Consider the following 461373-nt stretch of genomic DNA (forward strand, 5'->3'; position numbering starts at 1 on the left):
ATGCCCGACGTGGAAAGTTTTTGGCATAGCCTTGAAGAAGCCTATCAAGCGATTTTGTCGGCGCCAAGTTTTGATGCTTGGATTAAAACCACACGCCCTTTGAAATTAGACAACAATCAATTGTGGCTAGAAGTCCCTTCTGCAGTTCATCGTGATTACTGGGAAAAAAATCTTTCGGCAAAAATTGTCGAAACTGGATTTAAATTGACCGGTGCAGAAGTGATGCCCCATTTTGTTGTTGCCGATGAAAAAGACGCAGCACTGGCACAAGAACTCGAAGAACCTGCCGAAGAAGAAGTTGTTTTTAGTGAACAAAGTAAAAAAGCGATGCTTAATCCTAAGTACACTTTCGACACCTTCGTTATTGGTAAAGGAAACCAAATGGCGCACGCTGCAGCGCTTGTTGTTGCCGAGGATCCGGGTTCGATTTACAATCCCCTTTTCTTCTATGGTGGTGTAGGGTTAGGGAAAACCCATTTGATGCATGCTATTGGTCATCAAATGTTAGTGAATCAACCAGATGCCAAAGTCAAATATGTTAGTAGCGAAACGTTTACGAATGAATTTATCAACTCAATTCAAACAAAGACATCCGAACAATTTCGGAAAGAATATCGCAATGTTGACTTATTATTAGTCGATGATATTCAATTTTTGGCGGAAAAAGAAGCAACATTGGAAGAATTTTTCCATACCTTCAACGATCTTTACAATGAAAATAAACAAATTGTTTTAACAAGTGATCGCCCGCCGAATGATATTCCAAAATTACCTGAACGATTAGTTTCTCGCTTTGCTTGGGGTTTGTCTGTTGATATCACCCCGCCTGATTTAGAAACACGGATTGCAATTTTGCGCAAAAAAGCAGATGCCGAGCGTTTAGAAATTCCGGATGATACACTAAGTTATATCGCTGGTCAAATTGATTCCAACATCCGTGAATTAGAGGGGGCTTTGGTCCGCGTTCAAGCCTTTGCAACCATTAATGGAGAAGATATTACCACTAGTTTAGCGGCGGACGCCTTGAAATCTCTAAAATCAGTTGGTAGTAAAAATCAATTGTCCATCTTACAAATTCAAGAAGAAGTATCCAAATATTATCATGTGCCTCTTAAAGATTTAAAAGGGAAAAAACGGGTGAAAACAATTGTGGTTCCTCGTCAAATCTCAATGTATCTTGCTAGAGAAATGACCGACAATTCCTTGCCAAAAATTGGTGCCGAATTTGGCGGCAAAGATCATACAACGGTAATTCATGCGCACGAAAAGATTCAGCAATTATTGGAAAAAGATCCAGCGATTCAAAAAGAAGTCAGTGAAATTAAAAATTTATTGAACTCTTAGGATGTGGAAAACTAAACAAAAAAGAACAAAGTTATCCACAACTTATACACAAGTGGATAACTTAGTAAAATCAATGCTCTTTTGACTTTTCCACAGAATCAACATGCCCTATTACTTTTATTATTTATTTATATATAATATACAAAACAGTAGCGTACAAAATTAGAACGTATTGAAAATACTTAAAAAGGAGTTTACATTATGAAATTAACGGTCAAACGAAGTGTCTTTTTACAAGAATTACAAACTGTTCAACGAGCAATTTCTTCTAAAACAACGATTCCAATCTTAACAGGTGTTAAAATTGTGTTATCAGAAGATGGCTTATCACTTACTGGGAGTAACGCGGATATTTCAATTGAAAGTTTTTTAAGTAAAGATGATGAAAAAGCTCAAATGACCATTGAACGCACAGGTAGCATCGTTTTACAATCTCGTTTCTTTGGCGAAATTATTCGTAAATTACCAGAAGATATGTTCACAATGGAAGTTCTAGATAACAATCAAGTTGCAATTACTTCAGGAAAAGCTGATTTTACGGTTAATGGATTAGATGCTGATAATTATCCGCACTTACCAGTAATTGATACTCAAAACCAAATGAAATTACCTGTTCATTTATTGACAAAAATTATTAGTGAAACAGGTTTTGCTGTATCGATGCACGAAAGTCGTCCAATTTTAACTGGGGTCCACTTTATTTTAGAAAATCAAAAATTACTTGCCGTTGCGACAGATTCACATCGTTTAAGTCAACGTGTAATCCCGACAGAACAAGCAGTAGAAGACTTTAACATTGTAATTCCAGGAAAAAGTTTAACTGAACTTTCTCGTTCATTAACCAATGAAGAAGAAATGGTTGAAATCAGCATTATGGAAAACCAAGTGCTATTTAAAACAGAAACAATGTACTTCTATTCTCGTTTGTTAGAAGGAAATTATCCTGATACCAACCGTTTAATTCCAACTAGCCATAACACGCAAATTGAATTTTATGTACCAGAATTGCTTTCAGCAATCGAACGTGCCTCTTTACTTTCTCATGAAGGACGTAACAATATTGTTCGCCTTTCAATTTCACCAGATTCTGTTGTTTTATATGGAAATTCACCTGAAATTGGAAAAGTCGAAGAAGCGTTAAACTATGAAAATGTTTCTGGTGAAGCGTTGGATATTTCTTTCAACCCAGATTATATGAAAGATGCGTTGCGAGCGTTTGGCGATATGAATATTACCGTGAAATTCCTTTCTCCAATTCGTCCGTTTACATTGGAGCCAACCGAAACAGAACTAGATTTCATTCAACTAATTACACCGGTTCGTACAAATTAATCATGTTTAAAAAAGACCTTCGGAAAATCACTATGATCGCCGAAGGTTCTTTTTTGTCGTCTATTTAAAGTCGATAAACGCTGCTAGATAAGCTTTTTAAAACTGGAATAGCTTTTACGCTAATGTGATTGTGAATATTTGAACTATCGTTTAACGAATAAATTCTGCCTTTTTTTTGTGGATAAAGAAAAAAGCCCTTTAATTTTTCGTTTAAGAGCTGTTCATTTTTTTATGAACATTTCCTAGTGAAAGAAGTTTACGTTGCTTAAAACGACGCTCAGACCTCTACAAGCTACTTTTCTTCAATGCATGCCCTCTTCGTTTGTCTTTGAGTTACCCCAAATTGTTTTTTAGTTAAACGCTACTCGTCATTTCTGCCAAATCAGGCCCCTTTTTTCTCAAGAAAATATCAATTTCCGTTTTAAAATGCTTTTTAAGAGTTTTTTTATCCTAATAATATTTTCGGTCATTTAGAATTAAAATTGCTTAGAATGAAAATTAGACAGATAAATTTGTTTTCTCTTATGAAAAAGGGTATAATATATATGAGAACGTATTAGAAAAAAGAGGGATGCACATTGAAAAAAACGTTTGTTTTAGCAACTGAGTATATAACGCTTGGTCAGTTTCTTAAAGAAATCAACGTCATTGGTAGTGGCGGCCAAGCCAAATGGTATTTGGCAGATAATAGCGTGTTTGTTGATGGCGAGTTGGAAAATCGTCGCGGACGGAAACTTTATGCGGGCATGATGATTGAGATACCTGAAGAAGGTACTTTTTTTATGGTGAAAAACGGAAACGAGTCCGACGATGCGGCTGAATGAGCTGACACTTCAGCATTATCGTAATTATGAAACAGTCAGCTTAGATTTTCCAAAAACGTTAAATCTTTTTTTAGGCGAAAACGCCCAAGGAAAAACCAACTTGTTAGAAAGCATTTATGTTCTAGCAATGACACGAAGTCATCGAACCAGCAATGAAAAAGAATTAATTGACTGGGAACAAGCAGCAGCTAAAATTAGCGGTGTGGTTGAAAAAAAGACAGGCACCGTGCCATTGGAAATTTTAATTTCCAACAAAGGACGTAAAACCAAGGTTAACCACATTGAGCAAAAAAGGCTCAGTGCGTACATTGGGCAACTGAATGTTATTTTATTTGCCCCAGAAGATTTATCTTTGGTGAAAGGCTCACCTCAAGTCCGCCGGAAATTTATTGACATGGAACTCGGACAAGTGAGTCCTATTTATCTTTATGATCTTGTCCAATATCAGTCTGTTTTAAAGCAACGGAACCAATACCTAAAACAACTAGCTGAAAAGAAACAAACAGATACTGTTTATCTGGATATTTTGACAGAGCAGCTAGCTGAATTTGGCGGGAAAGTTCTATACGCTCGGTTAGGTTTTCTTAAAAAATTAGAACACTGGGCAAACTTACTCCATCAAAAAATTAGTCATGGACGCGAAACGCTCACCATTGACTACGCATCAAGCATCCCAATTGACAACACGGATCTTTCCTTAGAAGCACTTCAAAATCAATTGCTCCAACAATTAATGAACAATCGTAAGCGTGAATTGTTTAAAGCGAATACTTTTTTAGGCCCTCATCGTGACGATTTGCTGTTTATTGTCAATGGTCAAAATGTTCAAACGTATGGCTCACAAGGCCAACAGCGAACGACAGCTTTAAGTATTAAATTGGCAGAGATTGATTTGATGCGTTCAGAAACAGGAGAATATCCTGTGTTATTACTAGATGATGTCATGAGTGAATTAGATAATGAACGTCAAATTCACTTGTTAGAAACGATTGAAGGCAAAGTTCAAACGTTCTTAACGACAACTAGTTTAGATCACATAAAAGACAAGCTAACAGTTGAACCAGATATTTTTTATGTTCAACAAGGCAAGATAGAAAGGAATTCAGCGACATGACAGAAGAAGAAAAAAACATGAGAGAACGTGCGCAAGAATATGACGCTAGTCAGATTCAAGTTTTGGAGGGCTTAGAAGCTGTCCGGAAACGTCCTGGTATGTACATAGGTTCTACTAGTGGCGAAGGGTTACACCACTTAGTATGGGAAATCGTTGACAACTCTATCGACGAAGCCTTAGCAGGATTTGCTAAATCAATTCAAGTAATTATCGAACCAGACGATAGTATTACTGTTATCGATGATGGTCGTGGAATTCCAGTCGGGATTCAAGCCAAAACAGGTCGCCCAGCTGTGGAAACAGTGTTTACAGTGCTACATGCCGGCGGGAAATTTGGCGGTGGCGGCTATAAAGTATCAGGTGGCTTGCACGGTGTTGGTTCCTCTGTTGTTAATGCTTTATCGACCAGTTTAGATGTTCGTGTTTACAAAGATGGCAAAGTGTATTACCAAGAATATCGTCGTGGTGCGGTTGTTGATGACCTAAAAGTTATCGAAGAAACGGATCGTCACGGAACTACTGTTCACTTTATTCCAGATCCTGAAATTTTTACAGAAACAACCGTTTATGATTTTGATAAATTAGCAACACGGGTTCGTGAATTAGCCTTTTTAAATCGAGGCTTACACATTTCAATTGAAGACCGTCGTGAAGGACAAGAAGATAAAAAAGAGTATCACTATGAAGGCGGGATTAAGAGTTATGTTGAGCATTTAAATGCCAATAAAGACGTTATTTTCCCAGAGCCAATCTTCATTGAAGGAGAGCAACAAGATATTACAGTGGAAGTGTCAATGCAGTATACAGATGGCTACCACTCAAATATTTTAAGTTTTGCCAACAATATTCATACTTATGAAGGCGGAACGCATGAATCTGGTTTTAAAACTTCTTTAACACGTGTGATTAATGACTATGCACGTAAACAAAAATTGATGAAAGAAAACGATGAAAAATTAACTGGGGAAGATGTTCGTGAAGGTTTAACTGCAGTGGTTTCCATCAAACATCCAGATCCTCAATTTGAAGGACAAACCAAAACGAAATTAGGGAACTCAGAAGTACGGACCGTTACGGATCGTTTATTCTCAGAATACTTTACAAAATTCTTAATGGAAAATCCAACAGTCGGCAAACAAATTGTCGAAAAAGGTATGTTGGCCTCAAAAGCTCGTTTAGCCGCTAAAAGAGCCCGTGAAGTCACCCGTCGTAAAGGCGCGTTAGAAATTAGCAACTTGCCAGGGAAGCTGGCTGATTGCTCAAGTAAAGATCCGGAAAAATGCGAATTATTTATCGTCGAAGGAGACTCGGCAGGCGGTTCAGCAAAACAAGGACGTAGCCGTGAATTCCAAGCCATTTTACCAATTCGTGGGAAAATCTTGAATGTTGAGAAAGCCAGCATGGATAAAATTTTAGCCAATGAAGAAATTCGGTCATTATTTACAGCTATGGGAACAGGCTTCGGCGAAGATTTCGATGTTTCTAAAGCACGTTATCACAAACTAGTGATTATGACCGATGCCGATGTCGATGGTGCGCATATTCGAACGTTGTTATTAACCTTGTTCTATCGCTTCATGCGGCCAATTGTTGAAGCTGGTTATGTGTATATTGCCCAACCACCACTATATGGTGTGAAACAAGGGAAAAACATCACCTACGTTCAACCGGGCAAACATGCTGAAGAGGAACTAGCAAAAGTGTTAGAAGAATTACCTGCTTCACCAAAACCAAGTGTTCAACGTTACAAAGGGTTGGGTGAAATGGATGATCACCAACTTTGGGAAACAACAATGGACCCAGAAAAACGATTAATGGCGCGAGTGAGTGTCGATGATGCCATTGAAGCTGACCAAATTTTTGAAATGCTAATGGGCGATCGTGTGGAACCACGTCGTGCGTTTATCGAAGAAAATGCCCATTACGTGAAAAACTTGGATATTTAATGTGTCGCAACGTTGTAAGAGACGCTAGAACATATATTTAGAGGGGAAAAAATTCATGAGTGAAGAAATTAAAGAAAACATTCAAGACGTCAATCTGACCAGCGAAATGAAAGAATCTTTCATTGACTACGCAATGAGTGTTATCGTAGCCCGCGCGTTACCTGACGTTCGTGACGGTTTAAAACCTGTTCATCGCCGAATCTTATATGGAATGAACGAATTAGGGGTAACCCCTGATAAACCACACAAAAAATCAGCCCGGATTGTTGGGGATGTTATGGGTAAATATCATCCCCATGGGGACAGTGCGATTTACGAATCAATGGTGCGGATGGCACAACCTTTTAGTTATCGGGCTATGTTAGTTGACGGCCACGGAAACTTCGGTTCTGTCGATGGTGACGGCGCTGCCGCTATGCGTTATACCGAAGCACGTATGAGTAAAATTGCTTTAGAAATGCTACGAGATATTAACAAAAATACAGTCGATTTCCAAGGAAACTATGATGATTCAGAACAAGAACCAGTAGTTTTACCTGCTCGTTTTCCAAACTTACTAGTTAACGGAACAACGGGGATTGCGGTGGGGATGGCAACAAATATTCCACCACATAATTTAAGTGAAGTGATTGATGCAACAAGTTTATTGATGGACAATCCTGATGTAACGACGAATGAATTGATGGAAGTGTTACCTGGACCAGATTTTCCAACAGGCGGTTTAGTGATGGGGAAATCAGGGATTCGCCGAGCATATGAAACAGGGAAAGGTTCGATTACTGTTCGTGCAAAAGTTGAATTGACTGAAATGCCGAATGGAAAAGAACGTATTTTAGTAACTGAATTGCCTTATATGGTGAATAAAGCCAAATTAATCGAACGAATTTCTGAATTACACAGAGATAAACGAATTGAAGGAATTACTGATTTGCGGGATGAATCTTCTCGTGAAGGCATGCGGATCGTCATCGATGTTCGTCGAGATGTGAGTGCCTCTGTTGTGTTAAACAACTTGTACAAAATGACTGCCTTACAAACATCTTTTGGTTTTAACATGTTAGCCATTGAAAAAGGCGTACCGAAAATTTTAAGCTTGAAACGTATTTTAGAAAACTACGTCGAGCACCAAAAAGAAGTCATTACTCGCCGGACGATTTTTGACAAAAACAAAGCAGAAGCACGGGCGCATATTTTAGAAGGTCTACGAATTGCCTTAGATCATATCGATGAAATCATTGCCATTATCCGTGGATCACAATCAGATGACGAAGCAAAAGCAACGTTAATTGAACGCTTTGAATTTTCAGATCGTCAAGCGCAAGCGATTTTAGATATGCGTTTACGCCGTTTAACAGGCTTAGAACGCGACAAAATTGAAAATGAATATCAAGAGCTATTGAAATTCATTGCGGACTTAGAGGACATTTTAGCCCGCCCAGAACGCGTCATTGAAATCATTAAAACAGAGTTAAATGACGTTCGCACAAAATTTGGTGATGCACGACGCACAGAATTATTAGTAGGTGAAGTCTTAAGTCTTGAAGATGAAGATTTAATCGAAGAAGAAGAAGTCGTGATTACATTAACCAATAACGGCTACATTAAGCGGATGGCAAACTCTGAATTCCGGGCGCAACGCCGTGGCGGACGTGGTGTCCAAGGCATGGGCGTTCATGATGATGATTTCGTGAAAAACCTAGTTTCTTGTTCAACACACGACACGTTATTATTCTTTACGAACACTGGGAAAGTTTACCGAGCAAAAGGTTACGAAATCCCTGAATACGGTAGAACAGCAAAAGGAATTCCAGTGATTAACTTACTGGGAATTGATTCTGCAGAAAAAATTCAAGCGATTATTTCTGTTGAGGGCAAAGCGGAAGCAGGTAAATACTTGTTCTTCACAACCTTAAAAGGAACCGTCAAACGGACAGCCGTAACAGCCTTTTCTAATATCCGTAGTAATGGATTAATCGCCATTAGCTTAAAAGAAGATGATGAGTTAGTTAACGTGGTAACGACTAATGGCAATCAGAAGATGATTATCGGAACACATGCAGGATACTCTGTCACATTTGATGAAAATACTGTACGTGATATGGGCCGGACAGCATCAGGTGTTCGGGGAATCCGTCTCCGCGAAAATGATTATGTGGTCGGTGCAGCGATTCTGGATGAAAACAAAGAAGTCCTAGTTATTACTGAAAATGGTTACGGTAAGCGTACAAAAGCTTCTGAATATCCAGTTAAAGGACGTGGCGGTAAAGGGATTAAGACAGCAAATATCACTGAGAAAAATGGTCCATTAGCTGGTTTAACCACGGTCAATGGTGATGAAGATATCTTATTGATTACGAACAAAGGCGTCATTATCCGCTTTAACGTTGATTCTGTTTCTCAAACAGGACGCGCAACATTAGGGGTTCGTTTAATGAGAATGGAAGATGGTGCCAAAGTGGTAACAATGGCTGTTGTAGAACCAGAAGAAGTGGAAGAAGAAATCGTTGAAGTTGTAGAAACAACAGAAAACGAAACAACATCAGAAACAGAAGAATAACATAAAAAAGTTTCGCCAGTTGGCGAAACTTTTTTATTGGGGCTTTTCAAAACTATTTCTTGCTTTTGTCCATCAATTAGCATATAATTAGAGATTGTGAACTACCTTTTTAGGTATGTTCTCCTTGCTCTTAGCCAACTAAGAGCCTTGAAGTCCATAGGGAGGTGAAAATCAATGAGTCAAGATACGAAGTACGAAATCATGTACATTATTCGTCCGAACATTGATGAAGAAGCAAAAACTGCTTTAGTAGAACGTTTCGACACAATCTTAAAAGATAACGGAGCAGAAGTTATCGAATCTAAAGATTGGGAAAAACGCCGCTTAGCATATGAAATGAACGGATTCCGTGAAGGCATCTATCATATCGTTAATGTTACTTCTCCATCAACAGCTGGCGCAATCAACGAGTTTGATCGTTTAGCAAAAATCAATGACGATATTATCCGTCATATGATCGTGAAGGTAGAAGCATAATTTGTTTCACATGAAACATTTATTGACGAAAGGAGATGTTTTGAATGATTAATAACGTTGTATTAGTCGGAAGATTGACAAAAGATCCTGACTTACGTTACACCGCTAGTGGTTCAGCTGTTGCGACCTTTACACTTGCTGTAAACCGTAACTTTACGAATCAAAATGGTGACCGTGAAGCAGACTTTATCAACTGTGTGATTTGGCGTAAACCCGCAGAAACAATGGCTAATTATGCCCGTAAAGGTACATTATTAGGTGTTGTCGGAAGAATTCAAACTCGTAACTACGAGAACCAACAAGGTCAACGTGTCTACGTAACTGAAGTGGTTTGTGAAAACTTCCAATTGTTAGAATCTCGTTCTGCTTCAGAACAAAGAGGAACTGGCGGCGGTAGCTTTAATAACAACGAAAATGGTTATCAATCACAAAATCGTAGCTTTGGTAATAACAATGCCGGTTCTGGATTTAATAACAACAACAATAGTTTCAATCCATCATCTTCTCAGTCGCAAAACAATAACGGTATGCCTGATTTCGATAAAGATTCTGATCCATTTGGTGGCTCAGGTTCATCTATCGACATTTCAGATGATGATTTACCATTCTAAACGAATTTGATAGGAGGGAACAAGAATGGCACAACAAAGAAGAGGCGGACGTAAACGTCGGAAAGTCGACTACATCGCAGCAAACCACATCGAATACATCGACTATAAAGATACTGAATTGTTAAAACGATTCATTTCAGAACGTGGCAAAATTTTACCACGTCGTGTTACAGGTACTGGCGCTAAAAACCAACGTAAATTAACGATTGCTATTAAACGCGCACGTATCATGGGATTATTACCATTCGTTAGTGACGAACAATAATTTTATGACAATTTCCAGAACCAAAGAGCTTGCTCTTTGGTTCTTTTTTATCTTGACTAGTGTTTCACGTGAAACATAACAAGGTTCGCAGAATGAAGTGTTTTGTGATAAAATAAGGGATGAAATAACTAGTGAATCACCAGAGCAATATGCTCGTTGGAACAAGTCGCCTCAAAGGTCTGCAGAAAGATTGGAGGCAAAAAAATGCAAAAGAAGAGAATTCAAAAAAACGGTTTCTTAATTGTTGTGGGTCTTCTCTTAGTAGAATTTCTCCTCTATTTCTTACTAACAAATAAATGGCTGCTATTGGCGGTAATTATCGCATTAGATATCTTTCTCTTAGTGGTTATTCGGCTGTTGATTAGAGATGTAGAAATTACGAACGTAGAAAAGATTCAAGAAGCAAGTTCCATTGCTGAACAATCGTTGGATTATGTTGTAAATGAAGTACCTGTGGGAATTATTACGTATAACGGGGAAACACGCGCGGTAGAATGGCTTAATCCTTATGCTGCTTCTATTTTTAATAAAGACAATCAGCTAACGTTAACCGCTAGCCAAGTGACGTCTTATTTAGAATTAGCAGAACGAAACCAAGATATTTTTACGATTGACGAAAATACCTATCGCTTTAGCGTCAATAAAGAACAACATACAATTACTTTTGAAGATATCACTAAAGAAAGTAATTTGTATCAAGAAAAAGTCGAAATGCAAACGGCTATTGGCATTGTGTCTGTCGATAATTATGATGATGTCACCGATACAATGGACGAGAAAGAAATTTCTTATTTGAATAGTTTCATTACGACGATGGTTTCTGATTGGATGGACCAATACAAAGTTTTTTATAAGCGAATCAACGCAGAACGTTATTTTTTCATTGCCCAATGGGAAGATATTCAAAAAATGATGGACGAAAAATTTTCTATTTTGGATACGATCCGTAAGGAATCAGCTAACCATGAAGTAGCCATTACGTTAAGCATGGGGATTGCTTATGGGGGGCCAACCTTAGATCAAACCGGGACCACGGCTCAAACGAACCTAGATACAGCTTTAGTACGTGGCGGCGATCAAGTGGTTGTAAAAGAAGCCAAAGATGAAGCGAAGCCGTTATTTTTTGGTGGAAAAACGGCAGTAACGACGAAACGTTCCCAAGTACGTTCTCGCGCAATGAGCATGGCAATTAAGGGAATTATTGCGGAATCAGCTGACATCTATATTATGGGCCATCGTTATCCAGATATGGATGCGTTAGGTTCAGCATTTGGTGTTGCTCGTTTAGCCTCGTTTAATAATCGAAAAGCGTGGATTGTTTTAGATGAAAATGAAATCATTCCCGATGTCAAAAGAGTGTTAGAGGCGATTAAAGAGTACCCAGAATTAGAAGAGCGCATTATTAGTCCTAAAGAGGCCATGAAGCGCAAGAAAGAAAGTAGCTTATTAGTTATGGTAGATTACCATAAACCGTCTCTATCGATCTCACAAGAGCTCTATGAGCGTTTTGATAAAGTAGTAATCATTGATCACCATCGACGAGGAGACGAATTTCCAGCAAAACCCTTGCTTTCTTATATTGAATCTTCTGCCTCTTCTGCTTCAGAATTAGTCACAGAATTGATCGAATACCAAAGTAATAGCGCAAATAAACTGCAGGCCTTTGAAGCAACCATGATGTTGGCGGGAATTGTGGTTGATACGAAAAGTTTCAATACACGAACGACGGCGCGAACATTTGATGTGGCTAGTTATTTACGAACTTGTGGAGCAGACTCATCTTTAGTACAATATCTATTAAGTTCTGATCTTACAAGCTATCTGGAAATGAACAACTTAATCTCTAAAAGCGAATATGTCACAAAAGATACCGTCGTTGTTGCAGGGAGTGAAGACAAAGAATATGATAGTGTCACAGCTGCCAAAACAGCGGACACATTACTTTCTATGGCAGGGATTAATGCAGCATTTGTCATTACCAAGCGGACGGATCAACAGATTGGCATTAGTGCTCGGAGTAATGGTTCAATTAATGTCCAAATTATTATGGAAAATTTAGGTGGTGGCGGTCACTTTACTAATGCGGCAGTACAATTATCAAACGTAACAGTAGCAGAAGTAAAAGAGCAACTACTTGATGTAATTCGTCAAAATATTAATGAAATGTATGAACAGGAGTGAAGGAAATGAAAGTCATTTTTTTACAAGACGTTAAAGGAAAAGGAAAAAAAGGGGACGTAAAAGAAGTGCCAACTGGTTACGCCCAAAACTTTTTAATTAAAAATGGTTATGCGAAAGAAGCCAATAAAGGGAGCATGAGTGCATTAGCGGGTCAAAAGAAAGCCCAAGAAAAACATGAAGCAGAAGTTTTAGCACAAGCAAAAGAAATGCAAGCCTTTTTAGAAGATGAAAAGACTGTTGTAGAGATCAAGGCAAAAGCTGGAGAAGATAGCCGTTTATTTGGCTCAATTCCTTCAAAACAAATTGCAGAAGCCTTAAACAAACAATACAATGTAAAATTGGATAAACGCAAAATCGAATTAGCCAACCCAATTCGTTCTCTAGGTTACACTAACGTACCAGTCAAACTACATCATGAAGTTACAGCGAAAATTAAGGTTCATGTCGTAGCGGAATAATACAATCGATAAAAAAGAAGCCGATTTCTCCGGCTTCTTTTTTATACCAAATAAATTACTCGAATTATTTTTATAATATTTAAAAATCAAATATACAACACTTTAAATTAACGAAAGTGTTATATTTTTATTAGTTGTATATTTTTTAAAATTGAAAAGTGAACTAAAAATAGAGAAATCAGCAGAGAAAAAAATGTACTTTTTTTAATGAAATTGTGTTAAAATGGATAGACTAAATGAACCAGAAAGTAAGACATCGTGGGAGAGAACAAAATGAATGAATTATTGCAAGATAGGGTACCGCCACAAAATATTGAAGCGGAACAAGCCGTTTTAGGTTCTATTTTCTTAGATGCAGATGTGCTAATAGAAGCGATGGAATATGTGGAACCTAAAGATTTCTATCGTCGTAGTCATCAGTTGATTTTCCAAACGATGATGACCTTAAGCGACCGAAATGAAGCGATTGATGTGGTAACAATCAAAGATCGCCTAGAACAAGAGAATTTGTTAGAAGATGTTGGTGGACTAAGTTATCTGTCAGATTTAGCTTTAGCTGTGCCGACAGCTGCCAATGTCATTTATTATGCAAAAATTGTTGAACAAAAATCGTTGCTGCGCAACTTAATCCAAACCGCTACAGAGATTGTAACTAAAGGCTTTGAGCAAGGTGAAGATGTTGAATCTATTTTGGATGATGCAGAACGAAGCATTTTAGAAGTCTCCGAAAAGCGGAATCGTAGTGGCTTTTTATCAATTTCAGATGTTCTAAATACAACTATTGCGAATATTGACCAATTATACCAAAATGATGAAGAGATTACTGGTTTACCTACAGGCTATCAAGCATTGGATAAAATGACTGCCGGCTTGCAAGCGGAAGAGCTAATTATTCTAGCGGCCCGTCCAGCGGTAGGGAAAACCGCTTTTGCATTAAATATTGCCCAAAATGTCGGCACCAAAACAGATAAAGCTGTCGCTATTTTTAGTTTAGAAATGGGGGCAGAATCATTAGTGAACCGGATGCTTTGTGCAGAAGGATCCATTGAGGCCAGCCATTTAAGAACAGGGCAATTATCTGAAGAAGAATGGCAAAACTTAATTATTGCGATGGGTAGTTTGTCCCGTGCGAATATCTATATTGATGACACACCAGGGATTAAAATTACCGAAATTCGTGCGAAATGTCGTAAATTAGCACAAGAAAAAGGCAACTTAGGTCTAATTTTGATCGACTACCTACAATTGATTGAAGGAACTGGAAAAGAGAACCGCCAACAGGAGGTTTCTGATATTTCACGTCAATTAAAAAAATTAGCGAAAGAATTAAAAGTCCCGGTTATCGCTTTGTCCCAGCTTTCTCGTGGCGTGGAACAACGTCAAGATAAACGTCCTGTGCTAAGTGATATTCGTGAATCAGGATCCATTGAGCAAGATGCCGATATCGTTGCCTTTCTTTATCGTGATGATTACTACGATCGTGGTGAAGGAGAAGACGGTGATCATGAGCCACCAGAAGTTGACAATGTTGTAGAAGTCATCATTGAGAAAAACCGTAGTGGTGCGCGTGGAACGGTCGAATTACTTTTCATTAAAGAATATAATAAATTTTCTTCGCTTTCGCCGAGGACAGAATTTTAAAAAAACGAACTCATTTTTTGAGTTCGTTTTTTTGCTTATTAAGGGATTAAAATCAGAGAGTAAAACACGAACAATATTCGTATATTTTATTATTTTACAAAAACATAACTAAAAATGTTCGTATTTTTGACAGAAACGCTTTTGATTGTGAAAGAATATTCGATTTTTACCCTTGAAAGGGACTGGTTTTACTGGTACAATGATTCAGGACAAAAAAATTATGAACGAGGTGTTCGAATGTCATCAGTAGTAGTTGTTGGAACGCAATGGGGCGACGAAGGTAAAGGAAAAATTACAGACTTTCTAAGTGAAAACGCAGAAGTGATCGCTCGTTACCAAGGCGGAGATAACGCCGGACATACCATTAAATTCGACGGCGTAACGTATAAATTACATTTAATTCCTTCAGGGATTTTCTATAAAGAAAAAATTAGTGTAATTGGTAACGGCGTAGTTGTGAATCCAAAATCTTTAGTAAAAGAATTAGCTTATTTAAAAGAAAATAATGTTGCCACTGATAATTTACGTATTTCAGATCGTGCCCATGTCATCTTGCCGTATCATATTAAATTGGATCAATTGCAAGAAGATGCGAAAGGTGAAAACAAGATTGGGACAACGATTAAAGGAATTGGCCCAGCCTACATGGATAAAGCAGCACGGGTGGGAATCCGTATCGCTGATTTATTGGATAAAGAAATTTTTGCGGAACGTTTGCAAATTAACTTAGAAGAAAAAAATCGTCAATTCGTTAAAATGTTTGATAGCGAAGCCATTGAATTTGATGATATTTTTGAAGAATACTATGAATACGGACAACAAATTAAACAATATGTTACAGATACTTCGGTTATTTTAAACGATGCATTAGATGCTGGGAAACGGGTTTTATTTGAAGGGGCACAAGGTGTCATGTTGGATATCGATCAAGGAACCTATCCATTTGTTACTTCCTCTAATCCAGTAGCTGGTGGCGTAACTATCGGTAGTGGCGTTGGTCCATCAAAAATTAATAAAGTGGTTGGTGTCTGCAAAGCGTACACTTCACGTGTCGGTGACGGCCCATTCCCAACAGAATTATTTGATGAAACAGGAGAAACCATTCGTCGTGTCGGTAAAGAATACGGAACAACAACAGGACGTCCGCGTCGTGTCGGTTGGTTTGATTCAGTAGTTATGCGTCATTCAAAACGTGTATCAGGGATTACAAACTTGTCATTAAACTCGATTGACGTGTTAAGTGGTTTAGAAACGGTGAAAATTTGTACAGCTTATGAACTTGATGGTGAATTAATTTATCATTATCCAGCAAGCTTGAAAGAATTAAGCCGCTGTAAACCAGTTTATGAAGAATTACCAGGTTGGTCTGAAGATATCACTGGTTGCAAAACTTTAGCTGATTTACCAGCTAATGCTCGTAACTATGTGCATCGGATTTCAGAATTAGTTGGTGTGCGCATTTCAACATTCTCTGTAGGTCCAGACCGTAACCAAACGAACGTTTTAGAAAGCGTTTGGGCACAAATTTAAGCAGATTTTTAAGGGAACGTAAAGGATGGCTTATGCCAGTTCAGCCTTTACGTTCTTTTTTAATTTTATATAAAAATGAAAAACTATGGTAAAATAAAAGAAAACATGAAGGGGGCAATTGTCCGTGAATTATCAATTAGTGACAGATTCTTGTTGTGACTTGCCGTATACATACTTAAAAGAAAACCAAGTACCTTTTATTAGCATGAATATTCAAATTGACGGGAAAGAATATCGCGATGATTTAGGTGAAACGTTTGATTATCAGAACTTCTTAACGGCTATTAAAAATGGAAGTATGCCCACTACCTCTCAAGTTAATGTAGGACGCTACAATGAATTTTTCCGTCCTTTTGTGGAGAAAGGGTTACCGGTGATTTATTTAGCTTTTTCATCTGGGTTAAGTGGCTCTTATCAAAGTGCGTTGCAATCAGTAGAGATGTTAAAAGAAGAGTACGACAATGTAGAAATTCATATTATTGACACAAAAGCAGCTAGCTTAGGTCAAGGGATGTTAGTCCGAGAAGCCATTCGATTACAAACAGATGGTCATTCATTAGGAGAAGTTGTTGCCTATCTTGAAGAGCAAAAAATGAAACTTCACTCGTGGGTAACGGTAGATGATTTGAAACATTTAGAACGTGGCGGACGGATTTCTAAAACAGCGGCAGCACTTGGTGGCTTAATGAACATTAAACCAATTATTCGCGTGGATGCGGCAGGCAAACTAGCATCCGTTGGTAAAACTCGTGGACGAAACAAGTCCTTGCAAAAGATTGCGCAAGAAACGATTCAAGGCATTGTAGAGCCAATGAAACAAACACTGTTGATTGCATATGCGGGAACGAAAGATGACGCGGAAAAAGTCAAAGAATTAATTGAAAAAGAAATAGAGGTTAATGAGATACTGATTTATCCTCTAGGCCCCACCATTACTAGTCATACTGGAATAGGTTGTATTGCTGTGTTTTCTTTTGGTGAAAAAAGAAAATAAAAAATGAGCCTGGGACAAAAATCACTTTGGATTTTTGTCCCAGGCTTAAAAATTGATAAACAGCGGGAACAGAAGCAACACTACGCGTTGCTCCGATCTCAACAACTTCTAAGAGCTAAAGCTCTAAGAGTTGAAGGTCCTTCGGAAATAAGCCGAAATTGTTGAGAATCACGAAGAACGTAGTGATTCGATGATGAACAATACCTACTTGGTCTCCAAAAATTATAGAACACCGGGTAGGTATCATGCAACATCAACTCGTTCCTCGTTGTGTTTTATGACAATTTTCGGAAATTCCTTCTTATTGCTGAGAAACACTATTTGCAAAGTAAATAGATGTTGAACAGTACCTACTTGGTTCTCGGAGTTAAACGCTTCTGTCCCGACCTCATTTTTTAATAATCTGAACTGAATAAAATGTCCATTTGTTTTTGAATTTCTGGGTTTTCCAAGAATTCATCATAGGTTGTTTCTGCCCGATCAATGACCCCTTTATCAGAAACAGCAATAATTCGGTTCGCTAATGTTTGGATAAATTGGTGGTCATGTGAAGCAAAAAGAATTGAACCAGTGAAAGCCATCAACCCATCATTTAATGCAGTGATTGATTCTAAGTCTAAGTGGTTCGTTGGATCATCTAAAACTAAGACATTGGCTTTGGAAAGCATCAATTTTGAAAGCATGACACGCACTTTTTCGCCTCCGGAAAGAACATTGACTGGTTTTAGTACCTCTTCACCAGAGAATAACATCCGACCTAAGAAACTACGTAAGAACGTATTGTCATCTTCTTCTTTACCAGCAAATTGACGTAACCAATCTAAAATGGTTAATGGCTCTTCAAAGTCTTTGCTGTTGTCTTTTGGTAAATAAGCTTGGCTAGTTGTAACGCCCCAACGAACAGAACCTGTATCGGGAGTAATTTCGCCCATAATCACTTTGAATAACGTAGTCGTTGTAATATCTGAGTCAGCGATGAATGCCACTTTATCATCTTTTGTTAAGTTGAACGAGATATTATCTAAGATTTTTTTGCCATCAATCGTTACAGAGACATTTTCAACTTGTAATAAGTCATTGCCGATTTCACGTTCTGGTGTAAAACCAACGAATGGATAACGACGAGAGGAAGGTTGAATGTCATCTAAGGTAATTTTATCTAACATTTTTTTACGAGACGTTGCTTGTTTTGATTTTGAGGCATTGGCGCTAAAACGAGCGATAAAGTCTTGTAATTCTTTGATTTGTTCTTCTTTTTTGGCATTAGATTGTGCTTGCAATTTTGTCGCTAGTTGGCTTGATTCCAACCAGAAATCATAGTTACCAACGTAAAGTTTGATTTTACTAAAGTCTAAATCTGCCATGTGAGTGCAGACTTTGTTTAGGAAATGACGGTCATGGGAAACCACGATAACGGTATTTTCAAAGTTGATTAAAAATTCTTCTAACCAATTGATTGAGCGAGTGTCTAAACCATTTGTCGGCTCGTCTAATAGTAAGACATCTGGTTTGCCAAAAAGAGATTGAGCTAATAATACTTTGACTTTTTGACCAGCTGTTAATTCGCTCATTTTTTGATCATGTAATTCTTCTGGAATGTTTAGCCCTTGGAGTAAAACAGCTGCTTCAGGTTCTGCTTCCCAACCGTCAAGTTCAGCAAATTCGCCTTCTAGTTCTGCGGCACGAATCCCATCTTCATCTGAAAAATCTTCTTTCATATAGATAGCATCTTTTTCTTTCATTACTTCGTAAAGACGTTTATGTCCCATAATTACAGTTTCTAAAACAGTGTAGTCTTCGTAGTCAAAGTGATTTTGTTTCAGCGTTGCTAGTCGCTCATTAGGACCCATTGAAACCACGCCAGTTGTCGGTTGAATCTCACCTGATAAAATTTTAAGAAACGTTGATTTTCCTGCACCGTTTGCGCCGATTAAGCCGTAACAGTTGCCAGGAGTAAATTTAATATTCACTTCTTCAAAAAGTTTACGATCTGGAAATTGTAAACTTACATCATTAACAGTAATCAATTGTTTTCCTCGCTTTTAATATATTCTTGAACCTCTCTGCATTATATCGGCTACAGAACCTTTTTTCAAGGAGTTTCAATCTTTTTACAGAAACGAATAAAAAGGTGGGTTTTTTATAGAAAAAAGGCGCTTTTTTAAAATGTTTCATGTGAAACAGAAATTTTTTTCATGAAAGGGTTTTTAGTGTATTTTTTTAATGATACACTGTATCATGTAAATTAATTAGTGTATCGATTAAAGGAGCCATCAAAAATGAAGCGGATTGAAAAAATCTATCAATATGTTAAAGAGCAAACGAAGAATTTAACGCCAATGACCTTAACAAGTGATGCGGGAGTCACGACACAAGAAATTTCAGAACGTTTAAACATTCAGCGGACCAATGCTAGTAAAGATTTGAATCAACTCGTTCGTGAAGGGCGCTTGAAAAAATTATCTGGTCGACCAGTAAAATATGTCGCGCAGGTGGCGTTTCAGCATCGACCATTAACCAAGCCAGTTAAAAGTTATCGGGAAAAATCAATGGATCACTCCACAAAAACTTTTATCGAACCATTGGTTGAACCAGTAGTCACGACAAGTAAAACCCCAGAAGTTGAAGATATTTTCAAAAAAATTATCGGTTCAGCTGGAAGCATGAAAACGCCGGTTGAACAAGCCAAAGCAGCGATTTTATATCCGCCAAAAGGCTTGAATTGTTTAATTACTGGACCAACAGGTTCTGGGAAAACTTATTTTGCTCATGCCATGTTTCAATTTGCGAAGCTGAACCAAATTGTGGCCAAAGAAAAAGAGTTTGTGGTGTTTAACTGTGCAGACTATGCGCATAATCCAGAACTTTTGATGTCGCATTTATTTGGGTATGTAGAAGGGGCCTTCACAGGCGCTACGAAAGCGAAAGAAGGGATTATTGATGAAGCAGATGGCAGCATTCTGTTTTTAGATGAAGTACATCGGTTACCACCCGAAGGACAAGAAATGATTTTTTATTTTATGGATCACGGCGTGTACGCGCGTTTAGGTGAAACAGTGAAATCACATCATGCGGATGTTCGGATTATTTGTGCTACGACGGAGAATCCTACTTCTTCTTTATTGAATACTTTTGTGCGACGCATTCCGATTATCATTCAATTACCGAACTTTAGTGACCGTCCTGCGAAAGAAAAAATTGACCTCCTAAAAGTGATGGTTTCAATGGAAGCAGCGCGGATTCAACGGCGAATCTCTTTGTCAGAAGATGTGGTCAAAGCGTTAATTGGAAGTGTTTCTTATGGAAATGTCGGTCAGCTAAAATCGAATGTGCAACTTGTGACTGCGCGAGGGTTCCTTAATCAGATGGAACAAGAGGAATTAATGATTACGATGGACGAATTAACGGACAATATCAAAGAAGGCATTATGCAACTTGCCAGTAATCGAGAAGTATTGTCGGAGTTATCGAAATATCTGGAACCGCAATTAGTGGTATCACCAAATGAATCTTTAGTAGCTATTCAGTCAGATGCCTATGAATTGCCTTACAATCTATATGAGATTATTGGAGATAAAGCGGCTCTCTTAAAAGCAGACGGCTTGGACCAAGAACTAATTAATAATTTTATTACAACGGATATCAATGTTCATTTAAAATCTTTCTACAAAGATTATGGATTCACCTTTGATACAGAAAATAAATTGGCTGAAATTGTTGACCAACGAATTATTGATGTCACTAAGAAAATTTATAATTTTGCAGCGAAGCGGTTATCGTATTCGTTTCAACCCAATTTTATTTATGCAATGAGTTTACACATTAGTTCTTTCTTGAAACGCATCCAATTAGGCAAAGATCCTAAGCATCCTTTAAATGAAAGTATTCGAAATATGGTTTTAGATTATCCAACAGAGTTTGAAACAGCAAAAGAAATTAAAAATATTATTGAAAGTAGTTATCAGATGGAGATTCCTGAATCTGAAAGTTACTATTTAGCTGTTTTGCTCATTTCTTTAAGAGAAAATCCTGAGGCTGGCCGGATTGGCATTGTCGTGGCTGCGCACGGAAATAGTACCGCTAGCAGTATGGTACAAGTGGTTTCTCAATTGTTAAATGTTGATAATTTGAAGGCTGTGGATATGCCGTTAGATATGCCACCGAAAGAAGCTTTGCGTAAAATCGTTGAAGCAGTTGGTGAAGTGAATGAAGAGAATGGCGTACTATTATTGGTGGATATGGGTTCATTAAGTACTTTTTCAGAAGAAATTGTACGCCAGACAGGCATTGATGTGCGGACAGTAGACATGGTGACCACGCCAATTGTTCTTGAAGCGGCCCGCAAAACCGCATTAATTGATACGCAATTGGAAACACTTCACGAGTCTTTAAAAAACTTTCATGGCTATGCCGATATTCGCCAAAGTGAAACGAAACAAATCATTGAAAATTGGAAAACAAGAGCAATTATTGCTATCTGCGCTTCTGGAGAAGGAACTGCGCGCCGAATGAAAGAGCTTATTGAGGAAGCTGTCTTGCCACAAATAGACTGGCATTTAGAAGTGATTCCTTTGTCCATTGTAAATATGAAAGAAGTCTTGCCTAAAATTCAAGAAGACTATGAAATTATTGCGACAACTGGGATTACCAATCCCAAAATTGGAGTTCCTTATATTTCCATGGAAAATTTCTTTTCCGGTGAAGCAGAAAAAATTATTCAGCAATTACTAGCAGAGCGGAAAGAAGAAGTAATGAATAAGCCGTTGGACGAAGCGGCAGCAAAAGAAATTTGTCTAAAATATATGGAGCAAAGTTTCACTTTCATTAATGGAAAAAAAATCATTGATCTGTTGTGGTCATTCGCTAAAAATATCCAAACCCAATTAGCGATGCCAGAAGAGTACACATTTTACATCAATTTGATTATGCACACATCGGGCATGTTGGAGCGTATTTTACGGAATGATACACTGACGGTTTCAGAAAAAGAACTTGGTCGATTGGTTCAAGAGCCAATTTATCCAGTGATTGTGGCCTCAATTGAGACTATGGAAGAAGCTCTTAATATGGATGTTCCAGCAGAAGAAGTTTATTTTATCGCACAGTTAGTCAAAAATGCTCAGTGTATCGAAGATAAAATCACCGAAATTGATACACTAGATTAATACAGAAAAAACGATACACTATTTATTAGTGTATCGTTTTTTTTATTTTCTTAAAAAAACCTATAATTTTCTAGGTTTCGAACCGATACACTAAAGTTGGCACGAAACTTGCTTATAATAAGGTGTCCCTTTTTACCTAAAATTTTTAGGTAAAAAGACAAAGGTCCTAACCTTTAAAAATGAATTTAAAGGAGCATTCCCGATGGTAATGGATATTCGTTTAGCTCGAATTGATGATCGATTAATTCATGGCCAAGTAGCAACTGTTTGGGCAAAATTGACGAACATTAATCGCATTTTAGTGGTTAGTGATTCCGTTGCTCATGACAATTTGAGAAAAGCCTTGTTGGTTCAAGCTGCTCCACCTGGTGTCAAAGTAAATGTCATCACTGTTCAAAAAATGATTGATGTTTACCCTGATCCTCGTTTTGATTCGTTTCGAGCCATGTTGTTATTCACTAATCCTTTGGACGTGAAACGAGTGGTCGAAGGCGGTGTACAACTAACTTCTGTGAATATTGGCGGAATGAGTTTCAGTACAGGCAAGCGAATGATTACGAATGCAGTCGCAGTGGATGCCAACGATTTAAAAGCATTTCTGTTTTTAAATGAACAAGGTATTGAATTGGAAATTCGAAAAGTCGCAGCAGACAGCCAAGTGAATTTGATGGATTTACTGAAAAAAGAGCGTAGCAAAGAAAATAACGCCAGCTGACGTTCATTTTTACAGACGAAAGACATTGAAAGGATGTGGTGGCCTAGGACCAACATCATTGCTTCATGAACTGTATTGATAAAGGCAAGTGCTGATGTTGAAAAAAATCAAGAACTATTGAAATTTTTTCATTTATTTTTGTCAGAATCTGATTTATCTGATTTTTTTCAAAAAGTGAAAGCGTTTAGCAGTACAACCATGAAAAAAAACATCAATTATACAGGAGGTATAAAAATGGTAGGAATTATCCTAGCAAGTCACGGTGAATTTGCTGAAGGGATCTTGCAATCTGGTGCAATGATCTTTGGCGAACAAGAAAATGTAAAAGCAGTTACGTTAATGCCTAGCGAAGGTCCCGATGATGTAAAAGCAAAAATGCAAGAAGCCATTGCATCGTTTGACAATCAAGACGAAGTACTATTTTTAGTTGACCTATGGGGAGGAACACCATTTAACCAAGCGAACTCATTGTTAGAAGATCATAAAGACAAATGGGCAATCGTTGCAGGTATGAACTTACCAATGGTTATTGAAGCATATGCTTCTCGTTTCTCTATGGAATCAGCACAAGAAATTGCGACACACATTCTTGAAACAGCAAAAGATGGTGTCAAAGTTAAACCAGAAGAGTTACAACCAGCAGAAGCACCAAAAGCTGCTGCGACAGAAGATGCACAGCCAAAAGGTTCGTTACCACCAGGTACAGTTGTTGGCGATGGCAAAATTAAATTTGTGCTAGCACGTATTGATTCACGTTTATTACATGGTCAAGTAGCAACAGCTTGGACAAAAGCAACACAACCAAACAGAATTATTGTTGTTTCTGATGCCGTTGCAAAAGATGACTTACGTAAGAAATTAATCGAACAAGCAGCTCCTCCAGGAGTAAAAGCCAATGTTATTCCAATCAGTAAAATGATTGAAGTAGCGAAAGATCCACGTTTTGGCAATACAAAAGCATTATTATTATTTGAAAATCCTGAAGACGTCTTAAAAGTGGTTGAAGGCGGCGTAGAAATCCCAGAAGTAAACGTTGGTTCAATGGCTCACTCTGTTGGAAAAGTCGTTGTAAGCAAAGTATTATCAATGGGTCAAGAAGACGTTGATACGTTTGATGAATTAAAAGCCAAAGGCATCAAATTTGATGTGCGTAAAGTGCCAAATGATTCAAAAGCGAATATGGACGAAATTTTGAAAAAAGCAAAAAATGAGTTAGCAAACGCGTAACTCGCCAAATACAAATCAAAATAGGAGGCTTATCATGTCTGTTATATCAATTATTTTAGTTTTACTCGTTGCCTTTCTAGCTGGTATGGAAGGGATTTTGGATGAGTTCCAATTCCACCAACCGTTAGTAGCATGTACATTAATCGGATTAGTTACTGGTAATTTAGAAGCCGGAATTGTTTTAGGTGGTACTTTACAAATGATCGCGTTAGGTTGGGCGAACATCGGGGCTGCCGTTGCACCGGATGCCGCTTTAGCATCTGTTGCCTCAGCAATTATTTTAGTTTTAGGTGGCCAAGGTGTTAAAGGTGTTCCTTCAGCGATTGCCATCGCAGTTCCTTTAGCGGTTGCAGGTTTGTTCTTAACAATGATCGTTCGGACAGTTGCGGTTCCAATCGTTCACATGATGGATGCGGCTGCTGAAAAAGGCAACATTAAACAAGTTGAAATGTTACACATTTTCGCTGTATGTTTACAAGGTATTCGTATTGCGATTCCAGCAGGTGCGTTACTATTCATTCCTGCTGACACTGTTCGTAATTTCTTAGAATCAATGCCAGCTTGGTTAACTGATGGTATGGCTATCGGTGGTGGTATGGTCGTTGCCGTAGGTTATGCATTAGTAATCAACATGATGGCAACAAAAGAAGTATGGCCATTCTTCATTATCGGTTTCGTAGTCGCAGCGATTTCTCAATTAACATTAATCGCATTAGGTGCTTTAGGTGTCGCTTTAGCTCTTATTTACTTGAACTTATCTAAAATGGGCGGTTCTTCTAACTCAAATGGCGGAGGCAACTCTGGCGACCCATTAGGCGATATTTTAAACGACTACTAATTCTGAAGGAGGAGCAAAGAAAATGGCAGAAAAAATTCAATTAACTAAAAAAGATCGTTTAGCTGTAGCTTGGCGTTCAACATTTATCCAAGGTTCTTGGAACTATGAACGTATGCAAAACGGCGGCTGGGCATTCTCAATGATTCCAGCAATCAAAAAATTATATAAAACGAAAGAAGAACGTTCAGCGGCGTTAAAACGTCACTTAGAGTTCTTTAATACACACCCATACATTGCCTCACCAATCCTTGGTGTAACATTAGCTTTGGAAGAAGAACGTGCCAATGGCGCACCAGTTGATGACGTAGCGATTCAAGGGGTTAAAGTTGGGATGATGGGTCCTTTAGCCGGTGTTGGTGACCCAGTTTTCTGGTTTACTGTTCGTCCAATGTTAGGCGCTTTAGGTGCTTCCTTAGCAATGGGTGGTAACATCTTAGGCCCAATCTTATTCTTCGTTGCTTGGAACTTAATTCGTTGGTCATTCATGTGGTATACACAAGAGTTTGGTTACAAAGCAGGTTCTAAAATTACTGATGACCTTTCAGGTGGTTTACTACAAGATATTACAAAAGGTGCTTCTATTTTAGGGATGTTCGTACTGGCCGCATTAGTTCAACGTTGGGTATCGATTAAGTTCTTACCAATTGTCTCACAAGTTAAGTTAGACAAAGGTGCTTATATCGAGTGGGATAAACTTCCTGCTGGCGGTGAAGGAATGCATAAAGCCTTTGAACAAGTGAACCAAGGCTTGGCGCTTTCACCAACGAAAGTTACTACTTTACAAGATAACTTAGATCAATTGATTCCAGGTCTAGCACCATTACTACTTACATTCTTATGTATGTGGTTATTGAAGAAAAAAGTTAGCCCAATCGTTATCATTCTTGGTTTATTCGTAGTCGGCGTTGTCGGCCACTTAATCGGCTTATTATAAGAATGACGAGGTAAGTTTATTACTTCTAATCAAAAAAAGCGGAAGAGAAGTCGAGAAACTTTTCTTCCGCTTTTTTAAACAAAGATGTAATTTTGTTTGTTTCGATCAGGAAAGAAACGTATAATAAAGAGGAATTAGTCGAATGAAATGGAGCAGATAACATGGTACAATCATTAAACACAAAAGTTGATTTAGTTATAGATGCGACGGCATTTACAGGATTAACAGATTATGGACAAATTATGATAGGTGACCGCGGGTTTGAATTTTACCATGCCAAAGATCCACGTAAGTTTATCCAAATTCCGTGGGAAGAAGTCGATTACGTGTTGGCTTCAGTAATGTTCAAAGGAAAATGGATTCCTCGTTATGCGATTCAAACCAAGAAAAATGGGACGTATACGTTTGCTTCAAAAGAGCCGAAGCGAGTGTTACGAGCTATTCGTGAATATGTTGACCCAGATCATATGGTCCAATCTTTGAGTTTCTTTGATGTCATAAAAAGAGGGATTCTCTCGATTGGGAAAAAGAAAAAATAATTTATAACTGTTACTTTTTTATAAACTAGATGAAAAAGTAGCGGTTTTTTTGTGGGAAAACGAGGGACTTATTTATACAAAAAAGGCACAATTTTGCACCAAAAAAGAGACAATCAAGTGATACGTTGTTTTTAATGGAGTTATCATTGAAATGGTTTTCAGAAAGCACGATGAAAATATTTGACACCTTGTAAAATAGTAGTAACATAATAAGTGTAATAAATTATTTTATAGAGGAGTGAGTGTCATGGAACAACGACAACATCATGGAATGGACTGGGGTTCATTAGTATTAGGAATTCTATTTGTTCTGACTGCATTAATTTCTTTCCAAAATCCTGCCGGTAATTTAATTGCCATTGTGATGGTTTTTGCGATTTTTGCTATTATTAAAGGGATTTTTGAAATTTTTGTACGTAATCGTATGAAAGAATTGCTAGGCTACAAAGCTTATGCACCAATCATCTTAGGGATTATTGATATCCTAATTGGTGTTTACTTATTGTTTAACTTAAATATTGGTGTCGCTGTGTTACCATTTGTTTTTGCAATTTGGTTTTTATTCGACTCAATTTTCGGCTTATTTACTTTAGATTTTGCTAAAAGAGTAAGCACAGGTTACTTCTGGTTCACATTAATTGTTGACGTTTTAGGGATTATCTTAGGTGTAATATTATTATTTAATCCATTGTCTTCAGCATTAACTCTAAGCTTCTTAGTTGGCTTCTACTTTATGATGTTTGGTATTAGCAATATTGTATATGCTTTTAGATAAAAGAAGTAAAAAAAACAGGTTTTCCGAAAAGGAAAACCTGTTTTTTTTTAATAACGACGGCGGCAGTTGCCATTATTTCCCGAAATTGTTCGAACAAGCCACACGATAATCGCTACGGGAACTAAAATTTTTACTGCTAGCCACAATAAGCTTCCCACGATACCGACAACGGCACTAAAGAGTGAACCGACAACTAAAAATAAAAGGACCACTAAAAGAATATTTATAAACATTGGTCGTTGATTATTCATACGTACTACCTCCAAATTTTTCCTGTTTTCTATATACAGAGTATAGCAAGAAAGCGCAACAAACACCTCCATCGGAAGGCTGATTTTTTTCTCTGGCGAATGATGGAGCCGCTGTTGGTTATTTTGGACTTTCTTATTGAAATAATCAGAATATTCTGGTGTATAATTATAAAAAAGGATTTAAAGTGAGGGATTGGATGTCGACTGAGGGATTAATCGCTTTGTTAGAAAAGAAACGAAATCATTTAAGTAAAATTGAAAATCAAGTACTGGATTATATTTTGACGCATATGACGGAAATTAGTTCACAAACCATTTATGAGGTGGCGCAGGCGTTGTTTGTCTCAACAGCCACTATTTCTCGGACAGCAAAACACTTAGGTTATCGAGGCTTCCAAGAATTAAAATACGCAATCGTCCAATCGGTGCAGAGCGAGAGCACAGAAAGCGATAGTCGTAGTTTTCAAGCTATTACGCAACAGTTGATTGCCAATGTGCAAGATAGTTTTCAACAAATGGATGAAGCCAAAGTCGCGGAAATGCTTAAAATGATTGAGCGTGCGAATACGATTGAAGTGTTCGGTGTTGGTGGCAGTTTTCCTATTTGTACTGATTTTGCACGAAAGCTAACATTTTTAGGAAAAAAAGCCTATGCACGATCTGATTGGGATGAACAAGCGGCAGCAGTTAAGAATCTGGACGGACAGGATTTAGCCATTTTTGTCAGTTATACAGGAGAAACTAAAGGGATTTTAGCGTATGCACGTGTAGCGCAGGAACAGCAAGTGCCGATGATTAGTTTGATTTCGACTAAAGGAAGCACCTTGGAAAAATTGTCGACGACGACGTTATTTGCCAAAGGGACGACACGTTATCATCAGCGCGTAGATTTAAGTTCAAGAATTGCTGTCATTTGTTTGTTCGATACGGTTTTATTAATGTATGCAGAGGCAAAGCAGCCGCGGTAATTTTATGCAACACCATACTAAATGATGTAAGGGGATACAGAAAGAGTGTAGCCTCTTTTTTCTTTGTTTTGGGCTAGTTATAATGAGGGCAATGAATGTAAACGCAATCATTTTTAGTTTTGTAAAGAATGAATGGAGGAGTTAAGAAATGGCAGTAAAGAAAAAGAAAGCGACTTTCTGGGAGTTTTTCCAAGGATTAGGCAAAACGTTTATGTTGCCAGTGGCTTTATTAGCTTTTATGGGGATTTTGTTGGGATTAGGAAGTTCTTTTTCCAGTGAATCTATGATTGAAACGATCCCGTTTTTAAGAAAGCCCGCAGTGAAAATTATTTTCCAATTTATGTCGACAATTGGTGGTTTTGCGTTTGCCTATTTACCTGTCATGTTTGCAATGGCCATTCCGTTGGGGTTAGTTCGGAAAGAAAAAGGAATTGCTGCGTTTTCAGGTTTCGTAGGCTATACGGTGATGAATTTAGCGATTAATTTCTATTTAGTGCAGACGAATCGCCTCGTGGATCCTGAGCAGTTGCGGGAAGCCGGCCAAGGAATGGTTTTTGGGATTCAAACGATTGAAATGGGCGTTCTTGGTGGAATTATCGCTGGGCTTATTGTCTATAAGTTGCATAATCGATTTTATACGGTGCAACTACCAGATAGTTTTGCCTTTTTTTCTGGCGCACGGTTTGTACCAATTATTACTTCATTAGTGATGGCCTTCGTGGGCTTAGTAATTCCGTTAGTTTGGCCACTTTTCGCGCTAATGATTATGGCGATTGGCCAACTTATCCAACGTTCTGGTATTTTTGGGCCTTTTCTGTTTGGTTCAGGGGAACGTCTACTGTTACCGTTTGGGTTGCATCATATTTTGGTTTCCATGATTCGTTTTACTGAAGCAGGGGGTTCAGCGGTGGTGGCTGGCAAAGAAGTGTTTGGTGCGTTAAATATTTTCTATGCAGAATTGCAAAATAATTTACCGATTTCACCAAGCGCAACAGCTTTCTTGTCACAAGGGAAAATGCCGACCTTTATTTTTGGCTTACCAGCGGCGGCACTTGCGATGTATCATACTGCAGCTCCGGCGAATCGACATAAGATTAAAGGCTTACTCCTTTCGGGTGTAATTGCTACGGCTATCACTGGCATTACAGAACCAATTGAATTTTTATTCTTATTTATTAGTCCATTATTATGGCTGTTTCATGTCATTATGACTGGTCTAGGTTTCATGGTAATGGCTTTATTAGGTGTTGTGATTGGGAACACTGATGGCGGGCTACTGGACTTTGTTATTTTTGGCTTGTTACAAGGAACTTATACAAAATGGTGGTGGGTTCTCATTGTCGGCGCTATCTGGTTTGTTGTTTATTATTTCGTCTTTAAAACAGTCATTGTAACCTTTGATTTAAAAACACCTGGACGAGACAAGGTCTTAGATGAGACTGAATATACCGATCAAGAAGTTCAATATAAGAAAACGGGTGGCTATGATGCGCCTGGGATTTTAGCGGCTTTGGGTGGGCAAGAGAATATTCAAGCTATTGATAATTGCATTACGCGTTTACGTTTAGTGTTAGCAGATGCTAATAAAGTAGATGATGACAAATTAAAGCAATTAGGGGCTTTAGGCGTTGTACATTTAGATGCGCAGAATGTACAAGTGATTATCGGAACCAAAGTGACAACGGTCCGTAATCAATTAGAGATGATTTTAGGTTAGAAAAAAGACAGAAGGTGAAGAGTGTGTCGTTTGATAAAGCAATTGATCGACGAGGAACGTATTGTACACAGTGGGATTTTGTAGAAGACCGATTTGGGGAAGCGGACTTGCTTCCCTTCACTATTTCCGATACGGATTTTGCTGTGCCAGAGGCAGTTCTGGCAACATTACAGGAGCGTTTGAACCATCCAGTATTTGGCTATACGAGGTGGAACCATCCGCAATTAAAAGAAGCAATTCAAACGTGGTACCAGGCAAGATTCCAGACGAAGATTGAAGAACACTGGATTATGTATACCCCGACCGTTATCTATGGTATTTCTGCTTTGATTCAATTATTGACTAACGAAGGGGAGGGCATTATTTTACAAACACCTGCCTATGATGCATTTTTTAAAGTTATTCAGGAAAATAAGCGGCAAGTAGTGGCGAATGAACTGCTTTATCAAGAGAAGCGCTACAGCATTGATTTTATTGATTTAGAAAAAAAACTAGCGCAACCAGAAAATCGCTGTTTGCTTTTATGTTCCCCGCATAATCCAACAGGACGTGTTTGGGAGCAATGGGAATTAGAGCGAATAGTTTCATTGTGCCAACAGTATGATGTGTTTTTACTTTCTGATGAAATTCATATGGATATCGTTAATAAAGGCCATGTTCATCGACCAATTACGCAATTTAATTATAAAAAATCTGCCATTATTACCAGTGGCACGAAAACCTTTAATTTTCCAGGGCTGATTTTTGCTTACGCCTTAATTCCAGATAACGAATTGCGTGACGCTTTTCAGCTCAAATTAAAAAACGCCGATGGTTTATCATCAACAAGTATTTTGGGAATGCTAGCAACCATGACGGCCTATCAAAAATGTGGTACTTGGGTTGACGAGTTGAATGATTATTTAGCGGAGAACCAACGTTACGTGAAAGATTTTTTACAGACATATTTGCCAAAAATTAAAGTGACGGAGCTGGAAGCCACTTACTTAATGTGGTTGGATGTATCAGCGGCAGTTCCAGATGTGGCCCGCTTACAAGAGGCTTTAGTTTCTGTGGGGAAAGTCGCCATTATGGACGGCTCGATTTATGGCGGTAATGGACAACGATTTTTACGGTTAAATATTGGCTGTTCGCAAGCAAAACTACACGAGGGACTTGAAAGGATGCGCCAAGGTTTTGAAGCTGTTTTACAAAAGGATGGCACAGCATCAGCGCTTGGGAATAATTGAGAAAAGATAGCATTCCGAAAATGGTTGCAGTACAATGGAAAAATAGAAACAAATAAAATAACAAAAAGTAACAACTTGTCATTTACTGGGGGAAAAGAAATGAAAACAATTAAAACAAAGCAAGCACCACAAGCAATTGGGCCATATTCACAAGCAAAAAGTGTGAATGGTTTATTGATTACTTCTGGTCAGATTCCACTGGATCCTGAAACAGGCAAGGTGGTTGGGACAACGATTAAAGAACAAACCAATCAAGTACTGAAAAATATTCAAGGGATTTTAACAGAAGCTAGTAGTGATTTTGCTCATGTAGTCAAAACGACATGCTATTTACAAAATATGGCGGATTTCACGGCATTCAATGAAGTCTATGCTGAGTATTTTAGTACGGAATATCCTGCACGCACAACGATTGAAATCTCTAAATTACCGATGGATGTGTTGGTGGAGATTGAGATTATCGCAGAAGTAGTGGCGTAAAAAGAATAAAACAATGGTTCCATTAAGGTATAGTCACTTAGGGAACCATTGTTTTTTTTGTGGTTGCTTTTTTGCCGAAAGTAAGGAAAGATTTTGGTATATCGAAAACAACGTTTATTCGCTATAGTAAAAATACAAGTAAGCGCTAACTTGTGGAGGAATGACAAATGTTAACATTTAATGAACAAAGACTATTAGAACAATTGTTGAAGGAAGAGGAGTTTCAAACATTTGATGCACTAGCTAGTCACTTAGGCCTATCAGTTCGAACGGTTCGTAATTTATTGAATAAATTAGAACCGACTTTTCAGCAGAATCACCTTCGGCTGTCTAAAAAGTATGGGGTTGGTATTAAATTAATTTCAGAAAAACAGTCATTTAGAGAAATATCAGAAAATATTCATACATCCATTGTCGTACGTCGTGAAGTTTTGAAGTTAATGTTGTTATTTTATTATCGAAAAAAAGTTTCAATTAATCAATTAAGCCAAGTGTTTTTCCTAACAAAAAGTTCAGTATTAGCTGATTTAAAAATTGTTGAGAAGGAACTGGCTGTTTATAATTTGAAAATTGTAAGTAGTCATCAAGGGACTGAATTATTGGGACATCGAAAAGATATAAAATCAGCAATTATTGATTCGGTGCACTTAGTTGGTACGGCATTTATTTTTGAAAACCGTGCCTATCTGTCGAAAAATCAATTTTATTGCCAAAAAATTTTAGTGAGTGAGTTTAAGAATGTTATATTATCAGGAATTCGTTTAATATCGATAAAATATTCCTATTCTTTTAATGAGGATTTTATACAAACTTTAGTCATCCAATTAATGGTAGACATTTTATTATTTGGTAAACAGATGAATGAAAAACAATCAAAAGATGGTTCTGATCCGGCGACAGACTTTCAATTGTATCTAGAACAGACATTAGGATTTACTTTTTCTAATCAATATAATCCAAATCGAATTGGCGAATATCTAGCTGCGTGTGAATATAGAAAACCACAAAAATCATCGCCGTTACATGAAATTGCCAAGCAAGTGCTGACTAGTTATCAAGATTTACAACAGGTTAGAATGGATACTTCAAATTTAATCGATAAAATTGCAGATAACATTGGACAAATTAAACAACGAAACCACTATAGAATGAGTGTTTTTCATCCGCTATTGAATGATTTACAACTGAATTTTGGTAAAGAATTTATTGCTTTGCGGTTCTGCTTTTTAGCAATTGAAAAAACAGTCGGTTATGTAAGTGATGATGAGCTATGTTTTCTGCTAGTTACTATTTTAAATACACCACAAAGGTATAAGCCCCAGTTAACTGCTCGTCTAGCTAGTAATGGAAGTTCGGAATATCGCCAGTTTATCAAAAGAGAACTACAACGAAATTTGTCAGATGTTCAGGTATTTTTAAACGAGGAAGTGAGTATAGCAGATTGGCAGTTTATTTTTTCAAAAAATAAGCAATTAAAAAAATTAGCAGACGATAATATAAAGTTTGATGTATTCAATAAAAGCCATTTAGCAATTGTTAAAAATGAAACCGCTTTATATAAACGATTTAAAGTAGAACGAGGTTGTAGTATACCATCTATTTTTGAAACAATTTCTATGTCCAATAAATTAAGTAAGGCAAAGGTCGTTGAGAAAATCACAGAACGACTGATTGAAGAAGAAGTTACTGACTTTGCTACCATTGAAGATGCTTTTAACAGAGACCAGCATCAACCTCTTATATGGCGAAAAATGGAATGTGCGATTTTATTTATGATAGATCCAAGACAATTACAGTCACAAATACGAGAATTCAGCTGGTCTGCATTAATCAATTGGTGTGAGAACAATCAAAATAATCAGGTGCGAAAAGTAGTTATTATTGTTGCTGGAAAAATAGAAGAAATTGATTTTTACGAAATTTTTAGAAGATTTGTGTCAAATGGATAAGGAAAATAGTTGGTTGGCGTTTTGTTTGAAAGAAGGAATAAGGGAGGTACAAAATGGAAAAAATCGTTCAATTTGTAAATGAAAAAATATCACCACCACTCATGAAAGTTGGAGAGAATCGTTATATGATAGCTGTTAAAAACGGCATGATTTTAACTGTTCCTTTTACTATTATTGGTTCAATTTTTATGATTTTAGCCCAGTTTCCGCTGACAAGTTATCAGAATTTTATTGAACCTTACAAGAATGTATTAATGGTGCCAACTTCTGTAACTTTTGGGATTATTGGTTTAATAGCAGTAGTTGGGATTAGTTATAGTTTATCTCAGTTTTACAAAATTGATACTATTCGGAATGTTTTAATGTCGTTAGTTTGTTATTTATTAGTACAATCTTCCATGGGAGAAGATGGATCGTATAGCATTAACACTGGAAATTTTGGTACTTTAGGTGTTTTTTCAGCAATTATTATTTCGTTTGTAGTTGTTGAAATTTATCGATTTTGTATGAACAAACAGTTAGCTATTAAAATGCCGAGTAGTGTACCTCCAGCAATAGCTAAATCTTTTAACATTTTAATTCCGTTACTAATTTCATTAACAGTATTTTGGGTTATTCGTGTGCTGTTAGGCTTTGATATCAATGCAAGTTTGAATATGCTCTTTAGCCCGCTGGTTCAAGGTTTAAGTACCCTTCCTGGAATTCTTGTTTTTATGCTTTTACGGTCGCTACTATGGTGTGTAGGGATTCATGGAGGGGCTGTGTTATCTGTTGCAGATCCAATTTTTTTAACTATGTTAGGTGCAAATACGGATGCCTTAGCTGCTGGTGAGCCATTACCGTATATTACCGCTGCGGGTTTTGTTAACTTTATTTTTATTGGTGGCGGTGGCGCAACGCTTATGCTAGTTATTTTTATGATTTTTTCAAAGGATCAAGGATTGCGTACATTGGGAAAGCTTTCTCTGCCAGCAAGTATTTTTGAAATCAATGAACCAATTGTTTTTGGCGTACCAATGGTACTAAATCCTGTCTTGATGATTCCTTACACACTTTGTAATACATTGCTTGCTTTAATTGCATATCTGTTAATGTATTTTGATGTGATTGGACGGCCAGTTGTCGCTGTTCCATGGACTACACCACCAATTCTTATGCAATATTTAACTTCGGGTGGAGATTGGCGTGCAGCAGTGTATGGTGTATTTGCTTTGTTAGTAAGCGGGGCAATTTATTACCCATTTTTCAAAATGCTAGAGAAACAGCGGTTAGATATCACCATACAAGAAACAGCAGAAAATGAAGAGAATTTGGAAGGAGAAACTGTCCGTGAATCAAATGAATCAGTTTATTAATTCTCAGTGGCAACTATTGCCAACGCTTCTTCAAAATACCATCACAATGCCGTTTGAAGAAGAAAGTCCCAAACAAATTATTTTTGTTGGATCAGGAAGTTCGTTGAATGCTGCCAAAATGGCACAACGTTATTTTGAAACGTTCAGTCAACAATCATTGCTTTTTTTCAATGTTCAACAATATAAAAAGCAAGGAGCTTTGTTAGATCCGCATTATCTAGTAGCTATTTCTCAAACAGGCAATAGCTTGGCAACACTTGAGTGTCTTCATTTAGCAAGTGAGAACAAAAACACAACAATCTTTCTCAGTGCAACAAGGGATGAAGAAAAGCGACAGTATGCAGATTATTTTATAGACTTATGTTGTGCAGAAGAGCAAATTGGACCGAAAACAGTTGGTTTTACGGCTACGTTTATTCGATTAGTTCAATTAGCTTTAGCATTTAACAAAGATCAGGAAGACCGCATATCTGAGGAAATCTTTGTAAGTTTTAAAGAATGTATTCAAAAAATGCCTAAAATGAAGGAAATAACTCTTCAATGGCTAAAAGAAAATCCCCATTGGGCAAATGCACCTTATTTGACAATTACAGCAGATGATGCCCTTTTAGGGGTGATAGAAGAAGGTACTTTAAAGGTGTTGGAAACATTGAGAATCCCAGTCATGGCCTATGAAATTGGGGAGTTTACACATGGCCCACATCGACTAATCAAAGAGGAATCTTACCATATCTTTTTAAGTGGCGGGCCAACGACAAAGTTAACGGAAAAAGTAAATCTATATACCCAAAGTTTTACAAAAAATACTTTACTGATAGCAGAAAAGGCAGGAGAGATAACTGTAGACCTTTCTTGCGAAACTCCAGGTGTGGAGTTACTGTATACTTTGATTTTTCAAGTATTGGCAAATGAGTGGGCATTACAAACAGGATTTAATCCAGACAAAAAAGTTCATGAAGCATTTTTTGCTTTTGTGGGTACAAAAGATTAGGAGTGGGAAAAGATATGTCATTAAAAATTGCTATTATTGGTGCAGGAAGTGTATATACACCAGAAATAATTGAAGGATTAGCGCAAAGTAAAGAGAAATTACCTGTAACAGAATTAACCTTGATGGATATTAATCCAGATCGTTTAGAAATTATGTATAATTTTTTAAATCGTTATAAAAAATTTCATCAATTATCGTTTGCTATTCGTAAAACAGAAAACTTAGAAGAAGCCGTTAAAGGTCAAGATTTTATTTTAACGCAAATTCGAGTAGGTGGGAATCAAGCAAGGATTCACGATGAAAAGATTCCTCTGAAATACGATGTGATTGGTCAAGAAACTACAGGGCCAGGGGGCTATATGAAGGCGTTGCGTACAATTCCAGCTATAGTAGAAATTGCGAAAGCTGTTGAAAAACATAATCCAGAAGCATGGCTAATTAACTATGCTAATCCTACAGGTATTTTAGCAGAAGCAGTCCGTAATTATACCAAAACAAAATTTATCGCTTTATGTGCAGGTGGTATGCGTCCAAGAACTTGGATCGGGTGGGCACTTGATGCAAATTATAAAGAAGTAACGTATGATTTTGTCGGGTTAAACCATATGAATTTTGCTTATAATATTCGCGTAGATGGTCGTAAAATTACAAAAGAGGAATTTGATAAAGTAGCAGATATTCATGAAACCGTGGCCCCAGAATTAATCAAAAAATTGAATGCTCTACCTAGTCTATACTGTCAATATTACTTCCATCGCCGCCAAAAGTTAGCAGAACTTAAAGAGGCCCCTCTAACCAGAGGTGAGACAGTTTTAGGCTTGGAAAAGGAAATCTATACGGCATTAAAAAACCCTAGTCAGCATGATAAGCCAGAGATTTTAAAAAATCGTGGTGGTGGTGGTTATAGTGAATTAGCTTTAGAAGCACTTTCTGCGATCTACAATGATGAAGATATGTGGATTGTTGCAAACGTTAAAAATGAACGTGCAATTGAATTTTTACCTTATGATGCCTCTGTGGAAACACCTTGTATTTTAAATAAGAATGGGATCACCCCACTTGTTCAAAATAACATACCTGAAGGTGTATATGGCTTAGTTTCTGCTGTAAAAAACTATGAGAGCTTAGTGGTCCAAGCAGCTGTAGAAGGAAATTATGATAAAGCATTAGAGGCAATGGTAGCTCATCCATTAGTAGGAGATTTTGACATTGCTAAACCGATGTTGGATGAGATGTTAAAAGTTAACGCACCTTACATTCATCCAGATTTAGTCGCTGCAGTCACTGATTAAAAAGAAGCGAACAACAGTTGTTCTGTAATAACTGTTGTTCGCTTCTTTTTAATGTTAAAACAATACGATTCAGCCAAAATGTCTAGCCGTGCTGGAAAATTTTCAGCAAATAGGCTACCATGGAAGAAAATCGATAAAACGAAAGTTAAATGAATAGAAAAGAGATATGAAAGAGGCTATAAGATGAAAAAAAATATTAGCCAACTAACGCAGTGGTTGAAAGAACACAGTTTATTATTGAAACTAATTTTTCTTGGTTCTGTATTAGTTTTCGTGGCTAACCAAGTGACACATATCGCTCAAGGCATGACCTGGGCGGATATTTTTTCCACGATGGAACAACAAAGTACGGGGCGTTTAATTGGTATGGTCTTGGCAGGACTATTAGGGGTTATTCCAATGCTCCTTTATGACTATGTAGTCGTTAAGTTATTGGAAAAAGAAGGTAAGCCACCAATGAAACGAATGGATTGGTTAACTTCGGCTTGGGTCACCAATACCATTAATAACTTAGCGGGTTTTGGCGGCGTGGTTGGTGCAACGCTACGGATTAATTTTTACGGAAAAGATGTACCGCGGGGCAAGGTTGTAGCAACGGTCTCAAAAGTTGCTCTGTTCTTGATTTCAGGGTTATCTATTTTATCTTTTGTGGCGTTTGTTGATTTATTTTTTATTCGAACCCAAAATGTTTTTCGTGAATATTGGGTTTGGTTATTATTGGGCAGTCTGATTGCGCCAGCGCTCTGGTTTTTCACGTATTTAAAACGGCGAACATTGTTTAAAACATTTTTTCCAAAAGCGGTGCTCCTATTATTCGGCGCTTCATTAGGTCAATGGCTAGGTGGGATGTTTGCTTTCTTGATGATAGGTCGTTTGATGCAGGTGCCAGTTTCGATGGTTTCTGTTTACCCAATGTTTGTTATCGCTACGTTAATCGGGATGTTGACCATGGTTCCTGGTGGTATGGGAACGTTTGATGTCTTAATGATTTTGGGCTTGTCACAATTAGGGATTGATCGATCACAAGCGGTCGTCTGGTTGTTGTATTATCGTTTGTTTTATTATGTGACGCCTTTTATGACAGGAGTTATTTTGTTCTTGCAACAAGCAGGCATGAAAGTCAATCAATTTTTTGATAATTTACCTCGGTTATTTTCACAAAAAGTGGCGCATTTTATTTTGGTGGCGGCGTTATATTTTGCAGGAATTATGATGGTTCTATTGTCGACTGTGACGAATTTGTCGAATGTCAGTCGTTTATTCCAAGTGTTACTTCCCTTTTCTTTTAATTTTTTAGATCAAACATTGAATTTATTTGTAGGGTTCTTGTTATTAGGTTTAGCTCGAGGCATTTCTATGAAAGTGAAAAAAGCTTATTGGCCTACAATTATTTTACTAGGATTTTGTATTGTAAATACGGTGGCACGAACGACTTCGTGGCAGTTAATTGCTGTTTATGCCGTTATTTTATTGGCGGTTATTTTGGCTCGTAAAGAATTTTATCGTGAAAAGTTTGTTTATTCATGGGGCGCTTTAACGGTAGATAGTATTTTGTTTGGCTGCTTGTTTATCGGTTATGCGGTTGCTGGCTATTACGCCGCACGACCAGCTGGTGGCAATCAAGTTATCAATCACTTTTTGTTGTTTCCGTCAGATGATGTTTGGTTTAACGGATTGATTGGATTAAGTATTTCCTTGATTGGTTTGTTCTTTTTGTATCAATATTTAGCCGAAACAACTGTTACTTTAGGTGAGGGGTTTGAGGAAGCACGGTTGACACGCTTTTTGGAAAAATTTGGTGGCAACGAAGGCAGTCAATTTTTATATTTAAAGGATTATGGTCATTTTTATTACCAAGAAGAAGGCGAAGATCAAGTACTTTTTGGGTTTCAAATGAAGTTTAATAAATGCTTTGTCTTGGCGGATCCGATTGGGCAACGAGAGAAATGGACAGCGGCGACACTGGCGTTTATGGATCAAGCTGATTTGTTAGGCTATCAATTAGTTTTTTATCGTATTTCGGAAGAATATGTTATGAATCTTCACGATTGCGGCTTTGAATTTATGAAAGTTGGGGAAGAAGGTTTGATTCAATTTGATGAGCCGTCAACAGTGAATCAAACAGCCTGGACGGAAACAGTGACTGAAAAAATAGCAGCAGAAGTAGCGGATTTTCAGTTTGAATTTTATCCCGAAACGATTAGTGATGCCTTATATCAAGAGTTAGAACGAGTTTCTGCGGACTGGTCACGGAATCAAAAAGAGCGCTACTTTATTGGTGGACGGTTGGATCCCGAGTACTTGAAATGCAGTAGCGTGGGCTTGGTGAAACAGAAACAAACGGTCATTGGTTTTATTACGGGAAAAGAAATGGAAAAAGGCAAAAGTATTTCGTATGATTTGTTACGTATTCGTTCAGACGCACCTGCTTTTACTAGAGAATATTTGTTCACTCATTTTATTGAAACCTATCAACAGCAGGGCTATCAATTAATTGATATTGGGATGGCGCCGTTGGCTAACGTAGGGGAGAGCAAGTACTCTTTCTTAAAAGAACGCTTTGTTAATATTTTTTACAAGTATAGTTATCAAATTTATGCGTTTCAAGATACACGCAAGCGCAAAGAACAATATGTCACTAGTTGGCAACCACGTTATTTTGCTTATCCTAAGCGGACCAGTGTACTCTTTGCTTTTGTGCAACTTTCCTTGTTGATTACGAAAGGAAGACATCAAAGTGTTTCGCTTGTGGAAGAAGCAATGACTGAAATTTAACTCTAATATAAATAAAAAAGTTAGACTTTGGTCTAACTTTTTTATTTATCGCAAATTATTAATCAAAGAATATGTTTTTTTATTAAAGAATGGTTGACATTGAGTTTGCGTCTTATTAGAATTTAATTAGAGTGGCGGTTGTTTATCTTTTAATATGGAATCTCGTTATGTCGATATTTAACGTAAAATTTTGAGATTAGTAAGGCCGATAAACAGAAAGAACATAATTTTATAAGACCAGAAGTTAAGTATTCAAGTGAATAATTTGGCTAAGTATGTAATTGAATATTGTTTAGAACACTATCAGAATGGCCTGTAATGTAAAAATGTCGAGCTGTTTTATTCAAATTCATGGACTAGGGTGAACTAAATCAAAATTAGAATTAATCAAGATGTTTTACAATGATGATAAATAATTAGCCATTTTGGTAGAAAATGCCTCACTAGGAATGCGATTGGAAGCAGTAGGTGCATTTAATTATTTTAGTTTTACATAACGAATCAGAATATAACTATTTTGCTATAAACTTAGATGAGGTAGGTGAGCCAATTGAATACGAAGAAGTGGAACTGGTCGATACTTGCATTTTTTATACCGTACCTTGTTTCAAATATTTTTTTATTTTTTACTCTTACAGAAAAAGATAATAAGCTATTAAAAATGATTGGAGAGTCGTCAAAACTATTAAATATTTCAAACGGAGAATTTAATTTTTTTATGATAGTTATTGTTATAATCGCTAATTTGTGTATCTTTTTTGTTACGTTCATAATTTTGAAAATTGTTTTACTTATTTTTGGGTTTAAAAAAAATTATAATCAAGATATATTCATAAGTCTGCTATTGTCAGTAAGCGTAGTTAATCTTCTTGTTCTTTTTATATCTGAAATAGTAACAATTGATAGATTACCGTTATCAATTAGTACTTCTTCTATTGAAGTGATAATCTTTTTATTGCTATTTTACAGTAATACCAAAGATGTAAAAGCAACTAAATTGTTGTTTTTTGGTAAATTATGGTTGCTTTTATTTAATATAGTGTCATTAGTAGTTTAAATGGAAATCATAGGAATTACATAAAAAAATCAAATTAATGTTTGTCTTGTTGGATAAAATTAGCAATTTGAAATTAAAAGGTTGAGGAAGCATAGATATTTCATAGAATAAACGAATATCTATTTTAACTGCCTAAATCATTTATAATAAAAAAATCTGAGACAGAATGAATCCCATTCTGTCTCAGATTTTGTTTTTCACAACTCATCAGACCTTATTGATAAAGAGTCATTTTAATAATAACCCTTAGTTTTTTGTGAAAGATTTTTTATTTGTCTTCTTTTTTACGGTTTCGTCTAGCAGGAATCAAGGTTACGTAGGCAACGAAACCACCAGTACATAGAACGAATAACACGATGCCAGGAATCAATCCTTCTGGTAAATAAGAGAACTGAATAGTATGGGTTCCAGCGCTGACAGGAACGCTTAGAAAGGCATCTTTAAAGGCTTTTGGGGTAACTTTTTTGCCATCAATTTTGACACGCCAACCTTTGTCATAAGGAATTGTAGTGACGAGTACTTGATCTTTGTCGGCGGTAAAGGTACCTGAAGCAGAGCGTTTGCCAGTGGTTAAATCAACGCCTTTTTCTTGCACGGCGGAAATGGCTTTTTCAAATGCATTGGTATTTAAGCCAACTACTTGCGGCTGAACAAAACTTACTGCTTTGGTTCCATAAAAACTTACTTTGAAGTTAACAGTTGTATCTTTTGGATAGTAGCCTAAATTATAATATTGGCCAGTAATGCCAATTTGTGATTGCTGACTTGAGCCGTTCACGGTGACCGTCGCAGTGGAACTTTCCAATTGAGCAAAATCCGTTGGGAATAAACTCAAATAAGCTTGCGTATTGGCGGGCACATTGACTGTATAAGAAATCTCTTTGGCTACGTTATGTTGTTTCTCCGTAAAAGTTACGCCAGCTGTATTTTGCGTAATTGTCACGTTATTTTGAAGCGTCATCGTTGGTTGATAAAAGGTAAAATACCGTTCATTGGTATTGGCTAAAGCATTTAGTAAATTTGTTTGACTACCTAAATTATCATTGAGAGGTTGCCGAACATTGTAAATCTCTTTGTCTGCTAAAAATCCTAACGGCAAAGCATTTTCGTTACGATAAAGCTGATATTTACCAGCAGCTGCTTGTCGCTCAAAGCCGAATTTCATTGGATTGTTTTCAGCAATATTGTATTTAATGCCCATCAAAGCATCCATTAACAAGGTATTATTTTGGTAACGAATATTTAAATTCGTGCCTCGCGAGCGGAAACCTAAGGCGTTTAGGTACGTTGAAGAATGTCGGTTCCGCACGGAAGAAAACATGCTAATGCCACTGTAGCCATAGTTAATGCCGTCATTGGCCGAAACACCATTTAAATTTTCCAAGCGATAAAAGGTATCATTTTCTTTTTTTGTTTGATCGACTAGATTTTTTAAGTCAGGGTAAGGCTCAGAATACAAGCTGCGTGATGCGTAGTTCCAATCATCTAAAATACCAGTGACCATCGCTCGTGTATTAATGATTGCTTCACCAGAAACGAGCAGCAATAGTAAAATCACTAAGTATTGCATAGGCGCTTTTTTCAATTGATAAAAAGCAATCCCGAAAAAGTATAATAGTAAAAAAGTTGCCGTTAATACGAAAGAGGTTAAAGTCACATACGTATAACTAGTAGCACCTTTTGTGCCCATTGCAAGAGCAAAAATTGCTAAAAGAATCAAAATCAAGCCGCTTAAGACGCCGAGATCATCCTTTTCAAATTTTTCCCAACCATAACCAGCAAGCAAAATAACTAGGAATGAAAAGAGGAAACTATAGCGGAAAAGAAACATGTTCGGCGCATGCATACCGTGCCAGAATAAATTTAAGGGCGTGATGTAAAAGCTAGCAATCAATAGGACAAACAAACTGCCAAAAAGTAGTTTGTTTTTCAATGGAATTTCTTTCGTAACGAAATAGAAGAGACAAAAAATCAAAGGCAACAACCCAATGTAAATAAAAGGAATGGACCCATATTTGGTTGTATCGTAAACGCCAATCATATTTTTCATAATAATATCTAAAAAGGCAGTCGCTTCTGTTTTAAAGGTTGTAATTTCAGAAAGAGTTTCACCATTGGTTCGTAAATCTAAGACAGCAGGTAAGACCATAATCATGGATGCTCCACCAGCTAAAAGAGAAGTAGTAAAATACGCAACGATTCGAGATTTATATCGTTGCCAGTCTGTAAACGTTCGTGCAAAATAGTACAGGAAGGAAAACAACCCAATCATAAAGCCAAAATAATAATTTGTAATGAAAAGCAAGAAATAACTGACAAACAATAATGTCGGTTTTCGTTGGTCCATTAAACGATGAATTCCTAAAATTACGAGTGGCAGATAAATAAAGGCATCCAGCCACATAATTAATTCTGAATGGGCCACAATGAAGGACATTAGCGCATAAGACACACTTAAAGTCACATGGGACCATTTAGGAATCTTAAAGGTTTGTTTTGCCAAGAACCAAAAACTCAAGCCAGCACTCCCAATTTTCAACAACGTTAGGAAATAGAGCGCATCAGGCATGTTTTGATTGTTAAAGAAAAAGACGAGCGGCGTAAATAAGCCACCAAGATAATAGGAAATTAAGGACAAGTAGTTTAGTCCCAAAGAAGCATTCCACGTATAGAAAAGACTTTGTTTTCCATGAAGAACATTGTTAAAGCTTGCGTGAAAATTTGAAAATTGAGAAAAGGCATCGCTGGCTAAAACACTGCGACTACTTCCTGGATAAATCCCAATACTCAAATAGATAATTGCCATAATTAAAAATGGAATGAAGAAACTGGCTAACATATAAGGCCAGTTGTTTTTTAAAAACTGCCTACTTTTATTTTTCATAAATAACCTCACCTGATTTTTCGAAAGTACCTATAGTTTATCATACTCTTTATTTGATGTACCAATAGAAGAAAAACTTTAAAATTTTATTAGGATCCTAAGGGTGGAGTGAAGAAGAATTAGTAGTAAGGGATTGACATTCAAATGCTAAATCACCAGATTAAACAACGAATATTCTCCGAAAAATTGCTGAAAACGCCCTGTGGATAACTTTGTGCATAACTCTGTTGAAAACCACAAAAAAGCTTTTTATCTCGGTTTATCCACAAGGATAAGTTTTCGAGTTGCTAAAAAAAATAAACGCAAGTTCAGAAGGGCTGCTTGCTAAAAGTAAAGGAGCCCCTAAAGTTGAAAGAAGATGAAAACGTTATTAAAACAACGTTTTCATCTTCTTTTTTCTAGAATTTACAAAGATTTAATGTCGAACAAATAAGCATTGTGGAAAAGTTTTTTGGAAAAAATAAGAAATTTCATCCACAAAGTTTTCTGTAGAGAATTTAAAAATGCTTGTCAAGCTTTTTTTGAAAAAATGTGGATAACTTTTTAAAGACACGCTTTTTTCCATTTGCGAATTTGCGTTCGGAAACTAGTAAAAGGGGCAACGCTATTAATGTGAATCCATTTCCAAAGAGGCCATTGTGCTTTGGTGGTCGCCCAAGCCCGTTGTTGAGGTAAAAATAATTCGTCTTCGGAAAGCGAGTCAATCCAATGAAGTAATTTTTCTAAGGTGTCTTGCAACGCAATCAGCTGACTTTCTAAACTCATTTGTCCATAGGTTTGATAAAATGATTGATAGAGAGCGCCCAGTTGATTCCATTTATAACCTTCAGCTGGCGTTTGAACGGTCAGACCACGTTGTTCTTGTTCTTCCCAAGAAAGCAGCAAGTTGAGCCAGCCTAATTGATAGGCTAAGTTCTCTGAAGGTGTTTTAGCTACTGTTTCAATTCGGTGATCTTTAAGTGTTTCAGGAATTTCTGCAAATTCAGCTAAATATTTTTGTGAAGCTATTTGAATGGCCTCAATCAAGGCTTCTTTTGATTCATAGGTTCGCATTCTTCGGCTAACTTCCTTTCTTGGTAGGATCTGCTTGTTTTTCTTGAGTAATTTGAGTGACTAAACCAAAAGGATCTTTCACAATCGCATAAAATGTTGCAAATTCATTTTCAATTGGTTCTTGGATAATACAGGATTCGGGATGGCACGTGAGTTTTTCAAAAATTGTTTTGGCAGAGTGACGGCTGTCGACGGTTAAGCTGAGGGTCAATTGTTCTGTGGGCGTGGTATTCATTCCTGCAAACAAAGGATTATCAGCTAGTTGTAATTGAAAAGTGTCCATTTGTAAAATCGAGTGAGAAAGCCAGTGTTCTTCGCCAGCGGGAATGGTCAAAGAAGGATTTAAACGCTCTTTAAATTCTTGATTAGTAATTTTAAAAAGAATATCACCAGCAAAGGCTTCTTGGTAAAACGTCAAGGCTTCCGTTGCTCGTCCGCTTAAGACCATAAAAAGGGCAAATTGTGTGTTTTTCATTGTTTGAACCTCCTAAGGTTGATAAGATAAGCATAACAATAAAAGGTGTCAAAAAGTGACACCGATGGAGGGAAAAATGAAAAAATCAGAACGTTTAAATCAGGAACTTTTTTTCTTGAGAACCCATCCTCAGTTTAATTTAAATCAGTTAATGAAAACTTTTGGGATTTCTAAAAGCACAGCTTTGCGGGATATTGAAGCTTTGGAACATTTAGGCGTGCCGCTATATGTGGAGAATGGTCGTTATGGTGGCTATCGAGTTTTAAACAAACCGTTGTTGCCGCCGATTTATTTTAACGAAAATGAAGTGTTAGCAATCTTTTTTTCGTTACAATTACTGAAATTAGTCGCAGAGTCACCGTTTGGTCATTCCTATCAGCAAATTAAGCAAAAATTATTGCATTCTTTAGATGAACCAACCCAATTTAAAATCAGTCAAATGAGTAAGGTCGTCTACTACGAAGGAATTGAACAAGTAGAAGCACCAGGCAATTTAGAGCAGCTGTTTCATTGTATTTTGGCGCAACAAGTAATTCAGTTTAACTATACCAGATATGAAGCAACAACGAAAAAAATCTTACCAACCCGGTTAACTATTTTAGAAGGATATTGGTATTGTTCAGGCTATGATGTGACTAAAAAGGCTTGGCGTACTTACCGATGTGATTTTATGGAGGCTATTCAGCAGTTAAACCAAACACTGGATTTTACGACTGAAGAACTGAAAGAATCGTATCGCCATCAACAAACGACGGCACGTACGATTCCATTTAAAGCAATCATTACAGAAAAAGGCAAAGAATTTTTTTATAAACATCGCTTTGACAATATTCAGTTGGAAGAAACGCCCACGCAGTGTTTTTTAGTTGGACAGATTCATCCAACAGAAACACAATTTTTAGCCAACTATTTTATGGGCTTTGGTGAAGAAGTGACAATTTTAGAGCCAGTCCAAGTGAAACAAGCATATGTAGAAAGTATAATGAGGATTCAAAAAAAATATCAAGAATAGATTGTGGGACTGTGAACAATTCCATGTGTAAAAATGCACATTGGAGAAGAGAAAGAAAAACCCTTGATCTTTAAATCAAGGGTTTTTCTTTCTAAGAACGTGCTTGCCCATTTCCATAAATAACATATTTTGTCGAAGTAAGCTCTGCTAGACCCATAGGTCCACGGGCATGTAATTTTTGCGTACTAATACCGATTTCGGCGCCAAATCCAAATTCAAAACCGTCCGTGAAACGAGTTGAAGCATTCGCATAAACAGCGGCTGCATCCACTTGTTGTAAAAATTGTTGTGTGGCAAAGTAATTATCACTAATAATACTTTCAGAATGTTTTGTATTGTAGCGATTAATATGCTGGATGGCTTCGTCTAAAGAATCAACGACTTTCACTGCTAAGATAAAGTCGAGAAATTCCGTTTCCCAATCTTGTTCAGTCGCTGGAATGGCTTCTTCAAAAATTGCTAACGCACGTTCATCTGCCCGAAGTTCCACGTGAAACTCCTTCAAGGCTTTTTCAATTGTTGGTAAAAAGGCTTCAGCCACTTCTTGATGAATTAATAACGTTTCGGCGGCGTTACAGACAGAAGGACGTTGACATTTAGCATTGACAATAATTTCAGTTGCCATTGTTAACTGGGCGTCTTTGTCCACGTAAATATGACAATTGCCTGTTCCTGTTTCAATAACAGGAACAGTGGCTGTTGTCAAAACAGTTTTGATTAAGTTGGCGCCGCCACGCGGAATGAGGACATCCAAGTAGTCATTTAAGCGCATAAGTTGTTGGGCTGTTTCTCTAGAAGTATCATCAACAAATTGAATGAGATGGGGAGAAACGGCTTCTTGGATTAGCGCTTCTTGTAAAATTGTCACCAATATCTGATTGGAGTGAAACGCTTCTTTTCCGCCTCGAAGAATAACAGCATTTCCTGATTTGAAACAAAGGCTAGCGGCATCTGTTGTCACGTTTGGCCGCGATTCATAAATGATTCCAATAACACCTAAAGGCACGCGTTGTTGCCCAATTAACAGCCCCGCTTCATTGCGCCACATTTTATCTACTTCCCCAATTGGATCGGGTAAAGTAGCGACTTGGCGTATGCCCTCAGCCATCGCTGTGATCCGTTCTTCTGTTAAACGTAAGCGGTCTTGCATTGTTTCAGAAATTCCGTGGGTAGCGGCTTGCTCTAAATCTAATGCGTTTGCTTGTAAAATGCGGGGTGCATGGGCTTCAATGGCTGCGGCCATTTTGTTTAACAAAGTATTTTTTTGACGAGTATCCATCAAGCCTAGCGTATAAGAGGCTTCTTTAGCTTGTTGCCCTAGTTGCTTTAAATCAGTCACTTTCATGCCCTCCTTTAATAAATAACGTACCGATATCTTTTCCTTCTAAAATTTCAAAGATGATTTTTGGCTGCTTTCCGTTTGCTAAAATCATCGCCTGTTGATTAGCTAACACACGTTCAGCAGCTTTTAATTTACTAGACATCCCACCAGTGCCAAAGCGGCTCCCCTTACCACCGGCTAATTGGAACAAGTCTTCATTAATTTCATTGATTTCAGAAAATAACGTGGCTTCTTTGTTGACAGTAGGGTTATCTGAAAAGAAACCATCAATATCTGATAACATAACTAACAAGTCAGCTTGAACAATTTGGCAGACAATGGCTGACAATTGATCGTTATCCCCGAACTTGGTTAAGTGATCCAATTCTTCAATTGCGACAGTATCATTTTCATTGACGATAGGAATAATATTCATTTTTAACAGTTGTTCAAAAGTATTGGTAACATTATTGCGACTTTCAGGATATTCAATAACATCACGAGTTAATAAAACTTGTGCCATTTGTTGGCTATAGGTTGAAAACCGCTGATTATAAATGTTCATTAATTCTGCTTGGCCGACTGCAGCGACTGCCTGTTGTTCGGGAATTGTCGTTGGGCGCACAGATAGATTTAATTTATTCAGTCCGACACCAATTGCGCCAGAAGAAACTAAAATAATTTCTTTGCCTTGGTTGCTTAAATCACTCAAAGTAAAGGCTAATTGATCAATTGCTTTTAAGTTAATATTGCCATTGGGATAAATCAGAGAACTGGTTCCGACTTTGATCACAATTCGTTTGGCCTGTTGGAGTTTGTTTCTCATAAGTGCCTCGTTTCTTTTTACAGTAAAATTTGACACTCATTATAACAAAATCAGCGGCTACTAGAAAGTGCTAAATAATGAATAGTAAAGAAAGTTTAATGAAAGTGTGAACTTTTTGAGGGAATCTTGGGACTTTTTGGGATTTGGTCTGTTTATTTTAAGAGAAGATGATAGACTAAAAGAAGGAAAATAAACAAAAATTCTCCTCTTTTTTGCGTAGTCTAGATTAACTGGGCTTTTAGAAATGAGAAACTTACTAAAAACAACCAGAGTATCAGAGATTATGGTAAAATAGGAGTAGTTTAGACAGTAGGGGAGAATGGATATGAAACAACGTGGTTTTGAGATTATTTCTAAGTATCAAGAAGAGGGCTTGAGTGTCCCACAACGAGCAACAAAAGGTGCCGCGGGGTATGATTTTCAAGCAGCCGAAACGGTCGTTGTACCAAGTCTTTGGAAGTTACAACAAGCTGGAGAAAATCCCAAACCAATTTTAGTTAAAACAGGAATTAAGGCGTATATGCCTGATTCTGAATATTTAGAATTGGTAAGTCGTTCTTCGAACCCGCTAAAACGATTCCTACTTTTAGCGAATGGTGTCGGAGTCATTGACAGTGATTATTATAATAACGAGAATAACGAAGGACATATCATGTTCCAATTTTTAAACTTTGGATATGAAGATGTTGTCATTGAAAAAGGTGAACGAATTGGCCAAGGGATTTTTAAGCCGTTTTTATTAGCGGATGATGACCAAGTCGAGGCAGAAAGAACGGGCGGTTTTGGTTCGTCTGGACAAAAATAAAGCCCATTTTTTCAGTAGGCAACGTTATTCAAACCATTTAATAAATGTTAAAATAAACAACAGATAAGGAGATTCTACATGGCAAAAAAAGCAAAAGTTCAATTTGAATGTCAAAGCTGTGGGTATGTGTCTCCAAAATATCTCGGCCGCTGTCCTAATTGTGGACAATGGAATTCGATGGTGGAAGAGGTTATTCAAGATACTTCTGATCGTCGTGCTAGAGTAAGTTTGACTGGTAAAAAGACACAACCACAACGGCTATCTGAAGTCGTACCTAAAAAAGAGCCTCGTGTAAAAACTGAATTAGTGGAGCTGAATCGGGTTTTAGGTGGTGGCGTTGTTCCAGGTTCGTTAGTTTTAATCGGTGGCGATCCCGGAATAGGTAAGTCAACATTGCTCTTACAAGTATCGCAACAATTAGCAGCCACAGGTGGCACGGTTTTATATGTTTCTGGTGAAGAAAGTGCTGAGCAAATTAAATTACGAGCGGAGCGTCTAGGCACCGTCAACGAGACATTTTACTTATACGCAGAAACAGATATGCACGAAATATCACGAGCCATTGAAAAATTAGAACCAGACTATGTCATTATTGACTCGATTCAAACAATGACGCAGCCAGATGTTACCAGCGTTGCTGGTAGTGTCAGTCAAGTCCGAGAAACAACTGCCGAATTATTGAAACTGGCAAAAACGAATGGGATTGCCATTTTTATTGTCGGACACGTAACGAAGGAAGGGTCTATCGCAGGGCCACGGATGTTGGAACATATGGTAGACACGGTTCTTTATTTTGAAGGAGATAAGCATCACACCTTTAGAATCTTACGGGCTGTCAAAAATCGGTTTGGCTCAACGAATGAGATTGGTATTTTTGAAATGCAGACACATGGATTGGTTGAAGTTATGAATCCTTCTCAGGTCTTTTTAGAAGAACGTTTAGAAGGAGCCACCGGATCTTCAATTGTGGTAGCAATGGAAGGTTCACGCCCCATTTTGGTGGAAATCCAAGCGTTAGTTACCCCAACGATGTTTGGCAATGCCAAGCGAACGACCACCGGGTTGGACTTTAATCGCGTTTCTTTAATCATGGCGGTTTTAGAAAAACGGGCAGGCCTTTTATTACAAAACCAGGATGCGTATCTAAAAGCGGCTGGTGGAGTCAAAATTAATGAACCAGCTATTGATTTAGCGTTAGCAATCAGTATTGCTTCTAGCTATAAAGAAAAAGGAACCTCATCTTCAGAATGTTTCATTGGTGAGATTGGTTTAACTGGTGAAATCCGCCGCGTGAATAGTATTGAACAACGAGTGCGTGAAGCGCAAAAACTAGGCTTTACAAAAGTCTATGTCCCTAAAAATAACCTTGGTGGCTGGGAAGCGCCTGAAGGGATTGAAATTATTGGCGTTTCAACAATTGGTGAAACGTTAAGAAAAGTTTTTAAATGATGAAAGTAGAAATAATCCGTTTAGGTTGTTGGTGGCGTATGATTTTTGTACGCCCCACAACGCTAGACGTCTTTATTAAATAAACGAGGAGGATGGCTATATGCAAAAACGAATCATCACGTTGCTGATGATCATTGCTGGTGCAAGTTTAGGAATTTCTCTTTTCCCAATGGCTTGGGAAATGGCTAAGCAAGGCAATAACAGTTGGTTAAACAATAACTTTACGAACGGATTAATTGGTGCAATTATTTTCTTTATTTTATCTTTAGGGTTAGCAAAGTATATTGTTTCCGCTGTCAAAAAAATCGAAGCAGCTTTAAATGAAATGAGTTTAACCTATTTATTATTTGGAAGTATTGGTGCCATCATTGGTTTAACAATTGGTGTCATTATCTCCATTCCAATGTACAACTTACAAATTCCTGTCGTGAATAGTTTACTACCAATTCTAGTTATGATTATTCTGGGTTACTTAGGTTTCCGAATGGGAACAACACGGATTGAGGAGTGGAAAAAAGTTTTTACACCTCGCCAAAAGAAAGCAAATACGGAAGACACCGAAGGACAAATGTTGGAACGTAAAGTGGAAGACAACTTCCATAAATACAAAATTTTAGACACCAGTGTCATCATTGATGGCAGAATCTACGATATCGCGAAAACAGGCTTTTTAGAAGGTGTTTTGCTCATCCCTAACTTTGTTTTATATGAATTACAATACATTGCTGATTCTGGAGACAGTTTAAAACGGGTGAGAGGTCGTCGTGGCTTAGATATTTTAAATGCTTTACAAAAAGAAGAAGGTATCTCCGTTGAGATGTATGACGGAGATTTCGAGGATATCTCTGAAGTAGACAGTAAATTAATCAAATTAGCAAAATTATTAGATGGCGTGGTTGTGACCAATGACTACAACTTAAATAAAGTCTCTGAATTTCAAAATGTGCCTGTTTTAAACATTAATGCTTTAGCTAATGCTGTGAAACCAGTGGTGATTCCAGGTGAAACGATGAATGTGATGGTTGTAAAAGCCGGAACAGAGCGTCAACAAGGGGTCGCTTACTTAGATGATGGCACAATGGTTGTGGTAGAAGATGGCCAGCATTACATGAATGAGCAAATCGAAGTGGTCGTCACAAGTGCTTTACAAACCGCAGCTGGGCGTATGATTTTTGCCAAACCGGCGCATGCGGGTCGCGGGATTAATGATCGCAAGGATAACCATCCTAAAAACGATAAAAATTAAGCAAAGTGAGGACTTAGTATGATTCGAATCGGTCAAGGTTTTGATGTTCATCAATTGGTTCCGCGACGACCTTTAATTATTGGTGGGGTTACTCTTCCTTATGAAAAAGGTCTGTTAGGTCACTCAGATGCCGATGTTTTAACACATGCAATTATTGATGCAATCCTTGGTGCCGCTGGTCTGGGTGATATTGGGCAACTGTTTCCCGAAACCGATCCGCAGTTCAAAAATGCGAATTCTGTAAACTTATTAAAAAAAGTAAATGAAAAAGTTGGGCGGTCGGGCTTTACTATTGGCAATATTGATTGTACAATTTTAGCGGAAGAGCCAAAGATGAGCCCATACTTGGCAGAGATGAAAAAGAATCTAGCCGCGAGTTGCCACTTAGCGGTCACACAAGTGAACATTAAGGCAACGACCATGGAAACGATGGGCTTTGTTGGTAAAAAAGAAGGAATCGGCGCAATTGCCGTTGCTTTATTGGAAAAATAACTGAAAACGACGTTAAACCGTCTGTTTTTAAAAAATGGAAAGAGGAATGAACATGACGAAAGTTCGTGTGCGTTACGCACCAAGTCCAACTGGACACTTGCACATTGGGAATGCAAGAACAGCATTATTTAACTACTTATTTGCCCGCCACAATGACGGAGAATTTATCATTCGTATCGAGGATACCGACCAAAAACGGAACATCGAAGACGGCGAGAAAAGTCAGTTGGAAAACTTAGCATGGTTAGGGATGGAATGGGATGAATCACCTGCTCATCCGGGAGAATATGGTCCATATCGTCAATCAGAACGTAAAGAAATTTACCAACCATTGATTGATCAATTATTAAGTAGCAATCGTGCGTATAAATGTTATTGTACGCCAGAAGAATTAGAAGCAGAACGTGAAGCACAACAAGCTCGTGGGGAAATGCCTCACTACGCAGGCACTTGTGCGAATTTAACACCTTCTGAACAAGCAGCCAAAGAAGCGGCTGGTCTAGAACCAGTGATTCGCTTCCGTGTGCCACGTAACACAGAATACAAATTTGATGACATCGTGAAAGGTGAAATTACTTTTGAGTCAGATAACATTGGTGGCGATTTTGTCATCCAAAAACGCGATGGGATGCCAACGTATAACTTTGCCGTTGCAGTAGATGATCACTTAATGAAAATTTCTCACGTTTTACGTGGCGATGATCATATTGCTAACACACCAAAACAATTAATGATTTACGAAGCGTTTGAATGGACACCACCTGTCTTTGGCCATATGACCTTAATCATTAATTCAGAAACTGGCAAAAAATTGAGCAAACGTGATGAAACAATTTTACAATTTATTGAACAATACCGTGAATTAGGTTACTTACCAGAAGCCATGTTCAACTTTATTGCTTTACTAGGATGGTCTCCTGTTGGCGAAGAAGAAATCTTCTCACAAGAAGACTTGATTAAATTGTTTGATGAACAACGCTTAAGCAAGTCACCAGCGGCCTTTGATGCGAAAAAATTAGAATGGATTAACAATCAATACATGAAACAAATGGACTTAGGTGAACTAACAGATATGTGTATTCCTTATTTAGTCGCTGACGGTCGTGTTGAAGAAAATCCATCTCCTGAAAAAATCGAATGGTTAAAACAATTAGTTAGCTTGTATCAACCACAAATGAGTTATGCAGCTGAAATTGTGGAACTATCAAACTTGTTCTTTAATGAACATCCAGTTTTAGATGATGCTGCGAAAGAATTCTTGCAAGGAGAAACAGTGCCAACTGTGTTACATGCGTTTAAAGAACAATTAGAAGCCTTGGACGTTTTCGATGTACCAAGTATTAAAGCAGCGATTAAAGCCGTCCAAAAAGAAACCGGCGTTAAAGGCAAAAACTTGTTTATGCCAATTCGAATTGCTGTTTCTGGACAAATGCATGGTCCTGAATTAGGCGAAACCATCGAATTATTAGGCAAAGAAAAAGCATTAGATCATTTAAATAAAGTGTTATAAAAACACAAAGAATAGAAGAAGTAGACAAGCAGATGGATTTCAGAGACGCTGTGGGTGGTGAGAACAGCGAGCATCTTTTGTCGAAATGCATCTATGAGTGGCTTCGGTGAAAAAAGTAACCGAAGACGTCGGCAGGCGTTAACTGTATCGAGGCAAGAGCTAGTTCTTGTGAAGAAAAGTGGAACCACGCATGGGCGTCTTTTAAGCAACGTTTTTTTGTTGCTTAAAAGACGTTTTTTATTTTTGTATAGTAGAAAGGAGTTCACCCTATGAGTTGGTTGAAACGTAGCGTCGCAGCTGTTAAAAGAAACGATCCTGCAGCGCGGACCACACTAGAAGTTCTTTTAACGTATCCTGGCTTGCACGCCCTGTTTTGGCATCGCTTGTCTCATTTCTTATATAGGCATCAGTTGTTTTTGTTGGCGAAGATTCATGCACAATTTTGGCGTTTCATAACGGGCGTAGAAATTCATCCCGGAGCCACAATTGGAGCGGGAGTTTTTATCGATCACGGCATGGGCATTGTGATTGGGGAAACCGCGGAAATAGAAGAAGATGTTGTTTTGTTTCACGGAGTGACGTTAGGTGGGACCGGTCGTGATACGGGTAAACGCCATCCAACAGTGAAAAAAGGAGCGATGATTTCGGCACGAGCTCAAATTTTAGGGCCAGTTGTGATTGGTGAACGTTCAAAAATTGGTGCGGGTGCTGTTGTTATTTCAGACATCCCAGCAGATGCCACAGCTGTGGGTGTTCCTGCGAAAGTCGTTCGTCTAAATGGAAGAAAGGTGGAAAAAGGACATGATTAAAATTTATAATACATTGACCAGAGAAAAAGAAGTATTTACGCCAATTGAGGCGCATAAAGTTCGGATGTATGTCTGCGGACCAACCGTGTATAACTATATCCATATCGGTAATGCGCGCAGTGCGATCGCCTTTGATACGATTCGTCGTTATTTTGAATATCGTGGGTATGAAGTGAATTATGTCTCGAACTTTACAGATGTCGATGATAAAATTATCAAGGCAGCTAAAGAATTGAAAATTACTGCGCCGGAAGTGGCGGAGCGTTTTATCAAAGCCTTTGAAGAAGACACGCAAGCATTGAATGTCCAACCAGCAACGTTACATCCTCGGGTGATGGACCACATGCCTGATATCTTAGCTTTCATCGAAGTTTTAATTGAAAAAGGTTTTGCTTATGAGGTCGCAGGTGATGTGTATTATCGCACCCGTAAATTCCCTAATTATGGTAAATTAAGCCATCAATCGATTGATGAATTAGAAGTGGGGGCAAGTCAACGAACTGGCGTTGAACAACAATTAAAAGAAGACCCATTGGATTTTGCTCTTTGGAAAAGTGCCAAAGAAGATGAAATTTCTTGGGATTCTCCTTGGGGTAAAGGACGTCCCGGCTGGCATATTGAATGCTCTGTCATGGCGACAAAACACTTGGGAGAGACGATTGATATTCATGGCGGTGGACAAGATTTAGAATTTCCACATCATGAGAATGAAATTGCACAGAGCGAAGCCAAAACAGGCCATACCTTTGCCAATTACTGGATGCATAACGGCTATGTCACAATTGGTGAAGACGATGAAAAAATGAGCAAATCCCTAGGTAACTTCATTACTGTTCATGAAATGATTCAAAAAGTGGATCCGCAAATTTTACGTTTCTTTATGTCCACCACCCAGTACCGTCGCCCGATTCGTTATAGCGAAAGCACTCTAAAAGAGGCAGCAGCCAATTATCAAAAATTGAAAAATGCGTTTGAAAATTTACGTTTTAGACAAGCAGATGCGGTCGCAAGTTTGCCAGAGGATGAACACTATTTGGCTCAATTAAACGAATTAGAACAACGTTTTATTACGGAAATGGACGATGATTTCAATGCAGCTAACGGGATTACGGTCGTTTATGAATTAGCGAAGATGATGAATCAGTACAGTGAACAAGCAACAGTTTCGGAACCAATTCTAGTGGCGATGGATAAGCTTTTCAGTGGCTGGTTAGCTATTTTTGGTTTATTCTTTAAAAACGAAGAATTAGTGGATGCACAAGTCGATGCGTTAATTGAAGAACGGAACCAAGCACGGAAAGACCGTGATTTTGCCCGAAGTGATGAAATCCGCGATTTATTAAAAGAACAAGGCATTGTTTTAGAAGATACTCCGCAAGGAACGAGATGGAGAAGAAGTGAATGAGAGATTACAAACAATTAAACGGTTTAGCTTTGGCCTATGTTGGCGATGCGATTTATGAAATTTACATTCGTGATTATTTAGTTTCCTTGGGACAAACGAAACCGAATGTTTTGCATCGCATGGCGACACACTACGTGTCAGCAAAAGCCCAAGCAAGCTTAATGCAAGCGATGTTAGCGGGAGAAATGCTAACGGAGGAAGAAGAAGTGATGTACAAACGCGGTCGGAATGCGAAAAGTCACACCTTTGCCAAAAATGCTGATGTGACGACCTATCGGGTAGCGACCGGTTTCGAATCCTTGATGGGTTATTTACATTTAACACAACAAAAAGAACGTTTAGAAGAATTAATTAACTGGTGTATCAAGAAAGTAGGTGAAACCAATGAAAAATGAAAAATCTCGTCCTTTTAAAAAAGGTAAGAAACGTCCAGAACGTTCAGATAAGCGTTCAAAAGAATGGAACCCACGACCAGCGACAGCAGGTGCTGATGGAACCTCAGAAGAACTAGCAGATAACTTTGTCTTTGGTTTCCATGCCACTGTTGAGGCGTTGCAGCAAGGACGCGGGAATAAATTGTTTTTACAAGAAGATGCTCGTGGCGAGAAAATTGAGCAATTAAAACAAGCAGCGAAAGAACAGGCTGTTCCAGTCAAATGGGTGCCTAAAGCAAAATTAGATACGATGAGTGATCACGGCGTGCATCAAGGCATGGTTTTAGCAATCACGGCGTATCAATATTTAACTTTAGAAGAATTATTGGAACAAACAAAAGAAAAGACAGCAACACCATTTTTCCTAATTTTAGACAGTCTAGAGGACCCACATAACTTTGGCTCAATTTTGCGAACAGCTGATGCGACAGGCGTGGACGGTATTATCATTCCGAAACATCGTGCAGTGGGAATTACACCAACCGTAACCAAAGCGTCAACAGGGGCCGTGGAACATATTCCAGTGGCTCGTGTAACGAATCTAGCGCAAAGTATTACAACGCTAAAAGAGAATCAATTTTGGATTTTTGGTACAGATATGTCTGGGACGGATTATCGTCGCTGGAATACACAAGGCGCAATTGCCTTAATCATCGGAAATGAAGGTCGTGGCATGAGTCAAGGTCTTCATAAAGAAGTGGATGAATTATTAACGATTCCAATGACTGGACACGTTCAAAGCTTAAACGCTGGTGTGGCTGCAGGCTTGCTAATGTATGAAGTCTATCGTGGCCGCAACCCATTATAGAAGAAGGCGATTGTATGAAAAAACAATTGTTAATCGTTGATGGCTATAATATGATTGGTGCTTGGCCAGAATTGGTCCAGTTGAAAAAGCAAGAGCGTTTAGAGGATGCGCGTGAACTGCTTCTTAGTCGTCTGTCCAATTATGCCAAATATGAAGGGTTGGAAATCATTGTGGTCTTTGATGCCCAATTAGTCCCAGGTATTCAGCAAACGTACAAAAAGTACCTTTTGACCGTGGTTTTCACCAAAGAAGATGAAACAGCAGATAGTTATATTGAACGTCTAGCTGGTGAAAAAAATGATCGTTTAACGCAAGTAACAGTCGCAACGAGTGATTTGGCTGAACAATGGGTGGTCTTTTCACAAGGTGCATTGCGGACTTCGGCCAATGAACTTTACAAAGCTGTCCAGAAAACAGAAAAGACGATTGCCATTCATGCAACGGATATCCATTTCCAGCAATTTCGTCGAAATTCTCCATGGAACGTGGAGCAGTTATCAAAACTTTCTGAGAAGCTAGAAGAATTGTCTCAAAAAAAAGATTAAACAAATGTTCGCTTAAGTCATAAATTTCTAACATGCTATGCTCTCCTAAATCATTCGATACGTTTATCGAAAAGGAGGGCTTTTTATGTTAGAACAGATTCAACAAGCATTAGCAGGAGACCAAGAACAATTTCAAGCCTTATATGGGCAATATCAGCCAGTGATTTATAAGTGCATGAAAAAATACTATTTAAAAGATTATGATACTGAGGACTGGCTTCAAGAAGGGCGAATTGTCTTCTTTCGGACGTTAGAACGATTTGATTCAGAAAAACAAGCATCATTAGGAAAGTTTTTTAAACGAAATTTTGAAAATCACGTACATAGCTTAATTCGCCATCAATGCGCCTATAAGCGGCGAACAGATACCTTGTCTATTTCTCTGGAACAACGATTAGAAAGCGCTGGTGAAGAGTTAGTGGACTATTTAGGGACAGCGGCTGCCGACCCATTAGGTCAATTAATGATTCAAGAAAAATTGGCAGCTTTTCCGACACGTCTTTCCTCGTTGGAACAACAAATTTTAAACGCATACTTAAAAGGCTACACGTTAGAAGAAATCGCTAAAGTGCGTGGGGGAACTTTTTCAGCTGTCCGAAGTGCCTATGATCGTGCCAAAGCAAAAATGAAATATACATTAGAAAATGAATAAAAATTCGACAAAACAGCCGGTTTGTCGAGCAAAAGTAGTTGCAAACAGACTTCTAGTATGATAAACTTGAAATTTTTTTAAAAAAGTGATATAATGTTTCTCGAGGTGAATGCAATGCCAACAACGTTATCGTCAATTAAGAAAGATTTGGAAGGCCGTATCGGCAGTGAAATTATGTTAGTTGCTCAGACTGGAAGAAAGCGCCAAACAGAACGTAAAGGAATCTTAACGGAGACTTATCCATCTGTTTTTGTTGTTGACTTGGATCCAGACGAGAACTCATTTGAACGTGTATCTTATAGCTATTCAGATGTTTTAACACGCACCGTTGAAATCGAATTCATCGGTCAAGCCGTATAATTTAGAAAGTCCGCTTAGGAGTGAAGGAAGAGCCCTTCGTTCCTAAGCTCTTTTTAATTTCAGCCATCTGTCGTCAGAGAAAGAGCAATCTTCGGTGTACTTCTTCATGGACATATGATAGAATCTAAAAGATTAAAATGTTGGTAGACAAAAGATTAAGGAAGGTGAATCAGGGAACCGATGGAAATAATCGAACGAGCTCCTGCGAAAATTAATCTTGGGTTAGATGTTCTGCATAAACGTGTGGATGGCTATCATGAAGTTGAATCTATTTTTGCAAGTGTAGATTTAGCCGATCATTTAACTTTTGAAAATCTAGAAGAAGACATCATTCGTATTGAAACGGACAGCTCTTTTTTACCCGTGGATCGACGGAATCATGTCTATCAAGCAGTTGACTTATTAAAGCGTACCTATAATATTCATAAAGGAATTAAAATATATATTGAAAAACGTATCCCCGTGGCAGCTGGTTTAGCAGGGGGGAGCAGTGACTGTGCCGCAGCATTACGAGGCTTGAACAAGCTGTGGAATCTGGGGTTGACGATGGACGAACTCTGTGAAATTGGCAGCCAAATTGGTATGGATGTTCCTTATTGTTTAAGGGGCGGAACAGCCTTTGCAAACGGACGTGGGGAGAAAATTGAAGCATTACCGACCATGCCTCAATGTTGGATTGTGTTAGTTAAACCAAGAATTAGTGTATCCACTAGTACCGTTTTTAATGATTTAGCGGTAGATGAATTGCACCATCCAGATATTGCTGGACTAAGAATAGCCATCGAAAATGGTGATTATACTGGGATGACCCAAACGGTCGGCAATGCGTTGGAAAGTGTCACGATTGCCAGACATCCGATCGTGCAACAAATCAAGGATCGCATGCTGAAGTACGGCGCTGATGCAGCGTTGATGAGCGGCAGTGGACCGACAGTCTTTGCTTTATGTGAAAAGAAAACACGAGCACAACGGATTTATAATGGACTCAAAGGCTTTTGCGAAGAAGTTTATTTGGTTCGGACATTGAAATAAATAAAAACAACAGAGCGTGGAGCAAAAACCCAAAGTGATTTTTGTCCCACGCTCTGTTGTTTTTTTAAATTTATTCCTTGACGTCCCGTGATCCATTTGGTACATTATTCCTGGCAAATCGTAAATATTACGGTTTATAATAGGTAAATCGAAAAGAGGACAGAACATGACGAAAATCTACCGCCGTTTGATAATCGGCGTTACTTTAGCAATCAGTGCTTTTCTTTTAGCTAGCTGTGGGCAAACCACACAATCGCCAAAAGAGAAGAAAGAGCTCACGGTAATGACTACTTTTTATCCGATGTACGACTTCACAAAACAAGTCGTTGGTGATGAGGGAGAGGTTGAGCTGTTGATTCCAGCTGGAACGGAACCACACGATTATGAACCAAGCGCAAAAGACTTAGCGAAAATTACTGATGCGGATGTCTTTGTTTATAATAGTAAAGAGCTAGAAACTTGGGTTCCGAATGTTATTGAAAACTTGGACACGAAAAAAGTTTCAATCGTGGAAGCCAGTCAATCCATTCAATTGATGCAAGGAACAGAAGAGGAAGAATCTGGCGAAGAAGGTCATGAAGGCCATAACCATTCCCACGAACTGGATCCGCATGTCTGGTTAGATCCCGTGTTAGCGCAAAAAGAAGTAACAGCGATTCGGGATGCGCTTATCAAAAAATATCCTGAGAAAAAAGCCGTATTTGAAAAAAATACCGTTGCTTATTTGGAAAAATTGACTGCGTTAGATAAGGAATACCAAGCTGCGTTTGCAGGCGCTAAAAATCGGACCTTTGTGACGCAACATGCTGCATTTGGCTATTTGGCGAAACAATATGGCTTGACCCAAGAACCGATTGCTGGGATTTCTCCAGACCAAGAACCTTCGCCAAGTCGTTTAGCCGAATTAAAAAAATATATTAAAACAAACAATGTTTCTGTGATCTATTTTGAAGCATCGGCTTCTACAAAAGTAGCCAAAACATTGGCAGACGAGACAGGCGTCGAATTAGCCGTATTGAATCCTTTAGAGAGTTTAACTCAAAAAGAACAAGAAGCAGGCGAGAACTACGTGTCTGTCATGAAAGAAAACCTCGCTGCTTTACAAAAAAGCATTCATTAATCTGGCAACAGAAAGGAGCCAACTTATGCATTATATTGAAGTCGAAAATTTAACCTTCTATTATGATGATGAACCTGTTTTAGAAGATGTTTCTTATTATGTTGATCCAGGGGAATTCGTTATTTTAACAGGAGAAAATGGCGCTGCCAAGTCAACGCTGATCAAAAGTACCTTAGGGTTATTAAAACCAACAAGTGGCAAAATTACGGTCGCTAAAAAAAATAGTGCTGGTGAAAAAATCAGCATTGGCTACATTCCACAACAAGTCGCTTCTTTCAATGCGGGCTTTCCTAGCACCGTAATTGAATTAGTACGTTCAGGTCGCTTTCCCAGAAATCGTTGGTTCAAACCGTTGACGAAAAAAGATCATCTTCATGTGGAAAAAGCTTTGAAATCAGTGGACATGTGGGAAATGCGCCACAAACGAATTGGCGAGCTTTCTGGAGGGCAAAAGCAACGAATTAGTTTAGCACGAGTGTTTGCGACCGATCCAGATTTGTTTATTTTAGATGAGCCAACAACAGGTATGGATGAACAATCGCGAAACGAATTTTATCAATTGTTGCAACACAGTGCGCATGAACATGGAAAAGCTATTTTGATGATTACGCATGATCATGAAGATATCAAAACCTATGTGGATCGTCAAATTCGTCTTGTCCGCAAAGAAGATTCGAAATGGCGTTGTTTCCATATGAGTGAAGAATCGTATACGTAAATTTTCCAATAAAACGTTATCTGGCTCGATAATAACGAAAGCCTAGGAACGGCTTAAAGAAATGTGGGAAAAATTTAAAAAATAAGCAGGAATTAAAAAATTAATTCGCTTAAACGTCGCTACAATGGTAGTGTTCATTTTAGCGGTAAGGAGTGAATCGTATGGCAGAAATGCTTTCTTATGCATTTATGCAAAAGGCCTTTTTAGCAGCACTGTTTATCTCAGTGATTGCCCCAATGCTCGGCGTCTTTCTAGTTATTCGCCGACAATCTTTAATGGCAGATACCCTTTCACATGTGTCATTAGCCGGTGTGGCACTAGGCTTCTTTTTTAATTGGAATCCTAATTTAATGACCTTAATTGTCGTGATTGTGGCTGCAATCATTCTAGAATATTTACGAATGATTTATAGCACCTATTCAGAAATTTCGATTGCTATTTTAATGTCAGGCGGTTTGGCTTTGGCGTTAGTTTTAATGAATTTAACAGGAGGCAATTCAGCTGCTAGTATTCAATCGTATTTATTTGGTTCCATCGTCACGATTACGTGGGATCAAGTGGTTATGTTGGCAATTTTATTCGTAGTTTTAGTTCTATTGTTTATGTTATTTAAACGTCCAATGTATGTTTTAACATTTGATGAAGATACTGCTCATGTTGATGGGCTACCTATTCATTGGATGTCGATGCTTTTTAATGTAATTACTGGTGTGGCGATTGCTGTGATGATTCCGATTGCGGGAGCCTTGTTAATTTCAGCAATTATGGTCTTACCAGCTGCGATAGGTATGCGAATTGGTAAAGGCTTCAACACGGTGATTATCATCAGTGTGTTTATGGGCTTGATTGGCATGCTAACAGGGTTGACTAGCTCGTATTATTTGGAAACACCACCGAGTGCAAGCATTACCCTAATTTTTATTGGTTTATTCTTATTAGTCAATATTTATCGCCGAGTGGTTGTCATGGTCCAACGAAAACAAAAAATGCAAAGAAACTAAGGAGAAAAACGAAAGTTTTTCTCCTTTATTTCTTTTTTTTAAAAGAAATGGCGAACTATTTTCAGTTATTTGAAAAAAATCCTCGAATTTTTCGGTTAAACCCCTTATAATAAGGAACGATAGAATGAAAAGGAGTGACGAATTTGAAAATTCGGAGAAGTGAACGATTAATCGATATGACCCAATATCTTTTAGATCATCCCCATACATTGGTTTCTTTGACATATTTTGCTGACCGATACCAATCTGCCAAGTCTTCCATTAGTGAAGATTTAGCAATTGTTAAAAAAACATTTAAAGAACGTGGAACAGGTATTTTAGAAACGATTCCAGGCGCTGCAGGCGGTGTCCGCTTTATCCCTGAAATTCCTTATGAGGAAGCGGAGCAGTTGATTATGGATTTATGTGATCGTTTGTCAGAACAAGATCGCTTATTACCTGGGGGCTATGTTTATCTTTCAGATTTACTTGGGGAACCGAATTTATTAAGACAAGTGGGCCGGATTATTGCTTCTAAATATTTAGGCAAACAAATTGATGCGGTAATGACCGTTGCGACCAAAGGAGTGCCAATTGCGCAAGCTGTGTCTTATTACTTAAATGTTCCGTTTGTGATTGTTCGTCGCGATTCTAAGATTACTGAAGGTTCAACGGTGAGCGTGAACTATGTATCAGGGTCTTCAGAACGTATCGAAAAAATGGAACTTTCAAAACGCAGCTTAAAACGCGGATCAAAAGTTTTAGTCGTGGATGACTTCATGAAAGGCGGCGGCACCGTCAATGGTATGAAGAGTATGATTGAAGAATTTGAAGCAGAACTTGTGGGCATTACCGTTTTTGCTGAGTCAAAATTCAATGGCCGTCGTGCAATCGATGACTATACTTCGCTATTGTACGTGGAAGATGTGGATACACAAACAAAAACGATTAGCGTAGTCCCAGGAAACTATTTCACAGAGAAATAATTTGAAAAAGAACCTGAAAATGGTCCATTCCATTTTCAGGTTCTTTTTTTCTGTTTTATTCCTTTAAAAAAAGATGAGAAAATAAATTGGTCTACCTTTTAAATGCCTTATTTTGTTGAAAAAGACAAAAGAGTAAGATAAACTAGAAAAGGTATAATGAGGACGATTTAGAAGAAAATCAAACAATTTAGTTAATTTGAGGTGGCAAACGTGGAAAATAGATACGCAATTATTTTAGCAGCTGGTAAAGGAACACGCATGAAATCTAAACTTTATAAAGTATTGCATCCAGTTGCTGGTAAACCAATGGTCGAACATATTTTAGATCAAGTAGAACAAACAGAACCAACAGAAATCGTGACAATCGTTGGACACGGGGCGGAAATGATTAAAAGCCATTTAGGTGAACGTAGTCAATATGCCTTACAAGCTGAACAATTGGGAACTGGGCATGCAGTCATGCAAGCACAAGAGTTATTAGGTGGTAAACAAGGAACAACATTAGTTATTACAGGGGATACGCCGTTATTAACTGCGGAAACCTTGAAAAACTTATTCGATTATCATCAAGGTAAGAATGCAAGTGCGACTATTTTAACAGCGCATGCGGAAGACCCAACAGGCTATGGTCGAATTATTCGTGACCATGTGGGCATTGTTGAACGAATCGTGGAACAAAAAGATGCCAGTGAAGAAGAAGCACGTGTTCAAGAAATTAATACAGGAACCTTCTGTTTTGATAATGAATCATTGTTTGAAGCGTTAGCGAAAACAGATACAAACAATACACAAGGGGAATACTATTTAACAGATATCATTGAAATTTTGAAAAAAGAAGGCAAAGCTGTCGCAGCTTACCAAATGGCAGACTTTGACGAAGCAATGGGTGTAAATGATCGTGTTGCTTTATCCACTGCTAATAAAATTATGCATCGTCGTTTAAATGAAATGCATATGCGAAATGGTGTTACATTTATTGATCCAGACACAACGTATATTGATGAAGGCGTGGTAATTGGTTCAGACACAGTCATTGAAGCGGGAGTCACTATCAAAGGAAAAACAGTGATTGGCGAAGATTGCTGGATTGGCGCACATTCAGAAATCGTTGATAGTCACATCGGCAATCAAGTGGTTGTTAAACAGTCTGTGATTGAAGAAAGTGTGGTTCGCGAGGGGGCCGATGTGGGTCCGTATGCACATTTACGTCCTAAAGCAGATGTGGGGGTAAACGTACACATTGGTAACTTCGTGGAAGTAAAAAATGCAACAATCGATGAAGGCACAAAAGTGGGCCATTTAACATACGTTGGTGATGCAACATTAGGCAAAGATATTAATGTCGGTTGCGGCGTTGTTTTTGTTAATTATGATGGCAAAAATAAACACCAAACAGTCGTGGGTGATCACGCGTTTATTGGCTCTGCAACGAACATTGTTGCGCCAGTCACGATTGGTGATCATGCGGTGACTGCTGCTGGTTCAACCATCACAGAAGATGTCCCTTCAGAAGATTTGGCGATTGCCCGGGCACGTCAAGTGAATAAAGAAGGCTATGCTAAAAAGTTACCTTACATGAAGGATTAACCTCAAATAAAAAAGAACGCTCTTTTGCTTAAGCAAAAGAGCGTTCTTTTTCCTCCTTAAAGACTAGACCAATTGCTGCTAATATTTGTTTAGAGGCATTCAAGGACTAGACCAATGCTGTTTATTCGGTATTTTTAGTTATTTTTTTCAAAAAAATAGTTTTTGTTCTGCTTTTCCAATATAAAAAGACTTTCTTATTTATAAAGTTCGTGTTTTGGTCAAAATTACTATTTTTTTCACAAACAAATCCGCTGTATTGTCCAAAAATAAAAACAATTTACAGGAAAAACATCTTATTTTAACGGAATTTACTGTTTTTTATTTAACGGATATATTATGATAGGAAAAGAAGAGCAGCGTGATGGGGGAAGGCTCTTTTTGTTGTTTGTTACTTTGACAATTGTTTGTTGCAAATGGGTTGAAACACAAGGAGGAAATTTGTGAAAAAGTTGAGCTTTAAAAAAGTGAAGTGGGGCATGCATTTTTTAATGGCTGTTGCGTTGATAGCGCCAAGCGTTACTAGTACGGCATATGCAGTAGAAACAACGAGTCAACAAAGTTCAGAAGCAGTAACAAGTACCACCGATTCAAGTAGAAAACAAGAACCAGTCATCACACAGGAAACAACAGACATCAAACAAGAAGCACCAAATCAGGCTACGAGTGACAGTGTCAAGCAGTCACAAGAAACCACGGCACCAACAGAGACGACGAATTTAGAAACGTCAACCGCTGAAAAAGAAGAAACGAGCACGCCGCAAAAAATAACAATTTTAGGTACGTCAGATGTTCATGGTCAATTATGGAATTGGTCTTATGAAGATGATAAAGAACTACCAGTTGGTTTGTCCCAAGTAAGTACAGTCGTCAACCAAGTCCGGGCACAAAACCCAGCAGGCACCGTTTTAATTGATAATGGCGACAATATTCAAGGCACTATTTTAACAGATGACTTGTATAATAAAGCACCTTTAGTGAATGAAAAGACCCATCCAATGATCACCGCCATGAATGTGATGAAGTATGATGCAATGGTTTTGGGAAATCATGAGTTTAATTTTGGTTTACCGTTAATCAAAAAAATTCAACAAGAAGCCACTTTTCCAATCTTGTCTGCGAATACCTACAATAAGGAAGATGGTCTTCGTTTTGTTGAAGGGACTACCACGAAGGAACTTGATTTTAATCAAGATGGGCAGCCAGATTTAAAAGTTGGGATTATCGGCTTAACAATTCCGCACATTCCTTTGTGGGATGGCCCTCGTGTTACTTCGCTTAATTTTTTACCTTTGAAAGAAGAAGCAGAAAAAGCAGTTACTGAGTTGAAAACTAACGATCAGGCTGACATTATTGTTGCTTCGATTCATGCGGGACAACAAAATAGTGATCCGGCTGCCAGTGCAGACCAAGTAATTGAAAATGTCGCGGGGATTGATGCGTATATTCTAGGTCATGACCACCTTTCTTTTACCAAGCAAGGAGCAGCGCCGAATGGAAAAACTGTACCGGTAGGGGGACCGAAAGATACGGGGACAGAAGTTGTTAAGATTGATCTTTCAGTTGCTAAAAATGCCGATAAGTGGGAAGTGCAAGAAGGTACAGCAACGATTGTACCAACAACGAATGTTCCAGCAGATGAAGCAGTTAAGGCAGCGACAAAAGAATACCATGAAAAAACGCGAGCGTTTATTCAGGAGGAGATCGGCACAGCAACAGCTGATTTTTTACCAAAACAAGAAATTAAAGGAATTCCCGAAGCACAATTACAACCAACAGCGATGATTTCTTTAATTAATAACGTTCAAAAAGAAGTAACAGGCGCACAATTAAGTGCGGCAGCGCTGTTTAAATACGACAGTAAATTACCTGCGGGGAAGATTTCCTATGCTACGATTTTTGATATCTACAAATACCCAAATACCTTAGTGAGTGTTCCCATTAACGGTGAAAACTTACTGAAGTATTTAGAAAAACAAGGGGCGTACTATAACCAAACGCAGCCAGATGATTTGACCGTTAGTTTTAATCCAAACATTCGTGTATATAACTATGACATGATTTCTGGAGTGGACTACAAGATTGACATTTCAAAACCAGTGGGTGAACGAATTGTAGATGCGAAAATTGACGGCCAACCGTTGGATCCTGCCAAAGAATATACGATTGCTATGAATAATTATCGTTACGGCGGTTTAGCTAGCCAAGGGATTCAAGTAGGAGAACCTATTAAAAATTCTGATCCAGAAACCTTACGAGGAATGATTGTTGATTATATTAAGAAAAAAGGAACGCTTGATCCAGAACAAGAAATCGAACGAAATTGGTCAATTATTGGGACAAATTTTGATGAAAAATGGCGTGCCAAAGCAATCGAATTAGTGAATGACGGCACTCTTCAAATTCCGACTTCTCCTGATGGACGTACACCAAACGCCGCCGCTATTACGAAACAAGATGTCCGTAATGCGGGTTTTGATTTAGATAATGCATATACCATTATGCACACAAATGACGTTCATGGACGATTAGAAGCAGGGAAAGGCGAATTGGGTATGGCGCGTCTAAAAACCTTTAAAGACCAAGAAAACCCAACCTTGATGGTGGATGCAGGGGATGTTTTCCAAGGATTACCAATCTCCAATTTCTCCAAAGGCGCGGATATGGCCAAAGCAATGAATGAAGTTGGTTATGATGCCATGGCGGTGGGAAATCACGAGTTTGATTTTGGTTTAGAGATTGCACTAGGTTATAAAGACCAACTGAATTTTCCGATTTTATCTAGTAATACGTATTACAAAGATGGCAGTGGACGGGTTTTTGATCCGTATACAATCGTAGAAAAAGCCGGGAAAAAGTTTGCCATTGTAGGTGTGACGACCCCAGAAACAGCAACGAAAACACACCCGAAAAACGTGGAGAAGGTGACATTTAAAGACCCGATTCCAGAAGTAGAAGCAGTGATTAATGAAATTAAAGAGAAGTACGCGGATATTCAAGCTTTCGTAGTTACTGGGCATTTAGGCGTAGATGAAACGACGCCGCATATCTGGCGTGGTGATACGCTAGCAGAAACCCTTAGTCAAACATATCCTGAGTTAGATATTAATGTGATTGATGGACATTCGCATACAGCCGTCGAAAGCGGCAAACGTTATGGCAAAGTGATCTATGCTCAAACAGGTAATTATTTAAATAATGTTGGGATCGTCACAGCACCAGAGAGTGAACCAACTAAGAAAACAGCAAAATTGATTTCAGCAGCAGAGTTGCTAGAATTGCCAGAAAACCCGGCAGTTAAAGCCATCGTTGATGAAGCACGAACGAATTTTAACGCTGAAAATGAAAAAGTAATTGTCGATTATATTCCATTCACATTGGATGGACAACGAGAAAATGTGCGCACACGAGAGACCAACTTAGGGAATTTGATTGGTGATGCGATTATGTCATATGGCCAAGACGCGTTTAGTCAACCTGCTGATTTTGCAGTAACTAATGGTGGCGGCATTCGCGCTGATATTAAACAAGGGCCAATTAAAGTTGGGGATGTCATTGCTGTGTTACCTTTTGGCAATAGCATTGCGCAAATTCAAGTAACCGGCGCTCAAGTTAAAGAAATGTTTGAAATGTCTGTTCGTTCGATTCCACAAAAAGATGAGAATGGCACAATTTTACTAGATGATGCTGGCCAACCAAAACTTGGCGCAAATGGTGGTTTCCTACATGTTTCAAGCTCCATTCGTATCCACTATGATTCCACAAAACCAGGTACTCGCTTGGCTAGTGACGAAGGCAATGAAACAGGACAAACGATTGTCGGTAGTCGCGTATTAGGAATAGAAATTAAAAATCGGCAAACACAAAAGTTTGAACCATTGGATGAGAAGAAACAATACCGGATGGCTACCAATGATTTCTTAGCTGCTGGTGGTGATGGTTACGATATGCTAGGTGGTGAACGAGAAGAAGGGATTTCACTAGATTCTGTCTTAATTGAATATTTGAAAAGTGCAACCAGCTTGCGGTTGTATCGTGCAGCAACGACGATTGATTTAGCACAATATAAAGAACCATTCCCAGGCGAACGAATTGTTTCTATTTCGGAAGAAGCTTACAAAGAGTTAATCGGTGGAGGAGAGACGCCAAAACCAGATCCAAAACCAGATCCAAAACCAGATCCAAAACCAGATCCGAAACCAGATCCAAAACCAGACCCAAAACCAACACCAGAAACACCAGTAGCAACCAATAAACAAAACCAAGCGGGAGCAAGACAGAGCAATCCATCCGTAACAGAGAAGAAAAAGTATGGCGGCTTTTTACCTAAAACGGGTACAGAAACAGAAACGCTTGCATTATATGGTTTACTGTTCGTTGGACTTTCTTCTTCTGGCTGGTATATTTATAAACGACGTAACAAAGCTAGTTAGTCATTTTTTAAGAACCGTCCTTCGGGATTGGTTCTTTTTTTATTTTAATGCTTGCCATTTGTTTTTAATTTTAGTATTATAAGAATATTCCAAAAATTAAAAAATGAAGAGTTTTTTCTGTGAAGGGAGAAAGGCATGAAAAGTAAACGTATAAAAGGACTTATCGGGTTAAGTTTAACAACGCTATTAGTTTTAGCTGCTTGTGGTGGTGATGGGGGAGCTGGCGCCGAAAAAGCAAAGGGCGGATCAGAGAAAACTGCCGCTAAACAAGAATTTAAAGTAGTAGTTCAACAAGAAATGCCTTCTGCAGATTTATCTTTAGGAACAGATACAATTAGTTTTACGGCACTGAATAATGCGTATGAAGGAATTTATCGTTTAGATGATAAAAGCAAGCCGCAACCAGCAGGGGCTAAAGAAAAAGTGCAAGTCAGTGATGATGGTCTGACATACACAGTGAAACTAAGAGAAGAAGCAAAATGGTCCAATGGTGATCCTGTCACAGCTGCCGATTATGTTTTTAGTTGGCAACGTACAGCAGATCCTCAGACTGGCGCTGAGTATGCTTATTTTCTAGAAATGATTGAAAACGGTGCAGACATTGTAGCTGGTAAGAAACCAGTCTCTGAATTAGGCATTAAAGCAAACGGGGATTACGAGCTAGAAATTAAACTGGCAAAACCAACACCATATTTTGATTATTTACTGGCCTTTCCACTATTTTTCCCGCAACATCAAGCAACCGTAGAGAAATATGGCAAAGATTACGCTGCTTCCAGTGAAAAAGCAGTCTATAATGGTCCGTTTGTCTTAGCTAACTTTGAAGGGGCTGGCTCAGATACCAATTGGACTTTGGAAAAAAATGAAAACTATTGGGATAAAGACAATGTCAAATTAGATAAAATCAATTTTGATGTCGTCAAGGAGGCACCAACTGCCTTGAACTTATTCCAAGATGGTCAAGCAGACGATGTTATTTTAAGTGGCGAATTGGCCCAGCAAATGGCGAAGGATCCAGAATTGGTTATCGAAAAAGAAGCACGAACCAGCTATTTGGAATTTAATCAGCGAGATAAAAATTCACCGTATAATAATGTGAATTTACGCAAAGCAATTTCAGCAGCGATTGATCGCAACGCATTAGTAGATAAAATTTTAGGCGACGGCTCAGTAGTCGCTACCGGCTTAATTCCAGAAGGGATGTCGTATTCGCCGACAGATGACACAGATTTTGCTGATGAAAATAAAAAAATTGTTGAATATAGCCCAGAAAAAGCAAAAGAATATTGGGCAAAAGCGAAGAAAGAATTGGGCATAACAACACTCAAAATGGATATTGTTGCCGATGATGTCGATTCTACGAAAAAGTTAGCGGAATATATTCAAGGTACGTTAAAGGATACTTTAGAGGGCATTGATGTAACAGTGAGCCCAGTGCCGTTTTCAGTTCGAATTGATCGAGGTAGTCGCGGCGATTTTGAGACAATCTTAGGTGGTTGGGCTGCGGATTACGCAGATCCAAGTAGTTTCTTAGACCTTTTTGTTACTGGTAATAACTATAATCGCGGGCGTTTTTCAAGTAAAGCCTACGATGAGTTGATCGAGGCTTCAGCTACAAGAGATGCTTCAGATCCTGAAAAACGTTGGGAAGACATGGTTAAGGCTGAGAAGTTATTGATTGGTGAAGAGACCGCTTTAGCACCACTTTATCAAAAGGCGACTGCCCATCTACGCAGTAAAGAAGTGAAAGGCGTCGTTGCCCATGGTGCTGGCGCACAATATGATTATAAGTGGACATATGTGACAGAAGAGTAGTTAAAAAGAGACACAGAATAGTCAAATCGACTGTTCTGTGTCTCTTTTAATTAAAATATTTCTGCTGTTCTTCTTTTAATTTTTCTGGGGTTACATCTTCACCAGTAGGATCATAAATAGTGACGCCCATTAATGTTTTATTGAATTGTTCACGAATGGTTCGCAAATATTCTTGTCGCAAATCGACACGAAGAGCTTGTTCTTCAGATGTTAAACCTTGTTCACGCTCTTTTTGTGCAAGCGTATTAATTCTTTTTAAAACCTCTAACATTTCTCATTTCCTTTCTATAATAATTCTTTTGCTAGGCGTTCAAACGATTGAAAGCGCGTTTGTTTGTCATAACCTGGGGTGATTAGCATTGCTTCTGTCAACCCTAGTTCTTCTTGTTGGTGGAAAAACTCCGCAACTTCTTGGCTACTACCAATGACAAAGCGTTGTTTATTTTGTTCTAAAACCAGTTTGTCCATTTCACTGTAAGGGAAAGCTAGGGCTTCTTCTGGCGATAAAAATTTATTAGGAAGCCCATGTTCGGTGGCAAAGATATAATGCTCGAAACTAGCCGCATGGTATTCTGCTTCTTCTTTCGTGTCGGCGGCGAAAGTGAAATACGCAGCGCTCACTTGCGGCTCTTGTTGTTCAGTTACTGGTCGGAAATGCTTGTAATATGCGGACAATACTTCTTTGGGCAAATGTCCATGAATAAACTGCGCAAAGGAAAAATTAATGCCATATTCACCAGCTGAACGTGCGCTTTCTTTACTAGCACCTAGTAACCAGGGTTGTGGTAATAGAACTTCCCGCGGAACAGCTGAAATTTTAGAATATAAATGATCTTCAGGAAATTCCTCTCTTAAAAAGAGTAAAATTTCAGGTAATTTATCAAATTGGTCTAGCTGTGGTGGCTGACCATTATTTAACGCCAACGTAGTTAAAGGGCTGCCACCAGGCGAGCGGCCCATGCCTAAATCGATTCGATCAGGATATAAAGCTGCTAACGTTTTAAACGTTTCTGCGACTTTAAATGGCGCATAATGCATGGTCATGATGCCACCCGCGCCAACACGAATTTTTTCGGTGGCACTAGCAATATGTGCAACTAAAATTTCTGGCGTTGCACTGGCAAAGGCGTCTGAACCGTGATGTTCGGCATACCAAATTCTTGTGTAGCCAAGTTTTTCCGCTAATTGAGCGAGCTCTTTGGCTTCTTGTAATGTGTCGCTTGCTGATTGATTTTTAGGAACCGTTAATTGATCTAAGATACTTAATTTCATGTATGTAGTCTCCTTTTTAGTTATTTTTTTGAAGCTACCGCTATTATCACGCAAGCATGTCAAAAAAAACAGTACGCACTTTTTAATTCCCTAGTGAGCGAAAAGTAACAAATAGATGTAGCCAAGATCGATGATAAAAAATTCTCCGCTATGGCTTTTTGATGCTTTGTGTTAAAATGGAACATATGTACGCAATCAGCAATTGGAAAGGTGACAACATGTACGAATATATTATTGGAAAAGTAACGTTTGTTAGCCCATACTATATTGTCGTTGAAACAAATGGCATTGGCTATCAGATTTCAGTCGATAACCCGTATCGCTATTCAGGAAAAATGGATACGGATATTAAACTATATCTTCACCAAGTCGTGCGGGAAGATGCACAGCTATTATTTGGTTTTGGCAGTTTAGAAGAAAAACAATTGTTCTTAAAATTAATCAGTGTCTCTGGAATTGGCCCTAAAAGTGGTTTAGCTATCATGGCTTCTGTGGCTGATCATGGTGGTTTAATCAATGCAATTGAAGGGGAAGATGTTACATATTTAACGAAGTTCCCAGGTGTTGGCAAGAAAACAGCCCAACAAATGATTTTAGATTTAAAAGGAAAACTAGGCGAATTAGAGTCTTCCGAAGCAGCGGTTGCGGCCATGACCGCAACCGAAGTGGTGACAACAAGCAATCAAGCATTGGCAGAAGCGTTAGAAGCATTAAGTGCCCTAGGCTACAGTGACCGAGAGATTAAGCGTATCACTAAGCAATTGGAAGCGTTAGGTGAGACAACGACAGATGTCTATTTAAGCAATGCGTTAAAATTCATGATGAAACGCTAAGGAGGAATAACGATGACAGAAGAAGAACGGTTGCTTTCAGCTGCAAGTCAAGAAGCAGAAGCTTCAATTGAAAAATCGTTACGTCCACAATTTTTAGCACAATATATTGGTCAAGACAAAGTAAAACAAGAACTAACGATTTATATTGAAGCGGCGAAAAATCGGAATGAAGCGTTGGATCATACCCTTCTTTATGGTCCGCCAGGTTTAGGGAAAACGACAATGGCGATGGTCATCGCCAATGAAATGAATGTGAACATTCGTACCACAAGTGGACCAGCCATCGAACGGGCGGGAGATTTAGTCGCTATTTTGAACGAATTAGAGCCTGGTGATGTGTTATTTATCGATGAAATTCATCGTTTGCCACGAGTTGTGGAAGAAATGCTGTATTCCGCAATGGAAGATTTTTACATTGATATCATGGTCGGTCAAGGAACCACGGCACATCCCGTTCATTTTCCGTTACCGCCTTTTACTTTAGTGGGCGCTACCACACGGGCAGGGATGCTTTCAGCGCCATTACGAGATCGTTTTGGGATTATTTCTCACATGGAGTATTATCAAGAGCAGGATTTAAAAGAAATCGTTCTTCGTTCCGCGGATATTTTTCAAACGGAGATTTTTGAGGAAGGTGCCTTTGAAATTGCGCGCCGCTCAAGAGGAACCCCCCGAATTGCTAATCGTTTGTTAAAACGTGTCCGTGATTTTGCCCAAGTCCAATCAGATGGCAAAATCGACCGAGCGATTGCAGACAAAGCGTTAACCTTACTGCAAGTGGACCATCAAGGCTTGGACTATGTCGATCAAAAATTGTTGAAAACAATGATTGATTTATACGGCGGCGGTCCAGTTGGTTTAAGTACCTTGTCTGTAAATATCGGTGAAGAAACCGAAACGGTGGAAGATATGTATGAACCCTATCTTATTCAAAAAGGTTTCATTAAACGAACACCGCGAGGACGAATTGCAACGCCATTTGCGTATGCACATTTTGGGTATGATTATTTAGAGGGTAGTAAAAATTAAAAATAAGTCAAAAGAAAGCAAGCCTTAACCGCTTGTTTTCTTTTGTTTCACGTGAAACGTTTGTTCTTATTTGGAAGAGTGGCATATTTCAGCTGTTGTAGGTATACTGTGTTTGTAATCGCTTTTAAATTGGAGGGATCAATGTTGAATGAAGAAATCAAAGGGGCATTAATTGTTTCTTGCCAAGCGTTGGCAGACGAACCGTTGCATAGTTCTTTTATCATGTCCAAGATGGCTTTGGCCGCTAAACAAGGAGGGGCTAAAGGTATTCGAGCAAATTCTGTGGTAGACATTCGAGCAATCCGGAAAGAGGTTGATTTACCAATCATTGGGATTATTAAACGAGATTATCCTGACGCAGAAGTATATATTACTGCAACTATGCGTGAGGTAGATGAATTAATGGCTGTTCAGCCAGAAATTATCGCTCTCGATGCAACCCATTCGAAACGACCAAATGGCGAAACGTTAGCCACATTTTTCAAAAGAATAAAAGAAAAGTATCCTAACCAAGAATGGATGGCGGATTGTTCCACGCTGGAAGAGATGATTGAAGCAGCGGAGTTAGGTTTTGATTATATTGGCACAACGTTAGTCGGATATACGCCGCAAAGTGAAAATCAGCGGATTGAACAAAATGATTTTGAACTGTTAAGAGAAGCAAAGAAGCATTTTACTACACCAATTATTGCAGAAGGAATGATTGATACGCCAGCAAAAGTCCAACGTGTCCTGGAGCTAGGTGCTTATAGCGTGGTGGTGGGATCTGTTATTACACGACCGCAAAAAATTACTGAAAAATTTGTGGAAGCTACGAAAATAAAACAGAATCAAGCATAAACTAAATACACTATCGATACACTCGTTATTTTTTGATCAATACACTTCGATACGGTCGCTTTTTTTCTAGAGAAAGTTGAATCTTTCAATAATAAAAAGGGATACACTCCATTTGGCATAGTCCTTGCTGATAATAAATCAGTGTATAAAGCGCTATCATTTTATAGGAGGGGTTTTATGAAGGGTTTATCAAAAAAGAAACGGGTGTCTACTTGGTTAGCGTTAGGAATCACCGTAGTCAGCTGTTTTGCGTTAAGCAGGGAAGTGCAAGCAAGTGTTGAAAGAACAAAAGTTGATGAATTTGCAAATGTTTTAGATGTGAGTGCATCACCAACCGAACGGACGAATGGCGTATACGATACCAATTATTTTAATAATTTTTCTGATTTAGGTGCATGGCATGGCTACTATTTACCTGAAAAAAGCAATAAAGAGCTACTGGGTGGTTTTGCGGGGCCATTGATTATTGCGGAAGAATATCCAGTAAACTTGGCGGCAAGTTTAAACAAATTAACGGTCAAAAATAAAAAAACGGGAGAAACCTATGATTTAAGCCAAAGCAACCGCATGGACCTGTCTTATTATCCTGGGCGCCTAGAGCAAACCTATGAATTAGACGATCTAACGATTCATTTAGCTTTAATTTTTGTCAGCAATCGAACGGCGCTTATCCAAACGACACTTGAAAACACTGGTGAAGAGCCCTTGTCACTTGAAGCAAGCTGGACAGGTGCGGTCTTTGACAAAATTCAAGAGGGAACGGAAACCTTAGATATTGGCACTCGTTTAACTGCTAAAGACAATGACATTCAAGTGAATTTTGGTGAAGTCAGAGAAACGTGGAATTATTTTGCTACGAAAGACACAAAATATACGATTCATCATGCGGATAAAGTTTCAACAAAAATTGATAATCGGAATTATACAGCGACCGCTGAACCAATTGAATTGAAGCCTAAACAAACGTACAACACCTATACGACAGAAAGCTATACTTTTACAAAAGAAGAAGAGGCAAAGGAACAACAACAAGCACCCGAATATACCAAAAATGCGGCGCGCTATTTCAAAGAGAACAAGCAAAGATGGCAAGGATATCTAGATAAAACGTTTGATCAAAAGAAAACAGCAGAATTTCCTGAATATCAAAATGCGCTAGTCAAATCGATTGAAACGATTAACACCAATTGGCGAAGTGCGGCAGGTGCCTTTAAGCATGACGGGATTGTTCCGTCCATGTCTTATAAATGGTTTATTGGTATGTGGGCTTGGGATTCGTGGAAAGCGGATGTAGCAACGGCTGATTTTAATCCTGAGTTAGCTAAAAATAATATGCGGGCCTTGTTTGATTATCAAATTCAAAAAGATGATACCGTACGTCCACAAGATGCAGGAGCGATCATTGATGCTGTCTTTTACAATCAAGACAGTGCGCGTGGTGGTGAAGGTGGCAACTGGAATGAACGAAATTCTAAACCACCATTGGCTGCATGGGCAGTTTGGCATATTTATCAAGAAACAAAAGATAAGGAATTTTTAAAAGAAATGTATCCCAAACTTGTGGCTTATCATAATTGGTGGTATACCAACAGAGACCACAATAAAAATGGGATAGCAGAATATGGAAGCATGGTCAGTGATGCTCACTGGCAAAAAGACGACAAGGATCAAATCATTAAAGATAAAAATGGCCAACCTAAAGTGGACGATGATGCTGTTATTGAAGCAGCCGCATGGGAAAGTGGCATGGATAACGCTACACGGTTTGACAAAGAAGGTGTGGGCAAAGACGACGTTGGAGTTAAAGTTTTTGAAAACAAAAATAAAGGAAAAGTAGTAGGGTATTCGATTAATCAAGAATCAGTGGATTTGAATGCGTATCTCTACGCTGAAAAGGGCTATTTAGCTTCGATAGCAGAAGAACTAGGCAAAAAAGAGGACTATAAGAACTATCAAAAAGAAGCGAAGAAACTAAAAAAATATATTCAAGAAAATATGTTTGATGAAAAAACGGGCTTCTTCTATGACTTACAAATAAATGAAGACGGCTCGAAAACAAAATTGTTAGTCAATCGTGGCAAAGGAACAGAAGGCTGGTTGCCGCTCTGGGCAAAAGTAGCGACCAAAGAACAGGCGGCGGAAGTTAAGAAAAACATGATGAATCAAGAAATGTTCAATACCTTTATGCCATTCCCAACAGCATCCAAAGACAATGAAAAATTTGCTGCAACGAAATATTGGCGGGGACCAGTTTGGCTTGATCAAGCTTTGTTTGGTGTAGAAGCTCTTCAAAACTATGACTATACAAAAGAAGCGAAAGAAATGACACAAAAACTCTTCTTACATGCCGAAGGATTGATGGGAGAAGGCCCTATTCATGAAAATTATGATCCACTAACAGGGAAGGGCCTAAGTACGAAAAACTTTAGTTGGTCAGCGGCAGCGTACTATTTATTGTATAAAAACACCTTATTAAGTAATAACCCCACAACGCAAACTGCTTTTGAGATAAAATAGAAAAACAGCTCTTGAGAAAATATCTCTCAAGAGCTGTTTTTTTCTTCACTTGCTACAATCTGTTTCCCTCTGATTTAATTAAATGTAATTTATTTGTTTAAATAAATATATTTCAAATAATTAAATAAAATATCTAAAAATAAACTGTATGTACTTTTATTAAAAAATGTTATTTAATAAAAATGAAATAGATATTAAATGGAATTGATTGTACAATGGTTAATGAAGAGTGGGTTTAACGGAACCGAGTAATAAGAAATAAACTAATATTGAAACCAAACATTGCGACACCTCCTACTCTAAGTTATATTGAATTTCATTATAAGACAGATATCTTAGTTTCTTCAAGAACGAATTAGAAAAGTTTTTTTAAATTTGTTGACGCCTAACAATTATAACGCGCAAAAAAATAATTTAAACAAATATATTATTTGATTGTTTGGTAATATTAAAGTTTGTAAAAATAATTTTTTATAAAATGTTATATTTTAGTTAATAAAAAAATAATACTTAATATTAACTTATTAATAGAAAGGAGCATATTATGGATGTGTTAGAGGCATTAAAGTATTTTAGAAAAAAGAAAAAAATTGCTCAGAAAGATGTTTTACCAAAAAAAGGGAAACAAACCTATCGAAGAATCGAAATTGGTGAAGCCAAGCTAAGTTACGAGGATTTAATGACAGCATTACAGTCACTTGGGATTACCTTTAATGAATTTTTTCATATGGTCTCTGAAACAAGAAGTACGGCTTCATCTAAAATTATGCATCAAATTGAATGTTGTCAAATGGGGTTGAACAATACAAGTGAAAAAAAGAACCTGATTCATTACTTTTATCAATTAGAGCGCAATCCCCACAAAAACGCAGTAGAGATGTCTATTTATACAGATATTAAGCTAACTTTCAGTAATGATTGGGAGGAAATTCCAGAATTTGATGAAACTGATCGAATAGCAATTCTCGCACTTATCTCTAGCAAAAGCTACTATACATATTACGATTATCAAATGGTGACTAATACAGGGGCGTTATTTTCTGAAAACGAAGTCCTTCAAATTCTTGAGCAGATGTTTCCCGTCAAAGATGCTGAATTACGCGACATCCAAACATTAAATGTCGCCTATGGTTTTTACCTAAATATCATTACAGCGCAACTTTATAAGAAAAATTATGCGAAAGCCCGGGAATATTTAGCGCTAATGAGTGTTACCACGATTCCTGCCGAAATCTACTATATTCATTTTAACTTACGTTATTTAAAAAATCTTACGTATTATCTGTACACTGGCAAAATGAGATATTATAAAGAAGTAATCACCGTTATTGATATGATTGAAAGTTTTGGGGATGCACGTTTGGCGGAAGGTATGAAAAAAGAAATGCTTCAGCTGACGGCTGGTCGGACATTTAATTTAGATTATGGACAATTTCCTGTGAATATTGTCACTGAAAAATAAAAAGCACCCCCCGCAAGGTCAAACTTGCGGGGGGTGCTGATGTTAAACAATAATGTTATCTCTAATCATATCTAAATCTTTAATCAAAATTTTGCGGTTACTTAGTTCAATTGCCCCTAACTCTTTTAGTTGCTGCATCATCCGGTTAACGCTACTAGCAGAAGTTATCCCACAAAAATGCGCAATTTCTTCATTGGTCACCACGAAATCAATTAAAATACCTTCCTCTGTTTCTACGCCAAATGAATCGTACATTTCATAGATTTGTGTACAAACGGCCCCAAATTTGCCATTCATCAACATTTGCTGCATCTTTTTCATGGAATGCATTAAACGGTCCCGATAGTATTCTTTGACATACATTTGCAAGTCTTTACTATTATTGATATCCCGCCAAAATTGAACACGGTCGATTTGGTAAAGTTCTGCTTGTGGAGATTCGATGCGAATATTAAAAGGTGCATCAATAAATTCTGAATATTCATCACGTAGCAATGAAACAATTTCCAAATTGTTGATATAACGTAAATTAAATTCACGACCGTCTTTGGAAATAACGCTAGTTTTGATGATGCCACTTTTTAAAATATAGGCATAACGATCTTGCAGTCCTTCATAAGTTAAATAATTTTTCTTCTTTTTTACAACGACTCGAAAGGAATGTTCATCTAAGTAGTCTTGTAAAACATTTCTCATTGGCGGTAACTCCTCAATTATCTCTAAATATTTTTGTTTTTGCCTGTTGGGCTTCTTTCTTATTTAAGCGAATTGGACATCATATGTCAATAACAAATGTTGATAAAAAAGGTCAATTAAACGCTATTTTGAAAAATAAAATCAGCTTTTAGATAATTTTGCCAAAAATTTCGCTTAATGAGTATTAAAAATATTTTTTTTATTTTATGTGCTCAAATATTTTTCAAAAAGAAAAAATTGTATTAAGGTAATAGTAGAAAGGGAGGAGATTTAATGACAGAACCAAACTTAAAAGACCCAAGAAAGTTATTTTATAGTGATGGATTTCCGCAACAAGATCAAGAAACTCCCGCATTACAGGACAAAATGGTCCCTAAACCAGATTGTGGGGAAGACAGCTATGTCGGAAATCACAAATTAGAAAATCGTCGGGTATTAATTACAGGCGGTGATTCTGGGATTGGACGAGCTGCGGCGATTGCTTTTGCTCGCGAAGGCGCAGATATCGCATTACATTTTTTCCCAGGTGAAGAAAAAGACGCCGAAGAAGTGGCGCACTATATACGAGAAGCTGGCCGAAAAGTCGTTCTTTTGCCAGCAGATTTAAGAGATAAACAGGCACCTGAAGAATTGGTTGCACAAGCTCGTGAATCTTTAGGCGGCTTGGATACCCTCGTTTTAAATGCAGCCCAACAAATTTCCTGTGCTGCTATTGAAGAATTGCCAATGGAACAAGTGATAGACACTTTCCATATCAATATTATTGCGATGTTTGGCATTGTCAAAGCAGCAGTGCCTCACTTGCCTGCCGGAAGTAGCATTGTGACAACGACTTCCGTCCAAGCTTTTAATCCCAGTGAGCATTTGTTGGATTATGCAGCAACGAAGGCATCAATTGCCAACTTTACCGTTGGTTTAGCAAAACAACTGGCACCAAAAGGCATTCGGGTAAATGGCGTGGCTCCAGGACCAATCTGGACACCGTTACAGTTAGATCATGGACAACCAATTGAAGAGTTGCCAGAATTTGGGCAACATTCTTTACTGGAACGTGCGGGTCAGCCTGCTGAATTAGCCCCTGTTTATGTTTTCTTGGCGTCCAATGATGCAAGTTATGTTACGGCTCAAGTTTATGGCGTAACTGGTGGAGAAGCAATTAATCTTTAGGAGGGATGTTCCGTGAATAAAGTTGTTAAAATACTTTTGCTTCTAGGTTCACTGATTTTAATGGCATTATTTGGCGCGGTGGCCATCACCACTTGGTCAGCCGATACAGCTTGGCAACCACCAGATAATGTCCAATGGTTCTTGCAAGACAACGAGTACGCACGTCAAGCAATCTTTTGGGTAGCGCTGGTTTTACTAGGAATTATGCTCTTTCTCTTTTTATTCATTCTTTTATTCCCAAGAAGAAAAGGCACGTTTGAATTAAAAGAAGAGCAAGGAAAGTTAGTGTTACACCGTAAAGCCATCGAAGGATTTGTACGCTCTAGCTTGCAAGACAGTGACTTTCTGGAAGCACCAACCATTCGTGTAAAGGCGACAAAACGGCGCATTAAGGTCAATGTTAAAGGCACACTGAAACGAACGGCAGATTTAATTGGACAAACAGAAGCTTGGTCAAAAACAATGGAAGAACGGCTTGCTCGTTTGGTGGGAACTGGTCACAAGATTACGATTGATGTTCATTTTGAAGATATTCAATCAATGAAACGACCACAACAACAGCAAACACAAGCACGTGTGGAGTAGGAGGGATGTACAATGGTTGAATGGATAAAACAATATGCCGTTCCGTTAATTGGTGGCCTAGTCGGCTTGGTTTTTGCAATCTTGTTTCTGTCAATCGGCTTCTTTAAAACATTGTTAGTAGTACTCCTGACAGGACTAGGTATTTGGCTAGGTTTGTATTTGGAACAGACAGGCATTGTCAAAAATTATTTTCATCATAAATAGGAGGTTTTGGCTATGGAAAATGCAAATGTATCGATTGTTAAAGGTGAGTTGACGTTTGAGGATAAAGTAATCCAAAAAATTATTGGCATTGCTTTGGAAGAAGTCGACGGTTTGTTAACTGTGGACGGCGGTTTTTTCTCGAATTTACGAGATAAAATGATTAACAGTGAAGATGTTACAACAGGCATTCACACCGAGGTCGGCAAAAAACAAGTCGCAGTGGATATGGACATTGTAGCCGAATACGGGAAAGATATCGAGACCATTTATGATCAAATGAAAGAGGTTATTACTCGCGAAGTCCAACAAATGACTCACTTGGAAGTAATCGAAGTCAATGTCAACGTAGTAGATATCAAAACACAAGCAGAGTACCAAGAAGAAAGTGAAACGGTCCAAGATAAACTTGGCAACGCCGCTGAAGCGACAGGTAGTTTTATGTCAAAACAAACCAACAAAGCCAAACATGCGGTAACTAAAGGCAAGACAAAAGTCAAAGAAAACACGGTACCTCGTGTTCAATAATTGGTTATTATTTTATTAAAAATAAAGCAATAATAGAAGAAACTAGGAGGAATGAACCATGAGTAACGAAAAATTCAATAATGTACCAAAACCAGCAGGAAACGGACCACACACACCAGAAGATCATGCAATCAAAGGTGAATTAACATTTGAAGATAAAGTCGTTCAAAAAATTATCGGTTTAGCCTTAGAAAATGTCGATGGTCTATTAACAGTCGATGGCGGCTTTTTCTCAAATATTGCTGAAAAATTAGTAAACACAGATAACGTCACAGCGGGTATTGATACCGAAGTTGGTAAAAAACAAGTCGCTGTTGATATGGATATCGTGGTAGAATACGGCAAAGATATTCAAGACATTTACGAAAAAATGAAAGAATTAATCAGCCGTGAAGTGAAAAAAATGACCCACTTAGATGTGATTGAAGTGAATGTTAACGTAGTTGATATCAAATCAAAAGAAGAATACGAAGAAGATAGCGAAACGGTTCAAGATAAAGTCACAGGCGCTGCCAAAAGTACCGGTGAATTTGCTTCTGAACAAACAGAAAAAGCAAAAAAAGCTGTGAATAAAGGAACAGAACAAGTCAAAGAAAATATGGAACCACGTGTAGAATAAACAGTTAAAGGGAGGAAACAATCATGGGCTTTATTTGGGCATTAATTGTCGGTGGTGTCATTGGGGCAATCGCTGGAGCAATTACTAAAAAAGGATCATCGATGGGCATTATTGCCAATATCATTGCAGGGTTAGTTGGTTCAACAATTGGTCAAGCCATTTTAGGCACATGGGGACCAAGCTTAGCTGGGATGGCTATAGTGCCATCGATTATCGGGGCAGTGATTTTAGTTGCCATCGTTTCATGGATTTTAGGACGAAAATAGAGAAAGTTTAAAAAAATAGGGCATAAGTCGTTTCGACTTATGCCCTATTTTTCTTTTTCTATGTATGAGGAAGTTTCGTATGAAAAGTAAATTTTGAGCAATTAGCCAAGAGCTTATTTTAATTAAAATCATTAGTCATTTTGGCTTTTCAACAAAAATCAACAACATTTGTTGAAGTTATTTGTAGATAACGTTTATCATTCACAAATTTACATTTTTTTGTAACGGATATCTCGTATAGTAATAACTGCAAATGAATTTCAGAAAATTTTTTGATAAGTCATCAAAGTGAGGGGATAGCGGTCTTTTATTGAAAAATAGCAACACAAAATAAACAGAACAAAAGAGAGAGGAATTCAAAGAATTATGACAGAACAAACACCAACAAAGCTTTTGAATAAAGGCTTTATCAGTATTACAGTGATTAATTTCATTGTCTATCTTGTTTATTATTTATTAATGGTTATTATTGCGGTGATTGCGCAAGATAGCTTACACGCTACTTTAGGTCAAGCGGGTTTGGCCTCAGGAATTTACATCATCGGGACATTGCTTGCACGACTTTTCATGGGGAAACTCCTTGAACTGATTGGGCGCAAACAAGTCTTACGTTATGGGGCTTTGTTTTATCTTTTAACGACTGTTGCGTATATGTATATGCCAAGTATGGGCATTCTTTATCTGGTCCGTTTTTTAAATGGGTTTGGTTACGGAACCGTTTCGACAGCGACCAACGCAATTGTTACCGCCTATATCCCTAAAAACAAAAAAGGGGAAGGGATCAATTATTATGGTTTGAGTACTAGTTTAGCAGCCGGCATTGGGCCATTTATTGGGATGTTATTGTTAAATGTTTCCAACTTCCATGTCATTATTAACTTTTCAATTATTTTAATTTTGTTAACAACCATTGCTTGCTTCATTTTCCCAGTGAAAAATATTGAGTTAACACCTGAACATCGTGAAGCTTTATCTAAATGGAATTTTGATAGTTTTGTTGAAAAGAAAGTTTTATTTATTACATTTATCGCCTTTTTAATGGGTCTTGCTTATTCAAGTGTCTTATCTTTCTTATCTTCTTATGTCAAAGTAATCGATTTAGTTGACGTCAGCACCTTCTTCTTTATCGTCTATGCGGTCGTGATTACCTTAACACGTCCATCGACAGGTCGGATTTTCGATGTCAAAGGTGAACGCTACGTCATGTATCCGAGCTACATTTTCTTAACACTAGGCTTATTCTTATTAAGTATGACTACGTCTGGTTGGATGTTATTAGTTTCAGGTGGGTTAATTGGCTTAGGTTATGGTACTTTCATGTCAAATGGCCAAGCGGTTTGTCTTCAAGAAAGCCCAAGTCCTCACCGTATCGGGATTGCTTTATCGACTTATTTCATCGGTTTAGACCTTGGATTAGGGGTTGGTCCGTACGTTTTAGGTGAATTACGTAACTTTATGTCATTCCAACAAATGTACTTCTTAGCAGGCTGTATCCCAATCGTTTGTACCATTTTATATATGGTCTTCCACAAAGCTAAAAATGATGCCAAAGATTTGTCTCTTGAAACGATTGAAGAGATTGAACACGGCTCAGAACTATAAATGGACAAGGAGTGATTTCAATGCCTAACGATGAACGGATTTTAAACGTTTTACAACAAACACTAACGGAAATTCAACGCATGAACACGCGTTTAGCTAAAATTGAAACAGAGTTAGCCGATGTCGATCAACATCACGCGACTTTGGATCATTACTTGCAAGAGCTAGAATTGGTGACAGAAAATAACAACGTCATGTAAAGTGAGTAGTTAGTAAATGAATGTTCTACGTTTCGGTATCACTAGAGTGGAACATTGAAAATTTTCGTAAAAAACGTCAAAAGGTAGCAGTTTTTCTGCTACCTTTTGGCGTTTTTTGTAATTTTTATCACTTAAAATGTTTCACGTGAAAACTTTTAAAAGTGGCGTGGACTTTGTTTGGTGACAATTTGTGTATTTAAATTTTCTAAGCTTTGCGCTAGTTCACCAATGCTAGCAGAAAAATCAACATAATAAGTGGGAACCGTTGATTTGACACTAACTTCTGAAAAGATATCTGTAATAATTACATCGAAAGGCTTTTCTGGTGAAGCGACAAAAATTAATTTTTTATCCACGGCTTTACTTAGCTTTTCATAAAGGGTATCTAAAATTAAATTACTTTGATTGGTCCTTACTAAGACACGAATCGGTGGTAAAGATTTCGTTTTCAATGTACAAAAAAGAATAAACAAGCAGTCAACTAACAATTTTTCATTGCCAATCAATGTCGGAAGCATTTCAATTGTAAGGCGCTTCACATCTTTGTAGAGACTTGGATTTTTTTGAAGTGCTTCTTTTAAAAAGCTTTCTTGCACAAATGGATTGGCAATCGTGACAAAGGTCTTAAAAAAGACACTTAAATTTTGGATAGAAGTATATAGATAAAGATACTCGTGAAATGTCAATTTAATTTGATAAAAAGACGTTAGTTGATAAATGATCTCTTTAATGGGTGAGCCTAATAGCTGGACCATATGCATCCGTGCTGCAGGAATTTCCAAGACATCTTGTGTGGCGTAGCTGACACTAATCGTCAATAAGAAAAAGGCAAAAAGGCCTTCTTTTTGTATAAATTTTGTTGGAACTTGGTGTAAGGCTTCTTCTTTAAAAAACAATTCAAATTCACTCAGATTAACAAAGGGATTAACAATCGCTTCTTCCTCCACGAAAGTTTCTTTGATAAAAAAGCCCTCTTTCCAACGCGCTAAAATCACCGCAGAAAAAATCAAGTCTTTTGTAAAATCTTGTGTTGTATTGAAAGAAACAGAGTGTTTTAAACGTCGAAAGAGACTATGGACTTCTTTTTTAGTAATCGTGTGCAACGGCCAATCCCCTTCAGAGTAATTGTTCCAAAAAAGCATCATAAAGAAAATCCGGATATCTTTTTCTTTGCCCACCAACACATTGGTACGTTTTAAATTGATTTCAATCTGATATTTTTGGAGCCATTGGTTTAATTGTCCAATTTTTCGTGTAAAGGTTGATGAAGAAATCTCTAGGACTTTTTCAAAATGTTTGCTATCAATTGCATTATGGTTAAAGGCATAGGTCAGTACTTGATACGCGAAACTTTTTTTGACAAAGTAGGGCATCAAAAACGACAGTTGGAAATAGGGTGCAAACCAAAATGTGATTTCTTTGGCATTTGCTGATAAAGAAAATAAGTTCTCCCAGCCGTTTTTTTCAATTTCTGTTTGGAGCAAAGCTACAGATTGTAGAATGGTATTTTGTTGCATTTTTAATTGAGTCGCTAAAGTAGAAATCGCCAATGTTTGTTCTTCTGCTTCACGACGTTCGAGTAACTCTTCTAAAAGAGCAAAACTTTTACGATAAGGTACATCAAGTAACCCTGTTAACATCCGATTCCCTCCAAACTGTTTTCCCCACGCAATTTAGCAAAATAAATTTTGCGAACTACTTGTTTTAGGTTATAGTATTCGTCTAAATAAGGAACGGGATGCCAATAAAAAGTTTTACTGGCGTGAAAAAGCGGATTATTTTTGTCAGTAATGACTAAGTCAGGCACTTCTTGAATATGATTAACAAATTTCAAAGGAACATCGCAATAATTATTGATTTCCTTCGCTAACCAATTTTCTTGTATCTGATTAATAGATGAATGAAGTAAAATTTTAACAGGAATTTGTTTATTTAATAAAACACTCCGAATAATTAAAAAAATGGTTTCTTTAAATAACGCATCTAGTGGATGTTGTTTGTCAAAAGGCAAACGCTTTAAGAAATAGTTGGTTGTTCGTGAAACATTTGGGTATTGTTTTTCATACAAAGAGACATTAGCAACCTCATAGCTCAATTCCTCTTCCACAGGGAAATGAATCAGTCGTTCACTGGCATTGGATAAATTAACCAACAAAAAGAACACTTCTATTGCGCTTAAATCCAACTGTAATTGCGTACATTTTTCAAAAATCCAAGTAGCGTGTGGACTGTTATCCATTCCCATGATCGCTAAGTTGGCAAAGTTGATGGTTTCCATTTGGACCAGAGAGTACATCGTTAATGTGCTGAAGAAATCATAATAAAAATGAATCTCAGCTTGCCAAGTGTCAGGCTCTTTTTGTTCATCAATAAAACAATCATTCACTAATAGTTGGAATTCTGAATAAGGAAAGGCCAAATTAATAGCAGCAACTTCTGGATAATTGGTGATTGTAAAACCGGATTGATAACGGAGTAAACCTATGGACATAATTAATTTTAATTTGCGTAAATCAGTATATGTAAAGTAAGGGTAACGGTTTTTGATGATTTCAATGAAGTTCTGCAATTGTGCTTGATTAGTCTTAGATAGAAATGGTACTAGAGAAGTTCCTGAAATGAAGAATAAGGAATAAAAGAAACTGCGAAAATCTTTCTCGTTACCACAAATTTTTTCTCGTCTTTTTAAGTTTAAATAACAATTAAATCTAGCTAGATGATTATTTAAACGGTCACTGACTTGTTTAAAAATAGAAAAGTTAATAAAGTGCTCTTCACAAAAATCTTTGGCTGAAGTGTAGCGTTTTAAAAGTAAATCCAGGGCTAACATATAGGTTAGTGACCCGCGGACAACAGCTTCTTTCATTAACTCAATCGGGATATTTTCATCGGCGACTAATTCTATGGACTGTTGATTATTAATAATACGAATATGTACATTTTCATGTGTATTGACTCGAGAAATTAACAAAGTTAATTGATTCAATAAATTGTTGATATTGTAATGGGAAAATTCATATTTTCGTCGGAGTACTTGCATGGGGACTTTTTCTTTACTGTCATACAAGTATTCAATTAGGGAAAGTAACTGAATTTCCTGTTTGGTTAATAAGTTATACATAATAACCACCTTTCTAATTGGTTATGATTGTTTGATTTTTCAGATAATACAGATAGGGCATTCTTGTCTAAATGACATTTGACAATTGCCAGTGAAAGAACTAGTTGTTCTTATGCTACTGTATCTATTCTTAAAAATCAAGAAGAACTGAATGTGTCAAATGGAAGAAAACATGGACAAAAAATGATAGAGCAAAAAATTATTAAGAAAAACAACCAGTTTATATAAAACATTTAAATAACAAAAATGATAATTTGAGTCTATTGATTTTTTAGCTTAAATAGCTTATACAAATAGGCTTTTTTGTCTGGTTAGTTCTTATGAAAAAAATTAAAAAAAACGGTATAGTGGAAGAAGGAATAGTAAAAATAAGAAAGGATAAGGACGTGTTTTCATAAAGATGAAAAGGGTTTCTGGGATTTCATCAACTTTTTCTATTTGGAGGAGAAGTTGTTGATAATTTTCGCTGAAAAATCTCGTTATACTCTTCTTATTCTTATAGAAGAGTCTATAGGAAAAAGCAGAAAATGAATCCGCATTCGAAGTAAGAGTGCGTTTTGAGGAGATAAAAAGAAAAGGTGTGTTGGCTGTCTGTTTTAGCAAGGAAGAAAGACAACAGAAGAGCACTCACTTATTTGGTTTAAAATAAAAAATTGGTACGAAGTGAACGTTCTCTTCTATGTGTCGTTAGTAGAGGAAGGATGAAAGAAATGAGAAAGAATGGTCCAATGGTAAACCGTTGGCTCTACGGATTGATGTGTTTGTTACTTGTTCTAAATTATGGCACACCACTCATGGCTTTGGCGGAAGATGTTAACAGCGATGGCCAGTTAACGTTAGGAGAAGTGAAGCAAACCAGCCAGCAAGAAATGACCTTAGCGCTTCAAGGAAAAGCACAACCAGTAACACAAGAGGTTGTAGTGCATTATAGTGCCAATGTGTCAATCAAAGCTGCACATTGGGCAGCGCCCAATAATACGCGCAAGATTCAAGTGGATGACCAGAAGAAACAGATTCAAATTGAATTGAATCAGCAAGCGTTAGCAGATACGTTAGTCTTAACGTTGAACCCTACAGCTACAGAAGATGTGACGTTTTCTTATGGACAACAGCAACGAGCGTTGACGTTAAAGACTGGTACTGATCCGACAGAATCAACGGCAATCACGAGTTCGCCAGCCGCATCAGCGAATGAAGGTTCAACAGAAGAAGCATCTACAAACTCCTCTGTTCCTCGTTCGTCCGAAGAAACTGTCGCCAGCACGACAAAAGCGATAGAAAGTAAAACAACTGAATCGACGACTGTCAAACCGCGCGTAGCAGGACCAACAGATATCAGTGACTATTTTACAGGTGATGAAACAACGATTATCGATAATTTTGAAGATCCGATTTATTTAAATCCTGATGGCACACCAGCAACACCGCCGTATAAAGAAGATGTGACCATTCATTGGAACTTTAACTGGTCGATTCCAGAAGATGTGCGGGAACAAATGAAAGCAGGCGATTACTTCGAGTTTCAATTACCTGGCAATTTGAAACCTAATAAACCAGGTTCAGGTGATTTAGTTGATGCAGAAGGCAATGTCTATGGAACCTACACAATTAGTGAAGATGGTACGGTTCGTTTTACCTTTAATGAGCGAATCACGTCTGAAAGTGACATTCACGGGGACTTTTCTTTAGATACTCATTTGAATGATTCAGATGGGCGGGGCCCAGGAGATTGGGTGATTGATATTCCTACACAAGAAGATTTGCCGCCTGTAGTGATTCCAATTGTCCCAGATACCGAACAACAAATTGATAAACAAGGCCATTTTGATCGAACGCCCAATCCTAGTGCGATTACTTGGACGGTAGATATCAATCAAGCGATGAAAGATCAAACAAATCCAACTGTGACGGAAACATGGCCAACAGGGAATACCTTTAAGTCCGTGAAAGTCTATGAGTTAGTGATGAATCTTGATGGAACAATTAAAGAAGTGGGTCGCGAACTTAGTCCAGATGAATATACCGTTGATAAAAATGGCAATGTGACGATTAAAGGTGACACCAACAAAGCGTATCGTCTTGAGTACCAAACGACGATTGACGAGGCGGTTATTCCAGATGGCGGCGGCGATGTGCCTTTTAAAAATCACGCGACGTTAACAAGTGATAATAATCCAAATGGGTTAGATGCTGAAGCAACTGTTACCGCCACATATGGCAAAATGTTAGACAAGCGCAACATAGATTACGATGAAACCAATCAAGAATTCACTTGGGAAATTAACTACAACTATGGTGAACAAATCATTCCAAAAGACCAAGCAGTCATTACAGACACAATGGGCGATAATTTAACGTTTGAACCAGATTCTTTACATTTATATTCAGTGACGTTTGATGACAAAGGAAATGAAGTCGTTGGAGCAGAACTTGTGGAAGGAAAAGATTACAAAGTGGTAATCAACGGAGACGGTTCCTTTGCAATTGACTTTTTACATGATGTGACTGGCGCAGTTGATTATCAAAATTCAACGATTGGTTGGACGCTAGCTGTGAATCAAAATAATTATTTGATGGAAAATGCCGTGATTACGGATACGTACGAACCAGTTCCTGGCTTAACTATGGTACCCAATTCGTTGGTTGTCAAAGATACAACCACTGGTGCTCAGTTGACGTTAGGCAAGGATTTCATGGTAGAAATAACTCGTAATGCAGATGGTGAAACAGGCTTTAAGTTAAGTTTCATGGGGGCATATGCCAAAACAAGTGATGCTTTCCACATAACCTATACTACCTTTTTCGATGTTACCGAGTTAGACGCTAATGATCCCGCGTTGGACCATTACCGAAATACTGCTGCCATTGATTGGACGGATGAAGCAGGAAATAATCATCATTCAGAAGATAGTAAACCGTTTAAACCTTTACCTGCTTTTGATTTAAATGCGCAAAAAAGCGGTGTTTACAATGCCGTTACCAAAGAAATCACTTGGACGCTTGCGGTTAATTTAAGTAATAATCGTTTAGTCGACGCCTTTTTGACGGATCCAATTTTAGCCAATCAAACCTATTTGGCTGGGAGCTTGAAAGTCTATGAAGGCAATACAAAGCCAGATGGTTCGGTTGAAAAAGTGAAACCAGCGCAACCGTTGACGGATATCACAATGGAAGAACCAAGCGAGAAAAACCAAAATACTTGGCGTGTTGATTTTCCTAATGATAGTCGTACGTATGTGATTGAATTTAAGACGTCTGTTGATGAAAAAGTTATCGAAGGTTCGGCTAGCTATGACAATACCGCATCTTATACAAACCAAGGTTCTTCACGTGATGTGACAGGAAAAGTTTCTATTCAACATGGTGGCGAATCAGTGAAAAAAGGTGGCGAATACCACAAAGATGATCCAGATCATGTGTACTGGCATGTAATGATCAATGGCGCCCAATCGGTTTTAGACGATGTGGTTATTACTGATACACCCTCACCAAACCAAGTGCTAGATCCCGAGTCATTGGTGATTTACGGTACCAACGTAACAGAAGACGGAACTATTACGCCAGATAAATCTGTTATTTTAGAAGAAGGAAAAGATTACACACTGGAAGTTACCACCGATAATGAAACAGGACAACAAAAAATTGTCGTTAAAATGGCCCATATTGAAGCACCTTATTATATGGAATATCGTAGTTTAGTGACTTCTTCAGCAGCGGGGAGTACAGACACGGTATCCAACCAAGTGTCAATTACTGGAAATGGTTCAGAAGTCGTTCATGGGGATGACAATGGCGATGTGGTCGTTGACATTGATCACAGTGGCGGGCATGCCACAGGGACTAAAGGCAAAATTCAGCTGAAGAAAATAGCCATGGATGGGACGACTATTTTAGCAGGCGCCCATTTCCAAATTTGGGACCAAGCTAAAACACAAGTCCTACGTGAAGGTACAGTAGATGCCACCGGGGTTATCACATTTGGTGGGTTGCCACAAGGGCAATACATTTTGGTGGAGACAAAAGCACCAGAAGGCTATACAGTTTCGGACGAATTAGCTAAAGGCCGAGTCATTACTATTGATGAAGAAACTTCAGCCGAAGGAGCACAACCAACCATTATTAAAAACGATGTCAATAAAGTATTTTTAGAAAAAATGGATGAGAAGGGTAAAAAGTTAGTCAATGCTCGCTTTAAATTAGAGCATGCCGTAACCACGCCGTTTACTCATTGGGAAGAAGTTCCCCTTGCGCCGGATCGAACCAACGCGAATGGCCAGTTAGAGGTGGATAGTTTAAAACCAGGGCTTTATCAGTTCACAGAAATCGAAGCACCGACAGGCTATCTTTTAGACACGACACCCAAACGATTCATTGTGACACAAAATACGAGCGGGCAAATTCGTGATGTTCATGTCAAAATGCTTAATTACCAAGGTTCTGCTGAACTAATTAAAAAAGACCAAGCAGGCAATCCATTAGCAGGTGCTGAATTTTCAGTCCTTGATGCCACAGGACAAGCGGTTCGAGAACACGTAGTTTCGGATGCAAACGGAAAAGTCACAGTGACGGATTTAGCCCCAGGCAAATATCAATTTGTGGAAACCAAAGCGCCAGCAGGGTACCTTTTAAACACTGAACCAAGTGCTTTCACGATTGCAGCAAGCGATCGGGGCAAACCAGCAACAGTTATAGCAACGGCTAACTTTGTTAACTATCAAGGCGCAGCTAAATTAATCAAAAAAGATGTGAATGGACACTTATTAAGTGGTGCGACATTTAAAGTGCTTGACGCGAAGGGACAAACGATTCAAACAGGCTTGACGACAAATAATCAAGGGGAAATTGTTGCAGAGCACTTAGCCCCAGGTAAATATCGCTTTGTAGAAACCAAAGCGCCAACAGGCTATTTATTAAATACCACGCCAGTCCCATTTGAAATTGCTGAGAAAAATGCTGGTAAACCAGCGGTCGTTGTTGCTAGTGACAACTTTGTGAATTACAAAGGGGCTTTCCAAATCGTGAAAACGAATAGCGCAGACCAACCATTAGCAGGTGCTGTTTTTGAACTATATGATCACAATAAACAATCATTAGGGATTACAGCAACGAGTGGCAAAGATGGCAAAATTATCTTTAGAGACTTGGCGCCAGGTACCTATTATTACAAAGAAATCAAAGCACCAAAATTACCAGATGGCGCAGATTATATTATTTATCCTGAATTAGTAAAAGTAGAAATTCGTGGTGATTTCAAAGGCGATCCGGAGATCTTCCAATTAGGGGCCTTCGCCAATTTCAAAGGACGTGCCGTCTTTAAGAAAATTGATGCCAATGCGAACCCACTTCCAGGAACGATTTTTAAATTGTATCGAATCGAAAACGGGGAAAAAATCTTTGAAAGAGAAGTAACTGCTGAAAAAGATGGTTCATTGGCTATGGAGGATTTAGGCGCTGGTAGTTATGAATTAGATGAAATGGATGCAACGGATGGCTATATCGTCAATAAACAACCCATTTATTTTGTAGTGAAGAAGAATTCAAATGATAAACAACCACTAGATGAGTTAGAGTTTGTAAATTATCAAGCGGAAGTAACGGGACGTAAAGTCAACGAGCAAGGTCAAACCTTAGCGGGTGCAGTTTTTGCAATTTACAATGCCGATGAGCAGAATCAGCCACAAGGTTCACCGATAACATTCTTGAATCGTGCAGGAGAAAAAGTTTCTGAAATAACAACGGATAAGACTGGCGAAATTTACGCTAAAGGGCTGAATGAAGGGCATTACGTTTTAGTGGAAACGAAAGCACCAACAGGCTATCTGTTAGACACAACGCCACATCCATTTGATGTAACCGCCCAATTAGGAAAAGAGCAGCCAATTGCTTTAGGCGATCTTATCAATTATCAAGGAACTGCTCAATTAACCAAAGAAAACGAAACAGGTAAAGCATTGGCAGGTGCGGTGTTTAAGGTCATTGATGAAACAGGGCAAACTGTAGCTGGACAAACCAATCTGATGTCTGACAAGCAAGGCAAAGTCATTGCGAAAAATTTAGCACCGGGAACGTATCGTTTTGTGGAGACACAAGCGCCAACTGGCTATCTTCTTAATGAAATGCCAAGCGCAAGCTTTACGATTGCCAAAGACAACCAAGGCAAACCAGCCACTGTGGTACTTAAAGCACCTTTTATTAATTACCAAGGTGCTGCCAAGCTGGTGAAAATTGACCAGCAAAAGAATGCCTTAGCAGGTGCTGAATTTAAAGTGACAGATGCAGAGACAGGGCAAACTGTCGCTCGTTCATTACGTTCTGACAACCAAGGGTTAGTTCAAGTGAACCACTTACAACCAAGAAAATATACCTTTGTGGAAACAAAAGCACCGGATGGTTACCAACTGTCTAAGCAAGCAGTCGCATTCACTATTGCGGCAACAGCGAAAGACAAACCTGAACTCGTGGATGCGGGCACGTTTGTTAACGAGAAACAACCTGTATCCAAAAAAACAAAACCAAATCAGCCAACAACGAAACAAGCAGCTAGAGAGACAGGTTGGCTTGGTTTACCGAAAACCAACACACAAGTCAATTACTTCTTTGTCTTTATCGGCCTCCTGTTGGTCAGTTTGGCAAGTTGGCTCTTCTATAAAAAGAGCAAGAAATAAGCAAAAGCTATAAAAAAACAGGCCATCCGTTCTTTCGACGGATGGCCTGTTTTTTCATCTTAAGCTAATCAACTGAACAAAAGCAGCTCCTTCTTATTGACATTCTCAGGTAACCCTTCATCGCAGTTTAGCCTTTGAACAGAACTTACTGAGTTTTTGGAGCAAACCGCTTGTGCCTCAGCCTTTGTTTTTCGATGCTATCTTTAGGTATTTTGGCTAAAATATTGTACACTTTACATGTGCAAGAAATTTAGTTAGAGATATGAGGATAGAATGATGGAAAAGATGATGGTTTTATACAACGAAACTTCAGGAAGTAGTGAAAGTAAAGAGATTGCAGAACGCTTTAAAAAAGCTGCAGAAGCGAAAGGGGAAGCGGTTATTTTGCAACCTTCCAATCCAGACATTGATCCTGAAGAAATGCGGAAAAATGCCAAAGAAAATCAAGTGGGTGTCTTGGTCGTCATTGGTGGTGACGGGACCATTCATCATGCCGTTCAAAATTTTAAAGACACCATTCGTGACTATCAAATAGGGATTATTCCAGGTGGAACAGTCAATAATTTTGCGCGTGTGTTAAGTATTCCTTTGAAAGAAGAAGACGCCTTTGAGACCATTTTGGCAGGACAGACCACACCAGTTGACTTTGGAATGGTAAATCAAGATGTGATGATTTCGACCTTAACGATTGGACTATTAGCAGATACAGCAGCAAATGTGACCCAACAGGAGAAACAAAAATATGGTCCTTTAGCCTTTACAAAGCAATTTTTCCGCTTATTAATGAAAAAGAAAAAATACAAACTAAAAATTGATGGCGATGAAAGACGTTGGCATGGCAAAGCCCAATTATTAACGATGACCATGACGAATTCTGCTGGCGGCTTTACCAATTTCGATGCCAATGCCACGCCAGATGACGGCGAAGTCCACATTATCATTTTACCTAAGTTAGTTTTTTACAAGTTTGTCTATTATTTACCTAAAATTATCAGAGGACAATTAAATGAAATTCCTGGTGTCGTGTATTTCTCTGGGAGTCAATTTAAAATTAGTGGCGAAAAAGACAAGAAAGTCCAAACACGAACAGATGGCGACCCTACCGATGATTTACCGATTAAAGTAACGGTGGAAGCTGGGGGACTCAACGTGTTTGTTCCTGAAACGTCCACATCTACGAAAGAATAAAAGAAACAACTGTTATTTTTTCGTGGAATAGATTTCTCATTTTGTGTACAATAGAACAGAAGAGAGGCAGTTGAGTGAACAGTGAAATGGGATGAATATGTTGATATATTCGATACAGATGTCGTTTCTAAAATTATTATTTTAAGAAACTTGCCAATTAATGAAGGCTGGATTGACATCAATGAGTTAGCAGAAGAATTACAATTAAACAAAAAATCAGTCAAAAAATACGTAGAGCTTCTAAAAGATGACATTACGTATTATGCTGTGGATAATGATGCTTCTTTGGCTTTTGAAAAGGGGCATGGCTATCGCTTGAACTTGGCGTCTAGCCAAGCGTTCCAGAAACTTTATACAGCAATTTTTCGGGATAGTTTAACTTATCAAGTAATGGAAGATTTATTCTGGGGTCGATTTAATGGGATTGTGCCAGCGACAACAAAATATCATACCAGTGATGCCACGATTCGGCGCTTGCTTAAAGGGTTTACAGAAATTTTAGCGCCATTGGGGTTAGTGATTAATAAAAGCACCTGGAAAATTGAAGGCAATGAAGCGTATTTGCGCCATTTTGCTTACACTATTTTTATGGACTTAATCCGTGATACTTGGCCTTTTGACTATATACAAGAAACGGAAGTCGCACAAACTGTCCAAAAAATGATGGCTTTTTTCAACGTAGAAGTTGCGGAAACGGTGATACGCCGAGTTAAATATATGGTCGCTATCTCAAAAGTCCGTAGTGCGCAAGGCGCCGAATATCAACCTTCAGCCGAGCAAGAAACTTATTTAGAAGGTAATAAACATTACCAAGCCTTTATAGAAGAAATGACAGCTACAACCCTTTTCCTTAACAAAAACGATTTAACTTTTGTGTACTTTTTCTTGTTAGCCAATGACCAATTTTATCAAGATGAAGCCACTGCACAAGCAATTTTAGCGCATTTTGATGAGACTGAAGCACCCGTTTACATGTTGACTCATTTAGTCCAACATTTCTTATTAGAAGAAATACACATGACGCCGCAATTGGAGAAAATTCGTCCGCAAATTTTTTATTATTTGTTTGCTACACATTTATTTGCCGAACTTTACTATGTCCAAAATGTGAAAATGTACAATGTCTTTTGGAATAAAGTTAAAGAAAAATATCCGGTTCTTTTAGAAGAATTAAGCCAAGGCTTAAATCAACTTTACGAACAAACAGGCAATGAATTATTTACAAATAAAGAATTTTTGGCTCTGCGTTATTCTAGTGTTTTGGCGCTTTCCGATGATTTAATTCATCGCGAACAAAAAATTGTTTTAGGGTTAAAATCAGGCTTGCCAGTACTGGAAGAAGAACGGGTGAAACTTTCGATTGAAAATAATTTTCGTCGGTTCTATGCATTGGAAGTTTTACGATACAGTGAAGCAAGCAAAGAAGAATGGCAAAATATTGATTTACTATTAGTGACTTCTTTGACAGATGTAGAAACGGGCCATCCAGAGATCTTTTTACTTTCAAGTGAGTTAACGTTTGAACAATATAATCGTTTGAACCAAAAAATAGTAAAAATTAACGAGAAAAGAACCACGTCACTTTAATAAAAAATCAAAAAAATGGGCTTTTTTGAGGTATATGTCCGATAAATTGTAAAAAAATTTTTCTAAAAAGTAAAAAAAGACAAGAAGAAAACGTCAATAAGTAGGTAATCAACACCTACTTATTGACGTTTTCTCGTTGTTTTTTAATAAATACTGCGTCAATTCTTCTGAAAATTATGTCAAAAAGGTACTTTTTTTGCTTTTTTTATCGTAAATAATAGATGATTAGCTATTGATAGTAAAGGAACTACTACTTTTTTTAACAGGCGGTTAAAAAATATTGAGGGTTCTCACAAGAATTTTTCTATATAATAGAAAGAGCAAGGGAAGGAAGGCGGGATAGAATGAAAAAACGGATGGAACAAATTGAAGAAATCTTAAGTTGTGAAGAAAATAGTGCCGGTGTTCGATTAAAGGAATTGGTTGAGGCCTTAGAATTAGAAGTCACAAATCAAAACTTGTTAAAGGTAACAAGTATCTTACATATGAATCCAAAATTCAAAAAAATTTATGCATACGAAGACAGTCGTGTTATTACGCTGTATCAACTTTTACAAAATAAGCCGTTGGAAGTAACGGAATGAAAAGAGGAAAACACATGAAGAAAACAATACTTATTCTTCTATTTGGTTTATTGACGGTGGTTGGTCTACCAATGGTGACTGAAGCGGCTGAACCAGTTGATGCAACAGATGCAACAATTTTTGGTGCGCAAGCGATGGTACCTAATAGCACAGAGGATCAAACAGATAAGTTACAGACATTACTGAGTCAGACAGCAAAGGAAGGACGGGCATTATTTTTACCACAGGGAAGTTATGCTCTGTCAAAAGATATTGCGATTTCTTCAAATTATCAATTAATTGGCGATACAACAGGAGCCACTATTTTACATAATGCTACAGGTGCACCGATTCAGCTAACAGACACAACGTACGGGACGAAAACCAATGTACGACTTCAAAATATTGCTTTTGACGGCATCAATGTGACCTTAAAATTGACGAATCAATTAACGCTAGCAAACAATATCTTTTATAATCCATTAAAAGGATTCGTGGTCAATCTAAATGCAGATATTGGCGTTAAAATTTCAGGTAATATTTTCATGCGAGACACAGCACATATGCAGCCAGGGATTGATTTTAACCGAGCGATTTACATTGGTGGTTATTCAACACCAAGTCGCTTCCAGTATATGTCAGATGTAGACATCGTGGACAATTTATTTGGGTTAAAAGTGACGGAATTAGATGCGATTAAAAGCACCGGTCGTTCAGACTTAGCAGCAACTATTACACGTTTACAAACAGCCATTGAAGCAGGTGCTATTTCAGTACCTAATGAACAAAATTATCTATCCACCGGGGTTAATTCTTTTAATATGTTGAAGGATGTAACTGTCCAACATAATTTTTTCTATTCACCCTATGACAATGAAAACTTAAACGGCTTAGGTGGCGATCATGCGATTTATTTCCGTGGTGCCCAAAACATCACGGTGGTAGGGAATCACTTACGTGGACTACAAAATGGTCCAGCTGGCGGATTTAAGTTTAAATCAGGCCGTAATATTACGATTATGAATAATTATTTGCGAAATACAGGCCTCATTATGTATGGAACACCAGAGATTGGTTTGGCAGAAACGCAAGCAGAGGGTGCTATCTCAGAACTCTCTAACTGGTTAGTGGCTAATAACATTTTTGATTGGAAGTATTGGAACAATCAATATGCAATTGGAATGGAATACAATCGACATACAGGAAATAACAATGTGTTCAATGGCGTATTTATCAACAATCAGTTTGTTAACTACCACAATATTCCGCAAAATCGACGTCGGGAATTGTTAATCGCTAGTGGCGGTGGTTTCCGACCAGAAACGAGTTTTGTGAAAGACAATACTCGAGATGATGGCCTTAAAAACGGCCAATTATTGGTAGAAAATTGGACAGAGGCGGACTATCGCTTAATGCCAGCAACATGGGAATCATTAATTTCACCAACGCTTTATGAGCAATATAAAAATACGCCAATTCCGGTTAGAAATACTTTAGCAACCCCTGTGGCTACAACGATTGTGCAAGGACAATCAATCGATCCGCAGCAACTGGTTGCTAATACAAATGACGCGGATGAAGCAGTCCCAACTGCTAAAATCGTCAATCCAGAGGTTTTAAATGAAATCGGTCAACAAAAAGTGACTGTTCAATTAACTTATGAAACAGGGGCATTGGTAACAGTGAACGTACCGGTGACGGTAGATGCCTCTGCAAAAAAGCTTGATTTGTCCCAGCTACAAACCGTTTATGCTTCGATTGGTGAAGCAAACCAATATACAGTTTACTCTTGGCAGCTATTCACTGCCATTGGGCCTAAAACAATTGTTCCTTCCTATTATCAGCAGGCGACACAATTGTTAGCAGAAGGTCAGGAGAGTCAGGACAAAACCCAAGAGCAAGTGGATCAGTTAACAAGTAATTTGCAATCTGCAATGAAAGTATTAGTCAAAAAAGCCGATATCACGCTAGAGCGTACAGAAGCAGAAAATGAACTTGCAAGCGTTCATAAATTAGACGAATCTGTATATACCAAAGACTCTTGGCAAGCCATGCAAGAAGCCTTAATAGATACAACAACTGGCGAAGGAAGTTCTAAGCAGTTACAACAACTGCTTGCTTGGTCAGATGAAGAATTATTAGAGCCAACACTTGGTGGCTTTAAAACGCCTGCAGATGCACAAAAGCGTATTAACCAATTAACACAAACCATAAAAACGGCGTTACTTCTGTTAGTTGAAAAATCAACAGAGACAACTAGTAGCACAAGCGAAAGCAGCACTTCAAGCACAACCAGTGAAACCAGTAATACCAGCGAAAGCAGCACGCCAAGTACAACTAGCGAAACCAGTAATACCAGCGAAAGCAGCACCTCAAGCACGACAAGTGAGAGCAGTAGTACCAGCGAAAGCAGCACGCCAAGCACGACAAGTGAGAGCAGTAGTACCAGCGAAAGCAGCACCTCAAACACAACCAGTGAAAGCAGTAGTACCAGCGAAAGCAGCACGCCAAGTACAACCAGTGAAACCAGTAATACCAGCGAAAGCAGCACGCCAAGCACGACAAGTGAGAGCAGTAGTACCAGCGAAAGCAGCACCTCAAGCACAACCAGCGAAACCAGTAATACCAGCGAAAGCAGCACCTCAAGCACGACAAGTGAGAGCAGTAGTACCAGCGAAAGCAGCACCTCAAGCACAACCAGTGAAAGCAGTAGTACCAGCGAAAGTAGTACCTCAAGTACGACAAGTGAGAGCAGTAATACTAGCGAAAGTAGTACCTCAAGCACGCCAAGTGAAACAAGCAATACGAATGAAAGCAACACACCAAGTACAACCAGTAAAACAAGTAGTACCAGCGAAAGTAGTGCTTCAAGTACGACCAGCGCAACCAACAGTACAAGTGAGAGTAGCACCCCAAGCACTGTAAACGAAAGCAGCCAAAACAAAGGCCAGAATTCTGTCATTTACGCGGTAGAGTCTAATCAAGATCCTAATGACGCTCAAAGTAATTCAAAGCCCTCTGCCAAGGCTAGTCAAACAAAGGAATCAGTAGCAGAAAACCAAGCAACTAAACAGATACAGACGAATCAAGAATCGTCAGGAACAGTCAAAAAAGCGGATAATACGACCAAAATTGCCAAGAAAAAATTCCCCAAAACAGGGGAACAATCTTCAGCAGTTGTGAGCTTCCTAGGCCTGAGCTTTTTATCGTTAGCCATAGCAACCTATTGTTTTAAAGTGAAAAGATAACTCTTTAAAAACGGATAAGTAAACATCCTGAAACAAGAAATAGGACTTGTTTCAGGATGTTTTCATATAAAATTAAAAGAACTACAGTTTTTAGTGAAAAAATACACAAAAGTACTTGAATTTCTGTGATATAAGGGTAAAGTAAAGGAGGACAAAAAACAAAGGAAGTGAAATGTTTGTATACACCAGATGAAATTTTAAGTATTAGTATTGAAAATGGTCAGAAAAAAATTCAAAAGCCTTTGGTAGCAAAACTCATTTTAGGATTTATCGGCGGGGCTATGATTTCCCTCGGCTATTTGGCTTATGTGCGTGTTTCCGCCTCTATTCCAGCAGATTTAGCCAGTGTTCAAGCTTTAGTGGGAGCTGCGGTTTTCCCGATTGGTCTAATTGTTATTTTAATGGCTGGTGGTGAGTTAATCACAGGAAATATGATGGCAGTGAGTACGGCTTGGTTTGCTAAAAAGGTCTCTTTCAGAGAATTACTCGTGAACTGGGTCACAATTACATTGGCAAATATGGTTGGCGCCCTATTTGTTGCCTATTTTTTTGGTCATTATTTAGGTTTAACCAGTAGCGGCGCCTATTTAAATCAGGTTCTTTCTCTTGCAGAACATAAAGTTGCAGCAACTTGGCTTCAAGCAATTATTTCAGGTATTGGCTGTAACTGGTTCGTAGGTCTGGCCTTATGGCTTTGTTATGGTGCGAAAGATGCAGCGGGGAAACTATTAGGCATCTGGTTTCCAGTAATGATTTTTGTTGCAATTGGCTTTCAGCATAGTGTGGCGAATGCATTCATCATTCCAGCCGCAATTTTTGAAGGCGGCGTTCAGTGGGGAGACTTTTTCCGTAATTTTATTTTTGTTTATTTAGGTAATATCATTGGTGGTGCCATTTTTGTTTCTGGCTTTTACTATTTAAGCTATCGCAAACATTAAATCCATTTAGCAGATAAAAACCTACACAAAGGCTAAATGCCTTTGTGCAGGTTTTTTCTTTTTAAACAAAAAGGAAAACGGTTGAAAAATTATTGCTAGATTTTTAAAACAATGTTACATTAATGTTGCAAAAAGATTTCTGGAGGTAACGAAAAATGAAAAAAATTGCTTTGTTCAGTATGTTAACGTTCAGTGTATTGTCTTTAAGTCTAGCAGGATGTGGAAACAAAAAAACAGCAAGCACAAATGATTCTAAGCCAAAGCAAGAAACAAAGAAAGCCACGCAGAAATCCTCTAGCCAACAAGAAATGAAAAGTAGTCATTCGTCTGTCACGGGTCAAAATTCTAATGTGACAGGGGAAAATCCGTCAGAAAATGCCACGCAGCCTTCTGCAGGAACTGATGAAACGAATGAAGTCCCTCAAAACCAAGCACCTGATACAAACATTACAATTACCAATGTTGTTTTCAATCCTGAAAGAAATGAAATTAATGGTACTACATTACCTAATGCAACCATTACAGCAACGGTAGTCGGTGATGCTTCTGCACAAGCAGGTGTTTTTTATGCGGATGCCAATGGCAATTTTACAGTAATTAGTCCCAGAGCGGGAGCGACTACTCAATTAATCGCAACCGTTGATCAACGGAATAGTGCACCTGTCCAAATTGATATTCCAAGTTCAGGACAAGAAGCAGCGCTTTCTTTTAGCAATATTACGATTGATCCGAAACAAGGGACAATTTCTGGTAAAACAGCACCGAATGCAACTATTTTAGTGTCACGTGCAGATGATGCGCGGGTGATTCTAGCAAGTTTTACTGCGGATGCCCAAGGGAATTTCACAGCCAGTAATTTAGTTCCCGGCACAAAAAATCGCTTAGACGTTACGTTAAATGGAGAAATAGGGACACCTTACTTGTTTGATTTACCAAATTAAAATAGAAGAGAAGTGATCAAAGCCACCAACGCTAGTTAGCGTTGGTGGCTTTGATGTTTTAAGCTTCTTCTTTTTTATGATTGCGGATATGTAAATAGATGGTATTTTTTGAAATACCTAATCGATCGGCAATCTTTATGACAGAATCTTTGAGATTAAAAATTCCTTGATCATATAAACGAATAACAATTTCTTTATTTTGCTTCAAATGTGATACATTTGGATCGCTTTCTACTGCTTGTTTTACTTTTGTCAGTGAAGTAGTGATTAATTCGTCAATATTGTCAGAAAAATGTTCAGAATTTTTAAGCTCTTGGGACATATCATTTTGTTGTCCTGAAGGTAATAAGTCTTGCAAGTAATCAATTAATGGCATTTCTAAATGCATATTGATACAGATCAATCCAATAATACGATCATTTTCACCGATAACTGGAATGGTGGAAGATTTTAAAATAACCCCTTTTTGATTTTTATTGTAGTAGGGTTTCACAGCGTAATCATGTTCCGACTCTACTTGACTTAACATTTTTAACGCCATATCAGTAATGGGGGCACCTTCCTTGCGGTTACTGAAATGGCCATTGATGACTTTGATAGCTGAACTTTCCAAATTTTCTAAACTATGAAGAATGACTTCATGGGTACTACCAAAGAAGTTCCCTAATCCATCAAGCATTAAGGCATGTGAATGTAAGATTTGTTTATCTACTTCACTTAAACGTAAATATGACTCCAAGTGATATCCTCCCCTACACTGAAATTAATTTTAGTGTAATACTTTTTTAATGGAAAAGCAATAAGATTCTTTACGTTAAAAAAATACATTGACTAAACTTTTGTTTAGTTGTATACTCTGAATGTGGAATGAAATTTTTGTTACTCATTGTACTTTAGTTCATCGGAATGCTCGCTCATTCTTTCACTTGTTGAGCAATAAAAATTTTATTCAGGAGTACCATCCGTTATAAAAAAATATAGTTGGAGGCAAAGAAATGAAAACGTTATCAGGAATCTTGATGTTAGTCTTAGTTTTATGTGGCATGTCCCTATTCTCTTTTAAAGCACCGCGAGGGAAAAAATCTTTAAGTGCTTTGTCTGGTGCAGCTTGTGCCACCTTTCTACCAGAGGCGTTTTTGCGATATGCAGTAGGCGGCGTTTTTCATTTAGATTATGTGTCGCAAATTGGTGAAACTATGGGTAGTCTAGGTGGTTTAGCAGCTGGAGCTCTTGTGCCGCTCGCTTTCGGGATTAGTCCAGTTTTTTCAATTATTTTAGGTCTGTCATTGATTAAAGTCAGCTTGTTACCAGCCTTTATTACCGCATATCTTTTATCTTTTGTTGTTGAGCAGATGCAAAAACGTATTCCAGAAGGGATTGACTTATTAGTCGTTATTTTAGTCATTCCAGTCGCTGCTTCGTTAGTTGCTGGTTTTATTCAACCCGTTGTATTAGGTGTCCTAGAAGTTATTGGGGGCACGATTTTAAGTGCAGTAGATGGCAATCCATATGTGATGGGCGCAATTTTAGGTGCTATTATCCCGATTGTTGGTATGACACCGTTAAGTTCAATGGTTTTAACTGCCTTGATTGGTTTGACTGGTGTACCAATGGCTGTCGGTGCGTTGACTTGTTACGGCAGTTCCATTGTCAATGCGGCGCTATTTAAAAAGTTAAAACTAGGCACAGCTTCAACCCCGTTAGCTGTGGCAATTGAGCCATTAACACAAGTCGATATCATCAGCTCCAATCCAATTCCTATTTACGCAACGAATTTATTTTCAGGAATGGTTAGTGGTATTGTAGTGACTTTCTTTGGCTTAAAAGTACCTGTGACAGGAATGGCAACGCCGTGGGCTGGTTTACTTGTGACATTAGGTAACAATGCCATTCAAACGACTTTACTAGCAGTAGCGATTATCACAGTGGTCAGTCTGATGTTTGGATTTTTAGGTGCGCTGGTCTTTAAACGTTACAGAATTGAAGCGGTGGATAATACACCAGAATTTGAAGGAACGACGGAAGTAACCAGTGAAAAAGAAGCAGTAAAAACCAAAGGAGGAGTTACGTATGAACACAGCTATGGCCATCAATAAACCTAAAAAAGTGAACAAAGTAATGAACTACAAAAGTTGTTTTGACATTATCGGTCCTATTATGATTGGTCCTTCTAGTTCGCATACAGCTGGGGCCTTAGCGATTGGCTTAGCGGCAAGAAAGTTATTCGGCGGAACGCCAGAAAAAATTGTGATTAAATACTATGAATCTTTTGCAGACACGCATAAAGGACATGGAACTGATTTTGCAATTATTGGCGGAATTCTTGGACTAGCAGCAGATGATGCCAACGTAACACAATCCATTGAACTTGCGGAAGAACAAGGAATCGAGATTCAATTTTTAGAAATGAGTGAAGAAAGTCCAGTGAAGCATGCTAATACAGCATGTGTGACACTCAGTGATGCAACGCACGAAATTCATTTAACAGGAATTTCTGTAGGTGGCGGCACTATCGAGGTGAAATACATTGAATTAGACGGTTTCAATGTCCAACTACATGGTCCTTTACCTATTTTGTTAGTCATTAATCAAGAAGAGCAGGCGATGCAAGCTTTTAAAGATACGTTACAAAAAAATAATATTCAAGTGAATGCTGTGTCTCGTTATGTGGAAGGGAATCAAATTTTATTCATCTTTGACTTAGATTCGGCACCAATTTCCTCGGTGAAAGAACAACTGTTTTCACTAGATGACACATCGAAAATAATCTTATTATGATAGGAGTTTGACATATGTACCTTTCGATTGAAGAATTTATCGATAAAGCTGAAAAAACAGGAAAAAAAATCTCTGATTTGATGATTGAGCAAGAAATGGAGCGTAGCCAAAAAAGCTATGAAGAAATTTGGACACAGATGGGTCAAAATTTGGATGTTATGGATGCTGCTGTCAAACGCTCGCAAGAAGGAGCAGGCGTTTTTTCTCCTACTGGGTTAACGGGCGGTGATGCGGCTCGTTTAAAAAAATACCGCGCAGCTGGCAAAACGTTATCAGGTGATTTAATGATGTCTGCAGTTCAAGCCGCACTAGGTACGAATGAAGTCAATGCAGCAATGGGCGTTGTTTGCGCAACGCCAACCGCTGGTGCAAGTGGCACCTTACCAGGGGTTTTAACAGCGATTAAAAATACCTTGAATTTAACGCGTGATCAACAAATTCGTTTCTTGTTTACCAGTTCTTTATTTGGGATGGTCACAGCTAACAATGCGATGATTGCTGGTGCTGTTGGTGGATGTCAAGCCGAAGTAGGCAGTGCTTCAGCGATGGCCGCCGCTGCAGCTGTTGAAGCGGCTGGCGGAACACCACGCCAATCTTCTGAAGCTTTTGCTATGGCTTTAGGGAATTTATTAGGTTTAGTTTGTGACCCAGTGGCTGGGTTAGTCGAAATTCCTTGTGTTAAACGAAATACAGTAGGTGCAGGCAATGCGTTAATCGCTGCAGATATGGCTTTAGCTGGAATTGTAAATAAAATACCAGCAGATGAAGTGGTGGAAGCCATGAATAAAGTCGGCCGTCAATTACCACGAGAATTGAGAGAAACGGGTTTAGGTGGCTTAGCTGGCACAGCGACTGGCCAACGAATGAAGAATGAAATTTTTGAAAAAGTAAAATTCACCATTGTTTAAAATTTAATCATGAAGAGGGAAATAAGATGCTGGATATGAAAAAAATTCGCCAAAATGTAGAAGTGGTACAGAAAAAGTTAAAAACACGTGGTGTGGACGAGGAAGTTTTATTGCGCTTTTTGGCTTTAGATGAAGAACGGAGAGCGTTACTTGTTAAAGTTGAAGAACTGAAAAAACACCGTAATCAGGTATCAGGAGAAATTGCACAATTAAAGCGTGCACAAAAAGATGCTTCACAACAGTTGCTAAATATGCAAGAAGTTAGCGAGCAAATTAAAGTTTTAGATCAAGAAGTTGTTCATTTGCAAGAACAATGCACAGCCATTGCAGAACGTTTGCCTAACTTACCTCATGAGAGCGTACCTGTTGGCGCAGACGAAGCCGCCAACGTAGAAGTTCGGCGGTGGAGTACGCCGAAAACTTTTTCATTTGAACCGAAACCACATTGGGAAATCGGTGAAGCCTTAGGAATTTTAGATTTTGAAAGAGGCGCGAAAGTATCTGGTAGCCGTTTTCTTTATTACAAAGGCTTAGGGGCTCGTTTAGAACGAGCGGTCTATAATTTTATGTTAGATCAACATGTTAATGAACATGGTTATACCGAGGTGATTCCTCCTTATTTGGTCAATAGCAAAGCAATGTTTGGCACCGGTCAGTTTCCTAAGTTCAAAGAAGATGTCTTCCAAGTTGCAGAAAGTGATTTGACGCTGATCCCCACAGCGGAAGTCCCGTTAACTAACTACTATAATAATGAAATTTTAGAGGCGCAAGAGTTACCGATTTATTTCACTGCTTTAAGTCCTTCTTTTCGTTCGGAAGCGGGTAGCGCAGGCCGTGATACCCGAGGATTAATTCGTTTACACCAGTTCCATAAAGTAGAAATGGTTAAATTTAGTGATGCAGAACACTCTTATGAAGAATTAGAAAAAATGACCAACAATGCTGGAGACATTTTAGAAAAATTGGGCCTCCCTTATCGAGTGATTACTCTTTCGACAGGTGACATGGGCTTCTCGGCAGCGAAAACCTATGATTTAGAAGTTTGGATTCCGGCACAGAAAACGTATCGAGAAATTAGTTCTTGTTCAAACTGTGAAGACTTCCAAGCACGTCGGGCGTTGATTCGTTATCGTGATAAAACGGGTCATGTTCAATATGCCCACACTCTTAATGGGTCAGGACTTGCTGTTGGTCGAACAGTGGCTGCCATTTTGGAAAATTATCAAAATGAAGATGGCACCGTAACGATTCCAGAAGTTCTACGTCCTTATATGGGCGGTTTAACGAAAATAGATTAAAAAAGAAGGTTGATGTCACAACATCAACCTTCTTTTTTAATTCGTTAAATCCGTTAACCAATGCCCAATTTCTTGAAAAACTGTTGCTTTTTCCGTTTCTAATAAAATTTCATGACGCAATGTGGGAAATAGTCGTAACGTCACGTGCTGAAAACCTGCATGCTTTAATTGCTTTTGAATTTTCGCTGGCCCCTTGCTGAAATCACCAACTGGGTCTTCAGCGCCACTAATGATCAAAATAGGCAATTCTTTTGGGATCGCTTGGTACCAATTCTTTTGATTGGCTCGTTTAACAAGTGAAAAAAGGGTAGCAAAACCATTATTGGTAAATACGAAGCCCATTAATGGGTCATTTTCATAGTCAGCCACATTGGCTTGATTTTTAGAAAGCCAATTAAAGGAACTTGCTTCAGGAAATTTTTTACTAAAAGAACCAAATGCCAGCTTATCAATGAACGGAGCTGGTTTTTTCGGCTGTTTCTCGGCCATTTTTTTAATAAAAGGCAATGCTGCGGTTAAAGGTAACGGACTTGTTCCAGTGCCCATGAAAATGACTCCTTGCACAGTCACAGGATAGTCTTGCAGATAGTTGCGCAAGGCGAAAGACCCCATGCTGTGACCCATCATAAAATAGGGCAATTGTGGATAGCGATTCACAGCCCATTGTTTCACTTGATGAATATCTGTAACGACATTTTCAGGCCCTTGTTCTCCAAAAAAACCATAGATCGGTGCGCTTGGTTGTACAGATTCGCCATGACCTAGATGATCATGACCAATTACGGCAAACCCTAATTGATTTAAAAAACGAGCAAATTCATCATAACGTTGGATATGCTCTGCCATGCCGTGAATCAATTGAACTACGGCTTTGGGTGAAGGACAGGGCCAATGACGTACATTGAGCTGAGTTTGTTGATCGTTTGAAGTGAGTATGAATTGTTCAGTCATAAGAAACCCTTTCTTTGCTTTTTGATTATTATACAAAAAAAAGACGGTGTTCAAAAGAAAAACTCATGAGAAAACGCCTCAGCTTTCACTGAGACGCCTTTTTTTATTTATCTTTAATAAAAATAGCAATGATGTCAAAAAATAGTCGATTTTACTAAGTGATGAATTATGGGTGGTACAAATACTGCTGGAAATAGTTGTTAACTTCAAGGGCATCTTCTTTATTTTTTGAAAGAATTAAGATGGTATCATCCCCAGCGATGCAGCCCAAGATATGAGGGTTGTGGATACGTATGCGATCAATTAAAACCCCAATGGCTTGCCCGTTGCCAGGTAAGACGGTTAAAAGATTTGTGAACTCTATTTGTGTTAAAGAAACACCAGTTTCAATAATAATGTCAACAAGACGTTCTTCATCTGTTTTATATTTTGGACGAAGGGCAGAATTATTCAAGATACGATAATAGGCTTCTCCTTGACCATTGTCTACTTTGTTTAAATTCAGCTCACGAATGTCACGAGAAATAGTTGCTTGTGTGGTGTGAATATTTTCTTTTTCCAATAATGCTAGTAATTCACTTTGTGTATGGATTTCATTTTCTGTGACCAATCGCTTAATCATCGTTTGGCGTTTTAATCGGTTCATTACTTTCCTCCAGTTCAGTTAATCATGCAAAAAAACATCATTGCTGTTATTTAAAACGGTGCCAGTAATTCCCTAAAATCACTGTACAACGTTTTACTAAATTGTGCAAGTCTCACTTTTTTAAATGCGAAATATCCGACAAAATCAATGAGAATCTTTTAGCTAAACGACCCTTTTTCTATTCTAATTAGAGAGATTCTGCTAGTATTGCTTTGTAAATGTCTGGAGGAAGGGTGTTATTTGTGAATAAGCAAACACGCCAAAGTTTGATTAAAGAAATCATTCAAACAACCGTAATTCATAGTCAAAATGAGTTGTTAAGAGAATTAAAAAAGCGCGAGATAAATGTCGCACAAGCAACGATTTCACGGGATTTATGGGAATTAAAAGTCGTCAAAGCATTAGATGAGTCTGGCGAGATGCGGTTAACGATTTTTGAACAATTCACTTCTTTAGAAGAACGAAAAAAAGAACAGTTGATACAAGCAATTCGTGAGGTAGTGACCAAAGTTGAACGTGTCGCCTTTTTACTAGTGGTTCATACATTACCAGACAACGCAACATTGTTTTCAGCTGTACTTGATGAAGTGTCTTTGTGTGAAAAGAAATGTTCTGTCGCTGGCTTCGACACTGTTATTATTGTTTCATCATCCGAAGAAAAAGCACAAGAACTAGAGCAGTATTTTCAACAATTTATTCAGCCAACACCTTTGTCAAAAAGTAACGCATAAAAGGAAGTGAGCCAGAAGTCGTTTTGACTTCTGGCTCACTTCCTTTTACCTCTATAAGATTATAACTTTATGAAGTGTGTGGAGAAATAATTTTTTTTGAATAAATGCATTTTTTTTTATTTAATTATGCATTATTTTTTTAGAATATCTATGAAAGCGCATTCTTTTAGGCTAGAAATATGCATAAGAAAGAATACCGTTGTATATTTGGTATTTTGTTTGGCAAATGGCTCACGTCCTAGGTTAATCAGGTCTGTTATTCTGTGTTTGTAATTAAGTTGAGGAGGTTATTTCACATGAGTCATCCAATTAATGTATTTTCTGAAATCGGGAAATTGAAAACAGTGATGTTACATCGTCCAGGTAAGGAACTAGAAAATTTAATGCCAGATTATCTGGAGAGATTGTTGTTTGATGATATTCCGTTTTTAGAAAAAGCACAAGCAGAACATGATGCATTTGCAGAGTTGTTACGATCAAAAGATATCGAAGTGGTCTATTTAGAGGACTTAGCTGCTGAAGCGTTGATTAATGAAGAGGTCCGCCGACAATTTATTGACCAATTCTTAGAAGAAGCCAATATTCGCAGTGAATCAGCAAAAGAAAAAGTTAGAGAGTTAATGTTAGAAATTGACGACAACGAAGAACTGATTCAAAAAGCGATTGCTGGTATTCAAAAACAAGAATTACCTAAATATGAGCAAGAATTTTTAACAGATATGGTTGAAGCGGATTATCCATTCATTATTGATCCAATGCCTAACTTATACTTCACGCGTGATAACTTTGCGACAATGGGGCACGGGATTTCTTTAAATCATATGTATTCAGTAACTCGACAACGGGAAACCATTTTTGGGCAATACATTTTTGATTATCATCCTCGTTTTGCTGGAAAAGAGGTTCCTAGAGTCTATGATCGTTCAGAATCAACCAGAATTGAAGGTGGCGATGAATTAATTCTTTCAAAAGAAGTAGTGGCCATTGGGATTTCTCAAAGAACGGATGCCGCGTCAATTGAAAAAATTGCGAGAAATATTTTTGAACAAAAATTAGGATTCAAAAATATCTTGGCTTTTGATATCGGTGAACATCGTAAATTCATGCATTTAGATACCGTTTTTACCATGATTGACTATGATAAATTTACAATTCATCCAGAAATCGAAGGCGGCTTGGTTGTTTACTCGATCACTGAAAAAGCAGATGGAGACATCCAAATTACAAAAGAAAAAGATACATTAGATAACATTTTATGCAAATACTTGCATTTAGACAATGTTCAATTAATCCGTTGCGGCGCTGGGAATTTAACCGCAGCAGCCCGTGAACAATGGAACGACGGTTCAAATACATTAGCAATTGCCCCTGGGGAAGTTGTTGTTTACGATCGGAATACGATTACGAATAAAGCGCTAGAAGAAGCAGGCGTGAAATTGAATTACATTCCAGGAAGTGAACTAGTACGTGGCCGTGGTGGCCCTCGTTGTATGAGTATGCCACTTTACCGTGAAGATCTTTAAAAAAACACCCAAAAATAGGAGGAATCATCATGAATTCAGTATTTCAAGGACGTAGTTTATTAGCAGAAAAAGATTTTTCAAGAGCAGAATTAGAGTATTTGGTAGACTTCAGTATTCACTTAAAAGAATTGAAGAAAAAAGGGATTCCACATCACTATTTAGAAGGAAAAAATATCGCTCTTTTATTTGAAAAAACTTCGACACGGACACGCTCTGCATTTACTACAGCAGCGATTGATTTAGGGGCACATCCTGAGTATTTAGGCGCCAACGATATTCAATTAGGTAAAAAAGAATCTGTTGAAGATACAGCGATTGTTTTAGGTAGTATGTTTGACGGGATTGAGTTCCGTGGGTTTAGTCAAGAAGTAGTGGAAGATTTAGCGAAATATTCTGGTGTTCCTGTTTGGAATGGTTTAACGGATCAATGGCATCCAACACAAATGATTGCGGACTTTATGACAGTGAAAGAAAACTTTGGTCGTTTAGAAGGAATCACTTTAGTATATGTCGGCGATGGCCGTAACAACATGGCAAACAGCTTGTTAGTGACAGGTGCTATTTTAGGCGTAAATGTTCGCATTTGTGCACCAAAAGAATTGTTCCCTTCTGATGAAGTCGTTAATTATGCAAAAGAATTTGCGAAAGAATCTGGTGCAGAATTAATGATTACAGACGACGTTGCTAAAGGTGTTAAAGGAGCCAACGTGTTATATACAGACGTTTGGGTGTCCATGGGTGAAGAAGATAAATTTGAAGAACGTGTCAATCTGTTGAAACCTTATCAAATTAATATGGCTATGTTAGAAAAAACCGAAAACATGGATGGCGATTTAATCGTATTACACTGTTTACCAGCCTTTCATGATACGAAAACACAATACGGAGAAATGGTTGCTGAAAAATTCGGCATTACTGAAATGGAAATCACGGATGAAGTCTTCCGCAGTAAATATGGTCGTCAATTTGAAGAAGCAGAAAACAGAATGCATTCTATTAAAGCGATCATGGCAGCTACTTTAGGCAACTTATTCATTCCTCGTGTGTAGGAAGCAACTGAAAAAACATTGAAAAAAGAATAGTCGTTTCGCCCTTTAAGAGATTCTTTTGAAGGGCGGCCTATTCTTTATTATGATAGGAAAGAAGGATTTGTAATGGGGAAAAAAATGGTCGTTGCACTAGGCGGAAATGCCATCCTTTCAAATGATGCTAGCGCACATGCACAACAGCAAGCATTAGTTCAAACATCTGCCTATTTAGTTCATTTAATTAAACAAGGGCATCGGTTGATTGTTTCACATGGCAATGGTCCACAAGTCGGAAATCTATTATTGCAACAACAAGCAGCTGATTCTGAAAAAAATCCAGCAATGCCTCTAGATACGTGTGTTGCTATGACACAAGGAAGTATCGGCTACTGGTTGTCCAATGCGCTTAATCAAGAATTAAACAAAGCAGGAATCAAGAAACAAGTGGCTACTGTTTTAACACAGGTGGTCGTAGATCCAGCAGATGAGGCATTCAAAAATCCAACAAAACCGATCGGTCCATTTTTAACAGAAGCTGAAGCCAAAGAAGCAATGCAAGCAGGTGCTATTTTTAAAGAAGATGCAGGACGTGGCTGGCGCAAAGTCGTTCCAAGTCCTAAGCCAATTGACATCCACGAGGCTGAGACTATTAATACCTTAATAAAAAATGATATAATTACCATTTCATGTGGTGGTGGTGGCATCCCTGTCGTAGGACAAGAATTAAAAGGTGTCGAAGCAGTAATCGATAAAGATTTTGCTTCTGAAAAACTAGCAGAATTAGTAGATGCGGATGCACTAGTTATTTTAACTGGCGTGGATTATGTGTGCATTAATTATGGCAAACCAGATGAAAAACAATTAACCAATGTCACTGTAGCAGAGTTGGAAGAATACAAACAAGCGGGTCATTTTGCACCAGGTAGTATGTTACCGAAAATTGAAGCCGCCATTCAGTTTGTAGAAAGCCAACCCAATAAACAAGCAATTATCACTTCTTTGGAAAACTTAGGAAGTATGAGCGGCGATGAAATCGTAGGAACGGTTGTGACAAAATAAAGTATAGTATTTAGGAGAATTAAGATGATGATAGAGAAAATAATCACTAAAAATAATCAAGATTTTCAATACTTTTCTGAATCAGAACTAACAGAATTGCGCAACGAGAGTTTCGTTCGCTCCTATAAAAAAGGCCAAGTCCTTTTTTATCCAGGTGATCCGAGAAATCATTTAATTTTATTGGTTTCAGGTGTCATTAAAATTGAAAAAAATGATCGCAGTGGTAATTTTTCCTATCTGCATTTTATGAAAAAGCAGGCTCTTTTTCCGAGAATCGGACTGTTTCAAGATGAGGTTCATTACGACTCCGCGATTGCCTATACGGATATTGAGGTTGTGTTTGTGCCAGTTAAACTGTTTGAGCGTTTTCTCCAAAATAATCCCCAGCAATTGATTCATTGGATTCAAGAACAATCGGTCCTTTTAAAAGAAAGTATGATCAAAATCCAAAAAGGAACAACCAATGATGCATGTGAACGGATTGTGACATCACTGGCGATGTTATTAAATGATTTAGGAGAACGAATTGACAACAGAGAACGCGTTGCAATTACTTGTCCAATTACCATTAATGACATTGCACGAATGAGTGGAACTACGCGGGAAACAGCAAGCAGTGTTATGAAAAAATTAGTCCAAATGAACCGTATTAGCTACAGTCATAAATTCTTAACTTTTCTAGATACGCCATTCTTTATTGATCGATTGAGTAATTAATCATAGAGAAGGGAGATACAGGAAAGTAGGTTCCTGTATAAAAGGATATGGCAGAAAAAAAGAAGAAAAACAAAAAACAGCTTTCGTCTTTTAGTATTTTATTTATTATTTTAATTGTTTTAGGTATCGTAACGGTCTTGCTAAATGGCCAGCCATTTACCCCAAGAGAAATTGATGGCAAAATGGTTGACCACGTGGTAGGGGCCAAATTATCGGATATTATCATGGCTCCATTCAATGGGTTTAAAGATGCCATTGAAATTAATATTTTTATTTTAGTACTCGGTGGCTTTTTAAATATTGTGACGCAAACTGGGGCTCTTGAAGCAGGGATTCAATCAGTCGTTAAAAAGTTAAAAGGGAACGAATTGAAAATCATTCCGATTTTAATGATTTTATTTTCTATTGGTGGTTCGACTTATGGAATGGCAGAAGAAACAATTCCTTTTTATGGTTTATTGAGTGCCACCATGGTCGCCGCTGGTTTTGATACGTTTGTCGCAGTGGGTACTGTGCTATTGGGTGCAGGATCAGGTGTTATCGGTTCAACGGTTAACCCTTTCTCCACAGGGGTAGCGATGGATGCGTTGCGAGGTATTGGCATTCAGCCGAATACAGGAATTATTTTAATTGTCGGTGCTATTTTGTGGGCGGCCTCTACTAGCTATTCTATTTTCATTGTGATGCGTTATGCGAAAAAAGTGAAGGCTGACAAAGGTTCAACAATTTTATCTTTACAAGAACAAGAGGATATGGAAAAAACGTATGGACAAGCAGCGTCGAAAGAAATGCCATTTACGAATCGTCATAAAAAAATCTTAATGGTATTCGCTTTCTGTTTTGTCATTATGATTGTTTCCTTAATTCCATGGAACGACTTTGGAGTGACGATTTTCAAAGGCTGGACGTCTGTTTTAACAGGCAACAGTTTCGGTGACTGGTACTTTGGCGACTTAGCGATGTGGTTCTTCCTTTTAGGGATCATTGCTGCCTTGATTGGTCGCTTTACTGAAAAAGAAACCATTGAAGCATTTATCGACGGTGCCAAAGATATGTTATCCGTTGTTTTAATTATCGTAGTTGCTCGCGGGGCATCTGTTTTGATGTCTAAAACGTATTTAGATTCATTTATCCTTGATAAAGCGGCAGGCTTATTACAAGGACTCTCCCCAGTCTTATTTGTCATCGGTGCCTTTGTTTTATACTTAGGTTTATCTTTCCTAATTCCTTCAACTTCTGGTTTAGCGTACGTTTCTATTCCTGTAATGGGTGCGTTAGCTAAAAACATTGGTTTAAGTCCAGAAGTGATGGTTATGATTTTTGCTTCAGGTTGTGGCTTGATTAATTTGATCACGCCAACATCTGGTGTCGTAATGGGTGGTTTGGAAATTTCCAAAGTTCAATATGCCACTTGGACAAAATTCATGGCCAAACCAATGATTGTCTTAGGCTTAATTAACCTAATTATCTTAATTGGCGCGATGTTACTCTTTAGCTAATCAAAAATTTTTTATGTTAGGGCTTCGGCTTTCGGAAAAAAGAAGAAGCAATGAAACAACAGCGACTACCTAAAAGTAGTCGCTGTTGTTTCATTTTGATAATTGTTGAATTAACAATTTTGCGACAGCGCGGACAGAAAAAGGATTTTGCCCAGTGATTATACGGCCATCTTGATACGCAAATTCTTTATAAGGACGCTTTTTCGCAAAAGTAGCACCATGTTCTTTGGCAATTGTTTCGTTTAAGAAAGGAACAACTGCTTTTTTCATGGCTAAAATTTCTTCTGCAGTAGTGAAGCCAGTAATGGTTTTATCTGCAATCAAATAATTTCCTGACGCATCTTTGACATTTAAAAGGCCAGCAATTCCGTGACAAACAGAAGTTAGGTACTTGCCCTGTTCGTAAAGGCTACGAGTGATTGCTTGCAACTGAGGATTATCAGGAAAGTCCCACATAACGCCATGGCCTCCTGTAAAGTAAATTGCTGCGTATTCATCTGGCTCAATTTCTTCAAGAGAGAGGGAATGCGCTAGCGCTCGTTCTTGAAAATCAGCACTTTCATAAACTGCCATAATGGATGAATCTACATATTTCATACTCCGGGGATCCAAAGGGACATAGCCTCCTTGGGGACTAACATAGTCAACTGAAAATCCTGCTTTGGTTACTTCTTCCACGAACTCCGTGGCTTCACCTAGCCAGAGGCCCGTTGGTTCTTCGGTGCCGTGATAACGGGAGACGTTTGTGAGGACCACGAGAATTTTTTTCATGCTTGCTTCCTCCCTGGCATAATCGACGTAATGTGGGTCAATAGTTGTTGGAGTTGCTCAATTTTGGTGGTATCGTGAGAAAGTGAGTAATAATTTTTAGTTCCTTCACTGCGACAATCAATTAATTTGGCTTGTTTCAAAATTTTTAAGTGGTGAGAAACAGCGGGACGTGAGAGTTGTGTCGCCTCTGTTAACTCAGTGACACGACGGCCAACACAGGCCTGGTCTTCTAACAGTGCAATAATAATTGCTTGGCGTTTTTCATCACCCAATGCGATTAAAAAATCACTAAGCGCAGTAAATTCTGTTTGAATTCCTTCTAATTCTTTCATATTCTTTCGCCTCTTTGGTTCGTATTTTTAAACGATTAAACCATTTTTCGTGTTTTTTGTCAATAAAATACGCTGAGGGCTGAAACTTGACGTGGATCCCATTTTTCGTTAAGATACTAATTGATTAAAGGTTTAAACTTTTAAACCAATAAAAGGGATAGAAAGAGAGGAAAGATTCAATGATGAAAGCCGCTTTAATTCATAAATACGGACAAAAAGAATTATCAATCGAGGAGGTGCCCTTACCCACCATTCATGACAATGATGTTTTGGTCAAAATTATCGCTGCCAGTATCAACCCGATTGATTTAAAAACAAAAGATGGCAAAGTAAAGATGCTTTTAAATTATCAAATGCCACTGATTTTAGGCAGTGATTTTGCTGGGATTGTTGTTTCTGTTGGAAAAAATGTTCAAAATTTTAGGCTGGGCGATGCAGTTTACGGGCGAGTACCCAAAAATCGCGTGGGAACTTTTGCTGAATATATTGCAGTGGATCAAGCGGCTGTAGCTATGAAACCGAAAAATTTAACGTTTGAAGAAGCTGCGGCCATTCCGTTAGTCGGTTTGACAAGTTATCAAGCGCTACATGATATTATGAATGTACAGCCAGGCCAGAAAGTCCTGATTCAAGCAGGTTCAGGAGGGATTGGAACCATTGCGATTCAATTAGCAAAACTAGCAGGCGCTTACGTTGCCACCACAACGAGTAGTAGAAATAAAGAATGGGTTCAAGCGTTGGGAGCAGATGAAGTGATTGACTATCGGACACAAAATTTTGAAGAAGTTTTATCCGACTACGATTATGTGTTTGATACAATGGGGGGGACAATCTTAGAAAAAGCTTTTTCAGTGGTTAAACCTCAGGGAAAAGTTGTTACATTGTCAGGCATTCCCAACGAACGTTTTGCTAAAGAGTATGGCTTGCCGCTTTGGAAACAATGGGCCTTTAAAATAGCTACTCGCAAGATTCATCGATTGGAGCAAGCCACAGATGTTAGTTATCATTTTTTGTTTATGCGTCCAGATGGCGAGCAATTAGCTTTACTCACTGAGTTTATTGAACAGGGAAAATTACAGCCGATAATTGACCGAGTCATACCTTTTAGCCAAATTCAAGAAGCGGTGGACTATTCACTGACAGGACGAGCGCAAGGGAAAATTGTTGTGAAAATCGCCGATGTTGATCACGACTAAGTAAAGGAGACTTGCAAGAAAAATAGGCCTGTTTTTCTTGCAAGTCTCAAAATTTACATTTAAACGCCGCCTAACGAAAGTGATTTTAGGCGGGAAAAGATTTTTATAGAAAATCCTCATTTTTCCAGTTTCTATTTTGCAAATTCGTTATTTTTTGTTATTCTATTGATGGTTGTGTATGCGCTTTCTTTTTAGGTGGATACACAAAAATGAACGGAGTGCAGAAAGGAATGGTGTTCAAAGTGGGGAACAATTTATCGACAAGAAAAGGAGAAAACAGAGAAACAATTGTCAGTTGGCTGGGTCTTTCGTTATTGGTTGGCTTGGCGTTTATCTTATTTAGTCTGTTTCATCAACCAATGATCAGCCAAGCCAATGAGCCGACCCAAGAGAAACATTTTATGGTTTATTATCGGGCTTGGCGTGACAAAACGATGCAAGGAGTTAATACAACATTGCCAGATGAAAATTGGCTAACGATGCACGATATTCCTTATGGTATTGACATTGTGAATGTCTTTAGTTATGTGCCAAAAGGACAAGAAGCACTTGCACAGCCATTTTATGATACGTTAAAAAATGAGTATGCGCCAGCACTGCATGCACGAGGTGTTCGTTTAGTTCGTGGGATTGATTACAGCGAGCTATTAAAAGTTCCTTATGCAGGAACAACGCCTACAGAAGCAGAATTTGATGCTTATGCGAAAGAGTTGTTAACCAAATTTGTCGATGATTTAGGAATTGATGGGTTAGATATTGACATGGAAACTCGTCCAAGTGAAAAAGATATTGTTCTATCTAATGGTGTCATTCGTGCATTATCAAAATACATTGGACCGAAGTCGGGAACGGATCGTCCATTTTTGTATGATACCAATGCAGAATATTTACCACCTTTACAAGATGTCAGTGACTGTTTCGATTTTCTCGCGTATCAACAATATGGCAGCGATGACCAACGCACGCAACGAGCATTAAATAATTTAAGTCCGGTTCTCAATGGGGAACGATTTGTTCCAGGATTAACTTTCCCAGAAGAGCAAGATCGCAACCGCTGGTATGACACAAAAGAGCCGTATATGGAAAGTAACATGTATAAAGTAGCTCGTTATTCTTATGAAAATAATTTAGGGGGCATGTTCCTCTATGCCTTAGATCGCGATGGTCGCACCTATAATGAAGACGATTTAAATCAGATAAAACCTTCTAATTTACTTTGGACAAAAACGGCCATTGCAGAGAGTAAAGGCGTTTCTCTTGCAGAGATGAAAGCGGCTGCGCAACACTATTTAAAACGAATTAGCTACGCCAACACAGACCTTGAAGCACAAAATAAAGCCGCAGAAGCAGTGACACAAGCAACGACGCTTTATGATGTGAATAAAGCTATTTTAGGTGGCGATTATGGCCAAGGGCTTTCAAATACCTATGATGCTGAATTAGAAAACGGCCTGTTAGCCATTGACTTAACCACTTTATATCGTGCGTTGGATCAAGCAGTTGCAGCCATTGAAAAGGCAGAAAGCTATACACCAGAAACGATTCAAGCACTACAAACAACAAAAGAGACAGTCGCAACAGAACTTGCGGGAAAAACGTATACAGCCGCGCAAGTGACTACTTGGCAAACGGAGGTCCAAACAGCTTTGGATAATTTAAAAGAGAAACAAACACAACCTTTAAAAAGTGTCTTTTCCATTGATGCGGGAAGAAAATATTTTTCCGTGGAGCAACTGGAAGAATTAGTGGCCAAAGCCAGTCAAAATGGGTACACAGATGTCCAATTAATTTTAGGAAATGATGGCTTACGGTTTATCTTGGATGATATGTCGGTCAATGTGAATGGTAAAAAATACAACCACAACCGGGTTTCAAAAGCAATCCAACGAGGCAACAACGCGTATTACAATGATCCTAATGGCAACGCGTTAACACAAAAAGAAATGGATCGGTTGTTGGCTTTTGCGAAAGCGCGCAACATCAACATCATTCCCGTGATTAACAGTCCAGGACATATGGATGCCTTGTTAGTGGCCATGGAAAAACTAGCGATTAAAAATCCCGCTTTTGATGGCTCAAAACGAACAGTAGATTTAGGGAACCAAAAGGCAGTGAATTTCACAAAGGCGATTATCAGTAAGTACGTGGCTTATTTTTCCGCGCATAGTGAAATTTTCAATTTTGGCGGCGATGAGTATGCAAATGATGTCGATACAGGCGGTTGGGCGAAACTGCAATCTTCTGGGCGCTACAAAGATTTTGTCGCTTATGCGAATGATTTAGCTAAAATAATTAAAGATGCGGGCATGCAGTCAATGAGCTTCAATGATGGCATTTATTACAACAGCGACGATTCTTTCGGTACATTTGACCCAGAGATTATTATTTCTTATTGGACAGCCGGTTGGAGCGGATATGACGTAGCCAAACCTGAGTACTTTGTTCAAAAAGGACACAAAATTTTTAATACCAATGATGCGTGGTATTGGGTAGCTGGCAATGTTGATTCTGGCATTTATCAATATGATGATGCTTTAGCAAATATGTCGAAAAAAGCATTTACAGATGTGCCAGCAGGTAGCCCAAATCTTCCAATTATTGGAAGTATTCAATGTGTTTGGTATGATGACCCTCGTCGTGACTATGATTTTGAACGAATTTATACGCTAATGGATACGTTCTCGGAAAATTATCGTGAGTATATGGTGGTTAAATAAAACTAGTTAAAGCTAACGAGTTATCTATAAAGACTGATCCTGGGACAAAAATCACTTTGGATTTTTGTCCCAGGATCAAAACCTGATAAACGGCGGGAACAGAACCAACTCCTTCGGAAATAAGCCGAAATTCTCCAAAAATTAAAGAGCAATTTTCGGAAATTTCTTCTTATTTCTCGGAGCTAAACGGTTCTTTCCCGACCTCAGCCTTCTTTAACGGAAGAAGATTTGTTTGAGGGCCAACAATCAATTTAGGAATGCCTTATTGAAATGTTCCTGTTCTTATTGTAGACTGAAAGAAGTGGTGGTGGAAAGCTATCACCATTAATAGAAAAGCAGGAAAATAAAAAGGAGCTTGTTGGAAGTTTAATGCTTAAAAATGTAAGCGGAATCATTTTTGTTGGAATGCTAAAAAAGGGAGTAGAGTTATGAGTAATGAAAATATCGTCTTAGCAAGAAATACAGAGCGTGCACCAAAGCATCCTCTCGCAGCCCAAACAGTCGCATTTTCCCACTATAATCATTTGTCAGCACAGTTACCTATTGAGCCAACCTCTGGACAATTGGTAGAAGGTGGCATTCGGTCCCAAGCGACACAATGCTTGAAAAATATCCAAGCGGTTGTTGAAAGTATCAACCATGTGATGAGTGACATTGTCAGAATGACCATTTTTGTCAAAGATATGCGGGATGCTGCCGCAGTTGAGGAGGTCTATGTGGCCTTTTTTACCCATTATTATCCAGCTAAAACAGTGGTCGCCGTCACAGATTTGCCGTTAGGCGCTTCTGTTCAAATGGAGGCACTTGTTTCAAATGGGGAAGGAACTATCCCTAATGCACCTCAAGCTGGGGATTTAATTAAATTAACAAATCAGACTGTTCAGGCACCAATTGATGCTCTAGCCAGTCAAACGGTCGCGTTTTCTCACTATAACAATCTGTCTGCACAATTGCCTATAGATCCTCAAACGGGCAGAGTTGTGGCTGGCTGTGTTAAAACGCAAACAAAACAATGTTTGAAAAACATAAAAGCCATTTTAACCAGTATTGATGTGCCTTTTGATGATATTGTGAAGGTCAATATTTATTTAAAAGATTTATCTAAGCTAGAAGCTGTCAATCAAGTATATGCCGCTTTTTTCCCAGATTCAGGAATTGCGCGTACGGTCAATTACATGCCAGCACGAACAGTGATTGCTGTTGCTGATTTACCAATGGGGGCGGCGGTGCAAGTAGAAGCGGTGGTTTCTCATGGAGATGGTACGCCACCACAAGCGATTGAAGATCGACATGGATTAATTATTGAAGCAAATAATACAGATCACGCACCGAAGTGTCCATTTTCGACACAAACTGTTGCTTTTTCTCATTACAACCATCTATCAGCTCAGCTACCATTGGACCCTAAAACAAATGCGTTAGTCGCTGGCGGAATCAAGGAACAAACGACGCAATGTTTAGAAAACATCAAAGCGATTATTGAAAGTGTGGATCACAGCTTAGCTGATCTGGTGAAAGTGAATATTTTTGTGAAAGAGATTGAAGAGCTGGCGGTAGTAGATGACGTCTACCAAACGTACTTCCCTGAAGGCACGCCTGCCAGAAGAGTGATTGGTGTGACGGATTTACCAAAAGGTGCCCAGATTCAAATCGAAGCGATTGCTGGGAACGCAGAAGGTACGCCGCCAATTGGCTAAACAGTAAAATAAACAAACGTCAGCTGGCTTCTGAAGCCAGCTGACGTTTTTAGTATTTAGATAAATCAGTAAAGTAAGCTAGTTGCCATTTTTGTGTTTTTTTGGCGGTTTGATTAAGGTTTTGGCACCAAGAAGGATAAAAACGGGCCGCCATTTTGCCTTTTTGTTGATTCGTTTTGAGAATTTTTTGTTGGATTAAACATTCTTTCGGCAGAAGAAAGAGACCTTGCTTTTCTTGATCAGCAATGACAATTGCTAACATTTCAGGGGCTTCCGTTGCATCAAAGGCTTCGTTCTGATTTTGTTGATTTTTTTCCCAGAAGGCTGCAAAATAGCCTTCTTTTTTCGGCGTTTTTTTGGCTAAACGACTGCGGATAAGTTGTTGCGATTCATTAACTTGACATAAAAAGCCTTCATATTCGGCATTTTGTTTTTCTTCGGAAAGCAGGGTGATCGCGCCCACTGCTTTTTCAAGTATTGGCAATGAATTCATAGGGAATGTCCTTTCTTTTCGTTTAATGTCGGTAAGAGTTCTTGGATAATGGTTAATCCTTTCGCCAATACCTCAAGCTGATTGGAGGCCAAGGAAATTCGTAAAAAAGCATCTGGCTGATTTTGCACAGTAAAGCGGCTCGAGTGAAAAAGACGTACCCCATTTTGGAGAAATTCTTGTTCAATTTGCGGCGCCGTTTTTTCGGTAGAAAGGGGAATAGTTCGGTAGTACGGCAAAGGATTGCTAGGTCTAGCTAACCCAAAAATGGTATCAAATAAGTCATTGGCTTGTTTTGTTAAAGCCAATTTTTCTATCACTAATTCTTCTGCAACTGGTGAGCGTAAGACTTGGGTGACAATTTCAGCATCAAAGCCAGAAGTTTTAACGTTAATGTTAAAAATCGCACGCTCTATTTCTTGGCGAAGAAGCGGAGGGAAAACAAGGTACGCAATGCGTAAGCCTGTGCAGACAAACTTTGTCATCCCCGCTAAGTAAATCGTTTGTTGAGGTAAGAGTTCTTGAAACGTTGGTAAAACTGCTTGCTGTGCATACGTTGTTAAAAAAGAATGAATGTCATCTTCAATTACCCATAAGTGTTCTTGCTGAATGATTTCAGCTAAAGTCATTCGGCGGGCGCTAGACATTTGGAAACCAATCGGGTTATTACATGCAGGCATTAAGAAAATACCGTGTATTTTTTTCTTTTTGCATTCTTGCAGTAAATGCTCTGGGTCCATCCCCTCGGAATCATAGCCAATCGGGACGATTTCTAAATGATAAAGCTGGGCGAGTTCAATAAAATTTGAATACGTGTATCGATCTACGGCAATCCGCTGACCTGGAGAAAAAGCGGCGGCTAACGTCACGGCCAGCCCATTCTGGACACCAGATACAATGGCAACTTCTTCGGCATTGGTCCGAACGCCTTGTGTCTGAAGCCATTCGGCAGCGGTTGCTCGTTGAAAGTGCGTACCTAAAGGATCGCGATAATTTAGCAAACTGTTAAGGGCCGCATTTTTACTAACGGATTCAATAAAAGGTAAAATCCGCTGATTACACATATCAAAGGAACTAACCAGCCCTAAATCAATTAGATGGTCCGCTACTTGGTTGGTAGAGATTGTAATTGAGTGAAACGCGTTGGGAGAAACGAAAGTGCCGCTACCGATGTTGGTATAAAGTAAGCCTTTTTCCATAGCGTGTTTATAGGCTTGACCAATCGTCGTGAAATTCAGATCCAAGTAATCAGCTAATTCTCTTTGCGAAGGCAATTTCACATTTTTTTGAAGTGCACCAGATAAGATATCCGCTTCTAATTGTTGAACCAATGATTGGTAATAAGGTCTTGTTAAACGTTCTTTAACAGGGCGCCATGACAACGCATAGTTCTCATAGGAATTAATCGGCATGAGGGGAACTTCCTTTCTATAAAATTGTATTCCATACAATTATAACATTGAGTGTATTGTTTGTCTGGTTTATGATAGCGCAAAGGGAGGAATTCAGATGGACATTATTTCTTATGAGAGGGTTATTCAACAATTGTCGTTTTCCGAAGCAATTCAAGTGATGAAACGTTGCTTTGCAGAGTTGCAAAAAGGAAAAATTTCGCAAAGTGAGCGCCATGTAGAGGTTTTACCAGATGGGGAAAATCAGAATCTTTTTGCATTAATGCCTGCTTACTTAGGAAAAAATCGCTTTTTTGGGGCAAAAATCATTACAGCTTTTCCAGAAAATCCACAAAAAAATTTGGCCTCGCATCTTGGTCAAATTTTATTGTTTGATAGTTCTACTGGAAGACCAGTCGCGATGATGGACGCCAATGCGATTACGTGGCTTCGCACGGCAGCTGTTTCTGCTTTGGCAACCGATTATTTAGCAGCTCCAAAGGCAAAAAGTATCGCTTTGATTGGTGCAGGTCAACAAGCTTCATCTCATCTCGCAGCGCTACAAAGCGTTCGGGCGATTGAAAAGGTTTTTATATATGACCGCACAGCAGAACGTGCACGAAAATTAATCGCTAAGCAACAGCACAATTACCCCGAATGTACCTTTATTGGTTGTTCTTCTGTCCAAGAAGCCGTCCAGGAAGCGGAAATTATCTGTACACTAACTTCCAGTCAGGACGCATTTTTAGAAGAAAAAGACGTTTTGCCGAATGCCCATATCAATGCAATTGGTACATTCACGCCGACTTCCAGAGAATTAACAAGCGACCTTGTTAAAAACAGTCAAGTGTTTGTAGATGAGTATGCGGCTGCATTAAAAGAAAGCGGGGATCTTTTAATTCCGATTTCAGAAGGTGCCTTTTCAGCTGAAAAAATTGTAGGTTCTCTCGGCGAATTAGTGACTGGCAAAGTTAAACTAAAGGCGGAGCAGAAAGGCCGCACGATTTTTGATGCGGTTGGCTTGGCAGTTGAGGATTTGTGTTGCGCGGAATACATTTATCAAAAAATACAAGGAGAGAAATAAAATGAGTTATCCCTATTATATTGTCGATGCTTTTGCGGAGGAAGTTTTTAAAGGCAATCCCGCCGCTGTTTATGTTTTGGAAAAATGGTTGCCAGAAGCGGTGATGCAAAACATTGCGATTGAAAATAATTTGTCAGAGACTGCTTTTACAGTCAAAGAGGGACAAAGTTACGCCCTGCGCTGGTTTACGCCGGAACGAGAAATCGATCTCTGCGGGCATGCTACATTAGCGACGGCTTTTGTGTTATTTAACTATTATTCCGTTGCGGAAGAAACGCTTCATTTTACTAGTCAAAGTGGACCGCTCGCAGTGACCAAAAAAGAGGAATACTATTATCTAGATTTTCCTTATATCCTACCGGAAAGGATTCCAATTTTGCCAGAGTATGAAGCCGCTTTAGGCACGAAAATTTATGAAGCTTATTTGGGTCGCGATTTATTTTTTGTCTTAAAAGACGAAGAGACAGTGGCAAAAATCACACCAGATTTTTCTGCATTAAAAGCATTGGATTTAGGAGTAGGAGTCATTGTAACGGCACCAGGAGACTCGGTGGATTTTGTTTCACGGACTTTTTTCCCGAAACTAAGAATTAACGAAGATCCAGTTTGTGGTTCTGCGCACGCCAATTTAATTCCTTATTGGGGAAAACGGCTCAATCAAACGACCCTTTCCGCCTATCAAGTGTCCCCAAGAGGCGGCTTTTTAACTTGTGAAGTGAAAGAAAATCGAGTCATTATTGGTGGTACTGCTAAACTATTTGCAAAAGGGGAAGCGTACTTGCCTGTATAAAAGTACACCGACCGCTAGCAATTCATCGTTAGCGGTCGGTGTACTTTTTAAATAGAATAGTTGCGAGAAACAAAGGGGACTTCTTCACCATTTTCGAGCTGATTTAGATACAAAGCTAACATGAAAAAGTAACCTGAGAGTAAGTTGACTACATCATACAGCTGCGGATCAATTTTTTTACCACCATAGTCCATGCGATAAAGTAAACGAACAATATCTTTGGCTTTGGCTCTTAAAATGTGTGCATAAGAGGAACAGATTGTGCCCATCGGTAAAACAAAAGGACGATTTTCTTCGTATGTCAGTTCATTCATAGCATTGACACGTTCCAAAAGCCAGGCTATTTCTTCCTCTGTGACTGTTAATTTTGTTCGGGTCGTTGGATTGACATGGTAGATTAACTCGCAAATTTTGGCTAGTTCTTCTGTTAGTGCAGGCTGTTCAGGGACGTCTAATTGTTGCACATATCCTCGTAGAAGACCTGTCATCGAGGCCAATTCATCAGTCATTAATTCAAAATCACATCGTAAATCTTCTGGTTTAGAAGATAGATACGGGTACGCTTCATACGGACTGCGGTACATTTTTTCCATTCAATTTCCCTACTTTCTAAAAATAAAAAGCGCTCAAAAAGAATGCACGAAAGCCAATCTTTTTGAGCGCCGTTGCTCGACTGTTCACAGTACACCATTGTACTTGCTAAGGTAATCATAGCCAAGAGTGAAGGGAGAGTCAAGGGGGAATCAAGGTTGGAGAAAGAAAATGAAGCTAAGAATTACCAGAAGTAAACCAATCAATAAACTGACAAGACCAGAAAGTTGACCTAATCGTTGTTGGGTAGAAGAAGGCTGGTCGGTAACAGTGAGCAAACTTGAGAAAAAGTTCATTTTTTTCACGAGTATTAAATACGCAACAATAAGCAAAAGAATACCCGAAAAAAGGTACGAAAGGGGCTCAGAAATAAATTTTTGGGCACGAAGTAAAAAAATTCCTATGAAGAGGACAACAAAACCATACTTAAGAAAAGTTGCTTTTGACATGTTGAAATCGCTTCCTTTTAATTGATGAATTTTATTAATAGCCACTATTCTTATGATTAAATTATAGGACTTTGAGGGCGGTGGAGCAAAGGAAAAATGGAGAATGGTGGGAGGAAAGTGTGACCAATAAAAAATAAACCCGCTAGAAAACCTATTTTATAGGTTTTCTAGCGGGTTGATTGTTATTCCCACTCCACAGTTGCAGGTGGTTTTGAAGTAATATCGTACACGATACGGTTTACATGTGCAACTTCGTTCACGATGCGCACAGAGATTTTTTGTAAAACATCCCAAGGGATACGGGCAAAGTCAGCGGTCATGCCGTCGATAGAAGTCACAGCACGGATACCGACTGTGTAATCGTAGGTACGGCCATCGCCCATAACGCCTACTGAGCGGATGCCAGGTAAGACAGTAAAGTACTGCCAAATGTCACGATCCAAGCCAGCTGCTGCGATTTCTTCACGTAGGATAGCATCTGAATCACGAACGATTTGTAATTTATCTTCTGTAATTTCACCAAGCACACGAATACCTAATCCTGGTCCTGGGAATGGTTGGCGCCAAACGATTGCATCAGGCATGCCAAGTTCAGTTCCTAAGGCACGAACTTCGTCTTTGAATAATGTATTTAAAGGTTCAATTAATTCAAATTGCATGTCTTCAGGAAGACCACCAACGTTGTGATGTGATTTAATTGTTTGCGCAGTTTCTGTACCAGATTCGATGACGTCTGTGTAAAGAGTTCCTTGTGCTAGGAATGAAACGCCTTCTTCCCCAGCAAGTTTAGTTGCTTCGTCATCAAAAACATACACAAATTCGTTACCGATGATTTTACGTTTTTGTTCAGGGTCAGAAACGCCTGCTAATTTACTTAAGAAGCGTTCTTTCGCATCTACTTTAATAATGTTTAAGCCAAATTTACCGCCTAAACTTTCCATTACTTGCTCTGCTTCACCTTTACGTAATAATCCATGGTCAACGAAGATACAAGTTAATTGGTCGCCAATGGCTTTTTGTAAAAGCACGCCGACAACACTTGAGTCAACGCCACCTGATAAACCAAGTAAGACTTTTTTATCGCCTACTTGTTCACGGATTTTAGCGACTTCCATATCGATGAAGTTTTCCATGCTCCAGTCACCAGTACAGCCACACACATCAAAAGCAAAGTGACGTAATAAGTCGTTACCATATTCTGAATGACGAACTTCTGGGTGAAATTGTACGCCGTAGAATTTGCGGTTGGCATCTTCGATAGAAGCGATTGGACAGTCGTTGCTTGTCCCAACTTTTTCGAATCCAGGAGCGATTTCTGTTACTAAATCACCGTGGCTCATCCAAACGGTTTGTTTCGCAGGTGTTCCTTGGAATAATGTCGCATCACCAAGGATTTCTAATTCTGCTTTTCCGTATTCACGGTTTGCGGCAGGTTCTACTTTTCCGCCTAAGTTATGAGTCATTAATTGCATACCGTAGCAGATGCCAAGAATGGGAATTCCTAACTCATAAATTTCTGGATCAATGCTAAAAGCATCTTTGTCATACACGCTGTTTGGTCCACCTGAGAAGATGATTCCTTTAGGCGCGATTTTGCGAATTTCTTCTGCCGTAGTTCGGTGGCTTAATAACTCAGAGAATACGCCAAATTCACGAATACGACGAGTAATCAATTGGTTAAACTGACTACCAAAGTCTAAAACAATAATTTTTTCGACAGATGTCAAATCGGCAACGTTAGTCACGTCTATTACCCCTTATCCATTTAAATTTATCTAAAGAAAAGGCGGTTAAAAAGTGGTCAGCACCAAGAATTAAGAAAGGATTTTCAAAAATTGTTTTACGATTTTTAGAAAATTTTGGCTTAATTCCGCAGGGGCTACTTTTAAACAGCCGAGAATCAGGCGGTTAAAAAGTGGTTCACTTTTGTTCCGTACTCTTCTTTGTCTAGCTATACTTATTAAAACATTTTACTCCTTGAAAGTCATGCATTCTGCTGAAAATTTTCAAGGATATTTCTACAAAAGATACAGGATATTTCTTAGCTCGTCAACCCTTAATATTTACGTAGATAGATTTGGTCAATCAAATGATTTTCCGTTTTATGCAAAATAATGTCCGCACGTCCGCGCGTTGGCAAGATATATTCCTCCAAGTTCGGTAAGTTCACGGTTTTCCAAACATTCCGTGCCATGGCGAAAGCATCTTCTCGTTTGCCAATTGCATATTGGTAATAATAATTATTAGGATCTAAGAAAGCCGTATCTAATAAGGCCCCAAAACGTTCTAAGTACCATTTTTCAATTAAGGCTGGATCGGCATCCACAAAAATAGAAAAATCAAAAAAATCACTCACATAAATTTGTTGATTGGCGGGTAACTGTAAGGTGTTAATGCCTTCAACAATCAAAATATCTGGTTGTTGAATCAACTCATATTCGCCTTCGATAACATCGTAGACACTGTGAGAATAGACGGGTGCTTTAATTTCGTCTTTGCCGCTTTTGACTTCGTTTAAGAAATTAATTAGCTTCTCCATGTCATAACTTTCAGGAAACCCTTTTCGGTCCATAATTCCTTGTTCTTCTAACACTTTATTGGGATACAAAAATCCATCCGTTGTAATGAGTTGAACGTTTCTTCGTTTAAACGTTCGGGCCAGAATTCTTTGCAAAAGACGAGCGGTGGTGCTTTTGCCAACGGCGACACTGCCGGCAATTCCAATGATGAATGGTGGTACAGAGACATATTCATGTAGGAATAATCCTTTGCTAAGTGTTAGCGATTCAAATTCTTTCATGTACAAATGAATAAGATGCGTTAAGGGTACATAAATTTCTTGTACATCTTTTAGTGAAATTTGGTCGTTCACACTTTTAATGTTATCCAATTCTGCTTCGGTTAACGGTGCTTTGCCGTCATGATAAAACCCATGCCATTCTTCTCTGGAAATTGGGTAGTAATTCATTTTATCGTCCATTGTTCCTCCACCAAACCCTGTTCAATCTTTGTACATTTTACCATAATTTCACAAGGGAAACACAGGATTTTACAAAAGAATTCCCTTCTTCGCCAATTTATGATGAAAATGGTATCATGAAAAGAGAAAACTGTTAGAAAAGAGGGGAAAAGCCATGAGAAAAATTGTATTATTTGGTGATAGCATTACTGCTGGTTATTTAGACGAAGCCGTCTCACCTGTTCTTGTTGACTTAGTGAAACGGGATATTGCTGCGATGGGTCTAGAAGAAGTGGCTGTCATTAATGCTGGAATGCCTGGCGATACAACAGAGGATGGTTTAAAACGATTAAATAAAGAAGTGCTAATTGAGAAACCTGATGAGGTGGTGATTTTCTTTGGCGCCAATGATGCGTCACTGGATCGAAATATAACAGTAGCCACGTTTAGAGAAAACCTTGAAACAATGATTCACGAAATTGGTTCAGAAAAGGTGATTTTAATTACGCCACCATATGCGGATAGTGGCAGACGTCCAGAACGTCCACAGACGCGTATCAAGGAATTGGTCAAGGTTGCACAAGAAGTCGGAGCGGCACATAACTTGCCAGTTATTGATTTGTATAAAGCGATGACTGTTTATCCTGGAACGGATGAATTTTTACAAGCGGATGGTTTGCATTTTTCACAAGTGGGCTATGAATTATTAGGTGCCTTGATTGTTCGAGAAATAAAAGGTAGACTAAAACCAAAACAAGCATAGATAGGAAGAACAAAATGGCGAATCATTATTATACAGAAAATCCAGAATTAGCACATGATTTAGAAAGCTGGTCTTTTCCATTACGTGGTCGGACCTTTCAGTTTACGACCGATAGCGGGGTCTTCTCAAGAGGAACAGTGGATTATGGTTCTCGTGTGTTGATTGATGCCTTTGAATGGGAAAATTTACCAGCAGGCCGTTTGTTAGATGTTGGTTGTGGCTATGGACCAATTGGGTTGTCCTTAGCAGCGGCGACTGGTCGACTGGTGGAAATGGTGGATGTCAACCAACGGGCAGTTGGGCTAGCTCAAATGAACGCCCAACGCAACCAAATTACTACTGTGGATATCCATTCTTCCAATGTGTATGAAACCTTAAACGAAACGACCTACGCGGCGATTGTTAGCAATCCGCCCATTCGTGCAGGCAAAAAAGTTGTCCATGGCATTTTAACAGGGGCTTTTCCGTTGTTGAAAGTTGGTGGCACACTAACGGTAGTTATTCAAAAGAAACAAGGTGCACCTAGTGCAGAAAAGAAAATGGCTGAAGTATTTGGCAATGTTGAAATTGTGACAAAAGACAAAGGCTATTATATTTTACGAAGTGTTAAAGAAGCAGAGTAAAAAAGAACCTCCACTTTAGTGGAGGTTCTTTTTTAGAATAGATATGCTTGATCAATTTTTTGGTTCAACAGTTTTTTTTCGTCTGGCGATAAAAAAGCACCTGCAAGCGCATTTTTAGTGAGTTGCTTCATTTCGTCATAACTTAATTGATACCAAGTGGCCAATTTCATGAATTCTTTCGTTAACGTAGTATCTGAAACAGTGCGATTATCGGTATTGATGCAGACGGCTAAGCCAGCCTCTATAAATTGTTGAAAAGGGTATTCAGCCAATGTTTTGACGGTGCCTGTTTGGAAGTTGCTAGTTGGACACATTTCTAAAAGAACCTTTTTTTCTTTTAAGAGCGCCAAGTATTCGGGTGTATCTTTCAAAGCAATACCGTGACCAATCCGAGTAGCACCTAAAGTGACAGCATCAGCGACGTTTTTGCCACAGCCGCATTCCCCAGCGTGGAGTGTTAATGGAATTGACAATTGGTTGGCTAAAGCTAATACGTCTTCAAATGTGTATGGAGGGAAATCGACTTCATTGCCAGCTAAATCAAAGCCGACAACGCCTGTCTCTCTGAAATCATGCGCTAAGTGAACGATTTTTTCTATGGCTTGTTGTTGGTCATGCCGCATGCCGCATAACAGTGCATTGCTTTTTACACCAAAATCTTCTTCGCCTTGTTTTAAGCCAGTTAAAACAGCGGTCACGATTTCAGGTAACCGTAAGCCTTTTTCTGTATGTTGCGAAGGCGCAAAACGTACCTCTATGTATGCCACGCCATCTTCTGCAGCTTGGCTAATCACGTCATACGCCGCTGCTTGCAAAGCTTCGGCCGTTTGTAGACAGGTTAGCACGAAGTCGAACCGAGTTAAATAATCATTCAAATCGGTGCATTTTTCAGGGGCAACCACTAACTCTTTCAAGGCTTGTTCGTCTTGGGGTAATGGAATGTTTTGTTTTTCAGCAATGGTGCGTAAAGTGGTTGGTCGAATCGACCCATCTAAGTGACAGTGCAGCTCGATTTTTGGTAATTGACGGACACGGGATTCTTCCATGAAAAAAATAGCCTCCATTTTCTTTTGTTTTTTAATCTTTTTAGTCTATTTCTTTTGTCTTTTTTTTGTTAAAATGTAAAAGATTCGATAAGTATTTTGAAGACTGTAACACGTCTACAAATGTCTGTCAATGCAAAAGGAGACGTTGGGAGGGGCGCGATGAAACTAACGATTAAAGAAATTGCTGATATGGCTGGTGTTTCTGTCACAACCGTCTCACAAATTCTGAATAATAAAGGGAGTCGTTTCAGTGAAAAAACCCGCAACAAGGTGTTGGCGGTAGTCGCTGAAAATCATTACAAACCAGATTACTTTGCTTCGAATGTAATCAACCGTCATTCCAAAACCATTGGTATGATTGTGCCAGATGTGACGGATTTCTTTTTCTCAAAAGTGATTGAAGGTGTAGAAACATATTTAAATTCGTTAGGCTACATGATTTTGTTATGCAATTCAAAGCATGATTCCGAGCAAGCGATGCAATATGTTAGCGAGTTGATTCATCGGTCGGTGGATGGCATTATTTTTGCCACGCCGAATGTTTTGCCAGAAAATCATATTTTAAAAGACCGACGAGAACATCCGATTCCTGTCATTCTTGTCGATCGTGGGATTAATCCACGAGATAGTGGACGATTAATCGTTAAAGAGTACGAAGGTGCTTATCAAGCGGTCCATCATTTGATTCAACAAGGGCATCAGCATATTGGCATGTTGCGTGAAAGTGCCGGCTATTATCGTTTAACGGAACGAGTGACGGCGTATCAGCATGCGTTACAGGACAACAATTTACCTTTTCGTCCGCATTATGTTTGTGCTGGGGAATTGAACTTGCATGGCGGCTATGCTGCGGCGAAAGAAGTTTTGAAAAATGAAGAAATCACAGCAATTTTTTGTGGCAATGATGAAATGGCGATGGGAGCTTATCAAGCCATTGAAGAAGCAGGTAAGAAAATTCCTGACGATATTTCGGTGGTTGGTTTTGATGGCTTGGAAATTTCCGAATATTTGGTGCCGAGTTTAACAACCGTCTATCAGCCGAGTTTTGATATTGGCTATTATGCAGCAAAATTTTTGGTGGAAGCTATTGCAGATCCAACAGGGAAAGTTCCGAATAAAGTTTTTGATGCGACGTTTATTGCTAGAAAAAGCACAAAACCGATTTAAAAAACAGCTTAGAAATAGAATGTTCGTGTTGTTTGCGTTTTCACAAGAAAAAAATAATAGTAAACTGGTTTACTAAATGGTTTAAAGCTGAACGATTTTGTTGTATAATACATTATCGGGAAATCGGAGGGAACGAATTCATGAGAATGGTAGACATTATTGAAAAGAAACGTGACGGGCATCAACTAACAAGCGAAGAAATTCAATTTATTATCAACGGATACACAGATGGTTCAATTCCAGATTATCAGGTAAGTGCCTTTTTAATGGCTGTTTTTTACCAAGATATGACAGACGAAGAAATTACACAAATGACGTTAGCAATGGTCCATTCAGGCGAAATTGTGGATCTTTCTTCTATAGAAGGAATCAAAGTCGACAAGCATTCTACAGGTGGCGTAGGCGACACTACGACGCTTATTTTAGCGCCATTAGTTGCTAGTGTCGGGGTCAATGTAGCAAAAATGTCTGGTCGTGGCTTAGGCTACACGGGCGGTACGTTGGATAAATTAGAAGCGATTCCTGGTTTTAAAGTTGAATTGACAGAAGAACGTTTTATTCAATTGGTCAACGATACAAAAGTGGCAGTAATTGGTCAGTCAGGTGATCTAGCACCAGCAGACAAAAAACTTTATGCGTTACGCGATGTGACCGCCACTGTTGACTCAATTCCATTAATTGCAAGTTCCATTATGAGTAAAAAAATTGCCGCAGGGGCAGATGCGATTGTCTTAGACGTGACTACTGGTGAAGGGGCCTTTATGAAAGACCTAGCAAGTGCTCGTCGATTAGCGGAAACAATGGTTCGCATTGGGAAACTGGCAAATCGCCAAACGATGGCAGTAATTTCAGACATGTCACAACCTTTAGGGGAGGCTATCGGAAATAGTTTAGAAATCGTTGAAGCAATCGAGACCTTGCAAGGAAATGGGCCAGAAGATTTAGTGGAGATGTGCTATGTCTTAGGAAGTCAGATGGTTGTTTTAGCTAAAAAAGCCGAGACGTTAGACGAAGCACGGGCTTTATTAGAAGAAGCATTAACAAGCGGTCGAGCGCTCGCAAAATTTAAAGAAATGATTGAAAATCAAGGCGGCGACAGTTCCGTTGTTGACCAGCCAGAAAAATTATTAACCGCAACTTATCAATTTGATTTACCTGCCAAAGAAACAGGCGTGGTACAAAAAATCGTTGCCAATGAAATTGGCGTTGCCGCAATGTTGCTGGGCGCTGGTCGGGCTACGAAAGAAGATACGATTGATTTTGCAGTTGGCTTGAAACTTCACAAAAAAGTAGGGAGCCCAGTTGAAAAAGGCGAATCATTACTAACCATTTATGCCAATCGTGAAGACGTGACAGAAGTCGAACAATTGCTTTATAAAAACATTGAAATTGGACCAACCGGCGAAGAGCCTATTTTGATTCACGATATTATTACGGAATAAAACAAAAAGAAAAGAGGAATTCTCATCATGGAATTAAACCGCATGATTGACCACACTATTTTGAAACCAGAAGCGACAGAAGCCGCTGTCCAAAAAATTATTGACGAAGCTAAGGAGTACAACTTTTTCTCTGTATGTATCAATCCTTGTTGGGTCGCTTTTGCTAGCGAGCAATTAGCAGATACCGACGTCGCTGTGTGTACCGTTATTGGCTTTCCTTTGGGGGCAAATACACCAGAAGTTAAAGCATACGAAGCAGCTGATGCAATTAAAAATGGTGCGAATGAAGTGGATATGGTGATTAATATTGGTGCATTAAAATCACAACAATACGATTACGTACGTCAAGACATTCAAGGCGTAGTAGATGCAGCCAAAGGAAAAGCGTTAGTCAAAGTGATTATTGAAACAGCATTATTAGCAGACGAAGAAAAAGTTAAAGCTTGTGAATTAGCCAAAGAAGCAGGTGCCGATTTCGTTAAAACATCTACTGGCTTCTCAACAGGCGGCGCTAAAGTAGCAGACATTCGTTTAATGCGTGAGACAGTTGGTCCTGACATGGGCGTTAAGGCTTCTGGTGGCGTGCATAATGCAGAAGAAGCGTTAGCAATGATTGAAGCTGGGGCAACACGCATCGGTGCAAGTACGGGTGTAGCAATTGTTTCTGGCGCAACTGGCGAAGGGTATTAATTCGTATTTCAAATTAAACGAAGGTGTGGCGAAAAAGATGACAGTAAAACAAGAATGGCTTGATTGTGCCGTAGAAGCATTGGCAAACGCCTATGTACCGTATTCTAACTTTCCTGTGGGCGCTTGCTTAGTGACTGCAGACGGGAAAATGTATCAAGGAGTCAACATTGAAAATGCCTCCTTTGGTTTAACAAATTGTGCAGAAAGAACGGCGATTTTTAAAGCCATTTCAGAAGATGAACGGACCTTCCAACATTTAGTTGTAGCAGGTAATACAGAGGCACCCATTTCTCCATGTGGCGCTTGTCGTCAAGTAATGGCTGAATTCTTTGATCCACAAATGCCGGTCACGCTAGTTGGTAAAGATGGCGCGACTAAAACAATGACAGTTGAGGCATTATTGCCCTATTCATTTACAGATAAAGATTTTTAAAAAAAGGACATAAGGTTTCGTTGGGCTCAAAGTAGATTTCAATAGCATAAATGCGAATGAAATAATAGATAAAATAGTAGGGGGCTTTTCGGAAAGTGAAACAAGCAAAATTTTTAGGTCTAGGATTGGCAGCAGTTGCCTTAACCATTGGGTTAGCTGCATGTGGCGGCAATAGCAAAAAGAACGCCAACACAAAAGGTGATCCACAACATAGTGTCGTAATGGTCACAGATACAGCCGGCATTGATGACAAATCTTTTAACCAATCTGCGTGGGAAGGAATGCAAGAGTGGGGCAAAGAGCACAAACTTCCAGAAGGACCTCAAGGGTATGCGTATATTCAATCAAATGAAGCATCTGATTATACATCAAACATTGACCAAGCCATTTCAAGTCAATTTAAAACGATTTTTGGCATTGGCTATTTACTAAAAAATGCAGTAGTAGATGCAGCGGACGCCAACCCAGAAACGAATTTCGTTCTAATCGACGATACAGTTAATGGGAAAAACAACGTCGCTTCTGCAACATTTAGAGATAATGAATCTGCGTATTTAGCAGGTGTGGCAGCAGCTAACACTACGAAAACCAACAAAGTAGGATTTATCGGCGGGGTTGAAGGACCCGTTATTGGCCGTTTCCAAGCTGGTTTTGAAAAAGGTGTAGCAGACGCTGGCAAAAAATTAGGCAAAGATATTCAAATTACGTCTACTTATGCAGGGACATTTGCAGACGCTTCAAAAGGACGGGCCTTAGCTTCTTCTATGTATCAAGCAGGTGCCGACATTATTTATCACGCAGCGGCGACTACAGGACAAGGAATCTTCCAAGAAGCCAAAGCGCTAAATGAAACAGGTTCAAAAGATAAAGTTTGGGTGATTGGTGTTGACCGTGACCAAAACGAAGACGGTAAATATACAACCAAAGATGGCAAGGATGATAACTTAACGTTAGCTTCAACCATTAAAGGGGTAAATATTGCTGTGAAAAAAATCTCTGATCTTGCATTAGAAGATAAATTCCCTGGCGGCGAACATTTAACTTATGGATTGAAAGATGGCGGTGTTGATTTAACAACAGAAGCCCTAAGCGATCAAGCCAAAACGGCAGTTAAAGAAGCCAAAGAACAAATCATCTCTGGTGACGTAAAAGTCCCAGACCAACCTTAGAAACAACTTAGTTGTTTAAATACATTAAACTATTTTTAGGAGGCTTTACAGAAATGAAAAAAGCAAAATTATTCGGTTTTAGTTTGATTGCATTAGGTTTATCAGTTTCACTTGCAGCATGTGGTGGTGGCAAAGGCAAAACCGCTGAAAGCGGCGGTGGCAAAGGGGATGCAGCGCATAGTGCTGTAATCATTACAGATACAGGCGGCGTGGATGACAAGTCGTTCAACCAATCTTCTTGGGAAGGATTGCAAGCTTGGGGTAAAGAACATGATTTACCAGAAGGTTCAAAAGGGTATGCATATATTCAATCGAATGATGCAGCTGACTATACAACGAATATTGACCAAGCGGTATCAAGTAAATTCAACACAATCTTTGGTATTGGCTACTTGCTAAAAGATGCAATTTCTTCTGCAGCAGATGCCAACCCTGATACAAACTTTGTTTTAATCGATGATCAAATCGATGGCAAAAAGAATGTCGTTTCTGCAACATTTAGAGATAATGAAGCAGCTTACTTAGCCGGTGTTGCTGCTGCAAACGAAACAAAAACGAACAAAGTCGGCTTTGTTGGTGGTGAAGAAGGGGTCGTAATTGACCGTTTCCAAGCTGGTTTTGAAAAAGGTGTGGCTGATGCTGCGAAAGAATTAGGTAAAGAAATTACTGTTGATACAAAATATGCGGCTTCATTTGCTGATCCTGCCAAAGGGAAAGCTTTAGCTGCTGCAATGTACCAAAACGGCGTTGATATCATCTTCCATGCTTCTGGTGCGACTGGACAAGGGGTCTTCCAAGAAGCAAAAGACTTGAATGAATCAGGTTCTGGCGACAAAGTTTGGGTAATCGGTGTTGACCGTGATCAAGATGCTGATGGCAAGTACAAAACAAAAGACGGCAAAGAAGACAACTTCACGTTAACTTCAACACTTAAAGGTGTCGGCACAGCGGTTCAAGATATTGCCAACCGTGCGTTAGAAGACAAATTCCCTGGTGGCGAACATTTAGTTTATGGATTAAAAGATGGTGGCGTTGACTTAACAGACGGCTATTTAAACGACAAAACAAAAGAAGCTGTTAAAACAGCAAAAGATAAAGTAATCTCAGGTGACGTAAAAGTCCCAGAAAAACCAGAATAATTTAAGCTCCTAAATGAAAAAAGAAGGGCTCATTATTGTTCCTTCTAAAAATGAAGTGGTCCTTGGCAGCGACGGCTGCCAAGGAAACCCTTTATGATGTTTGGATTTTTAACTAAATAGTTGAGGTTCTTCAACTACTTAGTTAAGGGTCAAAATTACCCTCTAAAGTATTGCCAATATAATTTTGTTAGGAAGTGAATAGACCTTGTCTCAAGAAGAAAACGTAATTGAGATGCGTAAAATCACCAAAGAATTTGGGACGTTCAAAGCCAACGACCAAATTGATTTACAAGTAAAACCTGGTGAAATCCACGCACTGCTAGGTGAAAATGGTGCAGGCAAGTCGACCTTGATGAATATCTTATCAGGGCTATTGGAACCGACCTCAGGTGAGATTTATATGAATGGCGAAAAAGTCAACATTACAAGTCCTACTGCAGCCAATCGTTTAGGAATCGGAATGGTCCATCAGCATTTTATGTTAGTTGAAGCCTTTACTGTGACTGAAAATATTATCTTAGGTAGTGAACCTACCCATGGCGGTATTTTAGACCGGAAAAAAGCGAAAAAAGAGATTGAAGAAGTGTCTAAGCAATACGGGTTGGATGTAAATCCCAATGCCTATATTCGCGATATTTCTGTGGGTATGCAACAACGGGTTGAAATTTTAAAGACCTTATATCGTGGTGCGAACGTTTTAATTTTTGACGAACCAACCGCAGTATTAACGCCACAAGAAATTGATGAATTAATGATTATTTTGAAAGAACTAACCGATGAAGGCAAATCGATCATTTTAATTACACATAAGTTAGATGAAATTAAAAAAGTGGCGGACCGTTGTACGGTTATTCGCCGGGGGCAAAGTATTGGCACCGTCAATGTGAAAGACGTTTCTTCGCAACAGTTAGCCGATATGATGGTGGGTCGTTCTGTTTCCTTCAAAACAGAGAAAAAACCAGCGCAACCGAAAGAAACAATTTTATCAATTAAAGATTTAGTAGTGAAAGAAAGCCGCGGCTTAGATGCAGTGAAAAATCTTAGCTTAGATGTCCGAGCAGGGGAAGTTGTTGGAATTGCGGGGATTGATGGCAATGGACAAACAGAATTAATCCAAGCCTTAGCAGGATTAACCAAAGTCGAAAACGGGTCCATTCATTTGAATGAAAAAGAGATTACTAATCGCAAACCTCGGGAAATTACGGAAATGGGTGTCGCCCACGTTCCTGAAGACCGACATAAATATGGCTTGGTATTAGAGATGACATTGGCTGAAAATATTGGCCTACAAACGTATTACCAAAAACCATACAGTTCAACAGGTATTTTAAACTATCGAATGATTAACAAACACGCCCGTGAATTAATTGAAGAATATGATGTACGGACTCCTAATGAACTAGTACCAGCTCGGGCGCTTTCAGGTGGGAATCAGCAAAAAGCAATTATTGCCCGAGAAGTGGACCGCGATCCAGATTTGTTGATTGTTTCTCAACCAACACGCGGTTTAGATGTCGGAGCTATTGAATACATTCATCGTCGACTAATTGAACAAAGAGATAAAAATAAAGCTGTTTTATTAGTAAGTTTTGAATTAGACGAAATTTTGAACGTTTCTGATCGTATCGCTGTTATTCATGCGGGGGAAATTGTCGGAATTGTTGATCCGAAAGAAACGACAGAAAATGAATTGGGCTTGTTAATGGCTGGCTACTCATTGGAAGAAGCCCGTGCTGAGTTATCAAAAGTAGAGGCAGGTGAAACTGTTGAATAATCGTTCTGAAAAAATAAGAAATATTTTAGTCCCTGTGTTATCTGTTATTATGGGTTTCCTCTTAGGGGCAATTATTATGGTTATCTTTGGCTATGACCCAGTGGCTGGGTATCAAGCGATGTTTGAAACAGCTTTCCAAGGAAAGAAAAGTATTGGTGAGATTTTTGTCACCGCAGCTCCGTTGATTTTTACCGCTTTAGGATTCTCGGTGGCAAATTCGGCTGGATTCTTTAATATCGGGCTTTCAGGACAAGCCTTATGTGGTTGGGTGGCTAGTATTTGGGTCGCTTTATCCATGCCTGATGCACCCCGGATGATTGCGTTGCCGGTGGCGATTATTGTTGGCGCAGTTGCAGGAGCTTTAGCAGCAGCCATTCCAGGTTTCTTGCGTGCCTATTTTGGGACGAGTGAAGTTATTGTTACGATTATGTTGAATTATATTTTATTGTACACAGGAAATCATATTGCTAATAATGTCATGAAACCAAGTATTATGGCGAACAAAGGGATCACCAAAATGATTGGTGCGAATGCATCATTACGCTCACCGTTTTTAACAAGTATCAGTGATGGCTCTCGTTTGAACATCGGCATTTTCCTGGCCTTCATTTTCCTTATTCTTGTGTGGTTCTTGATGAAAAAAACAACGCTTGGTTTTGAAATTCGGTCGGTGGGGTTAAACCCATTTGCTTCTGAATATGCTGGAATGAGCAGCAAGCGAACGATTATTTTATCCATGATGATTTCAGGAACGCTAGCTGGCTTAGGTGGTGCGGTCCAAGGATTGGGAACTTTCCAAAACTTCTTTATTCAAAACACATCGTTGAGCATTGGGTTCGATGGTATGGCCGTGTCTCTATTAGGAGCAGGTAGCTCAATCGGGATTTTACTTTCCGCATTACTGTTCGGGATGTTAAAGCTTGGTGGACAAGGGATGCCGTTGATAGCTGGTGTACCAACCGAATTAGTTGATGTTGTTATTGCAGCGATTATTTTCTTTGTGGGAATTAGTTATTTAATTCGTTTCTTGTTAGCAAAAGCGTCTGGTAGTAAAAAAGAAGTAGCGATTGTAGAAACAATTGAAGCGGCGCCAGACAAAAACAATCAAGAGGGGGGAGACATCTAATGGATTTAGCAACAATTTCCTCAATCATCACGCAAACATTAGTGTATGCAACTCCGCTCATCTTGACAGCATTAGGCGGAACGTTCTCAGAACGAAGTGGTGTGGTTAACGTTGGTTTGGAAGGTATTATGGTAATGGGCGCTTTCAGTTCGGTCGTTTTTAACTTGACGTTTGCTGATACATTTGGCGCGGCGACACCATGGATTGCTTGTTTAGTAGGAGGCGTTGTCGGGATTGTCTTTTCTCTCTTACATGCCGTTGCAACTATTAACTTACGAGCAGATCATATTATCAGTGGTACTGTCATTAACTTGATGGCACCGGCGCTAGGGGTTTTCCTAGTAAAAGTTATTTATCAAAAAGGACAAACAGATATGATTACACAATCATTTGGTTATTTTTCTTTCCCAGGATTGTCAAAAATTCCAGTGATTGGTGAACTATTCTTTGCAAAAACCTCTTTACCAGCTTTCGTAGCAATTTTGATTGCGATTTTAGCTTGGTTTGTCATTTTTAAAACACGTTTTGGCTTACGGTTACGTTCTGTGGGGGAACATCCACAAGCGGCAGATACATTGGGAATTAATGTCTACTTAATGCGTTATTCTGGCGTCTTGTTATCCGGCTTCTTAGGCGGTATGGGCGGAGCTGTCTTTGCTCAAAGTATTGCGGGTCGTTTCGGGATTACCACAATTGCAGGACAAGGGTTTATTTCAATGGCCGCAATGATCTTTGGTAAATGGAATCCACTTGGGGCAATGGGCGCAGCCTTATTCTTTGGTTTTGCACAAAACTTAAGTATTGCTGGGGAAAACTTACCAATTATTTCAGAAATTCCAAAAGTTTATCTACAAGCAGCACCATACGTATTGACCATTTTAGTCCTAGTTGTGTTCTTCGGAAAATCATCGGGACCAAAAGCGAACGGGAAAAATTACGTCAAAACGAAATAAGAAAAGAAATGGGCCCTCCGTCAAAGCGACGGAGGACCCATTTCTTTTCTTAGGATAATCAGTTGAACACAAGCGACATTAGGCACTGCTTCATTGCAAAAAAGCGAGTTGATAAAGGTAACTTTTCTTTTGGCTGTTTTTTACAATTCGAAGGAAGTGTCGAAATTTTGAAAAAACCAAACAGGTCTAGCAGCTTTTTTTCAAAAATCGTTGGTTTTTCTGCTATACTTTTGTTTGTAGTAAGAATAGGAAAAGTGGAGGACGTTCAATGAATAAAACACGTGTAGAAGCATTTAGTGATGCAGTCATTGCCATCATCATGACCATCATGATTTTAGAAATTAAGACTCCTCAAGTGGGTGTTTTGGCAGGTTTGATAGAAAATATCCCCTATTTTTTATCGTTTATTGTCAGTTTTATTTTTATCTGTATCGCTTGGTACAATCATCATTACATAATGTCCGTAACTCATTGGTTTTCTAAAAAAGCGTTTTGGGCAAATAATTTTTGGTTATTCTCCATGGCCTTCATTCCGGTAGCAACTGCTTGGGTGAGTGAATTTTGGTGGATGCGGGCACCTGTTTATTTTTATCTTGTTGTGTATACGGTTTGGGATTTTGCCTACTTCTTGTTAACAAGGATCATTTATGAAGACAATGCAGTGAAAGATCCACAGGGTGCAGCTAAGTTAAGAAAATCGAAATCTTATAGTAAGGCAACAAAAATCATTCATCTTTGTCTTTTCGCAATCGGATATATCGGCATTTATTTTTATCCGCCCATTGGCATTGGTGTGATTTTATCAGAAGCGGTTATCTGGTATTTAAATGTGCCAAAAGAGGGAGACCGCTTGGAGTGTTAAAAGTTTCGATGGCATAAAGAGTAGTGTTCTTTTTAAGGAGCAGGCTATTCGAAAAAAACAATAAAAAAGTTTCCTAATTACGGTGGGAGACTTTTTTCTTTCAGTTTTTAAGCCCTGCTAAAATCGAAGGAATCAGTGAAAATTTTAATGCTCTTTCAGGCAATAATAGCGGATTCATGGTATAATTGAAGAGCTGAGAATAAATAGATTATTCTGTTTGATTCTCGAGACTATTTAAAAGGCTAGCGTAAAATAATTGTCATTCTTGACGTATTTACGACCTTAGAGGAGGAAGCAAGTGTGTTTAAACGTGTTCATTTAATCGTACTAGATTCAGTCGGTATTGGTGAAGCACCAGATGCTGAAAAATTTGGAGATGTCGGCAGTGATACACTGGGTCATATTGCCAAAGAAGCGGGACTAACCATTCCTCATTTAGAAAAACTTGGATTGGGAACTATTGCTCCTTTAACAGGTGTCAAAGCAGTGGCAGACCACGATGGCTATGCCACCAAATTAGAAGAAATTTCTGTTGGAAAAGATACTATGACCGGTCACTGGGAAATTATGGGCTTGAACATCAAAAAACCTTTTCGGGTATTCCCAAACGGCTTTCCTGAAGAATTGCTGAAACAAATTGAAGATTTTTCTGGGCGAAAAGTTGTTTGTAACAAACCATATAGCGGGACAGCGGTCATTGATGATTATGGCGAACATCAAATGAAAACAGGGGATTTAATTGTTTATACTTCAGCAGACCCTGTTTTACAAATTGCGGCGCATGAAGACATTATTCCATTAGAAGAATTGTATAAAATTTGTCAATATGTTCGTGACATTACGAAAGACGAACCTTATATGATTGGTCGGATTATCGCTCGCCCGTATGTTGGTGAACCAGGTAATTTCACTCGAACCAGTAACCGTCATGACTATGCTTTAGATCCTTTTGGCCATACTGTTTTAGATTCGTTGAAAGAAAACGGCAATGATGTGATCGCTGTTGGGAAAATTAACGACATCTTTAATGGACAAGGAATTACTGAAGCTATCCGCACGAAGAGCAATATGGATGGGGTGGATCAATTATTAACGGTCATGAACAAAGATTTCACAGGTTTAAGTTTTACTAACTTAGTGGATTTCGATGCGCTGTATGGCCACCGTCGTGATGTGAAGGGCTATGCAAAAGCCATCGAAGATTTTGATGGTCGTTTGCCAGAGATTATGGCAGCTATGGCCGAAGATGATTTGCTTTTAATTACAGCAGATCACGGGAATGACCCAACTTTCCCAGGAACAGACCACACACGTGAATATGTGCCTTTATTGGCTTATAGTAAAAAAATGACAAAACAAGGCAGCTTGCCACAAGGATTTTATTCAGATATTTCAGCAACGATTGCTGAAAACTTTGAAGTTCCTGCAACGGAAAACGGTCAAAGCTTTTTAAATCAATTACAATAATTCGAGGAGGCAACACATGACAACGTTAACGAACCATTTAAACGAAACAACTGAGTTTTTGAAAGAAAAAGGGGTGCAACAAGCAGACTTCGGTCTAATCTTAGGTTCTGGGTTAGGTGAATTAGCTAATGAAATAACCGATGCGATTGCTATTCCTTTCTCTGAAATTCCCCATTTTTCTGTTTCAACAGTCGTTGGACATGCTGGACAATTAGTTTACGGAACGCTTTCTGGAAAAAAAGTTTTGGCGATGCAAGGACGTTTTCATTATTATGAAGGACATTCGATGCAAACGGTCACTTATCCCGTTCGTGTGATGGCTGCTTTAGGCATTCATTCAATGATTGTAACCAACGCAGCTGGTGGCGTAAATGAAACATATACACCGGGGAATTTGATGTTAATCAATGACCACATTAATTTTACAGGCGATAATCCGTTAATTGGTGAAAATGATGAAGAAATCGGGCCGCGTTTTCCAGATATGAGTCATGCTTACACGCAAGAATATCGGGAAGTGGCAAAAAAAGTGGCTGCGGAACAAAATATTGATTTAAAAGAAGGCGTGTATATGGGCTTTTCTGGCCCGACATATGAAACGCCTGCAGAAATTCGGATGTCACGGACGATGGGTGCAGATGCAGTTGGCATGTCAACTGTTTCGGAGGTCATTGTAGCTGTGCATAGTGGCATGAAAGTACTAGGCATCTCTTGTATTACGAATTTAGCAGCTGGTATGCAAAGTAGTTTAAATCATGCAGAAGTAGTTGAAACAACTGAACGCGTTAAAGGACAATTCAAAGAGTTAGTGAAAGCAACACTAGCAGCTTTATAAAAAAGGAGTAAACCAGAATGAGTGTGCATATCGAAGCAAAACCAGGTGAAATCGCCGATAAAATTTTACTACCAGGGGATCCCCTCCGAGCAAAATATATTGCGGAAACTTTTTTGGAGAATCCTGTCTGCTATAATCAAGTTCGTGGGATGTTAGGTTACACAGGAACATATAAGGGACAGCGTGTTTCGGTCCAAGGAACAGGGATGGGGATGCCTTCAGCAGGTATTTATGCCCATGAGTTAATTAACTCTTACGATGTGAAGAAGTTAATTCGTGTTGGTACGTGTGGTTCTATTTCAGAAAAAGTCAACGTTCGTGAATTAGTTATCGCACAAGCAGCAGCGACACCTTCTTCCGCGATTCGCAATGATTTTCCTAAATATGATTTTCCACAAATTGCGAGCTTTGATCTTTTACTCAAATCTTACGAAATTGCTAAAGCAAAAGGCTTTACTACCCATGTTGGTAACGTATTGTCAGATGATGTTTTTTACAAAGATAGCTTAGATGATGTCTTTCGTTTAGGTCGATACGGGGTATTAGCGATTGAAATGGAAGCGGCAATGTTATATTATTTAGCAGCAAAATTTGATGTAGAAGCATTGGCGATTATGACGGTGAGTGATAGCTTGGTGACAGGCGAAGAAACAACGGCAGAAGAACGCCAAACGACGTTTAATGAAATGATTGAAGTTGGTTTAGAAACGGCAATTGCTAATTAAAAAAATGCTTGGATGATTATTTTCATCCAAGCATTTTTTTAATTTAAGAGCGCTTTTTTTACATCTTCAACAATTTGAGTATTCGCAATAGGTCCGTTGTATAACCAACTACTTTTTTTATCATAGGTATGAACTTGGTTATTTTTCACAGCAGGTAAGTTCTTCCAAATTGCTTCTTGGAAAAGAGGTGCTGATTCATCGCTGTTTACAAGGAAAATGTGGTCTGCGTCAAGCTCAGCTAATTTTTCTAAAGAAACTTGATTCCAATCCGCAGTAGCATTTTTAGAAATTTCTTCCACTAATTTTGGAACTTGGAGACCTAAGTCCTGATAGAGCACGGTTCCGCTTGAGCGATTATCGCTAACCATAAAGACTTGGTTGTTGGTTACCCATAAGACTGCCGCAGATTTGCCAGCATCTTTTTTGCCAAGGTCTTCTTGGACGCCTTTGGTTAAGGTATCATAATCTTCTAACACTTTTTTCGCTTGTTCTTTTTTATCTAAAACAGTGGCAATATCTTCCAATTGATCACGCCAAGTGACATTTTCGCCGTTTTTGACTACATAAGTTGGCGCAATTTTACTGTATTCTTTGTATTTACCGCCTTCAACTAGAGCAGATGAACTGATTAATAATAAGTCAGGTTCAAATTTTAGAACCGCTTCATATGGCAAGTCATAGGAAATAGTGGGGACATCTTTCAATTCTTTCGCTAAATAATCTTGAATGCTGCCTTGTCCAACTGTCCATTGTGCCACTGGTTTTTCTCCTAATGCAACTAGATAATCTTCTAAATAACTCGCAATAATCCGTTTGGGTTTCGCGGGGACGGTTACTTTATTGCCTAAGGTATCTGTTACTTCATGTGTTTTGTCAGCGTTGTTGGCTTCTTTATTCGTATTACCACAAGCTGCGAGTAAGAATGAACCAAGAAGAAGGGTTGTACCAATTAGGACCGTCTTTTTTAAAAGTTTCATTGTGTAACTCCTTTATTTTTAGTTGATAACGATTCTCATTATCAGTTAAAAACGACCGTTTGTCAATCATCGCTTGCTTTTTTTGAGCAAATAAGTTGCATTTTTTAGATAATTCGTTTTTTGATTGGAAGAAACATTGCTTTTTAAGGAAGGGTCTTTTATAATCAAGGAACAATGAGTGAGAACGATTCTCAATAAATGTAAAATAACGACAGAAAAATTAAAGAGGAATGGTTATGAATTATTTAGAGGCAGAGGACTTAACTACAGGATATGGTCGTCAAGTGATTAGTGAAGCGCTGAACTGTTCATTTGAAGCGGGAACTATTACAAGTATTATTGGACCAAATGGTTGTGGCAAATCGACCTTGTTAAAAACACTTGCGCGTATTTTGCCAGCTGAGAAAGGCAAGGTGTTCATTAAGAACCAAGAACTTCAACATTTTTCTTCAAAAGAAGTAGCACAAGAACTAGCGATCTTATCACAAACGCCAGAAAATACAATCGATTTATCTGTTTTTGACCTCGTCTCTTTCGGGCGATATCCTTATCAATCGGGCTGGAAAAGTGTCACCACAGAAGATCAAGAGTACATACAATGGGCATTAGAATTAACAGGCTTAACTGAGTTAGCTAGAGAGTCTGTGGCAATTTTATCAGGTGGGCAACGCCAACGGGTTTGGATTGCTATGGCGCTAGTGCAGGATACAGATATTTTAATTTTAGATGAACCGACCACCTATTTGGATCCAGCGCATCAGCTAGAAATTTTAAATGTGTTAAAACGAATTAATCAAGAACATCAGAAAACCATCGTGATGACGATTCATGATATTAATTTAGCTTCTCGTTTTTCTGATCGCGTGATTGCGATGAAAGAGGGAAAGATTATCAATGAGGGAACACCGCAAGAAGTGATTACTGTTACTGGCTTAGCAGATGTTTTCGCTATTCAAGTAGAAATTAGTTATCATAGTCAGACACAGCGGCCACTAGTGCTTTCTTATGAGTTGATGGAAATGGAGCTGGATGGATGAAAGGCATAAGCGGATTTTATAGACACCAATGGCAAGTGTTACTTGTCTGTCTTTTTTTGCTAATTGGGACAATGCTTCTGTCATTGATGTTTGGTGCGACGTCGGTTTCGATTCAAACGATTATTGAATCATTTACGCACTTCGATGCGACCAATCAAGCGCATCAAGTCATCCAAACGGTTCGGTTGCCGCGGATTTTAGGGGCCGCTTTTGTGGGAGCAAGTTTAGCAGTGAGTGGGGCGTTAGCGCAAGGGATTACACAAAACCCATTGGCAGATTCTGGCTTGCTGGGTATCAATGCTGGGGCTGGCTTGGGCTTAGCGCTTGTTTTTGCTTTCCTCCCTCAGGCAAGTTATTGGTGGCTTTTAGTTGTTTCTTTTCTTGGTGCCGGCGTGAGTGTGGCACTGATTTATTATCTTTCTAATCATTCAATTCGAGGAGCAAGCCCCATGCGTCTGACCTTGGTGGGGGCTGGTATTAGTGCCCTTTTTTTATCATTTAGTCAATTCTTAGCCATTCAGTTCAATTTGAGTCAAGAGTTAACGTTTTGGTTTCTTGGCGGTGTCAGCGTTATTTCTTGGGCACAATTAAAAATAGTCGTTCCTATCTTTCTGGGCGCATTTGCATTAGCAATTCTGATTAGTCCGTCGGTGACTATTTTACGGTTTGGCGATGATGCAACAATTGGTTTGGGGCGAAATCCGCAGCGTATTCGGTTGTTTGCCAGTATAACGATTTTGCTTTTATCAGGATTGTCTGTGGCGCTGGTTGGCTCGGTCAGTTTTGTTGGTTTGGTGGTGCCTCATGTGATGCGAACAGTTTCTGGAGAAAATTACCGTCGCTTGATTCCGTTCTCAGCGTTAGGCGGTGCGCTCCTCGTTTTGGTGGCAGATTTAATCGCTCGAATGGTGAATCCGCCTTTTGAAACACCATTTGGGATTATCACGGCCTTAATTGGCATCCCATTCTTTCTTTATTTATTTCGTAAAGGAGGGCAACTAGGATGACACAGAAAAAAGTGTCCCGTTGGGTGGCTATCTTAATAGTTGGGATTATCCTAACTGCTTGTATCAGTTTAACGCAAGGGGAATTATCTGTTTCCTTCATGGATTTAAAAGCCCTTCTTTTGGGACAGGGAAGTCAGGCCAAACAACTGTTAGTTTGGGATTTTCGGTTACCACGGATTGTGCTTGCGGTCCTAGCGGGCGCAGCTTTAGGCTTAAGCGGCGCTATTCTTCAAGGGATTACTCGGAATCCGTTAGCAGATACTGGGATTTTAGGCATTAATGCGGGTGCGGGTTTGGCAGTGATTTTGTTTATTAGTTTTGTTGAGACGACAAGTATCACGACGTTTGCACTTCCGCTCGTGGCCTTAGTTGGCGGCTTGCTAGCGGCTGTTGGGATTTTGGTAATTGCGTATCATCATCGTTTAGGATTGACGCCAGTTCGAATGGTCTTAGCGGGTGTCATTTTGAGTACGGGTATTTCAGCACTCACCTTATTAATTACATCAAAAATTGACACTGAAAAGTACCGTTTTGTTACAATGTGGCAAGCAGGCAGTATCTGGGGCAGTAATTGGTTCTTTGTGGGCGCTTTGTTGCCTTGGCTAGTCATCGGGTTCTTTTTTGCGATGAAGCGTCATCGTCTGTTGGATATTTTACAATTGGGGGACGAAACAGCTATTTCTGTAGGTATTGCTGTGAAAAAAGAACGAATCGTTTCGTTGCTGTTAGCGGTGATGTTGGCGGCATCAGCGATTTCCGTTACAGGGGGAATTAATTTTTTAGGTTTACTTGCGCCACATATTGCTCGCAAATGTGGTTTTACGCAACAAAAACAGGTATTGCCATTGGCGGCGTTGTTTGGGAGTTTACTTTTATTGGTTAGTGATACGATTGGTCGGCTATTGCCTGGCAATGGAGAAATGCCTGCAGGGATTATTGTTGCGATCATCGGTGCGCCTTATTTTCTTTATTTGTTAATCAAAACAAGCGATTCGTTATAAAAAAGAATCAAAAGCTGGGTCAATCGGTCGTTGTGAAAGCAACTGTCATTTGCTCGGCTTTTTTATTGGCGGATTTTTGAAAAAATAGTATGATAAATGCGTAAGAGGATTGAATGGAGGATGAAAGAATGGAAAACTTTAATTTTTATGTACCAACAGACATCCGTTTTGGGAAAGATCGTTTAGACGAATTACCTGCTGTGTTAGATCAATTTGGCAAAAATGTCTTACTTGTTTATGGTGGCGGTAGTATCAAACGTAATGGCTTGTACCAACAAATTACTGATTTGGCCCAAAAAAACGGGCATACACTGATTGAGTTGAGCGGTGTCGAACCAAACCCGCGCATTGAAACCGTTAGAAAAGGAATTGAGTTGTGTAAAGAAAACCAAGTCGATGTTATTTTAGCAGTTGGCGGTGGTTCAACCATTGATTGTTCCAAAGCAATAGCTGCGGGCTTTTATTCGGAAGAAGATATCTGGACAGTTATTGCAGCCAGAAAAGGGTATACTGGTCCTGCTTTACCAATCGTGACCATCTTGACTTTAGCAGCGACAGGTAGTGAAATGAACGCAGGTGCTGTCATTTCTAACTTAGAAACCAATCAAAAATTAGGCTTTGGTGGTCCGAATATGATTCCAAAAGTTTCGTTCTTGGATCCAACGAATACTTTTACGGTTCCTCAAAATCAAACAGCAGCTGGCTCAGCGGATATTTTCAGTCATTTGATTGAAAACTATTTTAGTATTTCGACAGGCGCGGACGTCCAAGATTTTGTGTCAGAAGGCTTAATGCGAACGGTTATCAAAAATTGTCCTATTGCTTTAGAAAATCCAGAAGATTATGATGCACGTGCTAATTTAATGTGGGCAAGTAGTTTAGCCTTAAATGGTTTAACAGGGCGCGGCAAACAAGGTGTTTGGTCTTGTCACCCAATGGAACATGAATTAAGTGCGTTTTATGACATTACGCATGGGATTGGCTTAGCAATTTTAACGCCTCGTTGGATGAATTACGTTTTGTCTGAACAAACCGTAGGCAAATTTGCACAGTTTGCTCGAAATGTTTGGGGAATAGTCGAACAAGAGGAGGAAGTAGCAGCGAAAAAAGGTATTCAAGCATTGTATGATTACTTTGTGGCTTGTGGCATTCCAATGACATTACCAGAAGTTGGCATCGAAGCAGATAAATTTGAAGAAATGGCACAACAAGCTGTGGCCCATAGTGCAATTGCCGAAAAGGCTTATGTACCATTGGATGCAGCGGATATAGTAGCGATTTATAAAGATTGTTTAACCGAAAGTCAATTTATTTAATCCATAAAAAAGCGGTTTGCCTTGGCAAACCGCTTTTGTTAATAAGAAACAAGTTCTTATAAGTAGTATTTTTCTTTCACAGTTAAATCATCGTTTAATTCATAAACTAATGGTTTACCTGTTGGGATTTCAAGATCCATAATATCTTCATCAGAAATGCCTTCAATGTGTTTAGCTAAAGCACGTAATGAATTACCATGAGCCGCTACTAAGACAGTTTTGTTGTCTTTTAAAGCTGGCGCAATTTCATCTTGCCAGAATGGTAATGCACGTTCCAAAGTAACTTTCAAGTTTTCGCCACCAGGAATATCGCGTTGGTCTAACATTGCATAACGACGGTCGTTTGCTGCAGAACCTTCATCTGTTGCTTCCATTAATGGAGGAAGAGTATCGTAAGAACGACGCCAGATGTGGACTTGTTCGTCTCCGTATTTTTCAGCAGTTTCTTTTTTGTTTAGTCCTTGTAATTTACCATAGTGACGTTCGTTTAAGCGCCAAGATTTGATTTGAGGTACCCATAATTGATCTGAGTATTCTAGTAAATAGTTACAAGTTTTGATGGCACGAGTTAAAACAGAAGTATAAGCAACGTCGAATTCGATGCCTGCTTCTTTAATTTTACGGCCGCCTTCTTTTGCTTCTTCAACACCTTCAGGTGCTAAATCTACGTCAGCCCATCCAGTAAATTGGTTTAAGGCATTCCATTCGCTAAGTCCATGACGAGAAAAAACTAATTTTGGCATGTATAAGCTCTCCTTTGAGTTTAGTTTTCTGAAAATAAGATTTCCACGTTTATTGTACACCGTTTTGCGCAAGATTTCCAATGGAAAATAGTAAAAAAACGTGAAAGTTGCTGAAAAATTAGAGTGAAATCGAATCAAAAAAGAAGCCCCATCTGAAGGACTTCTTTTTTATTCTTAGGAATACAGCCGTTCGACATCTGTCTCAGGTAAATTGATGTACTTATAACAAGTGCCCACCGAAACGCCGCATTTATTAGAAATAAACTGGATGGTTTCTTTGTTTTCGTAATATAATGCACGGATTTTGCGGACGGTGCGTCCATCGATTTTTGGACGTCCACCTACTTTTCCGTTTTCACGAGCTTTGTGGAGCCCAACGAGTGTTCGTTCTTTAATTAGTGCACATTCCATCGCAGATAAGCTCTCCATTAATTGGAAATAGGCTTCACCTGTTGGAAGGTGAGTATCAATTCCTTCTGAAATGCTGACAAAATCAACTTGTTTTTCCTTTAACATTTTCATAAAGTCTGTTAATTGGCGGGTTGTTTTACCTAAATGGTGCAATTTACAAACAATAAGTGTATCCCCAGCAGAAAGAAGTTTTTCGACTTCGTCTAAGACACTGATCTCCGCTTGAGGATCAAATGTCTCTTGGAAAATATCATCACAACCAAACGATTGGAGAGTGGTTAGTTGATTTTTTAAATCGTCTTCAATAATAGTTGTGCGTGCATAACCAATTCGTTTCATATATTATCCTTCCTATATAAATAATCTTTTTTCACACATTCTTAACGTGCGGGAACATGTAAGGTTTTCGGTCCATCTTCATAACCGACGATTACCATAGAAACCATATTTAAAAATAAGCCGTGTTCAACGACGCCAACCAAGTTGTCTAAATAAGAACCTAAAGCTTCTGGATCTGTAATTTTTTCTAAATGCAAATCGATGATATGGTGGCCTCCATCTGTTATTAATGTTTCGCCAGCAGCGTTTAAACGAAGTGTTGGGTGATAGCCTTTTTCTTCAAATAAATGCACTAGTTGGCGGCTGCCATAAGGAACAACCTCAACTGGAAGTGGGAAAGCCCCTAAATCGTCCACCATTTTTGATTTATCCACAATCCAAATACATTTCTTTGAATAAGTGGCCACAATTTTTTCAAAAAGTAAGGCAGCGCCACCGCCTTTGATTCCTTGAAAATCAGCGCTGATTTCATCGGCGCCATCAATCGTAAGATCCACATACGGAACCTCATCAATACCCTTTAAAGGAATGCCCAAGGCTAAGGCTTGTTTCTCTGTTTCTTTTGAAGTAGTAACCCCCACGATTGACAATCCTTCTTCTTTTACGCGACGACCAATTTCGTCTACCATAAATTTTGCTGTTGAGCCAGTACCCAAACCGACAATCATGCCGTCTTCTACATATTTTGCAGCTTCGATTCCTACCATTTGTTTCAGATTCATCGCTGTTTTCCGCCCCCTTCAATAGTCAAAGATATTGTACCGTTATTTAACTAAAAAAGATAGAAAGTTTTTGAAAAAGTCATAAAAATTTTTAAAGGAAAAGTGCATTTAAATAGAAGGAAAAGCTTTTTTTCGAAAGGCGAAAGAAGAGGGTTGACAGCTGATACTTATCGTGGTATCCTAACAAAGGTGCTTTATCTACAGGTTCCTTATAGGGACGTGCTGACTGTCTATCAAAGCATATTTGATAAAGAGTGCAGAGATTGCATTATTTTTTATCGCGAAAAAAGAACCACCTGGATGTGTGGAACTAGAAGCGAAGTAAGGAAGGAGGAGAACAAGGAATGCCTACAATTAACCAATTAGTACGTAAACCTCGTAAATCTAAAGTAGAAAAATCTGATTCACCAGCCTTAAACAAAGGATATAACAGTTTTAAGAAAACTCAAACAAACGTTAACTCTCCGCAAAAACGTGGAGTTTGTACACGTGTGGGTACGATGACACCTAAAAAACCGAACTCAGCTTTACGTAAATATGCCCGTGTTCGTTTGTCAAACTTAATCGAAGTTACAGCTTATATCCCAGGTATCGGTCACAACTTACAAGAACACAGCGTGGTATTATTACGTGGTGGACGTGTAAAAGACTTACCAGGGGTACGTTACCATATCGTTCGTGGTGCGCTTGATACTGCCGGTGTTAACGACCGTAAACAAAGCCGCTCTAAATACGGTACAAAACGTCCTAAAGCTTAATTATAATAAGACAATAACAACTTGAAAAATCATATTTCGGAAGGAGGAGTTACGGATGCCTCGTAAAGGTCCTGTTGCAAAACGTGATGTTTTACCAGATCCAATTTATAACTCAAAATTAGTAACTCGCTTAATCAACCGTGTAATGGTTGACGGTAAACGCGGGATTGCTGCTAACATTATCTATAATTCATTTGATATCATCAAAGAATCTACAGGTAACGATCCATTGGAAGTTTTTGAACAAGCAATGAAAAACGTTATGCCTGTTCTTGAAGTTAAAGCACGTCGTGTTGGGGGTTCTAACTACCAAGTACCAGTTGAAGTTCGTCCAGAACGTCGTACAACTTTAGGTTTACGTTGGGTAGTTAACTACGCACGTCTACGTGGTGAACACACAATGGAAGAACGTCTAGCGAAAGAAATCATGGATGCTGCTAACAACACTGGCGCTTCTGTTAAAAAACGCGAAGACACACACAAAATGGCAGACGCAAACCGCGCATTTGCTCATTATCGTTGGTAAGATCCTCTCTGTCTGTCGCGTAAAGTGGCAGCAGAAAGTCAATTTACAATCGATTTAAATAAAGAGAGGAGTAAACATACAAAATGGCAAGAGAATTTTCACTTGAAAAAACTCGTAACATTGGTATCATGGCCCACGTTGATGCTGGTAAAACAACAACAACTGAGCGTATCTTGTACTACACTGGTAAAATCCATAAAATCGGTGAAACCCATGAAGGTGCTTCACAAATGGACTGGATGGAACAAGAACAAGAACGTGGTATCACGATTACATCCGCTGCGACAACTGCACAGTGGAAAGGCTACCGTGTAAATATCATCGATACTCCAGGACACGTGGACTTCACAATTGAAGTACAACGTTCTCTACGCGTATTAGATGGTGCGGTAACAGTTCTTGACTCTCAATCAGGTGTAGAACCTCAAACAGAAACTGTTTGGCGTCAAGCGACTGAATATAAAGTTCCTCGTATTGTATTCTGTAACAAAATGGATAAAATCGGTGCGGACTTCTTCTATTCAGTAGAATCATTACATGATCGTTTACAAGCAAACGCTCATCCAATTCAAATTCCAATCGGAGCTGAAGAAGACTTCACTGGAATCATTGACTTGATTAAAATGAAAGCTGAAATCTACACAAATGATTTGGGAACAGATATTCAAGAAACTGATATTCCTGAAGATTATTTAGAAAAAGCGCAAGAATGGCGCGAAAAATTAGTTGAAGCTGTTGCTGAAACTGACGAAGACTTAATGATGAAATATCTTGAAGGTGAAGAAATCACTGAAGAAGAATTAGTCGCTGGTATCCGTCAAGCAACAATCAACGTTGAGTTCTTCCCTGTATTAGCTGGTTCAGCATTCAAGAATAAAGGGGTTCAATTAATGTTGGACGCTGTTCTTGATTACTTACCATCTCCATTAGATATCGATGCTATCAAAGGGATCGATACTAAAACAGACGAAGAAACAACTCGTCCAGCTGATGACGAAGCACCTTTCGCTTCATTAGCATTTAAAGTTATGACTGACCCATTCGTAGGTCGTTTAACTTTCTTCCGTGTTTATTCTGGTGTCCTTGAAAGTGGTTCATACGTATTGAACGCTTCAAAAGGCAAAAAAGAACGTATCGGTCGTATCCTACAAATGCACGCCAACACTCGTCAAGAAATTGATAAAGTGTACTCTGGTGATATTGCTGCTGCTGTTGGTCTGAAAGACACAACAACTGGTGATACATTATGTGCATTAGATGCACCAGTTATTCTTGAATCTATTGAATTCCCTGATCCAGTTATCCAAGTCGCTGTTGAACCTAAATCAAAAGCTGACCAAGATAAAATGGGCGTGGCTCTACAAAAACTTGCTGAAGAAGATCCATCATTCCGCGTTGAAACAAACGTTGAAACTGGTGAAACAGTTATCTCTGGTATGGGTGAATTGCACTTAGACGTTTTAGTAGACCGTATGAAACGTGAATTCAAAGTTGAAGCTAACGTAGGTGCTCCTCAAGTATCTTACCGCGAAACATTCCGTGCTGCGACTAAAGCAGAAGGTAAATTCGTTCGTCAGTCTGGTGGTAAAGGACAATACGGTCACGTATGGGTTGAATTTACACCAAATGAAGAAGGTAAAGGCTTCGAGTTTGAAAACGCAATTGTCGGTGGTGTGGTTCCTCGTGAATACATCCCAGCAGTTGAAAAAGGGTTAGAAGACTCTATGAACAACGGTGTTCTTGCTGGTTATCCATTAGTTGATATCAAAGCAAAACTTTACGATGGTTCATACCACGATGTCGATTCAAATGAAACGGCCTTCCGTGTAGCTGCTTCTATGGCATTGAAAGCTGCGGCTAAAAATGCAAACCCAGTTATTTTAGAACCAATGATGAAAGTTACAATTACTGTTCCTGAAGATTACTTAGGTGATATCATGGGACACGTAACAAGTCGTCGTGGACGTGTTGAAGGTATGGAAGCACACGGTAACTCTCAAATCGTTAATGCGATGGTACCTTTAGCTGAAATGTTTGGTTATGCTACAACATTACGTTCAGCAACACAAGGACGCGGTACATTTATGATGGTATTTGACCACTATGAAGACGTACCTAAGTCTGTTCAAGAAGAAATCATCAAGAAAAACGGCGGCAACGCATAATTTTCCTTGAGAATAAAAGGTTTGTTTTTAGAACTATCCTTTTTTCAAGATTTCGTGTAAAATAGCTTATGATGATCAGACGATTTTTAGTAGCGTCTATCACATATAAAACAAACAATAAAATTTATATTTTTAGGAGGAACATTCAAAATGGCAAAAGAAAAATTTGACCGTTCTAAATCCCATGTTAACATTGGTACTATCGGACACGTTGACCATGGTAAAACTACATTAACAGCTGCAATTGCTACTGTATTATCAAAACACGGTGGCGGGGAAGCACAAAGCTACGATTCTATCGATAACGCTCCAGAAGAAAAAGAACGTGGAATCACAATCAACACTTCTCATATCGAATATGAAACTGAAACTCGTCACTATGCACACGTTGACTGCCCAGGACACGCGGACTACGTTAAAAACATGATCACTGGTGCTGCTCAAATGGACGGAGCTATCTTAGTAGTTTCTGCTGCTGATGGTCCTATGCCTCAAACACGTGAACATATCTTATTATCACGTAACGTTGGTGTACCATACATCGTTGTATTCTTAAACAAAATGGATATGGTTGATGACGAAGAATTATTAGAATTAGTAGAAATGGAAGTTCGTGACTTATTATCAGAATACGATTTCCCAGGCGATGATGTTCCAGTTATCGCAGGTTCTGCTTTGAAAGCTTTAGAAGGCGACGAGTCTTATGAAGAAAAAATCTTAGAATTAATGGCTGCAGTTGACGAATATATCCCAACTCCAGAACGTGATACTGACAAACCATTCATGATGCCAGTCGAAGACGTATTCTCAATCACTGGACGTGGTACTGTTGCTACAGGCCGTGTTGAACGTGGTGAAGTTCGCGTTGGTGACGAAGTTGAAATCGTTGGTATTAAAGACGAAACATCTAAAACAACTGTTACAGGTGTTGAAATGTTCCGTAAATTATTAGACTACGCTGAAGCAGGCGACAACATCGGTGCTTTATTACGTGGTGTAGCACGTGAAGATATCGAACGTGGACAAGTATTAGCTAAACCAGCTACAATCACTCCACATACAAAATTCAAAGCTGAAGTATACGTATTATCAAAAGAAGAAGGCGGACGTCACACTCCATTCTTCACTAACTACCGTCCTCAATTCTACTTCCGTACAACAGACGTTACTGGTGTTGTAGAATTGCCAGAAGGTACTGAAATGGTAATGCCTGGTGATAATGTTGCTATGGACGTTGAATTAATTCACCCAATCGCTATCGAAGACGGAACTCGTTTCTCTATTCGTGAAGGCGGACGTACTGTAGGTTCAGGCGTTGTTACTGAAATCGTTAAATAATTAACTTTTTAACTATAGTTTTAACCAGCGTAAAAAACTGGGGTATTCGGACGTAAGACCAGAGAATTTATTCTCTGGTCTTTTTTTGTTTAGAAATTGGCTGGCTAAAAAATAAGCCAATTGGCTGTTTTAGCAGACTTGTTTCTTCCGTATACTTGGAGAAAAAGGTTAGGTGATTTAATGGAAAAAGTATTGACGATTGCAGGCTCCGATTCAACTGGAGGGGCAGGAATTCAAGCAGATTTAAAAACATTTGAAGAGTATGGAGTTTTTGGATTTTCAAGTTTAACCTCGATTGTGACGATGGATCCTACGACAGGCTGGTCACATGAAGTAACTGAATTGCCAGAAATGCTCTTAGAAAAACAATTGATTTCGGTTTTTGCGGGCGGTCCAGTAGCGGCTTTGAAAACAGGGATGATGGGCAATGAACAAAATATTAAAATGGCTAGCAAATACATTAAACAAGAGAAAATTCAAAAAGTCGTGATTGACCCAGTCATTGCTTGTAAGGGAACGGCACAAATTCTGCAACCCAAAAGTGTGGAAGGCCTAAAAAACGATTTACTGCCATTAGCATTAGTTGCTACGCCTAATTTAATTGAAGCGGGCATCTTATCTGGTTTAGGCGAAATTTCTTCCGTGGCGGAGATGGAAGAAGCGGCAAAACGAATTGTACAAATGGGAGCCAAGCATGTCGTGGTTAAAGGGGGATATCGCTTAGCTGGTGAAAAAGCACTGGACTTGTTTTACGATGGTCACACCGCGCATCTTTTGGAAAATGAATTATATCCTACTGATTATAATCATGGTGCAGGTTGTACTTTTTCAGCGGCAATCACAGCTGGCTTGGCGAAAGGTTATTCGGTGTTAGAAGCAGTAACTTTAGCAAAAAAATTTGTAGCGGCGGCGATTAAACACGGTATTCAAGTTAATCCTTATGTGGGGCACGTGTGGCATGGCGCATACACTCATGCGGAACAACGGATGCGTAAGAAAGCATAATATTTAGAACTAGAGGAGTCTGTCAAGGACTGGCTCTAGTTTTTTTGTGATAAAGAATAACAATAGTAGGTATTACGTTAAAAGAATGTTCAAATTTTTAAAAGAGGAGTAGAATAGAACTGTAATTGCAAAAAAAGAAGCGGAACATAGAAGGGGTGATAACTTTTCTGTGCTTCAGTTTAGAACGGACTGTGGTGTTTGTTTTGACGAACTACCGGAAAGCGACTTCTTTTTGTTTTGGCTTCAAATGGTATTTAATGGAGGGAATGCAATGTTAGAAAAAGAAACGTACAGTCAACTGTTTAAATGGTCTTTTTCAAAAAAGACACAAGTCACATACTGGGATGGTACCGTCAAAGAGTATGGGCAAGGGTCGGGGGATCCGGTTTTTAAAATTGTATTCAATGAAAAAATTCCTGTGAAGGATTTACTGAATAACGCTTCGTTAACTTTAGGGGAAGCCTACATGGATCGCAAAATTGAAATCGAAGGCGATATCCAAGCATTGATTTATGATGTGTATAACCAAAAGGATAGCTTTTTACACAATGCTAAATTTATTAAATGGCTTCCTAAAGAAAGTCATTCAAAAAAACGTTCGCAAGAGGATATTCACAGCCATTACGATCTAGGAAATGATTTTTACAAAAAATGGCTTGACCAAACAATGACGTATTCATGTGCTTATTTTAAAACGCCTGAAGATACATTAGAACAAGCGCAAGTGAATAAAGTGCATCATATTTTAGATAAATTGTTTATCAAAGAGGGCGACACTTTACTGGATATTGGCTGCGGCTGGGGCACGTTAATTTTAACTGCGGTGAAAGAATACGGAGCCGAAGCAACTGGGATTACATTAAGTGAAGAGCAATTTCATCATATTCGCCATATTATAGAAAAAGAAGGGCTACAAGATCGAATGACTGTCAAGTTGATGGATTATCGTGATTTAAAAGGAGAGTCTTTTGACCATATTACGAGTGTCGGGATGTTTGAGCATGTCGGTGCAGAAAATCTACATGAATATTTTGACGTCGTTCAACGAAATTTAGCGCCTAAAGGTACGGCATTGATTCATGGGATCAGTCGCCAACAAGGTGGGGCTAAAAATGCTTGGATTAATCGTTATATTTTCCCTGGTGGCTATATTCCTGGTGTCACTGAGCTAGTCGGCCATATGACAGAAAATGACTTGCAAGTGATTGACTTGGAAAGTTTGCGCAGAGATTATCAATTGACGTTGGAACATTGGACAAAAAACTTCCATAATATAGAAACAGAAATTGTTGACGAAAAAGGTGAGCGCTTCTATCGAATGTGGGACTTATATTTGCAAGCATGTGCAGCCTCATTCCAAGCGAGTAATATTGATGTTATTCAATATTTATTGGTTCATCCAGATAACAATGATATTCCAATGCGCCAGATTGGTTAATAGAATAAAACAGAAAGAATTTGGGCTTCTGGCAAAAAAAGGAAGCCCAAATTCTTTTTTTATAAAAATAGAATGAAAAGAATTGGAAAACAAAACAAATGCTTTTCAAAATAAGAAAAAATTCTTTCAAAAAAACGCAGAAAATCCTTGCTAACACTATCCTTTCATAGTATAATCAAAAAGGTGCTGTTTACAGGAGTGTAAAAAGCATTGGTAGATCAACGATTTGATTTGCCGGCTGTGAAGCGAGAGGTTGCGACACGCTCGGACGCTTTGCCATGAACGAGCATGCCGGATAAATTTTCGTGGAGCTATGTCTACTTTTAAAATAGGCGAAGGAGGGAACAAGATGGCAAAACAAAAAATTCGTATCCGTTTAAAAGCGTATGAACACCGTATTTTAGATCAATCAGCGGATAAAATTGTGGAAACAGCAAAAAGAACTGGAGCTGACGTATCAGGTCCGATTCCATTACCAACAGAACGCTCACTTTACACAGTTATTCGTGCGACTCATAAATACAAAGATTCTCGCGAACAATTCGAAATGCGTACTCACAAACGTCTAATTGACATTGTGAACCCAACACCAAAAACAGTTGACGCTCTAATGAAGCTTGACTTACCGTCTGGTGTTAATATTGAAATCAAACTATAAAATTAAGATGGAGGTGTACTCATGACCAAAGGAATCTTAGGGAAAAAAGTGGGAATGACACAAATCTTTACTGAGTCTGGTGAATTAATTCCAGTAACAGTAGTTGAAGCTACGCCAAACGTAGTTTTACAAGTAAAAACTGTTGAAACTGACGGATACGAAGCTATCCAAGTTGGTTACCAAGACAAACGTGAAGTTTTATCAAACAAACCTGCGAAAGGTCATGTTGCAAAAGCAAACACGGCTCCTAAGCGCTTCATTAAAGAATTCAAGAATGTTGAGCTAGGAGAATATGAAGTAGGTAAAGAAATCAAAGTAGATGTTTTCCAAGCAGGAGACGTTGTTGATGTTACAGGTACTACGAAAGGTAAAGGATTCCAAGGGGCAATCAAACGTCACGGCCAAAGCCGCGGACCTATGTCTCATGGTTCTCGTTATCACCGTCGTCCTGGGTCAATGGGTCCAGTAGCGCCTAACCGTGTATTTAAAAATAAACGACTAGCCGGCCGTATGGGTGGCGACCGCGTAACAATTCAAAACCTTGAAGTTGTTAAAGTGGACGTAGAAAGAAATGTTATCTTAATCAAAGGAAACATTCCTGGAGCGAAAAAATCTTTAATCACAATTAAATCAGCTGTGAAAGCTAAATAAGTGTAGGGAAAGGAGGAACTAAGGAATGCCGAATGTAGCATTATTCAAACAAGATGGAACTCAAAACGGTGAAATCACTTTAAATGAAGAAATCTTCGGAATCGAACCTAATGAAAGTGTTGTCTATGATGCAATCATCATGCAACGTGCTTCATTAAGACAAGGAACACACGCAGTTAAAAACCGTAGCGCTGTTCGTGGCGGTGGCCGCAAACCATGGCGTCAAAAAGGAACTGGTCGTGCTCGTCAAGGTTCAATCCGTTCACCACAATGGCGTGGAGGTGGCGTAGTCTTTGGACCGACACCGCGTTCATACAGCTACAAACTTCCTAAAAAAGTTCGTCGCTTAGCAATGAAATCTGTATTATCAGACAAAGTTGCTGAAAATAACTTGGTAGCAGTAGAAGGTTTAAGCTTCGATGCACCAAAAACAAAAGAATTCAAACAAGTTCTTGCTAACTTGTCTATCGATACTAAAGTATTAGTTGTTTTAGAAAATGGTAACGACTTTGCAGCTTTATCAGCTCGTAACTTACCAAACGTTTCTGTAGTAACTTCTGATAACGTTAGTGTGTTAGATGTTGTGTCAGCTAACAAAGTCTTGGCAACACAAACAGCTCTTACTCAAATTGAGGAGGTGCTTGCATAATGGAATTACTAGACGTAATCAAACGCCCAGTGATCACTGAAAAATCCATGTTAGCTATGGACGAAAAGAAATATACTTTCGAAGTGGACACTCGCGCAAACAAAACTTTAGTAAAACAAGCTGTTGAATCAGCATTCGATGTTAAAGTAGCAAACGTAAACATCTTAAACGTGCGTCCAAAATTCAAACGCATGGGTAAATATGCAGGTTATACAAAAAAACGTCGCAAAGCGATCGTTACATTAACTGAAGATTCAAAAGAAATTCAATTATTCGAAGCTGCTGAATAAGCAGTCCTGAACAATATCAACGTAGGAGGGAAATAAGACGTGGCGATTAAAAAGTACAAACCTACCACAAATGGCCGTCGTAACATGACAAGTTCTGATTTCGCTGAAATCACAACTTCAACACCAGAAAAATCATTGTTACAGCCATTAAAAAACAATGCCGGTCGTAACAACAACGGTCGCATTACGGTTCGTCACCAAGGTGGCGGTCACAAACGTCAATACCGTGTGATTGACTTCAAACGTAATAAAGATAACGTCGCAGCGGTTGTTAAAACGATCGAGTACGATCCAAACCGTTCTGCTAACATCGCGTTAGTTCATTACGAAGACGGGGTTAAGGCATACATCTTAGCACCAAAAGGATTAGAAGTAGGCATGCGCCTAGTATCTGGTCCAGAAGCAGATATTAAAGTAGGTAACGCATTACCATTGGAAAACATTCCAGTTGGTACAGTTATCCACAACATTGAAATGAAACCTGGTAAAGGTGGACAATTAATCCGTTCAGCTGGAACAAGCGCGCAAGTACTTGGTAAAGAAGGCAAATACGTATTAATCCGCTTAAACTCTGGCGAAGTTCGTATGATCTTAGCAACTTGCCGTGCAACAATCGGTTCAGTTGGTAACGAACAACACGAATTAATCAACATTGGTAAAGCTGGCCGCTCTCGTTGGATGCGTAAACGCCCAACTGTTCGTGGTAGCGTAATGAACCCTAACGATCACCCACACGGTGGTGGTGAAGGTAAAACACCAATTGGACGTAAAGCGCCAGTATCTCCATGGGGTCAACCAGCAATTGGATACAAAACACGTAATAAAAAAGCTAAATCAGACAAACTTATCGTTCGTCGTCGTACTAAATAATTTTTTTGACCATGTGTCGTACATTTTGAGAGGAGGTTCACCATGGGTCGTAGTTTAAAAAAAGGACCTTTCGTCGATGATCATTTGATGAAAAAGGTCGAAGCACAACAAGGTGCCGAAAAGAAAAAAGTAATTAAAACTTGGTCTCGCCGCTCTACAATTTTTCCATCATTCGTAGGTTTCACAATCGCTGTATATGATGGACGGAAACATGTCCCTGTTTACATTCAAGAAGACATGGTAGGACATAAATTAGGTGAATTTGCACCAACTAGAACTTATCGTGGCCACGTTGCTGACGATAAAAAAACTAAACGCTAATTTTGAGGGGAGGATATGCAAATGTCAGAACAAATTACATCAGCTAAAGCAACTGCAAAAACAGTTCGCACTTCACCTCGTAAAGCACGTTTAGTAATCGATCTTATCAGAGGGAAAAGCGTTGCGGATGCAATTTCAATCTTGAAATTCACACCGAACAAGTCTGCTGGAATCATTGAAAAAGTTTTAATGTCAGCAGTTGCTAACGCAGAAAACAACTTTGACTTAGACGTTGAAAGCTTAGTCGTATCTGAAGCATTTGTTAACGAAGGACCAACAATGAAACGTTTCCGTCCTCGTGCAAAAGGTTCAGCTTCACCAATCAACAAACGTACTAGTCACATCACAGTAGTTGTAACAGAGAAATAAGTCTCATGAAATAGGCTGTTTTCTTTATGAAAACAGAGCTTAAACATTTAAGAGGAGGGACAATCAGTGGGTCAAAAAGTACATCCAATTGGAATGCGTGTAGGCATCATCCGCGACTGGGATGCGAAATGGTATGCTGAAAAAGAGTATGCTGAATTCTTACACGAAGATTTAAGAATCCGTAAATTTATCGCAACAAAACTTGCTGATGCTGCTGTATCTACAATTGAAATCGAACGCGCTGCAAACCGTGTTAACATTTCAATTCACACAGCTAAACCAGGTATGGTTATCGGTAAAGGCGGATCTGAAGTCGAAAACCTAAGAAAAGAATTAAACAAATTAACTGGCAAACGAGTTCACATCAACATCGTTGAAATCAAAAAACCAGATTTAGATGCAAAATTAGTAGGCGAAGGAATTGCACGTCAATTAGAAAACCGTGTTGCTTTCCGTCGTGCTCAAAAACAAGCTATCCAACGCGCAATGCGTGCTGGTGCTAAAGGAATCAAAACTCAAGTATCAGGTCGTCTAAACGGTGCGGATATCGCTCGTTCAGAAGGATACTCTGAAGGAACTGTACCACTTCACACATTACGTGCGGACATTGATTACGCATGGGAAGAAGCGGACACTACTTACGGAAAACTAGGAGTTAAAGTGTGGATCTATCGTGGAGAAATTCTTCCAACGAAAAAAAACACTGAGAAAGGAGGGAAATAATCATGTTAGTACCTAAACGTGTAAAACACCGTCGTGAATTCCGCGGAAAAATGCGCGGTGAAGCTAAAGGCGGAAAAGAAGTAGCATTTGGTGAATGGGGTTTACAAGCAACTGAATCTCACTGGATTACTAACCGTCAAATCGAAGCAGCCCGTATTGCAATGACTCGTTACATGAAACGTGGCGGGAAAGTATGGATTAAAATTTTCCCTCACAAGTCTTACACAAGTAAAGCTATCGGCGTACGTATGGGTAAAGGTAAAGGGGCACCAGAAGGCTGGGTATCACCAGTTAAACGTGGTAAAATCATGTTTGAAATCGCAGGCGTTCCTGAAGAAGTAGCTCGTGAAGCTCTTCGTCTTGCATCTCACAAATTGCCGGTAAAAACTAAGATCGTAAAACGTGAGGAAATGGGTGGTGAATCGAATGAAGGTTAAAGAAATCAGAGAATTAACCACTGCCGAAATGCTAGATAAAGAAAAACAATTAAAAGAAGAATTGTTCAACTTAAGATTCCAATTAGCAACAGGTCAATTAGAAAACACTGCACGTATTAAAGAAGTACGTCAATCGATTGCACGCATCAAAACAGTATTGCGTGAACAAGCTAACTAATAGTGGAAGGAGGCCAAACGCGTATGACTGAAGAAAGAAATCAACGTAAAGTTTACCAAGGTCGCGTGGTATCAGACAAAATGGATAAAACAATCACAGTTGTCGTTGAAACAAAGAAAAACCACCCTATCTATGGCAAACGTATGAAATATTCTAAAAAATATAAAGCGCATGATGAAAACAACACAGCGAAAGTTGGAGACATCGTAAAAATCATGGAAACTCGTCCATTATCAGCTACAAAACGTTTCCGTTTACTAGAGGTAGTCGAAGAAGCAGTTATTATCTAATAAAACGAGAATTTCCTAATAGATTGAAGCACAAAATCTGAAAGGGGGATACACATCGTGATCCAACAAGAAAGTCGTTTAAGAGTCGCTGACAATTCTGGCGCACGTGAAATTTTAACGATCAAAGTCCTAGGCGGATCTGGTCGTAAAACTGCTAACATCGGTGACGTTATTGTTGCTACTGTCAAACAAGCAACGCCAGGTGGGGTTGTTAAAAAAGGTGAAGTAGTTAAAGCCGTTATCGTTCGTACAAAATCTGGCGCTCGTCGTGCTGACGGTTCTTACATCAAATTTGATGAAAATGCTGCGGTAATTATCCGTGACGATAAAAGCCCACGCGGAACACGTATCTTCGGACCAGTTGCACGTGAATTACGTGAAAACAACTTCATGAAGATCGTTTCTCTAGCACCAGAAGTATTATAATCTCGAGCCCACGTTAAAGGAGGTGCGAAACAGTAATGTTTGTTAAAAAAGGCGATAAAGTAAAAGTTATCACTGGTAAAGATAAAAACAAAGAAGGCGTTGTCTTAGCAGCGTTTCCTAAACAAGATAAAGTTATCGTTGAAGGTGTCAACGTCGTTAAAAAACACCAAAAACCAAACCAAGCAGCCCCACAAGGTGGAATCCTTGAAGTGGAAGCGCCAATTCATGTTTCTAATGTAATGGTGATTGATCCTTCAAACGGAGAAGCTACTAAAGTTGCGTTTAAAGAAGTCGACGGCAAAAAAGTCCGCGTTTCTAAAAAAACAGGTGAAGTTTTAGATAAATAAAAATTGCGGAAGGAGGGCTTACTGAATGAACCGCCTGAAAGAAAAATATATTAAAGAAGTAACACCATCATTGGTGGAAAAATTTAATTACAGCTCAGTTATGCAAACACCTAAAGTTGATAAAATCGTTATCAACATGGGTGTGGGTGATGCAGTATCAAATGCTAAAAACTTAGACAAAGCTGTTGAAGAATTAGCATTAATCACTGGTCAAAAACCACTTATCACAAAAGCTAAAAAATCTATCGCTGGATTCCGTTTACGTGAAGGAATGCCAATCGGTGCGAAAGTAACGCTACGCGGCGAAAGAATGTACGAATTTTTAGATAAATTAGTAACAGTTTCTTTACCTCGTGTACGTGACTTCCACGGTGTCAGCAAAAAAGCTTTCGATGGTCGTGGTAACTATACTTTAGGTATTAAAGAACAATTAATCTTCCCAGAAGTTGATTATGATTTAGTAGATAAAGTACGCGGTATGGACATCGTAATTGTTACAACAGCGAACACTGACGAAGAGTCTCGCGAATTGTTGGCACAATTAGGTATGCCATTCCAAAAATAATATAAGGAGGCGAACTACGTGGCTAAAAAATCAATGATTGCTAAAAACAAACGTCCTGCTAAACATTCAACACAAGCTTATACTCGTTGTGAACGTTGTGGACGTCCACATTCAGTTTATCGTAAATTTCATCTTTGCCGTATTTGCTTCCGCGAACTTGCCTATAAAGGTCAAATTCCCGGCGTGAAGAAAGCTAGCTGGTAAACAAGTAAACTCGCATAAAGGAGGTAAATAGTTCAATGGTCATGACAGATCCAATTGCAGATTTTCTAACTCGCATTCGTAATGCGAACATGGTTAAACATGAAACTTTAGAAGTACCTGCTTCAAAAATCAAACGTGATATCGCAGAAATCCTGAAACGTGAAGGATTTATCCGCGACGTAGAATACATCGAAGATGACAAACAAGGCGTAATCCGTGTTTTCCTAAAATATGGTAAAAACGAAGAACGTGTTATCACAAACTTAAAACGTATTTCTAAACCAGGTTTACGTGCATACGTAAAAGCTGACGAAGTACCAAAAGTATTAAACGGTCTAGGAATTGCAATCATCTCTACATCAGAGGGTGTAATTACTGACAAAGAAGCTAGAGCGAAAAATATCGGCGGCGAAGTAATCGCCTACGTATGGTAATTCTAAAAAATACACAAGGAGGTGTCTCTAAGTGAGCCGTATTGGTAATAAAGTTGTTGTTCTTCCTGCTGGTGTTGAAATCAAGCAAGACGGAAACAACATTACAGTTAAAGGACCTAAAGGTGAATTAACACGCGAATTTTCTTCTGATATCAAAATGAACATCGAAGGAAACGAAGTGACATTCACTCGTCCAAACGATTCAAAAGAAATGAAAACAATCCACGGAACAACTCGTGCAAACTTCAACAACATGGTTGTTGGTGTTTCTGAAGGTTTCCAAAAAGCACTTGAACTTATCGGGGTCGGATACCGTGCCCAAGTACAAGGCAACAAATTAACTTTAAACGTTGGTTATTCTCATCCTGTCGAAATGACAGCACCAGAAGGCGTAACATTTGAAGTACCTGCGAACACACAAGTTATCGTTAAAGGCATCAACAAAGAAGTTGTTGGTGAATTAGCTGCTAACATCCGTGGCGTTCGTCCTCCAGAACCTTATAAAGGCAAAGGGATTCGCTATGTTGGTGAATTTGTACGCCGTAAAGAAGGTAAAACTGGTAAATAATAACAGCTGTGTAGAAAACAGAAGTCAACAACAAGCAACTGTCATTTTATGGGATTTTTCCAATAAAATGCTTTTGTCTTGTCTGCCAGCTTCTCTTTTCCGTAATCTGCTGACTGCTTGAAATATTAGTAGTAAACATTAAATCAAAGAGGTGAAAATTGTGATTACAAAACCAGATAAAAACAAAACACGTCAAAAGAGACATCGTCGTGTACGTAACAAAATCTCTGGTACTGCTGAGTGCCCACGCTTGAACATTTTCCGTTCTAACAAAAACATCTACGCGCAAGTCATTGATGACGTAGCGGGTGTGACGCTAGCAAGTGCCTCTGCCTTGGATAAAGAAATTTCAGGTGGAACAAAAACAGAAACAGCTGCAGCTGTTGGTAAACTAGTTGCTGAACGTGCCGCTGAAAAAGGCATCAAAAAAGTAGTCTTCGACCGTGGTGGATACCTTTACCATGGCCGCGTGCAAGCTTTAGCTGAAGCTGCTCGTGAAAATGGACTAGAATTTTAGGAGAAGGAGGAACACCATTCATGGTTTATATTGATCCAAAACATTTGGAATTAGAAGACCGCGTTGTAGCGATCAACCGTGTAACAAAAGTTGTTAAAGGTGGACGTCGTTTACGTTTCGCAGCTTTAGTTGTTGTCGGTGACAAAAACGGACACGTTGGTTTCGGTACTGGTAAAGCACAAGAAGTACCTGAAGCTATCCGTAAAGCAATCGAAGACGCGAAGAAAAACTTAGTTGAAGTGCCTATGGTTGGTTCTACTATCCCGCACGAAGTAATTGGCGTATTCGGTGGCGGCCGTATCCTTATGAAACCTGCAGTAGAAGGTTCTGGGGTAGCTGCTGGTGGACCAGTTCGTGCCGTATTGGAATTAGCTGGTGTAGCAGATATTACATCTAAATCACTAGGTTCAAACACACCTATTAACGTTGTTCGCGCAACTGTTGAAGGTCTAAAACAATTAAAACGTGCCGAAGAAGTGGCAGCACTTCGCGGTAAATCTGTAGAAGAAATTATCGGTTAAGGAGGACAAAAATAATGGCTGAATTAAAAATTACTTTAAAACGCAGTGTTATCGGACGTCCTCAAAACCAACGTGCTACAGTTAAAGCGTTAGGTTTAGGTAAAGTGAATAGTACTGTTACAAAACCTGCCAATGAAGCAATCAAAGGTATGGTTAACACTATCTCACATTTAGTGGACGTAGAAGAAGTTTAAGATTTATAGATTTGTAATAGAAGATTGCTTAAGGAGGTGCCAAACCTATGAAACTTCATGAATTAAAACCTGCTGAGGGCTCACGCCAAGTACGTAACCGTGTTGGACGTGGTACTTCATCTGGTAATGGTAAAACAGCTGGCCGTGGACAAAAAGGGCAAAAAGCCCGTTCAGGCGGTGGTGTTCGTTTAGGATTTGAAGGGGGTCAAACTCCATTATTCCGTCGTTTACCAAAACGTGGGTTTACAAACATTAATCGTAAAGATTACGCTGTTGTGAACTTAGATACTTTAAACCGTTTTGAAGATGGAACAGAAGTAACTCCTGTTGTCCTAAAAGAAGCAGGAATCGTTAAAAACGAAAAAGCGGGAATCAAAGTTCTTGCAGATGGTGAGTTAACGAAAAAATTAACTGTGAAAGCAGCTAAATTCTCGAAATCAGCACAAGAAGCTATCGAAGCTGCTGGTGGTTCAATCGAGGTGATCTAATTGTTCAAGCTATTAAAGAACGCCTTTAAAGTCAAAGACATTAGATCAAAAATCTTATTTACAGTTTTAATCTTGTTTGTATTTCGCCTAGGTGCGCACATTACTGTGCCCGGGGTGAATGCAAAGGGATTGTCTGATTTAAGTAGCTTACCCTTTTTGAATATGTTGAATATGGTGAGTGGTAGTGCCATGCAAAACTTCTCTATCTTCTCGATGGGGGTTTCGCCATACATTACAGCCTCTATTATTATTCAACTATTGCAAATGGATATTGTACCTAGATTTGTAGAATGGTCAAAACAAGGGGAAGTTGGGCGTAAGAAATTAAATCAAGCTACAAGATATCTAACGATTGTCTTGGGTGTGGCTCAGTCAATGGGGATCACTGCTGGTTTTAATAGCTTAAGTCAAACTGGGATTGTAAACAATCCAACCTTAGGTACCTTTGTGATGATTGCAGTTATTTTAACTGCTGGGACGATGTTTGTGACTTGGATGGGTGAACAAATTACAGAAAAAGGAATCGGAAATGGTGTTTCAATGATTATCTTTGCCGGGATTATTTCTCGTTTGCCAGGAGCAGTCAAAGAAATCTATGAAGATTACTTCGTCAATATCGAGTCTTCTCGTATTTGGCAATCTGTTATTTTCATTGCAATCTTAGTTATTGCTATTTTGGTGATCGTTACAGTCGTAACGTTCTTCCAACAAGCAGAACGTAAGATTCCAATCCAATATACAAAACGTGTTTCTGGTGCACCAACAAGTAGTTATTTACCGTTAAAAGTAAATGCTGCTGGGGTTATTCCAGTTATCTTTGCCAGCTCGTTAATTGCAACACCAAATGCCATTTTACAAGCTTTCTCATCAAAATTCGCTGGTGAAAATTGGTATGACATTATGACAAAAATCTTCAGTTATAACACAGTTCCAGGGGCAATCATCTATACTGTCCTAATCGTTGCGTTTACGTTCTTCTATGCATTTGTTCAAGTAAACCCTGAGAAATTAGCGGAAAACTTACAAAAACAAGGAAGCTACATTCCAAGCGTGCGACCAGGTAAAGGTACAGAAGAATATGTATCTGGCGTGTTAATGAGATTAAGTGTTGTCGGCTCAATTTTCCTAGGACTTGTTGCTTTACTTCCAATCATTGCGCAAATGGTTTGGAACTTACCTCAATCAATCGGTTTAGGTGGAACAAGTTTACTAATCGTTATCGGGGTTGCATTAGAAACAACGAAACAATTAGAAGGATTAATGATGAAACGTCAATATGTCGGCTTTATCAATAAGTAAGAATCGAGTGTTGAGGTTTTACCTCAGCACCATTCTCACATATGGCTAGCTTCATAAGCCGGTCTTTAAAATTAGGAGGAGAATATATGAACCTCATTTTAATGGGATTACCTGGAGCAGGTAAAGGCACCCAAGCAGAAAAAATCATTGATACGTATGGCATTCCACATATTTCTACTGGAGATATGTTCCGTGCAGCAATGAAAAATGAAACTGCCTTGGGCCTAGAAGCGAAATCTTATATCGATAAAGGTGAACTGGTTCCTGACGAAGTAACAAACGGAATTGTTAAAGAACGCCTTGCTGAACCAGACACAGACAAAGGATTCCTATTAGATGGTTTCCCACGTACACTGGATCAAGCAAAAGCATTAGATACAATGCTTAAAGAATTAAACAAAAAAATTGATGCTGTCATTGACATCCATGTAGAAGAAGATGTATTAATCGAGCGTTTAGCTGGACGATTCATCTGTCGCACATGTGGCGCAACGTATCATAAATTATTCAACCCGCCAAAAGTTGAAGGCACTTGTGATCGCTGTGGCGGACATGAATTCTACCAAAGAGAAGATGATAAGCCCGAAACGGTTAAAAATCGTTTGGCAGTCAACATTGAAAGTAGCGCACCAATCTTAGCTTTCTATAAAGAACAAGGCTTGATGCATACAATCGATGGCAATCGCGAAATCGATACTGTTTTTTCTGATGTGAAAAAAATCATTGACGAAAACTAATTTCCAATTGCCCGCAGTTTAACCCTGTTGTTGTATTCAGTTTCTCTTGCCAAAACATAACTAAATATGGTAGAATATATCAGTCCGACTTCTACAGTTTTGTGACATCAAAATGAATAACGAAGTTAGTTGAGAATTTCTAGGTGGGAGCTGGAGTTTCCGCCGTTTTATCGTGTGAAAACGCGAAACAAGTACAAGGAGGTACTGTGCGTGGCAAAAGAAGATATGATTGAAGTCGAAGGTACAGTCGTCGAAACTTTGCCGAATGCAATGTTTAAAGTCGAACTAGAAAATGGACACCAAGTTCTTGCTACTGTTTCAGGTAAAATCCGTATGCACTACATCCGTATCTTACCTGGTGACAAAGTAACAGTTGAATTATCACCGTATGATTTAACGCGTGGCCGTATTACTTATCGCTTTAAATAATTGTACTCCGTAAAACCACAGGAGGTATTATCATGAAAGTAAGACCATCAGTAAAACCAATGTGTGAACATTGTAAAGTAATTCGCCGTAAAGGACGTGTTATGGTTATTTGCCCAGCAAATCCAAAACATAAACAACGTCAAGGATAATTAGGAGGTGTAACGAATAATGGCTCGTATTGCAGGAGTAGACATCCCTCGTGACAAACGTGTAGTAGTTTCTCTTACTTACATTTATGGTATTGGTAACACTACAGCTAAAAAAGTTTTAGCAAACGTTGGCGTATCTGAAGATGTTCGTGTACGTGATTTAACAAACGAACAAACAGATGCGATTCGTGCGGAAATTGATAAGTTAAAAGTTGAAGGGGATCTTCGTCGTGAAGTGAACTTAAACATCAAACGCTTGATGGAAATCGGTTCATACCGTGGAATCCGTCACCGTCGTGGATTACCAACTCGTGGACAAAACACGAAAAATAATGCACGTACTCGTAAAGGCCCTACTAAAACAGTAGCAGGCAAGAAAAAATAATTCCTAAGTGAAGGAGGTTAGAACTTCATGGCAGCAAAAAAAGTTAGTCGTAAACGCCGTGTCAAAAAGAATATAGAATCAGGTGTAGCACATATCCATTCTACATTCAACAATACAATCGTAATGATCACTGATACACATGGTAATGCATTAGCATGGTCATCAGCAGGATCATTAGGCTTTAAAGGAAGCAAAAAATCAACTCCTTTTGCCGCTCAAATGGCTGCAGAAGCCGCAACTAAAGTGGCAATGGAACATGGACTTAAAACTGTAGACGTAACAGTTAAAGGACCTGGTTCTGGACGTGAAGCAGCAATTCGTTCATTACAAGCAACAGGTTTAGAAGTGACTGCAATTCGTGACGTGACTCCAGTTCCTCATAATGGATGCCGCCCTCCAAAACGCCGTCGTGTTTAATGAGCGCCACTCATTCTGAGTTTGAATTAGGAACGTCATTGAACAAGACACTTTTCGTTTTGAAAGGGGTATAGATAAGAATGATTGAATTTGAAAAACCAAGAATCGAAAAAATTGATGAAAATAGAGATTATGGTAAGTTCGTCGTTGAACCATTAGAACGCGGTTACGGAACTACTTTAGGTAACTCTCTACGTCGTATTTTATTGTCTTCTTTACCAGGAGCTGCAATTACGAATATTCAAATCGATGGTGTTTTACACGAATTCTCAACCATTCCAGGTGTACGAGAAGACGTAACACAAATTATTTTGAATATTAAAGGCTTAGCATTGAAATTATATGCTGAAGAAGAGAAAACCCTTGAGATCGATATTACAGGACCCGCTACCGTGACTGCCGGCGATATTATCGTGGACAGTGATGTTGAGATCCTAAATAAAGATTTAGTTATCTGTAGTGTTGCTGAAGGAGCTACTTTCCATGCTCGCTTAACAGTGAAACCTGGTCGTGGCTATGTTCAAGCAGACGAAAACAAAAAAGAAGATATGCCAATCGGTGTACTTCCAGTTGATTCCATCTACACACCCGTTCGTCGTGTTAACTACCAAGTAGAAAATACACGTGTTGGTCGTCGTGATGATTTCGACAAATTAACAATGGAAATATGGACAGATGGTTCAATCATTCCTCAAGAAGCACTAAGTTTAGCTGCGAAAATCATGACTGAGCATTTAGATATCTTTGTAAACCTTACTGACGAAGCGAAAAACGCTGAAATCATGGTGGAAAAAGAAGAAACTCAAAAAGAGAAAATGCTAGAAATGACGATTGAAGAACTTGATTTATCAGTTCGTTCATATAACTGTTTAAAACGTGCAGGCATTAATACTGTACAAGAACTTACAAACAAATCTGAACCAGAAATGATCAAAGTACGTAATTTAGGTCGTAAATCTCTTGAAGAAGTAAAACTTAAATTGCATGATCTAGGATTAGGATTGCGTAAGGACGATTAAGACTTTTACGAAGTTTCCAGTCCTGCTTAACAGCAGTGGCTCGTGAGAACAGAAACGAAGGAGGGAACCCAACGTGAGTTACCGTAAATTAGGACGCACATCAAGCCAACGTAAAGCTATGCTACGTGATATTACAACTGATTTAATCATCAACGAACGCATCGTAACTACTGAAGCTCGTGCGAAAGAAGTACGTTCAACTGTAGAAAAAATGATTACTTTAGGTAAACGTGGAGATCTTCATGCACGTCGTCAAGCAGCTACTTTCGTTCGTAATGAAGTTGCTAGTGTTCGTGAAGAAGATGAGTCTATCGTTGTTGAATCAGCTTTACAAAAGCTATTTAACGATTTAGGACCTCGTTTCGCGGAACGCCAAGGTGGTTACACTCGTATCTTGAAGACAGAACCAAGACGCGGCGATGCAGCACCAATGGTAGTTATCGAATTTGTTAAATAATTAATAAACCGATCACTTTATAGATGTTTCTTTTAGAGTGTTATGATGTTGGAGGCGACTCCGAGTCTAGCTCTGCTTTCCCTGCTAAAGATGGCTTTAGCAGGGGAGCACTCATCATATAAAGGTGATTTTTTTTTGCTTTGGGAAAACGCTGTTTTCTCAAAGCTTTTTTGTTTCTTAAAAGCATTGCAGAAGCTTTTCCGGTTTGTTATACTGATTATTAATTGGAATTTTCAGATAATTAAACAATCTGAGTTAGTAGAAGGGGGAATTATATGTCGCAAATGTTTGCTTTTTCGTTGCTGATGGTTATTTTATACATTGGTGATGTAGTTTCTATCAAAACAAAAGCTTGGATTCCATCCGTTTTTGTTTGTGGTGTTTTATTTATTCTTGGTTATTGGACTATTTTTCCACAAAATATTGTGGAAGTGGCAGGGATTCCTACAGTGGTTGCCACTTTATTAATGTATCTGTTGATTACTAATATGGGCACTCTGCTCTCTGTTAAAGAATTGGTTAATCAATGGAAAACGATTGTGATTGCTTTGTCAGGTATTCTGGGCATTATTGCCTTGTTATTAGCTGTAGGGACTTTTGTTTTTGACTTAAAAACAGTTTTAGTTGCAATCCCGCCGTTAGTAGGAGGTTTAGTTTCTTCATTAGTAATGTCAGAAGCGGCTCAATCAGCTGGTTTAGCCTCACTTTCGGTTTTGGCAATTTTAATTTATGTCATTCAAGGGTTTGCTGGTTATCCCTTAACTTCAATTGTTCTAAAAAAAGAAGGAAAGCGGAAGCTTCAAGAATATCGAGCAGGGACATGGCAGCCGGTTCATGAACAAGAGGGGCAAGAAACAGGAGCAGAACCAGATGTGCCTAAACTATTTGAAAAAGTACCCAAACGATATCATACAGATTATTCACGAATTTTACGTCTAGCCTTAGTTGCCACACTCGCTTATTATGTTTCTGTGTGGACGGCACCGTTTGTGACGATTAGTCCTTTTGTGCTGTGTTTATGTTTTGGCGTGATTGCAACGTCTTTAGGCTTTTTAGAAAAGCAACCATTGCAGAAAGCAAATAGCTTTGGTTTTGCGATTGTAGGGTTAATGCTTTTTGTCTTTGATGGCTTAAAACAAGCCACACCTGAAATGTTGATGGATTTATTTTTACCAATGATTGGGATTATTGTGATTGGTGTTATCGGGATGTACATCTTTTCAGCAATTGTTGGTCGTGTATTAGGTGTGAGTAAAGAGATGGCATTCGCTGTTTCGTTGACAGCTTTATATGGCTTTCCAGCCGATTATATTATTACTAATGAAGTGATTCAATCATTGACAGAAGATGAACAAGAACAGGCGGCTTTAACGAGCCATTTAATGCCACCGATGTTAGTGGCAGGTTTCGTAACAGTCACCATTGTTTCGGTTATTTTAGCGGGTATTTTTTCAAGTATTTTATTAAGTTTGTAGAAACGGGGCGTAAGTATGAAAAAAATCAAAGCACTAGTCAAGCAGCATGCACAAGAAATGATTGCTTTTCGACGGGATTTACACCAACATCCAGAATTACAATTTGAAGAATTTCGAACGACAGAAAAAGTCGCGGCAGTTCTTGATCAATTAGGAATTACTTATCGCAAAACAGAACCGACGGGTTTAATTGCTGAAATTGTGGGCGGCAAACCAGGCCGAGTGGTTGCGCTGCGGGCTGATATGGATGCCTTACCTGTACAGGAATTAAATGAAGATTTAGCTTATAAATCTTTAGAAGCTGGCAAGATGCATGCATGTGGGCATGATTCCCATACCGCGATGTTAGTAACAGCGGCTAAAGTATTAAAAGAAATCCAGGAAGAACTTCAGGGAACAGTAAGGTTAATTTTTCAACCATCTGAAGAAAATGCGCAAGGTGCTAAAGCAATGGTTGCGCAAGGCGCAATGACCGGTGTTGATGATGTATTTGGCTTACATATCTGGTCACAAATGCCTGTAGGAACCGCTTCGTGTCGAGTGGGCTCAAGTTTCGCATCCGCAGATATTTTTTCTGTTGATTTTAAAGGCCGTGGTGGCCATGGTGCCATGCCAAACGCTTGTATTGATGCGGCAGTCATAGCTTCTTCTTTTGTGATGAATCTGCAAACGATTGTTTCTCGGGAGACAGATCCTTTAGATCCAGTAGTTGTCACGATTGGACGGATGGATGTGGGGACCCGTTTTAATGTGATTGCTGAGAATGCACGTTTAGAAGGAACGGTTCGTTGCTTTAGTGTAGCAATGCGTAATCGAGTAGAACAGGCGCTGCAACGCTATGCGGAACAAACAGCCGCTATTTACGGTGGGACGGCTTCGTTAGATTATCAATATGGAACGTTGCCAGTGATTAATGATGAGCAGGATGCCTTGTTTGCCCAAACACTAATTAAGGAAAATTTTGGTGAAGCGGCCTTAAGACAAGAAGAGCCGACAACCGGTGGTGAAGACTTCAGTTATTATACTGAACATGCTTCTGGTTGTTTTGCCTTAGTGGGAAGTGGTAATCCAGAGAAAGATACGGAATGGGCACATCACCATGGTCGTTTTAATATTGATGAAGATGCGATGGCAATGGGTGCTGAGTTATATGCCCAATATGCGTTTGAATATTTGAAGACACATTTTTAAAAAAAATCAGTAACTTCTTGTTTTATGAGAACAAGAAGTTATTTTTATGAAAAATAGACCTGTCAAGACAGATAAGAGCTCCCATAATGACCGTTCTTTTGGTATAATAAAAAATAGTGTGAAGAATCAGAACAGATGATTGAAAAAACGCTACTTTTTTGGTAGTGTTAGAAAGAATAAATAGATTGAGGGAGTACGCGATGCAACCAATCATTGAACTAAATAATATCCAATTTAATTATCAACCAGAAGATGCTTCTCCCGCTTTAAAAGATGTGTCTTTTTCCATTCAACAAGGCGAATGGGTCGCTATTATTGGCCATAATGGTTCTGGTAAATCAACGTTAGCCAAAACGATCAATGGGCTGTTACTGCCAGCTGCTGGGACTATCAAAGTTGGCGGCAAAGAATTAAATGAAGCAAACGTCTGGGATATCCGGCGTATGGTAGGAATGGTCTTTCAGAATCCAGATAACCAATTTGTCGGTTCAACAGTCGAAGACGATGTGGCTTTTGGTTTAGAAAATCAAGGTATTCCGCGTGATGAAATGGTCGAACGTGTTCACGATGCATTAGAACGGGTTCGTATGTTAGATTTTGCCAAGCGAGAACCTGCTCGGCTATCTGGCGGCCAAAAACAACGAGTAGCTATCGCTGGTGTGGTTGCTTTGCGACCAGATATTATTATTTTAGACGAAGCGACAAGTATGTTAGATCCAGAAGGTCGTGCAGAAGTAATTGCTACCATTCAAAAGATTAAAGAAGAAAGCAATTTAACAGTTATTTCTATTACCCACGATATTGATGAAGCGGCTAATGCGAATCGTATTTTAGTGATGCGCCAAGGACAATTGACAAACGAGGGAACACCAGAAAAGATTTTTTCTGCAGGAGAAGCGCTTGTTGAAATGGGCTTGGATTTACCGTTTCCTGAAAAATTAAAAGTAGCTTTGAAAGAGCGTGGCGTTGTTGTGCCAACGAATTATTTAACAGAAGAAGGGATGGTGGATTGGTTATGGACATCCGTTTTAAACAAGTAGATTTTACTTACCAACCCAATACTCCTTTTGAGCAACGGGCATTATTCGATATTAATTTAACGATTCAAGACGGCTCTTATACAGCGATTGTCGGTCATACTGGCAGTGGCAAATCAACGTTATTACAACATTTGAATGCTTTGGTGAAACCAACTAAAGGCCAAGTGACAATTGGAGAGCGTGTAATTACGCCAGAAACTGATAATAAGAATTTAAAACCAATTCGTAAAAAAGTTGGGATCGTTTTTCAATTTCCAGAAGCACAATTGTTTGAAGAAACAGTGGAGCGAGACATCGCTTTCGGACCGAAAAACTTTGGTGTTTCAGACGAAGAAGCGAAAAAATTAGCTAAGAAAATGCTTGATTTAGTCGGCTTAGATGAAAAATACTTACAACACTCTCCGTTTGAGTTATCAGGTGGTCAAATGCGCCGTGTCGCAATTGCTGGTGTGCTAGCGATGGAACCAGAAGTCTTAGTATTAGACGAACCGACTGCTGGTTTGGATCCTAAGGGTCGTAAAGAAATGATGGAGATGTTTAGTCGTCTGCATAAGGAACATAATATGACCATCGTTTTAGTGACACATTTGATGGATGACGTGGCTAATTACGCAGATCATGTGATTGTTTTAGAAAAAGGACAAATCGTCCGAGCGGGAGCACCACAAGAAGTGTTTCAAGAGACACAATGGCTGAAAGAAAAACAATTAGGCGTGCCAACTGCAGCCGAATTTGCTGAAAAATTAGTGGCAAAAGGCTTTTCTTTTGAGCAATTACCATTAACGGCCGATCAATTAGCCGATCAGCTTCTGAAAAAAATGCAGGAAGCAGGTGAGGCAAAATGATGAATAAATTGATTTTTGGGCGCTATATTCCAGGTGATTCTTTTATCCATCGTTTAGATCCGCGCGCAAAATTATTAGCTAGTTTTTATTTTATTGGAATTATCTTTTTAGCAAATAATTGGCAGAGTTATGTTTTAATAGCAGCCTTTACTGCTTTTGCTATTTCATTATCAAAAATCAGCGCCCGCTTCTTTATCCGCGGTGTTCGGCCATTATTATGGCTAATTCTGTTTACTGTGGCTCTTCAAACCTTGTTTACACAAGGGGGAGAGGTGTACTTTCAGTGGGGAATTATTTCCATTACCCAGTTTGGTGTGACGAATGGGCTGTTTATTTTCTGTCGTTTTGTTTTAATTATTTTCATGTCAACGTTATTAACTTTAACGACGGCACCATTAGAGTTATCAGATGCGATTGAATATTTGTTACGCCCACTTCGTGTGGTGAAATTTCCAGTTCATGAAGTTTCATTGATGTTATCAATTGCCTTACGTTTTGTCCCAACATTAATGGATGAAACGGAAAAGATTATGAATGCCCAACGTGCCCGTGGTGTTGATTTTGGTGAAGGAAACTTACTTCAAAAAATGAAAGCTATTGTTCCACTTTTAATTCCGCTTTTCGTAAGTAGTTTTAATCGTGCGGAAGACTTAGCGACTGCCATGGAAGCAAGAGGTTATCAAGGTGGCGAAGGACGGACAAAATACCGCATTCTTCATTGGCACCTACGAGATACAATAGTAATGTTTGGCTTTGTCTTGTTAACCATTGGCTTATTTGTATTAAGAACTTAGAAAAGGTGAAGAAAAATTATGCCCCGCTATAAAGCAATCATTGCCTATGATGGCACTCATTTTCATGGCTTTCAAAAGCAGCCTAATGAGCGTACCGTTCAAGAAGAAATAGAAAAAACGTTAGCACGCATGAATAACGGACACTCCGTGACGGTTTTTGGTTCAGGACGAACAGATGCAGGTGTTCATGCAATGGGCCAAGTGATTCACTTTGATTATCCGCAGGAACGTCCGTTGGAAAAAATGCGCTTTGCGTTAGACACACAAACACCAGAAGACATTGCTGTGCGCAGCGTGGAACGTGTTTCAGAAGACTTTCATGCACGTTATCACGTGATCGAAAAAACCTATCAATTTAAAGTGGATATTGGCAAACCGCGAAGTCCATTTCGACGTTTTTATGCTAGTTATTTTCCGTATCCCATTGATCTCGAAAAAATCCAACAAGCTTTGCCTGATTTATTAGGCACCCATGATTTTACCTCTTTCTGTGCCTCAGGAAGTTCGGTAGAAGATAAAGTCCGAACTATTCATGAAGCCAGTGTTCATGTCAATGAAACGGGGGATGAATTAACATTCACTTTTCGGGGCGATGGTTTCTTGTACAAAATGATTCGGATTTTAGTTGGTACGCTATTGAAAATCGGCAATGGGCGGCTGGAACCAACCGCGATTCCAGCAATTATCGCAGCCAAAGATCGAAATTTAGCAGGTCCGACTGCTCATCCAGAAGGATTGTATTTAGCAGAAGTGAAATATGAAAACTAAAAAGACGCAGACCTTACAAGAAAAGGTCTGCGTCTTTTTAGTTGCAAAATTTAGATGTATTTAACAGCTGTTCCGTAAGCCACGACAGATTGCATGTCTGTGCCAATTGTGCCAGAATCAAAACGCATCATCACAACGGCATCTGCACCTAATTTAGAGGCTTCTGCTTTTAAACGTTCGATTGCTTGGTCGCGTGCTTCTCGTTGCATATCAGTGTAACCTTTGATTTCACCGCCAACTACGCTTTTTAGTCCAGCACCTAAATCTTTAAACATATTTTTAGAACGTGTGGTTAACCCGAAAACTTCTCCAATAATTTCATATTCTTGACCGCTAATTCTCTCGGTTGTTGTAACTAACATGGGCAATTTCCTCCAGTACTTGTTGGTAACTTCAATTTACCATAGTCAAGAGTTTGGTACAACGAATATACATAAAAACGACACTAGAAAAGATGCGCTTTCGCATTTTTTCTAGTGTCGTTTTGGTAAGAATTAATCAAGAATAGGATCTTTTTTAGAAATCATGACCCAAACCCAACTAATTAGAAAAGCAACCGTTGCTGGAACGACCCAGCCCATGCCAATAGTGAACAATGGTAAGTATTGGCCGGCTTTTTCTAAAAGCGTTGTTACAAACGCCGTATCTTTGATAAAGGCGGGGGAGCTATTTAATGCATCTAAAACAGCAGCAATCAATGTGATATAGGTCGTTGCTTGATAGACTTCCCGTCGATGTTTGAAAATAGGACTGATGATTACCAAAAGCATTAAAGTAATCGCCAATGGATAAAGGAACATCAAGACTGGAACGGCAAATTGAATGATGTTGGTTAAGCCGACATTTGCAAAAATAGCTGGTAAAATAACAACAATTGCCAAGAATTTTTGATAGGAAACTTTCGGAAACATTTCTTCAAAAGTCTCAGAAAAGGCTGTGCTTAAGCCGATACCGGTTTTTAAACAAGCAAGAACTACGATAAAAGCCAGTAAAATACTTCCTGGTAGGCCTAAATAGTAATTAGCAATTTGGGCTAAGGCAATCCCGCCGTTTTCACTGATTGGAAAAGCCCCGATACTCATTGTTCCCATATAAGCAAGTAAGGTATAGATAATCCCCATCAATACAACACTGAAAGCACCTGATTTAATCATTCCTTTAGCGATATCTCCTGGTTTTTCGACGCCCATATTTCGTAAAGTGGAAACGACAACAATCCCAAAAGCTAATGAAGCTAAAGCATCCAACGTATTATAACCTTCTGTAAATCCTTTAAAAAAAGGACTTGAAATATAATTTTCACCAACAGCGGCACTGGCCACATGACCTAATGGTTTTACAAAGGCTAAAACAATCAAAATTCCTAGCAATGCTAAAAATAACGGATTTAAAAATTTACCCACATAATCTAAGATTTTACTTGGCTTTCTAGAGAAGAGCCAAACAGCTAAGAAAAATAATGCGGAAAAACCAGCAAGAACCAGCCATTGCAAGTCTTTAGGAACAAATGGTGCAAGACCAATCTCAAAAGAAGTAGTTGCTAACCTTGGTAAAGCAAAGAAAGGACCAATCGTTAAATATAATAGTAAGGTAAAAATAAGAGCATAACGACGATTAATCCGAGAAGCTAAGTCAAAAACACCTGAACTTTTAGAAACACCCATAGCAATGACACCAAGAAAAGGTAAGCCAATTCCAGTGGCTAAGAAGCCCAAGTTTGCTAAAAAGACGGAAGCCCCCGCTTCTTGTCCCATATGTACAGGGAAAATTAAATTTCCAGCACCGAAAAACAAACCGAATAACATTGAACCAACGTATAGATAATCACGCCAAACTAACTTTTTTTGCATAGATTCACACTCCTTAATATTGTCTTATTATTTAAAATAACAGAAGAAGAAACAGAGAGCAACCAGTTTTTATAGAAAACATTGGTTTTCTTATTTTTCTATGAAATAAGCATACTGATAATCATCACAATAGTGTCCGTTTATATAAAATTCTTCTTTAAAATGTGCTTCCTGCACAAAACCATGTTTTTTATAGAATCGAATGGCTTCTTGATTGGTAGCCATTACTCGCAAACTCAGCTTATGAATCCCGCTTATCTGGGCCATATCTTTGACATACGACAACAAAGAACCACCAATCCCTTGGCCTTGGAAATCTGGCGAAACGCCAATACTTAGTAGCCATTGCTTTTGATGAGCTGCTAACGAAGTGGGCGGATGGACTTCAATAAATCCAGCAAGTTGTTGTCCGCTGATGGCAACGAAAATCGTTTCATCCTTCATTTTTTCCTGATATGCCGTAAGCGAGAGTGGTTGTATCTCGGCAGGGGTATTCTTTTTTGTCCAAATGATTTGGTCCAAGGCATGTAATGCGGGCCAATCTGCTTCGGCAACTAAGCGAATAGTGAGTGAGGTAGACAAGATAATAGGGCTCCTTTTTCTGAAATTTTAAAATATAAAAAGACTATAGCATTTATTGTCTGAAAATTCAAATACTTTTAAAACGAAAAGAAAAATGGCTGCACCTTTTCGAGAAAATCAAAATATGCTACCATAGCTACCAGAGGATAGATGGTAAAAAAGAATCTATCTAAATGGAGGGTATGTTTGTGAAAAAAATGGCAGTATATTGTGGCGCCAGTCTGGGGAATGAGCCAATCTATCAGCAAGCTGCAGTAGCGTTAGCCGCTTGGATGAAAGAAAATCACTATGATCTAGTTTATGGCGGTGGCAATGTTGGTCTAATGGGTACGGTGGCTGACACGCTTTTAGCAGAAGGTGGAGAGGTAATTGGTGTCATGCCCACTTTTTTAATGGAACGAGAGATTGCACATAATGGCATTACAAAGATGCATACAGTCAGTGATATGCATGCGCGTAAGAAAAAGATGATTGAATTGGCAGATGTGTATTTAGCTTTACCCGGTGGTCCCGGCACACTCGAAGAAATTAGCGAGGTGATCTCTTGGGGCCGAGTCGGTGAACATATGAATCCTTGTATTTTATACAATGTGAATGGTTACTATGACTTATTAGCTGCCTTTTTTGATAAAATGGTAGAAACTAGTTTCTTAACAGAAGCGGATCGAGCTAAAATTTTCATTTCAGATTCCTTAGAAGAAATTGGTGCATTTATTGATTCTTATGAACCGCCAATGATTCGTCAATACAAAAAATAAAAAAAGAGGCAGTCACTCTAACCAGAATGACTGCCTCTTTTTTACTAGTTTTTCGTTAAAATCCGATGTAAGAACTCTTTTGTCCGAGCTTCTTTTGGATGGACAAAAATATCTTCAGCGGTCCCTTCTTCGGCAATGACACCTTTATCCATGAAAATAACACGATCGGATACGTCCCGCGCAAATTCCATTTCATGTGTTACAATCACCATTGTTAGCCCTGTATGGGCAAGATTTTTCATCGTTTTTAGCACTTCGCCAACCATTTCAGGATCCAATGCAGAAGTTGGTTCATCGAAAAGTAAAACATCTGGATCCATTGATAATGCTCGAGCAATGGCTACCCGTTGCTTTTGTCCACCAGATAATTGAGCAGGTTTGGCATCAATAAAACGAGCCATGCCAACTTTTTCTAAATTTTCTAAGGCAATTTTTTTGGCTTCTTCTTTGTTTCTTTTTAGGACAGTCATCTGACCAGAAGTACAGTTTTCTAAGACATTCATGTTATTAAATAAATTGAATGATTGGAAAACCATGCCTAAATGGGTCCGATATTTGGGCAAACTATAACCACGTTCTAAAACATTTTTACCATTATAGATGATTTTGCCATCTGTTGGTTTTTCTAACAAATTGATACAACGTAGTAACGTTGATTTACCAGAACCAGAAGAACCGATAATGGTGACAACTTCTCCTTTGTTGACGTTCATATTGATATCTTTTAATACTTCGTTTTCGCCAAAGCTTTTTCGTAAATGTTCAATTTCAATAATTGCACTCATCTGTTTGCCTCCTAGCTTTCTTTTCCTTCTTCAGTTAATTCTTCTACTTTAACGTAAGCAGAAGGGCCATCCATTTTACGTTCCACAACACGTAAGATTCGTGTGATCACAAAAGTCATTACCAAGTACATGATGCCGACAATTGTAAAGGTTTGGAAGAACTGGAAGTTTGCGCCAGAAGCAGCATTCCCTTGGAAGAATAAATCTGCAACACCGATAACACTTAACACGGCCGTATCTTTGATATTAATGACAAATTCATTCCCTGTTGCAGGTAAAATATTACGTAATACTTGGGGAATAACGACTTTACGCATTGTTTGTCCATGGGTCATCCCAATCGCTTGTGCTGCCTCGAATTGTCCTTTATCTACTGCGAAAATACCTCCGCGAACAATTTCAGACATATAGGCACCAGTATTCACAGAAACGATAAATAATGCGGCCACTGTTCGGTCTAAAGAGATGCCAAAAGCTAGAGCTAAACCATAGAAAATAACCATTGCTTGAACCATCATTGGTGTACCACGGAAAACTTCAATATATATAGAAAGAATTAAATTTCCTAATTTTTGGAAGAAACGAGCGACTGGGTTTTCAGAATCTGGAATTGTACGGAAGACACCAATTAGTAAACCAAGGGTTGTTCCGACAACTGTCCCAATTAACGCGATAAATAGCGTTAAACCAGCACCACGTAAAAACATGTCGCCATATTGATTCCAAATATTTTTGAAATCGTTAATAAGTCCTGTTTTTTGTTCATCACTATCTGTTGCTGCAGGTTGATCCTTGATTGCTTGGTCCATAATTTTTGTCCGTTCATCTTGAGAAATACCTGCTAAAATTTTGTTTACTTTTTCAATGTCTGGATCGCCTTTACGCATGCCGACTGCTACTTGCGAGTCTTCAGCGCTAGCATCAAAGCCATTTTCTTTTGGAAATTCTAACATTTTTAATTCTTTATTGACACTAGTTGCTGTTATGCCTTCGGGGCGTTCACTAACATACCCATCAATCATGCCAGAAGCAAGTGCTGTTCGCATAGCTGAAAAGTTATCCATTGCTTGCTGTTTATTGACATTTGGAATTTGATCAATTAATCCGTAGTGGAATGTATTTAGTTGAGCTGTAATTTTAGCATCAGCTAAATCTTTCAAGCTTTTTGCATTAGCGTATTTGCCATCTTTTTTTACAATTACGACAAATTGTGATTCATAATAAGGGTTTGTAAAAGCAATTTCTTTTTTTCGTTCAGCGGTTGGGCTCATTCCGGCGATAATGGCATCGATTTTTCCAGATTGTAAGGCGGGCGCCAAGCCATCCCATTTGGTTTGGACGATTACTAATTTACGACCTAAACCATCGGCAATTTTTTTAGAAATTTGAACATCATAGCCGCCTGCATAAGAGTTGCCTTGAATAGGCACTGCGCCATGTGCGTCATTTTTCTGTGACCAGTTAAAAGGGGCGTAGCCAGCTTCCATGCCGACACGAAATTCACCATTTTCCTCCGCCGAAGCGTTGGTTGTCATGCCAAGTAACGAAAATAGCGTGACAAGTAGTAGACTGAATGAAAAAACTTTTTTGTTCATCTTTTTCTCTCCTTTAAATTTCTTGTCTGATTGATCGTTTTGTCTTTTTTCAATCAACAAGCTTTGATAATCAGCTGAGCAAAAGCGATTCTGTCTTTTTAAAGGAGAATACTTCTGTCACAACCTATTTTTGAATACAAAAAAACAACCAAACAGATGTAAGGTTGCTAGGTAATGTCGAAAAAAATTCCTCAACGAAACATAGCACAACTTAGCATCACTACTAAGACAGTCCGCAAGCTCTTAACTTACGTCCCAACACACAACAGAAGAGGCTCCGTTATGCATTTCGGCGATTGATCCTAAACTTGCTTCCCAGTGTCCTCTCACTCCACAAGCGTAATAAAAACCGCGACCTCTACCTCTTTTTTGAGGCACTATTCAGTTATTAAATTCAGTTATTAATTTTAGGATAAATCCAGAAGAAAGTCAATATGTTCCAGCAAAGGAATTTATCAAGAGGACACAAACACCATGAAATTAGCGTAACATTTTCCCTACGAAATAGAAACTAATACGAAAAAAGCAACCATTCCTAAAGGAACAGTTGCTTTTTACTTAAGCTTTGACAGCTTTTGGTTCACGACCTAAAATAGCTTGAAGAACAGTCAATACACCTAAAGAAGCTAAAATTGTATAAATTAGACTTGAGTAAGTTAAGATACCGAAATCCCAAGTTTTGTAAACTAATAAAACAATTGCTAAGGCGATAATAGCGATAACGTTGAAGAACGCAAAAGCCCAAAGATTTCCGTTTTCTTTACGAGAAAGATAAAAAACAGAGAACCAAATGCTTAAAACGCCCCAAGCGATGCAGGCAATAATTGCAGCCCAATAAATAATAAATGCGACCATTGTTGTTTCACCTCACTTTTACTCATGCATATTTTACCACGAGTTGAGAAATTTGTCACAAACTCTTTCAAGATAAATCAATATATAGGTAAGAAGTTTTCAAAAAGTGGAAAAACTTTTGGTGCTAATGTTAAAATACGTTATAATATAGAAGATTAGGAGCTGAATCGATATGCAAGATATCACGCAAGCCGAGGCAATTCATTGGTTGGCAACCCAACAAAAAATCACATTTTTAACAGGTGCGGGTATCTCGACAGCCTCAGGTGTGCCAGATTATCGTTCCTTAAAAGGTGTCTATCAAGGAATCCAGCAACCGGAATACTTATTGAGCCGGACTTGCTTAAAAACAGAGCCAGAAAAGTTTTATCAATTCGTTAAAACGCTCTATCATCCAGATGCACAACCTAATATCATTCACCAGAAAATGGCACAATTAGAGCAAATGAAACGGGGAAAAATTGTTTCACAAAATATTGATGGGCTTCATCGAAAAGCAGGTAGCCAAGAAGTGGTGGACTTTCATGGTAATTTATATGAATGTTATTGCCAAACTTGTGGTGCAACGGTTCCTTGGCAAGACTATTTGCTTAGTGATCGGCACGCTGATTGTCGTGGACAAATCCGTCCAGCTATTACTTTGTATGAAGAAGGACTATCCGAAGAGGCAATCGAAAAAGCCATTCAGGCCGTTGCTTCTGCCGACTTAATCGTGATTGTCGGCACGAGTTTTCAAGTGCATCCATTTTGCGATTTGATTCATTATAAACAACCAACGGCAGCTATTTTAGCCATTAATCAAACGCCGCTATTTTTACAACAACCTTATTATTTTTTAGAAGCGAAAGCCGAAACGATATTTGCAGAATTAACGATAAAGGAGTAACGGAATGGAAGAATTTAAATCAGAAAAAGAAAAAATGATCGCAGGTGCACTATATTTTGCCTCAGATCCTGAATTAGTGGCTGATCGCAAAAAAGCCCGTGAACAAATGGCGTTAATTAACCAACAACCAGACACTTATATTCGTCGTCAATTAATAGAAGAAACATTTGGAAAAGTGGGTGTCGGGACGTACATCGAACCGATGATTCAATTTGATTATGGCTACAACATTTCTGTGGGAAAAAATTTCTATGCCAATTTTAATAACGTTTTTTTAGATGTTTGTCCAATCGAAATTGGCGATAACTGTATGTTTGGACCCAATGTGCAACTTTATACAGCCGAGCATCCATTACAAGCAGCCAAGCGTAATAGCGGAATGGAATCAGGGAAACGAATTATCATTGGCAACAATGTTTGGATTGGCGGTGGAGCGATTGTCCTTCCTGGCGTAACATTAGGCGATAATGTAGTGGTGGCAGCAGGTGCTGTTGTGACCAAATCGTTTCCAGAAAACTGTGTGATCGCAGGTAATCCAGCACGGATAATTAAAGAATTGACTGAAGATGACGCCCCAACAACTTCTTTAGAACAACAACGAGCAAAGATTAACCAAATCGATAAGGAACTGGTCCGTTTATTAGAACAGCGGATGGACGTCGTCGCAGAGATTGCTGCAGTGAAAAAGAAAGCAGGTCATGCGGTTTTTGATTCTGAAAGAGAACAACAAGTATTAGAAACTATTCTGAATCATGTTGAAAATGCCGAGTATGAAGAAACATTATCTGAGACTTTCCAGGGAATTATGGACGCCTCTAAACGTTTCCAAGAAAAACATTTAGGAGAGTGAGGCGAAGGTCGTGGATGGAGAAATCAGAAGAAGAGAGATTGTTAAAAGATTAAGAGAGACCGAAAAGCCAATTAGTGCCACTCGTTTTGCAAAAGCTTTTGATGTCAGCAGACAAATTATTGTAGGAGATGTCGCTCTATTACGGGCGACAGGGGTCGAAATTGTCGCAACAGCTCGAGGGTATATGTTGGAACAACCTTTAGAAGGAATTGAACGGAAAATTGCTTGTCAACATACACCTGAACAAACGAGAGAAGAATTGTCAGTCATTGTTGCCAAAGGTGGAGAAGTGGTAGATGTGAGTATTGCACATCCGCTTTATGGGGAATTAATCGGCAGTTTGCGCATTCAATCAGAGAAAGATATTGATAAATTTATGGACAAGTATCAAAAAGAGCATGCTACATTACTATCAGTTTTAACAGGAGGCGTCCATCTGCATACTATTCGCTGTGCAGACGAAGAAACTTTCCAAGAAATCAAAGAGGCACTTCGAAAAAAAAGTATTTTGTTTGAAGGATAACGAGAAAAAGAGAGGACGTTGATGTTTGTTCAAGCCCTTTCTTTTTTTTCTTAGAAAATTACCAAAAAAAGATAGAAGAATTTGTGAATTTTCTTCTATTTTTTTAACTTTTTGCTAGAAATTTTTTATGAAACAGTATACTATTAAAAAAGGAGCCATTTAAACAATAACTATGTCAATTATTATGTTGGTACATAAAAATAAATGGAGAAAAATAAAAAAGGAGAATGAGTATGAAAAAACAATTTGCCCTGTTCTCTACCTTATTACTTTTAGGTTCATCAATGCCAGTAGGTGCATTTGCAGAAGGTAATAACTTGGTAGCTGAAAATAGTTCTGTCGCAGAAACAACCGCAGAAGCAACAACTGCTGAAGCCACTGAAACGACAGCGACTAGTGAAACAACAGAAGCGACAGAAGAATCAACGACTGAAACAGAAAGTTCAACCGAATCAAGTGAATCTACAACCACGGAGTCCACGGAAACGTCAGGAACCGAAACGACAGATTCCACAACGGATTCAACATCCACAAGTACGACAGAATCGACTACTGACTCCACCTCAACGAGTACAACAGAGTCAACCACAGATTCTACGTCAACAAGTACAACTGAATCAAGTACCACGCCGACGACCACACCAAGTTCTTCTAAAGAACAGCCAAAACCTGGCACGAGTACTTCTGAATCAAAACAGCCGGCGAAACCAGTGACACCAACAGCGCCAGCTGAAAAGCCAGTAGAACAACCAGCAGCGTCAACACCGCAGCCCGAAATAGTCCCACCAGTTACAAATGAAACGGTTGGGTTAGTGGAAGACGATGAGACGTTTACGGTCAGCAAAACGAAGAAGACAGAAGAGTTTATTCAAGAAATCGGGGAATCTGCTCGGAAAGTGGCCAAGGACAAAAACTTATATGCTAGTGTGATGATTGCTCAAGCAATTTTAGAAAGTGGCAGCGGCAATAGTAAATTAAGCCAGAAACCAAACTACAATTTGTTTGGTATTAAAGGCGATTACAAAGGTCAATCTGTTTCTTTTATTACCTATGAAGACAATGGTTTCGGTAACCTATACACAGTAGAAGCAAAATTCCGTCAATATCCAACGTATAAAGAATCAATGGAAGATTATGCGAAATTATTGAAAAATGGTTTAGATTCCAATAAAGATTTCTATCATGGTGTCTGGAAAACGGAAGCCAAATCATACAAAGAAGCGACACGTTTCCTAACAGGAAAATACGCAACGGACAAAGATTACCATAAGAAATTAAATGCGTTAATTAAAACATACGATTTAACTTATTATGATAAAGAAAAAGCAACCGTTGAACCAATGGAATCAAATTTCCCAGCCTATAATGGCAAAAACTATGACACCTTTAATAGTTATGCTTGGGGCAACTGTACACAATATGTCTACAACCGTATTACGCAATTAGGTAAACGTGTGGACTTAACAATGGGGAATGGTCAAGATTGGGGCGAAACAGGTCGTGCACGCGGGTACAAAGTAAGTCGTACACCAAAAGCAGGCGCAGCGGTTTCCTTCCCAGCTGGCGTTTTAGGCGCAGACAATACTTATGGTCATGTCGCATTTGTGGAAAAAGTCTTTAAAGATGGTAGCATCTTAATTTCTGAAATGAACGTGAAGGGATTAAACGTTGTTTCGACACGTACAATCTCAGCTGATGAAACACATTTAATGAACTATATCGTTCCAAAAGATAAATAAAAAAATCAGCTCTTTGTCAATAAGAACGGATGAGTTGTAAAAAGCAAAGTTGGAACTGAAGAATCAATTTTAATTCTTCAGTGCCAGCTTTTTTTGTGGCAAAAGTTCTCTCCAATAAAGTTTAATACATTCAGTTATTGCCAGGAGGTTTCAGGTCGGGATGAGTTAGCAACAGTCGCTGATAGCTATATTTTTTTTAGGTAGAATCATTTACTTTTAGGTGGAAGATGTCTTATAATTGTAAGCGGATACAAAAATAAAAAAAGAGGTGGGTAAATGAGTAAAAAAGAAATAAATCAAGTAGTTGCCAGTAGCTATCAATTGTATATTAATGGAGAGTGGACAACAGGTAGTGGTAACAAAATGATTGCTAGTTACAATCCTAGTAATGGTGAAAAATTAGCAGAATTTGTAGATGCCACAAATGCAGATGTGGATCGAGCTGTAGAAGCAGCCCAAGAAGCGTTTCAGACATGGAAAGATGTTGACGTTGTAACAAGAAGCAATCTTTTGTTGAAAATTGCTGATTTGATTGAAGAAAATCAAGAACATTTGGCTATGGTGGAGACTTTAGATAATGGAAAACCGCTTCGGGAAACGCAATCGATTGATGTCCCTGCCAGTGCAGACCATTTTCGGTATTTTGCTAGTGTGATTCGTGGAGAAGAAGGGTCTGTCAAAGAATTTGATAAGGATACGTTATCCATTGTTGTGAAAGAACCCATTGGTGTTGTGGGTCAAATTATTCCGTGGAATTTCCCCTTATTAATGGGTGCTTGGAAATTAGCGCCAGCGTTGGCAGCAGGTAATACGGTTGTGATTCATCCGTCCTCGAGCACATCATTAAGTCTGTTGGAATTGTTTAAGATTTTTGATCAAGTCTTGCCGAAAGGAGTAGTGAATTTAATCACCGGTCGTGGTTCTGATTCAGGAAATTATATGTTGGCACATCCAGGGTTTGATAAGCTAGCTTTTACAGGTTCAACAGAGGTGGGGTACACTGTCGCTAAAGCTGCGGCCGACCGCCTAATTCCAGCCACTTTAGAACTTGGCGGAAAATCAGCCAACATTATTTTTGAAGATGCCAATTGGGAACGTGCATTAGAAGGCGTGCAGTTAGGGATTTTATTCAATCAAGGGCAAGTTTGTTGTGCTGGGTCTCGTGTGTTCGTTCAGTCAGGTATTTATGATCAATTTGTAGAAGCTTTAAAGGAAAAGTTTGAACAAGTGAACGTTGGTTTCCCGTGGGAAAAAGATGTTGAAATGGGCGCTCAGATCAATGAGCATCAATTGGAAGAAATTTTAAAATATGTCGAAATTGGTGTGAAGGAAGGAGCTACACTGATTACTGGTGGGCAACGTTTAACAGAAAATGGGCTAGACAAGGGGGCGTTTTTAGCACCTACGTTATTAGCGAATGGCACGAATACAATGTGCGTGGCCCAAGAAGAAATCTTTGGTCCTGTTGCAACAGTGATTAAATTTGAAACGGAAGAAGAAGTCATTCGTTTAGCTAATGATTCTGAATATGGTCTAGGTGGTGCCGTCTTTTCTCAAGATATCAATGTGGCATTACGGGTTGCTCGTGGTGTACGGACAGGTCGGATGTGGGTCAACACATACAATCAATTGCCTGCGGGCGCGCCATTTGGCGGTTATAAAAAATCAGGAATTGGTCGAGAAACGCATAAATCAATGCTAGATGCTTACACGCAAATGAAAAATATTTACATTGTGACAAAAGAAGAAGCAGACGGACTGTATTAAGTAGTGTAGTGAATTTTAGATAATAAACTTATTTTTGGTTATTGTTATTTTTCGAGCTAAACAAAACAATAATTTTTTGAAAAAGTTGAGTGATGAGTAAAGTAAAACAGATTAAAAGTAAAGCCTGGTGCAAAAATCACTTTGGATTTTTGTACCAGGCTTTAAAGCGGAGTAACAATAGTGGCCACTCTTGGTTGTTTTAAATTTTCGACTATTATAGAAGGAGTTATTTTGCTTCTTCTGCTTCAAATTTAGCAAAAGCTGTTTCAATAACTTCTTTTAATGCAGAAGCAGAAGCTTCCATTTTTTCTTGTTCAGCATCTGTTAATGGAATTTCAATGACTTGTTTAACTCCTTGGCGGTTGATGATCGCTGGTGCACCGATATAAATATCGTTTTGACCATATTCACCTTCTAAATAAACAGATAATGGTAACACAGAGTTTTCATCGTTTAGGATAGCTTTAGTGATACGCGCTAGTGCAACCGCGATTCCATAGAAAGTAGCTCCTTTTTTCTCGATGATTGTGTAAGCAGCGTCGCGTACGTTGAAGAATAAATTAACCATTGCTTCTTCATCGACGTCAGGATTATTTTTCACCCATTCGTAAATTTGTAAGCCAGCGACATTCGCATGTGACCAAACTGGGAATTCTGTATCTCCGTGTTCCCCTAAGATGTAGGCATGGACATTTCGTGCATCAACGTCAACTAATTCGGCAATTGCTTGACGGAAACGAGCAGAATCTAGTGAAGTTCCTGAACCGATTACTCGTTCTTTCGGGAAGCCAGAGAATTTCCAAGTTGAATAAGTCAAAATATCAACTGGGTTTGCGGCAACTAAGAAGATACCGTTGAAACCAGAATCAACAATTGTTGTAACGATTTCTTTATTAATTTTCAAGTTTTTATGAACTAAGTCTAAACGAGTTTCGCCTGGTTTTTGAGGCGCACCAGCTGTTAAGACAACTAAGTCTGCATCATGGCAATCGTCATAAGTAGCAGCATAGATTTTTTTAGGAGAAGTAAATGCTAATGCGTGAGATAAGTCCAACGCGTCTCCTTCAGTTTTTGGTACATTAATATCAATAATCCCAACTTCTTGAGCAATATTCTGAGTTACTAAAGCAAAGGCATAGCTAGAACCTACGGCACCGTCCCCGACTAAAATTACTTTTTGGTGATCTTTATTCCCTGCGGCTGCAGTCATGTGTACCATTCCTTCCTCTACATTCTTTTTCGTGAGCAACGAGTTTTTATTTCCTGTTGCTAAAGTGATAGTAACATGGTTTGTAAAAAATGTCACGAACTTTGATTGTAAAAATGATACAGTTTTCAGACCTGTTTCAAAATGGTAGCTCTTACATGTGCGTAATTTCACTATCTTACGCATATTTAAATTTCTAAAAATTTTTTTACATCTTTCTTAATCTTCAAAGACTGCGAGTTTTTTTATTTCTATGGTATAATGAATAAAACTGGGTAGCGCATACGCTTCCCAGCCATTTTGTGTTGGCAAGCTTATAATCCAAGGAGAATGAAAGATGAAAGTAATCGTAGGACTGGGAAATCCCGGTAGTAAATACAAAGAAACAAAACACAACATTGGCTTTATTACGCTAGATGAAATTGCGTATCGGCAAAATGTTTCGTTTAATAATAGTAATTTTGAAGCAGATATTGCAGAGTTTTTTATAGGGACTGAGAAAGTATTGTTAGTGAAACCATTAACATTTATGAATGAATCAGGTCGCTCTGTTGGTCCGTTGTTGACCTACTTTGGGGTAGATGAGGAAGATTTGATTGTTATTTATGATGACTTAGACTTAGAGATCGGTAAAATTCGTTTACGGCAAAAAGGTAGTGCTGGCGGCCACAATGGGATAAAAAGTCTGATTGCCCATTTAGGAACAAATGTCTTTCCTAGAATTAAAATTGGCATTGGTCGGCCCTCAAAAAATGATACAGTTATCCACCATGTACTAAGTACTTTTCCCAAAGAAACACACGAAGAGATGTTACTTGCTGTAAAAAAAGCAGCCGATGCCGCTTTATATGCATGCGAAGGACATACGTTTGTTGAAACAATGAATCAATTTAATGGAAAATAGCAGAAAGGAGGGCCCTTGTTTGAATATTATCGAACGAATTAGCCAAACAGAAATTGCTAAATCATGGCGCAGTCAACTAATGACAACAGGAACGCGCCAACTAATTACTGGGTTATCAGGCTCTGCTAAAACATTACTGATGGCAGGCGCTTTACAAAAGACGCATCAAAAAATTGTTATTGCGGTCCCAAACCTATACTATGCCAATCAATTAGTAGATGATTTTTTAAATATTTTACCTTCAGAACAAGTTCATCTATTTCCAGTAGATGAAGTGTTATCCGCCGAAATGGCCTTTTCTTCACCAGAAGCGCGCGCAGATCGAGTGAGTGCGTTAAATTTCCTGATGACAGCGAATGCAGGAATCGTGGTCGTACCAGTAGCTGGACTACGAAAATATTTGCCAACGAAAGAAACGTGGCAAAATGCGCAACTTTATTGGGAAATCGGGACAGAAGTAGAACCTGAGATCCTCGCGCAACGCTTAGTGTTAATGGGCTATGAACGCCAAGCAATGGTCGGAAAGCCTGGCGAATTTAGTATTCGCGGAAGCATTGTTGATGTCTATCCGCTAAATGCCGAATACCCTGTTCGGGTGGAACTGTTTGATGTTGAAATTGACTCAATCCGTTATTTTGAAGCAGATACCCAACGTTCATTAGAAAATCTTGAAGAAGTAACGATTTCACCAATGACTGATTTAGTATTCTCAAAGGCAGATATGAATCATGGCATGACGAGGTTACAAGATGCTCTAGAAAAACGTTTAGCGACAGCTAAAGATCAAACGGAGACCGATTTTTTAGAAGAATATTTTGGTCAGTTGCTGTCTTCTTGGGAACAAGGGATTCCTACAGAAAATGCTCACTATTATACAGATTTTCTGTACCAACAAAAAACTACGCTGTTAGATTATTTACCAGAAAATAGTTTGCTTTTTGTGGATGATTATTCTCGTATGATGGAAACGGAGCGAGAAATCGCTAGAGAGGAAGCGGAATGGCAAACCCTGAAAATTGAAGAAATGCGCGTGTTTTCTGAACAAACTTTTGGCGTAGACTTTCATGATCAATTGCGAAAAACTGCACGAAATACGACCTTCTTTTCACTTTTTCAAAAAGGAATGGGGAATCTTCGTTTCCAAGAAGTCCATAATTTCCAATATCGTTCAATGCAACAATTCTTCGGTCAAATGCCGTTGCTAAAAGCGGAAGTGGACCGTTGGCAAAAGCAAAACCAAACGGTCGTTGTTTTTGTTCCTACGAAAGAACGGATTCAAAAAGTCGAAGAGCTATTTCAGGACTTTGACATACCTAGCGTAGTAAGCAATTGGGATCAGTTGTTAGATGGGCATGTCCAAATTGTCCAAGGGGCATTACAAACAGGGTTTGAATTGCCTAAAAACAAGCTCGTGGCGATTACGGAAAAAGAAATTTTTCATACAACGACCAAAAAACGGGCACGTCGTCAAACAATCTCTAATGCGGAACGTTTGAAAAGTTATAGCGACTTAAAAACGGGCGATTATGTCGTTCATGCGAATCACGGGATTGGTAAATATATTGGTATGGAAACCTTAGAAGTTGATGGGGTCCATCAAGATTACATGACTATCTTGTACCAAAATGATGACAAGTTATTTATTCCAGTAACACAATTGAACTTGATTCAAAAGTTCGTTGCTTCCGAGTCTAAAACGCCGAAAATTAACAAGCTAGGCGGCAGTGAATGGACGAAAACTAAACGAAAAGTTGCTTCGAAAATTGAAGATATCGCGGATGATTTAATCTTACTTTATGCGACAAGAGAGTCGGAAAAAGGCTATGCTTTTCCGCCAGATGATGCGTATCAAAAAGAATTTGAAGAGGCTTTTCCGTATTCTGAAACAGATGATCAATTACGTAGTGCCGCCGAAATTAAACACGACATGGAAAAATCTCGACCAATGGATCGTTTGTTAGTTGGCGATGTAGGGTTTGGTAAAACAGAAGTGGCTTTACGAGCGGCTTTCAAAGCTGTTAGCAACAATAAACAGGTTGCCTTTTTAGTGCCAACAACTATTTTAGCGCAACAACATTACGAAACGATTCAAGAGCGGTTTGAGGGCTTTCCTGTAGAAATTGGTTTATTAAGTCGTTTCCGCACGAAAAAACAGCAAAATGAAACAATTGAAAAAATTAAACATGGCCAAGTAGATATTGTGATTGGTACCCATCGTTTATTGTCGCAAGATATTAATTTTAGTGATTTAGGCTTGTTGATTATTGATGAGGAACAACGGTTTGGAGTGAAACATAAAGAACGACTAAAACAATTGCGTTCACAAGTGGATGTCTTGACGTTAACAGCAACGCCAATCCCAAGGACCCTTCATATGTCAATGTTAGGTGTCCGTGATTTATCCGTCATCGAAACCCCACCAGAGAATCGTTATCCGATCCAAACGTATGTCATGGAAAATAATCCTGGGGCGATTCGGGAAGCGATTGAGCGAGAAATGGCCCGAGATGGTCAAGTCTTTTATTTATACAATCGAGTAGATACGATTGAACGAAAAGTTGAAGAGTTACAAGCACTAGTTCCAGATGCACGAATTGCGTATGCACATGGTCAAATGACAGAAGTACAACTGGAGAATACTTTGTTTGATTTTATTGAAGGACAATATGATATATTAGTCACTACAACAATTATTGAAACAGGAGTAGATATTCCTAATGCTAATACCTTGTTTGTAGAAAATGCGGACTACATGGGCTTATCTACGTTGTATCAATTACGTGGTCGTGTGGGGCGTAGCAATCGAGTGGCCTATGCTTATTTTATGTACGAACAGCAAAAAATCCTAAACGAAGTTAGTGAGAAACGTTTAGAAGCAATTAAAGACTTTACGGAATTAGGTTCTGGGTTCAAAATTGCGATGCGTGACCTTTCCATTCGAGGGGCCGGAAACCTTCTTGGTGCCCAACAACATGGCTTCATTGATTCGGTTGGGTTTGATATGTACTCACAGATGTTATCTGAGGCAGTTGCTCGTAAACAAGGAAAAAATATCCAAGACCAAAAAACGTCTGTTGAAATTGATTTGGGCATTGATGCTTATATTCCAGGAACGTACATTACAGACGAACGACAAAAAATTGAAATTTATAAACGGATTCGTCAATTAGAAAATATGGATATGTACGAAGAATTAGAAGCGGACTTGTTAGACCGCTTTGGAGAGTATCCTGACGAAGTGGCGCATTTATTAACCACTGGCCGTATCAAAATGGATGGCGACCGTGCCTTGTTAGAAAGTATTCGTAAACGCGATCAAAAAGTCAAGTTTGTGTTAAGTAAAATTGGCACAAAAACATACTCTGTGGAGCAGTTGTTTGAAGCGTTATCGGCAACCAGCTTAAAAGCGGATCTAGCAGTTGAGAAAGAACAAATGACTATTTCCTTGAAGTTGCCGAAAGATTGTAAAGAAGCTGTTTGGATTCAAGAAATTGCTGCTTTTACAACCGCATTGCGACAAGAAAAATACAAACATTCGCAAGGAACGGATTCCCTTTAAAAGGAGGCCTAGAAGATGGCACAAAAAGAAATGCAACGAATGATGCAAGGTGCCGTTGTGTTAACCATTGCTTCCTTCATTGCAAAAGTGTTGAGTGCGTTTTATCGCGTTCCTTTTCAGAACTTTGTAGGGGATGAAGGGTTTTACGTGTATCAGCAAGTTTATCCAATCTATGGGATTGCGATGACATTAGCATTGTCAGGCTTACCGCAATTTATTTCCAAAATTGTTGCTGAACAACCAGATATTCGGAGTCAAAAACAAGTGTTGCGCCAACTATATCCCTATGTGTTATGGTTAGCGATTGCTTGTTGGGCCTTCTTTTTCTTTGGTAGTCAAGAAATTGCTATTAGTATGGGGGATGCTGCACTCCAACCATTAATGGAAGTTGTTTCCTTTACCTTTTTACTCGTTCCAATTCTTTCTTTCTATCGTGGGAATTTTCAAGGTCATTTGTTGATGGTGCCTAGTGGTATTTCACAGGTGATGGAACAGTTTGTGCGTGTCGGGGTTATTCTAGTAGCTGCGTTGTCCTATCATTACTTTGGTGGCTCCATTTACCAAACGGGGACGGTGGCCATGAGTGGTGCGTTGGCTGGCGGTATCTTAGCGGTACTTGTCTTATGGTACTACAATCGAAAAATTCTTAGTGGAAGTACGGAATACTTGCATCAATGGAAGATTATGCCTCAAACCACAGGACTATTTAAACGTTTAATGATTGAGGGTGGTTTGGTCTCTTTATATAGTGCTTTTCTGATTCTATTTCAATTAATTGATTCCTTTAAAGTAAAAAATGCCCTCATGCTTTTCGGGCTCTCTGATTTAGCTGCGAAAGTGGACAAAGGGGTCTATGATAGAGGACAACCACTAGTTCAATTAGGATTGGTAATTGCTTTAGCTTTAAGCTCGACCTTTTTACCAGGTTTGACAAAATATTTTATGAAAAAAGACCGTCAACAATTTTTACAAGTTGCAAAAATCTTTTTGCGCCTTACCACAACCTTGGCATCGGCGGCTTCGATTGGTCTAATGATGTTATTGCCGTACATGAACTTTACGCTTTTTAAAGATTATAAAGGCAACGATGTTTTAGGGGTGTATGTTTTATCCATCGCTTTTATGGCCATTATTCAGGCCTACCAAAGTATTGAACAAAGTCGCAATCGTTTTAAAGGTCCTTTAGTGGCAGCTGGTGTGGGCTTATTAGTGAAATTACTGACAACGGGCTTTTTCACCATTCGTTGGGGAACATTAGGTGCTAGTTGGTCTACTATTCTTGGGTTACTAGCGACGTTATTCGTTTTAGTCCGACAATCGGATGCAGCGATTAATTGTTTTGTTCGAGAACGAAACTTTTTGAAAAAACTGTTGCTTAGTTTAGCAATCATGATGCTGTCATTACTGGTCTATCAAGGAATTATCTCCATCTTGTTCCAAGGTGTGCATCACCGAAGTCAAGCGTTTTTCGTTACAGTTTTAGGTGTTGCAGTGGGTGGTACAGTTTTTATTAGCACCATCATTAAGTTAGAATTATTTACGATACGTGAATGGTTAAGTTTACCGTACGGCGCAAAAATTTTACGGATGAGACAAAAAAAATAAAAGAGGTGAATGTGATGCGGTTAGATAAATTTTTAAAAGTTTCTCGCATTATTAAAAGAAGAACAGTTGCCAAAGAAGTCGCTGATAAAGGCCGGATTCAAATCAACGGAGTCTTAGCCAAATCTTCTAGTACTGTGAAGATTGGTGACCTTGTCAAAATTCAATTTGGGAACAGAATTTTAGAAGTAGAAGTCCTGCAACTGAATGACTCTACGAAAAAAGAAGATGCCACAAAAATGTATGAAATAAAATCAGAAACACGTGTCTCTGAAGAATAAACAGGTGAGGATGGAGCGCTTGGCAAGTTCATTGAAAAGATGAATATTCCAAGCGCTTCATCCTTTCAGCGTTTTAATGAAACAGACGCGCCGCTTTTGAAAAAAATTAATAAATCAACCGCTGTTATTTCAAAAGCAAAGAATATTTTAGAAAAAAGCTTGATTTTCTTTAACTTCTCTGAAATTAACATTAGACAAGGTTCTTAGATGTTGGTATAATAAAACGGACAATCCAAAGCGAGTGGAGCGAGACGATGGGAAAGAATGAAAAAAACTCGAAGAAAGTTGCGGCATTGGAAAATGACTACACGAAAGAACAGTATGTCGAATTCCAAAAACAACAGAAACAATTGATTTTTAGACGCAGACGCTTGGCAGCGATTTTTCTCGTGGCCTTCATTATTTTTGCCTTTTCTGGCATCCAATTGATGAAAGATTATCATCGCTTAGGTGCTTTCAAACAAGAACGAGCAGATGCAATTGCTGAATCCGTAGCAGTTGATAAGAAGGTCAAGGATCTAAAAAAAGACGTTGCTTTGTTAAAAGATGATGATTATGTGGCAAAATTAGCACGTAGCCGTTTCCTTCTCTCAAAAGAAGGCGAACAGATTTATCCCACACCAGAACAAATGAAAAAAACACAGACTTCTGGAGCGGAAGAAAGCAAGAGCAGTTCAGAAAAAAATAGTCAATCACAGTCTTCAACTGAAACAACTAAGTCTTCAGCTGAATAAACTGCAATTATAATTAGGGAAAAAATAGGAGGAACAATTTTTTTATGTCAATCGAAGTAGGAGCTAAATTGCCAGGAAAAGTGTCAGGGATTACTAACTTTGGTGCATTTATTGATTTAGGAGAAGGAAAAACTGGGTTAGTACACATCAGTGAAGTGTCTAATGGATTCGTTAAAGATATTCATGATGTATTAACAGTAGGTGACGAAGTAACAGTGAAAGTAACCTCAGTTGGTGACGACGGCAAAATTGGCTTATCGATCCGTAAAGCACAAGAGCCAGCAGAAGGGCAACAACCAAAACGTGAATTTCAACGTCGTGAAAACAATTATGAGAATCGTGACCGTAATCCACGCGCAGGGGGCAAAAAGCCTTTCAATAAACCACAAGCAAATAACAATAACAATAAACAAGATTTTGACTCATTGATGAGCTCTTTCTTGAAAGATAGTGATGACCGTTTATCTTCATTAAAACGTAATACTGAAGGCAAACGTGGCGGACGTGGCGGACGTCGCGGCTAAGCACAAACAAATAGGGGGACTGGGGATAACGAATGGGTTATTTCTCGGTTCCTCTTTTATTCTAAGGAAGAAAGAAGGGCGAACAATGTTTTGGCAGTTTTATAAACGAGGAAAAGAACAAGGATTTTGGCAACCGCATCAAACAATCGTGGTCGCCGTTTCTGGTGGTGTAGACTCCATGGCCCTTTTGACGTTAATGGAACAGGTGGCAGAAAAAGAACAATTACAATTGGTTGTTGCACATGTCAATCATCAATTGCGAGAAGCGTCGGCACAGGAAGCGCAATATCTCGCTACCTATTGTCAGCAGCGAGAGCTAACGTATTATGAAACACGTTGGGAAGACCCTGAAAAGCAACGAAATTTAGAAGCAAAAGCGCGCACATTTCGTTATGAATTTTTTAAAGAAGTCATGGAAATTGAAGGTGCGGCGGTCTTAATGACGGCACATCATCTAGACGATCAAGCGGAAACGATTTTAATGAAGCTGATTCGAGGAACTAATTTTTCCCATTCCGCAGGCATTAAAGAGAGACGTCCTTTTGCGACAGGGGAATTGATTCGTCCGTTACTCATTTATCCAAAAGAAGAATTGTATCAATTTGCACAGCGCCAAGCATTCGTTTATTTTGAGGACGAAACGAACCAAACCAATGAATATTTGAGAAATCGGCTCCGTAATCAGGTTTTGCCGCTATTAAAGCAGGAAAATCCGCAATTCTTAGATCAGATTGCTTCTTTTAGTAATGAACAACGTTTTGCCCAAGAATTTATTCAAGAACAAATTGAGCCTCAATTATCTGAAGCCGTAGAACCAACCAAACAAGGCTGGCGCATTCCTTTGAAGAGATTATTAAAAGAAACGCCTGCGTACCAGCACTTCTTTTTAACCGCGTTTTTCCAAAAAACATTAGTGCCATTAGGGGTTTCGTTAAACCAACGCCAGATGACACAAATTTTAAAAGTTTTGAATGATGAACGGCAACCGCAAGGCTCGGTTATGTTAGAACAGCAATGGCAACTAGCTAAAAGTTATGATTGGCTATGCTTAGAACAAAAACAGGCTGCACTGCGAGAAGAAGTTACACATTTATTAGTACCTGGTGCGGGGATTTATCTATCGGAAACCGAGTGGCTAGGATTAATTGCGACAGACAAACCGTTTCCTCTTCCTGAAGAGATTAATCAGTGGACGGGTCAGTTGTTAGCGATCCCGTTGACCACAGCCACACCTTTGACCGTTCGTCATCGCCAAAGTGGTGATCGGATTACATTAAAACCAGGGTTTACGAAAAAATTAAGCAGAGTTTTTATTGATCAAAAAGTGCCAAATGAAGCGAGAGAGAGTGCTTGGGTCATTACGGATGAGCAAGAGGAAATCATTTGGGTACCAAAATTTGCAAATTCCTATTTGAGTATTCCTTTAGAAACTGATAAAATACACTACAGACTCCTTTTTAAGACAAAGGAGTAATGCTGAAAGGAGCGCACTATGATAGAAAAAGATATTGAGAAAGTCCTAATCTCCAAAGAAGAAATTCTTGCGAAGTCTGCAGAGCTTGGCAAGCAACTGACAGAAGAATATCAAGGGAAAAATCCTTTAGTGGTCGGTATTTTAAAAGGTGCAGTACCATTTATGGCTGATTTGACTCGTGAAATCAATACTTATTTAGAATTGGACTTTATGGATGTATCTAGCTACGGCAACGCGACAGTTTCTTCAGGCGAAGTAAAAATTGTCAAAGACTTGGACACAAATGTCGAAGGTAGACATATTTTAATCGTAGAAGATATCATCGATAGTGGTCGTACATTAGCGTATTTAGTAGATTTGTTTAGATACCGTAAAGCTGCATCTGTGAAAATTGTTACCTTATTAGATAAACCAGAAGGCCGTGTAGTAGACATTAAAGCTGACTACGTAGGGTTTGATGTGCCCAATGAGTTTGTGGTCGGTTACGGATTAGACTATGCAGAAACGTACCGCAACTTGCCTTATATTGGCGTTTTAAAACCTGAAGTTTACGAATCAAATTAATATCTATCAAGGAATTAATTGTGTTACAATGTAAAGGTCAGGATTGATAAAAGAATAACATGAATTGTAATGATGAGCATAAGGAGGACAGGCATGAACAAAAAGAATAATGGCATGAAAAATGGTTTATACTACGTCTTAGTAGTACTTGCCATGGTCATGGTTGTCTATTTCATTTTTGGAAATAACAACCAACAATCGCCAGACATCGATTACTCAACCTTCCAACAACAATTGGAAGACGGAAAAGTCAAAGACATGACCATTCAACCAACCAATGGGGTTTACCGGATTGAAGGTCAGTATAAAGAAAAACAAGAAGTGAAAGACACAGGTGGTCTGTCATTGTGGGGCTCAACGCAAGCGTCGTCAAAAGGCTTCACAACAACCGTTTTGCCTAGTGATACAACCTTAGCTGGCATTCAAGATGCGGCACAAAATAACAAGGTGAAGCTAGTTGTCAAAGAACAATCAACAAGTGGTGCTTGGTTGTCACTGTTGTTTAGTTTCTTACCATTAGTGATTATTTTCTTCTTCTTCTACATGATGATGAGCCAACAAGGCGGTGGCGGTGGCGGCGGTGGCCGTGTGATGAACTTCGGTAAATCAAAAGCCAAAGAAGCCGATAAAAAAGCTAACCGTGTCCGCTTCTCAGATGTAGCTGGTGCGGAAGAAGAAAAACAAGAATTAGTTGAAGTAGTGGAATTCTTAAAAGATCCACGTCGTTTCGCTGAATTAGGCGCACGGATTCCTGCGGGCGTACTATTAGAGGGACCTCCAGGGACTGGTAAAACGTTACTTGCTAAAGCCGTAGCAGGTGAAGCAGGTGTGCCATTTTACTCAATCTCAGGTTCAGATTTCGTTGAAATGTTTGTCGGGGTCGGTGCTAGCCGTGTCCGGGATTTATTTGAAACAGCGAAGAAAAACGCGCCTGCGATTATCTTTATCGATGAAATCGATGCAGTTGGTCGTCAACGTGGTGCTGGTATGGGTGGCGGACACGACGAACGTGAACAAACCCTTAACCAATTATTAGTTGAGATGGATGGTTTTGATGGCAATGAAGGAGTTATCGTAATTGCTGCAACGAACCGTTCAGACGTGTTAGACCCAGCGTTGTTACGTCCAGGTCGTTTTGACCGCCAAATCTTGGTAGGACGTCCAGATGTCAAAGGTCGTGAAGCGATTTTACGTGTTCATGCGAAAAACAAGCCGTTAGCTGATGACGTTGATTTGAAAGTTGTTGCACAACAAACACCAGGTTTTGCTGGTGCTGATTTAGAAAATGTCTTAAACGAAGCAGCCTTAGTTGCCGCTCGTCGTAACAAGAAAAAAATTGATGCTTCTGATGTGGATGAAGCCGAAGACCGCGTAATTGCTGGTCCAGCTAAAAAAGATCGCGTGATTAATAAAAAAGAACGCGAAATGGTGGCTTACCATGAAGCGGGACACACAATTGTTGGTTTAGTCTTAAGTCGTGCCCGTGTTGTCCACAAAGTAACAATTATCCCTCGTGGTCGCGCAGGCGGTTATATGATTGCTTTACCAAAAGAAGATCAATTCTTAATGACTAAAGAAGATATGTTTGAACAAATCGTTGGCTTACTTGGTGGACGTACAGCAGAAGAAATTATCTTTGGCGTTCAATCAACAGGGGCTTCAAATGACTTTGAACAAGCAACAGGGATTGCCCGTAGCATGGTAACTGAATATGGAATGAGCGACAAATTAGGACCTGTTCAATATGAAGGAAACCATCAAGTCTTTGTCGGTCGTGATTATGGTCAAACAAAAGCTTACTCAGAACAAGTGGCGTTTGAAATCGATCAGGAAGTTCGTCGTATCTTAATGGATGCTCATACGAAAGCGCATGAAATTATCGAAGCGCACCGTGAACAACATAAACTAATCGCTGAAAAACTATTAGAATATGAAACATTAGATGCAAAAGCAATCAAATCATTATTTGAAACAGGTAAAATGCCTGAAGGTACTGACAGCGACTATCCTAGTGAAAAAGAAGCGCAAACATTCGAAGAAGCAAAACGTGCTTTAGAAGAAAAAGAAGCGCAAAAACAAGTTGAAGAAAAGCAAGACTTTGAAGAAGCGAAAAAAGAATTACATGATGAAGCAGAAGAAGTCAAAGTAGAAAGCGAACAAACAGAAAAAGAAGTCCAATCTGAAGAGAAAAAAGATTCAGATTCCAATTCTGAATATGATCGCAATAACTACGAAGATCGTTATAAATAACCAATTAGTAGAAGGTGCAGTATTTGTCGAGTTGACGAATACTGCACCTTCTATAATATTAAGATATTCTATAGAAGGAAGATTATTTGGTTGAAAAAACACCTGATTCCTAGTATTATCTGACTAATGGACAAAAAAGCACCAAGAGAAGAGGAAAAAGAATGGAAGATTATTTGGTAAAAGCCCTTTGTTATAAAGGTTCAATTCGAGCATATGCCATCAGTGCCACTGAAACTGTTAGCGAAGCGCAAAGAAGACATGATACATGGAGTTCTTCTACCGCAGCGTTAGGGCGCACATTGATTGGAGCCCTTTTACTAGGAGCGACTTTAAAAGGTGACGATAAATTAACTGTAAAAGTACAAGGGAATGGCCCAGCTGGTGCTATTATTGTCGATAGTAATGGCCGTGGAGAAACAAAAGGCTACATTAAAAATCCACATGTCAGCTTAAAGTTGAATGCAACAGGTAAAATTGATGTACGTGGTGCTGTCGGTAACGAAGGAATTTTCACAGTCATTAAAGATTTAGGATTAAAAGAAACCTTTTCTGGACAAACACCTATTGTTTCTGGTGAAATCGGTGAAGACTTTACATATTTTATGGCGGTCTCTGAACAAGTTCCTTCAGCTATCGGTTTAGGTGTATTGGTGGACACGGATGAATCTGTGAAAGCAGCCGGTGGTTTTATGATTCAAGTAATGCCAGGTGCCGATGAAAGTACCATTGATTTTATTGAACAGCGTCTAGCGGAAGTGCCACCGATTTCACAATTACTAGAAAATGGAGAAACACCTGAACAAGTCTTGTATCGCTTATTGGGAGAAGACGAAGTAGAAATTTTAGAAAAAATGCCTGTACAATTTAAATGTGACTGTTCCAAAGAAAAATTTGCGACCGCTTTGATTGCTGTTGGGATCGATGAATTAAATGCGATGATTGATGAAGATCATGGAGCAGAAGCAGTTTGTCAATTCTGTAACAATAAATATCACTATAGTGAAGAAGAATTAATTGAACTTCGCGATGAAGCGATTCGCAATACGAAACAAAAGTAGGAGGAAAGACTATGTGGAAAATTGGAGACGTTGAAATCCCCAACCGTGTTGTCGTAGCTCCGATGGCGGGTATTAGTAACGCCGCTTTTCGTGTGACTGTAAAAGAATTTGGCGCAGGATTAGTCGTTTGTGAAATGATTAGTGACAAAGGAATTAAATTAAGAAACAAAAAAACCTTAGAAATGCTATATATTGATGAGCGAGAATATCCTTTAAGTGTACAAATTTTTGGTGGAGATAAAGAAACATTAGTGGAAGCTGCTAAGTTTGTGGAAGAAAATACGCAAGCGGCGATTATTGATATTAACATGGGTTGCCCTGTCAATAAAATAATTAAAGCTGAAGCTGGTGCGAAATGGTTGCTGGATCCGAATAAAGTGCATGAGATGGTTCACGCAGTCTCTTCGGCAGTTTCTTTGCCTGTTACTGTAAAAATGCGAACAGGCTGGGATGAAGATCATCTATATGCTGTAGACAACGCTTTGGCTGCCGAACAAGCAGGGGCTTCGGCAATTGCTATGCATGGTCGGACACGTGTCCAAATGTATGAAGGGACAGCCAACTGGGACGTTTTAAAGGAAGTGAAAAAGCATTTAACCATTCCTTTTATGGGAAATGGCGATGTCAAAACGCCTGAAGATGCTAAACGCATGTTAGAATATGTTGGAGCGGATGGTGTGATGATTGGTCGAGCTGCTTTGGGCAATCCTTGGATGATTCAACGGACGAAAGAATACTTGGAAACGGGCGAATTGATGCCTGAGCCTTCACCAGCTGAAAAAATTAACATTGCAAAAGTTCATTTACAACGATTAGTGGATTTAAAAGGTGAAAAAATTGCGGTCCGTGAGTTTCGCCAACATGCTTCTTACTATCTAAAAGGAATCTCGCGAGCAGCCAAAGTGAAAGTTGCGATTAACCAAGTCGAAACACAACAAGCAGTTGTCGATTTACTTGATGCCTTTGTAGAGAAGATTTCCAAAGTTGCTGTAACTACTATAGAAGAATAAAAAATTCAAGCCGAAAGTAAAATTCGGCTTGCTTTTTTTCGAATTACTGTGGCATTATTAGGATAGGTTAAAATCAAGAATGGAGGAACAACAGTGGCAGAAGAACAACAAGCGCATTTAGAGGATTTAAATGATCAAATGCTCGTGCGCCGCGAAAAAATGGAAGCTTTACGTGAAGAAGGGATTGATCCTTTCGGTAAACGTTTCGATCGCACTCATAATTCAGCAGAACTTCATGAACAATATGATAATCATACAAAAGAAGAACTTAGTGAAATGAATACAGAAGTCAGCGTTGCTGGACGTATGATGACAAAACGTGGTAAAGGAAAAGCTGGTTTCGCCCATTTGCAAGACCGTGAAGGCCAAATTCAAATTTATGTTCGGAAGGACCAAGTTGGAGACGAAGCCTATGAACTATTTAAACATGCTGACTTAGGCGACTTCTTTGGTGTGACAGGTCAAGTAATGAAAACCAATACGGGGGAAGTTACTGTTAAAGCTCAAACAATTACGTTATTAACTAAAGCTTTGCGTCCATTGCCAGATAAATACCATGGATTAACGAATGTGGAACAACGTTATCGTCAACGCTATTTGGATTTAATCAGTAACAAAGAAAGCTTTGATCGTTTCATGAAACGCAGTCAAATTATTAGCGAAATCCGTCGTTATCTAGATGGCAATGGCTATGTCGAAGTAGAAACGCCTGTCTTGCATAACGAAGCAGGAGGAGCTGCTGCTCGTCCATTTATCACACACCATAATGCGTTAGATATGGACTTATACTTACGCATTGCCCTAGAGTTACATTTAAAACGTTTAATTGTCGGTGGCATGGAAAAAGTCTATGAAATTGGTCGTGTCTTCCGTAATGAAGGCATCGATACCACTCATAACCCAGAATTTACAATGCTAGAAGCTTATACTGCTTATACTGATTATCAAGATGTGATGGATTTAACAGAGGGAATTATTCGTAATGCTGCGGAAAAAGTCTTAGGAACTACTGATATCACGTACGATGGTCAAGCTGTTGACTTAGGTAGTCCTTTCAAACGTCTACACATGGTAGATGCGGTCAAAGAACAAACGGGCGTAGATTTTTGGCAAGAGATGACGATAGAAGAAGCCCGTGCGTTAGCTAAAGAACATAATGTTGAAATTACAGATGCCATGACAGTCGGTCATATCATTAATGAATTTTTCGAAACATTTGTAGAAGATACGTTGCAACAACCAACATTTATTTATGGTCACCCAGTAGCTGTTTCACCATTAGCGAAGAAAAATCCAGAAGATGGTCGTTTCACTGACCGCTTTGAACTATTTATTATCGGAAAAGAGTTTGCTAATGCATTTACAGAATTAAATGATCCAATTGACCAACGTGAACGTTTTGAAGAACAAGAAAAAGAACGGGAACAAGGAAATGATGAAGCACACGGAGTAGATGAAGATTTCATCGAAGCCTTAGAATATGGCTTACCACCAACCGGAGGATTAGGTATTGGGATTGATCGACTAGTTATGTTATTAACTGATGCACAATCAATTCGTGATGTCTTGCTATTCCCAACAATGAGATAAAAAAAGATGCCTTAAGGGCATCTTTTTTTTGTATTCGCAAAAAATTAAATAAAAAAAGAATAGAAAAACAATTGAAACCAATTCTTTTTTTCTAAAAAAATCGAAGATGGGTAATAAAAAGAATGGGTAATCTGATAAAAAAACGAACTTTATCTAATCGGATAAGAAAGAATAATCGGTATTGAAAAAAAGTTTAAAAAAAGTGAAAATAATGATTGACCAATGCTTGAAATCTTGGTATATTATTACATGTCGCAAGGCGAGTCACACAGCTGAGCGATTCAGAAATCAATAATTAAATAACAATTCTTGATTTCAAATCTCTCGAAAAAAGTTTGAAAAAACAACAAAAAAGTTGTTGACAAATAACAAACGAGATGATAAGATATAGAAGTTGTCACAACAGACGACAACAACCGAGCAAAACAACTTAAAAAAACTTTTTTAAAAAAGTTCTTGACATTCAAGTGAAAGTTTGTTATGATATAAAAGTTGCTGCGAGGTAACGTAGACCTTTGAAAACTGAACAAAGAATAGACGAACCAAATGTGTAGGGCGTCTTGATTCAATTCAAGACAACAAACATTTTTAACAAGCAAGCAATATGCTAGCAAACAAATTGAGCTTAACAATCGTAAGATTGTTCTAACTTTTATTATGAGAGTTTGATCCTGGCTCAGGACGAACGCTGGCGGCGTGCCTAATACATGCAAGTCGAACGCTTCTTTCCTCCCGAGTGCTTGCACTCAATTGGAAAGAGGAGTGGCGGACGGGTGAGTAACACGTGGGTAACCTACCCATCAGAGGGGGATAACACTTGGAAACAGGTGCTAATACCGCATAACAGTTTATGCCGCATGGCATAAGAGTGAAAGGCGCTTTCGGGTGTCGCTGATGGATGGACCCGCGGTGCATTAGCTAGTTGGTGAGGTAACGGCTCACCAAGGCCACGATGCATAGCCGACCTGAGAGGGTGATCGGCCACACTGGGACTGAGACACGGCCCAGACTCCTACGGGAGGCAGCAGTAGGGAATCTTCGGCAATGGACGAAAGTCTGACCGAGCAACGCCGCGTGAGTGAAGAAGGTTTTCGGATCGTAAAACTCTGTTGTTAGAGAAGAACAAGGACGTTAGTAACTGAACGTCCCCTGACGGTATCTAACCAGAAAGCCACGGCTAACTACGTGCCAGCAGCCGCGGTAATACGTAGGTGGCAAGCGTTGTCCGGATTTATTGGGCGTAAAGCGAGCGCAGGCGGTTTCTTAAGTCTGATGTGAAAGCCCCCGGCTCAACCGGGGAGGGTCATTGGAAACTGGGAGACTTGAGTGCAGAAGAGGAGAGTGGAATTCCATGTGTAGCGGTGAAATGCGTAGATATATGGAGGAACACCAGTGGCGAAGGCGGCTCTCTGGTCTGTAACTGACGCTGAGGCTCGAAAGCGTGGGGAGCAAACAGGATTAGATACCCTGGTAGTCCACGCCGTAAACGATGAGTGCTAAGTGTTGGAGGGTTTCCGCCCTTCAGTGCTGCAGCAAACGCATTAAGCACTCCGCCTGGGGAGTACGACCGCAAGGTTGAAACTCAAAGGAATTGACGGGGGCCCGCACAAGCGGTGGAGCATGTGGTTTAATTCGAAGCAACGCGAAGAACCTTACCAGGTCTTGACATCCTTTGACCACTCTAGAGATAGAGCTTTCCCTTCGGGGACAAAGTGACAGGTGGTGCATGGTTGTCGTCAGCTCGTGTCGTGAGATGTTGGGTTAAGTCCCGCAACGAGCGCAACCCTTATTGTTAGTTGCCATCATTTAGTTGGGCACTCTAGCGAGACTGCCGGTGACAAACCGGAGGAAGGTGGGGATGACGTCAAATCATCATGCCCCTTATGACCTGGGCTACACACGTGCTACAATGGGAAGTACAACGAGTCGCTAGACCGCGAGGTCATGCAAATCTCTTAAAGCTTCTCTCAGTTCGGATTGCAGGCTGCAACTCGCCTGCATGAAGCCGGAATCGCTAGTAATCGCGGATCAGCACGCCGCGGTGAATACGTTCCCGGGCCTTGTACACACCGCCCGTCACACCACGAGAGTTTGTAACACCCGAAGTCGGTGAGGTAACCTTTTTGGAGCCAGCCGCCTAAGGTGGGATAGATGATTGGGGTGAAGTCGTAACAAGGTAGCCGTATCGGAAGGTGCGGCTGGATCACCTCCTTTCTAAGGAATATTACGGAAATACACATTTCGTCTTTACTTTGTTCAGTTTTGAGAGGTCTACTCTCAAAACATTCGTTCATTGAAAACTGGATATTGAAGTAAAAAGAATCAAAACAAACCGAGAACACCGCGTTGAATGAGTTTTTTAATAAGTTCAATTGCTTATTTATTGATTAACCTTCTATCGCTAGAAGAAGTGATCAAGACCCAACCGTAAGGTTGATAAGGTTAAGTGAATAAGGGCGCACGGTGGATGCCTTGGCACTAGGAGCCGATGAAGGACGGGACTAACACCGATATGCTTTGGGGAGCTGTAAGTAAGCTATGATCCAGAGATTTCCGAATGGGGGAACCCAATATCTTTTATAGGATATTACTTTTCAGTGAATACATAGCTGATTAGAGGTAGACGCAGAGAACTGAAACATCTTAGTACCTGCAGGAAGAGAAAGAAAAATCGATTCCCTGAGTAGCGGCGAGCGAAACGGGAAGAGCCCAAACCAACAAGCTTGCTTGTTGGGGTTGTAGGACTCCAATATGGTAGTCTGTTAGTATAGTTGAAGGATTTGGAAAATTCCGCTAAAGAGGGTGAAAGCCCCGTAGACGAAATGCTGACAACACCTAGGAGGATCCTGAGTACGGCGGAACACGAGAAATTCCGTCGGAATCCGCGGGGACCATCCCGCAAGGCTAAATACTCCCTAGTGACCGATAGTGAACCAGTACCGTGAGGGAAAGGTGAAAAGCACCCCGGAAGGGGAGTGAAATAGATCCTGAAACCGTGTGCCTACAACAAGTCAAAGCTCGTTAATGAGTGATGGCGTGCCTTTTGTAGAATGAACCGGCGAGTTACGATTGCATGCGAGGTTAAGTCGAAGAGACGGAGCCGCAGCGAAAGCGAGTCTGAATAGGGCGAATGAGTATGTAGTCGTAGACCCGAAACCATGTGATCTACCCATGTCCAGGTTGAAGGTGCGGTAAAACGCACTGGAGGACCGAACCCACGTACGTTGAAAAGTGCGGGGATGAGGTGTGGGTAGCGGAGAAATTCCAAACGAACTTGGAGATAGCTGGTTCTCTCCGAAATAGCTTTAGGGCTAGCCTCGGAATTGAGAATGATGGAGGTAGAGCACTGTTTGGACTAGGGGCCCATCTCGGGTTACCGAATTCAGATAAACTCCGAATGCCATTCATTTATATCCGGGAGTCAGACTGCGAGTGATAAGATCCGTAGTCGAAAGGGAAACAGCCCAGACCACCAGCTAAGGTCCCAAAATATATGTTAAGTGGAAAAGGATGTGGGGTTGCACAGACAACTAGGATGTTGGCTTAGAAGCAGCCACCATTTAAAGAGTGCGTAATAGCTCACTAGTCGAGTGACCCTGCGCCGAAAATGTACCGGGGCTAAACATATTACCGAAGCTGTGGACTACACCATTAGGTGTAGTGGTAGGAGAGCGTTCTAAGGGCGTTGAAGGTCGATCGTGAGGACGGCTGGAGCGCTTAGAAGTGAGAATGCCGGTATGAGTAGCGAAAGACAGGTGAGAATCCTGTCCACCGTATGACTAAGGTTTCCTGGGGAAGGCTCGTCCGCCCAGGGTTAGTCGGGACCTAAGCCGAGGCCGATAGGCGTAGGCGATGGACAACAGGTTGATATTCCTGTACCAGTTGTTTTTGTTTGAGCAATGGAGGGACGCAGTAGGCTAAGGAATGCATGCGATTGGAAGTGCATGTCCAAGCAATGAGTCTTGAGTAGAGTTAAATGCTTTACTCTTTAAGGACAAGTTGTGACGGGGAGCGAAATAATAGTAGCGAAGTTCCTGATGTCACACTGCCAAGAAAAGCTTCTAGTGAGAAAACAACTGCCCGTACCGTAAACCGACACAGGTAGTCGAGGAGAGTATCCTAAGGTGAGCGAGCGAACTCTCGTTAAGGAACTCGGCAAAATGACCCCGTAACTTCGGGAGAAGGGGTGCTGACTTCGGTCAGCCGCAGTGAATAGGCCCAAGCGACTGTTTATCAAAAACACAGGTCTCTGCAAAATCGTAAGATGAAGTATAGGGGCTGACGCCTGCCCGGTGCTGGAAGGTTAAGAGGATGGGTTAGCTTCGGCGAAGCTCAGAATTGAAGCCCCAGTAAACGGCGGCCGTAACTATAACGGTCCTAAGGTAGCGAAATTCCTTGTCGGGTAAGTTCCGACCCGCACGAAAGGCGTAACGATTTGGGCACTGTCTCAACGAGAGACTCGGTGAAATTTTAGTACCTGTGAAGATGCAGGTTACCCGCGACAGGACGGAAAGACCCCATGGAGCTTTACTGTAGTTTGATATTGAGTGTTTGTACCACATGTACAGGATAGGTAGGAGCCGATGAGACCGGAACGCTAGTTTCGGAGGAGGCGCTGGTGGGATACTACCCTTGTGTTATGAACCCTCTAACCCGCACCACTAATCGTGGTGGGAGACAGTGTCAGATGGGCAGTTTGACTGGGGCGGTCGCCTCCTAAAAGGTAACGGAGGCGCCCAAAGGTTCCCTCAGAATGGTTGGAAATCATTCGAAGAGTGTAAAGGCAGAAGGGAGCTTGACTGCGAGACCTACAAGTCGAGCAGGGACGAAAGTCGGGCTTAGTGATCCGGTGGTTCCGCATGGAAGGGCCATCGCTCAACGGATAAAAGCTACCCTGGGGATAACAGGCTTATCTCCCCCAAGAGTCCACATCGACGGGGAGGTTTGGCACCTCGATGTCGGCTCGTCGCATCCTGGGGCTGTAGTCGGTCCCAAGGGTTGGGCTGTTCGCCCATTAAAGCGGCACGCGAGCTGGGTTCAGAACGTCGTGAGACAGTTCGGTCCCTATCCGTCGCGGGCGTTGGAAATTTGAGAGGAGCTGTCCTTAGTACGAGAGGACCGGGATGGACTTACCGCTGGTGTACCAGTTGTTCTGCCAAGGGCATTGCTGGGTAGCTATGTAGGGAAGGGATAAACGCTGAAAGCATCTAAGTGTGAAGCCCACCTCAAGATGAGATTTCCCATTTCTTTAAGAAAGTAAGACCCCTGAGAGATGATCAGGTAGATAGGTTGGAAGTGGAAGGCTAGTGATAGTTGGAGCGGACCAATACTAATCGGTCGAGGACTTAACCAAAGAATGGATAAGTAAAAGCAACTTGGTTATTTTGATTCAAACTTCAATCCAGTTTTGAGTGAATGAAGATTCAACTCAATAAGAAACAACACCCAGTGTGGTGGCGATAGCGAGAAGGATACACCTGTTCCCATGCCGAACACAGAAGTTAAGCTTCTTAGCGCCGATTGTAGTGAAGGGTTTCCCTTTGTGAGAGTAGGACGTCGCCACGCGAATTGTTGTTTTTGGAGGTTTAGCTCAGCTGGGAGAGCACCTGCCTTACAAGCAGGGGGTCAGCGGTTCGATCCCGTTAACCTCCATTTTTTGAGCCGTTAGCTCAGTTGGTAGAGCATCTGACTTTTAATCAGAGGGTCACAGGTTCGAGCCCTGTACGGCTCATATTCATATTTCATTTGCGGGTGTGGCGGAATTGGCAGACGCACTAGATTTAGGATCTAGCGCCGCAAGGCGTGGGGGTTCAAGTCCCTTCACCCGCATATTTAGCCGGCTTAGCTCAGTTGGTAGAGCATCTGATTTGTAATCAGAGGGTCGAGGGTTCAAGTCCTTTAGCCGGCACCATTTTGCGGAAATAGCTCAGTGGTAGAGCACCACCTTGCCAAGGTGGGGGTCGCGGGTTCGAACCCCGTTTTCCGCTTAGCCAATTCATTACGCCGGGGTGGCGGAACTGGCAGACGCACAGGACTTAAAATCCTGCGGTGAGTGATCACCGTACCGGTTCGATTCCGGTCCTCGGCATTGTTTTATATTTAGCACCCATAGCTCAACTGGATAGAGTGTTTGACTACGAATCAAAAGGTTAGGGGTTCGACTCCCTTTGGGTGCATTAGTTATATACGGGAAGTAGCTCAGCTTGGTAGAGCACTTGGTTTGGGACCAAGGGGTCGCAGGTTCGAATCCTGTCTTCCCGATAATAATTTTCATGGGGCCTTAGCTCAGCTGGGAGAGCGCCTGCTTTGCACGCAGGAGGTCAGCGGTTCGATCCCGCTAGGCTCCATTCTTATTTTAATATAAGAGTTTCGCGGTGTAGCTCAGCTGGCTAGAGCGTCCGGTTCATACCCGGGAGGTCGGGGGTTCGATCCCCTCCGCCGCGATTATACATTTGGAAGAGCCTGGACCTTTAGCTCAGTTGGTTAGAGCAGACGGCTCATAACCGTCCGGTCGTAGGTTCGAGTCCTACAAGGTCCATTGTGACGTTGTTTATAGTTTTATTTTTATCATGGAGGATTACCCAAGTCCGGCTGAAGGGAACGGTCTTGAAAACCGTCAGGCGGGTAAAACCGTGCAAGGGTTCGAATCCCTTATCCTCCTTTCTTAGGAATTAAATTTCCTTGGTCTAATTATCGCGGGGTGGAGCAGTCAGGTAGCTCGTCGGGCTCATAACCCGAAGGTCGTAGGTTCAAATCCTGCCCCCGCAATTGCTTTTGATTTCAAAAGCACATAAAAAGAAAAGTATGGTTTGGTAGTTCAGCTGGTTAGAATGCCTGCCTGTCACGCAGGAGGTCGCGGGTTCGAGTCCCGTCCAGACCGCCATGCGGGTGTAGTTTAGTGGTAAAACCACAGCCTTCCAAGCTGTTGTCGCGAGTTCGATTCTCGTCACCCGCTTTTCTTTTTGGGCCTATAGCTCAGCTGGTTAGAGCGCACGCCTGATAAGCGTGAGGTCGATGGTTCGAGTCCATTTAGGCCCATAATTTTATAAAATGGCCCGTTGGTCAAGCGGTTAAGACACCGCCCTTTCACGGCGGTAACACGGGTTCGAGTCCCGTACGGGTCATAGTTTTGTTACGGAGGATTACCCAAGTCCGGCTGAAGGGAACGGTCTTGAAAACCGTCAGGCGGGTAAAACCGTGCAAGGGTTCGAATCCCTTATCCTCCTTTCTTAGGAATTAAATTTCCTTAGTCTAATTATCGCGGGGTGGAGCAGTCAGGTAGCTCGTCGGGCTCATAACCCGAAGGTCGTAGGTTCAAATCCTGCCCCCGCAATTGCTTTTATTTTTCAAAGCATACATTTGCATAAAGCAAAAACGAATTGGTTTGGTAGTTCAGCTGGTTAGAATGCCTGCCTGTCACGCAGGAGGTCGCGGGTTCGAGTCCCGTCCAGACCGTTTTTGGCTCGGTAGCTCAGTTGGTAGAGCAATGGATTGAAGCTCCATGTGTCGGCAGTTCGATTCTGTCCCGCGCCATCCAAGAAAAATTTGCGGGTGTAGTTTAGTGGTAAAACCACAGCCTTCCAAGCTGTTGTCGCGAGTTCGATTCTCGTCACCCGCTTTTTTCTTATTTGGGGCCTATAGCTCAGCTGGTTAGAGCGCACGCCTGATAAGCGTGAGGTCGATGGTTCGAGTCCATTTAGGCCCATTTATTTCTTGGGGAAGTACTCAAGTGGCTGAAGAGGCGCCCCTGCTAAGGGTGTAGGTCGGGAAACCGGCGCGAGGGTTCAAATCCCTCCTTCTCCGTTTTTTCTTTTTAATGGCCCGTTGGTCAAGCGGTTAAGACACCGCCCTTTCACGGCGGTAACACGGGTTCGAGTCCCGTACGGGTCATAGTGAAGCATACAAACATTGTTTGTATGCTTTTTTTATTTTTATTACAAAAAAATGTCGTTGAAAGCGTTGACATTTGTTGTAAATATGTTATTCTTTGGATGTAGGGATAAGTAAATAGATGGATAGTGATTGTTTAAAGACAAGCTAAACCTAATTTTTTCATGAAGCGACATATGTGTCGTTCTTTTTGAAGAAATTGGGTTTTTCTTTTTTCAACGAAACACAAAGGAGGTGGGGCATTGATTATTCACAAAATTTTAAACAATAATGTGGTTATTACATTAGATGATGATAAACGAGAGCAAATTGTTATGGGCAAAGGAATTGCTTTTAAGAAACGCATTGGTGATTGGGTTCCTGATGAAAGTATCGATCAAGTTTTTTATTTAGCCAATCAAGAGACATCACTTAAGTTTCAAGAATTGTTAGGAAATATTCCTTTAGAGATGATGAAACTCTCGGATGACATTATTGTTTATGCAAAATCAACGTTGAAAAAGAGTTTGAATGATACCATTTATATTTCTCTGACGGATCATTTGTACACAGCTTTAGAAAGAAAAAAACAAGGAATTGCAATTAAGAATTTATTATTATGGGATATTAAACGTTTTTTTCCTGAAGAGTACGAAGTAGGAGTAAATGCTTTAAAAATGGTACAAAAGCGCGTAGGAATGGAATTGTCAACGGATGAGGCAGGTTTTATCGCATTGCACTTGGTAAATGCGGAGATGGAGGAAGAAGTCGGTAATATTTACGAATTGACAAAGTTGATGCAAGAGATTACAAATATCGTCAAATACTATTTTAAGGTAAGTTTTGATGAAGACTCTGTCTACTTTTATCGATTTAGCACACATTTAAAATTTTTCTGTTATCGCTTATTACACCAACGTGAAGTTGTCGAAAATGATGATGAAGAACTGTATGCGGTAATTAAAAAGAAATATCTCAACGCCTATCGTTGCGTGGAAAAGATCAGCTTGTATTTAAATGAGAACTATGACTATCAAGTTTCAAATGAAGAACGCTTGTACCTAACGATTCACATTGCACGAATTGTACAAACAACGGAACAATAAACGCACCACTTTGGATAGTGACATTCAGTTGGCTAAACCTTCAAATGAAAATAAATTTTTGGAGGAAAAAAAGATGGGAAAATATCATGAACTAGCAGAAAAAATTGTAAAAAATGTCGGTGGGCAAGAGAATATTAATAGTTTGACACATTGTATCACACGTCTTCGCTTCAAATTAAAAGATGAGAGTCAAGCGAATGATGATGTCTTAAAAAATATGGACGGTGTGGTAACTGTTATGAAAAGCGGTGGACAATACCAAGTCGTTATTGGGAACCATGTTCCAGCCGTTTACGAAGAAGTAGTTAGTATTGCAGGCTTGTCAGGAGAACGTGAAGAAGAAGCTTCCAGTGGGAATTTATTTGATCGCTTAATAGATATTTTAAGTGGTTGTTTCCAACCCTTTTTAGGGGCGTTAGCAGCGGCTGGGATGGTCAAAGGGTTAAATGCCTTATTGGTTTTCTTAAAGCTCTATACGGCTACGTCAGGGACTTATACCATGTTAAATGGGATTGGCGATGCAATTTTCTACTTTATGCCAGTTATTTTAGGTTATACAGCAGCTAAAAAATTCCGGTTGCATCCAATGGTAGGGATCGTGATTGGCGCAGCTTTATGTTACCCAACGATTCAAGGAAGTGCATTACAAACGGCTTTTGAAACAACAGCGGGTGCGGGAGCCGCAGCGCCGTATAATTTATTCGGCTTACCTGCCTATGATACATTTATGGGGATTCCTTGGGTCGGTGCGAACTATACAAGTAGTGTCGTACCAATCATCTTCATTATTGCTTTTGCGGCACAAGTTCAAAAAGTGTTTAAACGTATTATTCCAGAAGTTGTTCAAACGTTCTTAGTACCGTTTTTCGTCTTGTTGATTGCCTTACCAATTGGTTTCTTAGTAATTGGGCCAATCGTTAGCATGCTAACAGATTTATTAAGCGCTGGCTTTACAGCATTAATGAGTTTCTCACCAGCTTTGTATGGTTTGATTCTTGGTTTCTTCTGGCAAGTCTTAGTTATTTTTGGTTTACATTGGAGCGTTGTGCCATTAGCTATTATGCAAGTGACACAAGAAGGTTCAAGCCAAGTATTAACGGGATCATTTGCAGCTAGTTTTGCGCAAACAGCGGTTGTTTTAGCGATGTTCTTCAAATTGAAAGATAAAAAGTTAAAAGCTTTGTGTCCGCCAGCAATTATCTCTGGTATTTTTGGTGTAACAGAGCCAGCAATTTATGGAATCACTTTACCAAAAAAATGGCCATTTATTTATTCAATGATTGGTGGCGCTGTCGGTGGTTTATATTTGATGATCAACAATGTGACAGCTTATACAATGGGTGGTTTAGGAATTTTTGGTGTGCTAAACTTTATCAATGGTGATGATGCAAGTGGGATGATTCAGTCCTTTATTGCAATTGCCATTGCAGCGGTCGTTGGTTTTGGTCTAACATTCTTCTTCTGGAAAGACAATACAGTTGAGGAAGAAGAAGTGATTATTGATAAAACAACGATTAAAAAAGAAAATATTACAAGTCCAGTCAAAGGACGAGTGTTATCTTTAAAAAATGCAGAGGATCCTGCTTTTGCAAATGGAGCATTAGGAAATGGGGTCGTGATTGAACCAACGGAAGGTAAAGTGGTTGCACCCTTTGATGGAACGATTGTCACACTATTCCCAACAAAACATGCATTAGGTTTGATTTCAGATAACGGCACAGAATTATTGATTCATATTGGGATTGATACAGTTCAATTAGAAGGCGAAGGCTTTGAAGCTTTTGTAAAACAAGGTGACCGCGTGAAAAAAGGTCAAACATTAGTAACCTTTGATTTAGAAGGAATTAAAAAAGCTGGGTTTAGTACACAAATTCCAATCGTTGTGACGAATACAGCGGATTATTTAGATATTTTGGAAGTCGGCAGTAATGAAGTTTCAACAAGTGATGATTTGCTGACCGCTTTAATATAAAAAGATGTGGAGGAAGAGAATTTATGGCATTTAGAAAAGACTTTTTATGGGGTGGCGCAACAGCAGCCAATCAATGTGAAGGTGGCTATAACGAAGGCGGACGCGGTTTGGCAAACGTCGATTTAGCGCCAACGGGTCCAGATCGTTTTCCAGTAATCACTGGTGAAAAGAAAATGTTTAACTTTGATGAAGAACATTTCTATCCTGCACAAGAGGCAATTGATATGTATCATCGCTATAAAGAAGATATCGCCTTATTTGGTGAAATGGGTTTTAAAACATACCGTTTATCCATTGCTTGGAGTCGAATTTTTCCAATGGGAGATGAAACAGAGCCGAATGAAGAAGGCTTGAAGTTCTATGAAGACTTATTCAAAGAATGTCATAAATATGGGATTGAGCCACTAGTAACGATTACACACTTTGACTGCCCAATGCACTTAGTGGAAGAATATGGCGCTTGGCGTAGTCGTAAGTTAGTAGGTTTCTATGAAAATCTTTGCCGTGTAATTTTCAACCGATATAAAGGATTAGTCAAATATTGGTTAACATTTAACGAAATTAATATGATTTTACATGCACCATTTATGGGAGCAGGTCTATACTTTGAAGAAGGCGAAAACAAAGAACAAGTGAAATACCAAGCGGCCCATCATGAACTACTAGCAAGTGCAATTGCGACAAAAATTGCTCATGAGGTAGATCCTGAAAACCAAGTAGGTTGTATGTTAGCGGCTGGTTCCAACTACGCTTATACTTGTAAACCAGAAGATGTTTTCGCTGCTCGACAAGCAGATCGTGAAAATTATTTCTTTATTGATGTCCAATCACGTGGGGAATACCCTGCGTATGCTTTAAAAGAAATGGCCCGTAAAGGTATTCAAATTGAAATGGAAGAAGGCGACGAAGAACTTTTAAAAGAACATACGGTGGACTTCATTTCGTTCTCTTATTATTCTTCTCGTGTCACATCAACAGATCCAGAAATTAATGAACAAACAGCTGGTAACATCTTTGCCTCTGTGAAAAATCCTTATTTAAAAGCCAGTGAATGGGGTTGGCAAATTGATCCGCTTGGTTTGAGAATTACGATGAATGACTTATATGATCGTTATCAAAAACCACTATTCATTGTTGAAAATGGCTTAGGAGCGGTAGACACACCAGACGAAAATGGTGATGTAGTCGATGATTATCGTATCGATTATTTGGCGGCGCATATTCAAGCGATGAAAGATGCTGTTGAACAAGATGGTGTCGACTTGTTAGGCTATACGACTTGGGGCTGTATTGATTTAGTATCAGCTGGAACAGGTGAAATGAAAAAACGCTATGGCTTTATCTATGTGGATCGCGATAACGAAGGAAATGGTACGTTAAAACGAAGCAAGAAGAAATCGTTTGATTGGTACAAAAAAGTAATCGCAACAAATGGTGAAGATTTAAGTAATTAATAAAATTAGCAACTATTAAAGGGCGTTTGACGTTGGTAGAAAAAACAAGGACTCTTCTGCCAGCGTTAATTCCCTTGATGGTTTCTTTGTGATGCCTAAAAACAGAGGGAAAGAGGGATTTTATGGGATTTCCAGAAAATTTTTTATGGGGCGGCGCAACAGCTGCTAACCAATATGAAGGTGGCTACCTTTCAGGAGGCAAAGGTCTGAGTACATTAGATGCAATTACTGGTGGTAGTCAAACAGAACCGCGACGGATTACGTATTTAACTAAAGAAGGCCAAAAAGCTTCGTGTACGCGCGATCAAGCATTACCCGAAGGGGCGATTGGCTATATCGATGAAGAATTATACTACCCTAGTCATGTAGCGACGGACTTTTACCATCATTACGAAGAAGATATCGCCTTATTTGCAGAAATGGGTTTCAAATGTTTTCGGCTGTCTATCGCCTGGAGCCGGATTTGCCCAAATGGAACAAAAGAGATTAATGAAGAAGGCTTAGCCTTTTATGATAAAGTTTTTGATGCTTTGCTGCGCCATGGAATTGAGCCCGTTGTGACGATTAACCATTTTGATATTCCGATGTATTTGGCCGATGAATATGATGGTTGGAAAAATCGTGAAGTGATTGATTTCTTTGTTTTCTTTTGCGAAACCATTTTTACACGTTATCAGGATAAAGTGAAGTATTGGATGACTTTTAATGAAATTAATTTTTTAAGAAGTTGGACGCAAATTGGGATTCACAATAATGATAAACAAAGTAAATATCAAGCAGCGCATCATCTATTTGTAGCAAGTGCGAAAGCAGTTGAATTAGGACATTCCATCAATCCAGATTTCCAGATTGGTATGATGGTGGCTTATATTCCAAGTTATCCTTTGTCCTGCAAACCTGAGGACGTGATGGCAGCTGTTCAATTTAACCGAGAGCAAGAATTTTATATGGATGTCCAGGCTAAGGGCTATTATCCAGCGCATAAGCTCAAAGAATTTGAGCGTGAAGGAATGACAATTCAAATGGAGTCAGAGGATTTAGCGATTATTCAAAAAGGAACAGTTGATTATATCGGGTTTAGTTATTATATGTCGACTGTTTCGACTGCTTATCCCGAAGAAGTAAAATATGTCGGAGGCAACCAAATGCCTGCGGTTAAAAATCCTTATTTGCAAGAATCTGAATGGGGCTGGGCTGTCGATCCTTTAGGGTTAAGAATTTCATTGTGTCAGTTGTCAGATCGTTACAATATGCCATTGTTTGTGGTTGAAAACGGGTTTGGTGCGGTGGATACATTGCAAGAGGATGGCTCGATTGTCGACGATTACCGCATTGATTATTTTAAACAACATATTGAAGCCGTGAGAACCGCAGTAGAAGAAGACGGGGTTAACTTAATTGGTTATACGCCATGGGGTTGTATTGACTTAGTTTCAGCAGGGACTGGCGAAATGAAAAAACGTTACGGTTTTATCTATGTAGACATGGATGACGAAGGTCAGGGAACCTTGAAACGAACTAAGAAAAAATCATTTAATTGGTACAAACAAGTTATCGCTAGTAATGGTGAAAACTTAACAACTGAGTAGAAAATGAGGGGAAATAAAAAATGAAAAAACGATTGACGATTGTGGGGATGCTTTTTCTGGCCATTTTAGTAATGGTTGGTTGTGGTAAAAATCAGCAAGCAACGACAAAAGAAAAAGAGACAAAACCTGAAGAACTAACTCTTTACATTGTGCGCCATGGAAAAACCATGTTAAATACGACGGACCGCGTACAAGGATGGTCAGATGCGGTCTTAACACCAGAAGGTGAAAAAGTTGTGACAGCAACTGGGATTGGTTTGAAAGATGTTGCCTTTCAAAATGCATATAGTAGTGATAGTGGCCGCGCCTTGCAAACTGCTCAACTTATTTTAGATCAAAATAAAGCAGGCAAAGACCTTGAAGTCGTGCGTGACCCAGATTTACGTGAATTTAATTTTGGTAGCTACGAAGGGGATTTAAATAAGACAATGTGGCAGGATATTGCTGATGATCAAGGTGTTTCCTTAGAAGAATTTATGAAAAACATGACTCCTGAATCCTTTGCCAACAGCGTAGCTAAACTGGATCAACAGCGCGAGGAAAGCAAGAATAACTGGCCTGCAGAAGACTATGCTACAATTACCAAACGTTTGAAAAAAGGCTTAGATAAAATTGTTGCCACAGAATCAGCCAATCCCGGGAATGGCAATGTTTTAGTGGTCTCTCATGGCTTGAGTATTTCAGCGTTGTTAGCAACTTTATTTGATGATTTTAAAGTCCCAGAAGGCGGTTTGAAGAATGCTAGTGTTACAACGATTCATTACAAAAATGGCGAGTATACTTTGGATAAAGTCAATGATGTCAGCTACTTAGAAGCAGGCGAAAAAGAATCAAAATAATCTAAGGCATCGAGAAACGGTCTAGTTAGGAGTTGGTGGAGCAAGAAAAGGGTTGCTTCACCAACTCCTATTGTTGTGTTCTTTTTTTATTAAAGGTAGAATCAGAAAGAAGAATTTTTTCATTGGGAGGAAATGAGATGAAAAATAGAACAAAATCACGCTGGAAAAAAATTGTCCTAGGACTTGGGCTTTTTTTAGTAATCTTAGTCATCGGTCTGACTATTTTTATTAAAAATAGTACGTATCAAGCAACCGATTCGGCCTTAAAAATAAGTCAAAGTGCCACGCAAGAAAAAAACTATGATTATTACACAAACGGGCAAAAAAATGATACAGCACTGATTTTTTATCCAGGTGCATTGGTTGCGCCCGCTAGTTATAGTGAATGGGCGCAAGAAGTTGCTACGAAAGGTTATGATGTCTATGTTGTTCATTTTCCTTTGAATTTAGCGGTTCTTGCACCAAATGCTGCAGAACAAATTATAAAGGATCATCCACAACAAAACTTCGTTTTGGCTGGGCATTCTCTGGGTGGTGTGATGGCTAGTCGTTTTGTAGCGGAAAATGAGCAACGAATCAAAGGCATGATTTATTTAGCCAGCTATCCTGACGAAAAAGGTGCACTAAACAAGCAAGATCTGCCGGTTCTGTCAATAACAGCCACAAACGATGGTGTTTTAAATTGGACTAGCTACCAAAAAGCCAAACAGTTTTTGCCAAAAGATACGCAGTATGTATCTATCGAAGGTGGGAATCATGCAGGGTTTGGTAATTACGGTGTCCAAAAAGGAGACAACAAAGCGACAATTTCTAACGAGCAACAGCAAACAGAAATCAGTCAATTGATTGTAGCGTGGCTACAATCACGCCCCAATAAATAATCCGATGAGCCGAAATGTTATTTTTTCGGCTCATTTTTACTGCGATAAACAGAGGGGGTTACGCCTGTTTCTTTTTTAAAAGTGGTGGCAAAATATGCTGCGGTTTGGAAGCCAACTTTTTTCGCGATTTGTTGAATCGTAAGGGGTGAATGGAGAAGCAATTCTTGGGCTTGCCTAATTCGGATACTTGTTAAATAAGCTAATGGGGTTTGTTTTGTCTGTTCCTTAAAGGTTCGCTGCAAATGAAAGGGACTACCGTGGCAGGCTTGCGCTAAATAGTCTAAACTTAATGGTTCCGCTGAATGCCGATCAATAAATTGCTTAATTTGAGCAACCCATTCCTCGTTAGGAACGACTTGCCCGGTTGGTTGACATCTTTTACATGGACGAAAACCAAGTGTTAAAGCTTCCTGAGCCGTTTTGAAGATCAGAACGTGGTTCTTGTTGGGCACACGGGAAGGGCACGAAGGACGACAAAAAATTTTAGTTGTGGTCACACCATAAAAAAAATCACCATCAAATTGCGTATTATTATTTTGAATGGCTTCCCAACGTTTCTGAGTAAGTCGATACGTTGTTTTCATTGTAAGCACACCTCCCGTTTTCTTCATTGTAAAAGAATCCCTAATAAAAACAAGTAAAAAGTGATAGGAGCGCAAGATTTTGAAAGCCAAAAGAATTATAATGAAGATAAGAAAAACACGAGAAAGAAGTGTAGAAATATGGCAAAAAAGATTTATTATGCGCAACAAGAATGGCAGAACGATCACTATTATCTTGGTGTGACAGACGCTGGACTAGCTTTTGTAGGTTCAGCCAATCAATCGATAGAAGAACTGAAAAACTGGTATCCTCAAGCACAATTAGAAGCTTCTGAAAAGAAAACTGCGCCTTATAAAGAAGCACTAATAAGTTATCTTAACCAACATTCGACAACGTTTGCTTGCCCCATAGACATCGAAGGAACGCCCTTTCAAAAAGAAGTTTGGCAGGCGTTGCAAGAAATACCTTATGGTGAGACAATAACCTATCAAGAAATTTCAGAAAAAATTGGGCGTCCACGTGCGGTTCGAGCAGTTGGCACAGCGATTGGGAAAAATCCTTTATTAATGGTCATTCCTTGCCATCGAGTCATCGGCAGCAAGGGACAATTAACCGGTTACCGTGGTGGTTTAGCAATGAAACAAGCATTATTAACATTTGAACAGTCTTAAAAGGAGGCGGCGATGAACAACTATCAATGGTATACAGAACAATGGGGAAAACCTACAAGAGAGGATGATTTGCTGTTTTTATTGTTGACGGTGGGTGTTTTTCAAGTTGGTTTAAGTTGGAAAGCAGCCGCAGGGAAAAAAGTAGCATTCATGAAAAATTTTTGCCAAATGAAGCCGGAAAAAGTTGCCGCGCTGTTGCCTGACGAAGTCGATCGAATAGTAGCTGATCCAGATATGATTCGCAATCGGCGCAAAATTGAAGCAACCATTAAAAATGCGCAAGCAATTTTAAAAGTACAAGAAGAATTTGGCAGTTTTGCCAATTATCTATGGCAATTTGTAAAAAACGTCCCCGTTTTATCTATTTATGAAGAAGCATACCAAGTCCCGCGCACACAGCTTTTGTCAGATAACGTAGCAAAAGACTTAAAAAAAAGAGGATTTTCTTTTGTAGGTCCGATTGTCACCAATATGTTTCTGAAAGCTAGCGGGATTATCCAGGTGGAAATTTTAAATCCAGAATAAAGGAGTGTTAGGATGTTTGAAAATGAATCTCTTAGTTTTGAAGAACAAACAATTATTCAAGCAGCAGAGCGTTATGTTCAACAAGAATTAGCCAACGAAGCAAGTGGCCATGACTGGTGGCATATTTATCGAGTGACACAATTAGCAAAAACAATTGCAGAGAAAGAACAAGCAAATTTATTTTTATGTATATTAACAGCATTGTTACATGATATTGGCGATGAAAAATTTAACGAAAGTGAAGAGGCTGGCTTGCTAAAGGTGCAACAATGGTTGGAAGCAAATAACGTATCAACAGAGCAAACGAATCGCATCCTTTCCATTATTGCTAATATGTCCTTTAAAGGAGGAAATACTGGGAAAACAGTCACTACATTAGAAGGAAAAGTGGTCCAGGATGCGGATCGATTAGATGCCATCGGTGCGATTGGAATTGCACGGGTGATGGCTTATTCGGGAAATAAAGGCCGTTTAATTCACGATCCTCACAAACAACCTCGTGAACAGTTAACCCAAGAAGAATACCGGAATGGGGAAGATACTGCTATTATGCATTTTTACGAGAAACTTTTAAAGTTAAAGGAACAAATGAATACAAATTATGGTCGCTTATTGGCGGAAAAGCGTCATCAATTTATGGAACTTTATCTGGAGGAATTTTATCAAGAGTGGGATGGACACCGATAAATGAGGGCCAACTAAAACAGTCAGTACATTTCTTTTTGAATTTTAAGAGAACTCTTTTTTACAAATACCTCAGAAGTGGTAAAATGATGGATGAATAAACGGGTGGTTTATCTTAGTTTTACGTTACATATAGGAGGTAATTATGGAGACAAAAAAATCGAGTGGCATGTTTGCAGTTATTGCCGCACTGATTGCGAATATTTTAGTAGCGATTAGTAAATTTGTTGGTTTTGCTTTAAGTGGTAGTACCGCTATGATGAATGAAAGTATCCACAGTGTCGTGGACTGTAGTAATCAGGTGTTATTACTTTTTGGGAATAAGCGCGCTTCTCGTGGACAAAGTGCGTTACATCAATTTGGAGAAGGCCGTGCAAAATACTTTTTTAGTACAATTGTTGCAACGATGCTCTTTTTTGGTGGGGGCGCGTTAGGCGTAATGGAGGCTATTCAGAAGTTACTGCATCCCTCTCATGAAGTAGAAAATGTGGCTATTGTCATTGGTATTTTAATTTTTGGTTTGCTTGTGGAAGGTAGCTCTTTGCGTGTAGCGATGAAAGAAATCAAAGAATTGAATACAGAGAAGTTATCGCTCTTAAAATTTTTGCGAGAAAGTCGTCACAGTGAAATTTTAATTATTTTTACGGAAGACTTTTGTGCGGTTATTGGTTTGTGTTTAGCTTTGGTGGGAACCCTTTTAACAATGGTAACTGGGATTGCTGCATTTGATGCTATCAGCGGCTTACTGATTGGTTTACTATTAATGTGTGCAGCCATTTTCTTAGCGAAAGAATTTTATAGTTTGATTATTGGTGAAAGTGTGACCGCTACAGATTTAGCAAAAATTAAAACTGCATTTGATCGGGTGGATGTTGAAAAACTAATTGATGTAAAAACCGTTCATTTAGGCCCAACTGAAATTTTAGTAGCGGCAAAAATTGATGTGGTAGAACCAATGGAAGAAGATGCACCTGATGTTGTGAATGCGATTGAACGAGACATTCGCAGTAAAATGCCTGATAAAAAAATCTATATCTATATTGAAGTTGACGATTATGATGTGAATTACGTTCGTAAATAACAAATGAAAGAATAACTTTAAAAAACAATATGGGGGAAGAAACGATGCAAGAGGCAATTATAACAAGTACAGTAGATTTAACCAGTGGTGGTTGTAACGCCTGTGGTTTAGTGGAAGATACCGTCTACACATTAGCAATGAATGGAGTGGACATTCCGTTAGATGGCTTGACTGTTGCTCATCTAGTTTCTGCTGTTGTTGCCAGAAATGGATTTAAACAGGAGCTACAAATGGATATGCTAGATGACGAATATATCCTTTATCGAAAAGAAGACACAGCAGTAACCTTTAAAGAAGCGTACAATCATTTAAGCTACGATAACGGTTCTGAAAAAATCCAATCTAAAAATAAACTGGAAGATTTACCAGAACTTTTTGAACAAGTCAATCAAATTCTAACAACTGTTTTTGGAATTGAAACTGTCAATTTTATTATAGAATAAAGTAAAAAATAGAACAGAAATTGGACAATCAATGAGTGAAAGAGATTGTCCAATCTCTGTTTTTTAATGTATAAATAGAAAATAAAGACAAAAAATGATTAAGTTAAGTGAACGCCTTTATCGACATAAATGATGTCACCGACCACACCACTAGCTAGTTCACTGACTAAAAAGGCACAAGTGTTTCCGACTTCTTCAATGGTTACACCTGTTTTATCTGGTGTCCGCTCATTAGAAATACTAATCAATTGATCGTAGTCTTTTACACCAGTCACAGCCAATGTTTTAATCGCTCCTGCGGAGATTCCGTTGACACGAATTTTATCTGCAGCTAATTCAAAAGCTAAATATTTCACGGCAGTTTCTAAAGAAGCTTTAGCAATCCCCATCATATTGTAGTTAGGAATCGCACGTTCGGAACCTAAATACGTCAATGTGACAATTCCTGAACCAGGATTTAACAAAGGTTTCGCATAATGAGTGACTGCTAAAAGAGAGTAGCTACTAATATCTTGTGCTAATAGGAAACCATCACGAGTGATGTCACTAACGTTTCCAGACAATTCTTCTTTTTTGGCAAAAGCAATCGCATGGACTAGTCCATCGATCGTGCCCACTTCATTTTTAATTGTTTCAAAGGCTGCTTGAATGGACGCATCAGAAGCAACATCGCACTCCACCAACAAATCATTTTCATCTGCTAATTTAACCACTTGCTTTTTCATGCGTTCGTTTTGATACGTATAAATAACATTGGCCCCTTGATCTTTTAATGCTTTTGCACAGCCCCAAGCAATACTTTTTTTGTTGGCAACACCCATTACGACGACATTCTTATTTTGTAAAAACATATAAAATCTCCTTTAATAAAAAATTTTTGTTGATAGAATAGGCTTTTCTTCATCAAAATGTAAAAGTTACATTTATTGAGTTGACGAATAAAATTTCAACTGGTATTATCTGTGTGAGAATGATAACAAAATCTTCTCAATTTTCTAATCTTGAAAAAAACAGACATTTTTCCTGATGTCTGAATTATTAACCAAAATACTTTGAAAGTCAAACTATTTTTCTTATTTTTTGAGAAAAAGTGCTGGAAACCGCATGAAATAATAGTTTGATAATCAAAATAAACTCGGAGGTACAGTATGAAAAGAGTGGTCATAACCGGCATGGGTGCCGTAACACCATTAGGCAATACCGTAAAAGAATTTTGGCATAATCTAGTGGATGGCAAGCTAGGAATTGGCAAAATTACTAAATTTGATTCTGAAGATACTGGGGTGGCTTTGGCTGGTGAAGTGAAAGAGTTTGACCCAAGTGCTGTTTTAGAACGCAAAGAGCAAAAAAGAATGGACTTATTTTCTCAATATGGCTTGGTCGCTGCTTTAGAAGCGTGGGAAATGAGTGGTTTAACAGAAGCAACGATTGACCCGACTCGTTTAGGTGTGATTGTCGGTAGTGGGATTGGCGGGATGACTACCTTACAAGACCAAGTACGGGTAATGGATAAAAAAGGCGCAAAACGCGTAACACCATTTTTCGTGCCCATGGTAATTGCTAATATGGCAGCGGGAAATATTTCGATTCGTTTAGGTGCAAAAGGACCTTCTCAAACTATCGTGACTGCTTGTGCTTCTGCGACGAATGCGATTGGTGAAGCTTTTCGCACGATTAAATATGGTTTAGCGGACATGATGGTAACTGGGGGGACAGAAGCCACAGTATGTGAAATTGGGATTGCAGGCTTTGCAGCATTGAATGCTTTAAATACAACAGAAGATGCGACTCGGGCTTCGATTCCTTTTGATAAAGAACGAAAAGGTTTTGTGATGGGTGAAGGCGCAGGAATGCTGGTTTTAGAAGAACTCGAGCATGCACAGAAACGTGGCGCAACTATCTACGGCGAAATTGTTGGATATGGCAGCAACTGTGATGCTAGCCACATGACCGCTCCTTTAAAAGACGGTAGTGGCGCGGCGGCTGCGATGGAAATGGCGATTGCAGAAGCAGGGATTACTCCGGAACAAATTGGGTATATCAATGCTCATGGTACGTCAACCCCAGCGAATGACGCTGCGGAAACAACGGCCATCAAACGTGTCTTTGGTGAGCGAGCATCGCAAATTCCAATTTCAAGTACAAAGAGTATGACTGGACATTTATTGGGCGCGGCTGGCGGTATCGAAGCGATTGCTTGTGTACAAACATTGCAAGAAGGAAAAGCTCATCCGACAGTAGGCTACCAAGTTGCTGATCCAGATTGTGATTTAGATTATGTCACAGAAGGTGCACGTGACATTACAGCGGACTATACAATTAGTAATTCGTTTGGCTTTGGTGGCCATAATGGTGTAATTTGCTTGAAGAAATGGGAGGAAAACTAGTATGAAAAAAGTAATGACTGCAACAGAAATTATGGAAATGATTCCTAATCGCTATCCGATTTGTTATATTGATTATGTGGATGAAATTATTCCAAATGAAAAGATTATTGCAACAAAAAATGTGACAATTAACGAAGAATTTTTCCAAGGACATTTCCCTGGAAATCCAACAATGCCAGGCGTTTTGATTATTGAAGCATTGGCACAAGTAGGTTCGATTTTAATCTTAAAAATGGATCAATTTGAAGGTGAAACGGCCTATATTGGCGGTATCAACAAGGCCAAATTCCGTCAAAAAGTGGTCCCTGGTGATGTCTTGAAATTACATTTTGAAATCGTCAAATTACGTGACTTTGTCGGCATCGGCAAAGCGACTGCTTACGTGGAAGATAAAAAGGTCTGCGAATGTGAATTGACGTTTATTGTGGGACGATAAGAATCAATCAATTTTGGATACGTTAGTTTCCCTAAGAAAAGGAATAAGTCACAATGGCTTATTCCTTTTTAAATTTATATAAATAACACTAACGTAAAAAAACATGCTATAATCATAAAAAGCTTACGTGAAGGTGGTAAGCTTATGAGTAAAACAATTTACAGGAGGGTTTTTCTTTTGGATATTTCAGTAGAGTTTTCGGGACATAAATTGGCGAATGTGTTAATGAACGCATCAGGCATTCATTGTATGACAATTAAGGAAATGGACGAGTTAGCGGCTTCTCAAGCAGGTGCTTTTGTCGCTAAGACGGCAACACCTAATCCTCGTCAGGGCAATGAGGAGCCTCGGTATTTTGATACACCATTAGGAAGTATTAACTCAATGGGCTTGCCTAATTTAGGGATTGATTATTATTTAGATTATCAGATTGCACGTCAAAAGGAATTTCCTGAGGAGTTACGCTTTTTATCTGTATCTGGTATGAATTATGAGGAAAATATCGCTATTTTAAAAAAAGTGCAAGAAAGTGAATACACAGGAGTGACAGAATTTAATTTGTCTTGTCCCAATTTGCCTGGTAAACCGCAAATTGCTTATGATTTTGAATTAACAGAAAAGCTTTTAACAGAAGTTTTCCAATTTTTTACTAAACCATTAGGTGTAAAATTACCCCCATTTTTTGATATTGCACATTTTGACGCAATGGCTGAAATTTTAAATAAATTCCCTTTAGTATACGTGAATAGTATTAATAGCATCGGTAATGGTTTATATATTGACAGTGACAAGGAAGAAGTGGTCATTAAACCAAAAGGAGGCTTCGGTGGACTGGGCGGCGAATATGTCAAACCAACAGCGTTAGCCAATGTTCGTGCGTTTGCGCAACGTTTGAAACCAGAAATCAAAATTATTGGAACGGGCGGTATTACATGTGGAAAAGATGTTTTTGAGCATCTTTTATGTGGTGCGACATTAGTACAAGTCGGTACACAATTGCATCAAGAAGGTCCACAAGTTTTTGAGCGTCTAGCCAAAGAATTACAAGAAATCATGGCAGCAAAAGGTTATGAAAGTATTGAAGAATTTCGTGGGAAATTGAAAGAGATGTAACAAAAAAAACGTCAAGAAATTTTCTTGACGGTTTTTTGTTATTTCACAGCCTTAACATTTTCCATAAAGGCTTCCAAATATTCAGGTTGTGTTAATTGTTGGTTACAGGTGTCGCTATCATGGCAAATGTAATTGCCTTTTTTCGTGTAGGTTCCGTCGCCGCCTGATTTGGTGGTAGCTAGGAACATAGACACATTCGTGATTGTTTGACAGATGGAGCAAACACCTTTAACAATGGTGGGTGAAAGGGTGCCGTGGACGCCGATTAATTTATTTTCTCGATAAGCTAAGATAAATTTTTTCTGAGTCCCAGCGTCGTTCCAACCGACATAGGTATTGTTCCGTAAATCCATGTTTTCCCACTCAGGAATCTTTAACTTTTTCACTTTGCGAAAGACTTTCGTGACTTGTGGTGTTGAAGGTTCCTTAAAGGGCAGCACGGTTTCTTTTAATTCGTCTAAATATTTTTCAGCACGTGCGCGTGTTAAACGACGATCCATCACTTTGTCCAACAAAATCGTAACAGCAGGGTGTTCTTCTGGAAATAACCCATTGATTTTTTCGACACATAGGGCCTGGACAGTTTTGACAGTCGTAGCATCGTTAACAGACGTATAGGTATTTAGTAACACAGCGACTTGTTCTTTAATTATGTTAAATTGGTAAGGTTGAATAGTTGGGTTCATGATTTTAAATTCCTTTCAAATAGACCGAGTACATACGCTGAAAGGCAATTTGTCTCACCAACGTATGTTTAGTGACAGACAACCTCATGTGTTTTTGATAAAGATAGCGTTTGACGTATCATATCATCACCCCCTTTAATGATTGATTTTTTCTATGTAAAAAGTGAAAATAATTGATGAAAGCTTGGTAATTCTAACGCAATTCAAGAAAAAAGGCAAGTTAAACTCGTTTTATTTCCCAATTCAATGTCTGGGGAGTGATAAACTTCTAAAAAAGATACGTGATTTCCTAGATTAATCCTAGGTTATTTGCTACAATAATGAAGAATTAACCAGAGAAAAGGAGAAATTACAATGATTGCAGCAAGCGATTTAAAAGCCGGTATGACTTTTGAGCAAGACGGCAAATTAATTAAAGTAATGGAAGCTAGCCACCACAAACCAGGTAAAGGTAACACAGTTATGCGTATGAAATTAAAAGATGTTCGTACGGGTTCTACAACAGATACAACAATGCGCCCAGATGAAAAAGTGAAAAAAGCGCACATCGATACAAAACCGGTTCAATATTTATACAGCCAAGATGATATGGCTATTTTCATGGATTTAGAAACATATGAACAATATGAAGTACCAACTGCTTTAATTGAAGAAGAACTAAAATATTTATTAGAAAATATGGAAGTAAAAATTCAATTTTATGGTGAAGAAGTCATTGGTTTAACTTTACCAACAACGGTAATCTTACGTGTTGCTGAAACACAACCTTCAATCAAAGGCGCAACAGTAACTGGTTCTGGTAAACCCGCTACAATGGAAACAGGATTAGTTGTTAACGTTCCAGATTTTGTTGAAGCAGACGAATTATTAGAAATCAATACTGCGGAAGGTACGTATTTAAAACGTGCTAAATAAGTAGCAGAAAAACAGAAGGCTAGCCTTCTGTTTTTTTTGGTCTATTAATTCTTTTACCTATAAGAAAACCATTGGTGTGATAGGAAATAGCAATCGTTAGAATCGTTGACACTAGAAAATGGGAAATGGTATAGTTTGGTCAACACATGACGAAGGAGGAAATCAACCATGACGAAAAAACAAGCTAGCCTTTTTTTAGAAACGGAAAGCTGTTGTTGTATGGTGCAAAATAGTGCAGCATACTCTTTTGTGATGGGGAAAACCTCCGTTATTTCTGAAAAATTGCCTAACACGATTCCTCTCTGAATCTAGACAACCAGAAATAAACAAAAAAGGTGCTGATGCGATCAGCACCTTTTTGTTTTATGTACATGTATTAGAAGGAGGAATTCGCTATGATTGCTCAGTCAATTTTAGACACAATCGGAGCAACACCATTATTTGAATTTACAAGTGAACAATATCCTATGCCAGAAGGCACTAAAATTTATGCGAAACTAGAATATTTGAATCCAGGTGGCAGTGTCAAAGATCGGCTTGGTGTGCATCTTCTCAAAGAAGCAATGAAAACGGGAAAGATAAATCAAGCCACAACAATTATTGAACCGACAGCGGGGAATACAGGGATTGGACTTGCATTAGCTGCCAGTCAACTGGGCCTCAAGACAATCTTTGTTGTGCCAGAAAAATTTAGTCAGGAAAAACAACAGCTGATGCAAGCGTTAGGTGCTAAAATTGTCCCTTCGCCAACAGAGCAAGGGATTGTCGGAGCGATAACTAGTGCCCAAGACTTAGCCAAGGAAATTCCTAATAGTTACGTGCCGTTACAATTTGAAAATCCGGATAATCCTGCTGCTTACTACGAAGGATTAGGACCTGAAATTGTTCAAGACCTAGGCGGGAAGATTACTAGCTTTGTCGCAGGTTTAGGCAGTGGTGGAACGTTTGCAGGTGTTGGCAGATATCTCAAAGAACAAAATAGTAAGACGCAATTATGGGGCGTGGAGCCAGAAGGTTCAATTTTAAATGGCGGACCTGCACACGGACATGAAATCGAAGGCATTGGCGTGGAGTTCGTGCCGCCTTTTCTTAAACAGATTCCTGTGGACGGCTTTTATACCATTTCAGACGAGGATGGTTTTTTCTGGGTCAAACAATTAGCCAAGAAAAGCGCTTTGCTGGTGGGAAGCTCCAGCGGCGCAGCATTTGCGGCGGCATTAAGAGAGGCGCGCCGCTTACCAGCAGGCAGCACAATTGTAACTATTTTTCCTGACGGTAGTGACCGTTATTTATCAAAAAATATTTATTCTTAGGAGGAAAACTTTTATGAAATTCAATACCAAATTAATTCATGGCGGCATTAGCAAAGACACAACAACAGGTGCAGTGAGTGTTCCTATTTATCAAACGTCAACCTTTGAACAAAATGGCGTGGGCCAGCCAAAAGAATATGAATATTCTCGTTCAGGTAATCCCACACGTCACGCGTTAGAAACCTTAATCGCTGAGTTAGAAGGTGGGAGCCATGGCTTTGCGTTTAGCTCAGGCTTAGCTGGTATTCATGCAATCATTTCTATGTTTGGACCCGAAGATCATATTTTATTAGGTGACGATGTCTATGGGGGGAGTTTCCGTTTATTGGACAAAGTATTTGTAGCAAATGGGTTAAGCTACACGATTGTAAACGCCAGCGACGTATCAACAATTGAAGCCGCAATTCAGCCAAATACAAAAGCCTTGTTTTTGGAAACACCAAGTAATCCACTGTTAAAAATTACAGATATTGAAGCGGCGGCTAAGCTTGCTAAAAAACATCAGTTGTTAACTATTGTCGATAATACGTTTGCGACGCCTTATTTTCAACGGCCGTTAGCGTTAGGTGCTGATATTGTGGTTCACAGCGGGACAAAATATTTAGGGGGCCATAGTGATGTAGTCTCTGGTTTAGTCGTAACGAATCACCCAGAAAGCGCAGAAAAGATTGCCTTTTTACAAAATGCGATTGGTGCTGTTCTAGGACCACATGATAGTTGGCTGGTCCAACGTAGTTTAAAAACATTAGGCGTCCGGATGGCAGCGCATGCCCAAAATGCTCAAAAAATCGCAGAATTTTTAGAAGCGCATCCAGCGGTAGCAACGGTGTATTATCCAGGACTAGCGAGTCATCCTGGTCACGAAATTGCGCAAAAACAGATGTCGGGATTTAGTGGCATGATTTCTTTTGAATTAGCCAAGGATGAGCAAGTCGTTCCTTTCGTAGAAGCGTTGGAAATTTTTACTTTAGCGGAAAGTTTAGGTGGCGTAGAAAGTTTAATTGAAGTACCTGCCATTATGACTCACGCATCTATTCCCAAAGAAAATCGTGAAGCTGTGGGAATTAAAGATGGACTCATTCGTTTATCTGTAGGAATTGAAGCAGTCGAAGATTTATTGGCTGATTTAGAAAAGGGATTACAAGCATAAACAAAAGGCCCTCGTCTTTAGACGAAGGCCTTTTGTTTATAATTCTTCTCCATTCGTAGCAATCACTTGTTGATACCAAGCAAACGATTTTTTCTTTCGCCGTTCCAACGTTCCGTGACCATCGTTGTCTTTATCTACATAAATGAAGCCATACCGTTTCTTCATTTCGCCTGTACTAGCGCTCACTAAATCGATGAATCCCCAAGGTGTGTAGCCCATCAAATCAATGCCGTCATACGCAACGGCTTCTTTCATCATCTCAATATGTTCACGTAAATAAGCGATTCGGTAAGTGTCGTTAATCGTTCCGTCTGGTTCTAGCTCATCAATAGCACCAAAGCCATTTTCGACAATAAAAAGTGGTAATTCATACCGATCATTGAACCAATTCATTGCATAGCGTAAGCCCATAGGATCGATTTGCCAACCCCAATCAGATGTTGCTACATAAGGATTTCGCACCAAGTCTTTTGCTTCATTGTAGTCAAAAGTAGGGGCCTTTTCTGCACCTTTCACAGCAAATGACATGTAATAGCTAAAGCCAATATAATCAACACAGCCATTAGCTAAATCAGTTAAATCTTCTTCTGTGACATCTAATGAAATGTTTTTTCGTTTCAAATAGCATTGAATTGCACTTGGATAATGACCGCGGACATGAACATCGGTAAACCAATAACGTTTTTGCATTGCGCTAACACTCATCATCATATCCTCAGGATTACAAGAATAAGGATAAATAGGCACCATCGCAATCATACAGCCAATTTGGAAGTCGGGATTGATAGCGTGGCCAATTTTCACTGCACGTGCGCTAGCGACTAGTTCATAATGAGCAGCCTGATACATAATTGCTTCGCGGTCTTCTCCTTCTTGGTAAGCAATACCAGAGTTAGTAAAAGGTGCAAAATCTTCTTCATAATTGGCTTGGTTGTTAATTTCGTTAAAGGTCATCCAATATTTGACTTTTTTCTGGTAACGAGTGAAACAGACTTCAGCAAATTTGACAAAAAAATCAATGACCTGGCGATTGCGAAAGCCGCCATATTTTGTGACTAAATGATAAGGCATTTCAAAGTGAGACAGTGTCACGACTGGCTCAATGCCATTTTTCAAACACTCGTCAAAAAGTGCATCATAAAAACGAAGGCCTTCTTCATTGGGCGTTTCTTCATCTCCGTTAGGAAAAATTCGTGTCCAAGCAATAGAGGTTCGGAAACAATTTAAACCAAGTTCTTTGAATAGTTGAATATCTTCTTGATAGCGATGGTAAAAATCAATCGCTTCATGGTTAGGATAGTGTTCATCTGGTAAAACGCCTGCGGTAATTTTACGAGGGACGCCATGTGCACCGGCAGTCATTACATCCGCCACGCTCACCCCTTTACCGCCTTGGTCCCAGCCTCCTTCTAATTGATGAGCAGCGACAGCGCCGCCCCAAAGAAAATCATTTTTCAAAATTGACATATCGTTTCAGTCCTTTGTTCAAATTTTTATACGTTTTGTGCTTCGACTTTTTCAAGGGTTTCTTCAGTAATCGGTTGATTGGTTTCTTCTGCGTAGTTAAGTGCATCCATTTTTTTAGCAAACGGTAAATAGATAAAGAAACTCATCGTCAGTACTACTACTTGAAGCAACGCGGCTTGCCAACCACCAACTAAAAGTCCAGAAATGATTGGAGGAGTAGTCCAGGGAACTTGTACCGCAGTAAAGAGAGGAACCAGTCCTGTGTACAAGGCAAAATATGTCACAACAGAAGAAACAATCGGTGTGATAATGAATGGCACAGCCATGATTGGGTTCATCACGATAGGTGTAGCAAAGACAATTGGCTCGTTAATATTGAAAACAGCTGGCCCAATTGAAAGCCGACCTAATTGCTTAAACTGAGCTGATTTGGCAAAGAAAACCATGAACACGACTAACCCGATTGTCATGCCCGCACCAGTGACCGTTAAAAATTGATCTAAAAATTGTTGTGTAACAATATGGCCACCATTAGCCAGTGTTAAGTCTTTTCCAGATTTCAAAATTTCGGTGTTTTCTAAAGAGTTTGCTTGTAAAATAGGGCCCATGATACCGCCAACGATTGTTGACCCGTGAACACCGAAAAACCAAAAGAGCGGAATGACAAAACCTAATAGTAATGCGCCACCTAGTGAATCTGTGACTCCTTGAAGTGGTGATTGTAGCACTTCGTAAATAAAGTCAAAGAATGTCGTATTGAAGACTTTATCTAGAAGAATGAAAATTAGCATTGCACCAGTTACAATGACGCTGGCAGGAATTAACGCAGTAAAGGAATTGGCCACATTTTCTGGTACAGCTTCTGGTAATTTGATACGAATATCATGACGTAAAAACCAACTATATACAACGCCGACTAACAAACCAACAATAATAGCTGTAATCATCCCTTTGCCAGCTGTCCAATCTTTGTTGATGACATTGCCAACTACTGCGCCAGAAACCGCATCTTTGACTTCAGATGACATAAACAAAATGAAAACCACCATGGCAATCATGCCCGCTGGGAGGCCTTCAAATCCCTCGCTTTTTACATATGAGTAGGCAATACCGATGACCGCAAATAACGACATAATCGCAAAAGATGCACCATATGCTTGATTGAAATAAACAGCCAGGCCACTTGCGTTAACCCATTCAGAAATAGCTGTAACTGGGAAATTCGCTAATAGAAGAAACACGGAACCAACAATGGTAAAAGGCATCGTGTAAAGCATCCCGTTCCGTAAGGCAGTAATTGCTTTGGTATTGACGAATTTTAGTACTGGAGGTAATAATTTCTCGTTAATCCATTCGTTCATAAAAATCTCTCCTTTGAAGAATAATATAAATGCAAATGTATCCGTTTACATATTTACTATATAAGCTTATTTGAAGAAAAAATAGACTTTTGCTTGAATGAGAAACATGTACCAAGAAAAAAAACAAAAAAGCTCATGCTGTTTTAGACAGCATGAGCTTTTGTGAAAAACAACTAGGAAGGTGTTTCATCTAGTTCCTTTAAAAGTTGACTTGCTTGATGAGCTAGGAGTTCAATTAAAGCAATGACAGGGATTTGAGTGGTTGTATTGACTGACTTATCTGCAAATGGAGAACGTTCGTCGGGCATATAATAGGAGATGTTGTAGTCAGCCAAGCGGGCAATAGTTGAATGTTGATTGTTGGTAATGCTTAGCACTTTGGCGCCAGCTGTTTTAAAGTCGGTCATTTGTTTAATCATTTCATTGGTTTCCCCAGATACAGACAGAATCAAGGCTAATGTATTTTCAAATCCGCGCTTGGGGATAGGCGTAAAGGGATCAGCAATACTGTAAGAATTGATATTTAAGTTGGCAAAATAACGACTGCCATAACTACCTAAAATTCCGCTAGTACCAATGCCAGTAAAGGCAACGTGACGTGCTTGAACAATCATTTGGATTGCTGGACGAAGCATTTCGTAATAGGTTTCTTGGTTTAATTTTTTTAAAAAAGCATCGACGTGAACCGTGGCATCATAAAAATTTTCAAACGTTTGTGTTTGTTTGGCTTCTTCTTTCACTGCATATTTTAATTCGGAAAAACCAGCATAGCCCATTTTGTTACAAAATCGTAGAATCGTTGAGGTGGAGACATGACAGGAAGTAGCCAGTTGGCGAATGGTCTGTTGAGGGATTTGGTGCAGGTGTTCCAATACATAATGGTAAACGAGCATTTCTAATTCATTCAAGGTCTGAACCTTCTCTAAATCAAACAAAGTAATCCTCCTTTATATAAAAACTGAATATGTTATTTTTTTGTGTAAATCAAATAAACCAATTCTTATTTTTCTTGAAAAAAATGTAAAATAACTCAATAAAAAGTTTCTTATTTCCTATTTTACAAAAAGTAGCCCAATTATCCTAGTTTTTCTCTTTTTTCTTTTAAAAATAACAATGCGCACCCCTAGAGTTTTTTGAGAAAACAAGCTAAAATAGATAAGAAGAGAAAAGGAGGCGTTGATGTGGCACGGGAAGTAATTTTATTTATTGCAGCGAGTATTGATGGTTTCATTGCGGACAAAGCGGGCGGTGTTGCTTGGTTAGAAGAGAATATTCGTGGCGATGAAGAAGATCGTAGTTACGATGAAATGTATGAAAAAATAGACACTGTGGTAATGGGGCGGACTACTTATGATCAAGTGACACAAGAATTGTCCCCAGATGTGTATTTTTATGAAGACAAGCATTCTTATATCATTACCTCTCATCCAGAACCATCAACTGCTTCAAGAACTTTTACCAAGGAAGATCCAGTCACATTAATTCGTCGTCTCAAAGAAGAAGACGGCGCGGGAATTTGGATTGTTGGAGGCCCAAAAGTGGTTCAACCGCTTTTGGCAGCTGATTTAATTGATACCTTCATTTTGACGACAATACCACTGTTTCTGGGTGAGGGCATTGCTCTATACGAGACAATGGCTAAATCAATCCCAGTTCGTTTAAAACAGGTTTATCAAAAAAATGAGTTGGTTTATTCGATTTATCAACGTGAAAACAAAAATTAAAAAATAATTATTCGGTTGGGCAAGTTGCTTTCAAGGTTTTGAGTTTCTCATAGGGCGAGAGGAACAAAGCAACAGTTGTCTAGCCGTTTGTGTTGTTTTTGATTGACAAAGAAATGGTAGAGGAGAAAAAAATGAAACATCAGATCAAAAGAAGGTTGTATATTTCACCTGTTCAAACAATTGTCTTAGGCTTTTTTCTATTAATTGTTGTAGGCACGATCTTATTAATGATGCCTTTTTCTGCACAAGCTGGACAAAAAACGCAATGGATTGATGCTTTTTTCGTGGCAACTTCCGCCGTCTGTGTTACAGGGCTTTCGCCTTTGAATACGGCGGAACATTGGAGTCCTATCGGGCAAGTTATTATTATGATTTTGATTGAATTAGGCGGCTTAGGCTTTTTAACCGTTGCCACGATTTTCTTTAGTTTGCTGCGGAAAAAAGCGTCACTAAGTGTACGGATGTTGTATCAAGAAGCGTTAAATGTTAGTGAAGTTTCCGGAGTTTTTCGTTTAATGAAATATATTATGAAGTTTGCGGCCATTATTCAATTACTTGGAGCCTTCTTGTTGTCCTTTCAATTTGTGCCAACATTTGGGTGGAAAAAAGGGTTGTTTTTTAGTCTCTTCCATGCCGTTTCGGCATTTTGTAATGCTGGCTTTGATTTGCTAGGGGATAGTATGGTTCCTTATCAAAATTCGCCTTATCTTTTACTAGTCATTAGCTTTTTAATTATAGCTGGCGGTTTAGGATTTATTGTGTGGCGCGATATTTTTGCAATGATTAAAGGCTATAAAAATAAAATTAAGCACCGTGTTAGTATTCATACACGCCTTGCTTTAACGGTGACCGCCACCTTTTTAGTCTTAGGGACCGTTATTTTTTACATTTCAGAATATCGCCATTTTCCAGCTGACATGTCTTTTTGGCAGCGTCTTGTCAACAGTTGGTTCTTGTCGGTTACACCAAGAACGGCTGGCTTTTATTCAGTTGATTATTTGAAAATGAGTAATCCAGGCCTGATTGTCACGATTTTGTGGATGTTTATTGGTGGCACTTCAGGATCAACCGCTGGCGGCTTGAAAACCACTACGTTTGGTGTGTTATTTTTACAATTTCGTGCAATTTTTAAAGGGAAACAGCGAGTGGAATTCCATGAACGCACAATTCCTGAGCGAGTAGTGCTCCAAGCGTTTACTTTGTTCTTCTTGGCAACTTTTTTATGTGTAACTGCTTCGGTTATTCTCTCGTTTACAGAAACATTACCTTTAAAAAACGGGATTGAGTATATCGTTTTTGAAGTGATTTCTGCATTTGGAACGGTCGGTTTAACAATGGGGTTAACACCAGATTTAACTGTTTTTGGTAAACTGGTGATTATTTTTCTAATGTTCGTCGGTCGTGTGGGTGTGTACACGGTGTTATTGTCATTAATTAAGAAAGGCTTGGAAAGTCAGTCGAAAGTTCAATATCCAAAAGAATCAGTGATGATTGGTTAATAGAGAAAGAGGGAAATAGAATGGAATTTTTAGGTATTTTATGTTTGATTTTAATTACAACGACTTTAGCAGGTGTTGCTTGTAAAAGAGTAGGAATTCCTGCGGTAATTGGGCAATTGCTAGTAGGGATTGTGTTAGGTCCAGCGATGTTAAATATTGTGCATCAAGATGTGTTTGTGCATGACTTTTCAGAAATTGGTGTCATTATGCTGATGTTTATTGCTGGAATGGAATGTGAATTGGAATTATTGAAAAAATATGCGAAACCTAGTGTCATGGTCGCTATTTTGGGGATCGTTTTACCGGTTGGTTTTACTATGTTGATTGGTCAGCTGTTTGCTTTTTCTTGGAAAGAAGCTTTTTTCCTTGGGTTAGTTTTAGCAGCAACGTCGGTCAGCATTTCAGTAGAAGTATTAAGAGAGTTGAATGTTTTAAGTAGTAAAGAAGGTGCAACGATTCTTGGGGCTTCCGTCGTTGACGATATCGTGGTCGTGATTATTTTAAGTGTCGCTGTCGGCATGATTGGTGCAAGTACAGGCGGCAATACAGAAGTCAGCTTTATTGTTAAGTTAATTGAACAAGGCTTATTCTTTATTGGGATTTTCTTTTTGGTCCGCTTTATCGCTCCCTATTTACTACGTTTAAGTCAAAAAATGAACATTGGGTCGTCTGTTATTATCATGTCATTGATTATCTGTTTGGGCATGGCTTATTTGGCTGATTTAGTTGGTTTAAGTTCTGTCGTAGGTGCCTTTTTTGCAGGGATTGCTGTGGGACAAACGGATGCAAAAACAGAAATTGATTTCAATATTGAAGCTATTGGCTATGCCGTGTTTATTCCCGTCTTCTTTGCCAGCATTGGCTTATCAGTGACATTTAACACGTTAGGAAAGGATTTACCTTTTATTTTGGTAATGACGATTATGGCGATTTTAACGAAATTACTGGGCGGCGCCTGGGGAGCGAAAATGGTTGGTTTCTCCAATACAAGTTCTTTAATGGTCGGTGCTGGGATGGTTTCGCGTGGGGAAATGGCATTAATCATTGCGCAAATTGGTTACCAATCTAAATTACTTTCAGAAGCGTATTATACGAGCATGATTGTGGTAATTATCTTAACGACCTTAGTTGCACCGTTCTTATTGAAATACTTTGTTAAAAAACAAGAATCTGCGTTGCAATAAAAAAAGATGAGCAGAAGTTGTTGACAAAAAAATAAAATAGCTATATGATGAGTTCAAGATAAACGACTACATTTGTAGTCGATAATCTTGAACTCTTTTTTATTGATGAAGGAGGAATTTAACGAGTATGGCAAAAGATAAATTAGCGACAATTACTGATGCAGAGTGGGAAGTCATGCGGGTTATTTGGACCCAAGGCAAAACCACGAGTCGTGAAGTGCATACACTTTTAAATGAGAAGAAAGAATGGAAATCAACGACCGTCAAGACGTTACTAAGTCGTTTAACAGATAAAGGGTTAGTTGGAACGGAGAAAGTAGGCAATAAATATATTTATTATCCGCTAGTAGAAGAACGTCGGAGCGTTGAAACGGTGGCAGATGAACTTTTAGCCAAAGTGTGCAGCCGTAAAGTTGGTTCCGTGGTGGAAACAATTTTAACAGAGAGTCAGTTGAGTTATGACGATTTGGATCGATTAGAGGAACTCTTGAAAGAGAAGCGCAAGACGGCGGTTGAATCCGTCCCTTGCAACTGTATTCCTGGTCAATGCCAATGTCATTTAATTTAAAAAGGAGTGAAAAAAATGGAAAGTAAAACGTTTGATATTGAAGGGATGAGCTGTGCTTCCTGTGCCCAAACGATTGAAAAGGCTACGGCGAAGTTACCTGGGATGGCAAAGGCAAGTGTCAATTTAGCTACGGAAAAATTAAGTGTCACGTATGATCAGACGGAAGTCACAGAAGAAGAAATTAAGGAAGCTGTGTCAGATGCTGGCTACAAGGCGATTAGCCCAGCCCAGCAACGAACGTTTGCGATTGAAGGAATGAGTTGTGCTTCCTGTGCCCAAACGATTGAAAAAGCTGTGAACCAATTATCTGGTGTTCAACAAGCGATTGTTAATTTAGCCACGGAAAAACTGGTGGTTAGTTATGACGACCATCAAGTAACGAGTGCTAAAATTATCAAAGCAGTTACGGATGCAGGTTATCAAGCGACAGAAGAAGTCGCTGCAGGTGCAACAGCGGACCAAGATCGTGAAAAGAAACAAAAACATATTGCTGAGATGTGGCAACGTTTTTGGATCTCAGCGGTGTTTACAGTGCCCCTTCTTTATATTGCGATGGGACATATGGTAGGCTTACCATTGCCGGCTTTTTTGAATCCAATGACACATGCGACGACCTTTGCAATGGTTCAATTGATTTTGACGTTACCCGTTCTATATGTCGGCAGAGAATTTTTCACAGTTGGTTTTAAAGCGTTATTTAAAGGGCATCCGAATATGTTTTCTTTGGTAGCTTTAGGAACCAGTGCTGCTTTTGTGTATAGTTTATATGGCACAGTCATGATATTTTTAGGAGACACAAGTTTTACAATGGCTCTTTATTATGAATCAGCGGGTGTTATTTTAACTTTAATTACATTAGGAAAATATTTCGAAGCTGTTTCAAAAGGGAAAACCTCAGATGCGATAAAAAAATTAATGGGTTTGGCGCCGAAAACTGCTCATATTTTACGTGATGGCGCAGAAATTGAAGTGCCAGTTGATGCTGTTCAGTTGGATGACATTGTGATTGTTCGCCCAGGAGATAAAATCCCTGTTGATGGAGTGATTGTTTCAGGCAGTAGTTCTGTGGATGAAGCCATGTTAACGGGCGAAAGTTTGCCTGTTGAAAAGAAAGTCGGTGATGCAGTAATTGGTGCTAGCATCAATAAAAATGGCAGCTTTCAATTCAAGGCGACAAAAGTAGGAAAAGAGACGGCCCTTGCCCAAATCATTCAATTAGTAGAAGATGCGCAAGGCTCAAAAGCGCCGATTGCACAATTAGCTGATAAAATTTCGGGTGTTTTTGTCCCAATCGTCATTGGTTTGGCTGTTCTTTCTGGCTTGGCTTGGTTCTTTTTAGGACAAGAGTCATGGATTTTCGCTTTGACAATTACTATTTCTGTGTTAGTGATTGCTTGTCCTTGTGCGCTCGGCTTGGCAACGCCGACTGCGATTATGGTGGGAACAGGTAAGGGTGCTGAAAATGGCGTTTTAATTAAAAGTGGGGATGCTTTAGAAACCACTCACAAAATTCAAACAATCGTGTTTGATAAAACAGGAACTATTACAGAAGGCAAACCGGTGATTACGGATATTTTAGTTGCTGATTCAGCACTTTCCGAAGCTGAGTTACTGACATTAGCAGCTTCTGCAGAACAAGGATCAGAACATCCTCTAGGTGAAGCAATTGTGGGGGCGGCTAAAGAACGTCAATTGCCATTAGCAGAAGGAAGCGATTTTTCAGCGATTCCAGGTCACGGCATCCGTGTGACAGTCAACGAACGAGTCCTACTTTTGGGCAATATAAAATTAATGAAAGAAGAAGCCATCGAGCTATCAACGTTTGTTCAACAAGCGGATCGTTTGGCAGAAGAAGGGAAAACCCCAATGTTTGTGGCAAAAGATGGTTCGTTTGCGGGTATCATTGCGGTAGCAGATACTGTGAAGGATAGCAGTCAAACAGCCATTGCACGTTTGCATAAAATGGGGATCGAAGCCGTGATGATTACGGGAGACAACAAACGTACTGCCGAGGCGATTGCAAAACAAGTAGGTATCGATCGTGTCTTAAGTGAAGTTTTACCAGAAGATAAAGCGTTAGAAGTGAAAAAACTACAAGCAGAAGGCAAAAAAGTTGCGATGGTGGGTGACGGTATTAATGATGCACCAGCACTTGCCCAAGCAGATGTGGGGATTGCTATTGGTTCAGGCACAGATGTTGCAATGGAATCGGCCGACATTGTGCTAATGCGTAGTGATTTAATGGATGTGCCTACAGCAGTTGAATTAAGTAAAGCGACCATCAAAAACATCAAAGAAAATCTTTTCTGGGCATTTGCCTATAATACATTAGGTATTCCAGTGGCTATGGGTGTGTTACACTTATTTGGTGGACCTTTGTTAAGTCCGATGATTGCAGCAGCAGCTATGAGTTTTAGTTCAGTCTCTGTCTTACTAAACGCCTTACGCTTAAAAGGATTTAAACCTTCGACGGTGAAAAAAACTAGTGGAAGTCAAAAATAAAATTGAAAAGGATGAAGTGAAATGGAAAAAACAGTAAAAATTGATGGGATGAAATGTGATGGCTGTGTTCAAGCGGTCACTGAAAAATTTAGTGGAATTGATGGCGTAACGAATGTTGCGGTTCACTTGGCAGATCAAACAGCCATTGTGACAGCAGATCGTGAAGTAAGCCAAGATGAACTGAATACCACGTTGGCAGATACAAAATTTAAGGTTGTCAGCGAATAACAAAAAACAGGGCCTACCATCATGAGTAGGCTCTGTTTTTTTGTTATGGAAGTTTTGTTTTGATTTCCTGATAAATCTTAGTCGTTTCTTGACCCTCACGCGCAGTATAATAATAAACTTTTTCCCGCGTTTCTATTTTCAGAATCGGATGACTTTTTGTATAAATTAGTAAATAAGCAGGTTTTCCAGCGACTTTAAATTCTCCTGTTAAGTAACTATCTGTCGCAGCACCCATTGTGCGGATGCGTTCTTGAGGTAAGTCATCAATCAAAGAAACAGCAGTGATTTGGTTAAAAGGAATTGACCTTGTTTTTGCTAATGGGGCAGATAACTCAATTTGTTTCTTTTCAATAGTTGCTTGAAAGGCATGACTAGAAAAATCATTTATAAACATTGGTACTGTGGCAAAGAACAGCACTGCAATCGTTAAAATACCAGTAGCGGCTAGAATAATTTTCCCAGCAGGCCGTCCTAGGTTAATAGATAAATTCATACCAATGCGATCAGGAACCATGATTTTGGGGTCCTTTGGATTGATATAAATCCCATACCGCCAATATTGATCATCATCCCCATAGCGATAATCGCCAGCCTGTAAAACGAATTGATCTTGTTTTTTGCGCATTGAAAATAGGTAGTAGAAGAGAAAGCCTACATAAACAAACAAAAGAATAAAATAACAAAAAGTAAGGGCCATCGCAACCGTATAATCAATTACAATTGTGAAAGTTGGTAAAATGGTTAGCGGTGCAAAAACTAAGGCGGATAAAACCATTAAAACAGACCAATGATGCCGAAATAAATCATTGATTTGCTGATTAATTTTTGAGTCACTAGTTAGCGGTTTGACAGGTAAGCGCGCAATAAAATAATAACCGCCAATGAACAAACTTAACATCAAAACAGTAATTAAGAAAAGAATCCAGGAACCAATCGCCGTTTGCAAGGAATAAAAGCCCCCAGCAAAAGTAAGAATAATTGCAGGTAAAAACCACCAAAATGAAATAAGTTTCTGGTTTTTATTTAAAACTAATTGCGTATCGATTAAGAGAGGACGCTTAGGTAGCAACCAGCCGTTTTGCATTTTTAAAGCGGCCATTTTGCGAATATAAACGATTTGCAGATAGTAGCCACTGCCAATAAAACTAAATAAAAGTAACAGAAAAAGGAACAATAAAATCGAATCATAAGGAATAAATAACAAAGGTAAACTAAGAACACTAAAAACGGCTGCTAGTTGAACCAAGCGTTTTTTATAACGTTTCCGGATTGCTTGAACGCTGGGATCTTGTAGTTTATCTTCTGGTAAAGTGTTTTCCAAAATAATATTTTTGTGAGGATTTGCATAAATCCCCATAGTAAATGCCATAAAAAAAGCGACAGAAACTAGGATGAAATAAAAGAATACCGCCATTATAATGCACGCCCTTTCGAATCAAAATTTTGATAAATTTTCTGAATAAGTGCTTGGATTTCTGCTTCGGATTGCTGATGTAAAAAACTTTCAGCCAACAGAAGTTCTAAACGCTCATGCAATTGCTGTTGCCAAACAGCGGTAGCAGGTAACTTTGCGGCAATTTTGGTGCCGTTACGACGGTCAGTCACAATATAACCTGATTGCTTTAACTTATTATAAGCTTTTGAAACAGTCATCATATTGACCCCGATTTCGTCCGCCAATTGTCGGATAGAAGGCAAACTTTCACTGGGAACCAGTTCACCTTTGGCAATGCCTACAATGATTTGATCAATGAGTTGCTGATAGATGGGCTGTTCGCTTTGTTCATCTATTTCTAAAAGCATCGAATCACTCCTGTCTTATTTGTGTTATCTGTATTATATATACTAATACAAAAAGAGTTGGAAAGCAAGGAATTTAGAGTAAATGGTTGTTTCTGTTTAAAGAGAAGCATATAATGAAGAAGAACGTAAAATGAAAGGACGATGAAAATATGACAGCAATTGAACCAAAATTAACAGAGAAATTCCATCAAGATTTCTTGAACAATAATAAACAAAATGCCTTACAACGTAGTGTAGTAAAAAATGGTATCAGCGCTTCAGGTGAATCTGTACAAGGAGCCGTGAATAACGTACCCGTCTTTTCAGTCGACTTAGCTACTGGAAAAGTGGCCAATCAAAAACAAAGCGGTCGCTGCTGGATGTTTGCGGCATTAAATACATTTAGACATAGAATGTTAAATGCGTTTCAATTAAAAGATTTTGAATTATCACAAAACTATACATTTTTCTGGGATAAATATGAAAAATCAAATTATTTCTATGAAAATATTATTGCAACAGCCGATCAACCGTTGACTAGTCGTAAAGTGGCCTTTTTATTAGCGACACCACAACAAGATGGTGGGCAATGGGATATGATCGTTTCAATTTTTGATAAATATGGCGTAGTGCCTAAAACGGCAATGCCTGAAAGCAGCAACAGTTCCAATTCACGTGATTTAAACAACTATTTAAATAAAAAATTACGCAAAGATGCAACAATTTTACGTAGTTTAATTGAAAAAGGCGCTTCTGCTGAAGAAGTCCAAAAAAACAAAGAAGCAATGTTACAAGAAATTTATAATTTCTTAGCAATCTCTTTAGGAACACCGCCAGAAACCTTTGATTTTGAATACCGTGACGAAGAAAAAAATTATCATTTGGATCAAAATCTAACACCGCAAACATTCTTTGAAAAATACGTTGGCGTTAATTTACATGATTATGTAAGTATTATTAATGCTCCTACAGAAGATAAACCCTTCAACAAAACATACACTGTTGAAATGTTAGGGAATGTTGTCGGCGGCAAAGAAGTTAAATATTTAAATGTAGAAATGGCTGCTTTCAAAAAATTAGCTGCTGCACAATTGGAACAAGGCGAATCTGTTTGGTTTGGTTGTGATGTCGGACAATCTTCAACACGTGACACAGGAATTATGGCATTAGACGTTTACGATATGAACGATCTTTTTGATATTGATTTTACGATGACTAAAGCAGAACGTTTAGACTTTGGTGAAAGCTTAATGACACACGCCATGGTTTTAACAGGTGTTGATATCGTTGATGGTCAAACAACAAAATGGAAAGTGGAAAATAGCTGGGGCGAAAAAGTCGGTGAAAATGGCTTCTTCGTTATGAGCGATGCGTGGATGGACGAATACACTTATCAAATCGTTGTGCACAAAGATTTATTAACTGATGAACAGAAAAAAGCTTGGGAACAAGCGCCAACTGTTTTGGCACCTTGGGATCCAATGGGCGCATTAGCATAAAACAGAAAAAGAAGGCCCCCGCCGTCATGGCGGGGGCCTTCTTTTTACGTTGGGCGGCGAACTTCACGGATTTCGCCCAATGTTGTATAATCATTGCCTGCTAAACGAGCAATCGGTTGGAGTTTTTCAGGTAAAATGTACTGATGTTCTTCATCAAAAACGGCTGAATCAAAATAGAAATCGGTAATTTCTACAATGAATAAATCCGTAATAATTTGACCTTCATGGTTAGCAATAGGTACATATTGATGTAAGCGAGCTTCCATCCGAATCGGCGCGGCTTTGATTGCTGGAACAGCAACAGTCTGGCTGGCAATGGTTTCAATACCAAATGTGTCAATTTCACTGATCTCTGCTGCTAAAGGTGCCGAAGTCTGATTCATTTGAGTAAGAACGTCTTCGTTAACGAAATGGATGACAAGTTCTTTAGTAGCCAAGATGTTTCGTGCCGTATCTTTAGGCGCTTTGTCTGGTCGTAAAATGGATAACGTTGCTAAAGGAATTTCAGCTGCCGCTGCATTAAAGAAACTAAAGGGAGCAGCGTTGACGACACCTGTAGCTGTATCTTGTGTTGTAACCCAAGCGATTGGCCGAGGAATAATACTTCCTGATAAAAATTTATACGCTGTTTTTGCAGATAACTCGTTACTATTGTAATGAATCATAGGAACCTCCTAGAAAAAATACTAATTTCTTTGAACATTCGCATCTGAAGTATCGAAAGGACGCACAAATTCTTCAATCCCTGCCCGTTTTGGTTCTAAAAATGGCGGTAATGATAATTTTTCGCCAGCGTGTTCGTAGGTTTCATCCTCTAAAAACCCAGGACCATCGGTTGCCAGTTCAAATAAAACATGTGTTGCTGCCAAGAAATATTCAGATTTAAAGTAAAAACGTTCCACAAAGCCAGAATTAGGAAATTCCAAACGATTAATTTTTTCAATCCAGAAACGTAGTGCTTCCTCATCGGCAACACGCAAGGCTAAGTGATGGACATTGCCGTAGCCTTCTTGAGCCGCTGGCAAATCTTCCCGATGCTCTACGATAATGCTGGCACCATTCCCACCTTCGCCAACTTCAAATAAATGGAAACTACCTTCAGCATCAATCAATTTGAACCCTAAAACTTCAGTTAAAACTAGTTGCAGATGTTCGTAATTTTCGACAGTTACAAAGGCTGGTCCTAAGCCGATTAAAGCATGTTCACTAGGAACGTTAGATTTTTTCCAAGGCGTGCCGGCTGCAACACCTTGATTCTTTTCATCAGAAATAAGTTGGTAACGTTGATTGTCAAAATCTTCAAATTCTAAATACTTTTTACCAAAACGTTCTTGAATTTCTCCATGATCAATTGCATATTCATTAAAGCGTGATACCCAGTAATCCAAAGCAGCATCATCTTTTACACGGAAGGAAGTACGAGAAATTGTATTGGTTCCTTTGGTTCCTTTAGGTAAGCCTGGGAAGTCAAAGAAAGTCATGTCTGTTCCGGGAGAGCCGGCATCATCAGCAAAAAATAAATGATATGTTTCAATATCGTCTTGGTTGACAGTCTTCTTAATTAAACGTAGACCTAAAATATCGGTGAAAAAGTGATAAATTTTTTCAGCACTTGAAGTCATGGCAGTGACGTGGTGTAAACCTAAAATTTGTGTATTCATAATAAAAATCCTCCTAAAAGAAAAATAATTTTTTAATTAACTAACTTACTAAAAGTAAGTTTAAATGATTAGTCCTAAAAATGCAAAAGAAATGTCTCGAATTCGAACTATTATTTTTTAGTTGATTTTTTTTAAAAATAAGAATATAATAGCCTGAGATATTTTAATACATAAACTTTCGTAAACATCGCCGGATGCTTGCGACTAAAGTGTTAATGAACAGTTCTTAGGCCATAGCTGAACTGTTTGTTGGCACTTTTTTTGTTTGGAAGGGAAGGAAAACAAGATGAGTAAAGCTTGGTTAAAAGTTATTTTTGGCGCTTTTTGTGAAGTGATTTGGGTCATTGGCATGAAGCATAGTACAACATGGTGGGAGATTTTAGGGACAGTAATCGCAATCTTTATCAGTTTTTATGCGCTGATTAAAGCAGGAGAGGAATTGCCAGTCGGCACAGCCTATGCTGTATTTGTCGGCTTAGGTAGTGCTGGAACTATTGTAACAGATCATTTTTTATTCCACACACCATTGGGCATAGGAAAAGGTCTTTTTCTGTTGCTGTTATTAATAGGTGTAATTGGCTTAAAAATGGTAACTGGAAATAAAGAGGAGGAAACAAGATGAGTTGGTTATACTTAGTTATTGCAGGCTGTTTTGAAATCTTTGGCGTAGGTTCAATTAAATTATTTACAACAAAAAAAGACTTACGTTCATTGTTAATTTTAATTCTAGCGTTTAGTGGTAGTTTTTTATTTTTATATTTAGGGATGAGACAACTACCGATGGGCGTTTCTTATGCAGTTTGGACAGGAATTGGTACAGCAGGAGGCGCTATTTTAGGAATGCTCTTAGGTGAATCAAAAGACCCACGCCGGATATTTTTTATTTTTTTAATCATTGTTTCTGTGATTGGTTTAAAATTAATTGGTTAGAAAGCGAGAGAACATTGTTTGGATTAATGAAAGATCGGTGAGTAAAATTTAAAAAGAGACAGAACCAAATGCGGTGTTCTGTCTCAAAATAGCTTTTATTTTACGAGGTTACTATAACGTGTCGCAAATTCATTGTTGTAGGACTTGCCGTTGACATCTTGACCAACGTCCCAATTTGCAGACCAAGTCATTAAGCCACGGATAGGATTACCGTCTTTTGCTAACTGATCAAAAGTTTTGGCTACAGGGGTAGCCTCAACGACATAGCCGCTACCAGCCGCATCCCGATTTGCTGGTAAACCAAGGACTAATTTATCGTTTGGTATCTGTAGATAGCCGCGCGTGCCATGGATTAATGAATCAGACATATAATAGAGGAACTCGTATTTTAGAGCATCGTTGCTTTGAGCAACCCAAGTCATAATTTCATCAACCCAGACACCGTCGCCGCCTTGGTTATATAATTGTGGGGCAATGTAATCATAATAACCATTTAGGGAAGTAATGTATGTTTCATAAGCGGCACCAGGTTTTAAATAAGGGAATTCTGGCGCCATCGTAATGATGAAATTTTTTCCTTGTGCTCGATAATGGTCTTTGACTATTTTCAACGCAGCAGGGATGACGGTTTGGTTGTCGCCAGCAGTAATCGCCAATTGCTCTAAGTCGATGTCTAAACCATCAAAGCCGTATGTTTCCACTTGACGAATGATTTCATTCGCAAAGGCTTGTTCATCGCCTTTGACTAATTGGATATGTGCATCTGCTCCACCAAGTGCCAATAAAACTGCGCGACCTTGACTATTTAATTGTGCGACTTCTTGTCGGAAGGCAGTGTCCGTTTGGTTATAAGGTTTGAACGTAGGAATCCGTGTCGTACCATCGCTTTTCATGAAGGAAACCGGTACGACATTGTAGGCTTGATTTACTTCTGAAAGGTTCAGTGATGCTGATGTTCCTTGTTTGTAACCATCGCGTCCTTTTGAGGCCCAGTTATGCCAATATCCAACCAACACTTTTTTGCCAGAGATATCTACCATCGTATCCGCAGCATCTGCAGAAGCTTGAGTAGGCGTTAACCACAAGCCAACTGCAACGGTTGAAAGAAGGAGAAAAGCAGGAATTATTTTTTTTAGCTTCATTTTTTGAGAACTCCTTTAATTTAGTTTAAGATGTGAGTATTTTTACTGAATGTTCACATCAATCGCTTGGTAAAAGGCGTTCACCGTATCACCAATGCCCCAGACAGCGTAAATGACATGATAACCTTTGCGGTCTGTCGGAATATTAATTGTTTGTTTAACAACTTTATTAGGAACTTCTTGTTTGCCGTCAATTGAAGCAATTTTGTCGAAGTTTTTAATGTCTAATGGTTGATTGGGATTCCAGCCATTTTTAGTAATATAGTAATCCCAAGAAGCAGTTCTATGTTGGGCAGTTAAGTTCCAAGTGATGTCAAGGGGACCTGTTGTAATGTTTGTTTTGTGCCAACGAGTAGCTGTTTGTTCATCCAAAGGTTCAAAACCTGAGACACCTGCACTGGCTAATTTACCAGTAATAAACGTATTTTTGGGCGCTTCGATACTTTGAGGTTCCCATTGTGCACGACCAACATTTGTATTTAAGTTACCACCAGCAGAACTACCAAAGAAAGCACGACTTCCAGGACTTGCTACGTAACCATGAGCCTCTGAAACAGTAGGGGCCAATGCAGCGCCACCTAAAACAAAACTAAAAGCCAGGACGATTGTTAATAAACTCTTTTTCACGAAAAAAACCTCCTAAAAAATTATTTTGTATGCGCTTACAGATAGGAATATAACATAATAATCTTTCGGATACAAATAATAAGAAATGTTATTTTTAAAAATAAAACAATATTTTTTAAGTAATATTAAGAATGTTTTTAAATAATATAAATAATAGTGTTTTTCAAAGTTTTGTTAATTTTTCATTCGGAATCGCAATTGAAGAAATCACGTGGTATACTTTTAAGAAGAAACAATGACACGAAAGTAGCCATTGGAAAAAGGAGATTATTTCGTGGGAAAAAAACATACATCCTCTTATAAAGTTGCCTACTATGACGGCGATTTTACTGGTGCAATGAAGATACCGGCTTTGTTAGCGGTTGTCATTAAAGTATCAGAAGAACAAACAGAATTACTAGGAAGAGATGCGGCTTATGTCGCTCAATTTGGCCTAGGCTGGGTCATCACCAATTATGAAATAGAGATTCACCGCTTACCAAAAGTTGGTGAAAAAGTAGCAATTACAACGCAAGCTATGAGTTATAACAAATATTTTTGTTATCGTAACTTTTGGGTTCATGATGAAGAAGGCAATGAATGTGTCTTTGTGAAATCAACCTTTGTCTTAATGGATCAAAAAAATCGGAAAATCAGTAGTGTGTTACCAGAAATTATTGCACCTTTTGATTCTGAAAAAATCACTAAAATTTATCGCCATGAAAAAATTGAAAAAGTCGCAGAGGGGAACTTTTTACCTTATCGTGTGCGTTTTTTTGATATTGATGGCAATCAACATGTTAATAATGCGATTTACTTTAATTGGTTATTGGATGTGTTAGGGTATGACTTTTTGACAACGCATCAACCGAAAAAAATTCTTGTGAAATTTGATAAAGAAGTAGAATATGGGCAAGAAGTCGAAAGTCATTACGAAATTGTCGAACAAGAAAATCAGTTGAAAACGCGCCATGAGATTCGGATTGATGGTCAAACCTATTGTGAAGCGAATATCGATTGGACCAACTAAGTTGAGATAACGGTTTAGAAAAATAAAAAGTTACGCAGAGGAGGAAGGACATGATTCGCTTAGGATTAACATCTTTTAGTGAACACGACTATTTAACTGGAAAAAAACGGGCCACGCTTTATGAATATGCCAGTCATTTACCGCTAGTTGAAATGGACACGGCGTATTACGGGATTCCTCCCAAAGAACGAGTAGCTGAATGGGTCAAAGCAGTTCCCGAAAACTTTCGCTTTGTCATGAAAGTTTATAGTGGAATCAGTTGTCAAGGTGAGTGGCAGACTTATTATGCAAGTGAAGAAGAAATGATCACCGCCTTTTTAGAAAGTATGGCCCCATTAATTGAAAGTAAAAAATTATTTGCCTTTCTGGTACAATTTTCAGGAACATTTGGTTGTACGAAAGAAAATGTCGCTTACTTGCAAAAAATTCGTCACTGGTTTAAAGACCTACCTATCGCCATTGAATTACGAAATAATTCATGGTATCAACCAAACTTTGTAAAACAAATGTTGCAATTTATGAAAGAAAATCAATTTTCACTTGTGATTGTAGATGAACCGCAGATTCCTACGAATCCAGTACCCTTTTATCCTTATGTAACGAATCCTAATCTCGTGCTCTTCCGGTTTCACGGACGTAATGCGGCTGGCTGGTTAGCCAATGATGCAGAGTGGCGTAAAAAAAGAACCCTCTATCATTATAATACGCAGGAAATCGTTGATTTAAGCGAAGCTGTTTTAAAAATGTCGCAAGAAGCTAAAGAAGTGGGCGTAATTTTTAATAATAATTCTGGCGGCGATGCCGCAGAAAACGCTCTACAGATGCAAAAAGTCTTGAATTTGAGTTACGATGATTTGAATCCAAAACAATTAGATTTATTTTGAGAAAGAAGGTAGCTGAATGTCTGAAAAGCAATCCCCTTATGAAATGGCTTGTGCCTTCCACGAGGTTTTTAATCCACAACAACCAGAGCAACCAACTGCTTTTTCGCCAGAGCTAGCCAGTCGACGAGCAGAGTTTAAAGTCGAAGAACTTGTGGAATTTTTATATAGTGCTGCTAATAATGACCAAGTGCTTTTTCAACAATTGGTCAACGGATTAAAAAAATCTGTCGATAAAGCAGAGCAGAAAGTCTTGGCGAAAGGCAAACCAGTATCTGATCCTTTAGTGGAGGAAGTGGATGCACTAGTTGATTTATTGTATTTTACTTATGGTTCGTTTTGCTTAATGGGCGTCAATCCAACAAAAATTATTAAAATCGTTCATCAAGCCAATATGGGAAAATTATTTCCAGATGGACAGCCACATTATGATCCGGAAACAAATAAAGTATTAAAACCTGAAAATTGGGAACAAGATTTTGCGCCAGAAGCTAAAATTAAAGCGGAAATTCAACGCCAATTGAAAATTACTGAGACCAATAAAAAAGACGAATGAGAAAACTCATTCGTCTTTTTTATTAATCATGGAAGAACGTCCGATATAAGGCTTTGATGGCTTTTTCCTCTTGTTCTTTTTTGATACCAAACATAATACTTACTTCCGAAGATCCTTGGTTAATCATTTCTAAGTTGATTTTTTCTTTGGCTAACGCCATTGTACTTTCAGCAGTAACCCCAATTCGTTGGCGCATGCCTTCCCCGACAATCATAATCATGGAAAGGTGATGCGTGATGCGTAACTCATCAGGCGCTAAAACTTCTTGGAGTTGAGCCATCAGTCGATTTTCAATTTCAGTTGTTAACTGGTCTTCTCTTAAAACAATCGTGATGTCATCAATTCCTGAGGGCATATGCTCATAGCTTAAGGCTAATTTTTCTAGTACTTCTAAAAGCCGTCGCCCAAAACCTAATTCTCTATTCATTAAATACTTACTAATGTAAATACTTGCGAACCCTTGATCACTAGCAATTCCTACAACAGGAGCATGCTTCACTTTGCGAGAGGTGGTAATTAGGGTGCCAGGATGATGTGGGTTGTTAGTATTTTTGATAACGACTGGAATATTTGCGCGATAGGCAGGCATTAAGGCTTCATCGTGGAGGACGGCAAATCCTGCATAAGCTAACTCCCGCATTTCTCTGTAGGTCAATTCTTGAATCGTTTGAGGCTGTTCAATAATTCCAGGATGGGCGACATAAATTCCGTCCACATCGGTAAAGTTTTCATACAAATCTGCTTGAACACCTGCGGCAACAATGGACCCTGTGATATCGGAACCGCCACGAGAAAAAGTACAAATTTCGCCTGCTTCTGTATAACCAAAGAAACCTGGAATAACCAAGATTTGTTGAGTCTCACGATAGGCACTAATTTTCTCTAAAGCTTTTGGTAAAATGCGAGCATTGCCTGGCTCAGGTGTTACTAGGAGACCTAATTCTTTTGGACTAATGTAGCGAGCATCTAAGCCATTCTGATTGAAAAAACTGGCAACAACTTTTGCATTATTGTCCTCGCCGCTAGCTAAAAAATAGTCAAATAAAAAAGCATTGTTTTCTTTTGGTAAAGTGGCTAATTGGCGAATCGAAATAGCAATATCAGCTAAAACTGCTTTATCCAAGTGTAATTCATCGAAAAGATCTTCATAACGACGAATGATGGCAGAGATTGTCGATTCAATTTCCTCATTATTTAAGTAGCGCTGATAGTATTGAATCAATAAATCAGTCACTTTAATATCTTGCGGGGTTCGCTTTCCAGGAGCGGATACAACGACAAACGTTCGGCGCGGCTCTTCCTTGACGATTTGTAAGACTTTCTGTAACTGTGGTGCTGATGCTAGCGAGCTACCGCCGAATTTAACTACGTTCACGTTTATCACTCCTGTTTTTAATTATTTTCTCATTTGTAGATTAGTAAAAGGATACCGAAAAACATTTAGAAAAGCAACCACTTATTTTCAGAAAGTTAGGAAATCATGAAAATATTTGTTCTTCATTTTTCCTTAAAATTTTGTTAAACTGTAAAGATATGAGTCGTAACGAAGGAGTTAAATAGTATGACAGAATCCAAAACTGCCATTATTTTTGATATGGACGGTGTCCTAGTAGATAGCGAAGCTTATTATTATGAGCGACGTAAAGCATTTTTAGCGGAATTTGATTTGACCATTGAGGGCCTAACCTTGCCAGAATTAGTCGGTGCGGATATGCGTTCATTATGGCAAAAGATTGAACAAGTCAACAAAAAAGAGCTAGATATTGCTTTTTTAAATGAACAATACATAGCCTATAAAAAAGCGCATCCGATAGATTATTTAGCTGTGCTTGATGAAAATGCGAAACGTGTTTTACAATTTTTAAAAAGACAAGGCTATAAAATCGGATTAGCTTCTTCTTCCACAAAAGACGCAATTGAAGAGGTTTTGACAGTGGGGCAATTAAGTAGTTATTTTGATGCGGTCGTGAGTGGGGAAGATTTCGAAGAAAGTAAACCGGCGCCGGATATTTATCTGCACACGTTACAAGAATTAGCTGTTGCGCCACAGGAATGTATAGCCATTGAAGATTCAGAAAAAGGCATTGCTTCTGCCAAAGAAGCTGGGCTAGAAGTTTGGGCGATGCGCGATGAACACTTTGGGATGGATCAAAGTCAAGCGGATGCCTTCTTAACACAACTAAGTGATATTTGTAAAAAAATTAGTGAAAATCGGATCGATGAAAGCAGTGAATCAACCCCTTCGTAAGAAGATCGCGGGTTTTCTTAAAAAAGTTTGTTATAACTAGTGAATGAATATACAGTTTGTGCTATAATTTTCTATAGGTATTTCTGCAAGAATGCCCTTTTTCAAGGGTCAGGAACAATAGATAACCGTGTGAAGAGAACAAACAACCTTTCTTTTATTATAGAAAAATTATCGGAGGAGCCAAAATGAAGAATAATTGGATTATCATTTTAGTACTAGTAATCGTTATTATTGCTGCGGTGCTATACTTAATTGGTTATTTTATGCGCAAAAAAAATCAAGAACAATTAGATGAATTAGAAGTTCGTAAAGAAGCCCTGTTTGACTTGCCAGTCTTTGAAGAAATCGATGACATTAAAAAAATGCATCTAGTTGGACAGAGTCAAAATAGTTTCCGTGAATGGAATCAACGTTGGGTAGAACTATCGACGCGTTCTTTCGCCGAACTAGAGAGTCAAATTTATGAAGTCGAAAATCAAAATGAAATTTTCCGTTTCATGAAAGCGAAGAAAGCAGTCGTGGAAGCGAATGAAACGATGACCGAAATGGAAGCCGAAGTGGAAGTCATTCGTAATGGCTTGAAAGAATTACGTGAAAGTGAAGAGCGCAATTCATTGGAAGTTCAAAAAGCTTTGGATGTCTATGAAGAATTAAGTAAATCACTAAAAGATGATAAAGCTAGCTTTGGTCCAGCTTACTCCGAAATCCAAAAACAATTAAGAAACGTCGAAATTGAATTCACACAATTTGTCACACTAAATACATCGGGGGACCCAATCGAGGCTCGAGAAGTCCTAGAAGATGCGGAACGTCATACGTATGAATTGGAAGACTTAATGAAACGGATTCCACCAATGTATGAAGAATTAAATGAAACTTTCCCAGATCAATTAAAAGAAATCGAAGAAGGCTACAACCAATTATTAGCTGACGATTATGTGTTCCCTGAACAAAACTTTGCTGAAGAAATTCAACATGCGAAAAAACGTGTCGAGAATTCAATGGCTGATTTAGAGAAAACAGAGATTGCTGCAGTAGAGGTCGCAAATCGCGACACAGCAACGGCGATTGATGCATTATATGAAGTGATGGAACGTGAAATTGAAGCGAAGAAATATGTCGTAACCAATCAAAAAATTATTGACGATTATATTTCTCATTCCTTAAAAAATAACCGTCAATTAATGATTGAATTGGACCATGTATCACAAAGCTACACCTTAAACAACAACGAGCTAGGACGTAGTCGTGGCTTCCAAACGGAAATTGAAGAAATTATTCGCCGTCAAAAAGATTTGGAACCTCGAATGAAAGAACATACCGTTCCTTACTCTGAAATTCAAGCGTTCTATAAAGAATGCTATAAGATTTTAGATGATATTGAAAATCAACAATTAGAAATTGATGCTTCATTGAAAGAACTAAGAAAAGGCGAAAAAGTCGCCCAAGAAAAAGTCGACGAATACGAATTCCGTTTACGGAGTATCAAACGATATGTTGAAAAGCAACGATTACCAGGTTTGTCTGCTGATTACTTAGAATTTTTCTATGTGGCAACGGATCGAATTGAAGATTTAAGCCGAGCCTTAAATAAAATGCGCATTAACATGGATGAAATCAATCGTTTATGTGACTTATGCGAAGATGATTTAGAGTTATTAGATAAGAAAACAAAAGATTTAGTCAATGCAGCAGCTCTGACAGAACAAATGATGCAATATGCAAACCGCTATCGTCATACTCACGAGAACATCCGAGCGGCTTTAGATAAAAGCATGTATTTATTCTCGACAGAATTCCGTTATCAAGATGCATTAGATGAAATTGGAACAGCATTGGAAGCTGTTGAGCCAGGAGCGTTCAAACGAATCGAAGATTTTTATTTTAAAAATATCAATAACCCTAATTTAACAGCAATTTAATTAAACAATCACTAAACAGAGGTTTGTCGACAGACAAGCCTCTGTTTTTATGGCGTGGTGGTGACTTGAAGTGATACTTTAGAAAGTATATAATGGGAAAGAATTTTAAAAAAGAAGGGTGACAAATGATTTATTTTGATAATAGTGCAACTACACCGATTTACCCCCAGGCTTTAGATACATATGTAAAAACCAGTCAGCGGATTATTGGCAATCCGTCTAGTCTGCATGACTTAGGCAGCCAAGCGAATCGGCTCTTACAACAAGCACGGAAGCAGATTGCGGAGCTAATCAATGTTTCAGCAAATGAAATCTATTTTACAAGTGGCGGAACTGAAGGAGATAACTGGGTTTTAAAAGGAACGGCAATCGAAAAACGAGAATTTGGTAATCATATTATTATTTCTGCAGTGGAACATCCAGCAGTTACAGAAACAGCGGAACAATTAGTCGAACTAGGTTTTGAACTTTCTTATGCGCCAGTGGATAAAGAAGGTCGTGTAAAAGTCGAGGAATTACAGAAATTAATTAGAAAAGAAACGATTTTGGTTTCTGTTATGGCAGTGAACAATGAAGTGGGAACGATTCAACCAATTAAAGAAATCAGCGAGGTTTTAGCGGAGTTTCCTAAAATTCATTTTCATGTAGACGCGGTTCAAGCAATTGGGAAAGTTAATTACTCAGAGTGGTTAACGGATCGGGTGGATTTTGCAACGTTTTCTGCACATAAATTTCATGGACCACGAGGCATTGGTTTTATGTATTGGAAACAAGGAAAACGTTTAGCGCCGCTTTTAACAGGAGGCGGGCAAGAAAACAACCAACGCAGTGGGACAGAAAACGTACCAGCAATTGTGGCAATGGCCAAAGCGTTACGCTTGCATTTAGAGAACGAACAACAACGGCCGCAACATGTGGCGACGTTACGGAGTTATTTATTAAAGGCGCTAGAAGAATTTCAAAATGTGACTGTTTTTTCACAAGATAATGAACATTTTGCGCCACACATTTTATGTTTTGCTTTGAAAGGGATTCGTGGCGAAGTGCTGGTCCATGCATTGGAAGAAAAACAGATTTATATTTCGACCACGAGTGCTTGTTCTAGCCGAAAAAAAATGGCTAGCAGCACCTTGTATGCCATGCATGTGCCTGGGGAATTGGCGACCTCCGCTGTGCGCATTAGTTTAGATGAAAGCAATACAATGGCAGAAATTGAACAGTTTATGATTGTTTTCAACCAACTTTATCAAAAATTTTCTCGTGTAAATTAATAAAAAATAAGTCGGAGCCTAGAAATAGGCTCCGACTTATTTTTGCTCTCTTTATCGATTGAAGCGGTAGCCACTTCCCCAGAGTGTTTCAATTGGAGAGTCAGAAAGATTGGCTTTTTTTAATTTTTCCCGAATCCGTTTAATGTGAACAACGACAGTCGAAACCTCAGTATCTAAGGCATCAAACCCCCAGACACTTTCAAAAAGTTCTTCTTTATTCCACACACGGTTAGGATGTTCCATCAAGAAAACCAACAATTTGTATTCTTTGCTTGTAAAAATAACTTCATTTTCTAAAACAAACACTTTGTGGGCGGCAGTGTCGACGGCGATTTCATTGATTTTTAGTAATTGTGGTGGTTGTTCTGCTTTGCTTAACAATTGATAACGGTTCATATGGGCTTTTGCTCGAGCGACTAATTCATTGGGACTAAACGGCTTGATTATATAATCATCCGCACCTAAGCCAAGCCCACGAATTTTATCAATATCTTCTTTTTTAGCCGAAACAATCATGATCGGTGTTTGCTTTTTTTTCCGAATTGCACGACAGATTTCAAAACCATCCATAGTTGGCAGCATCACATCTAAAATAATTAAATCAAAGGGCTCATTTAAAGCTGCTTCCAATCCTTTTTTTCCATCATGTTCAATTGTGACAGTCATGTCGTTAATTTCTAAATAATCTTTTTGCAAATCAGCAATGCTTGGATCATCTTCAATAATTAATACATGTGGTTTCATTTTTCATCCTCCAACAACGGCAGCGTAATTATCACGTTGGTGCCGTCTCCTTTTTTACTTGTGACAGTGATTGTTCCCTGATGATAGTCAATAATTTGTTTGACAATACTTAATCCCAAGCCGCTTCCTTTAACTGTTGGGGTTCGAGATTTGTCTACACGATAGAAGCGTTCGAATAAATAAGGTAATTCTTTTTTATCGATACCAATGCCGTTATCTGTAATGGTTAAAACTAAGTCTGTTTGATTATGCGTTAAAGAAATCGTAAAGGCTAGTTGTTCTTTAGTGGGATCCGCAAATTTAATGCTATTTTGAATTAGATTGGTAATCACTCGATTCATCTGCGTGGGATCCATTTGAACGTATAAAGCTTCGGTGGGAAGTACAGAAGTGATTACTAGTTCTTGTTCCAAACGGTATTCTTCAAGAATATGTGCAATAAAACGAGTGAAATTGGTCTTTTCCATTGTAAAGACAGCACGATCTAGGTCTAATTTAGAATACAAAAATAATTCTTCAATTAAATCATTGAGGCCTAAACTTTTTTCATGAATGACCGTTAAATAGCGCTGTTTTTTTTCTTCAGTATTGGCAACGCCATCCATTAAACCTTCAACGTAACCAATAATAGAAGTAATTGGTGTTTTTAAGTCATGAGAAATATTTGCAATTAATTCTTTCCGATTAGCTTCATATTTTTCGCGTTCCGCATTGGCTTCTTCTAAATCTTGCCACATTTGTTCAAAACTAAGTTGGAGCTGTTTGACTTCTGTTGAGACGGTTTGGTGGCTAGTTGGCGTAAATGGATTTTCTTTTTGGGCATCCTTACCCAATGTTTTAGTCGCTTTTTCTAATGCTTCTAATGGCTCGATAGTGGTTTTGGTTAAGCGCTTATTAATGAGCCAAGCTGCCGCAATTGCTACAAGGATAATTAACAAAATCATCCAGATAATCCAGCGTGTGAAGAATTCAAAAAGGCTGCTTTCGCGTTTCAAGACAATAAAGCTCCCGTTAGAACCATCTAAATAATGAAAATCGGATTTGACATAATGATATAGACGCCCTGCATTATCCAGTGTGCCAGTTGGCATAATATTATTCATTTCGTAGTTTGGAATATGTACAGACAAAGATTTTTCTACTAAATTATCCGAATAATAAGGAAACCGTGCATTCTTTCGAATAATCACACTTAATCCTTTTGCTTCAATTGTTTGAATCGTTTCCTTTAATTCTTTACTCAAAGGTGTATCTAGTAATTTCGGTGATTTTTTTAGCAGTTGATCTAAGGCCAAATAACTTTCTTCTTCGTTAGCGGTCAATGGTCGTTGCTTATTCATCATTCGGTAAGCTTGGGGCAAACTGGGGACAGTTCCTAATGTGATGTAAGAAGCTAAGGATAAAACAGCTAAAACAGAGGCTAAAGTAATAATGATGGCACTAATATAAGAAATAAAAAAGCGGCGTTTAATGGTCAAAAGCGTCCCTCCTAGTGGTTTTAATCTATTTCTTACTTATAGTGTATTACAAGTGAACAAAAAAAAGCTAGTATTGTTATTAACTTTTTTTCATTTGTTTATAATTTGTTCATTTTTCGGCAAGTAGGAGTTTATAAGGCTTTGCTATTCTAAATATATCAAAAAGAAAAAAGGGGATTACCAACCATGAAAAAGAAAAAAGTTTTTAGTGCGCTTACCTTATTAACCTTTAGTACGTTGTTGATTGCAGGCTGTGCTGGCGGAGCCAACTCTGCAACAGATAAATCAAGTGCAGCTAGCTCAAGCACTGCAGTCTCTAGTTCAGCAGAAGCAGCTAAAGAGCAATCAAAAGGACAAGAATTAACAGAAATTTTATCCAGTACTGATTGGCAAGGCACAAAAGTTTACGACAAAAATAATAATAATTTAACAGCAGAAAATGCTAATTTTATTGGTTTAGCAAAATATGATGGTGAAACAGGTTTTTATGAATTTTTCGACAAAGAAACAGGTGAAACCCGTGGCGATGAAGGCACATTCTTTGTGACAGACGATGGCGAAAAGCGTATCTTAATTTCGGATACACAAAACTATCAAGCGGTGGTCGATTTAACGGAAGTGACGAAAGATAAATTTACCTATAAGCGAATGGGTAAAGATAAAGACGGGAAAGATGTAGAAGTCTTTGTAGAACATATCCCTTATTCTGACGAGAAATTAACCTTTACGAACGGCCGTAAAGATTTAGAAACAGAAACTGGCAAGATTGTTACCAATGAACCTGGGGATGACATTTTAGGGGCCACATTATGGAATGGCACGAAAGTTTTAGATGAAGACGGTAACGATGTTACTGAAGCAAATAAAATGTTTATTAGTTTAGCGAAATTTGATAATAAAACAAGTAAATATGAATTCTTTGATTTAGAAACGGGTAAAACACGTGGAGATTTTGGTTACTTCCAAGTAATTGATAATAACAAAATCCGTGCTCACGTTTCAATTGGTGACAATAAATATGGAGCTGCATTAGAATTAACAGAATTAAATGATAAACGTTTTACGTATACACGAATGGGTAAAGACAACAATGGCAAAGAAATTAAAGTCTTTGTAGAACATGAACCATATGAAGGAGACTTTACGCCAGACTTCACGTTCTAATTAGTCAATCACGAGTGGATGAAGCGGTCAAAAGGAAGTAAAGGATTCTTTTGACCGCTTCATTTTTAACAAAAAAATAGTTTATAGTTGTTTTTAATCGTTTATAAATTGTTCATTTTTCTGACAGTGGTAGTTTAGAATCGTTTGTTAAGATAGGTTTATCAAAGAAAAGGAGCGATGCTTTATGAAAAAGAAAGTATTAAGTTCGATTACTTTAGTAACATTAAGTACGTTACTTATAGCAGGTTATGCAAGTCCAGCATTTGCAGATCATGCAGCCAATCCAAATAGTGCTACAGCAAATTTAGGCAAACATCAAAACAATGGCCAAACAAGAGGCGACAAGGCGACTAAGATTTTATCTGGCACGGACTGGCAAGGAACCCGTGTTTATGATGCTGCTGGTAATGATTTAACGGCAGAAAATGCTAATTTTATTGGTTTAGCAAAATATGATGGTGAAACCGGTTTTTACGAGTTTTTCGACAAAAATACTGGGGAAACCCGTGGTGACGAAGGAACATTTTTTGTGACAGGTGATGGCACAAAACGAATTTTAATTTCGCGGACACAAAATTATCAAGCCGTAGTGGATTTAACCGAAGTGAGTAAAGACAAATTTACTTACAAGCGTTTAGGGAAAGATAAACTGGGGAATGATGTTGAAGTTTACGTGGAACACATCCCTTATCATGGGAAAAAATTAGCTTTTACAAATGGACGTGAAGCATTAACCAATCAAACTGGCAAAATTGTGACAAATAAATCAGGGGATAAAATTTTAGGAACAACCTTGTGGAATGGCACAAAAGTCGTAGATAAAAACGGTAATGATGTGACAGCGGCCAATCAAAATTTCATTAGTTTAGCGAAATTTGATCCAAACACAAGTAAATATGAATTTTTCAATTTACAAACAGGTGAAACCCGCGGCGACTTTGGGTACTTCCAAGTGGTGGACAATAACAAGATTCGGGCCCATGTATCTATTGGTACGAATCGTTACGGCGCGGCGCTAGAATTAACGGAACTAAACAATGATCGATTTACGTATACTCGAATGGGTAAAGATAATGCTGGTAATGATATTCAAGTGTTCGTGGAACATGAACCTTACCAAGGCACATATCATCCAGCCTTTACTTTCTAAAAGTCTCTTGTCTTCTCTCTTATTTAACAAAAGAACGTCCCCCAACGTTCTTTTGTTTTCTCTTCCTCTATAAATAAATTGTTATTAGTTATAATTAAATATTATTATTAAGATAATTATAATGATTATTATTTAATAATTTGTTCATATTATGGACAGGTGGAGTTAATAACTACTTGCTATCCTTAAATTATCAAAAGGAAAGGGAGTAGTCGTTTATGAAGAAAAAAATCGTTGGTACAATTACGTTGTTGGCTTTAAGTGCGTTATTAGTTGGTGGAGCAGGAGGGGCTTTGACGGCAGAAGCATACGTTCCTCAAAGCGTAGACAATCCCAATAATTTAGGGGATTTACCTGAGTATTTACGTTCAGTTGGTATTAGACAAGATGAAGGATTATCAGAAAAAGATTGGGCTGGAACACGCGTTTATGATCGAAATGGGAATGACTTAACAGATGAAAATCAAAACCTATTACATGCAATCAAATTTGATGCAACCACTAGTTTCTATGAATTTTTTGATAAAGAGACTGGAGAATCAACAGGAGATGAAGGAACCTTCTTTATGACCGCTGGTATTACAGATGTTTCCCGTCTTGTAATTATTTCTGAAACCAAAAATTATCAAGGTGTATACCCACTTAGAACTTTATACCAAGATACTTTTACGTATAGACAGATGGGGAAAGATAAAAACGGAAATGATATTGAAGTTTTCGTAGAAAACAAAGCAACCTCAGGACCAGTTTATGGTCGTCCGCAGCCATACCCCAATAATCGTCCCAGAACACTAGAATTCACGAATGGACGCCGTGCCATGACAGAACAAACAGGCCAGATTGATGTAAATCGACAAGGGGATGAAATTATTGGTAAAACTTCCTTTGATGGGACACCGCAACTTCTTTGGAATGGCACAAAAGTAGTGGATAAAGATGGCAATGACGTAACTTCGGCCAACCAAAACTTTATCAGCTTAGCGAAATTTGACCAAGATAGCAGCAAATATGAATTTTTCAATTTACAAACTGGTGAAACTCGTGGCGACTATGGCTACTTTAAAGTAGGAAATCAAAATAAATTCCGTGCCCATGTTTCCATTGGAACCAATCGCTATGGCGCTGTCTTAGAGTTAACAGAATTGAATGATAATCGTTTTACGTACACACGAATGGGTAAAGATAACGAAGGAAACGATATCCAAGTCTATGTGGAACATGAACCATACCAAGGAACTTTTAATCCTGAATTTACCTTTTAAGAACAAAACATACGAATGGAAACCAAAAAAAGTTTCGACTTCTTTTGGTTTCTCTCTTTTTAAAATAGAAAAACAGAGAAAGCGTTTTAATCGACAAATAAAAAAAGATTCGTTAGATTAGAACCACTGGAGAAAAATCTCATATTTCTCTCGAGGAAAGGAAGTTGAGCACAATGAACAAAAAAATTTTAATGGGGCTATTAAGTGTCGTGACCATTCCATTACTTGCTGCGTGTCAAGGAGGAGAAACACCTTCCGCAGCGTCAAAAAATAGTCAAACGGTGACTACTCAAAGTAGTGCAAAAACTGAAAGCACCAGTACAACCCGTTCGGTAGCTCAAACAACATCAAAAGAGGAAGTGAAAGAACCGATGAAGACCTATGAAGTGGGTGCGCTTTTAGAAGCAGCCAATCAACGAGATACGAAGAAGGTCAAGGAAATTTTACAAGATACTACTTATCAAGTGGATGAAGTCGACACAGAAGGCAACACACCGCTCAATATCGCTGTTCACAATAATGACATTGAGATTGCAAAAGCGTTGATTGATCGGGGTGCCGATATTAATCTGCAAAACAGCATTAGTGATAGTCCCTATCTTTATGCGGGAGCGCAAGGACGTACGGAGATTTTAGCGTATATGTTAAAACATGCGACCCCAGATTTAAATAAGCATAACCGTTACGGTGGCAATGCGTTAATTCCGGCAGCTGAAAAAGGACATATTGACAATGTGAAGCTCTTGTTAGAAGATGGACGAGAAGACATAGATTTCCAAAATGACTTTGGCTATACAGCATTGATTGAGGCAGTGGGGTTACGTGAAGGGAACCAACTTTACCAAGATATTGTAAAATTGTTAATGGAAAATGGTGCGGATCAATCCATTAAAGACAATTCTGGTCGAACAGCAATGGACTATGCCAATCAAAAAGGTTATACGGAAATTAGTAAAATTTTAGCACAGTACAACTAAGTATTGTGTCCTTTCGGGAAGGAATAAATACAGGTAGGAGTGAAGGAAAGCATGAATTATTGGTTAAAAAATGTTCGAATTGAAACAGGGTATCAAAAAGAAGGTGACTGGTTATCTGGGACAGTAACCAAAGAAGTGGCAATTGAAATAACAGATGGAGTATTTACGAAAATCATCCCCAATGAAGAATTGGTAGAAGAACCTGGGTTGACAATTATTGATGGTCACCATCAATTGATTTTACCAGGTTTGATTGAAAAACATTGTCACTTTGATAAAAGTAAACTAGGCGTTCCGTGGTATCCAGTGACGCCAGCGAAGTCAATTGTGGAACGTGTCGAAGCAGAAATTCCTTATTTAGATAGTTTAGAACTTTCTTTAACAGAACGCGCAAATCATTTAATTGACTTAGAATTACCACATGGCGCGACAGCTTTCAGAACACATGTCGACGTGGAACCGATGACAGACTTACGTTATTTTGATGAAGTCCAAGCGTTGGCCCAAACGAAACCATTTGCGGTAGAAATTGTCGTCTTTCCACAGCACGGCTTACTGCGTTCAGATTCCGTTGAATTAGTTGATCAAGCATTGGCAAAAGGCGCCGATTTTATTGGTGGCGTGGATCCTTATTCACTAGATGGTGATTACAAAAAATCATTGGCTGAAACATTCCGCTTAGCAGATAAACATGGTGTCGGTGTGGATATTCATTTACATGACCGTCACGAAGCTGGGACAACAACGATTAAAGAAATTATCCGTTTAACGAAAGAATATGGCCTACAAGACAAAGTATTTATCAGCCATGCCTTCGGGTTAAATGATTTCATTGGTGAAGAACGTGCCGAAGTTTATGATGCTTTAGCAGCAGAAAAAATTCATATTAATTCCAGCGTGCCAATCACACCTAATACGATTCCGCCAATTATGGAATTGTTACGTCATGGAGTCAATGTCCATCTTGGTTGTGACAATATCTACGATTGCTGGTCTCCCTATGGTGATGGTTCATTACAAGAAAAATTGGCTCGTTTAGGTGAACTTTTTAACGTGAAAGATCAAGATGCTTTAACCCAATTATTAGGCTTAGTGACAGATGGTGTCACAACTTTAGACGAACAAGGGCAAGTAAATTGGCCGCAAGTTGGTGCTGAAGCAACTTACTTACTCACTGAAGCAGAATGTGCGGCGGCTTTTGTCGCTCGTCAGACACCGGTGGAAATCAGTGTGGTAAAAGGAACCACACTTTATCAAAAATAACAAAAAGAAGCGAGATTTCTCGCTTCTTTTTTTGTTATTAAATTTATTTGGATTAGACGCTTAATTTTACAATTGAAAACGACATCCATCTTATATTTCATTGATGAAATTAGTGAGAAGAAGTATGATTTAATTTAGCTCTGATTACTTTTGATACATCGTTTTTCAACTGATCAAAATCTGATCTATAAGTAGCAATAAAAACCAATAAATCAACGCCTTCTTGCGTATCTAATTGGAAATCATAACCGTTTAATTGTAAAAATAAGTCGGTTGCCATTACAGCTGTCCGTTTATTTGCATTGTAAAAACAATGCTTTGTTGCAATGTTAATCATTAAAATAGCTGCTTTTTCTTCAATTGTTGGGTACAGGTCAACGTCAAAGACGAATTGTGCTGGTTGGTTGCTAGCCATTTCTAATGCATTACGATCTTTGATGCCAATTTGTTCTGCGGGAGAATACGTTTGGATCAAGAAAGTATTCATTTGAAATAGATCATCCGCTGATAAATAATAAATACTTTTCATTTAGTAACCAATTCTTTGTACAGCTCATTATGTTTTTGTTTTGAGTTCTCCATCATTTGTTGTAATTTTTTTTGATGTTCTGACATATTTTTTTTAACAATAATATCTTTTAATTTTTCTTCGTCTACATAAACGGTGTCTGTCGCAGTCGCACCAATGCTTTCTAGAAACTCTTTTGACAATGTCATAACAACAGAATTCCCAACTTTTCTAAGTTTTCTTTCTTTGATTTCCACTAGTAACCCACCTTTCGTATACATTGTATATACAGTATATCATGGATCGTAAAAAAGTTTCTATCACAAGTCTAATACTTTAATAAAATTTCTTGATTGCTTATCGTTCCTTCAGCCAGCTATCCAATTGCTCAAATAAAGTGATGACCGAAGGATCTTTGGTTTGTTTTAAAAAATCATGTTCTAAATAGTAAATCGCTTTAAAGGTACTCTCAGGAATGGTCCGTCCGATTTTTTTGCTATAGCGGAACGGCACTTCTTCGTCTGAACTGCTAGCTGTACTGAAACAAGGTGGAAAAGTTTTTAATGTTTCGTCTGACAGTGCGTAAGCAGACCAGTCCCCATTTTCTGGTAATCCGTAAAAGTGCGGCAATAGCGCTTGCTGAATACTGTAATGATACAGCAGATAGCGAGAAAGAAAAGGATCATCCCAAACAGGCTTTGTTTGGTCGATGGTAGCTATTTCTTTAGCGGAAATGGCTTGCTTTAATAATTTTCGTGGCTCTTTAATAAATTCTAAATCTGTATAGCCGTAAAAATTGACTAAAAATTGTGGCGTCAAATTTAGTGTTTGTAATTGTTTGGTTAACTGTAACATTAAATAACCGCCAGCGGAACGCCCGCACAAACCAAAGGGCTGGTTTTGAATAATCTCTTCGTTTAGCAATTGGAAGGTTTCTGTTAGCGTCCCTAAGATGTGATCGATTTTTGTATTTGGAGCCAACAAATAGTCCAGTGCTAAAACGGTATAGCCATTGCTTGTAAACAGCTCCTTCAGTTCTTCTGGTAAATCACTTTTGGTTCCATAAATCATCCCGCCACCGTGTAAATAGACGACATAGTTCGTTGGTTCAGTCGTAGTGGGGTAGATAGTAACTGTTGCGCCATTAGCGAGTGTTTGATTGTTTTTCAAGTGCACGTCTCCTCATCTTTATAATGTATGTGGCAATTTCATAATTTAACAATTGCAAGGGATTGGCTAAGTCAATATCAAGAAGTTGTTCCACTTTGTTTAAACGATAACGAATCGTTTTTGAATGAAGGAACATCGCTTCAGAGGTCTGTTTATAGTTGCGATTATTTTGGAAAAAACTGTACAAAGTTTCAAATAAATCGTAGTTGTTTTCGGCTAATTGATAAAGTGCGCGAGGAATTAATTCGTCTAAATTTTCCAATTGGTCTTCGCGGATAAAATTTTTAAATACCCCAATATCGGCTAAGGTGACAATTGGTCCGTTATAAAAAGTTTCATTAAAGCGCAGAATGTCCAGACATTCAATCAGTAGCTCTTTAATCCCTTCTCGTGATTTTAAACTGCTGACGGCAACGGTAAGCGTGTCGTTTTCTTCTAAAAGTTCAGCTAATAAACGACTTAATTGCAGCTTTGTAATTTTTCCATCACTTTCATTGAAGTTAAAAAGGACCGCCGAATAATTTAGCTGATCAAAGAAGATGGATTTCACACGCAGGGTACGAAGTAAGGCAATAATTCGTTCTTTCATGAGTTGTGTATTGGTGTCTTTGGTAGAAAAAGCAATCGCTTGGTAAGAATCTAGCTCTTGCATTTGCACTTCACGAAGCAAACTGTTTAGCTCGTCAGGATTTTGCGGTGTATTTTGTAAAATAGCATCTGCTAAGTTGTTCAAACGAGTATACCGTTCTTTTTTTAACAAATTTTCGGTATTGAATTTTTCTTGTAAGACATCAATCGCATTTTCGATAATCACTAAATCCGTTTCTTTAACCTTTTCATCTTGTAAATAAACCAGAAGTAAACAATTAGTGGAATAACTATTGAAAATAGAAACTTCTAGTGCCAACTGTTTTTTGGGGTTGGCATGAGAATAAAGTGTTAAAAGAGAGTAATCATTTTTAGTGAACTCACTGTTTTTTAGTTTTTCTCTTGAGAGCACAATCGCATCATGGGGTAAGTCGCCATCGCTAATTTCCAGATGTTTATCCAACATTTTTAAAGCGAAGGGTAATTTAATGATGTCATAAAATTCTTGCATAATCGTCTCAACCGTTGGGTAGTGGCGCTCTAATTTGGTGAAACGTTGGCGCACATCGTAATACGTACGTAAGACATGCGACTGATAATTCAACAAAGGCTCGTAAATCGTAAACAGAATTTTTTCATAGCTAATGTCTTGTGTGATTTTAATTAAAGGAATTTCATAATTGAAACATAATTCGATAAACCACTCTGGAATCATTTTAATGAATCGATCTGTTTTCAAAATTAAGCCGCTGATGCCAATTCGGCGCATCTTTACGAAAAAATTTTCCAACTCTTTTTCTGGTAAATCATGCAATGCGTAGAAAGAAGTCAAAATTAACTGATTCTTTCTACTCCAGTTCTCGATATCAATCGCTTCTAAGACCATTGCCGAATCAACTTCATTGTCTAAACCAATCTCTTTCGTCAAAATTTTACCTTTTTTTAAGTCACCTATCGATAATAACTCTCTTAATTTCATCATTTTCTCCTTTTTTCCTCTTATGGATAAAAATTATACCATTTTTTTAGAATTATGTCCGATGAAAACACTTTCTCGTTTCGATACAATAGCATTGTAAGGAATAGATAGGAGGATGAACAATGTTACACACAGTAATTTTGAAAAACAATTACCAAGACTCCATCAACTTAATGTTATTGACCAATAAAATCAATGCATTAGATGGTGTAACCATGAGTCAAATCATGATGGGAACAGATGCCAACAAAGACATCCTTAACAACACGAACTTGTTAACGAATGAGGCCAATAGTGCATCTGCAAACGACATGATGATTGTGGTTGACAGTGAAAAAGAAAACATCATGGAAGAAGTTATGCCAGCGATTGATGAATTCTTAGATGATTTATCAGCAAAGGGAACTAGTGAAGAAGCACAAGCAGCGACTTCTTGGTCAGAAGCGTTTGATCTTTTACCAGAGGCGAATGTAGCGCTATTCAGTATTCCTGGTGAATATGGTGCGCCAGAAATGGAACGTGCCTTAAAAAATGATTTACACGTGTTCTCTTTCACGGATAATGTGTCAATTGAAGATGAAGTACGTTTGAAAAAATTAGCGCATGAAAAAGGCTTACTAATGATGGGGCCTGACTGTGGAACTGGTATTATCTCAAGTATTCCAATCGCCTTTACAAATGTTGTTTCTCCAGGAAACATTGGCGTTGTTGGTGCTTCAGGAACAGGGATTCAAGAAGTTACAACGATTATTGACCGCTTAGGTGGCGGAGTTGTTCACGCCATTGGAACTGGTGGTCGTGACTTAAGCGACAAAGTAGGCGCTATCACAGTGAAAGATGCTATTGTGGCTTTAGAAAATCACGAACCAACCGATGTGATTACAGTTATTTCTAAACCACCTGCAAAAGAAGTTCGTGATGAAGTGGTTGAATTATTACAAAGCATTTCAAAACCAGTCGTTGCGATTTTCTTAGGAGAAAAACCAACAAGTCACGAAGGCAAAGTTTATCTAGCTCATACATTAGAAGAAACAGCTAAAATTGCTGTTGATTTAGCAAATGATGTGGCCGTGAAGAAAAATTACTTTGAAGCATTAGCAAAACCAGCTGTACCAACATTACCAGAAGATAAAGTTGTAAAAGGCTTATATTCAGGTGGTACATTAGCTTCTGAAGCAGGTATGTTAATTTCTGAAGCTTTAGACCTTGGCGGTTTAGTGAAAGCAGAAGGTTATGTCTTGAAATCTCACGGTTATGAAGTCATTGACTTAGGCGATGATATGTATACACAAGGTCGTCCGCACCCAATGATTGACCCAGATGTTCGTATCGAAAAAATTCGTGAATACGCACAAGATGAAAAAACGGGGATTATCTTATTCGATGTGGTGTTAGGCTACGGTGCTCATGAAGACATGGTTGGTGCATTGTTACCAGCAATTGAAGAAGCGCGTGCCACAGCCAAAGAAGCCGGACGTGATCTTTACTTTGTTGCAACTGTTTGTGGGACGACGAAAGATCCGCAAAATTACCAATCGTCGGTTGATCGTTTGAAAGAAGGCGGCGTTTTAGTTGCAGAAAGCAATGCTAAAGCTGTTCAATTAGCTTTATTACTAAAAGGAATCGAAATTTCAGAAGACGATAAAGAAGTGGTTGCTTACAACGGACCAACTGTCGATGTACCAAAACCAGGCGAAAAAGTAATGGAACTATTAACAACCAAACCAAGAATCATTAACGTTGGGTTGCAAAGCTTTACAGAATCAATCGTTGATTACGGTGGCGAAACTGTTCAATTTAACTGGCGTCCACGTGCTAACGGCAATAAAAAAATGATTAAAATTTTGGATGCTTTGGAAGATTACAGTGAACAAATCGAAGCTGAAAATCACAAAGTAACAGACAAAATTAAAAATGCACAACCATTCTTAGTAGATGTGGTACCTGCAAAATCAGTGATTCCAGAATTAAATGATGACGCACAAAAAACATTACTTCATGCTGGACCACCAATCCAATGGTCTGAAATGACTGGACCAATGAAAGGTGCTTGTATCGGTGCAGCATTATTCGAACGTTGGGCAGACAACGAAGAAGATGCTTTGAAGATTTTTGAAGCTGGCGAAGTACGTTTCATTCCTTGTCACCATGTAAAAGCAGTTGGACCAATGGGCGGTATTACTTCTGGTAATATGCCAGTCTTTGTTGTAGAAAATCGCTTAGAAGGTAACGAAGCATACTGTATCTTGAATGAAGGTATCGGTAAAGTATTGCGTTTTGGTGCTTATTCACAAGAAGTGGTTGATCGTTTAGATTGGATTAAAGATGTTTTAGGACCAACTATTGCGAAAGCCTTGAAACTTTCTGAAGAAGGCTTGAACTTAAACGTATTGATTGCGCGCTCTATTACAATGGGTGACGAGTTCCACCAAAGAAATATTGCCGCATCTTTGAACTTCTTAAAAGAATTGTCTCCATTAATTATCAAAACAGATATTCCAGAAGATCAAAAATACGAAGTAATCAAATTCTTAGCTGACACAGATCAATTCTTCTTAAATGTCATGATGGCAACTGGAAAAGCAATTGTTGATGGTGCCCGTAAAGATACCAACGGAACGATTGTCACAACGATGACTCGTAACGGCGTGAACTTTGGGGTCCGGATTGCAGAAACAGGCGATCAATGGCATACCGCACCAGTAAATACACCAAAAGGTCTTTACTTCACTGGTTTCAGCGAAGAAGACGGAAATCCTGATGTCGGGGATAGTGCAATTACTGAAACAGTAGGCGTTGGAGCAATGGCTATGGTAGCTGCACCTGGCGTAACACGGTTTGTTGGTGCAGGTGGCTTTGAAGATGCGTTAGCAACCTCAAATGAAATGGCAAAAATCTGTGAAGGACACAACCCAACATTCTCAATTCCAACTTGGGATTTCCAAGGAACTTGTTTAGGAATTGATATCCGTAAAGTGGTGGAATTAGGAATTACACCAATCATCAATACAGGGATTGCACACAAAAATGCCGGTGTTGGTCAAATTGGTGCAGGGACAGTTAGAGCACCTCTAGGCTGTTTTGAAAAAGCCCTAGAAGCGTATGCTGAGAAACTAGGCATTACGGTTGAATAACCAACTAGTCATTAGTGACTACATTTTTCCTATCCACCAATATGGCAAGATGGGAACCATTCACAGTGTTTTTGAACGTTCATTTAATCTGAAAGTCCAGGATCAATTAATCAATGTTGCAAACTTCCATAATTATTTATCAAGCTTTGGTATGTTTTTGCCAGATCAATTGTTTCAAGAAATCTTTCCGTATGTACAACAAGGTAATAAAGTCAAAATCACAGAAAATCAGTTGACCTTTTACAGTACAGTCGGCGTGAAAACGATCCAACTCACACCTGCCGAGGTCGTTTCTTTAAACATTACTCATTTCAAGTTAGAAAAAGACCAATTACGCTTGTTGCGAGACCGCTTATTAGCGAGAAACTTAGAACGTAGAATTGGCCTGCCTTTAGACGAACGAGCGAAGCATATTTTCAAAAAAATGAGCCAAAAACAAAAAGTTTGGACACTATCGGAATGGCAAGAAGTAACGAATTATCTGATTGGTCGGGGCAAAGGGTTAACCCCGAGTGGTGATGACATTTTAGTGGCGTATCAAACAATTCTGTTCATACTTGCTGATGAAAGAGCTGCGGCGTTAGCCGCTACTCTTTCGGCAGCAAATTTATCCACAACAGATGTTAGTAAAGGCTATATTGCAAGCTCGGCTAAAGGATATGTAAATTCATTGTTGTATCAGTTACTCTTGGATTTGGAGAACCATCGGGATAATAGAGTTGACGAAAATATTGACAGAATTATACAAATCGGACATTCCTCTGGTAAAGATATGTCATTTGGAATGTTACTAGCTTTACAATCTGTAGAGTTAGATGAGAAGTGAGGAGAAGACATGGAGAATAGTAAAAAAAATCAAGCAGTGCAAGTGAGCAATAGTTACTGGATTAAAGTCGTAGCCATTTTCTTCGTAGGCTGGATTTTAATGTACGCAACACGAACTATTTTTAATCCAGTGATGGGGGTCATTGGAGAACAATTTGGTCTAAGTAACACACAACTTGGTTTAGCCAATAGCATCTTCTTTCTAACCTATGCTGTTGCACAGATTCCTTTTGGGATGATTGGCGATAAAATTGGGCGGAAATTAGTCATTGCTGTTGGGTTTATCGTTCTTGCTATTTCTACTTATTTTAGTGGATTAGCGACAACCTTTGTTATGTTTTTAGTCATTCGTGCAATTGCTGGTATTGGTCAAGGCGCTTACTATGGCCCGCAATATGCGTTATCGACAGAAGCGATTCCAGCAAGTAAACGGACCATCGGTAATGCCATCATCAATAGTGGGATGGCCTTCGGTACATCAGGTGGGTACTTACTTTCAAGTAAGTTGGTTTTAGAAAATGGTGAACATTGGAGCAAACCATTCTTTATCATGGCGATTCCAACGTTTATCGTAGGAATTCTTTTCTATACAATTTTGAAAGAAAAAGTGATTCGTCCTGGTGAAGAAGCTGCACGAGCAGCTGCTGAAGAAGGACCGCAAGAAAAGATCTCATTAAAAGAAATTTTCTCAAATCGTAATTTATTAGCCGCATTTATTTTATGTTTCACAAGTATTTATGCAAACTTTGTCATTATTACTTGGTTGCCACAATTTTTAATTGCTGAACGTGGCTTTACAGGAGCGAGCGTTGGTTTCATTTCATCACTTGTACCATGGGCCTCTATTCCAGGCGCCTTAATCTTCGCTCGTTTGAATGATAAAACAGGTGCGACGAAAAAATTAGTCTTTACATTAGTACCTTTAGCAATCCTATCTGTCTTTGCGATTGCTTTTGTAACAAATCGGACATTGTTAATTTCTGTTTTAATTCTTTATGGGTTAACAGGGAAATTAGCGTTAGATCCAATTATGGTGACTTTTGTTACCAAACATGCACCAAAAGCGGCCTTAGGAACAACGTTAAGTGCCTATAATTTTATCGGGATGTCAGGGTCAATCCTAGCACCGTATGTCACAGGATATTTAGCAGATACAGCAGGCTCAATGCAAGTTGGCTTCTATCTTTCTTGTGTACTATTAGTTATTGGTTTACTAGCTTTTGCTTTCTTAGCTAAAGATGAAAGTAAACCGAAATTAGGTTAATTATCCCTTCGATAATGACTGAAACAATCAAAATGAGCAAGACAAAATCTTTCATTTCGTAAACAAATTATTTCTTATCCGTCGATACTGAAAAGATTTTGTCTTTGCTTTACTAAAAAGGAGCGAATCAATCAATGAGTTTAAACGTAATTGCCCTAGGTGGGAATGCTATTTTAGATACGGATCCAACAGATGAAGGCCAAAAAGCCGTCGTTAATCACGCGGCCAAATATATTGCAGAATTTGTTGCCAAAGGGGAACAAGTCATTGTCTGTCACGGAAACGGACCACAAGTAGGGAATTTGCTTTTACAACAAAAAGCAGGCGAAAGTGAAAAAAATCCAGCGTTGAAATTGGATACTTGTGTTGCGATGACACAAGGAAGCATCGGTTACTGGTTACAAAATGCTTTAACTAATGAGTTTGAAAAACGTAACATTGCTAAACCAGTTATCTCTGTAGTTACGCAAGTACGTGTGGTCAAAGAAGATCCTTCGTTTAAAAAACCATCCAAACCAATTGGTCCATTCTATACAAAAGAAGAAGCTGACGCAGAAGCAGCCAAAGATGGCTCTACGTATGTGGAAGATGCTGGCCGTGGCTACCGAAAAGTTGTTCCATCACCAATGCCTAAAGAAATTGTTGAAAAAGAGGCGGTTCGTGCTTTAGTAGAGGCGGACGTTTTAACTATCTGTTCTGGTGGCGGGGGCATTCCGGTCGTAGCAGAAGACGGACAATACGTAGGCGTGGAAGCGGTTAACGACAAAGATTTCTCTGCACGTGTTTTAGCTGAAAACGTTGATGCAGACCGTTTGATTATTTTGACAGGCGTTGATAACATCTACATTAATTACAATCAACCAGATCAAAAAGCATTAGAACAAATCAGTGTAGCCGAAGCAGAAGAATACATTAAAGAAGGTCACTTTGCTGCTGGTAGTATGCTACCAAAAATCGAAGCTGCCTTAGACTTCGTAAAAGGTGATGACAAACGGAAAGCAATCATTACTTCTATCGAAAACTTAGAAAACATCGATAAAGAAGCAGGAACTGTGATCAGTCAAAAGGGGTAGTTTACCATGAAAAAACCGTCCATGATCACCCAAATTGCAATTGCTGTTGTCGTAGGAATCCTCGTAGGACTCTTGATTCCTGCTAGCGGCAATTACTTGAAAATAGTTGGAGATGTCTTTTTGCGACTGATGCAAATGGCTATTCCTATCTTGATCTTAGGGCAAATTGTCCAAGCAGTTGGCAGTATTAATCCAAAAGAATTAACGAGCCTTGGGGGTAGAACAATCGCTGTTTTCGGGATTTCCTCCTTAGCTGCTGCTTTATGGGGCGTCCTAATGGCAGTCATTTTTAATCCAGGATATGGTGTTAAAATGACTGGCTTCCAAGATGCTTCTATTAAAGCGCAAGAAATCTCAATTACTGATACGATTTTAAATTTCGTTCCGAAAAATATTTTTGATTCACTGACTCAAGGATCGATTATTCAAATTATTGTCTTTGCATTATTTTTTGGTTTAGCACTGAATAAATACTTACAAAGCCATCCAGAGACGCAACTCTTCCAAATAATTGTGGACTTTAATGAAGTTATCATTACAGTCATTCGATACGTTATGTATCTAGCACCTCTGGGGATTTTTGCTTTAATTGCTTCAACAATTAGTCACTTAGGCCTTCAAATTATTTTACCGTTAGTGAAGTATCTATTGGTCTATGGATTAGGAACTATTTTATTTTTGGGCATCTGGATTTTGGTTATCACATTGTACTGTAAAGTAAGTCCACTACGTTTAATTACAAACATGAAAAATATGTCTGTGATGGCCTTGGCGACAACTTCTTCAGCAATTACTTTACCAGTAGCTTTGGAAGAAACAGAAGCAAAATTAGGTTTAAGTAAGCGAATTACTAACTTAGTGTTGCCGTTAGGTATGTCATTAAACAGTAACGGTTCAGCGATGCATATGGCTTTTACTGTAATGACTATCGCTCAGATGTATCAGCTAGAGTTTGATATTACGAAAATGATTTACTTAGCAATTACAGCAACGTTTGTCTCACTAGCAAACGCAGTTGTTCCCGGTGCGGGCTTAGTCTCACTGGCAGTGATTGTTCCGCAAATGGGTTTACCCATTGAGAGTATTGCAATTTTTGCAGGCGTCGAATGGTTTGTTGGCATGTTACGAACAATTTTAAATGTCAATTCAGATGTTTACTCTGCTATTCTAGTTGCAAAATCAGTGGATGAAATTGACTATACTGTCTTTAACAGTAGCAATAAGTAGTGAAAAAAGGGGAGGAAATGCAAGGACGAAGAAGAAAATCACTTGTTTTCTTTCCCTTTTTTAAGATTAATGATAAAGGAGCAAGCGCAATGGGAGAAATGGTTGTCGTTACACCGGAAAAATTAGAAAAGCTGATGAAGCAAAAATTAGAAGCTGCTGGTTTACATTCTGAACATGCCGAAGAAGTTGCTCGACATTTAACTTTTGCAGATGCTAGCGGTATTCATTCACACGGGGCGGTTCGTATGGATTATTATGCGGAACGGATTGCAAAAGGCGGGATCACGATTGACCCCGAATTATCATTTGAAAAAACTGGACCGTCCACTGCCATTTTTCATGGCGATAATGGCGTGGGTCAATTTGTTTGTAACGAAGCATTAGCTGCTGCAGTTGATCTAGCCAAAGAATCAGGGTTAGCGTATGTTGGCGTTTCTCAAACGAGTCATAGCGGGACGTTATCGTATTATGTTAAAAAAGCAGCGGAACAAGGCATGGTTGCTCTTTCGATGTGTCAATCTGATCCAATGGTGGTACCGTTTGGTGGTACAAGCAATTATTTTGGAACAAATCCAATCGCTTTTGCAGCACCTAGAGCAGGTCATGAACCAGTCGTGTTTGATATGGCTACGACAGTACAGGCTTGGGGGAAAATTTTAGATGCACGTTCAAGAGATGTTGAAATTCCCGACACATGGGCAGTAGACGAAAAAGGCCAGCCAACGACTGATCCTTATGAAGTACGAGGTTTATTGCCGATTTCAGGACCAAAAGGATATGGACTAATGATGATGGTCGATGTCTTAGCTGGTTCGTTGTTAGGCTTACCTTTTGGCAAACATGTCAGCTCCATGTATGCGGATTTAACGGAGAAACGGAATCTGGGTCAGATGTTTTTAGTCATTGATCCAAGCCGCTTTACAGATTCTGAACGATTTAAAGAAAATATTAATCAAATGGTGGAAGAACTTCATAGTGTGCCTACAGCAGAAGGGTTTCAACAAGTTTACTATCCAGGAGAAATTGGTCAGCTAAACTATCAAAAAGCCATGTCAGAAGGCATTGAAATTCCACAAAGTATTTATGATTATTTAGTTAGTGAGATTGTACATTACGATAAATATGGCGGGCAAGGTGCCTTTGCCAAATAATGAGGAGCGCAGAGAGTATTCGCTACTGCGTTGCTCTCGCCTTCTTTCTATTGGAGGAAAGTAAAATGAAAAAATCGTCAAAAGTAGCACTTATTTTTGCATTCTTAGTTAGTATTTTTGTGCCAGTTGCGGCCTTTGCTGATGAGATTGGGGATGTAGTTGCCCCGACAGGAATCATGGCATTAGTTGTGATTATTCCATTGATTGTTGTTTTGGTTCTATTGTTTATGAAAGTCGATATGATTATCGCTGGTTTAATTGGTGGCGTCTTAGCGATGCTGATTGGTGGCATTGGACTAGAAGAAGCAAATAAACAGATGTTGGAAGCTATCCCAATGATGTTAGGAATTACCGTTCCCATCATTAATTCAGCTGTTGCGATGGCGGTCTTTAAAGCAGGTAGTTATTCAGCTGCATTAACTTTAGCCAAACGAGGCACAAAAGGAAAAGTCGAGTATGTTTCAGCTTTTATTGTTATCTTATTAGCCGCAGCCACATATATGTCAGGAATTGGTGGCGGAAGTGCGATGGTTATTGCGCCATTGGCCTTTGCTGCAGTTGGCGTTGTTCCTGAATTAATTGCAGCAATGTCTTTAGCTGCTGCGGTATCATTTACAACATCACCCGCTTCATTAGAATCAAGTATTGTTTCAAAATTAGGCGATATCAGTGTCGGTTCATATGTTTCAACCATGCGACCTTACTGGTTATTCTTCGTAGCATTAGCGATTGTGTTAGCCTTTTGGGGAACGAAACATAGAAATGTTGGCTTTAAAGAGTCGGCAGATGATGAATTTGATAAAAAGAGCAATGGTGAATTATTTAAAATTACCTTGCCAGCCATTTTCTTATTGTTTGCTGTAATTTTTGGACCAATTGTGAATGATTTAATTGGTTTTGCCTTCTTTACGCCACTTGTATACATGATTTTAACATTAGTTTTAATTTTCTTATGTACAGATTTCTCAATGAACAAATCTGTCGAAGCGATGGTAGATGGGTCTACATATATTTTGACTCGTTTATTCCAAGTAGGGATTTTCTTAGCCTTTATTAATGTTATTGCACAAACAGGAACGTTTGCTGTAATCGCAGGTGTTGCTGAAAATGCACCAGCCTTTATTGTCGTGCCAGTTGCTATTTTAACAGGGATTTTAATTGGGATTCCAGCTGGGGCCTATGTAGGTTCTGTTTTAACTTTAGTGCTACCAGTTGCTGTATCGTTGAACTTCCCGCCGTTAGCATTAGGTTTTGTAGCAATGGGTGTTGGTTTAGGTAGTCAAATGAGTTTCGTTAATATTACTATGCAAGCTTTATCTTCAGGCTTCCAAATTCCAATTTTGGATGTTGTTAAAGGAAACGTGAAATGGTTAAGTATTGCCTCTGTACTATTATTAGTTATCGGTTTAATCTTTGGATAAAAAACAATTTAGGGAGTGGAAAACATGGATTTATTAATTAAACAAGTTCGTCTTCAAGACGGTGAAGCATTACAAGATGTAGCTATTAAAGAAGGTAAAATCATTGAAATCGCCCCAGTTATTACTGGCGATGCCAAAGAAGTCATCGAAGCAGATGGTCGTGTTTTAATCCCAGGTTTTGTAGAAAGCCATTTACATTTGGACAAGGCATTAATCGCTGATCGTAAACCAAATAAATCAGGTACGTTGAAAGAAGCAATTGAAGTAACCGCAGAATTAAAACCAACATTTACCGAAGAAGACATTTACGACCGTGCCAAACGTGCTTTAGAAATGTTAATCGTTCATGGGACCACGGCGTTAAGAACGCATGCAGAATTTGACCCAGCGCAAGGTTTTACTGGCTTCAAAACAATTATGCGTTTGAAAGAAGAATACAAAGAGTTAATTGACATGCAAGTAGTTGCGTTTCCGCAAGAAGGAATTTTTAAAGCCCCTGGAACAGAACAAATGATGTATGAAGCAATGGATATGGGCGCAGACGTTGTCGGCGGTATTCCTTATAATGATGCACCAGCGAAAGAACATATTGATTTAGTGTTTGAAATTGCTAAAAAATATGATAAAGATGTAGATTTACACCAAGATTTTGCCGATGAAGCTGATGATATGAGTATTGAATATTTATGTGAAAAAACCATCGCTGAAGGCTACCAAGGCCGTGTTTCAGTGGGCCACTTAACGGCATTGCATGCCTTACCTGAAGCAGAATTGGCGCCTATTATTGCAAAAATGGCGAAAGCAAATATTAGCGTGATGGCTTTACCAGCAACGGATTTACATTTAGGGGCTCGTGGTGATCAGTACAATGTTCGACGTGCGGTTACGCCAATTCGTAAATTACGCGATGGTGGCGTGAATGTCTGTATTGCTACGAATAATATTCGCAATGCTTTTACACCATATGGCACAGGGGATATTGTTCAAACAGCGATGTTAGCCATTCCTGTTGGGCACCTAGGTGGAGCGGATGACTTAAAAACAGTGCTACCAATGGTAACAACAAGTCCTGCTCGTGCGATGGGACTAGAAGGATACGGTGTCGCAGTTGGGAATAAAGCAGATTTAGTCTTATTAGACACAAAAGTGGTTGAACATGCGATTATTGATATTCCAGAACGGTTATATGTTATTAAAAACGGCCGTGTTACAGTCAAGACAGACAAAAAAGTCGAAATCATTCGTTAAGAAAAAAAACAAAAAGCTCAAAATGTTAGTTGTCAAAACTAACATTTTGAGCTTTTTTTGATAAAGGTAAAGCTAGGAAGGTGAAAATATGATTAATTTATCCTGTTTTAGCTATGATTCTCTATTGAAAAGTTTATTTTCAGTTTATTTTTGGTCGATTTTCCTTGATATATATAGAATCTTCAGGAAATGCTCCTATCTGTTTAAAATTCGGAATTTCAGAAATTATTCTTTTTTGCTAAACTAGTTATAACTGGTTAGTAAAAAGAAGTATTGGACGAATAGCGCTGAAACAAGTGAATGATCCAAAGTATAAAGAAAAATGAAACCGATACCACAAGACAAGACTGTTGCTGAAAATGGTAAGTGATCATTCTGCTAAGTTTAGTGTCTTAATGTTTAGTTAACTAAGAATTGTTGGATTGTTCTTTAGAAAGAAGGGACAATATGAAGCGAAGTAAATGGAAAGAATTGATAGTAACGGGCATCTGCCATATATTAGTATTCCCCATACTAATACAGACAACTGTTTTTGCAGAAACATTACCAAGTACAAAACAAGTAAGAGAAGGAACCAATCATTCATTAACAGCAGAAAAAGCCGAAAGTGAACAACCACAGACAAAGGATAAACTACATGATGAAGAACCACTAGCATTGCCAAAAAGTGAGTTAATCGATAATGAGGCTAATGTTACAAGTCAAACGATTAGAGAAAGAATTGAGACGCCTAACCTAACTTATCGTTATGGATTTATTAATGAAGAGGGGCAGCCAGTAAACGCCAATGAGATCCTTCTACAGTATCATAGTTGGCAAGGCAATTCCCCAAATGGCATAAATGTGTGGGAAGGTGAAAGTCAACCAGTGACAGCATCTACAGTGGCTAATTTAAAAGAAGTGGTAATTCCAAGTGAGAAAGTAGCCGTCTATTCCGACATGTCAACGGTGCTTGCAGCGAGTAATCAAACATTTTTTTTACCAAGATATTATACTTCTTTAAGCTTATACAATAAGAAAGGGGAAATTGATCCCAATTTTCCGCTGCCAACTATTTCCGACGCATCAGGAAACCAATATCCAACAACAATTTCGCAATTTGAATTGGAAAAAATGTCTGCACAACAATATAGTCAGAAAACAGGAGTAACGTTTAACATTAGCGAGAGCCAAAAACTAATCGTTCCTTTGTACAACCAAGTGAAGGTTGATTCATCGAATCAATCTGGGCTATTGAATTACTTTAAATTTTCAGGGCCGGTTTATTATCATGTTACCAATCGCAAAGTGACAGAACATTTTGTGGATACTCAAGGGAAACCAATCCCTCCACCACCGGGGTTTAGACAAGGAAAGCAAACACTTATTGAGCGTGACCCTTACGCCTTTAAACAGAACGGCCTTTTGCCAAGTAGCTATGAAATCGACTCAAAAACATATCAATTTCAAGGATGGTATAAAGGGAAAACGAAACCTGAAAATTTAGAAAAAAGCGTAACGCCCAGTTATGATATTACCTATGACGACAATGATGATTTAACTGTTGTCTATAAGGAGGTACCTCAAAAAAATTATACATTTGAGGATGTCAATGGTGTTGAAATTGCACCACCATCTGATTTTATTCAGGATCACCAACGACCGATAACTACAGATGGCTTTCGCTATTTAGCTGGAAAAAAACTGCCACAACAATACAGCGTTAACGGTAAAACTTATTTATATCAAGGTTGGTATCAAAATAAAACAAAACAAGAGAACTTAGAAAAAACGAAGCGCCCCATAAACTCCCCTGTTTTTAATGAAATGAACGCTATTACAGCAGTGTATAAGGAAATAACTGCAAAAGCTGAAATGCAAATAGAAGGACTAGTCAAAGTCATGCCAAGTGGTTATATACAAATTTGGCAGATTATGCTTACAAATGTGGGAGAAGTACCGTTAAAAAAAATAAACTTAAAGCCAGCAAGTGGTTGGTCACCAGGTCTAGCTCGGCCAATCCAAGTCACGATTCGTGTTGGATCTGAACCAAACAAAATTGTTCCTATTACTGATGAAAATTGGCGAGTTGGCATTGCTTTAAATACGGAAGTGCCTATTGGTCAGACAGCAACTATTATGATGACAACAATTGCTACAGGTGAACCAGATCAAGTGTTACAAGCGGCTGTTGAAATGAATGGAAATTTTTCTGCTGTTCACGCAGCTGATACTGTCAGAATCCAACCTAAAAATCAAGAAATTGTGGCACCAGATGAGGAAGGTTTTATCAGCACACCAACTTTTGATTTTGGTAAAGTCGCCATTTCTAGCAACACGCAGCAACATGGTTTAAAGCAGGCAGCAGATTATTATGAAAATGGTCAGGAAAATCCATATTTACGTTTGAAAAAATCACAACCCAATTGGGCACTAACTGCAGAACTATCCCCCTTTGAAGGAAGAGTGGATCAACTATCATCAATGACAAAGTTATTGTTAGGAACAACCAATGTTTCAGGTTTTATTCAGTACAATCAACCAACGGAAACTAAAGTTGCTCTTGGCAAAACAACCGCTATTCAATTAGTTGCCAACGGTGTAGCTAGCCATATTGTTGCCAATAGTCAGTTTGACGAAAGTGATGTTTATCAATTTGATTTTTCTTTTGATCAAATCAAATTAGAAATTCCAGCAAATCAAGGTAGAAAAGATCAAACTTATCAAGCAATGGTGACTTGGAATTTAGTGACAGGCCCATAAGTCCATAAAAAATAAGTTGAATAGTTTGATCAAAAACATTGCATAGAAATAATAAAAGGCGGCTCAACGAAGCGGCCTTTTTCTTGATTCGTTACCAAAATATAACGAATTTTGTAACAAAAACGTTTAATAAAAAGAAGGAAAAATGATTAATTTTACGAAAAAAAGCATATATCGACAAAAAAGAAGCAAAATTTGAATAAAAAAAGAAAAAATATGAAAAAAAATCGAAGAATTGTTTAACAATTGAAAACACGTGAAAACTAGTCGTGACAAGGTGTAAAAGCCTTACAAAAGGTAAGTTTACCTATTATGGAGAAAGAAGGAGTGATCTGAAATGTTTTTGTAACATTTCTATTGCTTAATTGAAATATGGGTGTGGTAGAATGTTTTTGTCGTAAGAAAAGATTAAGATATTTTAAATAAACTTTAGAAATTAATTCGGAGGAATGACAAGTGAAGAAACGTCTATTTGCATCAGTATTACTATGTTCATTAACGCTATCAGCAATTGCTACCCCAAGCATCGCTTTGGCGGACAATGTTGATAAAAAAATTGAAGAAAAAAATCAAGAAATTTCATCATTAAAAGCAAAACAAGGGGATTTAGCTTCACAAGTATCTTCTTTAGAAGCAGAAGTATCTTCAGTATTTGATGAAAGCATGGCTTTACGTGAACAAAAGCAAACACTAAAAGCAAAATCAGAACAATTACAACAAGAAATTACAAACTTGAATCAACGTATTGAAAAACGTAACGAAGCAATCAAAAATCAAGCACGTGATGTTCAAGTTAATGGACAAAGCACAACAATGCTAGATGCAGTTTTAGATGCGGACTCAGTTGCAGATGCAATCAGCCGTGTTCAAGCTGTTTCAACAATCGTAAGTGCCAACAACGACTTAATGCAACAACAAAAAGAAGACAAACAAGCCGTTGTTGATAAAAAAGCTGAAAACGAGAAAAAAGTGAAACAACTTGAAGCAACAGAAGCTGAATTAGAAACAAAACGTCAAGATTTACTTTCTAAACAATCTGAATTAAACGTAATGAAAGCTTCATTAGCATTAGAACAATCATCAGCTGAAAGTTCTAAAGCTGGCTTAGAAAAACAAAAAGCAGCTGCTGAAGCAGAGCAAGCACGCTTAGCTGCTGAACAAAAAGCTGCAGCTGAAAAAGCTAAACAAGCTGCTGCAAAACCAGCTAAAGCTGAAGTGAAAGCAGAAGCACCAGTTGCCTCTTCATCAACAACAGAAGCACAAGCACCAGCAAGCTCAAGCTCAGCAACTGAATCAAGCACGCAACAAACAACTGAAACAACTACACCAAGTACAGATAATAGTGCAACAGAAAATACTGGCTCTTCTTCATCAGAACAACCAGTACAACCTACAACACCAAGCGATAATGGAAATAATGGTGGCCAAACTGGTGGTGGAACAGTTACACCAACACCAGAACCAACACCAGCACCAGAACCAACACCAGCGCCTTCTGCTGATCCAACAATCAATGCATTGAACGTTCTACGTCAATCATTAGGTTTACGTCCAGTAGTATGGGATGCAGGCTTAGCAGCTTCTGCAACTGCTCGTGCAGCACAAGTTGAAGCAGGTGGTATTCCAAATGATCACTGGTCTCGTGGAGATGAAGTTATCGCAATTATGTGGGCGCCAGGTAACTCAGTAATCATGGCGTGGTACAATGAAACAAACATGGTAACAGCTTCAGGTAGCGGTCACCGTGATTGGGAAATTAACCCAGGTATTACGCGTGTCGGTTTTGGTTACTCAGGTAGCACAATTGTAGGACACTCAGCCTAATCAGCAATGATAAAAATAGACGTAAGCAGCTTCTGAAAAGAAGCTGCTTTTTTCATTACTATTTCATCCGTCTCCGTTGACAAATTTGCTAAACGTGGTATTCTAATTATAATCTAATAATTTCCGTTGAATAGGAAAGTAAGTACAAGACAGCTGGTAGAGAGACTTTGGTTGGTGAAAAAAGTTAGATGTCTGTATCGAAAAATGGCCTAGGAGGAATTTTTGTCGAAACGTAGGCAAAAACGTAATGTCTTTCGTTAACAAGACCGCTGATTATGATTGTCAGTTGAAGGGAAAGAGTCATCTTTCCGAAAAAAGGTGGTACCGCGATAATAATCGCCCTTTTACTAGTTACGGCTAGTAAAAGGGCGTTTTTTTATAAATAAAAATAGGAAAGAGTGAGGCAAATGAGTAGTCAGATTCCTTTTACAGTTGATCATGTGGGAAGTTTTTTACGTCCGGAAACAATTAAGAAAGCACGGAAAAAGGTCCAAGCAGGTGCTTTATCTCAAGCAGAGCTACGTCTTATTGAAGATGAGGAAATCAAAGCATTAGTAGCAAAACAAAAAGCTGGCGGCTTACGGGGAATCACAGATGGTGAATTTCGTCGCGGTTTTTGGCATATTGATTTCTTAGAAGGATTAAATGGTGTGACAGGCTATATCCCAGAAACGGGGTATAACCAAACCTTTCATGGAAAAGCAGCTCCGGCCTATAATATCCGCGTAGTGGATAAAATATCTTTTCCTACGCAACATCCATTTTTAGAGGACTTTTCATTTTTAAAAGAGGTGGTGGAAGTTGGTGATGGCACGGTAGCCAAAGCAACGATCCCTAGTCCGACCATGATTTTACGTCAAGAAATTTTATCTAACGATGGCACCTCGCGCATTCAAACAATTTATCCAGAGATTGGTGCTTTTTATAAGGATTTAGCACAAACATATAAAGACGCAATTGCGGCCTTTTACGAGAGAGGTTGCCGTTATTTGCAATTTGATGATACAAATTGGGCGTTTCTAGCGGATCAGACAAAACAAGAAGAATTACGAGCAAAAGGAATACAGCCAGAGGAAATTGCACAAGTGTGCACCACGATTATTAATGAAGCCTTAGCTGGCAAGCCAGAAGATTTAACTGTAACCACACACATTTGCCGTGGGAACCATGCTTCGTCTTGGTTATTTTCAGGTGGTTATGAACCGATAGCAAAAGAATTATTTGCTACGAATTATGATGGTTTCTTCTTGGAATATGACTCAGATCGTGCAGGGGACTTTTCACCATTAAGACATTGGCAAAATAATGGCAGCAAAGTCGTTTTAGGTTTAGTTACTTCTAAGTTTCCTGAATTAGAAGAGACTGAACAAGTGAAAGCACGAATTGAAGAAGCCCAACAGTTTGTTCCTTTAGAAAACTTAAGTATTAGTCCGCAATGCGGTTTTGCTTCGACGGAAGAAGGAAATCGTTTGACGGAGAAAGAACAATGGCGCAAAGTTCAATTACTTCAAGAAATTGCTAGAGAAGTATGGTAAAAAAACTGGGACATAAGTCTAAACGGCTTATGTCCCAGTTTTTTCATTGTATTATTTTAAATATTGATCTTTAGTAAAATTCGTGTGTTCATACTCGCCGTTGTCACCATAAAAGCGGTTATAGCGTTGTTTGAATTTGCGGAATAAATAAATGACTGTCACTTTAACTAGGCAATACATTGGAATCCCGAAGATAACGCCCATTAAACCAAACAGTTCGCCCATAACTAACAAGACAAGTAAAATAGTAATCGGATGGACTTTTAATTTATCGCCCATCACACGAGGAATAACAAAATCACCATGAATCAATTGGATGGCAAACCAGACGATAACAAATTTAACTACCATAAATGTGGAATCCTGAAAGGCAATAATCAATCCAGGAATAAAGGCAATAAATGGCCCGATATAAGGAATAATACATAAAATACCCGCAGCTAAAGCTAAAATGCTACCAAATTGTAAACCAATTAATAGAAAAGCTGGCCAATACATAATCCCTAAAACCAACGAAGCAATGACTTGACCTTTTAGATAATCGCCAATTTGAATGTTGGCAATTTGGCTATATTCATCAAAATCAGGACGAAAAGCTGGGGGAATGATGCCTTTTACAAAGCGATAAAACTTTTCTTTGTCTTTTAAAAGGAAAAAGGCGATGATAGGTCCTGTAAACAAGGTTAGGAAAGTAGAAGAGACTGCAGAAAAGACGTTTCCCAGACCTTGTGCGCCTGTTTGTAGGTAATCCCCTGCAAAGTCTTTAAAGGAGTTTGCAAGTTTGCCCCAGAGCTGATTAATCGACTCATTAGCAGATTCTAAATCTTTTGCAAAAGGTGTTTTAGCCATAAATTCTTGTACTGTTTGGAGCGTGCTTTTCCAAAAACTTGGGAATTGTTTGATTAATTCTTCCGTTTGGTCTTGGATAATTGGGAAAAGTTGCAGTCCAGCTAACACTAGTAATGCAATAATTAAGACATAGAGAATCGCAATCGCCCAAACACGGGGAATTTTTTTCTCAAGGCGTTTCACCATTGGATTAAGCAAATAAAATAGAATAATACCAAAAAGTACCGGGCCTAAGACGGCACTAAAAATAACAAAAATTGGTTTAAAGATAAATGAAACAGTGTTGAATAAAAAGATAGTTACAGCAATTAGACAAAGGATAGTTAATGTGTAAAGTAAATTTTTCCCACCTAAAAAGCGGATCCACTTGGTACTTTCTTTATCCATAAGTTGCTCCTTTCGTTAAGCTTTATTTCTAAAATGACCAATAATTTCAATGACACCCATGAAAATCAGGATAAATCCAAAGACTTGCATCAAAACTAAGAGACTTTTGAAGGGGTTGAAAACTAAAACAGCTCCAGCGATTAAAACCAGAATACTGTAGATAAGCGCGCCTGTTTGACGAGTATTTAAAGCAAAAGTCAATTGAACGAGGCCGTTTATAACGATACTAATCCCTAATAAAAACGGCAGAATCGAAACAATCACCGGTGCAAAAAATAAAAAGGCTACTGCTAAGACGACAAAGATTAAACCTGTTACGAAACCAAGTCCCCAGCTACCCGTTTGTTTTTTTATTTTGTAGTCATCATAAATATTAATTAACCCTAAAAGCATCAAATAACCAGCAATTAAATAACCGACGAACTGGAAGAAAGCACCGGGATTAAAGACAATGGCACTTCCGATAACGATAAAGACGGCGTCGCGCAATAGGGTATGGCGCCGAAAATTTTCTCTAAAAGTTTGGAACATAAAAATCCTCCTCAATGTTATTGTTTCTTTTATTCTAGCGGAAAAAAGAAAAAAGTGCGAGTGGTAGCTCTAAAAAGTGTTGGAAACTGTGTCTTTAGAAAAAATAACATTAAAAATTAAAAAAGTCTTACAAATGAGCGAAAATTGGCATATAATGGAAAGTGAAATTTTATTTTAAGAAGGAGAGATTTGATGGATTTATTACCTTTATTAGGCGTATTGATCGTCATTGTCGGCTTCGCATTGAAATTTGATGCTATCTTGATTGTGATGGTTGCTTTAATAGTGACGGCTTTTACTGGCGGGCTTGGTTTGACATCGATGCTAGAAACACTAGGAACAACCTTTGTGAATAATCGAGGAATGGCTATCTTTATTATTATTATGTTAGCAACAGGAACTTTAGAAAGAAATGGCTTGAAAGAGTCAGCAGCTACGTTGATTAAACGATTCAAAAAGGTATCTGCTGGTGTGATTATTGACATTTATGGTGTCTTTCGGATTATCTTCGCCGCTTTTAACGTAAGTTTCGGTGGGGTAGCAGGTTTTGTGCGTCCGATTATTTTGCCAATGGCGTTAGGAACAATTGAATCAAAAAATTTACCAATGGTGCCAGAGTATGAAGAAGAACTAAAAGGGATGGCTTCAGCCATGGAAAATATCTGTTGGTTCTTTGGTCAAGTTCTGTTTGTTGGTGGGGCTGGGGCATTGCTTGTTCAATCAACATTGAAAGATTTAGGCTATGAAGTGACATTAGGTAAACTGGCTTTAGTGGAAGTACCAGTCGCCTTAGTTGCCTTAATTTCGGCAAGTATTTACTTTACTTTAAAAGAAAAAAGATTACGTAAAAAATATTATGGACAGGAGGGACTGAAATGAGTTTTTTCACAGATCCAAGTATTGATTTGAGTGCAAAGTTATTGGAAGTCCTTTATATTTTTATGGGGATTATCTTGTTATATACAAGTTTTCGTAGTTTTCGTGATAAAACCAATCAACATGCGTATGGGACTAGTTTATTCTGGGGGATTTTAGGGATCTTAATCGGTTTTGGTCGATTTATCCCACCAGTTGCCTGTGGCGTACTTATTTTTGTGATGACAATTCCGGCAATTCTTCAAAAAGTGACAAAAGGAGAAAGTCGCTTACCTTCGAAAGAATACATGGAAAAAATGTCTCAAAAATTAGGAATGAAGATTTTTATTCCCGCACTAAGTATCGGGGTTTTTGCAATTCTTTTTGCCACATTGACTACTTTAGGAGCTTTAGTCGGTGTCGGTGTTGGTGTCTTTGTAGCGATTTTCATCATGATGTTCTTTTCTAAAAATAATACGCCGAAAGTATTTTTTGATGATGCGGCGGAAATGTTAGAAACAGTCGGTCCTCTTAGTACGTTGCCAATGCTATTAGCTTGTTTAGGTGCTGTTTTTACTAGCGCTGGTGTTGGTGAGATTATTTCAAAAGGTGTTAGTGCCGTAGTACCAGCAGGAAATGTCAATGTAGGGATTATTATTTATGCTGTGGGAATGGTTATTTTTACGGCTATCATGGGCAATGCCTTTGCAGCAATAACCGTGATGACAGTCGGAATTGGTGTGCCGTTTGTCTTTTCTTTAGGTGCAGATCCCGCATTAGTTGGGATGGTTGCCTTAACATGTGGTTTTTGTGGTACACTGTTAACACCGATGGCTGCGAACTTTAATATCGTACCTGTAGCCATGTTGGAAATGAAAGATAAGTACGGCGTCATTAAAAATCAATTGCCGATTGCACTTTTCATGTTAATTTTCCAAATTGTTTATATGATTCTATTCAAATAAGAAAGGATGATCGAAATGAAAGTTATCGTTACTGGCTTTGATCCATTTGGAGGAGAAGCAATCAATCCTGCCTTTGAAGCAGTCAAAAAATTACCTGCTGAAATTGCAGGAGCTGAAATTATTAAAGTTGAGGTGCCAACTGTTTTTGGCACTAGTGGTGAAAAAGTGGCTGAAGCAATTGAAACCCATCAACCAGATATGGTGATTTGTGTTGGACAAGCAGGCGGCCGTCAAACAGTCACTGTTGAAAAAGTGGCAATTAATTTAGCGGAAGCGCGTATCCCGGATAATGCAGGACAACAACCAAGCGATGTGCCGTTGGTTGAAGATGGAGCAACAGCCTATTTTACAAATTTACCGATTAAAGCGATGGTAAAAAATTGTCATGACCATCAATTACCTGCAGCGATTTCTTATACAGCAGGAACCTTTGTATGTAATGATATTATGTATCACTTACTACACTTAATTAACACTAAATATCCAACTATTCGTGGCGGATTTATTCATGTTCCGTTCCTACCAGAACAAACAATTGATAAACCAACGTTTGCTTCTATGTCATTAGAAGCAATCACAGATTCTTTGTTCTATATGATTGAAGCAGCAGTAAAAACGCAAGAAGATATTCAACTACAAGGTGGCACAACCCATTAATTAACAGGCGCTTTCGTGAGAACGGAGGCGCTTTTCTATTTTTACAAAAAGAAAAAGTAATTTTTGTTGGCGTGTGAAAAAATTTTTTATACTATTTTCGTTGACAAGTCGGTTTCTTCTTGGTATATTGAGATTCATAAATTATTAGCCCAGTAGGAAATAGATGTTTTGTTCAGAAAGTCGATGGTTGCTGCGAATCGATCAAGTCTATTTGTGAATTACACTAATAAGTAGTAACAATTACATAATATATAAGCGAGAAGCAAGTAAGCTTCTAATTAAGGTGGTACCGCGGAGAGATTCGTCCTTATTCTTTAAGGATGAATCTCTCTTTTTATGTAGCTTTAGGAGGCGTTTTCAATGAGTTGTGGAGGGGTTATTCGTTATCATAAGATCCTTTAATGTCAGAGTATTCAGAAAAAAGATTAGAGGAGAGTAACGAAATGAAAGAAAAACAGAAAAAGAAGACCGTGAGTGTTCGAGAAGCAAGTATCGTTTTATTAATTATTGTGGCAGCTATTGCAACAGGAGTAATTGGCTTAAAGATATCGCCAAATATTACTATTTTGTTTGTGATTGCATTGATTTTAGGCTACGCAATGTTTCGTAAAGTACCATTTGATCAAATGCATAAAGGGATTGTTGATGGCTTGAAGCCAGGGATTATTCCAATTTTTATTTTCATTTTAGTGGGTGCATTGATTGCCGTTTGGATTCAAGCTGGAATTATTCCAACGATTATGGTTTTTGGTTTTAAAATGATTAGTGTTAAATGGTTTGTGCCGTCAGTTTTTATTGTCTGTGCGATTGTCGGCAGTGCAGTAGGTAGTGCTTTTACAGTGATGTCAACAATTGGAATTGCCTTTTTCGGTATTGGCAGTACCTTAGGGTTAAATCCTGCTTTAGTTGTGGGGGCGATTGTTTCTGGCTCAGTTTTTGGTGATAAAATGTCACCTTTATCAGAATCAACAAACTTAGCCGCAGCGATTGTTGAAGCGGATTTGTTTAAACATATAAAAAACTTGATGTGGTCGACTGTACCAGCATTTATCGTCTCTTTAATCTTGTTTATGATTTTAGGGCAAACGTACGCGAATACTAGTCTGACAGAAGTAGTCCAAGTTATTCAAGTATTGGAAGACCACTTTACCATTTCAATTTGGTCATTGTTACCATTAGCCTTAATGTTAATCTGTGCCTGGCGCAAAATTCCAGCGATTATCACGATTTTGTTGAACATTATTGTGGCAGTAATTATGATTATTATTCAAAATCCGAAAGTATCGTTGCAGGCATTAGGAAACACGTTGGAAAATGGGTTTGTTTCTCAAACGGGGAACGCACAAATTGATCAATTATTAAGTCGTGGCGGGATTATGAGTATGATGCCGACTGTGGCACTTATTATTCTAACGTTGTCTCTAGGTGGCTTATTAATGGAATTAGGATTGATTTCTGCGGTCATGGAAGTTGTTTCGCAGAAAATGAGCAGTACACCGAAATTGATTTTATCAACGTTATTAACAGGAATTGGCGTAAATATTTTTATTGGTGAACAATTCCTATCGGTTATTTTACCAGGGAATGCCTTTAAAGAAGTTTACAAAAAAGAAGGTTTGGATCCGACTGTTTTAGGCAGAACCTTGGAGGATGGTGGGACGGTTATTAACTACCTCATTCCTTGGGGGATTGCAGGTAGCTTCGTAGCGGGGACCTTTGGCGTACCAACGTTGACTTACTTACCATTTGTTTTCTTTAGCTTATTATCGCCTGTCTTCTCAATGGTCAGTGCATTTACTGGTTTAGGAATTAAGCGGTTATCAGCAGAACCTGTTACCGAAAAATAGATTGATTAAAATAGAACAGTTGATGGGGAATACTGTAGTTTCTCCCTGTCAATTGTTCTATTTTTCTTGTAAAAAAGGTTGCATTTTTAGAAAGAAACAGTTATAGTTGACTAGTCAATTGTTGACGAGTCATCTTTTTAAGGAGGAAACTATGTCGTTATCATTACGGGAAGTCAGCCAATTATTATGTCAGTTAAAGGTATTAGATCAAAAAATTACCAAAGTTTTTGAAGAGCAAGTTGGCTTGAGTTTGACTCGTTATGAGTTGCTGATGATTTTAAAAGAACGTCAGCCGTGTCTTCAAACGGAGATTCAAGAACACTTAAAAATCGATAGTGGTGCGGTCACTCGCCATTTGAAAATTTTAGAAGAGAAACAGTATGTGACACGACAGCGAAATCCAGAAAATAATCGGGAAGTGCTAGTGCATTTAACAGAAAAAGCACAACAAGAACTACAGCAATGTACAGCCAAGCAACAAACGGTAACAGAAATTATTCCCAGTACATTTACAAAGGACGACTGTCGCCAATTAAAAGAACTTTTGACAAAACTAGATCAAAGCATTACAACGAAAGAGGTATGATAGAATGACAACATATACAACGAATGATTTTTCAGAGATTGTTTTTGGCCGCAAATCGGTTCGGGTGTACGATGAAACCCATAAAATTTCTCATGAAGAAATGTTAACAATGATTCAAGAAGCGACCACTGCCCCTTCTTCTGTTAACATGCAGCCATGGCGTTTTGTCGTAGTGGAAAGTGAAGCAGGCAAAGAAAAATTAAAACCCTTAATTCGCTTTAATACGCGTCAAAATGAAACATCTTCTGCAATGCTCTTAATTTTTGGTGATCTAAACTGCCATGAACGAGGAGAGGAAATTTACAATCAAGCTTATGCTAGTGGTAAAATGCCTAAGGAAGTGCGGGACCAACAATTAGCAGCCATTATTCCCCATTATGAAAGTTTAAGCAGAGAACAAATGAATGACATCGTAAAAATTGATGCGAGTTTAGCAGCTATGCAATTTATGTTAGTGGCCCGAGCTCACGGATATGAAACAAATCCAATCGGTGGTTTTGAAGCGGAAAAATTAGCCGAAACATTTGGTTTAGATCAAGAGCGCTATGTCCCAGTAATGATTTTATCTGTGGGTAAGGGCATGGAAACTGGTTATGAATCTGTTCGTTTAGCACCAGAAAAAATCACGACATTTGAATAGGCAATAAAAAATGACGGCGTACGCTTGCATCAATCAACGATCTTAAAGAAAGTTGGCTAATGCAACAGCGATGCCGTCATTGTCGTTGGATAAAGTGACTTCCGTTGCGATGCTTTTAAGCTCGTCAACGGCGTTTTCCATAGCAATTCCCGTGCCGGCCCATTCCAACATTGTATAGTCGTTGTGACCATCACCAAAAGCAATTACTTCTTCAGCAGTTATGCCTAACTGTAGGGTTAGTTTTTCTAAAGAACGCGCTTTATCAATATTTTTTGCGGTAAATTCAAAATAGAAAGGAGCGGAAAAAGCAGCGGTGACGGTTTCTTTGAAAGGCGCGTAGATGGCCTCATGATATTTTTGTAAATAGGCGGGTTCACCAGCAATTAAAATTTTGTTCAAGGGAAAGTTTAGTCTGGCGGCTAAATCACGCCACTCACATAATTGAAAGTTGCCACCCCGTGATTCATATTCAATAATATTAAAATCACCAGTCTCTAAATGTAAGGTGTTATGAAAAACATCATTGACATACATAAATGTTTCATCATTAATCATTGGAATTACGTCAAATTGTTTCAAATGCTCTAAAATTTGTTGACTCAATGACTTTGAAATTGTCTGATTAAATAGTTGTTGCTGACTGCCATGATGGGTGACACAAGCGCCGTTATAGGAAAGTAAGTGTCCATTATAATGAGCCATCTCCAATTCATCTGCTAAGGTCCGCATACCGTTAGTCGGGCGGCCAGAAGCCAAAATCAGTGATAGGCCTTGTTTTTGTGCAGCTACTAGTGCTTGTCGCGTTTTTGGTGAAATCTTTTTTTCTGAAGTTAACAAGGTGCCATCAATATCCATTACAATTGCTTTGATTGCCATAATTGGCCTCCAATCCGAAGAGTTTCTTTCTTTTAGTATAAAAGTTTTTTCTATTAATGTAAACGGATTCTCTTGTGAGGTGTATAAAAGAATTATTTTACAAAAATCTATACTATTTTTTTGTGAAATTTCATATAATAGAAGTATTCTAATTATCTACATAGAGAGCGAGGGACAAGGAATATGAAGGAAAAAGAAATGCATTCGCTCTTTTTTAAACATAAGTTTGTGAAAGTAACTCCCTATTTACGTCGTTTTGGTCATCGTTTGAGTGGGATGATTATGCCAAATTTGAGTATTTTTATTGCGTGGAGCTTATTGTCTTTGGTGGCTGGCTATACGACAGGGAATCTACGGCTAGCTCTTTCTGAAGTCGAAACGATAATGATTCGAGTTGTTTTACCGATTTTAATTGGTTTTACAGGCGGAAAAATGTTCGAGGAACAACGTGGCGGCGTTGTTGCTGCTATTGCGACAGTGGGCGTGATTGTTTCCACAGATGTTCCACAGTTGTTTGGTGCTATGTTTATTGGCCCTTTAGCAGGATATACTTTCGCCAAAATTGAACAAATTCTCTTACCGAAAGTTAAAGAAGGCTATGAGATGCTGACTAAAAACTTTTTAGCAGGAATTGTGGGAGGACTGCTTTGCTGTTTTGGTATTCTGGTTGTAGCTCCGGCTGTTGAAAGCGCTAGTTTTTGGCTGTATCAATTTTCTTCTTGGTTAATTGAAGCCAATCTTTTACCATTGGTTCACGTTTTCTTAGAGCCCTTAAAAGTGTTATTTTTTAATAATGCGATTAACCATGGCTTATTAACGCCTCTAGGTTTAGAAGGTGCTAGTCAAACAGGTCAGTCCATTTTATTTCTATTGGAAACAAATCCTGGACCAGGCGTGGGCGTTTTGGTTGCTTTTCTGCTGTTTGGGCCTGTAGGACAACGAAAAACAGCAGGAGGTGCCACCATGATTCAACTGATTGGGGGCATTCATGAAATTTATTTTCCGTTTGTTTTGATGGACCCGCGCTTATTTTTAGCAGTAATTGCTGGAGGAATGAGTGGTACGCTTGTTTTTCAAATATTTAATGTGGGGCTAAGTGCTCCAGCTTCGCCAGGTTCATTGGTTGCGATTTTAGCCAATGCCCCGACTGATGCGAGGCTGGCGGTTTTTAGCGGAATTTTTGTTAGCTTTCTGTGCTCTTTTGCAATAGCAAGCTTGTTATTAAAACGTCAACGAGGAATTGAACCAGTTTCAATGATAAAGATGAAGGAGGAAGACCAAGTGGAAACAGTCACACCTAACTATCAGCAAATTTTATTTGTTTGTGATGCAGGAATGGGCTCAAGTGCCATGGGGGCAAGTTTGCTAAGCCGACAATTAAAAGCTGTGGACTTGGAGATACCTGTGACTTACCAGTCCGTTCATCAGATGAAGTGGCAGCCTAAGACATTAGTGGTGATTCAAGCAGAATTGAAACAGTTAGCACAAAAGTACGTCCCAGAAAAGGATATGGTGAGTGTTCAAAATTTTTTAGAAATTAAATCCTATTACCCGCAAGTTTTAGCCAAACTGACTGCTTCTTCTCAAGAGCAATCTTCACTTGGTTCAGAGTCTACTGAAACGAACTCGACAAAACAAATACAGAAGCTTGTTTTTTTATATGCCGAGAATGTTCGAGGATCGCAAACAATGGGAATGGAATTATTGCGGCAACAAGCAGCGAAACAAGGAGTCGCGATTGAAGTATCTAAAGAGCCACTGGAAACAGTCTTTTTTACCAAGGAGACAACCTACGTAGTGACTCGTGAACTGGCGCAAGCCTATCATTTAGATCTAACGCAACAAAATTTATACGTAGTTACTAGTTTTTTGAATAAGAAAGAGTATCAAGAATGGCTGGAAGGAGGAGCTGATAGATGTTTTTAACGACAAGAGAAACTGTTCTATTAACGGAATTAGTGAATAGTCCTACCCCCGTTTCAGTAAACCGCATGATGAATTTGTTAAAGGTTAGCCGCCGGACGGTATATCGTGAATTAGAAAATTTAGAAACCTCGCTAGCATCGATGGGCGCGACGTTGGAAAAAGTAGCTCGTGGGCGCTTTTCGATTCAAGCAGATGAAGCAGCGATGACGGAAATTCAGGCTGCTATTTTAGGAGAAGAGACACAGGAACTTTCTACTTTGGCGCGGCAACATGCGATTTTATTGACATTACTTCAAACAAAAGAGCCAGTCTCTATGCATTATTTTCTGGAAACGTATTGTATTAGTAATACGACTTTTTATGCCGATATTAAACAATTAGAAACACGGATTGCTCGGATTCCGTTGACGATTTCTCGGAATCAAGGTTATGAAGTGACTGGTTCTGAAAAATATCGCCGTCTTCTAATGGCGAATATTCTAAGTATGGAAATTAATGAGTACCAATTTTTTCATTTTACCGAATTAACAACAAACGACCATTTTTTCTTTCAGTTTATTCATGCAGAACATTTAGCATTTGCACAAAAAATTGTTCAGCCAGAAGTAGAAACTTTATTTCCAGCATTAAGTGATCGCAAATTACAACATTTGATTTTAATGTTAACAATTGCGATGGATCGGGTCACTGCAGGTTTTTATTTAGCTGATGAGACCTATACTGGGCAGATGAATAAGGCCTTTCTAAATTGTTCTAAACGACTTTTTTCAAAAGTCGCTGCTGAAACAAAACAACTATACGCTGTCAGTGAGATTGTTTTTTTTGCTAGCTTATTAAGTGATTTTTCTAATTCTTTTGATGAAGATTTTTTTGATGAACATTTTGACACTCAGCTGGCTTATGAAGTGAAACAACTGATTGAAGCAGTAAGTCAAGAAACGGAAGTTAATTTTTTCGAAGATACCAATTTGTATAAAATGTTGTTGACGCATTTATCAGGTGTTTTTTCGCGGGCGGTTTTACAAGAAGAAGATTTAACGAATCCCATTTTAGAACGGATTATGAATCAATATCAAGAAATAGCTGCGGCTTTACGCCAAGCGTTGCCGCAAATTTTTCCGCAAAAGAATCTATCGGAAGAGGAAATTGCCTACATGGTACTTCATTTTGCCAATTCTTTAGAGCGGAGTCCCAAAATTATGGAAGTTGATATTGCTGGTTTTTCTCCTAGCGGTTTGGCTTCGACAAGTATGCTGGAAATGCGATTACGGCGCTACTTTCCTTTTATCAACCAGATTCATTTTTTTCGGATTGCGGATTTAGGTAAGGTGAATGTTGAGGAAAACTATGACTTAGTGATTTCCACTTCGTTATTACCAGGATACAACGGTAAATATAAATTGATCTCACCGTTACTTTTAGACGATGAAATCCGCCAATTGAAAGAAGAGTTTAAGCGGATTAGTCACGAAAAACGCTCGCTTAGGAAAGCGCCTGTGAAAAAAATAGGTGGCGAAGAAAGCTACGAAACGGTGGTCGCTTTCATGGAAGAAATTAGTAAACTATTAGAAACATTTTTCATAGCAGATTTAAATAATCAAGCGGATTTAGCAGAAACCGTTCAACAAGCTCTTGCGCAACTTTCCGCAGATTTAATCACCGATAGTGCAATCGTCTGTCAGCAATTGATGAAACGTTACGAGCAAGCGCCTATTGGGATTCCTCAGACGGAAATGGCCTTATTCCATACCTCAAGTACAGCAGTGACACAGCCTGTTTTTTGTATTTTTAATCTGGCCCAGCCACTTATGATTGAAGGTATGGATAAAAAGCCGATGCAGTTACAACGTATGTTACTCATGCTAGCGCCGATGCCGATTGATGAAACAATCGGGAAAATTTTAGGAAAAATCAGTGGTGCGATTATTATGAATGATTTAAATACAGAAATTTTTCATTCAGGAAATGAAGCCATTGTTTATCAGTTGCTTTCGTCATTATTAATTGAAGAAATGAAAGGCTAGGTGTTGAGAGATGTTTGAAATTACAGCGGAGCAAATAATGTTGAATCAATCATATGCTAGTTGGGAGGAAGCACTTGCAGCTTCTGGTGAATTACTGCTAAAAAATCAGTTGGTCACGCCTGACTATGTCAAAGCAATGTATCAACGTCAACAAAAAGTCAGCGTGTATATCGGTAACTTCGTGGCATTGCCTCATGCGGAAGGACAAGATGAACAAGTTTTAAAAGAAGGGATTTGCTTTATTCAAGTGCCTGATGGGGTCAACTTTGGTACGGAAGCAGATCGAAAAATAGCTACTTTGTTATTTGTCGTTGCTCTAAAAAGTCAACGGCAACTAAGCATGCTTCAAGAATTAGCTTTTTTCTGTTCAGATCTCGAAAACATTCAGCGGCTCAGTGATTGTCGAACAATAGATGAAGCGCAAAAAATTCTGGCTCAAGCCTAAAGTTACGTCTGAAAAAATCAATTCAATTTGAAATGTTCAATAATTATTGAAATAATTTTATATTAAAAATTAAAATATTTTTATTTAAGAGATTAAACAAAAAAGATGAGAAGATTCCTTGACAAAAAATAGGCCCTATGATAAATTTAAAGTAACTTGTGACAAAGTCGTGCATGGATGCACTAAAAAGACACCCTATTGTGGTAGGGTGTCTTTTTTTGCTGTTTAGACAGCAGCGGTTGGAAGCAACTTGTTTATTCCTCGTTCTGTTTTTCCAACCAAATGGTTACAAGTTTCAGGACAATCCCGACAAAAATCGGCACAAGAATTTTTGTGACAATCTCGTACATGTGATGCACCTCCTTTCGAGGCAAGTCGCCAATTTGAGTATAGCATAAAAAGTTGTTCGTTTATTATTGAAATTATTAGAAATGGAATAAGCACGTGTTTTCTGGTTTTCGTAACTAGAGAACACGTGCTTTTTTCTTTCAACTTTTGGCACAATGGTTTGTGCCAAAGTACGACTTTTTTCAGCTTTGGAAAGCGGATACAATTTAGTCAACAAGAAAAGTTACTTGAGAGAAGGGGAATAAAAATGGAACAAGTACCAGAAAAAAATAAAGTATCAATTAAAGCAAAAGTCCAAAGACTTGGCAGTACCTTATCTAGCATGGTGATGCCCAATATCGGGGCGTTGATTGCGTGGGGCGTTTTGACAGCGCTATTTATCCCAGATGGATATCTGCCAAATAAAGCCTTTGCCACGATGGTTGGCCCAATGTTGACCTATTTAATTCCATTATTAATTGGCTACACTGGTGGGAAAGTAATTGCAGGTGATCGCGGTGCCGTAGTTGGCGCAATTGCGACAATGGGCGTGATTGTGGGAACCGATATTCCGATGATGCTAGGTGCCATGATTATGGGTCCACTTGGTGGCTTTACAATTAAGAAATTTGATCAGTATTTCCAACATCGGATTAAAGCTGGTTTTGAAATGTTAGTAAACAATTTTTCAGCTGGATTGATTGGTTTTGCGTTAGCTTTACTTGGTTTTTCAGCGATTGGCCCAATTGTCGATGCGCTGACTGCTGCAATGGCACGTGGTGTGGAAATCATTTTAAATGCTCATTTGATTCCATTAACGAGTATTTTTATTGAACCGGCAAAAGTGCTCTTTTTAAACAATGCGATTAATCATGGCATTTTAACACCCCTAGGGACAGAACAAGTCTTATCGGCTGGCAAATCAATTCTTTTCCTATTAGAAGCAAACCCTGGTCCTGGGTTAGGTGTCTTATTAGCATTTATGTTTTTTGGAAAAGGTGCGGCAAAATCTTCTGCGCCGGGAGCAATAATTATTCATTTCCTTGGTGGTATCCACGAAATTTACTTCCCATATGTAATGATGAAACCGTTATTATTCTTATCGGTTATTGCAGGTGGCGCGACAGGTAGTTTGGTTTTCCAAACGTTAGATGCTGGTTTACGTGCGCCCGCTTCACCAGGCTCCATTATAGCTATTTTAGCGATGACACCAATGGGTTCTTACTTACCAGTTATTTTAGGTGTTTTGGCAGCAACTGCTGTTTCCTTTGCAGTATCCGCAGTCATTTTAAAAGCAGATGCGAAAGAAGAAAGTGATGAATTTGCCCAAAAAGTGAAAGAAACCCAAGCTGCTAAAGCAGCATCAAAAGGATTAACTGTCACAAATGGTAGTGCTTCATTGTCAGGAATTCAACAAATTATTTTTGCTTGTGATGCTGGGATGGGCTCTAGTGCAATGGGTGCGTCTATCTTACGGAAAAAGGTCCAAGAGGCTGGTTTAGTACAAACTGTGACGAATCGGGCCATTAATAATTTGACCGATGAGGGAAATACATTGATTGTCACACAAGCGGAATTGCAAGAACGGGCCAAACAGAAAGCACCTAATGCAACCTTTGTAGCAGTTGAAAACTTCTTGAACTCACCACGTTATGATGAAATTGTGGCTGAACTATCAGGTACCAAAGAAAAAAACGACGCACAACCAACAGCCTTCAAAGCAACACCTGCTTCTGAAATTGAGGGAGATTTAGCAAATGTCAATGAAATTCTTTTGGTTCACGATGACCGTGTCGGGTCAGCAACGATGGGAATGAAAGTCTTAGAAGAAATTTTAGATAAAGAGAAAATTTCAATGCCGATTCGAAAAATTAATATTAATGAATTAACTCAACAAACACAGGCTTTAATTGTCACAAAAGCTGAACTAACGGAACAAGCCCGTAAAAAAGCACCGAAAGCGACACACTTATCAGTAAAAAGTATGGTTAATCCCAAAAAATATGAAACAGTGGTTTCGCTCTTAAAAGAAAGTGCCTAGAGAGGAAGAAAACAATGGAAAATCTTACGAATATTTCAATTGAATTAAATCAACAGTTTAATACAAAAGAAGAAGCTATTCGCTTTTGCGGCGAAAAACTAGTCGAGGCAGGCTGTGTTGAGCCCGCTTATATCGAAGCAATGATTGAAAGAGACCAATTGCTATCTGTTTATATGGGGAATTTTATTGCTATTCCTCATGGAACAGAAGAAGCCAAAAAATTAGTGAAAAAATCAGGAATCTGTGTAGTGCAAGTCCCAGAGGGCGTTAATTTTGGCACCGAAGAAGATGAAAAAATTGCTACCGTGTTATTTGGGATTGCCGGAGTCGGTGAAGAACATTTGCAATTAGTCCAACAAATTGCACTTTATTGTAGTGATATGGATAACGTGGTGCAACTTGCCGACGCATTAAGTAAAGAAGAAATAACAGAAAATTTAGCCATTGCTTAAAGGAGAGAATAAGAATGAACGCAGTACATTTTGGAGCAGGAAATATTGGACGCGGCTTTATCGGCGAAATTTTAGCTAAAAACGGGTTTCATATTACGTTTGTGGATGTTAATGAAACCATCATTCAAGCGTTAAAAGAACGTAAAAGTTATACAATTGAATTGGCCGATGCCTCACATCAACAAATTAACGTTGAAAATGTGACCGGGTTAAATAACATGACAGAACCAGAAAAAGTAGTAGAAGCAATTGCGGAAGCCGATTTAGTCACGACGGCGATTGGTCCCAATATTTTACCAAGAATTGCTGAATTAATTGCTCAAGGAATTGATGCACGTGCCGAAGCAAATTGTCAAAAGCCGCTGGATATTATCGCTTGTGAAAATATGATTGGTGGTTCAACCTTTTTAGCAGAAGAAGTGGCCAAATATTTGAAAAACCCAGCTTATGCTGAACAATGGATTGGTTTTCCTGATGCGGCGGTTGATCGGATTGTTCCATTACAAAAACATGAAGATCCACTTTTTGTTCAAGTTGAGCCTTTTTGTGAATGGGTCATTGATGATACCAACCGAAAAGCCAATGAGATTCAGTTAGAAGGTGTTCATTACGTTGCTGATTTAGAGCCGTATATTGAACGAAAATTATTTAGTGTAAACACTGGCCATGCTACAGTTGCCTATACAGGGGCGTTGTTAGGCTATCAAACCATTGACGAAGCGATGCAGGATGCCTTAGTGGTAGCACAACTCAAATCAGTTTTGCAGGAAACTGGTAAACTTTTAGTGGCCAAATGGAATTTTGATGAACAAGAACATGCAGCCTATATTGAAAAAATTATTCAACGTTTCCAAAATAAATATATTTCAGATGCTATTACACGTGTAGCACGGACACCAATCAGAAAATTAGGTGCGCAAGAACGGTTTATTCGACCAATCCGTGAATTACAGGAACGCAATCTAGTGTCGCCGCATTTATTAGCAATGATTGGTATTGTTTTTAATTATCATGATCCAGAAGATGAACAAAGCCGTCAATTACAGGAAATGCTTGACCAAGAAAGCGTTGATACAGTGATCGCTGAAGTAACGGGCATTGAAGATCCAGAAACGGTTAAAAATATTAAACAAAACGTAGAACGCTATGCGCGACCACAAGTAGCATAATAACAAAATCCTTCTACCAAGATACTTCACATTTCTTAATTAAAGGGAAAAAAACAACCGCTCACTGATTAAAGTGAGGGGTTGTTTTTTACATATTGACTAAGTGGTTTTTGATAAAGCTCTCCTTTGAAGACACCTGTATTGAAGTATTCAGCTAATTGGTAACCAATGAATGGGCCAGTAGTGAGTCCTGATGAACCAAGTCCGCTAGCAACCACAAGGTGGGGCATTTCTGGCAAAGGGCCAAAAAACGGAGCGAAATCAGATGTATAAGCACGTGTACCGACACGGTAATGCATGGGTTGCTTAAAAAGCTGCTCTGCTTCTTTTAGAAATGGCGCAGTCCCAGAAGTTAGTTGTTGAAAAGCGCTAGCAGTCTCTTTTAAATCCCAGGCTTGTTCATTTTCGTGGGTGGCACCTAATAAAATTTTTCCTTGATTAAAAGGAATTAAATCGGCTTCGCCATCTAACATAGCAACAGGCCATTGCTGACTGTTTGTAAAAGGGGTCTCGAAAACTAATAATTGTCCTTTTTGGGGACGAATGTCCACAGATAAATTTAAAGTAGCGAGTAATTCCTTTAAATGAGGACCAGGTGTTAAAGCGAGAAAATCAACGCTCTTTTTTTCTGAATTTGTGACAATTTCCCACCCTTGATTCAGTTGTCGAAAGTGCGCCCGTTGTGAACAAAAAGTGACCCCTTTGGCTTCGGCGCGTTTCTGAAGATGGTTTAGATAAGCTGGTCCATCTAGGCGACCGCCGCCAGAAATAAAAAGTGAGGGAGTTTCCTTAAGTAGCGGTAAGAACTTCGCTGTTTGAACCGCTGACAACATCGTGATTTCTCCAATTTCAGGTGCAGTTTGCTTACGCTCTTCTGCCAAATGGGCTAAGTCTGCCAAAGCGGCTGCCGGGCGCAAAATGACTGTCCCTGATTGACGATAAATATCCTCCGTCAGCTGAAAATCTTTGACTAGCTTTGGAAATAGGGCAGCGCCCTCTCGCGCTAATTGGTACCATTTCTTATTCCGACGTTTGGATAGCCAAGGGGAAATAATACCGGCGCTCGCTTTAGTCGCTTGGCCGAGCCCTTCATCATAAACGGTAATGTCAAATTTTTGTGGATCTAAATAATTAGCTAACGTCATTCCGATAATGCCGCCGCCAATAATGGCAATTTTTTTCATGCTTCTTCTCTCCTTCGAACAGTTGTATTGTAACACAAAAAAACCGCCTCTAGACAGAGACGATTGGGAGATAACTTGTTAACGGGTCCTTCTGTGTGTGTAAATAGAATTGCCGCCTTCTAAAACGTGAACAATTTCTTGTGCCATTTCTGCCACAGGCACAGGATCATAGCCAATAAATAAGTTCTTTAAAAAGGGGATTTTCTTAAAAAAATAAATACATTTACTAAAAAGTATGGTGCCGGTACGTTCTTGACCTACAAGTAAACTAGGATAAAAAATCACTGCTTCGGCGACTTCTTGGTGGATTAGTTCCTCCGCTGCCAATTTGGCATCCATATATTTTCTCAAAGGGAAAGGAACAGTATTGGCTGAAATAAATAAAAACTTAGCTGGCTTTTTTTGTTGTGCTAAAAAAGAACTGATTTTTTTCACTGGCGTCAGAATTAGCCGTTGATAGGTTTTCTTTTTTCGTGGATTTTCAAATAAAATACCTACTGTATCAATGACCCAGTCAGCACGCTGGACTTGTTCTTGCCAATTCGTGTCACGAGTAACATCGGAGCATACCCACTGCACTTGGTGGCTCCAAGATGCGGAGAGCGTGGCAGGCTTTCCATGACGTGAAACACTGATGACTTGATGTTGGCGTTGGACTAAAATTTTCGCGATTTGTTGACCTAAAAAACCGCTACCGCCAAAAATAATGACTTTCATGGCAAGCCCTCACTTTCAATTGTTTCTTCTAGTGTACCTTAAATAAAAAAAGAAGCAAAAAATCTCGATTGCGTATAGTTTAGTTATAAATAACATAAAAATAACCTTTTTAGATTGTTGAAATACAAAGACCCAACAATGGTTATTTATTGTCGTGAAATAAATAAAAAAATGAACAAAAATGAAATAAATCAGACTAAAGGCCTAGAGAAATGCCCTTGTTTCTTGAATTCAAGCATGGTTAAATAGTTATAAGTGAACGACCGAGCAATTTAGTTTGTTGGGGAAAATAGACAGAATGAGGAGATGAAACGAAGAAAATGAAGAAGAAAACGATAATTATATTGGGGGCAGTTGCGGTAATTGCGGTTGGGGGCATCGTAACTGTGAATGCGTTAAATAAAAATGCACAACAAGTAGCTGTCAAGCAAGCGCCTAAAGATGACTGGGGAATTGACTATTTTGATGTTCCTGACTTGCAACAAATTTATATTAACGGTGTCATCCAACCGGAACAAATGGAAGCCTTTGCGCGCGATCAAAAAATAACAAAGGATCCAGAGATTAAGGTGAAAAACGGCGATGTCGTAGATGCAGGCACAGAATTATTTACTTATGAAGATGAGGCGGTCACAAAAGAAATTGAGGCCCAACAAAATAGCTTAGCCAAATTAGAAACGAAGCGGGCGAATATCTATAATAAGTGGAATCGGGCCATTGATAAATTTAATAAAACTAAAGAAGAAGACCGCACGATGTCTGGTGATGATTTAAATGAACAATATCAAACAGAAGTCGATGCGGTAGATGAAGAGATTACCTTCACCAATGAAACCTTAGCGGATTTAGGAGCGAAGCAATATATTTCCACAAAGGCTAATTTCAAAGGCCGCGTATCAATTCCAGAAGTAAAAGATGCCAATTCACCGATTTTACGGTTAACTTCAGAAGATCTTTATTTAGCTGGAAAAGTGAATGAAAAGGACTTGACTAAAATTAGTGTTGGGCAAAAAGCTAAACTAACTTCTGTTTCCAACAATGTGGTTGTGGATGGCTCAATTTCTTATATCGATGATAATCCTCCTGAAGGCAACAGCGATGCCGCGAGTGGCAATCCAGAGGGAGGCACGACGATGTCTAGTTATAGCGTCAAAATTGCGTTGGCCAATTTAGACAAAGTCAAAAATGGCTACCATATGCAAGCAACCATTGATTTAGGCGATTTAGGGGCGATTGAGTTACCGAAAAAAGCGATTCAAAAAGAGGGTGAACAGGCCTACGTTTTAGTGAATGATTTTGGAACCATCATTCGTCGTGATGTCCAAGTCGGGCAAGAAAATGGCGACAAAATGGCGATTGAATCTGGCTTAGAATCAGCCGACCGAGTGGTTATTTCTTCAAAAAAACCAGTAAAAGTCGGTGATATTGTGGAATCAGATGCAGCGATTGCTTCTGATGAATCAGCAACCAACGAATCAATGACAGATGCGTCGAAATAGGAGGGCTTGATGGTGGAAGCAAACAATACAAATCAACCCCTCATTGAATTGCGGGACATTAACAAGTTCTATCCAGTAGGTAAGGAAAAACTACATGTTTTAAAAGAATTGAACTTGACCATCCATCAAGGAGAGTTCATTTTAATCATGGGGAAGTCCGGCAGCGGTAAGACAACGCTGATGAACATTATTGGGTTCTTGGATCGCTTAACATACGGAAGCTATCATTTCTCAGGAACAGATGTTTCAAAATTGTCTGAAAATAAAAAATCAGCCTTTCGCAATGAATATCTAGGATTTATTTTTCAACAATTTTTCTTGATTAATTCTTTAAATGTTAGTCAAAATGTTCAATTGCCCTGTGTTTATGAAGGGAAAAAAAGCCGCGCTGAGAAAAAAGCGATTGCTGAAAAATACCTAAAAATTGTCGGTTTGGAAACAAAAGCCAAATCAAAAGTTACTGAACTTTCTGGAGGACAGCAACAAAGAGTAGCCATTGCTCGTTCCTTGGTGAATGATCCATTATTGATTATGGCTGATGAACCGACTGGGGCATTGGATAGTGAAACGGGTACAGAAATTATGGAATTATTGAAAGAATTGAATGAACAAGGCAAAACAATTGTCATGGTGACACATGATGAAGATATGAAAAAATATGCCTCACGAGTGATTCATATGAAAGATGGTCGCTTTTTGGAAGAAGAGGTGATTAGATGATTGCTAATTTATTTGTTAGTACTTTTTTAAGCTTAAAGGCACATAAGTTGCGGGTATTTTTAACGATGGTCGGGATTATTATTGGGATTACATCAGTCGTAACGATTTCTGCGCTAGGTGAAGGGATGAAGCGTCAAGTTGTGAAGGCATCCAGTGCAGTGAACGCGGATGTTTTGAAGATTCATTATACAATGTCGGATGGTAGCAGTGACAATTTTATGTCCTATGAAGAGCCAGATTATACGTTTAGCCGAGTGGACTTGAAAAAATTACAAGACATTCAAGGAATTGAAAGTATTTATCCTCAATATGGTGAATCAATGATGGGGGGCGGAGACAATTTGTTTGTACCAATGGATTATTTTGGGGCGCAAGCGAATTTATCCATTACGTCGACTAAAGGGCAGAATGATATTTTATATGGTCGTGATTTTCAACCGAGCGATGCAAATACAGATGCGATTGTCTTAAATCATGATATCTTTGAAGCGCAAATTCGGCTTGATGATCCTAGCCAACTCATTGGAAAAGCTGTTTCAATTGGTGGTTATATGTACAAGGTGATTGGTATTTTAGCACCAAAAGATTTAGATAGTTTGGGTATGAACGATGATTGGGCAACTGCTATGAGCAGTTTTGTTTCTCGAGAATCATACAATAAATTAGCGAAAACAAAAGCAATTAGTGGCATCAATATTAAGGTTCGTGAGGGAGCAGACCGTGAAGCAATTTTAGGACAGGCAATCACTATTTTAAGTGAAAATCATCCTGAAGTGAAAGGAACGTTTAAAGAAAATGACCAAGACCAACAACTCCAACAACAAATGGAAGAAATGGTCACGGGTATGACGATGTTTCTGATGGCAATTACTGCAATCTCCCTATTAGTCGGGGGAATTGGCGTCATGAACATCATGTATGTGTCTGTTACGGAACGGAAACGAGAAATCGGGATTCGCCGGGCCATTGGTGCTAAACCACGAGTCATTTTATTCCAATTTTTAATGGAAGCAGCGTTTATCACATTGATTGGTGGTTTGATTGGTGTCGGCTGCGGCTATTTATTGGCAACTGTGGTCGGTGGGTATATTTCGATTACGCCAATTATTACGCCGTCCATCTTTGCTATTTCAACATTAGTTTCGGTCTTCACAGGTATCTTTTTCGGGATTATTCCAGCAATTGGTGCCTCGAGGATGGATCCGATTAAAGCGATTTATAATTAAAAAGATATATTTTGGGTTTTTTCTAAACAGTTCAAATAATCTGAAATTAGATTGTTTGTTAAAAGATTGAATGATATGCTTTTGTTGTGCATGGTCACAATGGAAGCATATTGTTTTAATAGGAGGAGAGAAAATGAAAAAAACGGTTAGACTGTTGTTGGTTGGTTATGTAGAATGGACTGTAGAAGAAAGGTATCAAAGCTGTCTAGGGAATAATATAGTGAGTATAAGACAATTGTTTAAAAAAGTTCAGGCGCCAATTACATATAGAAATACAACGAAAATATGAAAAAAATAGTAGCAGGATTTCTTAGTTTGATTAGTATTGGAATAATGTTATTTGTTGTAAAAGACAAATTGATAGAAGAAAAAAAGCAATCTTTTGTTGTGCAAGAAGAAACAGATTTTTATGTATTATCAACCCAAGCGATTTATTCATTCATGTTTTCTGAAAATGACATCAAAAAACATAAGCGAAGTCGTGTGGATCTACCAGAGATTGTCCCAACAGGGTTTTCAAAAGGAAGATTACAATCCCATTATTTACTATTTTCAACAGGTGATCTTTTGAGCAGCACTAAGGATGAATTTATAGTGAGTGTTGATTTTTTTAAAGGAGAACTTTTGAAAAGAAAGACAGAAAAATATCTTTATACTGGTACTGGTTATAGCTCCAACTATTTTTATACTGTTCAAGCAGAGCGTTTATATTCTTTTGATACTGAAGGGAATCCAGTTAGTTCATACATGTTTAATGAATCTACAACACCAGTTACGCAATTTTCAGGAACACAAAATAAGCTATATGTCGTCGCTAGTCAGGAAGACAAAGAAAAACAACTTTATGAGAATATGTTGTTCATTTTTAAAGAAGGAGAAAATTTGACATTAACAGACGAAATATTTTTAGATACAAACCCAGAGTATGTTTATGGTTTTACTTCTTCTGTGATTGTAAATAATCAAATTTACTTGCCGATAACGGCTCATAGAAACCGAGTAAGTTATGAAAATGTGCCAGATAATCGAATTATGCAAATGGGTTTAGATGCTAAAAATCAACGTTTTATTCAATTGACAGAGAATTTTCCTAACCTAATTTACAAAAGTAGAACGTCCGAATATTTGATTATTGATCACGAGCCAAATGCATTAGGGAAAGTGGGGCTGTCAATTGTTAATCTTGCTACGGAAGAAAGTTATTTTTTAAATATTAATGGACAGTTAAAGACGGAAGAATTAGAAGAATCTATGATTTATAGTGTAAATACAACGAAAGATAATCAGTTGTTGGTTTTAGCTGGTCAGACGCTTCTCAGATATGATTTGGTGACAGGAAATTTGCTTTCGGAAACAAAAGTTCTTGAAAAAGAAGAACAAGGTATTTATATTTGGGTTAATCATTAAAAAAGAAGGACCGCCTGATAAGTTTCTCAGGCAGTCCTTTTTTTATTTCATGTCACTAAGAATTTTCTGAATCAATTCTTGTTGAAACTCTTTGGTATATTGTTCGGTGAGTTTCGCTTGTTCTTCTTGGGACATTGATGGATTCGCCATCATAGCAGCCATCATTTTTTTGCCAACTGTTTCAGTCCCTTCTTTTTTGATATCAGCGGCATGTTGTTCCATATATTCACCTAATTTTTTGGCTTGATCAGCACTTAAAACTAGCCAGTCACTAGCAATGTTGAAGGTGTTTTCTTGTTTTGCAAATTGGTTATCGTTGTCAGCAAGGCCAAATAGTGTTTTGGCCCAGGACTCTTGATAGGACCATTTCGTCGTTTTTTGGACTAATGTGGATTTTTGAGCATCTTTTTGAACTGTGTTTGTGACGTTTTCCGTTCCTGTTTTTTGTAGTTTCTTTTTATCTGGTGTGTTATATAAATAAACTTTTTCGGAACCATCGCCCAACGGCTGGTACAATAACATGTTGGGGCCATCTTTGCTTGAACTACTGCTTTTTAGTTCAAACGTTTTGTCCTGAGTAACTTCGGTCATACCAAAATGATCTTTATCGTTTAAAACGATAAGACTTAACGAAGCTAAGAACCCTAAACCAAAAATAACCATACAGCATTTATGCCAAACTTTTCGGCCAAATACATTTGTGTAGGCAAAGCCTAACACGCAAAGGATTAAAAGGAAAATAATCATTATTTCATTGCACCTACTTCCTTAACAGGCATCGCTTCTTTTTTATTTAAGAAGAAAGTAATCGCCAAGCCGAGAACGCCAAAGATTGTTGCCACGAAGAAGGCTGCGTGATAACCGTTTAGTGTTGCGTTTGTTGCTTGGTCGCGATAAGTGAGTGGGGCTGTTTTTAATAAGTCCGATGCAGGTAAGCCGTCTTTGGTAACATTTGTTAAAACACTAATCAAAACAGCTGTTCCAATTGAGCTGGCTACTTGTCGGAAGGTGTTGTTTACAGCAGTTCCGTGACTTAATAAATTCATTGGTAAAGCATTCATGCCAGAAGTTGTCACAGGCATCATGACCATCGAAATACCAAACATCCGAATCGCATATAGGACAATGATATAAATAATAGGTGTTGCTTTTGTTAAGAAAGCAAACGGTAACGTTGCAGCTGTTAAAATAAACATCCCAGTAATCGCAAGACGACGGGCACCAATTTTATCAAAAATGCGACCAGTTACTGGCATCATAAGTCCCATGACTAACGCTCCTGGTAAAAGCATTAACCCTGAATGGAAGGCAGATTCGCCACGAATATTTTGGATATACAAAGGTAAAACCATTTCGGCGCCAATCATTGCCATGTTGGTTACGCCAGATAAAATGGCCGCAACAGTAAAGACTTTTGATTTAAAAACGCGTAGTTCTAAGAAAGGTTGTTCTAAATGCAATTGTCGATATGTAAAAAGACATAAAACAATCGCACCAACAATTAAGAATCCATAGACTTGCGGGCTACCCCAACCTTTATCACCAACGCTTGAGAAACCGTAAAGTAAGCTACCAAAGCCGAGAGTAGAAAGAATGACCGATAAGACATCGATACTTGGATTAGATAATTGAATGACATTTTTCATTAAAAATGAAGCTAAAATTAGGACTAAAACGACAATTGGAATGACCATCCCAAAAAGGTCACGCCATGTATAAGAATCAATAATCCAACCAGATAATGTTGGACCTAAAGCGGGTGCTAATCCGATAACAATTCCCGTTGTGCCCATGGCAGCGCCACGTTTTTCAGGCGGGAAAATTGAAAGCATAATTGTTTGTAAAAGAGGCATAGATACACCGACCCCTGCGGCTTGAACAAGACGTCCAGTCAATAACATGCCGAAGTCTTGCGCTACAAAACAGATGATGGTTCCGATTAAGAACGTTGACATCGCTGTTATGTATAATTTTTTTGAACTGAATTTGTTAATCAACCAAGCACTGATGGGAATCATAATGCCGTTCACAAGTAGGAATCCAGTGGTTAGCCACTGTACACTTGAAGCTGAGATATCAAATTCTTTCATTAATGTAGGTAAGGCCGTCGTTAAAAGCGTTTGGTTTAAAATCGTACAAAATGTTCCGATTAGTAAAACACCGACTAGTAACGACCGGTTATAAGGTTTTCCGTGAATATCCACAGGTTGTTGTGAAGTCACATATATCGCTCCTTTTTCTGTAAGTTTCAAATTAAATTGCATTAACTACTTTACAACTAATTAGAATCTTTGTCAACTTACTTGACAAAGGTGTAAAAAAAACTACAATTAAGGAAAGGATAAGGGAAAGGAAGTTAAACTAATGTGGTCAAAAATGATTCAGCGTTTGTTAAATGAAGAAAATTTGTTGATAGGAATTAGTGAACTAAGTGAAATTGCTGAAGTTTCGCCACGTCAACTTCGTTATTGGGAAGAAAAAGGGTATATTTCTTCCATTGCGAAAGACGCAAACGGTCCACGGAAATATCGGTTACATACAGTCGTCAAAGTGCATTGGATCAAGCGTTTTTTAGATGAAGGATATACGTTACAAAGTGCGGTGGAAAAAGCAGAAGAGCAGCATCGTAATGTGGGGATGACGAAAAAAATCTTTAGTCAAATGTTTCATGGTATCTCAGAAGTTTGTCCCAATTACGTAGTGATTGATTTGGGCGATTTCGATGAAGAACAAAAATTATATGTCGTATTTAATGAAACCACAGAAGTCAGTGAGTATCTTTTAATTCCTAAGGATGCAGATGTTTCTGATGAGTTAAAGAAAAGAAAATAAGAATGAAATAGGACTGGGAGAAAGACCTGAAGTGAAAGTAAAACGTTACTGAATGAATCTTCGAGTTCTTTTTTTCTTGCAATTTCTTTATTTTTCTATATAATTTCTTATATGGAAAAGGAGGGTTTCGATGAAAGAAACAAAACCTTACGGAACAGTCTTGTTAAAAGCGGCTAAAATCATGGACTGTCTAAGTTTACAACCCGATCAAACCTTACAGGAAATTGCAAAGAATACCGAAATGACGGCATCAACGGCAATCAAAATTTTAGAAACCTTAACATTAATTGGCTATGTTCAAAAAGACACGAACAAGACGTACCGCTTAGGAACAAAATTGATTCGCTATGCGAATCAAAGTGTGGAGCAAATCGATTTAGCTGAAATTGCGGTACCTTATTTAGAAAACCTTCAAAATACGGTCGATGAAACCATTCATTTAGGGATTTTAAATAATAATGAAATTCTGTATATCAATAAATTAGAACCGAAAAATCAAACGATTCGCATGTCCTCGAAAGTGGGAATTACTCGACCTTTGTATAATTCGGCCATGGGTAAAGCCGTTTTAGCAGAATTTTCGGAAGAACAAGTGCAACAATATTTAGACACGCAGACATTAATTCCCTATACCGAAAATACGATTACCAATCCCTTGCGTTTGAAAAAAGAATTAAAACAAGTGCAACAAACGGGGGTTGCTTACGATGATGAAGAAATTGAACAAGATATTTTCTGTAGCGGAGTATCTTTAATGAAAGATGGCGAAATTGCGGGTGCTTTTAGTGTAAGCATGCCGAAATATCGTTTGACAGAGGAAAATAAAACGACGATTAATCAAGCCCTTTTGGCAACAAAAGCAGCGATTGAAGCGAAATTATAGTAGAAAAAGAAAGACAAACAAAAGTCGATTGGGATTTTTGTTTGTCTTTCTTTTTTTATTTTTGTAAAAACGTTTGCATTTTCTTTTTTTATCTGTATAATGAAGTTGTGAATTTCTTTATAATAAATATATATTTCTAAATAAGAAATGAGGGAGTCTGTTGAAGCGAGTATCAATTTTACAAAAATTAGAAAATGCTGGCGTGATTGCTGTGGTTCGCGGAAAGACAAAAGAGGAAGCGCTAAAAGCTAGTCAAGCCATTGTAGCAGGCGGTATGCGGGGGATTGAGTTAACCTTTACTGTTCCTCAAGCAACAGAAGTGATTCAGGAATTAGTTGCGTTATACCAAGAGAATCCTGACGTAGTCATTGGTGCGGGGACAGTTTTGGATGCTACGACTGCTCGTTTAGCTATTGTAGCAGGGGCTGAATATATTGTGAGTCCAAGCTTCGATGAAGAAACCGCTAAAATTTGCAATTTATATCAAGTTCCTTACTTGCCAGGCTGTATGACCATCACAGAAATGAAAGAAGCACTGAAAAGCGGAGCAGATATTATTAAACTATTTCCAGGAAGTGTTTATGGACCGAGTGTTATTTCAGCATTTAAAGCGCCATTGCCTCAGTTAAATATTATGCCAACGGGTGGTGTCAGTTTGGAAAATATGGCCGAGTGGTTTGACGCAGGTGTGACGGCCGTCGGTGTTGGTGGCAATCTGTTAGCGCCAGCAGCAACTGGGGATTTTGAAAAAGTTCGTGAGGTTGCCCAAGCCTATATGGAAAAATTCCAAGCAATCAAAGGGGGGTAGGCACATGGGGAAAGTCGTAACATTGGGAGAAATCATGTTGCGTTTGTCAACGCCTGTCGGAATACGCGTAGCACAAACAGAAAATTTCGCTGTACATTACGGCGGTGGTGAAGCGAATGTAGCGATTTCGTTAGCGAACTATGGCCACCAAGTGACTTTTGCTAGTAAAGTGCCCGATAATTCATTAGGAGAAGCCGCCAAAAAGCATTTAAGTCGTTATGGGGTTTCAACGGAATTTGTACGAACTGGCGGAACACGTCTAGGAACGTATTACTTGGAAACTGGTACAGGAGAACGAGCAGCCAGTGTTGTCTATGATCGCGCCTATTCAAGCTTTGCTCAAATCGAAGAAATGGAATGGGACTTACATGAGCTGTTTTCAGGAGTAGAGATCTTTCATATTTCAGGGATTACAGCGGCGTTATCAAAAAATTGGCAAAGTATGACGGTTGCGTTAGTTAAAGCAGCGAAGCAAGCAGGGTGCCAAGTAAGTTTTGACATTAATTATCGAGGGAAACTTTGGTCCCAGAAAGAAGCGAGCGTGGCATTGAAGGCCATTCTTCCATTTGTTGATATTTGTTCAGCTGGGGTATTAGATGCTCGTTATTTACTGGAGATTCCAGAACCAGAGGAAGAACTTGAAGACGCATTAACGTGGTACTACCGAAAAATGCAAGAACGTTATCCCAACATTCAAGTATTTTATTCAACCAAACGTCAAGTTCATTCAGCGACAGATAATGAATTAATCGGAACGCTATGGTACAAAGGTGCGTATTATACGTCCAAATGTCATCGATTACAACCGATTGTTGACCGTGTCGGTGCCGGTGATGCGTTTGCTGGTGGGGTTTTACATGGCATATTAGCTGCCTATGATCCACAAACCTGCATTGATTTTGCGACAGCGGCTAGTGCGTTAAAACATACTGTCCATGGTGATTGTAATCAATTTAGTCAAAAAGAAGTCCTTGCTTTTTTGGCAACGGGCTCAGGAAAAATAAATAGATAGGAGATTTTAGTTATGCAAAATATGGAAACACGTTATACACATAGTCCGGCGGATATCCGTCACTATTCAACAGAACAATTGAGAGATGAATTTTTAGTAGAGAAAGTTTTTATTCCAGGTGCAATCAGCTTAACCTACACACATAATGATCGGATGATTTTTGGTGGTGTGACACCGACCACAGAAGAATTAGAAATTATTTTGGACAAAGAATTAGGGGTTGACTATTTCTTAGAACGCCGTGAACTAGGGGTTATTAATATTGGGGGACCAGGCTTTATTGAAATTGATGGCGCCAAAGAAACAATGAAAAAACAAGATGGCTATTATATTGGGAAAGAAACAAAACATGTTCGTTTTTCTTCAGAAAACCCTGATAATCCAGCGAAATTTTACATTAGTTGTGTCCCAGCACATCATAAATATCCCAACGTAAAAATTAGTATTGATGAAATTACCCCAATGGAAACGGGTGATCCATTAACATTGAACCAACGTAAAATTTACCAATACATTCATCCAAACGTTTGTGAAAGTTGCCAGTTACAAATGGGCTACACCATTTTAGAACCAGGTAGCGCTTGGAATACAATGCCTTGTCATACACATGAACGTCGTATGGAAGCGTATGTTTATTTTGATATGGAAGAAGATACGCGGATTTTCCACATGATGGGTAAACCAGACGAAACGAAACATTTAGTAATGAGTAATGAACAAGCAGCTATTTCACCAAGCTGGTCAATTCATTCTGGGGTTGGTACAAGTAATTATTCCTTTATTTGGGCCATGTGCGGAGAAAATATTACGTACACAGACATGGATATGGTTGCAATGGATCAATTAAAATAAACCAAAGAAAGAGGAGAAAACATGGAATTTAAAATGAATGATTTTCAATTAGATGGAAAAGTAGCGTTAATTACAGGTGCTGTTTATGGGATTGGCTTTGAGATTGCGAAATCCCTAGCTGAAGCAGGAGCAACAATTGTTTTTAATAACTTATCTCCTGAATCAGTTGAACAAGGCTTGGAAAATTATCGGGCCGCAGGGATTGAAGCACGTGGTTATGTGTGTGATGTCACTGATGAAGAGCAAGTTCAAGCGATGGTTGCTCAGATTAAAGAAGAAGTCGGCTCTATTGATATTTTAGTCAATAATGCGGGAATTATTAAACGAATTCCAATGGTGGAGATGTCAGCAGAAGAGTTCCGTCAAGTGATTGATGTTGACTTGAATGCGCCATTTATTATGGCAAAAGCGGTTATTCCAGATATGATTGAAAAGGGCCATGGCAAAATTATCAATATCTGTTCAATGATGAGTGAACTAGGTCGTGAAACAGTTAGTGCGTACGCGGCAGCAAAAGGCGGACTAAAAATGTTAACGAAAAATATTGCTTCTGAATATGGACAATATAATATTCAATGTAATGGGATTGGACCTGGCTACATTGAAACGCCACAGACGGCGCCATTAAGAGAACCAGGGCATCCATTTAACGAATTCATCTTGGGACGAACACCTGCTAATCGTTGGGGCACACCAGCAGACTTAGCTGGCCCAGCAGTTTTCTTAGCATCTAACGCTTCTGACTTTGTTAACGGACATATCTTATATGTCGATGGTGGAATTTTAGCTTATATTGGAAAACAACCATAAATAAGTAACAAAAAGCGGACATACCTAAAAAGGATGTCCGTTTTTTGTTATTTACTCATTGATTGAATTGGTAAAAACCGTATCTAATTTTTAAAAAAAGTCAATTTTTGACAGTAATTCGTCAAGATTAACTATATAATTTGCTAACATTCCTTGCTAAACTAAAATTACAAAAAAATGAAAGCGTTTCATTTGCGCTGGTGGGATGGAAAAGGAGTTTTGATTGCCGATGATTATTAAACAGGAACAATTCATACCAAAAGATACAGTAGAAACAACGATTGACTTATTAATTAGAAATTTAACAACGATTAAAGATAACACAGGTGAATTTCTGTTAGATTTTGATGGTTTAAAAGTTGATGACAAAAGTTGGACGATTTGGAACTGGCCGCAAGGCGTTGGGTTGTATGGTATATATAAGAATTATCGAAATACTAAAAGTGAAAAAGCTTTACAAGTAGTTAACGACTGGTTTGAAGGTCGGATGCAAGAAGGCGCGCCGCCTAAGAATGTGAATACGATGGCTCCGCTTTTAACAATGGCTTATCTATATGAAGACACTAAAGACTCTAAATATATACCTTACTTAGAGCAATGGGCGGAATGGGTGATGGAAGAAATGCCCCGAACGAATGAAGGGGGCTTGCAACATGCGACATATGGACCAGAAAATAAAAATCAATTATGGGATGATACGTTAATGATGACTGTCTTACCTTTGGCAAAAATTGGTAAGTTGTTGAATCGACTCGATTATTTGGAAGAAGCAAAGCATCAATTTTTAATCCATATTAAATATTTACAAGATAAAAAAAGTGGTCTATGGTATCACGGTTGGACTTTTGAGGGAAATCATAACTATGCGGAAGCACTGTGGGCAAGAGGGAACTGCTGGATTACGATTGCTATTCCAGAAATTATTGAAATCTTAGAGTTGCCAAAAGGAGATAGTTTACGGGAATTTTTATTAAGTACCCTCAATGCGCAAGTGGCAGCTTTAGCGAAATACCAAGATGAATCTGGTTTATGGCATACATTAATTAATGATTCAAATTCGTATTTAGAATCTTCTGCGACAGCGGGATTCGCTTATGGGATTTTAAAAGCGGTTCATAAAAAATATATTTCTTCTGAATATGAAGAAGTGGCAAACAAAGCAATTGCTGGCTTACTAAATGAGATTGATGAAACGGGAGAAGTACAACATGTGTCAGTTGGTACAGGAATGGGTGATAATTTAGATTTTTATCGCACAATTGGAATGACAGCGATGCCTTATGGTCAATCATTAACAATCCTATGTTTGACTGAATTGCTTGTTTCTTATTGCTAGAAAAGTAAGGAGAAAAGTTCATGAAAAAAAGAAAGGTTTTATTTACAGCAGTTATGGTATTGGCAGGATTACAGTTGCTAAGTGGTTGCGGCAAAACAGAAGCTTCGGCAAATGATACGGTAGTCTTGCGCTATGCGTATGCTAGTAATAGCCAACCAGTTATCGATTCTATGAAGAAATTCGGGGAATTGGTAGAGGAAAAAACAGATGGTAAAGTTCAAATTGAATACTTTCCAGATGGTCAGTTAGGGGGAGAAACAGAACTAATTGAATTAACACAAACAGGTGCAATTGATTTTGCAAAGGTCAGTGGATCAGCATTAGAAAGTTTTTCTAAAGATTATTCTGTATTTGCCATTCCGTATATTTTTGATAATGAAAAACATTTTTTTAAAGTAATGGATAATCAAGCGCTAATGCAACCAGTGTATGATTCTACAAAAAAATTAGGATTTGTTGGTTTAACTTATTATGACTCTGGTCAACGAAGTTTTTATATGAGCAAAGGGCCTGTTACATCTCCAGATGATTTGAAAGGTAAAAAAATTCGGGTCATGCAAAGTGAAACCGCCATCAAAATGGTAGAACTTTTAGGGGGTTCGCCAGTACCTATGGGTAGTTCGGAAGTATATACTTCTCTACAATCTAATCTAATCAACGGTGCAGAGAATAATGAGTTCGTTTTATATACAGCTGGTCATGGTGGTGTGGCTAAGTATTATTCTTATGATGAGCATACTCGAGTGCCAGATATTGTGATTATGAACGAGGGAACAAAAGAACGTTTGACAGCGAAACAAGAACAAGCGATTGAAGAAGCAGCAAAAGAATCGACCGCTTTTGAAAAAACGGTCTTTAAAGAAGCGGTTGAAGAAGAAAAGAAAAAAGCACAAGCAGAATATGGCGTTGTGTTCAATCAAGTAGACAGTGAACCATTCCAAAAACTTGTTCAACCGTTGCATGAATCATTCAAAAATAGCTCAGAACATGGCGAACTGTATCAGGCTATTCGCCAGTTGGCGGACTAATTAAGGAGGTAATTATGAAAGGTTTTAGAAAATTTTTAAATCGACTTTTAGAAATACTTGGATCAATCATTCTTGCTGCAATGGTTTTGGTCGTTTTGTACCAAGTGTTTGCCCGGACAGTGTTAAAAAATCCTAGTACCTTAACAGAAGAATTTGTTCGCTTTGCATTGGTCTGGCTGGCGATGTTAGCTTCTGCTTATGTGGTTGGAAAAAAGGGACATTTAGCAGTAACTTTGTTAAGTGAAAAATTACAAGGGAAACAAAAACGCTTTTTAGAATTTATTGTTCAATTGTTGTTCCTACTTTTTGCAGGAGTGATTATGATATTTGGCGGTTGGAATGGTGTAGTAATTACGTTAGGACAAATTTCACCATCTTTGGCAATTCCTATGGGTTATGTCTATTTAGCCGTTCCAGTGGCAGGTGTTTTGATGTTTATTTATAGTTTGATGAATTTGCTAGAGTTATTCACGCAATCAAAAGATTCTTAATGCGTTTATAGAAGAAAAAGAATAGGAGTAAAAATATGGCTTTAGAAGCAGGCATTATCTTATTTGTAGTTTTTGCAGTCTTATTGGTAGTTGGTATGCCAATTGGTATGAGCATTGCGGCATCTTCAATTGCAACATTGTTATTAGTAATTCCTTTTGAAGCAGCTGCATTTACCTCAGCTCAAAAAATGGTCTCTAGTTTAAATAGTTTCTCTCTCGTAGCAATTCCGTTTTTTATTTTTTCTGGTGTGATTATGAATAATGGGGGAATTGCCCAAAAGTTGGTAAATTTTTCTATGTTATTTGTTGGTCGTGTTCCCGGCGCGCTAGCACATACTAATGTGTTAGGGAACGCATTATTTGGTTCGATTTCTAGCTCTGCAATTGCAGCATCTACTGCTATTGGTGGCGTGCTAATTCCGCAACAAGTAAATGAGGGCTATGATCGGAAATTTGCAACGGCTGTAAATATTGCCTCTGCTCCTACAGGAATGGTTATTCCACCAAGTACAGCGTTTATTATGTATTCATTGGTGGCTGGTGGGGCCTCTATTTCTTCTTTATTTTTAGGAGGTTATTTGGTAGGTTCTTTGTGGGCGTTAGGAATTATGGTGGTAGCCTATGTTATTGCAAAACGTCATAATTATCCTACTGTGGCAAAAGCAAAAAAAGGAGAAGTCAGCAAGGTTCTGCGAGAAGCGGTTCCCAGTGTATTGTTAATTGTCATTATTATTGGCGGTATTTTGACGGGGTTATTTACAGCGATTGAAGCATCAGCAATTGCTGTCGCATACTCATTATTGATTTCAATGTTTTACTACAAAACAGTGAAAATAAACGATTTACCTAAAATGTTAAAAGAGGCTGTCTTGATGAGTGGAACCATTATGTTCTTGTTGGCAACTTCTTCAATGATGTCTTTTGCGATGGCTTTTACAGGGATACCAGAAGCAATCAGTACAGCTATTTTAGGAATCACAGACAATAAATACTTAATTCTACTATTAGTAAACGTTGTCCTATTGTTTGTGGGAATGTTTATGGATGTTGGTCCAGCTATTTTGATTTTTACGCCAATCTTTTTACCAATTGTTATGAATGTTGGAGTGGATCCAGTTCATTTTGGTTTATTTGCGATTATGAACTTGTGTGTTGGTTCAATTACACCACCTGTTGGAACAGGATTATATGTTGGTGCTAGTGTTGGGGGTGTTAAAGCTGAGCAAATGCTGAAACCACTAGTTCCATTTTATCTGGTAATCTTAGCAATTTTACTTTTAATCACATATGTACCTGAACTTGTCATGTGGTTACCAAATCTAATTTCTTAATTCAATACAAATTGTCTAACAACCCCAATTGAGCGAAATATAAGTTGTTCAATCAACTAGATTTGGTAATTTACTATAAAATATTGAGTTTAGGAGGCATAGAAATAAAAAATCTCTCTATGACGTTATGTGTCATAGAGAGATTTTTTAGAAGCCACTTTTACGGTATTGACTAGGAGTTAATCCAGTTCGCTTTTTAAATAATCGACTAAAGTAGGCATAGTTTTCTAAACCAACATCTACAGCAATTTCTTTCACTGTTTGATTAGAATAGCGTAGTAAATCTTTTGAATAAGAAATTTTTTTACTAATTTGATATTTAATTGGCGGTAATCCAATGTATTTGGAGAACTCTTTGTTCAATTGATATTTATTTAAATGAAAGAGTTGAGCCAAGTCTTCTAAAGAAATTGTTTCTTTGAAATGTTGATCAATGTAAGCTTTCATTTCCAAAACCAATGATGGAATCGTTTCGTAGGTAAAGTCTTGACGATACTTTTGCAACAATAATTCGTTCAGTAATTGATGAATTAAAACGGAAGACTGGTAATCAGTTTGCGCATGTTGTAAATCTTGTAATTGTAATAGCTGCTGAATGATTAAATGAATAGGATTATCTTCTGGAAGCTGATTAGTGGAGAAAACTGGTGAACCATTTTTCATAAATTCTTGGAAAAAAGCACCAGAATTTCCTCCTTCAAAATGAATCCAGTCCATTTCCCAAGGATCTTCGCTGGTTGCTTGATAGTATTGATAATCCCGACAGTCAATAAAGAATAAATCACCTCTCTGTAAGCTGTATGTATGATAACGATAGCGTAATTCCCCAGTACCATTTAGCGTGAATTTAATTAAGTATGATGGTAAATGTGCCCGCTCCGTATAATAAGGGCGCGAGGCTTTAAACTGTCCAATTTCCTGTATGTAATAAAAAAGTGTGCGACTTTTGCTGCTAGGTGTCAAAATATGTCGCTTAGAATCGTCTGACCAAGAGTAGTCGGCTTTTTCCCAATAATCCATAAGAACCTCCTAATTACCAAGATAGTACAATTATATCTCAAAATTGTGAGAGGTGAAAGCGCTATTTTTTGTTTATGATGAATACATAAAGTTAGTCTAACGTACAAAAAATAAAAATAGTGAAAGGATTGACAACTATCAACAAAGTGAAAAAAGAACAAGTTGAGAAACGAACCTATTTAGCGGTTGATATTGGCGCTTCTAGCGGTCGCATAATGAAAAGTCAACGCTTAGCGAATGGTCAGATAACAATAGAAGAAATTCATCGTTTTAAAAATGGTTTTCATCAAAAAGATGGGTATCAGCGTTGGGATATGGCTAGTTTAGTTCATGAGTTACTGCTTGGTCTGCAAAAAGTTAAACAATTAGGTATCAAGGAATGCTTTATTGGAATTGATACTTGGGGTGTTGACTATTGTCTGCTGGATCAATCTGGACAACTTTTGGACGAACCGATTGCTTATCGAGATGGACGGACAGAAGCAGCTGTAACAAATTTTTCAAAAGGCTATTCATTAGAAAAATTGTACCAACAAACGGGGATTCAAGTTCAACCTTTTAATACCATTTTTCAGTTATTTGTAGAGGAAAAGGAACGTTTGGCTGCAGCCAGTCAATTGTTGTTAATCCCTGATTACTTAGGTTATGTCTTTACTGGAAAAGCAGTCATCGAAGCAACCAACGCCTCCACCACGCAACTGTTGAATGCTGGAACGAAACAATGGGAAAGTGAATTACTGGATTTCCTAGGAATTGATGAAACACTATTTCCAACATTAGTAGAGCCGGGCACGATTTTAGGCGACCTGCAAACAGCGGCTTTTCCAGACTATGATTTACCAAATGCAACGTTGATTACGATAGCTAGTCATGATACAGCTTCAGCAATTTTAGGTACGCCAGGCATTGGCGATGACTGGGCGTACATTAGCAGTGGTACTTGGTCTTTATTAGGCATTGAAACGACTGTTACAACAATTTCTGCTGAAGCTTTCCAAGAAAATTACACGAATGAATGGGGCGCCCAGAACACAATTCGTTTCTTAAAAAATATTATGGGTATGTGGCTAATTCAAGAAGTGGCACGGCACCAAAACTACCAATATAGCTATGCTGAATTGGCCGCCTTAGCTGAAAAAGAACCAGCATTTCAACAATTTATTGATGTAAATGATCCTCGTTTTTTAAATCCGGGAAATATGATTACTGAATTACAAGCCTATTGCCGTGAAACACAACAAACAGTTCCTGAAAGCCCTGGTGAACTCGCTCGTTGTATTTATGATAATTTAGCATTGTGTTACAGCGTAGAACTAGAAAAATTAGCTCAATTAACAGGAATCGAACGGAAAATTACAACTTTACATGTTGTCGGTGGTGGTTCCAATAATTGTTTATTGAACCAGCTAACTGCTGATGTTGCTAATGTTACAGTGAATGCGGGACCTGGGGAAGCAACTGCTTTAGGTAATCTTTTGATGCAGATGATTGCAACAGGTGAACTTAAAGATATTCCAGCAGCTCGTACTTGTATCCAAACATCTTTTCCCACGGAAATCTATCAAGCAAATCCAATTGATTCAACAATAAAAAATCGCTATCAAGCATTTATGAAAAGGAGCTCATTATGACAACCATTACACAAAAATATGAAGAAGCGAAAGAAAAATATGCCAGTATTGACGTAGATACCGAAGCTGTATTGGAAAAAATGGCTGATGTCAAAATTTCAATGCATGTGTGGCAAGGAGATGATGTGAGAGGCTTCTTAAGTGAGGATGAACTTTCTGGTGGTATTTCAGTTACAGGGAATTATCCAGGCGTTGCTCGAAGTCCCCAGCAACTACGTCAAGATTTAGAAAAAGCGTTTTCTTTAATTCCAGGAAAACACAAATTGAATTTGCATGCTATTTATTTAGACACAGAGGAAAGGGTGGATTTAAACGAACTGGAACCAAAGCATTTTGAACCATGGGTGACTTGGGCAAAAGAAAATGGCTTAGGATTGGACTTTAATCCAACCTTTTTCTCGAATCCAATGTACCGCGATGGCTTTACTTTAGCTCATCCGAATCCGCAAGTTCGAGACTTTTGGATTGAGCATGGGAAACGTTCACGAAGAATTGCTGAATATTTTGGAAGAGAATTAGGACAAGTAGCTGTCAATAACTTTTGGGTGCCAGATGGCTTTAAAGATAACCCAGTTGATCGTTTAACGCCGAGAAAGCGGCTAATGGCTTCGCTAGATGAAATTTTTTCAGAGGAAATTGATCCAGCTTATACAGTCGATGCGGTGGAAAGCAAGCTCTTTGGGATTGGGTCAGAAGCCTATACAGTTGGGTCTCATGAATTTTATATGGGCTACGGTTTAACGCGGAATAAATTAATTTGTTTAGATGCTGGTCATTTTCATCCAACAGAAGTGATTTCTAATAAGTTATCTTCATTATCCTTATTTGGCGAAGGAATGCTATTACATGTCAGTCGTCCAGTTCGCTGGGATAGTGACCACGTTGTCATTATGGATGATGAATTGCAAGAAATTGCCAAGGAGTTAGTTCGCAATGATTTATTAGGAAAAACACACGTGGGCTTAGATTTCTTTGATGCCACAATCAATCGTGTTGCCGCTTGGGTGATTGGCACCCGCAATACACAAAAAGCGTTAATGAAAGCGATGCTTGAGCCAACAAGCGTCTTAAAAGAAGCTGAATTGATAGGAGATTTTACCACACGTTTAGCCTTAACGGAAGAGTTAAAAGACTTTCCATTTGCCGATATCTGGAACTACTACTGTCAAGAAAATCACGTACCTATCGGCTTAGATTGGTTAACGGATGTTCAAGAATACGAAAAAGTGATTTTACCAACTCGTCAATTGCCAACAGGTAAAGATAGTTGTCGTTTTTCATAAAATTAACAAACGAGAGGAACTTCTAAAATGAAAAAAATGAACGTGTTACAAGCACCATTTGTGGAAGAAATGGTCAAAACGACCAAAAATTTATATCGTTTAGGTTGGGATGAACGAAATGGCGGAAATATTTCGTATTTATTAAAAGAGGAGGAGATTTTACCTTTTCTAAATCCAACACAAGTGCTCCGAAAGATTCCAATGAAATTTGATGCAACGAAATTAGCAGGAAAATATTTTATCGTGACAGGCTCAGGAAAATATTTTAAAAATGTCTGTGATGCACCAAGCGAAAACTTAGGGATCTTACGAGTTAGTGAAAATGGCCAGGAATTAGAACTATTGTGGGGCTTAGAAGATGAAGCTGTACCAACGAGTGAATTACCTAGCCATTTTATGAGCCATATTGCTCGTTTAGCTGTTGATCCAGAAAATCGCATTGTCATGCATAATCATGCGAGTCATTTATTAGCAATGAGTTTTACTCACGAATTAGATGAAAAAGTCTTTACTAGAACATTATGGCAAATGTGTACCGAATGTTTAGTAGTATTTCCAGACGGTGTTGGTATTATTCCGTGGTTGGTTCCTGGAACGAATGAAATTGGTGTAGCAACGGCTGAAAAAATGAAAGAATCTCGTTTGGTTTTATGGCCGCAACATGGTATTTATGGTACTGGCCGTGATATGGATGAAGTATTTGGTTTAATTGAAACTGCCGAAAAAGCCGCTGAAGTGTACACTTATGTTTGTGCGCAAGGAGGCGTTCGCCAAACAATTTCAGATGCAGATTTATGGCGCTTAGCAGAAGCGTTTGGTGTGACACCGAAAGTTGGCTATTTGGAAGAGAAAGTATCAAAACGGAGAAAGCTATGATAAAAAAAGCCTTTTGTATGCAAGTATATCCTGATCAACATGCCGAATATCAACGACGTCATGAGAAGTTATGGTCAGAAATGCGTCAAATGCTGAAAGAACATGGGGCAATTAAGTATCAAATTTTTTTAAATCCTGAAACCAGTACACTTTTTGGTTATTTAGAAATAGAAGATGAAGCTCGCTGGGAGCAAATAGCACTGACACCAATCAATCAAAAATGGTGGAACTATATGGAAGATATTATGGAAACAAATCCTGATTGCTCGCCGATGACGGCTGAATTAAAAAAAGTTTTTGAACTATAATTTAAAATAGAACAGTTTGTTATAGTGAATCGTATGATTGTACACAAAACAACTTACTTGAGTGGAGTTGATTTCAAGGGATTGTTCTGGAACTTACAAAGAAAGCCTTTGTGGTAACGGCTGTTCCAGAAAGTAATAAATTGTACCAACATTAGCTGTAACTGTTTATTCAAAAAATAGTTAACTTCTAAAAAAAGAGGTGAATCTTGTTGAAGAGTGTAAAAGAAATCCGGAAATCACAAGTAAATAGTATGATTTCAGATCAATATGAGATCTTTCATGTAAAAGATATGGTTAGTCCAGAAAAAACCATCTATCATTACCACGATTTTTATGAAGTCCATTGTACGTTAAAAGGGGTAGCAACGTTCTTTTTAGATGGACATCAATTTGATGTTGAAGCAGGGACCGTTTTACTCATTCATTATCATGATTTACATCGAATTATTAAGCAGAGTACTGATGATTTCGAACGGATGTATATTTTTTTAACACCCGATTTTTTACAACAACGATCTAGTAAACGGACAAACTTGTCTGCTTGTTTTCAACATTTTGGTCAGCGTCGTAGTAAAGTTATCAAAGTGGATGTAGCAAAATTAGCAAACTACTTGACCCCGTTAGATCATTCTCCTTTGCCAGAAGAATATGGTGCGGATGTTCGTTATGAACAACAACTGTTAGACTTTTTAATTTACTTAAATCAATTAGTTCTGAAAGAAGAGAATGAGAGCCAACCAAAACAAATGATTGAAAATGAACGAATTGAAGCAATGATTACCTACATTTCTCAAAATTTGGATCAACCATTAACCTTAGAACAGATGGAAAAAAATTTTTTTGTGACTAAGTATTATGTAACGCGGGAATTTAAGAAACATACAGGATTTACTTTCCATCAATTTGTGCTGAAAAAGAAACTACTTTACGCTAAACAGTTATTAAAAGAATATCGCAGTGCTAGTGATGTTTACCTGAAATGTGGATTTAAATCATATCCACACTTTTTGAAATCCTTTAAAAAAGAGTTTAATATGACACCAAAAGAATTTTTGGTGCAACATAAGAATAATCAGATCATTCATTTTGATCATTACGAAGAATCTATCAAGAAAGTGAGGCTTGAGTAAAATGTTGACACTTGCAGTACGTGCCCATGATGTTGGCACCAAAATATCTCCTGTGGAATTGGCTAAAAAAATTGCTGAAACGAACATAACTTCAATTCAATTTGCCTTAGGTATTTCTTATCCAGAATATGCAAGTGCTGCTGTTCTATCTCCAGGACTAGGAAGCCAATTGAAGAATATTTTCGAAGATGAAAAGATTACGATTAGCGTCCTAAGTTGTTATATTAATCTGATTCATCCAGATTTAGAAGAGCGAGAAAAACGACTGCATCAATTTGAAACATACATTCGTTACGCTTCAATGTTTGGGGCAAAAATCGTTGCAACTGAAACAGGCAGTATATATGAAACGATTTATTACACTGAAGATAATTATACAGAAGAAGCCTACGAAGAAGTTTTATTTTCTGTTAGAAGATTATGTCGAGAAGCTGAAAAGTATGGGATAATTGTTGGGATTGAACCAGGAATCAATCATCCAATTCATACAATTGAAAAAATGCAACGATTGATTGACGAGGTTGCTTCAACTAATTTAGGTATTATTTTGGATCCTACCAACTTAATTCGAGTAGATATAGATAAAACGTATTTGGAAATAGTAGAAGAAGCGTTTGAGTGTTTTGGTGAAAAAATCGTTGCTTTTCATTTGAAAGATTTCATTATAAGAAATCAGCAGATATTTCCGGTAGCCATTGGCGAAGGGCAGGTACCTCTTACAGAAACCATTCAATTTTTGAATAAACATAAGCCCGGACTGTTCACTATTTTTGAGGAAACACCATTTGAAAAAATAGCAAGTGCCTATCAAAAAGTTTCGCAATATCATTCCATTTAGATAAAAATGTGCAACAAAAAACATCTCGATTTTTTGAGATGTTTTTCGTTGCTTAATAAGACAAAATATAAAATATACTTGCCTTAAAAACTCACATAAAAGAAAGAAGCAATCGCCACAGCAAATGAAATAATAGCAAACACTAAGCTACTCCATAGTCCTAACAGAATAAATGGTGAGGTTCTTTTGCCGCCCTCTTTCTTTAAGTAGGAAAATGTTCGTCCAGTAACAATGAATTGCCAGATACTAATCAATAAAAAAATACCGCCAATTAAGTAACGCATGTCCTCGTCCTCCTTCTACTTAGTATACCACTTGATGAAAACGTTATCAAAACGCTGTATAAAAAAGTTGCCTTTCAAAAAAGAGAAAGGCAACTTTTTTGACGGTTTAACGGACGTCACCCATTAAGTTTTGGATTGGTTTTTTCACAATGAATAAGAGAATCCCAGCAACGACAGCTACAAGTCCGACAATCCCAAAATATGCTGACTCTGTTCCAGGTGTATAGAAACGAGCAATTTGAGCGTTAATGGCTTGTGAAGCGGCATCTGCTAATAACCAAATAGCAACGGTTTGAGCTTCGAAAGCTTTCGGTGCTAATTTTGTAGTAATCGATAAGCCAACGGGAGATAAACACATTTCTCCGACAATCATAATGAAGAAACTAAAGAATAACCAAAGTGGACTCACCCGTCCTTCGGTACCATAAAGTAGACCTGGCAACATTAATAAGACGAAGGAAAGACCAGCAAAGACTAGCCCTAGTGAAAACTTCACAACTGTTGATGGTTGACGTTTACCTAGTTTTGTCCATAATGTAACAAAAATAGGGGTCAAAATAACTACGAATACAGGATTTAATGATTGGAACCAGCTAGCGGCAATCGGGAAGCCAAACAAACTCGTTTGCGTCCGTTCATTTGCAAATAGAGCAAGAATAGACGAACCTTGTTCTTCCAATGACCAGAAAACAATTGCTGCTAAGAATAATGGCAAGTAAGCCAGAACTTTTGGTTTTTCTTCAGCAGTGACATCTTTAGACGTTAACATTTTGCTGAAATAATAAACAGGTAACAGGATTCCTAACACGCTGATGGTATTAATAAAGAAATCAATTGTTAAATGTCCTGTGACATAGGCGCCACCAAAAATAAGTAAAGCAACGACAATTGCCAACATAAATGCTTTAGCAAATTTCTTTTGCTCTTCTTTAGACATTGGATTAGTTGGGGCTTGACCAATCCCAGCAAGAGATTTACGTCCTTGGAAATAATATTGTAGTAGCCCGAAGAACATCCCTACTGCGGCAACGGAAAAGCCTAAATGATAATTATATTCTTGTCCTAAAGTTCCGACAACAAGGGGAGCGATTAAGGCTCCGATATTAATCCCCATGTAAAAAATGGAGAAGCCTGCATCTCTACGTAAGTCAGTTTTTGAATAAAGATGGCCAACCATCCCTGAAACATTTGGTTTTAACATCCCAGTCCCAAATACAATCAACATAATAGAAACGAATAAGGCGGGAACACCAAATGGGGTAGCGAGAACAATATGTCCAGCAATGATTAACAAACCACCAATAAAAACAGTTTTCCTTGAACCTAAGACACGGTCAGAGACCCAACCGCCAATGATACTGGACATGAAAACCATTGATCCATAAATGGACATGATGGCTAAGGCAGTTGCTTTGGGGAGACCTAAACCGCCATTGGCTACGGTATCGTAAATGTAATACATTAGAATAGCACGCATGCCGTAGTAACTGAAACGTTCCCACATTTCTGTGAAGAACAGTGTTGCTAGTCCTTTCGGTTGTCCCAGAAAGGATTTGTCTAATTTCTCAAGTTGTTCTTTGTCACTCATAGATAAAACTCCAATTCTTATAATATTCAGAATATTTGATAATAAAATGACTTAAATGTAGATTCATATATTTTATTACTCATAGATTGGAAAATAGAAAGAGAAAAAACTGATTACGTTTTTAAATAACAAGCGTTCGATTGATTGTTTGTTTTTTATTCGTGAATTACAATAAAAATGAATATTTATTCTGCTTTATTTTCAATACTTTGTTTTCATAGTTGCTTTAGCTGTTCCTTTTTTGAATAAGATTAAAATGAATAAATAACAAGCAAAATATAAGATTTTTTTGTTTAACTCTTTTTGTTTCAATAGGAAGTGCTTAGTGTTTTTTCAGAATCGAAAAATGAATACGATAAAAAATTTAACTATATAATAGAAGGAAAAATAAAAATAGTGAATGATAAAAAAATTCAAAGAAAACACCTGTTCTTTTTAGGCGTGAGTTTTTGAAAAAAACATTCTCATGTCTAGTATCTTTAACATTTTGTTACTTTTTGACTGAAACGAATGTAAAAAAACCGACATTTAATGGCTAATCAAGGGTTAGAAAACGGTTTCTCAAAAATAAAATCCTGTTTTTTTAACTTTTTTTCGCAAAATATAAACAGGATAATATCAAGCTTCCAGCAGCTTTTTATTACAAAATGTAACAAAATCGACATTCTAGTAATAAATTGTCACGAGATATTCACCTACGGCTGGCCATTCGATGATAAAGTATGTGAAGTCGTTTCGATAAAGCGAAGCAGACGTGGTTGTTGCCGAGAGCTAAGAGCAACAATCAAATATTTTTAATTACAAAGGAGAAACATACATGAAATCAATCAAAACGATTTTACTTGGAACAACTTTGGCCGCAGGTTTAGGATTATTCTTAGGAACAGACGCAAACGCAGAAAGCTTATATACAGTTAAAGCAGGAGATACTTTATCAACAATTTCTCATCAATTTGCAGGAGACAATAGCTTAATTCAAAAAATTGCTTCTGATAACAAATTGCCAAACCTTGATTTAATTTTTGAAGGAGAACAATTAGTTATTCGTTCAGAAAAAGAAGTTGCTAATACTCCAGCACCAGCTGTAGAAGTTGCACCAGTTCAACAAGTAGTTGAACAACCTGTTGCACAACCAGTACAACAAGAAGTACAACAACCTGTTGCTCAAGAAGTAGCGCAACCAGCAGCACCTGCCGCAAGCAGTGATGCAAAAGAGTGGATCGCACAACGTGAATCTAGTGGTTCTTACGATGCAACAAACGGTCAGTATATCGGTCGTTACCAATTATCTGCCTCTTATTTAAATGGTGACTATTCACCTGCCAACCAAGAACGCGTGGCAGATCAGTACGTAGCAGGTCGCTATGGTTCATGGGATGCAGCTAAATCATTCTGGTTAGCAAATGGTTGGTACTAAAATTAAATAAACGAAGTAATCTAATTACTTATTAAAAACTATAAACAAAAAAACAGTAACCTGTAAAGATTACTGTTTTTTTTGTCGATTTGTTAAGGTACAACGCCCCACGCTCGTCAATTGGTGGTCTGCGTTATAAATTTTTGCTTCCCAAACTTGAAGGGTCTTTCCCGAGTGATCGGGTGTCGCAATCACGGTAAGGCTACCATCATGGACACTACGAAGATGATTTACTTGTAAGTCTATGCCGACAGCAAAAGTGTTTTCAGGAACGTTTTCGTTCGCACCTAAACTACAGGCAGTTTCAATTAAGATGCCGTTTAAGCCCCCGTGGACAAGGCCATAGGGTTGTTTATGCACGTCTTTTACCGCTAAAGTAAGCTGACATTTCTCAGCAGAAACCTGTTGAATCGTGATGCCTAAATACTCTAAAAGATGAATAGTAATCAGTCCTTTCTAATAAAAGAGAGAATAAAAGGTTTTTTATTTATTATACAGGAATGAAGAAAATTTGAAATAGCCATGTTTTTTCTTAAAATTCAAGCGACTTTTTCTCTAAAGTGCCGATTCTTGTGTATAATAGAAAAGATGAGATTAATGAAGGAGGTTTCCTAATGAGAAACTGGACAACAATTAAAGAATATGATGAAATTTTATTTGAGCAAGAAGGCAAAGTAGCAAAAATTACTATCAACCGCCCGCATGTTCACAACGCATTCACACCAAAAACAGTCATGGAAATGATTGATGCATTCAACATTAGTCGTGATAAAGAAGATGTCGGGGTTATTATTTTAACAGGCGCAGGTGACCAAGCATTCTGTTCTGGTGGCGATCAAAAAGTTCGAGGTAATGGTGGGTACGTTGGCGAAGACAACATTCCACGTTTAAATGTGTTAGATTTACAACGGTTAATCCGTGTCATTCCCAAACCAGTAATCGCAATGGTGAAAGGCTGGTCCATTGGCGGCGGCAATGTTTTACAATTAGTTTGTGATTTAACAATTGCGGCTGAAAATGCTAAGTTTGGGCAAACAGGACCAAATGTCGGTAGCTTTGATGGTGGATACGGCTCAGGTTACTTGGCGCGCGTTATCGGCCATAAAAAAGCGAAAGAAGTTTGGTTTATGTGTAAACAGTATTCTGCTCAAGAAGCTTTAGATATGGGCTGGATTAATACAGTTGTTCCATTGGATCAAGTAGAAGATGTGACAATGGAGTGGGCAGAAGAAATGTTAACCAAAAGCCCGATTGCTTTACGGATGATTAAAGCCTCTTTAAATGCCGATACAGATGGCTTGGCTGGTGTGCAACAATTAGCTGGTGATGCGACACTTCTTTACTATACAATGGCTGAAGCACAAGAAGGCCGAGATGCATTTAAAGAAAAACGGACACCAGATTTCGATCAATTCCCTAAATTCCCATAAACCAATGACTTGGTTAAATAAACAAGTACAAAAACGTCCCGATCATCCTGCTTTTTATTTTCAGGATGAATCTTGGACGTTTTTAGAAGTGCAACAAGAAGTCAGCCATTGGGTAGCCACATATCAACAGGTGCTTGCACCAGAAGAAAAACGTGTGGCTTTATTCAGTAAGAACAGCAAAGAGTTGTATTTTTCAATTCTAGCCTTATGGGAATTGGGGAAAGAGTTATTATTTTTAAATACGCATTTGACACTTGCTGAACTGACTTTTCAGTTAAAAGATGCGCAAGTTAAAACGATTATTGGTGCGCCTGAAACGCAGGCTTTGTTAGAGGAGATTTCTTTTGTCGACGTTCAGCCAATGGTTAAAAAACAGCATAGTCTTTCACATCAGGAGTTTCAACAGCCAAGTGACTTAGAGTCGGTGGCTTCTATTATGTATACATCTGGAACTACAGGACAGCCTAAAGGGGTCTTGCAACGGTTTAAAAATCATTTGGCCAGTGCTAGAGGCACTCAAGAAAATATGGGGATTACTGCTGAAGATTGTTGGTTGTGTGCAGTCCCATTATTTCACATTAGCGGATTGTCGATTGTTGTTCGACAACTCGTCTTAGGTTGTAGTATTCGCCTTTACGATAAATTTGATGAACAGCAAGTGACACAAGATTTACAAGAAGGCCGTGGAACCGTCATTTCAGTGGTTGCGACAATGTTACAACAATTATTGTCTGTCTATCCTGAAGCTGGCTACAGCGTCAGCTTTAAAGGAATGTTATTGGGCGGCGGACCGATTGCACCGGATAAATTAGCGCAGTGTGAGGAAAAAGGGATTCCAGTCATTCAATCTTACGGGATGACGGAAACGTGTTCGCAAGTTGTTGCCTTGAAATTTGAAGATGCGGCGCTGAAAATCGGCTCTGCTGGGCAACCGTTAAAAGATATGCAGATCAAAATTGTTGATGAACTAGGACAAGAACAGCCAGAAAAGCAAGTCGGGGAAATTTTACTTAAGGGACCAAACGTTGTTTCAGGTTATCTTAACCAGCGTCAACCTGAAAAATGGACAGCGGATGGTTGGTTTAAAACAGGCGACATGGGCTATTTAGATGCACAAGGGTACCTGTATTTGGTTAGTCGTTTAAGTGAACTCATTATCTCTGGTGGTGAAAATATTTACCCCACTGAGGTTGAACAGGTGTTACAGGCGATAACAGGAATTAAAGCAGCGGCAGTTGTAGGAGAACCAGATGCGCAATGGGGAGCCGTCCCAGTTGCATATGTGATTAGTGACCAAGAAATCACCTTAGCGCAAATTCAAGACCAGTGTTCACGAAAACTGGCAAAATATAAACGACCGAAACGCATTTATTTTTGTCATTCTTTCCCGCAAACAGCAAGTGGAAAGATTGCCAAACATCGTTTCATGACAGAAGAAAGAGAGGCGTTTTTAATCAGATGAAATTGCCTGATGAATTACGACAAGCCTATCAGAAGAATGCCCGTCAGTTCAGTTGGGTTTTTCCATTAGAAACAGAACAAACAGCCTTGACAATTTTTGCCGCTGGTGAAAAGGCATACCAAGGAGAACGTTTTTTTTGGCAAACGCCGAAAAAAGATTTTGCTTTGGTTGGCTTCGGATATGAAACTATCTTAAAAGGCGCAGAAACAGAAACGCATCAATTGAACAACTTTTTAAAAAAAGAGGCGGCAACTCGTTTTCAAAATATGTCTATTTCTGGTACGGGGGCCCTTCTGTTTGGCGGTTTGCCTTTTGATACAGAACAAACGCCTACTGAGGCCTGGGGAGAGTTAGGGGAAGGTTGGTTTTATCTACCAAGTATTCTATTTACTTTTTCAGGTTCACGTATTTATGGAACGCTGAACTTTTCAGGTTCTAGTGAACAAGAAGTCGAGGAACGTTGGTCGACTTTGGTGGCTCAGTTTGATCGCTTGTTAGCTACCTGTGAGGAGTTGCCAGCTGTAGCGGAAACAAAGATTGACAAGGAAGAAGTTGCCGTGACTGAATGGCTACAAGCTGTCAACGAAACAGTAGCAGTCTTAAGAGAAGATGGCCCTTTAAAAAAAGTGGTTTTGGCTCGACAACTTGCTGTGAGCAGTCCTGAAAAAATTCGAAGTAACCAAGTGCTCATTAATTTAATGGCACAACAACAAAATACGTATTTGTTTGCTTTAGAAGCCAAAGACACAAGTTTCATTGGTGCAACACCAGAACGACTTCTGTTGGGTACTAAAGAAACGTTTGCGACCGCTTGTATTGCAGGAACCATTAAAACGGGTCAAACACCAGAAGAAACGAAAGCTTTAGGAGCACAACTTTTACAAGACCGCAAAAATACCGGAGAACACCAAATTGTGGTGGAACGTTTAGCGAAAGAGTTGGCGAAGATGGCGACTTCTGAAAACAGTATTCAAGCACCCATTATTTTGGAAAATCGAGATGTACAACATCTTTATGTGCCAATCTCGGGTCAACGTAAACCGGGAATTTCGTTCTTGGAAAGTGTGATGCAGTTACACCCAACGCCAGCTTTAGGTGGTGAGCCCAAAGAGTTGGCAGTCGAATGGATTCGACAATATGAGCCAGGGAGTCGTGGGTTATATGGTGCGCCAATCGGTTGGATTTCAGGGAATGATGATAGTGGCGAGTTCGCTGTGGCCTTGCGTTCAGGTGTCTTTGCTGGTCAGCAAGGCGTTCTTTATGCAGGTTGTGGTATTGTTGCGGATTCCCAAGCAGAGCTAGAAAGAGAAGAAACGAAAATAAAATTTCAACCGATGTTACGAGGAATTGGAGGGCAGGTTTAATGAATCATCAAGAAACAATGACCGATTATTTAATGGCCTTTATTGAAGGCTTAAAAAATAGTGGGGTTGAACAAGCAGTCATTAGTCCAGGGTCCCGTTCCACACCACTGGCTTTATTACTTCATCGGGAAACCGCAATCCAAACTTTTGTCGATGTCGATGAACGTTCCGCTGCTTTTTTTGCTTTAGGATTAAGTAAAGCGAGTCAAAAACCAGTGGTCTTACTTTGTACCTCTGGAACAGCAGCTGCAAACTATTATCCAGCAATTTGTGAAGCCAATATTAGCCATGTGCCTTTAGTCGTTTTAACAACAGATCGGCCGCATGAGTTACGTCAAGTTGGTGCTCCTCAAGCCATGGACCAATTACAAATGTATCAAAATCACGTGAAATTATTTGTTGAAATGGCTTTGCCAGAAGCAACAGAAGAGATGTTGAATTACGCCTATTGGCAAGGCGCTAAAGGAGCAGCATTCGCGCAACAAACGCCTGCAGCACCTGTTCATTTGAATTTTCCTTTGCGGGAACCATTATTACCTGACTTAGAGAGAAAAACAAAGAGTTCTCAACAAACGGCTTTATTCGCTGGTCAATCAATCCTTTCTACAGAACAAGTGCAACAGTTAGCGGATCAATGGTACCAGAAAAACGGCGTCTTGGTTGTCGGTGGCAGTCATACAGAGGAAGAAGCGACGTTATTTATTCAATTAGCCGAAGCTTTGCAATGGCCGTTACTAGCGGATCCTTTAGCAAACATTGTGACACATGGGCAAAATAGTGAAGTTGTTATTGCACACAGTGATCTGTTTCTAAATGTGGCGACCTTGCCACAAGAACCAGAAGTGGTAGTGCGTTTTGGTTCGCTGCCAATTTCTAAAAACATCATGTTATGGTTGAAACGCTTAGCAACGACAGAGACTGCTTTTTATTTTGTGGACGAAAATGGGCAATGGCAAGAGCAATTGAAAAAATCACAAACAGTTATTCAGGCAAAGGAAACCACGTTTGTAGAACAACTACTAACGGTTGTCAAACCAACAGAAGCGACTTGGTTAGCACAATGGCTCCTGCTGGAAAAAACGGTCTCTGAAGTTCTTCTAGAAACGCTGAACGCGACAGAATTAAATGAAACAACAGCCAGCTTAGCTGTTCACCAAACAATGAAAGAAAATGGTCAGTTATTTGTATCTAATAGTATGGCTATCCGCTACTTAGATCGATTTATGGATAGTCGCCCTTATCGGATGTTTGGAAATCGCGGCATCAACGGGATTGATGGGATTGTTTCAACTGCTTTAGGAATGAGTGCCATAGCACCGACACAGCAAAACGTTCTACTGATTGGTGATTTAGCGCTATATCATGATATGAATGGTTTATTTTTGGCTAAACGTTATCAGTTGCCGTTAACAATTGTTTTATTAAATAACAATGGTGGCGGGATTTTCTCTTTTCTATCTCAACGAACTTTACGTGAGGACGATTTCGAGCCTTTATTTGGAACACCGCTTGATTTAGATTTTTCGTTAGTTGCTGAACTTTACGGTGCTTCGTACCAAGAAGTCAAAACAATCGCGGAGCTCAAGCAAATTTTACAAGCAGCGGCTGAAGAACCACAATTTCAAGTGATAGAAGTCAAAGGAAATCGCCAAGAGAATGTTCATTTGTACGAATCAATTTTAGCTGAAATTGGTAGACGAGTAGAAAGACAGGGGATTTCATGGAACGGTTAATTCGGGGGATGCAGTACCATTATCAATGGTTAACACCTTTTGATGCAAAGCGAACGACAGTAGTCTGTTTACACGGTTTCACAGGAACGTTAGCCACGTTTGCAGCCGTTTTTCCCAGTCAAACACCTTATAACGTTTTAGGAATTGACTTACCTGGGCATGGCGCGACTGCTAGTTTGGTAGCGCCAGAGCGTTATACCATGAAACAGGTTTGCCATGATCTTGCTGAACTAACCGAATCGCTAAATTTGCCTTGCTTTTGTTTATTAGGCTATTCAATGGGCGCTCGAACAGCTTTAGGTTTTGCATTACATTATCCACAAAAGGTACAGCATCTTTTATTGGAAAGTGGATCACCAGGTTTGGCCACTGCCGCAGAACGTCAGGCTCGTATCTGTCAAGATCATCGTTTGGCGGAACGTCTTTTAGAGGAACCGCTGGTGGATTTTATTGATTTTTGGCAAGAATTACCGTTATTTCAAACGCAAAAAGCCTTGTCTGTGGCACAGCAAATGGCCATTCGTCAGGAACGTTTGAGCCAATCGGCATTTGGATTGGCTAGTAGTTTGTGGTATATGGGGACAGGAGCGCAAGAGAGTTACTGGGAACGTCTAGTAGAATTGCAGCCGATTCCTACCGATTTATTGGTAGGCGGCGAAGATCAAAAATTTATTGGGATTGCGAAAAAAATGCAGGCACGTCAACCGTTGTTGAGGCTGACAATTTTTCCTGAAGCAGGACATTGTATCCATTTAGAACAACCAACGATTTTCTATGAAAAGGTGACAGCGTTATTGGAAGGAGCTATCTGAATGAACATTCAATCAATTGAAACCTATCAGGTTCGTTTGCCTTTAAAAACGCCGTTTGTCACGAGCTATGGTCGCCTGGAAGAAAAAGCGTTTGATCTATTTGTAATAACGGATGAGCAAGGAAATCAAGGGTTTGGCGAATTAGTGGCTTTTGAGCAACCTGATTATGTGCAAGAAACGTTGGTAACCGAACGCTTCATCATCCAACAGCATTTAATTCCGTTACTTTTAACAGGAGCGCTTGAACAGCCGCAAGAGGTTTCAACAATTTTTGAAGAAGTTAAAGGGCATTGGATGGGAAAAGCTGCGTTAGAAACTGCCATCTGGGATTTATATGCCAAACGGCAACAGAAGAGTTTAACTGAATTTTTTGGACCAACGCGGAGGAAAATTCCTGTAGGGATTAGTTTAGGGATTCAAGAAGACTTACCTCAATTACTTAAACAAGTTCAGTTAGCTGTAGAAAAAGGGTATCAACGAGTGAAGCTGAAAATTCGTCCCGGTTATGATGTGGAACCTGTTGCTTTGATTCGTCAGCATTTTCCTAACTTGCCTTTAATGGTCGATGCAAATTCAGCGTATACATTGGCAGATTTGCCTCAATTGCAACGTTTAGATCACTATCAATTAGCGATGATTGAACAGCCTTTTGCTGCAGATGATTTTTTAGACCACGCACAATTACAAAGAGAACTGAAGACAAGAATTTGTTTGGATGAAAATATTCGTAGTCTCAAAGACTGCCAAGTGGCGTTAGCATTGGGCAGTTGCCGTAGTATCAATTTGAAGATTCCTCGTGTAGGTGGGATTCACGAGGCGTTGAAGATTGCCACATTTTGCCAAGAAAATGATTTATTGGTTTGGTTAGGTGGCATGTTTGAGTCTGGTGTTGGTCGCGCATTGAATTTGCAATTTGCGTCACAGCCTACCTTTTCCTTTCCAGGTGATATTTCAGCAACGGAACGCTATTTTTATGAAGATATCATCACGGAACCTTTTATTTTAGAGCAAGGGACAATGACCGTGCCTCAGGGACTTGGTATTGGTGTTACACTTTCCCAGACGAATTTGCTAAAATACAGTCAGTATCAAAAAATCATGTAATGATAACAAAATTGCGCCTATGACTATGCAGAGAAGCATAATCTAGGCGCAATTTTTTATTTTTCTAATTGACTCGCTGCGGCTTCATCCAAGAGAACCGTTAAATTTGGATGGAGTTGAAGAATAGAGGCAGGATACGTTTCTGTGACAGGTCCTTGGAGCACTTGTTTGACCATCTGAGCTTTTTGTTCACCATTTACAATTAGGACAAGATGCTTAACTTTCATGATGCTGGCTGGCCCCATCGTAACAAAGGTCATGCCTGGCTGCATCATTTCAGGAACAAACCAAGGCTCTGAACCAGTGACGGTCACTTGGTAGGTTTCATTTTTAAAATGAGTGGTAGTGGGCATGTTCCCACAAAAATGACCATCTGCTCCTAAGCCAATTAACATCAAATCTAAGCCGCCTGCGTCAGCAATCCGTTGTTCTTGTTGTTGAAAGTTTTCAACAGTTAATGGATGGATGTTTTGCTCAGATATTTCCGCAGGTGTCAAATACAGCGTCCGCAAATCTGTCAGAGTAATGCCTTCCTTTTGATGAGGAACAGGGATTTCATCAAAGTTATAATAATGAACATTATCAAAGTCAGATGAGTTTTTCACAATCGAGGCTAATTTTTGGTAAACAAGTGCTGGCGTTTTACCAGCGGTAATTGATAAATTCACTCGTTTATCTTGGCTCATCGTGCTTAGAAGTAACATTTTTGCCCATTCGCTCATCGTGTTGAAATCTTGTTTAATTAAAATTTTCATACTTGCTCACTCCATTCTTTGAATAAGCTAAGTATAATTTGTGGGAACCATCCCATGTCAAGCTCTTCACAAAAAGGATTTAATTAACGGTAGGCAAAAGAAAGAGGAGCAGCCGTCAAAACGATGGCTGCTCCTCTTTTTAAAACTTAAGATAACCTACAACGAGTTAACTTTTTAGCTTTCTGTTCCACTTGCTCCAACGCTGGTCTAAACGTTCTTTTGACCAACACTGTTTAACAAAGAATTTTATTTTATTGTTCTTTCAACCATTTTTCTAGTTGTAAACGTTGCACTTTCATAGTAGCTGTGTGAGGGATTTCGTCAAAAGCCATAATGATAGGTTCGTTTAAATGTGGTAAATCGGCTACTTGTGTCCACCAAGCGTCCCAATCCATTTCTTCCCCAGGGACAACCGCTAAAATTGGCTGAGGTTCATTTTCTTTGCCACGGACAATAATCACTTCTTCTAAGAAATCTAATGCATCCAATAAATGATCTTCAATAGCTAAATTACTGTCGATGTTTTCAATTAGATCTACTTGGCGATCTTTCAAGAATAAGTGGCCGCGTTCATCTAACATTCCGTAATCGCCGCTGTCCCACCATTCGCCGTAGACATTTTCTGCAAAGCGGGCATCTTCTTTGTAATACGTTAAGGCCCGTCCTTTTGATAAGAATTGGATATGGCCATCCGTCATCGCAGGTAAAACTTGTCCTTTTTCATCGGTAATTCGAGCTTGTGTTAAATCCTCTAAACCAACACCCATGTCACGAGCATCTGAATCTTTTAGGGAGTCTAAAGTATGCGCTCGTAAGATCATTGGCCCGCATTCACTTTGACCATAAACTTGTAGGAAAATTGGTTCATTGGCAGCAGATGCTTTTAAGAAAGCCACCATTGTAGCGTTGTTAATTGCATCAAAAGTAGAATGATAATAATGGACACTAGCGAAGGCTTCAGGTTTTTCTTTGGCCAAACGAACCCATTGAACGAAGTTATTGGGGTGTGTTTCTACAGCGATTGGTTGATAGGTGCTGAACATTTCAGCGACTTTTTCGCTCGAAGCATTTGCTAAAGGCATCATAGGGAAGCCCATGGCCATTAAAGAAGACACGCCAATGTTAAAACGAGAATGAACTGGCGAAATATGAAAGCCAACTAATTTCTTTTCAGCAATTTTTGTGAAAATGGTTTTTTGCCATTTTGTACGCCAACCCATAGAGTGATTGGAATGACAGATAAGTTTAGGAATACCTGTTGTTCCAGAGGTGTGAGTCATGTAGGCAATTTCGTCTTTAGTCAGTTCGTCTTGAGGAACTTCCGTGGCATCAGCTTCTAAAAGAGAAGCAACCGAAAGTTTTTTATTGGCAGAGCTGTTACGAACAGCTTGAACTTTTTCAGCAGTCACATCATCAAATAAAATATAAGGATCTTCTAAACGATCAACGAATACTTCAATTGTTTCAAAAGGTAAATGGTATGAAACCATTACAGGAACGGCGGCTAGATATGAGGCTGCAACAGCTAGTAAATACGTGTCGAATTTAGGACTTTTATAAATAATAATTTTGTCGCCTTTTTTTACACCTAAAGCGGCTAATTGATATGCCCGTTTCAAAATTTCTTGATGGCTTTCACCATAAGTTGTTTCTAAGCCAAGTGCAGGAAAAGCAGGCAAAGATTCATCAAAAATAATTGGAACAGTTGGTGTTTTTTCTGCGGCTTCTTGATAGTTTGTGTAGAGGTTTAATGGTTGATAATCAAGTAAGTGTGTCAAGGGAAAGTCTCCTTTGTAAAATAGTTTGTGTACAAATGTACAAGTTCACTTTATCCTATCATAGAATGGGTTCTTTTTCTACGTCAAAAATACAACGTTAAATGTTATTTTTTATTATTCACAAGCACAACGTTTGCTGTATCTGACAAAGTTTCCTACAATAATTATGTAAGTAACAAGTTCTCAGAAGTGTAAAACTTTACAAAGGAGAGGAATTTACATGAAAAAAATCTATGAAACAACTATCATTAATACGGGTGGACGTGCAGGAGAAGTTCACTCACCGGATAAATCATTTTCTTATGCGGTTGCTTCGCCAGGTGTCAAGAAAGAAAATACAACAAATCCAGAACAATTATTCGCAGCGGCTTACAGTGCTTGCTTTAACGGTGCATTAGAATTAGTGATGGATCAAGAAAAAGTCGAAGGTAAAAGTACAGTAACTGCACGTGTTTCCTTATTCCAAGGAGAAGATGGATTTAGCGTTGGTGCTGAATTAGAAGTTCATATTGATGGGGTAGATCAAGCTAAAGCAGAAGAACTTGTTAAAAAAGCCCACGAAATTTGCCCATATTCTAAAGCAACAAGAAATAATATAGATGTTAAATTAACAGTGATTTAATTAAAAAAGAAGCGTTTTGTCTATACGACAAAGCGCTTCTTTTTTAGATAACAGTCCACAAATTATACATATTTAACAAAATAACTAAAAAAACAACTAAACTATAAATTTGGGCGACCCGTTGTTGAGATAATTTTTTACTGAAAAGACCGCCGACATAACCACCGAATAAAGCGGCAGGAATAATAGCCCAAAGCATTGTCAAATCAAAAACCGCAAACCCTGTGGTCAAGCCGATATTGCCAAGTTTGGCGAGTTGGGAGAAAAAAATAGTAATGATGGAATAGACAGTTGCTGATTTGATATCCATTCCAAAAAAGAGAATAAGGCAAGCTACATTAATGGGACCGCCACCGATGCCTAAAAAGGTTGATAGAATCCCTAAGCCTAATCCGACAATCAGAAAAATGCTCAATCCGTTGAGGTGTAAGTGCCAGTTGGAAAATTGATTGTAGAGAAGAACCAAAACCAAGGTCAGCAACATGATGATATATTGGATTAGTTGTACTTTTTCTTCATTTGGCGCTAGTGCAATCGCCTGATTAAGAAGTAAATCACCTAACATGCCGCCGACTAAGGAACCAAACGAAATACTCGCGGCTTTTTTCCATTCAATTTGGACACCATTTTGATACTGTTTATAAGTCGAAGAAATGGACATGACAAAAACAGCGACACTTGAATAGAACGCAATACTATTTAACGAATGGAACCCAAGAAAATCCAAAACAGGCTTAATAATGACGCCTCCACCCATCCCAGAGAGCGCCCCAACTGTATTGGATAGAAAAATAGTTATGAAATAAATCAGCAAAACCCGCACATAATCACTCCTAAACCGTTTTCTTTTAGTATAGCACAAAAATTATATAAGAAATGTAATTTCATTTAAAAATATTTTTAAAAAGAACTTGAAATGATATTTCTTTAATGGTATTCTACAAATACAAAAAAGAAAACGCATTCAAGGAGGATGAGAAAGCATGACAGTATCGATTGGTATTATTTTGATTTTATGTCTTTACACAGTTGTTGGTGTACTTGACCAAATTTCTATTCAGATTGGTCCATATACACCATTGTTTGCTGCAACGTTTACTGGCCTAGTCTTAGGAGATGTTCAAACAGGTTTGATGATTGGGGCAACGCTTCAATTGATGACATTAGGCGTAGCGACTTATGGAGGAGCAACAGTCCCAGACTTTCTTTCAGGGGCCATTATGGGAACGGCTTATGCAATCATTTCAGGGAAAGGGGCAGAGTATGGTATCGGAGTTGCGGTTCCAATTGGGTTATTATTAACACAACTAGATATTTTAGGCAGAATGGCTAATACGTTTTTCCAACACAAAGCAGATCGCTATGCGGAAGAAGGCAATTATAAAGGGGTCGAGCGCTGCAATGTTTTAGGAATTTTTCCTTGGACGATTTCTCGTGTCATCCCAGTTTTTATTGGCCTAGCTTTTGGTGAACAAGTTGTAAACGCTATCAATAATTGGATTCCTATTTGGGTGATGAATGGGCTAAAAGCAGCAGGCGCTATTTTACCAGCGATGGGGATTGCTATTTTAATGCGTTACTTACCAATTAAAACATACTGGCCCTATTTTATTATTGGGTTCGTGTTACTTGCTTATGGGGCCCAATTCTTCTCAGTTTTAGGTGTCGCACTGGTTGGCTTGGCTTTAGCAGCGATTTATGTGATGAATCATAACAAAGGCGGCGCAGCTACAACAAGTGGCACGGTTATTTACGAAGATGATGAGGAGGTTGAGATTGATGACTAACAAATTAACAAAAAAGGATATTAATAAAGTTTACGTCCGTAATCTTTTTGGCTATCAGTGGGGCTGGAACTATGAAAAAATGCAAGGACTTGGTTACGCTTGGGTGATGATGCCTGCATTAAAGCGACTATATAGTGAAGATCCAGTAGCTATGAAGAAAGCCTTGAAGACACATCTTGGCTTTATGAATACAACGCCAGCCATGTCGCATTTAATTGTCGGAGCTGATATGGCTTTGGAAGAAGAAGTCGGCATTGAAGATGAAACGGCCATTACTGGCTTGAAAACAGGTCTAATGGGTCCGTTTGCTGGTGTTGGTGATACCATTTTTATCGCGATTTATCGTGCGATTGTTTTTTCGATTGCAGCTTACATGGCGCAAGGGGGACAGGTTGTTGGGTTACTGATCCCGTTAATTGCCGGAGCAGTGGTCCTATGGGTTCGCTATAAATTCACTTGGATTGGTTACCATCAAGGGAAAAAAATTGCGACAGAATTTGCGGATAAAATGAAATTGTTTACGCAAGGTGCAGCTATTTTAGGGTTAACGGTGGTCGGCGGTTTGATTCCTTCGGTAATTACTTACAAATTAGATTTAACTTATAAAATGGGAGATGTAACATTATCTGTTCAAGAAATGTTGGATAAAATTTTACCCGCATTAATTCCTTTAGGGATTGTTCTTTTATCCTATTGGTTACTAGGGAAAAAGAAAATGAATTCAACACGGCTAATCTTTGTTTTAATTTTAATTGGCATGGTTTTAGGCAATTTACAACCAATGTTGGCTTGGGTTGGCGGTTTATTTTAAAAAAATAGTATATAATAGGAGAGATTTATTATGACAATTGTACATGCAAGAGTAGATGAGCGTTTAATTCACGGACAAGTTGCAACCGTTTGGACGAATACGGTTGGCGCACAAAGAATCATGGTAGTAAATGATGCCGCTGTCAAAGATCAATTACAAATTGGTGCCTTAAAAATGGCTAAGCCTGCAGGAGTTAAATTATCCATTTTATCGAAACGTAAAGCGATTGAAAAAATTTTAGCAGGCAATTATGATGAAGAAAAAGTCTTTTTAATTACGAAAGACATTGCAGACATGGCGGCTTTAATTGATGGCGGTGTCCCATTACAGAGCTTCAATGTCGGCAATATTTCTCAAAAAGAAGGCAGTCGAGCAATTAAAAAATCTGTTGCATTAACCGATGAAGATATTCAAACCGTTCGTCGTTTAACAGATAATGGGGTGACTATTACCGCACAGATGATCCCTTCTGAACCAAACGAAGCAATTTTAACTTTCATAAAATAGAAATGGAGATGAGAAGATGGAGCCAATCCGTTCAATCAGACAAAAATATAAGGACTTTTCCAAAGTAAATAAGAGAATCGCAGACTATATACTGAAGGATCCGACCCGTCTTCTCTCATTAACAGCAAACGAAATTGCTAGCAATAGCGAAACTTCTCCAGCATCAGTTACCCGTTTTTCTAAACAATTAGGGTTTGACAGCTGGGAAGAGTTAAAACTATCCATTGCAGCGGTACAAGCTGCCAGTAACGGTAAAAAAGATATTGATCCAATTGTAGCGGCGGATGATTCGGTGGATACTATTTGTATGAAAGTGGAATCTTTATTAAATGCTACGATTGAGGATTTATTTTATACAGTGGATAAACAAGCCTTGGAACGAGCAATCGCGCATGTTAAAAAAGCGGAAAAAATTCATTTGGTTGGAATTGGTGCCTCTTCTTTAACGACTTATAATCTTTATCACAAGTTTAACCGCGCTGGTCGCCAAGCGATTTTTAATTATGATAGTCACATGATGTTGGAGTTTTTAAATTATGCAACGGCACAAGACATTTTGATCACGGTCTCCTATAGTGGTTTGACAAAAGAAGCCTTAATCGCCTGTGAAATTGCCAAAAATAGAGGTGCAACGGTTATTTTTATTACCAGTAACGATGGAGAAAACGTGCGATCATTGAGCGATGAAGTTCTTTTAGTCCCCAATAATGAGCACCTCATTCGAGTTGGGGCTATTTCATCGATTGCTTCGTCAATGGCAATTGGCGATGTTCTGTATTTAGGTTCAATTCAAGATGATTTAGACACAGAAATTGAACGCAATATGATTGAAACGAGTCAACTTGTCAGCCGTCTAAAAGAGAAGTAGGGGTGTGCAAGCAAATGAACTTAGAAGGATTAACGACAGAAGCCAGAAATGAAGCGACTAAAAAGATTGACCAAGTGTCAACATTAGAAATGGTAACTTTAATAAATCAAGAAGACCAAAAGGTAGCACAAGCAATTGAAAAGGTGCTTCCGCAGATCGCTGCAGCAATTGATGCAGCGGCAGAACGATTTAAAAAAGGGGGCCGTTTAATCTATTGTGGTGCAGGAACGTCTGGACGTTTAGGTGCTTTGGATGCGATTGAATTAACACCCACATATAGTGTGTCGCCAGAACGCGCATTTGGTATTTTAGCTGGTGGTGAAAAAGCAATGTATCAAGCAATTGAAGGCGCTGAAGACTCGAAAGAATTAGCTATCGAAGATTTAACGCAACATCAATTGACCGCCCGAGATGTCGTAATTGCGATTGCTGCTAGTGGTCGGACACCATATGCCGTTTCCGCAATTGAATACGGAAAAAAAGTGGGCGCTCTAACCATTTCAGTTACCTGTAATAATCAAAGTCCGATGAATCAATTGGCGGAAATTGGGATTGCGCCAATTGTAGGACCGGAAGTCATTACAGGGTCAACTAGAATGAAAGCGGGTTCAGCACAGAAAATGGTGTTAAATATGTTTTCAACAGGGACTATGGTTAAAGTAGGGAATATCTATCAAAATTTGATGGTCAACGTACAACCAACGAACGAAAAATTAATTCAACGTGCCACGAATATCATTAAAGAAGCAGCAGAAATCGAGGAATCGCAAGCCAAAGAATACTTGGAGGCAGCACAGCTAGAAGTGGCACCAGCCATTGTAATGGCGAAAGCCCACGTTGATTTTCAAAAAGCCAAACAACTATTAGCAGAACATGACGGACGGATTTCAGAAGTTTTAGCATAGAAGTGGTGAACAATGAATCAAATCGCAATTCAAGAAACAATTCAGAGACTGATTAATCAGCAAGTAGTTCCGGGTGTCGCTTGGGGAACGATTACAGAAGGTAGCTTATCAGAACAGTATACGGGCTTTTTAGGTAATACTGGTCCATTTGCAAGACAAAAGGTTTCATCAGCTAGCCTGTATGATTTAGCGTCCTTAACGAAAGTTATTGGGACAACAAATCGAATGTTACAATTAATCGATACAAATCAGCTTACTTTTTCAACCACTGTGGGGGAAATCCTACCTGATTATCAAGGACTATCTTGTTCGATTGGGGAGCTTCTACTGCATCAGAGCGGACTGCCAGCTGATGTTGTCGATAAGAAAAATGTCACAAAAAAAAGCTTGCAAGAAATCATTTTAACGCATTCGTTATCTGAACGAGGGAAAACCACTTATTCTGATTTAGGGTATTACTTATTGGGAGAAATTATTCAAGTATTGGATCGCTGCTCATTAGAAGAGAGCTTTCAAACATACGTATTTCAACCAATGAACCTACAGCATACAAGTTTTACGGTCAGCGATTTTGCCCAGGCAGTGCCCACAGAGATTACAAAACAACGCAGCGTTATTCAGGGGGTGGTCCACGATTCGAAAGCCTATCAACTGAAAGCGCCAATTGGCAGTGCAGGGTTATTTGCAACTTTACCAGATTTACTCACTTTTGTTCAGTGTTTTATGAACAATCGCTACCCGTCTGGCAAACCATTATTTTCTGAAAAAATGTTCGATGCTCTCTGGTCTATGAACCAAGGGGGACGTACATTTGGTTGGGAAGTGAAAAAGACGCAAGCAGGGGCAGGCTATTTGTATCATACTGGCTTTACTGGAACGGCGATTGGTATGAAAAAAGAGACCAAAGAAGCCCTAATTTTGCTGACGAATCGGATTCATCCCACTCGTGAAGAACGTGGCTTTCTGAAAGCACGAACAAAAATTTATCAGCAGTATTTTTAGGAGGATATGATGAAACCAAAATTAATTTTAATGAGCCATGGACGGATGGCAGAAGAAACCTTAGCTTCTACTCAAATGATTGTCGGGGAATTAGCAGATGCTGCGATTGTGTCAATGACCGCAGAAGATGGCTTGAGCGGCACGCAAGCAAAACTGGCAGCAATCTTAAAAGAAGCTGGCAATGTCCCGACGCTTGTATTAGCTGATTTAAAAGGAGGAACACCTTGTAATGTGGCTATGATGGCCATGGGCACTTATCCGCAATTGCGAGTAGTCGCTGGACTTAATTTAGCAATGGCAATTGAAGCAGCCGTCTCACCTGTGGAAAATGTGGATGAATTAGCTGCATATTTAACGCAAATTGGCCAATCTGCGGTGACCACGATTGACTTACCTGAATTAACAGATGAAGAAGAATTTGAAGAATAGAAAGAGGTCGGGACGGAACCGTTTAGCTCCGAGAAATAAGAAGGAATTTCCGAAAATTGCTTTTTAATTTTTGGAGAATTTCGGCTTATTTCCGAAGGAGTTGGTTCTGTTCCCGCCGTTTATCAGGTTTTGAGCCTGGGACAAAAATCCAAAGTGATTTTTGTCCCAGGCTCTTTTTTTAAGAACCAGGGATATTCCGTGGTTCGTTTTTGGTTGTGACAAAGAAAAAGAATAGACTCAGTAAAATAACTAGGATGCCATCGTTAAACATCGGATTTACGAAGTTTAAAATAGCACTTAAGATGACTGGCACGGTAGCACAATACGTAATAATTTTTAAACAATCAATCAAACGTAAAGAATAAAAACGTAATTTTGAATAGAGAGATGCACCGATAGCGGCAATCAGTAAGTCTAAAACTAAACCGATTAGAACAGGGTAGATAGCCACTAAAAAGACAATGAGTTTTGTCCACCAAGGGATTGCTGCTTCACTTAGCGCAGTCTTGATACTCTGAGCGTTAACGCCATCTAAGGTTCCTTTACTATAGGGGAAGATAAATTGGTCGGTGCCTAGAATTGATTCAGTTGCGCCTGAATTTGGTAAGGCGACTACAAATTCATCTTGTAAAAAAGCCAAACCAAACGCATTGCCAATTAAATCCTTTTGGACATCAGCGGCTGTACGCTTTCCATCTGGATCAAACGTAAAAATAATCGAGTCGGTTTGATAAATAAAGCCAGATTCTTTGGCCTTTGTTTGCAACGTGCCATTTTCAATAGAAAAGTCAGGCAACTTTTCTGCAATTTTTTGGCCATCTTGTTGCACCTCTTGTAGCACAGAAAAGACTTGTTTGGTAATAGGTAGTGCTAAAATAGCGCTTAAAAAAACAGCATAGAGAATTACTTTCCAAAACGCCATTTTTTTCGCATGCCGTAATTCTGAAACTGAAAAAAAGGCCTGCTTAAATAATTGCAATGTATTCATTTATTTACTCCTCACATCATTCTTCTACAGGTCATTCTAGCGAATTTATGAGGGAAACACAAGGTAATCTCCCTCTTTTGTAAAACTTTTCTTTTGGCAAGCAAACTATTTTGTAGAAAGCGGTTCACTCTGTTATCATAATAGTTGTATGAAAGACGTATGTTACATACTAAAAAATAGGGGGATTTAAAAAATGACTTACACATTACCAGAATTACCATATGCTTATGATGCATTAGAACCTTACATTGACGTGGAAACAATGCACTTACACCATGATAAACACCACAACACTTATGTGACTAACTTAAACGCAGCGATTGAAAAACATCCAGAATTAGGCGAAAAATCTGTAGAAGACTTAATTTCAGATATGAATGCTATTCCTGAAGATATCCGTACAGCCGTTCGTAACAATGGTGGCGGTCACGCAAACCATACATTCTTCTGGGAAATTATGGCACCAAATGCTGGTGGACAACCAACTGGCGCTATTAAAGAAGCAATCGATGAAACATTTGGTAGCTTTGATGAAATGAAAGCTGCTTTCAAAACAGCTGCAACTGGCCGCTTTGGTTCAGGTTGGGCTTGGTTAGTTGTGAATAACGGTAAATTAGAAATCACTTCAACACCAAACCAAGATTCACCATTAATGGATGGTCAAACACCTGTTTTAGGTCTTGACGTTTGGGAACATGCGTATTACTTAAAATATAAAAACGTTCGTCCAGATTACATTGAAGCATTCTGGAACGTTGTTAACTGGGATAAAGTAAACGAACTTTTTGCAGCAGCAAAATAAGTTTGCCAATTGTGAAGGAAAGAGTCAAATGACGGCTGTCATTTGACTCTTTCCTTTTACAAATCCAGGGTCGAAATAGTTGTTCGTTTATGGCATACTAAAGTAAGTAGGGAAAGATAACGGATACATAAAGAAGGAGCTAAAAAAATGAATGTTATGATGCAAAAAGTACACGGGTCAGAAAATGATTTCTTTTTATTGGATGAAACACAGTTTGAGCGTTCTTTAACCGCTGAGGAAATTGAGCAATTGCGCATCCAGTTATGTTCGCGGGAAACAGGATTATTGGCGGGAGCAGATGGGTTACTTTTGGTAGGAGAAGGGACTCACGGCACGTCCAATGCTAGAATGCGAGTGATTAACAGCGATGGTAGTGAAGCAAGCATGTGCGGGAACGGCTTGCGTACGGTTGCCCGTTATTTAGCTGAAAAAAACCAAGAAAAATCATTTACAGTTGAAACAATGTTTGCAGATTTGAAAGTACGTCAAGCCCCCAATTTAGCTGAAGAAGTAGCGACTTACCAAGTGGAAATTTCACCAGTAAGTTTTGAAGCAGTCACTATCCCAATGCATTTAGGGGTCCAAACATTAATTGATGAAATCGTACCAGCCTTATCTAACACCATTCGCTTTACAGCGGTAGCAGTGCCTAATCCGCACCTTGTAGCATTTGTGGATCATGAAACCTTAAATGGTCCAGAATTTGAACGAATCGCTACCTATGTAAATAATGAAAATCCATATTTTCCAGAAGGGATAAATGTGAGTTTTGTTGAAATTCTTGGCAAAAATCAACTATTTGTTCGAACGTATGAACGTGGTGTAGGTTTTACAAGTGCTTGTGGGACAGCTATGTGCGCAAGTAGTTTACTTTATACGTTATTGAAAGATGGTGTTTTTTATGAAGAAATAACCGTCAAAAATGCTGGAGGTATGGTGAAAACAGTCGTCCACGAAACGTCTGATGGCAGTTATTGGATGGAATTAATTGGGAATGCCACGATTACGCATTTGATTGAAGGATCACTGACTGATTTACTAAATGGTGCATTTGAGAAAATAACTATTACTGAAACGAATGAACAGAAACATTATCAAGAATTTCTGCAAACACTTTCTCAAAAATAACAATTGTTCCTTGATAAAGCACTCTTTTATTTTACAATTGTGTTAAGTTCTTGTTCCAAAAAATAAAAAATATTGCTTGAATAAGCAAACTATGAGAAAATAAAGGGCATGAATTAAGAATTATTCTTAGATAAACGAGGAAGTGTCTTATGAAACTATGGAAAAAAGTAGTACTGGGCTTCTTGAGCGTCTTGCTAGTGGTAGTAGCTGGGGTATGTGCTTACGGGATTAAGATGTATTCAGATGCCAATTCAACAATTAATGGGATCTATCAATCAGTTAACCGTAAGTCCAATAAAGGAGCCACGGCCAATATTGATGCGCAAGAACCATTCTCTGTTCTTTTAATGGGGATTGACACAGGCGATTTAGGTCGAACAGAACAAGGTCGTTCAGATACTACAATGGTTGTAACCATCAACCCGAAAGAAAACAAGTCCACAATGATCAGTTTGGATAGAGATATTTTAACAGATATTGTTGGAAATGACACACAAGACAAATTGAACCATGCCTATGCATTTGGTGGCGCCGAAATGGCGATTAATACAGTCCAAGAATTACTGGATATTCCCATCCATCACTATGTATCCATCAATATGAAAGGGTTAAAAGACCTGATTGATGCGGTAGGCGGTATTGAAGTAGATAATACGATTGGTGAATTTACGTTGGACGGTATTACTGTTCCAGCAGGTAAAATCAAGTTAGATGGCACGACAGGTTTGGCTTATGCGCGGATGCGTCACGAAGATCCTGAAGGAGATGTGGGTCGTCAACGCCGCCAACGAGAAGTTGTTGAGAAAATTGTGCGCAAAGTCATGAGTTTTGATGGTGTTTCAAAATATCGAAAAATTCTTGATGCTGTTGAAGCCAATGTAAAAACAGACTTAACCTGGGATGACATGATGGACATCCAATCAAAATATTTGTCTGCCTTTAAAACAATTGACTCAGAACAATTACAAGGATACAGTGCAACCATTGATGATATTTATTATCAAGTCCTAGATCCAAATAGCTTATACAAAACACAAACAACGCTTAGAAAACAACTTGGTTTAAAAGAACATGCTTCTGAACGTGAAAAAGATTTAGCCTTTTATAATCAGTTTAGCTATGCTGTTACAGATACTGCACTGATTGGTGAATCTGGTGATTCAAGTGCTAATAGCTCTACTAGTTCGAGTAGCACAGCGGACACCACAGCCGGACAAACAGAATACAACGGCAATACGCAACAAGCAGCAGAAGGAGCCTACGATCCGAATACGTACGTTGACCCAAATGCGTACACAGATCCAAACGCTTATGCTGATCCAAATACGTATGTGGATCCCAACGCACCACAATATTAATCTGTTAAACAAGCTCGAAAACTTCTATTTCTGATGAGAAATAGAAGTTTTTTTCTTTTATTCTAGAAATTTTTTTCAGAAGGTGTTATAATTGGACTATACCAAAATAAACCGTAAGGAGCGTGTCAAAATGCAAATTATCCGTGTAGCAAATGCAGAAGAAGGCGGCAAAAAAGCGTTTGAATTAATTAAAGAAGGTATGAACAATGGTGCGAAAGTTTTAGGCTTAGCAACAGGTAGTACACCAGAAACATTATATAAAGAAATGACAGCAAGTGATGTCGACTTTACAGAAATGACTTCTGTAAACTTAGATGAATATGTTGGTTTAGGTGGCGAAGATGAGCAAAGTTACCGTTATTTCATGAACAAACACTTATTTGACAAAAAACCATTTAAAGAAACATTTGTACCAAATGGTAAAGCAGAAGATTTAGATGCTGCTTCCGCAGAATATGAAAAAATTATCGATGCACATCCAGTAGATATCCAAATCTTAGGTATTGGTCAAAATGGACACATTGGTTTCAACGAACCAGGCACACCTCTAGATAGCTTAACACATGTCGTTGAGTTGACTGAATCAACAATCAACGCAAACAAACGTTATTTTGACAAAGTAGAAGATGTCCCAACACGTGCTGTTTCTATGGGGATTGGCTCAATCATGAAAGGTAAAAAAATGATTTTAATGGCTTATGGCGAAGCAAAAGCAGAGGCCATTAAAGGAATGATTGACGGACCAGTAACAACAGACATGCCAGCAAGTGCATTACAAAACCATCAAGATGTTGTTGTAATCATTGATGATGCAGCTGCAAGTAAATTATAATCGTTGATGAAAAAGAACTTGAAACATAAGGATTTCCTTATGTTTCAAGTTCTTTTTTTGTTATACTGGAAGTAATAGAAGAAGAGGTGAAAAGGATGTTACAGCTAACAATTCCAGAAATTATTTTACGGTTAGTCCTAGCGATGGTGATGGGTGGCGCAATTGGTTTTGAAAGACAATATAAGAATCGCCCAGCAGGGATGCGCACTCACATTTTAGTTTGTATGGGCGCGGCTATTATTGCGTTAATTCAGTCGCAAATTGCAATCAATGCATTGAAAGATGCGTTAGCTAATCCGGCTTTGACGGGGGTCATTCGTTCAGACCAAGCAAGGTTGATTGCACAAGTTGTAAGTGGAATCGGCTTTTTAGGTGCTGGAACCATCATTGTAACGAAACAAAGTGTCACCGGATTGACGACAGCAGCGTCACTATGGACCGTTGCTGGTTTAGGGATCGCGGTGGGCATGGGCTACTATACGATTGCCTTAACAAGTTTTATCGGTGTATTATTTGCCTTAACCATTGTCAAACGAATTATTCACGTACCAACAATCAAAAAATTAGAAATTCGCTATCAACATAAACAAGAAACCAAAGAATTTATTAATCAGTATTTTGAAGAAAAACATATTGAAATTTATGATGTGAATTTCAATGTTTCTTGGGTAGATGATACAAAAATCTATACGAATATCTATACTATTGATTTGCCTAAAGGCCTAACGTATGCCGATGTTATCGAAGATCTATCTGTTTCAAATAATGTAACAAAATTACGATTGATTAATGTGTAGAAACATCTATTTATAATTAATGACAAGAGGTCGGGACAGAACCGTTTAGCTCCGAGAAATAAGAAGGAATTTCCGAAAATTGCTCTTTAATTTTTGGAGAATTTCGGCTTATTTCCGAAGGAGTTGGTTCTGTTCCCGCCGTTTATCAGTTTTGAGCGTGGAACAAAAATCCAAAGTGATTTTTGTCCCACGCTCTTTTCTTCTAGGACCTAGGACTGATTTTTTAAGTTTAATATTTCAAAAAGATTACAAAAGAGTTATGATTGTATTACGAGTTAGAAAGAAAGGTGATAAGTAAGATGAATAAAAAAAATAAATTTCTTAGTATTATTGTTGTTGTCGTTGTGATTATTGGTGCATTTGTGATGAAAGCTTATAATCAATTGATTACTTTAGATAATAAAGTCGAAGCAGAATGGTCACAAGTAGAGAATGTAATGCAAAGACGTGCTGATTTAATTCCTAATCTTGTCAGTAGTGTTCAAGGCAGTATGACTCAAGAAAAAGAAGTTTTAAAAGAAATAACGGAAGCACGTAAAGCATACGCAGGAGCAAAATCTTCTTCTGAAAAAGGGCAAGCAAATGAGCAAATTGAAAAAGGATTAGGTAATTTTGTTACAGTATTGAATGAAGATTACCCAAAGTTAGCTTCTTCTGAAAATGTCAAAACCTTAATGACTCAATTAGAAGGATCTGAAAATCGAATTTCTGTTGAACGCCGTAACTATATACAAGCTGTTGAAACATATAACCAACAGATTTCAAAATTCCCTGATAAAATAATTGCAAAACTTTTAGGATTTGAGAAGAAAACTAACTATGTTGCGACAGAGCAGGGAAAAGAAGTACCACAAGTGGAATTTAAATAAAAAATTTGTAGAAAATTTGGGTTAAAAAGAAAGAAGTGAGGAAGGTTGGATAAAAAAGTCGAAAAAATTCAAGAAAAAGTTCGTTTGTTTTATAAAAAGCATCAGCGGAATACAACGATTGTTGTGGTAATTAGTTTAAGTATGATTTTAATATTAGGAATGGCTGCTTGGTATGAAGGAAAGGGAATCTCTTATGAAGCAAAACAAACTGCACTGAGAGAGAAGCAACATGCCTTACAAAAAAAGAGAGACGATATTTTAGCAGGGAAAATGACTGAAGCGTCAACCCAGACAACAATAAATAACTTTTCTAAACAAGAAATAACTGGTGAAAATGAATTAGTGACAATTACTGGAACGAATGGGCAGTTGAACATTAATGATGCTAATATCTATGTTTCAGATAATGCAGGTATTGTCTCAAATCAACTTAAACAGAAAATGTTTCAATTGAATCAACAATTGTTGGAAAATGCGAATGGCGCACAATTTATGCTTATTACCGTTCCTGCGTTACCTAGTGGGGAATCTGTTGAATCTTACAGCAATAAGATTGCTAATCAATTAGGTGTAGGGGATCGTGAAAAAAATAATGGTGTGGTTTTTCTAATGGCAATTGAGGATCGCGAGTCTCGCTTGGAAGTTGGATATGGCTTAGAGAGTATTTTAACGGATAGCTATGCGGATGATATTATTAATAATGAAGAAGTAAAAGAGGCTTTTAGAGACGAGGATTATAATACAGGTCTCAATAAAATTATTGATCAAGTATCGGCTGCAATCAATTCAAAAACCGCACAAGTGGATAATGAATTAACAAATATACAAACAGAGTTAAACACTAATACAACGAAAAGAAATGTTCTTTTAATGGCAAGTATTGCTGGGATGCTCATTTGTGCTGTTTATATTTTACAAATTTTAAGAACAAGAAAACTTGTTAAAAAAATGTATCAAGATTATTTGAATTGTTTACCAACAAAGGCTGTCCTAAATAACTCAGAACAGACAAAGAAAGTATTAAATAAGATGAAAAAGACTTCTTTTTATTGTTTATATCTTAATGGAGCAACGTTATTTGCCACAAAAGGGAAAATAAGACGTGCCACTAAGCGTGGTTCTTTACTAAGTATATATCCAAATGCAAAAAAACAATCTTTTGGGCGTTTATTAGTAGGAGATACTTTATATAGTTATGATGGTAGTGTTTTGACGTATGCTTATTTAAACTCACAATACAATCCGTCTAATCATAGTAGTTCTGGTAGCGGCAGTGGTGGTTCATTCGGTGGCGGCTCATTCGGCGGTGGTGGTGCCTCAGGAAGTTGGTAAAATAAAAAGCTAGAAACGTTGATCGTTTCTAGCTTTTTGCTATTTATCTAAACCGTAAAGATAGTCATCATCTTTCATGGCTTCAACTGTTCCTAGTAAATAGCCATTTCCTACTTGGGAGAAGAAGTCATGGTTGCTAGTTCCTGTCGAAATACCATTCATTACAATCGGGTTCACATCATTGGCTGTATCCGCAAATAAGGGATCCATACCTAAGTTCATTAAAGCTTTGTTGGCGTTGTAACGTAAAAAGGTTTTTACTTCTTCGGTCCAACCTAAGTCATCATATAATTCTTCTGTATAACGTTCTTCGTTTTCGTACAATTCGTAAAGTAAATTATACATCCAGTCTTTTAGTTTATCTTGCTCATCTTCTGGTAATTCATTAAATCCTAATTGGAATTTATAGCCAATATACGTGCCGTGCACTGATTCATCACGGATAATCAATTTAATAATTTCAGCGACGTTCGCTAGTTTATTGTTTCCTAAATAGTAAAGAGGAGTGTAAAACCCAGAATAGAATAAAAACGTTTCTAAAAATACACTAGCAATTTTTTTCTCTAACGGAGTACCGTTTTTATAAATTTCGTTAATCCGTTCTGCTTTATATTGCAGATGTTTGTTGGTATTTGTCCACTCAAAAATATCATCAATCTCTTTTTTTGTATTTAATGTACTGAAGATAGAAGAATAACTTTTGGCATGGACAGATTCCATGAATTGGATGTTATTTAAGACGGCTTCTTCATGGGGCGTCCGCACATCATTTCTCAGTTGATCCATGCCGCTTTCTGATTGAACAGTATCTAATAAAGTTAAACCGCCGAAAACGTAGCCGACAGTAGTTTTTTCTAAATCGGAAAGAGTCCGCCAATCATCTAAGTCATTGGATAACGGAATCCGTGTATCTAACCAAAATTGTTCGGTTAATTTTTCCCAAGTGGATTTATCAATGACGTCTTCAATGGCGTTCCAGTTAATTGCTTCATAATACGTTGCCATGGTTATTCCTCCTGTATGCTGGGACAGCAGTCTGTTTGACTAGTTGTCTCGTTTCTTCGCTTAAAACGTTCTACAGAGTCCAAATAGGAGCGTGCAGCCGTTCTTCTTTGTCCAGTATATCTGAAAATGTCCTGTTTAAAAAGAGAACATTCCTAAAAAATAAGACGCTCAAGCAGAACGCCTTATTTAAGTGCTTTTCATTAAATCACGCAAGACTCACATTGATTGCTGCCAATTTCTTCAGCATCATCTGTAAATGTACGAATATAGTAAATTGATTTAATCCCTTTGTTGAACGCATAATGACGTAAAATGTTTAAGTCACGGGTTGTTTGTTTTGGTGTTTCTTTCCATTCATACAAGCCTTCAGGGATTTCTGAACGCATAAACAAGGTTAAACTCATTCCTTGATCAACGTGTTGTTGCGCTGTTGCGTAGACATCAATCACTTTGCGCATATCCATGTCGTAAGCAGAAGTATAGTAAGGGATTGTATCATTAGCTAAATAAGGCGCTGGATAGTAAATCTTACCAATTTTCTTCTCTTGACGTTCTTCAATCATGCGAGTAATTGGATGAATGCTGGCACTAGTATCATTAATATATGAAATTGAACCATTTGGCGCTACGGCTAAACGATTTTGATGATAAAGACCATCTTTTTTCACAGCATCGCGTAACGCAGCCCAATCTTCAGCCGTTGGAATCTGAATGTCTTTAAAAATTTCTTTCACTTTATCAAATTTTGGTGTAAAGTTGCCTTCAATATATTTATCGAAGTAAGCACCAGAAGCATAATCTGATTTTTCAAAATTGTGGAAGACTTGGTTACGTTCTTTCGCAATTTGATTACTTTCCATTAAAGTCCAGTAATTTAATAACATGAAATAAATGTCTGTAAAGTCTAATGATTCTTCAGAGCCGTATTCCATATGATTTTTAGCGAAGAAGGTGTGTAAGCCCATTGCGCCTAGTCCGATTGTATGGCTTAAACGATTTCCATTTTGGATAGTTGGCACGACATCAATTTCAGAAGCATCTGTTACAAAAGTTAACGCACGCGTCATAGCGCGGACAGATTTTCCAAAGTCAGGACTTTCCATTAAATTAACAATGTTAGTTGAACCTAAGTTACAACTAATATCTGTTCCTAAAACTTCATATTCTTGTTTCCCATTAATAACAGAAGGCGTTTGAACTTGAAGAATTTCAGAACATAAGTTACTCATGATAATCTTGCCATCAATCGGATTGTTTTTGTTAGCTGTATCAATATTGATGATATAAGGATAGCCAGATTCTTGTTGTAATTTAGAAATTTCATTTTCTAAGTCACGGGCTTTAATTTTACGTTTACGTATGTTTGGATTGGCCACTAGGTTATCATATTCCTTGGTAATATCTACATAGGAATAAGGCACACCATATTCACGTTCCACACTATAAGGACTAAATAAATACATATCTTCGTTGTTACGTGTTAATTCGTAAAATTTATCTGGAACAATAACACCAAGAGACAACGTTTTTACACGGATTTTTTCATCAGCGTTTTCTTTTTTAGCAGATAAGAACATTTCAATATCTGGATGGAAGACATTTAGATAAACCACACCAGCACCTTGACGTTGACCTAGTTGGTTAGAGTAGCTAAAGCTATCTTCAAATAATTTCATAACAGGGACAACACCACTTGCTGCGCCATCATAACCTTTGATTGGTGCGCCCGCTTCACGTAAGTTGGAAAGAGTAATTCCTACGCCGCCGCCGATTCGTGATAATTGAAGGGCAGAATTAATTGAACGCCCAATGCTGTTCATATCATCTGTTACTTGAACTAAGAAACAAGAAACCAATTCACCTCGACGTTTACGCCCAGCGTTTAAGAAAGAAGGTGTGGCTGGTTGATACCGTTGATGGATCATTTCATCCGCCAATGTTAAAGCCAACTCTTCATCGCCATCCGCAAAATACAAGGCATTAAAGGCAACACGATCTTCATATGTTTCTAAATACTCTGTTCCGGCGTTGTTCTTTAAAGCGTATTGAGAATAAAATTTATAAGCCGCCATGAAAGACTTGAATTGGAAATGTTGTTCATCTAAGAAAGCATATAATTTTTCAATAAAGTCCATTGAATATTTTTCGATGAATTCAGTTTCAATAAAATCTTCTTTCATTAAAAAGTTGATTTTTTCTTCAGCAGAGCTGAATTTACGTGTATTCGGTTCTACATTTTCTTTAAAGAAGGCTGCGAGTGCTTCTTTATCTTTATTTAAAGGGATTTGACCATCAACAGGACGGTTAATCTCGTTATTCAGTTTGAAATAGCTGACATCTTTAATTTCTTTTAGACTCAATTTCTTCCACTACTTTCTTAAAGGTCTCCACGTCTTCGTCTGTTCCGCTAAACTCAAAGGAGTACAGAAGCGGAACGTGGTAATCGCGGGCAATATCTTTGGCGGTATAGACAAATAATTCAGCAAAATTACGGTTGCCCCCACCAGCTACACCAACTAACAGTTCTTGATTACTTTTATAATCAAGAAAGTCATTCACTACCTCTGTAATTTCTGCATCATAGGTAGGAATGACAAGAATAAAAGGCTCATTTATTTCAAAAAAAGGATTCGCTGGCTCAAGTTCATAAGCAGGCAAATCCAATTTTTTAATAAAGCGCCTTGTTTGACCGGTGACTGAAAAATAAACAAGTTTCATCTTAGCTAGCCAATTGTTTTAATTGGTCTGGACGGAAGCCAACAACGGTTGTTGCTTCAGATGTGATTACCGGTACGCTTTGGAACCCTTGTTCTTTTAACCAGTCGATAGCATCTGGTTGTGCGTCGATATTGATTTCTTCAAAAGCGATGTTATTTTCACTTAGGAAACGTTTCGCCATTTTACATTGGATACAGTTATTTTTTGAAAAGATTTTTACGTTCATTGAAAGTTCCTCCTCTTTTTTTCTACATAGACTAGTATAAATCTATGTAGAAAAAAGTCAACACTTTAACACTATATATTGTGGTGCGTTTTTCTCATAATACTAGTTTTTGTGTTTTTGAAAGAAAAATGAAAACACGTGAATCCTCGTTTTTGGGAGAAAAAACACATTGGTCAGTGTTTGACAAACAAAAAAATTAAAATTTTGAAAGAGAACATTTAGTGAAAAAACACTAAATATTGTGTTGACATTTGAGTTAGGCACAAGAAGAAAAAATAAGCGGATTTGTTATTGAATGAGTGGAATTTTATAATAGCTAGTAACATAAAAAACAAGAACTGACTTTTTTTCAAAAATGGTAACCTGAAAAAGTGTCTCTATATAGAAGGAAAATAGAAGAAAACAGGAGATACATCCAGAAATTCATTGACTTTCCGTGTAAGCAAGCGTATTCTTTTAATTGAGAACGATTCTCATTTTCGTTTGAAACTTTTTCACATGGAGGAAAGTAAATGATTACGTTAGCGCAGGCAGAAGTTGGGAAAGTCTATACAGTCGAAAGCGTCCAAGCAGATGTTCAGACAAAGAAACATCTGAACAATTTAGGCGTCGTTGCAGGCCAAGCAGTTGTCCTTGTCAATTATCAGAATCAAAATGGTATTGTTTTATTACATAATAGTCGAATTGCGCTGACAGATACGATTTTACAAGCGATTCATGTGGAGGAGCGCTCGGCGAATGAGAAAGTTTGGGTCTCCTTAGATACCTTGAAAGTTGGAGAACGCGCTACAATAGTAGGGATCCACGGACAAGGAGCGGTGAAACGTCGCTTGATGGACATGGGCTTAACAAAAGGAACAGTAATTTTTATTCGCAAAGTAGCTCCTTTAGCTGATCCAATTGAAATCAATGTACGTGGCTACGAATTAACGTTACGAAAAAGTGAAGCGGAACTAATCTTGGTTGAAAAGGAGGAAAGCGAATGACTCAGCAAATTGCACTAGCCGGCAACCCTAATAGCGGTAAAACGACAACGTTCAATATGTTAACAGGAGCCAACCAATATGTTGGAAACTGGCCAGGGGTGACTGTGGAACGCAAAGAGGGGGTGGCAAAGAAAGATAAGACACTCATTATTCAAGATTTGCCAGGGATTTACTCTCTTTCTCCTTATACGCCTGAAGAAATTGTGGCACGAGATTATCTTTTGGAGGACCAACCTTCAGTGATTTTGAATATTCTCGATGTGACCAATTTGGAACGGAATCTTTATTTAACAACACAATTAATTGAAACTGGATTACCGGTTGTTTGTGCGTTAAATATGATGGATTTGTTGGAAAAAAACGGCCAAACATTGAATAGTGAAAAGTTAAGTTATGGCTTAGGCGTGCCTGTTGTTGAGATTAGTGCTTTGAAGAATCGTGGGTTGGATCATGCTTTAAAACAAAGTAAGCAGCGAGCGAATGCCATAGAGACAGAGGTTATTTATCCTTCTTATGATAATCGCTTAGAAGCAGCACTTGCTGAAATTGTTGATATTTTAGGGAATACTGTTCCTGAAACGCAACAGCGTTGGTATAGTTTAAAACTTTTTGAACGAGATGTTCGAACCAAAGAGCAATTATTATTGAGTTCTTTTCAAGAAAAAGAAATTGAAGAAGTCATTCAAATTACTGAAAAAATCTTTCAAGATGAAAGTGAAGCGATTATCATTAATGAACGCTATGCCTTTATTGCTCGATTAATTGCTTTGTGTGCGACGAAAAAAACAGAAATGACATTTACTCACAGTGATAAGATTGACCGAGTGGTAACCAATCGGTGGTTGGCGTTGCCAATCTTTGCGTTTGTGATGTGGTTAGTCTATTACTTATCTATTCAAACGGTTGGTACAATGGGGACAGACTGGTTAAATGATGTCTTTTTTGGGGAATGGGTTCCTCAATTTGTGGGAAATTGGTTGGCGCAATGGCAAGTAGCGCCATGGATGCAAAGTTTAATTTTAGATGGGATCATTGCAGGTGTTGGGGCGGTGTTAGGATTTTTACCACAACTGGCCGTCCTGTTTTTATGTTTAGGTTTTTTAGAAGATTGTGGCTATATGGCCCGGATTGCCTTTGTCATGGATCGCTTGTTTCGGAAATTCGGCCTATCTGGTAAGTCGTTTATTCCAATGTTAATTGCGACAGGTTGTGGGGTCCCAGGCGTGATGGCTAGTCGAACGATTGAAAACGAACGCGATCGGCGAATGACTATTATGGTCACGACTTTTATGCCATGTTCGGCGAAGTTGCCAATTATCGCTCTGATTGCAGGTGCATTTTTTCCTAACCAAAGTTGGGTCTCGCCCTCTGCTTATTTCTTAGGGGTTGCTTCCATTGTGTTATCAGGAATTGCTTTAAAAAAGACCAAGCATTTTTCGGGAGATCCAGCACCATTCATTATGGAACTTCCCGCCTATCATTTGCCACAGCTTAGAAGTGTGGTTCGGCATGCCTATGAACGATGTCGCTCATTTGTAAAAAAAGCAGGTACGATTATTTTTGTTTCCAGTATTCTCATTTGGTTCATGTCACATTATTCTGTGACGTTTCAACCCGTTCCAGAAAGTCAAAGTATTCTAGCATTTCTAGGTAAAGGGTTGGCGGTGCTATTTATCCCATTAGGCTGGGGTAATTGGCAAGGGGCAGTTGCCACAATTACAGGATTGATAGCGAAAGAAAATATTATTGGTACCTTAGGCATTTTATTTGGCAATGTGAAAGATGTTTCTGAAAACGGGGTAGAAGTCTGGGGCGCACTGCAACACACCTTTACGCCAGTCGCGGCCTATTCGTTCTTAACTTTTAACTTATTATGTGCACCTTGTTTTGCTGCAATTGGCGCAATTCGTCGTGAAATGGGAGACCTCAAATGGACATTAGGAGCCATTGGTTATCAATGCGGTTTGGCTTATATGGTTAGTTTTGTGATTTATCAATTGGGCCATGTGTTAGTCGAAAAAGGCACACTAACTCTGGGGACTTTTTTAGCGATGGGTGTTGTTTTAGCTGGATTTTATTTCCTTATAAGAAAACCAAAGCCAGGCAAAGAAAGTGTCCAAGCAATCACTTCTTTAGAAAGAGGGTAATAACGGATGGCAACAATTATTTTATCCATTTTAATTTTTGGAACAGCAGGAATCATCACCTATCGACGAATCAAAAAAGGGGAAAGTTGTGAAGATTGTCAAACAGCTTGTCCTGTAAAAAAAGAACAATCTTCACAAGAATAACAACTGAAAAAAATTCCCTCTTGTATAAATAATAGCGGAGTGCTACAATATTGAGGTAGCTGAAAAGCTATTTTATACAACGGGGGCATAGCTCAGTTGGTTAGAGCATCTGACTCTTAATCAGAGGGTCTAGGGTTCGAATCCCTATGCCCCCATTGGGTGCCAAACCCACGAGAACGGTATTCTGTCGGCGTCTTAGGACGTTTCGAAGACGGAGTACGCGTTCTCTTTTTTTGCGCTTTGTCAAATAATGTTGGTAAAGAGAAATTGTAGAATCCTGTCGAGACCAGAGGAGAAAATCCTCTGGATTTTTTTGTATGTATTGAAAACCACCGGCTATGCAGGTGGTTCAGGTACGATTGTTGTATTTTTTGTATGAAGCAGCGAGACTTCCTGCATGCTGAATGGTTGATATTAAATAATAGGCTGAGAGAAACAACAGTTTTTGCTGCATATCTACCTATTTGATAGGTCGTTTTTCTGTTGAGATTACGATAACTATTACAAATATGTTGTTCGCGCTCGCTAAGAAAAGCGATAGGGAATAATAAGCTTTTTGGAAACTGGGTTGGACTCCAACTTTAGTGAAAGAATGTGTGAGTTAAGCAACGCTTTGTTTTCTCCTTGCTATTTTATGAACAGGTGTATCTCTAGACAAAATAATTTAAAAAAGTTGTAGGCATTTCATATTACCTGTTATTTTATTTTATAACATTTAAAGTGTAAACATTACTAAAAATTTGTCTATGGAGTCATAACAATTTTCCGCTTTTACTTATTTAATTTACATTCCTGTTCCTTTAAACTATATACATGGTATTTCATTATTTGTAAATTTAAAATGATTTTATGAAGCGAGTACTAATATATAAGGAGGAAAAGCATGCAGAATCAGGTGTATTTAATAAACAGTGATCAAGAGCAATTTAAAAAGGAAAATAGTTCGGATGTAGCTGTAGATAAAGTTCCAGGTAGAGGGACTGTTGTGTTGACATTTATGTCTGCTAGAATATGTAATTTCGGTTGTACATATTGCTTTGCTTAAGAAAGAAAAAAATGAAGAAGTAAAAGAATTTTTACATGAAAATAGTACGATTAGCTACGAAAAAATGAGAACCATATTAAGTAAGCATAATTTGTGTACATACCCAAATACAAATAGTCAAAGTAATATCGTGTTTGAGTTGAATAGTCGGAAACTCTTTATTTGCTATTCAAAAAAGAATTGAGAGAGTGACTAAAGGCATATATTATTTAAATTTATTGTTGATAGCTGTAATGTTAATTGGATTTCCAATTATTATTAAATTTCCAGTTCAACTAATGGATTCTTACATAAGCCAGATAAATTTTTCAACTTTAAATGTGACTACTGTATACTGATGTTTTTCTCATTATGCTTATTTATCATTACAAATAATTGGTGGTTTGGTTATATAGCTCTTCTTAATATAGGGTATCTTTTTAGTAGTTTATTACCGCTATCAACGAGTGATGGATACCATATTTTTACAATCATATATGGTAGTGAAGGGACAAGATGGCAGTTATTGTTGCTTCTTGCAGGAGTAATAAAAAAAAAGACCTCAATTTTATAAAAATTTCAAAACAAAAAAATGATTGGATTGTTTCTTTATTTTATTCTTTCATATGTTATTGGTATTGCAGGGATTTTTTCTATTATACGTATAACATTGAATTATCTAAACGTATTTGGATTTAGTTCAACAGTACTAAGCATTTTCGTCTATGTAATGGCATTTATAAGTCTAATACAAGTACTTCTTTCTTTTAAGAAAGCATTAAAATCTTTTTGAAGACATTATGAAGGATGTGAGAAATATGTGGATATATATTCGAGAAAATTTTAAAAAAAATAGTAGTAAGTTTCTTTTCATCATATTGATATTTTTTGTAACAATGCTGCTATTGACATTTTCTTTAGGAGTTATTTATACAATAAACTACAGAATTGAAAATGAGTTAGCAGACTATTTATTAAAAAAAGACTTTAAAAATATGAAATTATTTTTACAATTAGGGACGGGAGTTCTTGTAGGTTTTTCTTTATTTATTATTTATAATACATACTCGATTGTTATTCAAGGGAGAAAGAAAGAATTCCAACTGCTATATAAGTTAGGTATGAAATACAAAAAAATTCAGCAGATTTTAAGTATTGAAAGCTTTCTGCTAAGTTCTGTTACAGCCGTTATTGGACTTTTCACAGGCATAGTGTTTTCAAGAGTATTTTTGTCTAATTATCAAGACATGAAGGTCGAACATATTCCAATTTATATTTATCTACTAGTTATTGTTTCTGCAATTTTATTTTTTATATGGTGCGGTTCAAAAAATCTAAAAAGTATGAATATCGAAGTAGAAAGTAAACAGAAAGAAGGCAGCACGTTTAAGTCTCAACCTACTATTAAAGAAAAATTTTTATTTAGAATTAAGTTAGCTTTAGGTATTATCCTTTTGATTGTTTCAATTGTTAGTGGATACACAACTATGAAAATAATTTTACTATTTACAGGTTTAATCTTGATTTTTGATCCGTTAATAGCAGGGACCTTGGCGTCTCTTCGTTTTTTGTCGCTCCGTTTTAACCGACTTTCTTTGTTCGTTGCTGTGGAAGAAAATTGCTGGAATATTAAAAGAATCAGCTCATTAATATCTACATTGGCCTTTTCAGTTATGCTTCTAGTAGGAATGTTAACCTTTTTTCATTCTGTCAAGGAAGCTGTTGTACAAAAGGTAGATGAGACCTATAGATTTGAACATATACTTGTGATGAATGAATTATCTGAGGTCAAAGAAGAAAAAGTTAAGGCTTATTTGCAGAACTTATATCCACATGCAACTTTTGAGATTGCTTTAAGTATGGAGATTGAAAAAGAAAATAATGAAAACACTTTGATTTTGACAGGCGTTTCTTCTAACTTCAAAAATATTCAAGTGTTAGAAATGGAAAAAGAGTTTAATATTAAAGATTTTGATTTAAATAATGATAGTTTGAATGTATTATTTCCGTCACAGTTAGCTGAAAAATCAAAGATCAAACGTAATCAAGTCATAGATTATTCCTTTGATAAAGACAAATCTATAAAAATTAGTCCGAAAGATTTTTATCAGCCGTTGGATCTACAACAAGTGTTTACATCCAAATCTGCTTTAACAGAGTATTTATTTGGAAAGGATGTTAAAGGAATTTACAACACAATCTATTTGAATCGGCTGAGTGATGAAGAAATAAAAGAATTCACAAAGTATTTATCTATTGAAAATTATAACTTAATGAATATTGGTGATCTAAAAGATAAATACAAAAATCAAGCAATTAAACAAACTGAAATGATTGAAGCATTTATTTATGCGCTGATCTTTTTCAGTGGAGCAATCATATTAAATATGTTTATTCTTTCAATTAGTTCTAGACAAAGAATATACAAAGGATTGTTAATTATGGGGATGAAAAGAAAAGCTTTGCTAATCAGTATGTTAATAGAAATGTCTATTATCTATATTTTAGGTGTTGTTTTAGGTTGGCTTTTCGGGCTTACATTTGCTGAAGGTGGGATTAAGATGATGGAAGAAGTTATTGTATTCAAACCTGTCATTAATATTCCTTACTTGCAAGTATGTTCAATATTAGTTGTTATCTATTTGATACTTGTCTTGGGGATTATTTTAATTTCTAGAGTTATTTTAAAAGAAAAAAATAGGAAGTAAGAATCTGAATAGGAAGGTGAAAATATGATTGAACTAAAGTCTGTCGAAAAGGAATACGGAATAAATGGACACTCTCAGCAAGTTCTAAATGGTATAACAATTACTTTGGAGAAAGGTAATATTTATGCTTTAGTGGGACCGTCTGGCTCAGGTAAATCTACTTTGCTGAACATTATTGGTGGGTTAATTCATCCCACTAAAGGGGAAGTGAAAATAGGGGATAAGAACATCACAGAATTTAATAGTAATCAATTAGCTGAATTACGTACTAATGATATTGGATTCATTTTCCAAGATTTTAATTTGATTCCCTTTCTAAATGTAAAAGAAAACATTCTTTTCTCGCTTCGTTTAAAAGGTGAAAAGATTGAAAATCATTCAGATAATTATGAACAGCTAGTCAATTGGTTAGGAATTAAGAAGATTGAAGAAAAATATATAAATGAAATTTCTGGTGGTGAGCAACAACGTACGGCAATTGCCCGTTGTTTACTAATGGAACCTAAAATTATTTTGGCTGATGAACCTACAGGTAATTTAGATAAAAAAATACAGATGCATTCTTGAAATTGATTCGAACGCTTCCATTTATGGAAAACAAGGTTTTTATTATTGTAACACATGATGAATCTGTAGAGCGATTCTGTGATCAAGTTTTTAAATTAGAAGAAGGACAAATCATAACTTAGGATATTTTAATTTTTTATGGGATATCAAAAAAAGAAGGAAGTAGGAATAAAAAATGTTTTTACATGATTTTGATTTCGAAGATTTGGACAGTATTGAAGAAGTTATTACACCAAATAAAGGTTCAGTAACTTGTTGCTAGAGATTTGAATTTTTGCGAGGGCTTAGGAGTGTTCTTCTTGGCCCTTTTAATATTGTCTTTTTAAATAAAAAAAATGAAGTTATAGAAAAATAATAGACGAATAGTCTTGTCAAAGTTTTATCTATTCTTTAGACATGAAACTAAAAAAGATTATTTGTCAACTAATTAGTATTAAATTAATTAGTAATGAGCGGCAGTGTGTGTTAATATGTATAGTATAAATAAGACTTAGATTGAATTGCTCAGATGAATTAGAAATAGAATATAGTAGAACTTAATGTACTATGTATTCCTGTTTTATGATTTAGTTCGCAGAATGTTAGTGAAATCCCGGTCATTTTTTAATCTTCATTACTTTTTATCACTTAGATATTAGAGTGATGATTTTTTTATAAGTTCTGTCTGATTTATACTTCAAGTAAGAATAATTATCTTAGTTGAATAGAAAGCGTTATTATAATTTAATGTAAGCGTTTTTTAATGTGGGAAGATTTGTCAGTATATTAAGTACTTAAAAAATATGTTATATCCGATTATTTTCTAGTATTTTTTCTTATAATACATATTGCGTTTAGGCTCATATCTCTCCATGGATTTAGTTAGACTTAACTAAATAATAGTGGAGATAACGCTTGCCTTGTTTGACTATAGGTGTGTTTCCGTATTAAGAGTTACTTAATTGATTTAGTCATTAATGAAAACCAGCATGTTTCGCTAACTTGGTTTTATCGGAAAAACGGTTAAAGAATCAATTTCAGGGAGTAAATCAGCGATATAAAAAGGATTGCTTCATGGAATGCTGGTTAAATATTGATATTCAGGGAATATAACGACTAAATCATCAATGGTTTTGTACAAATACCTAATTAGTTTATCTAGACTTTGTATTTTTTTGCTAAAAAACACTTAAGCCAAGGTCTACGAGTCCTGATAAACCTATCCTAAACGATAAGAACTATGAATGGGTCAAAATATCTTTCGCAATTTCTTCGGGATTTCGCCAATTTAATTATTTTCAAATGATACTTCTTTTGGCACAGATAATGTTGGATTGTCTGTCATAAAGCGAACATCTAATTTCTCGGAACTAACATCTAAACCGACAAAAAGTTTGCTGTGAAAGGATCTTATCATTATTTACTCGGAATTTGCATAGGTACTGTAAGATACCTCGAAATTGCGTTGCTTAACGACAGCTTTGCTCGAATTCATTGAGTTTCTCTCATTAGGCTAGCCGCCTAATCTCTACTAGAGGTGGACTCAGCTAATTTGTTGGAGGCTATACCAATGATCTAGGCAAATTTTATATTACAGACTAGCTGCAAGGAGAGCTAACATCTTCTCGTAAGTTTTTTCTAAGACTTGTTATTCAGGAATGTTACACAGTATCTAAGTAAAAACCGTTATTTTTATTAAAAAAATTGGGGGATAGTTCATAAGATAGAATGAAGGGATAAGCATTCTCTCAAAATATATATTACGAGGAGAAAGTACTTGGTGGATAAGCGAAAGAAAGTTGGAATTGGTTTGAAATGGTTGGTTACCATATCATATATTGTTATTTACTCAGCCTTTATGGAAAAAGAAATGAGCTTCCTAAGTTTACTATGCAGTATATATATCATTTTTTTAGGAAGTTTTGTCTATATAAAGCTCCCCCAAAAACTATATTCATTATCTTTTTTTTCATTAACTTTCTATTTGGGTTGGACAGTGTTATTGGTTTACTCGGATATATGGGTTCTAAAGCTAGTAGGACTATTTCTTTTATGTTGCCATCCATTAACCCTTTATCTGTTTTTGTATTCCTTTATACATATAGATGATAAGAAAAAACTTAATAAAAATCGTATTCTTCTATGTTGTGTTTCACTATACAGCTATTTGGCTCTGTTACTTGATTTTTATGTAGGACCTACTTTGATCTTGTTAATGATTTCGTCAATTACTGTCAATTATTTAACAATTATTAAAGAAAAGAAATTTTTTTTTAGTGCACTAAAATATAAAGTTTTGATTACTTCATTACTACTCTCTTTTGTACTACTTATCTTATTTTATTTTATATGCCTGCTTTCCCCAGAGTTATCTTTTTATAACTGGGATAAAATTACCATACTAGTTACTATTTTACCAACTGGTGTAGTTTATATTCTCGTTAAGGAAAGAGAGATTATATTATCTGAAAAATTTCTGTTAGTGTTTTGTATCTTATTGTATAGTTCATTTTTCTTCTTAATTCTAGAAGTAATTGGTATTGTTCTCTGGAAAAGTTTCATTTTGACTATTCTTTTTACCCTAGTATGTTATTTGACTCATCTATCAATAAATGCAATACGTTCAAATAAAGTAAAACAATTAAAAAATAATTTTAGGAATTTAAACAACGAAAAGTTAGAAGTACTAGATCAAGTTACATACTCGCAATTTCTCAATAATGTATCTGAATTATTGCTCGACAAATTAGAAGAATTAACTGCGAGCCAAAGACTAGCTGTATTTGTTGAATCAAAAGAAGGGTGTTATTTGCTATGTCAAAAAGGCGAAGCAGTTTTTAATTCACTAAAAAAAGAGATTCATTTACTAAAAAAACAAAAACAAAAAATTAAGTTTCGAAAAAAAGAATATACCTGTATACCCATAATAATCTCTGGATATACAGTTTGGATTTTCTTTGAAAACAATGACAATGATATTGATTTGAAATCTATACATAAAACTGTAGAACAACATGGAACCTTGATAATTACCGTAAGATTACTTCACTTAAATAGCAAAAGTTATGTGAAAGATCCAATAGAGGTCTGTCAATTGTTAAGAATCAAGCTATTTAATAGTATGGAGATTGAGAAGAAAAATTACGCTAATTATCTTCACGATAACATACTCCAGTCTGTTATTGGACTCCATACTTTAATATCAAATTTGTCAGGAGATGTCATGGTTATGGATTTAATTAATGAGGAGTTTTCAAAATTAGTTAGTTCCATACGTTCTGAAATCTTTAACACGTATCCATCAACGCTTTACCATCTTACTTTTAAAGAAAACTTACAAATATTAATTGATGATTTTAACAAAAAATATCCGAAGACAGAGTTTATATTGGATTATAGTATTGAGGAAATAATACCACAGCATGTTATTGCTCCACTATATCGGATCGTGAAAGAGTTAAATGAAAATATTGGAAAACACGCAGATGCTGAAATAGGAAAAGTAACAGTTGAAATAGACAACGCTGAGATTCAGTTGATAGTAGAAGACGATGGAGTAGGGGTTGGCAATATTTTAGAGTTTGAAAAATCGTTAATTCAGACGAATGATCACATCGGCCTACTTTCGATAAAAAATGACATTAATTGGCTGAATGGTTCATTTAAGATGTTGTCTTTACCAGGTCCAAACAGCGGTACGAAAGTTTGGGTCACTATTCCTTGTATGAAGGGAGAGCAATATGAAAATATTACTAGTTGATGACCATAAATTGATTGGGAAAAGTCTCGAGATGACTTTAAAAAACTATGCAGATGTTAAAGAGTTTAGATATATTTCAGATCCAATCACGGTTTTTGAAATGATTGAAACATATCGACCATCGATAATTTTGATGGATATTCACATGGGTATGTTCAATGGCTTGGAATTGGGAGAAGAAGTGTTGAGAAAAACAAAAACAAAATTAGTTTTTTTATCTGGATTTGATTTAGCAGAGTATAGAGATAAAGCAATTGGTATCGGAGCTAATGGCTTTTTAGACAAACATATAGCGGTTGACTCTTTGATTGAGAATTTGAAAAAAATAAGCTATGAAGACAAAAAAATATTTCCTCAAACAAGTAGACATGATTTAAAGCACAACCTAATTACTCCTCGAGAAAAAGAAGTATTAAGAATTTTATCGCAAGGAGTAAAACAATCAGCAATAGCTTCCAAAATGAATATTACTGACCGAACTCTTCGTAACTATGTTTATTCCATCAATGAAAAGTTAGAAACAAATTCTGCAATTGCTTCAGTTGTTAAAGCAATTGAACTGGGTATTATAAATGTACGCCTTCAATAATAAATTTTGTTGGAATAAACAGAATTTAGTGTGTTGTATTCTTATAACAAATTTATTATTGTAATTTCAGATTATCTGTTAGAAGTAGATATTCAGAGAATTACAACTTTAAATTGTACTAATGTAGTAACTTCTTTTTTTGGACATTAAAAGAAGCCTATGGCAAGTTCCTCGGAGTAAGGCTAGATTTTAGCTATATGAAAAATTAATCAATGGAACTTCATTGAAGCTACCAAAATCAGTTAGTAACTTTATTGCTGATACCTGAAAAACTAATAAAAAACTAGTATATTTTGTTTCTGGCAGTTCAGGTAATAAAAAAGTTGAAAAATTTTTCAGGCTAAAAAAGCGAATTTACCAAAAAGCGCACTTTTTGGTTCCTATGAAACGAAAAAGTACGTACTATACAGCATGTACGGCACGGTATATGATGATATCAGAAAACGTTAAAGGAGCGAATCAAATGATTACATCACTAGCAGATACAGTAACATTAAACAACGGCACTAAAATTCCAGGAATGGGTCTCGGGGTATTCCAAATACCAGATGAAGAGACAGCAAAAGTGGTCGAAGAAGGGATTATCAATGGTTATCGTTTAATCGATACAGCGCAAATCTATGGCAATGAATCTGGCACAGGAGCGGGAATTAAAGCAGGCTTAGCGGCAACTGGTTTGAACCGTGAGGACTTATTTGTTACCTCGAAAGTTTGGAACGCGCATATTTCCTATGATGAAACAATTCAAGCTTTCAATGATAGTTTGGAACGTTTAGGTTTAGATTATTTAGATTTGTATTTAATTCATTGGCCAGGAAATAATTCTTACAAAGAATCATGGCAAGCTTTAGAAACTTTATACGCCGAAGGAAAAGTGAAAGCAATTGGTGTCAGCAACTTCCAAGTTCATCATTTAGAAGATTTACTTTCTTATGCAAAAGTTGTTCCGGTAATTAACCAAGTGGAACTACATCCAAAATTGGATCAAAAAGAAGTGCGTGATTTCTGTGAAAAACATGATATCAAAGTCCAAGCTTGGTCACCATTGATGCAAGGTCAATTATTATCGAACGAAACCATTTTGGCGATTGCTGAGAACCATAATAAATCAGCAGCCCAAGTGATTTTACGTTGGGATATTCAACAAGATATCTTATTAGCCGTGAAATCTGTCCACAAAGAACGGATGATTAGCAATGCAGCGGTCTTTGATTTTGAACTAAGTGCAGATGAAATGGCACAAATTAACCAATTGAATGAATCGTTACGTGTGGGACCAGATCCAGACACGTTTGATTTCTAAAAATTAATTAGGAGGAGATACAATGAGTGAAGCAGTTAAAGGTTTTTCAGTAGTCAACCACGTGGGGATTACAGTCAGTAATTTGGATGAATCAGTGAAGTTTTATGAAGCATTAACAGGAACAAAAATCGCAAATCGTGATGAAATTGGTGGAAAACGGATGGCCCAAACACAAGGGTTAGATGATACATTAATCAAGTATGCCAATGTGCATCTAGAAAACATCAATATTGATTTATTAGAATATGTTAAACCAAAATCAGAAAAAGCTTCTTATTCCAACGAACAAATTAGTGCAATGCATATGTGTTTCGAAGTGGAAGATATTGATGCAGCTGTTGCACGTTTAAGAGCGATTGGCGTAGAACCTGATGGAGAGCCGATTACATTCCAAGAAGAAGATGGCTTGAAGAGCGGTTTTGGTACAGGTGTCGCTTACTTTACCGATCCAGATGGTACAAATTTAGAATTGATTGCTCCTAAAGGTCCATTTACACGAAATTAAGTTAAAAGACTTTCAAACAAACATCAAAAAGAACCCCTCATTCTAGTTACTGGTACTAGAATGAAGGGTTCTTTTTATTTTTTGAGACAGAAGCAGCTAAAGAAAAGATATTCCAAATCCGTAATTGATGGTATACTAAAACATAACAAATAAAGGAGGAAGACAATTGATTCTTAGCGTCTTAACAGTTATTTATTTTATTAATGCAATTATTGCGGGAATTACCATTTTGTTAAAACCTCGAGATGTAGCAGCAATTTGGGCATGGCTACTCGTACTGATTGCTCTACCCGTTTTTGGTTTTTTCTTATATTTATTCTTTGGGCGCGGTTTAACCGACAAAAAGAAATTTTATTTGCAACAAAGTGATTTACGGGAATTAGAGAATTTCCAGAATTTCCAAGAAGAAAGTTTTGAACTTTATAGTCAAAAGATGCCGACGGAGGAGCAACAACAGTTTACAGACTTTTTTTCCTCGTTAAATAGGATGCCTCTGACTAAGAAAAATGATGTTGAAATTTTTACGGATGGTACGGAAAAATTCAATGCGTTGATGGCGGACATAAAAAAAGCTCAGCACTCCATTCATATTGAATATTATGCCTTTGTAACGGATCATATCGGCACCAAAATTTTGAACTTATTAGAAGAAAAGGCGGCTGAAGGGGTTGAAGTGCGGTTGCTTTACGATGCCTTTGGCTCAAAGGGCACCAAGGTTCATCATTTGAATGAATTGAAAAAAAACGGCGGTTTTGTCCAAACATTTATTACTTCTCAAAAAGCACTTTTGAAGTTTCGTTTGAATTATCATGATCACCGGAAAATTGTTGTTATTGACGGAAAAGTAGGCTACATTGGCGGCTTTAATGTTGCCGATCAATATGCCGGAACGACTAAAAAGTTTGGCTATTGGCGGGATACGCATTTACGGATTCAAGGGCCAGCAGCCTCATTACTGCAAATGCGTTTTTTAATGGATTGGAACGTCTCTTCCCCCGAGAAAAATCGTGTGGCGTATCAATTGGATTATTTCTTTAAACTTGAAGCATTGGTGCCAGAGGCAAATACATCCATTCAGATGATTGCCAGTGGTCCTAACAGTGACCGTGAACAAATTAAATTGGCCTTTATTAAATTGATTACTTCTGCCAAGAAAAGAGTCTGGATTCAAACGCCGTATTTAGTTCCTGATGATAGTGTCTTGGCTGCTTTAAAGGTTGCTGCGGCTTCAGGAGTAGATGTTAAAATTATGATTCCAGATAAGCCCGACCATCCGTTTATTTATCGAGCAACACAGTATTACGGCCGCTTATTGATGAAAGAAAATATTGAAATTTTAATTTATAACGGTGGTTTCTTACATGCGAAAACAATGATTATGGATGATGAAGTCTGCACAGTTGGTTCAGCCAATCAAGATATCCGAAGTTACAAATTAAACTTTGAAGCAAATGCTGTGTTATATGATAAAAAAATCATTGATCAATTAGAAGCAATTTTCTTAGAAGATCGAAAAAAATGTACAACAATGACTCCAGAAGTTGTTCGCGATATGTCAAAATGGTTGATTTTTAAACAACAAATTTCACGATTATTTTCACCAATTCTTTAAAACTGTTTTTCACAAAATGACGAACTTCTGATCCGAAGTTCGTCATTTTTCTTCGGGAATTTTATAAAAGTATAGAAAATCACAAAAAAAGTCAAAAAAATTTTAAAGAATATTTTTTAAATTTTTTCGTTATTTTTTTATCTGTAGTTGCTGTTAAAATAAATAAATCTTATTGTGAATTCGTTATTTTATTTTTGTGAAAAAGGGACATCTTTTATAAAAGTAAAAAAAATTAAGCAAAGAGTGTTGACAAAAAAAACGAAAAGGAATATGCTACATGTACAAGTTAAATACAAAGCAATGACAGAAAAGCAGTAGAGAAATAACCACTGTTACAGAAAGCTAGTGGCGCTGGAAACTAGTACACGTTATTTATCGAATTACATTCTTGAGCTTCTGCCTACAGGGCACGGGTAACAGCGTTATTTGTTAAGAGGTATATAGTATTTTAAATAAACTAAACTATGTATAAATTTGGGTGGTACCACGAGAAATTCGTCCCTAAGTCGTTTTGACGGCTTAGGGATTTTTTGTATTCTTTTTTTGAATACGTGGCAGACCAAAGAAAATTTCGTGAACCCGTGTATACATAGAAATAAACACGGGATATCGTGTAAAAACAAGTGTGTTAATCGTTTATTTCGTTAAATGAACGATTTCCTATAAAGAGATAATTATAAATATGGAGGGTGATAACATGAATATCATTGACGAGCTAGCATGGCGTGATGCAATCAATCAACAAACAAACGAAGAAGGACTAAGAGAACTTACAGAAAATACGAGCATTTCGCTATATTGCGGTGTCGATCCAACTGGAGATAGCATGCATATTGGACATTTAATTCCTTTTATGATGATGAAACGATTCCAATTAGCAGGTCATCACCCATACATTTTAATTGGTGGCGGAACTGGAACAATTGGTGACCCAAGTGGACGAACAACCGAACGTGTCTTACAAACGATGGAAGCTGTGCAACATAATGTGGACAGTCTTTCAAACCAAATGAAAAAATTATTTGGTAAAGATGCTGAGGTAACAATGGTGAACAACTACGATTGGTTATCAGAACTATCTTTATTAGATTTTTTAAGAGATTACGGGAAAAACTTTAATGTCAACACGATGTTGGCAAAAGACATTGTCGCTAGTCGTTTAGAAAGTGGCATTTCCTTTACAGAATTCACATACCAAATTCTTCAATCAATTGACTTTTACACATTGCATAAAAAACATAATATTCAATTGCAAATTGGTGGCGCTGATCAATGGGGCAATATCACTGCAGGATTAGATTTGATTCGTAAAAAAGAAGGACCAGAAGCCAAAGTATTCGGGTTAACCATTCCTTTAATGCTAAAAGCAGATGGTACAAAATTTGGGAAAACAGCGGGTGGCGCTATCTGGTTAGATCCTAAGAAAACCTCACCATTTGAATTCTACCAATTCTGGTTAAACCAAGATGATCGTGATGTCATCAAATACTTGAAATTCTTTACTTTCTTAGATAAAGAAGAAATCGATGCGTTAGCTGAAAAAGTTGAAAAAGAACCAGGTAAACGTGAAGCACAAAGACGCTTAGCTGAAGAAGTGACACGATTTGTTCACGATGATGCAGCATTAGAAGAAGCGCAAAAAATTTCAGAAGCTCTTTTCTCAGGCAATATTAAAGACTTAACGATTGAGGAAATCGAGCAAGGGTTAGAACATGTGCCAACTGTTGAAATTACCAAAGATGCTAAAAACATCGTAGATTGGTTAGTTGACACAGAAATCGAACCATCAAAACGTCAAGCTCGCGAAGATGTGAGCGGAGGAGCTATAAGTATTAACGGTGACCGAGTTACCGATTTAGATTTTGCAGTCGATCCAACACAACATTTCGATGGAAAATTCGTTGTTGTACGGAAAGGGAAGAAAAATTACTTTTTAGCAAAAGTAATGGATTAGAAATTGATAATAATTTCACGAAGAGAAGACGTGTGATTATTTGATCAAAGTTAAAATTCTATTTCTCCTTACAGGTAGTGGTGAAACCGTTAATACACCTAATAAGAGTGGGATTGTACACACAATCCCACTCTTATTTTTTTATATAATGGTTCTGACAAGACACCTTGTGAAAAAATTATAAAATTAAAGAGCTATGATAACCATTGTTATTTTTCTTCTTTACACTTTAGCCGTTTGGGTGTAAGTTGTGAATGCAAAATCTAATTCATTAAAATTTGTAAGGAGGAATTTTCGTATGAAAAACGAAAAATTAGCAAAAGGCGAAATGAACCTTAATGCACTATTCATTGGGGACAAAGCCGAAAACGGACAATTATATAAAGACTTGTTGATCGACTTAGTAGATGAACATTTAGGATGGCGTCAAAACTACATGCCACAAGACATGCCAGTTATCTCTTCTCAAGAACGCACATCTGAAAGCTACGAAAAAACTGTCAACCATATGAAAGATGTATTGAATGAAATCTCTTCTCGCATGCGTACACATTCAGTTCCATGGCATACAGCAGGTAGATATTGGGGACATATGAACTCAGAAACATTAATGCCTTCTCTATTAGCTTATAACTTTGCAATGCTATGGAACGGGAACAACGTTGCCTATGAATCTTCTCCAGCAACTTCTCAAATGGAAGAAGAAGTAGGACATGAATTTGCTCACTTGATGAGCTACAAAAATGGTTGGGGACACATCGTTGCTGATGGTTCTTTAGCTAACTTAGAAGGCTTATGGTATGCCCGTAACATTAAATCATTACCATTTGCTATGAAAGAAGTAAAACCAGAATTAGTTGCTGGCAAATCAGATTGGGAACTATTGAACATGCCAACAAAAGAAATTATGGACTTATTAGAATCAGCTGAAGATGAAATTGATGAAATCAAAGCTCATTCAGCTCGTTCAGGTAAACATTTACAAGCAATCGGTAAATGGTTAGTTCCACAAACTAAACACTATTCTTGGTTAAAAGCTGCTGATATTATCGGTATCGGTTTAGATCAAGTTATCCCAGTACCAGTTGACCATAACTACCGTATGGATATCAACGAATTAGAAAAAATCGTTCGTGGCTTAGCAGAAGAACAAATTCCAGTGCTAGGTGTTGTCGGTGTAGTTGGTTCTACTGAAGAAGGTGCCGTTGACTCAATCGATAAAATTATTGCTTTACGCGATGAATTAATGAAAGACGGTATTTACTATTATGTACACGTTGATGCTGCTTATGGTGGTTATGGACGTGCCATCTTCTTAGACGAAGACAACAACTTCATTCCTTACGAAGATTTACAAGATGTTCACGAAGAATATGGTGTCTTCAAAGAGAAAAAAGAACACATTTCAAGAGAAGTGTATGATGCATATAAAGCAATCGAATTAGCAGAATCAGTAACAATTGACCCTCATAAAATGGGTTATATCCCTTATTCAGCTGGTGGTATCGTTATCCAAGATATCCGTATGCGCGACGTTATTTCTTACTTCGCAACTTACGTATTTGAAAAAGGTGCCGATATTCCTGCGTTACTAGGTGCTTATATCCTTGAAGGTTCAAAAGCTGGTGCAACAGCTGCTTCTGTATGGGCTGCACATCACGTTTTACCTTTAAACGTTGCAGGTTATGGTAAATTAATTGGTGCTTCAATTGAAGGATCACATCATTTCTATAACTTCTTGAATGATTTAACATTCAAAGTTGGCGACAAAGAAATCGAAGTCCACACATTAACTCATCCAGACTTCAACATGGTTGACTATGTGTTTAAAGAAAAAGGCAACGATGATTTAGTAGCAATGAACAAATTAAACCATGATGTATATGACTATGCATCATACGTTAAAGGAAATATTTACAACAACGAATTCATTACTTCACATACTGACTTTGCTATTCCAGATTATGGCAACAGCCCATTAAAATTTGTAAACAGCTTAGGATTTAGTGACGAAGAATGGAACCGTGCAGGTAAAGTAACTGTGTTACGTGCTGCTGTAATGACTCCATACATGAACGATAAAGAAGAATTTGATGTTTACGCTCCTAAGATTCAAGCTGCTTTACAAGAAAAATTAGAACAAATTTACGACGTAAAATAATTGAATCTTAAACGGAAAAAAGAAATGGTAACCGAACGAGGGAACGTTGGTCTGGTTGATTTATTCAAGAGATAAATCAACCAGACGGCTAACCTCTTAACCAATTCTTTGTCTGGGTAAGAGGCAGTCGAATGACTGTTTTACTCAGCGTATAACAGTCATTCATGCTCCTTATCCAAAATCTTATAAGGAGTGTACAAAATTGGATAAACAACAAGTTAAAAAAATTGAATTAGGTACTTTTATCGGTTTAACAATGGCATTGTGTGCAACTGTACGTAGTATCCCAACACTTGCTGCTGTTGGTTGGACATTAATTTCTTACACAATTTTCGCGGTCTTATTCTTTGCTGGTCCAATCGCATTGATATCTGGTGAATTATCTACGATGCTTCCTCAAGAAGGTGGCCCTCAACTTTGGGTTAAAACTGCCTTAGGTAGCAAATGGGGTTTTGTTGTCGCTTGGTTACTATGGGTGCAAATGTTCCCAGGAATGGTAATGGTTGCTTCTACATTAGGCCCTTTGCTAGGTAATACATTTGGTAATGTTCACTTAGGTGAAAATCATTGGTTCGTATTAGGTTGTATCTTAGTGATTTACTGGATTATTACAATCTTGAACTTGAAATTTGACATGGCGAAAGTTGGCGGAAATATTGGTGTTTGGCTAGGTGTTTACATCCCAGTATTAGTTATGTTTGTTTTAGGTCTTCTTTCAATGATTAAAGTAGGCTTAACACCTGGCGGCTATTTAGGTGCCTTCTCTTGGTCAAAAGTTTTACCAAACTTAGAAAATATGGACACATTTAAATATCTAGCAGGGATTGCGTTTATCTTTGTTGGGATTGAAATGTCTTCTGTTTATATTCCTCGTTTGAAAGATGCAACAAAAAATTATACAAAAGGCGTTTTCATTTCATTAATTGGTTTAGTTTTATTAAACGTTATTAATGCAATGTTTGTTGCTAATATTGTTCCAAATGGCAAAATGGAATTGTCTAACATTACACAACCAATTTTGCTTTATTGTGACGTTTTAGGTTTACCAACAATTATTGGTAATATCTTTAGTTTCATGGTCTTCTTAGGCGTGTTATTACAATTATCTGCTTGGGTTACTGGACCATCAAAAACAATTATTCAAGTTGCTCGTGATGGCTTATTGCCACCAAAATTTGGTTTCCATCGCGAAAATAAATATGGCGTTTCTCGTAACGTTGTGTTAACACAATCTGTGGTTATCTCATTATTCGCTTTACTTTATGGGGTAATGGATGATGTCAACGCTGTATTCTTAACTTTAACAAATGCAACAACAATTATTTATAGTATTGTGTATGTATTGATTGCGATTTCCCTAATTAAATTACGTAAATCTCAACCAGATACACTACGTCCTTACCGAATTGGTAAAAAAGGTAATGGCTTAGCTTATTTAGTGGCAGCAATGTTAATTTTTAGTGTTATCATTGTTATTTTCGCCACATTAGGTACAACAACCGTGACTGATGCAGTCTTAGTTGCATTAATCACTATTGTTATGTTTGTGATTCCGTTAATCATTAATCGCTTTAAAAAAGCAAGTTGGGCAACGGAAGTAAAAGAAGATTTAGGTGAATAAAAAGGCTAGCAATTATTTTGCTGAGTGCCTCTTCACCTGATGACTATAGTAAATTGTCGTTTGGAAACTGAAGCAAGTTCGATTATTGCTTCAGTTTTCGCTTTCCATAAAAGGAGGTTTTCATATGAAATCAACGAAACCCACTGTTTCGTTCGCTGAAAGTTTAGGCATTTTGATTGCCTTATTAGCGATTCTCGGGTACTTAATTATTGGTCAAAAATTAACCCCTCACATACCGATTCTTTTTGTATTCATGTTGTTGTTGCTTTATGGCAAATGGAAAGGATTTTCTTGGGATGAGATCCACGAAGGCATTGTGGAAGGGATTAAACCAGGGATCATTCCGATTATTATTTTCTTGCTGATAGGTGTCTTAGTTGCTACTTGGATCTTATCTGGGACGATTCCAACAATTATGGTCTATGGTTTTAAAATTATCTCAGTGAAGTTCTTCTTACCAACCGTTTTTGTGGTCTGTGCACTAGTTGGTGTGACGGTAGGGAGCTCCTTTACGACTGTTTCAACTATGGGGATTGCCTTTCTAGGTATTGGACATATTCTTGGATTCGACAATGCGATGACAGCTGGCGCAGTTGTTTCAGGTGCCTTTTTAGGGAACAACATTTCACCGTTATCTGATACAACAAACTTAGCTGCTGGAATTGGTGGCGTGAACCTTTTTGAACATATACTAAACATGATGTACACTGTTATTCCGGCGTTTATTATTTCGATTGTCGGCTATATCTTCTTGGGGCATCAATCTGGTTCGGCGGATTTACAATCGGTTGATGCAATGGTCCAAACGTTACATCAAGGATTCTGGATTTCACCGATAACATTGTTGCCAGTAGCGGTTTTATTCTTATTCGCTTGGAAAAAGGTACCGGCTATTCCAACGTTACTAGTCGGCTCTACAGTGGCGGTCATCTTAGCTTTTATAAATGATCATCACCTAAGTTTAGCGAAAGTTTCTACCATCTTAATGAGTGGTTATGTGGCAGATACAGGGGATCAAAGTATTGATACACTTTTATCTCGTGGTGGGATTGAAAGCATGTTAGGTTCTGCTGCGTTGATTATTTTGGCATTAGGTTTGGGCGGTTTGTTGATTAAGTTTAACATCGTGGCTACTTTAATTGATAAAATTAAAGGCTATGTGAATAATCCAGCCAAATTAATCGCTTTAACTGCCTTAAGTTCTGTGGGAATTAACTTACTAGTTGGCGAACAATATTTGTCAATTATTTTACCAGGGGAAACATTTAAATCCTCATTTACTCGTTTAGGTATTGATAAAAAATATTTAACTCGTACTTTGGCAGATGCTGGGGCGGCAGTCAACTCGTTAATTCCTTGGGGAGTTAGTGGTACCTTCATTATGGGAACGTTAAAAGTTGGTGCACTAGAATACTTACCATATGCCTTTTTCCCATTGCTTTGTCCCATTATCACCGTCATTTTGGGGATATTCTTAAAAAAACAACAAGGGGAAAACAAAAAAGCACCAGGGACTAACGTTGAATTGTGAGTTTTTTCAGATAATTAAACAATTGGTTACGATTGAACCTCAGTGTATCTACTGATTGGTTCAATCGTTTTTTCGTCACAGATTTTTTACAATTCTTCATATAATCTTTGAAGCTCCTTAAAGGCAATTTAATTATTCTAAGTTATGATACAAAGGATCAATCAAATAGGTGGATGAACGTGGTGTTAAACTCATAGAGACTAACAGTAGTTTATTCTTGCTCAATGTTGAGGTGTAGGTTCGAATCCTACCGTCCACTTTCTGTTATTTAAACCAACTAGAACGAAACACAAACAAGTGACGGATACAAATGATTAAGGTACAATAAGGGTAGGGAAAACAAGGAGGAATTCTTATGAAAAAGATAGGGCTTATTTCTAGTGCTTTTCTTTTAACCCTTGCTTTAGCAGCATGTGGCGGCGGAAAAAGTACAGAAAATACGGATAGTCGTTCCAGTGCTGCGGAAAGTACCACAGTCGAGAGTACAAAAGCATCTGCTACAAAAGAATCAAGTAGCAAAGCAGCAACGAAATCTAGTGATGCGAAACCGTCAGGAACAACGACAGCTGATTCGAAAGCAACAGCTTCTTCTACGAAGGAAGCGGCAAATAATGGCTCAGCAGAGAAGCAATCATCAGCGAAAAATGCGAATCCAGATGACCAAGCCAACCAAGTGCTTAACCAGCTAGCAAACATGTTTCCTGGTCAAGGCTTACCGCAGGCAATTTTAACGAGTCAAACGAATAACTTTTTAACTGCAGCGACAACATCACAAGCGGATCAAAACAATTTCCGTGTTTTATATTATGCAGAAAAAGAAGCGATTCCAGTGAATGATGCACGTGTCAATCAGTTAACGCCAATTAGTTCTTTTGAGAAAAAAACATATGGCTCTGATGCCGAAGCAAAAAATGCAGTGAACCAAATCATTGACAATGGCGGTCAACCAGTAGATTTAGGTTACAATATTACTGGGTATAAACAAGGGGCGGCAGGTTCTAGTTACTTATCTTGGCAAGAAGGCAATTGGAGTTTAGTCGTACGGGCCTCAAATATCAATGGTGAATCGCCTGATGATTTAGCGAAAAATGTTGTTAATATTTTGGAACAAGAAACATTACCAGCACCGAATACCGTTGGTCAAATCACACTGAACGTGGCAGGAACCACTGACTATAATCGAAACTCAGTAGTTTGGCAAGCCGGTACAGTCGTTTACTCTGTCCATCATTTTGACCCAATTCAAGCAGTGAAGATGGCAACATCGATTTAAATAATCAAAAGAAAGCGTGCAACAATGCCCATTGTCGCACGCTTTCTTTTATTATTTTTGTTCTGTATAACCTTGTGACTCCACCAATTCTTGGCTTTTCTTCATGCTAATTCCCTTAGAAGAATCTCCATCAATCTGGATACCATCCACTTTTTTGGCTTTATCATAATCAAGTTTTTCATAATTAATCGTCAATTTTTCGATGGCTTGTTTGTCCTCATAGGTCAGTTTGTAACCAAGCCCTTTGATGTCCTCATATTGTTTAGAAACGGGTTCCAACGCTGTTTTTGCCTCTTCTTTTGTAATCCCCAATTTGTCATAAGAAACAATGTTTTTAGCCGTTTGCGTTAAGACTTTATCTCCTTGGTACGTATAGGTTAAGGTGGAATCAATCCCATCTTGTGGCGAACCTACAAAGGTTTTTGTCTCTATTTTTGAACCACAACTTGCAAGAAAGAATACCCCAATAAAAATTAAAAATACACGTAAAAACTTTTTCATTTCTAGATAACCTCCTTTAGCTGTTTATTCTTGACTGTAACATAACATGACAAATAATTACTGTTAAGTAGAAAGCTTGTGAGAAGTCCAGCAAATAAAACTAAATAAAAAAACTTGCCTCTTCTCATAAAAATGAAGAGGCAAGTTTTTTTATTTAGTAATATCACTTAAATCTGGTTGTGAGTGAGCCAACCGACTGGCAGCCGCAGCCGCAATTGCGCCCACGATATCATCCAAGAATGTGTGGACATGTTCGCCATCATGCGCATTTAACTCTTTTAAAATGCCTGGTTTTACCTTGTCGATATACCCATAGTTCGTAAAACCGATAGATCCATAAACATTTACAATGGAGAGCGCCATAATTTCATCAATGCCATAAAGCCCTTCATCTTCCGTTAAAATTTCTTGTAACGGTGAAAGTAGCTTGTTTTCTTCCGCCAGAATATCCAGTTGGACACCTGTAATAATCGCGTTGTGTACTTCACGCTTTGTTAACACGGCATCAACACTTTCTAAACAAGTATCTAATGTTAAATTGTCAATATAATCTTTTTGTAAAAATAACACAAGTTCAGCTAAATCATTCATTGTTACGCCACGTTCTTGCAATAAACGACGTGCGCTATTTTCTAACGTATCTCCTTGGATTACCATTTTTTGTCCTCCTAATTTCTGCTTTAGTTGAAGTTCTTCTTTCATGGTACCAAAAAGAACGATAAAGGGGAATTAGAATCTATTTTGGTAGAGAATAATTTAGTTGAAGTGTTATTTTTAGTTAAAAATTACTAAGCGTTCGGTTGTAACGATGACATCACTTGTTTTAATTGTGTCACTGATTTTTGGAAGAGTTCTTTTTCAGCAGCATTCAGATTCAATTCAATAATGTCAGTCACACCTTGATTGCCAACGACTGCAGGAATCCCTGTAAATACATCTTGTTGCCCATATTGCCCATCTAAGTAAGCTGAGACAGGTAAAATAGCTTGTTCATTATTTAAAATGGCTTTAACAATGCGTGCAGTACTCATACCAATCCCATAATAGGTCGCTTGTTTGCGATCGATAATTTCATAAGCTGTATTTTTCACTTTATCAGAAATGATTGGTAAATCGTCACTAGTTAAGCGCTCTGTCGTATCCACAATTTCTAAAATAGGTTTGGTACCAATCATGGTATGAGACCAGACAGCCACTTCAGAATCCCCGTGTTCGCCAATAATATAGCCGTGAACATTGCGTGGATCAATCGCTAAACGTTGAGACAGTTCTTTGCGGAAACGAGTTGTGTCCAAAGTTGTACCAGTTCCAATTACTCTTGAAACAGGTAAACCAGAAGCTTGCCAAGCCACATAAGTCAGTACATCGACAGGATTTGAGGCAATCACTAAAATTCCATCAAAACCAGATTTCATGATATTGTTAACAATTGTTTTCATAATTTCTGCATTGATTGAAACCAAATCCAGACGACTTTGCCCAGGTTTTTGATTAGCGCCAGCTGTAATCACGACGATATCGGCATCTTGGCAGTCTTGATAGTCGCCAGCCCAGACGTTTACATTTTCTTGACCCCAAGACACACCATCTAATAAGTCAATTGCTTCGCCTTCAGATTTGGCTTTGTCAATATCAACTAAGATTAATTCATTCGCAATCCCTTGGTTGATCATGGAATAGGCAATACTTGTGCCAACAAAACCAGTACCAATAATTGCGACTTTTTTGTTAAATACTTTCATCGTTCATCTCTTCTTTCTGTAATATTTCTTTCTTAGTGAATTATATCACGAACTTTTCAGGTGTGGTTATACCAATCTGTAATAGTCTTTATTAACAATTTAAATAAGGGAAGCGTGCTTTTTTTGTTATGATAAGAGTAGGAAAATAGAGAAGATAAGGAGGCAAAATGACAACGACAACAGTGTATTATGCAAGCAATAATGAAAAACAGCCGAACCGTTTTCAACTAGTTATCGGTAGCTGTAGCTATGAACTTCCAAAAATAGAAATCTACGAAATTCTGGAATGTATCGCTTTAGCATATGGCTATCAAAAAGAACCATTCATTGAAGAACAAACAGAATGTTTTGTTAAAGGCAACCGTTGTATACATGTTTCCCAACAAGCGACGACGTTGACTTTTGTTGTGAATGATCTGCGTTTAGTAATGGAAAAACAATGCCGAAATCACGAAGAAGTCTTTCAAGAAGTCAATCATATTTTATTGAATATTTTTGAGGAGACCCCTTGTGTTTTTCTCGAAAAGTAGGAAAGAAGGATTAAGATGAAACAGGTGAAAATAACAACTACCTCAGACTTGATTAATGGCGGCTGCAATGCCTGTCCGAATGTGAAGTGTACGAATTATCTTGTTCATGTAGAAGATGAAACAATTGCGTTAGAAACGCTAACCGTTGCAGATTTAGTAACTTTATTAGCACTCAAAGAAGGGTTTCGTCAAAAATTAGTTATGGAAATGTTCGAAGAATATACGATGTTTGAAAGGGAAACTCATCAAGTTGTATTTAAGGAAGAGGAGACGAGAATTCTTTTTCAATCAAAAAAACAGACCATTCAAAGCACTCTTTTGTGTAAAGAGCCACAACAAGTGTTCCAAGAAACCCAGCAAATTTTACACCAACTATTTGAGTTAGAACCTTTTGAATTTGAATTGGTAGAGGAAACTGATAAATAAAAAACAGGAAAACGATTTAGCGAAAGCTAAGTCGTTTTCCTGTTTTTTAGGTTTGTCGTTCACGAATTTTTTCAACGATTCGGTTATAAACTTCAGAGAAGGAAGTATTGGCATGGTGATCGGTCTGGACAATGAAAATTTTTCGAGAAGCAAAGGACTGATCAATTGGTTGCCAAGGGATCTCATCGGAAATAGATAATCGAGAAACAATTGATTGCCCAATGTTATTTTTTAGCAATTGTAACAGGACTTCGTTGTTGTTTAATTCGATAATTGGTAAGTTGATGCTGTGTTCGTTGAGATAAAGCTCATTGAAAAAACGTAAGCCAGAGTTCTTTTCTCTTAAGAGCCAAAATTTTGAAGCGGCATCTCCTGCTAGAACTAGTTGATCTTCATAAACAATTTCTTTGTGTAGATTTTTGGTTTCAATGGGTTTTTCAATTAGTCCAATGTGGGCATGATTATTTTGAACCATATCCACGACTTCGTTTGAATTCATCAGTTGAATCGAAAAGTTGATGAGTGGAAAAGCGGTAACCAAACTCTCCATAATATCTGGCAGTAAATAAATAGCAACTGTATTTGAAGAGGCTATAATGCAGTCTTCTTTAAAATTCTCTTTTTCTGCAGCTTGCGCAAAAGAAGTAGTTAAGCTTTCAATAATCGAGAGCATTTTTGGATATAAAAAATCAGCTTCTTTGGTAGGAATAACCGATTGTTTTCCATTACGATAGAACAGCTTGATCGAAAAGTGTTGCTCTAATTTCTTGATTTGCAAAGAAACAGTTGGCTGAGAAATATACAATTGTTTGGCCGCCGCACTAAAATTTTTGGTTTCATACACAGCAATAAATGTTTTGATCCATTCGAACATAAAATCGCCTCTTTCTATTTACTATCTTAATAGTTGGTATTGCAAATATTTATTTTACAAATATAAATATTTCATTTAGTATAATAACATACTTTTGATTAATATCAATAATAATAAATAAAGACGGAGTGTGACTACATAATGGTAGAAAGTGCGAAAAAATTCTTGCGGAAAGTCCCGATTCCCATTTGCGGACTAATTTTAGGGATGGTTTCTTTGGGGAATTTACTTTATTCCTTGGGATATGCAACAATTGGGACCATTTATTGTGTACTTGGCAGTCTCTTAATGATTTTAGTTATTTTAAAAATTATTTTTACAATGAAACATGCATTAAGCACCTTAGATGATCCAATTATTGCTTCGGTATCACCAACATTTACAATGGCTTTAATGGTTATCTGTGTTTTCTTAGATCGGATATTTACCAATGCTGCTTGGATTAACGTGTTGTGGATTGGCGCAGTGATTTTACATTTTATTTTAATGATTTATTTTGTAGCGGTGCATATTTTTCCAACAAAAATCGAACTGGAACATATTTATCCAAGCTGGTTTATTACGTTTGTCGGCATTGGCGTTATTCCTAATACTTCTCAATTGTTTATCAATGAGTTGGGAAAAATTGTTTTTTGGGTAGCGTTGTTCTTTTATTTACTCTTGTTACCAATTTTAATCAAGAGAATTACGAAGTCGAAAGAAATGCCTGAATCGACCATTCCTTTATTGACGATTATGACAGCGCCAGGTTCGTTATGTTTAGCTGGCTATATTTCAATGGGTGGTCATTTGTATATGCCATTAGTTGTTTTCTTGCTAATTTTATCTCAATGTATTTATGGGATTGTAGTAGTGAATCTATATAAAATTATGCAAGTGACATTCTATCCAAGTTATGCTGCCTTTACATTCCCATTAGTAATTTCTGCGACAGCATTAGTCAAAGTTAAACCTTTATTTGCAGAAAAGGTAGGCCTAACGAGTCTGTTAAATATTTTGTCTACTTTTGAACTCTTATTAGCTGTGGCTATTGTAAGTTATGTGTTCATTCGATATTGCATTTTTTTATTCCAAAGAGAAAATAACACGAAAAAAGTGGAATTAAATTAAAAAAAAAGAGAGGAAGCAAAGAGGTGAAGAAACTATTAATTACTGGAGGAGCTGGCTTTATTGGTTCTAATTTGGCTAATTTTTATAGTCAACAGTATCAAGTTTTTGTGATTGATGATTTGTCCATGGGGCGAGTGTCAAATTTGCAACAAACTGAGCAGTTGGTTTTTATTAAAGGAAGTGTGACGGATCAGCAATTATTGGACGAAGTACTTTCAAAGCATTCGTTTGAGTATATCTTTCATCTTGCGGCCGTGGCAAGCGTGGCAAGTTCTGTGGCACAGCCTCTAGAGACCCATGAGGTCAATTTTTTAAGTGTATTGAAAATACTGGAATCAATAAAAAAATATCAAAAAAAGCTCAAACGTTTTGTTTTTGCTTCGTCAGCAGCCGTTTACGGTGCAGAGCCAACGTTGCCTAAAAGAGAAACTTCGGTGATTTGCCCTTTGAGTCCCTATGCTATTGATAAGTTTGCTGCTGAACGTTATGTTCTCAATGAATACCATTTACACGGGGTACCCACGAGCGCAGTTCGCTTCTTTAACGTCTATGGTCCCAATCAAAATCCTGCTTCACCCTATTCTGGTGTCCTGTCCATTTTGATGGATCGTTATATCCAATTAGAGCAAGGGCAAGTGAGCCAATTTCAAATATTTGGAGATGGTCAGCAAACACGTGACTTTATCTACATTGAGGATGTCCTAACTGCATTAAATTTAGTAGCAACCAAAAGTGAAGCGTTGGGACATGTTTATAATGTGGGTACCGAAGTTGCCATTTCCCTTAATCAATTAATTGAAGAAATGAACCAATTAGTGGGACTTTCTTTGCCAGTTTCTTATCAAAAGGAACGAGATGGCGATATAAAATATTCTCTTTCAGATAGTTCTGCTTTGAAAGGCTTAGGTTTTTCGCCCGTTTATTCAATTCAAGAAGGACTTCAAAAATATCTTAAGTTTACCCATAATACCCAAAATAGATAAAAAAAGACGAGACTTATTTGTTAAGTCTCGCCTTTTTTTGTGCAAATGTTTCGCCCCAATGGCAAAGTGAAGAGAGGGCATCGTAAAGAGCATATCCTTCCGGAGTGAGCGTATATTCCACACGCGGGGGTAGTTCGTTAAAGGATTCTCGATGGACTAGGCCATCTTTTTCCATTTCTCTCAAGCGATCTGTCAGGACGCGCTGAGTGATTCCGTCGAGCGCACGCATCAATTCACCGTTGCGCTTGGTTCCTTGGAATAATTCATCCATTAATGATAATTTCCATTTGCCGTTAATGGTGGAAAGGGCTAAGTTGATACTGGTTTGTTTATCAGTTGTCATAGTTTCTCCTTGTGACACGTAATGGTTACTTTTTTCTTCCTAGGTGAATAAAAAGTGCGTACTTTTTTTCTCCATCATAGTGAGTAATAATAACTATGTCAAGTAAGGCAAGAGGAAGGAAGAAGAAATATGATGTATCAAGATGTTGTTCGCAGCCGCCGCTCAGTTCGGGATTTTATGCCAGATGTTGAGATTCCTAAAGAGGAATTAATGGCCATAATTGAGGAAGCGATGTTCGCGCCAAATAGTACCAATTTAAATTCATGGCGTTTTTTAATTGTCACAGAAAAAGAACAAAAAGAAGCCCTTTACGAAGTTTCGATGCAACAACCAGCAGTTAAAGGGGCAGCGGCGGTGATTATTTTATTAGGTGATTTGACTGCTTATACAGTGGCAAATGCAGATGAAATCAGTGCTAAAGCTGTCGCACAAGGAACGATGACGGAAGAAATTCGTCAAGGAATTAATGAAAATGTTTCTTGGTACTATGATGTTAGCGAAGAACAAAAAAGAGAGTGGCTAATGTTAGACCAAGGCTTAGTTGCAATGCAGCTGATGCTTTCTGCAAAAGATCGAGGCTATGATACTGTGGCGATGTCTGGTTTTGAAACAGAAGCTGTTCGCAAGTTATTTAATATTGAGGATCATTTAGTGAACGGACTGATTATTCCGATTGGCAAAGCTCAAACACCCGGCTTTGAAACAGTCCGACGAGATGTTTCAGAAGTAGTAACTTGGTTAGACTAAAAAGCTAAACAGTTCTGTAATTGCTGTTTATTAGATTTTGAGCGTGGAACAAACATCCAAAGTGATTGTTGTCCCACGTTCGTTTTTTTGTTGATCATCCGCTTTTGAGAATGGCCAGAGAAGACGTTTAGTGAACCAATTTTGAAAGAAAGTGATACACTAGAAGAAAAAGAAGTGGGGCGACCTTATGCGTTATGTCATAATGCAGTCACGAGATATTCGTGAAAATTTAGCAACGGAAGATTATCTATTAAACACTCTCTCTTTTGAAGAGCCCTTAGTGTTGTTTTATATTCAGGAACCCTGTGTTATTTTAGGCCGAAATCAAAATGCTTATGAAGAAATTGACTTAGCTTATGCTAGAGAGAAGGGAATCGTTATTACTCGCCGTTTATCGGGCGGTGGTGCTGTTTATGATGATCTCGGGAATGTCAGCTTTAGTTTTGTTGTTCAGGAAGGACATCAAGCTTTTGGGGATTTTAAAGCGTTCACTAAACCAATTATTGAAGCATTACATAAAATGGGCGCAACGGGGGCCGAGATTAGCGGTCGCAATGATTTATTAATTGATGGGAAAAAATTTTCTGGCAATGCCATGTATACAAAAAAGGGGAAGATGTATACTCATGGTACCTTGATGTATGATGTTGGTTTGGCAGAAGTTCAACGTGTCTTAACTGTTTCTAAGAAAAAAATTGAATCAAAAGGGACAAAATCTGTTCGGGGACGCGTAACCAATTTACGGCCGTACTTAGACGAAAAATATCAACAATTAACCATTGAGGAATTTCGCAATCGTTTACTGATGGAGCTCTTTGATGTCGAATCTCTAACTGAAATTGCGGAGAAAGAATATGTCCTAACCAAAGCAGATCAACAGGAAATTAGAAAATTGGTCGCTGAAGTGTATGGCAATGAAGCTTGGATTTTTGGTGAAGCGCCTAAATTTACGATCAAAAAAGAAGAAAAGTTTAAAGGCGGCATTGTGGATGCACGTTTGACTGTTGAAAAAGGTAAAATAATTGAGTTAACGATTTATGGTGATTACTTTGCCAAAAAAGAAACAGCGGAAATCGTTGCGGCTTTATTAGGTGTGGACTATCAGTATTCATCAATTTGGCAAGCATTAGCAGCGTTTAACTTTGAAGACTACTTTGTAAATATCACCAAAGAAGAATTTGTTCATTTATTGGTGGATTAATAAACGTGCTGGGACAAAAGTTAAAGAATCTTTTGTCCCAGCACGTTTATTTAATGATGGTTGGCTCTTGCTAGAAAAATTTTCCATGAACGTCCCAATTGCCAGTATCTTTGGCTTTTTTCAATGTTTGCATTCGACGGAAGCCAACAGGATGATCGGATAAGAAGTTACTCAATTTAAGCCAGATGGTATCATCATGTAAATCAATACTGTGAAAGTATTCTTCTAAATCCACACGACTGCCCATATATTTTCCTGAAAATAAATAAATCATGCTTAAAGCACCTTCTTCTGCGTAGTATAAACCTGCGCGATCAGCGGTATATTCTTGCGTTCTTGTAAAACTTTTATCTAACGCAACTGGTTTCAAAATAATGGATAACATTAGCCGCCATAAATTAGTGTGTCCACATTTATGGTGTCCTAGCTCGTGTGCCAAAATAAAGCGAATCAGCGAAAAATCGCCTGTATTGTACGCGATGTCCAACAAATCACTGTGAATGACAACATAGCGTCTGTGTAAAGAGCATTTTGCCGCAAAAGCGTTTAAGACACCATTCCCGTTGATTAAATAAAGACGTGGCATCCTTAATTTTTTAGTGCCAAAGCCCATTTCTTTTGCCAAATCAATATACAAGGAATAAATTTCTGGTAACTGATTTTCTGTAATTTCCACTCCGTTAGAAGCAGTATCCATGTACATATAACGAATGGTAAAAAAAGCAATGACTGGCGCAATTGGTGCAATTAAGACAATTAATAACCAGTCAGGAATCGGCAAATCACTCAATATCAATAAGGCAACTAACCCCAATGCTAAAAACAATAAAACAAAACCAATGATAATCATTGGTAATTCAAAACGATAACGTAACTTAGCAACAGAAATTTCTTTCTTTTTTTCCTGCGGTTGACACATAAACATTCCTCCCCAAACATTTCCCAAACACTTTTTCAAATAAAATGACTTATCTGTTACTTCTAATATACCATTGGTTAATCGATAATGACAATGGTGGTAACTTGAATAAAGGTAATTATATCAAGTGATTAATGAAAGGGACTCGTTGTACGCAGGGAATTGGTCTATCTTGATTAAATAAAATTTTAATAATCTAACTGTTTTAGACGTAATAAAGTAGTTTCTGGAGTTAATTTTTTAATAACATACAAACGCAAAATCGCATGTTCAATTTTTTGTTCTTCTGGTGATAGCGCCGAATTTATATAGGATAACTTCTCGATTAAATAGGTTAAAAATGAGCCAGCACCTTGGCTGCCCACTAAGAAACCCATTTCTTCCGTTTCGGTTAATTGTTGTTTTTTTAAGTGGTAAATTTCTTGTGCAAGTGCCCCCGAGATAATGATTTCATCTGTTTGCTTGTTCAAATTTGTTAGTAAGTCGCTTTTTGTTGCTACTGTAACAGTTTCCATTGCACTCATCCTTTGCTTTTATATGATACATCTAGTATAACATGGTCTCACTTTTTTTATTTTTCCTCTTGCTCTGGTACGCGTTTCATAAGGTAAGCTATGTGTATCAAAATATTGGAGGGCATGAAAATGAATGTTATAGTGGAGATAAGCGATAGACTTGGTATGGATTACTATTTTGTCTCGGTGACTACGACGGCCAAAAGTCTGCAGTTAAATAGTCCCAAAAAATACTATAAGATTTGGCATCAAGAAATTCCGTACCATCAGATAACGGAGTGGCACTTGACACAGCAGGAGGATATTCAGGAAATTTCTTTTGCTTGGCAGGAGACCTTTTATCGTTTTGTTGATTACGGGACAGGGATTGTGCCTTATTTAACTCAATTTTGTAAAGTAATGAGGTGAAAGTATGACAACAATTCGAGAAATTGCGCGCCTTTCAGGATCTTCAGTTACGACTGTTTCGCGTGTGATTAATCATCATCCGTATGTTTCTGAAGAAAAACGACTGAAAATCCAAGCAATTATCGATGAGTTGGGCTATAAGCCCAATATATTAGCGAGAAATCTTAGCTTTGGGAAAAGTAATACATTAGGTGTCATGGTTCCTTATACGAATCAACCTTATTTTGATGCTATTTTAAGTGGAATTATCCACCAAGCATTTCAACAAGGGATGATGGTCAGTTTATTACCAACGGATTATGATAAAGAAGTTGAAAAAAGTTACTTGGAAAAAATGGCCACGGGTGCGTTTGATGGCATGATTGTTTTGTCAAAGGCAAATCCTTTAAGTGTGTTTGCTCCGTATAAAGAGCAAGTTGTTTTTTGTGAAAAAATAGAAGACCCTAGTTATGCTAGTATCTATATCGATCGTTTAACCGTTTATCGGCGGGTTTTCCAAGCGTTGAAACAACAAGGATGTAGTGAAGTGGCAATTACGATTAACCGTGCACCAGAAAAAAGTACAAGCGCACGCTATTTAGTTGACGCATATCAGGAAATTTATGGAGTGATTCCTGAAAATCGGTTATTTAAGGACTGTTTAACCTATGAAGATGGGTGTGAAGTAGGACGACACTGTGGGCAAGATCCAACGCTCCAAGCGGTTGTGACCAACGGTGATGAAATTGCTGCAGGGATTCAAGCCGTTATTGAAAGACCACTCTTTTTAGTGGGACAGGAGCAAACTTTATTAAGTGAAATTTTAAATTTTTCAACAATCTGTCATCCATTAATGGAATTAGGGGAAAAAGCCACACACTTATTTCAAGAAAAACGGCCGAAAACGATTCAATTGACTTCTACATTTATTAATCGACAACCAGATTTTTCTTTTTCTTAGAAAAAAGCTGGTTGTTTTTTCTTTGGTAGAATAAGGTTTTTCACTAAAAAATAAAAAAACTTACAAAAAGTAAGACAAAAAGCTTTACTTACTTTTAGTAAGGTAGTATAGTAAGCATGTAAACAAAATTAAATGAATTTACTGAGGAAATTCGAAAGGATGAACATATTATGTCAAAATTTACTGAAATGATGAAAAACCGTCGTTCAATCTATGCTTTAGGAGAAAACTTACCAATTTCAAAAGAAGAAGTAACTGCTTTAGTAAAAGAAGTTGTTAGAGAAAGTCCAACAGCTTTTAACTCTCAAACACAACGTGTTGTGTTCTTATTCGGCGATGCTCACAAAAAATTATGGGCAATGACTGAAGATGCCTTAAAACCATTAACTCCAGCAGAAGCATTTCCAAACACACAAGCTAAATTACAAGGTTTTGCAGCTGGTGCGGGCACAATTTTATTCTTTGAAGATACAGATATCGTGAAAAACTTACAAGATAGCTTTCCATTATATGCGGATAACTTCCCTGTTTGGTCTGAACAAGCAACTGGTTTAACACAAGCGAACGTTTGGACTGCCTTAGCGCAAGAAAATATCGGCGCAAACTTACAACACTACAACCCAGTCATTGACGAAGCGGTTGCTGCAGAATGGTCAATTCCTGCAAACTGGAATTTACGTGCACAAATGGTCATTGGTTCCATTGAAGCGCCAGCTGGCGAAAAAGAATACATGGAAGATAGTGCTCGTTTTAAAGAATTCAACTAAATCATTGCTTTAGTAAAATGAAGAGGAGAGGAGTGAAAGCAAATGGTTCAAGCATTACCAAGTAATATTGGGATTCAACAAGTCACTTTGAAAGTGGCTGATTTAGATAAAATGGTAAACTTTTATACGAAAACAATTGGCTTAAAACTTTTAAAACAAGGAGAGGGACGTGCTTGGCTAGCGCCACAAGGCACCAACGATGCAATTCTTGTCTTAAAAGAACTAACAGCTGGGGAAGAAAATCAGGGTACCACTGGCTTGTACCATATTGCTTTCCTGCTACCAACCCGCAAAGATTTAGGCAATATGTTGCTGTGGCTTTTGCAGGAAAATGTGCAAATTGGCGCAGCAGATCATGGCTATAGTGAAGCCCTTTACTTAAGTGATCCAGAAAATAATGGCATCGAAATTTATTGGGATAAACCAGAAGAAGTCTGGGATATTCGTCCAAATGGTGAAATTATCGGTGTGACAGAAGAATTAGACGGTGATAGTTTAGCTGCAGAAGCTGACGGTCACTGGCTAGGAATTTCCGAAGGTTCTAAAATTGGGCACATTCATTTGAAAGTGGCCGATTTAGATGCCACTGAAACGTTCTATAAAAACTTAGGGTTTGGCTTAAAGTCTAACTTTGGTCAACAAGCGAAGTTTTTTGCAGCGGGTCAGTACCATCATCATATTGGGACAAATACATGGAGCGGCAAACAGCTGCCAACGATTCAAGAAAATCAATTTGGCTTAGAAAATTACACCTTCCGTTTACCAACTGCGGCAGATTTAGAGATAGTCCAAGCCAATGCGGAAGAAGCAAAGTTACATTTTATTGCCAAAGATCATTTACTTGCGTTAGAAGATCCTAGCGGCATGATTATTCAATTTACCTATTAAAACCACTCTCAAACTAGCCCTTCGTTAGAAAATGAAGGACTAGTTTTTTTGCATTGTTTTGCATTTATTTGCAAAATAATGCAAAAGATGCTATCTTTACTTAGAAGAGGTGAGGAAGCATGTTGATTGAAGAACGTTTAGCCAAGATTCAAAAAATAGTGAATGAACAAAAAAGTATTTCCATGGAAGCTTTAGCGGAGCAAGTCTCCGTTTCAAAAGATACTATTCGACGAGATTTAATTCGTTTAGAAAAGGAAGGACATTTAAAGAGAACGCATGGTGGCGCTATCTCAGTGCAGTCTGAAGCAACTATTTATGATTATGCTCAACGAATAATGAAGCATCCAGAGAAAAAACAAGCCATTGCCCAAAAAGTTTGGGCAAATATTCCCAAACAAGCGTCCATTTTTTTTGATTCATCAACCACGGTGGAAGCAGCTATTCGAGCGATGGAAAATAGTCCGATTCACGCGATCACGAACTCTCTCAGTCATGCGCTACTTCTAGCGCAAATGGATCAAACAAAAATTACAGTATTACCTGGGCAACTGCATAAACAACAACTCTTTTTGTTTGGGGCAGAAACAGTCGCTAAGGTTGGGGAATTTGTCCCCGACTATACATTATTAGGTGTGTTTGCGTTATCTGAACAAGGATTATTTATTCACACAGAAGAAGAAGGTCAAGTCAAACGGCGAATGATTCAACAAGGCAAACAAGTCATTGCCTTAGCAGACCAAACGAAATTAAACAAAACGGGTTTATTTAAAATTTGCGAATTAACAGAAATTGATTGTTTAGTGACAGATACACGACCTGATGAAAAATTCTGTGAACAGTTAGCGCAAGCAGGCGTAACGTTGATTGTCGCAGATGAATAATGGAGGATAATAATGAAGCGAAAAATTAATTATACACATATTGCTGAACCTACTGTTTTTGAGAATGTTTTTCCAACGTATTTGACGAATGAAACGATGATGGCGCGTAAGCAGAAAGTATTACAACGAATGGAAACAGAAAAATTCGATCAATTGGTCTTCTATGCAGACAAAGAGCATGGCAGTAATTTTGAATACTTAACTGGCTTTATTCCGAGGTTTGAAGAAGGACTCCTTGTGTTAAATAAGGATGGTGCGACGACACTTATTTTAGGCAATGAAAATTTAAAACTGTGCCAACATGCCCGCATCTCAGCCGATTTAATTCATTATCCAGCTTTTTCGCTACCTAATCAACCAATGGCTGGGGAACAAAAGTTGTCGCAGATTTTTGAAACGCTTCTCGATGAAACTGCTCAAAAAATAGGTATCGTTGGTTGGAAAATGTTTACGACACAACAGCAAGAACCCGCTACGATGTTTGATGTGCCACATTTTATTGTCGAAGCACTGAAAAAAGCGCTACCGAAAGAAGCTCGTTTACTAAATGGGACCCACTTATTGATTGGAGCAAAGGGGGCCCGCACAACAAATAATGCCAACGAATTGGCGCACTATGAATATGGGGCGAATTTGGCTTCTCGCAGTATGTTAAAGGCCTTAAATGCAATTGAAATAGGACAGCGTGAAACGGACATTGGGGCTTTGTTAAATGATGAAGGTCAAACGCCGACGGTAGTAACCATTGCGGCAACTGGTCAACGTTTTGAATATGCAAACATGTATCCGACGGCCAAAGAAATTCAGTTAGGTGATGCCTTATCATTAACTACAGGCTACAAAGGCGGCTTGTCTAGCCGAACAGGTTTTGTTATTGAAAACGAGCAGCAATTGCCAGAAGCGCAACGTGATTATTTAGAGCGCGTAGCAAAACCCTATTTTCAAGCTGTCGTTCACTGGCTTGAAACCATTCGAATCGGATTGTTAGGGCGAGAAATGTACCAAGCGATTGAAGAACAGTTACCAAAAGAAATCTATCACTGGCATTTGAATCCTGGGCATTTAGTTTCGGATGATGAATGGATGTCGTCGCCTATTTATCCAGATTCAGCCATTCGCTTGGAAAGTGGCATGCTCTTTCAAGTGGATATTATTCCTTCTGTACCTGGTTATACAGGGGTGAGTGCAGAAGAATGTGTGGCTTTGGCTGATGAAACATTGCAAAAAGAGATTCAGCAAACTTATCCAGACATGTGGCAACGGATTGCGACACGCAGAGCCTATTTAAAAGAGACATTGAAGATTGACTTACCAACGGAGGTTTTACCAATGTCTAATTTAGTTGGTTACTTACGGCCTTTTTATCTAGCTAAAGACAAAGCTTTGTGTGTAGAAAAACCAGCTCCTAAATGAGTAGGCTCCTTTTTTGAATTTCTTTTGGGCCTTATTTATAATCAATATAGCAAAGGAAGAACACCAGAAGAGAGGCGTGATGGTAAATGCACTATCCTGAACATCTGAAAAAAGCAGTTTTAGCTAAAGCGAAAGACTTACCATTAGAAGGTTTTGTAGAAGGACAAGGCCCGCAACAGCCAAAAGTGATGCTGATTGGGGAAGCCCCTGGAAAAGAAGAAATTAAAGAAAACGTACCATTTATAGGGCGTTCAGGTCAATTGTTGATGGAACAATTACAACAAGTTGGCTTAAGTCGTGAAACGGTGTATATCACCAGTGCGGTTAGGAGTCGACCTTTTTCTGTAAAAACGAAGCAGATTGCAAAAACGGGAGAAAGAGTAACCAAATTTCCTAATCGAACGCCAACCAAAGAAGAAATCAAAATTTTTGCGCCTTTGCTTGATTGGGAAATCGCTGTTTGCCAACCTGAACTAATTTTGACACTGGGGAATATTGGGTTGCAACGACTTTTAGGACCAAAGCCAACAATCACTGCAGTGCACGGAACGGTCATTCAGTCGCCCATTCAAACATTTGATGAGCAATCACAAAACTATCATTGGACGCAGAAAACCTATCAAATCATTCCACTCTTCCATCCAGCGGCTGTCTTTTATAATTATCGTTTAAAAGAAGTCGTGAAAGAAGATTGGCAAGTGGTTCAAAAACAACTGCAACTGCTTAAGAAAGTTTAAAATGAGAAAAATAAAAGGATGGTTGTTTTTTCGAAGAGAGAATGCTACCCTAGAAGTATCAATAAATAGACAGATTATTTAATCGCTGGGTTGAATAATTGAAGGATTCTGATTTTTGCGTAAGCCTTGAAGCAAAAAGAATGAGTCCTTTTTTTGTTAGAAGGAGATTTGGGTATGGAGCAAACACAGCAAAACCATTTTACTGCGTTGTTTTATAAAAATGTTCTGTTAGGAATTTTAAGTATGGCGGCGCAATCAATTTTTATTTTGGCGGACACATTTTTCATTGCAAATGGGATCGGCACCGAGGCGTTGGCGGGGCTTAACATTGTCTTACCACTCGTTAATATTATTAATGGATTAGGTTGGATGTTTGGCGTTGGCGGCGCTACGTTATTTTCGACCACGGTTGCGCAAAAAGAAATCAAAAAAGCCAATCAGTATTTTAGTTTAACGATTGGGTTAGTTTTCGTTATAGGGAGTCTCTTTACTTTAGCGAGCTTGACTTTTTCCGATCAAATTATTCGGGGACTTCAGGGGACCGGTGTCTTGTTTGGTTTGGCAAAGGAATATTATATGATTTACCTTAGCTGTTCATTATTATTTATTTTAAACAATTGCCTGATTACTTTTTTAAGAAATGACCATAATCCTCGTTTGGCAACGATTGCTTTTGTCAGTGGGGGAATTGTCAATATTATTTTGGACTATGTCTTTATTTATCAATTTGGGTGGGGCATGGCAGGTGCGGCCATTGCAACGGTGATGTCACCTTTAACAAGCTTAATCCTGATTACGTTGCATAAGTGGTCGCCGCAACGAGTTTTACGTTTTGAAAAGTTTAAAGTGAAATTCCATGATGTTCGAGAAATTATGTCGATTGGTTTTTCTTCCTTTTTAAATGAATTTTCTTCGGCCTTTGTCATGTTTTTATTTAATATTGTTTTGTTAAACTTAGTTGGTCATGTGGCGATTTCAGCTTATGCGATTGTTGCCAACCTCAATATTATTGTGATTGCCATTTTTACAGGGATTGGGCAAGGGGCGCAACCATTACTCAGCCGATACTATGGTTTAGGGGAAACGAAGGTGTTGCGTAAATTTGTTAAACTTAGCTTTATTACGTACTTGTTCGCCGGCTTCCTGTTCTTTTTAATCAGTCAAGTGTTTACGGGACAAATTATTGAGGTCTTTAATAGCGAAGGGAACGACCAGTTGGCGCAAATTGCTAGGACAGCCATCCGCTTATATGCGATTTCCTTCTTGTTTACAGGATTGAATTTTATGGGGATTTATTACTTTTCGGCAGTTCGTAAACCGAAAATGGCGCTAATGATTTCCTCTTTGCGTGGGTTCTTTTTAATTGTGCCAGTTTTATTTATTTTGGTGAAATTACTAGGATTAACCGGTGTTTGGTTAGCCATGCCAGTAGTTGAATTTGTTACGTTTGGACTAATGCTTGTGGGCTACCTTGCGTATCGAAACTATTTGAAAAAAAGAGAAGCAGTAACCTGATGTTGGTTACTGCTTCTTTTTTGCTTAGTTTACATAGTTTTCAGTTAAAGTCATGAATTGTTCCACATCTTTTAGGACTTGATCAATGCCGGCTTGCCAGAAATCAGGTTTTGTTAAGTCAACATTTAAATGTTTTTTCGCTAATTCTTCGCTTGTCATCGAAGCAGTGTCTCTTAATAACGCAATGTATTGGTCTTCAAAAGAGCTGCCTTGTTGATTGGCATACGCATAGATACCCATGCTGAATAGATAGCCAAAAGTATATGGGAAATTATAGAAAGGCACATCATCAATAAAGAAGTGCAATTTGCTCGCCCAGAAATGAGGATGATAACTGCCAAGACTATCTTTGTAGCTTTCTTTTTGCGCCGCTAACATTAATTCAGTAATATCTTCTTCCGCTACTAAACCTTTTTGGCGCGCTTGATAAAAATTATTTTCAAAGATAAAACGTGCATGAATGTTCATAAACATGGCAATGGCATTTTGCATTTTTGTGTCTAAAAGGTTAATCTTTTCAACATCTGATTTGGCCTCTTTTAAGGTGGCGTCAGCAACAATCAATTCTGCAAAGGTACTAGCCGTTTCTGCTACGTTCATGGCATACTCTCGATTCAATGAAGGTAAATCCCACATCACGCTACTATGGAAAGCGTGACCTAATTCATGGGCTAAAGTAGCTACTTCGTTGATTGAATTGCCAAAGGTCATGAAAATCCGCGACTCTTGTGTTTCAGGTAATTCTGTACAATAACCCCCAGGACGTTTGCCTGGACGATCTTCAGCTTCAATCCAACTTTTTTCAAAAGCCATCTGGGCAAAATCGGCCATTTTCGGACTGAATTTACGGAAATTTTCTAAAATAAAGGCAGCGGCTTGATCAAAGGAATACGTTTTTTCTTCTAAATCACCTAAAATAATTGGTGCATCTTGGTCTTGCCAATCCATTTTTTCTTTGCCGAATAATTGCGCTTTGCGCGTTAGAAAGTCGACGAATGGTTGTTTATTTTTTTGGATGGTTTCCCACATAACCGTTAATGTTTCTTGACTCATTCGATTATAGTTTAAGGGATTTTCTAAATAATCTGTAGTGCCATGCAATTTGTAATCAGATAAACGGAACCCATCCAAGTGATTTAGGGTGTCTGCCAAAATTGAAGCTTTGCCACTCCAAGCTTTCTCCCAGGCTGTAAACAAACGTTGACGAACCTCTTTATCAGGATCTCCCATCATGCGGTTAAAGGCTTGGCCTGCAGATAGTTCTGTCACAGAGCCATCTTTTTCTTCAAAAGGAATCACAATGGAAGCAACAATCGTATCGTAATGTGTACTCCAAGCATTTAAACCATCTAGAGAAAGCGTATTGATGATATTTTCTTCTTGTTCGGAAAGCAGTTTTTTTCCATCACGGCGTAATTCATTTAAGCGAAAAGCCATTGTTTTAAACGGTTCTTCGGCTAACAGGGCTTGCCAATGTTCTGCTGAAATCTCGGTGATTTTTTTAGTAAAAATGGTTTCAGCTAATTGAATCGCTGGCAACAGATTGTATAAATCGCCTGATAAAATTTTGGCCTTGGTATCATTAGTATTAGCAGAAATTAAAGCAGTTAAAAAACTATTACATTGTGAAAAGCCATTTGAGATTTTCCCTTGTAACGTTAAGATTTCAGCAAATTGTTCTTTGCCTTGGGCACTTTCTGGTGTCCATTCTGTGATTAATTGATGGTACTCTTTTGTCTGTTCGGTTAATTGAGTCATTCGTTGGCTAAGTTCTTTGGACTCGCTCCCATTGGGGAAAATACTGTCTAAATCCCATGTAATAGAATAGGTCATATCCAATCCTTCTTTCATTTTTTTCTTTTCAGTATATCATAAGACCTAAGAGAAGTTGTTTCTTTTTCCCTCGAAACCGACTATAATAAAAAAGAATTTTCCGTGGCAGACACGGGGCAACTTGAAACCAAGAAAAGAGGATTATATGAAAAATTATTTGAAAGATAGTAATTTATATTTAGTCATTGCGTTTGTTATTATGGCCATTTTATTTTTCAGTTCATCACAGACGTATGAACAGCAATCACAAGTTGGTCTTTTAGATAAACTTCTGGGCAGTCATCCTTTTGAAGAACAATTAAAAAACATTTCTTTTCAATATGCTGGCAGTGAAGTGAGCATTCAAGCTAGTGGTTATAGTAAATTTGTTGAATTTTTTATTCGTAAGGGAGCCCATTTTGGTACGTATTTTCTATTAGGTGGTAGTTGGTTTATTGGATTAGTGCCAAGAATCAAAGGTCTGTTTTTAACAGCTGTTGTTTCCTGGCTAGCTGCTACTGGCTATGCAGGTTTAGATGAATTTCATCAAATGATCACAGGCGGAAGGACCCCTCTTTTTCAAGATGTTATGTTGGATGCCATGGGTGCTTTGACAGCCATCGTTATTTGTTTGGTGGTTCATGGTTTGAAGAAAAATAAAAAAAGAAGACGCTAATTTAGAAGAGCTTCGTTTATTCGTCAGAAAGATGGATAAGCGAGGGTCTTTTTTTGGTAGCGCTTGTTCCTAACTGAAAAGAAGAGTAGAATAAAGGAGAATAGTAACGAAAAGTCAGGAGGAATCAAGGATGTCAGGACACAGCAAATGGAGCAACATTCAAGGGCGTAAAAATGCGCAAGATGCCAAACGTGGGAAAATTTTCCAAAAAGTTTCAAGGGAAATCTATATGGCGGCAAAAGCAGGTGGCCCTGACCCCGCAATGAATCCTGCTTTACGTTTAGCAGTCGATAAAGCTAAGTCAGCCAATATGCCCAATGATAATATTGCTCGCGCCATAAAAAAAGCCAGTAGTGCTGGTGAAGGGGAACATTATGACGAGGTAACTTATGAAGGATACGGGCCAGGTGGCGTGGCAGTTTTAGTTCATGCACTAACAGATAACCGCAACCGAACGGCCACCAATGTTCGCGTCGCGTTTACTCGAAATGGTGGCTCTTTAGGTGAAACGGGTTCGGTGAATTATATGTTTGATCGTAAAGGCTATATTGTCATTAAGCGAGAAGATCATGCAATTGAGGAAGACGACATGCTAGAAGTCGTTTTGGAAGCAGGCGGCGAGGATTTAGAAACATCACCAGAAGTATTTGAAATTTACACAGCACCAGAAGATTTTACAGCGGTTCGCGATGCTTTAGAACAAGCAGGTTATTCATTAGCACAAGCTGAATTAACAATGGTTCCGCAAACCTTACTAACCTTGAACGATGAACAAAAAGCGCAATTAGAGCGCTTGGTTGACAAGTTAGAAGACGATGATGATGTGTCAGAAGTATTTACCTCTGCAGAAAATCTATAAAATAAAGGGATGCTTGGCATCCTTTTATTCATAAAATGAAAGCGGATACAGAATGGAGGGCATTTTGAAAAAGAGAATTTGTTTACAAGCAATCAGGGAAGAAGCGGAAGCCTATTATCGTAACGGTGATTTTTATTGCTCGGAAGCGATTGTGGCGACCATTCGGCAACACTTCGATGCGGAGATTCCCATTGAAGCTGTGGCCATGGCTTCTGGGTTTCCTGTAGGTGTTGGAGGAGCGAAGTGTATTTGTGGTGCTCTTTCAGGCGGGGTTATGTGTCTGGGCTACTTTTTTGGTCGGACAGAAGCCAAAGGAGAACAAGTAAATAAAACGATGGCTTTAGCCAACGAATTGCATCAAAGTTTTCGACAAAAGCATCGAGTGGTTTGCTGCAGTATTTTGACAAGTAAAATGACGATGGGTTCACCTGAACATATGGAACAATGCATTGGCTTTACTGGAGAAATCGCTGAAACAACCGCAAAAATTATTGCACGAGAACTTGCTTACGAATTAGTCTAGTAAAAAATGAGAGAGGAGCAACCAGATTCGGTGAATGAATCTGGTTGCTCCTCTCTCATTTAATGCGTAATCAATTAACCAAGTACTTTTTCATAAGCTTCCACTTGAGATAAGACACGTTGGAGCTGTAATTCATTTTCAATATAGTTGATTGAATTACCTAAATCTTCTTGGCGGTTTGTTTCTAAACGATCGACTTCTTTTTTTGCTTCGTTCAATAAGTGTAGAACTTCTTCCTTAGATAACATGTACTCACCTCCTTGCGCAGTTCATCTACTATTAGTGTACTCCTTTTTTTCAAAAAAGGGCAATAATAGGATATTAAAAAACAAAAATAGCGGTTAGAACCGCTATTTTTGTTTACTCATGGCGTTGTTGTGCTAAAATCGCTTCGATTCGTTCTCTTTGATCTGCCAAAAAGTGAGGCAAATAAAGGGGGATTTCATCAAAGTTTGAACTTTGATTTTCATAGGCTTCGGCATCTAGCAGGCCTTTTTGTGTGGCTACTTCAAATAACAAGTGGTTCGGTTCTCTAAAATACAATGATTTGAAAAATTCGCGGTCTTTAATTCCTGAGTTTGTAAAATTCTTTTCCTCTAACAGGCTATCAACTTGCGTTAATTCTTGCGTATCTTCCACCCCAAAGGCGACGTGATGAACGCCACCAATTCCTTCAATGGCAAGCGGATTGGTACGGTCATCAATGATATGCACCTCTTGATAAAACTGTGGATGATGATTTTCCAGAACGGTTACTTCATGCGCAGTTTCAAAAAAAGGTACTGTTTCTTTTTCATGCCAATGTAAATAATCCACTAAAGGTTGTTTGGTAGCTGCGGCATATTGGACGCGTAATTGAATTGCATCAATGCCTAAAATTGCATGTTCTACTGGAATTTCAGCATGTTCAGCTGGAAAATAATCTTCCGCATTTTCAAATTCACGTAACGGAACAAGCGCCATTTGCGTATTATCGGGCGCTTCAAAACGCAAAATTGGGTGTTGGTTAAATGTTTCCACACCATAGTGGCAGATACCCGCTTGCTCAAGACGTTCTGCCCAAAAATCCAAAGAGGCGCGCGTTGGTACTTTTAAAATAGTTCGTTCAATCGTATTTGTCCCAAAGGATTGATCTTGGCCATCATTCAATTCAAAAAAAGTTAATTCGGTACCTGTTCGTTGCTCATTATCTGAGAAAAACAAGTGATACATGGTGTGGTCATCTTGGTTGATCGTTTTCATTAGTAATTTTAATCCCAGTGTATTATGATAGAAGTCAAATGTAGGCTTTATCAATCGATTTAAAATAGAGATGTGATGAATTTGTGCATACATAGTAAAATTCCTTTCTTGGAGGTTTATTAAATGAAACAATTTTTTCAAAAAGGGTCGAAACCTAATCAATTAGTTGTCGCTTTCCATGGTACTGGTGGCAATGAATATCAATTATTAACCACCATCGCAACCCTTTACCCAGAAGCGAGTGTTCTAAGTTACTTAGGGACAGAAGGTGTAGGCGAACAGCGACGCTTTTTTGCGCCATTAGTCAATGGAGCATTACCTCGTGCTAACTTTGATGAGCGAGTGACGGCGTTTCTAGAAGAAGTTTGGCAACCGCAAAAGTTATACGATGAAGTTATTTTTATAGGGTACTCTAACGGTGCCAATTTTATTTTAGGCCTATTAGAAAAGAACCCGACTATTGCTAACACTGTTATTTTACTGCATCCAAGCAATTTAGGCTATCAATATGTATCTGGTGAGTTTGCGACAAAAGTGATTGTCACAACAGGGGCTCAGGATGAGTTGAGTATTCCGGGACAAGTTCTTTCTTTAGCTAATCAATTAAAGAAACATTTCCCGGTCGACTTTTTGCTCGTTGATGGCGGTCATGGCTTATCAGAAGAAGAAGTAACGAAAATAAAAGAAGTTCTTTAAAAAACAAGCTGCAACCTTTGCTGATAAGTGGTTGCAGCTTGTTTTTTTCATGTGTGTTTAAATGATTTAGTTCTTTTTATTAATGAAAGCTTCCGCAAGGGCAAAGTCTCCTGCGTAAGGTTCATCTACGCCGTTTACTTTTTGATAAAGGTCGGCGCCTTTACCAGCTAAGACAATCGCATCATCAGCCGTTGTGCTTAAAGATAATGCGTGAGCAATTGCTTCGCCACGATCTAAAATGGTGTAAACAGGCATTTCTTTGGTAATATGGGCTTGAATTTCTTGGCAAATTTTTGCTGGATCTTCACTGGCTGGGTCATCGGTTGTTAGGACTGCAACATCAGCCAATTCAGAAAGAACCCTACCAAAGTCTTTGCGGCGAGAAATCGCTTTGTCTCCCGTACTACCAACAAGAACAATTAAGCGGCCGTCAGGATGTTCTTCACGGACAAAGGTTAAAAGATTCTTCAAACTGTCATAGTTATGAGCGTAATCAACATAGACGGTTGCACCGTTGGTATTCGTTAAAGATTCCATCCGGCCAGGGACGGTGGTTGCTGCGATCCCTTGTTGACACTCTTCTTTTGAAGCTCCCACAAGGACACTAGCAATCGCCGCACTTAACGCATTACCTTTGTTAAAATCACCACCTAAACGAAGGTGATAAGAGCCAGCCAATCCTAACGCATCTGCAGGACTTTCAACGATAAAACGTAAGGAATCATCTGAAGAAACAGCGAATGAATAGTCAACTTCTGAAGCTGGCTGACTGCCATAGACAATGGCTGGGACTTTTTGCTGTTGTGCAGTTTCTTTAAGTAATGGAAAATAATCAGCTTCGTGATTCAACACAATGACTTTAGAATGTGTAATCAATTGACGTTTGCAATAAAAGTAATCGTCAAAGGTTGGATGTTCAATTGGACTGATATGGTCGGGGGTAATGTTTAAAAAAATGCCGACATCAAAAAATAACTTGTAGACACGATTAGTTTTGTAGGCTTGGGAAGAAACTTCCATAATAAAATGAGTCATCCCGTTAGCAACAGCGGTTGCCATCATTCGATACAAGTCCAAAGATTCGGGTGTAGTCAAGGCAGATTTAAAGAATGTTTTGCCATCTAATGTCGAATTCATGGTAGAAAGCAAGGCTGTTTTTTGTTGTGTAGCAACATCTAAAATATATTTGGTGAAATAAGCCGCTGTTGTTTTACCTTTGGTTCCAGTAAAGCCAATCAGTTTTAATTTATTTTGTGGATAATCATAAAAAGCCATGCTTAACACAGCCATTGCTTTTTTAATGTCAGTCACGATAATTCCTAGTTGTGCTGGAACCTCATAAGGCACCTCAGAAACATAGATTTCTAGGCCGTCTTTTACAGCATTTTCTAAATAGATTTCTTTAAAGTTTAATCCTTTACAAAAAAAGAGTGTTTCTGCTGTTACGTCTCTCGAATCGTAAGAAAGAGCCGTTACTTCTCGTTGACCTAACGTGTCGGAAAGGGTCAAGTGCCAGCCTTCTGGTGAAATAAATTCTTTTAATAAATCTTCTTTTTCTAAGCAATCGCGAATTGCGAATAATGAAATCGTCACTTTTTTTGCCTCCAAACGTTTCAACGAAATTTCAAAACTGATGTCATTATAGCATTATTTTTCTTTTAAAAAAACCATCTCGTTAGCGTGAGAAAATCCATGAGAAATGTTAAAATAGGATAATTCTTCGAGAAAGTCGTTGCATATCCCAAGATGAACAATTAAAATAAAGAAAGCATACTCAAAGAATATTGGAGGACAAAATGATCAATCAACCAAATTCAGTTGATCAACCAATCCTGACGAACCAAGAAAAAATGGTCAAAGGCTCAGCTTGGATGACAGCTAGTAATATTATCTCCCGCATGTTAGGGGCGATTTACATCATCCCCTGGTACGCTTGGATGGGCGAGCACGGAAACGAAGCGAACAGTTTGTTTTCAATGGGGTATACGATTTATGCCTTATTCCTAATGATCTCTACCGCCGGAATTCCAGGTGCGATTGCCAAGCAGACCTCGCATTATAATTCATTGAACGAATATAAAATTAGTCGACAGCTTTTTTATCGTGCCTTACAACTAATGGGTGGCTTAGGTGTGGTTTTTGCTATTGTGATGTATTTGGCATCTCCGGCATTAGCAGCTTTGTCTGGCGGAGGTCCTGAATTAGTTCCAACAATGCGTTCATTAAGTTTAGCCGTTTTAGTTTTCCCAAGCATGAGTGTCATTCGCGGTTATTTCCAAGGAAATCAAGAAATGATGCCCTTTGCTTTATCACAAATTGTTGAACAAGTAGCACGAGTTTTTTACATGTTATTAACTGCTTTTATTATCATGAAAGTCTTTGAAGGTAATTACGTTACAGCGGTGACCCAAGCCACTTTTGCGGCATTTATTGGGATGCTCGCAAGTTTTGCGGTTTTAGGTTATTACATGTACAAACAAAAACCATTATTTGATTATTTAGAAGAACACAGCGCCAATGAACATGAAATTGCTCCAAAAGAGTTATTGATTGAAACTTTTAAAGAGGCGATTCCTTTTATCGTAGTTGGCTCAGGGGTAACGGTCTTTAAACTTGTCGATCAGTTTACTTTCTCAAACTTTATGCGTTTGTTTACGGATTATTCAGATACCCAATTACGAGAGCTTTTCGGTATTTTTAATGCCAATCCGGACAAATTAACCATGATTGTCGTGGCTTTAGCAACTTCGATTTCGGCTACTGGATTACCGTTGATTACAGAAGCGGTCACCTTAAAAAATCACCGTGAGTTAGCGCGTTTGATTAGTAATAATTTACAACTTTTTGTGTTTGTAATGTTGCCAGCAACGTTTGGTATGATTGTTTTAGCGCAACCACTATACACTGTTTTTTACATGCCAGATGCTTTAGGCACTTCTTTATTAGTGCAAGCTTGTTATGCTAGTTTATTCTTGGGCTTGTATATGTTAGTGTCAAATATGTTGATGGGGATGTATGAAAATCGTGACGCAATGCGTTATTTAGGAATTGGTTTAGCTGTGAAATTAATCGTGCAATTCCCCGCAATCCGTTTATTTGAAGTTTACGGTCCGTTATTAGCAACGATGATTGGCTTTACGGTTTCTTGCGTATTGATTCTAAGAAGAATTCGTCAAGTGACACGTTTTAATTACAAATTAACCTTACGGCGAACATTGTTAATGTTCTGTATTACAGTCATCATGATGATTATCGCTTTGATTTTCCGTCAGTTCTTGTATCTATTTTTAGATCCAACTAGACGTTTCCAAGCTTTCATTATCGTTGTAATTGTGGCTGCTGCAGGAGGCGCTTTTTATGGCTATTCGGTCTTGAAGATTCGCTTAGCTGATCGTTTATTAGGGAAAAATGCCGCAAAATTACGTGCAAAATTCAATATTAAATAATAGCTGATTGAACTACTTTCAGCAGATTCTCTTAAGAGACAAGGCTTGAGACATCGATCGATTCGATTTATGTCCCAAGCTATTTTTTTAAAGGAAAGAGGAATGACGATGCGTTTAGATAAATTTTTAGCCGATGTTGGTATCGGTAGTCGTAAAGAAATCAAACAATTGTTAAAGAAAAAAGTCGTTACGGTGAATGGTGACGTCGTAAAAGAAGCCAAAACACAAGTAAATGAAGAAACAGATCAAATTGCCTTGATGGGAGAAATTCTTACGTATCAGAAATTCTTTTATTACATGTTGCATAAACCACAAGGTGTCATTTCTGCGACGGAAGATCAGCGAGATGAAACGGTAATTGACTTATTAACTGATCAGGATTACCGTGCCGACTTGTTCCCAGTTGGTCGCTTGGATAAAGATACTGAAGGCTTGCTTCTATTAACAAATGATGGCCAGTTAGCGCATCAATTATTATCACCCAAAAAGCATGTGGATAAAGAATATTTAGCTGAAGTTGAGGGACTTGTGACAGCGGAAGATTGTCAACTGTTTGCGCAAGGATTTGCCTTGAAAGATGGAGAAATGGTTAAACCAAGTCGTTTAGTCATTGAGACGATCAATGAGGAAGAAGGGACTTCCGTAGTCCGTTTAGTGATTCAAGAGGGAAAATTCCATCAAGTCAAACGGATGTTAGCCACTGTAGGCAAACCTGTGACGTATTTAAAACGATTACGAATGGGCGAACTATGGTTGGATGAAACATTAGAACTAGGGGAATATCGGCCCTTAACAGAAGCCGAATTGCAACAACTACAACCTAAACAATCATACCTCAATTAAAATAAACAAAAACCCAGCCCTTTCTGTGGAAAAGATAAAAAATTTCTCGAAAAATAGTGTCGGGTTTCTTTCTTTTTCTGCATAAAATGGTATGATTGACTATGTAGAACTTTATGAATAGGAGTGACAACAAATGACAATTGATTGGACAAAAGAAGTCGAAGCACGTAAAGACGACTTATTAGAAGATTTACAAAACTTATTACGGATCAACAGTGAACGTGATGATGCACAAGCAACACCTGAAGCGCCCTTTGGACCTGGGCCAGTTGCTGGCTTAAAACACATGTTAGCGTATGGTGAACGTGATGGCTTTACGGTGAAAAATGTCGACAATTACGCTGGACACATTGAATATGGTGAAGGCGACGAAACGTTAGGGATTTTTGGTCATATGGACGTTGTTCCTGCTGGTGATGGTTGGGAAACAGATCCTTATGAACCAGTCATTAAAGATGGCAAAATTTATGCACGTGGTGCAAGCGATGATAAAGGCCCAAGTATGGCTGCTTATTACGCAATGAAAATTATCAAAGAATTAGGCTTACCCGTGTCTAAAAAAATCCGTTTCGTAGTAGGAAGTGACGAAGAAAGCGGCTGGGGCGATATGGATTACTATTTCCAACATGAAGAAGCGCCAGACTTTGGTTTCTCACCAGATGCTGAGTTCCCAATTATCAATGGGGAAAAAGGAAATGTGACTATTCGTTTAACTTTCCGAGGCGGTAACGGCGCTGATTATAAATTAGAAAGCTTCAAATCTGGCTTACGTGAAAACATGGTTCCGGGAACAGCAGATGCTGTTGTAACGGCTGCTTCAGCAGACGAAGCGGCTTCACTAGCTGCTAGCTTTGAAACATTCATCAAACAAGAAGCAAAAATTTCAGGTAACGCAGAACTTTCAGATAAAACAGTGACTTTCCATGTAGTTGGTAAAGGGGCTCACGGTGCTAGCCCACAATCTGGAATTAACGCAGCGACTTTCTTGGCAACTTTCTTAAATGATTACAGCTTTGCAGAAGGCGCATATAGCTTTATTAATACCATTGCTGAATTTATCCATGAAGATTTTTATGGCGAAAAATTAGGTGTGGCTTTTGAAGACGAAAAAATGGGTAAATTGACAATGAACGCTGGGATTGTTAACTTTGATCCAGAAAATCCTGAAAATAGCTTAGTAACATTAAACTTCCGCTATCCAAAAGGAACTTCAGCAGAAGAATTACAAGCAAAAGTTCAAGCAACAGTCGGTGAAACGGTCACTGCAACACAAGGAGATCGCAACCAAGAACCGCATTATGTACCAGCTGATGATCCATTGGTGGCAACGTTACTACAAGTTTACGAAGACCATACAGGCGAAAAAGGCCAAGAACAAATCATTGGTGGCGGTACTTATGGCCGCTTATTAAAACGTGGTGTTGCCTATGGCGCAATGTTCCCTGGCTACACAGACACAATGCACCAAGCCAACGAATTTATGGAATTAGATGACTTATTCCGAGCAGCTGCTATTTATGCAGATGCGATTTATCGTTTAGCGAAGTAAAGTAAAAAAGCTGTTTTCGATTTTCGAAAACAGCTTTTTTTTGCAATTTTTGCCTTTTAAAAACCCAAAATCAGAACCGTCAATTTACTGAAAATTTCTTGCAAATCAAAGGATCCCACGATACGATAAATAGGAGAAAAGGCAATGAGTGAAACACTTATTGTTAACTATTTAATCAAAGGACGTGTGAAGATGAACGTAGAAGAATTAGTTCAAAAAGCAAAAGATTTAATTGGAGAAGGCAACGTGGAACATGCGCAACAATTCATTGAAGAACATAAAGATGAATTAGGCGAACACTATCATAAAATTACAGCGATGTTAGCTGATACAACGACCGATGGTTTGTTTGATAAAATTAAAGGATTGTTTCAATAGTCGTAATTAAAAAGGCAAAACACAGTTAACCACGCACTGTGTTTTGCCTTTTTTGCCATGTAAAGTTTGACAACATCAACAAATAGTAAAAGATATTACCATACAATAAATATAGATTCGTTATTTTAAGAAAAGTAAAGGAATTAAGGTAAGAGATTCTTAAATAGATAATGTTATTTTTGTTATGTATATAATTCTATTAGTTTACAAAAACTATAAATAACCCTTTTTTTAAGAAAATAAGAATGGTAAACTTTAAGTAGCGGTATTCAGTTTGATTAATTTGGAAGCGATTACTTTCTGGCTGCAAACAAAAAAAAGCGCCGAAACAGCGCCACTTTACAGTTGATTACGGTTAAAACCTTATTTTAACTTGCTATGTTGTTTAGAATAGTCCCAAAAGAACTTAACTAAATTATAGCATAGAATAAAAATCATTCAAGTAGTAATTTAAAAAAAGGAGTGGAAATAAAATGAAGAAAGACTACGTTATCGGTTTGGATATAGGGACTAATTCTGTCGGTTGGGCAGTTATGACAGAAGACTATCAGTTGGTGAAGAAAAAAATGCCTATTTATGGAAACACTGAAAAAAAGAAAATCAAGAAAAATTTTTGGGGTGTGCGTTTATTTGAAGAAGGGCATACAGCCGAAGATCGCCGATTAAAAAGAACAGCACGACGAAGAATTAGTCGTCGACGGAATCGTTTACGCTACTTACAAGCTTTTTTTGAAGAAGCGATGACAGCTTTGGATGAAAACTTTTTTGCTCGTTTACAAGAGAGTTTTTTAGTGCCTGAAGATAAGAAGTGGCACAGACATCCGATTTTTGCTAAGTTGGAAGATGAAGTAGCTTACCATGAAACGTATCCGACAATCTACCATTTACGCAAAAAATTAGCAGATTCATCTGAGCAAGCAGATTTACGACTAATTTATTTGGCGTTGGCACATATTGTCAAATATCGTGGACATTTTTTAATTGAAGGGAAATTAAGTACAGAAAATATTTCTGTTAAAGAAAAATTTCAACAATTTATGATCATTTATAACCAGACCTTTGTGAATGGAGAGGGTCGCTTAGTTAGTGCGCCATTACCTGAATCTGTCTTGATTGAGGAAGAGTTGACTGAAAAAGCTTCTCGGACTAAAAAATCTGAAAAAGTCTTACAACAATTTCCTCAAGAAAAAGCTAATGGCTTATTTGGTCAGTTCTTAAAGCTAATGGTAGGGAATAAGGCTGACTTTAAAAAAGTTTTTGGTTTGGAAGAAGAAGCCAAAATAACCTACGCTAGTGAAAGCTATGAAGAAGATTTAGAAGGCATTTTAGCAAAGGTTGGGGATGAATATAGTGACGTGTTTTTAGCTGCTAAAAATGTGTACGATGCAGTTGAATTATCAACGATTTTAGCAGATTCGGATAAAAAAAGTTACGCGAAATTATCTTCTAGCATGATTGTCCGTTTTACAGAACATCAAGAAGATTTAAAAAAATTCAAACGATTTATTCGTGAAAATTGTCCAGACGAATATGATAATCTCTTTAAAAATGAACAGAAAGACGGCTATGCAGGCTACATTGCACACGCAGGTAAGGTTTCACAGCTTAAATTTTACCAGTATGTTAAGAAAATCATTCAAGATATTGCTGGAGCAGAATATTTTTTAGAAAAAATTGCTCAAGAAAACTTTTTAAGAAAGCAACGGACCTTTGATAATGGGGTGATTCCTCATCAAATTCATTTGGCTGAGTTACAAGCAATCATTCATCGTCAAGCGGCCTATTATCCATTTTTAAAAGAAAATCAAGAAAAAATTGAACAACTGGTTACATTTCGAATTCCTTATTATGTCGGACCATTATCAAAAGGAGATGCAAGTACCTTCGCTTGGCTAAAACGTCAAAGTGAGGAACCAATTCGACCTTGGAACCTTCAAGAAACCGTTGATTTGGACCAATCAGCGACAGCCTTTATTGAACGAATGACCAATTTTGATACGTATTTACCTTCTGAAAAAGTTTTACCGAAACATAGTTTGTTATATGAAAAGTTTATGGTATTTAATGAATTGACCAAGATTTCTTATACGGATGATCGAGGCATCAAAGCCAATTTTTCAGGTAAGGAAAAAGAAAAAATCTTTGATTATCTGTTTAAGACGCGTCGCAAAGTTAAGAAAAAGGATATCATTCAATTCTATCGAAACGAATATAATACGGAGATTGTCACGCTTAGTGGACTTGAAGAAGACCAATTTAATGCTAGTTTTAGCACGTATCAGGATTTACTGAAATGTGGTTTGACACGAGCAGAATTAGACCACCCAGATAATGCCGAAAAATTGGAAGATATCATAAAAATTTTAACTATTTTTGAAGATCGGCAACGAATTCGGACGCAACTTTCTACATTCAAAGGGCAGTTCTCAGCAGAAGTACTAAAAAAATTAGAACGCAAGCACTACACTGGCTGGGGAAGATTGTCGAAGAAATTAATCAATGGTATCTACGATAAAGAATCGGGTAAAACAATTTTGGACTATTTAGTTAAAGATGATGGGGTCTCAAAACACTATAATCGCAATTTTATGCAACTGATTAATGATTCACAATTATCTTTTAAAAATGCTATTCAAAAAGCACAGTCCAGTGAACATGAAGAAACATTAAGTGAAACTGTCAATGAATTAGCTGGTAGCCCAGCAATAAAAAAAGGAATTTATCAAAGTTTAAAAATTGTCGATGAACTAGTCGCGATTATGGGTTATGCGCCTAAGCGGATTGTTGTCGAAATGGCACGTGAAAATCAAACGACTAGCACTGGCAAGAGAAGATCCATCCAACGCTTGAAAATAGTTGAAAAAGCAATGGCCGAAATCGGCAGCAATTTATTAAAAGAACAACCAACGACTAATGAACAGTTACGAGATACCCGTCTTTTCCTTTACTATATGCAAAATGGTAAAGATATGTACACGGGAGATGAATTATCGCTTCATCGTTTATCTCACTATGATATTGATCATATTATCCCACAAAGTTTTATGAAAGACGATTCATTGGATAACCTAGTTTTAGTGGGCTCTACTGAAAATCGAGGGAAATCCGATGATGTACCTAGCAAGGAAGTTGTTAAGGATATGAAAGCTTATTGGGAGAAATTATATGCTGCTGGCTTAATTAGTCAACGGAAATTCCAACGTCTGACCAAAGGGGAGCAAGGTGGCTTGACTCTCGAAGACAAAGCGCATTTTATCCAACGACAATTAGTAGAAACTCGTCAAATTACCAAAAATGTTGCAGGGATCTTAGATCAACGCTACAATGCCAAGTCAAAAGAGAAAAAAGTCCAAATCATCACCTTGAAAGCTAGTTTAACGAGCCAATTTCGTTCGATTTTTGGCTTGTATAAAGTTCGTGAAGTGAATGATTATCACCATGGACAAGATGCTTATTTAAACTGTGTGGTCGCAACCACGTTATTAAAAGTTTATCCTAATTTAGCACCAGAATTTGTTTACGGAGAATATCCTAAGTTCCAGACCTTTAAAGAAAATAAAGCCACGGCGAAGGCTATAATTTATACAAATTTGCTGCGCTTTTTCACGGAAGATGAACCACGGTTCACGAAGGATGGCGAAATTCTTTGGAGTAACAGTTATTTAAAAACTATCAAAAAAGAATTAAATTACCATCAAATGAATATTGTCAAAAAAGTAGAAGTGCAAAAAGGCGGTTTTTCAAAAGAGTCGATTAAACCCAAAGGACCATCGAATAAATTGATTCCTGTCAAAAATGGTTTGGATCCCCAAAAATATGGCGGTTTTGATAGTCCTATAGTTGCATATACAGTGCTATTCACGCATGAAAAAGGTAAAAAACCTCTTATTAAACAGGAGATACTGGGCATTACGATTATGGAAAAAACAAGGTTTGAACAAAATCCTATTCTTTTTTTAGAGGAGAAAGGCTTCCTACGGCCTCGTGTATTAATGAAATTGCCTAAGTATACACTGTATGAATTTCCAGAGGGACGCCGGCGCTTATTAGCCAGCGCTAAAGAAGCGCAAAAAGGGAACCAGATGGTTTTACCTGAACATTTACTTACATTACTGTACCATGCGAAACAATGTTTGTTACCAAATCAATCAGAAAGTTTGGCTTATGTAGAACAACATCAACCAGAATTTCAAGAGATTTTAGAGAGAGTGGTTGACTTTGCTGAAGTGCATACATTAGCCAAGTCAAAAGTCCAGCAAATTGTGAAACTTTTTGAAGCAAATCAAACAGCAGATGTGAAAGAGATTGCGGCATCCTTTATCCAACTTATGCAGTTTAATGCGATGGGCGCACCAAGTACGTTTAAATTTTTCCAAAAAGACATTGAGCGAGCACGCTACACGTCAATCAAAGAAATTTTTGATGCCACTATCATTTACCAATCGACTACGGGACTGTATGAAACACGCAGAAAGGTTGTCGACTAGATGGGCTGGCGAACGGTAGTGGTTAACAAGCATTCAAAATTATCCTATAAAAACAATCATCTTGTTTTTAAAGCAATTGATCACCAAGAATTAATTCATTTGTCTGAGATTGATGTTTTGTTGTTGGAAACAACGGACATTTCGTTAACCACGATGCTATTAAAACGATTAATTGATGAAAAAATATTAGTGTTATTTTGCGATGATAAGCGTTTGCCAATTGGTAAAATTTTGCCCTTTTATGGACGGCATGATAGTAGCTTGCAATTGACACGCCAGTTGGCTTGGACGGAAGAACGAAAAGGTCAAGTTTGGACAGCGATCATTGCACAAAAAATCACCAATCAGAGTTTACACTTAGCGCAACGAGACTATAGCCAAAAGGCTGCTGCTTTGTTAGCTATGCGCGCTGAATTACGTCTGTTTGATCCAGCCAATCGAGAAGGTCATGCAGCTCGAAGTTACTTTAATACTCTCTTCGGCAATGATTTTACACGTGAACAAGAAAATGACATTAATGCTGGTTTAAACTATGGTTATACGTTGTTATTAAGTATTTTTGCTCGAGAGTTAGTCCAGACAGGTTGTTTTACACAACTAGGACTAAAACATGCCAACCAATTTAATGACTTTAACTTAGCAAGTGATCTTATGGAGCCTTTTCGTCCATTGGTAGATCAAATCATTTATGAGAATAGAAAAGAAGCATTTCCGATAATGAAACGTAAGTTATTTGCTTTGTTTATGAATACGTATATGTACAAGAAAAAACAAATGTTTTTAACCAATATTGCTACCGATTATACAAAACATGTAGTAAAAGTTCTGAATCAAGAGGAGGAAGGAGTTCCAGAGTTTGGGATATGAGTTATCGATATATGCGTCTATTATTAATGTTTGATATGCCAACGGACACAGCCAGTGACCGGAAAGCGTATCGGAAGTTCCGGAAATTTTTGATTAATGAAGGATTTATTATGCATCAATTTTCGGTTTACAGCAAAATTTTGTTGAATGATACTGCTAATAAAGCAATGTTGGCTCGCTTAAAGCAGAATAATCCGCAAAGAGGACTAATTACACTATTAAATGTAACAGAAAAACAATTTTCTCGAATGATTTATTTGCATGGAGAACAAGACAATCGAGTTGCTAATTCAGATGAACGGATTGTCTTTTTAGGAGAAGAATAGATGAGAGTTAATTTTTCTTTATTGGAAGAACCCATTGAAATTGAAAAAGCCACCTTTTTAACGATTAAAGACGTTCAAACCTTTGCCCATCTAGTGAAGTTAATTTATCAATATGATGGGGAAAATGAGTTAAAACTATTTGATGCGCAACAAAAAGGGCTGAAACCAACGGAATTATTTGTTGTTACGGATATTTTAGGCTATGACGTTAATTCGGCTGCCACGCTGAAATTAATCTATGGGGATTTAGAAGCACAATTAAATGATAAACCAGAAGTCAAATCAATGATTGAGAAGTTAACTGGAACAATTAGTCAATTAATTGGCTATGAATTGTTGGAACATGAAATGGATTTGGAAGAAGATGGCATCACTGTGCAGGAACTTTTCAAAGCTCTTGGAATCAAAATCGAAACAACGAGTGATACGATTTTTGAAAAAGTTATGGAAATTACACAAGTACATCGTTATTTATCAAAGAAAAAATTATTGATTTTTATTAATGCGTGTACGTATTTGACAGAGGATGAAGTGCAACAAGTGGTAGAATATATCTCTTTAAATAATGTGGATGTCCTGTTTTTAGAACAAAGGGTGGTCCAGAACAGATTCCAATATATTTTGGACGAAAACTTTTATTTGAGTTATGAAAAAGCTTAAATTGTTACTGATTAGTGGTTCATTCTAAACTGAAATCTAGCTATGGATAAGTGATGCGAGTACGGAACTTTGGAAAAAAATAATTCTCCGAGGTTTTAGAGTCATGTTGTTTAGAATGGTACCAAAACTCAATCCATTCAGCAACTATATTGTGTTTAGTTTTAGAGTCATGTTGTTTAGAATGGTACCAAAACATGTACTCATTCTAATGTATAAGAAGTGCAGTTTTAGAGTCATGTTGTTTAGAATGGTACCAAAACGTATCTACGTGCATAATCATATCGACTCATGTTTTAGAGTCATGTTGTTTAGAATGGTACCAAAACCAATGTAAATGCTCATTATGATTTACATATGTTTTAGAGTCATGTTGTTTAGTTTTCGCAGATACGATTTGATTGATGTAAAAATATCGTTAATATGTATAAATATGGTTATTATATAAAAAATATAAGTAATAAATTGAAGCTTTGCTAAAGCAAGTGATGCGATTACGAAATTATTTAATTTTAGAGTCACGTTATTTATTACTTTACGAATAGAGAATACGATTATCTATAAATCAAGAATTAATCCCCAATTTATTGAAAATGACACTCCCTGTTTTATTAATATTTCATGCTTTTGTTGTACTATTTGATGATACAAAAAAGTAAAACTGAGGACCCAATTAAAGTCAAGTTAACCACATTGAAAGATAAACCTTTCAATGTGGTTAAAGATGCTTAATGAGATTCATGAAACATAGAGAGCGGATTAATTTCCTATGCTCTTTATTTGTATATTTTCTTGGGAATCATTATTGATTGTGGATTAAAAAGATAATCCGCTCCCCGTTTCACCACAGGCATATTCGTAATAGCTAAAATGAAGAGGGCTAAGAAGAAAAGTGCCAGGATTCGGAAAGTAAACCATTCTTTAAAGAGTGTGTCTAATTGTAAACCACTTTCCAACAGAATAATTAAGGGCATATGCAAGAGATAAGGGTAGAGGGTATCTTTTCCGAGGGCGCTTAAAGGTAACTTTCGTTTCGGCAATAATGCAAACCAAGAAAGAGACACCAATGCTGCAGCAACGTAAAAGAACAGCTGAATGAAACTACTGTATTCAAAGGCCGGACTAATTTCAGCGTAGGAAGCCCAACCAGTTAAGAAGCCCCAAAATTTCGTTGCCAATGACCATTGACTATTTACAAATAAAAAGGAGCTTAAAATTACGCCTATCGCTGCCCATTTGACTTTGCGATGATCTAAAAAGGTTTGTAGCTTTTGAATATCCATTAAGTAGCCACAATAGAAGAAAGGGAAGAAGCCCAGAGTCCGTCCTAAAGACAAGAAACCTTCCACAGGCAAATAGCCTGAGGCGCAGCCGATAACAATGATGATGGGCAACATGATTTTCGGCTGAACGCGCTGAAGAAAGATGGTAATTAAGTAGAAACTTGCTAAGGAAAGTAAGTACCAAGGAACGCCCGTTTCGTTCAGTAAATCAAAATTCATTTTATTTGCAAAGGCGAAATTAGCAAGCGTAATCAACAACTTCGCTAAGAGATAAAGCCAAACAAAGGAAAGTAAACGGAGATATTTTCGTTGTTTAATGGCATGTTTACTGAAGAGTCCAGAGACAAAAATAAAGGCTGGCATATGGAATGAATAGATCCAAAAGTTGATCGTTTCCATGAGTCGTGAAGGAGAAGCTTCACGATCTAAAATATGCCCAAAAATCACTAAGAAAATTAAAAAAAGTTTCACGTTGTCCCATTTATAAATTCGCTTGTCGTTTTCCATAACGATCACTCCTTTTAGTAGAAAACAGTTCACTTTTGTTTAAGGCAGAAGAGGACAATTTTTCCATTCATTGAGTAGATAATTGTAGATACGAACCGGCAGCCGTTAAATGAGCCCCCACATACTTGCGCTTAAAACAAAAAATTAGGCAGGATGTTAGTCTTAAATTATACTGAAAGAGTGACGATCCTCCAAAGATTTTGTTTATTAAGAAGTGAAAGATGCGGTGAAAATAAATGATAAAATTTCAAAATGTTTCAAAAGTATATCAAGAAAATGCCGTTTTGTCCGATGTGAATTTAACAATCCAACAAGGCGAATTTTTTGTATTAGTAGGGCCGAGTGGTAGTGGAAAAACGACGACTTTGAAAATGATTAATCGGCTCATTGAGCCAACGACAGGTGAAGTGGCTCTCAATGAACAAGCGGTAACCAACTACCCTTTACGTGAATTACGACTAAAAATTGGCTATGTTCTTCAGCAAATTGCCTTATTTCCTAACTTAACCGTGGCGGAAAATATTGAGTTGATTCCTGAAATGAAAAAATGGCCCAAAGAGCAACGCAGAGAGCGAACCATTGAACTATTGAAAAAAGTTCAGCTGGATCCTGAGGAATATCTGCATCGTAAGCCAGCAGCGCTTTCAGGAGGCGAACAACAACGTATCGGGATTTTACGCGCCATTGCAGCCGAACCAGAAGTGATTTTAATGGATGAACCTTTTAGCGCGCTAGATCCGATTTCAAGACATCATCTTCAACGTTTGGTGAAAGAACTTCATCAGGAATTAGCGAGTACCATTGTTTTTGTGACCCATGATATGACTGAAGCTTTACTGTTAGGAGAGCGCATCTGTATTATGGACGCTGGTAAAATTATTCAAGTCGATACGCCAGAAGCCATTCAAAAACATCCGAAAAATAATTTTGTCGGTCAATTTTTTAAACAATCTTCGCCAGAACTAGCGAACTATTGTGGCGCTGACTTGACTGCATTTTTAGAAGCTACGGATGAGACGATTGAGCCAGTGCCGACTGTTTTCATGGAAACCAATTTAAAAGAGATTGTCCAACTCATTAATGCGCAAGAGAAAGCAAATTTAGTAGAAAAACAACAAGTTTTAGGGTGTATCACCTCAAAAACGATTACTCGTTTTATGGAACAACTGTTGGAAAGCGAGGGACAGTAGATGCAAGCACTGATTGAAACTTTTTTCGCTCGAAAAGAAGAATATCTGCAAGCGTTAATCGAGCATATGCAATTGTCCTTTATCTCGTTATTATTCGCTGCGTTGATTGCAATTCCTTTAGCCATTTATTTAACGAGTCATCGTAAGTTAGCGGAAAGTCTGTTACAAGTGACTGGGATTTTCCAAACCATCCCTTCTTTAGCCTTGCTAGGCTTATTGATTCCGTTAATTGGTATTGGTCGACCACCGGCAATTGTTGCGCTAGTGATTTATGCCTTATTCCCAATTTTACAAAACACCTATACTGGTTTGACGGAAATTGATCCTTCGTTAGAAGAAGCCGCAGAAGCATTTGGGATGAGTAAAAAAGAAAAACTGTTTAAGTTTGAGTTACAAATGGCATTACCATTTATTATTTCTGGGATTCGAACGGCTACCGTTTTAATTATTGGTACGGCCACGTTGGCGGCGTTAATTGGAGCAGGCGGTTTAGGGACCTTCATTTTATTAGGAATTGATCGAAATAATTTATCGTTGATTTTTATTGGAGCTCTTTCATCAGCTGCACTAGCAGTCTTATTTAATTATGGAATTCATTGGTTGGAAAAAGCGAATGGGCGGCGACTAATCATTGGTGGTACTATTTTAGGCCTTTTGTTAGGTGGTTCATTTTTCTGGAATCAACAAACTTCTTCAAAGGAAAAACAGCTAACAATTGCTGGCAAATTAGGAGCGGAACCAGATATTATTATTAATATGTATAAAGCCTTAATTGAAGAAAATAGCGACATTCAGGTGACGTTAAAGCCAAACTTTGGCAAGACTACTTTTTTATATAATGCCTTGAAATCAGATGAAATCGATCTTTATCCGGAATTTACAGGCACAGTGATCGAAACCTTTTTAAAAAATCCTCCTCAGCTAGACAATCAACCTCAAGTAGTCTATGAAGCGGCACGCGCTGGCTTGAAAAAACAAGAAAACCTTACTTTGTTGAAACCGATGCGCTATGAAAATACGTATGCCGTCGCAGTTAAACGCTCATTTGCAAAAGCGCATCAATTAAAAACGATTAGTGATTTACAGAAAATTAGCAATCAGTTGAAAGCAGGTTTTACGTTAGAATTTATTGATCGGCAAGATGGTTATAAGGGATTACAAGAAAAATATCATTTAAATCTGAATGTCCAATCGATGGAACCGGCGTTACGCTATCAAGCGATTAATAATGGTGAGGTAAATGTGATTGATGCCTATTCAACGGATAGTGAATTGAGACAATACGATTTAGTAACGTTAGAAGATGATCAAGCGCTATTTCCGCCTTATCAAGGAGCACCACTTATTAAAACAGCAACGTTGGAAAAATATCCAGAATTAGCAGAAATATTGAATAAATTGGCAGGAAAAATTAGCGAAGAAGAAATGAGTGAAATGAATTATCAAGTCAATGTGGAAGGGCAAGATCCTAGCATAGTGGCGAAAGACTATTTAAAAGAAAAGAATCTTCTTAAATAAGTATTTTTTACTGAAAAAGACTGGTATATAAACATTTATCCAGTCTTTTTCAGATAAATAAAGAGTTTAATGTGAAAAGTACCTGTATTTTTACTCATTTTTGGATATAATAAAAGAAATGAATGGAGAGGAGTGGTCTATATGAAAAAAGCAGAACGTCAACGTTTGATTAAACAATTAATTATGCAACAAGAAATTGAAACACAAGATGAATTAATCACTCGTTTGGAAGAACTTGGCGTCCGAGCCACTCAAGCGACTGTTTCAAGAGATATCCGTGAAATGAGTATTGTTAAAACACATGGTGCAGATGGTCGTGTCAAATATGCAATTTTTTCTCAAGCACAAGGCACAAGCAGTGAAGAGAAATTACGAGAATCAGTAAAAGATTCAGTTGTTCGAATGGAGCGAGTACAATTTATTGTCATCTTGCATACAGAGATGGGGAATGCCGATGTGGTGAGTAACTTTTTAGATGAAGTAGCTTATCCAGAAGTGGCGGGTACAGTGGCTGGTGCGGATACGATTATTGTGATTACACGTTCAGAAGAGGATGCGGAACACTTTATCGAACGTATCGAAAATATGATTTTTTAAAATTGAAAGCATCAATAGAAGGGAGTTTTTTTCTTGGTAGAATTGAAAGCGCTACAAAATGGTTCGGATATTCGGGGAATTGCTTTGGATACGGAAGAGCAAACTGCAACATTAACCGCAACAACAGTAGCCGAGATTGCGGTGGGCGTGGTTCGTTGGTTACAGGACAAAAAACAGCTGCCACGAAAGGCACAACAGCGCCTGACAATTGCAATCGGACATGATAGTCGTCTAACGGCGGAGCCGATTAAGCAAGCATTAGTAGATACGTTTCTTTCATTAGGTATTCAGGTGATTGACGTTGGTTTAGCTACGACGCCTGCTATGTTTATGGCTACTCAATTTCCAACGCTTCAATGTGATGCAGCGATTATGATTACAGCTAGCCATTTGCCTTACTACTTTAATGGCTTGAAGTTCTTCACAGCAGAAGGTGGAGCAGAGAAAGAAGATATTCGGTATATTTTATCTCATACTGATCCGCTGACAGCCAATGAAAATGGCACACTGATGAAGCAAGAGTTACTGCCAATTTATGCGGAACATTTGGTGGCAAAAATCCGCCAAGGAATTCATTCGCTAGAAGAGAAACCTTTACAGGGCTTTCGAATTATCGTTGATGCGGGTAATGGGGCTGGGGGCTTCTTTGCGGAGCAGGTTCTTCAAGTTTTGGGCGCTGATACGACGGGATCACAGTTTTTAGAACCAGATGGGCATTTTCCTAATCATGTACCTAATCCAGATAATTCTGAAGCAATGAAAAGTATTCAAACAGCTGTTTTAGCTAATCAGGCAGATTTGGGCATTATTTTTGATACAGATGTAGATCGTTCGGCTGTGGTGGACCAATCAGGTGAGGTACTAAACCGAAATAATTTAATTGCTGTTTTAGCGGCAATTGTTTTAAAAGAAGCGCCTGGTAGTTATATTGTGACAAATTCGCCAACCTCAAGTCATTTAAAAACATTTATTGAAGAAAAAGGCGGCCAACAGATTCGTTATATTTCTGGTTACCGAAATGTCATTAATAAAATGATTGAATTGAATCATGGGGGCTTTCAGACACCGTTAGCCATTGAAACCAGTGGTCATGCAGCGTTTCAAGAAAACTACAATCTGGATGATGGTGCATATGTCGTGGCGAAAATTTTAATGTTGTTACCAGAATTGAAACAAAACAATCAAACGTTAGGAGATCTGATTGCTACATTGAAGCAACCGGCAGAAACCAACGAATTTCGCTTCAAAATTACTGCGGAGGATGTGACTTGTTATGGGCAACAAGTCTTGCGAGACTTTGAATTGTTTGTAGAAAATCAAGCAGACTTTGCTGTGGACCGTGAAAACCAAGAAGGTGTTCGGGGAAACGTGTCTGGTCAATATGGCAGTGGGTGGTTTTTGCTACGCTTAAGTCTGCATGAACCGTTGCTTGTTCTTCAGGTAGAGAATGACCAAAGCGATAAAAATGCGTGTGTCATCGAAAAAATTGCCACTTTTTTACAAAAATACGAGGAAATAGATAGTCAGCAGATAGAAAATAATTTAGGAAATTAAAGGTGTTCTTATGGAAAATGTTTTAAAAGGAAAACACGTTGGCTTTTCTCATTTTAGAGAAGAATATATCGAACATATTGCAAAACAGCAATGGGATAATGAATTGCTTCGGCATTTGAGCTGGGATGCTTTACATCCGTGGGGGCTTGAAGAATGGAAAGATTTCACGATTAATAAAGGAGAAGATGATTGATTTCTATTTGCTATTTTAGAAAATACGACAGAGAAATTTATTGGTTGGGTCTCGTTGTCTGATGTACAGTTGAAAAATAGAGGGGCCAATTTAGGGATTGCTATTTTACAAAAAGAGCAACGTGGTCAAGGATATGGCTTTGAGGCGGTGTCTTTAATTTGTAAATTTGCTTTTTATGAATTGGGCTTGCACAAAATCAGATTAGCTGTCAATAGTAACAATCAAAAAGCGATTCATGTTTATGAAAAAGTAGGCTTCAAAAAAGAAGGAATTGATAGAGAAGCGTTATTTCAAGATGGCCAATGGCTGGATATCTACAATTACGGAATTTTACAAAAAGAGTGGCTACAAATGATTAAGGCTGAGAGTTAGCTCAGGAACTGTTTAACACCAAGACACTGAGCAAACGCAGATATGCCGTTCTCAGCAGTGAATGTGCGGTAAAATAAAAAAGCAGAAGAAATCGGCGGTTACCGTCCGATTTCTTCTGTTTTTTTACCATAGGCCAGGCGCTGCAGTCACAACGATTTGTTTTTTTGTAAACGGATGGAGTAAATGAAGTTGTGAAGCATGGAGCATTAAACGAGCTGCCTGCGATTTTGGGTTGTATAACGGATCACCAATAATTGGATGCCCTTCGCTAGCTAAATGGACCCGAATTTGGTGCGTCCGACCTGTTTCTAAAACACAGGTAACTGCGGTTTGATTGTTAGAAAGAGCTTGGACCACTTGGACATGTGTAATCGCTGAATCCCCTTTTTGAGGATCAATCCGTCGTTTCCGGCGATCATGTCGATCACGACCGATCGGCTGATTGATTGTCTGCTCTTTTTGGTTAAAGTGACCAGCCACAATCGCTTGATATTGGCGGTAAATTTGTTTTGTTTCTAATAAACGCCCTAAAATAGGTAAGACAAAAGGATTTTTAGCAAAGACAATCGCACCACTGGTTTCTTTATCTAATCGATGAACGACATAAGGGACCTGATTTTTCTCAGCTAAATAGGCAGCAACATGATTTAACAAGGTGTTTGTTTCCTGTGGCTGATTTGGATGGGTTTTAATGCCATAAGGTTTATTTACAATCATTAAATGTTCATCTTCATATAAAACCTTCACATGCGTTGCTTCCCCCAAATGAATAGTGGGACGTACATAATCGGTTTCTTCAAACGTTAAGGTGACACAATCGCCAGCTTGGACTGGAAAATGAAAAGCAGCTGTTTCTCCGTTGATTTTGACATTTTTTCGCGTGCGTAAAAAATGGCGCACTTTTCGAGGGACTAGCCACTCATTTTCTAATAGTTCTTTTACAGTCATTGTTGAAAAATTTTCAGGTAATCTCATTGAATATTCCACCAAATCCCACCTTTCACTGATTCGCTATTTAGTGTAACAAAGCTACTCAAAAGGTCAAGTCAGAACGGAAAAAAAGCTGAAATTTGTTAGAAAGGCAGTTCCTTGAGAGATTCTTAAACAAATTTACATAAAAAACGAAGAAAAGCATGATAGAATAGAGGCTAAATAAAGACTCGTTTCTAAACGTAAGCAATTATTTACCTCTAGCGAAGGCCACATTTCCTTTGCTACAGCGAAAAGATCATTGAAATTGTTTTTCAAGAATTTTTCATGCTTTAGACCTAGGTCGTACCCACAAGAATATGGTAGACTTAGCCAAGAAACGTAAACAGAGGGAGTACTATGGACAATCTTAAACAATTTTTTAGTAAAGTCGGTGTCGGATTACGTCATTTTTGGACGTGGATAAAGCCTTATTTAATAAAATTCCATCAAGCCAGAAAGCGGATTTGGAAAAAGTATCAAATCAATAAAATTTTCTTGTTAATTGGTTTGGTAGTCGCTTTAGGTGCCAGTATTTATTTATTTTACTTAGCCAAGTCCGCAAACGTTGAGACCCTAAAATCGGGGCTAAGTGAATCAACACGCGTTTATGATGAATCAGGAAAAGAAGTCGGAAAGTTATTCGGGCAAAAAGGGACTTTTGTGGAACTGGATAATATTTCTCCTTATATTCAAGATGCGGTTATTTCAACTGAAGATCGCGGGTTTTATCAACATAAAGGGTATTCCATCAAAGGGATTGCCCGTGCGGTTGTTGGAAAATTGACCTTCGGGAAAATCGGTGGCGGTGGTGGCGGAAGTACAATTACGCAGCAATTAGCCAAAAATGCTTACTTAACGCAAGAGCAAACGTTAGATAGGAAAGCCAGAGAATTATTCTTAGCGATTGAAATCGAAAAGAAATATTCGAAAAAAGATATCTTAGCAATGTATTTAAATAATTCTTATTTTGGTAATGGTGTCTGGGGCGTGCAAGATGCAGCTCGTAAATATTTTGGCGTGGATGCATCCCAAGTGACAGTGGGGGAAGCTGCAACGCTAGCGGGCATGTTAAAAGGGCCAGGAATCTATAATCCAATTGATTACATTGACAATGCCACAGCGCGACGGAATACCGTTTTACAACTAATGGTTGACAATAAAAAACTATCTCAAGAAGAAGCCAATCAAGAAGCGAGTGTTAACTTAGCGAGTCTATTAAATGACACCTATGTTGGCGACGAAAATAGTTACAAATATCCATATTATTTTGATGCGGTAATTGATGAAGCGGTCAATCGTTATAAATTTAAAGAAGAAGATATTTTAAATAAAGGCTACAAGATTTACACTTCTTTAAATCAGGGGTATCAAGATGCGATGGATGCAACTTATAAAAATGATGCACTATTTCCACCCAATGCAGAAGATGGTGCCATGGTTCAAAGTGGCTCTGTAGCCATTGATCCGAAAACCGGCGGCGTGCAAGCACTGGTGGGCGGTCGAGGGGAACACGTTTATCGAGGCTTTAACTTTGCAACGCAAACAAAACGTTCACCAGGCTCGTCCTTAAAACCAATTTCAGTCTATACACCAGCTTTAGAGGCGGGCTATAAACCAGACTCTATTTTAGAAGATAAACCACAAGATTATTATCCAGCGCAAAACTATAGCCGCACGTACAGTGGAGAAGTTCCTATGTACCAAGCCTTAGGAGAAAGCTTAAATTTACCAGCGGTGTGGTTATTACATCAAATTGGTTTAGATAAAGGCTATGAAAAAACAGAGAAATTTGGCATTCCATTATCAGAAAAAGATCGATATTATGGTTTAGCACTTGGGGGATTACAAACGGGTGTTTCGCCACTAACCATGGCGGGAGCTTATAGTGCCTTTGCCAATGAAGGCTATAAAACTGAAACGCATTTAATTACAAAAATCGTCGACTCAACTGGCGCAATTGTAGTTGATAATACGAAAGTCAAGAAAGAGCAAGTCATTACCAAAGATGTTGCAGATGGGATTACAAGTATGCTACTAGGGGTCTTTAGTTCTGGGAGTGGGGTCAACGCACAACCAGCAGGCTACGTAATGGCTGGTAAAACAGGTACGACAGAAACCAACTTCGATAGTAGTAAAACGAACGATCAGTGGGTGATTGGTTATACACCAGAAGTTGTCATTGCTACTTGGTTAGGCTTCCAAGAAACCAGTAAAACCCATTATCTGGAAGGTAGTAGCGCCACATATGCCTCTCAGGTGTTCAACAGTCAAGCCAGTGGCATCTTGCCACAAGTCAAACAAGCACAATTTCCTGTCGCGGATGCTTATGCCACAGGTGGGAAAGTTGTTGATAGCAACGATAGCTTAACCGGTGGTGCCAATTCTAATTGGCGGGATAACTTAAAAGACTTTGGAAATTCTGTTCAAGATGGCGCTAGCAATTTCGGAGATACATTGAATGAAGTTGGGGGACAAATTAAAGACGGCGCGAAAAAAGTCAAAGACAAGATTGAAGGAATTTTCGGAGGCTTATTAGGAAATTAGTTGGGAAAACCTAAGAGAAATGGTACAATAAAGATGAAACTATTGAGAAAAGAGGGATTCCATTGAGTAACATTTATGATACAGCCAATCAGATTGAACGTGAACTACGTGAGTTAGACGAATTTAAAGCATTACAAGCAGCGTATGAAGAAGTAAAAGCAGACGAAGCAGCTTACACATTGTTTAAAGAATTCCAAGGATTCCAACAAGGACTACAAGAAAAACAAATGCGCGGCGAAGAATTCACAGATGAAGATGCTGAAAAAGCACAAAGCATTGCAACGAAAGTGCAAGAAACAGCAGTTATCAACGAATTAATGCAAAAAGAACAAGCGTTTAGCTTAGTTGTCAATGATTTAAACCGAATTATCATGACTCCTGTGCGTGATATGTATAACGATTAATTTACGTAATTGAACTCTGACAAGTTGTCTATAAGACAATTTGTCAGAGTTTTTCTTTTACTGAAAATAAAAAAACGAACAAATTTTCGTATGTTTTTACTGACCAAGCTGGCAGAAAATGATATGATAAAGGGAGGAAAAAAGGAGGGGAAACGATGAAACTATTGCATACAGCTGATTTACACATGGATCGGTCTTTTGAAGGGTTAACTGGGATCCCGACAGCCTTAGCGAAGCGCTTAAGAGAAGCTAATCAACAATTGTTGATGAATATCGTAACAGTTGCCATTCGAGAAGCGGTGGACTTGGTTATTTTTGCAGGAGATACGTTTCATCAAAGTCAGACCTCTATTTCAATGCAAGCCCAATTGATGGCTGCATTAGAACAGTTGAAACAAGCAGAAATCCCTGTGATTCTAACATTTGGGAATCATGATTACTATAAAAAAGACCGCTATTGGTTTTCTTTTCCGGACAATGTCTTTTTATTTGAAAAAGAAATGGTTGAGACACTGTATTTTGAAACGAAAGCGGGCGAACAAGTGGCTGTTTCAGGGTTTAGTTATGAGCATCCCTGGATTGATGAAAATAAAGCACTAGAATTTCCTATCAAACAAGCAGAATCTGATATTCATATTGGGATTTATCATGGAGACACCAGTCGGAAAGCGCAACAAAATTATGCTCCGTTTACATGGAAGGATTTAAAAGCCACTGGCTATAATTATTGGGCATTGGGCCACATTCATCAGCCGCAAATTGTTAGTGAACAACCGCTAATTGTTTATCCTGGAACACCTCAAGGACACACGAAAAAAGAACAGTCTTTACAAGGGGTTGCAGTGGTCACACTTTCCCAAAATCAAGCGACTGTTCAATTTGAAAAAGTCGCAGAAATAGATTGGACGAATGAAGAAGTATCTCTGGCGCAATGCCGTGACACCCAAAGCGTTTTGTCTTATCTTGAAACCAGTTTGCTGACGAAGTGGCATGCGCATCAGCAACAGCAATTGATGGCGTTGACACTGAAAGAAACGCAACATTTGGATGTGACCGTGGTGCAAGCCATTGTCAATGGTGAACTATTAAGCTACTTACAGCAGCAGCTTTTACAAAAAACGCAAGGTGATTTTTTTGTTTATCGCCTAATATTGCAAGCAGAGGAACCAACGAAAGAACCGATCTATTTAGCCGCTAGTCCCAACTTATTAACGGCATTAGAAAAAACATACTTAGATCCAGTTATTTTTGAAGATACCACCAAGGAATTGTTACGTTATCCAGAATTTGCTGGAATTTTTTCAATGGATGAGCAGTGGCGATTAGAGAGCTTGCGCCTAGCACATGAGCAAATTAATGAAGACTTTACTATTCAGGAGGACCCACTATGAAATTACTCGCAGTAGAGATTGTGGGCTTTGGAAAATGGCAACAACAGAAAATTACATTTGAATCTGGTAATCAATTGCTGTACGGCGCAAATGAAGTTGGCAAGTCCACATTGTATCAATTCATTCAAGCAATGCTGTTTGGTTTTCCCACAAAGGGCAAAAGAAAACGCGATTACGCACCTAAAAATGGTGGCTCGTATGGTGGTCGTTTGTGGTTGGCACATCCTGTGTTTGGGGAAGTTCAAGTCGAGCGTTTTAAAGAAAAAAATAAAGGGCAAGCAATCATTTATTATCAACAACAAATGGGAGATGAAAAAACCTTACAGCAAATGTTACATCCGCTAACGAAAAAGTTATTTCAAGAGGTTTTTACTTTCCAACAAGAACAATTAATTACGAGTGACAAGTTGACAGAAGAGGAACTGCAAACATCCTTGTTAGCCATTGGTGTTTCTGGTAGTCAACAACTTTTGACTTACCGAAATGCGTACTTTAAAGAAGCACAAAAAATCTTTAAAGGTAAAGGACAGCAGCCATTACTCAATCAGAAGTTGGCGGCTTATCAAGAACTAAAAGAGCAAATTCAAGAGAAAGAAGCGCAGCAACAAACTTTTCAAAAATTAGAAGAAACGATTCGCGAAACAGAACAACAGCGAGTGACACTGCAACAGCAATTAAAAGAAACGCAACAGGACTTGTTACAGGTTGCGGAACAGCAACGTCACTTTCCCTTGTACGAAGAATGGCAGTCGCTACCTGAAGAAACAGAGAACGTTGTTTTAGTAAAAGAAGACCAAGTTCAATTAGAAGAAACCTTTCAAGAATATATGTACCTAGACAAAGAACGACAACGTTTGACCAAAGAGTTATCTCTTCAGTCAGAAGCGCTCGATGTTCCAGAAGGGTATGCTTTTTACCTAGAACAAGAAGCATTGATTCAACAATTGTTGAATCAACGCTATGATATGCAACAATTGATGACGGAATCGGAATGGATGACCCAAACCTTTGAGCAAAATCGTCAAGAAATGGTCCTTTTAGAGAACGAATGGTCATGGTCGCCTGAACGACCACCACAGCTTTTTTATGACAACGAAACCGTTCAAAAGTGGCGCCAACAACAAGTTGCGTATACGCAAGCTCTTCAAAAAGGACAAGAACAGAAAGCATTCTTGGCTTCTCAAATTGAAAATCTGGAAGACCAGTTAACGGATTTTGAAAAAGCGCATGCCGCATTTTTTGGTGAAGCGACGCGTGCCCAAAAAGCGCAGAAAACAAGTCAACCACTTTGGTTATTGCTAGGAAGTATCCTTGCATTACTCGGTTTCTTTTTGCCAAGCCCTTTAAAATGGGGCCTAGTTCTCGTGGGAGTTAGTTTTATCGCGAAAGAAGTGCTTAGCTACGCTACTAGAAAAGAAGCTTCCTCTGATGAAGTGAAAGAAGAGTGGCAGACAAAACTTTCGCAACTAGATTATTTAAATGAACAGTTCCAACAAGCGCTGAATCAAGAACGTGAGGTACAACTGCAAGTGGAACAACTTGAACAAGCAGTAGCGGAGCAAGCCCAAGTCCATCAATTAGGAAAAATGCAACAAATTGATACTTTAATGAATCAGCGGGAATTGATTACGCGCTATTTATTGCTTGTTCAAACAAATGAAGAACTCATGAGTCAATTGAAGGAAAATCAACAAAAACGCCAAGTATTTGAAGAACAAATCTTCCCATTGATGACGCATTTACCCTTGCAAGGAAAGAGCCTTTCCGAAAAGTTACACTTTTTAGAAGGATTTGCTGAAGAAATGGAGAAGGTTCGCTTTGCTCAAGAGTATCAAGCAGATGGCTATCTCAAACAGCAGTTACGAGAGTTGAAAACTAAACAGCAAGAAGCATTAACACGAATTCAGCCTTTACTAATTCGTTATCGGATTCTATCAATCGCTGATGTTCCAAGTAGGATTCAACAGCTGACCACTCAGCAAGCTCAAGTTGGTCGTGGGCAAGAATTAGCGACACAATTAGGCAATCTGTTTCCAGAAGCGGTAACAGAAGCAACGTTAAAAGCCCGTTCTTTACAACTGGCGCAGCAACAAGCACTGGAAGAAAGTCAGTTAAATAAAATACAAGAACAGTATCAAGCGCTGATTTATGAAAAACAACAATTAATGACGGATGGTACCTTAGATGAGTTGTATCAACGACAAGCAATTTTAAAAGCGGAAATCAAAGAATTAGCTCAACGTTGGTCTGGGTATCAACTGGCGGGGCAACTGTTAATGGACCTATTAACAGAGCTTTCGGAACAACAATTGCCCAGCTTATTACAGTATGCATCAAGCTACTTTGCACTTTTAACAAGCCAGCGTTATCAATCAATCCAAGTAGCCGAAGGTCAACTAGTTGCGGTGACGAAAGAACAAGAAATGTTTTATTTACATGAATTATCAACTGGCACTAAAGATCAATTGATGATGGCTGTTCGTTTTGCCTTTTTAGCAGTCCAAGGCGAGCAACTGATTTGTCCAATTATCATTGATGATGGCTGGTTACACTATGATCATCAAAGAAAAGCCCAATTAGCTGAATTATTTACTAAATTTGGTCAAAAGCAGCAAGTCATTTGTTTTTCTTCTGACCAAGAAATGGTAAGCTATTATCAGGACTTACAACAAAGAGTAATTGCGTTAGAAGGAGGAAGCGTCAAGTGAAAAAATTACGTGAATTAACAGTAGAAGAACTTTTTGAATCATTTGTTCTAATTAAAAATGCCGATGTACGTGTAGCTAAAAATGGGAAAAAGTTTATTGCCTTTACCTTTCAAGATACATCTGGTACGATTGACGGAAAATATTGGGACGCCTCTGAGGATGAAATTACACGATTTACTGCGGGGAACGTTGTTTTACTGAATGGGAAACGAGAAGTTTATCAAAATAAACCCCAAGTAAAAATTTTACACATGCGTTTAGCGACAGCAGAGGAACCAAGCCAGCCAAGTTTATATATGGAACGAGCGCCTTTGAAAAAAGAAGAGATGGTTGAGGAAATCAATCAAGTGATTTTTGAAATTACCAATGCTCATTGGAATCGTATTGTGCGCTATCTCATGACGAAATACCAACAAGAATTTTATGAATTTCCTGCAGCCAAACGGAACCATCATGCTTTTGCGAATGGCTTAGCTTACCACACTGTCTCAATGTTGCGCCTAGGCAAAGCAATTGCTAAGGAATATCCTGAAATTAACACGTCACTATTATACGCGGGGATTATTTTACATGACTTAGGAAAAGTTTTAGAACTATCTGGTGCTATTACGACAGAATATACGGTGGCAGGGAACTTAATTGGTCATTTAGTTTTGGTGGATGAGGAAATTACCAAGGCGTGTTTGGCTTTGAAAATTGATGATCGAGAAGAAGACGTTGTCGTTCTTCGGCACATGGTCTTAGCCCACCATGGATTGTTGGAATATGGCTCACCTGTGCGACCAAGAATTATGGAAGCGGAAATCTTACATCAAATTGATACCATGGATGCGTCCATTCAAATGATGCTAGGGGCCATTCGTCAAACACAGCCTGGGGAGTATACGGAACGAATCTTTGGTTTAGATAACCGCAGTTTCTATGTTCCAAAAGATAAATAAAAAAAGGGAGTGGTCAATCGACCACTCTCTTTTTTATGCTTATTTAGAAGAAGATTCTGTTGTTTTGCTTGAAGAATCTGTTGCTTTTTCAGAGTCGCTTGTTTTGGTATCGCTTGCTTTAGAATCACTTGATTTTGATTCTTTTTTCTCTGAAGAAGCGCTTGAAGATTCAGTTTGCATGTAGCCTGCTAAAGCGTTCTTGAAGGCATCATCTTTAATTTTCACATTGGCCGCTTTTAATTCGTCACTAATGACTTTCGAAACAAATGTTTGATCGGCTAATTTTGTTTCTTCAGCAATTTTCTTGATCTCTTTTTCATAAGGTTTCATGTCATTGCCTTTTGCTTTGTTTTTCGTCATTTTCACTACATAGTAGGTTGTTTGGTAGGTTTGCATATTTGTTGCAGCAATTGGTTCTGACACTTCGCCATCTTTTAATTTGAAGGCAGCTTCTTTAACTTCGGCAGGAACAGTTGTTGCTTGTGAATCAAATTTAATTTTACCGCCATCTTTTTTCGTAGCAGTATCTGTTGATTTTTCTTTAGCAATTTTTGTGAAATCGCCGCCGTCAGTGATTTCTTTCTTGACAGCTTTGGCATCATCTTCTGAAGCAACTTGGATAATTTGTGCTTCTACTTCTGGATGGAAACTTGCCCAAGCTGTTTTTAAGTCTTCATCTGTAATTTTTAAGTGGGCTTTTAGACCTGCATCATAGGCTGCTCTTTGTTTTAACTGTTTCTTGAATGTTTTTTCAGTTAAACCAGCTTGTTTTAATGCATCAGAGAACTTTCCACCTTGTGCTTCTACTTGTTCTTTGGCTTCGTCAAAGTTTTTTTGAATATCTTTGTCAGTTACTTTGTCGCCATATTTTTCTTCAAAGACTTTATAAATAACCATTTGGCTAAACGCTTGTTGGCTAGTGCTTTGTTCTTTAATTTGGTTATAAAAATCATCAACAGTAATTGTTGAACCTTTCATTGTTGCGATATCTTTTGAACCGCTTGAACACGCTGCTAAACTAAAAACGGCCATTGCGCCCGCTGCAGCTAAGATTAGTTTTTTCTTCATTCTCTTATGCACTCCTGTTTTTTTTAGTTTTATTTCTGTTATAACTATACCATACCTTATTTTGAAAAAGAAAGAGTCTCAGGCATAGTTTCAAACAAAATTCGTATTTACGTCACACTTTTTATTTTTTTAATAACAAAAGAAATAATTAACATAAAAGACTTTACTTTTGCTTGTTGGTTTGTGTGTTAGGTAATTCAGCCGTGATTTTGGCAATTTGTTCTTTAATTTGAGCAATCCGAGGTTCCGCTTGGAATTTGAAATCAGTGATTTCTTGTTGCAGGTCTTTTGAAAATTCAGTTGCCAGTGGAACGTTTTCTTCGACAACTGCCAAATTTCGTTGCACCTGATCCCAGTCATTCGTGACTTGATTTTTCAGTGAACGATAGTCCTCTAGCTCATTGATTAAATGTTGGCGTGTTTCTTTCCCGCTTCTTGGAGCAGCCAACAAGCCGCCAATGGTACCAGCAGCTGCACCAAAAAAGAGACCTTTAATAAATTTTTTCATTTAGTTCACCTGCTTTGCAATGGTCTCAGCAATTTCTTGCATCGCTTCGGCGGAATAGTCCTCTTGATGGTTGCCAAAATGAATAGAGAAATCATCTTCTTTTGAATAACGGGGAATCAAATGAACGTGGGAATGGAAAACGGATTGATAAGCCACTTCCTTATTGTTATTTAAAATGTTTAATCCTTCCATTTCTGGAAAAGCTTTTTCTAATGCTCGTGCTACTTTAGGAATACGAGCAAAGACGTCGCTTGCTAAAACGTCATTATATTCAAAAATATCAGCAACGTGTTGTTTTGGAATCATTAAGGTATGCCCTTTGGTCACTTGTGTAATGTCTAAAAACGCGTAGACTTTCTCGTCTTCATAGACTTTATAACTTGGGATTTCGCCGTTGATAATTTTACAAAAAATACAATCATTCATGAAAAATTCCTCTTTTCTCTAGGTTCTTTCCTTTACTTTACCACAAGTTGATTTCTCTGTGGATGAAAAAGTACGTGAGTTCGCTAAAAAGTTCGTTTCATTTCGTGTATAATAAGAGAAAGAAAAAAATCCATTTAATTAAGGGAGTAATTTTTGAATTCTTGGTTCGCTTAGGGTTTAATAATGGTAGAGAGAATAGGTTGGAGGCAAAAGAAATGAGCTTAACAATTGAACATTTAACAGGAGGTTACGGCCATATTCCTGTCTTAAAAGATATTAATTTTGACGTCAAGTCTGGTGAAATGGTTGGTTTAATTGGCTTGAATGGTGCGGGGAAAAGTACCACCATCAAAAATATTATTGGGTTACTTACGCCGCAAAAAGGCAAAATTATGATTGACGGGGAAACATTGCAACAAGCCCCTGAAGAATATCGTAAAAAAATCGGGTATATTCCGGAAACACCTTCTTTATATGAAGAATTAACATTGAAAGAGCATATCGAAGTAACGGCCTTGGCTTATGATATTCCATTAGAAGAAGCGTTCAAACGAGCAGAACCATTACTAAAAACGTTCCGTTTAGACAATAAATTGGAATGGTTTCCTGCTAATTTTTCAAAAGGCATGAAACAAAAAGTTATGGTACTTTGTGCATTCTTAATTGAACCGAGTTTATATATTATTGATGAACCTTTTCTAGGCTTAGATCCTTTAGCAATTCATGCTTTATTAGAATTAATGGATACGATGCGTAAGCAAGGGGCAGCGATTTTAATGTCCACGCATATTTTAGCAACAGCTGAAAAATATTGTGATCGTTTTGTGGTGCTACACGAAGGGAAATTACGGGCAAACGGTACAATGGCTGAATTACGTGCAGAATTTAATTTACCAGAGTCTTCTTTAGATGATATTTATCTTGCCTTGACGAAGGAAGAAAAGGTGGGGTAACATGGGCGAATTTTTTAGTCAACGTTTGTCACGGCATTTCAAAAAAATGTCCAAGTACTTGCGCTATATTTTAAATGATCATTTTGTTTTAGTCTGTATGTTTTTATTAGGCGGATTAGGTCTGTACTATTCCCAGTTGTTAAAAGAATTACCTCGTGATTTTGTTTGGGGCAGACCGTTAATTCTGTTGGGCTGGCTGCTACTCATTCAAGTTGGTAAGTTGGCTACTTTGACAGAAGAGCCGGACAAGGTTTTTTTATTACCAAAAGAAAAACAATTCGCTGCTTATCTGAAACGAGCGCTGCGCTACTCTTTACTTTTACCGATTGTGGTCAGCTTTCTAGGAAGTGGCCTATTGATGCCGTTGATTGTAGTCACAACAGGTTGGTCGTTTCAAACCTTCTTTTTATTTTTGATCATGCTAGTTTGTATGATTTATACACATCTTAGTTTACAAAGCTATGGGCTCTATCATCTTTCGTCAACCACTTACCGTAGTTGGTGGTTTGTTTGGTTGATCAGTAGTCTCTTGATTATGACGGGAGCTATTTACTGGACGCCTTGGGTTGGTGTGATTGGTGGCATCATTCTGGCCGTTGGTTTATCGAGTATTTGGCAAAATAAGATGAAACAGAGTTTCTTGGATTGGGAAAAAATGATCCAAAAAGAACAAAACAGAATGCATAGAATTTATAAATTCATTCAGCTATTTACAGATATTCCTGAAGTGAGTAGTACAGTGAAACGCCGTAAATACTTAGATCCTCTCCTCGGAGTAGTCAAAAAAACATCTGAGAACACGTATGCTTACTTATTCATTCGGAGCTTTTTACGAGGTAGCGAATATAGTGGCTTATTGTTTCGTTTGATTTTGGTTGGTGGCGTGCTACTCTTCTTTTTACAAGAATTCTGGATTGCGTTGGTAGTTGCTTTATTGTTTGTCTATTTAATCGGGTTCCAGTTGATTCCCATGTACACGCAATTTGATTATATGGTGATGACACAGTTATATCCAATTTCAATAGAAAAAAAACAAGCAGCGATTCGCCGGTTAATTAGCGGCGCATTATCTGTTGCGGCCATTATTTTTGGTGGGATTGTCTGCCTTCGTTTAGGCAGTTTGCAAAATAGCTTGATCATTCTGGGTGCTTTAATTGTAGAAGTTGTGATTTTCACTAAAATGTATGTTCCAATGCGCTTGAATAAGTTATAAAGATGAGAAAACCCAGCAAAATTTACAAAAGAACCACATAGAAGCTTGACGAAGCAAGGTTTGGCGACTAAAATGGTAATTGCTGTAAAAATTGCAATAAAATTGTGTTGAGATAGGAGATAATTTCCATGGAATTTCAGTTGGATAAAGACTGGCGTCTGCAGCCGATAAAGGGCGCAACTGGTCAAACATACATGGGAATAAAAGAAACAGAGAAAGTGTTCATTAAACGAAACACTTCTCCACTTCTTGCAGCATTGTCTAAAGAAGGGTTAGCCCCGAAGATGATTTGGACAAAGCGGACAGCGAATGGCGACGTACTAACAGCCCAAGAATGGCTGGAAGGACGTTTGTTACATGCGGACGAAATTGGCAAACGCAATGACGTGATTGACGTGTTATACCAATTGCATCATTCCAATTTGCTGAAAGACATGTTGAAAAAAATTGGTGGCGAAGTTTGTACCCCGCTAACAATGTTGAAAGAGTATAAGCGTCAACTACCTAAAGAATTAAAACGAAACAGTTATTTAAAAGAAGTAATCACTTATTTATATAATCATTTACCAGAATATCCAGAGACTAGTTATGTAGCTGTCCACGGCGATGTGAATCATCGGAATTGGTTAGTCTCGAATAATTATCTCTATTTAGTAGATTGGGATTCTGTGATGGTCGCGGACCCAGCGGTAGATTTAGGAATGATTTTGAGTCATTATGTCCCTCGTTCCGGCTGGAATCAATGGTTACTATCTTATGGTTTAATCCCGAATGAAAGTACGGTTCAACGAATTTATTGGTATGGTTTATTTAGCTTTTTACAAGAGATTGTTCGTCATCACCAAGAGGGCGAAAGAAGAGCAATGACTGCAGAAATTTTACAATTAAAACGAATGTTTAGTAGTTAAACTAATTCATTTAACATCCACACAGGCTGGCGAATTTCACCAGTCTGTTTTTAAAAGAAAGGAATTTTAAAGATGCGTGTAAGAAATAGACCCGGAGCAGCAGAATATATGGCAAAATATCCACAATATGTGGTAGAAGGTCCTGAAAAATGGCAAGGGAAATGGCAAGAACGTTTTGGCAATAATCATCCCATCCACATTGAAATTGGTTCAGGTAAAGGTCGTTTTATTTATGAAATGGCTAAAGCACATCCTGAAATTAATTATATTGGTATCGATATGCAATTAAGTATTTTATCGATTGCATTAGATAAGCTAGTGGCCGAGCCGTTACCTAATCTACAGTTATTGCGAGTAGACGGCGAAGCATTAACAGAATATTTTGCTGAAAATGAAGTAGATTTAATCTATTTAAATTTTTCAGATCCTTGGCCAAAGAAAAAACATGAAAAACGTCGTTTAACGTATAAAAACTTTTTAGCGACAGATGAAATTATCTTAAAACCAAATGGAGAAATTCATTTTAAAACGGATAATCAAGGGCTCTTCGAATACTCATTAAGTAGCTTTTCTAAATATGGCATGATTATTGAACGTGTGTGGCTAGATTTGCATAATAGCGAGTTTGAAGGCAACATTATGACAGAATACGAAGAAAAATTTTCTAGTCGTGGTCAACGAATTTATCGAGTAGAAGCACGTTTTGTTGCAAAATAAAAACAAGCATTCCTTTATTTTAAGTGAAGGAATGCTTGTTTTTTATTATTTAAGAAAGCCTAAGTTGTCGTTCTTAAAGCATAAGCGTCCAATAAAATTCTTGCCAGAATGGATAGTGGTAACCGTGAACGCACTTCATAATCGGGGAAAAAGGAGCCTTCTGATTTGAAGCCTACGAACGGAATTTCAATATATTTCATTAAACTAGAGTGTTTGCTTGCAGTTAAAAGGATAGTCCCAATTTCTGAGTCGTAACAGTTTTTACCAGCGACAACTAATTCTTGGGTTTCTCCGTTTAAAGAAACAAAAAGAGCCACATCTTTTTTTGATAACTTTTTACTAATATTTTTAATAATTTCTGGGTCCGTATGCAGTTCACAGTATTTGCCAGCCAATTGAAACTTAACCATCATTTCCTGAGCAATTAATTCTGAAAAACCTCTAGCAAAGATAATAATCCGTCGAGAAGCCTTGATTTTTTGGATCGCATCTTCGATATTACCAATTTCAATCATGTTAATCGTGCGAGTTACTTCTTCTTCATTCTTTAAAATGGCCGTCCGAATTCCTCGGTCTACTTTTTCTAATGCTGAAAAATTTATATTTTGGTTTTCTTTATCTTTCAAGTGATGCTTGAAGGATGTGAAACCTTCATAGCCTTTCTTTTTCATGGTTCTTACAATCGTCGCAGTTGATACGTTGGCTCGTTCGCTTAATTTTACAATGGAATAATCAGGGATTTCTAAAATATGTGTTTCGATAAAATGCCAGAGATATTGCTCTGACTCACTCAATTTTTGTTCCATAATGGCCAGCCCTTCTTTCTTTCACTAAAAAAACATTTATAAGCCTATTTTTAATGAAAAAAAATAAAAAAGCTAGAGAAATTATGAAATTGTAAATGTTTTCTATATTTTTGCGAAAGAATGAAAACATTTACATGGTATTTTGAGACATAATAAAGAGGAGAAAGGAGGAACTACAGTGACTATTTATACATGTACATTAAATTTAGCCATTGATTTATTTATCGAAACAGAAGAGCTAGTTCCTTTTGTCGTGAATCGCACGAAGGAAGATGATATTCAAGCAAACGGGAAAGGAGTCAATGTTTCCCTAATTTTAAAGATGTTAGGGATTGATAATACCGCTTTGGGAGTCAAAGCTGGTTTCACTGGGAACTATGTCGAGGACTATTTAAAAGAAAAAGAAATAACCACTGATTTTATCGAAGTCGCTGGTACAACGAGAATTAATGTGTTTACAAAAGTTACCCAAGATCAAAAGGAATACAAATTAGTCAATAAGGGACCAAAATTATCTGAAGAACATGTACAACGTTTTTTGAAAAAAATTTCAGAGTTACGTAAAGGGGATTATTTGTGCGTATCAGGAAGTTTACCACAAGGGGTTTCGCCAAGTATTTTGATTGAAATTAGCCGAATTTGTTTTGAAAAACAGGTGTTCTTAATCTTAGACAGTAGTTATGAAGAAATTTTAGATTGTTTGCCTTATCAACCATTTTTATTGAAACCAAATGAAGAAGAACTTCAAGAGTGGTTTCATACAGAAGTGCAGACTAAGGACGATTACATTTTTTACGGACAAGAATTACTGAAGCGGGGAGCCAAAAATATTTTACTTTCTTTAGGTAGTGAAGGGGCTTTATTTATGAATAATGAAAAGGTTCTTTCAGGTAATTCACCAACTGGAATGGTTGTGAATACAGCTTGTTCAGGGGATGCAATGTTAGGTACCTTTTTAGCTGGCTGGCATCAAGGACTTTCATTGGAAAAAAATTTAAAAAGAAGTATTGCAGCAGGTAGTTCAACAGCATTTCGCAAAGGATTGACAGATTTTTCAGATGTTCAGGAGTTAGAGCAACAAATAAAGATTCAAGAGGAGGAATAAACAGATGGCTACGTATCAATTAATAGCTGCTACAGGTTGTCCGACGGGAATAGCGCACACGTATATGGCACAGGAGGCATTGGAACAAGCGGCGAAACGTAAAGGTATTACGATTAAGGTTGAAACACATGGTCAGATTGGCATAGAAAATGAGTTAACACCTGCAGAAATCCAAGGAGCGGAGGCAGTCATTATTGCCGCCGACAAAGACGTTCAAGCAGAACGTTTTGCTGGGAAACGAATCATTGATGTCCCTGTCAGTGTGGGGATTAAAGAAGCAGATCGCTTAATTGAAGAAGCACTCGCAGGCAAAGGATCGATTGCAGCCGAAAACCAAGCAGTGGACGAACTTGAACAGGAGACACAAATTTCTTCAGGAAATGTTGGACATAGTATTTATAAAAACTTAATGAATGGCGTCTCTCACATGTTGCCGTTTGTAGTAGCAGGCGGCGTTTTAATTGCTCTTTCTTTTGCTATTTGGGGCATTTATTCATTTGATCCAGAAAGTAGTCAGTATAATGCTACCGCTGCTATGTTAAAAAGTATTGGTGATGCCTCAATGGGCATGATGGTGCCAATCTTATCTGCGTATATCGCAGAGGGGATCGCCAAACGACCTGGTTTGGTTGTGGGCTTTGTCGGTGGTTTGATTGCTAACACTGGTGGTACTGGCTTTTTAGGAGGGATATTATCTGGTTTCCTTGCTGGGTATTTCATTCTTTTATTACAAAGAGTATTTAAAGGTTTGCCTAAATCATTAGATGGTTTAAAAGCAATTTTCCTTTATCCAGTCATTGGCGTTGCAGTTATTGGTATCACTATGTCTTTATTAGCAGATCCGATGAAAGCTGTTAACGAAGGAATGATGAGCTTTTTAGCTAGTTTCCAAAACTCCAGTCCGTTGGTTTTAGGAATTATTGTGGGTTGTATGTGTGCCTTTGATATGGGAGGTCCAGTTAATAAAGCGGCCTATGTTACTGGGACGGCACTCTTAGCTCAAGGAAATACTTCTTTTATGGCAGGAGTTTCTGCTGCCTGCATAGCGCCACCTTTAATTACAGGCTTTGCTACATTATTCTTTGGAAAATACTTTGACACAAATGAACGCAATGCGGGGCTAGTGAACTTTATTTTAGGCTCCACACATATTACAGAAGGCGCTATTCCGTTTGCGGCAAAAGACCCATTGAAGGTTTTACCAATTATGATGCTCGGATCTTCAATTGCGGCAGTCTTAACGTATATGTTTGGGGTACAAGTGCCAGCACCTCATGGAGGCTTTCTTGTTTTACCAGTTGTTACTCACGCTGTTCAATGGGTTCTGGCAATTTTAGCTGGTTCATTGGTAGGCGGTTTATTGCTAGGTTTTGTACAAAAAAGTAGAATCGCCAAACAAGAGCAATCGTTATCAAAAAAATGAAATAACAGGAATTAGGAGTGGATGGAATGGCTTTTATTAAAGAAAATCATATTTTTTTAAATCAACAGTTACAAACGCAAGAGGATGTTTTTCACTTTTTAGCAAAAAAATCAACAGAATTGGAAGTTGCTCAGGACGCACAGGAAGTTTTCGATAAACTGAACGAGCGAGAACAAGAAGGAACAACGGGGATGATGAATGGATTTGCGATACCTCATGCAAAAGCAGCAACGATTCAACAAGCGGCCATTATCATCGTTACCTTGGACCAAGGTGTTGAGTGGCAGAGCCTTGACAACCAATTAACGGAGTTTGTGATTGCGCTGTTTATTCCAGATGCCGAAGCTGGCACGACACATTTGAAATTACTCTCTTCCGTTGCGCGCCTCCTATTAAGAGAAGAAGTTACTTCTGGACTGAAACAAGCAAGTTCGCCAGCTGAAATTGCTACGTTACTAAATAATCAATTAGGAGAGGGAACAGAATGAAAAAAATTAGTGAACAAAAACGTAAACATTTAGAAAATCTGGTAGATGATCAAGGGATTATTGGCGCACTAGCCATTGATCAACGTGGGGCCTTAAAACGCATGATGGGAAAATACAAAGAGGTGACTGCGCAAGAAATCAGTGACTTTAAAGTATTAGTATCTCGTTGCTTAACACCAGAGACTTCAGCAATTTTGTTGGATCCAGAATATGGCCTAGCTGCTGCTGAAAATCGAGCACAGACTTCAGGTTTGTTACTTGCGTATGAAAAAACGGGCTACGATGCTTCGACACCAGGACGGTTACCCGATAGTCTTGATGTTTGGTCGGTTAAGCGTTTAAAAGAAGCGGGCGCAGACGCGTGTAAATTTTTACTTTACTACGATGTTGACGAAAGTGAAGCAATCAATGAACAAAAGAAAGCTTATATAGAACGGATTGGTTCAGAGTGTTTAGCCGAAGAAATTCCATTCTTTTTAGAAATTGTCTCTTATGATGCAAACAATTCGGATAGTGCTTCAAAAGAATACGCTAAAGTAAAACCGCACAAAGTAATTGAAGCGATGAAGGAATTTTCAAAGGATCGCTATAATGTTGATGTTTTAAAAGTAGAAGTCCCTGTGAATATGAATTTTGTAGAAGGTTTTGGCACTGAAAGTCTTTATAGCCAAGATGAAGCGCAGGCCTTTTTCAACATGCAAAGTGAAGCAACACAACTTCCATTTATTTTCTTGAGTGCAGGGGTTAGTGCTGCGATGTTTCAGGAAACATTGAAATTTGCAAAAAAAGCAGGTTCCTCGTTTAATGGAGTCTTATGTGGTCGGGCAACTTGGGCAGACGGCGTGCTTCCATTTGTTCAACAAGGTGCTGAAGCAGCCGTTGCGTGGCTTGAAACAACTGGTAAAAAAAATGTTGACGAATTAAATCAGGTTTTAAGAGAGAGCGCAGTATCAGTCTTTGAAAAAATACAGTAATTAAGCTGAAAATATTTACTGAATTTGAACTAATTGGTCATCTGAATTAAATTTTTTCAGAAATCGTCTTCTTTAAGTGAACTCAATGTACGCAAACTCAAAAGATATGATATAATTATTTCGATATCGATGTATGAACACCCAAAAAGTAACATTGCTTTACTTTATTTGGGGAAAGTTGGGGTATTATGGGAATTCCTAAAGAAGGCGAGTTTGTAACCATTCAGAGTTATAAACATGACGGACATTTACATCGAACGTGGCGTGATACGATGGTACTAAAAACGAGCGAGTATTCTTTAATTGGTGTGAACGATCACACGTTAGTAACGGAATCCGACGGACGTCGGTGGGTGACTCGTGAACCAGCCATTGTTTATTTTCACAAGAAATATTGGTTCAATATAATAGCAATGATTAGAGAAAAGGGGGTTTCGTATTACTGCAATCTGGCTTCGCCATATGTTTTAGATGACGAAGCGTTGAAGTATATTGATTATGATTTAGATATCAAGGTTTTTCCAGATGGTGAAAAACGTTTACTAGACGTTGATGAATATGAATTTCATAGCAAACTAATGGATTATCCAGAAGATATTGACTTCATTTTAAAAGAAAATGTCAAGACTTTAGTGGATTGGATTAATAACGAAAAAGGCCCCTTCTCGCCCGAGTATGTAGATATCTGGTATCAACGTTATCAACAGCTATCAAAAAAATAGCCGATGTAAACAGCCCACAAAAGGAGCTTGGAGCATTAGCCAAAATGGCTAATGCTCCAAGCTCTAAATTTTCCGATTTAATTGGTGTTATAGTTCTTTATTCATTTCGTAGTGTTCAATGCCAGCATCCATAAAAGGTGCTCCTGTTTTTTGATAACCTAAACGTTCATAGAAGCCTACAGCGGTGACTTGTGCTCCTAGAGTAATCTTGTGGTAGCCTTGTTCTTTGGCAAAATTTTCCGCCGCTTTCATAATCACTCGTCCATAGTCGGCGCCACGGTAAGCTTTTTCAACGGCCATTCGTTGTAATTTCATAACGCCATTTTCTAGTGGAAGCAAGCGACAAGTTGCGACAGCTACATGGTTCGTGTACAAAACAAAGTGAATACAATGTGCTTCATATTCATCGATTTCCATCTCTTCTGGTACCCCTTGTTCCGCTACGAATACGCGTTGACGAAGCCGGACAGCATCTAAATAAAGATCACTCATGGTATCTTTTGTTTGAGCTACATGCATAGAAAAACCCCCAAGTTCAGAATCTGTTTCTATTTTATTATACCACGAAAAAGTTCTAGCAATGAAGTATTCTCAATGACTGAGGGGGGAAGGTGTGATAAAATAAAACAGCAACAATTGAATAAAAATAAAGGAGGAGCCGCTGTGATTAATCGATTTAAAGAATCGAAATTATTTTTCTGGTCAGTTGAATTACTTGTCGTGGCCATGCTATTATTTATTGCTTCGAAAATTAATTTCTTATTTGCACCGATTGGGACATTCTTTTCAACGTTGTTTGCCCCAGTCTTAGTAGCAGGCTTTTTGTATTATTTACTAAATCCTGTGGTCAATCTACTAATGAAGACGAAAATGAAACGAATTTATGCCGTCTTACTGGTATTTTTATTACTAATCATCGCATTAGTTCTGATCTTATTAACAATTATCCCTAAGTTGGCAGATCAGCTAGCTAGTTTAGCATCAAGTATGCCAGATTTCTTTAAACAAGTGGAGACCTGGATTTATGAGATTGCGGAGTTACCTATTTTTAAACAAATTGATTTAACAAGCTATATTGAAAAAATGGATATTTCTTATGCCAATATTATCCAACAATTTTTAAGTAGTTTATCAAGTAGCTTAGGTTCAATCGTATCAACGGTGGCGTCAACCACCATTGTTTTGGTCACTGCGCCATTTATTTTATTTTATATGTTAAAAGATGGAGATAAGCTAGTACCAGCGATTCAACGCTTTTTACCTGAGAAAAGAAAAGATGATATTGTGGATCTTTTAGGACAATTGAATCAAACCTTATCCAGTTATATTAGTGGACAAGCGATTGAATGTTTATTTGTCGGTACATTTACGATTATTGGGTATTCATTGCTTGGCGTTCGTTATGCCTTTTTATTTGGTGTCATTGCCGGCTTTACGAATTTGATTCCCTATCTAGGACCTTATCTAGGATTAGCGCCCGCTGTCTTAGTGACTATCTTTAATGAACCCGTCAAAGCAGCCTTATGTTGTTTAGTGGTGCTAGTGGTTCAACAATTGGACGGAAATATTATTTATCCAAACGTTATCGGAAAATCTCTAAAAATCCATCCATTAACGATTATTTTAATTTTATTGGTGGCAGGAAATTTAGCAGGTTTGCTAGGTATTTTCCTCGGTGTCCCATTTTACGCAATCTGCCGGACCATTATCTACTATGTTATTGATATGGTCAAAGCGGGTCGTAGTGAAAAAGTTACCAATGCCGTTCTTTTAGGGAATGAAACAAATACGAAAGAAAATAACGGTTAATGATTGAATCCGCTAATCTTTCGTGCTATGATTTTATGGATTAGGATAGAAAATAACCTGTCATAATACTGATTGTGTCTGTTTCTAAGCCTAACCATAAAAAGAGGAAGAACGTTAAAAGAGTACGAGAGTACAGCCTCGGAATTATCAACAATTAAGGAGAGAGAGAACATTATGAATAATGCTGACCCTGAGAGTCAGTCGCTAATTGCGCAACTTCTATTATTAGTCGTGTTGACGTTTATCAATGCCTTTTTGGCAGCGGCGGAAATTGCAGTCGTATCTGTTAACAAGAATCGTGTGGAACAAAAAGCGGAAGACGGCGACGCAAAAGCTCAAAAATTGCTTAAGGTATTGCAAGACCCCAATAACTTTTTATCCACAATCCAAGTAGGGATTACTTTGGTTAATATCCTATCTGGTGCTTCATTAGCAGAGACTTTATCTAGTCGTTTGGCCCCTGTATTAGGTGGCGGCGCCGCAGCTAAGAGTCTTGCCAGTATCATTATCTTAGCATTGTTAACGTACGTTTCTATTGTATTTGGTGAATTATACCCTAAACGAATTGCTATGAATAAATCAGAAGAAGTCGCTCAATTGACTTCTGGTGCAGTCCGCTTTTTAGGAGTTATCGCGCGTCCCTTCGTTTGGTTGCTATCGGCTTCGACCGATTTATTATCCAAAATCACACCAATGACTTTCGATGATGCCGATTCGAAGATGACACGAGATGAAATGCGCTACATGCTTGAAACAGAAGGTGTTTTGGAAAACGAAGAACTAGAAATGCTACAAGGTGTCTTTTCATTAGATACAAAAGTGGCACGAGAAGTAATGGTTCCTCGGACAGACGCATTCATGGTTGACATCCAAGATGATGTCCAAGAAAACATCAATTTAATTTTAGGAGAAAATTATTCTCGGATTCCTGTTTATAGTGAAGACAAAGATAAAATTGTTGGTATTTTACATACCAAAACGTTACTAAAAGCTGCACGTAATTTAGGCTTTGAAAACATTGAATTAGGCGCGATTATCCAAGAACCATTATTTGTCCCAGAAACCATTTTTATTGATGATTTACTTTATGAGTTAAAACGAACACAAAACCAAATGGCGATTTTACTAGATGAATATGGCGGTGTTGTCGGTTTAGCAACACTGGAAGATTTACTAGAAGAAATCGTTGGTGAAATTGACGATGAAACAGATGAAGTAGAAAATTTATATACACAAGTGGCCGACAATGAATATTTGGTTCAAGGACGCATGTTAATTGACGAATTTAATGAAGTATTTGAAACAGATTTACACATGAGCGATGTTGATACAATGGCAGGTTACTTAATTACAGCATTAGGAACCATTCCTGATGAAGGGGAAAAACCTTCTTTTGAAGTGGGCAATATTAAGTTAACTGCTGAAGAAATGGAAGGCACACGTTTGCTAGTCTTACGCGTTCATTTCTACGATGAAGAAACTGTCGATGAAGAACCAGAAGAAAATCGTCGTTTTTTCCGTAAAGAAATGGAAGATGACGAACCAAGACGTTAAAAATAACCTGTGACATCAGTCGTTTTGACTAATGTCACAGGTTTTCCTTTTAAAAAACAGCCAACAGCAGCTCTTTATTCTCAAGGCTTGACATGATATACTAGCAAAGGTTAATCAAAAATTATGCTGAAGAAAATAAATAAATAAACATCACAAGTGATAAGGAGATTTTTATGACGATCAATCAAAAAGAAGCAGTCGATAGTCGCCGTACGTTTGCGATTATTTCCCATCCGGATGCTGGGAAAACAACGATTACTGAACAATTATTATTATTTGGGGGCGCCATCCGCCAAGCTGGAACAGTCAAAGGGAAAAAAACAGGGAACTTTGCCAAATCTGACTGGATGGAAATTGAAAAACAACGGGGAATTTCGGTAACGAGTTCTGTGATGCAATTTGACTATCAAGACAAACGGATTAATATCTTGGACACCCCAGGGCATGAGGATTTCTCAGAGGATACGTATCGGACCTTAATGGCCGTGGATAGTGCTGTGATGGTTATTGATAGTGCCAAAGGGATTGAAGCACAAACGAAAAAACTTTTCCAAGTTGTTAAAAAACGTGGTATTCCAATTTTTACTTTTATTAACAAATTGGACCGTGACGGACGGGAACCATTGGAACTTTTAGAAGAATTGGAAGAACTATTGGATATTGAATCTTATCCAATGAACTGGCCAATTGGTATGGGAAAAGGCCTAGAAGGTCTATACGATATTTATAATGAACGTGTGGAATTATATCGTCCAGAAAATAATGGCGGGGAGCGTTTTATTCCTTTAAAAGATGGCGATATCCCAAGCGATTTACCATTGCACAATAACAGCGTTTATCAACAAGTGTTAGAAGATGTTGAGTTATTGGTAGAAGCAGGCGATGAATTTAGCGAGGAAAAAATCGCTCGTGGTGATCAAACGCCAGTCTTCTTCGGTTCTGCTTTGACAAACTTTGGGGTTCAAACATTTTTAGAAACCTTCTTACAATTTGCGCCTGCGCCACATGCGCATAAAACAGAAGAGGGTGGCGAAGTAAGTCCTTATGAAAAAGAATTTTCAGGCTTTGTCTTTAAAATTCAAGCGAATATGAACCCAGCCCATCGTGATCGAATTGCCTTTGTTCGAATTTGTTCAGGTGTTTTTGAAAGAGGCATGGACGTGACTTTAGGTAGAACAGGCAAAAAAGTCAAATTAAGTAACGTGACGCAATTTATGGCGGATGCCCGCGAAAACGTCACAGAAGCTGTTGCAGGCGATATTATCGGCGTGTATGACACAGGAAATTACCAAATTG

Annotated in this window: 425 protein-coding genes, 26 tRNA genes, 3 rRNA genes, 1 pseudogene, 1 riboswitch and 4 other annotated features (1 of these 460 only partly in view); of the genes and pseudogenes, 362 read left to right on the top strand and 93 right to left on the bottom strand. The window is 38.3% G+C overall.

Annotated features, from left to right (window positions below; translation table 11 throughout):
- From dnaA to IGK82_RS00070, 14 genes are all read left to right on the top strand, one after another.
- Nucleotides 1-1344, top strand: a complete 1344-nt coding sequence (dnaA, locus tag IGK82_RS00005; RefSeq protein WP_002356013.1) for a chromosomal replication initiator protein DnaA — start codon at nucleotides 1-3, stop codon at nucleotides 1342-1344.
- 201 nt (nucleotides 1345-1545) lie between these two features.
- Entirely contained in the window at nucleotides 1546-2676 is a 1131-nt protein-coding gene (gene dnaN / locus IGK82_RS00010; protein ID WP_002356014.1) for a DNA polymerase III subunit beta, read from the top strand.
- 578 nt (nucleotides 2677-3254) lie between these two features.
- Complete coding sequence (gene yaaA, locus IGK82_RS00015) at nucleotides 3255-3500, top strand: S4 domain-containing protein YaaA (RefSeq protein ID WP_002356015.1); 246 nt, start codon at nucleotides 3255-3257, stop codon at nucleotides 3498-3500.
- Nucleotides 3487-4614 carry a DNA replication/repair protein RecF gene (gene recF, locus IGK82_RS00020; protein ID WP_430605126.1) on the top strand — a complete coding sequence of 376 codons (1128 nt, stop codon included), beginning with the start codon at nucleotides 3487-3489 and terminating at the stop codon, nucleotides 4612-4614. Before yaaA ends, recF begins: the two co-directional genes overlap by 14 nt.
- The gene (gene gyrB / locus IGK82_RS00025; RefSeq protein ID WP_002359210.1) at nucleotides 4611-6560 is read left to right on the top strand and encodes a DNA topoisomerase (ATP-hydrolyzing) subunit B; all 1950 of its coding nucleotides are present in this window, start codon (nucleotides 4611-4613) and stop codon (nucleotides 6558-6560) included. Before recF ends, gyrB begins: the two co-directional genes overlap by 4 nt.
- 55 nt (nucleotides 6561-6615) lie before the next feature.
- Complete coding sequence (gyrA, locus tag IGK82_RS00030) at nucleotides 6616-9117, top strand: DNA gyrase subunit A (RefSeq protein WP_002361457.1); 2502 nt, start codon at nucleotides 6616-6618, stop codon at nucleotides 9115-9117.
- 174 nt (nucleotides 9118-9291) lie between these two features.
- On the top strand, nucleotides 9292-9594 hold the full coding sequence (rpsF, locus tag IGK82_RS00035; RefSeq protein ID WP_002356019.1) for a 30S ribosomal protein S6: 303 nt from the start codon (nucleotides 9292-9294) through the stop codon (nucleotides 9592-9594).
- 44 nt (nucleotides 9595-9638) lie between these two features.
- The gene (ssb, locus tag IGK82_RS00040) at nucleotides 9639-10205 is read left to right on the top strand and encodes a single-stranded DNA-binding protein (protein ID WP_002364599.1); all 567 of its coding nucleotides are present in this window, start codon (nucleotides 9639-9641) and stop codon (nucleotides 10203-10205) included.
- 25 nt (nucleotides 10206-10230) lie between these two features.
- Nucleotides 10231-10470 (top strand): 30S ribosomal protein S18, encoded by a 240-nt coding sequence (gene rpsR / locus IGK82_RS00045; protein ID WP_002356021.1) that lies wholly within the window; start codon nucleotides 10231-10233, stop codon nucleotides 10468-10470.
- A gap of 156 nt (nucleotides 10471-10626) precedes the next feature.
- Nucleotides 10627-12651 (top strand): DHH family phosphoesterase, encoded by a 2025-nt coding sequence (locus tag IGK82_RS00050; RefSeq protein ID WP_002363542.1) that lies wholly within the window; start codon nucleotides 10627-10629, stop codon nucleotides 12649-12651.
- 5 nt (nucleotides 12652-12656) lie between these two features.
- Nucleotides 12657-13109: a 50S ribosomal protein L9 gene (rplI, locus tag IGK82_RS00055; RefSeq protein ID WP_002356023.1), complete on the top strand. Its 453-nt coding sequence runs from the start codon at nucleotides 12657-12659 to the stop codon at nucleotides 13107-13109.
- A 273-nt stretch (nucleotides 13110-13382) separates the two neighbouring features.
- A complete protein-coding gene (dnaB, locus tag IGK82_RS00060; protein WP_002381331.1) occupies nucleotides 13383-14750 on the top strand; it encodes a replicative DNA helicase in 1368 nt (455 codons plus the stop codon).
- 237 nt (nucleotides 14751-14987) lie between these two features.
- On the top strand, nucleotides 14988-16280 hold the full coding sequence (locus IGK82_RS00065) for an adenylosuccinate synthase (RefSeq protein ID WP_002359213.1): 1293 nt from the start codon (nucleotides 14988-14990) through the stop codon (nucleotides 16278-16280).
- Nucleotides 16281-16404: 124 nt separating this feature from the next.
- Nucleotides 16405-17274 carry a DegV family protein gene (locus IGK82_RS00070; RefSeq protein WP_010709100.1) on the top strand — a complete coding sequence of 290 codons (870 nt, stop codon included), beginning with the start codon at nucleotides 16405-16407 and terminating at the stop codon, nucleotides 17272-17274.
- 395 nt (nucleotides 17275-17669) lie between these two features.
- Here the strand turns inward: IGK82_RS00070 and IGK82_RS00075 are convergent, their stop codons facing one another.
- Nucleotides 17670-19301, bottom strand: a complete 1632-nt coding sequence (locus tag IGK82_RS00075; RefSeq protein ID WP_002356027.1) for an ABC-F family ATP-binding cassette domain-containing protein — start codon at nucleotides 19299-19301, stop codon at nucleotides 17670-17672.
- Nucleotides 19302-19553: 252 nt separating this feature from the next.
- Here IGK82_RS00075 and IGK82_RS00080 point away from each other — a divergent pair, with 252 nt between their 5' ends.
- From IGK82_RS00080 to IGK82_RS00110, 7 genes are all read left to right on the top strand, one after another.
- Nucleotides 19554-22439 (top strand): sigma 54-interacting transcriptional regulator, encoded by a 2886-nt coding sequence (locus IGK82_RS00080; protein ID WP_002356028.1) that lies wholly within the window; start codon nucleotides 19554-19556, stop codon nucleotides 22437-22439.
- 202 nt (nucleotides 22440-22641) lie between these two features.
- Complete coding sequence (locus tag IGK82_RS00085; RefSeq protein ID WP_002385473.1) at nucleotides 22642-23154, top strand: mannose/fructose/sorbose PTS transporter subunit IIB; 513 nt, start codon at nucleotides 22642-22644, stop codon at nucleotides 23152-23154.
- A gap of 234 nt (nucleotides 23155-23388) precedes the next feature.
- A complete protein-coding gene (locus IGK82_RS00090) occupies nucleotides 23389-24381 on the top strand; it encodes a mannose/fructose/sorbose PTS transporter subunit IIA (RefSeq protein ID WP_002356030.1) in 993 nt (330 codons plus the stop codon).
- Nucleotides 24382-24415: 34 nt separating this feature from the next.
- Entirely contained in the window at nucleotides 24416-25219 is an 804-nt protein-coding gene (locus IGK82_RS00095; protein ID WP_002356031.1) for a PTS mannose/fructose/sorbose transporter subunit IIC, read from the top strand.
- Nucleotides 25220-25241: 22 nt separating this feature from the next.
- Entirely contained in the window at nucleotides 25242-26153 is a 912-nt protein-coding gene (locus IGK82_RS00100) for a PTS system mannose/fructose/sorbose family transporter subunit IID (protein ID WP_002356032.1), read from the top strand.
- 161 nt (nucleotides 26154-26314) lie between these two features.
- Nucleotides 26315-26692, top strand: a complete 378-nt coding sequence (locus tag IGK82_RS00105) for a DUF956 family protein (protein ID WP_002356033.1) — start codon at nucleotides 26315-26317, stop codon at nucleotides 26690-26692.
- Between the two features lie 247 nt (nucleotides 26693-26939).
- Entirely contained in the window at nucleotides 26940-27467 is a 528-nt protein-coding gene (locus tag IGK82_RS00110; RefSeq protein WP_430605127.1) for an HdeD family acid-resistance protein, read from the top strand.
- A gap of 47 nt (nucleotides 27468-27514) precedes the next feature.
- On the opposite strand, the gene IGK82_RS00115 is transcribed toward IGK82_RS00110, so the two are convergent.
- Nucleotides 27515-27718, bottom strand: a complete 204-nt coding sequence (locus IGK82_RS00115; protein ID WP_002381332.1) for a hypothetical protein — start codon at nucleotides 27716-27718, stop codon at nucleotides 27515-27517.
- A 197-nt stretch (nucleotides 27719-27915) separates the two neighbouring features.
- On the opposite strand from IGK82_RS00115, the gene IGK82_RS00120 reads away from it, so the two are divergent.
- The 9 genes from IGK82_RS00120 (at nucleotide 27916) to mprF (ending at nucleotide 40474) form a co-directional block, all read left to right on the top strand.
- On the top strand, nucleotides 27916-28686 hold the full coding sequence (locus IGK82_RS00120; protein WP_002387434.1) for a MurR/RpiR family transcriptional regulator: 771 nt from the start codon (nucleotides 27916-27918) through the stop codon (nucleotides 28684-28686).
- A 148-nt stretch (nucleotides 28687-28834) separates the two neighbouring features.
- Nucleotides 28835-30403, top strand: a complete 1569-nt coding sequence (gene malX, locus IGK82_RS00125) for a maltose/glucose-specific PTS transporter subunit IIBC (protein WP_010709101.1) — start codon at nucleotides 28835-28837, stop codon at nucleotides 30401-30403.
- A 14-nt stretch (nucleotides 30404-30417) separates the two neighbouring features.
- Nucleotides 30418-31632 carry a MalY/PatB family protein gene (locus IGK82_RS00130; protein WP_016622173.1) on the top strand — a complete coding sequence of 405 codons (1215 nt, stop codon included), beginning with the start codon at nucleotides 30418-30420 and terminating at the stop codon, nucleotides 31630-31632.
- A 99-nt stretch (nucleotides 31633-31731) separates the two neighbouring features.
- Nucleotides 31732-32112 (top strand): RidA family protein, encoded by a 381-nt coding sequence (locus tag IGK82_RS00135; RefSeq protein WP_010709103.1) that lies wholly within the window; start codon nucleotides 31732-31734, stop codon nucleotides 32110-32112.
- Between the two features lie 167 nt (nucleotides 32113-32279).
- Entirely contained in the window at nucleotides 32280-34061 is a 1782-nt protein-coding gene (locus IGK82_RS00140; RefSeq protein WP_016622171.1) for a helix-turn-helix domain-containing protein, read from the top strand.
- A 53-nt stretch (nucleotides 34062-34114) separates the two neighbouring features.
- Entirely contained in the window at nucleotides 34115-35416 is a 1302-nt protein-coding gene (locus IGK82_RS00145) for a PTS sugar transporter subunit IIC (RefSeq protein ID WP_002389704.1), read from the top strand.
- Entirely contained in the window at nucleotides 35400-36407 is a 1008-nt protein-coding gene (locus tag IGK82_RS00150; RefSeq protein ID WP_016622170.1) for an SIS domain-containing protein, read from the top strand. The genes IGK82_RS00145 and IGK82_RS00150 overlap by 17 nt, the downstream gene beginning before the upstream one ends.
- 14 nt (nucleotides 36408-36421) lie before the next feature.
- Nucleotides 36422-37699: a 6-phospho-beta-glucosidase gene (locus IGK82_RS00155; protein WP_430605128.1), complete on the top strand. Its 1278-nt coding sequence runs from the start codon at nucleotides 36422-36424 to the stop codon at nucleotides 37697-37699.
- Nucleotides 37700-37882: 183 nt separating this feature from the next.
- Nucleotides 37883-40474: a bifunctional lysylphosphatidylglycerol flippase/synthetase MprF gene (mprF, locus tag IGK82_RS00160; protein WP_016622168.1), complete on the top strand. Its 2592-nt coding sequence runs from the start codon at nucleotides 37883-37885 to the stop codon at nucleotides 40472-40474.
- Nucleotides 40475-41799: 1325 nt separating this feature from the next.
- On the opposite strand, the gene IGK82_RS00165 is transcribed toward mprF, so the two are convergent.
- The 3 genes from IGK82_RS00165 to IGK82_RS00175 form a co-directional block, all read right to left on the bottom strand.
- A complete protein-coding gene (locus IGK82_RS00165) occupies nucleotides 41800-44415 on the bottom strand; it encodes a YfhO family protein (RefSeq protein WP_002370603.1) in 2616 nt (871 codons plus the stop codon).
- A gap of 543 nt (nucleotides 44416-44958) precedes the next feature.
- Nucleotides 44959-45468: a ClbS/DfsB family four-helix bundle protein gene (locus tag IGK82_RS00170; RefSeq protein WP_002356044.1), complete on the bottom strand. Its 510-nt coding sequence runs from the start codon at nucleotides 45466-45468 to the stop codon at nucleotides 44959-44961.
- Nucleotides 45469-45475: 7 nt separating this feature from the next.
- Nucleotides 45476-45943: a VOC family protein gene (locus IGK82_RS00175; RefSeq protein ID WP_002359228.1), complete on the bottom strand. Its 468-nt coding sequence runs from the start codon at nucleotides 45941-45943 to the stop codon at nucleotides 45476-45478.
- A gap of 64 nt (nucleotides 45944-46007) precedes the next feature.
- Here IGK82_RS00175 and IGK82_RS00180 point away from each other — a divergent pair, with 64 nt between their 5' ends.
- Entirely contained in the window at nucleotides 46008-46955 is a 948-nt protein-coding gene (locus IGK82_RS00180) for a helix-turn-helix transcriptional regulator (RefSeq protein ID WP_002404711.1), read from the top strand.
- Between the two features lie 91 nt (nucleotides 46956-47046).
- On the opposite strand, the gene IGK82_RS00185 is transcribed toward IGK82_RS00180, so the two are convergent.
- A complete protein-coding gene (locus IGK82_RS00185; protein WP_016622167.1) occupies nucleotides 47047-48300 on the bottom strand; it encodes a glutamate-5-semialdehyde dehydrogenase in 1254 nt (417 codons plus the stop codon).
- Nucleotides 48287-49102, bottom strand: coding sequence for a glutamate 5-kinase (proB, locus tag IGK82_RS00190; RefSeq protein ID WP_002389550.1), 816 nt, complete (start codon nucleotides 49100-49102; stop codon nucleotides 48287-48289). Before proB ends, IGK82_RS00185 begins: the two co-directional genes overlap by 14 nt.
- Nucleotides 49103-49421: 319 nt before the next feature.
- Between proB and IGK82_RS00195 the strand changes: the two genes are divergently transcribed.
- The 20 genes from IGK82_RS00195 to IGK82_RS00290 all read left to right on the top strand — a co-directional run bounded on the left by IGK82_RS00195 (nucleotide 49422) and on the right by IGK82_RS00290 (nucleotide 72285).
- On the top strand, nucleotides 49422-49907 hold the full coding sequence (locus tag IGK82_RS00195) for a dUTP diphosphatase (RefSeq protein ID WP_002359232.1): 486 nt from the start codon (nucleotides 49422-49424) through the stop codon (nucleotides 49905-49907).
- Between the two features lie 78 nt (nucleotides 49908-49985).
- Nucleotides 49986-51356, top strand: a complete 1371-nt coding sequence (gene radA / locus IGK82_RS00200; RefSeq protein WP_002356050.1) for a DNA repair protein RadA — start codon at nucleotides 49986-49988, stop codon at nucleotides 51354-51356.
- A gap of 100 nt (nucleotides 51357-51456) precedes the next feature.
- Nucleotides 51457-52602: a PIN/TRAM domain-containing protein gene (locus tag IGK82_RS00205; RefSeq protein WP_002368622.1), complete on the top strand. Its 1146-nt coding sequence runs from the start codon at nucleotides 51457-51459 to the stop codon at nucleotides 52600-52602.
- An 18-nt stretch (nucleotides 52603-52620) separates the two neighbouring features.
- Nucleotides 52621-53094 carry a 2-C-methyl-D-erythritol 2,4-cyclodiphosphate synthase gene (gene ispF / locus IGK82_RS00210; protein ID WP_016622166.1) on the top strand — a complete coding sequence of 158 codons (474 nt, stop codon included), beginning with the start codon at nucleotides 52621-52623 and terminating at the stop codon, nucleotides 53092-53094.
- A 52-nt stretch (nucleotides 53095-53146) separates the two neighbouring features.
- A complete protein-coding gene (gene gltX, locus IGK82_RS00215) occupies nucleotides 53147-54604 on the top strand; it encodes a glutamate--tRNA ligase (RefSeq protein ID WP_002381335.1) in 1458 nt (485 codons plus the stop codon).
- Nucleotides 54603-54809, top strand: a binding site (T-box leader). Its footprint overlaps the gene before it by 2 nt.
- Nucleotides 54810-54873: 64 nt before the next feature.
- Nucleotides 54874-55413 (top strand): serine O-acetyltransferase EpsC, encoded by a 540-nt coding sequence (gene epsC / locus IGK82_RS00220; protein ID WP_002356054.1) that lies wholly within the window; start codon nucleotides 54874-54876, stop codon nucleotides 55411-55413.
- A complete protein-coding gene (gene cysS, locus IGK82_RS00225; protein WP_010709112.1) occupies nucleotides 55406-56818 on the top strand; it encodes a cysteine--tRNA ligase in 1413 nt (470 codons plus the stop codon). Before epsC ends, cysS begins: the two co-directional genes overlap by 8 nt.
- On the top strand, nucleotides 56815-57213 hold the full coding sequence (locus tag IGK82_RS00230; RefSeq protein WP_002356056.1) for a Mini-ribonuclease 3: 399 nt from the start codon (nucleotides 56815-56817) through the stop codon (nucleotides 57211-57213). Before cysS ends, IGK82_RS00230 begins: the two co-directional genes overlap by 4 nt.
- On the top strand, nucleotides 57203-58060 hold the full coding sequence (gene rlmB, locus IGK82_RS00235) for a 23S rRNA (guanosine(2251)-2'-O)-methyltransferase RlmB (RefSeq protein ID WP_010709113.1): 858 nt from the start codon (nucleotides 57203-57205) through the stop codon (nucleotides 58058-58060). Before IGK82_RS00230 ends, rlmB begins: the two co-directional genes overlap by 11 nt.
- Nucleotides 58061-58074: 14 nt before the next feature.
- On the top strand, nucleotides 58075-58605 hold the full coding sequence (locus tag IGK82_RS00240; protein ID WP_002356058.1) for an NYN domain-containing protein: 531 nt from the start codon (nucleotides 58075-58077) through the stop codon (nucleotides 58603-58605).
- Between the two features lie 85 nt (nucleotides 58606-58690).
- Nucleotides 58691-59257, top strand: coding sequence for a sigma-70 family RNA polymerase sigma factor (locus IGK82_RS00245; protein WP_010709114.1), 567 nt, complete (start codon nucleotides 58691-58693; stop codon nucleotides 59255-59257).
- A 114-nt stretch (nucleotides 59258-59371) separates the two neighbouring features.
- A complete protein-coding gene (locus IGK82_RS00250) occupies nucleotides 59372-59617 on the top strand; it encodes a Veg family protein (protein WP_002356060.1) in 246 nt (81 codons plus the stop codon).
- Nucleotides 59618-59797: 180 nt separating this feature from the next.
- Entirely contained in the window at nucleotides 59798-60649 is an 852-nt protein-coding gene (gene ispE, locus IGK82_RS00255; RefSeq protein WP_002356061.1) for a 4-(cytidine 5'-diphospho)-2-C-methyl-D-erythritol kinase, read from the top strand.
- Nucleotides 60650-60815: 166 nt separating this feature from the next.
- Nucleotides 60816-61769: a metal ABC transporter substrate-binding protein gene (locus IGK82_RS00260; protein WP_002385462.1), complete on the top strand. Its 954-nt coding sequence runs from the start codon at nucleotides 60816-60818 to the stop codon at nucleotides 61767-61769.
- Nucleotides 61770-61794: 25 nt separating this feature from the next.
- Complete coding sequence (locus IGK82_RS00265) at nucleotides 61795-62487, top strand: metal ABC transporter ATP-binding protein (RefSeq protein ID WP_002356064.1); 693 nt, start codon at nucleotides 61795-61797, stop codon at nucleotides 62485-62487.
- A 161-nt stretch (nucleotides 62488-62648) separates the two neighbouring features.
- Complete coding sequence (locus IGK82_RS00270) at nucleotides 62649-63488, top strand: metal ABC transporter permease (RefSeq protein WP_002383493.1); 840 nt, start codon at nucleotides 62649-62651, stop codon at nucleotides 63486-63488.
- 143 nt (nucleotides 63489-63631) lie between these two features.
- On the top strand, nucleotides 63632-64453 hold the full coding sequence (purR, locus tag IGK82_RS00275; protein WP_002381336.1) for a pur operon repressor: 822 nt from the start codon (nucleotides 63632-63634) through the stop codon (nucleotides 64451-64453).
- 201 nt (nucleotides 64454-64654) lie between these two features.
- Complete coding sequence (glmU, locus tag IGK82_RS00280; RefSeq protein ID WP_002359237.1) at nucleotides 64655-66040, top strand: bifunctional UDP-N-acetylglucosamine diphosphorylase/glucosamine-1-phosphate N-acetyltransferase GlmU; 1386 nt, start codon at nucleotides 64655-64657, stop codon at nucleotides 66038-66040.
- 440 nt (nucleotides 66041-66480) lie between these two features.
- Nucleotides 66481-70470: a 5'-nucleotidase C-terminal domain-containing protein gene (locus tag IGK82_RS00285; RefSeq protein ID WP_263307246.1), complete on the top strand. Its 3990-nt coding sequence runs from the start codon at nucleotides 66481-66483 to the stop codon at nucleotides 70468-70470.
- 135 nt (nucleotides 70471-70605) lie between these two features.
- Entirely contained in the window at nucleotides 70606-72285 is a 1680-nt protein-coding gene (locus IGK82_RS00290; protein ID WP_002356069.1) for a peptide ABC transporter substrate-binding protein, read from the top strand.
- A gap of 46 nt (nucleotides 72286-72331) precedes the next feature.
- Here IGK82_RS00290 and IGK82_RS00295 read toward each other — a convergent pair whose 3' ends face one another.
- Together IGK82_RS00295 and IGK82_RS00300 are read right to left on the bottom strand one after the other, a co-directional pair.
- Entirely contained in the window at nucleotides 72332-72556 is a 225-nt protein-coding gene (locus IGK82_RS00295) for a DUF896 domain-containing protein (RefSeq protein WP_010709117.1), read from the bottom strand.
- Nucleotides 72557-72570: 14 nt separating this feature from the next.
- Nucleotides 72571-73557, bottom strand: coding sequence for an LLM class flavin-dependent oxidoreductase (locus IGK82_RS00300; RefSeq protein ID WP_002356071.1), 987 nt, complete (start codon nucleotides 73555-73557; stop codon nucleotides 72571-72573).
- 218 nt (nucleotides 73558-73775) lie between these two features.
- Between IGK82_RS00300 and ruvA the strand changes: the two genes are divergently transcribed.
- The 5 genes from ruvA to IGK82_RS00325 all read left to right on the top strand — a co-directional run bounded on the left by ruvA (nucleotide 73776) and on the right by IGK82_RS00325 (nucleotide 80238).
- Nucleotides 73776-74390, top strand: coding sequence for a Holliday junction branch migration protein RuvA (gene ruvA, locus IGK82_RS00305; protein WP_002361491.1), 615 nt, complete (start codon nucleotides 73776-73778; stop codon nucleotides 74388-74390).
- A 12-nt stretch (nucleotides 74391-74402) separates the two neighbouring features.
- Nucleotides 74403-75419, top strand: a complete 1017-nt coding sequence (ruvB, locus tag IGK82_RS00310; protein ID WP_016622161.1) for a Holliday junction branch migration DNA helicase RuvB — start codon at nucleotides 74403-74405, stop codon at nucleotides 75417-75419.
- 141 nt (nucleotides 75420-75560) lie between these two features.
- Entirely contained in the window at nucleotides 75561-76259 is a 699-nt protein-coding gene (locus tag IGK82_RS00315) for an N-acetylmannosamine-6-phosphate 2-epimerase (protein WP_010819133.1), read from the top strand.
- A gap of 177 nt (nucleotides 76260-76436) precedes the next feature.
- Nucleotides 76437-78776 carry an alpha-glucosidase gene (ygjK, locus tag IGK82_RS00320; RefSeq protein WP_010709120.1) on the top strand — a complete coding sequence of 780 codons (2340 nt, stop codon included), beginning with the start codon at nucleotides 76437-76439 and terminating at the stop codon, nucleotides 78774-78776.
- A 544-nt stretch (nucleotides 78777-79320) separates the two neighbouring features.
- A complete protein-coding gene (locus IGK82_RS00325) occupies nucleotides 79321-80238 on the top strand; it encodes a helix-turn-helix domain-containing protein (protein WP_002361494.1) in 918 nt (305 codons plus the stop codon).
- A 42-nt stretch (nucleotides 80239-80280) separates the two neighbouring features.
- Here the strand turns inward: IGK82_RS00325 and IGK82_RS00330 are convergent, their stop codons facing one another.
- Nucleotides 80281-80934: a Crp/Fnr family transcriptional regulator gene (locus IGK82_RS00330; RefSeq protein WP_002361495.1), complete on the bottom strand. Its 654-nt coding sequence runs from the start codon at nucleotides 80932-80934 to the stop codon at nucleotides 80281-80283.
- 273 nt (nucleotides 80935-81207) lie between these two features.
- Here IGK82_RS00330 and IGK82_RS00335 point away from each other — a divergent pair, with 273 nt between their 5' ends.
- From IGK82_RS00335 to IGK82_RS00370, 8 genes are all read left to right on the top strand, one after another.
- On the top strand, nucleotides 81208-82101 hold the full coding sequence (locus tag IGK82_RS00335) for an SDR family oxidoreductase (protein ID WP_010709121.1): 894 nt from the start codon (nucleotides 81208-81210) through the stop codon (nucleotides 82099-82101).
- A gap of 12 nt (nucleotides 82102-82113) precedes the next feature.
- Entirely contained in the window at nucleotides 82114-82686 is a 573-nt protein-coding gene (amaP, locus tag IGK82_RS00340) for an alkaline shock response membrane anchor protein AmaP (RefSeq protein ID WP_002381343.1), read from the top strand.
- 12 nt (nucleotides 82687-82698) lie between these two features.
- Nucleotides 82699-82890 (top strand): DUF2273 domain-containing protein, encoded by a 192-nt coding sequence (locus IGK82_RS00345; protein ID WP_002356087.1) that lies wholly within the window; start codon nucleotides 82699-82701, stop codon nucleotides 82888-82890.
- Nucleotides 82891-82902: 12 nt separating this feature from the next.
- Nucleotides 82903-83415 carry an Asp23/Gls24 family envelope stress response protein gene (locus tag IGK82_RS00350; RefSeq protein WP_002396760.1) on the top strand — a complete coding sequence of 171 codons (513 nt, stop codon included), beginning with the start codon at nucleotides 82903-82905 and terminating at the stop codon, nucleotides 83413-83415.
- A 58-nt stretch (nucleotides 83416-83473) separates the two neighbouring features.
- Nucleotides 83474-84034 carry an Asp23/Gls24 family envelope stress response protein gene (locus IGK82_RS00355; RefSeq protein WP_002356090.1) on the top strand — a complete coding sequence of 187 codons (561 nt, stop codon included), beginning with the start codon at nucleotides 83474-83476 and terminating at the stop codon, nucleotides 84032-84034.
- 23 nt (nucleotides 84035-84057) lie between these two features.
- Nucleotides 84058-84300: a GlsB/YeaQ/YmgE family stress response membrane protein gene (locus IGK82_RS00360; protein WP_002356092.1), complete on the top strand. Its 243-nt coding sequence runs from the start codon at nucleotides 84058-84060 to the stop codon at nucleotides 84298-84300.
- A 366-nt stretch (nucleotides 84301-84666) separates the two neighbouring features.
- Complete coding sequence (locus tag IGK82_RS00365) at nucleotides 84667-85902, top strand: MFS transporter (RefSeq protein WP_002356101.1); 1236 nt, start codon at nucleotides 84667-84669, stop codon at nucleotides 85900-85902.
- A gap of 20 nt (nucleotides 85903-85922) precedes the next feature.
- Complete coding sequence (locus tag IGK82_RS00370) at nucleotides 85923-86102, top strand: hypothetical protein (RefSeq protein WP_002381345.1); 180 nt, start codon at nucleotides 85923-85925, stop codon at nucleotides 86100-86102.
- A gap of 155 nt (nucleotides 86103-86257) precedes the next feature.
- Here IGK82_RS00370 and IGK82_RS00375 read toward each other — a convergent pair whose 3' ends face one another.
- Together IGK82_RS00375 and IGK82_RS00380 are read right to left on the bottom strand one after the other, a co-directional pair.
- A complete protein-coding gene (locus IGK82_RS00375; protein WP_002359246.1) occupies nucleotides 86258-87742 on the bottom strand; it encodes a helix-turn-helix domain-containing protein in 1485 nt (494 codons plus the stop codon).
- On the bottom strand, nucleotides 87736-89223 hold the full coding sequence (locus IGK82_RS00380; RefSeq protein WP_430605129.1) for a helix-turn-helix domain-containing protein: 1488 nt from the start codon (nucleotides 89221-89223) through the stop codon (nucleotides 87736-87738). Before IGK82_RS00380 ends, IGK82_RS00375 begins: the two co-directional genes overlap by 7 nt.
- 710 nt (nucleotides 89224-89933) lie before the next feature.
- Here IGK82_RS00380 and fss1 point away from each other — a divergent pair.
- The 7 genes from fss1 (at nucleotide 89934) to IGK82_RS00415 (ending at nucleotide 104353) form a co-directional block, all read left to right on the top strand.
- Entirely contained in the window at nucleotides 89934-95888 is a 5955-nt protein-coding gene (fss1, locus tag IGK82_RS00385; protein WP_430605130.1) for a fibrinogen-binding MSCRAMM adhesin Fss1, read from the top strand.
- A 273-nt stretch (nucleotides 95889-96161) separates the two neighbouring features.
- On the top strand, nucleotides 96162-97076 hold the full coding sequence (locus IGK82_RS00390; RefSeq protein ID WP_002403939.1) for a diacylglycerol/lipid kinase family protein: 915 nt from the start codon (nucleotides 96162-96164) through the stop codon (nucleotides 97074-97076).
- A gap of 81 nt (nucleotides 97077-97157) precedes the next feature.
- Nucleotides 97158-98663 (top strand): helix-turn-helix domain-containing protein, encoded by a 1506-nt coding sequence (locus IGK82_RS00395; RefSeq protein ID WP_430605131.1) that lies wholly within the window; start codon nucleotides 97158-97160, stop codon nucleotides 98661-98663.
- A 344-nt stretch (nucleotides 98664-99007) separates the two neighbouring features.
- Entirely contained in the window at nucleotides 99008-99247 is a 240-nt protein-coding gene (locus IGK82_RS00400; RefSeq protein WP_002356115.1) for a hypothetical protein, read from the top strand.
- Nucleotides 99244-102474: a glycosyl hydrolase family 28-related protein gene (locus IGK82_RS00405; protein ID WP_201290738.1), complete on the top strand. Its 3231-nt coding sequence runs from the start codon at nucleotides 99244-99246 to the stop codon at nucleotides 102472-102474. The genes IGK82_RS00400 and IGK82_RS00405 overlap by 4 nt, the downstream gene beginning before the upstream one ends.
- Before the next feature lie 176 nt (nucleotides 102475-102650).
- Nucleotides 102651-103412 carry a formate/nitrite transporter family protein gene (locus IGK82_RS00410; protein WP_002389593.1) on the top strand — a complete coding sequence of 254 codons (762 nt, stop codon included), beginning with the start codon at nucleotides 102651-102653 and terminating at the stop codon, nucleotides 103410-103412.
- Nucleotides 103413-103567: 155 nt separating this feature from the next.
- Nucleotides 103568-104353, top strand: coding sequence for a lipoprotein (locus tag IGK82_RS00415; RefSeq protein ID WP_002356118.1), 786 nt, complete (start codon nucleotides 103568-103570; stop codon nucleotides 104351-104353).
- Nucleotides 104354-104411: 58 nt separating this feature from the next.
- Here the strand turns inward: IGK82_RS00415 and IGK82_RS00420 are convergent, their stop codons facing one another.
- Nucleotides 104412-105032, bottom strand: coding sequence for a helix-turn-helix transcriptional regulator (locus IGK82_RS00420; protein ID WP_430605168.1), 621 nt, complete (start codon nucleotides 105030-105032; stop codon nucleotides 104412-104414).
- 316 nt (nucleotides 105033-105348) lie between these two features.
- On the opposite strand from IGK82_RS00420, the gene IGK82_RS00425 reads away from it, so the two are divergent.
- Genes IGK82_RS00425 through serS form a run of 4 tightly spaced genes read left to right on the top strand, consistent with a single transcriptional unit; the run spans nucleotide 105349 to nucleotide 109337 of the window.
- On the top strand, nucleotides 105349-106449 hold the full coding sequence (locus IGK82_RS00425) for a PTS sugar transporter subunit IIC (RefSeq protein ID WP_002386389.1): 1101 nt from the start codon (nucleotides 105349-105351) through the stop codon (nucleotides 106447-106449).
- On the top strand, nucleotides 106436-107131 hold the full coding sequence (sdaAB, locus tag IGK82_RS00430; protein ID WP_002387470.1) for an L-serine ammonia-lyase, iron-sulfur-dependent subunit beta: 696 nt from the start codon (nucleotides 106436-106438) through the stop codon (nucleotides 107129-107131). Before IGK82_RS00425 ends, sdaAB begins: the two co-directional genes overlap by 14 nt.
- A gap of 14 nt (nucleotides 107132-107145) precedes the next feature.
- Nucleotides 107146-108039, top strand: coding sequence for an L-serine ammonia-lyase, iron-sulfur-dependent, subunit alpha (sdaAA, locus tag IGK82_RS00435; RefSeq protein ID WP_002356122.1), 894 nt, complete (start codon nucleotides 107146-107148; stop codon nucleotides 108037-108039).
- A gap of 26 nt (nucleotides 108040-108065) precedes the next feature.
- Nucleotides 108066-109337, top strand: coding sequence for a serine--tRNA ligase (gene serS, locus IGK82_RS00440; protein WP_002361511.1), 1272 nt, complete (start codon nucleotides 108066-108068; stop codon nucleotides 109335-109337).
- Nucleotides 109338-109373: 36 nt separating this feature from the next.
- Here the strand turns inward: serS and IGK82_RS00445 are convergent, their stop codons facing one another.
- Together IGK82_RS00445 and IGK82_RS00450 are read right to left on the bottom strand one after the other, a co-directional pair.
- Nucleotides 109374-110324 (bottom strand): alpha/beta hydrolase, encoded by a 951-nt coding sequence (locus IGK82_RS00445; protein WP_002373779.1) that lies wholly within the window; start codon nucleotides 110322-110324, stop codon nucleotides 109374-109376.
- A 130-nt stretch (nucleotides 110325-110454) separates the two neighbouring features.
- Complete coding sequence (locus tag IGK82_RS00450) at nucleotides 110455-110934, bottom strand: arginine repressor (protein WP_002356125.1); 480 nt, start codon at nucleotides 110932-110934, stop codon at nucleotides 110455-110457.
- Between the two features lie 218 nt (nucleotides 110935-111152).
- Here IGK82_RS00450 and IGK82_RS00455 point away from each other — a divergent pair, with 218 nt between their 5' ends.
- From IGK82_RS00455 to IGK82_RS00480, 6 genes are all read left to right on the top strand, one after another.
- Nucleotides 111153-111665, top strand: coding sequence for an arginine repressor (locus IGK82_RS00455; protein ID WP_002387472.1), 513 nt, complete (start codon nucleotides 111153-111155; stop codon nucleotides 111663-111665).
- Between the two features lie 296 nt (nucleotides 111666-111961).
- Nucleotides 111962-113188 (top strand): arginine deiminase, encoded by a 1227-nt coding sequence (gene arcA / locus IGK82_RS00460; protein WP_002356129.1) that lies wholly within the window; start codon nucleotides 111962-111964, stop codon nucleotides 113186-113188.
- Between the two features lie 26 nt (nucleotides 113189-113214).
- A complete protein-coding gene (argF, locus tag IGK82_RS00465) occupies nucleotides 113215-114237 on the top strand; it encodes an ornithine carbamoyltransferase (protein WP_161299076.1) in 1023 nt (340 codons plus the stop codon).
- A gap of 105 nt (nucleotides 114238-114342) precedes the next feature.
- On the top strand, nucleotides 114343-115275 hold the full coding sequence (arcC, locus tag IGK82_RS00470; protein WP_002356132.1) for a carbamate kinase: 933 nt from the start codon (nucleotides 114343-114345) through the stop codon (nucleotides 115273-115275).
- Nucleotides 115276-115299: 24 nt separating this feature from the next.
- Complete coding sequence (locus IGK82_RS00475) at nucleotides 115300-115992, top strand: Crp/Fnr family transcriptional regulator (RefSeq protein WP_002356133.1); 693 nt, start codon at nucleotides 115300-115302, stop codon at nucleotides 115990-115992.
- Nucleotides 115993-116039: 47 nt separating this feature from the next.
- On the top strand, nucleotides 116040-117491 hold the full coding sequence (locus tag IGK82_RS00480; protein ID WP_002356134.1) for a YfcC family protein: 1452 nt from the start codon (nucleotides 116040-116042) through the stop codon (nucleotides 117489-117491).
- Between the two features lie 90 nt (nucleotides 117492-117581).
- Here the strand turns inward: IGK82_RS00480 and IGK82_RS00485 are convergent, their stop codons facing one another.
- On the bottom strand, nucleotides 117582-118262 hold the full coding sequence (locus IGK82_RS00485; protein WP_002414088.1) for a type 1 glutamine amidotransferase domain-containing protein: 681 nt from the start codon (nucleotides 118260-118262) through the stop codon (nucleotides 117582-117584).
- Nucleotides 118259-118594 carry an ArsR/SmtB family transcription factor gene (locus tag IGK82_RS00490; protein WP_002359261.1) on the bottom strand — a complete coding sequence of 112 codons (336 nt, stop codon included), beginning with the start codon at nucleotides 118592-118594 and terminating at the stop codon, nucleotides 118259-118261. The genes IGK82_RS00485 and IGK82_RS00490 overlap by 4 nt, the downstream gene beginning before the upstream one ends.
- A 179-nt stretch (nucleotides 118595-118773) precedes the next feature.
- On the opposite strand from IGK82_RS00490, the gene IGK82_RS00495 reads away from it, so the two are divergent.
- From IGK82_RS00495 to IGK82_RS00505, 3 genes are all read left to right on the top strand, one after another.
- Nucleotides 118774-119790 carry an NADP-dependent oxidoreductase gene (locus tag IGK82_RS00495; RefSeq protein WP_016622157.1) on the top strand — a complete coding sequence of 339 codons (1017 nt, stop codon included), beginning with the start codon at nucleotides 118774-118776 and terminating at the stop codon, nucleotides 119788-119790.
- Nucleotides 119791-119999: 209 nt separating this feature from the next.
- Nucleotides 120000-122507 carry an EndoS/ChiA family endoglycosidase gene (locus tag IGK82_RS00500; protein WP_025194144.1) on the top strand — a complete coding sequence of 836 codons (2508 nt, stop codon included), beginning with the start codon at nucleotides 120000-120002 and terminating at the stop codon, nucleotides 122505-122507.
- Nucleotides 122508-122935: 428 nt separating this feature from the next.
- Nucleotides 122936-124204 (top strand): RidA family protein, encoded by a 1269-nt coding sequence (locus IGK82_RS00505; RefSeq protein ID WP_016622154.1) that lies wholly within the window; start codon nucleotides 122936-122938, stop codon nucleotides 124202-124204.
- A gap of 49 nt (nucleotides 124205-124253) precedes the next feature.
- On the opposite strand, the gene IGK82_RS00510 is transcribed toward IGK82_RS00505, so the two are convergent.
- Nucleotides 124254-124697, bottom strand: a complete 444-nt coding sequence (locus IGK82_RS00510; RefSeq protein ID WP_002356140.1) for a MepB family protein — start codon at nucleotides 124695-124697, stop codon at nucleotides 124254-124256.
- Complete coding sequence (locus IGK82_RS00515; protein WP_002373794.1) at nucleotides 124694-126106, bottom strand: PLP-dependent aminotransferase family protein; 1413 nt, start codon at nucleotides 126104-126106, stop codon at nucleotides 124694-124696. The genes IGK82_RS00510 and IGK82_RS00515 overlap by 4 nt, the downstream gene beginning before the upstream one ends.
- A 97-nt stretch (nucleotides 126107-126203) precedes the next feature.
- Here IGK82_RS00515 and IGK82_RS00520 point away from each other — a divergent pair, with 97 nt between their 5' ends.
- On the top strand, nucleotides 126204-127169 hold the full coding sequence (locus IGK82_RS00520; RefSeq protein WP_002363484.1) for an ornithine cyclodeaminase family protein: 966 nt from the start codon (nucleotides 126204-126206) through the stop codon (nucleotides 127167-127169).
- Nucleotide 127170: 1 nt separating this feature from the next.
- Nucleotides 127171-127959 (top strand): PhzF family phenazine biosynthesis protein, encoded by a 789-nt coding sequence (locus IGK82_RS00525; RefSeq protein ID WP_002410409.1) that lies wholly within the window; start codon nucleotides 127171-127173, stop codon nucleotides 127957-127959.
- Between the two features lie 47 nt (nucleotides 127960-128006).
- Here the strand turns inward: IGK82_RS00525 and IGK82_RS00530 are convergent, their stop codons facing one another.
- From IGK82_RS00530 to coaA, 4 genes are all read right to left on the bottom strand, one after another.
- Nucleotides 128007-128552 carry an ATP:cob(I)alamin adenosyltransferase gene (locus IGK82_RS00530; RefSeq protein WP_002385445.1) on the bottom strand — a complete coding sequence of 182 codons (546 nt, stop codon included), beginning with the start codon at nucleotides 128550-128552 and terminating at the stop codon, nucleotides 128007-128009.
- Nucleotides 128553-128702: 150 nt separating this feature from the next.
- Nucleotides 128703-129044, bottom strand: coding sequence for a hypothetical protein (locus tag IGK82_RS00535; RefSeq protein ID WP_016622153.1), 342 nt, complete (start codon nucleotides 129042-129044; stop codon nucleotides 128703-128705).
- A 137-nt stretch (nucleotides 129045-129181) separates the two neighbouring features.
- Nucleotides 129182-130744, bottom strand: coding sequence for a glutamine-hydrolyzing GMP synthase (guaA, locus tag IGK82_RS00540; RefSeq protein ID WP_002356158.1), 1563 nt, complete (start codon nucleotides 130742-130744; stop codon nucleotides 129182-129184).
- A gap of 311 nt (nucleotides 130745-131055) precedes the next feature.
- On the bottom strand, nucleotides 131056-131979 hold the full coding sequence (coaA, locus tag IGK82_RS00545) for a type I pantothenate kinase (protein WP_002356160.1): 924 nt from the start codon (nucleotides 131977-131979) through the stop codon (nucleotides 131056-131058).
- 154 nt (nucleotides 131980-132133) lie between these two features.
- On the opposite strand from coaA, the gene IGK82_RS00550 reads away from it, so the two are divergent.
- Both IGK82_RS00550 and IGK82_RS00555 read left to right on the top strand, forming a co-directional pair.
- A complete protein-coding gene (locus tag IGK82_RS00550) occupies nucleotides 132134-132721 on the top strand; it encodes an SGNH/GDSL hydrolase family protein (protein ID WP_002356161.1) in 588 nt (195 codons plus the stop codon).
- 14 nt (nucleotides 132722-132735) lie between these two features.
- Complete coding sequence (locus IGK82_RS00555; RefSeq protein WP_002356162.1) at nucleotides 132736-133344, top strand: class I SAM-dependent methyltransferase; 609 nt, start codon at nucleotides 132736-132738, stop codon at nucleotides 133342-133344.
- A 32-nt stretch (nucleotides 133345-133376) separates the two neighbouring features.
- Here IGK82_RS00555 and add read toward each other — a convergent pair whose 3' ends face one another.
- Nucleotides 133377-134408 (bottom strand): adenosine deaminase, encoded by a 1032-nt coding sequence (add, locus tag IGK82_RS00560; RefSeq protein WP_002356163.1) that lies wholly within the window; start codon nucleotides 134406-134408, stop codon nucleotides 133377-133379.
- A 141-nt stretch (nucleotides 134409-134549) separates the two neighbouring features.
- Here add and IGK82_RS00565 point away from each other — a divergent pair, with 141 nt between their 5' ends.
- The 13 genes from IGK82_RS00565 to deoD all read left to right on the top strand — a co-directional run bounded on the left by IGK82_RS00565 (nucleotide 134550) and on the right by deoD (nucleotide 148172).
- Nucleotides 134550-135557 (top strand): substrate-binding domain-containing protein, encoded by a 1008-nt coding sequence (locus IGK82_RS00565; protein WP_002356164.1) that lies wholly within the window; start codon nucleotides 134550-134552, stop codon nucleotides 135555-135557.
- Nucleotides 135558-135697: 140 nt separating this feature from the next.
- On the top strand, nucleotides 135698-136999 hold the full coding sequence (locus tag IGK82_RS00570) for a pyrimidine-nucleoside phosphorylase (protein ID WP_002356165.1): 1302 nt from the start codon (nucleotides 135698-135700) through the stop codon (nucleotides 136997-136999).
- A 27-nt stretch (nucleotides 137000-137026) separates the two neighbouring features.
- Entirely contained in the window at nucleotides 137027-137689 is a 663-nt protein-coding gene (gene deoC, locus IGK82_RS00575) for a deoxyribose-phosphate aldolase (RefSeq protein ID WP_430605132.1), read from the top strand.
- Complete coding sequence (locus IGK82_RS00580; protein ID WP_016622152.1) at nucleotides 137658-138122, top strand: cytidine deaminase; 465 nt, start codon at nucleotides 137658-137660, stop codon at nucleotides 138120-138122. The genes deoC and IGK82_RS00580 overlap by 32 nt, the downstream gene beginning before the upstream one ends.
- Before the next feature lie 95 nt (nucleotides 138123-138217).
- Nucleotides 138218-139291 (top strand): BMP family lipoprotein, encoded by a 1074-nt coding sequence (locus tag IGK82_RS00585; protein WP_002356168.1) that lies wholly within the window; start codon nucleotides 138218-138220, stop codon nucleotides 139289-139291.
- Nucleotides 139292-139344: 53 nt separating this feature from the next.
- Nucleotides 139345-140430, top strand: a complete 1086-nt coding sequence (locus IGK82_RS00590) for a BMP family lipoprotein (RefSeq protein ID WP_002356169.1) — start codon at nucleotides 139345-139347, stop codon at nucleotides 140428-140430.
- 205 nt (nucleotides 140431-140635) lie between these two features.
- The gene (locus IGK82_RS00595; RefSeq protein ID WP_002381361.1) at nucleotides 140636-142204 is read left to right on the top strand and encodes an ABC transporter ATP-binding protein; all 1569 of its coding nucleotides are present in this window, start codon (nucleotides 140636-140638) and stop codon (nucleotides 142202-142204) included.
- The gene (locus tag IGK82_RS00600) at nucleotides 142197-143330 is read left to right on the top strand and encodes an ABC transporter permease (RefSeq protein ID WP_002356171.1); all 1134 of its coding nucleotides are present in this window, start codon (nucleotides 142197-142199) and stop codon (nucleotides 143328-143330) included. The genes IGK82_RS00595 and IGK82_RS00600 overlap by 8 nt, the downstream gene beginning before the upstream one ends.
- On the top strand, nucleotides 143330-144283 hold the full coding sequence (locus IGK82_RS00605) for an ABC transporter permease (protein WP_430605133.1): 954 nt from the start codon (nucleotides 143330-143332) through the stop codon (nucleotides 144281-144283). The genes IGK82_RS00600 and IGK82_RS00605 overlap by 1 nt, the downstream gene beginning before the upstream one ends.
- Nucleotides 144284-144551: 268 nt before the next feature.
- Nucleotides 144552-145145 carry a TMEM175 family protein gene (locus IGK82_RS00610; protein WP_002359336.1) on the top strand — a complete coding sequence of 198 codons (594 nt, stop codon included), beginning with the start codon at nucleotides 144552-144554 and terminating at the stop codon, nucleotides 145143-145145.
- 300 nt (nucleotides 145146-145445) lie between these two features.
- Nucleotides 145446-146612 (top strand): phosphopentomutase, encoded by a 1167-nt coding sequence (deoB, locus tag IGK82_RS00615; RefSeq protein ID WP_002356179.1) that lies wholly within the window; start codon nucleotides 145446-145448, stop codon nucleotides 146610-146612.
- A gap of 16 nt (nucleotides 146613-146628) precedes the next feature.
- On the top strand, nucleotides 146629-147447 hold the full coding sequence (locus IGK82_RS00620; RefSeq protein WP_002356180.1) for a purine-nucleoside phosphorylase: 819 nt from the start codon (nucleotides 146629-146631) through the stop codon (nucleotides 147445-147447).
- A 17-nt stretch (nucleotides 147448-147464) separates the two neighbouring features.
- The gene (gene deoD, locus IGK82_RS00625) at nucleotides 147465-148172 is read left to right on the top strand and encodes a purine-nucleoside phosphorylase (RefSeq protein ID WP_002359338.1); all 708 of its coding nucleotides are present in this window, start codon (nucleotides 147465-147467) and stop codon (nucleotides 148170-148172) included.
- Between the two features lie 38 nt (nucleotides 148173-148210).
- Here deoD and IGK82_RS00630 read toward each other — a convergent pair whose 3' ends face one another.
- Nucleotides 148211-149149 carry an iron-hydroxamate ABC transporter substrate-binding protein gene (locus IGK82_RS00630; RefSeq protein WP_002361532.1) on the bottom strand — a complete coding sequence of 313 codons (939 nt, stop codon included), beginning with the start codon at nucleotides 149147-149149 and terminating at the stop codon, nucleotides 148211-148213.
- Between the two features lie 230 nt (nucleotides 149150-149379).
- Here IGK82_RS00630 and IGK82_RS00635 point away from each other — a divergent pair, with 230 nt between their 5' ends.
- From IGK82_RS00635 to IGK82_RS00650, 4 genes are all read left to right on the top strand, one after another.
- Nucleotides 149380-150186: an ABC transporter ATP-binding protein gene (locus IGK82_RS00635; RefSeq protein ID WP_016622150.1), complete on the top strand. Its 807-nt coding sequence runs from the start codon at nucleotides 149380-149382 to the stop codon at nucleotides 150184-150186.
- Nucleotides 150183-151193 (top strand): FecCD family ABC transporter permease, encoded by a 1011-nt coding sequence (locus IGK82_RS00640; RefSeq protein ID WP_002368567.1) that lies wholly within the window; start codon nucleotides 150183-150185, stop codon nucleotides 151191-151193. The genes IGK82_RS00635 and IGK82_RS00640 overlap by 4 nt, the downstream gene beginning before the upstream one ends.
- Complete coding sequence (locus IGK82_RS00645; RefSeq protein WP_002392918.1) at nucleotides 151190-152194, top strand: FecCD family ABC transporter permease; 1005 nt, start codon at nucleotides 151190-151192, stop codon at nucleotides 152192-152194. Before IGK82_RS00640 ends, IGK82_RS00645 begins: the two co-directional genes overlap by 4 nt.
- Before the next feature lie 113 nt (nucleotides 152195-152307).
- Nucleotides 152308-153510 (top strand): iron-containing alcohol dehydrogenase, encoded by a 1203-nt coding sequence (locus tag IGK82_RS00650; RefSeq protein ID WP_016622149.1) that lies wholly within the window; start codon nucleotides 152308-152310, stop codon nucleotides 153508-153510.
- Between the two features lie 56 nt (nucleotides 153511-153566).
- Here the strand turns inward: IGK82_RS00650 and gpmA are convergent, their stop codons facing one another.
- From gpmA to rpiA, 3 genes are all read right to left on the bottom strand, one after another.
- Nucleotides 153567-154253 carry a 2,3-diphosphoglycerate-dependent phosphoglycerate mutase gene (gene gpmA, locus IGK82_RS00655; protein WP_002359343.1) on the bottom strand — a complete coding sequence of 229 codons (687 nt, stop codon included), beginning with the start codon at nucleotides 154251-154253 and terminating at the stop codon, nucleotides 153567-153569.
- 174 nt (nucleotides 154254-154427) lie between these two features.
- Nucleotides 154428-155003 (bottom strand): recombinase family protein, encoded by a 576-nt coding sequence (locus tag IGK82_RS00660; RefSeq protein ID WP_002356188.1) that lies wholly within the window; start codon nucleotides 155001-155003, stop codon nucleotides 154428-154430.
- A gap of 41 nt (nucleotides 155004-155044) precedes the next feature.
- On the bottom strand, nucleotides 155045-155725 hold the full coding sequence (rpiA, locus tag IGK82_RS00665) for a ribose-5-phosphate isomerase RpiA (RefSeq protein ID WP_010709139.1): 681 nt from the start codon (nucleotides 155723-155725) through the stop codon (nucleotides 155045-155047).
- 344 nt (nucleotides 155726-156069) lie between these two features.
- On the opposite strand from rpiA, the gene rpsL reads away from it, so the two are divergent.
- From rpsL to truA, 42 genes are all read left to right on the top strand, one after another.
- Nucleotides 156070-156483: a 30S ribosomal protein S12 gene (rpsL, locus tag IGK82_RS00670; protein WP_002356190.1), complete on the top strand. Its 414-nt coding sequence runs from the start codon at nucleotides 156070-156072 to the stop codon at nucleotides 156481-156483.
- Nucleotides 156484-156538: 55 nt separating this feature from the next.
- Nucleotides 156539-157009 carry a 30S ribosomal protein S7 gene (gene rpsG / locus IGK82_RS00675; protein WP_002356191.1) on the top strand — a complete coding sequence of 157 codons (471 nt, stop codon included), beginning with the start codon at nucleotides 156539-156541 and terminating at the stop codon, nucleotides 157007-157009.
- Nucleotides 157010-157092: 83 nt separating this feature from the next.
- Nucleotides 157093-159174: an elongation factor G gene (fusA, locus tag IGK82_RS00680; protein WP_002356192.1), complete on the top strand. Its 2082-nt coding sequence runs from the start codon at nucleotides 157093-157095 to the stop codon at nucleotides 159172-159174.
- A 150-nt stretch (nucleotides 159175-159324) separates the two neighbouring features.
- Nucleotides 159325-160512 (top strand): elongation factor Tu, encoded by a 1188-nt coding sequence (gene tuf, locus IGK82_RS00685; RefSeq protein ID WP_002356194.1) that lies wholly within the window; start codon nucleotides 159325-159327, stop codon nucleotides 160510-160512.
- A 180-nt stretch (nucleotides 160513-160692) separates the two neighbouring features.
- The gene (gene thiD, locus IGK82_RS00690) at nucleotides 160693-161517 is read left to right on the top strand and encodes a bifunctional hydroxymethylpyrimidine kinase/phosphomethylpyrimidine kinase (RefSeq protein ID WP_025194143.1); all 825 of its coding nucleotides are present in this window, start codon (nucleotides 160693-160695) and stop codon (nucleotides 161515-161517) included.
- A gap of 271 nt (nucleotides 161518-161788) precedes the next feature.
- Nucleotides 161789-162955: an SAM-dependent methyltransferase gene (locus IGK82_RS00695; protein WP_010709141.1), complete on the top strand. Its 1167-nt coding sequence runs from the start codon at nucleotides 161789-161791 to the stop codon at nucleotides 162953-162955.
- A gap of 349 nt (nucleotides 162956-163304) precedes the next feature.
- Nucleotides 163305-163613, top strand: coding sequence for a 30S ribosomal protein S10 (rpsJ, locus tag IGK82_RS00700; protein WP_002389727.1), 309 nt, complete (start codon nucleotides 163305-163307; stop codon nucleotides 163611-163613).
- 21 nt (nucleotides 163614-163634) lie between these two features.
- The gene (gene rplC, locus IGK82_RS00705) at nucleotides 163635-164264 is read left to right on the top strand and encodes a 50S ribosomal protein L3 (protein ID WP_002356199.1); all 630 of its coding nucleotides are present in this window, start codon (nucleotides 163635-163637) and stop codon (nucleotides 164262-164264) included.
- 25 nt (nucleotides 164265-164289) lie between these two features.
- Nucleotides 164290-164913 carry a 50S ribosomal protein L4 gene (gene rplD / locus IGK82_RS00710; protein ID WP_002356200.1) on the top strand — a complete coding sequence of 208 codons (624 nt, stop codon included), beginning with the start codon at nucleotides 164290-164292 and terminating at the stop codon, nucleotides 164911-164913.
- On the top strand, nucleotides 164913-165203 hold the full coding sequence (locus IGK82_RS00715; RefSeq protein WP_002356203.1) for a 50S ribosomal protein L23: 291 nt from the start codon (nucleotides 164913-164915) through the stop codon (nucleotides 165201-165203). The genes rplD and IGK82_RS00715 overlap by 1 nt, the downstream gene beginning before the upstream one ends.
- A gap of 39 nt (nucleotides 165204-165242) precedes the next feature.
- Nucleotides 165243-166073, top strand: coding sequence for a 50S ribosomal protein L2 (gene rplB, locus IGK82_RS00720; protein WP_002356204.1), 831 nt, complete (start codon nucleotides 165243-165245; stop codon nucleotides 166071-166073).
- Nucleotides 166074-166115: 42 nt separating this feature from the next.
- Complete coding sequence (rpsS, locus tag IGK82_RS00725; protein WP_002356205.1) at nucleotides 166116-166394, top strand: 30S ribosomal protein S19; 279 nt, start codon at nucleotides 166116-166118, stop codon at nucleotides 166392-166394.
- 21 nt (nucleotides 166395-166415) lie between these two features.
- Nucleotides 166416-166763, top strand: coding sequence for a 50S ribosomal protein L22 (rplV, locus tag IGK82_RS00730; protein WP_002356206.1), 348 nt, complete (start codon nucleotides 166416-166418; stop codon nucleotides 166761-166763).
- 66 nt (nucleotides 166764-166829) lie between these two features.
- A complete protein-coding gene (rpsC, locus tag IGK82_RS00735) occupies nucleotides 166830-167486 on the top strand; it encodes a 30S ribosomal protein S3 (RefSeq protein WP_002356207.1) in 657 nt (218 codons plus the stop codon).
- Between the two features lie 2 nt (nucleotides 167487-167488).
- Complete coding sequence (gene rplP / locus IGK82_RS00740; protein ID WP_002356208.1) at nucleotides 167489-167923, top strand: 50S ribosomal protein L16; 435 nt, start codon at nucleotides 167489-167491, stop codon at nucleotides 167921-167923.
- Complete coding sequence (gene rpmC / locus IGK82_RS00745; RefSeq protein WP_002383858.1) at nucleotides 167913-168101, top strand: 50S ribosomal protein L29; 189 nt, start codon at nucleotides 167913-167915, stop codon at nucleotides 168099-168101. The genes rplP and rpmC overlap by 11 nt, the downstream gene beginning before the upstream one ends.
- Before the next feature lie 23 nt (nucleotides 168102-168124).
- Nucleotides 168125-168391 carry a 30S ribosomal protein S17 gene (rpsQ, locus tag IGK82_RS00750; RefSeq protein ID WP_002359348.1) on the top strand — a complete coding sequence of 89 codons (267 nt, stop codon included), beginning with the start codon at nucleotides 168125-168127 and terminating at the stop codon, nucleotides 168389-168391.
- 57 nt (nucleotides 168392-168448) lie between these two features.
- The gene (gene rplN, locus IGK82_RS00755) at nucleotides 168449-168817 is read left to right on the top strand and encodes a 50S ribosomal protein L14 (RefSeq protein ID WP_002356211.1); all 369 of its coding nucleotides are present in this window, start codon (nucleotides 168449-168451) and stop codon (nucleotides 168815-168817) included.
- A 35-nt stretch (nucleotides 168818-168852) separates the two neighbouring features.
- On the top strand, nucleotides 168853-169164 hold the full coding sequence (rplX, locus tag IGK82_RS00760) for a 50S ribosomal protein L24 (protein ID WP_002356212.1): 312 nt from the start codon (nucleotides 168853-168855) through the stop codon (nucleotides 169162-169164).
- A gap of 25 nt (nucleotides 169165-169189) precedes the next feature.
- Nucleotides 169190-169729 (top strand): 50S ribosomal protein L5, encoded by a 540-nt coding sequence (rplE, locus tag IGK82_RS00765; protein ID WP_002356213.1) that lies wholly within the window; start codon nucleotides 169190-169192, stop codon nucleotides 169727-169729.
- 18 nt (nucleotides 169730-169747) lie between these two features.
- Complete coding sequence (locus tag IGK82_RS00770; RefSeq protein WP_002356214.1) at nucleotides 169748-169933, top strand: type Z 30S ribosomal protein S14; 186 nt, start codon at nucleotides 169748-169750, stop codon at nucleotides 169931-169933.
- A 35-nt stretch (nucleotides 169934-169968) separates the two neighbouring features.
- Entirely contained in the window at nucleotides 169969-170367 is a 399-nt protein-coding gene (rpsH, locus tag IGK82_RS00775; protein ID WP_002356215.1) for a 30S ribosomal protein S8, read from the top strand.
- A gap of 31 nt (nucleotides 170368-170398) precedes the next feature.
- On the top strand, nucleotides 170399-170935 hold the full coding sequence (gene rplF, locus IGK82_RS00780) for a 50S ribosomal protein L6 (protein ID WP_002356217.1): 537 nt from the start codon (nucleotides 170399-170401) through the stop codon (nucleotides 170933-170935).
- Nucleotides 170936-171095: 160 nt separating this feature from the next.
- Nucleotides 171096-171452: a 50S ribosomal protein L18 gene (rplR, locus tag IGK82_RS00785; RefSeq protein WP_002356218.1), complete on the top strand. Its 357-nt coding sequence runs from the start codon at nucleotides 171096-171098 to the stop codon at nucleotides 171450-171452.
- A gap of 20 nt (nucleotides 171453-171472) precedes the next feature.
- Nucleotides 171473-171973 (top strand): 30S ribosomal protein S5, encoded by a 501-nt coding sequence (gene rpsE, locus IGK82_RS00790; RefSeq protein ID WP_002356219.1) that lies wholly within the window; start codon nucleotides 171473-171475, stop codon nucleotides 171971-171973.
- 14 nt (nucleotides 171974-171987) lie between these two features.
- Nucleotides 171988-172167, top strand: a complete 180-nt coding sequence (rpmD, locus tag IGK82_RS00795) for a 50S ribosomal protein L30 (protein WP_002356220.1) — start codon at nucleotides 171988-171990, stop codon at nucleotides 172165-172167.
- 47 nt (nucleotides 172168-172214) lie between these two features.
- A complete protein-coding gene (rplO, locus tag IGK82_RS00800) occupies nucleotides 172215-172655 on the top strand; it encodes a 50S ribosomal protein L15 (RefSeq protein WP_002356221.1) in 441 nt (146 codons plus the stop codon).
- Nucleotides 172656-173954 (top strand): preprotein translocase subunit SecY, encoded by a 1299-nt coding sequence (gene secY / locus IGK82_RS00805; protein ID WP_002359350.1) that lies wholly within the window; start codon nucleotides 172656-172658, stop codon nucleotides 173952-173954.
- Between the two features lie 86 nt (nucleotides 173955-174040).
- A complete protein-coding gene (locus IGK82_RS00810) occupies nucleotides 174041-174691 on the top strand; it encodes an adenylate kinase (RefSeq protein ID WP_002356223.1) in 651 nt (216 codons plus the stop codon).
- Between the two features lie 210 nt (nucleotides 174692-174901).
- Entirely contained in the window at nucleotides 174902-175120 is a 219-nt protein-coding gene (infA, locus tag IGK82_RS00815; protein WP_002356224.1) for a translation initiation factor IF-1, read from the top strand.
- A gap of 32 nt (nucleotides 175121-175152) precedes the next feature.
- Nucleotides 175153-175269: a 50S ribosomal protein L36 gene (rpmJ, locus tag IGK82_RS00820; protein ID WP_002288710.1), complete on the top strand. Its 117-nt coding sequence runs from the start codon at nucleotides 175153-175155 to the stop codon at nucleotides 175267-175269.
- A gap of 19 nt (nucleotides 175270-175288) precedes the next feature.
- On the top strand, nucleotides 175289-175654 hold the full coding sequence (gene rpsM, locus IGK82_RS00825) for a 30S ribosomal protein S13 (RefSeq protein WP_002356225.1): 366 nt from the start codon (nucleotides 175289-175291) through the stop codon (nucleotides 175652-175654).
- Nucleotides 175655-175681: 27 nt separating this feature from the next.
- Entirely contained in the window at nucleotides 175682-176071 is a 390-nt protein-coding gene (gene rpsK / locus IGK82_RS00830; protein WP_002356226.1) for a 30S ribosomal protein S11, read from the top strand.
- 80 nt (nucleotides 176072-176151) lie between these two features.
- On the top strand, nucleotides 176152-177090 hold the full coding sequence (locus tag IGK82_RS00835; RefSeq protein ID WP_002356227.1) for a DNA-directed RNA polymerase subunit alpha: 939 nt from the start codon (nucleotides 176152-176154) through the stop codon (nucleotides 177088-177090).
- A 73-nt stretch (nucleotides 177091-177163) separates the two neighbouring features.
- A complete protein-coding gene (rplQ, locus tag IGK82_RS00840; RefSeq protein ID WP_002356228.1) occupies nucleotides 177164-177547 on the top strand; it encodes a 50S ribosomal protein L17 in 384 nt (127 codons plus the stop codon).
- 45 nt (nucleotides 177548-177592) lie between these two features.
- Nucleotides 177593-177853, top strand: coding sequence for a hypothetical protein (locus tag IGK82_RS00845; RefSeq protein WP_002390254.1), 261 nt, complete (start codon nucleotides 177593-177595; stop codon nucleotides 177851-177853).
- Nucleotides 177823-179022 (top strand): DUF819 family protein, encoded by a 1200-nt coding sequence (locus IGK82_RS00850; protein WP_025194142.1) that lies wholly within the window; start codon nucleotides 177823-177825, stop codon nucleotides 179020-179022. Before IGK82_RS00845 ends, IGK82_RS00850 begins: the two co-directional genes overlap by 31 nt.
- A 15-nt stretch (nucleotides 179023-179037) precedes the next feature.
- Complete coding sequence (locus IGK82_RS00855) at nucleotides 179038-180213, top strand: M20 family metallopeptidase (RefSeq protein ID WP_016622145.1); 1176 nt, start codon at nucleotides 179038-179040, stop codon at nucleotides 180211-180213.
- Nucleotides 180214-180413: 200 nt separating this feature from the next.
- Nucleotides 180414-181253, top strand: a complete 840-nt coding sequence (locus tag IGK82_RS00860) for an energy-coupling factor ABC transporter ATP-binding protein (protein WP_002359354.1) — start codon at nucleotides 180414-180416, stop codon at nucleotides 181251-181253.
- Nucleotides 181229-182098, top strand: coding sequence for an energy-coupling factor ABC transporter ATP-binding protein (locus IGK82_RS00865; protein WP_002381364.1), 870 nt, complete (start codon nucleotides 181229-181231; stop codon nucleotides 182096-182098). Before IGK82_RS00860 ends, IGK82_RS00865 begins: the two co-directional genes overlap by 25 nt.
- Entirely contained in the window at nucleotides 182095-182892 is a 798-nt protein-coding gene (locus tag IGK82_RS00870; RefSeq protein ID WP_002373841.1) for an energy-coupling factor transporter transmembrane component T family protein, read from the top strand. The genes IGK82_RS00865 and IGK82_RS00870 overlap by 4 nt, the downstream gene beginning before the upstream one ends.
- 18 nt (nucleotides 182893-182910) lie before the next feature.
- Nucleotides 182911-183660 (top strand): tRNA pseudouridine(38-40) synthase TruA, encoded by a 750-nt coding sequence (truA, locus tag IGK82_RS00875; protein WP_002356237.1) that lies wholly within the window; start codon nucleotides 182911-182913, stop codon nucleotides 183658-183660.
- 50 nt (nucleotides 183661-183710) lie between these two features.
- On the opposite strand, the gene IGK82_RS00880 is transcribed toward truA, so the two are convergent.
- The 3 genes from IGK82_RS00880 to IGK82_RS00890 all read right to left on the bottom strand — a co-directional run bounded on the left by IGK82_RS00880 (nucleotide 183711) and on the right by IGK82_RS00890 (nucleotide 186092).
- Nucleotides 183711-184022 carry a heavy metal-binding domain-containing protein gene (locus IGK82_RS00880; protein ID WP_002381365.1) on the bottom strand — a complete coding sequence of 104 codons (312 nt, stop codon included), beginning with the start codon at nucleotides 184020-184022 and terminating at the stop codon, nucleotides 183711-183713.
- 132 nt (nucleotides 184023-184154) lie between these two features.
- On the bottom strand, nucleotides 184155-185510 hold the full coding sequence (gene brnQ / locus IGK82_RS00885; RefSeq protein WP_002356239.1) for a branched-chain amino acid transport system II carrier protein: 1356 nt from the start codon (nucleotides 185508-185510) through the stop codon (nucleotides 184155-184157).
- Between the two features lie 90 nt (nucleotides 185511-185600).
- Nucleotides 185601-186092, bottom strand: coding sequence for a GNAT family N-acetyltransferase (locus IGK82_RS00890; RefSeq protein ID WP_010709145.1), 492 nt, complete (start codon nucleotides 186090-186092; stop codon nucleotides 185601-185603).
- 173 nt (nucleotides 186093-186265) lie between these two features.
- Between IGK82_RS00890 and IGK82_RS00895 the strand changes: the two genes are divergently transcribed.
- Nucleotides 186266-186850 (top strand): TIGR00730 family Rossman fold protein, encoded by a 585-nt coding sequence (locus tag IGK82_RS00895; RefSeq protein WP_002383869.1) that lies wholly within the window; start codon nucleotides 186266-186268, stop codon nucleotides 186848-186850.
- 44 nt (nucleotides 186851-186894) lie between these two features.
- On the opposite strand, the gene IGK82_RS00900 is transcribed toward IGK82_RS00895, so the two are convergent.
- From IGK82_RS00900 to IGK82_RS00910, 3 genes are all read right to left on the bottom strand, one after another.
- A complete protein-coding gene (locus IGK82_RS00900; RefSeq protein WP_002356242.1) occupies nucleotides 186895-187635 on the bottom strand; it encodes an amino acid ABC transporter ATP-binding protein in 741 nt (246 codons plus the stop codon).
- An 11-nt stretch (nucleotides 187636-187646) separates the two neighbouring features.
- Nucleotides 187647-189230: an ABC transporter substrate-binding protein/permease gene (locus IGK82_RS00905; protein WP_002381368.1), complete on the bottom strand. Its 1584-nt coding sequence runs from the start codon at nucleotides 189228-189230 to the stop codon at nucleotides 187647-187649.
- 194 nt (nucleotides 189231-189424) lie between these two features.
- Nucleotides 189425-189599, bottom strand: a riboswitch (Lysine riboswitch).
- A 189-nt stretch (nucleotides 189600-189788) separates the two neighbouring features.
- The gene (locus tag IGK82_RS00910; protein ID WP_002356244.1) at nucleotides 189789-190085 is read right to left on the bottom strand and encodes a hypothetical protein; all 297 of its coding nucleotides are present in this window, start codon (nucleotides 190083-190085) and stop codon (nucleotides 189789-189791) included.
- Between the two features lie 172 nt (nucleotides 190086-190257).
- Between IGK82_RS00910 and IGK82_RS00915 the strand changes: the two genes are divergently transcribed.
- The 5 genes from IGK82_RS00915 (at nucleotide 190258) to IGK82_RS00935 (ending at nucleotide 195850) form a co-directional block, all read left to right on the top strand.
- Nucleotides 190258-190971, top strand: a complete 714-nt coding sequence (locus IGK82_RS00915; RefSeq protein WP_016622144.1) for an NAD-dependent protein deacylase — start codon at nucleotides 190258-190260, stop codon at nucleotides 190969-190971.
- A gap of 4 nt (nucleotides 190972-190975) precedes the next feature.
- Nucleotides 190976-191821: a chorismate mutase gene (locus tag IGK82_RS00920; protein ID WP_002363448.1), complete on the top strand. Its 846-nt coding sequence runs from the start codon at nucleotides 190976-190978 to the stop codon at nucleotides 191819-191821.
- A 10-nt stretch (nucleotides 191822-191831) separates the two neighbouring features.
- On the top strand, nucleotides 191832-192344 hold the full coding sequence (locus IGK82_RS00925) for a transcription repressor NadR (RefSeq protein WP_002356248.1): 513 nt from the start codon (nucleotides 191832-191834) through the stop codon (nucleotides 192342-192344).
- Between the two features lie 227 nt (nucleotides 192345-192571).
- A complete protein-coding gene (locus tag IGK82_RS00930; RefSeq protein ID WP_025191702.1) occupies nucleotides 192572-194083 on the top strand; it encodes a glucosaminidase domain-containing protein in 1512 nt (503 codons plus the stop codon).
- Nucleotides 194084-194359: 276 nt separating this feature from the next.
- Complete coding sequence (locus IGK82_RS00935) at nucleotides 194360-195850, top strand: aldehyde dehydrogenase family protein (protein ID WP_002361555.1); 1491 nt, start codon at nucleotides 194360-194362, stop codon at nucleotides 195848-195850.
- Nucleotides 195851-196076: 226 nt separating this feature from the next.
- Here IGK82_RS00935 and IGK82_RS00940 read toward each other — a convergent pair whose 3' ends face one another.
- Entirely contained in the window at nucleotides 196077-197060 is a 984-nt protein-coding gene (locus IGK82_RS00940) for an L-lactate dehydrogenase (RefSeq protein WP_002356251.1), read from the bottom strand.
- A gap of 334 nt (nucleotides 197061-197394) precedes the next feature.
- Here IGK82_RS00940 and pth point away from each other — a divergent pair, with 334 nt between their 5' ends.
- The 46 genes from pth (at nucleotide 197395) to IGK82_RS01170 (ending at nucleotide 228317) form a co-directional block, all read left to right on the top strand.
- The gene (pth, locus tag IGK82_RS00945) at nucleotides 197395-197961 is read left to right on the top strand and encodes an aminoacyl-tRNA hydrolase (RefSeq protein ID WP_002379221.1); all 567 of its coding nucleotides are present in this window, start codon (nucleotides 197395-197397) and stop codon (nucleotides 197959-197961) included.
- A gap of 19 nt (nucleotides 197962-197980) precedes the next feature.
- Complete coding sequence (mfd, locus tag IGK82_RS00950) at nucleotides 197981-201520, top strand: transcription-repair coupling factor (RefSeq protein ID WP_002379220.1); 3540 nt, start codon at nucleotides 197981-197983, stop codon at nucleotides 201518-201520.
- A gap of 15 nt (nucleotides 201521-201535) precedes the next feature.
- Entirely contained in the window at nucleotides 201536-203125 is a 1590-nt protein-coding gene (locus IGK82_RS00955; protein WP_002361558.1) for a putative polysaccharide biosynthesis protein, read from the top strand.
- A 14-nt stretch (nucleotides 203126-203139) separates the two neighbouring features.
- Entirely contained in the window at nucleotides 203140-203403 is a 264-nt protein-coding gene (locus IGK82_RS00960) for an RNA-binding S4 domain-containing protein (protein ID WP_002356255.1), read from the top strand.
- A gap of 254 nt (nucleotides 203404-203657) precedes the next feature.
- On the top strand, nucleotides 203658-204137 hold the full coding sequence (locus tag IGK82_RS00965) for an FtsB family cell division protein (RefSeq protein ID WP_002356257.1): 480 nt from the start codon (nucleotides 203658-203660) through the stop codon (nucleotides 204135-204137).
- Between the two features lie 44 nt (nucleotides 204138-204181).
- The gene (locus IGK82_RS00970) at nucleotides 204182-204661 is read left to right on the top strand and encodes a S1 domain-containing RNA-binding protein (protein ID WP_002356258.1); all 480 of its coding nucleotides are present in this window, start codon (nucleotides 204182-204184) and stop codon (nucleotides 204659-204661) included.
- 85 nt (nucleotides 204662-204746) lie between these two features.
- Complete coding sequence (gene tilS, locus IGK82_RS00975) at nucleotides 204747-206135, top strand: tRNA lysidine(34) synthetase TilS (protein ID WP_002379219.1); 1389 nt, start codon at nucleotides 204747-204749, stop codon at nucleotides 206133-206135.
- Nucleotides 206136-206153: 18 nt separating this feature from the next.
- Entirely contained in the window at nucleotides 206154-206699 is a 546-nt protein-coding gene (gene hpt / locus IGK82_RS00980; RefSeq protein ID WP_002356260.1) for a hypoxanthine phosphoribosyltransferase, read from the top strand.
- Between the two features lie 93 nt (nucleotides 206700-206792).
- Complete coding sequence (gene ftsH, locus IGK82_RS00985; protein ID WP_002364513.1) at nucleotides 206793-208949, top strand: ATP-dependent zinc metalloprotease FtsH; 2157 nt, start codon at nucleotides 206793-206795, stop codon at nucleotides 208947-208949.
- Nucleotides 208950-209110: 161 nt separating this feature from the next.
- Nucleotides 209111-210007 (top strand): Hsp33 family molecular chaperone HslO, encoded by an 897-nt coding sequence (gene hslO, locus IGK82_RS00990; protein ID WP_002359370.1) that lies wholly within the window; start codon nucleotides 209111-209113, stop codon nucleotides 210005-210007.
- Nucleotides 210008-210018: 11 nt separating this feature from the next.
- Nucleotides 210019-211017, top strand: a complete 999-nt coding sequence (dusB, locus tag IGK82_RS00995; protein WP_002356263.1) for a tRNA dihydrouridine synthase DusB — start codon at nucleotides 210019-210021, stop codon at nucleotides 211015-211017.
- Between the two features lie 93 nt (nucleotides 211018-211110).
- Entirely contained in the window at nucleotides 211111-212607 is a 1497-nt protein-coding gene (gene lysS / locus IGK82_RS01000; RefSeq protein ID WP_002359372.1) for a lysine--tRNA ligase, read from the top strand.
- 653 nt (nucleotides 212608-213260) lie between these two features.
- Nucleotides 213261-214821, top strand: a 16S ribosomal RNA gene (locus IGK82_RS01005).
- A gap of 226 nt (nucleotides 214822-215047) precedes the next feature.
- Nucleotides 215048-217960: ribosomal RNA gene (locus IGK82_RS01010) — 23S ribosomal RNA — on the top strand.
- A 96-nt stretch (nucleotides 217961-218056) separates the two neighbouring features.
- Nucleotides 218057-218172 (top strand): 5S ribosomal RNA (rrf, locus tag IGK82_RS01015).
- The 16S, 23S and 5S rRNA genes sit together here with 25 tRNA genes alongside, the layout of an rRNA operon.
- 14 nt (nucleotides 218173-218186) lie before the next feature.
- Nucleotides 218187-218259 (top strand) — tRNA-Val (locus IGK82_RS01020).
- Between the two features lie 6 nt (nucleotides 218260-218265).
- Nucleotides 218266-218338 (top strand) — tRNA-Lys (locus IGK82_RS01025).
- 16 nt (nucleotides 218339-218354) lie between these two features.
- Nucleotides 218355-218436, top strand: a tRNA-Leu gene (locus IGK82_RS01030).
- Between the two features lie 6 nt (nucleotides 218437-218442).
- Nucleotides 218443-218518, top strand: a tRNA-Thr gene (locus IGK82_RS01035).
- A 4-nt stretch (nucleotides 218519-218522) separates the two neighbouring features.
- A tRNA-Gly gene (locus tag IGK82_RS01040) sits at nucleotides 218523-218594 on the top strand.
- Between the two features lie 15 nt (nucleotides 218595-218609).
- A tRNA-Leu gene (locus IGK82_RS01045) sits at nucleotides 218610-218695 on the top strand.
- Between the two features lie 14 nt (nucleotides 218696-218709).
- Nucleotides 218710-218783 (top strand) — tRNA-Arg (locus tag IGK82_RS01050).
- Nucleotides 218784-218794: 11 nt separating this feature from the next.
- A tRNA-Pro gene (locus IGK82_RS01055) sits at nucleotides 218795-218868 on the top strand.
- A 13-nt stretch (nucleotides 218869-218881) separates the two neighbouring features.
- Nucleotides 218882-218954, top strand: a tRNA-Ala gene (locus IGK82_RS01060).
- Between the two features lie 23 nt (nucleotides 218955-218977).
- Nucleotides 218978-219051, top strand: a tRNA-Met gene (locus IGK82_RS01065).
- A 20-nt stretch (nucleotides 219052-219071) separates the two neighbouring features.
- Nucleotides 219072-219145: transfer RNA gene (locus tag IGK82_RS01070), tRNA-Ile, on the top strand.
- Between the two features lie 33 nt (nucleotides 219146-219178).
- Nucleotides 219179-219268: transfer RNA gene (locus IGK82_RS01075), tRNA-Ser, on the top strand.
- A gap of 33 nt (nucleotides 219269-219301) precedes the next feature.
- Nucleotides 219302-219375, top strand: a tRNA-Met gene (locus tag IGK82_RS01080).
- A gap of 38 nt (nucleotides 219376-219413) precedes the next feature.
- Nucleotides 219414-219490 (top strand) — tRNA-Asp (locus tag IGK82_RS01085).
- Nucleotide 219491: 1 nt separating this feature from the next.
- A tRNA-Gly gene (locus IGK82_RS01090) sits at nucleotides 219492-219562 on the top strand.
- Nucleotides 219563-219571: 9 nt separating this feature from the next.
- Nucleotides 219572-219645, top strand: a tRNA-Ile gene (locus tag IGK82_RS01095).
- A gap of 14 nt (nucleotides 219646-219659) precedes the next feature.
- Nucleotides 219660-219731, top strand: a tRNA-Glu gene (locus IGK82_RS01100).
- A 12-nt stretch (nucleotides 219732-219743) separates the two neighbouring features.
- A tRNA-Ser gene (locus IGK82_RS01105) sits at nucleotides 219744-219833 on the top strand.
- Nucleotides 219834-219866: 33 nt separating this feature from the next.
- A tRNA-Met gene (locus IGK82_RS01110) sits at nucleotides 219867-219940 on the top strand.
- A 48-nt stretch (nucleotides 219941-219988) separates the two neighbouring features.
- Nucleotides 219989-220062 (top strand) — tRNA-Asp (locus IGK82_RS01115).
- 5 nt (nucleotides 220063-220067) lie between these two features.
- A tRNA-Phe gene (locus tag IGK82_RS01120) sits at nucleotides 220068-220140 on the top strand.
- A 14-nt stretch (nucleotides 220141-220154) separates the two neighbouring features.
- A tRNA-Gly gene (locus IGK82_RS01125) sits at nucleotides 220155-220225 on the top strand.
- 13 nt (nucleotides 220226-220238) lie between these two features.
- Nucleotides 220239-220312: transfer RNA gene (locus IGK82_RS01130), tRNA-Ile, on the top strand.
- 10 nt (nucleotides 220313-220322) lie between these two features.
- A tRNA-Ser gene (locus IGK82_RS01135) sits at nucleotides 220323-220410 on the top strand.
- Between the two features lie 15 nt (nucleotides 220411-220425).
- A tRNA-Glu gene (locus tag IGK82_RS01140) sits at nucleotides 220426-220497 on the top strand.
- Between the two features lie 242 nt (nucleotides 220498-220739).
- Complete coding sequence (licT, locus tag IGK82_RS01145) at nucleotides 220740-221582, top strand: BglG family transcription antiterminator LicT (RefSeq protein WP_002355181.1); 843 nt, start codon at nucleotides 220740-220742, stop codon at nucleotides 221580-221582.
- A 73-nt stretch (nucleotides 221583-221655) separates the two neighbouring features.
- Nucleotides 221656-223554 carry a beta-glucoside-specific PTS transporter subunit IIABC gene (locus IGK82_RS01150; RefSeq protein ID WP_002361131.1) on the top strand — a complete coding sequence of 633 codons (1899 nt, stop codon included), beginning with the start codon at nucleotides 221656-221658 and terminating at the stop codon, nucleotides 223552-223554.
- A 23-nt stretch (nucleotides 223555-223577) separates the two neighbouring features.
- On the top strand, nucleotides 223578-225008 hold the full coding sequence (locus tag IGK82_RS01155; protein ID WP_002375743.1) for a 6-phospho-beta-glucosidase: 1431 nt from the start codon (nucleotides 223578-223580) through the stop codon (nucleotides 225006-225008).
- A 122-nt stretch (nucleotides 225009-225130) separates the two neighbouring features.
- Nucleotides 225131-226597, top strand: a complete 1467-nt coding sequence (locus tag IGK82_RS01160; RefSeq protein WP_002407454.1) for a glycoside hydrolase family 1 protein — start codon at nucleotides 225131-225133, stop codon at nucleotides 226595-226597.
- A gap of 20 nt (nucleotides 226598-226617) precedes the next feature.
- Nucleotides 226618-227436: a histidine phosphatase family protein gene (locus IGK82_RS01165; protein ID WP_002358330.1), complete on the top strand. Its 819-nt coding sequence runs from the start codon at nucleotides 226618-226620 to the stop codon at nucleotides 227434-227436.
- Between the two features lie 137 nt (nucleotides 227437-227573).
- Nucleotides 227574-228317 carry an alpha/beta hydrolase gene (locus tag IGK82_RS01170; RefSeq protein ID WP_002385408.1) on the top strand — a complete coding sequence of 248 codons (744 nt, stop codon included), beginning with the start codon at nucleotides 227574-227576 and terminating at the stop codon, nucleotides 228315-228317.
- Nucleotides 228318-228334: 17 nt separating this feature from the next.
- Here IGK82_RS01170 and IGK82_RS01175 read toward each other — a convergent pair whose 3' ends face one another.
- On the bottom strand, nucleotides 228335-228928 hold the full coding sequence (locus IGK82_RS01175; protein WP_002379037.1) for a bifunctional transcriptional activator/DNA repair enzyme AdaA: 594 nt from the start codon (nucleotides 228926-228928) through the stop codon (nucleotides 228335-228337).
- Nucleotides 228929-229039: 111 nt separating this feature from the next.
- Here IGK82_RS01175 and IGK82_RS01180 point away from each other — a divergent pair, with 111 nt between their 5' ends.
- From IGK82_RS01180 to IGK82_RS01200, 5 genes are all read left to right on the top strand, one after another.
- Complete coding sequence (locus IGK82_RS01180; protein ID WP_002362939.1) at nucleotides 229040-229531, top strand: methylated-DNA--[protein]-cysteine S-methyltransferase; 492 nt, start codon at nucleotides 229040-229042, stop codon at nucleotides 229529-229531.
- Between the two features lie 12 nt (nucleotides 229532-229543).
- Nucleotides 229544-230056, top strand: coding sequence for a DNA-3-methyladenine glycosylase I (locus tag IGK82_RS01185; protein ID WP_002355189.1), 513 nt, complete (start codon nucleotides 229544-229546; stop codon nucleotides 230054-230056).
- Nucleotides 230057-230068: 12 nt separating this feature from the next.
- Complete coding sequence (locus IGK82_RS01190; RefSeq protein ID WP_010709185.1) at nucleotides 230069-230743, top strand: HD domain-containing protein; 675 nt, start codon at nucleotides 230069-230071, stop codon at nucleotides 230741-230743.
- 142 nt (nucleotides 230744-230885) lie between these two features.
- Complete coding sequence (locus tag IGK82_RS01195; RefSeq protein WP_010709186.1) at nucleotides 230886-231821, top strand: cation diffusion facilitator family transporter; 936 nt, start codon at nucleotides 230886-230888, stop codon at nucleotides 231819-231821.
- 29 nt (nucleotides 231822-231850) lie between these two features.
- On the top strand, nucleotides 231851-232264 hold the full coding sequence (locus IGK82_RS01200; protein ID WP_002355192.1) for a DUF4809 family protein: 414 nt from the start codon (nucleotides 231851-231853) through the stop codon (nucleotides 232262-232264).
- Between the two features lie 98 nt (nucleotides 232265-232362).
- Here the strand turns inward: IGK82_RS01200 and fabI are convergent, their stop codons facing one another.
- Nucleotides 232363-233115, bottom strand: coding sequence for an enoyl-ACP reductase FabI (gene fabI / locus IGK82_RS01205; protein ID WP_002358338.1), 753 nt, complete (start codon nucleotides 233113-233115; stop codon nucleotides 232363-232365).
- A 297-nt stretch (nucleotides 233116-233412) separates the two neighbouring features.
- Here fabI and fabF point away from each other — a divergent pair, with 297 nt between their 5' ends.
- From fabF to IGK82_RS01220, 3 genes are all read left to right on the top strand, one after another.
- Nucleotides 233413-234651, top strand: a complete 1239-nt coding sequence (gene fabF / locus IGK82_RS01210; RefSeq protein ID WP_002358339.1) for a beta-ketoacyl-ACP synthase II — start codon at nucleotides 233413-233415, stop codon at nucleotides 234649-234651.
- 1 nt (nucleotide 234652) lies between these two features.
- Entirely contained in the window at nucleotides 234653-235087 is a 435-nt protein-coding gene (gene fabZ / locus IGK82_RS01215) for a 3-hydroxyacyl-ACP dehydratase FabZ (RefSeq protein ID WP_002355197.1), read from the top strand.
- 144 nt (nucleotides 235088-235231) lie between these two features.
- Nucleotides 235232-236200, top strand: a complete 969-nt coding sequence (locus tag IGK82_RS01220) for a dihydroorotate oxidase (RefSeq protein ID WP_002386045.1) — start codon at nucleotides 235232-235234, stop codon at nucleotides 236198-236200.
- Between the two features lie 38 nt (nucleotides 236201-236238).
- Here IGK82_RS01220 and IGK82_RS01225 read toward each other — a convergent pair whose 3' ends face one another.
- Complete coding sequence (locus tag IGK82_RS01225; protein WP_002361142.1) at nucleotides 236239-236886, bottom strand: FusB/FusC family EF-G-binding protein; 648 nt, start codon at nucleotides 236884-236886, stop codon at nucleotides 236239-236241.
- 354 nt (nucleotides 236887-237240) lie between these two features.
- On the opposite strand from IGK82_RS01225, the gene efp reads away from it, so the two are divergent.
- From efp to IGK82_RS01245, 4 genes are all read left to right on the top strand, one after another.
- The gene (gene efp, locus IGK82_RS01230; RefSeq protein WP_002355202.1) at nucleotides 237241-237801 is read left to right on the top strand and encodes an elongation factor P; all 561 of its coding nucleotides are present in this window, start codon (nucleotides 237241-237243) and stop codon (nucleotides 237799-237801) included.
- A gap of 168 nt (nucleotides 237802-237969) precedes the next feature.
- On the top strand, nucleotides 237970-238107 hold the full coding sequence (locus IGK82_RS01235; RefSeq protein ID WP_002366057.1) for a hypothetical protein: 138 nt from the start codon (nucleotides 237970-237972) through the stop codon (nucleotides 238105-238107).
- A gap of 89 nt (nucleotides 238108-238196) precedes the next feature.
- Nucleotides 238197-239114 carry a PLP-dependent cysteine synthase family protein gene (locus IGK82_RS01240; RefSeq protein WP_002358341.1) on the top strand — a complete coding sequence of 306 codons (918 nt, stop codon included), beginning with the start codon at nucleotides 238197-238199 and terminating at the stop codon, nucleotides 239112-239114.
- A gap of 13 nt (nucleotides 239115-239127) precedes the next feature.
- Nucleotides 239128-240264: a cystathionine gamma-synthase gene (locus tag IGK82_RS01245; RefSeq protein ID WP_033624631.1), complete on the top strand. Its 1137-nt coding sequence runs from the start codon at nucleotides 239128-239130 to the stop codon at nucleotides 240262-240264.
- A 36-nt stretch (nucleotides 240265-240300) separates the two neighbouring features.
- Here IGK82_RS01245 and genA read toward each other — a convergent pair whose 3' ends face one another.
- From genA to genR, 3 genes are all read right to left on the bottom strand, one after another.
- Nucleotides 240301-241731: a 6-phospho-beta-glucosidase GenA gene (gene genA / locus IGK82_RS01250; RefSeq protein WP_002355206.1), complete on the bottom strand. Its 1431-nt coding sequence runs from the start codon at nucleotides 241729-241731 to the stop codon at nucleotides 240301-240303.
- 26 nt (nucleotides 241732-241757) lie between these two features.
- On the bottom strand, nucleotides 241758-243092 hold the full coding sequence (gene genB, locus IGK82_RS01255) for a PTS sugar transporter subunit IIC (RefSeq protein WP_002355207.1): 1335 nt from the start codon (nucleotides 243090-243092) through the stop codon (nucleotides 241758-241760).
- Nucleotides 243093-243265: 173 nt separating this feature from the next.
- Complete coding sequence (gene genR, locus IGK82_RS01260; RefSeq protein ID WP_002362941.1) at nucleotides 243266-244027, bottom strand: transcriptional regulator GenR; 762 nt, start codon at nucleotides 244025-244027, stop codon at nucleotides 243266-243268.
- 198 nt (nucleotides 244028-244225) lie between these two features.
- Between genR and IGK82_RS01265 the strand changes: the two genes are divergently transcribed.
- The 6 genes from IGK82_RS01265 to IGK82_RS01290 all read left to right on the top strand — a co-directional run bounded on the left by IGK82_RS01265 (nucleotide 244226) and on the right by IGK82_RS01290 (nucleotide 250797).
- Nucleotides 244226-244816 carry a dihydrofolate reductase family protein gene (locus IGK82_RS01265; protein ID WP_002385397.1) on the top strand — a complete coding sequence of 197 codons (591 nt, stop codon included), beginning with the start codon at nucleotides 244226-244228 and terminating at the stop codon, nucleotides 244814-244816.
- A 131-nt stretch (nucleotides 244817-244947) separates the two neighbouring features.
- A complete protein-coding gene (locus tag IGK82_RS01270) occupies nucleotides 244948-246315 on the top strand; it encodes a TrkH family potassium uptake protein (protein ID WP_002379039.1) in 1368 nt (455 codons plus the stop codon).
- A 20-nt stretch (nucleotides 246316-246335) separates the two neighbouring features.
- On the top strand, nucleotides 246336-247499 hold the full coding sequence (locus tag IGK82_RS01275; protein WP_002355211.1) for a cation:proton antiporter: 1164 nt from the start codon (nucleotides 246336-246338) through the stop codon (nucleotides 247497-247499).
- A 127-nt stretch (nucleotides 247500-247626) separates the two neighbouring features.
- Nucleotides 247627-248067 carry a CopY/TcrY family copper transport repressor gene (locus tag IGK82_RS01280; RefSeq protein WP_002355212.1) on the top strand — a complete coding sequence of 147 codons (441 nt, stop codon included), beginning with the start codon at nucleotides 247627-247629 and terminating at the stop codon, nucleotides 248065-248067.
- Between the two features lie 15 nt (nucleotides 248068-248082).
- Nucleotides 248083-250569 (top strand): heavy metal translocating P-type ATPase, encoded by a 2487-nt coding sequence (locus IGK82_RS01285; RefSeq protein ID WP_016622294.1) that lies wholly within the window; start codon nucleotides 248083-248085, stop codon nucleotides 250567-250569.
- A 21-nt stretch (nucleotides 250570-250590) separates the two neighbouring features.
- Nucleotides 250591-250797, top strand: a complete 207-nt coding sequence (locus tag IGK82_RS01290; RefSeq protein WP_002370181.1) for a heavy-metal-associated domain-containing protein — start codon at nucleotides 250591-250593, stop codon at nucleotides 250795-250797.
- Between the two features lie 43 nt (nucleotides 250798-250840).
- Here IGK82_RS01290 and IGK82_RS01295 read toward each other — a convergent pair whose 3' ends face one another.
- Nucleotides 250841-252211 (bottom strand): DUF5808 domain-containing protein, encoded by a 1371-nt coding sequence (locus tag IGK82_RS01295; RefSeq protein WP_016622293.1) that lies wholly within the window; start codon nucleotides 252209-252211, stop codon nucleotides 250841-250843.
- Entirely contained in the window at nucleotides 252211-252600 is a 390-nt protein-coding gene (locus IGK82_RS01300; RefSeq protein ID WP_002362949.1) for a GntR family transcriptional regulator, read from the bottom strand. The genes IGK82_RS01295 and IGK82_RS01300 overlap by 1 nt, the downstream gene beginning before the upstream one ends.
- 149 nt (nucleotides 252601-252749) lie before the next feature.
- Here IGK82_RS01300 and IGK82_RS01305 point away from each other — a divergent pair, with 149 nt between their 5' ends.
- Entirely contained in the window at nucleotides 252750-254078 is a 1329-nt protein-coding gene (locus IGK82_RS01305) for an aminopeptidase C (protein ID WP_002358357.1), read from the top strand.
- Between the two features lie 44 nt (nucleotides 254079-254122).
- Here the strand turns inward: IGK82_RS01305 and IGK82_RS01310 are convergent, their stop codons facing one another.
- Both IGK82_RS01310 and IGK82_RS01315 read right to left on the bottom strand, forming a co-directional pair.
- A complete protein-coding gene (locus IGK82_RS01310; protein WP_002361147.1) occupies nucleotides 254123-254743 on the bottom strand; it encodes a flavin reductase family protein in 621 nt (206 codons plus the stop codon).
- A 21-nt stretch (nucleotides 254744-254764) separates the two neighbouring features.
- Nucleotides 254765-255739, bottom strand: coding sequence for a ring-cleaving dioxygenase (locus IGK82_RS01315; RefSeq protein ID WP_002355221.1), 975 nt, complete (start codon nucleotides 255737-255739; stop codon nucleotides 254765-254767).
- Nucleotides 255740-256004: 265 nt separating this feature from the next.
- Here IGK82_RS01315 and IGK82_RS01320 point away from each other — a divergent pair, with 265 nt between their 5' ends.
- Nucleotides 256005-256361, top strand: a complete 357-nt coding sequence (locus IGK82_RS01320; protein ID WP_016622053.1) for a DMT family transporter — start codon at nucleotides 256005-256007, stop codon at nucleotides 256359-256361.
- Nucleotides 256358-256669, top strand: a complete 312-nt coding sequence (locus IGK82_RS01325) for a DMT family transporter (RefSeq protein ID WP_002361148.1) — start codon at nucleotides 256358-256360, stop codon at nucleotides 256667-256669. The genes IGK82_RS01320 and IGK82_RS01325 overlap by 4 nt, the downstream gene beginning before the upstream one ends.
- Nucleotides 256670-256764: 95 nt before the next feature.
- On the opposite strand, the gene IGK82_RS01330 is transcribed toward IGK82_RS01325, so the two are convergent.
- On the bottom strand, nucleotides 256765-257811 hold the full coding sequence (locus IGK82_RS01330) for a chitinase (RefSeq protein WP_002364979.1): 1047 nt from the start codon (nucleotides 257809-257811) through the stop codon (nucleotides 256765-256767).
- A 42-nt stretch (nucleotides 257812-257853) separates the two neighbouring features.
- Nucleotides 257854-258438, bottom strand: a complete 585-nt coding sequence (locus IGK82_RS01335; protein WP_002355225.1) for a lytic polysaccharide monooxygenase — start codon at nucleotides 258436-258438, stop codon at nucleotides 257854-257856.
- Between the two features lie 274 nt (nucleotides 258439-258712).
- Here IGK82_RS01335 and IGK82_RS01340 point away from each other — a divergent pair, with 274 nt between their 5' ends.
- From IGK82_RS01340 to IGK82_RS01350, 3 genes are read left to right on the top strand one after another with little or no spacing between them, the layout of a single operon-like run.
- Complete coding sequence (locus tag IGK82_RS01340) at nucleotides 258713-259447, top strand: acyl-ACP thioesterase domain-containing protein (RefSeq protein WP_430605134.1); 735 nt, start codon at nucleotides 258713-258715, stop codon at nucleotides 259445-259447.
- A 50-nt stretch (nucleotides 259448-259497) separates the two neighbouring features.
- Entirely contained in the window at nucleotides 259498-260331 is an 834-nt protein-coding gene (locus tag IGK82_RS01345) for a DUF72 domain-containing protein (protein ID WP_002375779.1), read from the top strand.
- A gap of 16 nt (nucleotides 260332-260347) precedes the next feature.
- The gene (locus tag IGK82_RS01350) at nucleotides 260348-260884 is read left to right on the top strand and encodes a cof family protein (RefSeq protein WP_010709191.1); all 537 of its coding nucleotides are present in this window, start codon (nucleotides 260348-260350) and stop codon (nucleotides 260882-260884) included.
- A gap of 22 nt (nucleotides 260885-260906) precedes the next feature.
- Here the strand turns inward: IGK82_RS01350 and IGK82_RS01355 are convergent, their stop codons facing one another.
- On the bottom strand, nucleotides 260907-262259 hold the full coding sequence (locus tag IGK82_RS01355; RefSeq protein ID WP_002385384.1) for an aspartate kinase: 1353 nt from the start codon (nucleotides 262257-262259) through the stop codon (nucleotides 260907-260909).
- A gap of 186 nt (nucleotides 262260-262445) precedes the next feature.
- On the opposite strand from IGK82_RS01355, the gene IGK82_RS01360 reads away from it, so the two are divergent.
- The 3 genes from IGK82_RS01360 (at nucleotide 262446) to IGK82_RS01370 (ending at nucleotide 266325) form a co-directional block, all read left to right on the top strand.
- A complete protein-coding gene (locus IGK82_RS01360; protein WP_002355232.1) occupies nucleotides 262446-263132 on the top strand; it encodes an HAD family hydrolase in 687 nt (228 codons plus the stop codon).
- 185 nt (nucleotides 263133-263317) lie between these two features.
- Complete coding sequence (ezrA, locus tag IGK82_RS01365; RefSeq protein WP_002355233.1) at nucleotides 263318-265054, top strand: septation ring formation regulator EzrA; 1737 nt, start codon at nucleotides 263318-263320, stop codon at nucleotides 265052-265054.
- 125 nt (nucleotides 265055-265179) lie between these two features.
- The gene (locus IGK82_RS01370; RefSeq protein WP_002358363.1) at nucleotides 265180-266325 is read left to right on the top strand and encodes a cysteine desulfurase family protein; all 1146 of its coding nucleotides are present in this window, start codon (nucleotides 265180-265182) and stop codon (nucleotides 266323-266325) included.
- Nucleotides 266326-266376: 51 nt separating this feature from the next.
- Here the strand turns inward: IGK82_RS01370 and IGK82_RS01375 are convergent, their stop codons facing one another.
- The gene (locus tag IGK82_RS01375; protein ID WP_002355236.1) at nucleotides 266377-267069 is read right to left on the bottom strand and encodes a response regulator transcription factor; all 693 of its coding nucleotides are present in this window, start codon (nucleotides 267067-267069) and stop codon (nucleotides 266377-266379) included.
- Nucleotides 267066-268409, bottom strand: coding sequence for a sensor histidine kinase (locus tag IGK82_RS01380; RefSeq protein WP_002385380.1), 1344 nt, complete (start codon nucleotides 268407-268409; stop codon nucleotides 267066-267068). The genes IGK82_RS01375 and IGK82_RS01380 overlap by 4 nt, the downstream gene beginning before the upstream one ends.
- A 324-nt stretch (nucleotides 268410-268733) precedes the next feature.
- On the opposite strand from IGK82_RS01380, the gene IGK82_RS01385 reads away from it, so the two are divergent.
- From IGK82_RS01385 to IGK82_RS01405, 5 genes are all read left to right on the top strand, one after another.
- Nucleotides 268734-269711: a DUF4822 domain-containing protein gene (locus IGK82_RS01385; RefSeq protein WP_002379047.1), complete on the top strand. Its 978-nt coding sequence runs from the start codon at nucleotides 268734-268736 to the stop codon at nucleotides 269709-269711.
- Between the two features lie 184 nt (nucleotides 269712-269895).
- A complete protein-coding gene (locus IGK82_RS01390; protein WP_002387659.1) occupies nucleotides 269896-270861 on the top strand; it encodes a DUF4822 domain-containing protein in 966 nt (321 codons plus the stop codon).
- A gap of 218 nt (nucleotides 270862-271079) precedes the next feature.
- A complete protein-coding gene (locus tag IGK82_RS01395; protein WP_002387660.1) occupies nucleotides 271080-272123 on the top strand; it encodes a DUF4822 domain-containing protein in 1044 nt (347 codons plus the stop codon).
- A 173-nt stretch (nucleotides 272124-272296) separates the two neighbouring features.
- Nucleotides 272297-273100: an ankyrin repeat domain-containing protein gene (locus IGK82_RS01400; RefSeq protein ID WP_002379049.1), complete on the top strand. Its 804-nt coding sequence runs from the start codon at nucleotides 272297-272299 to the stop codon at nucleotides 273098-273100.
- Nucleotides 273101-273151: 51 nt separating this feature from the next.
- Nucleotides 273152-274363: an amidohydrolase family protein gene (locus IGK82_RS01405; protein ID WP_002405271.1), complete on the top strand. Its 1212-nt coding sequence runs from the start codon at nucleotides 273152-273154 to the stop codon at nucleotides 274361-274363.
- Nucleotides 274364-274472: 109 nt separating this feature from the next.
- On the opposite strand, the gene IGK82_RS01410 is transcribed toward IGK82_RS01405, so the two are convergent.
- From IGK82_RS01410 to IGK82_RS01425, 4 genes are all read right to left on the bottom strand, one after another.
- The gene (locus IGK82_RS01410; RefSeq protein WP_002355245.1) at nucleotides 274473-274892 is read right to left on the bottom strand and encodes a type II toxin-antitoxin system death-on-curing family toxin; all 420 of its coding nucleotides are present in this window, start codon (nucleotides 274890-274892) and stop codon (nucleotides 274473-274475) included.
- Nucleotides 274889-275128 carry an AbrB/MazE/SpoVT family DNA-binding domain-containing protein gene (locus IGK82_RS01415; protein ID WP_002358371.1) on the bottom strand — a complete coding sequence of 80 codons (240 nt, stop codon included), beginning with the start codon at nucleotides 275126-275128 and terminating at the stop codon, nucleotides 274889-274891. Before IGK82_RS01415 ends, IGK82_RS01410 begins: the two co-directional genes overlap by 4 nt.
- Before the next feature lie 100 nt (nucleotides 275129-275228).
- Nucleotides 275229-276041 (bottom strand): alpha/beta hydrolase, encoded by an 813-nt coding sequence (locus tag IGK82_RS01420; protein WP_002393705.1) that lies wholly within the window; start codon nucleotides 276039-276041, stop codon nucleotides 275229-275231.
- On the bottom strand, nucleotides 276016-277608 hold the full coding sequence (locus IGK82_RS01425; RefSeq protein WP_002355248.1) for a PucR family transcriptional regulator: 1593 nt from the start codon (nucleotides 277606-277608) through the stop codon (nucleotides 276016-276018). The genes IGK82_RS01420 and IGK82_RS01425 overlap by 26 nt, the downstream gene beginning before the upstream one ends.
- Nucleotides 277609-277730: 122 nt before the next feature.
- Here IGK82_RS01425 and fdrA point away from each other — a divergent pair, with 122 nt between their 5' ends.
- The 11 genes from fdrA to IGK82_RS01480 all read left to right on the top strand — a co-directional run bounded on the left by fdrA (nucleotide 277731) and on the right by IGK82_RS01480 (nucleotide 295052).
- On the top strand, nucleotides 277731-280742 hold the full coding sequence (fdrA, locus tag IGK82_RS01430) for a DUF1116 domain-containing protein (protein ID WP_010821356.1): 3012 nt from the start codon (nucleotides 277731-277733) through the stop codon (nucleotides 280740-280742).
- Nucleotides 280735-281568 carry a DUF2877 domain-containing protein gene (locus IGK82_RS01435; RefSeq protein ID WP_002355250.1) on the top strand — a complete coding sequence of 278 codons (834 nt, stop codon included), beginning with the start codon at nucleotides 280735-280737 and terminating at the stop codon, nucleotides 281566-281568. Before fdrA ends, IGK82_RS01435 begins: the two co-directional genes overlap by 8 nt.
- A 9-nt stretch (nucleotides 281569-281577) precedes the next feature.
- Nucleotides 281578-282831 (top strand): MFS transporter, encoded by a 1254-nt coding sequence (locus IGK82_RS01440; protein WP_002355251.1) that lies wholly within the window; start codon nucleotides 281578-281580, stop codon nucleotides 282829-282831.
- Between the two features lie 134 nt (nucleotides 282832-282965).
- The gene (gene arcC, locus IGK82_RS01445; protein ID WP_016622049.1) at nucleotides 282966-283904 is read left to right on the top strand and encodes a carbamate kinase; all 939 of its coding nucleotides are present in this window, start codon (nucleotides 282966-282968) and stop codon (nucleotides 283902-283904) included.
- A gap of 6 nt (nucleotides 283905-283910) precedes the next feature.
- Nucleotides 283911-285131 carry a dicarboxylate/amino acid:cation symporter gene (locus IGK82_RS01450; RefSeq protein WP_002358375.1) on the top strand — a complete coding sequence of 407 codons (1221 nt, stop codon included), beginning with the start codon at nucleotides 283911-283913 and terminating at the stop codon, nucleotides 285129-285131.
- Nucleotides 285131-286282, top strand: coding sequence for an ureidoglycolate dehydrogenase (allD, locus tag IGK82_RS01455; RefSeq protein WP_016622048.1), 1152 nt, complete (start codon nucleotides 285131-285133; stop codon nucleotides 286280-286282). The genes IGK82_RS01450 and allD overlap by 1 nt, the downstream gene beginning before the upstream one ends.
- Nucleotides 286282-287703 carry a hypothetical protein gene (locus tag IGK82_RS01460; protein ID WP_002385370.1) on the top strand — a complete coding sequence of 474 codons (1422 nt, stop codon included), beginning with the start codon at nucleotides 286282-286284 and terminating at the stop codon, nucleotides 287701-287703. Before allD ends, IGK82_RS01460 begins: the two co-directional genes overlap by 1 nt.
- A gap of 24 nt (nucleotides 287704-287727) precedes the next feature.
- On the top strand, nucleotides 287728-288951 hold the full coding sequence (locus tag IGK82_RS01465) for an amidohydrolase family protein (RefSeq protein WP_002392493.1): 1224 nt from the start codon (nucleotides 287728-287730) through the stop codon (nucleotides 288949-288951).
- Nucleotides 288952-289398: 447 nt separating this feature from the next.
- Nucleotides 289399-291693: a WxL domain-containing protein gene (locus IGK82_RS01470; RefSeq protein ID WP_010709196.1), complete on the top strand. Its 2295-nt coding sequence runs from the start codon at nucleotides 289399-289401 to the stop codon at nucleotides 291691-291693.
- 456 nt (nucleotides 291694-292149) lie between these two features.
- Complete coding sequence (locus tag IGK82_RS01475; RefSeq protein WP_010709197.1) at nucleotides 292150-293517, top strand: PcsB-like coiled-coil domain-containing protein; 1368 nt, start codon at nucleotides 292150-292152, stop codon at nucleotides 293515-293517.
- Between the two features lie 117 nt (nucleotides 293518-293634).
- Nucleotides 293635-293864 (top strand) — a binding site (T-box leader).
- A gap of 60 nt (nucleotides 293865-293924) precedes the next feature.
- Nucleotides 293925-295052 carry a 5-methyltetrahydropteroyltriglutamate--homocysteine S-methyltransferase gene (locus tag IGK82_RS01480; RefSeq protein WP_002373195.1) on the top strand — a complete coding sequence of 376 codons (1128 nt, stop codon included), beginning with the start codon at nucleotides 293925-293927 and terminating at the stop codon, nucleotides 295050-295052.
- 51 nt (nucleotides 295053-295103) lie between these two features.
- On the opposite strand, the gene IGK82_RS01485 is transcribed toward IGK82_RS01480, so the two are convergent.
- Both IGK82_RS01485 and IGK82_RS01490 read right to left on the bottom strand, forming a co-directional pair.
- Entirely contained in the window at nucleotides 295104-296288 is a 1185-nt protein-coding gene (locus IGK82_RS01485; protein ID WP_430605135.1) for an AI-2E family transporter, read from the bottom strand.
- 15 nt (nucleotides 296289-296303) lie between these two features.
- On the bottom strand, nucleotides 296304-296819 hold the full coding sequence (locus IGK82_RS01490) for an HdeD family acid-resistance protein (RefSeq protein WP_002381189.1): 516 nt from the start codon (nucleotides 296817-296819) through the stop codon (nucleotides 296304-296306).
- 192 nt (nucleotides 296820-297011) lie between these two features.
- On the opposite strand from IGK82_RS01490, the gene IGK82_RS01495 reads away from it, so the two are divergent.
- From IGK82_RS01495 to IGK82_RS01520, 6 genes are all read left to right on the top strand, one after another.
- Nucleotides 297012-297698, top strand: a complete 687-nt coding sequence (locus IGK82_RS01495) for a DUF969 domain-containing protein (RefSeq protein ID WP_002355265.1) — start codon at nucleotides 297012-297014, stop codon at nucleotides 297696-297698.
- Nucleotides 297695-298639, top strand: coding sequence for a DUF979 domain-containing protein (locus IGK82_RS01500; protein ID WP_002355267.1), 945 nt, complete (start codon nucleotides 297695-297697; stop codon nucleotides 298637-298639). The genes IGK82_RS01495 and IGK82_RS01500 overlap by 4 nt, the downstream gene beginning before the upstream one ends.
- A gap of 15 nt (nucleotides 298640-298654) precedes the next feature.
- Nucleotides 298655-299296 carry a pyroglutamyl-peptidase I gene (pcp, locus tag IGK82_RS01505; RefSeq protein ID WP_174120409.1) on the top strand — a complete coding sequence of 214 codons (642 nt, stop codon included), beginning with the start codon at nucleotides 298655-298657 and terminating at the stop codon, nucleotides 299294-299296.
- Between the two features lie 136 nt (nucleotides 299297-299432).
- Nucleotides 299433-299608: a binding site (T-box leader), on the top strand.
- Nucleotides 299609-299697: 89 nt separating this feature from the next.
- The gene (gene nhaC, locus IGK82_RS01510; RefSeq protein ID WP_002383673.1) at nucleotides 299698-301143 is read left to right on the top strand and encodes a Na+/H+ antiporter NhaC; all 1446 of its coding nucleotides are present in this window, start codon (nucleotides 299698-299700) and stop codon (nucleotides 301141-301143) included.
- A gap of 151 nt (nucleotides 301144-301294) precedes the next feature.
- A complete protein-coding gene (locus tag IGK82_RS01515) occupies nucleotides 301295-301729 on the top strand; it encodes a MarR family winged helix-turn-helix transcriptional regulator (RefSeq protein ID WP_002362972.1) in 435 nt (144 codons plus the stop codon).
- Between the two features lie 4 nt (nucleotides 301730-301733).
- Nucleotides 301734-302369 carry a nitroreductase family protein gene (locus IGK82_RS01520; RefSeq protein WP_002358386.1) on the top strand — a complete coding sequence of 212 codons (636 nt, stop codon included), beginning with the start codon at nucleotides 301734-301736 and terminating at the stop codon, nucleotides 302367-302369.
- A 42-nt stretch (nucleotides 302370-302411) separates the two neighbouring features.
- Here IGK82_RS01520 and IGK82_RS01525 read toward each other — a convergent pair whose 3' ends face one another.
- Nucleotides 302412-303245: a Cof-type HAD-IIB family hydrolase gene (locus IGK82_RS01525; RefSeq protein ID WP_002364962.1), complete on the bottom strand. Its 834-nt coding sequence runs from the start codon at nucleotides 303243-303245 to the stop codon at nucleotides 302412-302414.
- 183 nt (nucleotides 303246-303428) lie between these two features.
- Here IGK82_RS01525 and IGK82_RS01530 point away from each other — a divergent pair, with 183 nt between their 5' ends.
- The 3 genes from IGK82_RS01530 to IGK82_RS01540 are packed head-to-tail and all read left to right on the top strand — an operon-like array spanning nucleotide 303429 to nucleotide 307640.
- Nucleotides 303429-305171 (top strand): PTS transporter subunit EIIC, encoded by a 1743-nt coding sequence (locus tag IGK82_RS01530; RefSeq protein ID WP_010709199.1) that lies wholly within the window; start codon nucleotides 303429-303431, stop codon nucleotides 305169-305171.
- Complete coding sequence (locus IGK82_RS01535; RefSeq protein WP_002361171.1) at nucleotides 305162-307195, top strand: BglG family transcription antiterminator; 2034 nt, start codon at nucleotides 305162-305164, stop codon at nucleotides 307193-307195. The genes IGK82_RS01530 and IGK82_RS01535 overlap by 10 nt, the downstream gene beginning before the upstream one ends.
- Before the next feature lie 10 nt (nucleotides 307196-307205).
- Nucleotides 307206-307640: a PTS sugar transporter subunit IIA gene (locus IGK82_RS01540; protein WP_002358391.1), complete on the top strand. Its 435-nt coding sequence runs from the start codon at nucleotides 307206-307208 to the stop codon at nucleotides 307638-307640.
- A gap of 254 nt (nucleotides 307641-307894) precedes the next feature.
- Here IGK82_RS01540 and IGK82_RS01545 read toward each other — a convergent pair whose 3' ends face one another.
- On the bottom strand, nucleotides 307895-307990 hold the full coding sequence (locus tag IGK82_RS01545; protein ID WP_015543884.1) for a type I toxin-antitoxin system Fst family toxin: 96 nt from the start codon (nucleotides 307988-307990) through the stop codon (nucleotides 307895-307897).
- Between the two features lie 245 nt (nucleotides 307991-308235).
- On the opposite strand from IGK82_RS01545, the gene IGK82_RS01550 reads away from it, so the two are divergent.
- Genes IGK82_RS01550 through IGK82_RS01560 form a run of 3 tightly spaced genes read left to right on the top strand, consistent with a single transcriptional unit; the run spans nucleotide 308236 to nucleotide 311629 of the window.
- Nucleotides 308236-310008 (top strand): PTS mannitol-specific transporter subunit IIBC, encoded by a 1773-nt coding sequence (locus tag IGK82_RS01550; protein ID WP_002389635.1) that lies wholly within the window; start codon nucleotides 308236-308238, stop codon nucleotides 310006-310008.
- Nucleotides 310009-310022: 14 nt separating this feature from the next.
- The gene (locus IGK82_RS01555; RefSeq protein WP_002355279.1) at nucleotides 310023-310460 is read left to right on the top strand and encodes a PTS sugar transporter subunit IIA; all 438 of its coding nucleotides are present in this window, start codon (nucleotides 310023-310025) and stop codon (nucleotides 310458-310460) included.
- A 14-nt stretch (nucleotides 310461-310474) separates the two neighbouring features.
- A complete protein-coding gene (locus IGK82_RS01560) occupies nucleotides 310475-311629 on the top strand; it encodes a mannitol-1-phosphate 5-dehydrogenase (RefSeq protein WP_010709200.1) in 1155 nt (384 codons plus the stop codon).
- A 68-nt stretch (nucleotides 311630-311697) separates the two neighbouring features.
- Here the strand turns inward: IGK82_RS01560 and IGK82_RS01565 are convergent, their stop codons facing one another.
- Both IGK82_RS01565 and IGK82_RS01570 read right to left on the bottom strand, forming a co-directional pair.
- Entirely contained in the window at nucleotides 311698-312813 is a 1116-nt protein-coding gene (locus IGK82_RS01565; protein ID WP_010709201.1) for an NAD(P)/FAD-dependent oxidoreductase, read from the bottom strand.
- Between the two features lie 78 nt (nucleotides 312814-312891).
- Nucleotides 312892-313530 (bottom strand): NAD(P)H-binding protein, encoded by a 639-nt coding sequence (locus tag IGK82_RS01570; RefSeq protein WP_002358396.1) that lies wholly within the window; start codon nucleotides 313528-313530, stop codon nucleotides 312892-312894.
- A gap of 320 nt (nucleotides 313531-313850) precedes the next feature.
- On the opposite strand from IGK82_RS01570, the gene IGK82_RS01575 reads away from it, so the two are divergent.
- The 5 genes from IGK82_RS01575 (at nucleotide 313851) to IGK82_RS01595 (ending at nucleotide 318382) form a co-directional block, all read left to right on the top strand.
- Complete coding sequence (locus tag IGK82_RS01575) at nucleotides 313851-315029, top strand: efflux RND transporter periplasmic adaptor subunit (RefSeq protein WP_002355284.1); 1179 nt, start codon at nucleotides 313851-313853, stop codon at nucleotides 315027-315029.
- Nucleotides 315030-315038: 9 nt separating this feature from the next.
- Nucleotides 315039-315749, top strand: a complete 711-nt coding sequence (locus IGK82_RS01580; protein WP_002392497.1) for an ABC transporter ATP-binding protein — start codon at nucleotides 315039-315041, stop codon at nucleotides 315747-315749.
- On the top strand, nucleotides 315746-316975 hold the full coding sequence (locus IGK82_RS01585; RefSeq protein ID WP_002355288.1) for an ABC transporter permease: 1230 nt from the start codon (nucleotides 315746-315748) through the stop codon (nucleotides 316973-316975). The genes IGK82_RS01580 and IGK82_RS01585 overlap by 4 nt, the downstream gene beginning before the upstream one ends.
- 133 nt (nucleotides 316976-317108) lie before the next feature.
- Nucleotides 317109-317264, top strand: coding sequence for a hypothetical protein (locus tag IGK82_RS01590; protein ID WP_010709202.1), 156 nt, complete (start codon nucleotides 317109-317111; stop codon nucleotides 317262-317264).
- A gap of 26 nt (nucleotides 317265-317290) precedes the next feature.
- Entirely contained in the window at nucleotides 317291-318382 is a 1092-nt protein-coding gene (locus tag IGK82_RS01595; RefSeq protein WP_228023824.1) for a hypothetical protein, read from the top strand.
- 42 nt (nucleotides 318383-318424) lie between these two features.
- Here IGK82_RS01595 and IGK82_RS01600 read toward each other — a convergent pair whose 3' ends face one another.
- Nucleotides 318425-319129: a DUF4811 domain-containing protein gene (locus IGK82_RS01600; protein WP_002355291.1), complete on the bottom strand. Its 705-nt coding sequence runs from the start codon at nucleotides 319127-319129 to the stop codon at nucleotides 318425-318427.
- Nucleotides 319129-320646 carry an MDR family MFS transporter gene (locus IGK82_RS01605; RefSeq protein WP_002385351.1) on the bottom strand — a complete coding sequence of 506 codons (1518 nt, stop codon included), beginning with the start codon at nucleotides 320644-320646 and terminating at the stop codon, nucleotides 319129-319131. The genes IGK82_RS01600 and IGK82_RS01605 overlap by 1 nt, the downstream gene beginning before the upstream one ends.
- A gap of 100 nt (nucleotides 320647-320746) precedes the next feature.
- Here IGK82_RS01605 and IGK82_RS01610 point away from each other — a divergent pair, with 100 nt between their 5' ends.
- The 10 genes from IGK82_RS01610 to IGK82_RS01655 all read left to right on the top strand — a co-directional run bounded on the left by IGK82_RS01610 (nucleotide 320747) and on the right by IGK82_RS01655 (nucleotide 329765).
- On the top strand, nucleotides 320747-321214 hold the full coding sequence (locus tag IGK82_RS01610) for a MerR family transcriptional regulator (protein ID WP_010709203.1): 468 nt from the start codon (nucleotides 320747-320749) through the stop codon (nucleotides 321212-321214).
- Nucleotides 321215-321344: 130 nt separating this feature from the next.
- Nucleotides 321345-322097, top strand: coding sequence for an IclR family transcriptional regulator (locus IGK82_RS01615; RefSeq protein WP_002355294.1), 753 nt, complete (start codon nucleotides 321345-321347; stop codon nucleotides 322095-322097).
- Between the two features lie 160 nt (nucleotides 322098-322257).
- On the top strand, nucleotides 322258-322905 hold the full coding sequence (locus tag IGK82_RS01620; protein WP_430605137.1) for a bifunctional 4-hydroxy-2-oxoglutarate aldolase/2-dehydro-3-deoxy-phosphogluconate aldolase: 648 nt from the start codon (nucleotides 322258-322260) through the stop codon (nucleotides 322903-322905).
- Nucleotides 322906-322909: 4 nt separating this feature from the next.
- Nucleotides 322910-323917 (top strand): sugar kinase, encoded by a 1008-nt coding sequence (locus IGK82_RS01625; RefSeq protein ID WP_002385349.1) that lies wholly within the window; start codon nucleotides 322910-322912, stop codon nucleotides 323915-323917.
- A gap of 12 nt (nucleotides 323918-323929) precedes the next feature.
- Entirely contained in the window at nucleotides 323930-324769 is an 840-nt protein-coding gene (gene kduI, locus IGK82_RS01630; protein WP_002355301.1) for a 5-dehydro-4-deoxy-D-glucuronate isomerase, read from the top strand.
- A gap of 21 nt (nucleotides 324770-324790) precedes the next feature.
- On the top strand, nucleotides 324791-325579 hold the full coding sequence (locus tag IGK82_RS01635; RefSeq protein WP_002355302.1) for a gluconate 5-dehydrogenase: 789 nt from the start codon (nucleotides 324791-324793) through the stop codon (nucleotides 325577-325579).
- A 229-nt stretch (nucleotides 325580-325808) separates the two neighbouring features.
- Nucleotides 325809-326915 carry a glycoside hydrolase family 88/105 protein gene (locus tag IGK82_RS01640; protein WP_002385348.1) on the top strand — a complete coding sequence of 369 codons (1107 nt, stop codon included), beginning with the start codon at nucleotides 325809-325811 and terminating at the stop codon, nucleotides 326913-326915.
- Between the two features lie 20 nt (nucleotides 326916-326935).
- Nucleotides 326936-327943 (top strand): TRAP transporter substrate-binding protein, encoded by a 1008-nt coding sequence (locus tag IGK82_RS01645; protein ID WP_002358408.1) that lies wholly within the window; start codon nucleotides 326936-326938, stop codon nucleotides 327941-327943.
- Between the two features lie 14 nt (nucleotides 327944-327957).
- Nucleotides 327958-328434: a TRAP transporter small permease gene (locus IGK82_RS01650; protein WP_002355305.1), complete on the top strand. Its 477-nt coding sequence runs from the start codon at nucleotides 327958-327960 to the stop codon at nucleotides 328432-328434.
- A gap of 35 nt (nucleotides 328435-328469) precedes the next feature.
- Nucleotides 328470-329765, top strand: a complete 1296-nt coding sequence (locus IGK82_RS01655; protein ID WP_002355306.1) for a TRAP transporter large permease — start codon at nucleotides 328470-328472, stop codon at nucleotides 329763-329765.
- A 147-nt stretch (nucleotides 329766-329912) separates the two neighbouring features.
- Here IGK82_RS01655 and IGK82_RS01660 read toward each other — a convergent pair whose 3' ends face one another.
- A complete protein-coding gene (locus tag IGK82_RS01660; RefSeq protein WP_002355307.1) occupies nucleotides 329913-330785 on the bottom strand; it encodes a helix-turn-helix domain-containing protein in 873 nt (290 codons plus the stop codon).
- A gap of 119 nt (nucleotides 330786-330904) precedes the next feature.
- Between IGK82_RS01660 and rhaB the strand changes: the two genes are divergently transcribed.
- The 6 genes from rhaB (at nucleotide 330905) to IGK82_RS01690 (ending at nucleotide 336851) form a co-directional block, all read left to right on the top strand.
- Entirely contained in the window at nucleotides 330905-332416 is a 1512-nt protein-coding gene (rhaB, locus tag IGK82_RS01665) for a rhamnulokinase (RefSeq protein ID WP_016622043.1), read from the top strand.
- Nucleotides 332413-333699, top strand: a complete 1287-nt coding sequence (gene rhaA, locus IGK82_RS01670; RefSeq protein ID WP_016622042.1) for an L-rhamnose isomerase — start codon at nucleotides 332413-332415, stop codon at nucleotides 333697-333699. Before rhaB ends, rhaA begins: the two co-directional genes overlap by 4 nt.
- A gap of 27 nt (nucleotides 333700-333726) precedes the next feature.
- The gene (rhaD, locus tag IGK82_RS01675; RefSeq protein WP_002363003.1) at nucleotides 333727-334575 is read left to right on the top strand and encodes a rhamnulose-1-phosphate aldolase; all 849 of its coding nucleotides are present in this window, start codon (nucleotides 333727-333729) and stop codon (nucleotides 334573-334575) included.
- Entirely contained in the window at nucleotides 334572-334883 is a 312-nt protein-coding gene (gene rhaM, locus IGK82_RS01680) for an L-rhamnose mutarotase (RefSeq protein WP_016622041.1), read from the top strand. Before rhaD ends, rhaM begins: the two co-directional genes overlap by 4 nt.
- A 251-nt stretch (nucleotides 334884-335134) precedes the next feature.
- The gene (locus tag IGK82_RS01685; RefSeq protein WP_002358417.1) at nucleotides 335135-336013 is read left to right on the top strand and encodes an AraC family transcriptional regulator; all 879 of its coding nucleotides are present in this window, start codon (nucleotides 335135-335137) and stop codon (nucleotides 336011-336013) included.
- A gap of 1 nt (nucleotide 336014) precedes the next feature.
- On the top strand, nucleotides 336015-336851 hold the full coding sequence (locus IGK82_RS01690; RefSeq protein ID WP_010709207.1) for a sugar phosphate isomerase/epimerase family protein: 837 nt from the start codon (nucleotides 336015-336017) through the stop codon (nucleotides 336849-336851).
- Nucleotides 336852-336934: 83 nt separating this feature from the next.
- On the opposite strand, the gene IGK82_RS01695 is transcribed toward IGK82_RS01690, so the two are convergent.
- Nucleotides 336935-337135, bottom strand: a complete 201-nt coding sequence (locus tag IGK82_RS01695) for a hypothetical protein (protein WP_002355314.1) — start codon at nucleotides 337133-337135, stop codon at nucleotides 336935-336937.
- 106 nt (nucleotides 337136-337241) lie between these two features.
- A complete protein-coding gene (locus tag IGK82_RS01700) occupies nucleotides 337242-338723 on the bottom strand; it encodes a peptide MFS transporter (protein WP_002355315.1) in 1482 nt (493 codons plus the stop codon).
- An 817-nt stretch (nucleotides 338724-339540) separates the two neighbouring features.
- On the opposite strand from IGK82_RS01700, the gene IGK82_RS01705 reads away from it, so the two are divergent.
- The gene (locus IGK82_RS01705) at nucleotides 339541-340140 is read left to right on the top strand and encodes a LysM peptidoglycan-binding domain-containing protein (RefSeq protein WP_002355317.1); all 600 of its coding nucleotides are present in this window, start codon (nucleotides 339541-339543) and stop codon (nucleotides 340138-340140) included.
- A 69-nt stretch (nucleotides 340141-340209) separates the two neighbouring features.
- Here the strand turns inward: IGK82_RS01705 and IGK82_RS01710 are convergent, their stop codons facing one another.
- The gene (locus IGK82_RS01710) at nucleotides 340210-340590 is read right to left on the bottom strand and encodes a PaaI family thioesterase (RefSeq protein WP_172437429.1); all 381 of its coding nucleotides are present in this window, start codon (nucleotides 340588-340590) and stop codon (nucleotides 340210-340212) included.
- Between the two features lie 110 nt (nucleotides 340591-340700).
- Here IGK82_RS01710 and menB point away from each other — a divergent pair, with 110 nt between their 5' ends.
- Genes menB through menC form a run of 6 tightly spaced genes read left to right on the top strand, consistent with a single transcriptional unit; the run spans nucleotide 340701 to nucleotide 348045 of the window.
- Complete coding sequence (menB, locus tag IGK82_RS01715) at nucleotides 340701-341570, top strand: 1,4-dihydroxy-2-naphthoyl-CoA synthase (RefSeq protein WP_002383695.1); 870 nt, start codon at nucleotides 340701-340703, stop codon at nucleotides 341568-341570.
- Between the two features lie 4 nt (nucleotides 341571-341574).
- On the top strand, nucleotides 341575-343032 hold the full coding sequence (locus IGK82_RS01720; protein ID WP_016617046.1) for an o-succinylbenzoate--CoA ligase: 1458 nt from the start codon (nucleotides 341575-341577) through the stop codon (nucleotides 343030-343032).
- Nucleotides 343029-344396 (top strand): isochorismate synthase, encoded by a 1368-nt coding sequence (locus IGK82_RS01725; RefSeq protein ID WP_010709209.1) that lies wholly within the window; start codon nucleotides 343029-343031, stop codon nucleotides 344394-344396. Before IGK82_RS01720 ends, IGK82_RS01725 begins: the two co-directional genes overlap by 4 nt.
- On the top strand, nucleotides 344396-346129 hold the full coding sequence (menD, locus tag IGK82_RS01730) for a 2-succinyl-5-enolpyruvyl-6-hydroxy-3-cyclohexene-1-carboxylic-acid synthase (protein WP_002387681.1): 1734 nt from the start codon (nucleotides 344396-344398) through the stop codon (nucleotides 346127-346129). The genes IGK82_RS01725 and menD overlap by 1 nt, the downstream gene beginning before the upstream one ends.
- Nucleotides 346117-346941 carry a 2-succinyl-6-hydroxy-2,4-cyclohexadiene-1-carboxylate synthase gene (menH, locus tag IGK82_RS01735; RefSeq protein WP_010709210.1) on the top strand — a complete coding sequence of 275 codons (825 nt, stop codon included), beginning with the start codon at nucleotides 346117-346119 and terminating at the stop codon, nucleotides 346939-346941. The genes menD and menH overlap by 13 nt, the downstream gene beginning before the upstream one ends.
- Entirely contained in the window at nucleotides 346942-348045 is a 1104-nt protein-coding gene (gene menC, locus IGK82_RS01740) for an o-succinylbenzoate synthase (RefSeq protein ID WP_016622039.1), read from the top strand.
- A 56-nt stretch (nucleotides 348046-348101) separates the two neighbouring features.
- Here menC and IGK82_RS01745 read toward each other — a convergent pair whose 3' ends face one another.
- Nucleotides 348102-348800, bottom strand: coding sequence for a glucosamine-6-phosphate deaminase (locus tag IGK82_RS01745; RefSeq protein WP_010709211.1), 699 nt, complete (start codon nucleotides 348798-348800; stop codon nucleotides 348102-348104).
- A 251-nt stretch (nucleotides 348801-349051) separates the two neighbouring features.
- Nucleotides 349052-350578: an AMP-binding protein gene (locus IGK82_RS01750; RefSeq protein ID WP_002366111.1), complete on the bottom strand. Its 1527-nt coding sequence runs from the start codon at nucleotides 350576-350578 to the stop codon at nucleotides 349052-349054.
- Between the two features lie 220 nt (nucleotides 350579-350798).
- Here IGK82_RS01750 and IGK82_RS01755 point away from each other — a divergent pair, with 220 nt between their 5' ends.
- Nucleotides 350799-351200, top strand: a complete 402-nt coding sequence (locus IGK82_RS01755; protein WP_002355332.1) for an organic hydroperoxide resistance protein — start codon at nucleotides 350799-350801, stop codon at nucleotides 351198-351200.
- Between the two features lie 43 nt (nucleotides 351201-351243).
- Here IGK82_RS01755 and IGK82_RS01760 read toward each other — a convergent pair whose 3' ends face one another.
- Nucleotides 351244-352014, bottom strand: coding sequence for a sulfite exporter TauE/SafE family protein (locus IGK82_RS01760; RefSeq protein WP_225581367.1), 771 nt, complete (start codon nucleotides 352012-352014; stop codon nucleotides 351244-351246).
- A gap of 169 nt (nucleotides 352015-352183) precedes the next feature.
- On the opposite strand from IGK82_RS01760, the gene IGK82_RS01765 reads away from it, so the two are divergent.
- From IGK82_RS01765 to IGK82_RS01795, 7 genes are read left to right on the top strand one after another with little or no spacing between them, the layout of a single operon-like run.
- On the top strand, nucleotides 352184-352987 hold the full coding sequence (locus IGK82_RS01765; protein ID WP_002358431.1) for a PTS mannose/fructose/sorbose/N-acetylgalactosamine transporter subunit IIC: 804 nt from the start codon (nucleotides 352184-352186) through the stop codon (nucleotides 352985-352987).
- The gene (locus IGK82_RS01770) at nucleotides 352980-353798 is read left to right on the top strand and encodes a PTS system mannose/fructose/sorbose family transporter subunit IID (RefSeq protein WP_002355336.1); all 819 of its coding nucleotides are present in this window, start codon (nucleotides 352980-352982) and stop codon (nucleotides 353796-353798) included. Before IGK82_RS01765 ends, IGK82_RS01770 begins: the two co-directional genes overlap by 8 nt.
- A 30-nt stretch (nucleotides 353799-353828) precedes the next feature.
- Nucleotides 353829-354305 (top strand): PTS system mannose/fructose/N-acetylgalactosamine-transporter subunit IIB, encoded by a 477-nt coding sequence (locus IGK82_RS01775; protein ID WP_002355337.1) that lies wholly within the window; start codon nucleotides 353829-353831, stop codon nucleotides 354303-354305.
- A 16-nt stretch (nucleotides 354306-354321) separates the two neighbouring features.
- Complete coding sequence (locus IGK82_RS01780; protein ID WP_002355339.1) at nucleotides 354322-355173, top strand: MurR/RpiR family transcriptional regulator; 852 nt, start codon at nucleotides 354322-354324, stop codon at nucleotides 355171-355173.
- Between the two features lie 14 nt (nucleotides 355174-355187).
- On the top strand, nucleotides 355188-356078 hold the full coding sequence (murQ, locus tag IGK82_RS01785) for an N-acetylmuramic acid 6-phosphate etherase (RefSeq protein ID WP_430605138.1): 891 nt from the start codon (nucleotides 355188-355190) through the stop codon (nucleotides 356076-356078).
- Between the two features lie 12 nt (nucleotides 356079-356090).
- Entirely contained in the window at nucleotides 356091-357080 is a 990-nt protein-coding gene (locus IGK82_RS01790) for a serine hydrolase domain-containing protein (protein ID WP_010709212.1), read from the top strand.
- A 9-nt stretch (nucleotides 357081-357089) separates the two neighbouring features.
- Entirely contained in the window at nucleotides 357090-357509 is a 420-nt protein-coding gene (locus tag IGK82_RS01795) for a PTS sugar transporter subunit IIA (RefSeq protein WP_002363016.1), read from the top strand.
- 178 nt (nucleotides 357510-357687) lie between these two features.
- On the opposite strand, the gene IGK82_RS01800 is transcribed toward IGK82_RS01795, so the two are convergent.
- Nucleotides 357688-358497 carry a DUF1189 domain-containing protein gene (locus tag IGK82_RS01800; protein ID WP_002355344.1) on the bottom strand — a complete coding sequence of 270 codons (810 nt, stop codon included), beginning with the start codon at nucleotides 358495-358497 and terminating at the stop codon, nucleotides 357688-357690.
- Nucleotides 358498-358690: 193 nt separating this feature from the next.
- Between IGK82_RS01800 and IGK82_RS01805 the strand changes: the two genes are divergently transcribed.
- From IGK82_RS01805 to IGK82_RS01835, 7 genes are all read left to right on the top strand, one after another.
- A complete protein-coding gene (locus IGK82_RS01805) occupies nucleotides 358691-359299 on the top strand; it encodes a superoxide dismutase (protein WP_002361201.1) in 609 nt (202 codons plus the stop codon).
- Between the two features lie 147 nt (nucleotides 359300-359446).
- Nucleotides 359447-360427 (top strand): diaminopimelate epimerase, encoded by a 981-nt coding sequence (gene dapF / locus IGK82_RS01810; RefSeq protein WP_002361202.1) that lies wholly within the window; start codon nucleotides 359447-359449, stop codon nucleotides 360425-360427.
- Between the two features lie 149 nt (nucleotides 360428-360576).
- Nucleotides 360577-361785 (top strand): LCP family protein, encoded by a 1209-nt coding sequence (locus IGK82_RS01815; protein WP_002390468.1) that lies wholly within the window; start codon nucleotides 360577-360579, stop codon nucleotides 361783-361785.
- 130 nt (nucleotides 361786-361915) lie between these two features.
- Nucleotides 361916-362617, top strand: coding sequence for a glucosamine-6-phosphate deaminase (nagB, locus tag IGK82_RS01820; protein ID WP_002355352.1), 702 nt, complete (start codon nucleotides 361916-361918; stop codon nucleotides 362615-362617).
- Nucleotides 362618-362712: 95 nt separating this feature from the next.
- Nucleotides 362713-363414, top strand: coding sequence for an MgtC/SapB family protein (locus tag IGK82_RS01825; RefSeq protein ID WP_002355354.1), 702 nt, complete (start codon nucleotides 362713-362715; stop codon nucleotides 363412-363414).
- A gap of 299 nt (nucleotides 363415-363713) precedes the next feature.
- The gene (locus tag IGK82_RS01830) at nucleotides 363714-364283 is read left to right on the top strand and encodes a LemA family protein (protein ID WP_002386098.1); all 570 of its coding nucleotides are present in this window, start codon (nucleotides 363714-363716) and stop codon (nucleotides 364281-364283) included.
- 45 nt (nucleotides 364284-364328) lie between these two features.
- Nucleotides 364329-365615 (top strand): TPM domain-containing protein, encoded by a 1287-nt coding sequence (locus IGK82_RS01835; RefSeq protein ID WP_002387692.1) that lies wholly within the window; start codon nucleotides 364329-364331, stop codon nucleotides 365613-365615.
- Nucleotides 365616-365654: 39 nt separating this feature from the next.
- Here the strand turns inward: IGK82_RS01835 and nrdF are convergent, their stop codons facing one another.
- The 4 genes from nrdF to IGK82_RS01855 all read right to left on the bottom strand — a co-directional run bounded on the left by nrdF (nucleotide 365655) and on the right by IGK82_RS01855 (nucleotide 369564).
- On the bottom strand, nucleotides 365655-366620 hold the full coding sequence (gene nrdF / locus IGK82_RS01840; protein ID WP_002355357.1) for a class 1b ribonucleoside-diphosphate reductase subunit beta: 966 nt from the start codon (nucleotides 366618-366620) through the stop codon (nucleotides 365655-365657).
- A gap of 200 nt (nucleotides 366621-366820) precedes the next feature.
- A complete protein-coding gene (gene nrdE, locus IGK82_RS01845) occupies nucleotides 366821-368980 on the bottom strand; it encodes a class 1b ribonucleoside-diphosphate reductase subunit alpha (RefSeq protein WP_002355358.1) in 2160 nt (719 codons plus the stop codon).
- Nucleotides 368961-369338 carry a class Ib ribonucleoside-diphosphate reductase assembly flavoprotein NrdI gene (gene nrdI, locus IGK82_RS01850; RefSeq protein ID WP_002355359.1) on the bottom strand — a complete coding sequence of 126 codons (378 nt, stop codon included), beginning with the start codon at nucleotides 369336-369338 and terminating at the stop codon, nucleotides 368961-368963. Before nrdI ends, nrdE begins: the two co-directional genes overlap by 20 nt.
- A gap of 1 nt (nucleotide 369339) precedes the next feature.
- Complete coding sequence (locus tag IGK82_RS01855; protein WP_002355360.1) at nucleotides 369340-369564, bottom strand: redoxin NrdH; 225 nt, start codon at nucleotides 369562-369564, stop codon at nucleotides 369340-369342.
- A 512-nt stretch (nucleotides 369565-370076) separates the two neighbouring features.
- Between IGK82_RS01855 and IGK82_RS01860 the strand changes: the two genes are divergently transcribed.
- The 7 genes from IGK82_RS01860 to IGK82_RS01890 all read left to right on the top strand — a co-directional run bounded on the left by IGK82_RS01860 (nucleotide 370077) and on the right by IGK82_RS01890 (nucleotide 377140).
- Nucleotides 370077-370550, top strand: coding sequence for a ferrous iron transport protein A (locus IGK82_RS01860; RefSeq protein WP_002355361.1), 474 nt, complete (start codon nucleotides 370077-370079; stop codon nucleotides 370548-370550).
- Entirely contained in the window at nucleotides 370547-372697 is a 2151-nt protein-coding gene (feoB, locus tag IGK82_RS01865; protein ID WP_002355363.1) for a ferrous iron transport protein B, read from the top strand. Before IGK82_RS01860 ends, feoB begins: the two co-directional genes overlap by 4 nt.
- A gap of 6 nt (nucleotides 372698-372703) precedes the next feature.
- Nucleotides 372704-372841 (top strand): hypothetical protein, encoded by a 138-nt coding sequence (locus IGK82_RS01870; RefSeq protein WP_002355364.1) that lies wholly within the window; start codon nucleotides 372704-372706, stop codon nucleotides 372839-372841.
- A gap of 81 nt (nucleotides 372842-372922) precedes the next feature.
- A tRNA-Lys gene (locus tag IGK82_RS01875) sits at nucleotides 372923-372996 on the top strand.
- Nucleotides 372997-373724: 728 nt separating this feature from the next.
- The gene (locus IGK82_RS01880; protein ID WP_002366123.1) at nucleotides 373725-373886 is read left to right on the top strand and encodes a hypothetical protein; all 162 of its coding nucleotides are present in this window, start codon (nucleotides 373725-373727) and stop codon (nucleotides 373884-373886) included.
- A gap of 779 nt (nucleotides 373887-374665) precedes the next feature.
- The gene (locus IGK82_RS01885; protein WP_016622652.1) at nucleotides 374666-376573 is read left to right on the top strand and encodes an FtsX-like permease family protein; all 1908 of its coding nucleotides are present in this window, start codon (nucleotides 374666-374668) and stop codon (nucleotides 376571-376573) included.
- 24 nt (nucleotides 376574-376597) lie between these two features.
- Complete coding sequence (locus tag IGK82_RS01890) at nucleotides 376598-377140, top strand: ABC transporter ATP-binding protein (protein ID WP_224993976.1); 543 nt, start codon at nucleotides 376598-376600, stop codon at nucleotides 377138-377140.
- A 1267-nt stretch (nucleotides 377141-378407) separates the two neighbouring features.
- On the opposite strand, the gene IGK82_RS01895 is transcribed toward IGK82_RS01890, so the two are convergent.
- Nucleotides 378408-378536: a hypothetical protein gene (locus IGK82_RS01895; protein WP_002401971.1), complete on the bottom strand. Its 129-nt coding sequence runs from the start codon at nucleotides 378534-378536 to the stop codon at nucleotides 378408-378410.
- A 363-nt stretch (nucleotides 378537-378899) separates the two neighbouring features.
- Between IGK82_RS01895 and IGK82_RS01900 the strand changes: the two genes are divergently transcribed.
- From IGK82_RS01900 to IGK82_RS01945, 10 genes are all read left to right on the top strand, one after another.
- Entirely contained in the window at nucleotides 378900-380879 is a 1980-nt protein-coding gene (locus tag IGK82_RS01900) for a sensor histidine kinase (protein WP_080120744.1), read from the top strand.
- Nucleotides 380860-381468 (top strand): response regulator transcription factor, encoded by a 609-nt coding sequence (locus IGK82_RS01905; protein WP_002361211.1) that lies wholly within the window; start codon nucleotides 380860-380862, stop codon nucleotides 381466-381468. The genes IGK82_RS01900 and IGK82_RS01905 overlap by 20 nt, the downstream gene beginning before the upstream one ends.
- A 427-nt stretch (nucleotides 381469-381895) precedes the next feature.
- The gene (locus IGK82_RS01910; RefSeq protein ID WP_002390484.1) at nucleotides 381896-382771 is read left to right on the top strand and encodes an aldo/keto reductase; all 876 of its coding nucleotides are present in this window, start codon (nucleotides 381896-381898) and stop codon (nucleotides 382769-382771) included.
- A gap of 22 nt (nucleotides 382772-382793) precedes the next feature.
- Nucleotides 382794-383276 (top strand): VOC family protein, encoded by a 483-nt coding sequence (locus tag IGK82_RS01915; RefSeq protein ID WP_002355441.1) that lies wholly within the window; start codon nucleotides 382794-382796, stop codon nucleotides 383274-383276.
- Nucleotides 383277-383442: 166 nt separating this feature from the next.
- The gene (gene cls, locus IGK82_RS01920) at nucleotides 383443-384888 is read left to right on the top strand and encodes a cardiolipin synthase (protein ID WP_002361214.1); all 1446 of its coding nucleotides are present in this window, start codon (nucleotides 383443-383445) and stop codon (nucleotides 384886-384888) included.
- 291 nt (nucleotides 384889-385179) lie between these two features.
- Nucleotides 385180-385394: a binding site (T-box leader), on the top strand.
- 191 nt (nucleotides 385395-385585) lie between these two features.
- Nucleotides 385586-386842 (top strand): tyrosine--tRNA ligase, encoded by a 1257-nt coding sequence (gene tyrS / locus IGK82_RS01925; protein WP_002355444.1) that lies wholly within the window; start codon nucleotides 385586-385588, stop codon nucleotides 386840-386842.
- 298 nt (nucleotides 386843-387140) lie between these two features.
- Nucleotides 387141-389003, top strand: coding sequence for a tyrosine decarboxylase (gene tdc / locus IGK82_RS01930; RefSeq protein WP_002355450.1), 1863 nt, complete (start codon nucleotides 387141-387143; stop codon nucleotides 389001-389003).
- A gap of 202 nt (nucleotides 389004-389205) precedes the next feature.
- Complete coding sequence (gene tyrP / locus IGK82_RS01935; protein ID WP_002355453.1) at nucleotides 389206-390624, top strand: tyrosine-tyramine antiporter; 1419 nt, start codon at nucleotides 389206-389208, stop codon at nucleotides 390622-390624.
- 124 nt (nucleotides 390625-390748) lie between these two features.
- On the top strand, nucleotides 390749-392155 hold the full coding sequence (gene nhaC, locus IGK82_RS01940) for a Na+/H+ antiporter NhaC (protein WP_002363118.1): 1407 nt from the start codon (nucleotides 390749-390751) through the stop codon (nucleotides 392153-392155).
- A gap of 355 nt (nucleotides 392156-392510) precedes the next feature.
- A complete protein-coding gene (locus IGK82_RS01945) occupies nucleotides 392511-393428 on the top strand; it encodes a hypothetical protein (RefSeq protein ID WP_002361219.1) in 918 nt (305 codons plus the stop codon).
- Nucleotides 393429-393479: 51 nt separating this feature from the next.
- Here IGK82_RS01945 and IGK82_RS01950 read toward each other — a convergent pair whose 3' ends face one another.
- The 3 genes from IGK82_RS01950 to IGK82_RS01960 form a co-directional block, all read right to left on the bottom strand.
- On the bottom strand, nucleotides 393480-393929 hold the full coding sequence (locus IGK82_RS01950; protein ID WP_016622649.1) for a YehR family lipoprotein: 450 nt from the start codon (nucleotides 393927-393929) through the stop codon (nucleotides 393480-393482).
- A gap of 150 nt (nucleotides 393930-394079) precedes the next feature.
- On the bottom strand, nucleotides 394080-394586 hold the full coding sequence (locus IGK82_RS01955; protein ID WP_002355457.1) for a phosphatidylglycerophosphatase A family protein: 507 nt from the start codon (nucleotides 394584-394586) through the stop codon (nucleotides 394080-394082).
- 131 nt (nucleotides 394587-394717) lie between these two features.
- The gene (locus IGK82_RS01960; RefSeq protein WP_002370889.1) at nucleotides 394718-395671 is read right to left on the bottom strand and encodes an L-lactate dehydrogenase; all 954 of its coding nucleotides are present in this window, start codon (nucleotides 395669-395671) and stop codon (nucleotides 394718-394720) included.
- Between the two features lie 167 nt (nucleotides 395672-395838).
- Between IGK82_RS01960 and IGK82_RS01965 the strand changes: the two genes are divergently transcribed.
- On the top strand, nucleotides 395839-396201 hold the full coding sequence (locus IGK82_RS01965; RefSeq protein ID WP_002364850.1) for a DUF4809 family protein: 363 nt from the start codon (nucleotides 395839-395841) through the stop codon (nucleotides 396199-396201).
- A gap of 15 nt (nucleotides 396202-396216) precedes the next feature.
- Nucleotides 396217-396627 (top strand): DUF4809 family protein, encoded by a 411-nt coding sequence (locus tag IGK82_RS01970; protein ID WP_002367972.1) that lies wholly within the window; start codon nucleotides 396217-396219, stop codon nucleotides 396625-396627.
- 46 nt (nucleotides 396628-396673) lie between these two features.
- On the opposite strand, the gene IGK82_RS01975 is transcribed toward IGK82_RS01970, so the two are convergent.
- Nucleotides 396674-397501: a LysR family transcriptional regulator gene (locus tag IGK82_RS01975; protein ID WP_002358639.1), complete on the bottom strand. Its 828-nt coding sequence runs from the start codon at nucleotides 397499-397501 to the stop codon at nucleotides 396674-396676.
- A gap of 141 nt (nucleotides 397502-397642) precedes the next feature.
- Here IGK82_RS01975 and IGK82_RS01980 point away from each other — a divergent pair, with 141 nt between their 5' ends.
- Both IGK82_RS01980 and IGK82_RS01985 read left to right on the top strand, forming a co-directional pair.
- On the top strand, nucleotides 397643-398611 hold the full coding sequence (locus IGK82_RS01980) for a TDT family transporter (protein WP_002355462.1): 969 nt from the start codon (nucleotides 397643-397645) through the stop codon (nucleotides 398609-398611).
- Nucleotides 398612-398634: 23 nt separating this feature from the next.
- Nucleotides 398635-399594 (top strand): GDP-mannose 4,6-dehydratase, encoded by a 960-nt coding sequence (locus tag IGK82_RS01985; RefSeq protein WP_002371454.1) that lies wholly within the window; start codon nucleotides 398635-398637, stop codon nucleotides 399592-399594.
- 13 nt (nucleotides 399595-399607) lie between these two features.
- On the opposite strand, the gene IGK82_RS01990 is transcribed toward IGK82_RS01985, so the two are convergent.
- Nucleotides 399608-399955, bottom strand: coding sequence for a winged helix-turn-helix transcriptional regulator (locus IGK82_RS01990; RefSeq protein WP_002355464.1), 348 nt, complete (start codon nucleotides 399953-399955; stop codon nucleotides 399608-399610).
- A gap of 111 nt (nucleotides 399956-400066) precedes the next feature.
- Between IGK82_RS01990 and IGK82_RS01995 the strand changes: the two genes are divergently transcribed.
- Together IGK82_RS01995 and IGK82_RS02000 are read left to right on the top strand one after the other, a co-directional pair.
- On the top strand, nucleotides 400067-400684 hold the full coding sequence (locus IGK82_RS01995) for a nitroreductase family protein (protein ID WP_002355466.1): 618 nt from the start codon (nucleotides 400067-400069) through the stop codon (nucleotides 400682-400684).
- Nucleotides 400685-400871: 187 nt separating this feature from the next.
- A complete protein-coding gene (locus tag IGK82_RS02000; RefSeq protein WP_002363126.1) occupies nucleotides 400872-401885 on the top strand; it encodes a lipoate--protein ligase in 1014 nt (337 codons plus the stop codon).
- Nucleotides 401886-401955: 70 nt separating this feature from the next.
- Here the strand turns inward: IGK82_RS02000 and IGK82_RS02005 are convergent, their stop codons facing one another.
- Together IGK82_RS02005 and IGK82_RS02010 are read right to left on the bottom strand one after the other, a co-directional pair.
- Nucleotides 401956-402810 carry a M48 family metallopeptidase gene (locus tag IGK82_RS02005; protein ID WP_002384882.1) on the bottom strand — a complete coding sequence of 285 codons (855 nt, stop codon included), beginning with the start codon at nucleotides 402808-402810 and terminating at the stop codon, nucleotides 401956-401958.
- 182 nt (nucleotides 402811-402992) lie between these two features.
- The gene (locus IGK82_RS02010) at nucleotides 402993-403328 is read right to left on the bottom strand and encodes a hypothetical protein (protein WP_002358645.1); all 336 of its coding nucleotides are present in this window, start codon (nucleotides 403326-403328) and stop codon (nucleotides 402993-402995) included.
- Between the two features lie 114 nt (nucleotides 403329-403442).
- On the opposite strand from IGK82_RS02010, the gene IGK82_RS02015 reads away from it, so the two are divergent.
- The 8 genes from IGK82_RS02015 (at nucleotide 403443) to IGK82_RS02050 (ending at nucleotide 410868) form a co-directional block, all read left to right on the top strand.
- Complete coding sequence (locus tag IGK82_RS02015; protein WP_002366136.1) at nucleotides 403443-403727, top strand: hypothetical protein; 285 nt, start codon at nucleotides 403443-403445, stop codon at nucleotides 403725-403727.
- 4 nt (nucleotides 403728-403731) lie between these two features.
- Nucleotides 403732-404667, top strand: a complete 936-nt coding sequence (locus tag IGK82_RS02020) for a LacI family DNA-binding transcriptional regulator (protein ID WP_002355472.1) — start codon at nucleotides 403732-403734, stop codon at nucleotides 404665-404667.
- 170 nt (nucleotides 404668-404837) lie between these two features.
- Nucleotides 404838-405434 carry a nitroreductase family protein gene (locus IGK82_RS02025; RefSeq protein ID WP_002355475.1) on the top strand — a complete coding sequence of 199 codons (597 nt, stop codon included), beginning with the start codon at nucleotides 404838-404840 and terminating at the stop codon, nucleotides 405432-405434.
- Nucleotides 405435-405476: 42 nt separating this feature from the next.
- Complete coding sequence (locus IGK82_RS02030) at nucleotides 405477-406322, top strand: VOC family protein (protein WP_002358647.1); 846 nt, start codon at nucleotides 405477-405479, stop codon at nucleotides 406320-406322.
- Between the two features lie 119 nt (nucleotides 406323-406441).
- The gene (locus IGK82_RS02035) at nucleotides 406442-407203 is read left to right on the top strand and encodes a DeoR/GlpR family DNA-binding transcription regulator (protein ID WP_002377996.1); all 762 of its coding nucleotides are present in this window, start codon (nucleotides 406442-406444) and stop codon (nucleotides 407201-407203) included.
- 12 nt (nucleotides 407204-407215) lie between these two features.
- Nucleotides 407216-408616 carry a M24 family metallopeptidase gene (locus IGK82_RS02040; protein ID WP_016622648.1) on the top strand — a complete coding sequence of 467 codons (1401 nt, stop codon included), beginning with the start codon at nucleotides 407216-407218 and terminating at the stop codon, nucleotides 408614-408616.
- Between the two features lie 86 nt (nucleotides 408617-408702).
- Nucleotides 408703-409353: a uracil-DNA glycosylase gene (locus IGK82_RS02045; protein WP_002355481.1), complete on the top strand. Its 651-nt coding sequence runs from the start codon at nucleotides 408703-408705 to the stop codon at nucleotides 409351-409353.
- Between the two features lie 174 nt (nucleotides 409354-409527).
- Entirely contained in the window at nucleotides 409528-410868 is a 1341-nt protein-coding gene (locus IGK82_RS02050) for an MATE family efflux transporter (protein WP_016622647.1), read from the top strand.
- Nucleotides 410869-410892: 24 nt separating this feature from the next.
- Here the strand turns inward: IGK82_RS02050 and IGK82_RS02055 are convergent, their stop codons facing one another.
- Nucleotides 410893-412719, bottom strand: a complete 1827-nt coding sequence (locus tag IGK82_RS02055; protein ID WP_002399760.1) for a M3 family oligoendopeptidase — start codon at nucleotides 412717-412719, stop codon at nucleotides 410893-410895.
- Nucleotides 412720-412846: 127 nt separating this feature from the next.
- Here IGK82_RS02055 and IGK82_RS02060 point away from each other — a divergent pair, with 127 nt between their 5' ends.
- The 3 genes from IGK82_RS02060 to IGK82_RS02070 all read left to right on the top strand — a co-directional run bounded on the left by IGK82_RS02060 (nucleotide 412847) and on the right by IGK82_RS02070 (nucleotide 414738).
- On the top strand, nucleotides 412847-413356 hold the full coding sequence (locus IGK82_RS02060) for a VanZ family protein (protein ID WP_002355488.1): 510 nt from the start codon (nucleotides 412847-412849) through the stop codon (nucleotides 413354-413356).
- A 130-nt stretch (nucleotides 413357-413486) separates the two neighbouring features.
- Nucleotides 413487-414215: a YebC/PmpR family DNA-binding transcriptional regulator gene (locus tag IGK82_RS02065; protein ID WP_002361233.1), complete on the top strand. Its 729-nt coding sequence runs from the start codon at nucleotides 413487-413489 to the stop codon at nucleotides 414213-414215.
- Nucleotides 414216-414267: 52 nt separating this feature from the next.
- Entirely contained in the window at nucleotides 414268-414738 is a 471-nt protein-coding gene (locus tag IGK82_RS02070; RefSeq protein ID WP_002384891.1) for a C-GCAxxG-C-C family protein, read from the top strand.
- A 74-nt stretch (nucleotides 414739-414812) separates the two neighbouring features.
- Here the strand turns inward: IGK82_RS02070 and IGK82_RS02075 are convergent, their stop codons facing one another.
- Together IGK82_RS02075 and IGK82_RS02080 are read right to left on the bottom strand one after the other, a co-directional pair.
- On the bottom strand, nucleotides 414813-414986 hold the full coding sequence (locus tag IGK82_RS02075; RefSeq protein WP_002355495.1) for a hypothetical protein: 174 nt from the start codon (nucleotides 414984-414986) through the stop codon (nucleotides 414813-414815).
- A gap of 112 nt (nucleotides 414987-415098) precedes the next feature.
- Nucleotides 415099-416073 (bottom strand): ring-cleaving dioxygenase, encoded by a 975-nt coding sequence (locus IGK82_RS02080; protein WP_002361234.1) that lies wholly within the window; start codon nucleotides 416071-416073, stop codon nucleotides 415099-415101.
- A 30-nt stretch (nucleotides 416074-416103) separates the two neighbouring features.
- On the opposite strand from IGK82_RS02080, the gene IGK82_RS02085 reads away from it, so the two are divergent.
- Nucleotides 416104-416676: an alpha/beta hydrolase gene (locus IGK82_RS02085; RefSeq protein WP_002358653.1), complete on the top strand. Its 573-nt coding sequence runs from the start codon at nucleotides 416104-416106 to the stop codon at nucleotides 416674-416676.
- Nucleotides 416677-416742: 66 nt separating this feature from the next.
- Here IGK82_RS02085 and IGK82_RS02090 read toward each other — a convergent pair whose 3' ends face one another.
- Nucleotides 416743-418269, bottom strand: a complete 1527-nt coding sequence (locus tag IGK82_RS02090) for a UDP-N-acetylmuramoyl-L-alanyl-D-glutamate--L-lysine ligase (protein ID WP_010710807.1) — start codon at nucleotides 418267-418269, stop codon at nucleotides 416743-416745.
- A 203-nt stretch (nucleotides 418270-418472) separates the two neighbouring features.
- On the opposite strand from IGK82_RS02090, the gene IGK82_RS02095 reads away from it, so the two are divergent.
- The 8 genes from IGK82_RS02095 to csn2 all read left to right on the top strand — a co-directional run bounded on the left by IGK82_RS02095 (nucleotide 418473) and on the right by csn2 (nucleotide 429232).
- On the top strand, nucleotides 418473-420122 hold the full coding sequence (locus IGK82_RS02095; protein WP_002364837.1) for a putative polysaccharide biosynthesis protein: 1650 nt from the start codon (nucleotides 418473-418475) through the stop codon (nucleotides 420120-420122).
- Nucleotides 420123-420230: 108 nt separating this feature from the next.
- Nucleotides 420231-420965, top strand: a complete 735-nt coding sequence (locus IGK82_RS02100) for a pseudouridine synthase (protein WP_002355501.1) — start codon at nucleotides 420231-420233, stop codon at nucleotides 420963-420965.
- A gap of 133 nt (nucleotides 420966-421098) precedes the next feature.
- On the top strand, nucleotides 421099-422514 hold the full coding sequence (gene pepV, locus IGK82_RS02105; protein WP_016622646.1) for a dipeptidase PepV: 1416 nt from the start codon (nucleotides 421099-421101) through the stop codon (nucleotides 422512-422514).
- 144 nt (nucleotides 422515-422658) lie between these two features.
- On the top strand, nucleotides 422659-422892 hold the full coding sequence (locus tag IGK82_RS02110) for a hypothetical protein (RefSeq protein WP_002355504.1): 234 nt from the start codon (nucleotides 422659-422661) through the stop codon (nucleotides 422890-422892).
- A gap of 473 nt (nucleotides 422893-423365) precedes the next feature.
- Nucleotides 423366-427379, top strand: a complete 4014-nt coding sequence (gene cas9 / locus IGK82_RS02115) for a type II CRISPR RNA-guided endonuclease Cas9 (protein WP_016622645.1) — start codon at nucleotides 423366-423368, stop codon at nucleotides 427377-427379.
- Nucleotides 427380-428246 (top strand): type II CRISPR-associated endonuclease Cas1, encoded by an 867-nt coding sequence (gene cas1, locus IGK82_RS02120; protein ID WP_010713907.1) that lies wholly within the window; start codon nucleotides 427380-427382, stop codon nucleotides 428244-428246.
- Nucleotides 428243-428572 carry a CRISPR-associated endonuclease Cas2 gene (cas2, locus tag IGK82_RS02125; RefSeq protein ID WP_002364833.1) on the top strand — a complete coding sequence of 110 codons (330 nt, stop codon included), beginning with the start codon at nucleotides 428243-428245 and terminating at the stop codon, nucleotides 428570-428572. The genes cas1 and cas2 overlap by 4 nt, the downstream gene beginning before the upstream one ends.
- Nucleotides 428573-429232, top strand: a complete 660-nt coding sequence (csn2, locus tag IGK82_RS02130) for a type II-A CRISPR-associated protein Csn2 (RefSeq protein ID WP_002364832.1) — start codon at nucleotides 428573-428575, stop codon at nucleotides 429230-429232. It begins immediately after the preceding gene.
- A 773-nt stretch (nucleotides 429233-430005) separates the two neighbouring features.
- Here the strand turns inward: csn2 and IGK82_RS02135 are convergent.
- Nucleotides 430006-431019 carry an acyltransferase family protein gene (locus tag IGK82_RS02135; RefSeq protein WP_002381241.1) on the bottom strand — a complete coding sequence of 338 codons (1014 nt, stop codon included), beginning with the start codon at nucleotides 431017-431019 and terminating at the stop codon, nucleotides 430006-430008.
- Nucleotides 431020-431255: 236 nt separating this feature from the next.
- Here IGK82_RS02135 and IGK82_RS02140 point away from each other — a divergent pair, with 236 nt between their 5' ends.
- The 5 genes and pseudogenes from IGK82_RS02140 (at nucleotide 431256) to IGK82_RS02160 (ending at nucleotide 436443) form a co-directional block, all read left to right on the top strand.
- Nucleotides 431256-432209: an ABC transporter ATP-binding protein gene (locus IGK82_RS02140; protein WP_002355506.1), complete on the top strand. Its 954-nt coding sequence runs from the start codon at nucleotides 431256-431258 to the stop codon at nucleotides 432207-432209.
- The gene (locus IGK82_RS02145) at nucleotides 432210-433727 is read left to right on the top strand and encodes an ABC transporter permease/substrate-binding protein (RefSeq protein WP_002355507.1); all 1518 of its coding nucleotides are present in this window, start codon (nucleotides 432210-432212) and stop codon (nucleotides 433725-433727) included.
- Nucleotides 433728-433868: 141 nt separating this feature from the next.
- Nucleotides 433869-434324 carry an arginine repressor gene (argR, locus tag IGK82_RS02150; RefSeq protein ID WP_002355509.1) on the top strand — a complete coding sequence of 152 codons (456 nt, stop codon included), beginning with the start codon at nucleotides 433869-433871 and terminating at the stop codon, nucleotides 434322-434324.
- Between the two features lie 33 nt (nucleotides 434325-434357).
- Complete coding sequence (locus tag IGK82_RS02155; protein WP_016622644.1) at nucleotides 434358-435878, top strand: phosphoglucomutase/phosphomannomutase alpha/beta/alpha domain II; 1521 nt, start codon at nucleotides 434358-434360, stop codon at nucleotides 435876-435878.
- A 10-nt stretch (nucleotides 435879-435888) separates the two neighbouring features.
- Nucleotides 435889-436443 (top strand): annotated as a pseudogene (locus IGK82_RS02160) (GNAT family N-acetyltransferase).
- 123 nt (nucleotides 436444-436566) lie between these two features.
- On the opposite strand, the gene IGK82_RS02165 reads toward IGK82_RS02160, so the two are convergent.
- A complete protein-coding gene (locus tag IGK82_RS02165; RefSeq protein WP_033591871.1) occupies nucleotides 436567-437430 on the bottom strand; it encodes an RluA family pseudouridine synthase in 864 nt (287 codons plus the stop codon).
- 342 nt (nucleotides 437431-437772) lie between these two features.
- On the opposite strand from IGK82_RS02165, the gene IGK82_RS02170 reads away from it, so the two are divergent.
- From IGK82_RS02170 to IGK82_RS02190, 5 genes are all read left to right on the top strand, one after another.
- Entirely contained in the window at nucleotides 437773-439959 is a 2187-nt protein-coding gene (locus IGK82_RS02170) for a PBP1A family penicillin-binding protein (protein WP_002401229.1), read from the top strand.
- 62 nt (nucleotides 439960-440021) lie between these two features.
- The gene (locus IGK82_RS02175; RefSeq protein WP_002355518.1) at nucleotides 440022-440363 is read left to right on the top strand and encodes a YlbF family regulator; all 342 of its coding nucleotides are present in this window, start codon (nucleotides 440022-440024) and stop codon (nucleotides 440361-440363) included.
- Between the two features lie 155 nt (nucleotides 440364-440518).
- Entirely contained in the window at nucleotides 440519-441754 is a 1236-nt protein-coding gene (locus tag IGK82_RS02180; protein WP_002355519.1) for a DNA repair exonuclease, read from the top strand.
- Nucleotides 441751-444462 carry an ATP-binding protein gene (locus IGK82_RS02185; RefSeq protein WP_016622639.1) on the top strand — a complete coding sequence of 904 codons (2712 nt, stop codon included), beginning with the start codon at nucleotides 441751-441753 and terminating at the stop codon, nucleotides 444460-444462. The genes IGK82_RS02180 and IGK82_RS02185 overlap by 4 nt, the downstream gene beginning before the upstream one ends.
- Nucleotides 444459-445403 carry a 3'-5' exoribonuclease YhaM family protein gene (locus IGK82_RS02190; RefSeq protein ID WP_002355522.1) on the top strand — a complete coding sequence of 315 codons (945 nt, stop codon included), beginning with the start codon at nucleotides 444459-444461 and terminating at the stop codon, nucleotides 445401-445403. The genes IGK82_RS02185 and IGK82_RS02190 overlap by 4 nt, the downstream gene beginning before the upstream one ends.
- 39 nt (nucleotides 445404-445442) lie before the next feature.
- Here the strand turns inward: IGK82_RS02190 and IGK82_RS02195 are convergent, their stop codons facing one another.
- From IGK82_RS02195 to IGK82_RS02205, 3 genes are all read right to left on the bottom strand, one after another.
- Nucleotides 445443-446471 (bottom strand): peptidylprolyl isomerase, encoded by a 1029-nt coding sequence (locus tag IGK82_RS02195; protein WP_016622638.1) that lies wholly within the window; start codon nucleotides 446469-446471, stop codon nucleotides 445443-445445.
- Nucleotides 446472-446634: 163 nt separating this feature from the next.
- The gene (locus IGK82_RS02200; RefSeq protein ID WP_016622637.1) at nucleotides 446635-446979 is read right to left on the bottom strand and encodes a YtxH domain-containing protein; all 345 of its coding nucleotides are present in this window, start codon (nucleotides 446977-446979) and stop codon (nucleotides 446635-446637) included.
- Nucleotides 446980-447405, bottom strand: a complete 426-nt coding sequence (locus IGK82_RS02205) for an HIT family protein (protein ID WP_002355527.1) — start codon at nucleotides 447403-447405, stop codon at nucleotides 446980-446982.
- Between the two features lie 215 nt (nucleotides 447406-447620).
- On the opposite strand from IGK82_RS02205, the gene IGK82_RS02210 reads away from it, so the two are divergent.
- The 4 genes from IGK82_RS02210 to trmB all read left to right on the top strand — a co-directional run bounded on the left by IGK82_RS02210 (nucleotide 447621) and on the right by trmB (nucleotide 451196).
- Nucleotides 447621-448358: an ABC transporter ATP-binding protein gene (locus IGK82_RS02210; RefSeq protein ID WP_002363160.1), complete on the top strand. Its 738-nt coding sequence runs from the start codon at nucleotides 447621-447623 to the stop codon at nucleotides 448356-448358.
- A gap of 1 nt (nucleotide 448359) precedes the next feature.
- Nucleotides 448360-449571 carry an ABC transporter permease gene (locus IGK82_RS02215; protein ID WP_033591941.1) on the top strand — a complete coding sequence of 404 codons (1212 nt, stop codon included), beginning with the start codon at nucleotides 448360-448362 and terminating at the stop codon, nucleotides 449569-449571.
- A gap of 128 nt (nucleotides 449572-449699) precedes the next feature.
- Nucleotides 449700-450479, top strand: a complete 780-nt coding sequence (locus IGK82_RS02220) for a phosphotransferase family protein (RefSeq protein WP_002355531.1) — start codon at nucleotides 449700-449702, stop codon at nucleotides 450477-450479.
- A gap of 72 nt (nucleotides 450480-450551) precedes the next feature.
- On the top strand, nucleotides 450552-451196 hold the full coding sequence (gene trmB / locus IGK82_RS02225) for a tRNA (guanosine(46)-N7)-methyltransferase TrmB (protein ID WP_002355532.1): 645 nt from the start codon (nucleotides 450552-450554) through the stop codon (nucleotides 451194-451196).
- Between the two features lie 59 nt (nucleotides 451197-451255).
- On the opposite strand, the gene IGK82_RS02230 is transcribed toward trmB, so the two are convergent.
- Entirely contained in the window at nucleotides 451256-452002 is a 747-nt protein-coding gene (locus IGK82_RS02230; RefSeq protein ID WP_002363162.1) for a MurR/RpiR family transcriptional regulator, read from the bottom strand.
- Between the two features lie 178 nt (nucleotides 452003-452180).
- On the opposite strand from IGK82_RS02230, the gene pfkB reads away from it, so the two are divergent.
- From pfkB to bph, 5 genes are all read left to right on the top strand, one after another.
- Complete coding sequence (pfkB, locus tag IGK82_RS02235; protein ID WP_002355534.1) at nucleotides 452181-453107, top strand: 1-phosphofructokinase; 927 nt, start codon at nucleotides 452181-452183, stop codon at nucleotides 453105-453107.
- A gap of 4 nt (nucleotides 453108-453111) precedes the next feature.
- Complete coding sequence (locus IGK82_RS02240) at nucleotides 453112-454530, top strand: PTS fructose transporter subunit IIC (protein WP_002355535.1); 1419 nt, start codon at nucleotides 453112-453114, stop codon at nucleotides 454528-454530.
- Between the two features lie 26 nt (nucleotides 454531-454556).
- Nucleotides 454557-455018, top strand: a complete 462-nt coding sequence (locus tag IGK82_RS02245) for a fructose PTS transporter subunit IIA (protein WP_002358680.1) — start codon at nucleotides 454557-454559, stop codon at nucleotides 455016-455018.
- A complete protein-coding gene (gene lacD, locus IGK82_RS02250) occupies nucleotides 455015-455992 on the top strand; it encodes a tagatose-bisphosphate aldolase (RefSeq protein ID WP_002378025.1) in 978 nt (325 codons plus the stop codon). Before IGK82_RS02245 ends, lacD begins: the two co-directional genes overlap by 4 nt.
- A 188-nt stretch (nucleotides 455993-456180) precedes the next feature.
- The gene (gene bph / locus IGK82_RS02255) at nucleotides 456181-456714 is read left to right on the top strand and encodes a biofilm phosphatase Bph (protein ID WP_002355538.1); all 534 of its coding nucleotides are present in this window, start codon (nucleotides 456181-456183) and stop codon (nucleotides 456712-456714) included.
- 87 nt (nucleotides 456715-456801) lie between these two features.
- Here the strand turns inward: bph and IGK82_RS02260 are convergent, their stop codons facing one another.
- Nucleotides 456802-457233 (bottom strand): GNAT family N-acetyltransferase, encoded by a 432-nt coding sequence (locus IGK82_RS02260; RefSeq protein WP_016622635.1) that lies wholly within the window; start codon nucleotides 457231-457233, stop codon nucleotides 456802-456804.
- A 75-nt stretch (nucleotides 457234-457308) separates the two neighbouring features.
- On the opposite strand from IGK82_RS02260, the gene IGK82_RS02265 reads away from it, so the two are divergent.
- The 3 genes from IGK82_RS02265 to IGK82_RS02275 all read left to right on the top strand — a co-directional run.
- The gene (locus IGK82_RS02265; RefSeq protein WP_002384914.1) at nucleotides 457309-458523 is read left to right on the top strand and encodes an AI-2E family transporter; all 1215 of its coding nucleotides are present in this window, start codon (nucleotides 457309-457311) and stop codon (nucleotides 458521-458523) included.
- A 174-nt stretch (nucleotides 458524-458697) separates the two neighbouring features.
- Complete coding sequence (locus IGK82_RS02270; protein ID WP_002363168.1) at nucleotides 458698-460077, top strand: hemolysin family protein; 1380 nt, start codon at nucleotides 458698-458700, stop codon at nucleotides 460075-460077.
- Nucleotides 460078-460250: 173 nt separating this feature from the next.
- Nucleotides 460251-461373, top strand: the 5' portion of a protein-coding gene (locus IGK82_RS02275) for a peptide chain release factor 3 (RefSeq protein ID WP_002355543.1). It continues 452 nt past the right edge of the window; the window shows 1123 of its 1575 coding nt (coding positions 1-1123); the start codon lies at nucleotides 460251-460253; its stop codon lies off the right edge, out of view.

It is taken from the genome of Enterococcus sp. AZ197, assembly GCF_050556405.1.
Classification (GTDB): domain Bacteria; phylum Bacillota; class Bacilli; order Lactobacillales; family Enterococcaceae; genus Enterococcus; species Enterococcus faecalis.

Coding starts and splice junctions, on each gene's coding strand:
- dnaA (WP_002356013.1), top strand. CDS start 1: ATGCCCGACGTGGAAAGTTTTTGGCATAGCCTTGAAGAAGCCTATCAA.
- dnaN (WP_002356014.1), top strand. CDS start 1,546: ATGAAATTAACGGTCAAACGAAGTGTCTTTTTACAAGAATTACAAACT.
- recF (WP_430605126.1), top strand. CDS start 3,487: ATGCGGCTGAATGAGCTGACACTTCAGCATTATCGTAATTATGAAACA.
- gyrB (WP_002359210.1), top strand. CDS start 4,611: ATGACAGAAGAAGAAAAAAACATGAGAGAACGTGCGCAAGAATATGAC.
- gyrA (WP_002361457.1), top strand. CDS start 6,616: ATGAGTGAAGAAATTAAAGAAAACATTCAAGACGTCAATCTGACCAGC.
- rpsF (WP_002356019.1), top strand. CDS start 9,292: ATGAGTCAAGATACGAAGTACGAAATCATGTACATTATTCGTCCGAAC.
- ssb (WP_002364599.1), top strand. CDS start 9,639: ATGATTAATAACGTTGTATTAGTCGGAAGATTGACAAAAGATCCTGAC.
- rpsR (WP_002356021.1), top strand. CDS start 10,231: ATGGCACAACAAAGAAGAGGCGGACGTAAACGTCGGAAAGTCGACTAC.
- rplI (WP_002356023.1), top strand. CDS start 12,657: ATGAAAGTCATTTTTTTACAAGACGTTAAAGGAAAAGGAAAAAAAGGG.
- dnaB (WP_002381331.1), top strand. CDS start 13,383: ATGAATGAATTATTGCAAGATAGGGTACCGCCACAAAATATTGAAGCG.
- IGK82_RS00065 (WP_002359213.1), top strand. CDS start 14,988: ATGTCATCAGTAGTAGTTGTTGGAACGCAATGGGGCGACGAAGGTAAA.
- IGK82_RS00080 (WP_002356028.1), top strand. CDS start 19,554: ATGAAGCGGATTGAAAAAATCTATCAATATGTTAAAGAGCAAACGAAG.
- IGK82_RS00085 (WP_002385473.1), top strand. CDS start 22,642: ATGGTAATGGATATTCGTTTAGCTCGAATTGATGATCGATTAATTCAT.
- IGK82_RS00090 (WP_002356030.1), top strand. CDS start 23,389: ATGGTAGGAATTATCCTAGCAAGTCACGGTGAATTTGCTGAAGGGATC.
- IGK82_RS00095 (WP_002356031.1), top strand. CDS start 24,416: ATGTCTGTTATATCAATTATTTTAGTTTTACTCGTTGCCTTTCTAGCT.
- IGK82_RS00100 (WP_002356032.1), top strand. CDS start 25,242: ATGGCAGAAAAAATTCAATTAACTAAAAAAGATCGTTTAGCTGTAGCT.
- IGK82_RS00105 (WP_002356033.1), top strand. CDS start 26,315: ATGGTACAATCATTAAACACAAAAGTTGATTTAGTTATAGATGCGACG.
- IGK82_RS00110 (WP_430605127.1), top strand. CDS start 26,940: ATGGAACAACGACAACATCATGGAATGGACTGGGGTTCATTAGTATTA.
- IGK82_RS00115 (WP_002381332.1), bottom strand. CDS start 27,718: ATGAATAATCAACGACCAATGTTTATAAATATTCTTTTAGTGGTCCTT.
- IGK82_RS00120 (WP_002387434.1), top strand. CDS start 27,916: ATGTCGACTGAGGGATTAATCGCTTTGTTAGAAAAGAAACGAAATCAT.
- malX (WP_010709101.1), top strand. CDS start 28,835: ATGGCAGTAAAGAAAAAGAAAGCGACTTTCTGGGAGTTTTTCCAAGGA.
- IGK82_RS00135 (WP_010709103.1), top strand. CDS start 31,732: ATGAAAACAATTAAAACAAAGCAAGCACCACAAGCAATTGGGCCATAT.
- IGK82_RS00140 (WP_016622171.1), top strand. CDS start 32,280: ATGTTAACATTTAATGAACAAAGACTATTAGAACAATTGTTGAAGGAA.
- IGK82_RS00145 (WP_002389704.1), top strand. CDS start 34,115: ATGGAAAAAATCGTTCAATTTGTAAATGAAAAAATATCACCACCACTC.
- IGK82_RS00150 (WP_016622170.1), top strand. CDS start 35,400: ATGAATCAGTTTATTAATTCTCAGTGGCAACTATTGCCAACGCTTCTT.
- IGK82_RS00155 (WP_430605128.1), top strand. CDS start 36,422: ATGTCATTAAAAATTGCTATTATTGGTGCAGGAAGTGTATATACACCA.
- mprF (WP_016622168.1), top strand. CDS start 37,883: ATGAAAAAAAATATTAGCCAACTAACGCAGTGGTTGAAAGAACACAGT.
- IGK82_RS00165 (WP_002370603.1), bottom strand. CDS start 44,415: ATGAAAAATAAAAGTAGGCAGTTTTTAAAAAACAACTGGCCTTATATG.
- IGK82_RS00170 (WP_002356044.1), bottom strand. CDS start 45,468: ATGCGAACCTATGAATCAAAAGAAGCCTTGATTGAGGCCATTCAAATA.
- IGK82_RS00175 (WP_002359228.1), bottom strand. CDS start 45,943: ATGAAAAACACACAATTTGCCCTTTTTATGGTCTTAAGCGGACGAGCA.
- IGK82_RS00180 (WP_002404711.1), top strand. CDS start 46,008: ATGGAGGGAAAAATGAAAAAATCAGAACGTTTAAATCAGGAACTTTTT.
- IGK82_RS00185 (WP_016622167.1), bottom strand. CDS start 48,300: ATGAAAGTGACTGATTTAAAGCAACTAGGGCAACAAGCTAAAGAAGCC.
- proB (WP_002389550.1), bottom strand. CDS start 49,102: ATGAGAAACAAACTCCAACAGGCCAAACGAATTGTGATCAAAGTCGGA.
- IGK82_RS00195 (WP_002359232.1), top strand. CDS start 49,422: ATGGATATGAAACAACGTGGTTTTGAGATTATTTCTAAGTATCAAGAA.
- radA (WP_002356050.1), top strand. CDS start 49,986: ATGGCAAAAAAAGCAAAAGTTCAATTTGAATGTCAAAGCTGTGGGTAT.
- IGK82_RS00205 (WP_002368622.1), top strand. CDS start 51,457: ATGCAAAAACGAATCATCACGTTGCTGATGATCATTGCTGGTGCAAGT.
- ispF (WP_016622166.1), top strand. CDS start 52,621: ATGATTCGAATCGGTCAAGGTTTTGATGTTCATCAATTGGTTCCGCGA.
- gltX (WP_002381335.1), top strand. CDS start 53,147: ATGACGAAAGTTCGTGTGCGTTACGCACCAAGTCCAACTGGACACTTG.
- epsC (WP_002356054.1), top strand. CDS start 54,874: ATGAGTTGGTTGAAACGTAGCGTCGCAGCTGTTAAAAGAAACGATCCT.
- cysS (WP_010709112.1), top strand. CDS start 55,406: ATGATTAAAATTTATAATACATTGACCAGAGAAAAAGAAGTATTTACG.
- IGK82_RS00230 (WP_002356056.1), top strand. CDS start 56,815: ATGAGAGATTACAAACAATTAAACGGTTTAGCTTTGGCCTATGTTGGC.
- rlmB (WP_010709113.1), top strand. CDS start 57,203: ATGAAAAATGAAAAATCTCGTCCTTTTAAAAAAGGTAAGAAACGTCCA.
- IGK82_RS00240 (WP_002356058.1), top strand. CDS start 58,075: ATGAAAAAACAATTGTTAATCGTTGATGGCTATAATATGATTGGTGCT.
- IGK82_RS00245 (WP_010709114.1), top strand. CDS start 58,691: ATGTTAGAACAGATTCAACAAGCATTAGCAGGAGACCAAGAACAATTT.
- IGK82_RS00250 (WP_002356060.1), top strand. CDS start 59,372: ATGCCAACAACGTTATCGTCAATTAAGAAAGATTTGGAAGGCCGTATC.
- ispE (WP_002356061.1), top strand. CDS start 59,798: ATGGAAATAATCGAACGAGCTCCTGCGAAAATTAATCTTGGGTTAGAT.
- IGK82_RS00260 (WP_002385462.1), top strand. CDS start 60,816: ATGACGAAAATCTACCGCCGTTTGATAATCGGCGTTACTTTAGCAATC.
- IGK82_RS00265 (WP_002356064.1), top strand. CDS start 61,795: ATGCATTATATTGAAGTCGAAAATTTAACCTTCTATTATGATGATGAA.
- IGK82_RS00270 (WP_002383493.1), top strand. CDS start 62,649: ATGGCAGAAATGCTTTCTTATGCATTTATGCAAAAGGCCTTTTTAGCA.
- IGK82_RS00290 (WP_002356069.1), top strand. CDS start 70,606: ATGAAAAGTAAACGTATAAAAGGACTTATCGGGTTAAGTTTAACAACG.
- IGK82_RS00295 (WP_010709117.1), bottom strand. CDS start 72,556: ATGTTAGAGGTTTTAAAAAGAATTAATACGCTTGCACAAAAAGAGCGT.
- IGK82_RS00300 (WP_002356071.1), bottom strand. CDS start 73,557: ATGAAATTAAGTATCTTAGATCAATTAACGGTTCCTAAAAATCAATCA.
- ruvA (WP_002361491.1), top strand. CDS start 73,776: ATGTACGAATATATTATTGGAAAAGTAACGTTTGTTAGCCCATACTAT.
- ruvB (WP_016622161.1), top strand. CDS start 74,403: ATGACAGAAGAAGAACGGTTGCTTTCAGCTGCAAGTCAAGAAGCAGAA.
- IGK82_RS00315 (WP_010819133.1), top strand. CDS start 75,561: ATGTTGAATGAAGAAATCAAAGGGGCATTAATTGTTTCTTGCCAAGCG.
- ygjK (WP_010709120.1), top strand. CDS start 76,437: ATGAAGGGTTTATCAAAAAAGAAACGGGTGTCTACTTGGTTAGCGTTA.
- IGK82_RS00325 (WP_002361494.1), top strand. CDS start 79,321: ATGGATGTGTTAGAGGCATTAAAGTATTTTAGAAAAAAGAAAAAAATT.
- IGK82_RS00330 (WP_002361495.1), bottom strand. CDS start 80,934: ATGAGAAATGTTTTACAAGACTACTTAGATGAACATTCCTTTCGAGTC.
- IGK82_RS00335 (WP_010709121.1), top strand. CDS start 81,208: ATGACAGAACCAAACTTAAAAGACCCAAGAAAGTTATTTTATAGTGAT.
- IGK82_RS00345 (WP_002356087.1), top strand. CDS start 82,699: ATGGTTGAATGGATAAAACAATATGCCGTTCCGTTAATTGGTGGCCTA.
- IGK82_RS00350 (WP_002396760.1), top strand. CDS start 82,903: ATGGAAAATGCAAATGTATCGATTGTTAAAGGTGAGTTGACGTTTGAG.
- IGK82_RS00355 (WP_002356090.1), top strand. CDS start 83,474: ATGAGTAACGAAAAATTCAATAATGTACCAAAACCAGCAGGAAACGGA.
- IGK82_RS00360 (WP_002356092.1), top strand. CDS start 84,058: ATGGGCTTTATTTGGGCATTAATTGTCGGTGGTGTCATTGGGGCAATC.
- IGK82_RS00365 (WP_002356101.1), top strand. CDS start 84,667: ATGACAGAACAAACACCAACAAAGCTTTTGAATAAAGGCTTTATCAGT.
- IGK82_RS00370 (WP_002381345.1), top strand. CDS start 85,923: ATGCCTAACGATGAACGGATTTTAAACGTTTTACAACAAACACTAACG.
- IGK82_RS00375 (WP_002359246.1), bottom strand. CDS start 87,742: ATGTTAACAGGGTTACTTGATGTACCTTATCGTAAAAGTTTTGCTCTT.
- IGK82_RS00380 (WP_430605129.1), bottom strand. CDS start 89,223: ATGTATAACTTATTAACCAAACAGGAAATTCAGTTACTTTCCCTAATT.
- fss1 (WP_430605130.1), top strand. CDS start 89,934: ATGAGAAAGAATGGTCCAATGGTAAACCGTTGGCTCTACGGATTGATG.
- IGK82_RS00390 (WP_002403939.1), top strand. CDS start 96,162: ATGATGGAAAAGATGATGGTTTTATACAACGAAACTTCAGGAAGTAGT.
- IGK82_RS00400 (WP_002356115.1), top strand. CDS start 99,008: ATGAAAAAACGGATGGAACAAATTGAAGAAATCTTAAGTTGTGAAGAA.
- IGK82_RS00405 (WP_201290738.1), top strand. CDS start 99,244: ATGAAAAGAGGAAAACACATGAAGAAAACAATACTTATTCTTCTATTT.
- IGK82_RS00415 (WP_002356118.1), top strand. CDS start 103,568: ATGAAAAAAATTGCTTTGTTCAGTATGTTAACGTTCAGTGTATTGTCT.
- IGK82_RS00420 (WP_430605168.1), bottom strand. CDS start 105,032: ATGCTTGATGGATTAGGGAACTTCTTTGGTAGTACCCATGAAGTCATT.
- IGK82_RS00425 (WP_002386389.1), top strand. CDS start 105,349: ATGAAAACGTTATCAGGAATCTTGATGTTAGTCTTAGTTTTATGTGGC.
- sdaAB (WP_002387470.1), top strand. CDS start 106,436: ATGGCCATCAATAAACCTAAAAAAGTGAACAAAGTAATGAACTACAAA.
- sdaAA (WP_002356122.1), top strand. CDS start 107,146: ATGTACCTTTCGATTGAAGAATTTATCGATAAAGCTGAAAAAACAGGA.
- serS (WP_002361511.1), top strand. CDS start 108,066: ATGCTGGATATGAAAAAAATTCGCCAAAATGTAGAAGTGGTACAGAAA.
- IGK82_RS00450 (WP_002356125.1), bottom strand. CDS start 110,934: ATGAACCGATTAAAACGCCAAACGATGATTAAGCGATTGGTCACAGAA.
- IGK82_RS00455 (WP_002387472.1), top strand. CDS start 111,153: ATGTCTGGAGGAAGGGTGTTATTTGTGAATAAGCAAACACGCCAAAGT.
- arcA (WP_002356129.1), top strand. CDS start 111,962: ATGAGTCATCCAATTAATGTATTTTCTGAAATCGGGAAATTGAAAACA.
- arcC (WP_002356132.1), top strand. CDS start 114,343: ATGGGGAAAAAAATGGTCGTTGCACTAGGCGGAAATGCCATCCTTTCA.
- IGK82_RS00475 (WP_002356133.1), top strand. CDS start 115,300: ATGATGATAGAGAAAATAATCACTAAAAATAATCAAGATTTTCAATAC.
- IGK82_RS00480 (WP_002356134.1), top strand. CDS start 116,040: ATGGCAGAAAAAAAGAAGAAAAACAAAAAACAGCTTTCGTCTTTTAGT.
- IGK82_RS00485 (WP_002414088.1), bottom strand. CDS start 118,262: ATGAAAAAAATTCTCGTGGTCCTCACAAACGTCTCCCGTTATCACGGC.
- IGK82_RS00490 (WP_002359261.1), bottom strand. CDS start 118,594: ATGAAAGAATTAGAAGGAATTCAAACAGAATTTACTGCGCTTAGTGAT.
- IGK82_RS00495 (WP_016622157.1), top strand. CDS start 118,774: ATGATGAAAGCCGCTTTAATTCATAAATACGGACAAAAAGAATTATCA.
- IGK82_RS00500 (WP_025194144.1), top strand. CDS start 120,000: ATGAACGGAGTGCAGAAAGGAATGGTGTTCAAAGTGGGGAACAATTTA.
- IGK82_RS00505 (WP_016622154.1), top strand. CDS start 122,936: ATGAGTAATGAAAATATCGTCTTAGCAAGAAATACAGAGCGTGCACCA.
- IGK82_RS00510 (WP_002356140.1), bottom strand. CDS start 124,697: ATGAATTCATTGCCAATACTTGAAAAAGCAGTGGGCGCGATCACCCTG.
- IGK82_RS00515 (WP_002373794.1), bottom strand. CDS start 126,106: ATGCCGATTAATTCCTATGAGAACTATGCGTTGTCATGGCGCCCTGTT.
- IGK82_RS00520 (WP_002363484.1), top strand. CDS start 126,204: ATGGACATTATTTCTTATGAGAGGGTTATTCAACAATTGTCGTTTTCC.
- IGK82_RS00525 (WP_002410409.1), top strand. CDS start 127,171: ATGAGTTATCCCTATTATATTGTCGATGCTTTTGCGGAGGAAGTTTTT.
- IGK82_RS00530 (WP_002385445.1), bottom strand. CDS start 128,552: ATGGAAAAAATGTACCGCAGTCCGTATGAAGCGTACCCGTATCTATCT.
- coaA (WP_002356160.1), bottom strand. CDS start 131,979: ATGGACGATAAAATGAATTACTACCCAATTTCCAGAGAAGAATGGCAT.
- IGK82_RS00550 (WP_002356161.1), top strand. CDS start 132,134: ATGAGAAAAATTGTATTATTTGGTGATAGCATTACTGCTGGTTATTTA.
- IGK82_RS00555 (WP_002356162.1), top strand. CDS start 132,736: ATGGCGAATCATTATTATACAGAAAATCCAGAATTAGCACATGATTTA.
- add (WP_002356163.1), bottom strand. CDS start 134,408: ATGGAGGCTATTTTTTTCATGGAAGAATCCCGTGTCCGTCAATTACCA.
- IGK82_RS00565 (WP_002356164.1), top strand. CDS start 134,550: ATGAAACTAACGATTAAAGAAATTGCTGATATGGCTGGTGTTTCTGTC.
- IGK82_RS00570 (WP_002356165.1), top strand. CDS start 135,698: ATGAGAATGGTAGACATTATTGAAAAGAAACGTGACGGGCATCAACTA.
- deoC (WP_430605132.1), top strand. CDS start 137,027: ATGGAATTAAACCGCATGATTGACCACACTATTTTGAAACCAGAAGCG.
- IGK82_RS00590 (WP_002356169.1), top strand. CDS start 139,345: ATGAAAAAAGCAAAATTATTCGGTTTTAGTTTGATTGCATTAGGTTTA.
- IGK82_RS00605 (WP_430605133.1), top strand. CDS start 143,330: ATGGATTTAGCAACAATTTCCTCAATCATCACGCAAACATTAGTGTAT.
- IGK82_RS00610 (WP_002359336.1), top strand. CDS start 144,552: ATGAATAAAACACGTGTAGAAGCATTTAGTGATGCAGTCATTGCCATC.
- IGK82_RS00620 (WP_002356180.1), top strand. CDS start 146,629: ATGACAACGTTAACGAACCATTTAAACGAAACAACTGAGTTTTTGAAA.
- deoD (WP_002359338.1), top strand. CDS start 147,465: ATGAGTGTGCATATCGAAGCAAAACCAGGTGAAATCGCCGATAAAATT.
- IGK82_RS00630 (WP_002361532.1), bottom strand. CDS start 149,149: ATGAAACTTTTAAAAAAGACGGTCCTAATTGGTACAACCCTTCTTCTT.
- IGK82_RS00635 (WP_016622150.1), top strand. CDS start 149,380: ATGGTTATGAATTATTTAGAGGCAGAGGACTTAACTACAGGATATGGT.
- IGK82_RS00640 (WP_002368567.1), top strand. CDS start 150,183: ATGAAAGGCATAAGCGGATTTTATAGACACCAATGGCAAGTGTTACTT.
- IGK82_RS00645 (WP_002392918.1), top strand. CDS start 151,190: ATGACACAGAAAAAAGTGTCCCGTTGGGTGGCTATCTTAATAGTTGGG.
- IGK82_RS00650 (WP_016622149.1), top strand. CDS start 152,308: ATGGAGGATGAAAGAATGGAAAACTTTAATTTTTATGTACCAACAGAC.
- gpmA (WP_002359343.1), bottom strand. CDS start 154,253: ATGCCAAAATTAGTTTTTTCTCGTCATGGACTTAGCGAATGGAATGCC.
- IGK82_RS00660 (WP_002356188.1), bottom strand. CDS start 155,003: ATGAAACGAATTGGTTATGCACGCACAACTATTATTGAAGACGATTTA.
- rpiA (WP_010709139.1), bottom strand. CDS start 155,725: ATGAATCTGAAACAAATGGTAGGAATCGAAGCTGCAAAATATGTAGAA.
- rpsL (WP_002356190.1), top strand. CDS start 156,070: ATGCCTACAATTAACCAATTAGTACGTAAACCTCGTAAATCTAAAGTA.
- rpsG (WP_002356191.1), top strand. CDS start 156,539: ATGCCTCGTAAAGGTCCTGTTGCAAAACGTGATGTTTTACCAGATCCA.
- fusA (WP_002356192.1), top strand. CDS start 157,093: ATGGCAAGAGAATTTTCACTTGAAAAAACTCGTAACATTGGTATCATG.
- tuf (WP_002356194.1), top strand. CDS start 159,325: ATGGCAAAAGAAAAATTTGACCGTTCTAAATCCCATGTTAACATTGGT.
- thiD (WP_025194143.1), top strand. CDS start 160,693: ATGGAAAAAGTATTGACGATTGCAGGCTCCGATTCAACTGGAGGGGCA.
- IGK82_RS00695 (WP_010709141.1), top strand. CDS start 161,789: ATGTTAGAAAAAGAAACGTACAGTCAACTGTTTAAATGGTCTTTTTCA.
- rpsJ (WP_002389727.1), top strand. CDS start 163,305: ATGGCAAAACAAAAAATTCGTATCCGTTTAAAAGCGTATGAACACCGT.
- rplC (WP_002356199.1), top strand. CDS start 163,635: ATGACCAAAGGAATCTTAGGGAAAAAAGTGGGAATGACACAAATCTTT.
- rplD (WP_002356200.1), top strand. CDS start 164,290: ATGCCGAATGTAGCATTATTCAAACAAGATGGAACTCAAAACGGTGAA.
- IGK82_RS00715 (WP_002356203.1), top strand. CDS start 164,913: ATGGAATTACTAGACGTAATCAAACGCCCAGTGATCACTGAAAAATCC.
- rpsS (WP_002356205.1), top strand. CDS start 166,116: ATGGGTCGTAGTTTAAAAAAAGGACCTTTCGTCGATGATCATTTGATG.
- rplV (WP_002356206.1), top strand. CDS start 166,416: ATGTCAGAACAAATTACATCAGCTAAAGCAACTGCAAAAACAGTTCGC.
- rplP (WP_002356208.1), top strand. CDS start 167,489: ATGTTAGTACCTAAACGTGTAAAACACCGTCGTGAATTCCGCGGAAAA.
- rpmC (WP_002383858.1), top strand. CDS start 167,913: ATGAAGGTTAAAGAAATCAGAGAATTAACCACTGCCGAAATGCTAGAT.
- rpsQ (WP_002359348.1), top strand. CDS start 168,125: ATGACTGAAGAAAGAAATCAACGTAAAGTTTACCAAGGTCGCGTGGTA.
- rplX (WP_002356212.1), top strand. CDS start 168,853: ATGTTTGTTAAAAAAGGCGATAAAGTAAAAGTTATCACTGGTAAAGAT.
- rplE (WP_002356213.1), top strand. CDS start 169,190: ATGAACCGCCTGAAAGAAAAATATATTAAAGAAGTAACACCATCATTG.
- rpsH (WP_002356215.1), top strand. CDS start 169,969: ATGGTCATGACAGATCCAATTGCAGATTTTCTAACTCGCATTCGTAAT.
- rpsE (WP_002356219.1), top strand. CDS start 171,473: ATGGTTTATATTGATCCAAAACATTTGGAATTAGAAGACCGCGTTGTA.
- rpmD (WP_002356220.1), top strand. CDS start 171,988: ATGGCTGAATTAAAAATTACTTTAAAACGCAGTGTTATCGGACGTCCT.
- rplO (WP_002356221.1), top strand. CDS start 172,215: ATGAAACTTCATGAATTAAAACCTGCTGAGGGCTCACGCCAAGTACGT.
- IGK82_RS00810 (WP_002356223.1), top strand. CDS start 174,041: ATGAACCTCATTTTAATGGGATTACCTGGAGCAGGTAAAGGCACCCAA.
- rpmJ (WP_002288710.1), top strand. CDS start 175,153: ATGAAAGTAAGACCATCAGTAAAACCAATGTGTGAACATTGTAAAGTA.
- rpsM (WP_002356225.1), top strand. CDS start 175,289: ATGGCTCGTATTGCAGGAGTAGACATCCCTCGTGACAAACGTGTAGTA.
- rpsK (WP_002356226.1), top strand. CDS start 175,682: ATGGCAGCAAAAAAAGTTAGTCGTAAACGCCGTGTCAAAAAGAATATA.
- IGK82_RS00835 (WP_002356227.1), top strand. CDS start 176,152: ATGATTGAATTTGAAAAACCAAGAATCGAAAAAATTGATGAAAATAGA.
- IGK82_RS00845 (WP_002390254.1), top strand. CDS start 177,593: ATGTTGGAGGCGACTCCGAGTCTAGCTCTGCTTTCCCTGCTAAAGATG.
- IGK82_RS00850 (WP_025194142.1), top strand. CDS start 177,823: ATGTCGCAAATGTTTGCTTTTTCGTTGCTGATGGTTATTTTATACATT.
- IGK82_RS00855 (WP_016622145.1), top strand. CDS start 179,038: ATGAAAAAAATCAAAGCACTAGTCAAGCAGCATGCACAAGAAATGATT.
- IGK82_RS00860 (WP_002359354.1), top strand. CDS start 180,414: ATGCAACCAATCATTGAACTAAATAATATCCAATTTAATTATCAACCA.
- IGK82_RS00865 (WP_002381364.1), top strand. CDS start 181,229: ATGGACATCCGTTTTAAACAAGTAGATTTTACTTACCAACCCAATACT.
- IGK82_RS00870 (WP_002373841.1), top strand. CDS start 182,095: ATGATGAATAAATTGATTTTTGGGCGCTATATTCCAGGTGATTCTTTT.
- truA (WP_002356237.1), top strand. CDS start 182,911: ATGCCCCGCTATAAAGCAATCATTGCCTATGATGGCACTCATTTTCAT.
- IGK82_RS00880 (WP_002381365.1), bottom strand. CDS start 184,022: ATGTTAGTTACAACAACCGAGAGAATTAGCGGTCAAGAATATGAAATT.
- brnQ (WP_002356239.1), bottom strand. CDS start 185,510: ATGCAAAAAAAGTTAGTTTGGCGTGATTATCTATACGTTGGTTCAATG.
- IGK82_RS00895 (WP_002383869.1), top strand. CDS start 186,266: ATGGAGGGTATGTTTGTGAAAAAAATGGCAGTATATTGTGGCGCCAGT.
- IGK82_RS00900 (WP_002356242.1), bottom strand. CDS start 187,635: ATGAGTGCAATTATTGAAATTGAACATTTACGAAAAAGCTTTGGCGAA.
- IGK82_RS00905 (WP_002381368.1), bottom strand. CDS start 189,230: ATGAACAAAAAAGTTTTTTCATTCAGTCTACTACTTGTCACGCTATTT.
- IGK82_RS00910 (WP_002356244.1), bottom strand. CDS start 190,085: ATGGTCGCATTTATTATTTATTGGGCTGCAATTATTGCCTGCATCGCT.
- IGK82_RS00915 (WP_016622144.1), top strand. CDS start 190,258: ATGCAAGATATCACGCAAGCCGAGGCAATTCATTGGTTGGCAACCCAA.
- IGK82_RS00920 (WP_002363448.1), top strand. CDS start 190,976: ATGGAAGAATTTAAATCAGAAAAAGAAAAAATGATCGCAGGTGCACTA.
- IGK82_RS00930 (WP_025191702.1), top strand. CDS start 192,572: ATGAGTATGAAAAAACAATTTGCCCTGTTCTCTACCTTATTACTTTTA.
- IGK82_RS00935 (WP_002361555.1), top strand. CDS start 194,360: ATGAGTAAAAAAGAAATAAATCAAGTAGTTGCCAGTAGCTATCAATTG.
- IGK82_RS00940 (WP_002356251.1), bottom strand. CDS start 197,060: ATGACTGCAGCCGCAGGGAATAAAGATCACCAAAAAGTAATTTTAGTC.
- pth (WP_002379221.1), top strand. CDS start 197,395: ATGAAAGTAATCGTAGGACTGGGAAATCCCGGTAGTAAATACAAAGAA.
- IGK82_RS00955 (WP_002361558.1), top strand. CDS start 201,536: ATGGCACAAAAAGAAATGCAACGAATGATGCAAGGTGCCGTTGTGTTA.
- IGK82_RS00960 (WP_002356255.1), top strand. CDS start 203,140: ATGCGGTTAGATAAATTTTTAAAAGTTTCTCGCATTATTAAAAGAAGA.
- IGK82_RS00965 (WP_002356257.1), top strand. CDS start 203,658: ATGGGAAAGAATGAAAAAAACTCGAAGAAAGTTGCGGCATTGGAAAAT.
- IGK82_RS00970 (WP_002356258.1), top strand. CDS start 204,182: ATGTCAATCGAAGTAGGAGCTAAATTGCCAGGAAAAGTGTCAGGGATT.
- tilS (WP_002379219.1), top strand. CDS start 204,747: ATGTTTTGGCAGTTTTATAAACGAGGAAAAGAACAAGGATTTTGGCAA.
- hpt (WP_002356260.1), top strand. CDS start 206,154: ATGATAGAAAAAGATATTGAGAAAGTCCTAATCTCCAAAGAAGAAATT.
- ftsH (WP_002364513.1), top strand. CDS start 206,793: ATGAACAAAAAGAATAATGGCATGAAAAATGGTTTATACTACGTCTTA.
- hslO (WP_002359370.1), top strand. CDS start 209,111: ATGGAAGATTATTTGGTAAAAGCCCTTTGTTATAAAGGTTCAATTCGA.
- dusB (WP_002356263.1), top strand. CDS start 210,019: ATGTGGAAAATTGGAGACGTTGAAATCCCCAACCGTGTTGTCGTAGCT.
- IGK82_RS01150 (WP_002361131.1), top strand. CDS start 221,656: ATGGGAAAATATCATGAACTAGCAGAAAAAATTGTAAAAAATGTCGGT.
- IGK82_RS01155 (WP_002375743.1), top strand. CDS start 223,578: ATGGCATTTAGAAAAGACTTTTTATGGGGTGGCGCAACAGCAGCCAAT.
- IGK82_RS01160 (WP_002407454.1), top strand. CDS start 225,131: ATGGGATTTCCAGAAAATTTTTTATGGGGCGGCGCAACAGCTGCTAAC.
- IGK82_RS01165 (WP_002358330.1), top strand. CDS start 226,618: ATGAAAAAACGATTGACGATTGTGGGGATGCTTTTTCTGGCCATTTTA.
- IGK82_RS01170 (WP_002385408.1), top strand. CDS start 227,574: ATGAAAAATAGAACAAAATCACGCTGGAAAAAAATTGTCCTAGGACTT.
- IGK82_RS01175 (WP_002379037.1), bottom strand. CDS start 228,928: ATGAAGAAAACGGGAGGTGTGCTTACAATGAAAACAACGTATCGACTT.
- IGK82_RS01180 (WP_002362939.1), top strand. CDS start 229,040: ATGGCAAAAAAGATTTATTATGCGCAACAAGAATGGCAGAACGATCAC.
- IGK82_RS01185 (WP_002355189.1), top strand. CDS start 229,544: ATGAACAACTATCAATGGTATACAGAACAATGGGGAAAACCTACAAGA.
- IGK82_RS01190 (WP_010709185.1), top strand. CDS start 230,069: ATGTTTGAAAATGAATCTCTTAGTTTTGAAGAACAAACAATTATTCAA.
- IGK82_RS01195 (WP_010709186.1), top strand. CDS start 230,886: ATGGAGACAAAAAAATCGAGTGGCATGTTTGCAGTTATTGCCGCACTG.
- IGK82_RS01200 (WP_002355192.1), top strand. CDS start 231,851: ATGGGGGAAGAAACGATGCAAGAGGCAATTATAACAAGTACAGTAGAT.
- fabI (WP_002358338.1), bottom strand. CDS start 233,115: ATGTTTTTACAAAATAAGAATGTCGTCGTAATGGGTGTTGCCAACAAA.
- fabF (WP_002358339.1), top strand. CDS start 233,413: ATGAAAAGAGTGGTCATAACCGGCATGGGTGCCGTAACACCATTAGGC.
- fabZ (WP_002355197.1), top strand. CDS start 234,653: ATGAAAAAAGTAATGACTGCAACAGAAATTATGGAAATGATTCCTAAT.
- IGK82_RS01220 (WP_002386045.1), top strand. CDS start 235,232: ATGAGTAAAACAATTTACAGGAGGGTTTTTCTTTTGGATATTTCAGTA.
- IGK82_RS01225 (WP_002361142.1), bottom strand. CDS start 236,886: ATGAACCCAACTATTCAACCTTACCAATTTAACATAATTAAAGAACAA.
- efp (WP_002355202.1), top strand. CDS start 237,241: ATGATTGCAGCAAGCGATTTAAAAGCCGGTATGACTTTTGAGCAAGAC.
- IGK82_RS01235 (WP_002366057.1), top strand. CDS start 237,970: ATGACGAAAAAACAAGCTAGCCTTTTTTTAGAAACGGAAAGCTGTTGT.
- IGK82_RS01240 (WP_002358341.1), top strand. CDS start 238,197: ATGATTGCTCAGTCAATTTTAGACACAATCGGAGCAACACCATTATTT.
- IGK82_RS01245 (WP_033624631.1), top strand. CDS start 239,128: ATGAAATTCAATACCAAATTAATTCATGGCGGCATTAGCAAAGACACA.
- genA (WP_002355206.1), bottom strand. CDS start 241,731: ATGTCAATTTTGAAAAATGATTTTCTTTGGGGCGGCGCTGTCGCTGCT.
- genB (WP_002355207.1), bottom strand. CDS start 243,092: ATGAACGAATGGATTAACGAGAAATTATTACCTCCAGTACTAAAATTC.
- IGK82_RS01270 (WP_002379039.1), top strand. CDS start 244,948: ATGAAACATCAGATCAAAAGAAGGTTGTATATTTCACCTGTTCAAACA.
- IGK82_RS01275 (WP_002355211.1), top strand. CDS start 246,336: ATGGAATTTTTAGGTATTTTATGTTTGATTTTAATTACAACGACTTTA.
- IGK82_RS01280 (WP_002355212.1), top strand. CDS start 247,627: ATGGCAAAAGATAAATTAGCGACAATTACTGATGCAGAGTGGGAAGTC.
- IGK82_RS01285 (WP_016622294.1), top strand. CDS start 248,083: ATGGAAAGTAAAACGTTTGATATTGAAGGGATGAGCTGTGCTTCCTGT.
- IGK82_RS01290 (WP_002370181.1), top strand. CDS start 250,591: ATGGAAAAAACAGTAAAAATTGATGGGATGAAATGTGATGGCTGTGTT.
- IGK82_RS01295 (WP_016622293.1), bottom strand. CDS start 252,211: ATGGCGGTATTCTTTTATTTCATCCTAGTTTCTGTCGCTTTTTTTATG.
- IGK82_RS01300 (WP_002362949.1), bottom strand. CDS start 252,600: ATGCTTTTAGAAATAGATGAACAAAGCGAACAGCCCATCTATCAGCAA.
- IGK82_RS01305 (WP_002358357.1), top strand. CDS start 252,750: ATGACAGCAATTGAACCAAAATTAACAGAGAAATTCCATCAAGATTTC.
- IGK82_RS01310 (WP_002361147.1), bottom strand. CDS start 254,743: ATGATTCATTACAATAGTAACGAGTTATCTGCAAAAACAGCGTATAAA.
- IGK82_RS01315 (WP_002355221.1), bottom strand. CDS start 255,739: ATGAATACACAAATTTTAGGTTTACACCACGTCACTGCCATGACTTCA.
- IGK82_RS01325 (WP_002361148.1), top strand. CDS start 256,358: ATGAGTTGGTTATACTTAGTTATTGCAGGCTGTTTTGAAATCTTTGGC.
- IGK82_RS01330 (WP_002364979.1), bottom strand. CDS start 257,811: ATGAAGCTAAAAAAAATAATTCCTGCTTTTCTCCTTCTTTCAACCGTT.
- IGK82_RS01345 (WP_002375779.1), top strand. CDS start 259,498: ATGATTCGCTTAGGATTAACATCTTTTAGTGAACACGACTATTTAACT.
- IGK82_RS01350 (WP_010709191.1), top strand. CDS start 260,348: ATGTCTGAAAAGCAATCCCCTTATGAAATGGCTTGTGCCTTCCACGAG.
- IGK82_RS01360 (WP_002355232.1), top strand. CDS start 262,446: ATGACAGAATCCAAAACTGCCATTATTTTTGATATGGACGGTGTCCTA.
- ezrA (WP_002355233.1), top strand. CDS start 263,318: ATGAAGAATAATTGGATTATCATTTTAGTACTAGTAATCGTTATTATT.
- IGK82_RS01370 (WP_002358363.1), top strand. CDS start 265,180: ATGATTTATTTTGATAATAGTGCAACTACACCGATTTACCCCCAGGCT.
- IGK82_RS01375 (WP_002355236.1), bottom strand. CDS start 267,069: ATGAAACCACATGTATTAATTATTGAAGATGATCCAAGCATTGCTGAT.
- IGK82_RS01380 (WP_002385380.1), bottom strand. CDS start 268,409: ATGAATAAGCAACGACCATTGACCGCTAACGAAGAAGAAAGTTATTTG.
- IGK82_RS01385 (WP_002379047.1), top strand. CDS start 268,734: ATGAAAAAGAAAAAAGTTTTTAGTGCGCTTACCTTATTAACCTTTAGT.
- IGK82_RS01390 (WP_002387659.1), top strand. CDS start 269,896: ATGAAAAAGAAAGTATTAAGTTCGATTACTTTAGTAACATTAAGTACG.
- IGK82_RS01395 (WP_002387660.1), top strand. CDS start 271,080: ATGAAGAAAAAAATCGTTGGTACAATTACGTTGTTGGCTTTAAGTGCG.
- IGK82_RS01400 (WP_002379049.1), top strand. CDS start 272,297: ATGAACAAAAAAATTTTAATGGGGCTATTAAGTGTCGTGACCATTCCA.
- IGK82_RS01405 (WP_002405271.1), top strand. CDS start 273,152: ATGAATTATTGGTTAAAAAATGTTCGAATTGAAACAGGGTATCAAAAA.
- IGK82_RS01410 (WP_002355245.1), bottom strand. CDS start 274,892: ATGAAAAGTATTTATTATTTATCAGCGGATGATCTATTTCAAATGAAT.
- IGK82_RS01425 (WP_002355248.1), bottom strand. CDS start 277,608: ATGAAATTAAGAGAGTTATTATCGATAGGTGACTTAAAAAAAGGTAAA.
- fdrA (WP_010821356.1), top strand. CDS start 277,731: ATGTTACACACAGTAATTTTGAAAAACAATTACCAAGACTCCATCAAC.
- IGK82_RS01440 (WP_002355251.1), top strand. CDS start 281,578: ATGGAGAATAGTAAAAAAAATCAAGCAGTGCAAGTGAGCAATAGTTAC.
- arcC (WP_016622049.1), top strand. CDS start 282,966: ATGAGTTTAAACGTAATTGCCCTAGGTGGGAATGCTATTTTAGATACG.
- IGK82_RS01450 (WP_002358375.1), top strand. CDS start 283,911: ATGAAAAAACCGTCCATGATCACCCAAATTGCAATTGCTGTTGTCGTA.
- IGK82_RS01460 (WP_002385370.1), top strand. CDS start 286,282: ATGAGGAGCGCAGAGAGTATTCGCTACTGCGTTGCTCTCGCCTTCTTT.
- IGK82_RS01465 (WP_002392493.1), top strand. CDS start 287,728: ATGGATTTATTAATTAAACAAGTTCGTCTTCAAGACGGTGAAGCATTA.
- IGK82_RS01470 (WP_010709196.1), top strand. CDS start 289,399: ATGAAGCGAAGTAAATGGAAAGAATTGATAGTAACGGGCATCTGCCAT.
- IGK82_RS01480 (WP_002373195.1), top strand. CDS start 293,925: ATGAGTAGTCAGATTCCTTTTACAGTTGATCATGTGGGAAGTTTTTTA.
- IGK82_RS01485 (WP_430605135.1), bottom strand. CDS start 296,288: ATGGATAAAGAAAGTACCAAGTGGATCCGCTTTTTAGGTGGGAAAAAT.
- IGK82_RS01490 (WP_002381189.1), bottom strand. CDS start 296,819: ATGTTCCAAACTTTTAGAGAAAATTTTCGGCGCCATACCCTATTGCGC.
- IGK82_RS01495 (WP_002355265.1), top strand. CDS start 297,012: ATGGATTTATTACCTTTATTAGGCGTATTGATCGTCATTGTCGGCTTC.
- IGK82_RS01500 (WP_002355267.1), top strand. CDS start 297,695: ATGAGTTTTTTCACAGATCCAAGTATTGATTTGAGTGCAAAGTTATTG.
- pcp (WP_174120409.1), top strand. CDS start 298,655: ATGAAAGTTATCGTTACTGGCTTTGATCCATTTGGAGGAGAAGCAATC.
- nhaC (WP_002383673.1), top strand. CDS start 299,698: ATGTCAGAGTATTCAGAAAAAAGATTAGAGGAGAGTAACGAAATGAAA.
- IGK82_RS01515 (WP_002362972.1), top strand. CDS start 301,295: ATGTCGTTATCATTACGGGAAGTCAGCCAATTATTATGTCAGTTAAAG.
- IGK82_RS01520 (WP_002358386.1), top strand. CDS start 301,734: ATGACAACATATACAACGAATGATTTTTCAGAGATTGTTTTTGGCCGC.
- IGK82_RS01525 (WP_002364962.1), bottom strand. CDS start 303,245: ATGGCAATCAAAGCAATTGTAATGGATATTGATGGCACCTTGTTAACT.
- IGK82_RS01530 (WP_010709199.1), top strand. CDS start 303,429: ATGAAGGAAAAAGAAATGCATTCGCTCTTTTTTAAACATAAGTTTGTG.
- IGK82_RS01535 (WP_002361171.1), top strand. CDS start 305,162: ATGTTTTTAACGACAAGAGAAACTGTTCTATTAACGGAATTAGTGAAT.
- IGK82_RS01540 (WP_002358391.1), top strand. CDS start 307,206: ATGTTTGAAATTACAGCGGAGCAAATAATGTTGAATCAATCATATGCT.
- IGK82_RS01545 (WP_015543884.1), bottom strand. CDS start 307,990: ATGTACGAGATTGTCACAAAAATTCTTGTGCCGATTTTTGTCGGGATT.
- IGK82_RS01550 (WP_002389635.1), top strand. CDS start 308,236: ATGGAACAAGTACCAGAAAAAAATAAAGTATCAATTAAAGCAAAAGTC.
- IGK82_RS01555 (WP_002355279.1), top strand. CDS start 310,023: ATGGAAAATCTTACGAATATTTCAATTGAATTAAATCAACAGTTTAAT.
- IGK82_RS01560 (WP_010709200.1), top strand. CDS start 310,475: ATGAACGCAGTACATTTTGGAGCAGGAAATATTGGACGCGGCTTTATC.
- IGK82_RS01565 (WP_010709201.1), bottom strand. CDS start 312,813: ATGAAAAAAATTGCCATTATTGGCGGCGGCATTATCGGAATGACGTTA.
- IGK82_RS01570 (WP_002358396.1), bottom strand. CDS start 313,530: ATGAAAGTCATTATTTTTGGCGGTAGCGGTTTTTTAGGTCAACAAATC.
- IGK82_RS01575 (WP_002355284.1), top strand. CDS start 313,851: ATGAAGAAGAAAACGATAATTATATTGGGGGCAGTTGCGGTAATTGCG.
- IGK82_RS01580 (WP_002392497.1), top strand. CDS start 315,039: ATGGTGGAAGCAAACAATACAAATCAACCCCTCATTGAATTGCGGGAC.
- IGK82_RS01585 (WP_002355288.1), top strand. CDS start 315,746: ATGATTGCTAATTTATTTGTTAGTACTTTTTTAAGCTTAAAGGCACAT.
- IGK82_RS01590 (WP_010709202.1), top strand. CDS start 317,109: ATGAAAAAAACGGTTAGACTGTTGTTGGTTGGTTATGTAGAATGGACT.
- IGK82_RS01600 (WP_002355291.1), bottom strand. CDS start 319,129: ATGATTATTTTCCTTTTAATCCTTTGCGTGTTAGGCTTTGCCTACACA.
- IGK82_RS01605 (WP_002385351.1), bottom strand. CDS start 320,646: ATGCAATTTAATTTGAAACTTACAGAAAAAGGAGCGATATATGTGACT.
- IGK82_RS01610 (WP_010709203.1), top strand. CDS start 320,747: ATGTGGTCAAAAATGATTCAGCGTTTGTTAAATGAAGAAAATTTGTTG.
- IGK82_RS01615 (WP_002355294.1), top strand. CDS start 321,345: ATGAAAGAAACAAAACCTTACGGAACAGTCTTGTTAAAAGCGGCTAAA.
- IGK82_RS01625 (WP_002385349.1), top strand. CDS start 322,910: ATGGGGAAAGTCGTAACATTGGGAGAAATCATGTTGCGTTTGTCAACG.
- kduI (WP_002355301.1), top strand. CDS start 323,930: ATGCAAAATATGGAAACACGTTATACACATAGTCCGGCGGATATCCGT.
- IGK82_RS01635 (WP_002355302.1), top strand. CDS start 324,791: ATGGAATTTAAAATGAATGATTTTCAATTAGATGGAAAAGTAGCGTTA.
- IGK82_RS01640 (WP_002385348.1), top strand. CDS start 325,809: ATGATTATTAAACAGGAACAATTCATACCAAAAGATACAGTAGAAACA.
- IGK82_RS01645 (WP_002358408.1), top strand. CDS start 326,936: ATGAAAAAAAGAAAGGTTTTATTTACAGCAGTTATGGTATTGGCAGGA.
- IGK82_RS01650 (WP_002355305.1), top strand. CDS start 327,958: ATGAAAGGTTTTAGAAAATTTTTAAATCGACTTTTAGAAATACTTGGA.
- IGK82_RS01655 (WP_002355306.1), top strand. CDS start 328,470: ATGGCTTTAGAAGCAGGCATTATCTTATTTGTAGTTTTTGCAGTCTTA.
- IGK82_RS01660 (WP_002355307.1), bottom strand. CDS start 330,785: ATGGATTATTGGGAAAAAGCCGACTACTCTTGGTCAGACGATTCTAAG.
- rhaA (WP_016622042.1), top strand. CDS start 332,413: ATGACAACCATTACACAAAAATATGAAGAAGCGAAAGAAAAATATGCC.
- rhaD (WP_002363003.1), top strand. CDS start 333,727: ATGAAAAAAATGAACGTGTTACAAGCACCATTTGTGGAAGAAATGGTC.
- rhaM (WP_016622041.1), top strand. CDS start 334,572: ATGATAAAAAAAGCCTTTTGTATGCAAGTATATCCTGATCAACATGCC.
- IGK82_RS01685 (WP_002358417.1), top strand. CDS start 335,135: ATGATTTCAGATCAATATGAGATCTTTCATGTAAAAGATATGGTTAGT.
- IGK82_RS01690 (WP_010709207.1), top strand. CDS start 336,015: ATGTTGACACTTGCAGTACGTGCCCATGATGTTGGCACCAAAATATCT.
- IGK82_RS01695 (WP_002355314.1), bottom strand. CDS start 337,135: ATGCGTTACTTAATTGGCGGTATTTTTTTATTGATTAGTATCTGGCAA.
- IGK82_RS01700 (WP_002355315.1), bottom strand. CDS start 338,723: ATGAGTGACAAAGAACAACTTGAGAAATTAGACAAATCCTTTCTGGGA.
- IGK82_RS01705 (WP_002355317.1), top strand. CDS start 339,541: ATGAAATCAATCAAAACGATTTTACTTGGAACAACTTTGGCCGCAGGT.
- IGK82_RS01720 (WP_016617046.1), top strand. CDS start 341,575: ATGACTTGGTTAAATAAACAAGTACAAAAACGTCCCGATCATCCTGCT.
- IGK82_RS01725 (WP_010709209.1), top strand. CDS start 343,029: ATGAAATTGCCTGATGAATTACGACAAGCCTATCAGAAGAATGCCCGT.
- menD (WP_002387681.1), top strand. CDS start 344,396: ATGAATCATCAAGAAACAATGACCGATTATTTAATGGCCTTTATTGAA.
- menH (WP_010709210.1), top strand. CDS start 346,117: ATGGAACGGTTAATTCGGGGGATGCAGTACCATTATCAATGGTTAACA.
- menC (WP_016622039.1), top strand. CDS start 346,942: ATGAACATTCAATCAATTGAAACCTATCAGGTTCGTTTGCCTTTAAAA.
- IGK82_RS01745 (WP_010709211.1), bottom strand. CDS start 348,800: ATGAAAATTTTAATTAAACAAGATTTCAACACGATGAGCGAATGGGCA.
- IGK82_RS01755 (WP_002355332.1), top strand. CDS start 350,799: ATGAAAAAAATCTATGAAACAACTATCATTAATACGGGTGGACGTGCA.
- IGK82_RS01765 (WP_002358431.1), top strand. CDS start 352,184: ATGACAGTATCGATTGGTATTATTTTGATTTTATGTCTTTACACAGTT.
- IGK82_RS01770 (WP_002355336.1), top strand. CDS start 352,980: ATGACTAACAAATTAACAAAAAAGGATATTAATAAAGTTTACGTCCGT.
- IGK82_RS01775 (WP_002355337.1), top strand. CDS start 353,829: ATGACAATTGTACATGCAAGAGTAGATGAGCGTTTAATTCACGGACAA.
- IGK82_RS01780 (WP_002355339.1), top strand. CDS start 354,322: ATGGAGCCAATCCGTTCAATCAGACAAAAATATAAGGACTTTTCCAAA.
- murQ (WP_430605138.1), top strand. CDS start 355,188: ATGAACTTAGAAGGATTAACGACAGAAGCCAGAAATGAAGCGACTAAA.
- IGK82_RS01790 (WP_010709212.1), top strand. CDS start 356,091: ATGAATCAAATCGCAATTCAAGAAACAATTCAGAGACTGATTAATCAG.
- IGK82_RS01795 (WP_002363016.1), top strand. CDS start 357,090: ATGAAACCAAAATTAATTTTAATGAGCCATGGACGGATGGCAGAAGAA.
- IGK82_RS01800 (WP_002355344.1), bottom strand. CDS start 358,497: ATGAATACATTGCAATTATTTAAGCAGGCCTTTTTTTCAGTTTCAGAA.
- IGK82_RS01805 (WP_002361201.1), top strand. CDS start 358,691: ATGACTTACACATTACCAGAATTACCATATGCTTATGATGCATTAGAA.
- dapF (WP_002361202.1), top strand. CDS start 359,447: ATGAATGTTATGATGCAAAAAGTACACGGGTCAGAAAATGATTTCTTT.
- IGK82_RS01815 (WP_002390468.1), top strand. CDS start 360,577: ATGAAACTATGGAAAAAAGTAGTACTGGGCTTCTTGAGCGTCTTGCTA.
- nagB (WP_002355352.1), top strand. CDS start 361,916: ATGCAAATTATCCGTGTAGCAAATGCAGAAGAAGGCGGCAAAAAAGCG.
- IGK82_RS01825 (WP_002355354.1), top strand. CDS start 362,713: ATGTTACAGCTAACAATTCCAGAAATTATTTTACGGTTAGTCCTAGCG.
- IGK82_RS01830 (WP_002386098.1), top strand. CDS start 363,714: ATGAATAAAAAAAATAAATTTCTTAGTATTATTGTTGTTGTCGTTGTG.
- nrdF (WP_002355357.1), bottom strand. CDS start 366,620: ATGGCAACGTATTATGAAGCAATTAACTGGAACGCCATTGAAGACGTC.
- nrdI (WP_002355359.1), bottom strand. CDS start 369,338: ATGAAACTTGTTTATTTTTCAGTCACCGGTCAAACAAGGCGCTTTATT.
- IGK82_RS01855 (WP_002355360.1), bottom strand. CDS start 369,564: ATGAACGTAAAAATCTTTTCAAAAAATAACTGTATCCAATGTAAAATG.
- IGK82_RS01860 (WP_002355361.1), top strand. CDS start 370,077: ATGATTACGTTAGCGCAGGCAGAAGTTGGGAAAGTCTATACAGTCGAA.
- feoB (WP_002355363.1), top strand. CDS start 370,547: ATGACTCAGCAAATTGCACTAGCCGGCAACCCTAATAGCGGTAAAACG.
- IGK82_RS01870 (WP_002355364.1), top strand. CDS start 372,704: ATGGCAACAATTATTTTATCCATTTTAATTTTTGGAACAGCAGGAATC.
- IGK82_RS01880 (WP_002366123.1), top strand. CDS start 373,725: ATGCAGAATCAGGTGTATTTAATAAACAGTGATCAAGAGCAATTTAAA.
- IGK82_RS01885 (WP_016622652.1), top strand. CDS start 374,666: ATGAAGGATGTGAGAAATATGTGGATATATATTCGAGAAAATTTTAAA.
- IGK82_RS01890 (WP_224993976.1), top strand. CDS start 376,598: ATGATTGAACTAAAGTCTGTCGAAAAGGAATACGGAATAAATGGACAC.
- IGK82_RS01895 (WP_002401971.1), bottom strand. CDS start 378,536: ATGATAAGATCCTTTCACAGCAAACTTTTTGTCGGTTTAGATGTTAGT.
- IGK82_RS01905 (WP_002361211.1), top strand. CDS start 380,860: ATGAAAATATTACTAGTTGATGACCATAAATTGATTGGGAAAAGTCTC.
- IGK82_RS01910 (WP_002390484.1), top strand. CDS start 381,896: ATGATGATATCAGAAAACGTTAAAGGAGCGAATCAAATGATTACATCA.
- IGK82_RS01915 (WP_002355441.1), top strand. CDS start 382,794: ATGAGTGAAGCAGTTAAAGGTTTTTCAGTAGTCAACCACGTGGGGATT.
- tyrS (WP_002355444.1), top strand. CDS start 385,586: ATGAATATCATTGACGAGCTAGCATGGCGTGATGCAATCAATCAACAA.
- tdc (WP_002355450.1), top strand. CDS start 387,141: ATGAAAAACGAAAAATTAGCAAAAGGCGAAATGAACCTTAATGCACTA.
- nhaC (WP_002363118.1), top strand. CDS start 390,749: ATGAAATCAACGAAACCCACTGTTTCGTTCGCTGAAAGTTTAGGCATT.
- IGK82_RS01945 (WP_002361219.1), top strand. CDS start 392,511: ATGAAAAAGATAGGGCTTATTTCTAGTGCTTTTCTTTTAACCCTTGCT.
- IGK82_RS01950 (WP_016622649.1), bottom strand. CDS start 393,929: ATGAAAAAGTTTTTACGTGTATTTTTAATTTTTATTGGGGTATTCTTT.
- IGK82_RS01955 (WP_002355457.1), bottom strand. CDS start 394,586: ATGGTAATCCAAGGAGATACGTTAGAAAATAGCGCACGTCGTTTATTG.
- IGK82_RS01960 (WP_002370889.1), bottom strand. CDS start 395,671: ATGAAAGTATTTAACAAAAAAGTCGCAATTATTGGTACTGGTTTTGTT.
- IGK82_RS01965 (WP_002364850.1), top strand. CDS start 395,839: ATGACAACGACAACAGTGTATTATGCAAGCAATAATGAAAAACAGCCG.
- IGK82_RS01970 (WP_002367972.1), top strand. CDS start 396,217: ATGAAACAGGTGAAAATAACAACTACCTCAGACTTGATTAATGGCGGC.
- IGK82_RS01975 (WP_002358639.1), bottom strand. CDS start 397,501: ATGTTCGAATGGATCAAAACATTTATTGCTGTGTATGAAACCAAAAAT.
- IGK82_RS01980 (WP_002355462.1), top strand. CDS start 397,643: ATGGTAGAAAGTGCGAAAAAATTCTTGCGGAAAGTCCCGATTCCCATT.
- IGK82_RS01995 (WP_002355466.1), top strand. CDS start 400,067: ATGATGTATCAAGATGTTGTTCGCAGCCGCCGCTCAGTTCGGGATTTT.
- IGK82_RS02000 (WP_002363126.1), top strand. CDS start 400,872: ATGCGTTATGTCATAATGCAGTCACGAGATATTCGTGAAAATTTAGCA.
- IGK82_RS02005 (WP_002384882.1), bottom strand. CDS start 402,810: ATGTTTATGTGTCAACCGCAGGAAAAAAAGAAAGAAATTTCTGTTGCT.
- IGK82_RS02010 (WP_002358645.1), bottom strand. CDS start 403,328: ATGAGTGCAATGGAAACTGTTACAGTAGCAACAAAAAGCGACTTACTA.
- IGK82_RS02015 (WP_002366136.1), top strand. CDS start 403,443: ATGAAAATGAATGTTATAGTGGAGATAAGCGATAGACTTGGTATGGAT.
- IGK82_RS02020 (WP_002355472.1), top strand. CDS start 403,732: ATGACAACAATTCGAGAAATTGCGCGCCTTTCAGGATCTTCAGTTACG.
- IGK82_RS02025 (WP_002355475.1), top strand. CDS start 404,838: ATGTCAAAATTTACTGAAATGATGAAAAACCGTCGTTCAATCTATGCT.
- IGK82_RS02030 (WP_002358647.1), top strand. CDS start 405,477: ATGGTTCAAGCATTACCAAGTAATATTGGGATTCAACAAGTCACTTTG.
- IGK82_RS02035 (WP_002377996.1), top strand. CDS start 406,442: ATGTTGATTGAAGAACGTTTAGCCAAGATTCAAAAAATAGTGAATGAA.
- IGK82_RS02040 (WP_016622648.1), top strand. CDS start 407,216: ATGAAGCGAAAAATTAATTATACACATATTGCTGAACCTACTGTTTTT.
- IGK82_RS02045 (WP_002355481.1), top strand. CDS start 408,703: ATGCACTATCCTGAACATCTGAAAAAAGCAGTTTTAGCTAAAGCGAAA.
- IGK82_RS02050 (WP_016622647.1), top strand. CDS start 409,528: ATGGAGCAAACACAGCAAAACCATTTTACTGCGTTGTTTTATAAAAAT.
- IGK82_RS02055 (WP_002399760.1), bottom strand. CDS start 412,719: ATGAAAGAAGGATTGGATATGACCTATTCTATTACATGGGATTTAGAC.
- IGK82_RS02060 (WP_002355488.1), top strand. CDS start 412,847: ATGAAAAATTATTTGAAAGATAGTAATTTATATTTAGTCATTGCGTTT.
- IGK82_RS02065 (WP_002361233.1), top strand. CDS start 413,487: ATGTCAGGACACAGCAAATGGAGCAACATTCAAGGGCGTAAAAATGCG.
- IGK82_RS02070 (WP_002384891.1), top strand. CDS start 414,268: ATGGAGGGCATTTTGAAAAAGAGAATTTGTTTACAAGCAATCAGGGAA.
- IGK82_RS02075 (WP_002355495.1), bottom strand. CDS start 414,986: ATGTTATCTAAGGAAGAAGTTCTACACTTATTGAACGAAGCAAAAAAA.
- IGK82_RS02080 (WP_002361234.1), bottom strand. CDS start 416,073: ATGTATGCACAAATTCATCACATCTCTATTTTAAATCGATTGATAAAG.
- IGK82_RS02085 (WP_002358653.1), top strand. CDS start 416,104: ATGAAACAATTTTTTCAAAAAGGGTCGAAACCTAATCAATTAGTTGTC.
- IGK82_RS02095 (WP_002364837.1), top strand. CDS start 418,473: ATGATCAATCAACCAAATTCAGTTGATCAACCAATCCTGACGAACCAA.
- IGK82_RS02100 (WP_002355501.1), top strand. CDS start 420,231: ATGCGTTTAGATAAATTTTTAGCCGATGTTGGTATCGGTAGTCGTAAA.
- pepV (WP_016622646.1), top strand. CDS start 421,099: ATGACAATTGATTGGACAAAAGAAGTCGAAGCACGTAAAGACGACTTA.
- IGK82_RS02110 (WP_002355504.1), top strand. CDS start 422,659: ATGAGTGAAACACTTATTGTTAACTATTTAATCAAAGGACGTGTGAAG.
- cas9 (WP_016622645.1), top strand. CDS start 423,366: ATGAAGAAAGACTACGTTATCGGTTTGGATATAGGGACTAATTCTGTC.
- cas1 (WP_010713907.1), top strand. CDS start 427,380: ATGGGCTGGCGAACGGTAGTGGTTAACAAGCATTCAAAATTATCCTAT.
- cas2 (WP_002364833.1), top strand. CDS start 428,243: ATGAGTTATCGATATATGCGTCTATTATTAATGTTTGATATGCCAACG.
- csn2 (WP_002364832.1), top strand. CDS start 428,573: ATGAGAGTTAATTTTTCTTTATTGGAAGAACCCATTGAAATTGAAAAA.
- IGK82_RS02135 (WP_002381241.1), bottom strand. CDS start 431,019: ATGGAAAACGACAAGCGAATTTATAAATGGGACAACGTGAAACTTTTT.
- IGK82_RS02140 (WP_002355506.1), top strand. CDS start 431,256: ATGATAAAATTTCAAAATGTTTCAAAAGTATATCAAGAAAATGCCGTT.
- IGK82_RS02145 (WP_002355507.1), top strand. CDS start 432,210: ATGCAAGCACTGATTGAAACTTTTTTCGCTCGAAAAGAAGAATATCTG.
- argR (WP_002355509.1), top strand. CDS start 433,869: ATGAAAAAAGCAGAACGTCAACGTTTGATTAAACAATTAATTATGCAA.
- IGK82_RS02170 (WP_002401229.1), top strand. CDS start 437,773: ATGGACAATCTTAAACAATTTTTTAGTAAAGTCGGTGTCGGATTACGT.
- IGK82_RS02180 (WP_002355519.1), top strand. CDS start 440,519: ATGAAACTATTGCATACAGCTGATTTACACATGGATCGGTCTTTTGAA.
- IGK82_RS02185 (WP_016622639.1), top strand. CDS start 441,751: ATGAAATTACTCGCAGTAGAGATTGTGGGCTTTGGAAAATGGCAACAA.
- IGK82_RS02195 (WP_016622638.1), bottom strand. CDS start 446,471: ATGAAGAAAAAACTAATCTTAGCTGCAGCGGGCGCAATGGCCGTTTTT.
- IGK82_RS02200 (WP_016622637.1), bottom strand. CDS start 446,979: ATGAAAAAATTTATTAAAGGTCTCTTTTTTGGTGCAGCTGCTGGTACC.
- IGK82_RS02205 (WP_002355527.1), bottom strand. CDS start 447,405: ATGAATGATTGTATTTTTTGTAAAATTATCAACGGCGAAATCCCAAGT.
- IGK82_RS02210 (WP_002363160.1), top strand. CDS start 447,621: ATGAGCTTAACAATTGAACATTTAACAGGAGGTTACGGCCATATTCCT.
- IGK82_RS02215 (WP_033591941.1), top strand. CDS start 448,360: ATGGGCGAATTTTTTAGTCAACGTTTGTCACGGCATTTCAAAAAAATG.
- IGK82_RS02220 (WP_002355531.1), top strand. CDS start 449,700: ATGGAATTTCAGTTGGATAAAGACTGGCGTCTGCAGCCGATAAAGGGC.
- trmB (WP_002355532.1), top strand. CDS start 450,552: ATGCGTGTAAGAAATAGACCCGGAGCAGCAGAATATATGGCAAAATAT.
- IGK82_RS02230 (WP_002363162.1), bottom strand. CDS start 452,002: ATGGAACAAAAATTGAGTGAGTCAGAGCAATATCTCTGGCATTTTATC.
- IGK82_RS02240 (WP_002355535.1), top strand. CDS start 453,112: ATGGCTACGTATCAATTAATAGCTGCTACAGGTTGTCCGACGGGAATA.
- IGK82_RS02245 (WP_002358680.1), top strand. CDS start 454,557: ATGGCTTTTATTAAAGAAAATCATATTTTTTTAAATCAACAGTTACAA.
- lacD (WP_002378025.1), top strand. CDS start 455,015: ATGAAAAAAATTAGTGAACAAAAACGTAAACATTTAGAAAATCTGGTA.
- bph (WP_002355538.1), top strand. CDS start 456,181: ATGGGAATTCCTAAAGAAGGCGAGTTTGTAACCATTCAGAGTTATAAA.
- IGK82_RS02260 (WP_016622635.1), bottom strand. CDS start 457,233: ATGCATGTAGCTCAAACAAAAGATACCATGAGTGATCTTTATTTAGAT.
- IGK82_RS02265 (WP_002384914.1), top strand. CDS start 457,309: ATGACTGAGGGGGGAAGGTGTGATAAAATAAAACAGCAACAATTGAAT.
- IGK82_RS02270 (WP_002363168.1), top strand. CDS start 458,698: ATGAATAATGCTGACCCTGAGAGTCAGTCGCTAATTGCGCAACTTCTA.